At 41.4% G+C, this 461373-nt stretch carries 374 protein-coding genes, 3 tRNA genes and 3 pseudogenes (2 of these 380 only partly in view); 199 read left to right on the forward strand and 181 right to left on the reverse strand.

Annotation, left to right across the window (positions count from 1 at the left end; translation table 11 throughout):
• From ACP2AF_RS04565 to ACP2AF_RS04640, 16 genes are all read right to left on the reverse strand, one after another.
• Positions 1-1813 carry the 5' portion of an ABC transporter permease gene (locus ACP2AF_RS04565; RefSeq protein ID WP_425235061.1) on the reverse strand. It extends 545 nt beyond the left edge of the window, so only the first 1813 of its 2358 coding nucleotides appear in the window; the start codon lies at positions 1811-1813; its stop codon lies off the left edge, out of view.
• A 2-nt stretch (positions 1814-1815) separates the two neighbouring features.
• Positions 1816-2646, reverse strand: coding sequence for an alpha/beta fold hydrolase (locus ACP2AF_RS04570; RefSeq protein WP_425235062.1), 831 nt, complete (start codon positions 2644-2646; stop codon positions 1816-1818).
• Between the two features lie 9 nt (positions 2647-2655).
• Positions 2656-5085 (reverse strand): ABC transporter permease, encoded by a 2430-nt coding sequence (locus ACP2AF_RS04575; protein ID WP_425235063.1) that lies wholly within the window; start codon positions 5083-5085, stop codon positions 2656-2658.
• A 156-nt stretch (positions 5086-5241) separates the two neighbouring features.
• Complete coding sequence (locus tag ACP2AF_RS04580; protein ID WP_425235064.1) at positions 5242-7551, reverse strand: ABC transporter permease; 2310 nt, start codon at positions 7549-7551, stop codon at positions 5242-5244.
• 63 nt (positions 7552-7614) lie between these two features.
• Complete coding sequence (locus ACP2AF_RS04585; RefSeq protein ID WP_425235065.1) at positions 7615-10014, reverse strand: ABC transporter permease; 2400 nt, start codon at positions 10012-10014, stop codon at positions 7615-7617.
• 45 nt (positions 10015-10059) lie between these two features.
• The gene (locus ACP2AF_RS04590; RefSeq protein WP_425235066.1) at positions 10060-12486 is read right to left on the reverse strand and encodes an ABC transporter permease; all 2427 of its coding nucleotides are present in this window, start codon (positions 12484-12486) and stop codon (positions 10060-10062) included.
• A gap of 68 nt (positions 12487-12554) precedes the next feature.
• Positions 12555-14921: an ABC transporter permease gene (locus ACP2AF_RS04595; RefSeq protein WP_425235067.1), complete on the reverse strand. Its 2367-nt coding sequence runs from the start codon at positions 14919-14921 to the stop codon at positions 12555-12557.
• A gap of 65 nt (positions 14922-14986) precedes the next feature.
• Positions 14987-17422 (reverse strand): ABC transporter permease, encoded by a 2436-nt coding sequence (locus tag ACP2AF_RS04600; protein WP_425235068.1) that lies wholly within the window; start codon positions 17420-17422, stop codon positions 14987-14989.
• Positions 17423-17496: 74 nt separating this feature from the next.
• The gene (locus tag ACP2AF_RS04605; RefSeq protein ID WP_425235069.1) at positions 17497-19896 is read right to left on the reverse strand and encodes an ABC transporter permease; all 2400 of its coding nucleotides are present in this window, start codon (positions 19894-19896) and stop codon (positions 17497-17499) included.
• A gap of 29 nt (positions 19897-19925) precedes the next feature.
• Positions 19926-22343 (reverse strand): ABC transporter permease, encoded by a 2418-nt coding sequence (locus tag ACP2AF_RS04610; protein ID WP_425235070.1) that lies wholly within the window; start codon positions 22341-22343, stop codon positions 19926-19928.
• 37 nt (positions 22344-22380) lie between these two features.
• Complete coding sequence (locus tag ACP2AF_RS04615; protein WP_425235071.1) at positions 22381-24777, reverse strand: ABC transporter permease; 2397 nt, start codon at positions 24775-24777, stop codon at positions 22381-22383.
• A gap of 18 nt (positions 24778-24795) precedes the next feature.
• A complete protein-coding gene (locus tag ACP2AF_RS04620; RefSeq protein WP_425235072.1) occupies positions 24796-27231 on the reverse strand; it encodes an ABC transporter permease in 2436 nt (811 codons plus the stop codon).
• A gap of 103 nt (positions 27232-27334) precedes the next feature.
• On the reverse strand, positions 27335-29743 hold the full coding sequence (locus ACP2AF_RS04625; protein ID WP_425235073.1) for an ABC transporter permease: 2409 nt from the start codon (positions 29741-29743) through the stop codon (positions 27335-27337).
• A gap of 104 nt (positions 29744-29847) precedes the next feature.
• Complete coding sequence (locus ACP2AF_RS04630; RefSeq protein WP_282160405.1) at positions 29848-30543, reverse strand: ABC transporter ATP-binding protein; 696 nt, start codon at positions 30541-30543, stop codon at positions 29848-29850.
• Between the two features lie 156 nt (positions 30544-30699).
• Complete coding sequence (locus ACP2AF_RS04635; protein ID WP_425235074.1) at positions 30700-31950, reverse strand: efflux RND transporter periplasmic adaptor subunit; 1251 nt, start codon at positions 31948-31950, stop codon at positions 30700-30702.
• A 14-nt stretch (positions 31951-31964) separates the two neighbouring features.
• On the reverse strand, positions 31965-33311 hold the full coding sequence (locus ACP2AF_RS04640) for a TolC family protein (RefSeq protein WP_425235075.1): 1347 nt from the start codon (positions 33309-33311) through the stop codon (positions 31965-31967).
• Positions 33312-33626: 315 nt separating this feature from the next.
• On the opposite strand from ACP2AF_RS04640, the gene ACP2AF_RS04645 reads away from it, so the two are divergent.
• The 4 genes from ACP2AF_RS04645 to ACP2AF_RS04660 all read left to right on the forward strand — a co-directional run bounded on the left by ACP2AF_RS04645 (position 33627) and on the right by ACP2AF_RS04660 (position 41230).
• Positions 33627-34991: a sigma-54-dependent transcriptional regulator gene (locus tag ACP2AF_RS04645; RefSeq protein ID WP_425235076.1), complete on the forward strand. Its 1365-nt coding sequence runs from the start codon at positions 33627-33629 to the stop codon at positions 34989-34991.
• Complete coding sequence (locus ACP2AF_RS04650; protein WP_425235077.1) at positions 34991-36340, forward strand: sensor histidine kinase; 1350 nt, start codon at positions 34991-34993, stop codon at positions 36338-36340. Before ACP2AF_RS04645 ends, ACP2AF_RS04650 begins: the two co-directional genes overlap by 1 nt.
• A 188-nt stretch (positions 36341-36528) precedes the next feature.
• Positions 36529-40500: an ATP-binding protein gene (locus ACP2AF_RS04655; protein ID WP_425235078.1), complete on the forward strand. Its 3972-nt coding sequence runs from the start codon at positions 36529-36531 to the stop codon at positions 40498-40500.
• 373 nt (positions 40501-40873) lie between these two features.
• The gene (locus tag ACP2AF_RS04660; RefSeq protein ID WP_425235079.1) at positions 40874-41230 is read left to right on the forward strand and encodes a toxin-antitoxin system YwqK family antitoxin; all 357 of its coding nucleotides are present in this window, start codon (positions 40874-40876) and stop codon (positions 41228-41230) included.
• 437 nt (positions 41231-41667) lie between these two features.
• On the opposite strand, the gene ACP2AF_RS04665 is transcribed toward ACP2AF_RS04660, so the two are convergent.
• On the reverse strand, positions 41668-41976 hold the full coding sequence (locus ACP2AF_RS04665) for a hypothetical protein (RefSeq protein ID WP_425235080.1): 309 nt from the start codon (positions 41974-41976) through the stop codon (positions 41668-41670).
• Between the two features lie 365 nt (positions 41977-42341).
• On the opposite strand from ACP2AF_RS04665, the gene ACP2AF_RS04670 reads away from it, so the two are divergent.
• On the forward strand, positions 42342-42752 hold the full coding sequence (locus ACP2AF_RS04670; RefSeq protein ID WP_425235081.1) for a helix-turn-helix domain-containing protein: 411 nt from the start codon (positions 42342-42344) through the stop codon (positions 42750-42752).
• Between the two features lie 270 nt (positions 42753-43022).
• On the forward strand, positions 43023-45332 hold the full coding sequence (locus tag ACP2AF_RS04675) for a glycoside hydrolase family 3 N-terminal domain-containing protein (RefSeq protein ID WP_425235082.1): 2310 nt from the start codon (positions 43023-43025) through the stop codon (positions 45330-45332).
• Positions 45333-45492: 160 nt separating this feature from the next.
• Here the strand turns inward: ACP2AF_RS04675 and ACP2AF_RS04680 are convergent, their stop codons facing one another.
• The gene (locus ACP2AF_RS04680) at positions 45493-45858 is read right to left on the reverse strand and encodes a DUF7009 family protein (protein WP_425235083.1); all 366 of its coding nucleotides are present in this window, start codon (positions 45856-45858) and stop codon (positions 45493-45495) included.
• A 485-nt stretch (positions 45859-46343) separates the two neighbouring features.
• Here ACP2AF_RS04680 and ACP2AF_RS04685 point away from each other — a divergent pair.
• Positions 46344-46492 (forward strand): annotated as a pseudogene (locus ACP2AF_RS04685) (slipin family protein); the annotation flags it as partial.
• Positions 46493-46634: 142 nt separating this feature from the next.
• Entirely contained in the window at positions 46635-47384 is a 750-nt protein-coding gene (locus ACP2AF_RS04690) for a phosphatase PAP2 family protein (RefSeq protein ID WP_425235084.1), read from the forward strand.
• A gap of 464 nt (positions 47385-47848) precedes the next feature.
• Here the strand turns inward: ACP2AF_RS04690 and ACP2AF_RS04695 are convergent, their stop codons facing one another.
• The 4 genes from ACP2AF_RS04695 to mce all read right to left on the reverse strand — a co-directional run bounded on the left by ACP2AF_RS04695 (position 47849) and on the right by mce (position 51345).
• The gene (locus ACP2AF_RS04695) at positions 47849-50239 is read right to left on the reverse strand and encodes a hypothetical protein (RefSeq protein WP_425235085.1); all 2391 of its coding nucleotides are present in this window, start codon (positions 50237-50239) and stop codon (positions 47849-47851) included.
• Positions 50240-50407: 168 nt separating this feature from the next.
• Positions 50408-50481 (reverse strand) — tRNA-Ile (locus ACP2AF_RS04700).
• Between the two features lie 29 nt (positions 50482-50510).
• Positions 50511-50726: a GIY-YIG nuclease family protein gene (locus ACP2AF_RS04705; RefSeq protein WP_425235086.1), complete on the reverse strand. Its 216-nt coding sequence runs from the start codon at positions 50724-50726 to the stop codon at positions 50511-50513.
• Between the two features lie 214 nt (positions 50727-50940).
• Positions 50941-51345 carry a methylmalonyl-CoA epimerase gene (mce, locus tag ACP2AF_RS04710; RefSeq protein ID WP_425238006.1) on the reverse strand — a complete coding sequence of 135 codons (405 nt, stop codon included), beginning with the start codon at positions 51343-51345 and terminating at the stop codon, positions 50941-50943.
• 113 nt (positions 51346-51458) lie between these two features.
• On the opposite strand from mce, the gene rbfA reads away from it, so the two are divergent.
• Both rbfA and ACP2AF_RS04720 read left to right on the forward strand, forming a co-directional pair.
• Positions 51459-51851, forward strand: a complete 393-nt coding sequence (rbfA, locus tag ACP2AF_RS04715) for a 30S ribosome-binding factor RbfA (protein ID WP_425235087.1) — start codon at positions 51459-51461, stop codon at positions 51849-51851.
• Between the two features lie 2 nt (positions 51852-51853).
• Entirely contained in the window at positions 51854-53059 is a 1206-nt protein-coding gene (locus tag ACP2AF_RS04720) for an ABC transporter permease (RefSeq protein WP_425235088.1), read from the forward strand.
• On the opposite strand, the gene dusB is transcribed toward ACP2AF_RS04720, so the two are convergent.
• Together dusB and ACP2AF_RS04730 are read right to left on the reverse strand one after the other, a co-directional pair.
• The gene (gene dusB, locus ACP2AF_RS04725; RefSeq protein ID WP_425235089.1) at positions 53056-54051 is read right to left on the reverse strand and encodes a tRNA dihydrouridine synthase DusB; all 996 of its coding nucleotides are present in this window, start codon (positions 54049-54051) and stop codon (positions 53056-53058) included. The genes ACP2AF_RS04720 and dusB overlap by 4 nt on opposite strands.
• A 57-nt stretch (positions 54052-54108) precedes the next feature.
• Positions 54109-56520, reverse strand: coding sequence for an outer membrane beta-barrel protein (locus ACP2AF_RS04730; RefSeq protein ID WP_425235090.1), 2412 nt, complete (start codon positions 56518-56520; stop codon positions 54109-54111).
• A 235-nt stretch (positions 56521-56755) separates the two neighbouring features.
• Between ACP2AF_RS04730 and lepA the strand changes: the two genes are divergently transcribed.
• The 3 genes from lepA (at position 56756) to ACP2AF_RS04745 (ending at position 60612) form a co-directional block, all read left to right on the forward strand.
• Complete coding sequence (lepA, locus tag ACP2AF_RS04735) at positions 56756-58552, forward strand: translation elongation factor 4 (RefSeq protein WP_425235091.1); 1797 nt, start codon at positions 56756-56758, stop codon at positions 58550-58552.
• Between the two features lie 137 nt (positions 58553-58689).
• A complete protein-coding gene (locus tag ACP2AF_RS04740; RefSeq protein WP_282160235.1) occupies positions 58690-58923 on the forward strand; it encodes a GTP-binding protein LepA in 234 nt (77 codons plus the stop codon).
• A gap of 45 nt (positions 58924-58968) precedes the next feature.
• Positions 58969-60612, forward strand: a complete 1644-nt coding sequence (locus ACP2AF_RS04745; protein WP_425235092.1) for a DUF4038 domain-containing protein — start codon at positions 58969-58971, stop codon at positions 60610-60612.
• Here the strand turns inward: ACP2AF_RS04745 and ACP2AF_RS04750 are convergent.
• Entirely contained in the window at positions 60599-62455 is a 1857-nt protein-coding gene (locus ACP2AF_RS04750) for a cation:proton antiporter (protein WP_425235093.1), read from the reverse strand. The genes ACP2AF_RS04745 and ACP2AF_RS04750 overlap by 14 nt on opposite strands.
• A 311-nt stretch (positions 62456-62766) precedes the next feature.
• Here ACP2AF_RS04750 and ACP2AF_RS04755 point away from each other — a divergent pair, with 311 nt between their 5' ends.
• The 3 genes from ACP2AF_RS04755 to ACP2AF_RS04765 all read left to right on the forward strand — a co-directional run bounded on the left by ACP2AF_RS04755 (position 62767) and on the right by ACP2AF_RS04765 (position 67252).
• Positions 62767-63627: an MBL fold metallo-hydrolase gene (locus ACP2AF_RS04755; RefSeq protein WP_425235094.1), complete on the forward strand. Its 861-nt coding sequence runs from the start codon at positions 62767-62769 to the stop codon at positions 63625-63627.
• A 113-nt stretch (positions 63628-63740) separates the two neighbouring features.
• Complete coding sequence (locus ACP2AF_RS04760; RefSeq protein WP_425235095.1) at positions 63741-65372, forward strand: S8 family peptidase; 1632 nt, start codon at positions 63741-63743, stop codon at positions 65370-65372.
• On the forward strand, positions 65369-67252 hold the full coding sequence (locus ACP2AF_RS04765) for a M1 family metallopeptidase (protein ID WP_425235096.1): 1884 nt from the start codon (positions 65369-65371) through the stop codon (positions 67250-67252). The genes ACP2AF_RS04760 and ACP2AF_RS04765 overlap by 4 nt, the downstream gene beginning before the upstream one ends.
• Before the next feature lie 51 nt (positions 67253-67303).
• Here ACP2AF_RS04765 and ACP2AF_RS04770 read toward each other — a convergent pair whose 3' ends face one another.
• Both ACP2AF_RS04770 and ACP2AF_RS04775 read right to left on the reverse strand, forming a co-directional pair.
• Positions 67304-68512, reverse strand: coding sequence for a succinylglutamate desuccinylase/aspartoacylase family protein (locus ACP2AF_RS04770; RefSeq protein ID WP_425235097.1), 1209 nt, complete (start codon positions 68510-68512; stop codon positions 67304-67306).
• A gap of 3 nt (positions 68513-68515) precedes the next feature.
• Complete coding sequence (locus ACP2AF_RS04775; RefSeq protein WP_425235098.1) at positions 68516-70366, reverse strand: CBS domain-containing protein; 1851 nt, start codon at positions 70364-70366, stop codon at positions 68516-68518.
• A gap of 137 nt (positions 70367-70503) precedes the next feature.
• Here ACP2AF_RS04775 and rnpA point away from each other — a divergent pair, with 137 nt between their 5' ends.
• From rnpA to ACP2AF_RS04825, 10 genes are all read left to right on the forward strand, one after another.
• Entirely contained in the window at positions 70504-70881 is a 378-nt protein-coding gene (rnpA, locus tag ACP2AF_RS04780) for a ribonuclease P protein component (RefSeq protein ID WP_425235099.1), read from the forward strand.
• Positions 70874-72502 carry a S41 family peptidase gene (locus tag ACP2AF_RS04785; protein WP_425235100.1) on the forward strand — a complete coding sequence of 543 codons (1629 nt, stop codon included), beginning with the start codon at positions 70874-70876 and terminating at the stop codon, positions 72500-72502. Before rnpA ends, ACP2AF_RS04785 begins: the two co-directional genes overlap by 8 nt.
• Positions 72503-72632: 130 nt before the next feature.
• Entirely contained in the window at positions 72633-73346 is a 714-nt protein-coding gene (locus ACP2AF_RS04790) for a 3-keto-disaccharide hydrolase (protein WP_425235101.1), read from the forward strand.
• A 173-nt stretch (positions 73347-73519) separates the two neighbouring features.
• Positions 73520-74566: a sugar phosphate isomerase/epimerase family protein gene (locus ACP2AF_RS04795; RefSeq protein WP_425238007.1), complete on the forward strand. Its 1047-nt coding sequence runs from the start codon at positions 73520-73522 to the stop codon at positions 74564-74566.
• Entirely contained in the window at positions 74566-75687 is a 1122-nt protein-coding gene (locus ACP2AF_RS04800) for a Gfo/Idh/MocA family protein (RefSeq protein ID WP_425235102.1), read from the forward strand. The genes ACP2AF_RS04795 and ACP2AF_RS04800 overlap by 1 nt, the downstream gene beginning before the upstream one ends.
• 34 nt (positions 75688-75721) lie before the next feature.
• Positions 75722-76540, forward strand: coding sequence for a transketolase (locus ACP2AF_RS04805; RefSeq protein ID WP_425235103.1), 819 nt, complete (start codon positions 75722-75724; stop codon positions 76538-76540).
• 69 nt (positions 76541-76609) lie between these two features.
• Positions 76610-77539 carry a transketolase family protein gene (locus ACP2AF_RS04810; RefSeq protein WP_425235104.1) on the forward strand — a complete coding sequence of 310 codons (930 nt, stop codon included), beginning with the start codon at positions 76610-76612 and terminating at the stop codon, positions 77537-77539.
• A complete protein-coding gene (locus tag ACP2AF_RS04815; RefSeq protein ID WP_425235105.1) occupies positions 77539-78570 on the forward strand; it encodes a zinc-dependent alcohol dehydrogenase in 1032 nt (343 codons plus the stop codon). Before ACP2AF_RS04810 ends, ACP2AF_RS04815 begins: the two co-directional genes overlap by 1 nt.
• 14 nt (positions 78571-78584) lie before the next feature.
• Positions 78585-79472, forward strand: a complete 888-nt coding sequence (locus ACP2AF_RS04820) for an SMP-30/gluconolactonase/LRE family protein (RefSeq protein WP_425235106.1) — start codon at positions 78585-78587, stop codon at positions 79470-79472.
• Positions 79469-80251, forward strand: a complete 783-nt coding sequence (locus tag ACP2AF_RS04825) for an SDR family NAD(P)-dependent oxidoreductase (protein WP_425235107.1) — start codon at positions 79469-79471, stop codon at positions 80249-80251. The genes ACP2AF_RS04820 and ACP2AF_RS04825 overlap by 4 nt, the downstream gene beginning before the upstream one ends.
• Positions 80252-80258: 7 nt before the next feature.
• Here the strand turns inward: ACP2AF_RS04825 and ACP2AF_RS04830 are convergent, their stop codons facing one another.
• Complete coding sequence (locus ACP2AF_RS04830) at positions 80259-81131, reverse strand: 3-keto-disaccharide hydrolase (RefSeq protein ID WP_425235108.1); 873 nt, start codon at positions 81129-81131, stop codon at positions 80259-80261.
• A gap of 51 nt (positions 81132-81182) precedes the next feature.
• The gene (locus ACP2AF_RS04835; protein WP_425235109.1) at positions 81183-82331 is read right to left on the reverse strand and encodes an acyltransferase family protein; all 1149 of its coding nucleotides are present in this window, start codon (positions 82329-82331) and stop codon (positions 81183-81185) included.
• Positions 82332-82418: 87 nt separating this feature from the next.
• Here ACP2AF_RS04835 and ACP2AF_RS04840 point away from each other — a divergent pair, with 87 nt between their 5' ends.
• The 3 genes from ACP2AF_RS04840 to ACP2AF_RS04850 all read left to right on the forward strand — a co-directional run bounded on the left by ACP2AF_RS04840 (position 82419) and on the right by ACP2AF_RS04850 (position 86661).
• The gene (locus ACP2AF_RS04840; RefSeq protein ID WP_425235110.1) at positions 82419-83519 is read left to right on the forward strand and encodes an SGNH/GDSL hydrolase family protein; all 1101 of its coding nucleotides are present in this window, start codon (positions 82419-82421) and stop codon (positions 83517-83519) included.
• 31 nt (positions 83520-83550) lie between these two features.
• Positions 83551-84414 (forward strand): fructosamine kinase family protein, encoded by an 864-nt coding sequence (locus ACP2AF_RS04845; protein WP_425235111.1) that lies wholly within the window; start codon positions 83551-83553, stop codon positions 84412-84414.
• A 114-nt stretch (positions 84415-84528) separates the two neighbouring features.
• On the forward strand, positions 84529-86661 hold the full coding sequence (locus tag ACP2AF_RS04850; protein WP_425235112.1) for a pyrroloquinoline quinone-dependent dehydrogenase: 2133 nt from the start codon (positions 84529-84531) through the stop codon (positions 86659-86661).
• 7 nt (positions 86662-86668) lie between these two features.
• Here ACP2AF_RS04850 and ACP2AF_RS04855 read toward each other — a convergent pair whose 3' ends face one another.
• On the reverse strand, positions 86669-88225 hold the full coding sequence (locus ACP2AF_RS04855) for a sulfatase family protein (protein WP_425235113.1): 1557 nt from the start codon (positions 88223-88225) through the stop codon (positions 86669-86671).
• Positions 88226-88271: 46 nt separating this feature from the next.
• Between ACP2AF_RS04855 and ACP2AF_RS04860 the strand changes: the two genes are divergently transcribed.
• The 3 genes from ACP2AF_RS04860 to ACP2AF_RS04870 all read left to right on the forward strand — a co-directional run bounded on the left by ACP2AF_RS04860 (position 88272) and on the right by ACP2AF_RS04870 (position 92569).
• On the forward strand, positions 88272-89333 hold the full coding sequence (locus ACP2AF_RS04860) for a Gfo/Idh/MocA family protein (protein ID WP_425235114.1): 1062 nt from the start codon (positions 88272-88274) through the stop codon (positions 89331-89333).
• A gap of 82 nt (positions 89334-89415) precedes the next feature.
• Positions 89416-90894, forward strand: a complete 1479-nt coding sequence (locus tag ACP2AF_RS04865) for an acyl-CoA synthetase (protein WP_425235115.1) — start codon at positions 89416-89418, stop codon at positions 90892-90894.
• Positions 90895-91042: 148 nt separating this feature from the next.
• A complete protein-coding gene (locus tag ACP2AF_RS04870; RefSeq protein ID WP_425235116.1) occupies positions 91043-92569 on the forward strand; it encodes a sodium:solute symporter family protein in 1527 nt (508 codons plus the stop codon).
• Positions 92570-92619: 50 nt separating this feature from the next.
• On the opposite strand, the gene ACP2AF_RS04875 is transcribed toward ACP2AF_RS04870, so the two are convergent.
• Complete coding sequence (locus ACP2AF_RS04875) at positions 92620-93810, reverse strand: C40 family peptidase (RefSeq protein WP_425235117.1); 1191 nt, start codon at positions 93808-93810, stop codon at positions 92620-92622.
• 109 nt (positions 93811-93919) lie between these two features.
• On the opposite strand from ACP2AF_RS04875, the gene dcm reads away from it, so the two are divergent.
• The 3 genes from dcm (at position 93920) to ACP2AF_RS04890 (ending at position 96004) form a co-directional block, all read left to right on the forward strand.
• On the forward strand, positions 93920-95161 hold the full coding sequence (gene dcm / locus ACP2AF_RS04880; protein ID WP_425235118.1) for a DNA (cytosine-5-)-methyltransferase: 1242 nt from the start codon (positions 93920-93922) through the stop codon (positions 95159-95161).
• Positions 95162-95191: 30 nt separating this feature from the next.
• The gene (locus tag ACP2AF_RS04885; RefSeq protein ID WP_425235119.1) at positions 95192-95488 is read left to right on the forward strand and encodes a putative quinol monooxygenase; all 297 of its coding nucleotides are present in this window, start codon (positions 95192-95194) and stop codon (positions 95486-95488) included.
• A gap of 141 nt (positions 95489-95629) precedes the next feature.
• Positions 95630-96004, forward strand: a complete 375-nt coding sequence (locus ACP2AF_RS04890; protein WP_425235120.1) for a hypothetical protein — start codon at positions 95630-95632, stop codon at positions 96002-96004.
• Positions 96005-96057: 53 nt separating this feature from the next.
• Here the strand turns inward: ACP2AF_RS04890 and ACP2AF_RS04895 are convergent, their stop codons facing one another.
• The 3 genes from ACP2AF_RS04895 to ACP2AF_RS04905 are packed head-to-tail and all read right to left on the reverse strand — an operon-like array spanning position 96058 to position 97893.
• Complete coding sequence (locus ACP2AF_RS04895; RefSeq protein ID WP_425235121.1) at positions 96058-96501, reverse strand: GNAT family N-acetyltransferase; 444 nt, start codon at positions 96499-96501, stop codon at positions 96058-96060.
• A complete protein-coding gene (locus ACP2AF_RS04900) occupies positions 96501-97415 on the reverse strand; it encodes a cation diffusion facilitator family transporter (RefSeq protein WP_425235122.1) in 915 nt (304 codons plus the stop codon). Before ACP2AF_RS04900 ends, ACP2AF_RS04895 begins: the two co-directional genes overlap by 1 nt.
• 46 nt (positions 97416-97461) lie before the next feature.
• On the reverse strand, positions 97462-97893 hold the full coding sequence (locus ACP2AF_RS04905; protein WP_425235123.1) for an RpiB/LacA/LacB family sugar-phosphate isomerase: 432 nt from the start codon (positions 97891-97893) through the stop codon (positions 97462-97464).
• 577 nt (positions 97894-98470) lie between these two features.
• On the opposite strand from ACP2AF_RS04905, the gene rnr reads away from it, so the two are divergent.
• Genes rnr through ACP2AF_RS04920 form a run of 3 tightly spaced genes read left to right on the forward strand, consistent with a single transcriptional unit; the run spans position 98471 to position 102088 of the window.
• Positions 98471-100669 carry a ribonuclease R gene (gene rnr, locus ACP2AF_RS04910; protein ID WP_425235124.1) on the forward strand — a complete coding sequence of 733 codons (2199 nt, stop codon included), beginning with the start codon at positions 98471-98473 and terminating at the stop codon, positions 100667-100669.
• A 57-nt stretch (positions 100670-100726) separates the two neighbouring features.
• A complete protein-coding gene (locus tag ACP2AF_RS04915) occupies positions 100727-101407 on the forward strand; it encodes a head GIN domain-containing protein (protein WP_425235125.1) in 681 nt (226 codons plus the stop codon).
• Between the two features lie 9 nt (positions 101408-101416).
• The gene (locus ACP2AF_RS04920; RefSeq protein ID WP_425235126.1) at positions 101417-102088 is read left to right on the forward strand and encodes a LysE family translocator; all 672 of its coding nucleotides are present in this window, start codon (positions 101417-101419) and stop codon (positions 102086-102088) included.
• 98 nt (positions 102089-102186) lie between these two features.
• On the opposite strand, the gene ACP2AF_RS04925 is transcribed toward ACP2AF_RS04920, so the two are convergent.
• The 6 genes from ACP2AF_RS04925 to ACP2AF_RS04950 form a co-directional block, all read right to left on the reverse strand.
• A tRNA-Cys gene (locus tag ACP2AF_RS04925) sits at positions 102187-102257 on the reverse strand.
• Between the two features lie 43 nt (positions 102258-102300).
• A complete protein-coding gene (folB, locus tag ACP2AF_RS04930; protein WP_425235127.1) occupies positions 102301-102663 on the reverse strand; it encodes a dihydroneopterin aldolase in 363 nt (120 codons plus the stop codon).
• Between the two features lie 88 nt (positions 102664-102751).
• Positions 102752-103708 (reverse strand): PorP/SprF family type IX secretion system membrane protein, encoded by a 957-nt coding sequence (locus tag ACP2AF_RS04935; RefSeq protein ID WP_425235128.1) that lies wholly within the window; start codon positions 103706-103708, stop codon positions 102752-102754.
• A gap of 17 nt (positions 103709-103725) precedes the next feature.
• Complete coding sequence (locus ACP2AF_RS04940; RefSeq protein WP_425235129.1) at positions 103726-118221, reverse strand: T9SS type B sorting domain-containing protein; 14496 nt, start codon at positions 118219-118221, stop codon at positions 103726-103728.
• Positions 118221-120332 (reverse strand): PorP/SprF family type IX secretion system membrane protein, encoded by a 2112-nt coding sequence (locus ACP2AF_RS04945; protein WP_425235130.1) that lies wholly within the window; start codon positions 120330-120332, stop codon positions 118221-118223. Before ACP2AF_RS04945 ends, ACP2AF_RS04940 begins: the two co-directional genes overlap by 1 nt.
• A 6-nt stretch (positions 120333-120338) precedes the next feature.
• Positions 120339-122594 (reverse strand): gliding motility-associated C-terminal domain-containing protein, encoded by a 2256-nt coding sequence (locus tag ACP2AF_RS04950; RefSeq protein WP_425235131.1) that lies wholly within the window; start codon positions 122592-122594, stop codon positions 120339-120341.
• A gap of 284 nt (positions 122595-122878) precedes the next feature.
• Between ACP2AF_RS04950 and ACP2AF_RS04955 the strand changes: the two genes are divergently transcribed.
• Both ACP2AF_RS04955 and ACP2AF_RS04960 read left to right on the forward strand, forming a co-directional pair.
• Positions 122879-124564 (forward strand): glutamine--tRNA ligase/YqeY domain fusion protein, encoded by a 1686-nt coding sequence (locus tag ACP2AF_RS04955; protein WP_425235132.1) that lies wholly within the window; start codon positions 122879-122881, stop codon positions 124562-124564.
• A 253-nt stretch (positions 124565-124817) separates the two neighbouring features.
• A complete protein-coding gene (locus ACP2AF_RS04960; protein ID WP_425235133.1) occupies positions 124818-126095 on the forward strand; it encodes a POTRA domain-containing protein in 1278 nt (425 codons plus the stop codon).
• A 54-nt stretch (positions 126096-126149) separates the two neighbouring features.
• Here the strand turns inward: ACP2AF_RS04960 and ACP2AF_RS04965 are convergent, their stop codons facing one another.
• Positions 126150-127085, reverse strand: coding sequence for an SPFH domain-containing protein (locus ACP2AF_RS04965; protein ID WP_425235134.1), 936 nt, complete (start codon positions 127083-127085; stop codon positions 126150-126152).
• 156 nt (positions 127086-127241) lie between these two features.
• Positions 127242-128747, reverse strand: coding sequence for a glutamate--tRNA ligase (gene gltX / locus ACP2AF_RS04970; RefSeq protein WP_425235135.1), 1506 nt, complete (start codon positions 128745-128747; stop codon positions 127242-127244).
• A gap of 454 nt (positions 128748-129201) precedes the next feature.
• Here gltX and ACP2AF_RS04975 point away from each other — a divergent pair, with 454 nt between their 5' ends.
• From ACP2AF_RS04975 to ACP2AF_RS05000, 6 genes are all read left to right on the forward strand, one after another.
• Positions 129202-132441, forward strand: a complete 3240-nt coding sequence (locus ACP2AF_RS04975; protein ID WP_425235136.1) for a hypothetical protein — start codon at positions 129202-129204, stop codon at positions 132439-132441.
• Entirely contained in the window at positions 132434-132856 is a 423-nt protein-coding gene (ybeY, locus tag ACP2AF_RS04980) for an rRNA maturation RNase YbeY (protein ID WP_425235137.1), read from the forward strand. Before ACP2AF_RS04975 ends, ybeY begins: the two co-directional genes overlap by 8 nt.
• A gap of 3 nt (positions 132857-132859) precedes the next feature.
• Entirely contained in the window at positions 132860-134728 is a 1869-nt protein-coding gene (gene mnmG / locus ACP2AF_RS04985; RefSeq protein WP_425235138.1) for a tRNA uridine-5-carboxymethylaminomethyl(34) synthesis enzyme MnmG, read from the forward strand.
• Between the two features lie 146 nt (positions 134729-134874).
• Entirely contained in the window at positions 134875-135417 is a 543-nt protein-coding gene (locus tag ACP2AF_RS04990; protein ID WP_425235139.1) for a hypothetical protein, read from the forward strand.
• Positions 135395-136222, forward strand: a complete 828-nt coding sequence (locus ACP2AF_RS04995) for a class I SAM-dependent methyltransferase (RefSeq protein ID WP_425235140.1) — start codon at positions 135395-135397, stop codon at positions 136220-136222. Before ACP2AF_RS04990 ends, ACP2AF_RS04995 begins: the two co-directional genes overlap by 23 nt.
• Positions 136223-136532: 310 nt before the next feature.
• Positions 136533-137039, forward strand: a complete 507-nt coding sequence (locus ACP2AF_RS05000) for an OmpH family outer membrane protein (RefSeq protein ID WP_425235141.1) — start codon at positions 136533-136535, stop codon at positions 137037-137039.
• Between the two features lie 36 nt (positions 137040-137075).
• Here the strand turns inward: ACP2AF_RS05000 and ACP2AF_RS05005 are convergent, their stop codons facing one another.
• Together ACP2AF_RS05005 and ACP2AF_RS05010 are read right to left on the reverse strand one after the other, a co-directional pair.
• Entirely contained in the window at positions 137076-137477 is a 402-nt protein-coding gene (locus ACP2AF_RS05005; protein WP_425235142.1) for a DoxX family protein, read from the reverse strand.
• A gap of 11 nt (positions 137478-137488) precedes the next feature.
• Positions 137489-138640 (reverse strand): ATP-binding protein, encoded by a 1152-nt coding sequence (locus ACP2AF_RS05010; protein WP_425235143.1) that lies wholly within the window; start codon positions 138638-138640, stop codon positions 137489-137491.
• 135 nt (positions 138641-138775) lie between these two features.
• On the opposite strand from ACP2AF_RS05010, the gene ACP2AF_RS05015 reads away from it, so the two are divergent.
• The 3 genes from ACP2AF_RS05015 (at position 138776) to ACP2AF_RS05025 (ending at position 142849) form a co-directional block, all read left to right on the forward strand.
• Entirely contained in the window at positions 138776-139969 is a 1194-nt protein-coding gene (locus ACP2AF_RS05015; protein WP_425235144.1) for a phosphoglycerate kinase, read from the forward strand.
• A gap of 119 nt (positions 139970-140088) precedes the next feature.
• Positions 140089-141738: a LysM peptidoglycan-binding domain-containing protein gene (locus ACP2AF_RS05020; RefSeq protein ID WP_425235145.1), complete on the forward strand. Its 1650-nt coding sequence runs from the start codon at positions 140089-140091 to the stop codon at positions 141736-141738.
• A 118-nt stretch (positions 141739-141856) separates the two neighbouring features.
• Positions 141857-142849, forward strand: coding sequence for a DUF4837 family protein (locus tag ACP2AF_RS05025; RefSeq protein ID WP_425235146.1), 993 nt, complete (start codon positions 141857-141859; stop codon positions 142847-142849).
• An 83-nt stretch (positions 142850-142932) separates the two neighbouring features.
• Here the strand turns inward: ACP2AF_RS05025 and ACP2AF_RS05030 are convergent, their stop codons facing one another.
• The 4 genes from ACP2AF_RS05030 to ACP2AF_RS05045 form a co-directional block, all read right to left on the reverse strand.
• Positions 142933-143103, reverse strand: a complete 171-nt coding sequence (locus ACP2AF_RS05030) for a DUF6747 family protein (protein WP_170158832.1) — start codon at positions 143101-143103, stop codon at positions 142933-142935.
• A gap of 293 nt (positions 143104-143396) precedes the next feature.
• On the reverse strand, positions 143397-143567 hold the full coding sequence (locus ACP2AF_RS05035; protein WP_425235147.1) for a DUF6747 family protein: 171 nt from the start codon (positions 143565-143567) through the stop codon (positions 143397-143399).
• A gap of 239 nt (positions 143568-143806) precedes the next feature.
• A complete protein-coding gene (locus tag ACP2AF_RS05040; protein WP_425235148.1) occupies positions 143807-146278 on the reverse strand; it encodes an OmpA family protein in 2472 nt (823 codons plus the stop codon).
• 307 nt (positions 146279-146585) lie between these two features.
• Entirely contained in the window at positions 146586-146768 is a 183-nt protein-coding gene (locus ACP2AF_RS05045) for a Sec-independent protein translocase subunit TatA/TatB (RefSeq protein WP_120709977.1), read from the reverse strand.
• A gap of 183 nt (positions 146769-146951) precedes the next feature.
• On the opposite strand from ACP2AF_RS05045, the gene ACP2AF_RS05050 reads away from it, so the two are divergent.
• The 18 genes from ACP2AF_RS05050 to ACP2AF_RS05135 all read left to right on the forward strand — a co-directional run bounded on the left by ACP2AF_RS05050 (position 146952) and on the right by ACP2AF_RS05135 (position 166884).
• Entirely contained in the window at positions 146952-147821 is an 870-nt protein-coding gene (locus ACP2AF_RS05050; protein ID WP_425235149.1) for a M23 family metallopeptidase, read from the forward strand.
• 5 nt (positions 147822-147826) lie between these two features.
• Positions 147827-149326 carry a GH3 family domain-containing protein gene (locus tag ACP2AF_RS05055; protein ID WP_425235150.1) on the forward strand — a complete coding sequence of 500 codons (1500 nt, stop codon included), beginning with the start codon at positions 147827-147829 and terminating at the stop codon, positions 149324-149326.
• A 52-nt stretch (positions 149327-149378) separates the two neighbouring features.
• Positions 149379-151067 (forward strand): DUF6909 family protein, encoded by a 1689-nt coding sequence (locus ACP2AF_RS05060; RefSeq protein ID WP_425235151.1) that lies wholly within the window; start codon positions 149379-149381, stop codon positions 151065-151067.
• Positions 151068-151071: 4 nt separating this feature from the next.
• Positions 151072-152091, forward strand: coding sequence for a hypothetical protein (locus tag ACP2AF_RS05065; protein ID WP_425235153.1), 1020 nt, complete (start codon positions 151072-151074; stop codon positions 152089-152091).
• Between the two features lie 386 nt (positions 152092-152477).
• A complete protein-coding gene (gene rfbC, locus ACP2AF_RS05070) occupies positions 152478-153026 on the forward strand; it encodes a dTDP-4-dehydrorhamnose 3,5-epimerase (RefSeq protein WP_425235154.1) in 549 nt (182 codons plus the stop codon).
• Positions 153027-153242: 216 nt separating this feature from the next.
• Positions 153243-153410: a sugar nucleotide-binding protein gene (locus ACP2AF_RS05075; RefSeq protein ID WP_425235155.1), complete on the forward strand. Its 168-nt coding sequence runs from the start codon at positions 153243-153245 to the stop codon at positions 153408-153410.
• A 407-nt stretch (positions 153411-153817) separates the two neighbouring features.
• Complete coding sequence (locus ACP2AF_RS05080) at positions 153818-155005, forward strand: UDP-N-acetylglucosamine 4,6-dehydratase (protein ID WP_425235156.1); 1188 nt, start codon at positions 153818-153820, stop codon at positions 155003-155005.
• 5 nt (positions 155006-155010) lie between these two features.
• Positions 155011-156153: a LegC family aminotransferase gene (locus ACP2AF_RS05085; protein ID WP_425235157.1), complete on the forward strand. Its 1143-nt coding sequence runs from the start codon at positions 155011-155013 to the stop codon at positions 156151-156153.
• Positions 156154-156210: 57 nt separating this feature from the next.
• Entirely contained in the window at positions 156211-157143 is a 933-nt protein-coding gene (locus ACP2AF_RS05090) for a glycosyltransferase family 2 protein (protein WP_425235158.1), read from the forward strand.
• Positions 157140-158024, forward strand: coding sequence for a methionyl-tRNA formyltransferase (locus tag ACP2AF_RS05095; RefSeq protein WP_425235159.1), 885 nt, complete (start codon positions 157140-157142; stop codon positions 158022-158024). The genes ACP2AF_RS05090 and ACP2AF_RS05095 overlap by 4 nt, the downstream gene beginning before the upstream one ends.
• Entirely contained in the window at positions 158021-159139 is a 1119-nt protein-coding gene (gene rffA, locus ACP2AF_RS05100; protein WP_425235160.1) for a dTDP-4-amino-4,6-dideoxygalactose transaminase, read from the forward strand. The genes ACP2AF_RS05095 and rffA overlap by 4 nt, the downstream gene beginning before the upstream one ends.
• Entirely contained in the window at positions 159129-160688 is a 1560-nt protein-coding gene (locus ACP2AF_RS05105; RefSeq protein ID WP_425235161.1) for a hypothetical protein, read from the forward strand. The genes rffA and ACP2AF_RS05105 overlap by 11 nt, the downstream gene beginning before the upstream one ends.
• 9 nt (positions 160689-160697) lie before the next feature.
• Positions 160698-161600: a methionyl-tRNA formyltransferase gene (locus ACP2AF_RS05110; RefSeq protein WP_425235162.1), complete on the forward strand. Its 903-nt coding sequence runs from the start codon at positions 160698-160700 to the stop codon at positions 161598-161600.
• Positions 161597-162598 carry an N-acetylneuraminate synthase gene (gene neuB / locus ACP2AF_RS05115; RefSeq protein ID WP_425235163.1) on the forward strand — a complete coding sequence of 334 codons (1002 nt, stop codon included), beginning with the start codon at positions 161597-161599 and terminating at the stop codon, positions 162596-162598. The genes ACP2AF_RS05110 and neuB overlap by 4 nt, the downstream gene beginning before the upstream one ends.
• Positions 162595-163761, forward strand: coding sequence for a UDP-N-acetylglucosamine 2-epimerase (gene neuC / locus ACP2AF_RS05120; protein WP_425235164.1), 1167 nt, complete (start codon positions 162595-162597; stop codon positions 163759-163761). Before neuB ends, neuC begins: the two co-directional genes overlap by 4 nt.
• Entirely contained in the window at positions 163758-164804 is a 1047-nt protein-coding gene (locus tag ACP2AF_RS05125; RefSeq protein WP_425235165.1) for a nucleotidyltransferase family protein, read from the forward strand. The genes neuC and ACP2AF_RS05125 overlap by 4 nt, the downstream gene beginning before the upstream one ends.
• Positions 164804-165490 carry a cytidylyltransferase domain-containing protein gene (locus tag ACP2AF_RS05130; protein ID WP_425235166.1) on the forward strand — a complete coding sequence of 229 codons (687 nt, stop codon included), beginning with the start codon at positions 164804-164806 and terminating at the stop codon, positions 165488-165490. The genes ACP2AF_RS05125 and ACP2AF_RS05130 overlap by 1 nt, the downstream gene beginning before the upstream one ends.
• Before the next feature lie 23 nt (positions 165491-165513).
• Positions 165514-166884: a hypothetical protein gene (locus tag ACP2AF_RS05135; protein ID WP_425235167.1), complete on the forward strand. Its 1371-nt coding sequence runs from the start codon at positions 165514-165516 to the stop codon at positions 166882-166884.
• Here ACP2AF_RS05135 and ACP2AF_RS05140 read toward each other — a convergent pair.
• The 5 genes from ACP2AF_RS05140 to ACP2AF_RS05160 all read right to left on the reverse strand — a co-directional run bounded on the left by ACP2AF_RS05140 (position 166840) and on the right by ACP2AF_RS05160 (position 171758).
• Positions 166840-167598: a glycosyltransferase family 2 protein gene (locus ACP2AF_RS05140; protein ID WP_425235168.1), complete on the reverse strand. Its 759-nt coding sequence runs from the start codon at positions 167596-167598 to the stop codon at positions 166840-166842. The two genes, ACP2AF_RS05135 and ACP2AF_RS05140, sit on opposite strands and share 45 nt — an antisense overlap.
• Complete coding sequence (locus tag ACP2AF_RS05145) at positions 167595-168746, reverse strand: O-antigen ligase family protein (protein ID WP_425235169.1); 1152 nt, start codon at positions 168744-168746, stop codon at positions 167595-167597. The genes ACP2AF_RS05140 and ACP2AF_RS05145 overlap by 4 nt, the downstream gene beginning before the upstream one ends.
• Before the next feature lie 85 nt (positions 168747-168831).
• The gene (locus ACP2AF_RS05150) at positions 168832-169359 is read right to left on the reverse strand and encodes a hypothetical protein (RefSeq protein WP_425235170.1); all 528 of its coding nucleotides are present in this window, start codon (positions 169357-169359) and stop codon (positions 168832-168834) included.
• Between the two features lie 664 nt (positions 169360-170023).
• Positions 170024-170524, reverse strand: a complete 501-nt coding sequence (locus tag ACP2AF_RS05155; RefSeq protein ID WP_425235171.1) for an acyltransferase — start codon at positions 170522-170524, stop codon at positions 170024-170026.
• Positions 170499-171758 carry a lipopolysaccharide biosynthesis protein gene (locus ACP2AF_RS05160; RefSeq protein ID WP_425235172.1) on the reverse strand — a complete coding sequence of 420 codons (1260 nt, stop codon included), beginning with the start codon at positions 171756-171758 and terminating at the stop codon, positions 170499-170501. Before ACP2AF_RS05160 ends, ACP2AF_RS05155 begins: the two co-directional genes overlap by 26 nt.
• A gap of 111 nt (positions 171759-171869) precedes the next feature.
• Here ACP2AF_RS05160 and ACP2AF_RS05165 point away from each other — a divergent pair, with 111 nt between their 5' ends.
• The 5 genes from ACP2AF_RS05165 to purD all read left to right on the forward strand — a co-directional run bounded on the left by ACP2AF_RS05165 (position 171870) and on the right by purD (position 178536).
• The gene (locus ACP2AF_RS05165) at positions 171870-173222 is read left to right on the forward strand and encodes an exopolysaccharide biosynthesis polyprenyl glycosylphosphotransferase (protein ID WP_425238008.1); all 1353 of its coding nucleotides are present in this window, start codon (positions 171870-171872) and stop codon (positions 173220-173222) included.
• Between the two features lie 64 nt (positions 173223-173286).
• A complete protein-coding gene (locus ACP2AF_RS05170; RefSeq protein WP_425235173.1) occupies positions 173287-174585 on the forward strand; it encodes a UDP-glucose dehydrogenase family protein in 1299 nt (432 codons plus the stop codon).
• Between the two features lie 25 nt (positions 174586-174610).
• Positions 174611-175597 carry a UDP-glucuronic acid decarboxylase family protein gene (locus ACP2AF_RS05175; protein WP_425235174.1) on the forward strand — a complete coding sequence of 329 codons (987 nt, stop codon included), beginning with the start codon at positions 174611-174613 and terminating at the stop codon, positions 175595-175597.
• 533 nt (positions 175598-176130) lie between these two features.
• Complete coding sequence (locus ACP2AF_RS05180) at positions 176131-177165, forward strand: O-antigen ligase family protein (RefSeq protein WP_425235175.1); 1035 nt, start codon at positions 176131-176133, stop codon at positions 177163-177165.
• Positions 177166-177264: 99 nt separating this feature from the next.
• A complete protein-coding gene (purD, locus tag ACP2AF_RS05185) occupies positions 177265-178536 on the forward strand; it encodes a phosphoribosylamine--glycine ligase (protein WP_425235176.1) in 1272 nt (423 codons plus the stop codon).
• Here the strand turns inward: purD and ACP2AF_RS05190 are convergent.
• A complete protein-coding gene (locus tag ACP2AF_RS05190; protein WP_425235177.1) occupies positions 178531-178752 on the reverse strand; it encodes a DUF6341 family protein in 222 nt (73 codons plus the stop codon). The two genes, purD and ACP2AF_RS05190, sit on opposite strands and share 6 nt — an antisense overlap.
• A gap of 39 nt (positions 178753-178791) precedes the next feature.
• On the opposite strand from ACP2AF_RS05190, the gene ACP2AF_RS05195 reads away from it, so the two are divergent.
• The 3 genes from ACP2AF_RS05195 to ACP2AF_RS05205 are packed head-to-tail and all read left to right on the forward strand — an operon-like array spanning position 178792 to position 181399.
• Entirely contained in the window at positions 178792-179730 is a 939-nt protein-coding gene (locus ACP2AF_RS05195; RefSeq protein WP_425235178.1) for a DUF6427 family protein, read from the forward strand.
• Between the two features lie 30 nt (positions 179731-179760).
• Positions 179761-180363 (forward strand): DUF4254 domain-containing protein, encoded by a 603-nt coding sequence (locus ACP2AF_RS05200; RefSeq protein WP_425235179.1) that lies wholly within the window; start codon positions 179761-179763, stop codon positions 180361-180363.
• Positions 180350-181399, forward strand: coding sequence for a glycosyltransferase family 9 protein (locus ACP2AF_RS05205; protein WP_425235180.1), 1050 nt, complete (start codon positions 180350-180352; stop codon positions 181397-181399). The genes ACP2AF_RS05200 and ACP2AF_RS05205 overlap by 14 nt, the downstream gene beginning before the upstream one ends.
• Positions 181400-181406: 7 nt before the next feature.
• On the opposite strand, the gene ACP2AF_RS05210 is transcribed toward ACP2AF_RS05205, so the two are convergent.
• The 5 genes from ACP2AF_RS05210 to ACP2AF_RS05230 all read right to left on the reverse strand — a co-directional run bounded on the left by ACP2AF_RS05210 (position 181407) and on the right by ACP2AF_RS05230 (position 185618).
• Positions 181407-182024, reverse strand: a complete 618-nt coding sequence (locus tag ACP2AF_RS05210; RefSeq protein ID WP_425235181.1) for a TetR/AcrR family transcriptional regulator — start codon at positions 182022-182024, stop codon at positions 181407-181409.
• Between the two features lie 255 nt (positions 182025-182279).
• A complete protein-coding gene (gene arsM, locus ACP2AF_RS05215; RefSeq protein WP_425235182.1) occupies positions 182280-183248 on the reverse strand; it encodes an arsenosugar biosynthesis arsenite methyltransferase ArsM in 969 nt (322 codons plus the stop codon).
• Positions 183249-183323: 75 nt separating this feature from the next.
• The gene (gene arsS / locus ACP2AF_RS05220; RefSeq protein WP_425235183.1) at positions 183324-184379 is read right to left on the reverse strand and encodes an arsenosugar biosynthesis radical SAM (seleno)protein ArsS; all 1056 of its coding nucleotides are present in this window, start codon (positions 184377-184379) and stop codon (positions 183324-183326) included.
• Between the two features lie 77 nt (positions 184380-184456).
• Entirely contained in the window at positions 184457-184792 is a 336-nt protein-coding gene (locus tag ACP2AF_RS05225) for an arsenosugar biosynthesis-associated peroxidase-like protein (protein WP_120709940.1), read from the reverse strand.
• Between the two features lie 121 nt (positions 184793-184913).
• Positions 184914-185618: a TIGR04282 family arsenosugar biosynthesis glycosyltransferase gene (locus ACP2AF_RS05230; RefSeq protein ID WP_425235184.1), complete on the reverse strand. Its 705-nt coding sequence runs from the start codon at positions 185616-185618 to the stop codon at positions 184914-184916.
• 631 nt (positions 185619-186249) lie between these two features.
• Between ACP2AF_RS05230 and ACP2AF_RS05235 the strand changes: the two genes are divergently transcribed.
• From ACP2AF_RS05235 to ACP2AF_RS05250, 4 genes are all read left to right on the forward strand, one after another.
• On the forward strand, positions 186250-187773 hold the full coding sequence (locus tag ACP2AF_RS05235; protein ID WP_425235185.1) for a Do family serine endopeptidase: 1524 nt from the start codon (positions 186250-186252) through the stop codon (positions 187771-187773).
• A gap of 108 nt (positions 187774-187881) precedes the next feature.
• On the forward strand, positions 187882-188796 hold the full coding sequence (locus ACP2AF_RS05240) for a DnaJ C-terminal domain-containing protein (RefSeq protein WP_425235186.1): 915 nt from the start codon (positions 187882-187884) through the stop codon (positions 188794-188796).
• Positions 188797-188816: 20 nt separating this feature from the next.
• Entirely contained in the window at positions 188817-189119 is a 303-nt protein-coding gene (gene trxA, locus ACP2AF_RS05245) for a thioredoxin (RefSeq protein WP_425235187.1), read from the forward strand.
• 78 nt (positions 189120-189197) lie between these two features.
• Positions 189198-189989, forward strand: a complete 792-nt coding sequence (locus tag ACP2AF_RS05250) for a patatin-like phospholipase family protein (RefSeq protein ID WP_425235188.1) — start codon at positions 189198-189200, stop codon at positions 189987-189989.
• A 255-nt stretch (positions 189990-190244) separates the two neighbouring features.
• On the opposite strand, the gene ACP2AF_RS05255 is transcribed toward ACP2AF_RS05250, so the two are convergent.
• Complete coding sequence (locus tag ACP2AF_RS05255; RefSeq protein WP_425235189.1) at positions 190245-191294, reverse strand: 2Fe-2S iron-sulfur cluster-binding protein; 1050 nt, start codon at positions 191292-191294, stop codon at positions 190245-190247.
• 130 nt (positions 191295-191424) lie between these two features.
• Here ACP2AF_RS05255 and ACP2AF_RS05260 point away from each other — a divergent pair, with 130 nt between their 5' ends.
• On the forward strand, positions 191425-192894 hold the full coding sequence (locus ACP2AF_RS05260; protein ID WP_425235190.1) for a DUF5687 family protein: 1470 nt from the start codon (positions 191425-191427) through the stop codon (positions 192892-192894).
• 21 nt (positions 192895-192915) lie between these two features.
• Positions 192916-193611: an ABC transporter ATP-binding protein gene (locus ACP2AF_RS05265; protein WP_425235191.1), complete on the forward strand. Its 696-nt coding sequence runs from the start codon at positions 192916-192918 to the stop codon at positions 193609-193611.
• A gap of 69 nt (positions 193612-193680) precedes the next feature.
• Here ACP2AF_RS05265 and ACP2AF_RS05270 read toward each other — a convergent pair whose 3' ends face one another.
• The 3 genes from ACP2AF_RS05270 to ACP2AF_RS05280 form a co-directional block, all read right to left on the reverse strand.
• Positions 193681-194055, reverse strand: a complete 375-nt coding sequence (locus tag ACP2AF_RS05270; RefSeq protein ID WP_425235192.1) for a SnoaL-like domain-containing protein — start codon at positions 194053-194055, stop codon at positions 193681-193683.
• 32 nt (positions 194056-194087) lie between these two features.
• Positions 194088-194747: a DUF2461 domain-containing protein gene (locus ACP2AF_RS05275; protein WP_425235193.1), complete on the reverse strand. Its 660-nt coding sequence runs from the start codon at positions 194745-194747 to the stop codon at positions 194088-194090.
• Positions 194748-194829: 82 nt separating this feature from the next.
• Positions 194830-195222 carry a hypothetical protein gene (locus tag ACP2AF_RS05280; protein ID WP_425235194.1) on the reverse strand — a complete coding sequence of 131 codons (393 nt, stop codon included), beginning with the start codon at positions 195220-195222 and terminating at the stop codon, positions 194830-194832.
• Positions 195223-195346: 124 nt separating this feature from the next.
• On the opposite strand from ACP2AF_RS05280, the gene ACP2AF_RS05285 reads away from it, so the two are divergent.
• From ACP2AF_RS05285 to ACP2AF_RS05370, 18 genes are all read left to right on the forward strand, one after another.
• Positions 195347-196360, forward strand: a complete 1014-nt coding sequence (locus tag ACP2AF_RS05285; protein ID WP_425235195.1) for a GlxA family transcriptional regulator — start codon at positions 195347-195349, stop codon at positions 196358-196360.
• A 368-nt stretch (positions 196361-196728) separates the two neighbouring features.
• Positions 196729-199284 carry a hypothetical protein gene (locus ACP2AF_RS05290; RefSeq protein ID WP_425235196.1) on the forward strand — a complete coding sequence of 852 codons (2556 nt, stop codon included), beginning with the start codon at positions 196729-196731 and terminating at the stop codon, positions 199282-199284.
• A 6-nt stretch (positions 199285-199290) separates the two neighbouring features.
• A complete protein-coding gene (locus ACP2AF_RS05295) occupies positions 199291-199785 on the forward strand; it encodes a bactofilin family protein (RefSeq protein ID WP_425235197.1) in 495 nt (164 codons plus the stop codon).
• Positions 199786-199813: 28 nt separating this feature from the next.
• On the forward strand, positions 199814-199993 hold the full coding sequence (locus tag ACP2AF_RS05300; protein WP_425235198.1) for an AtpZ/AtpI family protein: 180 nt from the start codon (positions 199814-199816) through the stop codon (positions 199991-199993).
• Between the two features lie 2 nt (positions 199994-199995).
• Positions 199996-200388 (forward strand): DUF6168 family protein, encoded by a 393-nt coding sequence (locus tag ACP2AF_RS05305; RefSeq protein ID WP_425235199.1) that lies wholly within the window; start codon positions 199996-199998, stop codon positions 200386-200388.
• A 107-nt stretch (positions 200389-200495) separates the two neighbouring features.
• Positions 200496-201632 carry a F0F1 ATP synthase subunit A gene (gene atpB, locus ACP2AF_RS05310; RefSeq protein WP_425235200.1) on the forward strand — a complete coding sequence of 379 codons (1137 nt, stop codon included), beginning with the start codon at positions 200496-200498 and terminating at the stop codon, positions 201630-201632.
• Positions 201633-201704: 72 nt separating this feature from the next.
• Positions 201705-201896, forward strand: a complete 192-nt coding sequence (atpE, locus tag ACP2AF_RS05315) for an ATP synthase F0 subunit C (RefSeq protein WP_299533765.1) — start codon at positions 201705-201707, stop codon at positions 201894-201896.
• 78 nt (positions 201897-201974) lie between these two features.
• On the forward strand, positions 201975-202475 hold the full coding sequence (locus tag ACP2AF_RS05320) for a F0F1 ATP synthase subunit B (protein ID WP_425235201.1): 501 nt from the start codon (positions 201975-201977) through the stop codon (positions 202473-202475).
• A gap of 6 nt (positions 202476-202481) precedes the next feature.
• Complete coding sequence (atpH, locus tag ACP2AF_RS05325) at positions 202482-203021, forward strand: ATP synthase F1 subunit delta (RefSeq protein WP_425235202.1); 540 nt, start codon at positions 202482-202484, stop codon at positions 203019-203021.
• A gap of 61 nt (positions 203022-203082) precedes the next feature.
• Complete coding sequence (gene atpA / locus ACP2AF_RS05330) at positions 203083-204663, forward strand: F0F1 ATP synthase subunit alpha (RefSeq protein ID WP_425235203.1); 1581 nt, start codon at positions 203083-203085, stop codon at positions 204661-204663.
• Between the two features lie 86 nt (positions 204664-204749).
• Positions 204750-205610, forward strand: coding sequence for an ATP synthase F1 subunit gamma (gene atpG / locus ACP2AF_RS05335; protein WP_425235204.1), 861 nt, complete (start codon positions 204750-204752; stop codon positions 205608-205610).
• A gap of 518 nt (positions 205611-206128) precedes the next feature.
• On the forward strand, positions 206129-206623 hold the full coding sequence (locus tag ACP2AF_RS05340) for a hypothetical protein (protein WP_425235205.1): 495 nt from the start codon (positions 206129-206131) through the stop codon (positions 206621-206623).
• Between the two features lie 82 nt (positions 206624-206705).
• Complete coding sequence (locus ACP2AF_RS05345; protein WP_425235206.1) at positions 206706-208166, forward strand: lipopolysaccharide biosynthesis protein; 1461 nt, start codon at positions 206706-206708, stop codon at positions 208164-208166.
• Positions 208163-208597 (forward strand): dUTP diphosphatase, encoded by a 435-nt coding sequence (dut, locus tag ACP2AF_RS05350; protein WP_425235207.1) that lies wholly within the window; start codon positions 208163-208165, stop codon positions 208595-208597. The genes ACP2AF_RS05345 and dut overlap by 4 nt, the downstream gene beginning before the upstream one ends.
• 96 nt (positions 208598-208693) lie before the next feature.
• Positions 208694-209626 carry a tetratricopeptide repeat protein gene (locus tag ACP2AF_RS05355; protein WP_425235208.1) on the forward strand — a complete coding sequence of 311 codons (933 nt, stop codon included), beginning with the start codon at positions 208694-208696 and terminating at the stop codon, positions 209624-209626.
• A gap of 2 nt (positions 209627-209628) precedes the next feature.
• Entirely contained in the window at positions 209629-210426 is a 798-nt protein-coding gene (locus ACP2AF_RS05360; RefSeq protein ID WP_425235209.1) for a DUF4292 domain-containing protein, read from the forward strand.
• 43 nt (positions 210427-210469) lie between these two features.
• Positions 210470-211645: a murein hydrolase activator EnvC family protein gene (locus ACP2AF_RS05365; RefSeq protein ID WP_425235210.1), complete on the forward strand. Its 1176-nt coding sequence runs from the start codon at positions 210470-210472 to the stop codon at positions 211643-211645.
• An 18-nt stretch (positions 211646-211663) separates the two neighbouring features.
• Complete coding sequence (locus ACP2AF_RS05370; protein ID WP_425235211.1) at positions 211664-212500, forward strand: aldo/keto reductase; 837 nt, start codon at positions 211664-211666, stop codon at positions 212498-212500.
• Positions 212501-212523: 23 nt separating this feature from the next.
• Here ACP2AF_RS05370 and ACP2AF_RS05375 read toward each other — a convergent pair whose 3' ends face one another.
• Together ACP2AF_RS05375 and ACP2AF_RS05380 are read right to left on the reverse strand one after the other, a co-directional pair.
• On the reverse strand, positions 212524-213036 hold the full coding sequence (locus ACP2AF_RS05375) for an acyl-CoA thioesterase (RefSeq protein ID WP_425235212.1): 513 nt from the start codon (positions 213034-213036) through the stop codon (positions 212524-212526).
• Between the two features lie 77 nt (positions 213037-213113).
• On the reverse strand, positions 213114-214067 hold the full coding sequence (locus tag ACP2AF_RS05380) for an SPOR domain-containing protein (protein WP_425235213.1): 954 nt from the start codon (positions 214065-214067) through the stop codon (positions 213114-213116).
• 105 nt (positions 214068-214172) lie between these two features.
• Between ACP2AF_RS05380 and dprA the strand changes: the two genes are divergently transcribed.
• On the forward strand, positions 214173-215276 hold the full coding sequence (gene dprA, locus ACP2AF_RS05385) for a DNA-processing protein DprA (protein WP_425235214.1): 1104 nt from the start codon (positions 214173-214175) through the stop codon (positions 215274-215276).
• 168 nt (positions 215277-215444) lie between these two features.
• On the opposite strand, the gene ACP2AF_RS05390 is transcribed toward dprA, so the two are convergent.
• Together ACP2AF_RS05390 and trpS are read right to left on the reverse strand one after the other, a co-directional pair.
• Entirely contained in the window at positions 215445-217994 is a 2550-nt protein-coding gene (locus tag ACP2AF_RS05390; RefSeq protein ID WP_425235215.1) for a TonB-dependent receptor, read from the reverse strand.
• 34 nt (positions 217995-218028) lie between these two features.
• On the reverse strand, positions 218029-218997 hold the full coding sequence (trpS, locus tag ACP2AF_RS05395) for a tryptophan--tRNA ligase (RefSeq protein ID WP_425235216.1): 969 nt from the start codon (positions 218995-218997) through the stop codon (positions 218029-218031).
• 73 nt (positions 218998-219070) lie between these two features.
• On the opposite strand from trpS, the gene ACP2AF_RS05400 reads away from it, so the two are divergent.
• Positions 219071-219805, forward strand: a complete 735-nt coding sequence (locus tag ACP2AF_RS05400; protein WP_425235217.1) for a lysophospholipid acyltransferase family protein — start codon at positions 219071-219073, stop codon at positions 219803-219805.
• Between the two features lie 72 nt (positions 219806-219877).
• On the opposite strand, the gene ACP2AF_RS05405 is transcribed toward ACP2AF_RS05400, so the two are convergent.
• The 4 genes from ACP2AF_RS05405 to recA all read right to left on the reverse strand — a co-directional run bounded on the left by ACP2AF_RS05405 (position 219878) and on the right by recA (position 223703).
• Positions 219878-221464: a hypothetical protein gene (locus ACP2AF_RS05405; RefSeq protein ID WP_425235218.1), complete on the reverse strand. Its 1587-nt coding sequence runs from the start codon at positions 221462-221464 to the stop codon at positions 219878-219880.
• Between the two features lie 59 nt (positions 221465-221523).
• Entirely contained in the window at positions 221524-222093 is a 570-nt protein-coding gene (locus ACP2AF_RS05410; RefSeq protein WP_425235219.1) for an RNA polymerase sigma factor, read from the reverse strand.
• A gap of 27 nt (positions 222094-222120) precedes the next feature.
• Positions 222121-222534, reverse strand: coding sequence for a hypothetical protein (locus tag ACP2AF_RS05415; RefSeq protein ID WP_425235220.1), 414 nt, complete (start codon positions 222532-222534; stop codon positions 222121-222123).
• Positions 222535-222698: 164 nt separating this feature from the next.
• On the reverse strand, positions 222699-223703 hold the full coding sequence (gene recA, locus ACP2AF_RS05420; protein WP_120709903.1) for a recombinase RecA: 1005 nt from the start codon (positions 223701-223703) through the stop codon (positions 222699-222701).
• 393 nt (positions 223704-224096) lie between these two features.
• On the opposite strand from recA, the gene ACP2AF_RS05425 reads away from it, so the two are divergent.
• From ACP2AF_RS05425 to ACP2AF_RS05465, 9 genes are all read left to right on the forward strand, one after another.
• Positions 224097-225128, forward strand: coding sequence for a rhodanese-related sulfurtransferase (locus ACP2AF_RS05425; RefSeq protein ID WP_425235221.1), 1032 nt, complete (start codon positions 224097-224099; stop codon positions 225126-225128).
• Between the two features lie 219 nt (positions 225129-225347).
• Positions 225348-226505 carry a PSP1 domain-containing protein gene (locus tag ACP2AF_RS05430; protein ID WP_425235222.1) on the forward strand — a complete coding sequence of 386 codons (1158 nt, stop codon included), beginning with the start codon at positions 225348-225350 and terminating at the stop codon, positions 226503-226505.
• Entirely contained in the window at positions 226498-226983 is a 486-nt protein-coding gene (locus ACP2AF_RS05435) for a gliding motility lipoprotein GldH (protein WP_425235223.1), read from the forward strand. Before ACP2AF_RS05430 ends, ACP2AF_RS05435 begins: the two co-directional genes overlap by 8 nt.
• Positions 226984-226986: 3 nt before the next feature.
• A complete protein-coding gene (locus ACP2AF_RS05440) occupies positions 226987-229332 on the forward strand; it encodes a penicillin-binding protein 1A (RefSeq protein ID WP_425235224.1) in 2346 nt (781 codons plus the stop codon).
• 100 nt (positions 229333-229432) lie between these two features.
• On the forward strand, positions 229433-230134 hold the full coding sequence (locus ACP2AF_RS05445; protein WP_425235225.1) for a CoA transferase subunit A: 702 nt from the start codon (positions 229433-229435) through the stop codon (positions 230132-230134).
• A gap of 27 nt (positions 230135-230161) precedes the next feature.
• Positions 230162-230518: a four helix bundle protein gene (locus tag ACP2AF_RS05450; RefSeq protein WP_425235226.1), complete on the forward strand. Its 357-nt coding sequence runs from the start codon at positions 230162-230164 to the stop codon at positions 230516-230518.
• Between the two features lie 117 nt (positions 230519-230635).
• Complete coding sequence (locus tag ACP2AF_RS05455; RefSeq protein WP_425235227.1) at positions 230636-231289, forward strand: CoA transferase subunit B; 654 nt, start codon at positions 230636-230638, stop codon at positions 231287-231289.
• Positions 231290-231781: 492 nt separating this feature from the next.
• Entirely contained in the window at positions 231782-232309 is a 528-nt protein-coding gene (locus ACP2AF_RS05460) for a GNAT family N-acetyltransferase (RefSeq protein WP_425235228.1), read from the forward strand.
• Between the two features lie 11 nt (positions 232310-232320).
• Positions 232321-233475, forward strand: a complete 1155-nt coding sequence (locus tag ACP2AF_RS05465) for a serine hydrolase domain-containing protein (protein WP_425235229.1) — start codon at positions 232321-232323, stop codon at positions 233473-233475.
• A gap of 7 nt (positions 233476-233482) precedes the next feature.
• On the opposite strand, the gene ACP2AF_RS05470 is transcribed toward ACP2AF_RS05465, so the two are convergent.
• Both ACP2AF_RS05470 and ACP2AF_RS05475 read right to left on the reverse strand, forming a co-directional pair.
• Positions 233483-234643 carry a methionine aminotransferase gene (locus ACP2AF_RS05470; protein WP_425235230.1) on the reverse strand — a complete coding sequence of 387 codons (1161 nt, stop codon included), beginning with the start codon at positions 234641-234643 and terminating at the stop codon, positions 233483-233485.
• 64 nt (positions 234644-234707) lie between these two features.
• Entirely contained in the window at positions 234708-234989 is a 282-nt protein-coding gene (locus tag ACP2AF_RS05475) for a hypothetical protein (protein WP_425235231.1), read from the reverse strand.
• A gap of 207 nt (positions 234990-235196) precedes the next feature.
• On the opposite strand from ACP2AF_RS05475, the gene ACP2AF_RS05480 reads away from it, so the two are divergent.
• Complete coding sequence (locus tag ACP2AF_RS05480; RefSeq protein WP_425235232.1) at positions 235197-235913, forward strand: helix-turn-helix domain-containing protein; 717 nt, start codon at positions 235197-235199, stop codon at positions 235911-235913.
• A 74-nt stretch (positions 235914-235987) separates the two neighbouring features.
• Here ACP2AF_RS05480 and ACP2AF_RS05485 read toward each other — a convergent pair whose 3' ends face one another.
• Positions 235988-236470: a very short patch repair endonuclease gene (locus ACP2AF_RS05485; RefSeq protein WP_425235233.1), complete on the reverse strand. Its 483-nt coding sequence runs from the start codon at positions 236468-236470 to the stop codon at positions 235988-235990.
• A gap of 126 nt (positions 236471-236596) precedes the next feature.
• Here ACP2AF_RS05485 and ACP2AF_RS05490 point away from each other — a divergent pair, with 126 nt between their 5' ends.
• Complete coding sequence (locus tag ACP2AF_RS05490; RefSeq protein ID WP_425235234.1) at positions 236597-237523, forward strand: AraC family transcriptional regulator; 927 nt, start codon at positions 236597-236599, stop codon at positions 237521-237523.
• Positions 237524-237586: 63 nt separating this feature from the next.
• Here the strand turns inward: ACP2AF_RS05490 and ACP2AF_RS05495 are convergent, their stop codons facing one another.
• Genes ACP2AF_RS05495 through ACP2AF_RS05510 form a run of 4 tightly spaced genes read right to left on the reverse strand, consistent with a single transcriptional unit; the run spans position 237587 to position 241469 of the window.
• Positions 237587-238333: a succinate dehydrogenase/fumarate reductase iron-sulfur subunit gene (locus ACP2AF_RS05495; RefSeq protein WP_425235235.1), complete on the reverse strand. Its 747-nt coding sequence runs from the start codon at positions 238331-238333 to the stop codon at positions 237587-237589.
• Positions 238334-238383: 50 nt separating this feature from the next.
• Positions 238384-238761, reverse strand: coding sequence for a four helix bundle protein (locus ACP2AF_RS05500; protein ID WP_425235236.1), 378 nt, complete (start codon positions 238759-238761; stop codon positions 238384-238386).
• 33 nt (positions 238762-238794) lie between these two features.
• A complete protein-coding gene (locus ACP2AF_RS05505) occupies positions 238795-240798 on the reverse strand; it encodes a fumarate reductase/succinate dehydrogenase flavoprotein subunit (RefSeq protein WP_425235237.1) in 2004 nt (667 codons plus the stop codon).
• A 2-nt stretch (positions 240799-240800) separates the two neighbouring features.
• A complete protein-coding gene (locus ACP2AF_RS05510) occupies positions 240801-241469 on the reverse strand; it encodes a succinate dehydrogenase cytochrome b subunit (protein WP_425235238.1) in 669 nt (222 codons plus the stop codon).
• Between the two features lie 265 nt (positions 241470-241734).
• On the opposite strand from ACP2AF_RS05510, the gene ACP2AF_RS05515 reads away from it, so the two are divergent.
• Complete coding sequence (locus ACP2AF_RS05515; protein ID WP_425235239.1) at positions 241735-242625, forward strand: RimK family alpha-L-glutamate ligase; 891 nt, start codon at positions 241735-241737, stop codon at positions 242623-242625.
• Entirely contained in the window at positions 242603-243577 is a 975-nt protein-coding gene (locus ACP2AF_RS05520) for a succinylglutamate desuccinylase/aspartoacylase family protein (RefSeq protein ID WP_425235240.1), read from the forward strand. The genes ACP2AF_RS05515 and ACP2AF_RS05520 overlap by 23 nt, the downstream gene beginning before the upstream one ends.
• 49 nt (positions 243578-243626) lie before the next feature.
• On the opposite strand, the gene ACP2AF_RS05525 is transcribed toward ACP2AF_RS05520, so the two are convergent.
• From ACP2AF_RS05525 to ACP2AF_RS05565, 9 genes are all read right to left on the reverse strand, one after another.
• Positions 243627-245282, reverse strand: coding sequence for a hypothetical protein (locus ACP2AF_RS05525; RefSeq protein WP_425235241.1), 1656 nt, complete (start codon positions 245280-245282; stop codon positions 243627-243629).
• A 21-nt stretch (positions 245283-245303) separates the two neighbouring features.
• The gene (locus tag ACP2AF_RS05530) at positions 245304-247190 is read right to left on the reverse strand and encodes a sulfatase-like hydrolase/transferase (protein ID WP_425235242.1); all 1887 of its coding nucleotides are present in this window, start codon (positions 247188-247190) and stop codon (positions 245304-245306) included.
• A gap of 113 nt (positions 247191-247303) precedes the next feature.
• Positions 247304-247846, reverse strand: a complete 543-nt coding sequence (locus tag ACP2AF_RS05535; RefSeq protein WP_425235243.1) for a hypothetical protein — start codon at positions 247844-247846, stop codon at positions 247304-247306.
• A 35-nt stretch (positions 247847-247881) separates the two neighbouring features.
• Complete coding sequence (locus ACP2AF_RS05540) at positions 247882-249003, reverse strand: acyl-CoA dehydrogenase family protein (RefSeq protein ID WP_425235244.1); 1122 nt, start codon at positions 249001-249003, stop codon at positions 247882-247884.
• Positions 249004-249128: 125 nt separating this feature from the next.
• On the reverse strand, positions 249129-249992 hold the full coding sequence (locus tag ACP2AF_RS05545; RefSeq protein WP_425235245.1) for an AraC family transcriptional regulator: 864 nt from the start codon (positions 249990-249992) through the stop codon (positions 249129-249131).
• Positions 249993-250117: 125 nt separating this feature from the next.
• Positions 250118-250558: a hypothetical protein gene (locus tag ACP2AF_RS05550; RefSeq protein ID WP_425235246.1), complete on the reverse strand. Its 441-nt coding sequence runs from the start codon at positions 250556-250558 to the stop codon at positions 250118-250120.
• A gap of 151 nt (positions 250559-250709) precedes the next feature.
• Positions 250710-251099, reverse strand: a complete 390-nt coding sequence (locus ACP2AF_RS05555) for a DUF2721 domain-containing protein (protein WP_425235247.1) — start codon at positions 251097-251099, stop codon at positions 250710-250712.
• A 6-nt stretch (positions 251100-251105) separates the two neighbouring features.
• Positions 251106-252083: a ThuA domain-containing protein gene (locus ACP2AF_RS05560; RefSeq protein ID WP_425235248.1), complete on the reverse strand. Its 978-nt coding sequence runs from the start codon at positions 252081-252083 to the stop codon at positions 251106-251108.
• Between the two features lie 32 nt (positions 252084-252115).
• On the reverse strand, positions 252116-254983 hold the full coding sequence (locus tag ACP2AF_RS05565) for a VPS10 domain-containing protein (protein ID WP_425235249.1): 2868 nt from the start codon (positions 254981-254983) through the stop codon (positions 252116-252118).
• A 194-nt stretch (positions 254984-255177) separates the two neighbouring features.
• On the opposite strand from ACP2AF_RS05565, the gene ACP2AF_RS05570 reads away from it, so the two are divergent.
• From ACP2AF_RS05570 to ACP2AF_RS05580, 3 genes are all read left to right on the forward strand, one after another.
• Positions 255178-255462: a hypothetical protein gene (locus tag ACP2AF_RS05570; protein ID WP_425235250.1), complete on the forward strand. Its 285-nt coding sequence runs from the start codon at positions 255178-255180 to the stop codon at positions 255460-255462.
• Positions 255463-255583: 121 nt separating this feature from the next.
• The gene (locus ACP2AF_RS05575; protein ID WP_425235251.1) at positions 255584-256876 is read left to right on the forward strand and encodes an aminopeptidase P family protein; all 1293 of its coding nucleotides are present in this window, start codon (positions 255584-255586) and stop codon (positions 256874-256876) included.
• A gap of 71 nt (positions 256877-256947) precedes the next feature.
• Complete coding sequence (locus ACP2AF_RS05580; RefSeq protein ID WP_425235252.1) at positions 256948-257886, forward strand: hypothetical protein; 939 nt, start codon at positions 256948-256950, stop codon at positions 257884-257886.
• A 115-nt stretch (positions 257887-258001) separates the two neighbouring features.
• Here ACP2AF_RS05580 and brnQ read toward each other — a convergent pair whose 3' ends face one another.
• A complete protein-coding gene (gene brnQ / locus ACP2AF_RS05585; RefSeq protein ID WP_425235253.1) occupies positions 258002-259273 on the reverse strand; it encodes a branched-chain amino acid transport system II carrier protein in 1272 nt (423 codons plus the stop codon).
• A 268-nt stretch (positions 259274-259541) separates the two neighbouring features.
• Between brnQ and ACP2AF_RS05590 the strand changes: the two genes are divergently transcribed.
• Entirely contained in the window at positions 259542-259760 is a 219-nt protein-coding gene (locus ACP2AF_RS05590; protein WP_425235254.1) for a hypothetical protein, read from the forward strand.
• A 165-nt stretch (positions 259761-259925) separates the two neighbouring features.
• Here the strand turns inward: ACP2AF_RS05590 and thiL are convergent, their stop codons facing one another.
• A complete protein-coding gene (gene thiL, locus ACP2AF_RS05595; RefSeq protein ID WP_425235255.1) occupies positions 259926-260972 on the reverse strand; it encodes a thiamine-phosphate kinase in 1047 nt (348 codons plus the stop codon).
• Positions 260973-261038: 66 nt separating this feature from the next.
• On the opposite strand from thiL, the gene ACP2AF_RS05600 reads away from it, so the two are divergent.
• From ACP2AF_RS05600 to ACP2AF_RS05660, 13 genes and pseudogenes are all read left to right on the forward strand, one after another.
• Positions 261039-262289 (forward strand): choice-of-anchor B family protein, encoded by a 1251-nt coding sequence (locus ACP2AF_RS05600; RefSeq protein WP_425235256.1) that lies wholly within the window; start codon positions 261039-261041, stop codon positions 262287-262289.
• 33 nt (positions 262290-262322) lie between these two features.
• Positions 262323-263684: a hypothetical protein gene (locus tag ACP2AF_RS05605; RefSeq protein ID WP_425235257.1), complete on the forward strand. Its 1362-nt coding sequence runs from the start codon at positions 262323-262325 to the stop codon at positions 263682-263684.
• A gap of 135 nt (positions 263685-263819) precedes the next feature.
• Positions 263820-264149, forward strand: a complete 330-nt coding sequence (locus tag ACP2AF_RS05610) for a HesB/IscA family protein (protein WP_425235258.1) — start codon at positions 263820-263822, stop codon at positions 264147-264149.
• A 35-nt stretch (positions 264150-264184) separates the two neighbouring features.
• Positions 264185-264550, forward strand: a complete 366-nt coding sequence (locus ACP2AF_RS05615; protein ID WP_282160086.1) for a four helix bundle protein — start codon at positions 264185-264187, stop codon at positions 264548-264550.
• A gap of 42 nt (positions 264551-264592) precedes the next feature.
• On the forward strand, positions 264593-266038 hold the full coding sequence (gene sufB / locus ACP2AF_RS05620; protein ID WP_425235259.1) for a Fe-S cluster assembly protein SufB: 1446 nt from the start codon (positions 264593-264595) through the stop codon (positions 266036-266038).
• 22 nt (positions 266039-266060) lie between these two features.
• The gene (gene sufC / locus ACP2AF_RS05625) at positions 266061-266813 is read left to right on the forward strand and encodes a Fe-S cluster assembly ATPase SufC (protein WP_120709866.1); all 753 of its coding nucleotides are present in this window, start codon (positions 266061-266063) and stop codon (positions 266811-266813) included.
• A 73-nt stretch (positions 266814-266886) separates the two neighbouring features.
• Positions 266887-268203 (forward strand): Fe-S cluster assembly protein SufD, encoded by a 1317-nt coding sequence (gene sufD, locus ACP2AF_RS05630; RefSeq protein WP_425235260.1) that lies wholly within the window; start codon positions 266887-266889, stop codon positions 268201-268203.
• 12 nt (positions 268204-268215) lie between these two features.
• Positions 268216-269442 carry an aminotransferase class V-fold PLP-dependent enzyme gene (locus tag ACP2AF_RS05635; RefSeq protein WP_425235261.1) on the forward strand — a complete coding sequence of 409 codons (1227 nt, stop codon included), beginning with the start codon at positions 268216-268218 and terminating at the stop codon, positions 269440-269442.
• Between the two features lie 74 nt (positions 269443-269516).
• A complete protein-coding gene (locus tag ACP2AF_RS05640; RefSeq protein ID WP_425235262.1) occupies positions 269517-269939 on the forward strand; it encodes a SufE family protein in 423 nt (140 codons plus the stop codon).
• Positions 269940-269944: 5 nt separating this feature from the next.
• Entirely contained in the window at positions 269945-270277 is a 333-nt protein-coding gene (locus tag ACP2AF_RS05645) for a DUF59 domain-containing protein (RefSeq protein ID WP_422082625.1), read from the forward strand.
• A gap of 72 nt (positions 270278-270349) precedes the next feature.
• Positions 270350-270667: pseudogene (locus ACP2AF_RS05650) on the forward strand (four helix bundle protein); the annotation flags it as partial.
• 41 nt (positions 270668-270708) lie between these two features.
• Positions 270709-271212 (forward strand): DUF2480 family protein, encoded by a 504-nt coding sequence (locus tag ACP2AF_RS05655; RefSeq protein WP_425235263.1) that lies wholly within the window; start codon positions 270709-270711, stop codon positions 271210-271212.
• A 77-nt stretch (positions 271213-271289) separates the two neighbouring features.
• Positions 271290-272222 carry a DUF3078 domain-containing protein gene (locus ACP2AF_RS05660; protein ID WP_425235264.1) on the forward strand — a complete coding sequence of 311 codons (933 nt, stop codon included), beginning with the start codon at positions 271290-271292 and terminating at the stop codon, positions 272220-272222.
• Between the two features lie 637 nt (positions 272223-272859).
• Here ACP2AF_RS05660 and hflX read toward each other — a convergent pair.
• A complete protein-coding gene (hflX, locus tag ACP2AF_RS05665) occupies positions 272860-274071 on the reverse strand; it encodes a GTPase HflX (protein ID WP_425235265.1) in 1212 nt (403 codons plus the stop codon).
• Positions 274072-274148: 77 nt separating this feature from the next.
• On the opposite strand from hflX, the gene ACP2AF_RS05670 reads away from it, so the two are divergent.
• Positions 274149-275123 (forward strand): endonuclease, encoded by a 975-nt coding sequence (locus tag ACP2AF_RS05670; protein WP_425235266.1) that lies wholly within the window; start codon positions 274149-274151, stop codon positions 275121-275123.
• A gap of 10 nt (positions 275124-275133) precedes the next feature.
• Here the strand turns inward: ACP2AF_RS05670 and ACP2AF_RS05675 are convergent, their stop codons facing one another.
• The 15 genes from ACP2AF_RS05675 to hemA all read right to left on the reverse strand — a co-directional run bounded on the left by ACP2AF_RS05675 (position 275134) and on the right by hemA (position 291317).
• Positions 275134-275847, reverse strand: a complete 714-nt coding sequence (locus ACP2AF_RS05675; RefSeq protein WP_425235267.1) for a 3'-5' exonuclease — start codon at positions 275845-275847, stop codon at positions 275134-275136.
• Positions 275848-277647 (reverse strand): DUF4153 domain-containing protein, encoded by a 1800-nt coding sequence (locus tag ACP2AF_RS05680; protein WP_425235268.1) that lies wholly within the window; start codon positions 277645-277647, stop codon positions 275848-275850. It lies immediately after the preceding gene.
• A gap of 259 nt (positions 277648-277906) precedes the next feature.
• Positions 277907-278380 carry a methylated-DNA--[protein]-cysteine S-methyltransferase gene (locus ACP2AF_RS05685; RefSeq protein ID WP_425235269.1) on the reverse strand — a complete coding sequence of 158 codons (474 nt, stop codon included), beginning with the start codon at positions 278378-278380 and terminating at the stop codon, positions 277907-277909.
• Positions 278381-278408: 28 nt separating this feature from the next.
• The gene (locus ACP2AF_RS05690; RefSeq protein ID WP_425235270.1) at positions 278409-279545 is read right to left on the reverse strand and encodes a CNNM domain-containing protein; all 1137 of its coding nucleotides are present in this window, start codon (positions 279543-279545) and stop codon (positions 278409-278411) included.
• Positions 279546-279700: 155 nt separating this feature from the next.
• Positions 279701-281032 (reverse strand): serine hydrolase domain-containing protein, encoded by a 1332-nt coding sequence (locus tag ACP2AF_RS05695; protein WP_425235271.1) that lies wholly within the window; start codon positions 281030-281032, stop codon positions 279701-279703.
• Between the two features lie 74 nt (positions 281033-281106).
• Positions 281107-282096 (reverse strand): porphobilinogen synthase, encoded by a 990-nt coding sequence (hemB, locus tag ACP2AF_RS05700; RefSeq protein WP_425235272.1) that lies wholly within the window; start codon positions 282094-282096, stop codon positions 281107-281109.
• A 39-nt stretch (positions 282097-282135) separates the two neighbouring features.
• The gene (locus tag ACP2AF_RS05705) at positions 282136-283245 is read right to left on the reverse strand and encodes a hypothetical protein (protein WP_425235273.1); all 1110 of its coding nucleotides are present in this window, start codon (positions 283243-283245) and stop codon (positions 282136-282138) included.
• 41 nt (positions 283246-283286) lie between these two features.
• A complete protein-coding gene (locus ACP2AF_RS05710) occupies positions 283287-284075 on the reverse strand; it encodes a PhzF family phenazine biosynthesis protein (protein WP_425235274.1) in 789 nt (262 codons plus the stop codon).
• Positions 284076-284078: 3 nt separating this feature from the next.
• The gene (locus ACP2AF_RS05715; RefSeq protein WP_425235275.1) at positions 284079-284804 is read right to left on the reverse strand and encodes an FkbM family methyltransferase; all 726 of its coding nucleotides are present in this window, start codon (positions 284802-284804) and stop codon (positions 284079-284081) included.
• Between the two features lie 75 nt (positions 284805-284879).
• A complete protein-coding gene (locus tag ACP2AF_RS05720; RefSeq protein ID WP_425235276.1) occupies positions 284880-285827 on the reverse strand; it encodes a DUF4421 family protein in 948 nt (315 codons plus the stop codon).
• Positions 285818-286720 carry an oxygen-dependent coproporphyrinogen oxidase gene (gene hemF, locus ACP2AF_RS05725; RefSeq protein ID WP_425235277.1) on the reverse strand — a complete coding sequence of 301 codons (903 nt, stop codon included), beginning with the start codon at positions 286718-286720 and terminating at the stop codon, positions 285818-285820. The genes ACP2AF_RS05720 and hemF overlap by 10 nt, the downstream gene beginning before the upstream one ends.
• Positions 286721-286766: 46 nt before the next feature.
• Positions 286767-287300 (reverse strand): GNAT family N-acetyltransferase, encoded by a 534-nt coding sequence (locus tag ACP2AF_RS05730; RefSeq protein ID WP_425235278.1) that lies wholly within the window; start codon positions 287298-287300, stop codon positions 286767-286769.
• A gap of 26 nt (positions 287301-287326) precedes the next feature.
• Positions 287327-288355, reverse strand: coding sequence for a uroporphyrinogen decarboxylase (hemE, locus tag ACP2AF_RS05735; protein WP_425235279.1), 1029 nt, complete (start codon positions 288353-288355; stop codon positions 287327-287329).
• A 125-nt stretch (positions 288356-288480) separates the two neighbouring features.
• On the reverse strand, positions 288481-290064 hold the full coding sequence (hemC, locus tag ACP2AF_RS05740; RefSeq protein WP_425235280.1) for a hydroxymethylbilane synthase: 1584 nt from the start codon (positions 290062-290064) through the stop codon (positions 288481-288483).
• Positions 290064-291317 carry a glutamyl-tRNA reductase gene (hemA, locus tag ACP2AF_RS05745; protein WP_425235281.1) on the reverse strand — a complete coding sequence of 418 codons (1254 nt, stop codon included), beginning with the start codon at positions 291315-291317 and terminating at the stop codon, positions 290064-290066. The genes hemC and hemA overlap by 1 nt, the downstream gene beginning before the upstream one ends.
• 203 nt (positions 291318-291520) lie before the next feature.
• Here hemA and ACP2AF_RS05750 point away from each other — a divergent pair, with 203 nt between their 5' ends.
• Positions 291521-292411: a helix-turn-helix transcriptional regulator gene (locus tag ACP2AF_RS05750; RefSeq protein WP_425235282.1), complete on the forward strand. Its 891-nt coding sequence runs from the start codon at positions 291521-291523 to the stop codon at positions 292409-292411.
• Here the strand turns inward: ACP2AF_RS05750 and ACP2AF_RS05755 are convergent.
• The 5 genes from ACP2AF_RS05755 to ACP2AF_RS05775 form a co-directional block, all read right to left on the reverse strand.
• Positions 292408-293253, reverse strand: a complete 846-nt coding sequence (locus ACP2AF_RS05755) for an N-acetylmuramoyl-L-alanine amidase-like domain-containing protein (protein WP_425235283.1) — start codon at positions 293251-293253, stop codon at positions 292408-292410. The two genes, ACP2AF_RS05750 and ACP2AF_RS05755, sit on opposite strands and share 4 nt — an antisense overlap.
• Before the next feature lie 254 nt (positions 293254-293507).
• Entirely contained in the window at positions 293508-294887 is a 1380-nt protein-coding gene (locus tag ACP2AF_RS05760) for a hypothetical protein (RefSeq protein ID WP_425235284.1), read from the reverse strand.
• Between the two features lie 13 nt (positions 294888-294900).
• A complete protein-coding gene (locus ACP2AF_RS05765; RefSeq protein ID WP_425235285.1) occupies positions 294901-296214 on the reverse strand; it encodes a hypothetical protein in 1314 nt (437 codons plus the stop codon).
• A gap of 102 nt (positions 296215-296316) precedes the next feature.
• Positions 296317-299838, reverse strand: a complete 3522-nt coding sequence (locus tag ACP2AF_RS05770; protein ID WP_425235286.1) for a TraB/GumN family protein — start codon at positions 299836-299838, stop codon at positions 296317-296319.
• A 166-nt stretch (positions 299839-300004) separates the two neighbouring features.
• Positions 300005-301081, reverse strand: coding sequence for a mechanosensitive ion channel family protein (locus ACP2AF_RS05775; protein ID WP_425235287.1), 1077 nt, complete (start codon positions 301079-301081; stop codon positions 300005-300007).
• A 169-nt stretch (positions 301082-301250) separates the two neighbouring features.
• Here ACP2AF_RS05775 and hemH point away from each other — a divergent pair, with 169 nt between their 5' ends.
• The 3 genes from hemH (at position 301251) to ACP2AF_RS05790 (ending at position 305012) form a co-directional block, all read left to right on the forward strand.
• The gene (hemH, locus tag ACP2AF_RS05780) at positions 301251-302285 is read left to right on the forward strand and encodes a ferrochelatase (RefSeq protein ID WP_425235288.1); all 1035 of its coding nucleotides are present in this window, start codon (positions 301251-301253) and stop codon (positions 302283-302285) included.
• A gap of 99 nt (positions 302286-302384) precedes the next feature.
• Entirely contained in the window at positions 302385-303773 is a 1389-nt protein-coding gene (locus ACP2AF_RS05785; RefSeq protein WP_425235289.1) for an MATE family efflux transporter, read from the forward strand.
• 141 nt (positions 303774-303914) lie between these two features.
• Complete coding sequence (locus ACP2AF_RS05790) at positions 303915-305012, forward strand: lactonase family protein (protein ID WP_425235290.1); 1098 nt, start codon at positions 303915-303917, stop codon at positions 305010-305012.
• A gap of 47 nt (positions 305013-305059) precedes the next feature.
• Here ACP2AF_RS05790 and ACP2AF_RS05795 read toward each other — a convergent pair whose 3' ends face one another.
• From ACP2AF_RS05795 to ACP2AF_RS05805, 3 genes are read right to left on the reverse strand one after another with little or no spacing between them, the layout of a single operon-like run.
• Positions 305060-305371, reverse strand: a complete 312-nt coding sequence (locus ACP2AF_RS05795; RefSeq protein WP_425235291.1) for a hypothetical protein — start codon at positions 305369-305371, stop codon at positions 305060-305062.
• Positions 305368-306708, reverse strand: a complete 1341-nt coding sequence (locus ACP2AF_RS05800; protein ID WP_425235292.1) for a PepSY-associated TM helix domain-containing protein — start codon at positions 306706-306708, stop codon at positions 305368-305370. The genes ACP2AF_RS05795 and ACP2AF_RS05800 overlap by 4 nt, the downstream gene beginning before the upstream one ends.
• 6 nt (positions 306709-306714) lie before the next feature.
• On the reverse strand, positions 306715-309174 hold the full coding sequence (locus tag ACP2AF_RS05805) for a TonB-dependent receptor domain-containing protein (RefSeq protein WP_425235293.1): 2460 nt from the start codon (positions 309172-309174) through the stop codon (positions 306715-306717).
• A gap of 103 nt (positions 309175-309277) precedes the next feature.
• Between ACP2AF_RS05805 and ACP2AF_RS05810 the strand changes: the two genes are divergently transcribed.
• Both ACP2AF_RS05810 and ACP2AF_RS05815 read left to right on the forward strand, forming a co-directional pair.
• Complete coding sequence (locus ACP2AF_RS05810; protein ID WP_425235294.1) at positions 309278-310306, forward strand: LytR/AlgR family response regulator transcription factor; 1029 nt, start codon at positions 309278-309280, stop codon at positions 310304-310306.
• Between the two features lie 95 nt (positions 310307-310401).
• Positions 310402-311523 carry an acyltransferase family protein gene (locus ACP2AF_RS05815; RefSeq protein ID WP_425235295.1) on the forward strand — a complete coding sequence of 374 codons (1122 nt, stop codon included), beginning with the start codon at positions 310402-310404 and terminating at the stop codon, positions 311521-311523.
• Here ACP2AF_RS05815 and ACP2AF_RS05820 read toward each other — a convergent pair.
• The 3 genes from ACP2AF_RS05820 to ggt all read right to left on the reverse strand — a co-directional run bounded on the left by ACP2AF_RS05820 (position 311515) and on the right by ggt (position 314580).
• Positions 311515-312438 carry an aldo/keto reductase gene (locus ACP2AF_RS05820; RefSeq protein ID WP_425235296.1) on the reverse strand — a complete coding sequence of 308 codons (924 nt, stop codon included), beginning with the start codon at positions 312436-312438 and terminating at the stop codon, positions 311515-311517. The two genes, ACP2AF_RS05815 and ACP2AF_RS05820, sit on opposite strands and share 9 nt — an antisense overlap.
• A gap of 93 nt (positions 312439-312531) precedes the next feature.
• On the reverse strand, positions 312532-312795 hold the full coding sequence (locus ACP2AF_RS05825) for a hypothetical protein (RefSeq protein ID WP_425235297.1): 264 nt from the start codon (positions 312793-312795) through the stop codon (positions 312532-312534).
• Positions 312796-312882: 87 nt separating this feature from the next.
• Positions 312883-314580 carry a gamma-glutamyltransferase gene (gene ggt, locus ACP2AF_RS05830; RefSeq protein ID WP_425235298.1) on the reverse strand — a complete coding sequence of 566 codons (1698 nt, stop codon included), beginning with the start codon at positions 314578-314580 and terminating at the stop codon, positions 312883-312885.
• A gap of 864 nt (positions 314581-315444) precedes the next feature.
• Here ggt and ACP2AF_RS05835 point away from each other — a divergent pair.
• From ACP2AF_RS05835 to ACP2AF_RS05895, 13 genes are all read left to right on the forward strand, one after another.
• Positions 315445-315954, forward strand: coding sequence for a hypothetical protein (locus ACP2AF_RS05835; protein ID WP_425235299.1), 510 nt, complete (start codon positions 315445-315447; stop codon positions 315952-315954).
• A gap of 614 nt (positions 315955-316568) precedes the next feature.
• Entirely contained in the window at positions 316569-317333 is a 765-nt protein-coding gene (locus ACP2AF_RS05840) for a sensor histidine kinase (protein WP_425235300.1), read from the forward strand.
• A 218-nt stretch (positions 317334-317551) separates the two neighbouring features.
• The gene (locus ACP2AF_RS05845; protein ID WP_425235301.1) at positions 317552-318187 is read left to right on the forward strand and encodes a response regulator transcription factor; all 636 of its coding nucleotides are present in this window, start codon (positions 317552-317554) and stop codon (positions 318185-318187) included.
• A gap of 116 nt (positions 318188-318303) precedes the next feature.
• Positions 318304-319542, forward strand: coding sequence for a hypothetical protein (locus tag ACP2AF_RS05850; protein ID WP_425235302.1), 1239 nt, complete (start codon positions 318304-318306; stop codon positions 319540-319542).
• A 118-nt stretch (positions 319543-319660) separates the two neighbouring features.
• Positions 319661-322819, forward strand: a complete 3159-nt coding sequence (locus ACP2AF_RS05855; RefSeq protein WP_425235303.1) for a VPS10 domain-containing protein — start codon at positions 319661-319663, stop codon at positions 322817-322819.
• 4 nt (positions 322820-322823) lie between these two features.
• The gene (locus ACP2AF_RS05860) at positions 322824-324581 is read left to right on the forward strand and encodes an arylsulfatase (RefSeq protein ID WP_425235304.1); all 1758 of its coding nucleotides are present in this window, start codon (positions 322824-322826) and stop codon (positions 324579-324581) included.
• Between the two features lie 112 nt (positions 324582-324693).
• Positions 324694-325245, forward strand: a complete 552-nt coding sequence (locus tag ACP2AF_RS05865; protein WP_425235305.1) for a CopD family protein — start codon at positions 324694-324696, stop codon at positions 325243-325245.
• A gap of 163 nt (positions 325246-325408) precedes the next feature.
• Positions 325409-326815: a sensor histidine kinase gene (locus ACP2AF_RS05870; RefSeq protein ID WP_425238009.1), complete on the forward strand. Its 1407-nt coding sequence runs from the start codon at positions 325409-325411 to the stop codon at positions 326813-326815.
• Positions 326816-327067: 252 nt separating this feature from the next.
• A complete protein-coding gene (locus ACP2AF_RS05875) occupies positions 327068-327850 on the forward strand; it encodes an enoyl-CoA hydratase/isomerase family protein (protein WP_425235306.1) in 783 nt (260 codons plus the stop codon).
• A 19-nt stretch (positions 327851-327869) separates the two neighbouring features.
• Positions 327870-329432 (forward strand): hypothetical protein, encoded by a 1563-nt coding sequence (locus ACP2AF_RS05880; RefSeq protein WP_425235307.1) that lies wholly within the window; start codon positions 327870-327872, stop codon positions 329430-329432.
• 94 nt (positions 329433-329526) lie between these two features.
• Complete coding sequence (locus ACP2AF_RS05885) at positions 329527-330603, forward strand: PA0069 family radical SAM protein (protein ID WP_425235308.1); 1077 nt, start codon at positions 329527-329529, stop codon at positions 330601-330603.
• A gap of 76 nt (positions 330604-330679) precedes the next feature.
• Entirely contained in the window at positions 330680-331027 is a 348-nt protein-coding gene (locus ACP2AF_RS05890) for a YciI family protein (protein WP_425235309.1), read from the forward strand.
• Positions 331028-331117: 90 nt separating this feature from the next.
• A complete protein-coding gene (locus ACP2AF_RS05895; RefSeq protein ID WP_425235310.1) occupies positions 331118-332338 on the forward strand; it encodes an RNA polymerase sigma factor in 1221 nt (406 codons plus the stop codon).
• Positions 332339-332397: 59 nt separating this feature from the next.
• Here ACP2AF_RS05895 and ACP2AF_RS05900 read toward each other — a convergent pair whose 3' ends face one another.
• From ACP2AF_RS05900 to ACP2AF_RS05920, 5 genes are all read right to left on the reverse strand, one after another.
• Positions 332398-333816, reverse strand: a complete 1419-nt coding sequence (locus ACP2AF_RS05900) for a sulfatase family protein (RefSeq protein WP_425235311.1) — start codon at positions 333814-333816, stop codon at positions 332398-332400.
• A 13-nt stretch (positions 333817-333829) separates the two neighbouring features.
• Positions 333830-335239, reverse strand: coding sequence for a Gfo/Idh/MocA family protein (locus ACP2AF_RS05905; protein WP_425235312.1), 1410 nt, complete (start codon positions 335237-335239; stop codon positions 333830-333832).
• A 141-nt stretch (positions 335240-335380) separates the two neighbouring features.
• Positions 335381-336052 (reverse strand): HD domain-containing protein, encoded by a 672-nt coding sequence (locus ACP2AF_RS05910; protein ID WP_425235313.1) that lies wholly within the window; start codon positions 336050-336052, stop codon positions 335381-335383.
• 5 nt (positions 336053-336057) lie between these two features.
• Positions 336058-336786, reverse strand: coding sequence for a lysophospholipid acyltransferase family protein (locus ACP2AF_RS05915; RefSeq protein WP_425235314.1), 729 nt, complete (start codon positions 336784-336786; stop codon positions 336058-336060).
• Between the two features lie 82 nt (positions 336787-336868).
• Positions 336869-337279: a BrxA/BrxB family bacilliredoxin gene (locus ACP2AF_RS05920; RefSeq protein ID WP_425235315.1), complete on the reverse strand. Its 411-nt coding sequence runs from the start codon at positions 337277-337279 to the stop codon at positions 336869-336871.
• A 139-nt stretch (positions 337280-337418) separates the two neighbouring features.
• Here ACP2AF_RS05920 and ACP2AF_RS05925 point away from each other — a divergent pair, with 139 nt between their 5' ends.
• The 4 genes from ACP2AF_RS05925 (at position 337419) to ACP2AF_RS05940 (ending at position 341091) form a co-directional block, all read left to right on the forward strand.
• Positions 337419-338156 carry a TerB family tellurite resistance protein gene (locus ACP2AF_RS05925; protein WP_425235316.1) on the forward strand — a complete coding sequence of 246 codons (738 nt, stop codon included), beginning with the start codon at positions 337419-337421 and terminating at the stop codon, positions 338154-338156.
• A 198-nt stretch (positions 338157-338354) separates the two neighbouring features.
• Positions 338355-338939: a HupE/UreJ family protein gene (locus ACP2AF_RS05930; protein WP_425235317.1), complete on the forward strand. Its 585-nt coding sequence runs from the start codon at positions 338355-338357 to the stop codon at positions 338937-338939.
• Positions 338940-339014: 75 nt separating this feature from the next.
• Positions 339015-339452 carry a deoxycytidylate deaminase gene (locus ACP2AF_RS05935; RefSeq protein ID WP_425235318.1) on the forward strand — a complete coding sequence of 146 codons (438 nt, stop codon included), beginning with the start codon at positions 339015-339017 and terminating at the stop codon, positions 339450-339452.
• 13 nt (positions 339453-339465) lie between these two features.
• Positions 339466-341091, forward strand: a complete 1626-nt coding sequence (locus ACP2AF_RS05940) for a S41 family peptidase (RefSeq protein WP_425235319.1) — start codon at positions 339466-339468, stop codon at positions 341089-341091.
• Here ACP2AF_RS05940 and ACP2AF_RS05945 read toward each other — a convergent pair.
• The gene (locus ACP2AF_RS05945) at positions 341088-341294 is read right to left on the reverse strand and encodes a hypothetical protein (protein WP_425235320.1); all 207 of its coding nucleotides are present in this window, start codon (positions 341292-341294) and stop codon (positions 341088-341090) included. The genes ACP2AF_RS05940 and ACP2AF_RS05945 overlap by 4 nt on opposite strands.
• A gap of 12 nt (positions 341295-341306) precedes the next feature.
• Positions 341307-341891 carry a MarC family protein gene (locus ACP2AF_RS05950; protein ID WP_120710837.1) on the reverse strand — a complete coding sequence of 195 codons (585 nt, stop codon included), beginning with the start codon at positions 341889-341891 and terminating at the stop codon, positions 341307-341309.
• 121 nt (positions 341892-342012) lie between these two features.
• On the opposite strand from ACP2AF_RS05950, the gene ACP2AF_RS05955 reads away from it, so the two are divergent.
• Positions 342013-342585: a DUF3109 family protein gene (locus ACP2AF_RS05955; RefSeq protein ID WP_425235321.1), complete on the forward strand. Its 573-nt coding sequence runs from the start codon at positions 342013-342015 to the stop codon at positions 342583-342585.
• On the opposite strand, the gene ACP2AF_RS05960 is transcribed toward ACP2AF_RS05955, so the two are convergent.
• The gene (locus ACP2AF_RS05960) at positions 342575-344326 is read right to left on the reverse strand and encodes a tetratricopeptide repeat-containing sensor histidine kinase (RefSeq protein ID WP_425235322.1); all 1752 of its coding nucleotides are present in this window, start codon (positions 344324-344326) and stop codon (positions 342575-342577) included. The two genes, ACP2AF_RS05955 and ACP2AF_RS05960, sit on opposite strands and share 11 nt — an antisense overlap.
• Before the next feature lie 230 nt (positions 344327-344556).
• Positions 344557-345291: a LytR/AlgR family response regulator transcription factor gene (locus ACP2AF_RS05965; protein WP_425235323.1), complete on the reverse strand. Its 735-nt coding sequence runs from the start codon at positions 345289-345291 to the stop codon at positions 344557-344559.
• Positions 345292-345616: 325 nt separating this feature from the next.
• On the opposite strand from ACP2AF_RS05965, the gene ACP2AF_RS05970 reads away from it, so the two are divergent.
• The 6 genes from ACP2AF_RS05970 to ACP2AF_RS05995 all read left to right on the forward strand — a co-directional run bounded on the left by ACP2AF_RS05970 (position 345617) and on the right by ACP2AF_RS05995 (position 354328).
• On the forward strand, positions 345617-345817 hold the full coding sequence (locus ACP2AF_RS05970) for a hypothetical protein (protein ID WP_425235324.1): 201 nt from the start codon (positions 345617-345619) through the stop codon (positions 345815-345817).
• Between the two features lie 61 nt (positions 345818-345878).
• Positions 345879-346286, forward strand: a complete 408-nt coding sequence (locus ACP2AF_RS05975) for a hypothetical protein (protein ID WP_425235325.1) — start codon at positions 345879-345881, stop codon at positions 346284-346286.
• 967 nt (positions 346287-347253) lie between these two features.
• A complete protein-coding gene (locus ACP2AF_RS05980) occupies positions 347254-348240 on the forward strand; it encodes a ribonucleotide-diphosphate reductase subunit beta (RefSeq protein ID WP_425235326.1) in 987 nt (328 codons plus the stop codon).
• A gap of 108 nt (positions 348241-348348) precedes the next feature.
• Entirely contained in the window at positions 348349-350838 is a 2490-nt protein-coding gene (locus tag ACP2AF_RS05985; protein ID WP_425235327.1) for a ribonucleoside-diphosphate reductase subunit alpha, read from the forward strand.
• 790 nt (positions 350839-351628) lie between these two features.
• Positions 351629-352993, forward strand: a complete 1365-nt coding sequence (locus ACP2AF_RS05990) for a TrpB-like pyridoxal phosphate-dependent enzyme (RefSeq protein ID WP_425235328.1) — start codon at positions 351629-351631, stop codon at positions 352991-352993.
• A gap of 18 nt (positions 352994-353011) precedes the next feature.
• On the forward strand, positions 353012-354328 hold the full coding sequence (locus tag ACP2AF_RS05995) for an alpha-L-fucosidase (protein ID WP_425235329.1): 1317 nt from the start codon (positions 353012-353014) through the stop codon (positions 354326-354328).
• Between the two features lie 8 nt (positions 354329-354336).
• On the opposite strand, the gene ACP2AF_RS06000 is transcribed toward ACP2AF_RS05995, so the two are convergent.
• The 3 genes from ACP2AF_RS06000 to ACP2AF_RS06010 are packed head-to-tail and all read right to left on the reverse strand — an operon-like array spanning position 354337 to position 357619.
• Positions 354337-355251 (reverse strand): hydroxypyruvate isomerase family protein, encoded by a 915-nt coding sequence (locus ACP2AF_RS06000; protein ID WP_425235330.1) that lies wholly within the window; start codon positions 355249-355251, stop codon positions 354337-354339.
• An 8-nt stretch (positions 355252-355259) separates the two neighbouring features.
• Positions 355260-355907 (reverse strand): gluconate 2-dehydrogenase subunit 3 family protein, encoded by a 648-nt coding sequence (locus ACP2AF_RS06005; RefSeq protein WP_425235331.1) that lies wholly within the window; start codon positions 355905-355907, stop codon positions 355260-355262.
• On the reverse strand, positions 355907-357619 hold the full coding sequence (locus tag ACP2AF_RS06010) for a GMC oxidoreductase (RefSeq protein ID WP_425235332.1): 1713 nt from the start codon (positions 357617-357619) through the stop codon (positions 355907-355909). Before ACP2AF_RS06010 ends, ACP2AF_RS06005 begins: the two co-directional genes overlap by 1 nt.
• 141 nt (positions 357620-357760) lie before the next feature.
• Between ACP2AF_RS06010 and ACP2AF_RS06015 the strand changes: the two genes are divergently transcribed.
• From ACP2AF_RS06015 to ACP2AF_RS06030, 4 genes are read left to right on the forward strand one after another with little or no spacing between them, the layout of a single operon-like run.
• Positions 357761-358762, forward strand: a complete 1002-nt coding sequence (locus tag ACP2AF_RS06015) for a sugar phosphate isomerase/epimerase family protein (protein WP_425235333.1) — start codon at positions 357761-357763, stop codon at positions 358760-358762.
• Positions 358763-358781: 19 nt separating this feature from the next.
• On the forward strand, positions 358782-359225 hold the full coding sequence (locus ACP2AF_RS06020) for a DinB family protein (RefSeq protein WP_425235334.1): 444 nt from the start codon (positions 358782-358784) through the stop codon (positions 359223-359225).
• Positions 359226-359242: 17 nt separating this feature from the next.
• Positions 359243-360469 (forward strand): nucleoside permease, encoded by a 1227-nt coding sequence (locus ACP2AF_RS06025; protein ID WP_425235335.1) that lies wholly within the window; start codon positions 359243-359245, stop codon positions 360467-360469.
• A gap of 56 nt (positions 360470-360525) precedes the next feature.
• Positions 360526-361665 (forward strand): Gfo/Idh/MocA family protein, encoded by a 1140-nt coding sequence (locus ACP2AF_RS06030; protein ID WP_425235336.1) that lies wholly within the window; start codon positions 360526-360528, stop codon positions 361663-361665.
• Positions 361666-361782: 117 nt separating this feature from the next.
• Here the strand turns inward: ACP2AF_RS06030 and ACP2AF_RS06035 are convergent, their stop codons facing one another.
• From ACP2AF_RS06035 to ACP2AF_RS06045, 3 genes are read right to left on the reverse strand one after another with little or no spacing between them, the layout of a single operon-like run.
• Positions 361783-362241: an ASCH domain-containing protein gene (locus ACP2AF_RS06035; RefSeq protein ID WP_425235337.1), complete on the reverse strand. Its 459-nt coding sequence runs from the start codon at positions 362239-362241 to the stop codon at positions 361783-361785.
• A gap of 43 nt (positions 362242-362284) precedes the next feature.
• A complete protein-coding gene (locus tag ACP2AF_RS06040) occupies positions 362285-363994 on the reverse strand; it encodes a GMC oxidoreductase (RefSeq protein ID WP_425235338.1) in 1710 nt (569 codons plus the stop codon).
• 9 nt (positions 363995-364003) lie between these two features.
• Positions 364004-365704: a GMC oxidoreductase gene (locus ACP2AF_RS06045; RefSeq protein ID WP_425235339.1), complete on the reverse strand. Its 1701-nt coding sequence runs from the start codon at positions 365702-365704 to the stop codon at positions 364004-364006.
• 160 nt (positions 365705-365864) lie between these two features.
• Between ACP2AF_RS06045 and ACP2AF_RS06050 the strand changes: the two genes are divergently transcribed.
• The 6 genes from ACP2AF_RS06050 (at position 365865) to nadD (ending at position 370710) form a co-directional block, all read left to right on the forward strand.
• Entirely contained in the window at positions 365865-366917 is a 1053-nt protein-coding gene (locus ACP2AF_RS06050; protein ID WP_425235340.1) for a sugar phosphate isomerase/epimerase family protein, read from the forward strand.
• A 19-nt stretch (positions 366918-366936) separates the two neighbouring features.
• Positions 366937-367692 carry a 3-keto-disaccharide hydrolase gene (locus ACP2AF_RS06055; protein ID WP_425235341.1) on the forward strand — a complete coding sequence of 252 codons (756 nt, stop codon included), beginning with the start codon at positions 366937-366939 and terminating at the stop codon, positions 367690-367692.
• 105 nt (positions 367693-367797) lie between these two features.
• Positions 367798-368613, forward strand: coding sequence for a 3-keto-disaccharide hydrolase (locus ACP2AF_RS06060; RefSeq protein ID WP_425235342.1), 816 nt, complete (start codon positions 367798-367800; stop codon positions 368611-368613).
• A 45-nt stretch (positions 368614-368658) separates the two neighbouring features.
• Positions 368659-369516, forward strand: coding sequence for a YicC/YloC family endoribonuclease (locus ACP2AF_RS06065; RefSeq protein ID WP_425235343.1), 858 nt, complete (start codon positions 368659-368661; stop codon positions 369514-369516).
• Entirely contained in the window at positions 369513-370112 is a 600-nt protein-coding gene (gene gmk, locus ACP2AF_RS06070; protein WP_425235344.1) for a guanylate kinase, read from the forward strand. The genes ACP2AF_RS06065 and gmk overlap by 4 nt, the downstream gene beginning before the upstream one ends.
• Positions 370113-370125: 13 nt before the next feature.
• Positions 370126-370710, forward strand: coding sequence for a nicotinate (nicotinamide) nucleotide adenylyltransferase (gene nadD / locus ACP2AF_RS06075; RefSeq protein ID WP_425235345.1), 585 nt, complete (start codon positions 370126-370128; stop codon positions 370708-370710).
• A gap of 9 nt (positions 370711-370719) precedes the next feature.
• Here the strand turns inward: nadD and ACP2AF_RS06080 are convergent, their stop codons facing one another.
• The 3 genes from ACP2AF_RS06080 to ACP2AF_RS06090 all read right to left on the reverse strand — a co-directional run bounded on the left by ACP2AF_RS06080 (position 370720) and on the right by ACP2AF_RS06090 (position 374981).
• Positions 370720-371718 carry a CAP domain-containing protein gene (locus ACP2AF_RS06080; protein ID WP_425235346.1) on the reverse strand — a complete coding sequence of 333 codons (999 nt, stop codon included), beginning with the start codon at positions 371716-371718 and terminating at the stop codon, positions 370720-370722.
• Positions 371719-371899: 181 nt separating this feature from the next.
• Positions 371900-374152 (reverse strand): inorganic phosphate transporter, encoded by a 2253-nt coding sequence (locus ACP2AF_RS06085; protein ID WP_425235347.1) that lies wholly within the window; start codon positions 374150-374152, stop codon positions 371900-371902.
• Positions 374153-374579: 427 nt separating this feature from the next.
• The gene (locus ACP2AF_RS06090) at positions 374580-374981 is read right to left on the reverse strand and encodes a carboxypeptidase-like regulatory domain-containing protein (RefSeq protein WP_425235348.1); all 402 of its coding nucleotides are present in this window, start codon (positions 374979-374981) and stop codon (positions 374580-374582) included.
• A gap of 180 nt (positions 374982-375161) precedes the next feature.
• Here ACP2AF_RS06090 and dgt point away from each other — a divergent pair, with 180 nt between their 5' ends.
• On the forward strand, positions 375162-376505 hold the full coding sequence (gene dgt / locus ACP2AF_RS06095) for a dGTP triphosphohydrolase (RefSeq protein ID WP_425238010.1): 1344 nt from the start codon (positions 375162-375164) through the stop codon (positions 376503-376505).
• Here the strand turns inward: dgt and ACP2AF_RS06100 are convergent.
• Positions 376502-377629: a DUF3078 domain-containing protein gene (locus ACP2AF_RS06100; protein WP_425235349.1), complete on the reverse strand. Its 1128-nt coding sequence runs from the start codon at positions 377627-377629 to the stop codon at positions 376502-376504. The genes dgt and ACP2AF_RS06100 overlap by 4 nt on opposite strands.
• A complete protein-coding gene (locus ACP2AF_RS06105; RefSeq protein ID WP_425235350.1) occupies positions 377619-379391 on the reverse strand; it encodes a 1-deoxy-D-xylulose-5-phosphate synthase in 1773 nt (590 codons plus the stop codon). Before ACP2AF_RS06105 ends, ACP2AF_RS06100 begins: the two co-directional genes overlap by 11 nt.
• A gap of 74 nt (positions 379392-379465) precedes the next feature.
• On the opposite strand from ACP2AF_RS06105, the gene ACP2AF_RS06110 reads away from it, so the two are divergent.
• Positions 379466-379915: a nucleoside deaminase gene (locus ACP2AF_RS06110; protein WP_425235351.1), complete on the forward strand. Its 450-nt coding sequence runs from the start codon at positions 379466-379468 to the stop codon at positions 379913-379915.
• A 63-nt stretch (positions 379916-379978) separates the two neighbouring features.
• Here the strand turns inward: ACP2AF_RS06110 and ACP2AF_RS06115 are convergent, their stop codons facing one another.
• The 5 genes from ACP2AF_RS06115 to aspS form a co-directional block, all read right to left on the reverse strand.
• Entirely contained in the window at positions 379979-380173 is a 195-nt protein-coding gene (locus ACP2AF_RS06115; protein ID WP_120709773.1) for a cold-shock protein, read from the reverse strand.
• 94 nt (positions 380174-380267) lie between these two features.
• Positions 380268-380519 carry a hypothetical protein gene (locus ACP2AF_RS06120; protein ID WP_425235352.1) on the reverse strand — a complete coding sequence of 84 codons (252 nt, stop codon included), beginning with the start codon at positions 380517-380519 and terminating at the stop codon, positions 380268-380270.
• Positions 380520-380571: 52 nt separating this feature from the next.
• On the reverse strand, positions 380572-382356 hold the full coding sequence (locus tag ACP2AF_RS06125; protein WP_425235353.1) for a chloride channel protein: 1785 nt from the start codon (positions 382354-382356) through the stop codon (positions 380572-380574).
• A 78-nt stretch (positions 382357-382434) separates the two neighbouring features.
• Entirely contained in the window at positions 382435-383550 is a 1116-nt protein-coding gene (locus ACP2AF_RS06130) for a fibronectin type III domain-containing protein (RefSeq protein WP_425235354.1), read from the reverse strand.
• Positions 383551-383614: 64 nt separating this feature from the next.
• The gene (gene aspS, locus ACP2AF_RS06135; protein WP_425235355.1) at positions 383615-385363 is read right to left on the reverse strand and encodes an aspartate--tRNA ligase; all 1749 of its coding nucleotides are present in this window, start codon (positions 385361-385363) and stop codon (positions 383615-383617) included.
• A 253-nt stretch (positions 385364-385616) separates the two neighbouring features.
• Between aspS and ACP2AF_RS06140 the strand changes: the two genes are divergently transcribed.
• The gene (locus ACP2AF_RS06140) at positions 385617-385964 is read left to right on the forward strand and encodes a toxin-antitoxin system YwqK family antitoxin (protein ID WP_425235356.1); all 348 of its coding nucleotides are present in this window, start codon (positions 385617-385619) and stop codon (positions 385962-385964) included.
• Positions 385965-386045: 81 nt separating this feature from the next.
• On the opposite strand, the gene ACP2AF_RS06145 is transcribed toward ACP2AF_RS06140, so the two are convergent.
• The 6 genes from ACP2AF_RS06145 to ACP2AF_RS06170 all read right to left on the reverse strand — a co-directional run bounded on the left by ACP2AF_RS06145 (position 386046) and on the right by ACP2AF_RS06170 (position 393751).
• Positions 386046-389543 carry an efflux RND transporter permease subunit gene (locus ACP2AF_RS06145; RefSeq protein ID WP_425235357.1) on the reverse strand — a complete coding sequence of 1166 codons (3498 nt, stop codon included), beginning with the start codon at positions 389541-389543 and terminating at the stop codon, positions 386046-386048.
• Between the two features lie 7 nt (positions 389544-389550).
• On the reverse strand, positions 389551-390717 hold the full coding sequence (locus ACP2AF_RS06150) for an efflux RND transporter periplasmic adaptor subunit (RefSeq protein ID WP_425235358.1): 1167 nt from the start codon (positions 390715-390717) through the stop codon (positions 389551-389553).
• A gap of 33 nt (positions 390718-390750) precedes the next feature.
• A complete protein-coding gene (locus ACP2AF_RS06155; protein WP_425235359.1) occupies positions 390751-392097 on the reverse strand; it encodes a TolC family protein in 1347 nt (448 codons plus the stop codon).
• Positions 392098-392703 (reverse strand): TetR/AcrR family transcriptional regulator, encoded by a 606-nt coding sequence (locus ACP2AF_RS06160; RefSeq protein ID WP_425235360.1) that lies wholly within the window; start codon positions 392701-392703, stop codon positions 392098-392100.
• An 89-nt stretch (positions 392704-392792) separates the two neighbouring features.
• Entirely contained in the window at positions 392793-393197 is a 405-nt protein-coding gene (locus tag ACP2AF_RS06165; protein WP_425235361.1) for a hypothetical protein, read from the reverse strand.
• An 11-nt stretch (positions 393198-393208) separates the two neighbouring features.
• The gene (locus tag ACP2AF_RS06170) at positions 393209-393751 is read right to left on the reverse strand and encodes an RNA polymerase sigma factor (protein WP_425235362.1); all 543 of its coding nucleotides are present in this window, start codon (positions 393749-393751) and stop codon (positions 393209-393211) included.
• 146 nt (positions 393752-393897) lie between these two features.
• Between ACP2AF_RS06170 and ACP2AF_RS06175 the strand changes: the two genes are divergently transcribed.
• The gene (locus ACP2AF_RS06175) at positions 393898-394872 is read left to right on the forward strand and encodes a polyprenyl synthetase family protein (protein ID WP_425235363.1); all 975 of its coding nucleotides are present in this window, start codon (positions 393898-393900) and stop codon (positions 394870-394872) included.
• On the opposite strand, the gene ACP2AF_RS06180 is transcribed toward ACP2AF_RS06175, so the two are convergent.
• A complete protein-coding gene (locus ACP2AF_RS06180) occupies positions 394869-396023 on the reverse strand; it encodes a lycopene cyclase family protein (RefSeq protein WP_425235364.1) in 1155 nt (384 codons plus the stop codon). The two genes, ACP2AF_RS06175 and ACP2AF_RS06180, sit on opposite strands and share 4 nt — an antisense overlap.
• A 96-nt stretch (positions 396024-396119) precedes the next feature.
• On the reverse strand, positions 396120-398408 hold the full coding sequence (locus tag ACP2AF_RS06185) for a TonB-dependent receptor (RefSeq protein ID WP_425235365.1): 2289 nt from the start codon (positions 398406-398408) through the stop codon (positions 396120-396122).
• Positions 398409-398488: 80 nt separating this feature from the next.
• On the opposite strand from ACP2AF_RS06185, the gene ACP2AF_RS06190 reads away from it, so the two are divergent.
• A complete protein-coding gene (locus ACP2AF_RS06190; RefSeq protein ID WP_425235366.1) occupies positions 398489-399145 on the forward strand; it encodes a metal-dependent transcriptional regulator in 657 nt (218 codons plus the stop codon).
• A 2-nt stretch (positions 399146-399147) separates the two neighbouring features.
• Positions 399148-399969 carry a ZIP family metal transporter gene (locus ACP2AF_RS06195; RefSeq protein ID WP_425235367.1) on the forward strand — a complete coding sequence of 274 codons (822 nt, stop codon included), beginning with the start codon at positions 399148-399150 and terminating at the stop codon, positions 399967-399969.
• Positions 399970-399973: 4 nt separating this feature from the next.
• Here ACP2AF_RS06195 and ACP2AF_RS06200 read toward each other — a convergent pair whose 3' ends face one another.
• The 3 genes and pseudogenes from ACP2AF_RS06200 to ACP2AF_RS06210 all read right to left on the reverse strand — a co-directional run bounded on the left by ACP2AF_RS06200 (position 399974) and on the right by ACP2AF_RS06210 (position 405932).
• A complete protein-coding gene (locus tag ACP2AF_RS06200; RefSeq protein WP_425235368.1) occupies positions 399974-401113 on the reverse strand; it encodes an efflux RND transporter periplasmic adaptor subunit in 1140 nt (379 codons plus the stop codon).
• A 10-nt stretch (positions 401114-401123) separates the two neighbouring features.
• Positions 401124-405460, reverse strand: a pseudogene (locus ACP2AF_RS06205) (CusA/CzcA family heavy metal efflux RND transporter).
• A 73-nt stretch (positions 405461-405533) separates the two neighbouring features.
• A complete protein-coding gene (locus ACP2AF_RS06210; protein ID WP_425235369.1) occupies positions 405534-405932 on the reverse strand; it encodes a hypothetical protein in 399 nt (132 codons plus the stop codon).
• A gap of 208 nt (positions 405933-406140) precedes the next feature.
• Here ACP2AF_RS06210 and ACP2AF_RS06215 point away from each other — a divergent pair, with 208 nt between their 5' ends.
• The 6 genes from ACP2AF_RS06215 to ACP2AF_RS06240 all read left to right on the forward strand — a co-directional run bounded on the left by ACP2AF_RS06215 (position 406141) and on the right by ACP2AF_RS06240 (position 411242).
• Positions 406141-408165 (forward strand): S9 family peptidase, encoded by a 2025-nt coding sequence (locus tag ACP2AF_RS06215; protein ID WP_425235370.1) that lies wholly within the window; start codon positions 406141-406143, stop codon positions 408163-408165.
• 181 nt (positions 408166-408346) lie between these two features.
• Entirely contained in the window at positions 408347-408799 is a 453-nt protein-coding gene (locus tag ACP2AF_RS06220) for a hypothetical protein (protein WP_425235371.1), read from the forward strand.
• Positions 408800-408833: 34 nt separating this feature from the next.
• Entirely contained in the window at positions 408834-409241 is a 408-nt protein-coding gene (locus tag ACP2AF_RS06225) for a DUF2141 domain-containing protein (RefSeq protein ID WP_425235372.1), read from the forward strand.
• A gap of 123 nt (positions 409242-409364) precedes the next feature.
• Entirely contained in the window at positions 409365-409946 is a 582-nt protein-coding gene (locus ACP2AF_RS06230; RefSeq protein ID WP_425235373.1) for a TetR/AcrR family transcriptional regulator, read from the forward strand.
• A 50-nt stretch (positions 409947-409996) separates the two neighbouring features.
• Entirely contained in the window at positions 409997-410746 is a 750-nt protein-coding gene (locus ACP2AF_RS06235) for an SDR family NAD(P)-dependent oxidoreductase (protein ID WP_425235374.1), read from the forward strand.
• A gap of 103 nt (positions 410747-410849) precedes the next feature.
• Positions 410850-411242: a DUF423 domain-containing protein gene (locus ACP2AF_RS06240; RefSeq protein WP_425235375.1), complete on the forward strand. Its 393-nt coding sequence runs from the start codon at positions 410850-410852 to the stop codon at positions 411240-411242.
• A gap of 28 nt (positions 411243-411270) precedes the next feature.
• On the opposite strand, the gene ACP2AF_RS06245 is transcribed toward ACP2AF_RS06240, so the two are convergent.
• The 9 genes from ACP2AF_RS06245 to ACP2AF_RS06285 form a co-directional block, all read right to left on the reverse strand.
• Positions 411271-411981 (reverse strand): hypothetical protein, encoded by a 711-nt coding sequence (locus tag ACP2AF_RS06245; protein WP_425235376.1) that lies wholly within the window; start codon positions 411979-411981, stop codon positions 411271-411273.
• Positions 411982-412000: 19 nt separating this feature from the next.
• Complete coding sequence (locus tag ACP2AF_RS06250; RefSeq protein WP_425235377.1) at positions 412001-412753, reverse strand: DUF4097 family beta strand repeat-containing protein; 753 nt, start codon at positions 412751-412753, stop codon at positions 412001-412003.
• A 44-nt stretch (positions 412754-412797) separates the two neighbouring features.
• Positions 412798-413592, reverse strand: a complete 795-nt coding sequence (locus ACP2AF_RS06255; RefSeq protein WP_425235378.1) for a HEAT repeat domain-containing protein — start codon at positions 413590-413592, stop codon at positions 412798-412800.
• 2 nt (positions 413593-413594) lie between these two features.
• A complete protein-coding gene (locus ACP2AF_RS06260) occupies positions 413595-414116 on the reverse strand; it encodes an RNA polymerase sigma factor (protein WP_425235379.1) in 522 nt (173 codons plus the stop codon).
• Positions 414117-414267: 151 nt separating this feature from the next.
• Positions 414268-415800: a carboxypeptidase-like regulatory domain-containing protein gene (locus tag ACP2AF_RS06265; RefSeq protein ID WP_425235380.1), complete on the reverse strand. Its 1533-nt coding sequence runs from the start codon at positions 415798-415800 to the stop codon at positions 414268-414270.
• Positions 415801-415909: 109 nt separating this feature from the next.
• A complete protein-coding gene (locus ACP2AF_RS06270; protein WP_425235381.1) occupies positions 415910-416059 on the reverse strand; it encodes a hypothetical protein in 150 nt (49 codons plus the stop codon).
• Positions 416060-416070: 11 nt separating this feature from the next.
• Positions 416071-418308, reverse strand: a complete 2238-nt coding sequence (feoB, locus tag ACP2AF_RS06275; RefSeq protein ID WP_425235382.1) for a ferrous iron transport protein B — start codon at positions 418306-418308, stop codon at positions 416071-416073.
• Positions 418305-418550: a FeoA family protein gene (locus ACP2AF_RS06280; RefSeq protein WP_120709742.1), complete on the reverse strand. Its 246-nt coding sequence runs from the start codon at positions 418548-418550 to the stop codon at positions 418305-418307. The genes feoB and ACP2AF_RS06280 overlap by 4 nt, the downstream gene beginning before the upstream one ends.
• A gap of 199 nt (positions 418551-418749) precedes the next feature.
• Positions 418750-419424, reverse strand: a complete 675-nt coding sequence (locus tag ACP2AF_RS06285; RefSeq protein WP_425235383.1) for an SCO family protein — start codon at positions 419422-419424, stop codon at positions 418750-418752.
• Positions 419425-419586: 162 nt separating this feature from the next.
• Here ACP2AF_RS06285 and rseP point away from each other — a divergent pair, with 162 nt between their 5' ends.
• The 6 genes from rseP to ACP2AF_RS06315 all read left to right on the forward strand — a co-directional run bounded on the left by rseP (position 419587) and on the right by ACP2AF_RS06315 (position 428427).
• On the forward strand, positions 419587-420942 hold the full coding sequence (gene rseP, locus ACP2AF_RS06290; RefSeq protein WP_425235384.1) for an RIP metalloprotease RseP: 1356 nt from the start codon (positions 419587-419589) through the stop codon (positions 420940-420942).
• A 141-nt stretch (positions 420943-421083) separates the two neighbouring features.
• Positions 421084-421157: transfer RNA gene (locus tag ACP2AF_RS06295), tRNA-Asn, on the forward strand.
• Positions 421158-422209: 1052 nt separating this feature from the next.
• The gene (locus tag ACP2AF_RS06300) at positions 422210-424030 is read left to right on the forward strand and encodes a glycoside hydrolase family 3 N-terminal domain-containing protein (protein WP_425235385.1); all 1821 of its coding nucleotides are present in this window, start codon (positions 422210-422212) and stop codon (positions 424028-424030) included.
• 37 nt (positions 424031-424067) lie between these two features.
• Complete coding sequence (locus tag ACP2AF_RS06305) at positions 424068-425600, forward strand: alpha-N-arabinofuranosidase (protein ID WP_425235386.1); 1533 nt, start codon at positions 424068-424070, stop codon at positions 425598-425600.
• A gap of 25 nt (positions 425601-425625) precedes the next feature.
• Positions 425626-427074 carry a nucleoside hydrolase-like domain-containing protein gene (locus tag ACP2AF_RS06310; RefSeq protein ID WP_425235387.1) on the forward strand — a complete coding sequence of 483 codons (1449 nt, stop codon included), beginning with the start codon at positions 425626-425628 and terminating at the stop codon, positions 427072-427074.
• A gap of 57 nt (positions 427075-427131) precedes the next feature.
• The gene (locus tag ACP2AF_RS06315; RefSeq protein WP_425235388.1) at positions 427132-428427 is read left to right on the forward strand and encodes a nucleoside hydrolase-like domain-containing protein; all 1296 of its coding nucleotides are present in this window, start codon (positions 427132-427134) and stop codon (positions 428425-428427) included.
• A 185-nt stretch (positions 428428-428612) separates the two neighbouring features.
• On the opposite strand, the gene ACP2AF_RS06320 is transcribed toward ACP2AF_RS06315, so the two are convergent.
• From ACP2AF_RS06320 to ACP2AF_RS06345, 6 genes are all read right to left on the reverse strand, one after another.
• Positions 428613-429839 carry a site-specific integrase gene (locus ACP2AF_RS06320; protein WP_425235389.1) on the reverse strand — a complete coding sequence of 409 codons (1227 nt, stop codon included), beginning with the start codon at positions 429837-429839 and terminating at the stop codon, positions 428613-428615.
• A 515-nt stretch (positions 429840-430354) separates the two neighbouring features.
• Entirely contained in the window at positions 430355-432193 is a 1839-nt protein-coding gene (locus tag ACP2AF_RS06325; RefSeq protein WP_425235390.1) for a CocE/NonD family hydrolase, read from the reverse strand.
• 401 nt (positions 432194-432594) lie between these two features.
• Positions 432595-433011: a VOC family protein gene (locus ACP2AF_RS06330; protein ID WP_425235391.1), complete on the reverse strand. Its 417-nt coding sequence runs from the start codon at positions 433009-433011 to the stop codon at positions 432595-432597.
• A gap of 45 nt (positions 433012-433056) precedes the next feature.
• Positions 433057-433503, reverse strand: coding sequence for a helix-turn-helix domain-containing protein (locus ACP2AF_RS06335; RefSeq protein WP_425235392.1), 447 nt, complete (start codon positions 433501-433503; stop codon positions 433057-433059).
• Between the two features lie 143 nt (positions 433504-433646).
• Positions 433647-435029: a hypothetical protein gene (locus ACP2AF_RS06340; protein ID WP_425235393.1), complete on the reverse strand. Its 1383-nt coding sequence runs from the start codon at positions 435027-435029 to the stop codon at positions 433647-433649.
• A gap of 714 nt (positions 435030-435743) precedes the next feature.
• On the reverse strand, positions 435744-436136 hold the full coding sequence (locus ACP2AF_RS06345; RefSeq protein ID WP_425235394.1) for a hypothetical protein: 393 nt from the start codon (positions 436134-436136) through the stop codon (positions 435744-435746).
• Positions 436137-437251: 1115 nt separating this feature from the next.
• Between ACP2AF_RS06345 and ACP2AF_RS06350 the strand changes: the two genes are divergently transcribed.
• A complete protein-coding gene (locus ACP2AF_RS06350) occupies positions 437252-437506 on the forward strand; it encodes a hypothetical protein (RefSeq protein ID WP_425235395.1) in 255 nt (84 codons plus the stop codon).
• A 93-nt stretch (positions 437507-437599) separates the two neighbouring features.
• Here the strand turns inward: ACP2AF_RS06350 and ACP2AF_RS06355 are convergent, their stop codons facing one another.
• Both ACP2AF_RS06355 and ACP2AF_RS06360 read right to left on the reverse strand, forming a co-directional pair.
• Entirely contained in the window at positions 437600-437776 is a 177-nt protein-coding gene (locus tag ACP2AF_RS06355) for a hypothetical protein (protein WP_425235396.1), read from the reverse strand.
• Positions 437777-437908: 132 nt separating this feature from the next.
• The gene (locus ACP2AF_RS06360; RefSeq protein ID WP_425235397.1) at positions 437909-438280 is read right to left on the reverse strand and encodes a hypothetical protein; all 372 of its coding nucleotides are present in this window, start codon (positions 438278-438280) and stop codon (positions 437909-437911) included.
• A gap of 273 nt (positions 438281-438553) precedes the next feature.
• On the opposite strand from ACP2AF_RS06360, the gene ACP2AF_RS06365 reads away from it, so the two are divergent.
• Together ACP2AF_RS06365 and ACP2AF_RS06370 are read left to right on the forward strand one after the other, a co-directional pair.
• The gene (locus tag ACP2AF_RS06365) at positions 438554-438991 is read left to right on the forward strand and encodes a hypothetical protein (RefSeq protein WP_425235398.1); all 438 of its coding nucleotides are present in this window, start codon (positions 438554-438556) and stop codon (positions 438989-438991) included.
• The gene (locus ACP2AF_RS06370; protein WP_425235399.1) at positions 438988-439680 is read left to right on the forward strand and encodes a hypothetical protein; all 693 of its coding nucleotides are present in this window, start codon (positions 438988-438990) and stop codon (positions 439678-439680) included. Before ACP2AF_RS06365 ends, ACP2AF_RS06370 begins: the two co-directional genes overlap by 4 nt.
• Before the next feature lie 517 nt (positions 439681-440197).
• On the opposite strand, the gene ACP2AF_RS06375 is transcribed toward ACP2AF_RS06370, so the two are convergent.
• The 6 genes from ACP2AF_RS06375 to ACP2AF_RS06400 form a co-directional block, all read right to left on the reverse strand.
• The gene (locus ACP2AF_RS06375) at positions 440198-440512 is read right to left on the reverse strand and encodes a YdhR family protein (RefSeq protein ID WP_425235400.1); all 315 of its coding nucleotides are present in this window, start codon (positions 440510-440512) and stop codon (positions 440198-440200) included.
• Positions 440513-440611: 99 nt separating this feature from the next.
• Positions 440612-441481 carry a helix-turn-helix domain-containing protein gene (locus tag ACP2AF_RS06380; protein ID WP_425235401.1) on the reverse strand — a complete coding sequence of 290 codons (870 nt, stop codon included), beginning with the start codon at positions 441479-441481 and terminating at the stop codon, positions 440612-440614.
• A gap of 70 nt (positions 441482-441551) precedes the next feature.
• Entirely contained in the window at positions 441552-441929 is a 378-nt protein-coding gene (locus ACP2AF_RS06385) for a DUF2200 domain-containing protein (protein ID WP_425235402.1), read from the reverse strand.
• A 321-nt stretch (positions 441930-442250) separates the two neighbouring features.
• Complete coding sequence (locus ACP2AF_RS06390; RefSeq protein ID WP_425235403.1) at positions 442251-442739, reverse strand: CPBP family intramembrane glutamic endopeptidase; 489 nt, start codon at positions 442737-442739, stop codon at positions 442251-442253.
• 434 nt (positions 442740-443173) lie between these two features.
• Positions 443174-443671, reverse strand: coding sequence for a helix-turn-helix domain-containing protein (locus ACP2AF_RS06395; RefSeq protein ID WP_425235404.1), 498 nt, complete (start codon positions 443669-443671; stop codon positions 443174-443176).
• A 666-nt stretch (positions 443672-444337) separates the two neighbouring features.
• Entirely contained in the window at positions 444338-444823 is a 486-nt protein-coding gene (locus ACP2AF_RS06400; RefSeq protein WP_425235405.1) for a hypothetical protein, read from the reverse strand.
• Positions 444824-445153: 330 nt separating this feature from the next.
• Between ACP2AF_RS06400 and ACP2AF_RS06405 the strand changes: the two genes are divergently transcribed.
• The 3 genes from ACP2AF_RS06405 to ACP2AF_RS06415 all read left to right on the forward strand — a co-directional run bounded on the left by ACP2AF_RS06405 (position 445154) and on the right by ACP2AF_RS06415 (position 447925).
• Positions 445154-445609 (forward strand): helix-turn-helix domain-containing protein, encoded by a 456-nt coding sequence (locus ACP2AF_RS06405; protein ID WP_425235406.1) that lies wholly within the window; start codon positions 445154-445156, stop codon positions 445607-445609.
• Entirely contained in the window at positions 445599-446162 is a 564-nt protein-coding gene (locus tag ACP2AF_RS06410) for a PIN domain-containing protein (protein ID WP_425235407.1), read from the forward strand. The genes ACP2AF_RS06405 and ACP2AF_RS06410 overlap by 11 nt, the downstream gene beginning before the upstream one ends.
• Before the next feature lie 137 nt (positions 446163-446299).
• Entirely contained in the window at positions 446300-447925 is a 1626-nt protein-coding gene (locus ACP2AF_RS06415; RefSeq protein WP_425238011.1) for an IS1182 family transposase, read from the forward strand.
• Between the two features lie 43 nt (positions 447926-447968).
• Here the strand turns inward: ACP2AF_RS06415 and ACP2AF_RS06420 are convergent, their stop codons facing one another.
• The 4 genes from ACP2AF_RS06420 to xerA all read right to left on the reverse strand — a co-directional run bounded on the left by ACP2AF_RS06420 (position 447969) and on the right by xerA (position 451966).
• Positions 447969-448457, reverse strand: a complete 489-nt coding sequence (locus ACP2AF_RS06420) for a hypothetical protein (protein ID WP_425235408.1) — start codon at positions 448455-448457, stop codon at positions 447969-447971.
• Between the two features lie 168 nt (positions 448458-448625).
• Complete coding sequence (locus ACP2AF_RS06425) at positions 448626-449087, reverse strand: hypothetical protein (protein WP_425235409.1); 462 nt, start codon at positions 449085-449087, stop codon at positions 448626-448628.
• A gap of 3 nt (positions 449088-449090) precedes the next feature.
• Complete coding sequence (locus tag ACP2AF_RS06430; RefSeq protein WP_425235410.1) at positions 449091-449444, reverse strand: hypothetical protein; 354 nt, start codon at positions 449442-449444, stop codon at positions 449091-449093.
• 1394 nt (positions 449445-450838) lie between these two features.
• Positions 450839-451966 carry a site-specific tyrosine recombinase/integron integrase gene (gene xerA, locus ACP2AF_RS06435; protein ID WP_425235411.1) on the reverse strand — a complete coding sequence of 376 codons (1128 nt, stop codon included), beginning with the start codon at positions 451964-451966 and terminating at the stop codon, positions 450839-450841.
• A 96-nt stretch (positions 451967-452062) separates the two neighbouring features.
• On the opposite strand from xerA, the gene ACP2AF_RS06440 reads away from it, so the two are divergent.
• The 3 genes from ACP2AF_RS06440 to ACP2AF_RS06450 all read left to right on the forward strand — a co-directional run bounded on the left by ACP2AF_RS06440 (position 452063) and on the right by ACP2AF_RS06450 (position 457729).
• Entirely contained in the window at positions 452063-452440 is a 378-nt protein-coding gene (locus ACP2AF_RS06440; protein WP_425235412.1) for a hypothetical protein, read from the forward strand.
• Positions 452441-452548: 108 nt separating this feature from the next.
• Positions 452549-455485, forward strand: a complete 2937-nt coding sequence (locus tag ACP2AF_RS06445) for a tetratricopeptide repeat protein (protein ID WP_425235413.1) — start codon at positions 452549-452551, stop codon at positions 455483-455485.
• A 135-nt stretch (positions 455486-455620) separates the two neighbouring features.
• The gene (locus ACP2AF_RS06450; protein WP_425235414.1) at positions 455621-457729 is read left to right on the forward strand and encodes an IPT/TIG domain-containing protein; all 2109 of its coding nucleotides are present in this window, start codon (positions 455621-455623) and stop codon (positions 457727-457729) included.
• A 71-nt stretch (positions 457730-457800) separates the two neighbouring features.
• On the opposite strand, the gene ACP2AF_RS06455 is transcribed toward ACP2AF_RS06450, so the two are convergent.
• Together ACP2AF_RS06455 and ACP2AF_RS06460 are read right to left on the reverse strand one after the other, a co-directional pair.
• Positions 457801-460971, reverse strand: a complete 3171-nt coding sequence (locus ACP2AF_RS06455) for a histidine kinase (RefSeq protein ID WP_425235415.1) — start codon at positions 460969-460971, stop codon at positions 457801-457803.
• A gap of 9 nt (positions 460972-460980) precedes the next feature.
• Positions 460981-461373, reverse strand: partial view of a histidine kinase gene (locus ACP2AF_RS06460; protein WP_425235416.1) — the 3' portion only. 2775 nt of this gene lie beyond the right edge of the window; only the last 393 of its 3168 coding nucleotides appear in the window; its start codon lies off the right edge, out of view — the gene reads right to left on this strand; the stop codon is at positions 460981-460983.

Raw genomic sequence — 461373 nt, forward strand, 5'->3', positions numbered from 1 at the left:
ATTTACCATGTATTATCATTGGCTCGATTTTTTGAAAAGGAGATGTCATAACAAAATCCTTTACCACACCTATCACATGCCATTCTTCACCCATATCCTTTATAACCTGCCCAATGGGCTCTTTGAAACCCATATGTTCAACCGCGGTCTCATTGATAATCATGGCGGTAGAATCGGTAGGAAATTCACTATGGTTAAAAGCCCTCCCTTTTACCAGATCCAGGCCAAAAGTCTCTATGAAATCATCATCGGCACTAAACCTAAATATCAAAACATGGTCATCAGGGTCTTTGCCCGGCCAATTCATCCCCCAAGAATTGCTCCAATTTTCAGTAATTGGTGACATAGTTCTTGTAACTGCTGTAGCCGTACCCGATGAAATAAGATCTTGCTTTATGAGGTTGTAATTTTCATCCATTCTCCCTTCCATAGCGGTATAAATGAGGTTCTCTTTTTGATATCCTGTTTGTCGATTTTGTACATGAATCAATTGCTTCTTAACAATAATGGTCGCAGTAATAAGAACAATTGCCACCGCAAATTGAGTCACTACAAGTACTTTTCGTGGATTTAGAAGTGTGTTAACTTTTCTGAACGTTCCTTTTAACACAGAGGCCGGGCGGAAAGAAGACAAATATAAAGAAGGATAGCTTCCTGCCAACAAACCCGTGAAAACAACAATGCCAAGTATCACCAACCAAAATAATGGGTTTCCATAATCAATTTTCAAATCCCTGTTTACCAATCGATTAAAGCGAGGCAAGGTCAATACAACAAGGATTAAAGCCAGGATAGCACTAAAACAAGTAATTAAGATAGATTCTCCAATAAACTGAACAATAAGCGCCCTTCTTTGGGCTCCAACAACTTTTCTGATACCTACTTCCTTAGATCTCTTTTCACTTTGTGCCGTACATAAGTTCATAAAATTGATACAAGCAATTATGAGAACGATTAATCCAATTATACCAAATAAACGGATTACGGTAATATACCCTCCTTTTTCTATGCCGTTCTCAAAACTTCCATACAGGTATTTCCTTGAAAAAGGATATAAATAAGTGACTGTTTCAGGATCACCTTTGTCATAATTTTCCCTTAGATTTCTGATTTTGTCCGAAAACAAAGTATAATCCACTCCTTTTTGAAGAAGAAGAAATGTGGCAATTGAGTTGTTGCCCCAAATTTCATCCACACCGTATTGTTGCTCAAGATATTTCCATGGCAGTAAAAACTGGTAGTCAAAAAGGCTATTCTTTGGTAAATCCTTAAGCACCCCAGTAACCGCAAAGACATCTCGATCATTAAGTTTTATTACTCGTCCCATTGGCTCTTCATTACCAAACAGTTGCTTGGCAAATGATTCCGTAATGACAATGGAATTGACACCCTCCAAAACGGTTTCGGGCACTCCCTTGATAAGCGGAAAACTGAATATATACAAAAAATCGGGGTCAACTGTGGTACCCGTGGCCTTTATCCTCTTACTGCCAACGGAAAACAAATAGGTATTATCATGATTATATCTTGACACTCTTTCCACTTCAGGGAAATCCTTTTTAATCGTAGGAGCCATAATTTTTGGAGTATCTTCCCATGTCCAGATTTCTCCATCAACTGGATATTGATTATAGACCAAATAAATGCGATCCTTATTTTCGTGGAATTGACTTACCCCAAGCTCAAAATCTATCCATATTGCAATTAGCCCTGTTATGGCTAACCCAATGGAAAGACCTACAATGTTCAAAGTTGAAAAGCTTCTGTTCCTTAGAAGGTTCCGCCAAGCGATTTTAAGGTGGTTTTTGAACATAATCAATTATTTAAAAATGGTTTAACCACGGCCCAAACCCCGTTCCAATTGCAATAGAAAACTACATGGCCACATCCAGGGATGATTGATAAATTCGATTCCTTTATGAGTCCATGTGCCTTTAACAGGGTTTCCGGATTTGAATACTGGTCCGTATCCCCTGCCATAAGCAATACGGGACATTCAATTTTTTTGAAAATCTTTTCACTGACCACTTCATTTTCATAAAGTGCATTGAGCCATTGTAGGCTTTCGTTCCACCGTTCCGGTTCCGGCATGGCGGCCAGGCGTTTTTTGAAATATCCTCCCGCTTCCTTCATTAATTTCTCTTCGGAATATCCATAATTTACCCCAGATCCCTCGGGACTATCACCCGCCCCTATTACGACCATCCTTTCAACCGCTTTGGGATAGTCGGCAGCCATTCGGTAGGCTGCGTAGCCCCCGTCTGAAAATCCGATGACCTTGGCTTTTTCAATTTTCAAATGCTCCAGGAGCTTCTTGGCATCCCTGGCCCGCTGTTGATAGGTAAAAGGCTCATATCCAATATCGGATTTTACATGTCCTCTGGTCGCGAGACAGATAACTTGATAGTTTTTTGAAAGTGAATCGATAAAAAATTCAAACTCATCTATATAACCATAAACACCTCCATGGAGCATAAGGATAGGCTGGCCCTCCCCGTAAATCTCATAATACAGTTTTGTATCTGTAGTGGCTTCAAAATATTTGCCGGCACTTTCATTATAACCATAGGGCACTTTGGTCCCATCCTGAGCAATTGCTCCCAAAATACAGATGCCAAATAAGGTTGTAAACAGTATATTCCTCATAGGGCAGTTTTATTCCGTCCGCAAGCTTTTTACAGGGTTGGCAATGGCGGATTTTATCGATTGGAAACCGACCGTGAGCAAGGTGATGAACAAGGCGAAACCTCCGGCGAGGATAAATACCCAGAACTCAATTTCGATTTTATAGGTAAAACCTTCTAGCCAGCGTTGCATAAAATAATAGGCAATAGGAGAGCCGACCAAAAAGGCAATCCCGACCAGTTTTAGAAAATCCTTGGTCAGGAGCTGTACCACGGAGTTGACACTAGCCCCCAGAACTTTTCGGATTCCGATCTCCTTCTTCTTCTGTTCGGCAACGTAGGACACCAAACCGAAAAGTCCAAGACAACTGATCAATATGGCCAATAAGGTAAACACCAAGGAAATTTGACCCAGACGTTTTTCTTCGGCAAATAATTTCTCCACTTCTTTATCAATGAAGGTATAGACGAAAGGGGTACTTGGATTAATAGATTTCCACGTATCCTCCAGATTTGCGAGCAAGGTTCTAAAGTCCTTGGTTTCCATTTTTAGGACGACCCAATCCGGACTGGTATCATTATAAAGGAGAATAGGATCTATGGCCGATTTTAAGGTTGCAAAATGATAATTTTCGGTAACACCCACAATTTCATAGGTGGAGCTCTCCCCCTCATAGGTCTGTACTAGTGTTGATGCCAAGGCATCTTCCAGTTTAATGTTGAACTCGTCCAAAGTGGCTTGATTCACTACCACTTGGCTGCTATCGTTTGCCCTTAATGCCCTACCAGCTAATAATTTTGTACCTGTTGTGTTGAAATAGTTTTCTGTTATGCCATTATAAAAGACCCCGGTCTGATTGGTATCATCCATTCCCGGCAAATGCATACCCATATCCCTCATAATCAGACCGGAAGGATAGGTATTGGTGCCTGCCACCTGAGAGACCCCCGAAATGGATGTCATCTGGGACTGGATGGCATCATACTTGTCCCGAGCATCCTGGGTGCCCAGACGTACGGCCAACAGGTTTTCCTTATCAAAGCCCATATTCTTGGTCTGGGCGTATTTTAATTGCTGGGTGACGATAATAACCGCGGTGACCAAGGATATGGAAACTACAAATTGAAACACCACCAAGGCCTTTCTAAAATTTCCGTTCCCGGACTTAACATCGATTATTCCCTTGAGTACCTTTACCGGTTTTATGGCAGACAAGATAAGGGCCGGATAAAACCCAGCTAGAAGCCCGGTAACCATCCCAACACCAAAAAGAAGCATCAATATCCTGAAGTTCAGGACATCTGAAAAAGCCAAGCTACCTTCTGTCAAAGTGTTCATAAATGGTAATAATGCCATGGTAATGGGGATACAGATTACCACCGCAATCAAGGATAACAGTACGGATTCTCCCAAAAACTGTTTGATCAGCGATCCTTTTTCGGCTCCTACCGTTTTGCGCACCCCTATTTCCTTGGCACGCTTGCCTGCCCTTGCCGTACTGAGATTCACAAAGTTGATACAAGCGACCAGTTGAATGATCGCCGCCAACAACAGGAGGGCGTATAGGTATTCAATATTGGAAACGGCATCGATCTGCATTTCAATCCCTTTGGAATACAGATGAATATCCTTTACGGGTTGCAGTAACAGTGTTTTATCAAACCCGGCCGCGGCCAAATCGCTTGATCCCCTGGCCTGTAAAAAATCCGGGAGTTTTTTCTCCAAAGCTATAGCATTAGATCCGGGAACGAGTTTTAAATAACTATATACAAAATTCTGCGTGGCATAATTCTCTACACTTCTTACATAGGCCCCTAATCCAGGCGAGGTCATACTTAGAATATAATTCGGATTGAGATGGGTTTTATGTATGCTCTCTTGGAATACTCCGGTAACCGTAATGTTCATTTGCTGCTCTCCTGCTCCCAAGACCAAGGTTTGGTTCAATGCCTTTTCGGTACCAAAGAGTTTCTGGGCCAAGGTGGAAGAAAGTACCATACTGTTCGGTGCTTTTAAGGCCTCGTTCCCATTACCTTCCAAAAGGGGATATTTAAATAGTCTAAAAAAGGTAGAATCGGCTACATAGCCTCTAGGTTCATAATATCCTTCATTACTGTCCGAGACCCGCAATAATTGTTCATTGCCCTCTCCAAAATAAACAATGCGACATACTTCGGACACTTCTGGAAAATCCTCTTTTAAGGCAAACGCAATAGGGGGACTGGCCGTGCCAAAATCAGAATCTATACTGTTGTTCTTTATGCTCTTGTTTTTTGTTCTAACCCGATAGAGGTCGGAAGCATTCTCATGATGGGTATCGTACCCGAATTGCGCATTCACGTAAGCCAAAATGCTAAGGCAACAAACCGTTCCCACGGTTAGCCCCAGAAGATTTATTACGGTTTGAAGCTTATTTTTAATAAGGCTTCTCCAAGCGGTCTTTAGATAATTTCGAAACATGGTCTTATCGTTTTTTGATCCGCCGAGGGCGGACAGGTTGATGATCTATTCCGTACGCAAACTTTTCACCGGATTGGCAACAGCGGATTTTATGGATTGAAAGCCAACGGTCAATAAAGTGATGACCAGGGCAAAACTTCCGGCCAGGACAAATACCTATACGTTAATTTGAATCTTATAAGTGAAATCCTCAAGCCAGCGCTGCATAAAATAATAGGCTATGGGCGAGGCGATCAGAAAGGCGATTCCCACCAATTTTAGAAAGTCCTTGGTTAACAGTTGTACCACGGAATTGATACTGGCCCCTAACACTTTTCGAATACCGATTTCCTTTTTCTTTTGTTCCGCTATATAGGATACCAGTCCAAACAGCCCCAAGCAGCTAATGATTATAGCCAGGATAGTAAACAACGCGGCAATTTGGCCCACGCGCTTCTCTTCCTCGTATAGTTTTTCTACCTCTTTATCGATAAATGCCGGAACAAACGGTGAATCTTTGACATTTGCTTTCCAGATGCCCTCCAAATTGGCCATCAATTCCCCGTAGTTGGATGTCTCGAAACGGAGCAACAACCGATGCGGGTCACCATCCCTAAAAAGTACCAAAGGCTGAATGGCCTCTTTAAGGGAGGAAAAATGAAAATCGCTCATTACCCCTACAATTTCAAATTCGTTCTCTCCTCCTGTAAGCAGTCTGGAGGTCAGCGCATCTTCTGGTTCAATATTAAAGGCTTTAAGTGTAGCTTCATTGACAATAATTTGGGTGCTATCCGATTCCCTAAAATCCCTGCCTTTTGAAAGAACGATCCCCATGGTATTTATATAGTTCTTCCCAACAAGATTCACTTGTGCCTGTGTACGGTCCTCAGGATTCCGTCCTGGCAGATAAAAATTCGCACCGTTAATGATATCCTCCGAGGGAGAAACCCTGCTTCCAGAAATTTCGGTAACTCCAGGAACCTTTAAAAATTCCGATTTTAGTCCTTCAAATTTGTCCCGGGCGTTGCGCGTGTTCAATTGGATGCCTATCAAATTATTCTTTTCATACCCAAGATTCTTTTGTTGGGTATAGTTAAATTGTTGAATAACTATGATTACCATACTGATCAACGTGATGGATATCACAAATTGAAAAACGACCAAACCTTTTCGTAGTCCACTATTTCCAGACTGTAGGCTTATGGTACTTTTTATGGCCGATACCGGTTTTATGGAGGATAATACCATTGCGGGATAAATCCCGGCTATTAGTCCTGTGAGAAACCCTATGCCCAAAAGGGAATACACGATTTCCGGTCGAAATAAGTCTACATAGGTAAGATCACTCTGTGCCAATTCATTGATAAAGGGCAACAATACCAACGTAATGGGGATACTCACCAAAATGGAGAAAAAGGACAGCAAAAGCGATTCCCCCAAAAATTGTGACACCAGGGATTTCCTATCCGCTCCAACTACCTTTCGAACCCCTATTTCCTTAGCTCTCTTATTGGCCCTTGCCGTGCTCAGATTAATAAAGTTAATGCAGGCTACAAGCTGAATAAAAAAGGCCAAGGTCAATAACAGATAAAGGTATTGGATATCGGAAACCCGATCAATCTGTCCATTTATTCCCTGAGAATGCAAGTGGATGTCCGTCACATTTTGAAGTAGAAGCTCTTTCTTCATGTTTATGTCCTCAAGATCACTACCTCCCCGTTCCTGTAAGAAATTTGGAAATTTTCGCTCCAAACTCTTCGCACTGGTCCCCGGTTTTAACTTCAGATAGGAATAGGCAAAATTGTTCTGCGCATAGTTATCGCTACCCTTTACCCACTCGCCCAGACCTGGGGTGTTCATGCTAATAATGTAATTGGGCTTCAAATGTGATTTTCCAAAAGTCTCATCAAAAACCCCCTTTACCGTAAGCTTTAGAGGATCGCCATCATAACCTGAAATCTCCACTGTTTTGTCCAGGGCCTTTTGACCTCCAAACAACTTTTTCGCCAAAGTTGAAGAAAGAATCAAGGTACTTGGTTCGTTCAGGGCTGTAGGACCGCCCTCCAACAACTTATAGTTAAACACCTTAAAAAGGGTGGAATCGGCCAAGTAGGCCTTGGATTCGTAAAATCCGCTCTCTTCACCGGCCGCTCGTATGATATCCACATTGAAGAGGTCTACCAAAACTACTCTAGTTACCTCCTCGATTTCTGGGAAGTCCTCTTTGGCCGCAAAGGCAATTGGAGGTGATGATCCCGCAACACGTGCGCCATCCGTACCGGATCCTGTCCCTTCTATATTGGTTTGTATCCTATAAATGGATTCGGCGTTTTCATGATGTTCATCATAGCCCGTTTGGGCAAAGACATACAATAGAATGGTAAGGCAGCTGACCGTACCAATAGTAAGACCCAATAGATTAATTATGGTCTGTTGTTTATTCTTGGTCAGGTTTCGCCAAGCAATTTTTAGATAATTCTTTAACATGATTCTTGTATTTTGAATTTGGACCTTCCAGTTCTTTTCAAGACCTGTGAGGTCCGACTTATGTTATTCCGTACGTAAACTGTTTACCGGATTCGCATTCGCCGCCTTAATGGCTTGAAAACTTACCGTAAGAATCGTAATGGCCAATGCGCCGATAACGGCCAGAGCAAAAATCCACCACTCCAAGATTACCCGATACGGATATTCCTGTAACCAACCGTTCATAACATAGTATGAGATGGGTATAGCAATAAAGCTTGAAATGGCAACCAGTTTTAAAAAGTCCTTTGAAAGCATGTTCCAAACATTGAATACTGATGCGCCCAGTACTTTTCTTACTCCAATTTCCTTGGTGCGCTGTTCGGCAACAAAAGAGGTAAGCCCAAACAGTCCAAGGCAGCTTATGAGTATGGCCAAAGCGGTAAAAATGGCGGATAGGCTTCCAATCCGCTCTTCCGCCGCAAATTTTTCACCATATTCGTCATCCACAAAATCGTATTGAAAAGGGACGTTCGGAAAGTGGGTTTTAAAAACCCTTTCAACTGTTGCCAAACTTTGGTTTGCACTTTGTTTAGGGTTTAGCCTAAGATTGTAATAACTACTGTTCCCTCCTTTGTCAAAAACATAAACACCTTGTTTTACCGGCTCATAAGGCGACTGAGCAATCATATCCTCTACCACACCGATAATTTTTAATGGTGGATCCGGATCCTCGTCGTCGTTATCCTTCAAGAATTTTCCTATGGGATCTATTATTCCCATGTATTTTACAGCAGTCTGATTGAGCAGTACGGCATTGGAGTCCGAAGGAAACTCCCGTGAAAAATCGCGCCCTTCAACAATTTTCAAATTCAGGGATTTGGCATACTCCCAGGAAACCTCTGTCCAGGCCAGGTCTTCTTGAAATCCCTCCGGTTTGCCTTCCCAATCAAACCCATTGCGATTGGACCATATTTGAGTAGTGGGACTGCTGGAAGAAGACATTTCAACAACAGCACCCGATTCCAAAAATTCGTTGCGCATCAAGTCATACTTTCCTTCGAAATCCGGGCTAAATGTGGGTACTTGTACCAGTCCTTCCTTGTCATACCCTACAGGTCGGTTTTTAGCATGGTTTATTTGTTGCATTACGATGACCGTCCCGATAATAAAGGCCACAGAGACCGTAAATTGTAAAACCACCAAGATCTTCCGGGGCAATCCGGCATATTTGCCGGCCTTAAAGGTCCCCTTCAATACATCCACCGGTCTAAAGGAAGAGAGGTAAAGCGCCGGATAGCTACCTGCCAAAAGCGCCGTAAACAGAACAAAGGCAATGGAAATGAGCCAAAATCCGCTGTTCTTCCAGGGAAATTCGATTTCCTTTCTGGCTAATTCATTAAAGCCGTTCAATGACAATAGCACGATTAAAATAGACAGGAAAAATGCAAACAAAACCACTAGGAACGATTCGCTCAAAAACTGGTTGATCAACTGATTGCGTTGCGAGCCTATTGATTTTCGTATTCCTACCTCTTTACTTCTTTTTTCGGAACGGGCGGTACTTAGGTTCATAAAGTTGATACATGCCAAAAGCAAAACAAAGGCCCCAATGATGCCAAAGAGCCAAACGTACTTTATTCTCCCCCCTACTTGTTTGCCATTTTCAAAATTGCCCCTTAAATACCACTCTGTCATCGGAAAAAGAAAAAGCTGAGGATTAAATTCGGCGTTGTCCTCATCTGCATTCTTTTTTACATCCTTAATGTTGGCGGTCACCTTCTCCATGGAGGTATTATCCGCAATTTGAACAAACATCTGAAAAGAGTTGTTTCCCCAAAAGTTAATAGCGTTCTTGACCCATTCCTGGGTAGTGATATATTTTTCCCAAGGCATAATAAACTTGGTATCATGAAATGAATTGTTCATTGGGATATCCTCATAAACACTAGTGACCATCATGTTATACTGGTTATTCACCTCAACTATTTTTCCGATGGGATCTTCCGTGCCGAACAATGCCTCCGTAGCTGACTTCGATAACATAATGGAGTTAATCTCGCGTAGACCGTCCTTTTCTCCTTTTAAAATGGTCAAATCAAGCATGTCCGGGGCTTCGGCCTGCATAAAATTCCCGGAGCGTGAGAGGCTCTTATCCTCGTATTTCAGGTATTGGCTATAGGTCCAAGAAGACATGATCAAATGCTTAAAACTATCCGAGTAACCATCCCTAAGAGCGGTTTCCAAAGGCCTAGGTATGGCCGGACCGGTGCCAATTTGCCCATTAAAGGTCTGTGACTGGAATACCTGGGCTATTCTGTCCTTATTTTTAAAGTAGCTGTTATGGGTAAGCTCGTCCTGTATCCATAACCCAATAATAAGGGTTACGGCCATTCCCAGGGCAAGACCCCCAATATTGATGGCAGAATACCCCTTGTTCTTTTTTAAGTTTCGCCAAGCGATTTTTAAATAGTTTTTAAACATGATGTTGGTTTTTATACTGAAACAGGTTCAGTGTTGATTGATGAATTATTCCGTACGCAAGCTCTTTACCGGATTTGCCAAAGAGGCTTTGATCGATTGAAAACTTACCGTTACCAATGCAATGACCACAATGGCAACAAAAGGCCATACAAAGAATGTCCAATGAATGGAAATATGAAATGCATATCCCTGCAACCAGTTGCTGGCCATATACCAGGCCAAGGGAATGGAAATTAAAAAAGCTACGGCCAGCAAAAGCGCATATTCCCTGTATAATAACTGCAAAATACCCTGTACGGACGCACCTAAAACCTTTCGTATCCCAATTTCCTTAGTGCGCTGCAAGGTGGTGAACGAGGCAAGGCCGAAAAGGCCCAAACAGGCCACAAAAATCGCCAGTAATGTAAATAGTCCAAATACTTGTCCAAACCGGTGATCGGCCTTATACTGCTTGTCAAATTGTTCGTCCAGGAAAAAGTATTCGAAGGTATTACCTGGGAAAAAAGTATCCCATTCTGTTTGTACTTGGGCAAGGGTTTGAGATATTTGGGTCATATCCGTTTTTATGGAGAAATACCCATATACTCCAGGGTTTAGGGTAAGGATAAGCGGTTCATAGGCATCACGAAGCGATTGCTGGTGAAAGTTCTCCACGACCCCAACAATGGTACACTGATCGCCCCAAAACTCAATTTGCTTGCCAATGGCTTCCTCTGGGTCGTCAAAACCTAATTGCTCAATTCCTTTTCTATTAAAAACAACATTGACAGCATCGGCCCCAAAATCCTTGGAAAACGTTCGGCCGGCAATCAACTGGGTATCATACAGGTCCAAAAAATCATAGTCTACCCGAATAAACCGGTATTGCTTTTGTTCTGAGTCGTCTTGGGTCACCAACCGTATACCCCCGGCATTGTCTCCTGTACCTTCTCCGGGAACCACCGAGGAAACGGCTACATTTTTTATAGCCGGATATTGCAACAAGGTTTCCTTTATAGCGTTCTTTTGGGCTACGAAGGTAGAGTCGGTCGCAATGGGTGGCCGCAATACCAAGGTTTGGTCAATATTTATGCCCAAGGACTGATTGCGCATAAATTGTATTTGTTGGTATACAACCAGGGAACCTATCAGCAAAAACAGGGAGGCCGTAAATTGAAGTACAACAAGCCCTTTTCGTAATAATGTTCCTTGCTGGGTACCCCCCATATTTCCCTTGAGTACTTCCACCGGTCTAAACTTGGAAAGTACAATAGCTGGATATAACCCGGACAATATCACTCCGGTAAGGAAAAGGGCGGCAAGGCCCAACCAAAAACTGGCCCTGGCAAACAGTTCATAAGATACCGGCTGGCCTGAAATTTTATTAAAGGCCGGTAGCGCGATAATCATAATAACCAATGCCAATAGTAGTGCCAAACCATTGAACAATCCAGACTCAAAAAAGAATTGGGTAATCAATTGTTTGCGGTTGGATCCAACGGTCTTGCGGACACCCACTTCCTTGGCCCTCCCCACGGCCCGGGCAGTGGCCAGGTTGATATAATTGACCCATGCAATTACGATTATGAAAAAGGCAATTCCCAACAAGAGAAGTACGGTCTTGGCATCCCCGTTCGGGGCAGGCTCGTCTATATAATTCGCCTCCAAATGTATGTTGGTCAAAGGTTGTAGCTTGTAGGTCACTGATGCATTAAAACGCCGTAAGAGTTCGCCCACTCCTGCCTCGACCACAGGAGCAAATTTTGCCTCAACTTGGCTTGGGTCTACCCCTTTTTGAAGTAGTACATAGGTTAAGCAACCGTCCCAGGCCCATGCTTCATCAGGGTCGTTCGTTCCACCGGAGTTCGTCTTTACCTGTTCCACAAAACTGGCATAGGATGCCAAAAATTTGGGTTGGAGCTGCGTATTTGCAGGCATATCCTCAAAGACTCCGGTAATTCTATAGTTTTTGTTCCCGCTAATGGGCAAGACTTTATCTACCACATCCGTGGTCCCGAATATTTTACGTGCTGTACTTTCGGAAATAGCGGCGGTATAGGGTTCGTCCAAGAGGCCTTCCTTGTTACCATGGAGCAACGGATAGGAAAAAACAGTAAAAAAAGAACTGGTAGCAAAGTACACTTCTTCAATTTTTAGAGGTCGGTTATCTACTTCAACAATGATATCTGCAGTTTCCGAGACTTTTACATACTCCTCTATTTCCGGAATGGCTTCCTTAAAGGAATTTCCAACGGCATACGCCCCAGCTGCCCATTGGGTGGAAAGTTTTCCATTGTCATACCGGTCTTGTTGTACCCGATAAATACGGTCTTTCTTTTCATGAAAATTCTCATAGCTGTGTTCAAAGGCCACATATTGCAGAATAAGCAAACACGCCACTATTCCAATGGCCAATCCCCCAATATTAATCCAGGAATACACTTTGTTCTTAATCAAATTCCGCCAAGCGATTTTTAAATAGTTCTTAAACATGATTCTTGTTTTTTGGTTTGGACCTGTCAGGTCCCACTTCCAGTTTAATTTCTGTTTTCATTCTTTGGTTATTCCGTCCTCAGACTCTTTACGGGATCGGCATTAGCGGCCTTTAGGCTTTGAAAGCTTACAGTGGACAAGGCAATTAACAGAACCGAAAAACCGGCTAGGCCAAACATCCACCACTGGATATCGATGCGAAAGGCGAATTCCTGCAACCATTTGTTCATAGCATACCATGATATGGGTATGGCTAGAACAAAAGCTATAATGACCAATTTTATAAAATCCTGAGAAAGCATATTAACCAAGAGAAGGGCACTGGCCCCCAAAACCTTTCGAATACCAATTTCCTTGAAGCGTTGTTCGGTCATAAATGAGGACAGACCGTATAATCCTAAACAGGAAATAATAATGGCCAATAGGGCAAAAACATTGAATATGGTTCCCATCTGTCGTTCCCCTTTATATTGTGCGTCCAAACTGGTATCCACAAAATTGTAAGACAAGGGGTAGGCAGGATTCAAGGATCCATAAATCTCTTCCAATGCAGCTATAGTATTCTCGGTACTTTTTGGAGCGGTCCGGACGACGGCCAAAGATCCCTCTTTTCTATGTTGAAGAATCAAAGGTTCTATGGCATACTGAAGCGGCTTGTAGTTAAAGTCCTTTACTACGCCGATAATTGTCCCTTTGTTTTCCCTAAAGGTCAAGCTCTTACCCACTGCATTTTCCACATCCATCCCCATTATTTTAGCAGCGGTCTCATTAATCAGATAGTCATGGTTATCTATTGAGGTCCTTGAAAACCCTCTCCCTTCCAAAAGTGTCATTTGAAAGACATCCAAGAAATTTTCATCTGCATTAATATGTGGAAAAAGTACCTGGGAATTAGGGTCCTTGCCCTCCCAATGGATATCAAAATCACCTGTCGTCAAATTGGTAGGCAGGTCGGAAATTATGGAAAAATCACTGGTCCATACGTTTTGTTCCAAAGCCGTTTTCAATGCCTCCTGTTTACCCCAAAGCTCACCTTCCATGGGAATGTAGATCAAGTTGGATTTGTCATATCCCAAATTCTTGTTTTGGATAAAATTTAATTGGGTATAGATTACAGTTGTACCGATGAGCAATAAAATGGAAACCACAAATTGGGAAATTACCAATCCGTTTCTAAAGAAAAGGTTAGAACCGGAGAGCTTCATTCTCCCCTTTAAAACTTTTATGGGCCTAAAACCCGAAAGGAACAAGGCAGGATAACTCCCTGAAATAAGGCCTGTAATCAGTGCTATGGCCATTAACCCGATCCAGATGTTGGCGTCCCCTAAATGTAATTCCAATTGTTTTTGTGCCAGATCATTAAAGGCTGGTAATGCCAAATACACCATCACTATAGCGAGAATCAAGGAAAAGAAGGCTATCATCAACGATTCCCCAAAGAATTGAAATATCAATTGGTTTCGGCCCGCTCCAATTACTTTTCGCAATCCTACTTCCTTGGCCCTACGGGAAGACCTCGCCGTGGCCAAGTTCATATAATTGATGCAGGCAACAATCAAAATGATAAAGGCCACCACAAAGAAGATGTTTACATATTGGATGTTCCCATGACCGGGGATATCAATTTGTAGGTTTGAATGCAAATGGATATCCGCTAGGGGTTGCAGGTTAAAGGTAATTTCAAACTCCGTCATCCTCGCGGCATAAATCTGGTTGATTTTTTCAATGGCAGCCGAAAGATCTTCCTCTGATGTAATTACCCCTTTTTCAAATTGGAAGTACCCATAATAATTGAAAGCATCCCATACCTTGTTGATCAAGTCCGAATTGGTCTTGGCATGATAGGTCATGGGTAGAATGGCATTGAACTGTAGGTGCGAATTTGAGGGAACATCCGCCATTACTCCGCTAACCGTAAACGTATCGGTATTGTTCATCTTAATGGTTCGGCCCAGTGCTCTTTCGGAACCGAAGAACTTCCGGGCCGTAGTCTCGGTAAGCAATATCCCGTCCGGTCTGGAAAGTGCGGTCTTGGGATTCCCCTCGATCAAGGGAAAAGTGAATACCTCCAGAAAGTTGGTATCCGCGAAAAAGACGAAATCCTCCTTGAATTTTTGGCCATCCACCTCGAACAGTTCCTCAAAAGGATGGCCTAGCCTTACGCTGGATTCTATTTCGGGCATTAGTTGTGGAAGTTCCTCAACCATCCCGGCTGGACTTACCGCTGCCTTGAAATCTTCATTGGCAATAGCCGTAAGCCTATAAATTTGGTCCGCATTGGCATGGAAGGTATCATAACTTGATTCGTGCCGCACCCAAAGAAGTATAAGGATACTACAGGCCATCCCGATGGCAAGCCCGCTCATGTTCAAAAAGGAATACCATTTCTGTTGTATGAAATTCCGCCATGCAATCTTTAGATAGTTTTTAAACATGATTCCTTTATTTAGTGCCGCCCTTGATAGCTGCCAAGTTTGTTCCGGCGTTTGATGTTATTATTTCATTCGTTACGTAAACTTTTTACCGGGGGTGCCAAAGCGGCCCCAACACATTGGTAACTAATGGTGATTAGTGCAATAATCAAAGCAATTACCGTAGCCCCTAGGAAAACTTCCCAACCCATATTGATTTTATAAGTAAAATCCTCCAACCAGCGGCTCATCATATACCATCCAATAGGCAATGCTACCAATATGGAAATCCCGACTAATTTTAAATAGTTAATACTCAATAACTTATAAATGTTCTGAAAGGACGCTCCCAGTACCATCCGGATACTGATTTCTTTCTTTCGTTGCTCTACCATAAATGCGGAAAGCGCAAAAAGACCCAAACAGGCCACAAAAATGGCCAGAATGGCAAAGACCAGGAAAATGGTTCGGATACGACTTACGTTGTTGTACATTTTGGCGAAGGAGTCGTTCATAAAGGCATAGCGAAAGGCCATATTGGGCATGAACTCCTGCCATTTGGCCTCAATGGAAGATAAAAGCGAGGGCATATCCCCGGTATCCGCCTTTACCGATACTATTGACGGACTAATTCCCCTAAAGAAACACAACGGCTGTATCTCCTGCTTCATAGTGTTGAAATTGAAGTTTTCCACTACTCCGATGACCTCGTAAAGGGTCCCGTATCTTGATATTCTTTTACCTATAGGGTTATCCAGGTTCAGTTTCTCTACCATAGCCTGATTGATGATGGTCGCTTCATCGTCCGAGCTACGCTCTTCCGAAAAATTACGTCCTTCCACCAGTTTCATACCCAAGGTCTCCAAATAGTCTTCATCAATGACCCAGGCCTGTCCACCAACAGTTTCATCAATATTGTCCCTCCCCTCGTTTACAAAACTATTGCCATTCCGTTTGGTCCCCTCGATAGGCAAGTAATCACTGATACTCACACCACTTACCCCATTCAAGTTTTCAAGTTCATCTTTAAATGTCTCCACGCGATTATTCAACATATTGGTACCATACAACTGTACCACCTGTTCTTTTTCAAAACCAATCTTGGAGTTTAGGATAAAATCCATTTGCTGGTTTACAATAAGGGTCCCTACTATAAGGATAATGGAGATGGTAAACTGGAACACGACCAATCCGCTACGAAGTCCACTGGTCTTTTTACTTTGGCCCATCATCCCCTTAAGCACCTTGGCCGGATTGAACCTGGACAAATAGAAGGAGGGGTAGAGGCCTGCCAAAGTGCCTACTAAAAAGGCCGCCACCAAAACCAATGGGATAAAGACCGGACTATCCCAGGGCAGGGTTAAGGCCTTGCCGGACATTTCTCTAAATAGGGGCATTAACAACCAAGACAATGCAATCCCAATAACAAATGCAATGATGGTAATGAGAACGGATTCCGTTAAAAATTGCCCGATCAGATACCTACGGGAGGACCCCACCGCCTTGCGTACCCCTACCTCCTTGGCCCGACTAACGGATTTGGCCGTGGATAGATTCACAAAATTGATACTCGCGATAATCAGGATAAAAAGGGCGATGATGCCAAAAATCCAGATAATCTTTATGTCGTTACGATAACTGGATTCAAAATCGATTTGTGCCGAATATAAGTTGATGTCCGTCAACTTTTGTAAGGACATACTCAATTGGTCCTCCAAGGTTTCTCCCTGTACGAATCCAGCACCGAGATACGCGGGTTTCATATAGGTATGGATAAGTGTGTTGGACATTTTTTCTTCAAAGTCCGCCACATCCGTGTCCGGCCGTAAGACCAAATAGGTGAAGTAATTGTTTTGAAACCATCGTGTCTGCTCCCCTTCACCAAATTCTACCCCCTCCAGGGTAATAAAGAAATCATAATCCAGATGGGAATTGCTTGGAAAATCCTTCATGACCCCGTTGATCCTAAAGGGATCTTCATTGTTCCCATTCAAATACATGACCTTGCCTACGGGATTTTCCGTATTGAAGTGTTTATAGGCCATAGTTTCGGAAATTACAACGGTCTTGGGTTCCGAAAGTGCCGTGGATGCATCGCCATGAACCATGGGAATACCCATGATGTCCAATATGGATTGATCGGCGTAGGCAAAGCCTTCTTCATGATGTTGCATGGATTTGCCCTCAATACGGATCTCATTGCTTCCGGCCCCATAGAATAAGCCGTTGGCCATAAGCCTTCCCGAGTTCTCCACCTCCGCAAAATCCTCTAGAACAGTGGGTGCCGTGTTGGCGGAAAAATGAATTCCGGTCTGCGCCCGACCGTCATCGATATAAGTGCCGATCATCCGATACACATTTCCGGAATTGGGCACCTGTTTATCGTAACTTACTTCGTGAAGAATATAGATGGAAATGAGGATACAGGCCGCAACCCCAATACTAAGCCCTACGATATTGATAAAAGTAAATCCCTTGTTTTTTAAAAGGTTCCGCCAAGCAATTTTTAAATAATTCTTTATCATGATTTCCGTTTTCTTAATTCATTACTATTTAAAGACCTTCCCTTTGATTCCACTACGGGTTCCAAGAGGGGCTTTTATTCCATACGTAAACTCTTTACCGGATTTACTATGGCCGCTTTTATGGCCTGAAAACTTACCGTGAGCAAAGTAATGGCCAAGGCACCCAGTATGGCGGCAGCAAAAATCCACCAACTTATTTCAGCCCTATAGGAGTATTTCCCGATCCACCCGTTCATATAATAATATCCGATGGGAATAGCGATACAGCAGGATATAAAGACCAACACTACAAAATCCTTGGATAACAATTTCCATAAGCTATAGACTGATGCTCCCAGAACTTTACGTATACCTATTTCCTTGGTTCGCTGTTCCGCTACAAAGGCCGAAAGCCCAAAGATCCCCAGAGAACTTATGCAAATGGCCAATAGTGCAAAAAAGCCGGCCAGTTTGCCCATACGCTCCTCATCAATAAAATTGCGGGCATATTCATCATCTAAAAAATTGTAGGTGAACAAACTCTTGGGGTCGTGCCTGTTAAATACCTTTTCAATATGGGCCAGTGCAGTTTTGGTATTACCCCCTTTATCAATTTTTACGTTGATGAAACTTAGAAACTCCCCATAATGTAGCGTGAAAATTGTAGGTCTAACTTGTTCATAGGGTGACCGCGTTACCATATCCTTGGCCACACCAACAATTTTAAAAGAACCATTTTTGCCCCACTTTACAAATTCTCCCACAGGATTTTCCAATCCCATATAACGTGCTGCCGTTTCATTGATGATAAAGGCCAAGGAATCACTCTTAAAGTCACGCGAAAAGTTGCGTCCCTCCTTGATTTCCCAATTGATCATTTCCCCAAAGCCGTGCGTTGCCCTCAAGGTATTGAACTCCTCGCTCATTGCAGGGTCCTTGCCCTTCCAATCGAAACCGCTATTGGTAACAAAGGTGCCCGTAACCAACACATCGGAAGCCGCTACTTCCTTAATATCATTGGATTGTAAAATTTCGCTGCGTATTGCTTCAAAACTGTTACGCACTTCGGGATTATTGATGGGCACATAAAGCAATCTTTCCTTGTCATACCCGGCCGGTCTTTCCTTTGCATATTGTATTTGGTTATAAATAACGATGGTGCCAATAATAAGGACCACGGAAATAGTAAACTGGAATACAACCAAGGCCCTGCGTAGGCCAGAAGCACCTTTTCCACTGTTAAAGGTTCCTTTTAGCACGTTAACGGGATTAAAGGACGAGAGGTAAAAGGCCGGATAACTTCCCGCAATAAATGCGGTACATAACATAAAGAAAAGGCACGATACCCAAAACCAAAGGTTATTATACGGTATTGACATGGCCTTATCCGTAAGGTCGTTGAAAAACGGTAAGGCCAACAAAACCAGGACTAAAGAAATTACAAAGGCCAGGGAAACCACTAGGAAAGATTCGTTCAGAAATTGAAAAATCAATTGGTTTTTGACCGAGCCAATAGTCTTTCGAATACCTACTTCCTTGGCCCTCTTGACCGATTTGGCCGTACTGAGGTTCATGAAGTTGATACAGGCCAACAGTACTATAAAAATGCCAATAATACCAAACAACCAGACACGTTCAATGGCACCACCTGTATTTATGCCGTTTTCAAAACGGGAGTACAGATGCCATTTTTTCATGGGATGCAAATGAATCACAGGTTTGGTTTTTGCACCTCCGTCCGCATTCTTTTCATGATTGTACTTTACATCTTTGATCAAATTGGAAACCATGGCCAAATCCGCTCCTTCCGACAACTGCACATAGGTTTGGAACCAGTTGTTGCCCCATCCCACACGTTCCTCAAAATTAGCCGTGGTCTTTAATAGTTCCCAAGGAGCTATAAAGCTCAGGTCCGCAAAATCCGAATTCCGAGGGAGATCCTTATAAATCCCGGCCACCTGGGCTTCCATCATAGTACCAATCTTTACATTTTGGCCCATCGGGTTTAAATTTCCGAACAAGGCCATGGCCGTGGACTCCGATAACAGCATGGAGGTTGGGTCTTTTAAGGCATCCCTTTCTCCCCTTAACATCTTAAGGGATAGCATATGGGCAATACCTGGTTCCATAAAATTTCCTGTGCGGGTAACTTTGGTTTCATCTTTTTCGCCTACGGTCAAGAGTTCATTATTTGTAAACGAACTGGTTATCACATGTTTAAAATGATCTCTATACATTGTTCGGAGCACCGGGGCCAGTTGCATAGGTTGATTGACCCCTGTCTTTATCCCATCACTGAAGTTTTGGGTCTGCATTACCTGTGCAATGGAATTATAATTTTCAAAGCCTTTGTTATAGGAAAGCTCATCATAGACCCAAATACCGATAAGCAGTGTAGCGGCCATTCCCAGTGCCAAGCCACCAATATTTAAAAATGAATGGCCTTTTTTCTTAAGTAAACTCCGCCACGCGATTTTTAGATAGTTTTTAAGCATGATTTTTCTTTTTTAATCGACAACTATTTTTACTCAGAGCGTAATGAATTTGCGGGATTGGCCCGGGCCACCCTAAACGATTGTGAACTGATCGTTAAAAAAGCCACACCAAATGCTATGACACCTGTTAAGGCAAAAATCCACCAAGAAAGGTTTATTTTATAGGCAAAGCCCTCCAACCAGCCGTCCATCACCAGCCATCCTACAGGGGCGGCAATCAAAAAAGAAAAACCTACAAGCCTTAAAATATCCTTGGAAAACAAATTGATAATCGCAGTGGTCGAGGCACCCAATACTTTCCGTACGGCTATCTCCCTAACACGTTGTTGTGCCGAGAACATGGCAAGCCCCAATAGTCCCAAACAGGAAATAATGATGGCAAAAACGGAAAAGATATTGGACAACTTGGCAACCACCTGCTCGCTTTTGTATAGCGCTTGATATTCGCTGTCGGCAAACTGATAATCAAAAGGGCGCAAAGGATTTATTTTTGCGTACAACGTCTTTAATTGGGCCAAGGCTTCCTTGGTCTTACCCGGCTTGGTCCGAATTAGGATAAATCCGAAATTGAGATTTTCCTTTACATCCACGATAACCGGCTTTATCCTCTGATGAAGAGAAGCGGTATGATAATCCTCCAAAATGCCAATAATACGCCCTTTTTTATCCCAGGCGGAGACCCATTTCCCCAAGGGATCGGTAATTCCCATTTGTCGGACAGCCTCTCGATTCACCATAAAGGCATCCGTGGAATCCGAAGCAATCTTTTTTGAAAACCCCCGGCCATCCGCAACTTTTAAGTCCAATATGCTTAAAAAATCAAACCCTACGGATTTGGGCATAAATCCAACGGAAACCCCCTCGCCCTTACCTTCCCAATCGATGGGATCCGCTACTTCAAATTCCATGGCATGTGGGGCCTCACTACTGCGGTCTACCAAGGCCACCCCGGGCAATCTGGAAGCCTCATCCTTGAACACGGCATATTTTTCGGCATTGGCCAACGTTCCTTCAATACGGATGTATATCAAGTTGTCCCTATTGTATCCCAAATTGGAATGCTGCACAAAATCCGTTTGACGTGAAACGACCATAGCCGCTATCAATAGCAAAATGGAGAGCCCGAATTGGAAAATGGTCAGTCCCTTTCTTAGCCATTCCGAAGAACCCGTAAACCGAAATGTTCCTTTCAACACTTGTACAGGTTTCAATGAAGACAGAAAAAGTGCGGGATAACTACCGGCAAAAAAACCGGTAAAGACAATCAAGCCTAGTACCACCATCCAATAGTAAACATTATGGAACGGCAAGGCAATTTCCTTCCCCGTAAAGGAATTTACCAAAGGCAGTAACAATCCTGTTAAAAGTACTGAAACAACAACGGCAAAGAACGAAAGTAAAATCGATTCCAATATAAACTGACGGATCAAATGTCCCTTTAGGGAGCCTACAGCTTTCCGTACCCCGACTTCCTTGGCCCGCTTTACCGATCTGGCCGTAGCAAGGTTCATATAGTTGATACAGGCAATAACCAAAATGAAGATGGCTACCCCGGCAAAAAGTTTGATGTATTCCATACGCCCATCGATCGGCTTGCCATTTTCAAAACGCCCCTTGAGGTATTTGTCCTTAAAGGGCTGTAAATGGGCTTCCATCCGAATAGGGTTATTGGGATCCAACCGAGTTTGTAGGTAGGTATTGATATTTTGTGCAACCTGATAAGGGTCTGCCGTAGTTGAAATTTGAACCGTTGAAAGTACATTATGAGAGGCAATAAGTAATCTTGATTTGGCATAGGACTCCCAATCGATCAAAAAGTCGAAGGAAAGAGAGCTCTTTGTTGTTACATCCTCAAAAACAGCGGTAACTTTAAGATCTAGGTTATTCTCGTATCGAATCGTTTTGCCTACGGCATTTTGCGGGCCATCAAAAAATAGTTCCGCCATTTTCCTAGAAATGACAATGGTATTTATTTCACCTAAGGGCATAGAAGTATCGCCTGCAATAATGGGGTAATCGAACATTTCAAAAAAGTCCTCCCCGGCCCTTGCCCCCTCCATTTTATACATTCTATCCCCAACTTCAAATGTTTCCGGATATCCCCAGGGAAGCTCATAGCCCGTCACATAGAAATTGGAACGTTCTATACCGTCTATACCTTGTTGCATTCCCTCCAATAGGGGAAAATAACGTTGTTGTCCTGCATCGTAATTCGTAGGTGTTGTATAGGTTCCATCTGTTTTACCCTCGGAAACCGCTGTATAGTAGACATTATAGAGCGTATCGGAATTTCCGTGAAAACCATCTACTGCTTTTTCGTCCTGTATCCATAAAAAAATCAGGAGAAAGCTTACCATTCCCAATACAAGGCCCGAGAGGTTGATTATTGAAAACGCCTTGTTCCTAACAATATTTCTAAACCCAACTATCAAATAATTCCTTAACATACCTATTCATTTTCGATGCTATAATGTGTCACTTGTCTCATTCCATCCGTAAACTCTTTACAGGATTGGTATTGGCAGCCTTTATGGCCTGAAAACTTACTGTAATGACCGTGATGAACAGGGCCCCGAAAATCGCCGCCGCAAATAGCATCCACGAAAGATCGATCCTATACGTATAATTTTGCAACCATCCCCGCATGATATAAAAGGCTATGGGCACAGCTAGCGTACATGCAATAAGGACCAGGGCCATAAAGTCCTTGGAAAGCATTTTCCATAAACCAAATACCGAAGCGCCCAAAACCTTGCGCACCCCTATTTCCTTGGTTCGCTGTTCCGTCACAAAGGCCGTAAGGCCGAAGAGTCCCAGGCAACTTATGAAGATGGCCAAAACCGTGAAGATTCCCGCCAAACTTGCCACACGCTCCTCTGATTGGAACTTGATGGCAAATTGGTTGTCCACAAATTGATAGTCGAAAGGGGTTTTGGGAAAGTGTTCCTTAAACACCTCTTCTATCCTGGCAAGATTCTCCTCTGTACTTCTTTGTGGGTTTAGCCGAAGATTGTAGAAATTGGTTATGCCGTATTTATCGAATGCATACACCCCTTGTCTTACCGGCTCAAAAGGAGATTGTACGATCATATCCTCGATTACCCCAACAATTTGCAAGGGGGGACCGGGATTCTCGCTATCCGTGTCCCTCAGGAATTTGCCGATCGGATCGGTAAAGCCCATATAGTTCATAGCTGCCCTATTGATAAGGACGGCATTGGAATCTGTTGGAAATTCCTGGGAGAAATCCCTTCCCATGACAACCTCCAAACCAAGGGATTTGGCATATTGCGGGGACACGAAGGTCCAAGCCAAACTTACTTGAAAATCGTCCGGTTTTCCGTCCCAGGTATAATTGCCCGTGTTGGACCATATTTCGGTGGTAGGAGCACTGGCGGTGGACATTTCGGTTATGGCACCTGATGCCAGAAATTCAGTGCGAACAAGATTTCTTTTTTCCGAGAACTCCTGTCCCGCTGCGGGGATTTGTATGAGTCCCTCTTTATCATAGCCAACAGGTCGGTCTTTTACAAACCGTATCTGCTGTAGTACCACAAGAGTACCGATGATAAAGGCCACCGAAGCTGCAAATTGTGTTACCACCAAAATCTTTCTAGGTAGCACCGAAAGTCGACCAGCTTTGAATTTGCCCTTAAAGGCCTCCACAGGTTTAAAGGAAGACAGATACAAGGCCGGATAGCTCCCGGATACTAATGCTGTAAGACAGATAAAGAGCAAAGAAGCCATCCAGAATATTGGGCTTTCCCATGGAAAATGAACCTCTTTTCCTGACAATTGGTTAAAGCCATCCAAGAAGACCAAAACCAAGATAACCGCCAAAAAGAAAGCCAAAAGAGTGACCATTAAAGATTCCCCAAGAAATTGATGTATCAAATGGCGCCTGTTGGAGCCTATCGTTTTCCGAAGTCCTACTTCTTTGGCCCTTTTTTCGGACCGTGCCGTACTGAGGTTCATAAAATTGATGCAGGCCAGTACCAGTACCAAAATCCCTATAAAACCGAATAGCTTAACGTAGGTAATCCGACCACCTACCTGCCGACCTTCTTCAAAATTCCCCCGTAAATACCAATCCTTCATAGGAAAAAGGAAGAGTTGTGGATTGCTTTGGGCCTCGGGAAGTTGATCTTTTTTGGCATTTTTGATTGTAGCGGTTACCTCATCCATGTTCATGTTATCCGCAATTTGTACGAACATCTGAAACGAGTTGTTGTTCCAATTATCCCTGGCCTCGGCAACCCATTCGCGCCATACCACATACCTTTCCCAAGGCATCAAAAATTGAAGGCCATGGAACGAATTATTAAAAGGGATATCTTCATACACGCCGGTTACGGTTGCATCAATTTCATTATTTATCCGGACGACTTTTCCTATGGGGTCCTCCGATCCAAAAAGAGCTTGGGAGGTGGATTCGTCCAACATAACACCTTCAATATCCTGAAGGCCATTTCTCTGGCCGTTCACGATTTTAAAGTCCAACATATCGGTGATCCCGGCTTGCATGCAATTCCCCATACGGGAAACAACATTGTTGTTATATTCCAGGCTTTGCTTCCATTCCCATGAGGCCATCACAATATGTTTAAAATGGTCTCCATATTGTTCCCGGAGCACAAACTCCAAGGGTCTGGGAACGGCATTCCCGGTATCGATACTTCCATTTCTCATGCGATTCTGATACACCTGGGCGATTTGGTCCTTGTTCCCATAGTAATGGTCTCGGGTCAATTCGTCCGCTACCCAAAGCCCGATCATTAGGGCCACCGCCATTCCAATGGCCAGCCCACCTACGTTGATGACCGAATAAATTTTATTCTTCCTTAAATTCCGCCAGGCGATTTTTAAATAGTTCTTAAACATAATTGCTCGTTTTTTTGATTATTCCGTACGTAAACTTTTTATAGGGTTTACTACGGCCGCTTTAATACTTTGGTAGCTAACCGTTACTATGGCAATCCCCACGGCCAATGAGGCTGCAAAGGCCAATATCCACCAACTGACTTCAATGCGATAGGAAAAATCCTGAAGCCATTGATCCATGGCATACCACCCTATCGGCAACGAAATGAGTATGCCTACTCCAACCAACTTTATGAAGTCCACGGTGAGTCGATATGAAATTTGGCCCACACTGGCACCCAGTACCTTTCTGACTCCGATTTCCTTGGTTCTTTTTTCAGCATTAAAGGCAGCCAATCCAAATAATCCAAGACACGCAATTAAAATGGACAGGGTAGTAAATATGATAAAAATGCGGCCCAGGCGTTGTTCGGATTTATAGGTGTCATTAAATGAATCTTCCATAAAGTAATAATCAAAGGGTTGGCCGGGCGCAACTTTGTTCCAAATCCCCTCTATACTTGCTATTGCATTTGAAAAATTGTCGGTTTCCAACTTTACGGCCATTGAACTCGCCCAACCGCTCAAATGAAGACTCAAGGCTTCTATTTCTTCCCTAAAGGGGGAAAAGTGAAAGTTCTTTACCACTCCAATAATTGTGAAATACTTAGGTCTTTCCGCACCTAAATCCTGTGTAAAACGCATGCCTATGGCATCTTCCGGGGAACCCCCGATGGTAGCGACTGCGGATTCATTGATTATTATACTTGTTGAATCACTTTTGAACGCCCGATCAAAATCCCTTCCTGCGATAATCTCAAAATCCATGGTCGATACATAATCATGGTCAACTTCCCATGTTTGCATGCTTACGGCATTTTCTTGATTGGTGGCCCCTTCCTCAGGAGCAAAAACACTATCCGACCTGCCGGAAGGTGTTGGAAAAAAACTGCTCAGAGTTGCATTATTGACGAAACCTAGTTTTTTCACCTCTTCCTTAAAAGAAGCCACTTGATTTCCAGCAGTAAAAACATCGTTAACTATCAGCACTTGGTCTTTGGAAAAACCAAGGTCCTTATTCTGTATGTACTGCAATTGCTGATAAACGACCAAGGTGCCGATTATCAAAAAAACGGAAATCGCAAATTGAAATATTACCAGCCCGTTTCGTATGCCCCCTCCCCCCAAACTATTGCCTGCGGTGCCTTTTAGCACTTTCACCGGAACAAATTTTGAGATGAAAAAGGCCGGATAGCTTCCGGAAAACAGTGCCAGGACAAATCCCGAAACCAACAAAATCAACCAAAAGAAAGGATTGGCAAAGGGCATGGAAATATCCTTATCCGCCAAAATATTAAAATAGGGCAAAACCAGGATGGCCAGAACAAAAGCTACCAAAAGTGAACCGAAAGAAACCAGACCGGACTCAATCAAAAACTGACGGATCAGCGCTCTCCGATTAGACCCAAGCGTTTTTCGTATACCAACTTCCTTGGCCCTCCTTAAAGAATGGGCCGTACTTAAATTCATGAAATTTACGCTGGCCAAAACGATTAGAAATATCGCGATAAAAGAAAGTATGTATATGCTCTTAATATTGTTGTTGCCGCTTATTTCGGCCACCCTATCGGACTTCAAATGTATATCGGTCAACGGAATGGTACTATAGATCAAGTGGTTTCCCGCAGCCTTGAACTGTTCCTCGGTAATGCCCGGCATAAATTGTTGTACCCCGGGAATTACATATTTGCCCAAAAAGTCGCGTAACGGAGATTGCAAATTCTCGACCTCAGCCGATGGAATCAACTTGATGAACGTTTGATAGTTGTTACTGCCCCAGTTCACCACACGGGAATCATCATAGCCGGCCATGGCCATAAAAATTGAGTGATCCCTGAGGAACGAGTTTTTAGGGAAATCGTCTATCACTCCGGTAACCGTATAGGTTTCCGTATTGTTCAAAAGTAGGTTTTGCCCTAAGGCATCTTGGATACCGAAATGCTTTTCGGCGGCCGATTTGGTCAATACCAGGGTATTGGGAGACTTTAGGGCAGTTTTTACGTCACCCACCAAAAGAGCTACATCGAACATTTCAAAAAAGGTGGAGTCCACAAAAGTGGATTGCAATTCCTTAACATTGACTTCGGTACCTGATTTTCTAATCAGCATGCTCCCCCTTGTACGAAATCGCGTGGCAAGCTCCACTTCGGAAAAATCATTGTCCATGGCCTCCGCCATCGGGGCCGGGGTAACGGCAAATTTGCGGTCCTCCCCTCCAAACTTGATATCCGCATTGACCCGATGTATACGATCCGCATCGGGGAACATGGTATCGTAGCTCAATTCATCATGGATATAGAGGGCGATTAGGAGTCCGCCTGCCATGCCAATGGCCAGTCCAAATGTATTTAGAAAGGTAAAAAAAGGTTGCTTCTTAAGGCTCCTCCAAGCGATTTTTAGATAGTTTTTAAGCATGATGTATATTGATTGATGACAAATTCTTTTCTTTTAACTTAAGACTTGTTAGGTCTCATTTCTTTGACTACCCTTCGACTGCGCCCAGGGTGACAAAAGGGGTTTATTCCATACGCAGGCTTTTTACTGGATTGGAAAGCGCCGTTCTTATACTTTGATAGGTTATTGTTATCAGTGCAATTAAAATGGCTATACATCCTGCCATGAAAAATATGGTCCAGCTTAAATCTATATGGTAGGCAAAATCTTCCAACCACCTACTCATAATAGACCCTCCTATTGGAACCGCTATGGTAATGGCAACTAAAACGAGGCCAAGAAATTCTTTTGATATCAGAGCAGTTACGCTCGTCACGGAGGCGCCCAAAACCTTTCTGATCCCTATTTCTTTCTTACGTCGCTCCGCGATAAATGTGGTTAGGCTAAATAGGCCAAGACACGCTATTCCAATAGCCAGTAGGGCAAATGCATTGAACAGTTTTCCAGCACCTTCGATCTCTTTGTGCATTGCTACAAAACTCTCATCCAAAAAATCATAGCGAAATTGAGATGTAGGGTTCATAGCATCCCATACTTTTTTTATTGAAGATAGTGTTCCCTCTAGGTTGCTATCCCCCGTTTTGACCGAAATCATAGAATTGGATTGGCCTAGAATCAACGCCGATGAGGAGATTTGATGTTTTAAGGATTCAAAGTGAAAATCCTCAAACACGCCAACAACTTTCCAAGATTTTTCCTTATTCGTAATCCTAGCGCCGATGACATCGTCTACGCCCAACTTCTCTGAAAACGTTTTGCTAACAAGTATTGCCGTTGAATCCGAAACAAATTTCTCATCGAAATTTCGTCCCTGGACCATTGTAATTCCCAAGGTTGGGATGTAATCGTAATCGACCCCCCATATTTGTGAATTTATACCCTGTTCAATACTTTGTCTGCCTTGTTTCCAAAAGGAATCCGAATAACGCATTGCTCCTTCCACGGGCAAATAATCACTTATGGAAGCATTGTCCACATCATTTAATTGCAAAATCTGTTCTTTAAAAGTGGAGATTTTTGGGCCAAGACCATCTGTTCCCTTTATGACTAGTACCTGTTCCTTATCAAATCCCAAATCTTTATCGGAAACATATTTCATTTGCTGGTAAACCACTAGGGTACAAATAATCAGAACTATGGAAATCACAAATTGAAACACTACAAGGGAGTTCCTAAAGGAAGCGTTTCCTTTTACACCGGAAGAATTTGATTTTCCGTTTGAACCTATTTTTAGTTTTGACAAATACAAAGACGGATACAAGCCGGTAATAAGGCCAAGAAAAATTGCACTCGCTACCAGAATAGAGGTTCCCCCAATGGTCCAATCCGGAAATTCCAATGATTTTGTCGTAATCCCGTTGACAAAGGGTAGGAGGGCATAGGCCAAGAAAACCCCTATTATCAATGACAGTATGCTAAACAATACCGATTCTACCAAGAATTGGGAAACCACTTGTTTTTTACTTGCTCCAATTACTTTTCTCAACCCGATTTCCTTGGACCTTAGGGTATAGCGGGCGGTAGATAGGTTAATAAAATTTACGCATGCAATACCAATTATTAATAGGCCGGAAAAAGCAAACAGCCATAACAATTGCCTATTGCCATGGGGTAGATTGTCCCTAACTTCCTCAGAACCCAGATAAATTTTCTCTATAGGCTGTAGTTCATGCTTTAGGTTATTTGCGATGTCCTGAGGATTGGAGAAATCCCGCTCTATCCAACTTGGCAGAAAATACTTTGTGGTTACATTGGATAGTTTGTCGTTAAACTCGGTAACATTGGCCTTGGGATTTAATTTTAAGTAAACATCGTACATGTTGGCTCCCCAATACTCTTGTTCGCCAGGCCAAAACTCTACTCCGGCCAAAGAAACCAAAAAGTCAACATCAAGATGGGAATTGGTGGGGAAGTCCTTAAATACACCGGCTATATGATAAAGAGTTTCTTCACTGTTGTTTAGGATAAGCCTTTGTCCTATAGGATTTATATTTGAAAAGTATTTTTGGGCCTTACTTTGAGATATTAAAATGGTATTGGGTTCCCCCATTGAATTTTCATATTCACCACTTACCAAGGGGATATCCAATATTTTCAAAAGATCCAAATCCACATAGGCAAATCCTTCTTCAAAATAATTTTCTTGCTGATGGCCTGGTCTTATTTGGTTGAACCAACTTATTGGCATAAACCTTCCCGCTTTTTCCACTTCGGGAAAGTCGTTCACCAATACCTTGGAAAAAGGTGCTGGATAATCGACCCCATAAAAACCTTCCTCCAAGTATTTTGTGGTAACCCGATAGATTCTATCCTTATCAGGATAAAAATTATCATAACTGAGCTCATGTTTCAGATATATAGCAAGCAAAAAGAAAGCTGATATACCTGTGGCCAGACCAACAATTTTGATGAGGGACAACCCTTTATGCTTCCAGATATGCCTCAACGAAATTTTCAGATAGTTTTTAAACATGGCCCTCTAGCCTTTTGATACTGACCTTACATATTGGTTCTTTTCAGTATCCGTTGATTGATGAATAAACTCCTTAATCCGCGGCTATTAGGCCCCGGACAAGTCTAGACCGTGGCGCCAATAGCCCTATTCTGGCTTTCCGTAACGATCTGTCCGTCGAAAAGGTTCACAATGCGATGTGCAAAATGCGAATCGTGATCAGAGTGTGTTACCATAACTATGGTAGTACCCTCTTGGTTGAGTTCCGTTAACAGGTTCATAACCTCCAGTCCATTTTTGGAATCGAGATTACCTGTTGGCTCATCCGCCAATATTAATTTAGGATTGGTTACCACGGCGCGGGCAATGGCCACACGCTGTTGCTGCCCTCCGGATAATTGATGTGGAAAATGTTTCTCGCGGTGTGCGATCTTCATCCGCTCTAGTACCTTCATTACCTTTTCCCTGCGTTCACTTTTGCCCATTTTAAGATAAATCAACGGAAGCTCTACATTTTCAAAGACCGTGAGCTCATCGATAAGGTTGAAGCTTTGAAAAACAAAACCCAGGTTTCCTTTTCGCAATTGGGTTCGTTGGCTTTCCCGGAGTCCGGCCACCTCATGGCCGGCAAATTGGTAACTACCTTCAGTAGGATTGTCCAGCATCCCTACAATGTTCAACAGGGTGGATTTCCCACACCCGGAAGGACCCATTACGGCTACAAATTCACCTTCTTCCACCTTTAGGTTTACTTTGTTCAAAGCCAGGGTCTCCACTTCCTCGGTTCTAAAACTCTTCTTTAATTCTTTAATCTGTATCATCATTTCCTGATTGGGTTTTACGCGTTATAATTAAGGACTTCTATATTTTATTTTGGTGACAGTTTTTGGTTCTTTTTTTCTATATATGCCCGTTTACTTCCGTTCCTACCCCTGAACCTGTTCTATTTAAGGGTAGCTAAGGCTAGGCTCCGGGAGCTATTTCAACACAATCCGTTCCGCTTCCCCAAAGCTGTCGTAATTACTGGTGATTACATTTTCGCCATCCTGTAATCCTTCAAGCACCTCATAGAATCTTGAATTTTGTTTTCCAATTCGGATATTACGTCTTATAGCTTCATCGCCACCGTTACCGACGACAAAAATCCACTGACCTCCCGTGCTTTGGAAAAAACTTCCCTTGGGCAATAACAGGGCATCCGAGGATTCCCCCAATTGCAGTTTGATATTATAGCTCTGCCCGGTCCGTATGGTTTCCGGTTTTTCTTCTGTAAAGACCAAATCCACTTTAAATTTTCCATTCCGTACTTCAGGATAGACCTTACGCAAACGCAACGGGTATTCCTTGCCGGCCCGCTCCAAAATAGCGGTCAAATCGCGTTGTACCCGATCTATATAATGCTCATCTATGTCTGCCTCTATCTTAAAATCGGTAAGCACATTGATCTGCCCGATACGCTGTCCCTGGGAAATGTTCTGGCCAATCTCAGCATCCAAAAAGCCCAATTGGCCATCTGCCGGTGCCCTCACATTTAAATGATCCAAGCGCTGATAGACCATGCCCAAGGTTTTCTGCATACGGTTTAAATCGGCTTCCAAGACCGGCAAGGAATTATTTCTCAATTCATCATCGTTCTCCGTTTGCACCTTTACTATCTCATACTGTTTTTGCGACAGTTCATAGTTCTCCTTGGAAACCAAATAGTCTTCTTGCGAGATAAGTTCCTCTTCATAAAGGGACTTATTCTGTTCATAGTTCCGTTTTGTCCGAGTCAGGTCGTTTTGGGCGGTGGCTAAATTTCTTCGTCCTTCTACCTGGCGTGAATCAAAAGTCAACTTCGTAGAACGCAAATCGTTCTGTTTCAATGCCAAACCACTTTCACTCTGTAATATCTGCTCATAAAGATTTATATTATCCAATTTCAGAATGATATCGCCTTTTTTGACCATGGCTCCTTCTTCAATTAACTTTTCCTCTACACGGCCACCTTCGTAGGCATCCATATAGATGGTAGCAATAGGTGCCACAAAACCATTGATGGTGATATAATCGTCAAACTTTCCTTGGGTGACCTCCGCTATGGAAAGTTTGTCCTTTTCTGTCCGAAAGGTGGAAACGGAACTGGCGAACAGTAGTTGATATGCCGTAAAAAGTAACAATACCCCTAGGGCAATATAGCCGTAGTGTTTTGGTCGTAGTCCTTTTTTCTTTTCAAGTTGAATATCCATAAATCGTATTTCCTTTAGTTAATGTCAAATACCGGTAGGCCCCTATAAAAATCCAATGTGCTCTTATTGACTTCCAAACGGAGCCTAACCTGTAAGTTTGTATTTTGGGCGCTGGCAAACAAATTTTTTGCGGTAAACAGTTCCAGCGCATTGATCAATCCTTTTTCGTATCGTTTTTGTGCAATGGTAAAGGCCAGGTTCTGGGCCTCTACGTTTTGACCACTTTGCTCATATTCTACCTGAAGGGCCTTGTATTCCTGAACCAATTGCTGAATGGTCTGAAAGAGCACTTGTTTTTGAACATCCAAATTGTTCTCTGCCCTAAGCCGTTCGATTTTATTTTGCTTTACCCTAGATCGGTTGGACCATCTATTGCTAATGGGTATGTTAAGGCCTACCCCGACAAATTGAAAGGTATTATCACGGAATTGATCACGAAAGGGAATGGTACTTCCCAAAGAATCCGTGGTGGTCTCAAAATATCCGGTACCTACACCCCAAAACAAGTTCAACGAAGGAGATAACGCTCCTCTGGCCACCGCCACTTGTTTTTTCGCGGCCTTTGCCCGCAGTTCCTGTGCCTTGATCAAGGGTAAAAAGCTTTGGGCCTCCGCAAAGATGGAATCAGATTGGATTTGTACCGATCCATCAGGGCTCTCTTTTTTTGCCATCACGGGTTGTATGGTGATATCGTCCGCATCTTCCAGGTTCATTTCCTGAATCAGTTGTAGCTTTGCGGTTACCAGCTGATTTTCACTTTGGGTAAGGTTCAATTTATCGGTCAATAAAAGGGATTCCGCTTCATACAGGTCGGCACCCGCCATAAGGCCCAATTCAATCTGTTTTTTTACCAAGTCCAAATTGGATTGGGACACGGCCACCTGCTCCTTGGAAATGGCGACCAATCCCTCAAAAAACTGAATATCATAAAAGGCCTGCATTACCCGGAATGCCAATAGATATTTTTGCTGCAAGGCTTCTTCCTGAGTGGCCTTATACAAAAATTTAGACGCCTTGATGGAGTTTAGCTTTTGGAAACCTTGGAACAAATCTATGGAAGCATCCAAATTGTAACTGTTAGAGAAAAATTCCGTAGTTACTACATCATTCGTAAACGGATCTGTACTACGCCCAAAGTTGATGACGTAATTTGTGCGTGCGCTTATATCCGGTAGCAGATTTCGAATGGATTGCCTATAGGTCTCCTTATTGGACTGGGCCGTATATTCAAAATCGTTGAGCGGTAAATTGTGCTCCAAGGCATAGGATACGCATTCATCCAGTGACCATTTTTGTTGGGCCGACAGATGTACGGAAATAAAACCTATGAGGAACATGATGATTTTTACTTTCAAATTCATTTGGTATTCATTGTGCCAAAATGTACGCTATTGTTGTGCCAAATATTTATAGTGCTGAAATACAGTGTTTTACAATTTATTTTTATGTTGATTGGTATTTAGACTGTAAAAAAGTTATACAGATAGTGTCCAAAAAATTGACACTGATTTAAAAAACTCAATTTCAAATTGTAGTTTTATTAGGTCTTTGCGAGGCATGAAGTAATCCGTTCCTTTTTGCAAATGGTTTTGCCGGATTGGTTCCCCCATATTCGCAGGGATTCGAATCTATATTTCAATTCATACCCTACGACAAGGGGCATATTATTTTTTTCCATGCTGGACGCCAATATCTTAGTAATCGATGACAACAAAAGCGTGCTGAGCGCCCTGGAGATATTGCTTCAATTTGAATACAAGAATGTAGCGACTATCTCCAATCCCAACCAGATATCTTCCTTCCCTGGATTTCAGAATTTGGATATCGTTCTATTGGATATGAATTTCTCCGCCGGAGTAAACACCGGTAACGAAGGGTTGTTTTGGTTAAAGGAAATTAAAAAGAAAGCGCCCCACATTTCCGTGATCATGATGACCGCCTATGGGGCCGTGGACTTGGCCGTAAAGGCCATTAAGGAGGGAGCTTCCGATTTTATTCTAAAGCCTTGGAACAATGAGCGGTTACTGACCACGGTAAAATCGGCCTATGCTTTGCGAAAGTCCCAAAAACAGGTTAAGGAACTAAAGCAGAAACAGGACAACCTAAAACAGGTTATCAACCAAAAGAAACATTACATCATTGGAAATTCCAAAGCACTGCATTCCGTTCTTAACTTAACGCGCAAAGTTTCCAAAACGGATGTAAACGTATTGATTACAGGTGAAAACGGAACCGGTAAGGAATTGATCGCCCGTGAACTCCATCATACGTCTCACCGTAGCCAAGAAGTATTCATTTCCGTGGATATGGGTTCCATCTCCGAATCCCTTTTTGAAAGCGAGCTTTTTGGGCATCTAAAAGGAGCATTTACGGATGCGAAGGAAGACCGAGCCGGAAAGTTCGAGGCCGCCAACGGAGGCACCCTTTTTCTGGATGAGATTGGAAACTTATCCCTACAGACACAGGCCAAATTGTTATCCGCTATTCAGCATAAGACCATAGTGCGCGTAGGATCCAACAAATCTATTCCGGTGGATATCCGGCTCATATGTGCCACCAATAGCGATTTGGAGAAAATGGTGGCCGATGGCCTTTTTAGGGAGGATTTGCTCTATCGCATCAATACGATTCAAATTAATGTTCCGCCCCTACGTGAAAGGGAAGGGGATATTTTGGTTTTGGCCGATTTTTATCTCAATAGGTTCATGTCCAAGTATGGGAAACAGGGTTTACGTATCAACCAAGCCGCCCAAGAAAAGCTAATGGTCTATAATTGGCCGGGGAATGTTCGCGAATTACAACACACTATGGAACGAGCGGTCATCCTTTCTGAGGGCACCGTATTAAAACCCGAGGATTTTTTATTGACCGCCTCAACTGCCATTTCCATGGATACCGGGCCTAACACCCTGGAGGAGATGGAGCTATTGATGATCAACAATGCCCTAAAACAAAACAATGGGAATTACAGTGCAGCAGCGGAGCAATTGGGAATCTCCCGGCAGACCCTCTATAATAAACTGAAAAAATTGGGCAGCTAATGGCAAGTCGCAATTTTTATTTTCAACTAATCCTAAGGGTACTGCTCATTACCTTCACTGCCATTGCCTTGGCCATTTCATATGTGAACCAATGGTACCTTGCTACAGGTATTCTAGCTATACTTTTGGTATCCCAGACCTATTTTTTGATTACGTTCATTAATTCCACCAATCGAAAAATCGCCTATTTTTTTGATGCCATAAAAAATGAGGACTTTACCTTACGCTTCCCTGAACGGGTCTCCATTAAATCCTTTAAGGAACTTAACCGAAGTCTAAACCGGGTAAATGGACTTATCCAGGAAGTTCATCTTCAACTGCAGATTCGGGAACAGTACTACCAACAAATTTTAAAACAGGCCAATATTGGTATCATGACCTTCAACAAAAAGGGCCATATTCTATTTTCCAACCCAACTTTGGAGAAGCTGTTGAACTATAAACCGCTGAATCATATTAAACAATTGGCCCAAGTGGATCAAAGCCTTTATGAAATTTTTGAAAAGTTGGAGCCTTTTGACCGGGAACTTGTTCAATTGACCAACGAACGGGAAAAGACCCATCTGGCCGTAAAGGCGACTTCCATGTCCTTGGATAGGCAATCCCTTTTGCTGGTCACCGTTCAGGATATCCATAAAGAATTGGACGAAAAGGAAACCGATTCATGGATACGCCTTATTAGGGTATTGAACCATGAAATTATGAATACCATCACCCCCATTACCTCTATTTCAGAGTCCATTTTGAAGTATTATCAGCTTAAAGATGGTTTGGCACCTTCCGAATACATTACCGAAGATCTGGTAAAGAATACCGCCAAGGGTCTAGGGGTAATCCAGGAGCAAGGAAGAAACCTCATGGATTTTGTACATTCCTATCGTAGTTTTTTGAGTTTGCCTCCTCCGGACAAGGCTTTGGTTCCCGCACAAAAGTTATTGGACAACGTAAAAACCCTAATGGATCAACAGAGCCAAAACAATGCCATCTACTTTGAAGCAAAGGCAAATCCTGAAAATCTAGAGCTTTTCATTGACGAAAAACAAATTTCCCAGATATTGATCAATCTTTGCAAGAATGCCCTGCAGTCTTTGGAAGGCAAGGAAAAAGGAACCATCAAAATTTTATCCGGTACCAACGAAATAGGCAAAAAGTTTATCGAGGTATGGGATAACGGCCCTGGAATTCCTGAAGATCTTATTGACGAAATCTTTGTGCCTTTCTTTACTACCAAAAATGCGGGGACCGGTATTGGTCTCAGTCTGTCCAAACAGATCATGCACTTACATGGCGGAAATATAAAAGTACGTTCGGTACCGAATAGGGAAACGTCCTTTCTACTTACTTTTTAGGGTTTTCCCATGGACACATATCCAGGTGCCTTAGTGTAATTCTAAAATGAAATACCCTTGCGATTCAATGCGGCTTCCCTAGAAATTATAACGTTAAGTTAACAATAGCATGGCTAAGGGCTCATTATCTTTCGACCATCTCCCGATTTTTTGATTGCACCACAGAATTCAAATGCATAACCCTGGCAATGATGAGAATCTATTTTGCCGCTGTATTTTTCTTCATTTCCTTGGTGTCAATGGGCCAAGAAAGCGGAATGCCGTTTTACCGCGTATATGAACCCCAGGAATACAAAGGTCATCGTCAAAATTGGGCCGTTGCCCAAGATGAACGAGGCAATATGTACTTCGCCAACGAGGGTCTTTTGAGCTTCAACGGAGAAGATTGGAATTTGGATATGGTTCCCAATCAAAGAGCCCTTAGGTCATTGGCCACAGGGCATGATAAAATTTATGTAGGCGGAAACAATGAATTGGGGTTCTTTAAAAAGCAGGGGGGCACGTATCAGTTTACCTCTCATTTGAAACACGTCCCCGATAGCCTGAAAAATTTTGACAGGGTCTGGACGACCCTGGTATTTAAAAAAAGCGTCTATTATCAAACAGACACCTTCGTCCTACGGGTTTCGCTCAATGGAAAATCCAAACTCTGGGAATTTACCGAAAACAATGTCTGGAAGCTTTTGCTCCTAGATGGAACTTTATATGTCGATGTGCCTAGGGAAGGGCTTTTAGCCCTAAACAATGAAGACAAGTTTGAACTTGTTCCGAACGGAGAAAAACTAAAGTTCGTTGGAATGGAGTTTTTGCTCCCTGTTGACGAAGGATGGGTTATTGAGAAAAGAGATACACTTCGGTTATTTGATGGTAAAGAACTTAAAGAATTCAAAAATGAGGCTTCTGAAATTTTTCGTGAATATGGCCTGGATAACGCTATAAAAACAGCTTCAGGCGATTTAATTTTAACGACCCGGAAAAAGGGAGGAGTGGTCATTTTAGATGAGAAAGGAAGATTAAAAAAGCATTTGACCTCGGAAAATGGATTTAGCAATGAAATTGTCCGAAATCTTTTTGAGGACAGTGAGGGTTCCATATGGTTTGCCTTGAATACCGGGATATCCAGATTAGATCTATCAGCTCCTTTACGATACTATGACTCGGAAATGGGTCTGGACGGTACCACTACGGCCATTCAAAGGTTCAATGACAAATTGTTCGTTGGCACAACGGACGGTTTAAAGATTTTGGGGCCAAAGAGCTTTAATTATGTAGGTTCCATAACTTCCTTGATACAAGATTTGGACACTATTCAAAACCACCTTATTGTCGCAACGAGTAGGGACAGCTTATATGCTATTGATACTAACGAAAGAATAACCGCTATAGACCATTCAAAAACCGAATCAAAGGGGATATTCCTCGAAATCCTTAGGCCGGCAGAAGATGATAATTCTTTTATTTGCCTTTACGAAGAGGGTGTTTTTCAGATAAAGTATGAAAAAGGCAAATGGATTTTAAAACAGGAATTGACTGGTTTTTTCCAAGATGCCGAACACCTGGTTCAGGAAAGGCCCGGTAAAATTTGGGTAGACACTGGGGTAAATGGCTTCTATGCCATAACATACTCCCTTACCGATTCCGGTATGTTCGATTTTGAAAATGCAACGGTCAAGAATTATTTTTTGAAAGACGGCATTCCAAACGGTAGGACCACAATGTATCCCTTTCATGGGGAACTGATCGTCACAAAGGACGAGGAACTCTTCTTGAGTTACAATACAGGAAAAGACAGGTTCGAGGAAACAACCGAAATCTGGCGATTTATGGGCTATGAAGGAAAAAATGATTCCATTACCGATTTTTGGAAGCATGGACAAAAGTCGAATTCCTGGATCGAAATCCAGAAAGACGGAAACCCCTTTTTATTGAATTCCAAACAAGTAAAGGACAAATACGAACATTATTTATATCCGTTGAACACCTATACGACCCGGTTTGGGGATATAAGGGGGGCAAGAACCTTTCAGGTCGAAAAAGGAAAAGTGTACTATGGGGGCATTAAGGGTGTAGTTGAATATGATATCGAAAAAGCGAACAACATAGCTAACCAGGTCAATATCCATATTACCAAAATGTCGACTTCGGATACCACCTATTTCAATCCTCCAGTATCGGGGCGACTCGAAAATATTGGATACAATAATAGGGCCCTAACTTTCGAATTCTCCTCTACAAGCTACAAGGATGCCGAAAACAAAAGATATCAATATCTGCTGGAAGGTTTTGATACGGATTGGTCCGAACCTTCTCGCAGCCATACAAAGGAGTATACAAGCCTGCCCCCCGGTGACTACACTTTTAAGGTCAAGGCATTAAACGATTATTTCATCCAGAGCCCCGTGACATCCATAGGTTTTAAGGTAAACTATCCGTGGTACTGGAATACGGTTTCAATAGCCGCCTATATACTTTTGATAGGTTTGATGACCTATCTCTATAGTCAATGGCGCACCAAAAATTTGAAAAGAAAAAATCTCCGGTTACAAGAAACCATCAACAATGCAGTAGCCGAAACCCAAAGGCAGGCCGATGAAATAGCGGAGCTTTACGAGGTAAAGAATCGTTTCTTTGCAAATATTTCCCATGAACTCCGTACCCCTTTAACTCTAATTTTAGGTCCATCCTCGGATTTAATGGAGGATGATAGCCTTAAGCCCATACAGAAAAATAAGCTCACCTTTATAAACAATAATTCCAAGCGATTACTCAGATTGATCAATCAATTGCTAGATCTATCCAAATTAGAAGCCGGTAAACTGGATTTGAAGGTGAGTCAACAAAACATTATCAAAATGGTCTCCATGTTGACCGAGTCCTTTGATTCAATGGCCATTTCAAGAAAAATAAAATTGGAATTTTCATCGGAATTAAAAGAGCTCTATGTTTTTTATGATGTGAATAAAATGGAACAAGTATTAATAAACCTGCTTTCAAATGCGATGAAATTCACCAAGGAAGACGGTAAAGTTCAGGTTTCGATCAAAAAGAAAGAAAACAAATGTTTGATGGAAGTGAAGGATTCCGGTATCGGAATTAATGAGGAACAGTTGCCGTATATCTTCGACCGTTTTTATCAGGCGGACAATAGCGAATCCAGGGAACACGAAGGTACGGGTATTGGTCTTTCACTTACCAAGGAATTGGTAGAAGCACATGGCGGGAAAATACATGTTGAAAGCAAGACCGGGGAAGGAACTGTTTTTCAGATTGTTCTGCCTTTGGGGAAGGCCCATTTTGAGGAACATCAATTGGCCAAACTGAAACCCATCCCTTCGGAATCAAAAACAAATATCGCCGAAACATTGTTGGTGGAAGAAGTTTCGGATCAAGAAAGCAGGGGTTTTGAAGAAGTGGTCCTTGTAGTCGAGGATAATTCCGAAATGCGGGCATACATCAAGGGCCAGATGCAAAATCATTACAAAATACTGGAGGCCGAGAATGGACAAATGGGCCTTGAAATTGCACAAAGTGAAGTCCCGGACCTTATCATTTCCGATGTAATGATGCCAAAAATGGACGGTACCCAACTCTGCCAAAAAATTAAAAACACAGAGGTAACTTCACATATTCCGGTAATTCTCCTTACTGCAAAAGCTTCCGAAGAGGACAAAATCAAAGGATTGAGTATTGAGGCAGATGCCTATTTGGCCAAACCCTTCAACAAAGAAGAGCTTTATGTGAGGGTAAAAAATTTGATCCTAAATCGAAAAAAATTACAAAAACGCTTTGCCCAAAGTACTTTAATCAGTCCCAAAGAGATTGCGGTTACCTCAATGGAAGAGGCTTTTTTGGAAAAATTAATCAATCAAATCGAAAAAAAGATGGGTGACGAAACTTTTGGTGTTGAGCAATTGGCCTATGCCATAAACCTTAGTCGATCCCAACTACATCGCAAAATGCTTTCCATCCTAGACCAAACCCCTAGTCTTTTTATTCGTAAATATCGGTTGGAGCGTGCCAAGCAATTACTCGAAAAACATTCCGGAAGGGTTTCTGATATTGCTTTTCAAGTAGGCTTCTCCAGTCCTTCTTATTTCACCAAATGTTTCGTTGAGGAATTTGGCTATCCTCCAAAGGACATCCATAAAAATAGGCCGTAAGACCTCATTGATAGTTCTTGCGACATCGTTTACATTTTTTCTTTTTTAGACTTTCCCAAGCGACAAGAGTCATTGTTTTTGCTCAAATCCTTATAGTAAAAAAATAGTGCCTGCTATTCCTTTGTCCTCGAAAAATAAACAAGCCTTTGTGCTTCAAAACACTCATCCAGTAAATACATAATAAAAAGCGAAAACATGAAAACAACGTTCAGGAAAATGCCTACACGCGAAAAGAGAATCTCAACATTATCCAAGTTATCCGAGAGTAAAAGGGTCCATTGGGTAGCACAAAGGAGATATGACTGTTCATCTTTCTTTAACTAGAAAGCATTACAAAGAAATTAGAATCAAAACCTATTATTAAAAAACAAGAATGAGACTTTTAAAGACAATTGTAGTACTGGTATTCCTATATACCGCATTTACACATGCACAAAAAAAGGAACCTAAATTTGAAGTTTTAAGCGATACCATGTTAAAAGCCATATACTATCATAACAATGGGGAAATCTCCCAAATTGGATGTTTTAAAAATGGAAAACTCCAGGGAGAATGGATCATGTTCAATGAAAATGGCAAGAAAATCGCAATAGGCGAATACAAGGAAGGTAAAAGAATCGGGGAGTGGTTCTATTGGAAACCCAATGGGGAAGCCCTACGAGAAGTTACCTATTCCAATGGAAAGCTGGTCAATGTTATCGAATGGACAAATTCGAGAGCACTTTTTTAGGTCAACCTTTTCCTTGATATAAAAAAAGGAGGCGAAATTCGCCTCCTTTTTGGTTCCATCATACCATTCTTGGAATGTACAAACCAGCATTCCTTTTACTTTTGTCCCCAGCAAAACAAACTACAATGCCCTTCTGGCAAGAGGAGGGTGAGATTCCCTATAGCTTTGATGCTTAATTTGTTTGACCTTCCCTTTTTGTGAAGGTTGCAATAGGCTTTCACGGACTTTGCCTACAAAAACAATGGTTAGAATAAAACTACAAGCTAGGAGCTTATCTAGGAAAAGAGCCCCGTTCATAAAGGAAAACAAGTTTAAAAGTACTAGAAAAACCATGCCCAAAATGGGTAAAAAAATTTTCTTTTTCAGCTGCATTTTAAATTCTTTAAAGTTGATTACTATCTGTATAAGGTGCTAGAATTGGTGTGCTTAAAACAGTATTAAGAATTGATGGTAATTTCAAGGGAGCCATTTATTTTGAAGGTATGCCCCAAATTGGATGCCTCTTTGATAAACGCCTTTGCGATTCTTTTTTCTTCCTCAAGCTCCGCGATACGACCATCAAGTTGGTTGGTCTCCCGTCCATGATCTCCTTCCCAGATTTGAAGTCTTTGAATTTTGTGAAAGTTGATTTTTTCATCTAATAGGGCATTCACTACAAAAGAGGCTTCGGATCGGGTGAACTCTCCTTTGACCAGTTGAATTTTTTGTTCCGTTTTTTGCGCCTTGCTCAATTCTTTTGTTTCCATTTTAATTTGTTTTTTGACAGGTTTCTATAAACTTTGGTACAAAGGTTATTATTTTTTTACATTAATTTATATTTATATTTATTATGTGATATATTAACTTTTTTAATGAGTACTGGTTTGCCTTAAGTCAGAAGGCCTTAAAATCGCAATGAAACCAGCGAAGTACATAGATATTGTGATGGTCTTTTTGCAAAGAACCTAAATGCCTTAGAGGATATTTTGGTGGGTAAAATGATGGTCACGGACAGCTTTTGTCTTGTTGAGCCTATTGGTCAATGGTTCCCAATTTCCAGGGAGTTCAATAGGGGCATTATTACCTGTTGCAGGACCAAAGTGGGATTCTCCCTTTTCGTTGAAACCTCTAAATGAACGGGCGCCCGGAGGGAGAAATAGCAAAGGCCGATTCTTTAAAATATCGGAATTCCGGTTTGGATACAAAAAGATCCAAACAGATACAGCAAGCCTTGTTGGAGCTGATAAAAACCACAAAACCTTACTTGGAGAAGGAGCTCACTTTGTACAATCTGGCCGAAAGGTTAAAGGTACAACCCAATCATTTGTCCCAAGTAATCAACAGTCTTGAGGGAAAGAACTTTTTCGATTTTATAAATATGTATCGCGTAGAGGCTGCAAAGGAAAAAATACGGCTGGGAGACTATCAAAACCTAACCCTTTTAGGGATAGCGTTTGAAAGTGGGTTTAATTCCAAGGCCTCTTTCAACCGGGCCTTTAAAAAGTTTACGGGCCAAACCCCTACGGATTATAAAAAATGTTGACCCCAACTCTGCCCAGGTTTAGTAACCACAAATGTACGCTGGCCCACCAAAATGGGAAATATAGAGGTTTTTAGGTCCGAAATGGAGAAATCGAAATACAGGATTTAAACGGTTGCCCATGGGAAATCGGTCTTAGATTGTTGTTTACAGGGCTGATTTAGTCGTTGGCGGATTTTGTAATCCTCTAGTCCCTTAAAAACCTTTTATTGAGGGGTATATGACCTCGGCAACTATCTGAATCGAATACAATCGACAATAAATATCATCAAAATGGAAATTCTCAGAAAGTATTACTATTTGCTATACGTTGCGGTGGCCCTGGCTATTTATGGGTGTAAATTAGAACCCCTGTTTACCGAGCAGACAAAGGAAGGTTTTAATCTGGCAAAAAATCTAAATGGGGCCACCTTAGGGTATAGTTTGCAATCAGGAGTACAGCTATTGACGGTAGATGGATTGGCATTTAAAGATCTAAACAAAAATGGATCATTGGACTTGTATGAAGACTGGCGTTTGGATATACGGGAACGAGCGGAGGATCTTGCCTCAAAGATGTCATTGGAACAAATGGCCGGTCTTATGCTGTATAGCGCCCATCAATCCATTCCGTCCGGCGGAAGACGATCGTCAAACTATAATGGCAAACCCTATGCAGAAAGTGGTGCATCTCCAGGTGACCTTTCCGATGACCAGAAGGACTTCCTGACCAATGATAATCTCAGACACGTATTGATTACACGTGTAAAATCCCCGGCGGTTGCCGCTCAATGGAACAATAATGCACAGGCATTAGTGGAAGGTCTGGGAATGGGCATTCCCGTAAATACCAGTTCAGATCCCAGGCATGGGAGTGATTCTTATGCCGAGTACAATGAGGGAGCTGGTGGTAGCATCTCTATGTGGCCCGGATCCCTAGGTATTAGTGCTTCGTTCGACCCTGAAATAATGCTTCAGTTTGGGCAAATCGCTTCAAAGGAATATCGTGCATTGGGCATCGCTACGGCATTATCGCCTCAAATAGATTTGGCCACCGAACCGCGATGGAGCCGTTTCGACGGAACCCTTGGGGAAGATCCCGATTTGGCGACAGATATGGCAAGAGCCTATGTAGATGGTTTCCAATCTTCCGATGACCGGGGAGGTTGGGGTTTTCAAAGTGTAAATGCCATGGTAAAACACTGGCCCGGAGGCGGTCCCGAGGAAGGAGGTCGAGATGGTCATTTTGGCTATGGCGCCTATGCGGTATACCCTGGCAAGAACATTAAGGACCACATGCAACCTTTTACGGAAGGTGCCTTTAAACTAAACGGCCCAACTAAATTGGCTTCAGCGGTAATGCCCTATTATACCATCTCGTTTGGGCAAGATACCAAGGACAACGACTTGGTAGGAAATGGTTTCAACAAATACCTTATTACGGATGTTCTTCGAGGGGAATATGGTTACGACGGGGTACTTTGTACGGATTGGGGTATTACCCGCGATGTAAGTGCGGTGGACAAGTTCGAAGGAAAAAGTTGGGGCGTGGAAAATCTGACCGAGATTGAAAGGCACTATAAGGCTATCGAAGCCGGGATGGATCAATTTGGTGGCAATAACGATATGGATCCTGTTTTGGAAGCCTACAAAATGGGTGTTGCCCAACATGGCGAAGAATATATGCGAAAACGTTTTGAAACATCGGCCATACGGTTATTAACTAATATTTTCCGGGTCGGGCTGTTTGAAAACCCTTATTTGGATATCGCGGAGACCGAAAAATTGGTCGGTAATCCTGAATATATGAAGGCTGGCTTTGAGGCTCAATTACGGTCAATTGTGATGCTCAAAAATCAGTCCGCTACGCTTCCCTTCAAGGAAAGACAAAAGGTGTATGTGCCACAACGTTACATTCCCGCAAGTAGGAATTGGTGGGGCGTGGAAACTCCTGCGAAGGAGGAATCCCCTTTCAATTTGGAGGTCGTGAGAAAATATTTTGAGGTGGTAGAAAATCCTGCTGATGCAAATTTTGCATTGGTTGGAATCAAAAGTCCGGACGGAGGTGTAGGTTATGACAGGGCAGATGTGGCAAAGGGCGGCAACGGCTATATACCCATAAGCCTACAATATGGCCCATACAAGGCAGTTGATGCCAGAGCCAAGAGCTTGGCCGGCGGAAGCCCATTAGAGGACTTCACCAATAGGTCTTATAAGAACAAATCGGTCACCACATCAAATATTTCCGACATGAAATTGGTAAACGAGACCAAGTCAAAAATGGGAAGAAAGCCCGTAATTGTTATAGTAGACGTTGCTAAACCCATGGTTTTTTCCGAAATCGAGAAGAATGCTTCCGCAATCTTGGTCCACATGGGTGTGCAGGATGATGCCTTAATGCAAATTTTGACAGGTAAAGCAGAACCCTCAGCGCTTCTTCCATTTCAAATGCCTGCAGATATGAAAACCGTAGAGACCCAATTCGAGGACGTTCCCCGCGATATGGTGCCTTATGTTGATGGCGAGGGCAACACCTATGACTTTTCGTTTGGACTGAACTGGAACGGGCTTATCAACGATGAACGTGTCCAAAAATATAAGTGATTACGTATACAAAAAGGTATTTGAAACTTTTTGGAGGTTTTAAAATATACAAGATGTGTTATGCATCGAAAAGCGCACCAAAATCATTTCGGATTTTTAATGCATTTGTTTCACATCAAATATTAAAAAATTGTTTGGTGGCCGTTTGCTCTAGAGCTCTTTAAAGTAACTTCGGATTCGGATAGTTTTTGGATTGGTCTTCTATGGTATTGTCCAAACACGTAAAGTCCTTTTCCACCAAAAGGGAAAGCGCGCCGCTATCGTTCCATTCCACCGAATTGGTATAGCCCACGCGGTCGTTGTTGGCCCAAGTTAAGAGTTCCTCTTGGGGAAGGTAAAGGGTAATGGTGTCCCCCACGAAATCAGCCTCCAATTCCTTGATTCCCGTTTTGCCCTCAAGAGCATAGATTAGGGTTTTTGCGCCAAAGTTCGTTGTTTCCTCATATCGGCCTTCTTGGCAAAAAGTCGCTACCTCCGGTTTGGTCAACCGGATCCGTACTGAATTGCCTTTGATTCTTATCTTCATATTCTTCCTTATTTATGAATTGTCCAACATAGCTTCGCCAACTTTATAGTTGATAGTTACCCTGGTGCCTTCCCCGGGTATAGAATTAATGAATCCGGAAAATTTTCAGCTTTTATGCTACAGTACGTATTAAAAATACGTCCATTTAGAAAGCTCCATAACAAAATAATTGAACAAATTGGAAAGAACAAATTCTCAAATGTCCACAGGTCTCAATTTGGAGATTTCTTCACGGAGTGATCATTAAAATTAAACCATAAGAAGAAAAGGAGTTCTTCTTTAAAGCTAATGGCCCAATTTTATCCCTACCCTGCCGAAGCACAAGATAATGAATGCAATACCGAGTCCGATAACTGGAGTAAAAACATAGGAAGATGCACTTGTGATAAATCTGTCTGCCGACAGACAGACTTCTCATCCCGGTTTTGTTACATAAAAAAGCTAAAGTTTTTGCTGAGGCTTTTGGTTCCACTTCCTCCTTCGCAGCAAAGCTGATGGAAGAAAACGAGATACTCTTCAAGTTGAAGGAGATGGAATACGTTGAAAAATCGCCGATAAAATTGGTGAGATTACCGTCTCCGGAAATGGAGGTATGGTAAAACAATTGAAAGAGCTATTCTCTGTCAATAAATAGTGGAGGAATGCGTCAATGAAAGTTGGCGAATTTTCTTTTTTACCGCTCCCAATGTTCCCAACGAAATAAGGAAATAGACCCAACGTAAAATTTATTCCTGACTTATTGCGTTATATGGGTATCTTTCTAGAAAAAGATACGAATGTTCGCAAAGAAGTGTTTATTTAGCATTTATTTCATACTCCTTATCTCTCCAATCCTTTGCCTCGGGCAATATGAAGTAATTCTCGATTCCACCTCCTTTGATCAGCGCATAGAAAGGCAGCCGCTTACCTTAAAAAAATTAGCAATTCCGGCTGGGCTCACAGTTACCGCATTGCTAATGACCAACGGTGATTTTGAGCAGGAATTACAACCTAAGGTCAATCGTAACCTAAGAACGAATATCGATGATTACACCAGGTTTGCACCCCTGGCCGTGATGTATATCTCTGACGGTTTGGGCGCAAAAGCTGAGAACCATTGGTTTGACCAAACAAAGAATGCAGGACTGTCCTTACTGCTTACCCAGGCAATTACCACTGGCCTAAAGATAAATATCGATAAGGAAAGACCTAATGGCTCAAATGAGGAAGCGTTCCCCTCAGGGCATACCTCTCTGGCTTTTGCAAGTGCAACCGTGCTCTATGAGGAATTCAAAAATACCGAACCCATTTTAGCCTATTCCGGTTATGCCTTTGCTATAAGTACGGCGTACCTACGTATGGCTAAGAATAAACATTGGCTTTCAGATGTAATCCTGGGCTCCGCCCTGGGCATTGCAGTGACCAAGCTAGTCTACCACTTCGACTATCTTTTCTCTTGGAATCCTTTCAAGAAATCAGATAGGCTGCTGATCGCCCCAACTGTGAATCAGGAAGGGGCCGGAGCATACCTTTCTTTTAGGTTTTGATCCTCCCAGAAAACGGCAATGGCCTTGAAAAAGGCATAATAAACCTGTTTGGCCAAACCTTATTAAACTACAAAAATTAAACTCTGGCTTAAGTGTTTGTGGTATTCGGTGCGCAACGTATTGCAACCAAATGTAAATGAGCGCGAAATAACTTAATGGTTTTCTTACCTATATCAACCTTCTATTTCTTTTTTTTGTCCTGCACGGAAAGAAAACCCGAAAGAACTAATAAACTTCTCCATAAGACAATTGCAATAAATACGATGGCAGCAACTACAAAGTACAATAAGTAGCTAAAGGATACAGTGGGTACTGACAATTTTAAATTCGGCATATGGCTCAAACCTAAGCGTGTTAAGGCGTAAAATAAGCTCTCGGGTTTGTTTTTTCGCCATTTCCTTAATTTTTGACAATGTAATTCAACAATGCAATATGCACTAATTCTTACTTATGTAAATATTTAACTATAATGTATCCTCATTCCACCAACCTTTCTCTATATTAAACCTATGTCTGTTTTTAGCATAATCCCTTATTTGGTTTATTTCATTATAAGAGATTGTTAATGGGTCTAAAATTTTATTTCCTATACCTGTACCTTTAACCTCTTTCAAAACATCGATTCTTTTTTTGACTTTAAGGAATCTAGGATACCAAGTACTATTAGGTTTATGTTGTCTTTTGACGGCTTTTTTATCAACTAATAACCTTTTTTTATGTTCCTTGAAATCAGGAAAATCATAACTAAATAATTCGACACCAAGCTCATAGATAGATTCCTTCAAATCAACATAAAAATCATTCAACCATTTTCTTCCAATGTTTTCAATAATAAAGTCATCGCTTGAAAACCGTAGTACTCTAAAAACCAAAATCCAATAATTCTCTTCGTCAGTTTTGGCCTTCAATAGAGCCTTGGGATATTCAAAATTAAACTGTTCTATCTGAAAATTATATGTCGTTATGGCTGCATTCATATTGAACAACATATTTGCCCAATTTTGGGTAGAGTCGCTTTGGTGATAGAAAAAAAAGTCCTTCGAAAATATCTTTGCGAATATGCATTCCAGTATTTTTTTCAGAGTTGAAAACATGGGTTGATCATAAATTTTTAGCTCTAAAGAATGATACTTAGAACAAAACCATTTTATAATGTCAATTATATCTAAAATTTTAACGCTCCTATTGTCAATTAATCTGTATAGACCATTAGAAATATTTTCTACATCTTCTTTCTGTAACTTAATTAAGCTTTCCTTTTTTTCATTGAACATGCTATTACCTTCTGCTCTTACTTGACTGAAGTTGAGAATTTCTGTATTTGTATTTTTCAAAACAACTTCTCTAAAACTTCCAGCAATTTCACTTACAAGTTTCCCTATTAAGAACTCTTGCATTGAAGGATGGTAGAACTGTATTTGCTCGACTATATCTGATCTAAATATTCTCAAAATACTGTCATCAAGCTCGTCAAATTCCAGTTTTATACTTGTTATTTTTGACAAGCCTAAGTCCTTGCAAATACTGTGGAAACTTTTATGAATATTGTTCTCGTCATTTGTCAAAGAACAAAGAACTGATAGAAGCGCGGCTTGCTTTACAGGTGATAAGCTTAAAAATACTACGGATAAATATGCGTCAGGCTGAGCTAAGTGATCTCTAAACTGTTTTAAAACACTTTCTCCCTCTTCTCGCTGGTCAATATTGCTAAAAAATGCTCTAACTGTTTCAGGAGAAAAGTTTTTGTTTTTAATTAAGTCATCTTCATTACTTAGAATCGACACCTTTTCATATCCAGAAAGCGGAGACAGGTTTGTGTATCTCTGAAGAATTGCCAATTTCTCTTGGTTATCATAACCATGGGATTCTACAATAATCTTTTCTAGAAGCTGTCGAGCTTCATCATTGCCTTGATTAACGAAAGCTCTAAAAATGTACTCTCGGCTAGTAAAAATGAACAAATGGGATTCGTCAGCCAGGTTAAAAATTCTTTCCAGTTTATCAAACCAATCTTCGGCTTTATGGGCCAACGAATATTTGCCAAATGAATCATCGCAAATAAAAATTTGCTTTCTTTTTTCATCGAAAGAATTTTCAATCTCTTCTGGGCGATCAATTACCAACGGTTGGAAGTCATTAAATAGGTAATAGTTCAGGGCAAGAATTTCTGCGTTAAATGTTTTACCGCTTTTTGGAGGACCTGATAAAATAATTGCAGGATACTTTTTTAATTTACTATTCGCGCTCTGAAAAAACCTAGTGTAGACAAACTTATCCCGTTGTTTGGCAAGACCATTTAACCAACCCTTGTTTCTTACCTTCAAACCTCGGTTAGCTACATCCATCATTAGTTTTTTAAAATCCGGATGAGAAATAATATTAGGATAAGACCATTTTAATGAATCATTTTTTTCAACACATGATTCGATATGATGATAGCTAATAATGCTAAAATTTTTACATGAAATATTGTTTTCGTCAACAAAATCATTAAAAATCCCTTGCAGCTCATCATACAAGCTCCCGTTAATAGTTTTATTGGTGACTAGAACATAGTTGTGATACTTCAACTCATTGTCGACAAACACTTTTTTTAATTCCTTTTTTAAATCAAAAGTAAGTTTCTGCAACAGTTTTGACGTCTCTAAATTTTTTGATTTGTGTTTAACCTGAAATAACCAATCTCCCCTCCAACTTGGGTTATATTGAACAGATGTTCCTGTGTAAACAATATCCCTTCCTTTGTCAGCGCCTCCATCTATAAACTGAACTCCATTGGACACCATAATTTGAAGTACCTTAAAGCAAAAAACTTCAAATTCTTGCCAATGTAAGTCGTCGAGGTTATATTTCATTCTTTGAACGATTTAGCTATAAAAGTAATACAGTGCTTTCGTATTGAAGAAAGTGAAGAAACAAAAGTCAGTAATGCCTTTATTAAGACAGCCGTACAGAAACCGTACATTTTACAAATCAAAAAATCCGCAACTTACTAATTAATAGCTTGTTACGGATTTTTAATGTGGTCCCACCTGGGCTCGAACCAGGGACCCCCTGATTATGAGTCAGGTGCTCTAACCAACTGAGCTATAGGACCGTTGTAGTATTTCAATATTTTTTCTTCAGCTACTGCTTTCCATATCCACTTTTTAGATATAGCTCTCCTCGTCTAGCGGCTGCTCTATCAGGAAAAGCCTCCTTATGAATTAACTTCCAAGGCTTGTACCCTTTAGTGCTTTTTGTTCTTCCTGCGTTGTGGCCCTTCAAGCGTTTTTCAACATCAGAACTCATTCCGACATACAGCCTTTGGTCTATCTCGCTTCGAAGAACATAAACAAACATTATTTCAAATCCTCTCGTAGGTGCTCCCTGCCGGCCTTCGGCCAGTAGGCGGGCGCCAGATAGGCAGGTAACCCCGTCCGAACGGTGAACTCGTTCATCCGGGCGGGCAACTGAGCCCCGCCTGCCATGCTGCCAAGCGGGCAGGTATAGAATCCGCAAATTGCGGATGCAATATTACTACTTATTTTTAAGGGTTGCAAGGTATTTTTATGGGCTAACCCGGGATATCCTGGCATAATTCCACCAAAACCCCATTGGAAGTCTTGGGATGTAAAAAAGCGACCAGTTTATTGTCCGCTCCCTTTTTTGGGGTTTCGTTCAAAACAATAAACCCCTCTTCCTTTAATCGCTCTATTTCAGAAACGATATCGCCCACGGCAAAGGCAATATGATGTATCCCTTCCCCCTTTTTTTCAATGAATTTGGTAATGGGACTGTTTTCGTTGGTTCCCTCCAACAGTTCAATTTTATTGGGCCCCGATTCAAAAAAGGAGGTCCGAACACCCTCCGAGGCCACTTCTTCCAGCTTATAGGCCGGTTTGCCAAAAAGTTTTTCGAAAAGTTCGTTGGAGTTGTCCAAATCCTTTACTGCTATACCAATATGCTCTATTTTGTCCATCATACTACAAATACTTTTGTTAAATGATTGCTTTTCTCGTTCTAGAGGCCAAAATTATGGGTTCTAAAGGTACCAAATGATGAGGAAAGTCATAAAAGGCCTACTTTTGCACCATGGAATCACAGCGTCAGAAAAAAATTGCAGGAATCATTCAAAAGGACATTGCCGATATCCTACAACGTGCGGCCAAGGATGGTGGGTTGAGCGGCATCCTAATTTCGGTAACCAAAGTGTCCGTTACGGCGGATCTTTCCATTGCTAAAGTATACTTGAGCATTTTTCCAAACACGGATTCCGAGGAATTGCTGGAAGGGATTAAATCCAACGAACCCTTGATCAAACATGAATTGGCCCAACGTACCCGCCATCAATTGCGACGAATTCCGGAGCTGCAATTTTTTATTGACGACTCCCTGGATTATATCGAGAACATTGACAAATCCCTTAAAAGTGGCAAAAATCCCATAGAAAATAGGGACTTATTGGATAAGCGCAAAAAATTGTAAGCTTGAACTTTCCGCTCTATATCGCTAAGCGCTACATACGTTCAAAAAGCAGCCAAAATGCGGTGAACATCATCAATTTCATTACTTTTTTTGTTATTGTCATCGGCTCCGCGGCCTTGTTTATAGTGCTTTCCGGTTTTGCGGGCTTAAAAACCTTTAGCCTTTCCTTCAGTGATACTTTTGATCCTGATTTAAAAGCGGTTCCCGCCTATGGGAAATTCTTTTCAATTTCTCCCGAACAGGAAAAGGCCTTGGGAGAAATCAATGGGATTGTAGCTTTCTCAAAAGAGTTGGAAGAGCAGGTACTTTTGACCCACAAGGAAAAATTCACCACGGCCTCCGTTAAGGGAGTGGATTCCAATTACACCAAAGTAACGGACGTGGACAGTACAGTCTATTATGGGGGGTGGGCCCTTGACCAACAACGGGGCGTGGCCGGAATAGGAATCGTGAATCTTTTGGGCGTGACTCCAAATCAGTTCAGGAACCCCATGGAAATCATTGCCTTTAAACCTGGAAAAGGGGGTATATCACAATCGAGACCAGAAAATCTGTACAATGCGCTACCTTTTCTCGTTAGCGGCACTTACAGTGTTGAAGAAAATCTGGACAAAAAATATGTATTTGCCGACCTTTCCTTGGCCCAAGCACTTTTCGAAAAGGACAGTACACAAATTTCAGGCGTTAATTTTAAATTGGACCTAAATGCCGACGTTGCTGTTCTACGTAAGAAAATCACTGAGGTTTTGGGCAATGGAATCGTTGTGAAGAACCGCCAGGAAATGCATACCACCCTTCACCGAATGCTTAATACAGAGAATTTGGCTACCTATCTCATCTTTACCTTGGTACTTATCATTGCACTTTTTAATGTAGTGGGCGCAATTATCATGATGATTTTGGACAAGCAACAAAATTCAAAGACCCTATTCAGTTTGGGGACTACCCTTAAGGAGCTTCGCAGCATCTATTTTGTACAAGGTGCCATCGTAACCGCGGCAGGCGGGTTTATCGGTGTGCTATTCGGGTCCCTTTTAATCTGGTCCCAGCTCCTCTTTGGATGGCTGAAAATTACGCCATCGCTGGCATACCCTGTAGAATATAATATGATGAACGTATTGGTGGTCTTGGCCACCATAGTGGTCTTGGGAATCATTGCCTCTAAAATTGCCAGCAGCCGAATTACCAAAAAGCTTATCTCACCTTAGTGGGCAAACTCAAAGTCGGCAAATTTTTCCAGTACTTCGTCAAATGCGGCAAAGACATCAGCGGAATCATCACTGGTCACCATTTTCATGCGATATTCCTTAAAATGGGGAATCCCTCTAAAATAATTTGTATAATGACGGCGGGTTTCAAAAACCCCCAATTTCTCCCCTTTCCAGTCTATGGCCATTTGCAAATGCCGACGAGCGGCATCCACACGCTCTTCCATAGTGGGCGGTAAGCGATGTGTTCCTGTTTTAAAGTAGTGTTTTACTTCCTTAAAGAACCATGGATAGCCTATACTGGCTCGCCCGATCATGGCCCCGTCCAGGCCAAATTCATCCCGCATACGTACTGCGGCTTCGGGAGAATCCACATCTCCATTGCCAAATACAGGGATATGCATTCGGGGATTGTTCTTCACTTCGGCAATAGGTCTCCAGTCCGCCTCGCCTTTATACATTTGTGCCCTGGTACGCCCATGAATGGCAATGGCCTGGCAACCTACATCCTGCAGGCGCTCCGCGACTTCAACTATTTTTATGGAATCATGGTCCCAGCCCAGACGGGTCTTTACGGTAACGGGAAGTTTCGTGTGCTGTACCATGGCCTTGGTAAGGGAGACCATTTTGTCAATATCCTTAAGAATGCCCGCCCCAGCACCTTTGCAAACCACTTTCTTTACCGGGCATCCAAAATTTATGTCGATAATATCCGGATTTGACTTTTCCACAATCTCAACGGATCGTAGCATGGAATCCAAATTGGCCCCAAAAATCTGTATGCCTACAGGGCGCTCTTTCTCGTAGATGTCCAACTTCATGACACTCTTGGCAGCATCACGAATCAAGCCTTCGGATGAAATAAATTCGGTATACACCACATCGGCTCCCTGCTCCTTGCACAGCGCACGAAAGGGCGGGTCGCTTACATCTTCCATGGGGGCAAGCAACAACGGGAAATCCGGTAACTGTGTGTCTCCTATTTTGGGCAAATCCTTTTAGTATTAGACGTGCAAAAATACGAAATACCAGGAATACTATATCCCTACCTACTTTGGGGCCAACCGATCTCGCTCCATTTTATCGATTTCCCTTTGGTTATCCTCCAACCTAAAATTTCCGAAGTTGATCGTAAGTCCCAAACGGATGTACTGCGTCTCGGGCCGTGCAAAATAACCATTGTCCTGATTCAAGTATCTGGAGGTAACTCTGCTATTGAACTTATTCAAAATATCATTGAACTGTACACTTAGCAACATTCTTTTTTCCCAAAATGATTTTCTAAGCCCCAAGGTTAGGAGCGTACTTTCATCCTGTTGATATGATCCTTGTAGAAACCCGGACAAATACGTGAGTCCCAATTCTCCCTTAAAAGTCCCATCCTTGGAAAGGGTAAGGTAGTTGGTAAGGTCTATATAGAAACCATCTACCTCATTCACCACAATTTGGTTGTCGCTTTCCAGGGCTACAAAGGTTTCATCTTCATGAAAAATTGAAATATAACTATACAGATACCACCCGTCCAATACGGATTTGCCATAGTTAAAATCAAATCCATAAGAGGTACTTTCCAATACATTTTGCGTTACATCCCTTAAGATCAAGTTTTCGTTGTCCTGAAAGCTCAACGTAGAAATGTAACGGCCATTGTCACGGTAATAGACATCAAAGAAAAACTCGTTCTTGAGTGTGTAGTTTACATTAAAATTATGGCTAAAGCTAGGTATCAATTCCGGGTTTCCTTCAATAAAATTATTTTCATTAATAAAATATCTAAAGGGATTCAAATCCTCATATCTTGGTCGGTTTACCTTTCGCGAGTAATCAAAGGCAAAACTGTGATTTTCATTCGCCGTGTACAGGACATACAGTGAGGGGAAAAGCTCAAAGTACTCCAAATTGTTGATTTCGGAAAGGGTACGCGAAAAACCGGAACTCTGGGTATGTTCTGCACGCAATCCGGATTTTACACTCCATTTTTCCCAATCTTTGGACAAATCCAAATAAGCCGCATATACCTTCTCATCATAGAGATAATTATCCGATAATCCAGTATTTGGCGTTGGGATAGTGTTTAAGATATCAAAGTATTCCTGGCCACTTTTGGAGTCGATAAAAGATCCTTTTATACCTGTCTCCAAATTAACGGTGCCCAAAGTGGAAGTCAAATCCGCTTGTGCGGTATAGATCTTTACAGTCTGTTCCGCATCGGTAAAGAAAGAGAATCTACGGATAAACTGTCCCTGAGGGTCAAAATAATCCGACTGTGCATCTTGGGTCCTGTCCAAACTAAACCGGGTATAATGACCATTCAGTTTAAAATTCCCATAATTTTTGAAATTATGGGTGTAGGTCAAATCCCCCGAAAAATTGTCCTGGTTTTCCAATAAATCACTTTGAGTGGTAAAGGTCGAATCCAAAACCTGGGCAGTGCTCCGTATTTCAGTACGTTGAAAATTATCAAAACTCTTATCCGGGGATTTTAAAAAAGACCCGGCAAAGCTTATCTCGTTCCGGGAATCAATGTTATAGTCCACATTTAGAAGTGCGTTATGTGTGGTAACCTCGGAGATTCGGTCAAAATCCGTGTCCCATCTAGAAAAAATACCATTGGAATCAATAAAATTAATCTGGTTTTCCAAGCCCTTGAAGTCTTTTCTGGGATTTATGGAATACGAGGTAAAGATGTTGAGTTTTTCCGTTTTGTAGAAATGGGATGTCCCTAGGGTATATTTAGGGAAAACTGCCTGTGTATAACTGCCATTGACATTCCCCTTATAGCCCAGGGATATGTTTTTGCTGGTCACAATATTAATGACCGGCCCACCCTCCGCATCATACCTTGCAGGAGGGTTATTGATAATTTCAACGGATTGTATATGCTGCCCCGGATAATTCTCCAATAGGTCTTTAAGTTCATCGGTAGCCAAACGAGACCTCCGGTCATTTATGTATACTACGGCCTGCTGATTGCGGACCTGGAGTTCCTCTTGTACCGTAATAACGCCCGGAGTCCGTTGTAGTACTTCCCAAGAGCTTCCTTGGGATACCACCGTGTTCTCAACATTAAAGACCAAACGATCCGCCTTGCGTTCGATTACCGGTTGTTTGGAAGTAACGACTACTTCCTGCAAAACTTCAACATTTTGATCAATAATCAGCGCTCCAATTTTAACGTCCCTTAAAACATCTATTCCTATGGCCCTGGAGGCGTTTCCGATATAACTTGCCTTTAGAAGGTACGTCCCGGGAGATACCTCGCTTAAGACAAATTGGCCTTTCTCATCTGCAGAAGTTCCCTTTAAAAGGGTAGAATCCGATGGTCGCAAAAGAAAAACATTGGCGTAGGACACCATTTGGCCATTCCCGTCCCTTACCGTTCCGGAAACGGAATGTACCTGCGCTATTAACGCAATAGGGCACAACAGAAACAATATCAGAAGAAGGAATACACGTCTCACTTAAAGTTTGGGTTGAATATCAAATCTACTAAAATATTGTACTCTACTTCACAAAAAACAGAATCTTTTGTACCCTTTGTAACTGGTATACAGCCTCTTTAATTAATGTAGACCGCATGAATCAAGCTGTATAAATTAAGCTATATTTGCATCTGCTTTGGGCTTGTTTTACCCATATGGATGAAAAAAGAAAAAGTATCTCTAAAATTCCCCGATTGCTTAGGGGCCCTCTTAAATGAAGCACATTAGAAACTTCTGTATCATTGCGCATATAGACCATGGCAAAAGCACTTTGGCGGATCGATTATTGGATTTTACAGGATCCGTAACCGAGCGCGAAAAAAAGGAGCAATTGCTGGACAATATGGATTTGGAGCGCGAACGTGGCATTACTATTAAAAGTCATGCCATTCAGATGGAATATACGTACGAAGGCGAAAACTACATTCTAAATTTGATAGACACCCCTGGCCATGTAGATTTTTCCTATGAAGTTTCTCGATCTATTGCGGCCTGTGAAGGGGCACTGTTGGTCGTAGATGCCGCCCAGAGCATTCAGGCCCAGACCATTAGCAATTTGTATTTGGCATTGGAGAACGATCTTGAAATTATTCCGGTTTTGAACAAGGTAGACCTTCCAAGTGCCAATCCGGAGGAAGTAACCGATGATATCGTAGACCTATTGGGTTGCAGGCCCGAAGAAGTAATTCCGGCAAGTGCCAAGACCGGAATTGGAATACGTGACATACTGGATGCGGTAATTGAACGTGTTCCGGCTCCGGAAGGAAATCCAAACGAACCCTTGCAAGCCTTGGTATTTGATTCGGTCTACAATCCTTTCAGAGGAGTGGAGACCTATTTTAGGATTATAAATGGTGAAATAAAAAAAGGACAAAAAATAAAGTTTGTTGCCACGGACAAGGATTATTTTGCCGATGAGATAGGAACCTTAAAGCTGACCCAACAGCCGAAACCAACTATAAAAACAGGTGATGTAGGCTATTTGATTACTGGCATAAAGGATGCCCGTGAGGTAAAAGTAGGCGATACCATTACGGATGCCGTTAACCCTACCCAAAATGCAATTGCAGGCTTTGAAGACGTAAAACCTATGGTCTTTGCGGGAATCTATCCCGTGGACACCGAGGACTTTGAGGAATTGCGCTCTTCCATGGAGAAATTGCAATTGAACGATGCCTCCCTGGTATTTGCCCCTGAGAGCAGTGCTGCCTTGGGATTTGGTTTTCGTTGCGGATTCTTGGGCATGCTCCATATGGAAATCATCCAGGAGCGTTTGGAACGTGAGTTTGATATGACCGTCATTACCACTGTGCCGAACGTAAGCTACCACGCTTTTACGACAAAGGACAGGGAAACCCCCATTATCGTAAACAACCCTTCAGATTTGCCAGATCCCTCCACTGTAGATCGGGTGGAGGAACCTTACATTAAAGCGACCATAATCACAAAGTCCGATTTTGTGGGCAATGTTATGAGCCTTTGTATAGAAAAACGGGGGCAAATTACCAATCAGACCTATTTGACCACCGAACGTGTTGAGTTAACCTTTGATATGCCTTTGGCCGAAATTGTGTTCGATTTTTATGATCGCCTAAAAACCGTTTCCAAAGGATATGCTTCGTTTGATTATGCTCCCATAGGTATGCGGGTCTCCAAATTGGTAAGAGTGGATATTCTCTTGAACGCCCAACCCGTAGATGCCCTATCCGCATTGATCCATTTTGACAATGCACAGCACATTGGAAAAAAAATGTGCGAAAAACTAAAGGAACTTATCCCAAGACAACAATTCGATATCCCTATACAGGCGGCCATAGGATCCAAAATTATCTCACGTGAAACCGTAAAGGCACTGCGAAAAGATGTTACCGCCAAATGTTATGGCGGTGATATTTCCCGAAAGCGAAAACTGTTGGAAAAACAGAAAAAAGGGAAAAAGCGCATGCGGCAGGTGGGCAATGTGGAAATTCCCCAGCAAGCGTTTATGGCCGTGCTAAAACTGAACGATTAGCCAATTACGCTTAACTTCAGGTTTCTCAATCATACAACAACTTAAGTGTTTTTGTCAACATTTAACATTGTGCGTTGCAATTTTTGCTTTGAATCCCTGTTTTTAATAAACAAAATTTAAATTCATGTTCCCCAATCATGACTACCTATATCGCACAGTTTACAGCAAAGCATCGCCTTATTCAAATAGAGCAGAATTCCATATTTACCTGGCGTCAGGAAGGTGGTGAAATAGACGAATCCTTGTTGGAGGACAAGATAAAACGGGAATCCTCTATACATTTCTATAGGATGGTTTCCGGGGGTAGTTATGAAATATCTTTTGAGGATATTTCGATTACCACTTGGAAAGTTCAGCCTTTCTCCGGATAAAAGTGACTCTCTTTTTTTATAACTTCATACCGCAAAATCATTGGTATGAAACTCCCGATAGTACTTGTTTTCCAAATGCTCCTCGTTATTGTCTTAAATGCCCAGGAGGCGCAAAAACCCGTCCAGCAGTGGACTACACATGAAATCACCTTAACATCGGAAGCGAGCTATACAAACCCGTATACGGAAGTAGAGGTGTGGGGTGTTTTTACCAATCAAAATAATGACTCCCTTAAAAGGCCAGCTTTTTGGGATGGGGGCAATACTTGGAAAATACGGTTCTCCCCACCTGATACCGATGTCGTTTGGCAGTGGAAATCATATACCTCTGACCAAATGGACAAGGGCCTGCATGGTAAAACGGGAAGCTTCGTTTCGGTTCCCTATACAGGGGATAACGGACTTTTGGAAAATGGACTTCTCAAAATGTCCAAGGGTTATCGTAATGTTGTCCACCAATCTGGAAAATCATTTTTAGTAGTGGCCGATACGCCTTGGGGCATTCCATTTAGGGCTACCAAAGAGCAGGTAGAGATCTTTGCCAAGGATAGACAGAAAAAGGGCTTCAATACAGCCCTTATGATGACGGTTCAACCCGACATGAAGGCTGAAGGGCCAGATGCGCGCAATACAGATCAAGGTTTTAAACGTGCGTTCCAAGATTTGTCCGAAGGTCATATCAATCAAATGAACCCAGATTACTTTCAGTATTATGACAGTCTTATACAAGTGCTCCTGGACCATGAAATAGTTCCCGTCTATCAGCCTGTTTTTCATGGCTTCGGTTGGAAGGGAAAACAGGTTTTGGGCACAAAAATAAATCCAGAGGAGTATGTACGCTATGTAAAATATTTATTGGCCCGCTATGGAAGCTATCCGGCTTTTTGGCTGATTGCCGGAGATCATGATGCAAACGACCCCGGAGTAAAGGAAAGTGGGGAAATGCTTCAGCTTTGGGATTGCTACCGGCAACCTACCGGTCTGCATTACAACCCGTGTGATGATTACATTGCCACATGGGCCAAAAATGATCCGGATAGGCATTGCATGCATTACAACAAGACCCATCAAGCGGAAGAGTGGCTGGATTTTCAATGGGCCCAAACCGGACACAACGATGAACACCTGTACCACAAAGTAGAACGCATGTACCAAAACCTCCCCATCAAGGCAGTGGCCAATGGAGAACCTACCTATGAGGGTATGAATGCAGGGCAAAACGGGCTAGCCTGGTGGCAAGGCGAAGAGGCCTGGATGCAGCTTATGCATGGGGGTACCATGGGCGTGGTTTATGGGGCGGCCAGTCTTTGGCAATGGAAAGTTACCCCCGACGAGGAAGGCTGGGAAGCTTGGACGGACCAACCCTTATCCTGGGAAGGGGCACTGAAATTAAAAGGTTCGGAATATGTTGGCTTGGTTGGAAAAATACTTCATGGGCTCAATATGACGGATATCCAAAAAAGATGGGATTTGGCCAACGGTAAACCTCTATTGGCCAAGGAGGGTCGGTTGTATATTTCTTATTTGAACGAGGGAGGGGAAATTCAAATTTCGAATATTCCCAATACCTTGAATTATAGATGGGTAAATCCTAAGACAGGAACTGTAAAGCTATTTGGCAAGGCTGCTAAGGCAACGTTCAAAGCACCTAGCAAAAATCCTTGGGTGCTTATCATTACTGAGAACTGACCGCAACAATACTTGGTTCAGCATCAAACTTTTTACCCAGATAAGCCAATTTGTATCCCTTTTTTACGTCGTTGAATTCTTCTTTGCTATAGGAAGATATAATTCGAAGATTGCCATCCGGTGTCTTTAAAAAAATAGGGACAATATGTTTATCTGCCTTTGTAATCTCTATAAGACCTTCATAATGCCCCTGGTCTTTAAGATCTATTTCTTGGATGGCCGGATATTCCCTGGCCGTTTCCATGAGTTTAATGAAATCATCGGTGTGCGAAAAAAGCCCTTCCTTGGGACTGCTCTCGGGATCGTTCATCTCGTCGGTATTTACCAAACGAAATGATCCATTCTCACCAAACTGTTTTTTGAATTTTTCAATGGCATATTTATTAATGTCGGAATTTCCAGTTAAAGCCATTAAATAACCCACATCGTTCAACTCGATGTTGTCCGTAAGCGTATCCGAAAAAATATCGGCAACCATAGCTTCAAGACCCGATTTTTTAGCTTTTTCTATATTAGTCTGGTTATTATCTATAAGCACCACATGCCTATTGTTTTTTTGTAGGTAGTTGGCAATGAGTCTGGAGAATTTAGATGATCCAATGATCAGGATACCTTCTGATTTCAGAAGAAAAACACCGGCCAGTTTGGCAAAAAGTCGCGCGGTGGTGGCATTGAGCAATACCGTTCCCAAAACAATCATAAACACTAGAGGTGTAATATATTCCGCTCCGGGTTCTCCACGAAAAATTAGTTTAGATCCAAAAAGGGAAGCGATACCGGCCGCTACGATTCCACGTGGCCCTACCCAACCGATGAACATCTTCTCATTTAATCGCAAATTGGATCCCAAAGTGCTCAAATAAACGCCTAAAGGTCTTATAACAAAAACGATGATCAAGAAAAGGGCCGCGGTTTTCCAGTTGTAGATCAGCTCCATATCGGAGATATTAATGTTCGCGGCTAACAGAATAAAGAGAATGGATATCAAAAGAACGCTCAAAGATTCCTTAAAATAAAGCAGTTCCTTTAAATTGGGAAGATCCATGTTTCCCATGACCATGCCCATGACCACTACGGCCAAAAGCCCGGATTCATGTGCAAAAATGTCCGATTCAACAAAAACCAAAAGCACCACGGACAAAGAGACAACGTTGAGTAAATAATGGGGAATAAAATTCTTCTTAATGGCAAAGGCCAGGCCATGGGCAAATGTAAATCCGAAGGTAAACCCAAAAAGGAGAATCTTTCCAAACTCCACCAACGCGGTTTTCGTAAATGCCTGTCCTTCACCTACACTTATAAACTCAAACACTAAAACGGCTACCAAGGCCCCAATGGGGTCTATCAAAATACCTTCCCACTTTAGAATGGCGGATAAATCCTTTTTTAAGGGAATATTCCTTAAAATCGGTGTAATAACTGTTGGTCCCGTAACAATGATCAATGAAGAGAACAAAAATGAAATTTGCCAACTCAGGTCAAAAATGTAATGCGCTGCCAGTCCCGCACCGAAAAAGGTGACGGTGGAACCCAACGTAATCAGTTTTGTGATTACGGGGCCTACATTTCTTATTTCGGAACGTTTTAAGGTCAACCCCCCTTCAAAAAGGATAATACTTATGGCCAATGAAACAAAATAATACAAGCCCTCACCGGGGAAAAGTCCATTTTTCCCGTTCCAAATAGGTTCAATGAGCTTAGTACCGTCTTCCGTAAATAACGTAGCGATAGGACCTACTAAAAGACCTATAAGAATCAAGGGAAGAATAGCTGGCAATTTTAGACGCCAAGCTACCCATTGGGCAATGATTCCTAGTATGATAATCCCTGCAAGTTCTAGCATTCAAACGGTTTTGGGCTAAAATACTAATTTATACGGCAGGAAACCCATAAACTTTATCGTCCAAAGTGGAATCTCTTATCCCATAACTAACCTTTCCATAAAGGAAAAAAGGCCCCCTCATCCCATATCTGGTTCACCAATACGCATTTATATAGTGATGCCATAATTCTAATCGGTATTTCTAGCATCCTATTATGCCGAAGTTTTCTATTTTTGGCATCACAAAAGCACAAACAGGAACAATTAAACTCAAAAGGTTGATCCAATCCTAAAAAGAAGGTCAGACAAAATGGTCAGGAAAATTTAGTTTAATGAGAATTTACCCCATAGAAACGGGAAACTTTAAATTGGATGGTGGTGCCATGTTCGGGGTTGTACCAAAATCACTTTGGAACAGGACCAACCCTGCCGATGGTAATAACATGATCGATATTGCAGCACGAAGCCTCTTGATCGAAGATCACAATCAATTGACTTTGATAGACACTGGCATGGGCAATAAGCAATCCGACAAATTTTTTAGTTACTATTATCGTTGGGGCGACCATAGCCTTGATAAATCCCTAAAAAAACTAGGGTTTCATAGAGACGACATTACCGATGTTTTTTTGACCCATCTTCATTTCGACCATTGTGGCGGATGTATTCAATGGAACAAGGACCGTACGGGCTATGAACCGTCTTTTAAAAATGCGGTTTATTGGACCAACAAAAGGCATTGGGAATGGGCCATAGCACCTAACGATAGGGAAAAGGCATCTTTTCTAAAAGAAAACCTTTTGCCAATGGAAGAAAGTGGTCAATTGCAATTTGTTCGGCATGATAAAAGTAAATTCACTTCCCGATCAGAGTTTGGTTTCGGCATCCTTTTTGTGGATGGGCATACGGAAAAGCAGATGATTCCACATATTAAGTACAAGGATAAAATTTTGATTTTTGCAGCGGACCTTATTCCCACGGTAGGCCATATCCCCTTACCCTACATCATGGGCTATGATACTAGGCCCTTATTAACATTAAAGGAAAAGAAAAGCGTTTTGGAAACGGCCGCGGAAATGGGCTATTATTTGTTCTTTGAACATGATGCGCACAATGAAATTTGTACCTTGCGTTCCACGGAAAAAGGGATACGGTTGGATAAAATATATACGTTTGATGACGTTTTTGAATAAGGAGGGTTTTTCGATTTTATGGAGCCGTTTTTGCATATGGCGCGCATGGATTCAAAAACAAGGATTTTACAACGTAAAATAAAAGATAAAGTACACTAACTTAAATTAAATATATGACTATTAATTTTTCAAAATCCATTTTAGGGTTTTCACTGGCAACCTTAATTATGGGCTGTGGCGCCACCAATATGGTATCCACGCCGATCGAAAATATAGATACCATACCTCTTAAGATTTCGGAGCTTTCCGAACAGGAAAAAAAGACTTGGGGCCATGCAGATCTTGTCACGGATACCATTCCGGGCATGAGTGTGGACAAAGCTTATGAAGAAATCATCAGAAATAAGAAAGGGAAGACGGTAATTGTGGCCGTTGTGGACTCGGGAATGGATTTAAAGCATGAGGATCTGGATGATGTTCTTTGGGTGAACACGGGTGAAAGACCGGGAAATGGCAAAGATGACGATAACAATGGCTATATAGACGATATTCACGGATATAACTTTTTAGGTGAATCCTATGATGAACAATTGGAGTTTGCCCGTATCCTCAGGCTCAAAATTGGTGGCCCCGATCTACAGGCCAAAGCCAAAACCAAATTGGATGGGGAATACCAAGAAGCCTTGGGAAACAAACAGCGCTATGAACAGATTTTCCAGGCAGTGAAAAACTCCGATGAGGCCATAAAAAAACATTTGAACAAAAGCACCTATACAAAAAAGGATGTTGTAGCCATAAAAACAGAAGACGAGACCCTAAAACAAAGTGTGGGCATCCTTATGCAAATGTTTAATTATGGGGATAGTATCCCAGATGTAATGGAAGAGTTACAGGACGGCATAAAGCATTTTACAGATCAGGTAAATCATAACCTAAACAAGGATTTTAACGGAAGAGTAGTAGTAGGTGATAATCCATACAACATTAATGATCGTGGCTATGGAAATGGAAATCCACAAAATAGGGCGGAAGATGAAAGCCATGGTACCCATGTGGCCGGAATCATTGCAGCGGAACGCAACAATGGAAAAGGGGTAAACGGGGTAGCCAACAATGTACAGCTCATGAGTGTTAGGGCCGTGCCCAATGGTGATGAGTACGACAAGGATATTGCCTTGGCCATACGGTATGCTGTGGATAACGGGGCCAAAATCATAAATGCCAGTTTTGGAAAGTCTTTTTCACCAAAGGTCGACTGGGTATATGACGCCATAAAATATGCAGCACAAAACGACGTGCTGATCGTACATGCCGCGGGCAACGACGGTGCCGATTTGGATAACCCAAGCAATCCTAACTATCCCAATGATCAAATCGGGAATGGCCCCGAAATGGCGGATAATATGATTACGGTGGGTGCACTGAATCCCGAATACGGTTCAGAAATGGTGGCTTCTTTTTCCAATTATGGCAAAAGCAATGTAGACATTTTTGCCCCAGGAGGTAAAATATACTCTACCATGCCAAACAACGAGTATGATTTCAACGGGGGTACTTCAATGGCCGCTCCCGCCGTGGCAGGTATTGCAGCTTTGATTCGGTCCAGATATCCGAAATTGAAGGCCGGTCAAGTAAAAAATATCATTCTGGAGTCCGGCCTTCCCGTAAAAACAGCTGTAATTCTTGGTGGAGATAATGAGAAATCGGGCAAACTGGAGGAAATTTCAACCTCAGGAAAAATTGCGAACGCCTACAATGCCTTAATTATGGCCGAAGGGGTTTCCAAGGGAAAAATTAATCTATGAGACGACCAGTGAATAAAAAGGAGCGGCTGATTGGTTTACTTTTCTTTCTAATTCTTCCCGGAAGTTTTGCACTCGCTCAGAATTCGTCATGCTATTGGCAGCAGCATGTGGATTATGCCATGGATGTGGCTATGGACGTGGAAAACTACCAATATTCCGGCACCCAAAAACTGGTGTACACCAATAATTCTCCCGATACCCTAAATAGGGTTTACTACCATTTATATTTCAATGCTTTTCAGCCAGGAAGTGAAATGGATATACGTCTTCAAAACATCAAAGATCCAGATGGTAGAATGACCACAACAGATAAAAAAAGCCGTATTGCAACGCTTTCCGAAAGTGAAATGGGTTATTTACACGCGGTATCGTTAAAGCAGGATGGGGCCGAGGTAGGGCATAAAGAGGAAGGGACTATTTTGGAGGTAGATTTGGTCAAACCTGTCTTCCCGGGTAAGAAGACGACTTTTGAAATGGAATTCGAAGGTCAGATTCCCGTCATGATTCGACGTGCGGGAAGAAATAGTAAAGAGGGTGTGGCCCTCTCCATGAGCCAATGGTATCCCAAAATGGCGGAGTACGATTTTGAAGGCTGGCACGCCGATCCATACATCTCACGGGAGTTTCATGGGGTTTGGGGCGATTTTGATGTTAAACTGACCATCGATAAGGACTTCGTAGTAGGGGGAACAGGATATTTACAGAATCCCCAGGAAATAGGCCATGGTTATGAAGCGCCCGGCACAAAGGTGCACAGAACAAAAGGCAAAACACTTACTTGGCATTTTAAGGCACCCATGGTCCATGATTTTACCTGGGCGGCCGATCCAGATTATATTCATGACATCCTCCCAATGGAAAATGGGCCAACGCTGCATTTCCTTTACAAAAATGATAATGAAATCCTCGAAAATTGGAAAAAGCTACAGTCCAAAACTGCAGAGGCCATGGATTTTTACAATAAAAATATCGGGGCATATCCCTACAATCAGTATTCCGTAGTACAAGGTGGTGATGGAGGTATGGAATATGCCATGTGCACCTTAATAACGGGGAAACGTGCATTTGGAAGCCTGGTAGGGGTTATGACACATGAGTTGGCACATTCCTGGTTTCAACATGCATTGGCCACAAATGAGTCCAAATACGAGTGGATGGACGAGGGCTTTACCACTTTTATTTCAACCTTGTGCATGAATGAAATCTTGGGCCCAAAAAAAGAAAATCCGCTTCAAGACTCATATAACGGATATTACGGCTTGGCCCTGTCCGGTAAGGAGCAACCACAGACTACCCATGCCGACCGATATGACATTAACTATGCTTATGGCATTTCTGCCTACAGTAAGGGCTCCGTATTCTTGTCCCAATTGGGGTATATTATCGGACAGGATAAATTGATGGAAACGATTCGAAGATTTTATACTGATTTTAAATTTAAGCATCCGTTTCCCAATGATATCAAAAGAACAGCCGAAAAAGTATCGGGTATAGAACTAGATTGGTATTTAACAGACTGGACGCAAACAACGAATACCATCGACTATGGCATAAAAGGTGTAACCGAGGAGGATGGAAAGGCCAAAATAATTCTGGAGCGCATCGGCAATATGCCTATGCCTTTGGATATTCTAGTCGTGTATACAGACGAAACACAAGAAACATTCTATGCCCCTCTTAGAATCATGCGGGGTGAAAAAGAAAATCCCTATGCCCATCTGAATCGAAACGTTCTCCCAGATTGGCCTTGGGCCTTTCCGACCTATGAATTCACCATCGACAAGCCAATCTCTTCTATCAAGGGAGTTATGATAGACCCATCACAATTGATGGCGGATGTAAATGGCGAAAACAATGTTTGGACGGCCGATGCCCCCTAGAATAAATGCATAGCCTTGACCTGAAGCATGGGATAGTACAAAGTTTTGATGCTATCCCATAGTTTTATACCACCATTCGTTCCTGTAGATTTCATTTTTAGCCGTGCGCTCCCTGTTCTGCATAAGAATACGGTTTTTGTCCAATGTCCTATTGCGATATCCTAGAAGATGAAAAAAGGGTTTGGTCAAAAATTTAGCTACTTTAAGGTTTACCAGAAGAATTTGTTTTTGTTCATCTTTCCAAGAAATACCGGGTAAGTAGGTCAAAAATGCCTGCATCTGTATTCTTCGCAAAAAGGCGGACCAGGCCATGGCCCATTTTGGAATCTTACGGATAAGAAAAAAGCCTTCCTCCCCCTGTTCCTGATAAAGGGGCATAAAAACAATAGTATCCTTAATAGCCTTTAATTCCCGTTCCCCTTCCTTGGCCAAAAGTGTTCCTTTGGGCACTTCTTCAAAGCTTTGAAACCCCTTTTTCATGTGAAATCCATTCGCTTTACGTATGGCATGTCGATGTATTACCTCATAAAAATCCGTGTTGTTTCGAGCACTTTTTTGTAATTGCCTAAAATGCTCCTCGAAATCCGGTACAGCATCCCTATGTAAGGACCCACTGAATACCAAGGAAAGCCAAAGAAAGGAAATACTGTTTTTTATGGCATTCAACTCGTTGTGTTGCCCTGATTCAAAACCCAACGAAACATAGCCTTTTTCATTGATATAGCTCAGAAGGGGGCCTTCCAAATATTCCTCTATACCCAGGATAATCGGAACTGGAAAAAGTCTCGAAAACTTTCTGTTAATCAGGGCATCATTGATAGTAATGAAGGGAAGGGTCTTACTAGAGGTGGTATGGAGGTCCACAAAATAAAAGGGAGGGGTCTTGGCAAGGAGAATATCGGAAACTACCTCCAATACCTTTAAGAGCTCCTTCTCCTCGATTGTCCGTTCCGCTTTCTGTTTTTGCTGAATCTTAAGGATTTTAGATTTGATCCACATTCGGTTCAAATCGCTCTCAATGTATCGTTTTTCACTAAGCAACGCTGGAATATTGCCCCGGATACCAAACAAATTGCCCTTGATGCGGAACGATTCCTTATCCAATTTTTGGAAAACATGCTCCAGTGCAAGAACTCCGGAATGTTCATTACCATGTATACCACCAAAAAATAAAAGAGTAGGTCCTTTTTCCTCTCCTTCAATATGGCCAATAATCCTTTTTGTCTTAATATTATGTTCCGGTTTAAGGACTTGAATCATTGATTATAAATCATTGGATGTTATAATACCGATTAATTTTTTGCCCTTAACCACGGGTAGGCAATTAATTTGGTTGGATTTGATCGTTTTTTTTGCCTCCTTTAGCGGGGTATCCGCAGTGGTCGTAATCAAATCGCGCTCCATAATACTTTCTATCCGTTCTTCAAGTTTCTCCGGCTCATCAAGAAAGTGTCCCACATCTGTCCAGGTCAACAATCCACATATATCCATATTCGGATCTAAAATCGGGACGTGGTGAATATTCTTCCATTGCATCATTCGAAGCACCAGCTCAGCACTATCGCTCTGTTGGGCGGTGATTATCTTGGTACTCATAATATCCCCAACTGTCCTATTTTTCTTTCGGGTTCTATATTCATCTCCACGAGGAAGTTGCCACGCATCAATGTCGTATCCTTTCTCTTGCCGTTCGTACATGGTGGCCGTTAGTATCTTTAGGGCATCGGGAGTCTTATAATCTTTCTTCAATTTTCGAAATCCCTCTACCATCCATCGGGAACCATTTTTGGAGCGTATCCTCCTTTCGATTACGGAAAGGTAACGCTCCGCGTCCGCAGGTTCAACTTTCATACTGTAAAGTCCCCTAAAAGCCATGGGCAATAGGTGATCCAATAACAGGTCATGACTAGATATCCGCTCCCCGTCCCAATAAAACTGAGCGGCCATTCCATATCGGGCAGCATTGAAAAAATTGCCCTTTACATCCTTAAAGTCCATCTTGGTGTGAATATCATCAAATGTCTTAGGCCTTCCCATCATTAGTCCCGCCCAGAGCATCATATTGGCGATTTCATCTTCTGTGGTAGGTCCGGACGGTAAATATCTATTCTCAATACGGATGTGCGGTAATCCCTCATTGGTGCCATAACATAATCGGTTCCATTTATAAACCGTGCCATTATGCAACTTTAGAGCCCTAAGTCTGGGCACTTCGCCGGCCTCGATCTCGGCAAGACTATCGGACTCAAAGGAGGTGGTCAAAAGACTTCTAAATCGGATGACAGAGTCCTTAAAAAAGTCGGCAACGGAACCCTTGGCCCAGTCGTTTCCAAAACCTACTCTAGCCTCCTTTTCGTTTAAGATAAATGTACTGGCCCTCGTATCCACGCTCTGGGCAAAAAGTGCAATCCGGGTCTCCTCCCAAAGCTCTCGGCCCATTAGCAATGGGGAATTGGTGCAAATGGACAGCACCGGACCTGCAATGGCCTGCGCCCAATTGTATGTGTTCGCAAAATCGTCAGGGTCTATCTGCAAATGAGCCTGAAAACTGGTATTGCACCCTTCATAAAGTATGGAATCGTGCTTGAGGTTCAGTTCATCCACCCCTTTGATATGAAGTTCTATATCGTCATTGCGAATGTCCTTTATGGCCTCATTGAGCACCTTATATCTTTTTAGGGGGGTCATATACTCCAGCTGAAGATGTTGGGTTTCAATAGTGGGTAAAATGCCGGTCAGCATCACTTTGTTACCGTACTTTTCCGCAACCGTTTTAACCTTTTCCAAATGTGTCTTCAGATTTTGATGTAGCTCGGAAAAACAGGCGCCCTTTAGTTCCAAGGGGTCTAAATTTATTTCCAGATTGTATAGGGCGAGTTCAGAAGTAAAATAGTTGTTGTCCAGTTCTTTTAATATTTCCAGGGCTTTATCGGACGGCTCCCAATGCTTGTTGACCAAACAAAATTCCTGTTCAACGCCTATTCGGGTTACGTTTTTTTCAAAGGAGTTATTTTCCAAAAGCTTCTCCAAAGCATGAATATCCTTTATCAATTGATTTATGTACTGAATTTTATCGGGGTTTCCCAATAATTTTTCTACCTGTAATTCTCCCATTAGTATATATTTTAGGCGTGCAACATAGCCGCACAAATAAGTAAAAGTAGTACAATATAAGACCCTTTCCTACCCTTGGGTATGACAAATGTCATAAAATTATAGACTGTAAATTTTCTTTTTACATTTACAGGATTATGTCCTTCGCATTCCCAAAAAAAGAAAAGCTAAAAAGCAGGAAATTGTTCGATATCTTGTTTGCTCAAGGTAAGACTATTACCAAATACCCGGTAAAATTAATTTATCTTAAAACGGAATTACCCAATGATGCCAAAATCCAAACGGCAGTGGCCGTCCCTAAAAGGAGCTTCAAAAGCGCTGTTAAGCGCAATCGAATAAAACGATTGCTACGGGAAGCCTACAGGTTGAACAAAGCCATTGTTTTTAACAATAGTGAGGGAAACTTTGCGTTTCTATTTTTATACCTTGGTAAAGAAATGCCGAATTATAAAACGGTAGAACAAAGTATACGGACAATACTTCAAAAATTTAACAATACAATTATCGATGAATAAATTGATGAAAAAGAAAATCCTGATCCCGGTATTGGCCGTGGTTATTTTGGTTTCGGGAAGCAGTTTTAAAAGCGACTTCTTCGAAATCGCGAAACAAATAGAAATTTTTACCACCCTGTTCAAGGAGTTGAACATGAACTACGTGGACGAAACCAATCCGGCAGAATTGATGGATACGGCCATCAAAAATATGTTGGACGAACTGGATCCTTATACCAAATTCCTAAACGAGCAGGACGTGGAAGCCTTTAAAATTAACAATGCAGGGGAGTATTCCGGTATTGGGGCTTTGGTGCGTTCGTATAAGGACAAGTTATTGGTGGTTGAACCTTACAAGGGTTATCCTGCGGATAAGGCAGGTCTTAAGGCCGGTGATGAAATCGTAAAGATTGGCGACATCACTGTTGCGGACTTTGATGACAATGCCAGTGAGCTTCTAAAGGGGGCAAACAACACTTCCGTTAAGGTAACCTATAAAAGACAGGGAGAAACCTTGACCGCTACCATAGAAAGAGGGGCCGTAGAAGTAGATGCCGTACCTTTTCACAAAATGGTTGATGATAAAACCGGTTATATTGTTCTGGCCAAGTTTAACGCTAAGGCATCAGCTCAAACAAAAGAAGCCTTAATTGATTTAAAGGACAAAGGCGCAGAAAAAATTATTTTGGACCTTAGAGGTAATCCTGGTGGACTGCTTTCCGAAGCCATTAATGTAACCAACCTTTTTGTGGACAAGGGTGAACTCATTGTAACCACAAAAAGCAAAGTGAAAAAATTCAACCGGGAATACAAAACGAAGAACAAACCTGTAGATGCCGAAATTCCGTTGGCGGTCCTGGTAGATGGCAGCAGTGCCTCTGCGAGCGAAATTGTTTCCGGAGGGTTACAGGATTTGGATAGGGCCGTCATCATGGGTGCCCGAAGTTTTGGTAAAGGCTTGGTACAACGTCCATTGAAATTGACCTATGGCACGCAGTTAAAAGTGACCATAAGCCGCTATTACACCCCTTCCGGAAGGTGCATCCAATCCTTGGATTACTGGAACCGGGACGAGGCCGGTAATGCCGTGAGGAATACCACCTTCAATGAATTTACTACACGCAACGGCCGCAAGGTAAAGGACGGGGGCGGTGTAATGCCCGATGTAGAGATTGCAGCCACCAAAGCCAATGAACTTACCTCCGCCCTTTTAGGTAACAATGTCATCTTTGACTTTGCCACTGATTATTACTACAAAAACAAAGTAGACAATGTGAATGCGTTTACCTTTTCCGGTTCCGATTACCAAGCTTTTAAGAATTACGTAGAACAAAGTGACTTCTCCTTTGAGACCAAAACGGAAAAAGTGTTGAAAGGAGCTATGACCGACCGTGAAGAGACAGTTTACAATACTACCATAGAGAACGACTTCAAAACACTTTTGGTAGATATTGAAAAAAGTAAAATTGCGGCTTTGGAGACCTTTCAAAATGAAATCCAGAAGAAATTGGAGGATGAGATTATAAAGCGCTATTTCTATCGCGAAGGGCTGTACGATTATTATCTAAGTCACGATGAAGCTATTTTGGCGGCAACGGAATTATTGGGAAATAAAGACAAATATCGCAGTATTTTAGAATAAGAAGTGAACAAATGTTCACCGCGGTATTTCACGTTTAATACGCTAAAAATGATGTTTGGGTCCAAACAATTCAATATATTAATGGTAGCTACTTTTGAAGTAGTCAACATTGATTAGAATTTTGATCAAAATGAAAAAGACGATATGCTTTGCCCTTGTTACACTGCTGTTGGTTTCCTGTAACAATTCCAAAAAATCAAAAAACACTACCGAAACTGAAACCGATTGGGTCGTGCTTTTTGATGGCACCACCACGGATGCTTTTCGAGGTTATGGGATAAAAAAATTTCCAAAGGGTGTTTGGAATGTGGAAAATGGGGTGTTAATTGCCAATCCTGATGTGCCCAACAGGGATTTAATTACAAGGAAACGATACAAGGATTTTGAATTGGAGTATGAATGGGCGGTGGATACAGCAGCCAACTCCGGTGTTTTCTTTCATATGCAGGAGGACCTATCCATGGAATCGAATAACGGAAATAGTCCCAATTGGTTGGACAATTTTGAGCTACAGGTCTTGGACGATCAACATTTTTATGATACGTTGGCTGTCCGTTCCGCAGGAGCAGTCTATGATCTGATAGCACCAGAAAACAAGAAATTAAAGCCCATTGGACAGTTCAATCAGGCCAAATTATTGCATAAGGATGGTTATGTAGCGCATTGGCTCAATGGAAACAAAGTGGTTGAATTCGAAATGAACAGCCTGGAAATGAGAGCGTTGCTTTCACAAAGTAAGTTTAAGGAAAACCCGGACTTTCACTCGGATAAAGAAGGGCATATTATGCTTCAACACCATGGCCAAAGGGTTTATTATCGCAATATCCGTATAAAAGAACTTTAGCCGTTTTCTTAAATACGGTTAAGGGGAGTTTCAAGACTTTGCTTTGCTTTCAAAATTATTTTAGGCCATTTCCCTTTGGCACCAGATTCCCGCCTGTCACATTCATAACGTTCCTAATAATCCGTTGTATTTCCGACAAAATCGTATTTCCAAATTCCGTAACTTCTAGGTAAATTGCCTATATGCAAGGACCTGGAATTTTTTTGGCCCAATTTGCGGATGACACCCCTCCTTTTAACACCATTGAAGGTATGGCGCAATGGGCATCGGATTTGGGATATAAAGGCGTCCAAATTCCAACTTGGGACAAGCGTTTGTTCAATTTGGATAATGCCGCCGCGTCCAAAACCTATGCAGATGAATATGTAGGCAAGCTAAACGAAAAAGGGCTTTCAATCTGTGAATTGGCTTCTTATCTCCAAGGGCAGGTGCTGGCCATGCATCCAGCCTATCAAAAATTATTTCAAGGGTTCTATCCCAAAGGATTAAATGCCAAGGAATGTGTGACTTGGGCAACAGAGCAATTGAAAAAAACCGTTCAGGCTTCGCTTCATTTTGGTACGACCAACATTTCCGTAATGTCCGGTGGCCTGGCTTGGCCCTACATCTATCCATGGCCCCAACGCTCGGCGGGCCTTATAGATGATGCTTTTGAGGAATTGACCAAAAGGTGGTTGCCTATCCTCGATTTTGCAAACGAAAATGGCATTACTTTCGGGTATGAGCTACATCCAGGTTCAGATCTTTATGATGGTGCCACCTATCAGCGGTTTCTGGAAGAAACTAAAGGACACCCCTCTGCCTGTCTTACTTATGATGCCAGTCATTTTGTGCTACAGCAATTGGATTATATTGATTTTATTAAAATCTTTAAGGATCGAATTAAGGCTTTTCACGTCAAGGATGCCGAGTTTTTGCCCGATGGTATGACGGGCGTTTATGGAGGGTATCAGGATTGGAAACAGCGTGCCGGGCGGTTTCGTTCATTAGGGGACGGCCAAGTGGATTTTAAGCATATCTTCACTTTACTAAGTTTGAACGGGTTTGATGGTTGGGCCATTATGGAATGGGAATGTTGTGTGAAAAGTTCTGAGCAAGGGGCAAAGGAGGGAGCCCCCTTTATCAAAGAACACATGATTCAGTCTTCCAAACGTTCGTTTGATGATTTTGCAAAAAGTGAAACAGATAAAGACCTCAACAAAACTATTTTAGGTATTTAATGGCAAAGGAAATCAACATCGGTATCGTTGGAACTCAATTTATGGGCAAGGCCCATTCAAATGGATATTTACGGTTACCCCATTTTTTTGACTTACAAGGTACTCCCGTTTTACATACCGCCTCTAGCATCAATGAAAAACAACTTGCTGAATTTTCCCGGAAGTATGGGTGGAAAAACCAGGAGCCTGACTGGAAGCAGCTGGTACAGAACGATGCAGTAGATCTAGTGGATATCTGTGCCCCTAATAATCTACATGCTCCCGTCGCTTTGGGAGCCATAAAGGCCAGAAAACATGTGTTGTGCGAAAAGCCCATGGCCCTAAATGTGGAGGAGGCCAAGCGAATGTACGAGGAGGCCGAAATGGCAGGAATCGTACACATGATGATTTTCAATTACCGCTTTTTACCTGCTCTGTCCCTCGCAAAAGAGTTGATCAGCAATGGGAAATTGGGAAAAATACACCATTTCAATGCGGTTTACCTTCAAGACTGGCTGGTAGATCCAAAATTCCCCATGGTTTGGCGGCACGATATAAAAACTACCGGATCTGGTGCCCATGGGGATATGAACGCTCATATCGTCGACTTGGCCAGGTTTCTCTTAGGAGAGTTCGAGGCCGTTACGGGACTCCAAAAGGTATTCATAAAGGAGCGGCCCTTGGCCAACGGGAAGGGTATAGGTACGGTAACGGCAGATGACGCCACTTTATTTATGGCCCGATTTCAAAATGGAGCGGTAGGCTCCTTCAATGCAACACGTTTTGCCAACGGGCGGAAGAACTATATGGGGCTCGAAATTTTCGGGAGTGAGGGCAGTCTCATTTTCAATCTGGAACGATTGAACGAGCTTCAGTATTTTTCCTTGAACGATTCCAAGGAAGAGCAGGGCTTTAAAAACATTTTGGTTACAGAAAATAGTCATCCTTATATTGATGCCTGGTGGCCCCCAGGACATATCATCGGGTGGGAACATACCTTCGTACACCAATTTTCCAAGTTGATTGACGGCATTGCCCAAAATAAACCTGTGGCACCCAGTTTTTATGACGGGCTCAAATGCCAAGAAGTGCTAGATGCCGTGGTCAAATCGGCTCAAGATGAAAAGTGGATAACCCTATGATTTTCCAGAGGCCTTAAAACTAGAAATTACATCTATGCTAGATCCAAAAAAACATGAACTCCTTAAAAACAAGGCCCGTGAAATCCGTAAGGAAATTGTATCCATGGTACATCGGGCCAACAGCGGGCATGTAGGGGGTAGTCTTGGCGCTACGGATATCCTTACCGCCCTGTATTACCATGTTATGCAACACGACCCGAAAAATCCCGAATGGGAGGAACGCGATCGTTTTATCCTTTCCAAAGGGCATTGTACTCCGGTAATTTACGCTGTATTGGCGGATTGTGGCTATTTCCCCAAAGAGGATTTACTGGAGTTCCGTCGTCCGGGGAGTCATCTCCAGGGTCACCCTTATCAACCCAAAACACCCGGAATAGATGCCTGTACAGGAACACTGGGTATCGGTATTTCTACCGGAGTAGGTATGGCTTTGGGAGCCAAACTTAAAAAGCAAGACCAATATTATTACATCCTCTGCGGAGATGGTGAAATCCAGGAAGGGCAGGTTTGGGAAGCGGCCATGTTCGCCAACAAATATAAGTTGAACAATGTTATCGGGTTTGTAGATCGTAATTATTTGCAAACCGATGGATATTCCGAAAAAGTAATGCCCCTAGATCCTTTGGTGCCCAAATGGGAAAGTTTTGGATGGAAAGTTTTCGAAATCGACGGGCATGATTTTGAGGAAATCACCGATACCATTGAAAAGGCAAAAAAAGAGGATAAGCCTGTAATGATAATTGCAAACACCACTAAAGGTAAAGGGGTGTCCTTTATGGAAGGTAAGGCCGAATGGCATGGAAAACCTCCCGCGAAAGATGATTTTGAAAGAGCATTGCTGGAGTTGGGATAGATTGAAGAAATTCCAAATTCCAAATCTTAAAAAATATCACAATACACGAGTTACTGAGTAAATTAAAACATGGAATACAAACAAACAAGACAAGGTTATGCCGATGCCCTCATAGAACTTGGCAAGAAGAACGAAAAGGTATTGGTGCTGGACGCAGATGTAGCCAAAGCCACTTTGACCGAACAATTTGAGGCTGCATTTCCTGATCGTTTTTTTAATTGTGGCGTTCAAGAGCAGAATATGCTCTCCGCAGCCGCGGGCCTGGCATTGGAAGGTTTTGTTCCATTTGCCTCGACCTTTGGGGTGTTTGCCACCTGTAGGGCGGGAGACCAGATGCGCAGCAGTATAGCCTACCCCAAGTTGAATGTCAAAATCGGGGTAACACATTGTGGAATCACTACTGGAGGCGATGGTGCTTCACATCAATCCAATGAAGATATCGGAATGGCTAGGACATTACCCAATATGACCGTAATCGTTCCTGGGGATTACGAAGAATCTCGATTGGCCACCCATGCCGCTGCAACTATGCATGGTCCCGTATATCTTCGTTTCGGACGGGATAAATATCCAGTAGTTCCCGAGATTCACGAAGATTTTGAAATTGGAAAGGCAAAATTATTACGGGAGGGGTCGGATATCACTATAGTCACCACAGGAATTATGGTAAGCGAGGGATTAAAAGCTGCCGATTTACTCGAAAAGAAAGGGTATTCTACAAGAGTGCTACATATGCATACCGTTAAGCCTTTGGACGAGTCCGCCATTATCCAGGCGGCCCAAGAAACCAAGGGCATTGTAACCGCAGAGGAACATTCCATCTTGGCAGGCTTAGGTGAAGCGGTTGCCGGTGTTGTTGCGGAAAACCACCCCTGCCCCGTGCATCGTATAGGTGTAATGGATACTTTTGGAGAATCAGGTCAAAGTCAAGAATTGATGGACCTGTATGGCCTAAGGGCGAAAGATATTGTAGAAAAAGCACTTAAAATTCTTGAGTAATGGAAGCACTTGTAAAGTATGACAAAGGTCAAGGCAATGTTCGCCTCCAGTATATGCCGGACCCAAAAGTGGAAAAGGGCAAAGTGGTTCTAGAAGTGAATTCTTGTGGTGTATGTGGAACAGATCTACACGTCTACCATGACACTTTTAAAAACTACCCTCCCGTAATCTTGGGCCATGAGTTTTCCGGACGGGTCGTTGAAAAAGGGCCTAATACCGATGGTATCGATCTCGGGGGGCGCTTTAGTGTGCTTGGAGCCCTTACTGTTGTTTGCAATGATTGTGAGTATTGCCATAGCGGTGACTTTATGTTCTGTAGGACCAGACGCGGTATGGGACATGGTGTTAATGGTGCCTTCACTAAATATGTAGCTGCACGTCCGGATCAATTATATGCCACGGCAACCCATGTAAGCGATGATGTGTCGGCTTTAGTAGAACCTTTTGCCGTTGCCGTACACGCCGTGGGCGAAATCGCCAATGTGCAATTCGGGGATACCGTTCTGCTCTCCGGTCCCGGCCCTATCGGGATGCTCTTGTTGAAATTGTTATTGGCCCAAGGTTTAAAAACCATTGTTGCGGGGACTCGTGAGGACGAGCATAAACTAAAAACCGCTTTGGAGTGGGGCGCACATGCTACCGTAATGGTCGATGTTGAGGACTTGCAGGAAGTTATACAACAGGAGACCAAAAGAAAAGGGGTTGACATTGCCTTTGAAACTGCCGGGGCCCAAGGTTCTGTGGCCAATTGCCTTACTGCCTTAAGGCCATTGGGCCAATACGTGCAAGTGGGCCATTTTGGCAAAGAAATTACCATCCCTTTTGATTTGACGGCCTTTCGACAATTGAACATCAAAGGTTCTGTAGGCTATACCCGAGCCACATGGGATCGGGCGGTAGAAATCATTAATCAAGGAAACATTAATTTCGAAGATACTATTTCTCACCGTATGCCGCTCAGTGATTGGCAAAAAGGGTTTGACTTGATGGAACAAAAGAAATCGCTAAAAATATTGCTATATCCCTCCTAATATTAAAATCTGCTATGAAAATTTCTAAAGCCGACTTATTGCTGGATACCAAATCCATTTTGGGAGAGGGTCCCGTTTGGGATTGGAAAAAACAGCATTTACTCTGGGTGGATATCGAGGGGAATGTCCTACATCTATTTATCCCAAGGAAGCAGCAGCACAGACAATGGACTTTCGATGGAATGTTGGGAGCAGCGGTCCCCATCGATAATGGAACTGTGCTCTTAGCTCTGGAATACGGATTGGCTACTTTTGATTTGACCAACGAAAAGTTGATTAGACTTCCTGTACTCAAAAATTCGAATCCCGCAATGCGCTATAACGATGGCAAGGTAGACCCTAATGGTAATTTTTGGATAGGGAGTATGCATAAAAAAGCTACTCCCAAAATGGGTAACTTTTATCGGGTGGATACTAAAATGAATACTACCCAACATATCGCAGATACTTCCATTTCCAACGGTATGGCATGGACATCCAATCAAAAATCATTTTATTATATTGATACCAGCACATATGAAGTTTGGCGATACGACTATGATATTGCAACCAGTGAAATCAGGAACAAACAGGTTGCCTTTTCTATTCCCCCAGATTTTGGTGGGCCGGATGGCATGAGTATAGATGCCGAAGATATGCTTTGGATCGCCCATTGGGGCGGGAATTGCATTCGTAGATGGAATCCAAATACCGGCAAGGTATTGGAAACGGTAGAAGTTGACGCCCCCCATGTAACTTCCTGTTGTTTTGGTGGAAATGATTTAAAAACTCTGTATATTACTACGGCAAGAAGCGGGCTTTCCCAAAGTCAATTGGAAAATTTTCCTTTAAGCGGCGGGCTTTTTGTATATGAATCCCAAGTTAAGGGTACGCCCATCAGCTATTTTAAGGACAGCACATGAAATATTCGGGTTTACGAAATAAAATAGCCATTGTGACCGGAGCAGGTGAGGGCATTGGCCGTGCCATTGTAGAGCTTTTGGCCGCGGCAGATGCAAGGATTATCCTAAATGATATCGATGAAGATAAGGCCCAGGCCGCTTCGGACAAAATTAATGCCAAATACCCCTATAGCTGCCTTCCATTTCCCGGTGATGCTGGAGATATTGCCTTTATAAATGAAATGGTTGATTTTACCATAGAGCGATTCGGAAAAATAGATTTTATAGTACCAAATGCAGGCATTACGCTTTTCGGGGATTTTTTGGACTTTACACCGGAATCTTTTCAAAAGGTAACTCGTCTCAATATGCAGGGCGCCTTCTTCTTGGTTCAACGCGCGGCCAAGGAAATGATCAAACAAGGGACAGGTGGTAAAGTTGTTTTGATGTCGTCCCAAGTGGGGATAAGGGCCTATCGCCATTTGACCACCTATGCCATGACCAAAGCCGCCCTGCGCATGATGGCCATTAACTTGGCCTATGAGCTCGCGGAACATCGCATTCTGATAAACACCGTAGCTCCTGGGGCCACCTTAACGGAACGGACCAAGGAAGAAGAACCCGACTATGAAGGGACTTGGTCCCAGCTGAATCCAAATGGTCGCGTAGGAACTCCGGAGGATATTGCAAAAACCTGCCTTTTTCTCCTTTCGGATGAAGCTTCCCATATCAATGGCCTAACGATAAACGTAGATGGTGGTTGGATGACGGCCGGTAAGTATCCCGAAGACCTGTGCTAAATCAAATTTAATACACACATTTTTTATTGTCCGCCTTAATATAGTGTTTCCCAAAATTCTTGGCCTTCGGATCTATACACCCTTTTAAATTCTTTATCTTGATATTTTTAAAATCAATAGGTTGGCCCTCGCTTTGCAAAGCAATAAGACCTTCCTTTAAAAGCTGTCCATCCTTCTTTATTTTCGGATCAAATCCCTCCACCACCCCACCTCCTATCTGAGGTCGGGTATATTCCAATACCTTTTCGCCATTAATCATATGGGTAACCAAGGAATCCCCAAGTACAATAAGTTCTGCCCTTACCCATTGATCGCCATAATAAGTTTCGGAACTGGAACTGATACAATGCCCGGGGTAGCGTTCCCCTTCAAAAATCACTTCGGTACCTGGCGAGCACATATTGCCCGTAGGTCTGGATTGCCCAACTTCTATACCTGCCAAGAATTGCATCTCTACGGAAATGGGCCAGTTTTGTTCCTTAAGCATTGTCCTAGGATTCTGCGAATGGTACATTACACCACTATTCTTCAAGGTATAATCAGGTGCTCCGGGGTGAAGTTCCCCTACAAAGCGATAATCGAGCCGTAAATGAAAATACGAGTAGGGCGTATCATAATACAAGTGTCCAAAACGGTCATTGAAATCCCCTTCATATTGGTCATAACGCACTTTTATAATGCTATCCTCTACACGAAAGGTGTCGCCATGGTTGTCCCCTACCTCATAGTGATGGATCTTCGTAGTCCAGCCCTTCAAATTTTTCCCATTGAATAGGGTTTTCCAGTCTTCATCAGAAGTTGCCATCTTTTGTGAGGCACAGGAAGTAAATAGAAAAAAACTAAAAAGCAAACAGGAGATACTTGAAATATGATGGGTCATTACATATGTTTTGATATTCTTGTTGGTATAAAAAATTTTGCTGCCATATCATCATATCTTAAAATACACCTTCTTTTTATCCAGAAAATAAGTGAGATACCAGAAGATAAAAAGAACGAATATAGCATTGATTACCATAATCCAATTTTGGGATACTCCTAAAGGACTTAAGAGGCCTTCCGTCCATATTTTTCCAAAATCGCGAAACCATTGATGGCCCACAGTTTCTGCAAATAGATAAATGAAAATGGAATTGGTCCCCACCACCGAAAAAATCCTCAGCCACTTTTTATCGTTATCCTTCACATCAATAGCCCAATAAAAAAGGGTCAAGATGAGAATGGCGAACCCACCGGAGGCCAAAGTAAAGGAAGAGGTGGCGATACGTTTTATTATAGGGGTAATATTGAGCCAATCCAAGGCAAATCCCAAAATGAGAATAGCCGTTCCAAATATCAAAAAAGCTTTTATTTTTTCCTTTTCAGGAATTTTGGACAGTAGTACCTGCCCGCAGATTACACCCCAAATTGTATGTGCCGCCGTCGGGATAAAATTCACAAAAACCCAGTAGCCTCCGTTTGTTTTGCCCATCACCAGCATATCCACAAAGGAACCGAAACTATCATGACCCTGGGCATACGGAGCTGACAGATTATATACACGATACAATACTTCGGTCAGGATCAACAGCAAAATCGATATGCCAATTTGTAACCTATGTGGAAGATGCATAATGGCATAGGCTATTAAAATGGTAAAAGACAATTGCACCAAAACGTTCCAAAGCTCCCAAACTAGGGCATGTGCATAAACACAATGCAATAATGCCCCGAAACTGAACAATAAAAAGCAGCGTCTAAAGATATGCCTGTTTACGGCACCACGGCTTCCTGAAGCCAATCGTTTCCTTAGGGAAAATGGCATGGCCACCCCCACAATAAACATAAAAAAAGGTTGAATTAAATCCCAAAACCGAAGACCGTTCCATGGATGATGCTCCAATTGATGGGCAAGACCGGAAAAAGCGGTGCCCTCCGTAAGTTCCACAAAACTATGATGGAAGCCTGCAGCCTCGGCGATTAAAAGAAACATGGTAAGCCCTCTAAAAACATCCAATGAGAAGAGACGTTTTGATACATTTTCGGCAAATTGTGACATCGGTTGGTTTTTATGGACATACAATATAGTCAATAATTCCATGATCCCTTTGTTGAAAACCTGCTCCAAATGATTTCCGTTTATGGCTTTTATCTCTATCTTAGAAATTGCAAATAGAAGAACTCTTAGATGAAAAATCGCTTGCTATGCACTACAATCCTTGCCTTTGTCCTAACAGCTGTTTCCTCTCAAAAGCATGATGATTATATCTGGTATGATCCCTTGGAGTCCATAAATCGTTTGGAAGGGCAAGGTTGGGAAAATATGGTCTACCATCGTCTGCCCGATAAGGCAGAAAAAACAGTGCGTAACAAAGTTTGGGGGCTCTCCAAACATACAGCTGGATTGGGAGTGCGTTTTGAAACGGATGCCGATTCCATTTCTGTTCGCTACCAAGTGGATGGCAACCTGGCCATGAACCATATGCCTGCAACTGGGGTCAGTGGCGTGGATATGTATGTGAAAGCCAAAGGAACTTGGCTATGGGTAAGGGGCCGAAGAAAATTTGATGACATCATTCAATATGATTTTGCCTTGGATGCCTTGTCACACGCTATGCACGAACATCAGTTGCTTTTGCCCCTTTACAATGCTGTAAAGAATCTAAAAATCGGTGTACAAAAAGGGAGTTCCTTTAAAATCCTTCCGGTAAGATTGGAAAAGCCGATAGTCGTCTATGGTACCTCCATCGCCCAAGGAGCATGTGCTTCCCGGCCTGGAATGGCCTGGACCAACATTTTGGCACGCAGGCTGGATTACCCCGTGGTAAACCTAGGCTTTTCCGGAAACGGGCGTTTGGAACCTGAGGTCATAGACCTGATCAATGAAATTGATGCCTCGGTTTACGTTCTGGATTGTCTACCCAATCTGCGCCCAGGGGAGGAAAACACCAAGGAGGAAATCCAGAAACGAATTCGCAACAGTATCTTGTCCCTTCGGGAAAAACATTCCAAGACCCCAATTGTATTGGTACAGCATATGGGGTATTCCGATGGTATCATGGAAAGTAAAAGAGCATCAGTCTACAAAACTCTAAACCTTTGGGTGGAAGAAACTTACATGACCCTTCAAAACAAAGGGGTTCTGAATCTTTACATGCTGACGAAGGAAGAATTGAATCTTTCCAATGACGCCTTTGTTGATGGTACGCATCCGACCGATTTGGGGATGGAACAATACGCAAAGGCCTATGAAAAGAAAATCAAAGACATTGGGATAAGTAATAAATAGTCTAAACCACAATGACCAAAACCTGGAATAATTGCAAAAATCGTTAAAAGCCCATATTGAATATCTGCTCTGCATAAGCATTGAAAAGATCCATTCACTTTCAGGTGGCGATATCTCGCAAGCCTATCTCTTGGAAACGGAAAACGAGCATTTCTTTTGTAAAGTGAATCATGACGATAATGCCTACAAAATGTTCGTAGCAGAAAAGGTTGGTTTAGAGGCAATTTCCAATACCCAGGTTATAGCCACACCCAATGTCCTACTCTGTGAGCCTTTAGAAAAAGGTGCTTTCTTGATTATGGAATACATCAAACCCGGTAGGGCTTCCCAAACGGAGATGGAGCAATTAGGGCATCAATTGGCGATGTTACATCAGTTTTCAAAATCCGATTTCTACGGATGGGAGACCAACAACTTTATCGGAAGCCTTCCTCAAGAAAATAACCAGTGTTCCAATTGGCCCGAATTTTATATTCATGAACGTCTCCTCCCCCAGATTAAAATGGCAATGGTCAACAAGCGGCTTGGCGTATCGGATATTCCATCCGAATCGCAACTTTCCGTTACTTGCAAAAACCTTTTCCCAAAAACCGAACCAGCTCTGTTACATGGTGATCTTTGGGGTGGAAACTATCTCGTTTCACAAGGCGGGAGACCCTATTTGATAGATCCCGCCATCTACTATGGCCATAATGAAGTGGATATTGCCATGACCCGATTGTTCGGTGGATTTGATTCCTCCTTTTACCATGCCTATGGGGAACATTTTCCCAAGGAGCCTTTTGAGAGCGAACGCACAGATATATATCAACTTTATTATTTGCTTGTCCATCTAAATTTGTTCGGTAGATCGTACTATGGGTCGGTGCGGTCCATTTTAAAACGTTATTTCTAGTACATCAAGTACGGCCACGTTAGTAATTTGATAAATGGGCATAGCAATAATCCATGGAGGATTGAAATTATTTTGTTTTTCCGTATTTTTAGAAAAACTAATCCCTGTTAATCCATGCCATCCAAACTTCTTTGTTCCCTCTTTTCCATAATTACTATACCATTGGTTCTTTTTACAAGTTGTGAGCCTTCTGAAAAAAGAGGCTCATCCGATAAACAATACGTAACATGGTCTTCTTATTTGGGAGATCCCGGACGGAGCCACTACTCCACCCTATCACAGATTACACTGGAAAACATAAAAACCCTAGGGGTTGCCTGGTCCTATGAAGCGGCTGATTGGGGCCAGATGCAAATGAATCCCATCGTTGCGGATACGATTTTATATGGGGTGACGGCAGCCATGCGGGTAGTAGCCCTACATGCCGCTACGGGCGAGGAAATATGGCAATTTGGAGATTCCGTAAAAGTGTGGCATTCCACAAGCCGAGGTGTTTCCTATTGGGAGAAAGGAGGGGACAAGCGTATTTTATATACCCGTGGTTCGGATTTATATGCCTTGAATGCCTTAACAGGACAACCGATTCCGACTTTTGGAGATAACGGTAAGGTAGATATGCGTACTGGTTTACCAGAGTCCGACCGAAGCAAATTTGTAATTTCCAATACCCCAGGAACCATTTATAAGGATATTATTGTGATGCCTCTTAGATTATCCGAAGGTCCGGGTGCTCCTCCAGGGGATGTTATGGCTTTTAATGTAATTACCGGATCCGTGGAATGGGTGTTTCATACCATTCCCCAAGCGGATGAAGAAGGTTATGATTCCTGGGGAGATGAAGACCCGAGGAAGAGTCCGCTTGTTGGTGCCGCCAACAACTGGTCTGGTATGGCCGTGGACGAGGAGGAAGGAATCATTTATGTGCCTACGGGATCGGCAGCTCCCGACTTTTATGGTGGTGTTCGAAAAGGGAGCAATCTATACGCTAATAGTTTGGTGGCCCTGGATGGCGATACGGGCGAGCGTATCTGGCATTTTCAATTTACACATCATGATATCTGGGATCGTGACCCTCCTGCTCCACCCAACCTTTTGATGGTGGAACGTAACGGTAAAAAGATTCCGGCCGTGGCCCAAGTAACAAAACAAGGTTACGTCTATGTTTTTAATCGAATGACGGGCGAGCCTTTATTCGATATTGAGGAACGACCCGTGCCCACCTCAACCTTAGAAGGTGAGGAAACTTGGCCTACCCAACCTTTTCCCATAAAACCAAAGCCCTTTGCACGTCAATCTACAGAACTGTCCGAGAACAGTGTAAGCCCCTACGCGGAAAACCAGGAGGAACTGCGGGAGCTTTTAAGAACGGCTGATAAACGCATCTACGCCCCTCCAAGTTTGGAGCCCACAATTCTATTGCCAGGTTATGATGGGGCCGCTGAATGGGGAGGAGCGGGCGCCGATCCCAAAGATGGGATTCTCTATGTAAATTCGAACGAAATGCCTCGTATGCTACAAATGGGCATTGCTAAAAATGACTATGCCGGATTGCCTTTAGGTCAAGGCGTATATAACAAATATTGCATAACATGTCATCAGGCTGATAGAAAAGGTGTGGTGGCCAGTGGTTTTCCATCATTAATCGACCTGCAATTACGAAAGGAAAAAAATGAAGTTTCCACTATTGTTACTCAGGGTAAGGGCATGATGACGGGCTTCCCACAGATTCCAAAGGAAGAAATGGATGCACTTCTGCGATTTCTATTTGATGAGGAAGTACAACATAGCGTTGCCGAGGAATCTGACCAAAAAGATTCCATTGCTATTCCCTACAAACATGCAGGCTATAATAAATTCTTAGACAGTAATGGGTTGCCGGCGATAGCTCCTCCCTGGGGCACTATGCATGCCATTGACCTAAATACAGGGGATTTTATTTGGTCCATTCCCTTTGGCAATACACCAGAATTAGGGGATGAAGGAATTGGTACCGGTACTGAAAACTATGGCGGCCCAATTGTAACCGAAAACGGACTTTTATTTATCGGAGCTACCCGAGACGGGTATTTTAGGGTATTTAATAAATATACCGGGGAATTGCTTTGGGAATACAAACTGCCCGCAGCGGCTTTTGCAACGCCTGCCATGTATGAGGTAAATGGAAAGCAGTACATCGCCATTGCTTGTGGGGGCGAAAAATTGGGAACAGAAAAAGGAAATCAGATTATAGCCTTTGCTTTAAAGTGATTTAAGATTAGTTAATGCATGGGGACTCCTTAAATGTGCCCCTATTCCGTACCAACATCCGGTATGCGCCGATCTTTTCGTCTAAATCATAGTTTTCCATTTGGTAATCCGGGGTGTACAATACATTATCCCAATAGGCGGTCTGAGGTTCCTTGGCCCTTAAATCGTTGGTTTGCTCCATCCAGTTTTTGAGTTCTTTGCTCAATTCGTTTCTCACCTTTTTGTATTTCGGGTTTTCGATTTCATTTTTTAAATTATAGGGGTCATCGGCCAATACATATAATTCTTCCATGGGACGTTTGCCAAAAGCCAATTGAAAATAGTCTTGGTCTGATGGTTTTCCTTCCATAGCCATAATCTGGAATTTGGAAATGGAATTGTCCACATCCCCATACTGCCCTACGGACTGATGTACTTCCGGGTCTCCTGCAGGCCAACGATCAGGTTCAAAATTCTTGATGTATAGAAAATCCTTGGTGCGAATTGCCCGTGATGGATAGCTCAAATCCCCCTTGCGAACATTGGCGTGTCGTTCCCGTTCCAAAAAGACTTTACTTCGGTCGGATTTTGTAGTGTTTCCCTTTTCAAAAAGTTCCAACAAGCTATTTCCACTAAACGTCTTAGGGATATCCAATCCAGCGGCCTCTAAAAAAGTAGGGCCAAAATCGATAAAGTTCATAAAATCGCCAATACGTTTTCCGCCTTCTATATGATCTTTCCAATACATTGCTAATGGCATCCTCGTACCGTAATCATATAGCGTTGCCTTCGCTCGGGGGAAGGGCATTCCGTTATCACTGGTCATAACGATAATGGTGTCGTCCAATAAACCTTGTTGCTCCAATATGTTGATGATGTTTCCCGATTCCCGGTCAAAACGTTCCGCTTCAAAATAGTAATCAAGGATGTCATTTCGCACGCAAGGCGTATCGGGCAAAAATCCTGGAACATTAACCCTCTCTTGATCCATTCCTGATCTTACTCCGGTATTCGTTTCATAAACCCGGTGCGGATCACTGCTGCCGAACCAATAGGCGAAAGGTTGATTGTTCTTTTTGTCCTTCAAGAAAGTCCTAAAGTCGGGATAATCCTTCCCCGCGGGATTGTGTTCATATCCCCCTGCTTTAAAATCTCCTGGTCCCCAGCCTTTGCGACTCTTTCCCGTGAGGTATCCGGATTCTTTTAACAACGACATCCAATTGGTAAATTTGTCTGGAATTACGGACCACAGATTACCGGCACTTTCCAATTGGTGGGGGTATCTTCCCAACAAAATACTAGCCCGCGAAGGAGAACAGGAGGGTGCGGCACAATGGGCGTTTTCAAAAACTGCTCCCGCGCTTGCCAAAAAATCGAATGTGGGTGTGCGGACAACCGAATTACCATAAGCCCCAGCATGTGGATAGGACCAATCATCGGCAATCAAAAAAAGAATATTTGGTTTTGACGGGGGTGTTTCCACTTTCTCCTTTGTAGGAAAAGCTGCTCCGAAAGACAGTACTGCCATTCCGAGAACCAAAACGATTCCCAAAAACTTACTTACGGTAGGGATTGTCAATTTCATAAGGTTTGTTAACTTTCCAATAAATATAGTACTCAAAAATCGAAAAATGGACAAAATAAAAGTTTTGGTCGTGGGTTGTGGCCATATGGGAACCAGCCACGCCCGCGCCTATCATCAACTACAGGGTTTTGAAATCGTTGGTCTGGTAAGTAGAAAGCCAGAAAGTAGGGAACGCTTGTCCCAAGAATTAGGAGGGTATCCTACCTATGGAGATTATGCCAAGGCGTTGGACGAAGCAAAACCGGATGCTGTATCGATAAACACCTATCCGGATACACATGGCGAATATATTCGGATGGCCTTGAACGCCAACGCCCATGTATTTGTGGAAAAGCCCTTGGCCTTAACGGTAGAGGAAGCCCAAAGTTTGGTGGGTCTGGTCCAAAAAAAAGGAAAGAAAATGGTGGTTGGTTATATTCTTCGGGTACATCCGGCCTGGGCAAAATTTGTGGAAGTGGCCAAGTCCCTTGGAAAACCCCTGGTCATGCGCATGAACCTGAACCAACAAAGTTCCGGTAGCAACTGGTACACTCATAAACAATTGATGAACAGTATGTCCCCAATTGTGGATTGTGGAGTTCACTATGTAGATGTTATGTGCTTGATGACAGAATCCATTCCCGTTAGCGTTAGCGCAATTGGAGCTCGGCTTTCCGATGAAATCGATGCCGAAATGTACAATTACGGACAGCTACAAGTACGATTTCAAGACGGTTCTGTCGGTTGGTACGAGGCCGGTTGGGGACCTATGATGAGCGAGACCGCCTTTTTTGTAAAGGACGTAATCGGACCCAAAGGGTGTGTTTCTATTGTGGACGAGGCCAAAGGGGATAGTGATAGTGTTGATGATCACTCTAAGACCGGGGCCTTGAAACTCCATCATGCAGCTACAGATGAAAACGGAAATTTTGCCAAGGCGGACGAAATAATAGACACCTCGGATGAGCCTGATCATGATGGGCTCTGCCTTTTGGAACAGGAATACTTTCTAAAGGCCATTACCGAAGATATGGATTTGGACAATCATTTACGCGATGCCGTAAACAGTCTGCGTATTGTGCTGGCGGCAGATGAATCGTTTCGAACTGGGAAAACAGTCGAATTGTAAAAGTCGAATCCGTCTTCAGAGAGAGGTGTTGCCATCTACGAAAGAAGGCAGATAGGACAGTCACTACTATTATATTTAATGGATGATTCAACTTATTGAAAGAGCCAAAGGCTTTACGGAACGAGTGGCCTTGGTCTCTAATGGAACCTCGTATACCTATGGTCAATTATTGGACTCGGCTCAGCATGTTGCGGCACATCTTTTGAACGGAAAAGCTGACTTGGAAGAAGCTCGCATTACCTTCCTTGTACCCCCATCATTTGAATACACGGCTATACAGTGGGGCATTTGGATGGCTGGGGGCATTGCTGTTCCACTTTGTGTGCTTCATCCGTTACCCTCCATTGAATATGTATTAAGGGATACCCAAGCCAAAATGGTAATCGCCCACCCGGATTATATGGATTTCCTATCTCCTTTGGAAAAAGAAAATGGTGTTTCTATAGTTGCCTTGACGCCCGTTTTGGAAAATCGTTCTGCAGAACTTCCTGATATCCGTACGGAACAAAGGGCCATGATTCTTTATACAAGTGGTACCACAAGCAAACCCAAAGGTGTGGTCACTACGCATGCCAACATTCAAGCTCAAATTACCACTTTGGTAAATGCCTGGGAATGGCAACAGGACGATTATATCCTAAACATACTTCCTCTTCATCATGTACATGGCATTATCAATGTAATGAGCTGTGCATTATGGAGCGGGGCCTGTTGCGAATTTTTGCCCAAATTCGAGGCTGAAAGCGTCTGGAATAGTATCAAATCAGGTCGATTGACTTTGTTTATGGCAGTTCCTACCATCTATTATAAACTAATCGCCTTTTGGGACGACGCTTCCGAAACGGCACAAGAAGAAATGTCCGAAGCTGCTTCAAAACTTCGGTTGATGGTTTCCGGTTCTGCAGCTTTGCCCGTACCCGTGTTGGAAAAGTGGCGGAAAATAACGGGGCAAACCTTGTTGGAGCGCTATGGGATGACCGAAATAGGAATGGGACTTTCAAATTCCTATCGCGGGGAAAGGAGGCCCGGGCATATTGGGTTGCCTTTGCCCGGTGTTGAAATGCGATTGGTAAATAGTGATGATAAGACGGCGGGCGAAAATGAGGCGGGCGAATTTCAAATCAAGGGTCCTAGTGTTTTTAAGGAATATTGGCAAAAACCGGAAGCGACAGAAAAGGCTTTTACCAAAGATGGCTGGTTTATTACGGGGGATATTGGCATGTTGAATAATGGATCCTATAAAATTCTCGGTCGCGATAGTGTGGATATTATTAAATCCGGTGGTTATAAAATATCGGCCTTGGAAATTGAGGATGTTTTACGAAAACACCCTATGGTTCGGGATTGTGCCGTAGTTGGGCTGCCCGATGAAGAATGGGGCGAGGTGGTCTCTGCCTGTTTGATTCCCAAGGACGAGGCCATAGATACCAAAAAAGTTTCCGAATGGTTGAAGGAGCAATTACCCAGGTACAAGATTCCCAGAAATTATATCGTTAGAAATACCTTACCCCGAAATGTTTTGGGCAAGGTAACCAAGAATGAGTTGAAAAAAATGTTTTAAGTTCCTTAAACAAAAAACCGTATTGCACTATGGATTTCCTGACCCTTCTCCCCTACATTGGAATCATTGTTTTAGTGGTTATCAATGCTTTATTGGTGTTAAAGCGGGATATCACCGTAGATGAGAGCGACCATACACCCCAGCACTGATGGCTTATTTTCAAGAACATTATGTAACCTTACTCCTCACGATATTTTATGTCTTGGGCTGTTTGTACATTGGCTGGTATTTTAAGAAAAAAGCCAATCAAGGAATCGAGGGGTATTATGTGGCCAAGCGGGAAATTCCGGGATGGGTAATTTCTTTGGCATTTTTTTCTACTTCGGCCAGTACCAATACCTATATCGGCCAAGCAGGAAAATCTTTTGAGCATGGGCTTTCATGGGCATGGATGGGATTGATATGGACCTTTTTCTGTATCATTTCCTGGCAATTGTTAGGGCCTAGGATGCGATTCCAAACGGCCCGTTTAAAGTCGTTTACCATCCCGGATTATTTTCATTTGCGTTACAAGAGTACGCTAGCCAAAAGTATTCGGGTGCTTTCAGCATTCATCATCCTATTTGCCACGCTATGGTATATGGTAGGCATTGCCAAAGGGTGTGCCCATGTGCTTACTTCCGTTTTGGATATTCCCTATGAATATGGGGCTTTTGCCATTATCGCCATTACCTGTGCCTACACCATTTGGGGAGGAATGTACAGCGTGCTTTGGACAGATGCCATTCAAGGCATTATCATGTTCGGAGTTGCCATTTTAATGTTGGCCATTCCGTTTTTCTATGTTGGAGGTTTGGACAACCTGATGGCGTCCATTAGCCAAACAGACCATTTGACCAAGGAAGGGATACCTATGAAATCCGGGCTGGTCACTTTCGGGGAATTGGTGTCGTTCCTGTATATTTTAGGTATAGGTCTGGCCGTTGGGATGAAACAAATTTCCGAACCTAAAAATCTTATTCGATTTTATTCCGTGAACAATGCAAAAAGTATGCGTTTTGCCATGATATGGACCCCTGTTTTTCTCGGAATTTCCTTGGTCTGTGTAATGGGTCTGGGTGCTCTTGTACATGGAATGGCATCAACAGAAGAAGCCGCATATCTGATTAAGGATACGGATGAGGTCGTTGGTTTTATGTTGGACAAGTTTGACAACAAATGGGTCAGTGGTATTTGCGTGGCCGGTCTGTTTGCGGCGGGAATGTCCTCATTAGCATCCGTAATAATTATCATAGGAACCGCTTTTGTAAAGGATATTTGGCATGTGGTAAAACCCATGTCCGAAACAAAAATTATCCCTCGAACCAAATGGTTTATGGGTTTTTATTGTGTTCTAGTATACACCTTGACCTTATATCCAATGGCGGGTATCGTGGAGTTAACCGCTTTTGCGGGCGCCGTATTCGCGGCAAGTTTTTTTCCTGCCATTTTTGGTGGGCTATATTTAAAATGGGGCACGGATTTGGGGGCAATGGCCTCTATGGTCACAGGAATGGTAGTAAATGTAGTTTGGCGTTTTGCTTTTAGATTCAATTTTGAGGGTTGGGAAGATATCCATGAAATTATTCCCGCATTCGTAGTTTCGATGCTCACCTATATTGTAGTAAGCCTGCTTAGTAAAAAAAGACAACCCGACAGAGAACATTTGAAAGTAATCTTTGGTTCTTCAGTATGAGTGCGCCGAAATGGCAATGAGTTTCTTCTTGCCAGCTCCTATAGAAGCCCTTAATCCTTGAACAAAGGGGTCTGGGTCAAGTTTATCAAACCTTCATCCTCTTCCTTTAAAACGCGTTGGGTACGGAGGTACCTGTTAAGGTTCCACTCATCAAAATTTGGGGCATCTTTGTCCATACTACTAATACGAACCATTTCCGATGCATGGATAAATTCATTGTTGCCTATCCACATTCCTACATGTACCACTTTTTCCGAAGTGGAGTCTGTAGCCTTTTTTCCAAAAAAGAGCAAATCCCCTTTTTGTAGCGTATCAAAGTTTTGGGTGGAATCGATGGCTACCCCGGTATGAACTTGCTGCGAAGCATCCCTGGGAATTACCATTCCATTAAGGAAATAAACCGTTTTGGTAAAGCCACTGCAATCCATCCCCTTTGTGGAGGTGCCACCCCATAGGTATGGGACTCCCATAAAGGTTCGGGAAGTGTTCACTAGGTCATCTACTGTGGGGTTCAGATTTTCCAACCATTTCTCATAATCTTGTGCCTCTTCCTTTGGAATATAGGCTTGCCTTCCGTCCGGATAGGCCACCGTATAGAACTCATCCGTTTCTCCTAGAACTTCCAAAACATTACCGGCCACCAAATCGGATACCACTTGTTTCTTGTCGGTGTCCTTGTACGAATGCCCATAGATTTCCCTATAAATAATCTTGTCGTTGGCCATCCATTGATCCGCACGTTCCGGATCCATCAATTCAATACCTCCATCATCTACCCAGGACAGATATTTGTCCGGTGTTTGTATATAGTACCAACTCCCTTTCTTTTTCAATACTTTTACCGGAGTACCTAATGTGGCCTGAGTCGACAGCTCGGCCGAATGTTTAGGATGGCTTCGAAGGTTGGCCACCGAAATATTGATTATAGCTTGGGTTTCCTTTCCTAAATCCAAAGCTGGTAGAAGTTGTATACTATCCAAAAACTTAATGTTTTCCTTGGTTAGTTGTTCTTTAAACGCTTCGACGGCCTCGGGCAGATTGCTCTCCCCTTTTAAAACGTGGCTGCCGTTCTTTCTCAATACCTCAATATCAAATAAAGCAACGCGTTTATCCGGTGCAAATTCTGATTTAACGGCCAATATTTGTTCTTGAAGTGGTGCTTTCTCCTCATTTTTTACTTCACAAGCCGTTAAAAAACAAAGCGCCATCACGATTAAAAAGAAGTTGCGTTTGAGGTTCATTGGATTAATTTTTGGTAAAAATAAGGATATTGTCCTATCCGTTCATTCTTCAATAGGAAGGAGTCTTTTAGATTATTAATTTATTCCTTTTTGTCTACTTTTAACCTCGATGAAAAAACTTAAGGTCATAGAACTATTTGCCGGGGTGGGTGGATTTAGACTGGGTCTCGAAAAAACAGGGTTTTATGACGTGGTTTGGAGCAACCAATGGGAGCCTGGCACAAAAGCGCAACATGCTTCTATGGTCTATGAAGCGCGCTTTGGAAGCAAAAATCATAGTAATGAGGATATTGCCGAAGTGTCTACCTCCAACATTCCTGATGCCGATATGTTGGTCGGAGGGTTTCCCTGCCAAGATTATTCCGTAGCAACTACATTACAAAACTCCAAAGGCCTTATTGGAAAAAAAGGGGTTTTATGGTGGAGCATCCATCGAATACTTTCGGAGAAGAAAAACAAGCCCAAATATTTATTTTTTGAAAATGTGGACCGTTTATTAAAATCTCCGTCTTCACAGCGGGGTAGGGATTTTGCTATTATGCTCAAAAGCCTGGAGGAACTTGGTTATGCTGTAGAATGGCGCATCATCAATGCGGCAGATTATGGAATGCCCCAAAGAAGGCGAAGGGTTTTCTTCTTAGGTTATCACAAGTCATCTTCCATCTTTAAATCTTTGAAAACTATGGATAGGTGCCAATGGCTATACCAAACCGGAACAATGGCCCAGGCATTTCCTATCGAAAAACAAGCCCAACCGATTAATTCCTTTGTTTTGGATGGAAACCTCATTTCAATCTCCAATAACTTTAATAAAGGTGAGAAATTATCGCCTTTTCAAAATACAGGGGTCTTTATAAATGGCAAAGTATTTACGATTAAAGCCGTCCCAAGTTACCATGGAAAACGAATGTTCCTAGGAGATGTGCTTCAAAATGGAGATGTTACAGAGGATTTCTTTCTTTCCCAACAAGACTTTCCAAAGTGGCAATATCTTAAAGGTGCCAAAAAAGAAATAAGAACGGCCAAAAATGGATTTACATATAATTATAGCGAGGGAGGAATGGTTTTTCCAGATGCTCTGGACAATGCATCACGTACCATCATTACGGGTGAGGGCGGAAAAAGCCCGTCTCGATTTAAGCACGTAGTACATACCCCAAAAGGGTTACGAAGGTTGACCCCAATAGAATTGGAACGTCTCAATATGTTCCCGGATAATCATACCAAGCTGGAAGGCATTTCCGATACCAAGAGGGCTTTTTTTATGGGTAACGCACTTGTGGTAGGGGTAGTAAATAAAATAGGAGAATCCCTTAATTATCAAATAGCTAATTCACTTAGGAAGGCCTAAAAAAATGAAAAATTTAATATACTTAACGTTATGGATAACAATCAATTAACTGTTATTGCAAGAATCTTGGTCAAACCCAAAAAGAAGGAATTTGTTAAAAATGAACTCCTTAAATTAATCGAACCCACCAGAAAGGAAGAGGGTTGTATTAACTACGACCTACATCAGGATAACGAAAACGAGAATCTATTCCTATTCTATGAGAATTGGGGTTCTCGAGAATTGTGGCAAAAGCATATTAACAGCTCCCATATATCAGATTACAGAAAAGCTACAGAAGATGCCATTGAAGAATTTACTTTACATGAAATGACCCTTATTGGTTGATTGATGTATGCTCCTGATACTCCCGTATAGTGAAAAGCAAAGACGAATAGCCATTTATTTTGTACTGTAATAATTCATAAACTACTGTTAATCAGTGTTTAAAATTTGGAATTGTAGTTTTTTTCTTCTATTTTATCGTTTATGATAAGCTTAGAAAAGTTAGAGAACAGGGAGTTTTTAGAAAAATCAATCCATCACTTAGAGGCTACAGGTTTTGAGAACATCAAAGCTGATTTAGAGGGTTATGAATGCCCAAAATCCTATCTTAGAAAAGAGAGTGGGAATCGAATTACACCGGATATTGTTGCCGTTAAAAACGGTATGAAATATTTCTTTGACATTAGTCTAAAATCGGAAAAACCACGTCTGCTAAAAACAAAATGGCTGTTTCTGGACGCCTTAAGCCGCATGAAATCCGATCGGTTTAGAATCATAACCACAAGAGGACATTACAAGTTTACGGATACACTTTTGGAGGAGATCAATCTCACCAACAAGGAGCCTATAAAGATTTAAGAAAACTAAACCACCCCGGCCAATAGCTACCTCCTTAGTACTATTAGTGTCGTTCATTGCCTTAACATTGCTATATGTGGTATCCCATCTTCCAGATAACCCTTCCCTATTTGTTCAAATCCCAGTTCGTGATAAAAACGTTCCAAATATAATTGTGCGGAAACATGTATTATTTTTTCACTAAAACATTTTTCAACTGCTTGGATAGATGCCTTCATAATTTCCTTTCCATAACCGTATTTGCGTTCTGATGCCCTGACTACTACCCTACCAATACTGGCGGTTTCCACGTAATCACCAGGTTTAAAAATTCGAGTATAGGCCACGACATTCCCTCCATTATGACCAATTACGTGAAGTGCCTTTTGATCTTTATCATCCAAATCTTGATAAACACATTGCTGCTCAACAACAAAAACCTGGGAACGTAGTTGTAAAATTCCATATAGCTCTGTATTGGAAAGTTCTTGAAATTTTTTAACAGAAATATGTAGCATTAGTCCTGAACAATTACATTTTTACTATCGCACTTACCAAACTCCGGCTGAATGTTTACATGATTGATACCATACTCATGGTACATCTCTTCTTCTATTTGTTCCAAAATAATATCAAATTCGGATAATTTTATATCTTCCTTGAAATCTATATGGGCTTCAAGATGTACCTCATCTTCGTTCAATTGCCAAATATGCACATGGTGTACATTTCTGATGGGCTTTATCCGTTTAATCGTTTCTACAATTTTTTGAACCTGAATCGTATGGGGTGTAAACAACATTAACACCCTTGTTGAATTTTTTAGAAGATCATATCCCATATAAATAAGATATAACGCTATTGCCAGTGTAAGAGCAGTATCTACCCAATACACTTGATAAAATTTCATGAGCAACCCACCAATAAGAACGGCAATTGAAGCCATCATATCCGTTAACAAATGTAAATAGGCCGATTTCATATTCATATTGCTGCTCGCGGTACCTTTCAAAAGAAAAACACTAAAACCGTTTGCGGCTATTCCCAATAAGGACAACCAAATCACTAAATCAGATTCTATTTCTTGTGGATTCAAGAAGCGCTCTACAGCTTCCTTTATCAAAATAATGGCGACAACAATAAGTGTCGCCGAGTTTACAAACGCAGCGATTATTTCGGCACGTTTATAACCAAATGTCTTATTTGTTGAAGCTTCCTTTTTGGAAAGTACATTGGCAATGTAACTTATAAGAAGTGACATTACATCACTAAAGTTATGGAGCGCATCCGAAAGTAGTGCCAGACTTCCGGAAATCAATCCTCCGATAATCTGTGAAACCGTAATAAGTACGTTGAGAAGTATGGAAATAATTAGGTTTCTACCTTTTACATCAGGACGGGAGTGGGAGTGACTGTGATGTTTATGCCCCATTGTTTATGTTCCAAAAATGGAAATATGAAGGTTCTAAGTTAATCAATCACTTACAAGGAATCTTTTCTATTCTCCTTTCATGACGTCCACCGGCAAATTCTGTATTAAAAAAAGTCTTTACCATTTGTAATGCCTGTGGCAACGAAATAAACCTAGCAGGCAAACTAAGGATATTGGCATCATTATGTTCTCTGGCCAACTCCACAATTTCTTTGTTCCAACAAAGGGCACAACGTATTTTTTGGTGTTTATTGGCCGTCATGGACGCTCCGTTACCGCTACCGCAAACAACAATACCGTAATCCGCCTTACCGCTTTCAACGTCTTGTGCCACAGGATGCACAAAATCTGGGTAATCTACTCCATCTGCTCCATCCGTACCATGATTTATCACTTCTTTACCCATTGATTTTAAGAGCCCGATTACTGCCAACTTATACTCGGTTCCGGCGTGGTCGTTTCCTATGGATATCTTCATAGTGTGGTGATTTGATTTATCAACAAATGTACGAAATACGGAGCTAGCATAATAAATCTTAACCTTTTTGCCATTTGTTCATTATATGTAATTATCAATTCATTATCTGTTGATAAAATTCTCAAAAAAGATAGATTTAAAATTTCCCGATTCAATTTGGAATTTGTCTTACGAAACAATTCCCAAAACGATTAAATAATGTTTAAAAAATTAATAGCCTTCTATTGTATCTATTTCATATGCTAATTAACATTAAAGTAACATTAACTTTTCAAAAAAAACATGTTAAGATAGTTTATCAACCAACTTTAATAACTAGGATAATCCATTGATTTTAAAATGCTAGGCAATGGTAAAGATTGTCGACAAAAAATTAATTCGGTTCAAAACAAGTTCCATACATTTTAGTTTTGCCCACTATTAACATACTATTATAATCATCATTGTTATTTTAATATTTAAAGGAAAGAAATTAATAGTATGTAATACTGTTGATAAGCTTTTAAAATGTTTTTGGGTACATAGAAAAAGTTGGTAGTGGATTATAATTCGTAATTTTCGACGCAAATAAAAATGAATGTCAAAGAGAAAGAAAAAGGCAAGAAATCACAGAAGAAATGAAATCACGAAAGGTATCTTTACCGTGCTTGAAAGAGAACCCAAGAAAAGCTTTAACTATAAGCAAATAGCCTCCAAAATTGGAATTAGGGATACCCAGGATAGAAATTTACTGATCAAAAGATTGGGGCAGTTAAGAGAAAAAAAGAGAATATTAGAAGTAGAACGAGGAAGTTACAAGGCCATTGAAGCCTCGAAGTCATATCATAATGGAATTGTAGATATCACAGGAAGGGGAAATGCCTATGTGATAATAGAAGGAATGGACGAAGATGTCTTTGTTCCCTATAATAAACTAAATAGGGCTTTTCACAAGGATAAGGTGGAGGTTTACGTTTTCCCAAGCAGAAAAGGAAAGAAATTAGAAGGTGAGATTATTAGGGTAGTGAACCGTTTCAAATCGGAATTTGTTGGAATAGTAGATATTCAGCAGAATTTTGCCTTTGTCCGGCCCAAGGATATAGGTATGTATACGGACATCTTTGTACCTAAAGAACGGTTCAAGAATTTACGGGTAGACAATGGAGATAAGGTAATTGTTGAAATTACCGATTGGCCGGAGGATGCGGATTCTCCGTACGGAAAGATTATTGATGTATTGGGAAAGCCCGGGGAACACCATACGGAAATCCATTCTATTTTGGCCGAATATGGTCTCCCCTATGAATTTCCCAAGGAAGTGGAACACTTTTCAAAAAAGATGGATACCTCAATAAAAACTGAGGAAATAGCAAGGCGAAGGGATATGAGGGACACCCTTACTTTTACGATTGATCCGAAGGACGCCAAAGATTTTGATGATGCACTATCCTTTAGGGTTTTGGATAATGGAAACTATGAGATAGGTGTTCATATCGCCGATGTTTCCCATTATGTAAAGCCAGATACCATACTAGATGATGAGGCCTATGAGCGGGCTACATCGGTTTATTTGGTAGATAGGGTAGTGCCAATGTTACCGGAAATTTTGTCCAACAATGCTTGTTCCCTTCGTCCCAATGAAGAAAAATATACTTTCTCCGCTGTCTTTGAAATGAATAAAAAGGCAGAGCTTAAAAATCAATGGTTTGGTAGAACTGTAATAAACTCCAATGAACGTTTTGCCTATGAAGAAGCACAGCATATCATAGAAAACAAAGAGGCCAGTATTCCCAAGGAAATATCGATTAGAGAAAATGCATATACAGTCTCTGATGAAATTGTAGAGGCAGTTCTGGCTTTGGACGATTTGGCTAAGATTATGCGACTAAGACGGATGGAAATGGGCGCTATTTCATTTGATAAGGTAGAAGTACGATTCAACCTTACTGAAAATAATGAACCTGAAAGTGTATACTTTAAAGAAGCAAAAGATGCCAACAAGCTTATCGAGGAATTTATGTTATTGGCCAATAAGAAAGTAGCTGAATATATAGGAAAACAAAAGCCAAAAAAGACTTTCGTATATAGGGTACACGACAATCCAGACGAAGATAAATTGTTGGCGTTGAACGGTATCGTCTCTCGATTTGGACATAAGCTTAATTTTAAGGACAAAAAATCCATTAGTGCCTCATTAAACAAACTCTTGGAAGATGTAAAAGGTAAAAAAGAACAGAATTTAGTAGATACCTTGGCTATACGTAGCATGAGCAAAGCGATTTACACTACTGAAAATATCGGTCATTATGGTTTGGCCTTTGATTACTATACCCATTTTACATCACCAATCAGGAGGTATCCGGATGTTATGGTGCATCGGCTTTTACAACATTATTTGGATAAAGGTAAATCTTTGGGAACCGAGCTTTACGAGGAACGTTGTAAACATTCTTCGGATATGGAAAACCTCGCGGCAAATGCGGAAAGGGACTCCATTAAGTATATGCAGATTAAATTTATGCAAGATCATCAAGATCAAGAATTTGTTGGCGTAATCAGTGGGGTAACGGAATGGGGTATCTATGTTGAGATTATCGAGAACAAATGTGAGGGAATGGTGCGTATACGTGATATAAAAGGTGATTATTATATCTTTGATGAAAAGCAGTATGCATTGGTGGGAGAGCGTACCAAGGAAATGTATCAACTTGGTGACGAAGTAATAGTAATGGTGAAAAAAACAGATTTGATAAAGAGGCACCTGGATTTCTCACTTCTGGGTAAACATGAACACTAGTAGTTTCTGGAATAAATTTTGTTCCAAGAAATACTATCGTACCTAAAAACGGATATCATGAAAAAGTCGATGTGGCTAACGGTACTATTATGTAGTTTTCAATTGATAAGTGCTCAAAATGAGAAGCTTACGCAAGAATTAAATAAATTTGTACGGATAAAGGCCTTTGATGGATTATCTGTAAATCTTATCAAATCAGATGTAAATAGAGCGATTATTACAGGAGCCAATACTAAGAAAGTAGCTATTGTTAATAATGGAGGGACATTAAAGCTGCGCATGGAAATAGATAAGATTTTTAGCGGTTATCGAACTTTTGTAGATTTATATTATACAGAGAATTTGGTTGTTATTGATGTAAACGAAGATGCAAGAATCACTTCACAGGAAACCATAAAGCAAGATGTTTTGGAGCTTAAGGCGCAGGAAGGAGGAGAATTGTCCATAAATGCCGAAGTAGAGCAACTACTCGTAAAGGCGGTAACCGGCGGTGTTATTGAAGCTAACGGTTCATCGGATTTACAAGATGTTGCCATAAACACCGGAGGAATATACGAGGGAAAGGATTTAAAAACGGGATTTTCGACGGTTAATGTCAATGCTGGATCAAGAGCGGAGATATATGCGTCAAATTACGTAAAGGCCACTGTAAAGGCGGGAGGAGAGGTACTAGTCCATGGAGATCCGGCAAAAATGGACGAAAAAACAGTATTTGGCGGGAAGATAACCAGAATGTAATCAAATTTCATGTTCGAAGACATACAGGCGGCAATCCCTTTGGGCTTTCTATTGAGCTTTATGATTGGCCCCGTTTTCTTTGTGCTTTTGGAAACAAGCGTCATAAAAGGTTTTAGGGCGGCTCTTTTCTTTGATATAGGGGTTATCGTAGCCGACATCCTGTTTCTTATCATAGCTTATTTTAGTAGTTTTCAATTATTGGAAAACTTAAGTAACCAACCTGGTCTATATGTTTTTGGAGGCATGATTTTGCTGGTTTATGGTATTATAGTATTTGTCAAAAGAGAAAATAAAGAGGCAAAACCAAATTTTAGGGTTAGTAAAGGCGATTATTTGGGCCTTTTTGTAAAAGGCTTTTTGTTGAATTTCATCAATATCGGGGTTTTGATTTTTTGGCTTGGGGTGATTATTATTGTAGGCCCAACCCTGGATAATAATCCTAACCGGATTCTAATTTTCTTTGCCACTATGTTAACGGCTTATTTAATTACGGATATTTTCAAGATTTTATTGGCCAAACAACTAAAAAGAAAACTTACACACAAACGAATTCATTTGATAAAAAAAGGTCTAGGAATCCTACTGATTCTTTGTGCCATTATATTGATTATAAAAGGCTTTTTACCTAAGGACAAATTCGATATAGAAAAAGGGATAGAAAGGATAGAGCAAATCCGATAACCCCTAAAACCAGGAGCATTAAAAGCATAAAGTTATAAAGAAATTAGCCACTTATACTTAAAGTAAAAACCCTCCTATCAACAGGAGGGTTTTTGGAGAGGCATCGAGCGGATTCGAACCGCTGTACAAGCTTTTGCAGAGCTGTGCCTAGCCACTCGGCCACGATGCCAATAAGGATTGCAAAGGTAATACGTTTTTGACTATTGAAAAATTTAAGACCTTCTTTTTTCGGTCAAAACTACCGTAACCATTTCCACATCACCTCCAATCGGAGGATTGATTTTAGATACGGAAACGGTAACTTCCTGTACCATCTGCAATTCCTTCAAAATACGTTTTAACATGCGCATGGCCACATGTTCCAAAAGTTTGGATGGAACTTTCATTTCCTCGACTACAATTCGGTTAATATGAACATAATCCACAGTCTCTGAAAGACGGTCGGACAACGAAGGTTTGGAAAGGTCTGCCTCAATCGAAACATCCACACGATATTCACTGCCAATGGCAGTCTCTTCCTTTAAACAACCATGGTGGCTATATACCCTTATGTTTTCTACTTTTACTTTTCCCAATGAGATAGATTTGAAATGGACGCAAATTTAAAGTAATCCATTGAGAAATGGACTGGAGAGGTATACTATTAAAAGTAGCCTTTGCTCTTTAATAGGTACACCTACAATTGCTAATGCCTTGAAAAAGATCTACCCCAAGAGTTACCACATGTGTTCCTGTACTATAACCAAGGATTTCATTAAGAATAATTTGATAAGAGTACCCAAAATAGAAGTTGTTCTTTTTTAATCCTACAAAAGGCGCAACATATAAAGGCTTGCCTATTTGGTCATTTAAAAAGCGATAGTTCAAACCAGCATAATAATAGTCCTCAAAATCATACCAGCGGAATTTTACGTTTAAATCTGTTTCAGAACGCCCATCACTTTCAAAAACTTTAAAAAGCACGGAAGGCTCTATCTCTAAACGGCTATTTTTACTTTTTGTGTATCTATAGCCTGTATACACATAATAATTTCTTAGTTCGTTGGGCTCGTCTATATCAAAAGTAAGATCTTGGGGATCTTTATTTAAAAGGTTGGAGGCATTGGCACTGAAATAAAACTTGTCATAACGGTACATAACACCAAGATCAAAGTTGTGGTTAGTGGTTTGTCTGTTGTTCAATTGACCATTTTCAGGGAAATTAATTAGGTCAAATTCATTTGTATCTATTCTGAACTGGTTGTAATTATAGGAAATCCCTAAAGAAAGAAATTCGTCATCGTAACGATCTAAGGTCAAATGATGCGCAAAAGAAACTCTTGCGCCTTGTTGTTTGGTATATCCGTTGCTATCATTATAGAGGAACATTCCAATACCGGACTTTTCTCCCAAACGCATATCCGCGGCTAAGGATTGTGTCCTTGGGGCATCCTTGATACCCACCCATTGTGCTAGACCATTGACCCTAATTTTTACATGATCCCCTATTCCTGCATAGGTCGGAGACAAAACAAAAGGATTGTCCGCCAAATATTGGGAAAGTTGAGGTGAATTCAACTCCTGACCTTTTAAGGTAATAGCACCCAACAAAAATAACAAGGTCAAAAATCTATTATGCATATGTTTGTAGGTTAAGATTATCGATATAGGGTAAAATGTCCAATAAACTCCCTGTCGTCAGTCTCCCCACGGAGTTTTATTACATACCAGTAATCACCGGTCGGGAGTTCGCTTTGCTGATAAATCCCATCCCATGGGTCATCATTGAGGCCCATTCTGTAAACCTCTCTACCATAACGATCAAATATGATGGTTAGTATCTGGGGGAAGGCCTCTTGGTTCCTTGGGGTCCAGAAATCATTAAGACCGTCGCCATCCGGCGTAAAGAAGTTCGGTATTTCAATATCTATGAATTCCATAAAGATATCTGCAGCTACCTCACAACCATTTTCGTCTATAACGGTAACAGTATAGGTATCCGTCCTATTTATATAGAAGGTATTGTCCGTTCCATTGTTCACATCACCAAAATAAAAGGTGTAATTTTCAAGCCCACCATTGGCAATCGCCGTGATTTCATTAATATTATTCTGCTCCAGCGTCAACGTTAATGGCTCAAAACCTTCAATTTCAAAATCTATAGTACGTATACAACCATTCGCATGGGCTATGGCAATGTAATGGCTCCCAGGAGGAATATCCCTAAAATCCGGGTTCAATTGCATATCCAACGGATCTGTTGAATCCATAGCATATAATATGTCACCCAGGACGGAAGAGTCTTCCAAGGTAATATTCACGTAATTGTTCGGTGTGTCTCCTGTACATTCATAAACAGGTTCCACAGTGGCATTGAGGTTGGCCCCTGCATCCACAGTTATGGAGACGTTAGCCTCGCAACCATTGGCATCTTGTACAAAGATGATGTAACCTCCTGCAGCCAGACCTGTAATCGAGGTCTGATCCAAGGTAAAGTTGGTTTCACTACTTAATCGTGAACTATAAGGGGCCGTACCACCTTGAATAGTAAGATCTATGATTCCGTTCATATCACCTTCACATACTTCAGGAGTAGCCATGGCCGTAACTTCCAATAAAGTAGGTTCGGAGATGACATATTCCAATTGTTCAAAACAACCATTTTGATCTTGGGCGATTACGGTATAAGTGCCCGGTGCCAAATCGGTAAAGGTGTTTTCGGTATCAAATTGGTTTAGATTAGGTGAAATGGCATATTGATATCCTCCGGAACCACCGGAAAGTGTTACGGTTATGGTACCATCATCTTCGCCAAAACAGCTTACATCCACCACATTCTCAGTATATGTAAGAGGTGTGGGTTCGGTTATATTTACCTGTTGCGGTTCCGCTGTACAATCGCCGCTGGTCACGTTTACCCAATAGGTGCCTACACCCAATCCGGTAAATTCACCATCGGGTCTGGGCCCATCAATGCGATCCGCAAGGTTTAAGGCCGTTCCATTGTAATCACTATAGAGTTCATAACTATAATTGCCCAACCCTCCATCTGCATCCGCATAAATACTGGCCGTACTTTCTCCGTTACAGTTGATGTATGCCGCACTTTGGTCCAGCATCAATGTCAATGGAATTATAGGGTCTTCCTCTATTTCATTGGAAGCTACGGAAACACATCCATTAATGGCGTCCCTCACATAGTACTGATATGTTCCGGCACCAAATACACCGCTTTGGGGTAGATTTATGCTGTTTCCTCCCATGGGAATAAAGGTGATGTTGTCCGCACTGTATTCATATGTACCGCTACCGCCGGTTGCCGAAAGTTCAAATTCTACACCTGTAGCACAGGTTAAAGGATCGGTTCGTATTAAAAATGCCTCTACCTCAGTTGGGTTAACAATCTCAACAATGGACGTTTCATCACTACAGTCTACATCATCGGTTACCGTAATGCTATAGAATCCTGCAGAAAGTCCAACAAAAGTATCCGAAGCTTGTGCAGAGGAAGTCTGTAGAAGATTGCTTCCAGCCAAATCGTCATATCGATTTAATCTGTGCTCATAAACTGGGGTTACATTCCTCAAATTCACCGAAGCTGTCACGCTGGCCGTATTTTCATTATAACAGGTCAATGGCGTGCTGGCTATGGTGGCATTAATGTCATCTGGCTGTATCAGGGTAATGGTATCGGTATACAAACAGCTCATGGTATCCGTAATCGATATGTTAAAAGCACCTGCTGATAACCCATCAAAAATAAAGGCCTCTACCCCCGATTGTATAAATGTTTGGGATGGAGAAGTTATGGTAATGGTATAAGGGCCTACACCACCTTCTGGGTCTACCAAGATACTTCCTTGGTCATTGGAACAGGATACGCTAGCCTCTTCTGTTACGGTTGCTGTAATTGGGGCATCTGGCGCGGTTATGGTAATCCTATTGGAATCTTCCACACAGAATGGGGCATCCGTTTCCGTGATACTTACATAATAGATGCCTCCTGCAAGATTGGAAATAATTAAAGGAGTAGCGGTATTGGTACTGAATACACCGGTTATCGCGATATCGTTTTGGTCAAATACTTGATAATCGTAATTCCCTGTATAATTATTTATGGCAACCGCAAAGCTTCCATCATCCACCCCATTGTTCAAACATTCTTCATCGGTCAATTTGGTTGCAATGACCTCAATGATGTCCGGATCTTCAATAGTGTGTACGGTTTCCAACACACAACCCGTATCCAAATTGGTTATGGAAACACTATAATTACCAACACCAAGACCTGTAAAGGTTTCAGGGTTGTTGGTAGAAGTGATGGTATGGTTGTAGACCACATTAATTCCGGTTACGGTATATTCAAAATTTGGAGTGGCGGTCCCGGGATTCACGGTAACGCCAACCTCAATCTGGGCATCATCCCCCGGATTACAAGTCACGTCAAGTGCGGTGTTGACTACAGGGTCACTTATGCCTTCGAATGGCAGGATAGTAGCTGTTGTGCTTCCTACACAACCATTCTCATCATAGACATTGATGTCGTAGTTTCCACCCGCCAAGTCGGTTTCCGTATAGGTGGTATTGGTACCATCTTGAACAACACTTCCATCCCGTACAAACTCAAAACGCACAAAGTTAGTGGAGCCCCCTGAGGCACCAGCGAATGTTAAGGTGGCATGGTCGGTATTATTGCCCGTGGTACAACCATATGGTACGGGAACAATAGGATTCACTACTATAGCATCCGGTTCGGTAATCGACTGATTTATAGTCGCTGAACAATCATTGGCGGCTGTAGCCGTGATGGTATAATCATTGCCCGCACTAGTTCCCGGTAAGCCCGTAAAAATGGCAGTAAAGTTGGTATTTGTAGTTGGATTTATAGGAGTACCCAAGGGTGCTCCGTTCAATGCGGTTATTTGGAAAACATAGGGTCCCACACCATTATCTATAACACTTACCGAGATGGTTCCGTCATCTGCACCATTACAAGTTACATCGCTAAAGGTATCGATAGCTGGAATAGGTAAAACAGGGTCTTCCAATCGTTGTGTTATTGTAGTGCTGCAGGCATGACCTATGGTTTGATCGGTAATGGTAAATACATAGTCACCGGTTTGGTTCAATCCCGTAAAGACGCCTGTAGTGTTGTTGTCCGTAGTGAATCCGTCAGGATAGGTAACATCGTAATCAAAATTACCTGAACCTCCAGTTTGCGTTATCGTAATTTCACCTTCTGGAGAGACGGAACAATCCCTGGTCTTTACGATGGTCGCTTGGGGGACGATAGGTGCAAACAACACTACAGGAGTTGTTGTAAAGGTACATGTCCATTGATCGGTTACCTGAACCTGATAGCTTCCGGCATCCAAACCGGAGAATACCCGAGTGTTTTGTATGATACCGGTAGGCGTCCCGTTTTTGATCAATTGGTACGTATAATTGCTTCCCTGACCGTTTGCTACACTTATGATTTCAATTTCACCTTCGAAGTCGGTGCAATTGGGTTGATTGATTTGTAAGGATGCACTAATTGGTGTTGGATCCGCCAGCACAATGTTATTCTGCACACGTTGTTGGCAGCTATTTGCATCGAGTACCCAAGCCTCATACGTGCCTGGAGGAAGGTTTTCAAATCGGCGATTAACCCCATAGTCACCGGCGCCTGTCGGAGCCGAAGTACCCACATAATAACTATAACCGCCCCATCCGCCAAGTACATCGATAATTTCGATAACGCCGTCGTTCCCTATACAAGTAATTGGGGTTATATCCGTGTTTGCTGTAATTGTTGCACTAGGTCCGGCGATAGTAAAGAGCTCATTGCCGACACAGTTGGGGTCGGTCGTTTGAGTGATTTCTACACGATATTCGCCAGCGCCAATATTAAACGGAGTAGTAGGCCCTACATTGAGCGAGGTACCGCTTGCACCAACAATTATAGCGTCATCGACCAAGGTAGCCGTACCCTGGGAATCATAAATTTGCCAAGTAAATCCTCCTGCATAGGGACTTACGGGATCATTGACTGTAAAGCTTACGGAACCATCGGTTCCAAAACAAACGACATCTACTACAGTCGGAACGATTTCAAAATTGTTCGGATCTTCTATTTCAAAAGTAGTCTGTACAAAGCATCCTGTATCCGTGTTGGTCACAGTAGCTTCATAATTACCTACACCTAATGCCGTAAATACATTCGTGGGCTGGTTAAGCACACTGTAGGCGTTGTCTGTTCCAACAACCGAATATTGTAAATTGGGAGTAGCGGCCAATGGGTTTAAGGTAATGCCCAAAGTAACTTCTGCATCATTGCCAGGGTTACAGGTGATATCTTGGGTAATACTAATAGTCGGATCGGAAATTTCAACGAAAGGCGCAATCGCGGCAGTTGTACTTCCCACACAACCATTATCATCATAAACATTAATGATATAGGAACCTCCGGCGGTGTCGGTTTCTATATAGGTGGTGTTGGTTCCGTCCTGCACAACAACGTCGTCACCCGTACCTGCCGTACCTTGGTCATTGATAAACTCATACCTTACATAGGTGGTGGATCCACCATTTACGGCATTGATCCTTATACTGGCATTATTCGGGTTGTTGCCGGTGGCACATACGAACTCTACCACAGGGTCTAGCGTAATATTAATCGGAGCGGGCTCACCTATGATGATTCCAGAAATATCAAATGGACAGTTATTAGTACCTGTACCGGTTACTGTATACGTACCATCGGGCAGATTTTCAAAAGTTTGAGTGGCCGCATTGAAGGTTCCCGCAACAGGCGAAATGGTATATGTTAAGGGGTTGATGCCATTGGGGGTTTCGGTAAGTGTGATGGTTCCATCCGAAGCACCATTACAGGAAACATCGGTATGCGTTTCAGTAAAGACGGGTATCACCGCAGGTTCAACAGTTATAGGGAACACTCTGCTACATTCAGGACCAGAAGTATTATTATCATAAATCGTAATTACATAGTCTTCGGGTACCGTGGTATTGAACACATAGGGATTGCTCGGCAAGGCGGCTCTGGATACAACAGTTCCTCCACCGTCTGTGATTTCGTAATCATAACTTCCCGAACCGGATGTAACATCGATCGTAATCTGTGCATCTGGCGTACCTGTACAATCTAGAAGCTTGGTGAGGTCAACATCAGCCTCCAATACGGGATGCACATCTATGGTATCCGTATCCGTACAACCATCACTATCTATGATGGCCACATTATAGGTCCCAGGGGTCACATTAGTGAAAACACCGCCGTTACTTACATAAGTAGTGCCACCGTCTATGGAATAGAGATATGGAGCGGTTCCACCACTGGCATTTATAGTAACCGAAAATGGGATAGTACAATTTGAAGTGGTTATGCTGGTTATACTTGGATTTTGTGATATGGTCATTGAAACGGTTCCCAAGGCATTTGAACAGCCATATTGATCGGCCACACTTACATCTACATTAAACGGAGTGGCTGTTGCGTCCACCAAATTGGAAATAGGTACCTCCACAGGATTATCCGTAGTTATGATATCTGATACAAAATTGGTGCTGGTCAAGGTATAGGTATACGTTCCTCCTCCTCCGAAAACGGACTGGATTTCTACCAAACCGGGATTCGCGCAGGTAATATCTGTCAATACATTAGGAGTTCCGGTTATAGGATCCAATTCTTCTACAAGAACATTCTCGCTACCGATTACACAATTATTAGGAGCCGGACCGGTAATTTCCACAAAATATTCCCCAGGAGCTAGAATTGCCGTGCTTGGCGCGGTAAATGAGTCACCGGTAGTAAAGGTGGGTTCGCTACCTGTGGCAACAGAAGTGTGTGCCGGTGTTCCCACCCGGAACAACTCCCAATTAAAACTACCGCCAAGTTCTCCAGGGTTGGTTTCTGTTACCGTAAAGGTTATTTGACCATTGGTCTGTCCATTACAAGTTGGCGTAACTGATGCATCTATTTGAACTGGCGGCGGTGCCTCAACATTAACATTTACGCTACTTTGGCGAACACATGCCGGAGGTCCGGATGAATCGCGTACATAGAACACATAGGTCCTTCCAGGGATTAGCCCCGTCCACGTATACCTGCCATGTCCAGCGGGTACGGGATTGTTGGAGGTGTCCAATGTTCCCCCAGGTTGCCATACCGCTGTAGTAGGATCAAAATTTGCGGGATCTTCGGAATAGGCGTATTCATATCCCGGCAAACCGGCAGTACCTTGTACGGCTACCTCCAAGGTGTTACAATCTATTACTATGGGTATCACATTGATGTCCAAATCATCCAACGGATAGGGAATGATAAATGGAGGTAAATCTGTTTGGCATACGGTATTTGACGAGCCATCAATCGTTCGAAGCGACGGAAATACAGTGTCTCCGGGATTAAATCCTGTAATCTGATCCGATGTTCCGGGAACGGAGTTATCCGCTGGCCATGATGTTCCGCCATCGGCGCTAAACTGGATGGTTCCCAAGGTGGTCGGGTAGCCGCTAAACTCAATTCCAAAATCATTGATGTTTCCCGTACAATTTCCGGGGACAATACCCTGAACGGTTGCCGTTAGTTCATCGGGATTGTTTATAGAGATTGGTGTGTCGGCGACCAGACATCCGTTGGCATCGGTTACATTGATCGTATAGTCTCCCGGAGCCAGATTGAAATAGGTCTGGTTTGTGGTAACCACATTGGTATTGGTTTGATTGGAAGCGCCCCCATTGTCCAAATCGATGATTTCAATAGTATAAGAACCCTCTCCGGAGGTTATGGAAACGGCTATTGAACCGGTTCCGTCGTGACATTCCGGATCAGTCGGCGTTGCCGTGAAGGTCAGTGGGACTGCAGGATCAACGGTCACTGTTTCCAGAAATTCACAATGTGGATTTGCGGCGTTATTGTCCCAAACGTAGACATCGTACATACCGTCATTTCCTGTAGTAACCGTGTAGGTATTGCCTGGTCCGAAATCACCTGAGGCAACAGGAGTTCCATTTGACACAAAAGCATAGACCAAATTGCCATCACCGCCCGAGGCATTTACGGTAATAATTCCATTAGAACAGGAGCTAATATCCACAACATCAACCGTTGCATTTATTACGGGATTTATGGTCAGATTTTGAGGAGTGCCGATACATCCGTAGGCATCCCTAACATTTATGGTATACGAGCCGTTCGTTAAATTTTCAAATAAGTGAGTTGTGGCATTGACCGAAGGAGGCGCAATCCATGGCCCGCCATTTATGCTTAACTCATAATTGCCATTTCCAGCAGTAATATCTACCTGAATCGTGGCATTGTTGTCCCCTAAATAACAAGGTGTTGGTGTAAGATTGAATGTCACCGGAGTAGTACCAACCACCGTTAGCGCTGTGTTGATGGCATCCTCGCAATTGTTGGTATCCCTTGCCCGAATAATATAATTACCTGCGGCAAGACCCGAAAAGACGGTATTGGCCCCGTTTGTTGCAAAATCGAAGCTACCGATTACCACTCCACCGTTGTCTTCCAATTGGTAAACATAGGTTGGCGTCCCGCCTAAGGCACTGGCCGTAATGGTAGCCCCACCATTGGCACAGGTAAGGGGCTCCGTAATGCTTGCTGAGGCGACTATCGGTGCTGGTTCCGTTAAGGTCTGGCTCAGGTTAACCGTGCAACCTGCAATCGGGTTGTCCACATCGCGAACTACAATGGCATAAGCCTGGGCGGTGAGTCCGGTAATTTGTTCATCTGCCGTGAAAGGACCAACAAATGCTCCCCCGTTCAAGCTGTACTCGTATCCGCCGGCACCAAAATTGTTGGCCGATAACGTAATCGTACCGGAAGCGTCAAGATTACAACCCAGGTTATCAAACGCTATGATTGAAGCCTCAAAAGCATTTCCATCCGCAACGATTACTGTTGCATCAACTGAACAGCTACTTCCATAATCAACGGTAATGGTATGACTACCTACCGCTACATTGTTAAACACGTTACTTCCTGCACCTGTTTGTCCTGGCAAAACACCATCAAGAATATAAGTGTACGCAGCGTCAAAAGGGGTTATGGTTATATTTCCGCTACCATCGCAATTGTAGCTTATGGAAGTACTTAAAACAGGCTCTATGGGCAATGGATCGATGGTTACATCCGGAAGGGTAATTTCACAGGGGATTGCATTGGCATCCCGAATACGTATACTGTATGTTCCATCGGTCAAATCGGTAAAAGTATGGCCTCCGGTTGTAGATGGGGTCCATGCCCCTCCATTAATACTGTATTGATAATCTCCCGAACCGCCGGAAGTGGCCGTAACACTTCCCACGGTAATATGACCCAATTGGGCACAGGTAAAGACCTGTGTTATAGCTGCTTCCCCAGCAAGTTGGGCAGGTTCGGTTACCCCGGTGTTGATTACAGGCGTTTCACATCCATTGGAGTCGCGAACACGTACAGGATAAGTGCCAGCGGCCAAATTTGGGAAACTATTTCCAATTACATAATTGGTACCGCCATCAATGCTATAGGTAAAAGGAGCGCTTCCTCCTGAATTTACAACAATCGAAATAGCACCATCCGTTCCACCAAAGCAGCTAATGGCCGTTGGTGTGGCGGTAATGTTCATGGCCGGATCTTGTACAATGGTCAAGGGGTACGTGGCCGAACAATATCCAGGATTCCCGTTATTGTCCCTCACATAAATGTCATAAGCACCAGCTGTTGTGACCGTAACCGGATTGGTCGAACCAAAATCACCATCGTTAACGGCAGTTCCATTGGTAACCACAGCATAAACGTAATTGGTATCCCCTCCACTGGCGGAAATAGTAATATCGGTATCCGTTCCACAGGCCGTGATATTTGGAGCGGATGCGGTAACGGTTAATTGAGGGTCTATGGTAATATTTTGTTGTACCCCGGCACAACCAAAGCCGTCTTGTACATCCACGGTATAGGTTCCATTGGCCAGGTTTTGGAAAGTATAGGAAGTTGCTGTCGTTGGCGAAGGAGTTAACCAGGGCCCACTGTTGATGCTAAACTGATAATCGCCATTTCCATCGGTAACATCCACTTGAATGGTGGCATCATTGCTTCCAGAGTAGCAAGCTGTTGGGGTAAGGTTGAACACTACATTGTTAGTGGCCGCAACGGTTAGGGCAGTATCAATGGCATCCTCGCAGTTGTTGGTATCCCTTACACGAACAATATAATCTCCTGCAGAAAGACCGGAAAAAACAGTATTGGCACCATTTGTAGCAAAATCAAAGGCCCCGATTACTGAACCACCTGTATCCTCCAATTGATATACATAGTTAGGTGTTCCCCCGGATGCATTGGCCGTAATAGTAGCCCCACCGTTTGTACAGGTCAGGACAGTTGTAATGCTGGCACTGGCAACAACAGAGCTGGGCTCTGTAATGGTCTCCTCCACAAAGGTGGTACAGGTCGTTTCATCCGCCTTTCTAATATCTATGCGATGTGTGCCAACTCCGAAAATAGCTGCTGTAGTTACCGGAGAGGTAGTTGAGTTGATCCAATTTGTGCCGCCATCTACGGAATAATCGAATCCTGCAGTACCGTCAAAATTCTCGACGTCAAAAGTTATAGTCCCATCGGACAGCCCATTACAACTGGCATTGACCGATGCCGTTACATTGGCGGCAAAAATGTTGCCGGCGACAACTGTAACCGGGGTCTCCACAAATTGGGAACAAACTTCGGGTACTTGGAAAATTTCGATATCATCCAATGCAAAATCATTTCCTCCATTCCCTGAAATCTCGGACCGGATAACAAATTCCAAGGAAGTATTTGCACCAGGATTCAAGTCTACTGTACGAAACCTCCAGTCCGTATTGCCCGTATTCTTGGAAATCGTTCCTGTTCTTATAGATTGAACAATAGTACCTGTTCCCACCTCGCGTATTTCAATAGTAAGATCGGGATCTAGTCCAGAAGTTCCCTGTCTCAAAAGATTCATGATGTACAACGAAACGGTTAAATCCCGATTGGGTACAATGTCATTGATTTGTTTTGAATAGATAATCTGGGTCGGGGTTGGCGTTCCCACGTTCATAACCAAATACCGTCCTTGACTAGCCCTGGTTCCGGTAGTATGATCTATTGGACTTACCCAAGTCCCGAATGGGGCAACAACATCACTGGTTACCGAATACTCAAAATCATTAATATTGCTGTTGGCATCTCCAGGTGGATTATTGGTTTGATCCTCATAGTTATAGCCATTTGTGTTGGGACTTGGAATAGTTGCCCCTGCTCCAAAATCTTCACTTAATAGCAGACTAGGTGTTGGTGGGGTCTGAGAGGTATAAATAGTTCTTACGGTATATGTCCCGGGGCCTATATTCGGAAAAACATTGCTCGTAGGCGGGGTGTTTGGAACACCGTCCAATTCATACGTATAATCGTAGGTGGCAATATCCGGTGTGGCAGTAATGTTTCCGGTACCATTACAGTTATAGTCCACTGCAGGGGTCAAGGTGACCACTGGAGGCATTGGTTCATTCTCAACGGTTACTGCCATGGGGAAGGTACAATTATTGGCATCCCTCACAATTACCGTATAACTTCCGGGAGGTAAAACAGCAATACTAGTGGCTCCATAGTTGGCACCCCCATCAAAACTGTATTCATAAGGAGAAGTTCCGCCGGTAACATTCGTTACACGGACCTCTGCACCATTAGGGTCGCAAGTCGCATCCCGGGAGACTCCCGCTGAGGCGGATAACGGAAAAGGCTCATTGATGGTATGTGTAAAGGTTACCTCACACCCTGAATCATCCTGAACAACTACATCATAGTTTCCTACAGGAAGGTTTACAAATGAGGCTGTGGCCCCAAAATTGGTTCCTCCATCGATACTGTATTGATAAGGCGGTATCCCGTTGAGCGCAACAATATTGATTTCGCCATCACTGCCCCCTCCACAGGAAACATCCACTGGTGTTGGCACGGAAGCCGTCATTGTTCCTTGGTCATTTATGGTGACGGGATTGGATATAGCGGAACAGTTATTGGCATCGATAATTATGAATTCATAAGTCCCATCTTCATTGGGGATGTATTCATCCGTTCCGTCGCCATCATCATCACGCCATCCAAAGTAAAAAGTAGCGCCGACCTGATAGGCATCTGCAGGAATGGAGGCTATATCCGAATACCGATCCACGCCGTCCTTGCTCCAGATAGCATACAGGAAATCAGGGTTTCCTTGTCCTCCGGTACGGGTCAATTCTATGGTTCCTGCCGTACATCCAATATCTGCAGTAGTCAGAGCCGAAAGTGTTGGATCTGGGATTCTGCCAACGGTTACGTTTTGGATATCCGAACAACCGTCATCCGTGGACGTCTCTATGATGTAATCCCCTGGATTTACGGTAAAAGTATGCGTATTATCGGGCTGAGCGGTTTCGTCATCTATGAACGTTCCATCCGACCTTCTCAATACATAGCTATAATTTGGAAGAACGTTAAGTACGTCTATTTGTATAGTGCCCTGGTCGTTGCAGTTTGCTGGTGTGGTCTCTATATCCACGGTAAAATTACGATCTAGAATCCCTATGGGCGGTGTGCTAAAAATACATGCGCCCGGAATCGGATCACCGGCAATATCCAGTTGTACCACTTCTACCCTATAGGATCCATTCTGACCAGAGGTGAAGTCAAAGCTCCCTGTGGTATTTGTTCCAAAAGGAACTAAAATGGAACTATTGGCATGGTCTATCAATTGGTATCCGTAGTTGTTCCCCAGATTCGTGATAGTAATGTTCCCGTCGGTGGCACAAACAATATCGCTGCTATTGTATTGGATGTCCAGATTATTCTGAAATACATCAAAATAGAAACGGCTAAAGCATCCGTTCTGATAGTTGATGACCAACCTATATTTTCCCTCGGCGTTTGCGTTAAAGTTATTGCCCGTGGCTACTTGATTCCAAGTACAGGTGAGGTTCTTGTTTGCACAATCGTCAGGTGCGGCGGTGCAGCTTCCTTCATCCAATTGTTCCCAAACCAAACTTTGGGCATCCGTTATGTTGATTTGTATGGCTTGTGAATCATTGGAACCGCAAAGGAATATTTTGGGCAAAAAATCCCCGTCAATACTACATTGTACAATTTCTCCCTGTACATCATTGGTCGGGTCCGTGTCATTATTAAGAGCATTAAAGTAATCTACTATGGGATTGGTCTGAGTGGTTCCAAAACGTTCTACGGTAATGATTTCTTTAAATCCCTTACAAGGGTCGGCAACCTGTTTATCCACAATGTAAGTGCCGATATCATCCACCAATAGCGTACTTGGATCATTATCAGGGTCACCATCGTTCAATATAGTGTCTGTGGGGTCCAGCTGGCCATTTCCATTATCATCCCTAACCCAGATGTAGGCATCAAATCCGTCCCCGGCATCCAAAAGGACGTCAGCCCCACAAAGTTCAACGGTACGGTTAAAATTACAATCCGAAAGGTCGTCCAACAAAAAATTGGTGGCTCCTGGGGTTACAAAACCACAGTTGTCAAAATCGGAAACACTTGGGTCGTCGGAAATAACGGCACTGTTAATATCTCCGCGATAGGTGGAGTATCCAAGGTTTTCAATAAGATCCGTACAGGCATCCACAAAGTCGAAACAATTTTCTGCCACGGTTACCCGTAAGCGAATTGTATACACAGGATCCCCGATCTCCACAAGGTTATCTGGAACATTAAAAGTTACGGCGTTGGTAGCCACATCATGGGAGTGTGTAACCCCGGGAGCCCCACTTAAGTCAGTGCTCACAAAGGTTGTATTTACAGGGAGAACGTCACGTATGGTATACCCAGTGGCATTATCGTTCCCTAGATTCCTAAAGGAAAGCACATAATCCAAGGTTTGGCCTAGATTAACGCCCATGCCTGTGATGTCGTTCCCTCCTATATCTTCTACCCGCTTTTCCAGAACAATGTTCGGCTCAATAATCTCTACGGAAAAGGAGGCCAAAAATGCGCCATAGCCATCTCCTGTAGAGGTAAATCTCAAAGTTGCACCCGACTCGTCATTGGGAAGAACAGATTCATTGGGATTGTTCAGATTAAAGAGATCTAGGTCCGTTCCCAATGTATTTGTGCCGTAGGGCGTTCTAGTGGGAACCTCAAGTCCATTGGTGGTAATTGTTGAATTGAAAAAATTGTTTGCAGGATTGAGACCAGTGGACAAATTCGTAAAAGACCCAACGGAATTGGCCCGAATAAAAAATCTATCATTCCGTATACCCCTATCACCTTCAAGACTTCCTACTCCAACACGGGCCCTTACAGGGAAGGGAGCAGGTAAAGTTCTAAAGCCATTTACAGCCACATCCACGTTACCCACAGATCCGGAAAGACCTGCATAACCATCAAAAGTAGATATGAATTTGCCGGATTCATTGGGGTTTTCATAAATTATGACCATGACCCAACCGGCTGAACTGGATCCGTTTCTTCGGCCCTTAGTAGCTCTTACGTTGGCTACGGTATATTCACCATTGGGATTGGTGTTGGAACGCACCAGATCCGTTACGTTCTTGTAACAGATATAGGGTGAATCCTTAAAAGAATTGTTGATGTTAGTGTAGTTATATCCATCAAAAATAATGTCGTCTTCTTGTCCTACGGGATCGGCGGCTGTATCAGCGGTTAAATCCACATATGTACCCCCGGGTATTTGGAATTTAATATTGAACCAATCTTCTATTCTGGGGGTTCCATTGAAAGGCTGGCTACTATCACTCCGTTCATTGGGGTAGGTTGCGGCCCAATACAATCCGGCATACCTTACTTGTGAACAAGCGGGATCTGCAATATTTAATTCCGCACTACTGGAACTAAAGGTTGAGGCATCGCTATCGATATCAATATACTCCATCCAAAGGGAGTTGTTGTTCGCCGAACCATTATACGGAGTGTTGGCCTGGCCAGGATTAGTTTCCGTTGCCCGGTTAAGGATATTGTTTCCCACAAAAATGATATCCCCTCTTATTTCAATATTTCCACCATTTAATCTAGGAGTAAAAGGTACTGCCTCCTGGGCATTCGTGTAAAAGAACGCGCCTAAAAAGAAGTAATAAAATGGTAGAAGTTTTTTATAAAGAAAAAACTTTTGGCTCATTAAGTTATTAAGTTTGGGGTGACGCGCATAATCCACATTTTGTCATCATACGAATCGTTCAGTTTGGAATAATAAGAGATTAAGGCGTTGTTCCAGGACTCGTGTCGTTTTAGGTATACATACCTCCAGTTATTTTCCGGGTTGATGAAATAACTGGCACTAAGTCCATAGGAATTTAAAAGCTTAACAAACCGATTGGCATTTTTCGGATTGGAAAACACATTGGCTATAAGGTAATAGCCAGCGCCTATACCCTTGGTTCTAAGGGTTTTGGGGGAAGTTTCGTTAGTGGCCATGTTGTCCTTGACCACCACATTCTTTTGAAGGACATCCGTCCCATATTGGGATGATTTCTCCTTGATTTTATTTACATTTTCTGCGTACGCTTCGTTAGAGTAGCGGTTGTCTACATTCATTATCCACATTGCTTGATCGTATTCTCCGTTCAAATTGTTATTGTAAGCTGCAAGCGCATCATCCCATGTGTCATAACGCTTTAGGAATACGTACTTAAGTCCGTTATTGGGATTGTCTATATAGTCCGGTTCAAGACCTTGTTCAGAGAGCCTATCCATAAATTTCTCCATATAAGCAGTACCCTTGTAAACATTAGCAACTACATAGTACCCGTCCGAAACGCCGTCCAGATTGTTGAATTTTCGACTTTTCACACTTTCCTTACCTGTCACAGGGGAATTGGGTTTGACTTGTGTTTTTCCAGAACCAACTATTAGAGTCTTATCTTGTTTGGTCGTGCTTGCCAAAACATCTTTTTTGGATGAGTTGTTCGGCGTTAGGGCAACAGCACCGGTCGGTTGGGATTTTTGGATATTTGTGCTATTCGGTATATTTTGGGTGGCCTCAGTGTTGCCCGTGACACTAGTAGGTCTATCACGGCCTGTCAGAAATAGTTCTTCAGCTCGTTTTTCCAAGTCCGGACGCTCTCCTTTAGTCTCATTTCGTACCATCCGCATGACCATTTCAAAGCGACGCTCCAAGTCTTTTTGTCGGCCGGCCTCCAAGGAGTCTTGACGGAACATTAATTCCTCAATGATGGCATCATTTTCAGCAAGCTTTCGTTTTAACTCATTAATTTCATCACTGGTGGCCACGTCTTCTACTTGTGGCTCTTCGTTCTCTACTAGCTCATTTCCATTGTCTTCTAACATCACACGGTCTTCTGTTAGATTTGGGGTAATGGAATAGGCGAAGGAGATTTCATGGGTAACTCCCAAATTATCAAAATCCGTGGATAGTCCCTTTTCCATGGTATACCCCAGGGAAAGCCTACGGTTTAAATTAAACCCAATTCCTGCAGAGGCTCCATAAAAACTATCGTAGCCTCCCTGTAACCAACCGATTCTTGGTAAATCTAGGATTAGGCTACCTCCAAAAGTGAGGTCTTCCCCACCTACCAAGCGTGTCCGCGCCAAAGGCATAAGTCTCCCGTTCTCAAAAACCCCGTCGCCATTTTTAAACTCATGGGTATATTGCAGGTGCCCGGAATAGGTTTTTTCATTAAATTCCGTTACGGAGGTGTTCGTTTTAAGGTTATAGTCAAAAAGGTTTTCGGCAAAGGCACCAAAATCAAATTGTCCATAGGAAATATTGAATCCGGGTTGAAACGATAGCAGACTTTCATCTTGGAACCCATTAAGAAATGGATCATCCTCAACGGTGGATGTCCTATTTCGATTTAGACCACTACTGTAGTAGGCCACGTTTGCACCAAAAGTAAAGTTGCTTTTGTCGCTCAATTTTATTCCGTATGCATAGTTGGCCAAGACCCCAATGTTATCTATGGGCCCTACCCTTTGAGAATATAAACTTAGACCTAAACCTGTACGATCACTGATTCTACCGCTATAGCTTAAAAAGTAGTTCTGCAGGTTATCATCGAATTGTACCGATTGGTTTCTGTGCAATAGATTAATGTATGATTTATCCTCCCTAACCGTGGAGAAAGTTGGGTTTATTAAAAATCGATTGAAGCGCAATAAGTTTTGGGAAGGCACCTCGTACGTTAGTACGGGATTCTCTTCTTGCGCATTGATTTTTGCTAACGCCAGTAGGGCTATCAGAAATGATACAAATAATCTATTAATTCTCATTTGCGGTTAACGGATAACGGTTATCGTACCCTGTTTAAGGGTCTCGTTTGCGTTTTTTATGATATAGTAAAAAACCATATTTTGCCTTGGAAAACTCATTGAGGATGATGGCCAATCGTTTTGGTAACCAATCTCGTTTATGAGTTCTATTCCTTTGTCATTGTATATGATGACACTTACGTCAGATTGATTTGAATAGGAATTAGGCAGTATCCACTGATCATTAAATCCATCTGCGTTAGGGGTTATAACATTGGGTACCTTGAAAGTGTCCAAATACGCCACATTGATTTCCCGCGCCACTTCACAATTATCAATATTGGCTATAAGCATATAAGTCCCTTCAGTAGTAAACGTTGCTGAAGCGCCGTTGCTTATTTCTACATTATTGGCATCGTACCAGCGATATGCGGTACCACCACTCGCCGTAACCGTTCTCGAAGTTCCTTCGGGGAAAATAATGTCACCGGAAGGATCCAAGGCAATTAGATTTGGGTCCAAAGGCGAAATTGTGATTTCATTGGAGGTCAACGGACAACCGCTACGGCTGAGTACCAAACGGTATGTCCCTGGTTGATCAATGTCCAACGAAGTATCTGTGGTATTGATTGAGCCGCCATCCCTTTGCCATTCAAAACTTTCTCCGGTAAGGTCGGTTGTGGTACTCAGGGTAATTTGCTCCGAGCCGCTGCAAAAAACGGTGTTTGTTGTGCTTATTTCCAAGATTTCCGAAGATAACAGCTGCACCGAGAGAGCTTCGGTGAAGATGGTATTATCTTCCAAAGCTCCTTCCAGGGTATAACTTCCATTTTCCGAAGGGTTGGTAAGGCTGATGTTCCCAGAGGTCTCTCCAGAGAGTAACGCACCATCCCTACGCCAGCGATAGATAAATTGGGATGCCAATTGTGAGGTGACATCTAGGGTACTACTATCGGCAAGAACCGCATTAATGCTACTGACTTCCAACACAATACTGGTGTTTTCACAGGCCGTATAGGCATCGGCATAGTCGATTGTCGCTTCAAAGGAAATAGGAGAGACTATGGTGGTAGAGGCACTGCTTATGGTCGTGGAGGTGCATGCACCGCCCGTTTGGGTGACCTGGGCATAGTAGGTTCCGGTCTCAGTGGCATCAAAGGAACTGCCTGTAGCACCTCCTATTGGATTGCTGTTCCTATACCATTGAAATGTAGGGGTATTGGCATCCGTAGTTACGCTTAAGGTTTGGGTCTGGCCTGGCAGAATGACCATATTGGCCGGGTTATCCCTTGTAACGGTAAATGCCCCTACATTGGTCATGGTGACCGATGAGGATAATTCCGTACAAATTCCGGATCCTGAAACTTCAATTTGATAATCCCCTTCAAAACCTGGTCCAGAGGCGTCTACGGTATATGAAGTGAATGTCGCATCCGCTATTACCACACCATCCTTAAACCATTGATAGGAGTAGGCTCCATCGGTAATAGTAGAAGTCAGGGTTTCTGTTTCCCCACTACACAAGGCTGTTTTTGATGGCGGATTTATAGCGATACTAGTGCTTGTACCGGTGTTTATGTCAATAATATTGGATTCGGTGCTCGCTGCACCTGAGCATTCTGGCCCGTAATCGATTAAAGCAAAATATATTCCCGTGGTAGAAGTAGTCAAAGAAGCACCTCTTTCGCCAATGATGGGTGATCCGCTACGATACCAAATATACTGGTAGGTATCACGAACGGCCAATGGAATGTTGTCCACTGTGAATGTCACGGAATCCCCATTACATACCTGTAGAGTCCCCGGCGTTGTACCATCCCCGTTAGGACTTATATGAAGATTGGTCGTAAAGTCCATATAATACATATTATAGGGGTCAGAGGCGGGACTGGTACTTTCGGGATTGGTGCTCCTTACTCGTAAACGATACCCCTGTCCTCTGGTATCTGTTGGAATGGAAAATTCAAATCCAGGATTTTGAACCGCAACTTCATCTGCGCTCCGGGCTAATTCTACGGGATTGGCGAAATCACCACTGGCATCGGAAAGTTCCAAGATGAATTCATTGCCTGCATTGGGATTGCCGGCCCAGCTAACATTTGCGTAAAATTGGTTAAAACCGGCGTTTGCACATATGGTGTAACCTTTAGAGTCGCCTGGTAGGTTGGGGTTGTCGGCAGGTTCCGGTGCATTGATTGCAATTTGTGCAGAAACTTGCGATACACAAAGCAAAAGAAACAAAGCCAATAGGCTGTACGGATGGGACAAAAGTTTAAGTTTCATAAGTAGTTGTCGTTTAAGGGACTTTGGAGCTTATCGTCTTATGTAATGTTCGATAAGTTCACTGTATCCATGGTTATTAAAACAATGGTCTTGGCAATGCCCCGTATTTCTGACAATTCCATAGTATTCAACAACAAATATGTCATATAATTGAGTCGCTGGGAATTTAATGTTGTAGGGTGGATTAAATATGTTGTGAAACTGGATATTCGCAAGGTGATCGCTTTTAGTGCCCTGTACTAAAGGCATTTTTCCTACTTTTGTGCTTCCAAAATGAGCGTGGTATGGACGAGACGACCAAATCCCTGAATTTCATAGAGCATATCATCGAGGAAGACCTTGACAAGGGCTTTCCCAATGGGGCTTTGCGCTTTCGGTTTCCGCCGGAACCCAATGGGTATCTCCATATTGGACATGCAAGTTCCATTTGCCTCAATTTTGGACTCGGACTTCGCTACAATGCCCCTGTTAATTTAAGATTTGATGACACAAACCCCGCCAAAGAGGAACAGGAGTATGTGGATGCCATTAAGCGGGATGTTGAGTGGCTGGGCTATACTTGGGATACCGAAAGGTATGCTTCTGATTATTTCCAGCAATTATATGATTGGGCGGTTGAACTAATAAAAGCGGGAAAGGCCTATGTAGATAGTCAATCTTCAGAAGAGATTGCCATTCAAAAAGGGACTCCTACGGAACCAGGAACCGATAGTCCTTATCGCGATCGGTCGGTCGCGGAAAATTTAGAGTTGTTCCGTGGAATGAAAGATGGGGATTTTGGAGAAGGCACCCATGTGCTTCGTGCAAAAATAGATATGAGCTCTCCTAATATGCTGATGCGGGATCCGATTATGTACCGAATACTGAAAAAGGCGCATCATAGAACAAATACCGATTGGTGTATTTATCCCATGTACGATTGGACGCATGGGGAGAGCGACTATGTGGAACAGGTGTCCCATTCCTTGTGTACCTTGGAATTCTTGCCGCATCGTGAGCTTTATGATTGGTTTTTGGATCAAGTAGTAGATGCCAAAAAGGTCCGCCCCAAACAACGTGAATTTGCCCGTAGGAACTTGAGTCATACAGTGGTCAGCAAGCGAAAACTATTGCAATTGGTAGAGAAAGGCGTGGTAGATGGATGGGACGACCCCCGAATGCCCACGATTTCCGGATTGCGTCGGCGTGGCTATACTCCAGAGTCCATTCGCAGCTTCGTGGAAACCATTGGAATAGCAAAAAGGGATAACTTGGTAGATGTATCCTTGTTGGAATTTCATGTAAGGGAGCACCTGAACAAAATTGCACCAAGAGTTATGGCGGTTTTGGATCCTTTAAAAGTGGTGATTACCAATTATGAGGAAGACAAGGAAGAGTGGTTGGATGCCGAGAACAATCCTGAGGATGAATCTGCGGGAAGTAGAAAGGTGCCTTTTTCAAAAGTGATTTATATAGAGAAGGCTGATTTTCGGGAAGAGGCCAACCGAAAATTCTTCAGACTAAAAATTGGGGGTGAAGTGCGCCTTAAAAATGCATATATCATCAAGGCAGAAAGTTGCACCAAGGATGCAGACGGGAACATTACGGAAGTTCAATGCACTTATGACCCCAAAAGTAAAAGTGGGAGCGGTACCGAGGAGAGTTTGCGAAAAGTAAAAGGCACACTTCATTGGGTTTCAATAAAACATGCCATAGAGGCCGAAGTGCGCTTATATGATCGCCTTTTTACTCACGAGAGTCCGGATACTCAAAAGGATAAGGATTTTATGGAATTCATTAATCGCGATTCACTTCAAAAGGTAAGAGGCTATTTGGAACCAAGCTTAAAAAATGCAACGGCCGGGGATAGGTTTCAATTTCAACGCTTGGGCTATTTTAATGTGGATCCTGATTCCAACGCAGAAATATTAGTGTTCAACCGAACAGTTCCTTTACGCGATACCTGGGCCAAAATTGATCAGAATAAGTAGTATAAATATTTCTTATTTTATCAAATATATCAATCGGTATTTTCGATTGAAATCGACTTGTTTTAAAGGGTTTTACAGCCATTTTTCAACTTGCCCGTAGTTTTCCTTGGCCCATCCCAGAATAACCTTCCTAGGCAGTTTATATTCGGGATTGGATTAAAATCTTCCGAATTTTGTATGGAATGCCCTTTTTACTCGTCTTAGGGATACATGACCATGCATCGTTTTAGCTATCGATGTATATCCCTTGCAGATGAAGAAGTTACTAGTGTTGTTTTTTTTGGTGGGCACAACCTTGGGACATACCCAAGAGATAATGGTGACGGAACTTGAGTTTACGGGATTAAAACGGACCAAGGAGTCCTTCTTGAGACGTTTGGTAAAAGTGAGGCCCGGGACTCCCTACGATTCGCTCAAAGTAGTTGGGGATATTGAGCGTTTGAAACGTCTTCCTGGTATTGCCAATGCCGCCCATGAATTAAGAAAGGAAAAAGACAATGTGATTGTAAAATATAACATTGAAGAAAACTTTACACTTATTCCCGGTCTTAGGATAGCCACCGCGAACGATGGCAGTTTTGCCTATAGAGTCTCTGCTTTTGAGTTCAATCTTTTTGGAAACAATCAACTTTTGGGAGGGTTTTATGAAAGGAACGTTTTTAATTCCTATGGCTTTTTCTGGGAGCATCCATTTTTGTTCAGTGATAAGATAGGTATTGGGTTTAGTTATCAAGACGTAACGACCCAGGAACCTATATTTTTTGCGGAAGGCGATAAGAACTACAGATTCAATTCGGAGATGTTCGAAGGAAAGTTCATATTCTCCTTTAACTTTAACCACGAAGCAGAGATTGGCGCCAGTTTGGTTAAGGAATCATATCTATTTGAGGGGGAAGATCCCATACCCAATAGACCTCTGGAATTGGAAGCGGACAAAATAAATTATAGGTTGGCGTACAGATACGTTGATTTGGATATTGACTATCAATATTTTGATGGGGTGTTGAACGAGTTTACTGGACAGTATATTCAATTCTTAAGCGGAGATGAACCGGCCGAGAGTTTTTTAAAATCGTTTCTATCTCTTAGAAATGATTTTATATACTATAAAAAACTGGGAAAAGGTGGGAATTGGGCGAGTAGATTTCGATTGGCGGCAGCCATTGGAAATGAGGATTCTCCCTTTGCCCCTTTTACCTTGGATAATCAACTTAATATCCGTGGAGTCGGAAATACTGTGGATAGAGGAACTGCGGCCATTGTATTAAATACGGAGTACAGGCATACATTTTACGAAAAGGGCTGGTTTGTGGTACAGGGAAATGCCTTTGTGGATGCGGGTTCCTGGAGAACTCCGGGAGAGGATTTCTCACAGTTGTTCGATGGATCCTCCACAAGGTTGTATCCTGGACTGGGCATTCGTTTTATTCACAAGCGGATTTTCAATGCGGTATTCCGGTTGGATTACGGTTTTGGCATTGGAAATAATGCCACTAACGGAATTGTATTCGGCATCGGCCAATATTTTTGAAAGCTGACTGGGCAATAAAAAAGGCAGGGTTTACCCTGCCTTTTTTAAGGAACATTATTTACCTGTCGGTCCCTTCTTGGGATTTGTCTTTTTCATCTGCTCCCCGATCATGTTGCTGGCCGTAAAAGAGGCCACCATATTATTGAGCATGTCACTACCAGCTTGGGGAGAATTGGGCAATAAGATCAGATTGGTATTGGTCTCCTCGCCAATGGACTGCAATGTGTCGTAATGTTGTGTTACCACGATGAGTGCGGAAGCTTCCTGTGAATTGATACCCACCTTGTTCAGTACCTCAACTGATTCCTCAAGACCTCGTGCAATCTCCCTGCGTTGATCCGCAATACCTTGGCCTTGTAATCGTTTGCTTTCTGCTTCGGCCTTGGCTTTTTCAACGATTAATATCCGGGCGGCATCTCCCTCGAACTGTGCCGCGATTTTTTCCCGTTCGGAGGCGTTAATACGGTTCATGGCTTCTTTTACCTGCGCATCCGGATCAATGTCGGTTACCAAGGTCTTAATGATGTCATATCCATACTCGGACATATATTCCTGAAGTTCACGCTTAACTGCAATGGCAATGTCATCCTTCTTCACGAAAACATCGTCCAATTTCATTTTGGGCACCTCGGCCCTTACCACGTCAAATACAAAGGAAGTTATTTGGTCATGGGGATATTCCAGCTTATAGAACGCATCATATACCTTTTCCCGCAAGACTACATATTGTACGGACACCTTCAGCTTCACAAAAACATCGTCCAATGTCTTGGTCTCTACAACGACGTCCAGCTGTTGGATTTTTAATCCCAATCGTGCCGCAATGCGATCTACCAGAGGAATTTTTATATGCAGTCCTGAATGCCGAATGCTTTGAAATTTACCAAAACGCTCAATAATAACTGCAGTCTGCTGTTTTACGATGAAAAGGGATGAAAAAAGAATAATGAGTCCAACAAATACTAACGGAATTAAAAGGAAACTGCCCATGGTGGTAGATTTTAGTTAATGGATTGAATTTAAGAAAAGGCTTTGTATATAAGTAGGTTTTTCGTGAAGATTGTTACAAACTATAATTTGGTTCTGAAGATTCGAATTCTAAATCGGACTTCTAATCGGAAACCATAAAAATTTAAGGCAGAAAAACTACAAATTTGAAATTGCAATATGGATTCTCCTCGTACTTTCCTCGTTTCCGATCAATTCCATAATATCGAACAAATGTGGGCCTTTTAAGTCTCCCACAAGGGCAAGACGTAAGGGCGCCATCACTTGACCAAAGGAAACCCCCTCATTAGCAATCCAAGTTTTTACGGTAGCTTCTATGTTTCCAGAAACGAAATCATCAATTTCCTTAAGTAAGGAAACCAATTGGCTCATTATTTCAGGGGTGTTTTCCTTCCACTGCTTCCTTACCGCTTTTTCATTGTATTGGGAAGGGGTTTCAAAAAAGTAACTTCCAAGTTCCCAAAAATCGGAAACAAAGGTCGCCCGCACCTTGATTAATGAAATCACTTTCTGAATGTACAATTCTGATTTCCCAAAGTCCGAACCCCTTGTGCTTACAAGCAATCCACGGAATAAACCGGCCAATTCCGTATCCTCCATTTTTTGGAGGTATTGTTGATTGTACCATTTGGTTTTTTCCGGATCAAAGCGAGCCCCGGATTTATTTACGCGCTCCAAGCTAAAGCTATCTATCAATTGCTCTAGAGAAAAAAGCTCTTGCTCCGTGCCAGGATTCCAGCCCAATAGGGCCAAAAAATTAATTACCGCTCCTGGAAAATACCCCGCTTCCCTGTAGCCAACAGATTCGTTCCAGGACAGTGGAAAAACGGGAAAGCCCATCTTATCACCGTCCCTTTTGCTGAGCTTTCCTTTACCTGTGGGTTTCATGATTAGAGGTAGATGTGCAAACTGTGGAGGGTTCCACCCAAAGGCATCATACAGTTGTACATGTAAAGCCAAGGAAGGCAACCACTCCTCTCCACGGATAACATGGGAAATCTCCATCAAATGATCATCAACGATGTTCGCCAGGTGATAGGTAGGCATCCCATCACTTTTAAACAAAACCTTATCGTCCAAAATATTGGTGTCTATCTGAATTTCCCCACGAATGGTATCTTTCAATATAAGTTTTTCATTAGGAGGTGATAAAAACCGAATCACATAATCCTTTCCTGAAACTAAATGTTTTTGAACTTCTTCCGGAGTTTGGGATAGCGAATTATTGAGTTTAAGACGATTGTGCCAATTGTAGATGAATGTCTTTCCCCGGGCTTCATGGTCTTTCCGATGAAAATCCAACTCCTCTGATGTATCAAAGGCATAATATGCTTTTCCTTTTGTGATAAGTTCTTCGGCATACTTTTTATAAATGGATTTTCGTTCGCTTTGTCGATAAGGACCAAAGTTGCCATGCTTGCCCGGACCTTCGTCAAAAGGGATACCGCACCAATTTAATGCCTCTACAATATAGTCTTCTGCTCCTTCTACATACCGATTTTGATCCGTGTCCTCTATCCGAAGGATAAAATCGCCCTTATTTTTTTTTGCGAACAAATAGTTGAATAAGGCAGTACGTACACCGCCGATATGAAGAGCCCCCGTGGGGCTAGGGGCAAAGCGCACCCGTACTTTATTTTCCATGCGCCAAAGGTATAAAAAGCGGGTTAGTCGCCAAAGGTGTGCCTGATGCGGATACAAAAGTTTAGGTTTAATATTTTGAGCATAGTGGTAGACCTAAAGTGATTGCGAACGGCGCTTGGAACAATTGATATTTTGGTGGGCTTGGCATCTTGAATCGGTGATGCCCTACCTTTTAACAAATTTTTGATGACAAAATTTCGGATAACAAGTATCTTGGTAGTATATATACATTCTTTTGAACACATATAACAACATACTGCAAAAGCTGAACCAGTTCATAAAAAGGTTCTACACCAAAATGTTGGTACAAGGCAGTTTGGTTTTCTTGGCACTGGGCTTATTATTTTTTTTGGTGATTTTGGCCGTGGAATATTTCTTATGGCTTGGTTCTACTGGCCGACTTATCTTATTTTTTGTTTTTATAGGAATAGAGCTCTTTCTATTTTACAGGTTTATGTTGATACCGTTGCTGTACTTACTGCGCCTAAAGAACGGTATCAGTAATAAGGAGGCTTCTTTATTGATTGGAAAGCATTTTCCGGACGTAGATGATAAATTGCATAATTTATTGGATTTAGCCGAGGACCGGAACCAATCAGAACTTTTATTGGCAAGTATAGAGCAACGATCTCAACGGCTGAGACCGATACCTTTTGTAGCGGCATTGAATTTTAGGGAAAGCTTTAAATACGCCAAGTATTTGTTTTTGCCAGCCGCTGTTTTTGGGTTGATTTGGCTCTCCGGTAATCTTTCCAGTTTTTTTGGATCCTATGAAAGGGTGGTCAACTATGATGTGGCCTATGAACCTCCTGCGCCCTTTATTTTCAAGATGTTTTCTAACGATTTGAACGTTTTGGAAAATGAAGCTTTTACCTTACTAGTGGGTACGGAGGGAGACGTTAGGCCGGAAAATGTGCATATGGTAGTGGACGGAAGAGAAATGCTATTACAGGATATTGATGGCATGTTCCGTTTTGAATTCAGTCCTCCTTTGAGGCAAATGGATTTTTACCTTGTGGCCAATGATGTAAGGTCCATAACGTACACGCTTAATGTTCTGGAAGTCCCTTCAATACAGGATTTTAAAATGGTATTGAACTATCCAAGTTATACGGGCAAGGCCTCCGAAACGGTGAAAAGTACCGGCAATGCTACTTTTCCGGAGGGAACCAAAGTAACATGGAGTATTGTCTCGGAAAATACGGAAGAGATGCAATTGCATCTCTCGGATACCACAGTTACTTTTTCAAAGTCGGCGAACAGCTTTGATTTAACCCAAAGAGTATATCGGAATATGTCCTATGAGCTTTCAACTTCAAATGCCAATGTTCGTAATTTTGAAACACTGCAATATCGTTTTGAAGTTGTAAAGGATGCCTATCCGGGGATTAAAGTTGAGCAAGTATTAGATTCGCTTAACCCTAATGTTTCGTACTATTTTGGCGAGGCTTCGGATGACTATAAAATAAAGGACATTTCTTTGGTGTATTATCCGTCTGGCGAGGTGGACGGTCGAAAGGCGTTAGAACTTGTTAAACCAAATTCCAATTTTGAACAGTTTTATTACACCTTTCCATCTGGGTTGGATTTAGAACCGGGTAAGACCTATAGCTTTTATTTTGAAGCTACCGACAATGATGCTATTCACAAGGGTAAATCCACAAAAAGCCAGATTTTTTCTACTAAGGTTTTGGACGAGGACCAGTTAAGGAATAGGGAGTTGGAATCCAGACAGGCCATAATAAACAATTTGGACAGCTCACTAGAGGACTTTAAAAAGCAAAAGGAAACCTTAAAGGAGATTAACAGGGAACAAAAGGAAAAACAACAGCTTAACTTTAACGATCAGAACCAAGTACGGGATTTTCTCAAGAAACAAGAGCAGCAGGAAGCTCTAATGGAAAAATTTAGCAGACAGCTGAAGGAAAATTTAAATAGGGACGACAAGGATGATCAATTAAAAAAGCTGTTAAAAGAACGTTTGGAAAGGCAAGAGATGGAGGCTAAGAGAAACGAAAAGTTGCTGGAAGAGCTTTCGAAAGTTGCCGACAAATTGAAAAAAGAAGAATTAACCAAACGTTTGGAGGAATTGGGTAAAAAGCAACAGAACAGTGAGCGGAATCTGGAGCAGTTATTGGAACTTACGAAACGATATTATGTAGCTGAAAAGGTGAGGCAATTGGCAAGGGAACTGGAGAGACTGGCCAAGGAGCAGGACACACTTAGTAAGCTGGAGATTGGAAAGGATTATTCGGCTAAGGACCAGCAGAATTTGAATGAGAAGTTTAATAAGATTGCTGAAGAAATGAAGGAGCTGGGGAAGGACAATAGGGACTTAAAGAAACCTTTAAAACTGAACTTCGACAAAAATGATGAAAACTCGATAAGGAAGGACCAGGAAGGGGCCCTGGAAGAAATAGGCAAAGAGGAAGAAAAAAATGAGCGTGGTCAACAAGACTCAAATCGGGAAAATGCCGATAATGCCAAACAGAAACAAAAGTCGGCAGCGCGCAAGATGAAGGAAATGAGTGAGTCGTTAGGGCAATCGGCTTCAGGAACTGGCGGGTCTACTATTACTGAGGATGCCGAGATGCTACGCCAGATTTTAGATAATTTGGTAACTTTTTCATTTAAGCAGGAAAGTTTGCATGATAATTTGGAAGACTCCGAGACGGAAATCGCGCAGTTTGGGGGCACAGTTAGAAAACAACAGGAACTGCGGAATTTGTTTGAACATGTGGATGATAGTCTTTTTGCACTTTCGTTACGGCGAGCCGAGCTATCCGAGTTTGTTAATGAACAAATTACGGAGATATACTATAATATGGACAAGTCCTTGGAGAGTATTGCGGAGAATCAGATTTATCAGGGGGTTTCCTATCAAAAATATGTTTTGAATGCTTCGAATGGTCTTGCGGATTTTTTGGCAAAACTATTGGATAGTATGCAGGAAAGTATGATGTCAGGTTCGGGTTCCGGACAAGGGAATGACTTTCAGTTACCGGATATTATCAAGGGGCAAGGAGAGTTGAATGAAAAAATGAAGGGAATGGGAAAGTCGGGTAAAGGTCAGCCGCAACAAGGAGAAGGCCAAGGACAAAGTGGCGAGGGAAAACAACAAGGGGAAGGGAAACAAAAGGAAGGAGAAGGGGATGCTGAATCTGGGGGTGAAGGGAAGGATTCGAAGTCAAATTCAAATCAGGGTGATGGCAATAGTGGTAATGGAGAGGGAGCTAATGGTAATAGTAGGCAAGGAGATGGGGGATTGGGCGAAGAAGAGCTGAGGGAAATTTATGAAATATATAAGGAGCAACAACTTTTAAGGAAGCAATTGGAGAAGCAATTGGAGGATATGATTGATAGTAGCGATAGAAAGTTGGGGCAGAAACTGTTGAAGCAGATGGAGGAATTTGAAAATGAACTTTTAAAAAATGGGGTTACGGAAAAGACCGTGGATAGGGCGAATACTTTGGAATACGAATTACTCAAATTGGAAAACGCTGCCATGCGTCAGGGTAAGAAGGAAGAAAGGGAAAGTAATGTGAATACGGAGAATTTTCGGAATCCAATACTGACTAAACCGGGAGTATTGGACAATTATCAAAATGAAGTTGAAATTTTAAATCGCCAAACCTTACCTTTGCGGCGCAATTTTCAGAATAGGGTAAGGGAGTATTTTAATGGCAATGATTGAGTTTTACTTCGAGACAGAGTTGGATCTTCAGGAGAAGGGTCGATATGCGGAGTGGGTGGTACAAATAGGAAAATCTGAGCGAAGAGAGATAGGGGAACTTTCTTTTGTTTTTTGTGATGACACGTATTTGCTGGAGCTGAACAGAAAGTTTTTGAATCATGATACTTTTACAGATGTTATAACTTTCGATTATTCCAATGATGATGTTGTATTAGGTGAGGTGTTTATTTCTATTGACAGATTGAAGGAAAATTCTTATAAATACCACGTTACTTTTTTAGATGAACTGAGGCGCGTAATGGCTCATGGTGTGTTGCACTTATTGGGCTATAATGACAAATCGGATGAAGATTCTAAACAAATGAAAGCAAAAGAAGAGGAAAAGATGAAATTGTTCCACGTGGAACACCAATAAACTATGTTTCAAGAGAGGTATGATGTTATCGTTGTGGGCGGGGGCCACGCTGGAGCAGAGGCCGCTGCTGCTGCTGCCAATATGGGTTCAAAGACCTTATTAGTTACCATGAGCCTACAAACCATTGGACAAATGTCTTGTAATCCTGCTATGGGCGGCATTGCCAAAGGCCAAATTGTCCGTGAGATAGATGCGCTTGGGGGCTATAGTGGAATTATTACGGATAAGTCGGCCATTCAGTTTAAAATGTTGAATAAGTCTAAGGGTCCGGCAATGTGGAGTCCTAGAGCTCAAAGCGACCGAATGCGGTTTGCGGAAGATTGGCGATTGGCGTTGGAGGCCACGCCTAATCTGGATTTTTATCAGGAAATGGTAAAGGGTCTTTTGGTTGAAGAAAAGAAGGTGGTTGGGGTGCGTACCTCTCTGGGAATCGACATTAAGGGAAGGGCGGTTGTCCTAACGAACGGAACGTTCCTTAATGGCTTGATTCATATAGGGGATAAGCAATTCGGTGGTGGACGTGCAGGGGAAAGAGCCGCAACTGGAATAACGGAACAATTAACGGACTTTGGCTTTGGTAGTGGACGAATGAAGACAGGAACTCCTCCTAGGGTTGACGGTAGATCTTTGGATTATTCCAAGATGATAGTACAGCCAGGTGATTCCAATCCAGAAAAGTTTTCATACCTGGATACCCCAGTATTGAGTGAACAACGGGACTGTCATATGACCTATACTAGTCCAGAAGTGCACGATTTGTTGCGCGAGGGTTTTGATCGGTCTCCCATGTTTAATGGAAGAATCAAAAGTATTGGACCAAGGTACTGTCCTTCTATTGAGGATAAGATCAATCGCTTTGCTGATAAAGACAGACATCAAATTTTTGTGGAACCGGAGGGGTGGCATACCGTGGAGGTTTATGTTAATGGGTTTTCAACCTCTTTGCCGGAGGATATACAATTTAAGGCGTTAAGGTCTGTTCCGGGTTTTGGTGAGGTTAAGTTTTTTAGACCGGGTTACGCTATAGAATATGATTATTTCCCCCCTACGCAATTGCGCCACTCTTTGGAAACCAAACTTTGCGAAAACCTTTATTTTGCCGGACAGATTAATGGAACTACGGGTTATGAGGAAGCAGCTTCTCAAGGTCTTATGGCCGGAATAAACGCTCATTTAAAAATCAATGGCAAGGAGCCATTTGTGCTAAAGAGAGACGAAGCATATATCGGCGTTTTGATTGATGATTTGATTACGAAGGGAACCGAAGAACCGTATCGTATGTTTACCTCACGAGCGGAGTATAGAACATTGCTGCGTCAAGACAACGCAGATTTACGGTTAACACCTAAGGGCTACAAAATTGGTCTTGCCAAGGAAAATCGTTTGCGGCGTATGGAAGAGAAGCTGGAAAAATCAAATGCGTTTGTTTCATTTTTTCAGGATACTAGTGTTAGGCCTGAGGAAATAAATCCCATACTGGACAGTTTGGATTCCGCCTTGGTTAAACAGTCCGATAAAATGTTCAAAGTTTTTTCTAGGCCCCGGGTTACCATGGATCATATGCTAAAATTAGATGCTGTCTCAGATTTTGTTATGGAGAACAATTTGGACAGCGAGGTTTTGGAACAAGCAGAAATTCAGGTAAAGTATTCGGGATACATTAAAAAGGAAAAGAACAATGCCGACAAGCTAAATCGTTTGGAAAATGTCAAAATCCCAGACAACTTTGACTATTCTGAATTAAAATCGCTTTCTTTTGAAGCCCGAGAGAAGCTAGAATTTGTTCGTCCTGTTACTATATCTCAGGCCTCGCGCATAAGTGGTGTATCTCCTTCAGACATCAGTGTATTATTGGTTTTCTTAGGGCGCTAACACACCAAAATGTTCCACGTGGAACATTTTAGAGCGACTTACATAGAAACCTATAACCGAACTGCACTTTTTTGCAAACTCAAATGGTTGACGACTAAATTGGCGTGGTGTTTGATAATCTTCATATCGAACTAAACCAACTCCATATGTTCCGGATAATTACGTTTATTGGAATTCTGTTTCTTTTATATTCATGTATTCCACTTCGCATTGCGCCAAGCATTGATGATTACAAAACAACCAAGGGAAAAAAATTCAAAAGAGGGCTTCCCAAACGTGAAATGTTCATTTTTGAGGACCCAAAAAATGCAAATCAATTTTATGATTATATAAACATCAAATTTGGATTGGACGACACGAATGTATATGATGATGTCCCTTTTAAAATTGCTGGGCAACAATATTTCTTTTCTTTTTACGAAGTAGAAATACCAACTAAAACGATCAATTTGATTCCTGTGGTAATCGATGGGCTTTTGGACAGTGCGGATATAGACCCGGTTTTAGAGGATGCCTATGCTTCCAGAATAGGCAATTGGTACATTGCAATTGAGGTGTATGCGGATTTTGAGCAGGATTGTCTTCAAGAAGATTCCCTTTCAAGGGAAGCTGTTTTAAAGTATCTTCGGACCATAAAACAAGAATATCTATCCACGTATAACTATAATGAAGTTGTTTTTAAAAACTAAGGATTACTCTGTTTCACAGGAAGAGTTTCATTTAAGTCATGATGCCGACATGGATATGCTCATTACCCATCCCCAACCTGAAAAGCTGGAAGAGTACTATCAAAGTGAATCCTATATTTCGCATACGGACGCAAACAAGAACTTTTTTGACAAGCTCTATCAGATAATTAAAAAATACAGCCTTTATAAGAAGATGAAATTGATAGGCCGATATGCGAAAGGGGAAAAGAACCTTTTGGACTTTGGTGCTGGAACGGGAGACTTTATGGTGATGGCAAAAAAGAAGAATTGGTCAGTTGCCGGAGTCGAACCTAATTGTAAAGCTAGGGAACTTGCAGAAGCAAAAGGAATACTCCTCTATCCAAAAATGGAAACACTTCAAGATAATAAATACCAAGTTATTACACTTTGGCATGTATTGGAGCATCTCCCCAATTTAGAAGAGCAAATTTCGCAGCTAATTTCCAAGTTGGGAAAAGAGGGCATTCTTGTAATCGCTGTTCCAAACTTCCGGTCTTATGATGCGAAGTACTATAGGGAATTTTGGGCGGCCTATGATGTCCCTAGGCATCTTTGGCATTTTTCCAGAACAACAATGGAGAAGTTGTTTTCCAAGCACAAGATGAAAATCGTAAAAATAAAACCAATGATTTTTGATGCGTTTTATGTGGCCATGCTTTCTGAAAAATATAAAACGGGTAGAGTCAACTTTCTTAAAGCCTTTTGGATAGGGCTATGGTCCAATATTAAAGCTCAAGGTTCCGGGGAGTATTCTTCGCTTATCTATGTTATTCAAAAGAGCTAAAACGCATTTTAAGGAGATTTTACGGTCTTTTGCGATAATAGGCATAATAGTGCCATGCGCTTTTATTTTTAATGCTAAGGCCCATCCATTTCAAGCGAAAATCAATAGTTTTAATCAATTGCAAAACCAATATCAAATAGATTTTTTCTATTATTTAGTTTCAGACAATTACAACCGTAAATAGTGGCCACGGGTAATCGATTAAATATTCTCCTTTTTATCAAAAAGCTTTCCTATTTTTGCCCAACCTAAAAATCACCTCAGATGTTGATTTGGGGAAGTAAATTTGATAAAAGAGAAATATAGCAATATGAAGAAAATAGTATTTGTGTGTATCGCATTGGTTGTTGTTTCATGCAAACAAGAAAAAATTGGATTCGTGGATAATGTGAAATTGATGGACGAATATCAAGAGAAAATAGATATTGAATCGAAGTTCAAGACCAAGGTGGAGGCATTGACCAAGAAAAGAGACAGTATTTCTCAGGCTTTTCAACTGGAGGCCCAAGCTTTTCAAACCAAGGCGCAAAACATGTCACAAAAAAAGGCCCAGGAAGAATATGCTTTAATGCAGCAACGCGGCCAGTTTATAGGTCAGCAATTACAGCAGGAAGACCAACAACTACAGGCCGAGGGACAGACCGAAATGGATAGTGTTGTAAGCAAGGTAAAGAAAGAAATTAAGGCTTATGGCAAAACGCAGGGCTATACGTATATCCTTGGTGGTGGTGACGGCGGCAGCGTGCTATATGGCGTTGATGCCAACGACCTTACAGATGAGATTATCAAAATCCTAAACGATAAGTACAAGAAATAGTCCACGACTGCCATGGTCGCAGTTTTTAATCGAGGTCTATGAGTTCTGTAACAGAAAGACCAAAAAGATTGCCGGAACAAAATAAATGGCAATAGTTTTGGCACCATCATAATCCTTGGCAGTCCGTTGTCCAAAAAGTAGCATTAATAGGGAAATACAGGACATAATGGCCCCGTAAAATGCGACTGTGCCATCTCTCAAGACCACAATTTGAAAAAGCCCGATTGCACATAGTATTCCGGCCGCTATTTCAGATAATAGAACAACCCCTAACAGCGCAGGAACCAAGTTTTGCAAAGGCGTACCGGCAAAATGCTCCTTAAGCCAAGTAAGGTTGCCATTCCAATCAAATACCTTATCGATTCCACTTTGCAAAAACGTGATAATCAGGAAGAGCAATAAAAGAATTTCCGTGGCGTAGTTAAGGATACCCTGCATAATATAAGATTTTAGGCCGCTTTTTTATGCAACAAGCGCGTAAGTTTAATGGAAAGATCCGTAAGAATAATTTTGGAATTACCATTGCGCTCTATGTGAAAATGCGCGTCTTCCAACTCTTCAACGATTTCTTGGATATTGTTCTCATGGACAAAAGGGGCAAACTTATCCAATTGAAATCCGTCCACATGAATTTTCATAAAGGCCAATGTTTCCGCATTATAATTGATCATCAAGGCCTGTCGCATTACAGAAAGACAATACAATAGAAACTTCTTTTGCGTTTCCCTACCTGTCTTGGCGACTTCATCACTCCAGAGAATAAGTTCATGGATGGCTGATTTGTTGCCCTTTGCCTTAAAAGCGCTTCGAACCCATTGTACAAACCATTTCTCAAAGATTAAATCTTCAGAATCACGGTTTTTAAGGTCCAAAGCTTTATTGAAATTACCGTTGGATTCATGGGCCAGTTGTAAGGCTTCTTCCCGTACCAGTCCTCTTTCTACTAAACCATCTGCTATGATTTGCTCCGCAAGTGGAGGAAAATGAAGAATTTGGCACCGCGAACGTATGGTTTGGATAATCTGTTCCTCGTCCTCCGTAATCAATAAAAATACGGTTTTTAGTGGGGGCTCCTCTATGAGTTTAAGCAATTTATTGGCGGCCGCCGTATTCATTTTTTCCGCCATCCAGACGAGCATTACCTTATAACCGCCCTCATAGGATTTTAAGGATAGTTTTTTAACGATATCCTGAGCTTCGTCCACTCCGATTTGCCCTTGTTTTTTCTCTATGCCTATGAGACGATACCAATCAAAAAGGTTTCCATATGGTTGCTCCAATAGAAATTTACGCCATTCTTCCAAATAGTGATTACTAACAGCGTGCGTTTTTACTTTATCCGTATTTGCTACGGGAAAGGCAAAATGCATATCGGGATGTGATAATGCCTCAAACTTTAAATTACAACTGTCTTGGCCTTCTTTGTTGTCGCCATTTTTATTGGAGCAGATAATATATTGTGCATAGGCCAAGGCCATAGGTAAAGTTCCGCATCCCTCTGGGCCAACAAATAGTTGAGCATGTGGAATACGGCCTGCATCTGCACTTTTGGCCAAATGGCTTTTAATATGGGAAAGGCCTAAGATATCCTTGAACAGCATAGTTCAAATATAGCCATTCGGATACAAATCAAGGAATTGAAGTTTGGTGGTTCATAGTTAACCTAAATAAAACTGGGAGCCCTTTATCCGAAGCATAGAAATCTTTACATTTGCCACTCTCTAAACCCTTTGCACATGAAGACTATTGATGATTTTAACTTCGACAACAAAAAAGCTCTGATCAGGGTAGATTTTAACGTTCCCTTGGATGCTGATTTTAATGTTACGGACACCAACCGGATCGAAGCGGCCAAACCTACAATTATAAAAGTACTTGAAGATGGGGGCAGCGCAATCCTAATGAGCCATTTAGGAAGACCTAAAGGGCAGCGCAATCCTGACCTTTCGCTAAACCATATCTGCTCCAAGGTTTCCGAAATAATTGGAGTGCAGGTAAAGTTTGTGGATGATAGTGTAGGGGAAGATGTAGAATCAGCAGCTTCGGAATTACAACCAGGGGAAGTACTTCTATTGGAAAACCTTCGGTTTTATGCCGAAGAGGAAAAAGGGGATCAAGGTTTTGCGGAAAAACTTTCAAAGCTTGGGGACATTTATGTGAACGATGCTTTTGGGACAGCACATCGCGCACATGCCTCTACCACAATAGTTGCTCAGTTTTTTCAAGACAAAAAATGTTTTGGGTATTTATTAGCTAAGGAAATTGATGCCATAGAAAAGGTAATGCAGACCGGTGAAAAACCCGTTTTGGCCATCCTGGGCGGCGCAAAGGTGTCCAGCAAAATTACCATTATAGAAAACATCTTGGACAAGGTAGACCACTTGATTATTGGCGGCGGAATGACCTATACCTTTGTAAAGGCCCAAGGGGGGAAAGTTGGCAATTCCATTTGTGAGGACGACAAAATGGAACTCGCAATGGAAATTTTGGAGCAAGCCAATAAAAAGGGAGTGGAAGTGCATCTTCCCTCGGATGTTTTGGCGGCAAATGATTTTGCCAATGAAGCCGATACACAAGTAGTGGACGTAGATAAAATACCTGACGGATGGCAAGGTTTGGATGCAGGGCCCAAGACTCTTGAGAGTTTTGGGGGAGTCATTCAAAAGTGCAGGACTATTTTGTGGAACGGCCCTGTCGGGGTCTTTGAAATGGAGAACTTTGCAAAGGGAACCATAGCTGTTGGGAATTATATAGATGCGGCCACTCAAAATGGTGCATTTTCCTTGGTCGGTGGCGGGGATTCCGTGGCCGCGGTAAAGCAATTTGGTTTTGAGGACAAAGTAAGTTACGTGTCTACAGGAGGAGGCGCTATGCTCGAAAGCCTGGAAGGGAAAACCTTACCGGGAATAGCTGCAATAATCGGAGCATAAAGGCGTTATCGATTAACGGGCATCAAAGTCCGAAGGACCGGCTTTAACATTGCAAAATTTTATTCTTTGAGAAAAAAAAGCGATTTTAGCTAGCCCCACCTTAATATTTAGCTTAATCCATGACAACAAAAGGAAATAGTCGCCTCGCCTTTTTAACCCTCTTCCTATGTATTAATTGGCTAGCCTCCCAAGAAACAGATAGCATTCAGAAACCTATAACGGTTACAGATACTACCACTTTGGATTTAAAGGGTGTTGGGCAGATGGAACGGATGGATACCAAAGTGGAATTAGTGGATAATCCTCTTGTCATAATTAAACAAGAAGGCAAGGTCAAATATAATCTAATAGACCATGCGGCGGCGGCTAGGTACGACAGTCTTTGGATGAAGGAACTCTATGAAAATGCAGCGCTTTTTGATGAAATGTACGATGAGGTATCTACACAGCGTTTGGAGGTGGCACCAGAGGAAGAGGAACTATATACCTATAACCTGCCAACGGATAGCCTAAAGGCAAGGCTAGCTAAATTGAATCAAAAAACGCCTTTCAACGTAGTTTATAATCCATCTTTGGAAAATGTCATAAAATCTTTTTTGACCCGCAAAAGGGATTTGATGCAACGTATGCTTACCACAAGCCAGTTCTACTTCCCTCTTTTTGAACAGCAATTGGACAACTATGATATTCCTTTGGAAATGAAATATCTGTCTATTGTGGAATCTGCCTTAAACCCCAAAGCACGATCACGTGTAGGGGCAACAGGTCTTTGGCAATTCATGTATGGAACCGGAAAAATGTACAAGCTCAATGTAACCAGTTATGTAGATGAACGAAGTGATCCCATTAAATCTACCGAAGCTGCATGCAAATATCTCTCTAAACTCTATGATATCTTTGGTGATTGGGACTTGGCCCTAGCGGCCTACAACTCAGGCCCCGGAAATGTAAACAAGGCCATACGAAGATCCGGAGGCTATAAAAATTATTGGAATTTAAGGCGCAACCTTCCTAGGGAAACCGCAGGCTATGTACCTGCATTCCTGGCCACTATGTACATTTTCGAATACGCGGAGGAACACGACCTTATCCGCAGGAAAATAGAACGACCTTATTTTGAAACCGATACCATACATGTAAAAAGCCTTATAACATTTGACCAGATTTCCGAACTTGTTGGAATAAGTACAGAGGAACTAAAAATTTTAAACCCCTCCTATAAGCTTAATGTGATACCTTATATTGAGGGCAAGCCGCATATTCTTCGCCTACCTAAATCCGTGATGGGCAAGTTTGTAGCTAATGAGGAAGCCATTTATGCCCACGTAGAAAAAGAATTGAAAAGCAAGGAAAGCCCTTTACCGCAATTGGTGAAGGCAGCGTCCAACAACAGAATCCGCTACCGGGTGAGAAGCGGTGATTACCTTGGAAAGATTGCTGAAAGATATGGGGTTGGCGTAAGCCAAATTAAGCGATGGAACGGTCTTCGAAGCAATAATTTAAGAGTGGGACAACGATTGACCATTTTTCCAAGAAGAACACCTGGGGCCGCTGTGGCTTCCAACCAAACTAAAACTACTTCAAAAGCACAAAGCCAAAATTTTCCACCGGGCGCAAAGATACATACGGTGCGTAGTGGGGATTCCCTTTGGACGATATCCAGAAAATATCCTGGAGTAAGTGTTGACAAGTTAAAGCAATGGAACGGCCTTAATAGCAATAGTCTAAAGCCGGGTACCAAACTCAAACTTTGTGAATGCCCTTCCTAATCCTAGAAAGAAGGTAAATTCTTGTGGTAGTTTGACAATTATGGAACGATTTTAGTGGCTTGCTACATGGTATTTTCCTATATTGAGAACATTCACAAGAGAATAATCTGGACATAAAATGAAAAAACTTCAAGCACTATTTCTGCTTTTCTTGGCCTTGTTGGTCAATTCGTGCAAGAACACCAACAAGAACGACTATAAACCTACCTCTATTGGTGCCATAAACTCCTTGGCCGTGGTAATGGACAACGAATTATGGAAGGGAAAGGTGGGAGATGAGGTAAGAAAACATTTTGCAGCCCCAGTAGTAGGCCTTATTTGGGACGAGCCGCTTTTTACCATCCAACATTTACCTCCTAGTGTTTTTACAGGCACTACACGTTATAGACGTTCCACATTGTACGTTCAAAAGGATTCCTTGGACATCGCCCATATAAAGACCGACATGTATGCTACTCCCCAAAAAGTTGCCGTTATTAAAGGGAGGACAGAGGACGAGATTATTGAAAATTTAAGCGAAAAATCAAGTCAGATTATTGCTGAATTCAAGAATCTGGAAGTAAAGGAAACACAGAAACGATTTTTACGTTCCCTAAACCGGGAACAGGTTTTACAGGAAGAATTTGGTGTTTCCTTGACGATTCCATCCATATACAAAGTAGGAAAACATGAAGATAATTTTGTTTGGATAGATAGGCAGGTCCCTAAGGGCACGATGAATATTATTGCTTATGAAATGCCTTACAATAGTTTCTTAAATGACTCTACATTGGTAAGGGACATCGTAAGTATGCGAGATTCCATTGGCAGTAAATATATTCCTGGTCCCGATGTGCCAGGAAAAAGAACACATATGCGAACAGAACCGGCATTTTCCCCCTCCGTGTATCATGCCACAATTATTGGAAAAAATGTAATTGAGGTAAGAGGTATTTGGGATATCAAAAATTATCCGATGGCTGGTCCCTTTGTGACCTATATCATTGACGATACCAAAAACTCAAGAAAAATAGTCTTGGAAGGCTTTACTTTTGCCCCCGCAACTGAAAAAAGGGACTATATGTTTGAGTTGGAGGCTATTTTGAAAACACTAAAATTTGAAACACAGTAGGAGTGTTACGCAATTGCAAACACCTAGCATAAAAAAGGCCCCTACCAATTCGTAGGGGCCTTTTTGTTGTGAATTTATATTTATCAAACAAAGGCAAAGCCCGTGGATATTCTATAAATAAGGGCATAGGCTGCAATTGCAAGCAACGCAAAACAAAACCAGGAAAAAGCCTTAAAATATCGATTAAGAATTTTATAGGTCCAGTCCTTAAATGCCTCTACATAAATTTCCTTTACAAGTAGTAATTTATTCATATGCTTTCTCTTTTTTAAGTTAACTAGAAAGCTAAGTTCTAAATTTGTCAAGGCAACCTTAAACTTTTTGGATGAAAGCCCTTAAATTATAGTTGTGTAAAATGCGGTATTGTTACGGCCCGGTGAAAGGTATTTGTTTTTCGGTGAAAGGTGTTAAGAACCTCCGTAAGGCATGTACAAAAGGTGTATTTCTGAAATAGTGAGTTGTTGCAATGGGCCATGGCTTTGTAGCGATACAAAAAAAGCGCCCCCTAAAGGACGCTCTTATCAAAAGTTAGGTTGGTATTATACGATTAGTCAAAGGCAAAGCCAGTTGAGATTCTAAACAAGAAAGCATAAAGTACGATTAAGAAGCTTGCGAAACAAAACCAGGAAAAAGCTTTAAAATAGGATTTCACTAAATAATGGCCAAGGTTTTTAAAAGCTTCCAAATAGATTTCTCTAATAAGTAGGATGTTTTTCATGATGTTGGGATTTTAGTTAAATAGGTTATAGGTATAACTCAAAAACCATATTTTTTGTATTTCATCGAACACCTTTTGTTGTAAAGGGGCTAAGGGGTGTTGTGAAATTCATCTTTTTTGAAAACAGAACTTTGTTCCAATCTCCTTTGACTTACATTTCGCATTACATTGACCAATAAAAAAGGCCGATAGATGGGTAACAGCTATCGGCCTTTTTTAATATGTATTCTATGTCTTTGCTACATGCTTACAATGATAAACTCGGATCTACGGTTAAGGTAGTGATTGGCTTCGGTACATCTAACAGTACCGTCACACTCGTTGAGCAATCGATTTTCTCCATATCCTTTGGCACTTTCAATACGTTCCGGTGCAACTCCTTTTGAAACTAAGTAATTCCTTGAGGATTTGGCCCTTTTGTCAGAGAGGTATTCATTGTACACTTTACTACCTCTAGAGTCGGTATGGGATTCTATTTTGATGACCATATTTGGGTACTCGTTCATGACCTCTACCAGTTTATCCAATTCCTCGGCGGCATCTTTTCGTATATAGGACTTATCAAAGTCGAAATGAATCATTTCTGTCTTTAGTTTCTTGATTCCGTCTTCAATGGCAATCATTTCCTTTAGTCGTCGCATGGAAATGTCAACTTCCATACGTTCATTATCCCTGGTACTCACTTTTAGCTCATTCTCAAAGAATTCCTCTCGTGTTGTTTTCAGAGTATATTTGGTATCTCCGTCCAAATCCTCAAAAACAAAAGTTCCATCATCTCCGGTCACAACTTCTTTGAGTTTGATTCCATTTTCATCCAATAATTCTACCATAGTTTGCGGCATAACATCTCCAGTAATAAGTTCGGTGACCACACCAGCTATGACATTAAGATTTTCCGGAATCTCTTCTACGACTAACCTTTTAAAGGAATAGATATCGTCATCTCCTTTACCCCCGGGCCTATTAGAAGCAAAAAAGCCTTCTTGGGTCTCTTCGTTTATGATATAAGAGAAATCGTCTTTATTGCTGTTTATAGGTTTGCCAAGGTTTGTTGCCTCTCCAAAGCCTTCCTCTTCGTTATACGTTGCCTCATATACATCCAATCCACCAAGCCCAACATGACCATCGGAAGAGAAATACAGTTTATTGGAATTGATAAAAGGGAACATCTCCTTTCTTTCTGTATTTATGGTAGGGCCCAAATTCCTAGGTTCTGAAAAATTTCCATCCCCCAATACATCTACAACGAAAATATCGGTTTGGCCAATGCTTCCCGGCATATCGGAGACGAAGTACAACTGTTTACCGTCTGGGCTTAATGCCGGATGTCCGGTAGAGTAATCATCGCTATTAAATGGGACTTCCACGGCTTCTATCCAATCTCCATCGACTTTTTTGGACATATATATTTTTAAATGGTTGACTCCATTTTTATCGCGCTTTAGTTTTTTCCCATAATTATTTCGCGTAAAATACATGGTGGAATTATCCGGGGAAAAGGTTACGGAAGCCTCATGATATTTCGTGTTGATTTTCTTTGAATATTTTACAGCATTACGAAGATCTTGGGATTCTTCATTCATTTTGGCAACATAAAGATCCAGGAAAGGTTGATTGTTCCACTTGTATCTTCTGGTCGTAAAAAACGATGAATCTGCAGAAGAAGCAAAAACAACTTGGTTTGAATCCAAGAACATAGGGGAAAACTCGGAATATTTTGAATTAATGGATAAGTTATGGATATCCAATTTTTCCTCTGTCCCCAAAATCTTATCCAAAACCACTTCATTACGGGTTTGTACCGCGGTATCCGTAATTTTTGCGAAATCGCCTTTTTTCATTTTACGGTTATACAATCGCATCAGTCGTTTGGAACGGGCATATTTGCCCGTCCCCTTTAAGGAATGTGCATATTTGAAGATGTTATCGGCGGACATTTCATCCTTATAGTTCTTATAAAGCAAGTTGTACCAATGGAAAGCCTTTTCCATATTGGTATTGAAATAATGGGCATCTCCAGCTTTTTGGATAATATCAAAAGAATAGTTTTCCTTTCCCTTTTTCAGGGCTTCCTCGTAAAGATCCGCCGCCTCTGCATACCACATTTTCTCAAAATATTGATCTGCCTTTTGAATAAGTAAATTTTTTCCAGGGCTGTGGATTTCCTTTTGCACGACGGCTGAGGTAACGGCACTTTTAGTGTTCAGCATTTCATAGTCTACCTTTTCCAAGGCTATAGGCTCTTCTGCGAAGACTTCTTTTTCTACTTCCAATATCCAAACATCTCCCTTGTATTTACCATTTAATTTTGATGCACAGGCATCAACCGCTTCCAGTCCAAAAGGATGGTATTCTAGATATACGTAGTTAAGGCCGTTTTCGGAATTGGCTATGGATCTTGCGGCAAACCCTTTTCTGGTAAATTTTTTAATCGTTTTTTTAAGATTTTCCTTTCTACTGAAGATACCCGCAATAATGTAATAACCGTCCTCAATGTCCATTAGGTTAGTCATCTTTCTATGGGCAATATTGTTCCTTTTTGCTGCTTCCTCAAAGGTTTCGCTGAAGGCAATGGGCGGCGCGCTATCTGTGTCCAAATAAGAGTCTTGGCCGATTTCCTGATTGATGCCTGCTATACCAACTTGGGAATCGTTTTGGGCGATTAAACCAAGGGAAAGCAAAAGCACATAAGCCAAAATCAGTTTTTTCATGGGAAAGGGGGATGGGTTGATTGCTATTTCCAAATATGTCATGTAATGATATAACATGCGCACATGCTTGTAAACGTTGAAAATAGTGTTTCCTGTATGCCCTTGTGATTTTTTGTTGTGAAAGACATACTTTTTGTCGTGTAGAGGAATATTAGTATAGTTTCCTAACACTTTTTACGAGAAAGTGAAATTGGAAACAACAACGAGAAAGAGGAAGGTTAAAAAAACCAAAAGGTATATAAAATACAGTTGAGATAAAAAACCCGGTGAATTCACCGGGTTTGGAATGCATATTGAATATAATTTTCTACTCTTTTTTCTCTTCCAATTTCTCATCTTCCTTGGAAGCATCCTTGAACTCCTTAATGCCGCTACCGAGACCACGCATCAATTCCGGTATTTTTTTGCCACCGAACAAAAGAAGTACTACCATAACAATTATGGCTATCTGCCATGGGCCAATGGCCAGAAATATATGTAAAGCTGTCATAGTTTATGAATTAGATAGATAACAAATGTACGAAATAATGTAATTAGTTTATTGTTAATAACAACGAAAGCGGCATAATTAAATTGCATGGACTTTTATCCAATTTTTTCCGTATCTAAGGGTGAAGCCAATTTTTAGATTGGAACCAGACAAAATTCATTTGCATCCTTATCTTTGTATACTATGGCCAAAAAAGTCAAAAAACGTAAGGAAATTAGAAGAAAGCTACTGCATAAGTATCGTTTGGTGATACTTAATGAAAGTACTTTTGAGGAGAAGATATCCTTCAAATTAAGCCGACTTAATGTTTTTGTGACAGGATCTCTATGCATCATCGGGTTAATAGGCCTTACCACCCTGCTTATTGCTTTTACTCCGTTACGCGAGTATATACCTGGTTATTCTTCCACCAAGCTTAAACGACAGGCCACCGAACTTACCTATAAAACGGATTCTTTGGTCCGAACACTAGATTATACCAATAGGTATTTGAATAATATCCGAATGGTTCTCAGAGGAGATATTGAAAACAATGAAATTAATAGGGACTCGCTTTTTGAGCAATTTAAATTGGATCCATCAACGATAAACCTTACACCGATTCGCGAAGACTCTATGCTTAGGGCGGAGGTGGCACTAGAGGATAAATACAACTTGTTCGAGAGGAATATGGAAAAATCGGATTTGGTATTGTTCCCTCCAGTCAATGGTACAATTTCAGCGCAATATGACGCTGAGAAAAGGCATTTTGCGGTTGATGTGGTGGCACCTAAGGATACCCCTGTGAAAGCAGTTGCCAATGGGATGGTCATTTTTTCAGAATGGACAGCGGACACGGGATACGTTATGATTTTGGAACACGAGGATGGCCTTCTTAGTGTCTATAAACATAATGGGTCCTTAAGTAAGGTACAGGGCGATATTGTAAGGGCAGGAGAGGTCATTGCATCCGTCGGAAATACAGGTAAATTCACTACAGGTCCCCATCTACATTTTGAAATTTGGGATAATGGAACCCCGGTAGACCCAATGAATTTCATAGATTTTAATTAATACAAATGTCCTTAAAATCTTTTGCTGCCAAAATATTTGCTAGAGGTGTGGCCAAGAAAACAGCTCATTGGGTCAACCATCCGATAGCTACGCAAGAAAAGGTATTTAAAGAAATTATCCAGAAAGCTTCAAAAACACAATTTGGCAGGGACCATGATTTCGAAAATATTGGCTCATATAAGGATTTTGTCCGTAACGTACCCATTCGGGACTACGAGCAAATTAAAGGTTATGTAGAAAAAGTGATAGAGGGGAAGGAAGATGTCCTATGGCCTGGAAAACCCATTTATTTTGCAAAAACCTCAGGTACTACTTCTGGGGCGAAGTATATTCCGATTACTAAGGAATCCATTAAAAATCAAGTTGAGGCATCTCGAAATGCCATTTTAAATTATGTTCATGAAACCGGAAACTCCGACTTTGTGAATGGCCGGTGGATTTTTCTACAAGGAAGTCCAGTACTTCAGCAAAAGAATGGTATAAAACTGGGAAGGTTGTCCGGAATATCCGCCCATTATGTTCCCAACTATCTTCAAAAGAACCGCTTGCCCAGTTGGGAAACCAATTGCATAGATGATTGGGAAACCAAGGTAAATGCTATTGTGGAAGAGACGGTTAATGAGAACATGACCGTTATCGCTGGTATTCCTTCTTGGGTACAGATGTATTTTGAAAGGCTCCATGAAAAAACGAATCAGGATATCGGTAGCTTGTTCCCGAATTTTCAATTATTCATTTATGGTGGGTTGAATTATGAGCCCTATAGGGCAAAATTTGAAAACTTGATAGGGCGCAAGGTAGATAGCATAGAACTCTTTCCTGCCAGCGAGGGATTTTTTGCCTATCAAGATTCCCAAAAAGAAAAAGGGATGCTCCTTCTGTTGAATTCCGGAATTTTCTATGAGTTTGTAAAGGCAGACGAATATTTTGATGAAGGAGCAAAACGGATTACCATTAAAGACGTAAAAATTGGTATAAATTATGTAATGATTGTCTCGACCGATGCCGGGTTATGGGCCTACAACCTAGGAGATACCGTTCAGTTTATTTCTGTTGACCCCTATAAGGTAATTGTTTCGGGGCGTATAAAACATTTTTTATCTGCCTTTGGGGAGCATGTCATAGCCAAGGAGGTGGAAGAGGCCATGCAACAAGCTATTGTCGCCACAGATGCCAGAATAAATGAATTTACCGTAGCGCCACAAATAACTCCTGTAAAGGACGAACTCCCCTATCACGAATGGTTGATCGAGTTTGAGAACGAACCATCCGAAATGGGAAAGTTCATTGAAACTTTGGATGTATCACTACAAAAACAGAACAGTTATTATTTTGACCTGATCGATGGGAAAATCCTTCAGCCCTTGAAAATCACCCAAATCCAAAAAGGGGGATTTCAAGAATACATGAAATCCATTGGAAAATTGGGAGGCCAAAACAAGGTACAGCGTTTGGCCAATGACCGAAAGGTTGCAGATGTGTTATCCACCTATAAGAAAGCCTAGGACAATTAATCCCACATTAATTTTAAATTGTAATTTTGCTTGAAATTCTTTAATGGGCAAAACAACCGTTACAACCAGAGCTCAAGAATCAACAAACGCCATAGAACGGCTCTACATCACCATGCGTCATTTGTTCAACCGAGGTTTTTATAAACCCGGTGGTGTTTCTGGAGAGTCTCTAAAGAATGCATTGTTGCTCTTACGACCAGAAATATATGGTTCCATTGCCGAGGAAAAGGCAGAATTGGATGGACTTATTTATGTTTTGGAGCGTTTACCCGAGGGCATTGAACAATGCCGATTTATAAATCTTACCTCGGACGAAGGCTATGGAAAATCCCACTTCAAGGCCATAGTGCCCCCAAAGAGAAGGCGAAATTGCTATCGTATCGATGACGAACAGATGAATATCCAGATTACTCGTGGTCGCTCCGATATTTATGATATCCTTACCCATCTCACCTTCCTTTTCATAGAATCCGAAAAGATATGCAAGCGCGTTTTGATAGAGGACACCGATAAGACCGTTCGTGATTGGGTAAAACTTGAGGAAGCGGTTAAAAAGGAAAAGCTGACCCAAGTAGAAAGAGAAGTAGCTTTAATTCACACTGCACAAATTTTGGGCCGTTCCTTTGAAGAGATACTTGAGGTCTATGAAGAATTGGGAACCAGTAAAAATCCCAACCGATTTTTGAAAATTGTATACTGGTTGGGAAAATTGGCCATCGAAGAAGAAATAACCGGCAACAAACGCACCATTACTTTCAGTGCTTTGTTAAGGGAAAGACTGGGCCATCACATCCACGGAGAGCAATGGGCCCATACGATTAAGGAAGTTCTGGCAAAACAATCCCTTTTGGGAAGACCGATTCATATTATCAGTGCCAATATGCATAGTGTAATGAACACGCTATTTGCGGGTAATGCCCTAAAAAAAGAGTTTCCGAATACTAGCAACTCCTTGGAAATATATGAAGCTTTGAGCTTGCCCGCCAACCAGAAGTTAAGGGACAAAGTAACTACCATAGCTAAAAAAAATGGAATGCTCGTGATAGATGATGCATCGGGAACAAACGTGGACGTCCAGATTTTTGACTTGGCCAGATTGGGCCCCGATGCTTGTTGTTATGAACTGGCCAGGGACATTCCGGATGAAGAAAAACCTGTTATCTTTGTGATGGATTATGCCTTTGGGGAACAAGCTTATGAGACCATAGACGAGTTTTTAAAACCCTATAAGGCAAAGAAAAAGAAGATTGTTTTTTTGAACATTGCATCAATATCCATTATGGGGAAAGCTGGCATATTGGAAGGGGGCAAAGGTGATTTAATGATTCCGTCCGCACATATTTTTGAAGGAACTGCGGATAATTATCCGTTTAAGAATGAACTTTGCAAGAAAGATTTTGAAGGGTATGGATTACAAGTTTTTGAAGGTGCGATGGTAACGGTCTTGGGCACATCCCTTCAGAATAAGGATATTCTCAAGTTTTTTCATCAATCTACATGGAACGTTATAGGTTTGGAAATGGAAGGTGTGCACTATCAAAAGGCTATTCAATCCGCCTCTAAAATAAGAAATAGTATAAGGGAAAATGTAAAAGTACGTTATGCCTATTATGCCTCGGACAATCCCTTGGAAACTGGCAGTACCCTGGCTTCCGGAGGCTTGGGCACCACTGGCGTAAAACCTACGTACCTAATTACAGATAGGATTTTAAAACAGATTTTCAATTCATAAATATATGGCGGATAAACAACCACAAAACAATCAAAGCTCCTCGGATGAAATAGATTTGGGGCAATTATTCCAGATGATTCAAAAAGGTTTTGACAGAATCTTTAGAGGCTTCCTTAGACTGTTTTTGTACCTCAAAAAAAATGCTTTGATTTTAATTGGATTGGCGATTTTGGGAGTGGCAATAGGGTTTGGTCTCAATCAAATTGTAACCAGAGGAATGAAGACCGAAGTAATTGTTAAACCCAATTTAGAAAGCAAAAACTATCTATATAATGTGATTGACGAAATAAAGGCCAATATTAAAGCTAAGGACACTTCTTTTTTCCAACCCCTGGGAATATCTTTTGATAGACTTAAAAAGTTTGAGGTTGAGATAGAACCTATTGAAGGAGGACAGAATGGCAAGAATTTGGAGGATCAAATGAAATATTTGGAAACGCTTCAGAGCTTTCAAAATACAACTATCATCTCGGAGGTGATTCGTACAGAAATCCTGAATAATAGTTCACTGAATCATCGAATAAGTTTTTTCTATAAAGATGCTGCTTATGGTCAGGAATGCGCAAAAAAGTTGATGGACTACATCAATTCCAACTCTTACTTTGATGGTTTAATCCAAATTTATCAAGAAAATGCCAAGGAGCGGATAGAAAAGAATGAAGCCGTAATAAGCCAATTGGATGATTTAATCACTAATTATTCAGAAAAAATAGGAGAAAAAGAGAATTCCGTTGAAAAAGGCAGAATAGTACTGGATAGTGAAGAGAGCCTTGATATGAAAGGTCTTTTTGAATTGAAAAATAGTTTAATCAGGGATACCGAACGAAAAAAACTTGAACTTCGGGAGCAGACAAACGTAATAAGCATTATTAATTTTGGAAAACCGCAGCAAGTACAGAAAGCTTTCTTTGGCAAGAACATAGTGTTGCTTCCTACTATTTTAATCGCCACATTTTTTTTATGGTCCATAGTAAAGTATTTGAACAAAAAATCCACTGAAATAGACAAACCCCGATATCACTAAAATTATGGATATTTCGTTTTGGTTACCAGGGGTACAGGTTTTATTGGCGTCTACTTTTCGACAATAAAGTAGTAAAAATCACCAAAGGGAATTACAACCTTGTAAAAAAGTTAAACAGGAATACATTGAGTTTATCGGCACTGATGAGAGTTAAAGGCTGGAATTTCGGTTGGGGAACTGCTCGCTTGGAAAAGGGAGCCTTTACCTCCTTGGCGACAGAACCACAATGCGAAGAGGTAATATAGAGGTAAGACAAGGTTTGAAAATGCAAGCCATCGGAAGTAACCTATAAATTGGGTTGTATTGCCAAAAAACAATTACGTTTGTCGGCCAACCCTTTTTAAAGTATGGGAAGGTAAATATTTAGTGCAACTTTAATAAAAAAGGTGAAAATTATTCGCACAAAATTGGACGGTTGCTTTATAGTGGAACCAAAAACATTCATAGATTACAGGGGTGCTTTTTTGGAATCTTACCATAAAGACCGTTTTTTGGAGACCACCGGATTGGACATAGATTTTGTTCAGGACAATTTATCATTTTCCAAAAAAGGGGTGCTCAGAGGCCTTCATTTCCAGGCAGGAGAATTTGCCCAAGCAAAATTGATTCGGGTAGTAAAAGGAGAGATATTGGATGTAATTGTTGATTTGAGAAAGGAAAGCCCAACCTACGGCGAATTTGTAAAATTGAGAATGGTAGGTAAAGAAAACCGCTCTATTTTTATACCAAAAGGTATGGCGCATGGGTTTTTGGCGTTATCTGATGATGTGGTCTTTACGTACAAATGCGATAGTTACTACAATCCGGAAGCGGAGGCAGGGATAGCTTTTAACGATCCTGTCCTGGGAATAGATTGGGAGTATCCAAAGGAAGATATGATTCTGTCCGAAAAAGATAAAAACCTCCCAAGTTTTAAATCATTAAACAACGACTAAATCCTTAGTACCTGATACCAATGGGCAATTGGGAATGACACTTCAGGAATTGGCTCCCGATTATCAGTCGATTGCTTTTGATTTTAAGCAAAAAAAGGTTTAAATACTACCGATAACAATGAGGCCGACAAGACTTTTGAAAAGCTCCGATATGATTTCTGGGTCAATTGTATTGCCTATGCCAAAGTTGAACAGGCTTAGATCGGACCTGAAATAGTGTATAAAGTAAATTTCGAGAACGTAAATAACTTGACTTTGGTTTGCAAGAGGAATAATATGACGCTTATTTGCACTTCAACGGATTATATGTTTGATGATGAAAAAGGCATTCTATATTTACACGATTGCATTTCCAATCCAATTAATCGGTACGGATTGTCCTAGTAAAGAGGAAAGAACATATTCGATAAATCTGGGAAAATTAATTTATCGTAAGAACTTCATAACTACAAAACACAAAATATGACTATAATTTTACAAGACCGTTTTATAAAAAGCTAAAGAAGTACAAGATTTTAAGGTTATAGATGCCTAGGGGAGATGTCTCACCAGTACGGGGACCTTGTCAGAGTATTTGTCGAGGAATTGGGTTTAAGAGGCAAAGAATCTGGCATCTATCATTTTACGGATGGGGAAGCAATTACAAGACAGGGTTTCGCCAAAGAACTTAAAAGAAAAAGAGTTAGGCAATAGGAATTGTTAAGGACAGGAATTATTGTACTTTTGCTAAAAGACCTAAAGGTTCGGTATTAAGTCCAAGCATTAATTAGAAAGAATTATTCCAAGCACATATGGACCTACTTCAACTGATTGGAAGAGAAAAAGAACTTTTTATTAATGACGTCACTAAATTTGATTCACAACTAAGGGAAATTGTTTCGAGCAGCAAATTTCTAGTCTTGGGTGGTGCTGGATCTATTGGGCAAGCCGTGGCCAAGGAAATTTTCAAAAGGAATCCACAAAAACTTCATATTGTCGATATTAGCGAGAATAACCTAGTTGAATTGGTTCGTGATATTCGAAGCTCTCAAGGATATATCAAAGGTGATTTTAAATCGTTCGCACTCGATATAGGCTCGAGAGAGTATGACGCGTTCATTGCCAATGATGGGGAGTATGATTACGTTTTGAACCTTTCGGCCTTAAAGCATGTTCGTAGCGAGAAAGACCCCTACACACTCATGCGAATGATTGATGTCAACATATTAAATATAGACAAAACCATTCAGCAGGCCATCGATTATGGAGCGAAAAAGTACTTTTGTGTTTCTACAGATAAGGCGGCTAATCCGGTAAATATGATGGGTGCTTCAAAGCGCATTATGGAAATGTTTTTAATGAGCCGAAGCACACAAATGGAAATTTCAACAGCTAGATTTGCCAATGTTGCTTTTTCTGATGGGTCGCTATTGTATAGCTTTAGGAATAGAATTGAAAAAAAGCAACCTATTGTGGCTCCAAATGACATCAAACGCTATTTCGTAGTTCCCAAAGAGTCGGGAGAACTTTGTTTGATGTCCTGTGTATTTGGGAGCAACAGAGATATTTTCTTTCCCAAACTTGATGAAAGGCTGCATTTAATAACTTTTGCTGACATAGCGATAAGGTACCTTAATGCTTTGGGGTATGAACCATACCTGTGCAAAACAGAGGATGAAGCTAGGGAAATGGCCCAAAGGCTGCCTCAAAACAAAATTTGGCCCTGTTTTTTTACCACAAGTGATACCACCGGAGAGAAAGACTTTGAAGAGTTCTATACGCACAACGAGACACTTGATATGGACCGCTTTGAAAACCTTGGAATTATAAAGAATGCGCTCAATGTTGAAAAAGAAAAACTTCAAAAATTTGAGAGGACAATATCCTTATTAAAAGATAATGGAAGTTGGAAAAAGGAACAATTGGTCGCGTTGTTCCATGAAATACTTCCCAATTTTGATCATAAGGAAACAGGAAAATACCTAGATGCAAAGATGTAAGCAGTATGATTGGGGAGACCATTAAATTTATAAGAGAATTATATGGCACAAACGACTTTATTCCTCTTCATGAACCTAGATTTATTGGGAATGAGAAGAACTATCTTTTAGAATGTATCGATTCCACTTTTGTCTCCAGTGTGGGGAAGTTTGTAGACCAATTTGAAGATAACATGGCCACCTTTACCGGGGCCAAGTATGCCATAGCCACTGCTAATGGGACTTCAGCACTCCATATAGCGCTTATGCTTGCTGGCGTTGAACGGGATAATGAGGTCATTACACAACCACTTACATTCGTTGCAACATGTAATGCCATAAGTTATTTGGGCGCACACCCAGTTTTTATCGATGTTGACAAAGAGACATTGGGCCTTTCACCAGAAAAGCTAAATGATTTTTTAAAGAATAATACAGAAATAAAAAATGGATTTTGTTACAATAAAATATCAAAGAAAAAAATTAAGGCAGTTCTGCCTATGCATACTTTTGGCCGTCCAGCCAAAGTTGAGGAAATTGTTACGGTCTGCGAAGAGTACGGTCTTAAATTGGTTGAGGATGCTGCCGAATCACTGGGGAGTTATTATAGGGGCAAACACACAGGGACCTTTGGCCTGTTAGGTGTCTTGAGCTTCAATGGAAACAAGACCATTACCACCGGAGGTGGAGGAATGCTGTTAACCAATGACGAAACCTTGGCAAAAAAAGCAAAACATATCACAACCACCGCGAAAGTACCCCACCCCTGGCACTTCGAACATGATCAAGTTGCATACAATTATCGACTTCCAAACATTAATGCGGCCCTTGGTTGCGCCCAATTGGAAAGTCTGCCCGATTTTTTAGTTAAAAAAAGAGCACTTGCCAAAAAATACGAGATCTTCTTTAACCGATCACCATATAATTTTGTAGTTGAGCCGGAGCATTCGAAATCAAATTATTGGTTAAATGCGATTGTATTGAACGATGTTGATGAAAGAGATGCTTTCTTGACCAGAACAAATCAAAAAGGAGTTATGACGAGGCCTATTTGGAAATTGATGAATCATTTAAGCATTTTTGCAAGGGCACAGGCAGGGAATCTTGAGAATTCAGAGTGGTTTGAAAAAAGAGTGGTAAACATTCCGAGTAGTGTAATATTAAATTAGTTTAAGGGAACAATTTGTTCCCACAAAGAATTTAAGATGCCATAGATATAAAGCCAAATGAAAACAAAGGTTTTGTTGTCAATTGTTTCACCTGTCTATAGGGCAGAGGACATAGTGGATGAACTGGTCAAACAGATTATCTTAAATGTCAAAGATATTGACGGTGATTTTGAAATAGTTTTGGTAGATGATGGAAGCCCCGATCAATCTTGGAATCGCATTGCCGAAAACTGTAAAAAAAACAAAAGGGTTAAAGGTGTAAAATTAAGTCGAAATTTCGGTCAACACTACGCCATAACAGCTGGGCTATCAGTTGCCACGGGAGAATGGATAATCGTAATGGATTGTGACTTGCAAGACAATCCTAAAGAAATAAATAACCTATTCAATGAAGCTCAAAAAGGCCATGATTTGGTATTGGCACGGCGGAAATTACGCAACGACTCCTTTATTAAGCGCACCATGTCAAAATGGTTTTATGCCCTTTTCGGCTATCTTACGGACACCAAACAAGACGCTGCAATAGCAAATTATGGCATATACAATCGAAAGGTGGTCGATGCAATCCTTTCAATGAAGGATAAGGTTCGGTATTTTCCCACTATGACACAATGGGTGGGTTTTTCGGCACATTATATTGACGTAAACCACAATCAGCGCATTTCTGGAAAAAGCTCCTACAATTGGAAGAGCCTATTTAGACTAGGGTTTAACAACATCATTGCGTTTTCATCAAAACCCTTGTTGTTGACAATAAGACTAGGAGTAATTATTTCGACCTTGAGCTTTTTGTTGGGGGGCTACTATTTCGTAATGTACCTCAAGGGCAAAATTGATGAACCTGGGTTTCCCTCGGTAATTATTTCCATTTGGTTTTTGGGTGGGGTTATCATTTCCATACTAGGAGTAATCGGTCTTTATATCGGTAAGACATTCAACCAGACCAAAGACCGGCCAAATTATATTATCGATAAAGTTGCGAATCTATGAGCAATAAGCGGGTTACTCTTTTTTTGATCACCAAAAAAGGATTTAGGGTCCTTGAAGCACTTATTGAAGCGGGTTTTCAAAAAAATATCGGACAGATTATCATAGGCAGGGATAAGAACCAACAAGATTTTTCCAATGAGATAGAAAGGCTTTGTAGAGATAGCGCATTGCCATACTTTTTTAAAGGAGATTTTGAAGCCATTGAAAAATCCTATTATGCATTGGCAATAGGATGGCGTTGGATGATGAAAGAAGCTAAGAATCTTATAGTTTTACACGATTCCTTGCTGCCCAGATACCGCGGCTTCGCTCCTTTGGTCAATGCGCTATTAAATAGAGAAAGAACAATTGGTGCCACAGCCATTTGGGCAACTGAACAATACGACACAGGCGATATCTTGGTGCAAAAAAGTTTTGACGTAAGCTATCCCATAAAAATCAAAGCCGCCATTGACTTGATGGCCACTTGTTACAGTGAAATAGCCTTAGAGCTATTCCAAATGATTGTGAGTGAAGAAGAAATACCAAACACACCCCAAAATAATGAACTGGCCACTTATAGTTTATGGAGGGATGAAGAGGACTATCAGATTGACTGGACGCGTTCAGCTGAGGCCATTCAATTATTTATCAATTGTTTGGGCGAGCCATATAAAGGGGCATATAGCATTATTAATGGAAGAAAGGTTCGAATATTCGACGTTGCTATTTTGGAAGGGGTGATTGTTGAAGGAAAGGGCGAGGGAAAAGTACTTTTTTTTGAAGAAGGATGCCCTTGCATCGTCTGCGGATCGGGATTGGTGAAAATACTTGCCGCAATATACGAGGACTCCGGAGAAAGTATTTTCCCATTAAAATCGATTAAGACCAGGTTTACATGAAAATACCCTTTAACAGGCCTTACCTTACTGGAAATGAGGAGCATTATGTCAATCAGGCAATTTCCTCAGGGAAAATATCTGGCAATGGAATGTTTACGCAAAAATGCCAAAACTTCTTTGAGAAAAACTATGCGTTCAAAAAAACGTTACTCACCACATCTTGCACTGATGCACTTGAAATGTGTGCCATTTTACTGGACATTGCCCCCGGAGACGAGGTTATCATGCCTGCATACACCTTTGTCTCAACTGCCAATGCCTTTGTGATGCGTGGAGCCCAAATCGTTTTTTGTGACAGCATGTACAACCATCCCAATGTTGACGCCGAGGCTATAGAAGTATTGTTGACTCCTAAGACCAAAGCCATTGTTGTTGTGCATTACGCAGGGGTCGCCTGCGACATGGACAAAATAATGGGGATTGCCCAAAAGCATGGACTTTTTGTGGTCGAAGATGCGGCTCAGGCCGTAAATGCTTTTTACAAGGGTCGCCCTTTAGGGGGCATTGGGCATTTGGGGACGTTCTCATTTCACGAGACAAAAAACATCAGTTCGGGTGAGGGCGGAATGTTGGTAGTTAATGACGAGCGTTTTTTGGAAAGAGCAGAAATCATATGGGAAAAAGGGACAAATAGAACGGCATTTTTCAGGGGAGAAATTGATAAATATGGCTGGATCGATATTGGATCATCATTTCTTCCTTCCGATATAACAGCTGCATTTTTATTCGCTCAATTGGAATGCATGGAAGAGCTTCAAGGAAAAAGAAGAATCTTATGGAACACCTATCACCAAGAATTTGAGGGTAAGGAAAATGCTTTTAAACTCCTTGAAATACCTGCCTATGCCGACCATAATTTTCATATCTACTATGTGTGTTGTGACTCTCAAAAGCATAGGGACTATACGCTTGGTCGTCTAAGAAAAAATGGTACCCATGCCGTTTTCCATTATCAAGGATTGCATGACAGCCCTTTCTATAAGGACAAGTATCGAGGGCGGGAGCTTGTAAACAGTGATTTCTACTCAAATACATTGCTTAGGCTCCCTTTATTTTATGAATTGTCTGTTCCTGAAGTTCAGAATATATGTAGTTTCGTCTTAAATGAAGGATAAAAAAATATACATTTTACTACTTCTCTATTTTATGACAAACGGCGTAATGCTTATTAACAATGGAATTTTCTGGGATGATTGGGCCGTAATAGGAATGGAAAGGCTTGGGCTTGATCAACAATTTGGTGAAAACGGCATGTGGATTATGACCTATGTGCATGACGCACTAAATGATGGGAAGTATGCGCCAATGCTTTACCATTGGCTGTCCTTTATTTTTCTATTTCTGGCCTATGCTTTCTTTTATAATATACTAAAGCAATTTGGCTTTAAGGCGGATACGGCATTTCTAATTGCTGCCTTAGCTATGGTAGCCCCTTATTTTGAGACCAAGAACACGGCAATATGCATGTCCTATGGACTGTTTATGGCGTTGTTTGGTGCTGGTGCATTTTTGGTTTTTCGATTTTTGGGAAGTAGGGGGAATAGGCGAGATCTATTCTTGGGGTCAATGCTCTTGTTGTTGAGTTTTTTCCTTAACTCTCTGCTGTTGCTCTTTCTTTTTCTTTTGGGCTTATCCTTCCTACATCATCATGGGTTTTCAGTACAGCGGATAAAAAATAGCTGGCGTGATAAGTTTCCCTACTATATGGTGCTGGCTGTCTTACCATTTATTTTTTGGTATTTGAAAAAAACGTTTTTTGCAATCACAGGATTGTATGCAGCAAGGGGATATAATGTTATCAACTTTTCATTAGAAAAACTTCCGAAACAATACAAAAAGATATTTTCCGACAACATTTTTGGGCTTCATCACGAGTTCCGAGCCGTATTTACAGAGAATTTAGTTTTCGGAATAACAGTCTTTGCAGTTTTTCTGTTTACAACCTTATGTGTGCTTAAACCTATAAAATTTGATAAAAGGCCGAAAAAATTAGGCATCTATTTGCTATTGGGTATTTTCTTGTTTTTTGTTGCCACGTATCCATATACAACGGTGAATAAACTACCTTCATTTATTGGTTTCAACACGAGGCATCAGATATTGCTTCCTTTTGGGGTAGCTTTCGTGCTGTTCGCCATTATCGAGATGGTTCCATCCCACTTCAGAAAGGTGCTCTCATCAATCGCTCTCACGGTCTTTATTACAATGACAGTTAATGCAAACTTCAACTTTTTAAGGGGCTGGATAAAGCAAGAAGCGCTCGAACAGGAAATTGGGCGATTGAATATTGACACCTCAGGAGTCATTTTTATTACCAAAGGATTAAATGCTAAATTTAATCCTACGGAACGCGTATATACATTTTATGAACTGAACGGTATTTTCAAAAAAGCTTTAGATAGGCAGGATTTATTGGTAATATCTAGAAAAAGCTACCAAAAGCTAAACAAAAATCTAACTAGTATTTTGTCCCATTCTGTCAAATTCAATATGAAAGACCTCACGGATAAGGTCAATGAGGAGAGCTCATTTCAGATACTTTTCTTGAAGGAAGAAATACACCATTCTGAGACGCTGAGAAATGCAATAAGCTATTACTTTGATAGAAAATATTTTAATAGTAAAATTGATAAAATTTTGGATGCCAATTACGAAAGCAAATAATACTACTACATGGACAAACTTAGAATAGGATATTTTGCAGATGGCCCTTGGTCTCATTTGGCTTTTGAGAGAATCATTGCCAGTGAGTTTGTAGAGGTTTGTTTTATAACTCCGAGGTTTGACACTGCAGATGGTCAATTAAAAGATTACGCGGAGCAGTACGGTATTGACTATGTGCTAGCTAAGAATGTGAATGCGCCCGATTTCCTGGAATTGGCCAAAGGGTATGATTGCGATCTTTTTGTTTCAATGAGCTTTAATCAAATCTTCAGATTTGAAGTCATTAATCTTCCGAAATATGGTATAATTAATTGTCATGCCGGCAAGCTTCCTTTTTATAGGGGAAGAAACATTCTTAATTGGGCCCTAATCAATGATGAAAAAGAATTTGGAATCACTGTCCATTATGTGGATGAGGGAATTGATACTGGTGATATCATTTTACAAAGAACTTTTCCTATTACAGACCAAGACGACTATGCAAGCTTACTAGAGGTCGCCTATGTAGAATGCGCTAATATCCTATATGATGCACTACACCTTTTCAAAGAGGGTCCTGCAAAAGGAAATGACCAAAAGACTATTCATCCAGTTGGCATGTACTGTGGGGTTCGTTCCTATGGTGATGAATTTTTGAACTGGAACCAATGCTCACGAGCAGTTTTTAATTTTGTAAGGGCTATATGTAGTCCTGGTCCACTTGCAAGATGTACTTCCGATGGCGAGGAGATAAAAATCAATCGTGTACGCTTGATTGATAATGCCCCCACCTATATTGGAAAGCCAGGCCAGGTACTCTGCAAGAATAAGAATGGCAATTTTTTGGTAAAAACCGCAGATTCCTTTGTTGAGGTTTTGGAGTACGAAGGAAAACTAAGGGTAGGAAAAGTGCTTAAAACCCCAGAGAAATGAAAAAAACCTTGATAATTGCAGAGGCGGGAGTCAACCACAATGGTGAGATTGAATTGGCCTATCAGCTTGTTGATGCCGCGGTAGCAGCAGGGGCCGACTATGTAAAATTTCAAACGTTCAAGGCGTCAAAACTTGCTAGTGTAAAAGCTGAAAAAGCGGAGTACCAAAAGACCAATACCAAAGATTCAGGAGAGAGTCAATTCGAGATGCTCAAAAAACTGGAACTAACACCCGGAATGCACGATGACCTTATAGCTTATTGTAAGTTAAAGAACATTAAATTCCTATCAACTGGATTTGATACCGAAAGCATCTTATACTTGAACCAATTGAGAATGGCCCTTTTTAAAATCCCTTCGGGAGAGATTACCAATCTTCCCTACCTTGAGTTGGTCGGAAGTTTGGGCAAACCTTTGATACTATCCACTGGCATGTCTACTATGGCTGAGGTTGGGGAGGCTCTTGAGGTCCTTATGTCAGCAGGGGCAAAAAAATCGGGTATTACTGTATTGCACTGTAATACGGAATATCCAACGCCTATGAAAGATGTCAATTTACGGGCCATGTTGAGTATTGCGAATACCTTCCAAGTAAGATTCGGATACTCTGACCATACCCTGGGCATCGAAATTCCCATAGCGGCAGCTGCCATGGGAGCTACGGTTATCGAAAAGCACTTTACCTTGAATCGTAACATGGAGGGCCCCGATCATCTGGCGTCTCTTGAGCCCAAAGAGTTGATGCAAATGGTACAATCGATTCGAAACGTAGACGTAGCGCTAGGCTCTAGTGAAAAAACACCCAGTAAAAGCGAGCAAAAAAATTTGGTGATTGCCCGAAAGAGTATTGTGGCAAATAATCCCATAAAAAAGGGTGAAGTTTTTACCACAAAAAATTTAACGGTCAAAAGGCCCGGAAATGGTATTTCGCCTATGAGATGGCGCGAGCTAATTGGGACCCGAGCAAAAAAAAACTATCAACCCGATGATTTGATATGAAAAAAATAGCGGTCGTTACGGCCACAAGAGCAGAATACGGATTGTTAAAACCGCTTATCTCAGCATTGGAAAAGCACGAGAATTTCCAACTGCTGCTTTTTGTTACTGGGATGCATTTGCTACCCAAATTTGGCAACACGTACAAGGAAATTGAAAACGATGGTTTTAGTATCGCCGCCAAGGTTTATGATGATCTTTCAGGGGACTCTTCTAAAGCCATTGTACAATCTTTGGCTAAGGTTACAGAAGGCTTTTCTACTGTATTTGAAACACATAAACCTGATTTAATCGTGGTGCTTGGAGACCGGTCTGAAATTTTGGCGGTGGTGATGGCAGCAATAATTTTCAACATCCCTATTGCACATATTCGTGGCGGAGAAACCACAGAAGGAGCTTATGATGAGTTTATTAGACATGCCATTACAAAAATGAGCCACCTACATTTTGCATCCACTGAGACTTATCGGAAACGAATAATCCAAATGGGGGAACACCCATCCCGGGCGTTCAATGTAGGGGAGATTGGAATTGATAGTATTAAAAAGTTGACTTTGCTAACCAAGAGGGAGTTTGAAGATTCGATAGCGCATAAAATTGACCGAAATTTTGTCTTGATTACCTTTCACCCTGTCACCTTGGAAAAGGCCACGGCAAAAGAGCAATTTTCAGAATTGATTCAGGCTCTTGACACTTTGGAGGCGACCACTTTGCTTTTCACCAAACCGAATTCTGACAAAGATGGGCAGGCCATTGTTGACCTAATTGATTCATACGTCTCTCAAAACCCTAAAAAGGCAGTTGCTTTTACGTCTCTCGGTCAGTTGCGATATCTATCTGCGGCATCCCATGCCACTTTTGTAATTGGAAACTCTTCAAGTGGTATTTCAGAGGTGCCCTATTTTAATGTTCCAACCATAAATATAGGCGACCGGCAAAAGGGTAGGATAATGGCAAAGAGTGTCATAAATTGTAAGCCTATGAGGAATGATATTGTAAAAGCGATCAAGTTCGCAATGAGCAAACCATTCAAAACCAAGATTCAAAATCAGGAACAGCTGTACGGTAATGGTCAAGCCACATCGAAAATTATGCATGAGCTTTTAGCGTTTGACTATACTGAAATACAAAAGAAATTTTATGATGTTAAATTTCCCATAGATTGAGAAACTTTAGAGAACATTTGATTTTACAGGGTAGTCCGATTAAGGAAGCCCTGATGATGCTTGATAAATTGGCGGCCGATGCGATTTTGTTTGTAGTTGATTCCGATAATAAATTGATTGGGTCCCTTACCGATGGCGATGTGAGAAGAGGCTTGATCAAAGGGGTTACCATTGAACAGGCTGTTGACGATGTCATCCAAGAAAACCCGAAATATATTTCAAAGGGGAAACAGAATATTGAACAAATAATAACATACAGAGAAAAAAACTACAAGGTACTTCCTGTAGTCGATGCTCAGCATAAAATAGTGAACATCGTCAACTTTAGGAACATGCGTTCCTACCTGCCCATTGATGCGGTTATAATGGCGGGAGGTAAAGGAACCCGATTACGACCACTTACCGAAAAGGTTCCTAAGCCCCTGTTAAAAGTAGGAGAGCTTCCGATAATGGAACACAACTTGAACAGACTTGCCCTTTACGGAATTGATGATTTTTGGATATCTGTTAATTATTTGGGGGAACAAATTGAGGCCTATTTTGGTAACGGCCATGCAGCGAACCTCTCCATTAACTATCTATGGGAGACCAAGCCCTTAGGTACCATAGGAGCTGCTGCACAAATCGACAATTTTAACCATGAGTATGTCCTACTGACCAATTCGGATATCTTGACTAATTTAGATTACGAGCACTTTTTTTTGGACTTCATACATCAGGAAGCGGATATGTCGGTTGTCACCATTCCTTATAAGGTTGATGTTCCTTATGCGGTTTTGGAAACCAGTAATGGGCATATATTGAACCTTAAGGAAAAACCCACTTATACATACTATTCCAATGGAGGGATCTACCTTTTAAAAAAAAGTGCATTTCATCATATCCCCAAAAATGCTTTTTTCAACACCACAGACTTGATGGAAAAGCTCATTAATGAAAACCAAAAGGTGATTTCATATCCCATGTCTGGCTATTGGTTGGATATTGGCAAGCATGAAGATTTTGAAAAAGCACAGAAGGATATAACACAAATCAAGTTTTAATGCAACCTTTGGTTCTGATACCTGCCCGAGGAGGCTCAAAAGGAGTTCCCCATAAAAATATCAAAGTCTTGGCCGGGAAACCCTTGTTGGGCCATACGATTATGGAGGCTCAAAAAGTATTCAAATACGAGCAAATAGTGGTGAGTACTGATAGCCCTGAAATAAAGTCTGTGGCGGAGAACTTTGGTATAAAAGTTCCTTTTTTGAGACCTACAAATTTGGCAAAAGACACTTCAGGAAGTTATGGTGTAATTATGCACTGCATTGGGTTTTTCGAAAAAAAGGGATATCATGCAGATGTTTTGGTACTGCTGCAACCTACTTCTCCATTTCGAAAAGCCAATCACATAAGGGAATGTTTGGAACTATACACTCCAAATCTAGACATGGTGGTCTCGGTAAAAGAGACTAAGGCAAATCCTTATTTTAATCTGTTTGAAGAAAACAATAAGGGGTATTTGGAAAAATCAAAAAAGGCGGATTATGAGAGAAGACAAGATGCTCCCAAAGTGTGGGAATACAATGGAGCCATTTATTTGATTAATGTAGATTCCTTGAAAAAAGGAAACTTTTCTTCGTTTAAGAAAATCAAAAAATATGTAATGGGAGAAATACCGTCATTTGACATTGACACCCAATTGGATTGGGAAATTGCCAAACAGATTGCCGAAAATAACATAAAGTAGTTTATAAATTTGTAAAACAAGTCTTGAATATTATCTCTGATTTAGAAAAGTCTAAAAGTGTTGAACAAATAGTTCATGAAGATAATAGCATTTGGCCCATCATTAAAAACTATCTACCTCTTCTATTGGATAAAGACAATGAATTGGTCAAAAGGGAAGATGCTGGCACCATAAAAATATTATTAAAGGGCCTATTTCGCGATGCGTTTTGGTTTGTTAAAATATTTCAATCTAACATATGGGTTTTTACCAATTCGGAACGGCGCTATGGCCTGAATGACTCATATTTTGATCGAGTAGCCTCCGGGCTTTTGCAGTTTTTCCCAAGCTATGTGCTTTTTGAAAACCCCATTCCCAAAGGGCAATCGCCCAAAAAGAAATTGCAAAAAGGCGAACGTTGGGTAGGCCTGTCCTGGTTGTTTTTACTACAAAGTCTAATTATAAAGGCTACCGGCTCCGTGCATATTGAAAACCTAGAGCAGCTGGATGACCTATTAGGAGTGCATAAAAACAAAATACTGGGCATCATCAAACGCTACCATGCCGAGTATAAATTGTACCGTTTTTTGTTCAGTTTTAGAAAGCCCAAAGCGGTTTTTGTGGTCTGCTATTATACCAAGTATGGGCTAATAAAAGCCTGTAAGGAAAAAGGTGTTCCTGTTTTTGAACTGCAACACGGGCTGATAACCACCCAGCATCGTGCCTACGGTTTTAAAGCGGATTATGCCCAGGCCTTTAAACCTGATTATTTTTTGACCTATGGGCGAGTCTTCAACCAAATAGTAGCTGAAGGACACTTTGTGCCAAAAACCCATACCTTGGTCTATGGATATTCCTTTCTGAATGAGGTCTCAAAAAAGGCGCAACTCTCAGAAGGTTTGGCGGCACTTAAGGAACGCTACAAGACGGTTGTCTGCATTACGGGGCAACTCATCAATACGGACAAAAAATTGCTTCCCCTCATTGAACAGGTCGCCAAAAAACGCCCAGAGGTTTGCTTCATCTATAAGCCAAGGAACTTGAATAACGGTATTTTATGTGAAGCTCTACGGAATCTCATTAAGTGGGAACGGGCCAACACCTATATGCTTCTTAAGTTTTGCGACTTGCATTTGACCATTTACTCGACCTGCGCCTTGGAAAGTCTGGCACTGGGGACCCCAACAATCTCAGTGGATGTAGATGGGCTTTATACTGAACACTTAAAAAAGTTGATAGGGACCAATACCTACAATTATGAAGCAAGCAGTGCGGATGATATAGTAGGAATCTTAGATGAGGTTTCAGGCCAAAAAGAGGATACACAAAGGGTTAAACTGTCAATTTCGGAGACTATGGCACCCTTGATTTCAAAGGAAGCGTTCCTTGATTTTTTTAACAAAGTAATACATTAAATACTGCATGACCATGATTATGGTCATGAATTTACCAAAGCCCAACACCTTATGATAGAAGTCGTAGGTATATTTAAGAAGCCCAAGTTTTTTGCTGGAAAGGGATCGGGAATGTTTCCGATAATATGCTAAAGGCTCGGATAAATTATAAGCCTTTTTGGTTTGGTCCAAAATATTCAAAAAAAGACTCCAATCCTGTCTTTTTCGAATATCCGACATATATATTTTTCCAATCGCGGCTGCTTTGTACATGGCCGTTGAGGTCAAAATATAGTTGTTTCGCAACATAATTCTTCGGGATACATGTTTTTTGCAGGCCACACTCTTCTCATAGTGTTCGGAAAACTGAATATAATCGGTATACGTAAAATGGTAGTTGTTGCGGGACATAAAATGCAGCTGCTTTTCCAACTTTTTTGGATGCCAGTAATCGTCATTGTCCAAAAAAGCAATGTATTCCCCTTTTGCAGCTTGTATACATTCGTTTCGTGCCACAGCAGCTCCCTTGTTTTCGGTCAATATAATGGGCGGGGGTATTCTGGCATCGTCAAAGCAGGTTATTACCTCAAGACTGTCATCAGTTGAATTATCATCGCAAATGAGCAACTCCCAGTTGCGATAGCTCTGTGCTAGCACTGAATCAATGCATTGCCCCAAAAATTTGGCTCCATTGAAATTGGGAACTATTATGGATACGAGAGGGTCTTTTTTCACGAATTCTTCCTTTTATCCAAGTGGTAATTAGCCATGGTCAAACTACTAGCAAAGACAAAAAGCAATATCCCCCTTTGACGAATCAAAACGCTTTCCATTAATAACAAAAAAACAAAAAATATCCAAAAGAATAGTAAAGGGGCGGACCCTGGGATAGAGGCTTGCTTGAATAAAACAAAAAGTAATGATATTAGCAGGAATATGCCCAAGTATCCCCAATCGACGAAATTGTGAATATACTGGTTATGCGCATTATAAGTTTCGGTTTTAAAACTAAAGTAATCTTTAAAAGTAGACTCATATCGATTGGCAATAGCCTTGTCTACTATTCCCGTCCCATCAATTTCAAAACTCTTTGTGTCAAAAAAACTTGCTCCAATTACGTAAATCTTTACCCTTTTGTTTATTGAGTTGTTTCTTTCCAACAACAGGTCTCTTTTTTCCGTCCATTCAAAAACCTGCGAATATCTATTAAAAAGAACAGTGTCCCTGAAAATATAAGCGCTTGTAAAAAGTCCTAGAACAATCCCGGTAAAGATTATGAGCCTTAAAAAATGCTTTCTACTTTTAAATGCAGAAATTGCCAATTGAGCAAAGCCTGCAAGCAGCAACGCAATCACAACAGCCCTTGAACCCAGCATAAATAGATGAAGAAGCAAATAGATGGCAGCAAAGTATTTTGGTGATTTATTTACATTTTTGAGCAGAAAAAGTGCAACTATTGAAAAAACAGAATACGAGCTTAAATAAATATGACTGAAATAGCCACCTCCGGTATATCTCGTATACAAAAAACGATAATACATCCGACCATTGATTTTTACGTATAAGGATCTTTCACTGACCATATCATAAATAGCCCATAAATCAAGAAAAACCAATAGGGCAATGCATCCGACAATGAAGAATTGCAGGAATTTTTTTTTGAACTTTTCATTTGTCATGAAAATAATGGCAAAGAGGGGTACAAACAGAAAAGGAATAAGCCTTGTTTGATAATCTAAATTTGAATCGGCATTTACAAGAAGCCCAACAATACCCAGCAAAAAATAAAGTATAAAAGGTAATTGACCATGTCCGAACTTTTTTGGTAGAGTTCTTAACTTTTTAGAGATAATGTAAGGAATTCCCCATACTATCGCTAGCATATAGAATATTGTAGTAATGTTCTCTTTGGCAAACAGTGATAGTGCAACCATGATAATTGCCCAAGACCCAAATTGTTCTATTTTTTTATTTATTGGCATTTGCAATTCTGAAATAGGGTACGGCGACTAAAAACATCAAATTGAACAAAGCTAAAAGTATCCGCAAAGAACTGGTATAGGAAACTTCAGCAACTCCCAGTAGAAAAAAATAGATAAAAAGCGACCACCAGATATGCAATTTCCGCTCAGGCATGTTATCTACTCCCTTTATAAAGGGCAATGAAAAAACCAAAAAACCAATATAACCAATACAAGTTAATACCATACCATATCTCACATGCATATCTCCTAAGAACATTGTTGGGGCCGCTCCGCGGTCATTGGTGTTAGGATAAATGGCCTGGAATGTTTCCCTTTTTATTAATTGATAGTCATGTACATCACCTTGGTATAGGTCTCTTCGAGCCATTGATATTCGGGTAATGAAGGCTGAACCTTGGGTGACAAAAAATCTGCGAGGAGGAGATTCCATCAAATAGGCCAATGTTTCCTTGTTCAATGTCTTTCCCTTGGTGACAGTATAAATTGTCAACAATCCGATCAAAGCAACCAAAGTGACGACGATATATTTGAAATTAAACTTATAACCCGAAAAGAACAGCGCAAATATTATAAAAAAAGCAACTAGACCTTTGTGCCCTCCGGATGTCAGTATGAATACAACTAACAGAAGCAGTAAAAATTTCTTGAGATTTCCCCTCAAAAATCGGATAAAGAAAAAATATCCAGATGGAATAAAAACCATAAAAAAGGAAGAAAATGTATAAAAAAACTGAACGGCATCCGATTGGTCTAGTCTATCAGGCAATGTGCCCGTCAGCAAGAATTTGAAAATGGGCAATTCCCTTACATAAAAGACAATATAAAGAAGAACTACAGCAAACCAAAAGAGAAAATATATGGCAGTTATACTTAAATTTTTATTGCTATGGTTTAGAAGGTAACGATTCAAAGGAATCCGCAACTTTCTGTTAAGAAAATACCAATAAAAAAAAGTGCAGATAAATACAAAGATTCCATAAAACTCGAATGAAATCAGGTCTTGATTTTCGAATGTATGGGAATAGGTGGTAAAACCTAAATTGTAATAAATGGATGGACCAACAAATATGAGTGAAATAAAAAAAAAGTGCATGATAAAACTACTGCGATAGAGCCTTTTTTTAATGATGACCAAGAGGTTGAGCAGATAGATAAAAAGTAATAGTAAAACCATTTTAAAAAAACATCTTATTCTCTTTCAACCTGAAGTAGTGTTCTGCATCTCTCATGGAAAACTGCATGGCGGGGTGACCTCCTGCAATGGCAAGCGTATCAATATTTTTAACAACTACGCTCCCTGCCTGAATGATTGCACCTTCGCCAATTTCTACACCTCCCAAAATAATCACATTGTTTCCAAGCCAAACATTGTCATGAATGATAACATTTTTAGAAATTATTTTTTCATCATATGGCAACTTGCTACCATGATAATTATGGATATCCGTAATAATTTGACAATTTTTACCTGAATGAAAGTTGTTTCCAAAGTACACCTCACCTTTTCCCACAACCCTCATCCCGTTAAAATGAACGTTCCTGCCAACTTTGGTTCTTTTGGTCAGAATGGTCAACCTATTTGCCTTAATATCCCCGTTATCACCCAAAGTCCATTTGGCTAAGGTGGTGCAATACGTTGTTCGAATAGACTTAATTATTCTTAAGAGTACCCTCATATGGCCTTTTCTTTAACAATTGAACCTCAAGTAGTGCATATAGCAAGAAATATGATCCTAATGTTGAAATAGCTGCACCAATCAAACCGAACCTTGGGATTAAAATATAGCACAATGACAAACTTGCCAAAGCTGCAATGAACGAAAGTTTCGCGATTGCCTTGGTGTCTTCATAGTAAAATAGATAGTTGATCTTGAATCTGTACATTCCATTAAAAAAATAAGCTGTCAATAAACCAGCATACACCCAGTGGTTGACCTCATAACCTTGACCAATATAGATTTTGTATATCAAAGGCATTAGAATGAACAATATTAAAGCGAATAAAACTAAAAAACCAGTGTAATAACAAAACCAAGATTTCATCTTCAATCTGAACTTTGCATGGTCTCTTGTCATATTTTTCATAAAATAAGGCGCCCACGCCATGTTAAATGAATTAATTATGAGGCTTATGACCATGCATAATTGGTAAACTACGGAGTATTTGCCTAAAGTGGCAGTCCCTAGGATTTCAAGTATAAAATATCTATCGGCATAGTTTAAAATATTGGCAAATGTTGTGTGTAAAATCAGAGGCAATGAAAAAACAAAAATTTTCTTTAGAATCTCTTTTTTTACTTCGAAAACGATAGCTTTTTTGGAGATTAGTTTGTACATGACAATTAAAAAAGCAATAGCAGTACTAACAGTAATTCCCAATACTCTCAAGAAATAATCATCAATAAACAAAAGTAAGAATATTGTAAGGCCAATGTCCAAAGAGGCTTTTAAAAGTCTGACAGAAGCGAACTGACGGAGATTCTCCTCATTTCTTTTTAGCAATAAAAAACCTTCAACAATCAAATTTAGGCATACATAAAAAATGATGCAGAGAATGAGCCATCTCGTTTTGGAAGGTAATTCAATAAAATTTTGCGAAAACAGACAAACCGCAACCAAAATTAACCAGCCTGCTGAAAAAATTAATGCCGAAGAAAATAGGGTGGACAAATATGCTTTTCGATTTTTAATTGAAAAATAGAATTTGCTGAGTGATTGTATTAGGCACAATCCAATGAGAGGTGTTAAAAAAAGAGAAGATGTTGTGAATATGTCAATTATTCCTAAATCGGATTTACTCAGATTTCTTGTCAGAATTGGCAAAATGATAAAAGGGGTGAGTGAATTGAGAAGATTAATGATTGTATATCCACTAAAATTAACTAGCAATGATTGGCTCTTAATCTTCATCTTCTATAATCCTTTTCAAGAAATTCTACAGAATATCAGGCGTAAAAATAAAACTATTTAACAGCTATTTTTGTTTCTTTGCCGAGAATATCATTTATTCTATCAATAAACATGGCCATAAATCGAGGAAAGTTTTTTGGTTTAAGGAGAACCATTGAATACGGATTGGATTTATTGTCCATTAACCTTCTGGCATTCTCCCTACCAGTGTATTTCCATAATCCAATTTTGTTTTATCCCTACATATCCGTGGTGTGGATTTTAATATCCCATAGGAACAGATTTTATGACGTTTATAGACATACTAAGGTCACACACATCCTGGTGCTTCTTTTCAGACAGTTTGTTTTCATGTTCCTTGCCCTATATGCATACATAGGGTTCTTTAAGCAACCCAATGTAAGTAGACTGTATTTGGGATTTTTTTTTCTGTTAATGGTTGTTGCTATTTCAGCACTTAAGTTCTCCAAATACCTTTTCTTAAGTTACTACCGGAAAAAGAGCAAAAGCGATTTACGAAATGTAATAGTCATTGGCAAAAATCAAAAAACGAATCAGCTGGTTGAAGTATTTAATAACGAAAAAGGTTATGGCTATCAGTTTTGCAAGCAATTTCCTGCTTCGAAGGGAGAATTTAGTCTAAAAGAATGTCTCGATTACGTTGTGGACCACAAAATTGATGAAATCTATTGTTCAATAGACGCTTTAGAAGATAACCATATAGTGCAACTGATAGATTTTGCTGATAAGAAATTCAAGACTGTAAAATTTGTTCCAGACAACAAACAGATTTTTTCTAAGAAATTAAATTTTGAATATTACGGTTATGTACCTGTTTTATCTCTAAAAGAGATACCTTTAAAAATAAGAACCAATTATTTACTTAAGAGAGCATTCGACATTGTTTTTTCTTCTTTGGTAATTGTTCTTTTGTTGTCATGGCTAGCGCCTTTAATAGGAATTGTTATAAGCCTTGAATCAAAGGGTCCAGTTTACTTCATACAGCATAGAAAGGGGTATGATTTTAGGCTTTTTGCATGTTGGAAATTTCGTTCGATGGCGACGAACAAAAACCAAGACCACGAACAAGCTACTAAAAATGACATGCGGGTTACCAAGGTGGGTCGATTTATAAGGAAGACGAGCATGGACGAGCTTCCTCAATTTTACAACGTATTAATAGGCAATATGTCGGTTGTTGGGCCTCGACCTCTTTTGATAAAGCATACTAATGATTATGTTGACAAAATTCAAAAATTCATGTTAAGACATCATGTTAAGCCCGGCATAACTGGGCTTGCCCAAGTAAAAGGATATCGAGGTGAAATTGAAAAGGATATGGATATGAAGAACCGAGTGCGGCTTGATATTTTTTATGTTGAAAATTGGTCTTTGTTTTTAGATGTCAAAATAGTAATGCAAACTATAATCAATATTGCAAAAGGGGAGGAAAAGGCTTATTGAGTTTTGAATGATCTAAGCCTAATAAAAACAATTATTTAGATAGTCAAAATCATTTATTAAATATATGAAAATAGCGGTAATTGGCACAGGATACGTCGGCCTTGTCACTGGAACTTGTTTAGCTGAAACGGGCAACGAAGTGGTTTGTGTTGATATAGACCTTAAAAAGGTACAAAAAATGCAAAATGAGGAAGTTCCAATTTACGAACCTCATTTGGATGTGCTGTTTGAAAGAAATATCCAAGGGAAAAGATTAAGATTTACCACTTCTTTAGATGAAGGATTGAGTCATGGTGATATTGTGTTTTTGGCATTACCAACGCCTGAGGATGAAGACGGTTCCGCAGATCTTAAATATATCCTAGGTGTTGCCAATGAAATAGGTAAACTGATTAAATCCTATAAGGTAATCGTTGATAAAAGCACCGTTCCAGTAGGAACTTCTGAAAAGGTCCGTGAGGCCATTGCCAAAAATGCAAAATGTGATTTTGATGTGGTCTCCAACCCGGAGTTTCTTCGTGAAGGCTTTGCGGTTGATGATTTTCTAAAACCAGAACGAATTGTTGTGGGTTCAAATTCGAACAGGGCAACAAGATTAATGGAAAAATTGTACAAACCTTTTGTACGATCTGGAAATCCTGTGATTATTATGGATGAGAAGTCTGCGGAATTAACGAAGTATGCGGCTAACTCATTTTTGGCTGCCAAGATTACCTTTATGAACGAAATTGCAAACTTTTGCGAACTAGTAGGGGCGGATGTAGATAAGGTAAGGATTGGGATGGGGACGGATTCCAGGATAGGTAAACGTTTTCTCTTTCCCGGAATAGGATACGGTGGCTCCTGTTTCCCTAAGGATGTAAAGGCCCTCCATAAATCTGGAAAGGATTCTGGTTATGATTTTCAAATATTGGATTCCGTGATAAAGGTGAACCAAAAACAAAAAACCGTACTTATCCCCAAAATCAAGAATTATTTTAACAATAATTTAAAAGGCAAGAAAATAGGAGTTTGGGGCCTTGCCTTTAAACCTGAAACCGATGATATTAGAGAAGCACCGGCTTTGTATATCATATATGAATTATTGGCTTCAGGAGCAACCATCACGGCATTTGACCCCGAAGCTATGGAAAATGTAGAACGAAAATTAGGAAATAAGATTTCATTTGCCCATGGTATGTATGGCGCTTTGGAAGATGCTGATGCTCTTGTCATATGTACTGAATGGGGGATTTTTAGAAACCCTAACTTTAATGTTATGAAGGAGCTATTAAGGGATAATGTAATTTTTGATGGAAGAAATTTATATGACCCCCAAGAAATGAAAGAAGAAGGATTCCATTACGAATCTATTGGAAGATAAATAATCCAAACAAAATCAGAATAAGTTGAAGAAAATTCTCATCACTGGCGCAGCCGGTTTTCTCGGATCTCATTTATGTGATCGTTTTATTAAAGAAGGTTTTCATGTTGTCGGAATGGACAATCTCATTACTGGTGACATCAAAAATATCGAGCACCTTTTCCCTTTGGAAAACTTTGAATATTACCATCATGACGTGACGAAGTTTGTTCATGTCCCCAGCAAATTGGACTATATTTTGCATTTTGCTTCTCCCGCAAGTCCTATCGACTATTTGAAAATACCCATACAAACTCTTAAAGTAGGTGCTTTGGGGACTCATAACTTGCTCGGGTTGGCAAAGGAAAAGAAGGCGCGAATACTTATTGCGTCAACTTCTGAGATTTATGGTGATCCTTTGGTACATCCACAAAGTGAGGATTACTATGGGAATGTAAATACTATTGGGCCAAGAGGTGTGTATGATGAAGCTAAACGCTTTCAAGAATCAATAACTATGGCCTATCATCGTTTTCATGGATTGGATACAAGAATTGTGCGTATTTTTAATACATATGGTCCCAGAATGCGCCTAAACGACGGTCGGGTGGTTCCGGCTTTTATGGGACAGGCATTACGTGGGGACGATTTGACGATTTTTGGGGATGGTTCCCAGACCCGATCTTTTTGTTATGTCGATGATCAAATCGAAGGAATATACCGGTTGCTATTTAGTAATTTTACGGAGCCTGTCAATATCGGAAACCCACACGAAATTAGCATTAAGGAATTTGCGGAGGAGATTATTAAGCTAACGGGAATCAATCAAAGAATTATTTATAAGCCGCTACCTCAAAATGATCCATTACAAAGACAACCTGACATTACTCGGGCAAAAGAAGTTTTAGGCTGGGAACCAAAAGTAAAGAGGGAGGAGGGATTAAAAATCGTATACGATTATTTCAAATCTCTTTCCCCAGAGGATTTACAAAAAAAAGAGCATAGAGATTTTTCACAACCCACCACACCCTAGGAAGACATTTTTTTTCACATTTCAAAGGTAATCTTTACTGAATGAACTTGAAGGAGCTGCAACTTTGAATTTTGACCGTTTAAAATATACCGAAAAGTTTCGGGTTATTTAGTATTAAGATTTAAGTAGGCTTCTAGATTATGCAAATGAATCTTCGAAATATGCTTTGAGTCGTCAGAAAGTCATCTCTTTATTAGTTCCAAAGGATAATTTGGAAGAGAAATATAGAAATGATTTAGTCTCACAAGATTATTGCCCAAATGCAAAAATTAAGGATTTACAGGGGGCTTGATATGTTCTACACGGAAGGGGATTGGGTAACAAAAACCTTTTGGAATAGCCTTTTCGTTGCTTTTTTCCTAATGCCTTGTGGAATTAATTTGCCCTCTCCGTTTTTTATTGCTTCTATGGTTTTTGGGTTGGTCATAGTCCTGAGGTATAGGAAAAAGTTTGTTTTTGAACCGGCCCTACTTCTTTTTCCATTGTATTTCATACTTATGTGTCTTGGACTTATATATACACAGAATTTACATGTGGGGTTAGATTTGGTGCAGCGCTCTCTATCCTTATTTCTATTTCCCATCATTTTTATGTTCGTAAAAGAGGATGCGGCGGCGGTGCGAAGGTTGTTTGACTTTTTGCTTGCAGGGCTTCTAGTCTCATTTTGTGTTAATTTTATTGTTGCTACCCTAGACCTCGTAACATATGTTTCCGGGAATACCTCCAGCCTTGGTGTATTTTCGATTTTTGATTTGGTTATTGAAGAATGGGATAGATTTTATTTGGGATCGGCACTTTCAAAATCGGTGAACCCCAATTATGTTTCCATCTATATACTGCTGGTACTAAGTTATTATCTTAAAAACAAATTGATTTCCATAGAACGCTTGGCAATAGTAACACTACTATTTATCTATATCTTCTTACTGGCTTCCATTGCCGCCTATCTAATTTTGGCTTTGATGTCCATTTTACTAATTATTGATAAGACAGACAGGGAAAAGAAATATACCGGATTCCTAATCTTCCTTTTAGGTGCCATAGTATTTCTAAATAATCCAAGAGCATCCGGATTTCGTACACTTGTTAAGGAGTATCATCAAACCGATGATCAAAAGGTCATCCTTTTGGGAAAGGCAAAGGTTTTGTCATGGCATACCAGCATAGAACTGATCAAGGAGGCCCCTATATTGGGATATGGAACTGGGGACGCAAATGCGGCCTTGTTCAAAAAATATAATGAGCTTGGGTATAGCTTCAATTCTAAAAACGAGTATAACGCTCACAATCAATTTTTTCAGACCTATCTACAGATAGGGGTCATTGGCTTTGCAGTTTTAATGGGCATTTTTGCGCTTTTGGCTTTACGATTAAAGAGCAGCCGACATGAATTTTCGGTTTTTTTGATTCTTTTCATTTCCATATTGGTCGAATCTATGCTGGTCCGATTCAATGGTATCGTGTTCTTTTCAATTGTAGTTCCTTTACTCCTAAAGAAGCGGAGTATCCTAGGAGGCAGGGTAATTAGGAACACCGAAAAAGTCATACCACTAAAAACCAAGAGGTAATTTTAAAAGACTTCGGAGAAGATTCATTTTTCTGGGTAGGGATTAGTAGTACAAAGGGGAAAAGACTATTTTTGATTTACACATAAGCAAAGAGATTTTATGAACATTTTGATTCTTGGTTCGGGAGGTCGCGAACATACTTTCGCCTGGAAGTTGTCCCAGAGCCCTAAACTGGATAAGCTTTTTGTGGCACCGGGAAATGCAGGAACGTCTTCCATTGCCAAAAACATACCAATTGGTGTAAATGACTTCGAAGGCATAAAGGATATAGTATTGTCCAATAAAATAGATATGGTCGTGGTCGGACCGGAAGACCCTTTAGTCAATGGAGTTCACGATTTTTTCCTGGAAGACCCGGAGCTTAAAAGTGTCCCAGTAATAGGTCCTCAAAAGGCAGCGGCAAATTTGGAGGGCAGTAAGGAATTTGCAAAGCAGTTCATGCAACGGCACAATATCCCTACTGCAGCCTATCAGAGCTTTACTGCAGCGCAGTTGGAAAAGGGCTTGACTTTTTTGGAAACAGTATCCCCTCCATATGTATTAAAGGCAGATGGCCTGGCCGCCGGTAAAGGAGTGGTGATTCTAAATGATTTGGGGAAGGCAAAACAAGAACTGACCTCCATGCTAAAAAATGAAAAGTTTGGAGCTGCAAGCAAAACCGTAGTCATAGAGGAATTTTTATCCGGGCTAGAACTAAGCGTTTTTGTACTAACGGATGGAAAGAATTTCAAAGTCCTGCCTACTGCCAAGGACTATAAACGCATTGGCGAGGGCGACACTGGACTCAATACAGGGGGTATGGGCGCTATTTCCCCTGTTCCCTTTGCCCAAAAAGATTTTATGGACAAAGTGCACGCAAGAATCATTGAACCAACCGTAGAAGGGCTTAAAACAGATAATTTACCCTACAAAGGTTTCATCTTTATAGGATTGATCAAGGTAGATAATGATCCCTATGTTATTGAATACAATGTAAGGATGGGAGATCCCGAGACCGAAGTGGTGCTTCCAAGAGTCAAAAATGATTTGGCAGAAGTCTTCCAAGCGGTCGCCGATCAAACCTTGGACACCATTAATCTTGAAATAGATGAGAATTCAGCTACCACCGTTATGACCGTATCCGGGGGTTATCCTGAAGCCTATGAAAAGGGTTATGAGATTTTTGGTTTGGAGAACGTTTCGGATTCTTTGATCTTCCACGCCGGCACAAAACTAGAGAATGGCAAAGTAGTTACCAATGGAGGCCGGGTAATGGCATTTACTTCTTTTGGAACCAATTTTCAGGATGCGTTGGACAAATCCTACGAAAGCATAAAAAAAATAGGCTTCGATAGACTAAACTATAGAAAAGATATCGGTTTTGATCTATAGATAGGAGTGAGAGGTAATGCTCTTGTCCTCTTCGTCATTGTCATTGAAATTCTTTAGCTGTAACATCCAGTAAACGAAAGCTACGGCTCCAATGATAAATAATAACCAATTCACGATGTTTGCCATCCACCAGCTGTCCAATCCGCGAAGTATATCATACGGGGCAAAAAGGTAATCAACGAACAAAGTCTCTATCCCTCTAAAAAATGAAGTCATCTTGCTGTATATTTACCTACAAAAGTATAAAAAGCCGGGATGATTTCAAGCATTTTTGAAAAAACAAAACCTATAAACTACGTCATTGTATTTGGTTTCCTAGCTGTTTTTTACTGGCTTGCACATTTTTTACTATTTAGCAGGGGCCACGCTCCTGAGGAATTGGTTTGGCAGCTATTTGTTTTAGGGGCGCTTCTGTTCAGCTTGTTTGTAGTCAATTTTATTTGTCATAGAAATAAAATCACCGGCACAAATTCCTATGCTTTGCTGTTTTATGCCATGCTTATGTTGATTTTTCCGGAAACTATGACCGATAGTAGTGCCATACTTTGCAGCTTCTTTTTGCTTCTGGCAACTCGAAGAATAATAAGCCTTAAGTCCCTTAGAAATATAAAATTGAAGATTTTTGACGCTACAATTTGGATTATGACTTCTAGTCTGTTCTACAACTGGGCCATTCTTTATTTACTTCTTGTTTTAGCGGCAATATATATTTATGAACCTAAGAACATCAGGAATTGGTTAGTGCCATTTGCCGGAATTTTTACGGTTTTTGCTATTGCCTACTGTGTTTTGATCTTGATAGAAAAACCTCATCTGTTGGGCGAGCATTATAAATTTTCCGTTAATTTCAATTCGCAGTACTTTTTTGATTGGAACAATAGCACTAGGTTGATTATTTATATTTTGGCGACTTCGTTGGCCGCCTTGTTGGCCTTCATAAAATTAGGCAAGTCCGGATTGGGTAAAATAATTACTATGCGTCTCATAGCACTTTCGTTTGGTATTGGCATTGTTCTAAAAATCTTGACTACCTCCGAAAATACATACCCGGTAATTTTAACCTTCTTTCCTGCTGTAGTTTTCATGACCAATTACTTGGAATCCATAAAGCGACCGAACGTCAAGGAGATTATTTTAATGCTTTCGGTTTTCATTCCGATTATGGTCTTTTTTATCGGTTTGATCTTAAAATAAATGAGGTATATTTGAAAAAAGCATCAAATTATGTTCAGTGAATTCGCCTTCGGAATTTTTGAGGAAAGTATCCGAAATTATCATATTGAAGATGAGGTAGACCAACCTTTTGAAAATCGATACCCCAAAGATGATATCGCTCATTTATTATACCGAAAAAACTGGATAGATACCGTACAATGGCATTATGAGGATATTATTCGCGATCCGAACATTAAACCAAACCAGGCCTTGGAAATAAAGCGAAAGATTGATGCAAGTAATCAGGACCGAACAGATTTGGTAGAGTATATCGACAGTTATTTTTTGAATAAATACCGATCGGCCGAAATCTTGAAGAACGCAACTATCAATACCGAGAGTCCGGCATGGGCAATCGATCGGCTTTCCATTTTGGCGCTTAAGATCTATCATATGAAGGTCGAGGTGGAACGTACGGACGCCACACCGGAACATGTTGAAAAATGTACAGCTAAATTGATGGTATTGCAGGAGCAGAAAAAGGACCTTTCCATGGCAATAGACCAATTATTGGCCGATATAGAGGCGGGACGAAAATTTATGAAGGTCTACAAACAGATGAAGATGTACAATGACGAGGAACTAAACCCGGTCCTTCGTGCCCAAAAATAACACCCGACATATTCTGGTAATCCGTCTCTCTGCCATGGGCGATGTGGCGATGACCGTTCCTGTTCTTTCCGCTTTAGTGCAGCAATATCCTAACTTAAGGATAACCGTATTGACCCGTACTTTTTTTGCTCCTATGTTCGCTTCATTACCAAATGTGAAAATCCATGAAGCGGATTTCAAAGGAAAACATAAAGGATTTCTGGGATTGTGGAGGTTATACGGAGAGCTGAAAGGAAAAAGTATAGATGCGGTAGCCGATCTTCACAATGTTTTGAGGACCCAAGTTTTAAAACGATTCTTTTTTTTTTGTAAAATTCCCTTTTATCAGATAGACAAAGGAAGAAAGGAAAAAAAAGCTTTAACTCGGGAAAAGAACAAAGTCTTCCTACCCTTGAAGACAACTCATGAACGTTATGCAGATGTATTTGCAAGACATGGTTTTTCGTTGGATTTGTCCAATCCCATTCCATTACATAAAGAAAAACTATCGAACAAAACCATTGAACTTATAAATCCCAAAACACGGAACTGGTTGGGAATAGCTCCTTTTGCCGCCTTTTCGGGAAAACAGTACCCATTGGATTTAATGGAGGATGTTATATGTCAAATCTTAAAAACCGATAGGTATAAAATCATGCTTTTTGGTGGCGGCCAAAAAGAAATCCAGTTTTTGGATACCTGGGCAAACTCATTTGATCAGTGCATCAATGTGGCAGGAAAGCTTTCCTTTGGGGACGAATTGGCCTTGATTTCCAACTTGGATATTATGCTTTCTATGGATAGTGGAAATGGTCATCTGGCTGCCATGTACGGTATACCGGTTATTACGCTTTGGGGCATTACCCACCCCCATGCAGGGTTTGCTCCCTTTGGTCAGGATAGCGATAATGCGCTGCTATCCAATAGAGATGAGTACCCTTTTATTCCAACCTCCGTCTATGGTAATAAGTGTCCCACAGAGTATAAGGATGTCATGCGCACAATTTCAGCTAAGACGGTTGTGGAAAAAATAGAATCCTTATGCTTTAAGAAGTAGTTTTCCGTTATACCGTCTGTGGCTTGGTTTGAATGGATTTAAAATACTGACGCAATTGTGTCATAAAACGGTACTTACGGGCACTAGGGGCCATTTCTACCATTAAGGTACGGATACCGATGTATGAGCTCATCAAATAAATTGCTACACCCTCGGCGTCCACATGCCTATCGATATGACCATTAAACTTACCCTTCTGTATAGAAGAAACCAAGTTTACTTCCCATATTTTAAGGATATCGCTCAAATGTTTCATGATTTTCGGATTCCTTCCATTGAACTCATTGATAAAGTTGCTCAAGACAAAACCATAATCAAGCTCGTTATGAACAGCAGTCTCCAAGGCGTCCTCAAAACAATTGGTTATAAGATCCAAAGGGTTTTCGTGTCCTTCAATGGGCTCTATGAGCATACTATAAATTTTTCGAACCACGAGATTCTCCACGATTTGAATGAAGAAATCCTCCTTAGAACTAAAGTGATAGTAAAATGCACCTTTGGAAAGGGAAAGTTCTTTAAGAATGTCATCTACGCTGGTATTGTAATATCCTTTTTTGTAAAACAATTCCAAGCCTGTGACTTGCATACGTTGCATGGTAGCCATACGTTTTAGGTTTTTGTCCATAAGATTTGTGTTTTGGGTTAAAAAGACCGTTGAGTCTAGGACAAAGAACCTTCGAACCTCAATTTGGCTCAATATTTAAGGACAAAGCCACAGAAAAAATCGTTCAATTGACAAAATCTCGATGAACGCACCCTTTTCAAAAAAAATAAACCGACCAAGCAGTCGGTTTAAGTGCAATGAATATCAGTTTAACAACACACACATGGGAATCTGAATTGAAACCAGTAGCCTTTAAAACGCAGGAATAGTCCTTATTTAGCAGCAGCCTCCACCATCATAATGATAGGTTGACTCACTGATGAAAATATCGTCCCTGTCCAAAGCAGCTATAGTGGCCGCTGTTTTATCACAAACTGCCAAGGGTTGATTTTTTAATAGGATATGCCCTTTTTTGTCATCATAATAGTCTTGGCTACCATAATAGATGGCCGCCTTTCCGGTAAATACACAAGGGCCATCATCTGGTATAGGGTCTTTAATTGCAGCTACCTCAATGGACTCGATATAAATCAATTCATCGGTAGGATAATTTTTTGGATCCAAGATGCGGTATGGTTTCCTGGCCCTTACTTCAATGGTACCAAAACCTACATCGGTCAACGCCTTAATATATTTATGTATGGGTAGGCTTCCACTTAAGCACAAGGCTCTTAACCGGTCATCGTTTCTCAAGTCCTCGTTCATCCCTTGCTCGCAAACGGGATCGCTCATCACGAGCCTGCCTTGTGGTTTCAACACACGATACATTTCTTCAATGGCCCGTTTTAGGTCGTCTTCCTTAAAGATGTTGAACAAACAATTCTGGGCAGCTACGTCTATGCTGCTGTCTTCTATCGGAAGATTCAGGGCATCTCCTTTTCGTAACGCTACAAACTCGGATTTGAACCAATCGTTTTCTTCTTCGGCAATCGTAAAATTTTTTCGACTGGCTTCCAGCATTTCATCAACGACATCCACGCCGATGACCCCTGATGTTTGACGACTGAAATATGAGAACTGTAATAACTCCATTCCACCACCGACTCCAACGTACAATATTTTTGGATTGTTGACGAGATCTCTGGCATGCACCGTACTACCGCAGCCATAGTTCATTTCCTGCATGATTTTTGGTATGCTCAGTTCCGGTAATTCCCATATAGGATTGGTGGTACAGCACAGGCCTACATCAGGCGTCAGTGCCGCTTCTTTATAAAGGTCGTTCGTAGCTTGTAAATAACTCATAAAATTTTCTTTTTTAAATATCCTCCGCCTTTCGCGAAGCTTTATTATTGAATATGGTTACGGAGGAAAGATTTCCTAGGTCACGGTACCCTGGCAACTGCTCCCCACTCCGGCGGTACACCCGTAACAATGTTGTGAAATAATGATGTTTCGATCATTCAATATGTCCTCATTGTAATCCTTGATGTGCTTTATTCTGCTATCAACTTTAAGTCCTAACATTTGATTAAAGTCACAATCATACAGCCATCCATCCCAACTTACCGAAATGGTGTTGGTACACATTACATTTTCTACCGCTGCAGGATTGTAAGCCTCTACTAATGCATACATATAATCCTCATAGTTTTCAGAGGCGATGAGGTAGTCCAAAAAACGGGAGATGGGCAGATTTGTAATGGCAAACAGATTATGGAACTGGATACCAAAATCTTCATCCAGCGCTTTTTTAAAGTCCTTTTCCAATGCTGCTTGGTCTCCGGGTAAATAAGCTCCCGATGGATTATACACTAGATCCAATCGCAAATCCCGGCCGGGCATGCCGTATCCAACGGCATTCAATTCCTGTAATGCCTTGATACTTTTGTCAAAAACACCATTGCCGCGTTGCTTATCGGTCTTTCCACGGGTGTAATGCGGCATGGAAGAGACCACATGCACACTATGCTTCTTAAAGAACTCGGGTAGGTCATAGTATTTCTTGTTCGCACGAATGATGGTCAGATTGGATCGTACAATAAAATCTTGAATCCCCGCCTCGGCAGCTTCTTCAACAAACCATCGAAAATTCGGGTTCATTTCTGGGGCTCCTCCCGTAAGATCTAGGGTGTGGGCACCTGTATTGCGAATAACTTCCAAGCATTGCTCCATGGTCTCACGGGTCATGATTTCCTTTCGGTCAGGGCCGGCGTCCACATGGCAATGCTCACAAATCTGATTACACATATACCCCACGTTGATTTGTAAAATCTCCAGTTTTTTGGGTCGCAATGGGTAATGTCCAATGTTGGCAAGCTTGTCCTTAAAATAGGGAAGCTCTCCTTCGGCAAAGATACCGCCATTCAGAATTTCCAACTGTTTATTGGTCTTGGCAAGGTCCTTTTGCCTAGCTTTTAATGATTTTGTAGCCATACTTTTGTTCTTAATCACCGGTTACGTGTTGTTAGGTCATGGGTAAGATTACTTTCAACTAACAACAGCCAACCATTCTACATGCTTAGTTTATTGTATTTGTTCATCATTTGCACACCGTGTACCAAGGTGGCACCACTTTCAATGGCCGCCCCTGCATGTACGGCTTCCATCATTTCTTCTTTGGTGATACCACGTTGTAGACCATCCTTTGTATAGGCATCGATGCAATAGGGACATTTGACCACATGTGCAACGGCCAATGCGATCAATGATTTTTCACGTGCACTTAAGGCACCTTCCTCAAACACTTTTCCGTAATACTCAAAAAACTTGTTTCCCAGTTCTTCGCTCCATTCCGTAATTTTTCCGAATTTTCTTAAATCCGCTGCGTCATAATACGTATTTGCCATGATAATTTTTTATATAGATATGTATTGAATATTGAACCCGGAATAGGCCAATCAAGGCCATAAACCTGTACCCATAATTTTATTTAAGAATGATTTTTTGGTGATGCAAGCGCCGTAACGCTTATCGAACCCTAACTGTTAGCGGAGCGGGAGAACCCTTATTAAAAGGGATGTGAAGAAAATGAGAATCGATCGAAGTAGGTACGAAGCCATACTTTTGTACTCTTCGGTATAAGATTTGGATAAGCAACCGAAGAACGGCTTTCGGGAAAGTACGGAAACGGGATAGCAGATTCCGTACATCATGAAGTTGATCTAAATCGATCAAAGGCTGTAACCGGGTCAATTCCTCTTCCCCAATATCCGCCCAATCGATAATCGCTTTGAACAGCTTGGAGGTCTGCCAGGGTAAATTGGCAAAAGAAACGGCATGAAACTGTGACCGGGGTATGCCCATAAGATAAAACCCGCCATCCACAGAAGGCCCAAGGACCAGCTTTTTGGATTTGAGCTGTGCATGTGCTTCTTGAATGTGGGTGCAGTGAAGATGCGGAGTATCGTTCCCAAGGGTAATGATACTATCATAGCCTTTATCAAAAATTGCTTGAATGGCATGGGCAAAACGCTCCCCAAAAGAATCTCCCTTTTGATGCTTTTCCGTGAGATGGAAAAAAGGCAATCCCGTCTTCTCGACCTCGCCCAAAGTGTATTTTGTCAGTTCATCAAAAAGGCCCGCCCCATTTTCAACAGGTTTGTGCTTCAACTCTTCCCTACCAGAATTGGCAAAGAGAAGTATCGCTGTTTTTTGATGGGTATCACGTACCATTATTTAATTTATGGTAATAAAATTACAACAAATAGTATTCGTGTTATCGGTCGAAAAGGGAAAAGGTTAATTACAACACTTTAAATGTTTTATTGGACCGGATAGTCTGTCCGAGTTATTCTAAGTGGAATACAAAAGAGCAATGAAAGGACAAATGAGCTTTATGAACGACCAAATGCAGGAATATTTCAAATATGTGATTACACATAAGACAAAAGGACTTGATAGTCGGTTTTGGGAAGCCTATGGGCAAATAAAATTTTAGAAAAATTTTAATAATATGACTTTGGCTTCTGGCATAGGATTTGTCCCTTCCACTCCGACTATTATGTTCTTTTAAACTATTGGATTATGGAAAAGTTCACGTTTGATGTATCATTGCTGATGTTTATAGGGCTCACTTTTTTAGGCTTCATGGCTAAAAAGATATTTTAGGATATTATGAATGATCGAAGATTGGTTTTCATCGGAGCCGACAAACAGGTAGGGAATAAATCCAAAACAACCCTTTGACATTTTGTCATGTAAAAACGACCGATTTTCAGCTGATGTCTGTCCATGTCCTAGAAGAAATAAGGGTAGTCGGGTCATAACAATGAATACGAACAAGTAATTAAAACAAACTCGGATTATGAAAAATAGAAATCATCATCGAACAGAAATAAGAGTTTATTTTTTCGCTGCCTTGATAGCCTTGATGGTAAGCTTTGGCGCCATTGGAGGTTATCTTTTGGTCAAGGAGAAACCGGTGACCATTCAGCAGGTACAGGGAACGGAAGGGAAAAATGTATTGTATACGGCAGACAAAGAGGGTAATCTAAAACCCTTGGACTTTACAGTGACGGTCGATAAGGTCTTGGATGCTGTGGTAAACATTAAATCCACTCAAAGCGGAGCAAGATATGGGGGAGAAGAGGAATATCGCCAATTGCCCGATCCCTTCAAGGATTTCTTTGGGGATATGTTCAAGGATTTACCCAGAGGTGAGGGGTCGCGTCCCCAGCCCATGTATGGGACCGGATCTGGTGTTATTATCAATGATCAAGGGTATATCGTAACCAACAACCATGTAATTGCCAACGCGGATGAAATAGAGGTTACCTTACATGATAATGGTACTTATAAGGCAACGGTAATCGGGACAGACCCAACGACGGATTTGGCCCTTATCCAAATAAAGGCGGATAACTTAAATCCTTTGGCCTTGGTAAACTCCGATGATGTTCAAATTGGGGAATGGGTCTTGGCCGTGGGCAATCCCTTTAGTCTTACTTCTACGGTAACTGCAGGAATCGTAAGTGCCAAGGGCCGAAATATTAACATCAACCGGGAAAAATTTGCGGTGGAAAGCTTCATCCAAACAGATGCGGCCATCAATCCTGGGAATAGTGGAGGTGCCTTGGTAAATTTGGATGGCAATCTTATCGGTATCAATACAGCCATTGCCAGTAGAACCGGTACCTATAACGGTTATGGATTTGCAGTACCCAGCAATATCGTATCCAAAGTAGTGGAGGATCTTTTGAAATATGGAAGCGTACAAAGAGGTATGTTAGGGGTTTCCATACGGACTATGGACGGTAATTTGGCCAAGGAAAAAGATGTAGACTTCACCAAAGGGGTTTGGGTGGAAAACGTTGGTGAGGATAGTGCCGCAGAGAAAGCAGGTATCGAAAAGGGCGATATTATTATAAAAGTAGATGAAAATGAAACCTTGACTTCCCCTAGACTTCAGGAAATCATTGCCCGTCATAGGCCCGGGGATAAGGTTATGGTTACGGTCAATAGAGGTGGTACGATGAAGGAATTCGATGTGGTTTTGGAAAATGCCAAAGGGAGTACCGAAATTGTAAAAAAGGAAAAGAAAGAAGTTTTAAACCTTTTGGGTGCCGATTTTGAGAACCTCGGAAAGGAAGAAGCCAAAAAACTGAATTTGGATGGAGGTGTAAAAGTAACCCATCTTTACACTGGAAAGTTGCGCAAGGAGACCCAAATGCAGGAAGGCTTTATTATTACACATATTGATGGTAAAAAAGTAGTTGATATAAAAGACGTGGCCAAAGCCTTGGAAAACAAGGAGGGCGGCGTAATGCTGGAGGGAGTTTACGAAGACCGTCCCGGAAAACACTATTATGCCTTTGGAATGGGGTCATAATGAAAAGGGGGCGAACAACGCCCCCTTTTTAATTTTCCGATATGATGGGGGTCATAGGTTGGGATATAAAGTATAAGGTACTTTGGCCGATAAATCCATAGGAGATATATGAAGTTTAAGGATTATTACAGCATATTAAATGTAGACAGGAACGCCAGCGATAAGGATATCAAAAAGGCCTATCGCAAATTGGCTACACAATATCATCCGGATAAAACGAAGGGAGATAAGGCATCCGAAGAAAAATTCAAGGAAATTTCCGAGGCCTATCAGGTGTTGGGAAATGCCGAAAAGCGGAAACAATATGATGCCCTAGGTTCAGATTGGGAACAATTTCAAAAGTCCGGCGCCAGCTATGATGAATTTATGCAGCAACGTAGCCAATACCAACACTATAGAAATCGACAACGATATGCCTATGCGAATGCAGATTCCGGTTTCGGTGGTGGAAGTGGTTTTTCGGATTTTTTCGAAGCTTTTTTCGGTAATGGTGCCCGGAACGGAGGTTCATATGGTTTCCCAGGCGGTGATGTATCGGGCGAGGTAACCCTTGATCTTACCGAAGCCTATCACGGAACGGAACGGGTACTTGAATGGGACGGGCAAAGGATAAAACTAAAAATTAAGCCTGGGGCCTATACGGGATTGCAATTGAGGGCCAAGGGCAAAGGTCAAAAAGGAAGCCGGGGACAGGCCGGAGATCTTTATGTTACCATTGGGGTACGGGAACATGCCATCTACAGGAGAGAAGGAGATCATCTACATATGAATTTGTCCGTGGATGTTTTCAAAGCCCTTTTGGGAGGGAAACAAGATGTGATAACCCTATCCGGTAAGGTTAAGATTCCGATCAAGGAAGGTACCCAAAATGGCAAGACCATCCGTTTAAGGGGCAAAGGGATGCCTAAATATGGGAAACCGGGACAATATGGAGATCTGTTCGTAACTATCAATATACAACTGCCTAGGCAGCTTACCCCCAGACAAAAGGAACTGTTAAGGGAAATTCAAAATAGCCGTTAGAGGCTCAAAAGCGATAAACAATGAAAGGAAACTTTGCGAATTTGATACAATCGGAAAAGCCAGTTTTGGTCGACTTCCATGCAGATTGGTGCGGACCCTGCAAAATGCAGGCCCCTATTCTTAAGGAGGTAGCCGCGCAAGTGGGGGAAAAGGCCAAGATTATAAAAATTGATGTGGACAAAAACCAAAATATAGCCAACAGATTTCAGGTAAAGGGAGTACCCACGCTGATACTTTTCAAAAAGGGGGAGGTAATCTGGAGGCATTCCGGAGTAACGGAGAAGGCACAACTGGTAGGACTTATAGATAGGAATTCTGGATAATGGAATAAGCAATATTTTGTTTTAGGTTAAATGTAACGCATATGACTTTTAAGTAGCTTTGCATATAAAATGGGGGTTTTGGGAACGAAGTTGCTTACGAACGATCTAACTATTGGATTGGTACTCTCAGGAGGTGGCGTACGGGGCATGGCGCATATAGGACTTATACGGGCTATGGAAGAATTGGGAATTTCCACCCAAGTAGTCAGTGGAAGTAGTGTAGGGGCCTTGGTCGGGGCTTTGTATGCCAATGGAAATTCGGTTTCGGATATGCTTTCCTTTTTTAAGGAAACCCCTTTGTTCAAGTACAATTTTTTGACCATTCTTAAACCAGGATTTATCGATACGGATCGCTATTTTGAAATTTTTAAGGGATACTTCCCTCAAGACACCTTCGACTCATTGGAAAAGGGCTTACATGTAGTGGCCACCGATCTTCAGAAAGGAGAGCAACAATTTTTTTCTGAAGGCGAATTGATACGGCCCTTATTGGCATCCGCGGCCTTGCCTCCGGTTTTTAGTCCTGTGGAGCTTAAGGGAAGACTATACGCGGATGGGGGCATAATGAATAACTTTCCTTCAGAACCCCTACAGTACAGTGCGGATTATGTAATCGGAAGTAATGTATCGGTCGTGGGAGAACTTCATAAAAATGCCCTTAAAAACTCCATACAGCTTACAGGCAGGGTAACGAGCCTTATGATTTATGCCATTAACAAGAAAAAATTACGCTCCTGTGATTTGCTATTGGAGTACAAGGAATTAGAAAAAATAGGCGTGCTGGACCGTACAGGGATTGAAAAGGCCTATATAATGGGATATGATGTGGCCATGGAAACCCTGGAAAGGGAACTTAAGCAAACCGACTAAATCGTCCCTTAAAACAATCATTAGACCTTTACGATTTTTTGAAAAACAGGGGATTTAACCAAAGGGTTCGATAAAATGCACATAACTGACCAAAGAATACCAGATACATCTTGCTTACCAACCAAATGGTCTTTTTTAAAGCAAGGGGTTTGGACTTGATTTTTCTGCCAAAGTCAGATTTAGAACGTAAATCTTAGGAGCCTACTCCTTTTTTTTGCCTTTTACTTCTTAAAAGAAATAGACATCCAGTTATTTTTAGACATCGTCGTAATCTACGGTTAGGGTTGGGGTTGTGGGATGTGCCTGGCAGGTAAGGATAAACCCCTCCTCAATTTCACCGTCCGTTAAAATCTGGTTCTTTACCATTTCCGCTTTCCCTTCGGTAATCCTTGCAATACAACTGCTGCATACACCGCCTTGGCACGAGTAGGGAGCATCTATATTTTCTTTTAGAACAGCGTCCAACACAAGGGTTTTTTTATCCATGGATAATACAAATTCCTCGTCCTCAAGAACTACGGTAAGTTGGGTCTGCCCTTCGGCGGTTTCCGGTATTTCATCCAAAATCTCCGTAGTGGTAAATAGCTCAAAATGGATTTTTCCCTCAGGTACCTCCTTCTCCTTAAGTGTATCGCTTACAAGATTGATCATAGCTTCCGGCCCACACAGATAATAGGCATCAAAATCAACATTTTTGTGCTTGTTCTTTAATACATAGTTAACGGTGGAGACATCGATACGTCCAAATAGGGAATCGCTCTCATGGGCACGACTGTTGATAAAGTAGACAAAAAAACGATTGGTATAATCCAATTGCAATTTTACTAGATCCGTATAGAACATGGTTTCTTCATAGGATCGATTCCCATAGACCAATACGAATTGATTTTTGGGATGGCTTTCCAAGACCGTACGAACAATGCTCATAATAGGTGTAATCCCACTGCCAGCGGCAAAGGCAACAATATTTTTTGGAGTATCCGAAGCTTTAAACACAAAACGGCCTTCAGGAGGCATAACTTCCAGCACTTCTCCTTCGGTCAATTTAGTATTTGCATAATCCGAAAACCCACCCTTGTCCACTTTTTTTACGCCAATGGTAATAGTATTCTTTTTTGGCAATGAACTAATGGAGTAGGCCCTTCGTAATTCCTTTCCTTTTATTTCCTTTTTGATGGTTATGTATTGTCCCGAATCAAAATCGAAGGTCTGCAATAAGTCCTTGGGAATTTCCAGGGTAATTGCCACCGAATTGGGAGTTAATGATTTTATATGCTTTACAGTTAGAGGATGGAAATTGGGCATATTCAAAAAAATTTGTGCAAAACTACATAAAGGAATTCCCATTTTGGACCGGAATGTTAAAAAAATAACAACTAATAGTAACAAATATGGTATTCGCTGCACTAACTTGCTGTAAAGAACCCTACTCGAGATGTTCAAATACTTCATCAATCTGCAATGGAAGTCATTTTTTAGGTCGGCCTCCCTGGGAAAGGGGCTTGCCCTAAAAATTTTGATGCTTTTCTTTGGTATTTACATGATGGTCTCACTAATCTTGGCGGGGTCTGGCCTTTTTTTCCTTTTACAGAAGATTTTTCCGGAGACGGATCCTTTGCGCAAATTGAGCGAATTTATGCCCTACTGGTTGCTCACTGAACTTTTTATCCGGTACTTCATGCAAAAACTTCCAGTAATGGAAGTAAAGCCCTTGCTTGTGTTGCCCATAAAGAAAAGTGCCATCACCCATTACATCTTGGGTAGGTCTGGAATGTCGTTCTATAATTTTATGGGCCTGTTCATATTTGTTCCTTTTTCCATAGTGCTTTTAACCCAAGGATATCCCACTATAAATGTGGGCTTTTGGTTGCTTTCAGTTGTATTTCTAATCCTAATGGTGAACTACATTAATTTTATCATCAATAAGAGCGATAGGGCATTTATTATTTTGGCGGTACTACTGATTTCACTCTTTGGTTTGGAATATTTTGGAATTCTTCACATTGCCGATTATATAGGAACTATCTTTTATGCATTTTATGAATATCAATTGCTTTTTATCATTCCTCTATTCCTTTCTATATTGGCTTATAGTATTAATTATAGGTTTTTGAAGGGAAGAATTTTTTTGGATGCCTCCCTTGGCGAAAAAGCCAAAGAGGTCATTACCTCAGATTTGACATGGACCAAACATTTTGGAAGTATCGCCCCATTTTTGCAACTGGATCTAAGGATGATATGGCGCAATAAAAGAACAAAAACGCAAGTGTTTATATCTTTGGCCATGATTTTATATGGATTGGTATTTTACACAATGGGTGATTTTGCACTTACCTCTAGTATGATGGTATTTGCAGGTATTTTTATTACGGGTATTTTTTTGGCCAATTTTGGCCAATTTGTCCCGGCTTGGGATAGTGCATACTACGGCATGCTAATGTCCCAGAACATACCGTTGCGGAAATATCTGGAGTCCAAGGCAAGATTGATTTCGTTTAGCATTGTTATCATGTTTCTACTATCTATTCCATACGTGTATTTTGGTTGGCAAGCTTTGGCCATTAACCTCAGTGCTGCAATCTATAACCTAGGAGTAAATATTCCGGTAATACTACTTTTTGGTTCTTTGAACAAAAAGCGTATCGATTTGGACAAAAGCGCCTTTTCCAACATGCAGGGCACCGGAGCCGCACAATTTTTGGTTATTGTACCTTTATTGGGGCTTCCTGTGCTAATTTTCGCCCTCTTTAAGCTTTTAGTTTCCTTTGAGGTTGGGCTTACCGTTATGACCGTATTGGGCCTATTGGGTTTTGTCCTCCGAAAAAAGCTTTTGAATGGCATTACTGAGCTTTATAGAAAAAAGAAATACGGTATGATAGCTGGATTTAAGGAAAAAAATAGTTAGTTAAAACAAGATACTTGCCCCATGATTATTGCACAAAATCTGACCAAAAAATACGGAAACCAAATCGTTTTAAATTTGGAACGATTGGAAATTCCCAAAGGGCAAAGTTTCGGATTGGTCGGCAACAACGGGGCTGGGAAAACGACATTTTTTAGTATTGTACTGGATTTAATAAGACCCACTACAGGTCATATTCTAAATCATGATGTTCGTGTAGATACGAGTGAGGCATGGAAACCCTTTACCACTTCATTTATTGATGAAACCTTTTTAATCGGGTATTTGACGCCAGAGGAATACTTCTATTTTATCGGGGAGCTTCGTCATTGGAACAAAGCAGATGTAGATGCGCTTTTGTCCAAATTTGATAATTTCTTTAAGGGCGAAATTCTGGAACAAAAGAAGTACCTAAGGGATTTGTCCAAAGGCAATCAAAAAAAGGCCGGTATTGTGGCCTCTTTTATTGGAAGCCCTGAGGTGGTCATATTGGACGAGCCCTTCGCCAATCTTGATCCGACCACCCAGATTCGTTTAAAAGGGATTATTAAGGACTTAACGGACAATAGGGAAACTACGGTCTTAATTTCGAGCCATGACCTCATTCATATAACGGAGGTCTGTGAGCGCATCGTAGTACTGGACAAAGGCGAAAAAGTAAAGGATATCCAAACCTCAACCGAGACCTTACAGGAATTGGAACGTTTCTTCGCAGGATAATCATAAAAAGGGCTTCTCATACCTGTCGGAAGAAAGCCCCTTTTTGATAGTTTTCGTCGATATTTTGGACTACCCACCCGGGTTCATGGGCGTAAAGAAGAATTCCTCATAGGCAATTTTTCCATCTTCAACCTTATAGAGACAAATCTCTTCCATAGTGGTCCTAGGTGCTCCTTTGAAGGTAACATCCATTTTCATGGTACATGAAAAGAATTTGTCCGCTACTTGTGGGTCGGATATTTCCATTCCATGTACTTCCTCCACCATATTGTTAAAATTTTCCGTTTTCTGTTTTACGGCCTCTAGCCCACGAACTTCTTTCTCGGGAGCCCCATCCGGTTCAACGCTTACAATGTCCTGTCCATAGAGCTCATTAATGGCTTCTGAAAATTGTCCTTGCCTGCAGAAGCTTATCAACTTGTCCGCAACTTCTTGTGTACTCATTTGTCTTCTTTTTTTGATTAATAAATTGGGTTTTAGTCAAACGACTGGTTTAAATAGGAATTCAAAGGTTTTATGGCCTCAAAATGGCTTAGAATCTCATTGGTTAATGCATCAGAACCAAAGAATGGCTCAATTGGAAATTCGGCAAAGGCATAGAACTGTTTGTTGTAAATATGTTTTGTTTGTTCCGCAGTCGCCATCAGGCTTTTATCCAAGCGTTTTGCTTTTTCGCCCTTAAGTTGACCAAAGGCATTTTTAAAATCTTGATGTTCAATAATGTTAAGAAGATCGTCCGTTCGCGAAGCGATCTGATTTCTTACTTTTTTGAGCTGGGGGGTGCTGATCATAAAAAGGCCACCACCCACATGTACGTTTTCCGCATCAATACCCAAATAGTAACCTGGTAGTTCCGATTTTTTCCCATTAGGGGAAAACCCGGCCTTCATGATGAGATTGTAAGGCGATTTATCCTTTGAAAATCGTACATCACGATTAATACGGAACATCGCTTTCTTGGGATCCGGTAGAATGCGGTCGTCCCATTGTGCCAATAGGGGAAGTATTTCCTCGAGCAAACCTATGAACGGGGCCTTAACGTCATCTTCATACCTTTTTTTGTTGGCATGGAACCATTCCTTATGATTGTTTTTTTGCAGTTCCTTAAAAAAAGAGGTGTAAGCGGGAGTAATCATTCTTAGAATTTTTATAGTTTCTTATGTTAATGACGATCGTGTTTTTGCTTTATGGACAAAACGGCCGGAGTAATTCATAATATCAACTTTTTTCTTCCATTAGCCGTAGGGCTATCTCAGTAAAACCCTCCCACTTCTGATTTTCACTAAAACCTACCTCATACCAACCTGTTAAAGGTTTCTTGGTTTTAAAAGGGCTGAATTCCTGAATTTGGACATCTAGATGATGAATGGGATAATCCTTTCCGAACTTGAACACCATTTTATTTTTTCTCGATAAGAAGGCGAACACCTTTTTCTTATAGTGAATTGCTGGGGAGCTCATCATTTTACCTTCGGTCACATCTGTGTATGTGGCACAGAAACGATTTCTAATTTCCTCGAATTTTTCCAACTCCATAGGAATCAAAGCTACAAAAGCAATGATTATACGGATGAGGTAAAATCCGCCACTTTTAAGGGTTGTTTGTGCCAAGCAGGATCATTACATTTATAGAATTGGAATCGGTAAAAACAAAATGAACTTGGATAAGGATTTGATACGACCTAAATTTTAACACGGAATTACCGAACTAGGGGAAATCGCTAAAAAATAACATATGAAACACGTAAGTATTTTGGTCCCAAAGGGCAATGCTATTTTGAGTAATGTAATAGGAACGTTTAAGGTGTTGTTGGCCACCAACCAGTTTTTGAAACAGACCGGCGCCCGGGAAGATGATTTTTTTGAAGTGCATTTGGTAGGTCTCGAAAAAGACTTGTCGCTCTACCATGGATTGTTCAGTATCCATTGCGATAGTACAATAGATGATATTAAAAAGACAGATTTGATTTTAATCCCCGCGTTAAGACCGGACAAGTTGAATGAAGACTTGGATCAAAATCAAGACTTTGTGCCGTGGATATTGGAACAGCGCAACAAACACCGGGCTGAGGTGGCCAGCATGTGTATGGGTGCTTTTGTATTGGCCCGGACCGGATTGGTGGATGGCAAACAATGTGCAACCCATTGGGCGGGAATGGATCTGTTTAAAAAGATGTATCCCCAAGTAAATTTGGTCTCAAATAAAGTAGTAACCGATGAAGATGGGATTTATACGAGCGGAGGGGCATTTTCTTTTTTGAACCTGATGTTGCACTTGATTGAAAAGTACTGTGGCCGGGGGCCGGCAATCTACATCTCCAAATTTTTCGAAATCGATTTTGACAGGGAAAATCAAAATCAGTTTGCGATATTCCAAGCCCAGAAAGACCATGAGGATGAAGCCATACGGCAAGCCCAAAAATATATTGAAGGTAATGTGGCGGAGAAAATCTCGGTTGAAAATTTGGCAAAAAAACATGCTATTAGTAGACGTAATTTTGTACGTCGATTTAAAAAAGCCACACAGAACACCCCTTTGGAGTATATTCAACGCGTTAAGATAGAGTGGGCAAAACGGAGTTTTGAATCTACCCAAAATAACGTAAACGAGGTTATGTACCAAGTGGGATATACCGATCAAAAGGCCTTTCGGACTATTTTCAAAAAGTATGTGGGACTTTCCCCAGTGGCGTATAAGAATAAATACAATAGAAACTTCTCTGATTTCCGTAGTCCTACGGCGTGGTAAGGGACATATTGAGCAATCGAATCTTGAAATCTTTTGTAGAAGACATTTTTTTTAAAAACAGACCACCTGGTTCATTCTAAATTTGGTCTTGATATTGACAATGTGGTTTCCCCCGATGTTCTACTGTAAATTACCTATAAACAATTCATATAGGCATCCTGCACCGGGCAACTCCGTAATGGTATGGACCGTATAGTCTGTTATGACTCACCTGTTTTCCTTCATGTAAGGGAATATCCTTTATTTTTTTGATTAATACTGAGGATTTACCAATCTGGGCCAGCCCCTTTCTTTTTTACTTTTTATCGACCAACTACATAATAATCCCGTTGTTTTTAAGTTAACCTTATGTAAGTACAATCGGAATTTTGAAACTTCATTATAAGCTTATTCTTTTTACACTGCTGGGGGGCATGGTTTTTAGCGCTTGCTCTACCAAAAAAGATGCATTTATCAATCGTAATTGGCATGCACTCAATACAAAATACAATGTGCTGTACAATGGCAATATTGCATTCGAACAAGGTAGGGAAGAGCTAAATGCAAGTTATAAGGACGACTATTGGGAAATTCTTCCCATTGAACGTTTGGAAGTTACCGATGAAATAAAACTGGATTCCGAGGACAACAATCCCAACTTCATCATAGCCGAGGACAAGGCAACCAAGGCAATCCAGAAACACAGTATGGACATTAAGGATGAGGAGCGCAATCCACAAACGGACGAAGCTTTTCTCTTATTGGGCAAAGCCCGTTATTTTGATCAGCGATATATTCCGGCCTTGGAGGCATTCAACTATGTGATACGAAAGTATACTTACAGCGATAAGCTGAACGAAGCCCATATTTGGCGGGAAAAAGTCAATATTCGCCTAGAAAACGAGGAGCTGGCCATAAAGAACCTAAAACGTTTAATGAAACTGGAGGAGCTTAAGGACCAGGACTATGCCGATGCAAGAGCAATGATGGCCCAGGCCTATATTAATCTTAATGCACCGGATACGGCCATACAACAACTAAAGATAGCATCCTACTATACCAAAAAGAACCCTGAAAAGGGACGCTATTACTACATTATTGGACAGTTATACAATCAATTAGGCCATAAGGATAGTGCCAACTACGCTTTTGACAAGGTCATAGAATTGAATAGAAAGTCGCCAAGGGTCTATATGATCAATGCTGAAATCCAGAAAATCCGAAATATAGAAATCAATCCGGAAAACGAGGAAGAGCTCTTAGAGTACCTAACAGATTTGGAAGAGAATAGGGAAAACAGACCATTTCTAGACAAGATTTATAGACAGGTTGCCGAGTTTCATTTGGATCGGGGTTCTGATAGCCTTGCCCTGTTGTACTTCAACAAATCGCTTCGTGCCACACAAAACGAACCAAAGTTGAATGCGCTCAACTACGAAAACCTGGCGGAATATAATTTTGATGGCAACAATTATAAGGTAGCCGGGGCATATTACGATAGTGTTCTGACCAATCTGCCGGAAAACACCAAGAAGTATCGATCCGTCAAAAAGAAATTGGACAATTTGGAAGATGTCATTACCTATGAAGACATAGTACAGTATGCGGACAGTGTCATCACGCTGTATAAGATGCCCAAGGATGAACAGATAGCCTATTTTGAAAACTACATCGCCGAGATAAGAAAAGCGGAAGAGGAGGCGGCAAAAAAGGAAGAGGAACGGATAACAGCTGGTTTTGCTTCCTTTGTTAAAAGTAAGGGCGGCAAGGAAAACAAAGGAAAATTCTATTTTTATAATATAACGAGTTTAGGCTACGGCAAGAACGATTTTAACACCAAATGGGGTAACCGCCAATTAGAGGATGACTGGCGTTGGAGCAATAAAAGTAGAGCCCTGCCGTCGGAGGCTACAGGTGAACTGTTAGCTGACGGAACAGCTATTTCCGATGAACCCATTGGAGATGAAAAATACGACCTTGATTTTTATATGGAGCGGGTTCCCAAGGATGTTTTGGTTATTGATAGTCTTAGTAGTGAAAGGAACTTTGCCAATTATCAGTTGGGCCTTATTTACAAGGAAAAGTTCAAAGAGAATCTATTAGCTGCCGGAAAGTTGGAGGATGTATTAAAGTCGAATCCTGAGGAACGTTTGGTTCTTCCTTCAAAGTACAACTTGTACAAGATTTATGAAGAAGAAGGGAGCACGTTGGCGGCCGAAATGAAACAGAATATTATTCAAAACCATGGGGATTCCAGATATGCCGAGATTTTGTTGAATCCGCAAGCCATTCTGACTGGCAGTTCGGATAGCCCGGATGCCCGCTATGCCGACTTATACAAACAGTATAAGAATCAGGAATTCCTAAAAGTAATCACCGGGGCGGAAGAGAATATCAATAGATATACCGGAGACCCTATTGTGCCAAAATTTGAAATGCTCAAGGCCAATGCCATAGGCAGGCTGCAAGGATATGAACCCTTTAAGGAGGCATTGAATTATGTTGCCTTAACATACCCTAATAATCCAGAGGGTAAAAAGGCGGAACAAATGGTAGCCGAACAATTGCCCAAGTTGGAGCCTAAGGAATTTTCCCCTGAAATTGGATCTTCGGGTGCTGGAAATTGGAAGGTTGTTTTTCCGTTCAAAAGGAAAAATGACGAAGCGGCCCAAAAACTATTGGAGAAGTTAAAGAAATCGATCAAGGATTTGAAGTACAGGAACATTGTTTCCAAAGATGTATACAATCTAGAAGATCAATTTGTAGTAGTACATGGCTTTAAATCCAAGGATTTTGCCTTAGGCTATGTGGAATTGCTAAATATTAACAAGGATTACAAGGTTGATAATGAGAATTTTGTAATTTTATCTTCCAACTATAAAATCCTTCAAGTACATAAAAATGTAGAGGAATATAGAAATAAATTGTTAACCCCAAAACCATGAACAACAATGTTTTCAGACAACAAAAAACCTAGAACTATGAACGAAATCAGTGGACAGCCCAACAGAATTGAAAAAAACACCAGGATCAAAGGAGACATCGTTTCCGAAGCAGACTTTAGGATCGATGGCAAATTGGATGGAAATGTAAAAACTTCCGGAAAAGTGGTTATTGGAAAAGACGGTCTCATTAAAGGGAAAGTGGAATGTGTAAATGCGGATATTGAAGGAAGCTTCAATGGAGAACTTCTTGTTTCCGATCTACTTTCACTAAAATCCTCGGCGGTTATTGAAGGAACGGTTTCCGTTTCCAAATTGGCCGTAGAGCCCGGAGCTGCTTTTAATGCCTCTTGTAGCATGAAAGGAAAGGGCGGTTCCCTAAGTAGCATCAGTAGCCCTAGCTCCAGTAGTAGCAGTTCCAGTACAAGTAGTACAGCCTCCAGTGGCTATAAGTCCTCAGTAGGTAGTTCCAGCACCAGTAATGAGCGGGCAAAAGTTTCCTAAAAAGAAAAACACCCTAAAGAATGTAGCAATGCTTTCAGGTATTGCCTTTCAAATGGGGGCCATTATTTTTCTGGCTGCCAAAGGCGGTATCTGGTTGGATCAACATTACGAGACCGAGAAAAGAATTTTTACAGCCATATCCACAATTTTTGGCGTAGCTGTTTCAATTTGGATAGTTTTGCGACAATTAAAACGGATCGAATATTGATTATGTCCAAAACCAATCCCATAATTCAATTTCTTATAGTCCTAATAGCAGTATTGGGACTTCTTTTTTTTGTACATGTTGCCCTTCTACGCAGCTCGGGATTTCCTCCTTATGGCAATATGTTGGTATGGTCCTATCTTGTTAACGGCCTTTTGGCGGCAGCAATATTCATTTTACTTTACGTCTTTCGAAAAAAGTTAAAGAACAGCATCGGTTTTCTTTTTATGGCGGGCAGTTTCTTAAAGTTCATCGTTTTTTTTATTGTCTTCTATCCCTCGTATAAGATTGATGGTGACATGGACAAATTGGAGTTCGCCGCTTTCTTTGTGCCCTATGCGATTTGTCTAATTATGGAAACTGTTTTTACGGCCAAAATGCTTCAAAAAATGTCTTGATTTTCTTTTCTTAATACACTCCGAAATAAACGCTTAAAAGCTTTTTTCTTTTTAATGGAATACCTTACATTTGCACCGATTTTTAGAGACCGATACTTTAGAGCTTTATGCAAAAGACATACTTTGCAAATTTTCTTTTGGCCACGGCACTTTTATTGAGTGCGAACATGTTCGGAAAAGACAAGGAGCAACACTCGGACGAACCACAGAAAGACCTTAAGACCGAGATTAAGGAATATATTCAACATCACCTACTGGATTCCCATGATTTTTCTCTGTTCTCCTACACTAAGGAAAATGGGGAACATGTTTATGTAGGCCTCCCATTGCCGGTCATTTTATGGGATGATGGGCTTAAAGTATTCTCGTCCTCCAAATTTCATCATGGGGAAGAGCTTGCCGAAGCGGACGGAAACTATTATAAGCTTTACCACGGCAAAATATATAGGACCGATGCCCAGGGAACCATTAATTATGATGCGGAAGAACATCCCACCAATATAAAACCCCTGGACTTTTCCATTACCAAGAATGTGGCCATGATTTTTATCACGGGACTTTTGATGTTTTGGCTGTTTACCAGCTTGGCGAGGTCTTACGCCAAAAATGGGGGGATTCCCAAGGGAGTAGGTCGCTTCTTTGAACCTATAGTATTGTATATAAGGGATGATATTGCGAGACCCAATATTGGGGAGAAGCACTATAGAAAGTATATGCCCTTTCTATTGACCATATTCTTTTTTATATGGTTCCTGAACATTTTTGGTTTAACCCCATTAGGAATCAATGTAACCGGAAACATAGCCATAACTTTTGGATTGGCCTTGTTGACCTTCTTGATTACAAACTTTACGGGAACAAAGGACTATTGGAAACACCTATTCGACCCTTTAGGGGATACCATGCCCTGGTATGCAAAAGTACCCTTGTATATCATATTGGTGCCCATAGAATTATTGGGATTGATTATTAAACCCTTTTCGCTTTTGATTCGTTTGTATGCCAATATGCAGGCAGGCCATATTGTTTTAATGAGCTTAATCGGGCTTATGTTCCTTTTCAAAAGTTGGTTGGGGAGTCCATTATCGTTTGCCTTGGCGTTTGCCATTTCATTGATCGAGGTTCTTGTGGCATTGCTACAGGCTTATATTTTCACTATGTTGTCGGCCTTGTATTTCGGTTTTGCCTCTGAGGAACATGATCATCATGAGCATGAAGATGAGCCGGAGTTGGCCCATTTGTAAATAGTAATATGTAGCTCCCTTATAAGCGGGGGAACTTTAAATTGAATTTTTAATTTTTAAACTAGATAGATTATGGAAATTCCAATTATGGTAGGTGCAGGTTTGGTAGTTATCGGTGTTGGTCTTGGTATTGGTAGGATCGGTGGATCTGCCATGGAGGCTATTGCACGTCAGCCTGAAGCTTACGGAAAAATTCAAACGGCAATGTTGATTGCAGCAGCGCTTATTGAAGGTATTGGTTTTGCTGCATTATTTGCGGTGTAAATCTACAAATCTTGCAAAGGCCGTAACGGTTGGTTGCGGCCTAAGCTTTAAGTTTAAAAATTGCTTTAAAACAAGATTATGGAGAAATTGATAAATGAGTTTTCGCTGGGATTGTTCGTTTGGTTGACCCTACTGTTCATCCTATTGTTGTTATTGCTCCGCAAATATGCATGGAAGCCGATTTTGGACGCGGTCAACGATCGTGAAGAAGGCATAAAAAATGCATTGGCCGCTGCCGAAGAGGCCAAAAAGGAAATGCAAAATGTAACTGCGGACAGTGAAAAGCTTTTACAAGATGCCCGAAATGAACGGGAGGCCATGTTGAAAGAGGCAAGGGAAATTAAGGATAAGATGATTGCTGATTCCAAAGAGCAGGCCAAGATTGAGGGGGATAAGATGATTAAGCAGGCCCAGGCAACAATTGAAAGTGAAAAGAAAGCAGCGGTAGCCGATATCAAAAATCAAGTAGCTGAGCTATCCGTTGAAATTGCCGAGAAAGTGATTAAGGAACAACTCTCCAACAAGGACAAGCAATTGAAGATGGTTGACGATATGTTGGGCGATATTAAATTGAACTAATCCGGAATGAACGATTCTAGAGCGGCTATACGATACGCCAAGGCAATTTTGGATTTGGCAGTGGAGGATAAGGCCACGGATGCCGTGGAAAAGGATATGCGTACAATAACGCAGACCGTTTTCGAGAACAAAGAACTTAAAGACTTATTGGGTAGCCCTATTGTTAGGGGCAATGCCAAAAAGAAAGTGATATTGGCCGTTTTTAAGGGAAGTCACGCTATCACGGAAGGTTTGATCAACTTGTTGGTGGACAATAGGAGAATCGATATGCTTAATGAAGTCGCGCTTAAATACATCATCTTAAATGAGAGGCTAAAAGGTGAAGATGTAGCTTTTGTGACCACTGCGGTTCCATTGACCAAAACACTGGAAAAGAAAGTATTAAAACAGCTTGGTCAGATTACAGGAAACAAGGTAACCCTTAAGAATACAGTTGATGATAGCATAATTGGAGGGTTTGTCCTTCGCGTAGGCGATTTGCAATACGATGCCAGTATCGCCAATAAATTGAACAATATTAAACGAGAATTTACGAATAGTCTATAAAACGAAGTTAAGGCAACGGATATGCTAACGTCTTTTGTCTTACCTCTTACATCTAAAAAAAATGGCAGGAGTAAAAGCCGCTGAAGTATCGGCGATATTAAAGAAGCAATTATCAGGATTTGAAGCTACCGCTACCTTGGACGAAGTGGGTACTGTACTACAGGTAGGGGACGGTATAGCCCGTGTATATGGGCTTTCCAATGCTCAGTATGGAGAATTGGTTGAATTTGAAGGTGGATTGGAAGGCATCGTTTTGAACCTGGAAGAAGACAACGTTGGGGTGGTATTATTAGGTCCCTCAAAGGAAATCAAGGAAGGTGCGACAGTAAAACGTACCCAGCGTATCGCCTCCATTAATGTGGGAGAAGGCATTGTTGGTCGGGTTGTGGATACCTTGGGATTACCTATTGATGGTAAAGGCGCTATTTCCGGCGAGCTCTATGAAATGCCTTTGGAAAGAAAAGCACCTGGGGTTATTTTCCGACAACCGGTTAACGAACCTCTTCAAACTGGGGTCAAGGCGGTTGACGCCATGATACCTATCGGAAGAGGACAGAGGGAGCTTGTAATTGGCGACCGTCAAACTGGTAAAACCACAGTTTGTATAGATACGATTATTAACCAGAAAGAGTTCTATGACGCCGGTGAACCTGTGTATTGTATCTACGTGGCCATAGGGCAGAAGGCATCAACGGTTGCGGCTATAGCGAAAACTTTGGAGGATAAAGGCGCTTTGGCCTATACGACCATTGTAGCCGCCAATGCCTCCGACCCGGCACCCATGCAGGTGTATGCACCTTTTGCGGGAGCAGCTATCGGTGAGTATTTTAGGGATACCGGCCGTCCCGCATTGATTATATATGATGACCTTTCCAAGCAGGCCGTAGCATATCGGGAAGTTTCCCTATTGTTGAGAAGGCCACCAGGACGTGAGGCCTACCCTGGGGATGTATTCTATTTGCATTCCAGATTGTTGGAACGTGCCGCCAAGGTCATCAATGATGATGCGATCGCACAAAACATGAATGATTTACCGGAACCTCTGAAGCCAATGGTAAAGGGGGGAGGCTCCTTAACGGCATTGCCGATAATAGAAACACAGGCAGGAGATGTATCCGCATACATCCCTACCAATGTAATTTCCATTACGGATGGACAGATATTTTTGGAACAAGACCTTTTTAACCAAGGAGTTCGGCCAGCAATTAACGTGGGTATTTCTGTTTCCCGTGTTGGAGGTTCGGCGCAGATAAAATCCATGAAAAAAGTAGCTGGAACCTTGAAATTAGATCAGGCGCAATTCCGCGAATTGGAAGCTTTTGCCAAATTTGGATCTGATTTGGATGCCGCTACCTTAAACGTAATCGAAAAAGGGCGTAGAAACGTTGAAATATTGAAACAGGCCCAGAACGATCCATTTACTGTCGAGGATCAGGTAGCGATTATCTATATAGGTTCCAAGAATTTGTTGCGTGACGTACCCGTTGAAAAGGTAAAAGAGTTTGAAAGGGATTACCTGGAACTTCTAAACGCAAAGCACCGCGATGTTCTGGATACCCTTAAGGCAGGTAAATTAACCGATGAGGTAACGGATACGTTAACGACCTTGGCCAAAGATTTGTCCGGAAAATATAGAAGTTAGTGAAGTAGAAGTGTGGAGTGCCCGTACGGACTGTAGTGGTAATACTAAATCCGATAATCTAGTACTCCGAACCCATAACTTAAATAATGGCGAACTTAAAGGAAATACGCAGTAGAATAGCGACGGTATCTTCAACCATGCAAATTACCAGTGCCATGAAAATGGTATCGGCGGCCAAGTTGAAGAAAGCACAGGATGCTATTACCCAAATGCGACCTTATGCGGATAAGCTTACGGAGCTTTTGCAAAGTTTGAGTGCAAGCTTGGATGCTGATGCCGGGGGAAAGTTCTCGGATAATAGGGAGGTCCAAAAAATATTGGTGGTAGCCATTACCTCCAATCGTGGACTCTGTGGCGCTTTTAATTCCAATATTATCAAGCAGTGCGTTTCCTTATTGCATGGCATGTATGAGGACAAGCAGGTAGATTTCATGGCCATTGGAAAGAAGGGCAATGATATCTTGGGAAAAAAGTTCAATGTAATAGCCAACCATAGTGAGGTTTATGATACATTGACTTTTGACAGCGTAACCCTTATCGCGGAAGAACTCATGGAGCACTTTACCAGCGGTTCTTATGATAGGGTTGAATTGGTCTATAATAAATTCAAGAATGCTGCCACTCAGATCGTAATGACGGAGCAGTTTTTACCTATTGTCCCTGCCGAGGAGGACGAGACATCCGTTACAGATTACATTTTTGAGCCTTCCAAGGAGGAAATCGTGGAAGAGCTGATTCCTAAATCCTTGAAAACGCAATTATACAAAGCGGTTCGGGATTCCTTTGCTAGTGAACACGGTGCGCGTATGACGGCTATGCATAAGGCCACGGATAATGCTACCGAATTACGTGACCAATTAAAACTTACTTACAATAAGGCCAGACAGGCGGCAATTACCAACGAAATTTTAGAAATTGTTGGTGGTGCGGAAGCACTCAACAATTAGGCGAAGCGTTAGCGGAGCCAAATTCCCTCTGTGCGGAAGCACCCGACAATTAGGCGAAGCGTTAGCGGAGCCAAATTCCCTCTGTGCGGAAGCACCCGACAATTAGGCGAAGCGTTAGCGGAGCCAAATTCCCTCTGTGCGGAAGCACCCGACAATTAGGCGAAGCGTTAGCGGAGCCAAATTCCCTCTGTGCGGAAGCACCCGACAATTAGGCGAAGCGTTAGCGGAGCCAAATTCCCTCTGTGCGGAATCACCCGACAATTAGGCGCAGCGATAGCGGAGCCAAATGCATCAGTGCGGAAGCACTCAATAATTAGGCGCAGCGATAGCGGAGCCAAATGCATCAGTGCGGAAGCACCCGACAATTAGGCGCAGCGAGTTATATTTTCTACGTATAAAGAACTCAAAAAAATAGGAAACCCTATATTTGTGAGGTTTCCCTTTTTTGTAACCTTTTTTATGGTATGTCCGTATGTTGATTGTTAAAATTAATATATAGGTCGATTGCCAATGTACCTATGAAACGTCCAATCTATGGTTTGATTACGGTTGTATTTATTCTATTTGGATGTGCCTCCAAAAAGGAGTTAAAGACTGAATTGCCCTTTCGATTGGGGCAGGTTTACGCCCAGAGATGGATTATAGAAGAGAATCCAGAGGAAATAGGGTATGATGTAATAATACCCATTCGAAGTTTAAATACAAGAAGAGCTACCCTGCAAAAGCTGTATCACCGAGGTAAAGCAATCAATGTGAAAATTGAGCTTCGGAAAATTGGTGCGGTAGCCATAGCTGAGTACCCCATACATAAAACAGCTACAAGTATAGGAGATAGCCCACCTAACGGCAATGAAGGTATTTTTGACGAATCCTTGTTACCTTTTAAAATATCGAGGACACAAGCCGCTTTGACATATCTTGAGGACGGTGAAATCAAGTATTTTAAAATCGAGAGTATTAGGCAGAATCCAATTATGTCCTACTCATCGCTATCCTTGCGAAATTTCGAGTGATTGGGTAAATATGGTCATAAAAAAGCTGGGCCTTTTATACAAGAAGGGAAATAGGTACTTTTGAATTTCAATCATCGATTCCTTGAATCCACTTAAAAGACTATTTAAGCAAACTGCAATCTATGGCTTGGCCACTGTATTGCCAAGAATGCTTTCCTTTCTGCTATTGCCTCTTTATACTGCACTTTTGAATACTGCAGGTTACGGCGAGGTTTCTGTTATTTTCGCATGGTTCGCCATATTCAATGTATTGTTGGCCTACGGCATGGAAACGGCCTTTTTCCGGTTCTATAGTCAAGAGGAAGATAAGAACAAGGTTATCTCCACATCTTTGCTTTCCATCTTGGGAACCACAGGCTTTTTTGTTCTTGCCGCATTGCTTTTTCAGGAGAGCATGGCTCAAATTACTGGGATAAAGGTCAAATATATTCGCTATGCCATTTTTATTCTTGCTTTGGACGCCTTGGTCATTATTCCATTTGCATGGCTTAGGGCTAACGAGAGGCCAACGAGATATGCTGTTATAAAAATTTTGAACGTATCCCTAAACTTTGGATTGAATATCTTCTTTCTTCTGTTACTACCCAAAATTGTCCAGGGCAATCCTGAAAGTCTACTTAGCGGATTGTACCGGGAAAATTTCGAGATTTCATATATATTCATATCCAATCTTGTGGCGAGCGGCATAACGCTTATATTAATGTCCCATCTCTATTTGCAACAGCCTTTCTTTTTTGATAAGGCGCTATGGCACAAGATGATACGGTACTCCCTGCCCATCATGATCGCTGGAGTGGCATTTACCATCAATGAAGTCTTTGATCGTATTCTTTTAGAATGGCTGTTACCGGAGGATATAGCTAAAAGCGAAGTGGGAAAGTATTCTGCATGCTACAAATTAGCTCTTTTTATGACCTTGTTCGCCACCGCTTTTCGTATGGGAATAGAACCTTTCTTTTTTAATCATTTTAAAACCGAAAACCCTCAAAAGGCGTATGCGCAGGTAACCAATTATTTTGTGGTTTTAGGAAGTATTATTTTATTGTCCGTAGTGGTTTTTGCGGATGTGTTAAAAGTTATTTTCGTTCGTAATGAGGCCTATTGGGAAGCCATGTCCATTGTACCCCTTATTGTCCTGGCCAGTTTTTTTCTGGGAATTTATCACAATTTGTCCGTGTGGTATAAGGTAACTGATAAAACAAAGATTGGGGCCTACATATCATTAATAGGTGCCTTGCTCACCATTGTAATTAATATGGCGTTTATTCCTCGTTTTGGATATGTGGCATCTGCGGTGGCGACCTTGGTAGCCTATGGTTCTATGATGATGATGTCTTTCTTTTTTGGACGTATGTACTATCCGATCCCCTATAACTTCAGAAAAATTATATTCTATCTAGGACTGTCTATCCTGTTTTCCGCATTGTCTTTTTATGTTTTCAATAGAAACCTGTTGTTGGGATCAATTTTACTCATATTGTTCTTAGGCTTGATTTACAAGATGGAAAATGATAAATTAAAACAGATATTTTTTAAAAAATGAAGATTAAGATTATTAACAAATCGGTTCACCCAATGCCCCACTATGAAACAAAAGCATCGGCGGGAATGGATTTAAGGGCCAATATTTCAGAACCAAAAACGTTACAACCTTTAGAGAGGGCCATTATACCCACAGGGCTTTTTATAGAACTTCCCCTAGGGGTTGAGGCACAGGTTCGTCCCAGAAGCGGATTGGCCGCAAAAAAGGGGATAACCGTATTAAATGCCCCGGGAACAATTGATGCCGATTACAGGGGAGAAATTGGCGTGATTCTTGTAAATATTTCCGATGTTCCTTTTACTGTCGAAAATGGGGAACGAATCGCACAAATGGTTGTTGCCAAACATGAACGAGCGGATTGGATCAAGGTTGCGGAATTATCTGAAACCGTTCGTGGGGCCGGGGGCTTTGGAAGTACAGGAACTAAGTGAGAGCCCAATTGAACAAGTTGAGAATGTAACCATACCGAAATGCAGAACATAGCATCGTTTTTACTTCCTGTATACGCCAAACGAGAAGTTTGATATATGAAATATGTATTGTCCATAACTATGATTTTTACGGGGCTTCTTTTGATGCCAGTTCTAATCTATGCACAAGAAAAACCCATAGAAGTTGAAGAAAGTGCTGAAGTATTCTTAGAGGAATACTCTGATGCTTTCCAGGAGAGGTTTTTTGAAGCCTTAAAGCAGAAAAGTATCGAGAATTATGACAAGGCCATAAACCTTTTCTTGGAGTGTAGACAAATGAATACCGATGGTCACGTGATAGATCATGAACTTGCCAAGGTATACTTAGCTGACAAACAATATACTTTGGCCGAGGAATATGGGATAGATGCGCTGAACGCAAAACCTGAAAATCTTTGGTATTTGGATACTTTGGTAAATATTATCCTGAAGCAGGGAAGCTCAATAAAAAGCATAAAACCGAATATTCCCTATGCCAACAACCAATTAAGGGAAAACCTGGCTCTAATCTATTTCAAGCAAAAAAACTTCGAAAGCGCGTTGGAGGTATTGGATGAAATCCAAGTGTCGGCATTTTCAGAAGAACTGCGCTCTAAACTTAAAGACTCGATCGAAAAGCAAAAGTCGTATAAAGCCAAAACACCTCTAGCAACTGCAAACATGGTTATTTCGGATCCGTTACTGGACTATAAAACTAAGATAGAGGCCCTTATTCAGGCCAATGACTTGTTGCCTCTAGAGGAGATGGCAAATGAGGCTTTGGAAAGCTATCCGTTACAACCTTATTTTTATTATGCCTTGGCCCATGCCTTAAACAAAAAGGGAGAACATATGCGGGCAGCAGAGGAATTGGAATCCGCATTGGACTATATTTTGGATGATGTTGCGTTGGCCAATAAGTTCTATGAAGAGTTGGTTACCGCATACACCGCTTTGAACGATACTTCTAAGGCAAATATGTATCTTCGTAAGATAAAACCCGGATTTTAGCTATGAATTTGCAATTGATGAGGTCACGGACAGGAGTAGGCTTTATGGTGATTTTGTGTTTAGTACTTTCCTGCAAATCTGCCAAAGTGGTTGGAGATGGCTCCATAGACGAGAAGTTATCGGCGAAGAATGTAATCCGTAAGCATTATCAAAACCAAACAAACTTCAATACGCTAAGTGGAAAGGCCAAAATAGACTATTCGGACGGAGAATCTACTCAAAGTGTCAATGTAAGCCTTCGAATACAAAAGGACAAGGCCATATGGATGAGTGCTCCCCTAGGCTTGGTAAAGGCTTATATTACGCCCACTAGGGTTTCTTTTTATAACAAATTACAGAATGAGTATTTTGACGGGGATTTTTCATATCTAAGTGAGCTTCTGGGAACCGAGTTGAATTTTGACAACGTTCAGAACCTATTATTGGGCCATGCACTTTTTGATTTACGTAGGGAAAAATATGACGTTTCCATTGCTCGAGCAAACTATCAGCTTAAGCCGAAGCAGGCTTTACCGGTCTTCAAAACATTATTTCAAGTAGAACCCACAAATTTTAAGATAGCCACGCAACAATTGTCCCAACCTTCAAAAAGACGGCTATTGGAAATAGACTACAAGGACTATCAAAAGGTAAGCGCTTGGATTTTACCTAAAAGGTTGACGGTCGCCGCCGTTGATAGTGCCCAGACAAGTAGTATTGACATTGAATACCGAAATATGGAATTCAATAAACAGCTAAACTTCCCTTACAAAATACCAAAAGGTTTTACAGAAATAGTTTTGAACAAGAATGATATATAGCGGGCTATATAGGATTTGTTTAGTATTGTTTTCGCTTCTCTGCATGGTGCCGACAAATGCCCAGACCAATGAACAAAAGGTATTGGAGGCAAAGCGGGAAAGACTTCAAAATGAGATACGGGAAATAAATCGCCTATTGTTCGCCGAGAAGAAGCAGAGAGGAACGGTTTTGGACCAAATGGAAGCTCTGGACAAAAAAATCAATGTGCGCCAACAGTTGATCCAGGTGACCAATCAGCAATCTAATTTGTTGAATCGAAAAATCAACGCCAATATCCGGAATATTGCCAAACTTAAAGACAATCTGCAAACCTTAAAACAGGAATACGGTACCATGATCCGGAAGTCTTATCAAAATAGGGCCCAACGGAACCGATTGATGTTCCTGTTTTCCGCGGAGAATTTCTTTCAGGCGTTTAAGCGGTTGCAATATATGAAACAATATACCGATTATCGTAGGGAACAGGGAGAAATGATACTCGAAAAAACGGATGAACTAACCCGTTTGAATAAAGATCTTACCGAGGAACGAAAAGTGAAGGAGGTGCTCTTGGCACAAAATAGAAAGGCCAAGAATCAATTAATGCGTGAGATAAAGGCCCAAAAGGAACTATTGGGATCAATTCGAAAGAATGAAAGTAAATATGCTGCCGCTATTGAAAGTAAGCAGCGAGAGGCCCGTAAAATAGATAAACAGATTGAAAAACTGATACGGAGCGCGATTGCCGCATCCAACAAAAGGGCTGGCAAAACCGGTACGGGCATCAACAAATTTGTCTTAACCCCGGAAGCCACAATTGTGGCCAATAATTTTTCCGCCAACAAGGGGAAACTTATTTGGCCTGTAGAAAAGGGAATAAAGAGCCAAGGGTTTGGGATTTATAAGGATGCCGTATATCCGGGGATAAAACATCAGAGCAATGGAGTAATCATAACTACGGAACAAGGTGCTAAGGCCAGGGCGATTTTTGAGGGTGAGGTCATTGCCATTCTTTCCGTTCCCGGAGGGAATAAAGGGGTTCAAATAAAACATGGGAATTTTATTAGTACCTATTACAACCTCTCCGATCTTTTTGTTAGGAAAGGGGACAGAGTTGCTGCAAAAACGGAACTGGGCACGGTTTATACCAATCGGTCAAATGGACAGACCCGTCTCAAATTTTATTTGTATAAGGATACTTCAAAACTAAATCCCGAAGACTGGGTATATAGATTATAAAAACTAAAATTATATAGGATGAGCACTATTACCGATATACAAGGAACTTTTGAACTACATAATGGGGTACATATGCCCTATTTCGGATTGGGGACATATCAGTCGGATAACGACCAAGAGGCTGTCGATGCAGTGCGATGGGCATTGGATGCCGGTTATCGTCATGTGGATACTGCGGCGGTCTATAAGAACGAAGAAGGTGTAGGCCAAGGTATCCAGGAGAGTTCGGTGGCCAGGGAAGAGGTTTTCGTGGTCAGTAAGGTCTGGAATTCCGACCAGGGTTATGAAAGTACGTTAAGGGCTTTTGAGGATAGTCTAAAGCGATTGAAACTTGAATATCTGGATCTTTATTTGGTACATTGGCCGGTTGCCGGAAACTATAAAGATACTTGGCGTGCTATGGAAAAATTGTATGCCGAAGGGCGGATAAAGGCCATAGGGGTAAGTAATTTTCTGCAACATCATTTGGAAGATTTATTGCAGACCGCCGAAGTTGTACCTATGGTCAATCAAATGGAATTCCATCCCTATTTAGTGCAACAGGGCTTAGTTGATTTCTGTACGTCAAAAGGGATACAATACGAAGCATGGTCTCCATTTATGCAAGGAAAGCTGTTTCGGTTGGACATTTGCAAAGAATTGGAACAGAAATACAATAAATCTGCGGCCCAGATTATACTAAGGTGGGATTTGCAGAAAGGAGTAGTTACCATTCCCAAATCGGCCAAAAAGGAGCGCATCCTTGCCAATGCCGCAATTTTCGATTTTGAACTTACGGCAGATGAAATTGCGTATTTGGATAGTTTTGACCGTGGGGAACGTATAGGTCCAGATCCGGATAATTTCGACTTTTAAGATTTTTTAATAAGGCCCAGCGTCTATTCCATGAACAATGCCCTCAACTCGGTGGCGTCCTTGGGCTTCATTTTGCCGGCCAATACCAAACTAAGTTGCTTGCGCCTCAATGCGGCATCAAAACGTTCCTTTTCCAATGCACTTTCCGGTTCAAGTGGGGGTACTTCGGTAGATTTTCCGGTTTCGTCTACGGCAACAAAGGTATAAATGGCCTCATTGGCCTTGCTGCGCTTTCCGTTATAGCGGTCTTCCATCCAAACATCAATGTAGACCTCCATGGAAGTCGTAAAGGCCCTGGACACCGCCGCCTCAACGGTAAGGACACTACCTACGGGAACGGATTGGTTAAAAGCTACGTGATTTACAGAAGCCGTAACGGTGATTCGTCTGCTGTGACGACGGGCGGCGATACTGGCGGCCCTGTCCATTCGAGCCAACAATTCGCCTCCAAAAAGATTATTCAACGGATTGGTCTCACTGGGGAGTACCATATCGGTCATTATGGTTCGGGAATCAGAGGGTTTTTTGGACTGCATCTGCAAAAATTTAAGGCTATGCGCCTAATTATGTAGCAAAGATACATTCAATTTAAAGGGGAATAAAGGACTGGAGCTTATTTTACGGACTTTAACCAAGCATCACTGGAATGGGTTCGCCTCACCTGCTTTAAAGCTTCCAAAGCCTCCTTGGGGTCATTATGGCTGCTATAGGCCACCATATGTAATCCAAATGTATTGGCCCCTAAATAAGAAGCCCTAAACCCAAGTTGGTTTAATTGCTGGATTTTTTTATCTGCATTGGCCCTAAATCGAAAGGCACCAGCAATGACATGATGTGTACCTTTTTCAAGGCCTTTTTTAGTAATAACATCCAAGGTAAACGTGGGCAGTTCCATAGGCCTATTGCTAAAAAAAGTAGCTTCTTGAATACGTTTGGAGATTTGTTCCTGTGCTTCCTGTCTTGCCAACTGTTCTCGGTTCTGCACTTCCTGATACGAACGAAAACCTGTCAATCCGGTGGCAAGTGCCAACAAGAATACCGCTGCATATTTAAGATAAGGCCTAAAGGAATTTTCCTTTCGTTTTTCAGGTGTGAAAGCAAAGGGTACTTTTTGCTCCAAAACAACAACACGCTCTTTTAGGTTTTCCCGAAGTACGGGCGAAGAAGGCAATGATGAAAAGCCAAAGGAAGATGTGAGGTAATTGACCTGTTCGTAAGGTTGAAATTGAACCTTGCCACTTTCGTTCAACCATAATTCCCCAATATGGGGCAATTCCAGTTTTTCATTACTTCGTAAGCGGGTTTTCCATTCTTCCGAAACACGGTCGACTTTTTGCGACATCGCTTCATAGGAAGTCTTTTCAACCTTGGAAATATAGGAAACCAAAAGCCCATCATTGGAAGTGAGTTGCTCATTAAAGGAAAGCATTTTTGTAGGTGGGCTAAATGTATGGGTAGTGGTATCGAGAACAGAGGATTTGGTTTGGGCCAAAAAAGCCCCAAAGCCTGGTATCACCACGCAATTATATCTATAAAGCAACTCGGTTATATAGTGTTCCAATGCCATATGGGACAAATATTAAAAAAAAACATAGCCATATAAAGCACCTGCATAACTTTTTATTAACATTGTATTTCAGGCGTTTTGTGGATAACTAAAAGGGTTTTGTAAATGATTAATAGCGAATTGATTGCGGTACTCCGTCTCCAGAACGCCCCATATATTGGAGATGTCACGGCCAAAAAACTTATAGCGCATTGCGGGAGCCCCGAAGCTGTTTTTGATGATAAGCTACATCACCTGAAAAAAATTGACGGCATTGGTACGGCCAAGCTCAAGGGACTGTTCGATTCGGAACATTTGGAAGCCGCCCAGGCAGAATACCAATTTATTCTGGAAAACGATATTACATGTTCCTATTTCATGGATTCCGATTATCCCTCTTATCTAAAGCACTGTATAGATAGCCCTATTTTACTTTTTATGCGTGGGAATCTGGATTTGGAGGCAAGAAAAATTATCAGTGTTGTAGGCACACGGAACGTAACAAGTTACGGCATGGCCTTTTGTGAAGCTTTTATCGAAGACATTGCTCCACTAAATCCTATTATTGTAAGCGGGTTTGCCTACGGTGTGGACATTTGTATTCAAAAAGCGGCCATGAAGCATGGATTACAGACCATAGGTTGCCTGGCACATGGCTTAAATCAAATTTACCCCAAAGTACATTCCAGATACATGACCGATGTTGAAAAGAACGGGGGATTTCTCAGCGAATTTTGGAGCACCCAAAATCCAGACCGTGAAAACTTTTTAAAACGTAATCGGATTATTGCCGGAATGAGCGAGGCAACTGTAGTTGTAGAATCTGCAGAGAGAGGAGGTAGTTTGGTCACTGCGAATATGGCACATGGTTATAACCGTGATGTTTTTGCGGTACCGGGTCGTGCTGGGGACAAGTTTAGCTCGGGATGTAACAATTTGATCAAACAACAAAAAGCGCATATGCTTACCTCAGCTGCGGATTTGATCTATCTACTGGATTGGGAACTGGAAAAAGAAGAGACCAAAACGGTACAAAAGCAACTTTTTATAGAATTGGACGAAACGGAAAAATCCATTTACACCTATTTGCAGAAAGAAGGCAAACAACTATTGGATAGCATTGCCCTGGAATGCAGCTTGCCTGTTTTTAAGGCATCCTCCACCTTATTGAATATGGAAATGAAAGGTATAATACGCCCACTTCCCGGAAAACTGTTCGAAGCCATTTAAGATTTTACCGACCAATAGGTCTGTATAGCTAGAAGAGAAACGGAGGAGCCAAAAGTTTTGGCACTTTATCGATGAAATACAGTTTAACGACCTAGTAGGTAAATCGGAAAAACAAAAGATTAATCCATTGAACTGACCCTAGGGTCGGTTTGCGAAAATTTGATTTATTTACATTTTGGAGTCTTCACTATTTACCGTAAAGCGGGATAGTCCCTCAACCGGTCTTCCGTCTTGGGTCATTCCCTCTACCTTTATAACATATTCCCCAGTATTGTCACCTGTATAGAACGAAAAGGAAGGAGAGCCTTTTTCCGTTACTTGAAGAGCGGGTTCCCAATGCAAGGTAGTGCGGTAATCTGGTTTTTCATGTTCCTCTTTGGGTACTGCATAATTGGGGGAATAGAATTCCCTGGCCTTATAAACCCCGGAAACGTTAAAGCTGGCCACCCCTGGAAGGCGTTTGGGTTTGGGCGGTGGAATGAGCAAAGAACCTTTTGTGTAGATGGCCACGACCCCGGTACCACCACGTGCACCATAAATGGCCGCTGCACCTCCCTTAAGGACATCCAGGAAGACCACTTGGCTAGCCATCATAAATCTGACAAATTCCCAAGTAGCCGGAGCGCCATCCACAACATAAAGGGGCTGAGGTGCTCCAAAGGTGCCTGTAACCCTTAGAATGGCTACCTGGTCGGGATATGTTCCAAAGACCTGAGCGCCAGGTACCCGGCGCAGCATATCCATCATACTGGCTCCTTGGACCCCTGGAAGGGAATCCGTAAACAACCGCATGGTAGGCTCTTTGTATATCGCATACTCAGTTGCCTTTTCCTGTATTAGCTGTGCCCTGGTCTTTTCTTCTCCAATTACGGTAACCTCCTCTAGCCGGGTTATCTTGGGATTATTTATAAAATCGGCTTCCTTCTTTTTCCGAGCTGTTTCTAGATAGTCTTGTATGTTTTGGGTAACATTTAAGGCACCCTTTTGTACAGTAGGATGTTTAAAAGGTACCGAAAAAATAGTGGAGTCTGTATAAATGGCCACTTTTGGCTTTCCCTTTTTCCCTAGGGCAAAAGCATTAAGAACCCCTTGAATACTATCTTGAAAGATAAACGGACCAAAACTGAATTCTCCATGGGAGTTGGTCGGACTTTGTTCTTGATAGGCACCCGCATCCAGGATGGTAAACTTCACCTGGGACTTCAACGATTTTTTGCTATTGTAGAATGCCGTAGTCCTGCCTCGTATTACGATTCCTTTTTCCGGGGCGTGTGCCAATACTTTGGTCGTTAAGGTATCTTGAAAATCCTTCCATACGAACCTACGCCAGCCGTGGGTAAGCATTAAAAGGTCTAAAAGTTGTTTTCTGGAAGATGATTCGTCCATAAAAAAATAGTCGGGATCCGCAACGGTAACGCCAAGATCCGAATCCAATAACAACCAGCTTTTAAAATTTGTTCCCCAGTTACGGTGGGGAATGTTATCACCACTGACCACGCTTACCGAAAGCTCACCTTGGAGGGGTCCCCCCGTCTTGTCCTTTAACGCTATCATAGTGGATACTGGTTCACGAGTGCCATAATCTATGAATTCCGTGCTTATGGTGAGTTCCAGGTTTTCGGGAGAATCCAGGAATACCAGACGTTCGCAGAGCGGCTCCCCGTCCTCGGCGAATAAGGTGAACTGTGCCACACCATCTCTGAGCCCTTCAGTGGACAGTTTAAAAACGGCGTTGCCCTTAGCGTTAGACCGGTCAATATGGTGCTTGTAGATAATCTCGCCCCTTAGATGGCCCAATAGGAACAGACCCTGAAGCCCACTTTCGTGATTGGAAGTGACGTTTATAAGAATATGGCCTCCCTTGTTTTTAAGGTTGAGCACATAACCCTTCGGCAGGGGCTTTGGTAGGGGAAAAGACACACTGATTTCCCCATTATCTATCCGGGCGAAATAAGTTTTGCCGGCCTCCGGAGTAAAGTTCACACTTCCCAGCCCAAAATTAAAAGTTCTGAAGAAAGCCACAGGATTGTGGTTTTCATCCAAAATTTTGCCCTGCGATGCAAGACCGTTACCGTCCCCATCGGTGACCTTTAGGCCCATAACGTTTTCCAGTCCTTCGACCAAATATCCTCCCTCGGGGAAAAATTCGATTTGCGGTCGGATTATTTTTGATCGTGATAAATCGCCTGTGTCTTCTTCAACAGTTGGCTGTTCCGGTGTATTCATGGCCTTTGGCAAGTCCCAAATAGGAATCTGTTTTTGGAAAAAGAGCGGTTCTTTTTCGTTCAACATATACTTGGTATAGGCTCTTAAGGTATAGGTGCCCGGGCTTAGACTATCACCGATTTTGATGTCACCAGCAGCTCCCAAATCCTCTATGTAGAGTTTCCTTTGGGCAATTAGACTATCTTTTTCGCTCCAAAGTTCCACATAAGCAATTTTGCTCTTGGCGCTTTGAATATGGGTTATGCCATCCACCAAATAAGCTTTGAACCAAATAGTCTCACCCCGGCCATAAAACTCCTTGTCGGTTTGAACATAGATTTTTTCCGGTCCTTCCGTGGCCGCATAATTGTGTAATTCTTCCAATATGGTTTGGTGGTAAGGGTTTTCGTTCTGTTGCGAATAGAGATCGGAATCCTGAAGTACGGGGAACAGAAGGGTAACGAAGAAACCAAGCTGTATTTTCTTTGTAAGGGGGAGAATGTTATGAAACATGGTTAAAGCGTTGACGGACGCTTTAAGATACGAATTAATACCCTAATTTCTCACGAACCCTGTACAAAACTTCATCCGCTACTTTTTTGGCCTTTTGCGCACCGAGGTCAAGAGCCTCGTCTACCTCCTCCAGGTGGGCCATATAATAATCGAATTTTTCGCGGGCATCACCGAACTTCCGTAGAACAAGTTCGAATAAGGCCTGTTTGGCATGCCCGTAACCATAATCGCCTGCTAGATAATTGGCGCTCATTTCCTCGATTTGTTCCACGCTGGCCAATATTTTATACAATGCAAATACATTGTCCGTTGATGGGTCCTTGGGTTCTTCGAGCGCCTTGCTATCGGTAACAATACCCATCAATTGTTTGCGTAGTTTTTTATCCGGCTGAAAGATATCAATAAGGTTCCCCTTGCTCTTGCTCATCTTTTCCCCGTCCGTGCCGGGAATATACATGGTCTCTTCCTGGACCTTGGCTTCCGGTAATACAAAGGTTTCGCCCAGTTGGGCATGAAAGCGTGAAGCAACGTCTCGGGTCATTTCCAGATGTTGCAATTGGTCCTTCCCCACAGGAACAATGTTGGCATCATATAACAAGATATCAGCTGCCATCAGCATGGGATAGGAAAAGAGTCCGGCATTTACATCCTCCAATCGACCTGCCTTGTCCTTAAAGGAATGGGCCAAGGTCAATCTTTGATAAGGAAAAAAGCAACTGAGGTACCATGCCAGCTCGGTCACTTGGGGCACATCACTTTGCCGATAAAAAACCGTTTTTTCCAAATCAAGCCCAAAGGCCATCCAAGCTGAGGCAGTGGCATAGGTATTATTGCGCAATTGGGTCCCATCCTTTATCTGGGTAAGCGAGTGCATGTCCGCAATAAAGAGAAAGGATTCGTTCTTGGGATAGGAGGCCATCTCTATAGCTGGAATTATCGCTCCAAGAATATTTCCCAAGTGTGGGGTTCCAGTACTTTGTATACCCGTTAAAATTCGCGCCATAAGCTTAGTTCAAAGAAAAGCAAAGGTAAAAGAAATCAGAAAAAACAAGGCCAAAATAACTACTTTTGGCCGTATGCTTACGTTACTTAAAAAAATAGGCCAGACGCTGTACCGTATTTGGTTCTACATTTTGGTGGCTATACCCATTTTTATCTTTTTTCCATTCCTTTTAGTTTTTACTTTTTCAGAGAGAAGCTATCCCCAATTTTTTTGGATGGCCCGAAATCTATGGGCTACCCCTATTCTTTATGGTATGGGCTGCCCTCCCCAAATTATCCGCGAACAACAAATGGAAAAAGGTAGAAGTCATATGCTTGTGGCCAATCATACCAGTATGTTGGACATTATGCTTATGCTTCAGGTAAGCAAAAGTCCCTTTGTTTTTGTAGGTAAAAAGGAATTGGTTAAAATTCCGCTATTCGGTTTTTTTTATAGGCGGGTCTGCATCATGGTAGATCGCGAGGATACACGAAGTAGAACAGGTGTTTATAGAAGGGCACAACGGCGTTTGAATCAGGGGCTTAGTATTTGCATCTTTCCCGAAGGAGGTGTCCCCGAGGAGCACATTATTTTGGATGAATTTAAGGATGGGGCGTTCAAAATGGCCATTGCCCATAATATTCCTGTTGTGCCCATGACCTTTTTTGATGGTAAAAAACGGTTCCCCTTTACCTTTTTTAGCGGAGGCCCAGGTGCGCTACGGGTAAAAGTACATCCCTTTTTTGAGACGCAATCCTTGACCGAGGAAGATAAAGGGAAATTAAGGGAACAAGTTCGAGGCCTAATCTTAAAGGATTTGCAAAAATGAAAACGCCTCGACAAAGTTGTCGAGGCGAATTAGTAGTCGTTGAGGGAACAACGACTTACCTAACCAACATTATTAGAATTTAAAACTCAATCCACTATATACACCTACCGAAAACGGTTGGAAATCCCCAGCAGTTTCTGAGAAGGTATTCAGTTGATATTTAAAAATAGGTTCCAGGTTAAATTGTAACTTAGGCGTAAATCTATAATTAAGGCCAAAACCTACATTGGTGCTAAAGTTTACATTATTGACATTGTTGGCCTCGCCCACTTCTGTTGTAAGCCCCTCTGAGGTAAGGGTAACCGCATTATCTACTAGGAACAAGGAGCTTACCCCGCCGATTAAATTTATACCAAATTTCCTGTCCAGAAGGGCGTAGTTAAGTTCTACGGGCACTTCAAGATATCCGAACTGTTGGGCCATTATTCCGTTTCTTGCCGGATTCTGGGCCGCTATATCCAAAAGTGCGGCTTCTGGATCGGCCACGGCATTGGAAATACCGTTAGCCTTACTTTGTACCACTAAGGTTTTTGAAGTCAAGGTATAATCTATATTATCAATTTGCCCTTCAGCGGAAGCCTGAAGGGAGGAGGAAAATTCTACATCGTTGGTGTCGTAACCATAATCTACCCTATGAAGCCCCGAACGAATGCTTAACCTATCACTGATTTCATAGGCCACCGTAAGACCATAGCTTAAATTAATATCCCCGGACTTTGAATTGGGAACAAAAATGGAGTGTACGGGAGACCCCTCACCGATAGCATTATAATAAACGGGAGCAATGCTGGGTCCTGCGGACCATTTACTACTTTTTACCTCTGCTATGGCCTCATTTTCTTGTTGCTCTTCAATTTCATCGAAAATTGATTTTCCATCATTGTCCTGCTCAGCTTCCTTCGTTACCTCTTCTCCTGTTTTTGCAATACCTTCCTCAGATGTATACTTTAGATTGTCTTTGGGCGACACTTTGGCAGGATTGGTTTCAGAATCAGGGATGGATTCCATTTCTTCTCTTTTTTTGCTATCCAAATCAGTATTGGAAATAACAACGGCTTCATTCTCATTTTTGGAAACAAGATTAGGATTATTCTTAAGTTGGAAATTATCTGAATCCGCTTGATTTTGTCGCTTATCTTTTTGGAAATCTGTAATTTGAACGGCTTCGCCTTGTTGATTTTTTTCCGAGATGATACCATTTGTTCCTTTATTGAATTTGTCTAAACGGGAATCCACCGCATTTTCCTGGGTATCTGCAACGGCCGTATTTATGTCCTCTGTTCGATCGATTGTATCTATGCTTTCTTCGTCGTTATCCATATCAACGTCCGCAACCTCGGTTTCAATGGAACCCTGTGGAGTGGTGGAATCAGTTTCCTTTTCTCCTTTGGTTTGCTCCACATCTTGAACATCGGTATTTTCAATATCCGTGATTATAATATCCTGTTCAGGGGAATCCTCCAAAGGATTAATAACATAAATAAGTAGGGCCAATACGGCGGCCACTCCACCCAATTTCCACCAAAGGGGAATCACTTTATGGGATTTTTTCTTTTTGTCCAATGAGGCTTCAATGGATTCCCAGACTTTCTCATCCGGTTTTTCCTTGAAATCCTTGAATTTTCTTTGGAACAATGTGTCTAAGTTCTTTTTGTCCATTTTACAATGACTTAAGCAATGTTCATGTTTTCTTTTTCCGAACCTGGTTTATAGTTTCTTTATAGGGTGCCCACTACTGCAATAATCAAAATGCCGATTATTGACCGGGTTGTTTCGGTTTCAATTTTTTCTTTTAAAATGGTCCTTGCTCGGGCAAGGTTTGATTTTGATGTTCCGGGGGACGTTCCCAATAGTTTACTGATTTCTTTATGGGAATAGCCGTCCAGCACATATAAATTAAAGGTTAGTCTGTATTTATTAGGTAACTCTTGGATGTATTTTAATAGCGTCTGTAAGCCGATGTCCGCATAACCATCGGATTCAAATTCTACTTCTTGGCCAATATTTTCGGTAACCACTTTGAGGTGTTCCTCCTTACGATACTTTTGCAATACGGTATTCACGGTTATACGTTTTATCCACCCTTCAAAGGAACCCTTGGAGCGGTATTGACCAATTTTGTCAAAAATGGTAATAAAACTGTCATGAAGACTATCTTCTGCTTCAGTTCTATTACGGGAATATTTAAGGCATATACCGAACAGTATATCGGAATACTTCCTATATAGTTGTTCTTGTGCCCTTCTGTTACCCTTTTTACAATTGGCTATGAGTTCTTCCAGACTCAAAATGTTGGTTAGATTTTGTTGCTTTAATTAGTTGACAGGTACTTCCACTTCAAAATACTCATCCGTGCCATTTTCATTTCCTTGCCAGAACCTAAAGGTGTACGGTTCATCGAACAGTACAACAAATAAAAATGTGGCCTCTTCCTCTTCTACGGCCGTGGTACAGGTCTGGTCCGTCCTTACCGAACCAACCGCTACCACATTGCGTACTGTGACATCTTCTTTGCCAAGGTCAAAACCTTCAAAAAAAGTACAACCATCCGGTCTTACATAGGTCACCTTTACTTCATAAGTCTCGTTGAGATTAAATGATTCAGGAAGTTCCGCACTCGTAATCTGTAAGGCCGTAAAATGAAAGTTTGGCCCATCATCCCCCAAATTGCAAGAACTAAGGCCAAGCACCACCAAAAGGGAATAAAAAATTATACGATAACTTTTCATTGGCAATTGGGTTTTCTTCTTAAGATGTAAAGAAAAGACAAAGGTTGCGTAAATATACGTTATGATGTACTAAAATTGCGTTTAATCCAACGCCTTAGCATCAATGCGCTTAAGACATTAAGGAAAAATCCCTATGCGTTTTTGCAAAAAAGAGAAGTTGTATACTATTTTAAGGCGTTTATCGCTTCCCGTATTTTACCTTCCAATTCCTCAAAAAGTTCGGGATTATCCATGAGCAGTGATTTTACGGCATCTCGTCCCTGACCCAGTTTGGTATCACCATAACTGAACCACGAACCGCTCTTTTTTACGATTTCGTATTCGACACCTAAATCTATGATTTCCCCAACCTTGGAAATTCCCTCGCCATACATAATATCAAACTCTGCGGTCTTAAAGGGAGGGGCCACCTTGTTCTTGACTACTTTTACCCGTGTTTTGTTACCTTGTACAGAACCGTCGGTATCCTTGATCTGGGTAGATCTACGAATATCAAGTCGAACGGAAGCATAAAACTTCAATGCGTTGCCTCCCGTGGTAGTCTCCGGATTGCCAAACATAACTCCGATTTTTTCCCGTAATTGGTTGATGAAAATAACCGTACAATGGGTCTTACTTATGGATCCTGTTAATTTCCGCAAGGCCTGAGACATCAGTCTGGCGTGTAGTCCCATTTTGGAATCCCCCATCTCACCTTCAATTTCACTTTTTGGGGTAAGTGCAGCAACAGAATCGACAATTACAATGTCTATGGCGCCGGAACGAATAAGATTATCGGCAATCTCCAAGGCCTGTTCTCCATTATCAGGCTGGGATATGATGAGGTTGTCAATATCTACCCCCAACTTCTGGGCATAGAAGCGGTCAAAGGCATGTTCTGCATCTATAAAAGCCGCAATCCCCCCATTTTTTTGAGCTTCGGCAATGGCATGTAGCGTTAGGGTGGTCTTTCCAGATGATTCGGGGCCATAGATTTCGATAACCCTTCCTCTTGGATAGCCCCCAACGCCCAATGCAATATCAAGACCCAAGGAACCGGAAGGGATTACCTCAACTTCTTCAACCACACTATCGCCCATTTTCATTACGGCACCTTTGCCATATGTTTTGTCCAGTTTATCCAGGGTAAGTTTTAAAGCCTTTAATTTGGCATCTTTTTCGGAGCTCATGCTATCTTTGATTAAGGACGCTAAAATACCATTTCTTTTTGCATATCGCAATGGGGACGCAACCTTTTTGGAAAACCTGCATCTAGTTAAAAATCGCCGGTACTAACTCAATATATAAACCATTGTTTTTAGTGGCAATGGGCAGTGGTGGTCATTTCCTTTTCGCATTTTTTTAAAGAATGCTATGAAAAAGAAAAATGGGATGGCCGATGAAGAGTCTTGAACAGTTCAAGGCTCTTTTTTATTGATGACTATGTATTTTTTTGTTCATAGTCATGGATAATGTCACTACTCTTTCCCTAACGGAGTCTCTTCGAAGCGTCTTTGAGTTTTCCATATTATCTTACCTTTGTACATCAAAATCATTCTTTTAACTTAAACTATTGGTATAGCATGCAACTGTACAATACCTTAAGTGCAAAGGAAAGAGCTGCTCTTATAGAAAAAGCCGGACAGGAACGGCTGACCATCTCTTTTTATTCCTATGCACATATTGGCAATCCGCTTATTTTTCGAAACCACCTGTTCATCCATTGGAACGAGCTGGACGTTCTAGGCAGGATTTATGTGGCCCATGAGGGCATCAATGCCCAGCTATCTGTTCCGGCCGAGAACTTCAATGCATTCAAGGCACATCTGGACAGTATTTCGTTCCTTGAAAATGTACGTCTTAACATTGCCATAGAACAGGACAACAAATCGTTTCTCAAGCTAAAAATTAAAGTCCGTAAAAAAATTGTCGCAGACGGCCTCAACGACCATACTTTTGACGTTACCGATAAGGGCATACACGTGGACGCGGAGCTGTTCAACCAGCTCATTGATGACCCGGATACGCTGTTAGTAGATATGCGCAACCACTATGAGAGCGAAATAGGACATTTTAAAAATGCCATTACCCCGGATGTGGATACTTTCCGAGATTCCCTGGATATTATAGAGAGGGATTTGGCAGACCATAAGGAAGACAAAAAATTGGTTATGTATTGTACGGGGGGCATTCGTTGTGAGAAGGCCAGTGCTTATTATAAACACAAAGGATTTAAGCAAGTGTATCAGTTGGAGGGAGGCATTATAGATTATGCCAGGCAGGTAGAGAAAAAGGGGCTTGAGAATAAATTCCTTGGTAAGAATTTTGTTTTTGACCATCGTAGGGGCGAACGTATTTCGGATGATATTATCGCTCAGTGCCATCAATGTGGTAAACCCTGTGACAGTCATGTAAATTGTGCCAATGAGGCTTGCCATCTTTTGTTCATCCAGTGCGATGAATGCGCCGAGAAAATGGATAATTGTTGTTCGAACACCTGTAAGGAAGTGCATAACCTTCCATACGAAGAACAAAAGAAACTACGCAAGGGAAAGGTAGTAAGTAACAAAATTTTTAAGAAAGGGCGTTCAGAGGTCCTAAAATTCAAAAGATGACGAGTAATTTTGAGATATAGGGGACAATATACCCGAAATTGTAGCTGGCTCAAACTTATTTTTTTGCCTACAGAAGGGATGGGCCTAAATTGAATAACTTTTCATCAAATTAAAAAATCACTACCTTTACATTTAAGTTAAATATGAACCTTTTTTGATCGATAATCCTCCTAATCCCAATGCTATGGGAGCAAGTTCGGTCAAATCAAGATATTAAATATGGGGTGTAGCAGTTGTTCGACCGCTAAGGACGGACAGCCACGTGGGTGTAAGAACAACGGGACTTGCGGCACGGATGGTTGTAATAAATTAACGGTTTTCGATTGGCTTTCCAATATGTCGCTTCCCAATGGTGCAAAGCCGTTCGATTGTGTAGAAGTCCGATTCAAAAATAGTAGAAAGGAATTCTTCAGAAATACGGAGAACCTAACACTTTCCATTGGAGATATTGTTGCCACCCAGGCGCAATCCGGTCATGATATTGGCATGATTACCCTTACAGGTGAGTTGGTAAAGGTTCAGATGAAAAAGAAAAAGGAAGACCATCATTCCCCTGACCTTCCCAAAATATATCGCAAGGCTTCCCAGAAGGACATCGATAAATGGCAGAAATGTAGGTCCAGGGAAGAGGAAATTAAGAAAAGATCTAGGGAAATTGCAATAATATTGGGTCTTCAGATGAAAATCTCCGATGTTGAATTCCAGGGAGATGGCTCAAAAGCTACTTTTTATTATACTGCTGAGGAACGTGTTGATTTTCGTCAACTGATAAAGGATATGGCCAAGGCGTTTGGAATACGTATAGAAATGCGCCAAATAGGATACCGGCAAGAAGCCCAACGACTTGGAGGAATCGGGTCTTGTGGCCGGGAACTATGCTGCTCTACATGGTTGACCGATTTTAGATCAGTAAGCACTTCGTCCGCACGTTACCAACAATTATCCTTAAATCCCCAAAAATTGGCCGGCCAATGTGGCAAGCTCAAATGTTGCCTCAACTATGAATTGGACATGTACTTGGAGGCATTAAAAGATTTCCCATCATCAGATACCAAGCTCCAAACCGAAAAAGGATTGGCTTTCTGCCAAAAAGCGGACATCTTTAAATCTACCTTATGGTTCTCTTACCGGAATGAACCCTCCAATTGGCATGCACTTTCCAAAGATCAGGTCTTGGAAATTATTCAGAAGAATAAAAAAAGGGAAAAAGTAGCCAGCTTGGAAGAATATGTGGCCGATAATTCCGTTCAGGAAGAAATGGCCTTTGAAAATGTTGTAGGGCAGGACAGTCTTACCCGTTTTGATAGGCCAAAGCGAAGAAAGAAAAGGAATCGGAAATCAAGAAAGAACCAGAAAAGACGTTCAAAAAATGTTTAGGAGTTTACTTGCCCTAACAATTATACTACTCTTTATTTCCTGCAATGACGCTTTGATAAAAGCAGAATACAAGGCTACGGACAAAGGTTCCTGGAACAAGGAAAACATCATTGAATTTACGTTTTCCGAAATGGACACCTTGCGTTCCCATAATATGTTTATCAATGTAAGAAATGATGAGACCTTCCCTTACGGCAACCTTTTTTTGATAGCCGAACTCGATTTTCCTTCTGGGCGCACAATTGGGGACACTTTGGAATATGAAATGGCTAGGCCGGATGGGAGTTGGCTGGGAAAAGGTTACGGCAGCGTAAAGGAAAATAAATTATGGTACAAGGAGAACATCGTTTTCCCTTCTTCTGGCGTATATACTTTACGCTTGTCCCATGCTATGCGGAAAAATGGAAAGGTAGAGGGAATCGTAAACTTGCAGGGAATAACGGATGTTGGTTTCCAAATAGAAAAAAGTGACCCATAAGTAATGGCAAAAAAAACGGTAAAGAAAAAGAACGACAAAGGATTTTTTAAGTTTATAAAATGGTTCTGGATACTCTTTGCGACTGGAATTCTTTCGGTGGCATTACTTTTTTTATTGGCTTCTTGGGGAGCTTTTGGTAAATTACCCACTTTTGAGACTCTTGAAAATCCACAAACGAATTTAGCGTCCGAAATTATTTCTTCGGATGGTAGAACTCTGGGTAAATTTTATCTAAACGATAACCGAACGGATGTTTCCTACAATGATTTGCCCAAAAACCTGGTTGATGCTCTAATTGCTAGTGAAGATATTCGTTTTCATGAGCACTCTGGCATAGACTGGTATGGAACATTACGAGCTCTATTCTTTTTAGGAAAAAGGGGTGGTGCCAGTACTATTACACAACAATTGGCCCGGCAACTTTTTGTAGGTGTAAGATCCAGAAGCAAATTCGAGACCATTAAGCAAAAAGCAATGGAGTGGGTCATCGCTACCCAATTGGAAAGAAGTTATACAAAAGAAGAAATAATTAAGATGTACCTCAACATCTATGATTTTGGTAACAATGCCGATGGTATTCGCTCCGCGTCCAGAATATACTTTGGAAAGGAGCCCAAAGATTTAAAGACCGAAGAATCAGCTATGTTGGTGGGGATGTTACAGAATTCATCGCTATACAATCCATTGCGCCGTGAGGAACTCACTTGGAAAAAAAGAAATATTGTATTGTCACAACTGGCCAAGTATGATTACATCAGTGAATCTGAAAAAGATTCGCTTCAAACTTCTGATATAAATCTTAACTATAACCCGGAATCACATCGGGAAGGAATTGCCACATATTTCAGAATGTATCTACAAGGCTTCATGAACCGATGGATAAAGAAAAATCCAAAACCGACCTTGGATGATGAAAGAGATCAATGGAACATTTATTTGGATGGCCTAAAGATTTATACGACCATAGATTCCCGTATGCAACAAAATGCCGAGGATGCCTTGGCGGAACATATGAAAAATCTACAAGCCGAGTTTTTTCATCAGAATACACCCGAAAGGAACCCGACGGCACCCTTTTTAGAGCTTTCCCAAGAGGAAATTGATGGAATCGTGGAAAAAGCCATGAAAAATTCGGCACGATGGAAGAAAATGAAGACAGCGGGATCTTCGGAAAAGGAGATCAGGGAGTCGTTTACCAAACCAGCTGAAATGACGGTCTTTGATTGGAACAGCGATTCCCAAGAAAAAGATACCGTGATGACGCCCTTGGATTCCATACGATACTACAAGACCTTTCTAAGAGCAGCTATGATGTCCATGGAACCCCAAACGGGCCATGTAAAAGCTTGGGTAGGAGGAATCGATTACAAACATTTTCAATATGACAATGTCATCCAAGGGGCTCGGCAGGCCGGATCCACCTTTAAGCCCTTTGTTTACGCAGCTGCCATTGACCAACTTCGATTATCGCCCTGTGATTCGTTACCGGACACCCAATATTGCATTGAGACCTTAAAACATGGGAATATGGAGCCTTGGTGTCCAAAGAATTCCGATGGAAAATACTCGGGACGAATGTATACCTTGAAGCATGCCTTGGCCAATTCCGTCAACACGGTTACGGCGCAATTGATTGATCGGGTCGGTCCCAAATCGGTAGTATCTATTGTCAAGAATTTGGGACTTACCAAGGAAATTCCAGAAGTTCCATCCATTGCCTTGGGAACACCGGATTTTAACGTGTACGAAATGGTAGGGGCGTATGGGACTTTTGTAAATGAAGGGGTGTATGTAAAACCGGTTATGGTTACCCGTATCGAGGATAAAAATGGGACAGTGCTATACGAGTATGTGCCGGAGACCAAGGATGTGCTCAGTAAGGATGTGGCCTATGCCATGGTGGATTTAATGAAAGGGGTTACCGAAGGAGGCTCAGGAACTCGGTTGCGCCATACTTTTGCAACAAACCAAACGGTATATAAAGAGATTGTCACAGGATACCCCTATGAATTTGCCAATCCTATAGCCGGTAAAACCGGGACCACACAAAATCAAAGTGATGGTTGGTTTATGGGGATGGTGCCCAACTTAGTCACTGGCGTGTGGGTGGGTGGTGAAGAACGCTCCATCCATTTTAGAGGCCTCAAGTACGGACAAGGGGCTTCCATGGCCCTCCCTATTTGGGGCCTCTATATGAGAAAAAACTACACCAATAAGGAACTGGGAATATCCGAGGAGGATTTTCTGGAACCCGAAGAATTGTCCATTAATGTGGATTGCACTAAGGTTAAGGAAGAATTGCAAAAGGAAGTCGATTCCGAGGACGACCTGGATGATCTGGACTTCTAAATTAAGGTAGCCGCTCGGTTCAAAAATGGATATTACTTTGGGGTTTTGTGCTTTCCTATTTCCCAAATATCGAGTAACTTCATAACTTAATATTTACAGCATGATACGTAAGACCGTAACTGATGCAAAAGAGGCCTTGGAGGGGGTAGAAAATAGAATGACCTTTATGCTTGGAGGTTTTGGGCTCTGTGGAATTCCAGAGAACGCTATTGCTGAGCTCGTACGTTTGGGGGTCACCGATATTACCTGTATTTCCAACAATGCGGGAGTGGATGATTTCGGTTTGGGACTATTGTTACAAAAGCATCAGATTAAAAAAATGATTTCCTCCTATGTGGGGGAGAACGACGAGTTTGAACGACAAATGTTGAGCGGTGAGTTGGAGGTAGAGCTTACACCACAGGGAACCCTGGCTGAAAAGTGTAGGGCGGCCCAAGCTGGATTTCCGGCGTTCTACACCCCGGCCGGTTATGGAACGGAAGTGGCCCAAGGAAAGGAAACTCGGGAATTCAACGGAAAAATGTACGTGCTGGAAGAAGCTTTTTCTGCAGATTTTGCCTTTGTGAAAGCTTGGAAAGGTGATGAGGCCGGAAACCTTATATTCAAGGGAACGGCACGCAACTTTAATCCCTGTATGTGCGGAGCCGCAAAAATTACGGTAGCTGAGGTAGAGGAATTGCTTCCCGCTGGTAGTTTAGACCCGGATCAGATTCACGTTCCCGGAATATTCGTGCAACGGATATTTCAAGGAGAACATTATGAAAAGCGAATTGAGCAACGAACGGTTCGTGTCAAAAATTGATTAATGGCTCAATTAAATAATGAAGCAATGTCGAAGAGGGAAAATCCCGTTCTGGAGAAATCCATTGATTTTGCACTTATGATTATTGAATTTTGTGAACTTCTAGAAGAAAAGAGAAAATTCACAGTAGCCAATCAACTATTAAAGTCGGGAACAAGTATCGGAGCTAATGTACATGAGGCACAAAATGCCGAGAGCATGGCTGACTTTATCCATAAGATGAAAATTGCCCTTAAGGAATTGGAAGAAACCAAATACTGGCTTGAACTATGTGAGAAGGCAAAATCATATCCGCACAATATGGATTTAAGGACAAGGATTGACGAATTGGGACTCATTTTGTACAAAATAGTGAGTACTAGTAAGAAGAAATCCAAAAAGTAGTTGGAGGCCCCAACTTTAGAATACAGCTCTATTGATACATTGTTTTATTATTACATTTAAAAGTTTGAGGATAGCATAATCGTACAAATTTCAGATTAAATTTTACACTAACTTAAGATGTTAAATAAAGAAGGAATAGCAAAACGAATAGCTAAGGAGGTCAAGGATGGTTACTACGTAAATCTAGGGATAGGCATTCCTACTTTGGTAGCCAATTTTGTACGCAATGATATCAATGTAGAGTTCCAAAGTGAAAATGGAGTACTGGGTATGGGCCCTTTTCCGTATGAGGGTGAAGAGGATGCGGATATTATCAACGCCGGAAAACAGACCATTACCACTTTGCCCGGAGCATCCTTTTTTGATTCGGCCACTAGCTTTGGGATGATTCGTGGCCAACATGTGGACCTTACCATTTTGGGTGCCATGGAAGTGGCGGAGAACGGTGACATTGCCAATTGGAAGATTCCTGGAAAAATGGTAAAGGGCATGGGGGGTGCCATGGACTTGGTAGCAAGTGCGGAAAATATCATTGTCGCCATGATGCACACCAACAAGGCCGGCGAATCCAAGCTTCTAAAACGATGTACACTTCCGCTTACAGGGGTAGGTTGTGTTACCAAAATAGTGACGAATCTAGCGGTATTGGAAGTCACTTCAAAAGGGTTCAAATTGCTGGAACGGGCACCGGGAGTGGATGTAGAGGATATAAAAAAAGCCACGGAGGGTGCTTTGATCCTTGAAGGCGATGTCCCGGAAATGACACTTTAAAGTTCACGATTACTTATAAATACCAAGCAGTGGAACGAAGTAAGTTTGTTCAAAGAAATTCCGAATATCGACCTTGAATTTTCACCAGTATTTCCAAGACTTTTTTGGAAGTCATGCCATTCGTCGAGGCATTTTATCGAAGAAAATGACCGTTCATCCCTTTCACAACATTTTGTGAAGACTTCACAACAATAGTTTCCATTTGGCTAGTCTCTAAAGTACCTTTACCAAACAAATCAATTCAAAAGTTTCAGACCCCAAATCTGATTTTTTTCAAAACCCACAGATCTATGGAAGCCCAAATTAACCATGCTCCGACCAAAGAAGAAATTCAAGTGTACAAAAGCGATTTTTTTAGCGGTATTGTCATGTTGACCAAGAAACTATTTATGCTATAGCATTTTGGTAAAAATTCTAGAAAAAGGAGCAGTATAACCTACACTGCTCCTTTTCTTTTTTCTAATTTTGGGTATGGGCCCAAACCAAAGGCATTTGCTTCTTCAAAAATGCAATCAAAACCATTTGGACGAACTTGTTGAACTGTCTCTAAGAACATTCAAGGACGCCTTTGAAGCGGATAACGACCCAGAAGACTTTAAAGACTACCTGCGTACGGCATTTCATAGGGATGCCATATTGGCCGAGCTGCAAGATAAGGATGTAGGCTTCTACTTTGTTAAGGTCGGTACCGAGACGGCGGGTTATTTTAAGCTGAATGAAAATTTGGCCCAGACCGAAGTTAAGTCAGTTACTAGTATCGAATTGGAACGCATCTATGTTCTAAATACCTTTCAAGGCTCAGGAATAGGGGCATGGATGCTTGCCGAAACAAAGCGAATTGCCTCTGAAAAAGGGAAACACTTTCTTTGGTTGGGGGTCTGGGAGAAGAACCGCAAGGCTATTCGATTTTATCAAAAGCATGGATTTATAAAATTCGGGACCCACCCCTATTTCATTGGAAAGGACAAACAAACCGATTGGTTAATGCGGTTTGATTTGATTAATTTGGATTCTCAATAAATTCTTTTGAAATGAAGTATTCCACTCTGATTCTTTTCTGTCTTTTTTCCCTGAGTACCCTTTTCGCCCAGAAGGACTATTATTTTCCGGAAAGAAATGACTTATGGGAAATCAAGACTCCAAATACTTTTAAAATTGATGAAAATAAACTTCAAGGAGTTGTGGAGTTTGCCAAGGAGAATGAATATTCCGGTTCCAGGGATCTCCGTATCGCTATTCTAAAAGGTTTTGAACGTGAACCTTTTCATGAAATTCTGGGTCCCACCAAAAAAAGAGGTGGCCCGGCCGGAATGATTTTGAAAAACGGTTATATCATAGCCCAATGGGGGGACACAAAAAGGGTAGACATGACCTTTAGCGTTACCAAGAGCTTTTTAAGCACGGTGGCCGGACTTGCCGTGGACCGTGGTTTAATTGCCCAAACCAGTGATAGGGCAGCAAACTATATCTGGGATGGCACTTTCGATGGGGAACACAATGGAAAAATTACTTGGGAGCATTTGTTGCAACAGAATTCCGATTGGTCCGGTGAACTTTGGGGAGGAAAAGATTGGGCCGACCGTCCACCTCGGGAGGGCGATTTAGACGATTGGAAATTCCGCAAGCTTAATGAACCGGGAACCGTTATGGAATACAATGATGTACGCGTTAATGTTTTGGCCTATACATTGACCCATGTATGGCGAAAACCTTTGCCCATGGTGCTCAAAGAGAACTTAATGGATAAGATTGGTGCTTCGACCACTTGGAGATGGCACGGGTATGACCATGCATGGACGGAGATTGATGGTGTTCGGATGAAATCGGTTACGGGAGGCGGACACTCGGGGGCCGGAATGTTTATTAGCACCGAAGACATGGCCCGGTTTGGTTTGTTGTTCCTCAATCAAGGAAAATGGGAGAATCAACAACTTATTAGCGAAGATTGGATAAAAAAAGCCATTGTACCTTCTAAACCCAATGTAAATTATGGTTATATGTGGTGGCTGAACAAAAAAGGCGATCGGCACTGGGAAGGACTTTCGGAAAATATCTATTATGCCGCAGGCTTTGGAGGCAACTACATCGTCATTGACCATGAGAACGATTTGGTAGTGGTAACGCGTTGGTTGGAACCTAGTAAATTAGGTGAGTTTATGACCATGCTGAACACAACCCTGAAGTAAAACAACATTATTGAACGCGCCTTAGAATTTCGGTGGCTTTTTCCAAAGTTTCTTCGGTTTTGGCAAAACAAAATCGTAATACTTTATCGTCCCGGTTATTCAAATTGAAAGAGGATATTGCAATACTCGCTAATTTGTAATCCACTATTAATCGCTGTGCCAAAACCTCGTCCGGCTCATCGGTTATTGCGGTATAGTCCAGCAATTGAAAATAAGTACCTTGCGAAGGTGTAAACCTAAATTTAGAACCGGCGAGCCTACCTAAAAAATAGTCTCTTTTTTGTTGATAGAAGTCCTTCAGATCCAAATAATGTGTTTCATTTTTTAGGTACTCCGCCATAGCCCGCTGCACGGGATGATCTACACAGAAAACGGCGAATTGGTGTGTTTTTCGGAATTCGTGCATCAGTTCGGCAGGTGCGACACAGTAACCCATTTTCCATCCGGTAACGTGAAAGGTCTTTCCAAAAGAAGCACAGACAAAACTTCGCGAAGCCAAATCATCCAAGCGGGAAACACTTTCATGTTCCTTTCCATCAAAAACAATATGCTCGTATACCTCATCGCTAACCAAAATGATATTAGTATCCCGTAGACTTTCCTGAAGCTGTAGCATATCGGTTTTGGAGAAAATCCGTCCACTGGGATTATGCGGGGTATTGATGACGACCATCCTGGTCTTTGGGGTAATCTTGGTTCTAAATTCTTCCCAATCCACATGATAATCCTTCCCTTTCAGTTGAACAGTGACAGGAACGCCACCGTTCACTTCAATGGCCGGCTCGTAGCAATCGTAAGCGGGCTTTAGCACAATAACCTCATCGCCTGGGTGGACAAATGCAGTAATCGCTGTAAAAATGGCCTGGGTGGCCCCAACGGTTACCGTAATTTCTTTTTCGGGGTCATAACTTCGGCGGTGCAGCTTTTCTATTTTCTCGGCGATGATTTCCCGAAGTCCATAGTAGCCCTGCATAGCGGCATATTGGTTATGGCCGTGTAGCATAGCATCGGATACCAAACCCATTAGCTTTCTATCGGCTTCAAAATTGGGAAATCCTTGGGAAAGATCAATAGCCTTGTGTTTTCTCGCCAGATTGCCCACGGTGGTGAAAATGGTTGTTTTTGCATTAGGGAGTTTAGAAGGGATATTGGTCTTAAAAATAGCCATGAACAGGAGTGTTGCCCTAAAAATAGACAATTTTAGCACTTACTGATTGGGCAAAAGGGAATGTTTACCCATGAGTTTGTAAAAATTTGTGCAGATAGTGCTTATCTCCCTCGGCCAAAAGCTGTCTTGCCAATGAATTGTCAAAGGCGATCCGCAGAAGCTCTTCAATGGCTTTGGAGTTTGATTTTGTTAGACTATTGGTTCTATAGATTACGTCTCTAATAGTTGAAAAGCTAACGCCTGTAGTGGTGGCCACATTGGCAAAATCATCTTTGGTAGTGTTTCTTCTTAGCGTAAGCGATAATTTCTCGTTAATGGGTTTTCCGTATTCCTGATCTGTAAACATGGGTTGTAGTGTATTAGGGGGTTAATAAACTTATAGTATTATGATACATTGATTCTTTTCCCAATTATGTTCCAGGGGTGTGGTTTGAGTATTGTATAGTGCTGTTGCGTATTTTGTTATATTTGTTTGTAAACGACATACAAATAGTGCAGTTTAATTTCGTTTTTCTACAAAATATGTAGGATTATTACACAATAATACAAACTTATGTTTATATTAAAGCAATTAAGGCGTAAAAAAAATATAAATCAGACCGATTTGGCCAAGGCCATAGGGGTAAGTTTGCGTACAATTCAGCTGTATGAAAAAAAAGATGCCAATATTCCCATAAAAAATCTTACAAAAATTGCGCAATATTTTGATGTCACTATTGCAGAGCTATATTCCAATGAAAACCTCAATGAAAAGGGTGCGGCATATGATACTCCTGAAACGATTGAAAAGGGACACACCATAACCAAGTTGGCCCCGGGCAAATATTTAATTTCGGCTCCCTTGGTGCTTACCGAACAATACGGCAAATTCTCAAAGCAATATCCCAAAAAAGTATTTGTACATACTTTGCCCAAAACGGGATTTATTGTTGATCGTGTGTCCGTAGCACAGTACATGGCCTTTGAAATTTCCAATGATTCCATGGATGATGGTTCTTTGAAAGGTATCCCGTTCAAGTCCATAGTTTTAGGCAAGTTGATACCCCATGAAAAGCTACAAGGCCATATACAGAACAATCCCGAAAGTCTTTCGATATTGGTATACAAGGGAAACGTAATGTGCAAGGTAATCGGTGATTACAACAGAAGGAACAAGACCGTGGTATGCAAAAGTCTTAAGGATTCCCCGGAGTATACCGATTTTGAGATAAAGATTAAGGAGATAGAGCAGTTGTATACCATTTTGGGGAAACAGACCGCCCATATATAAAAAGAAAGGATCAACCAATAATTTTTATCTTATACGGGTAGAGGTCTTGTGTTTTTAATGAAGAAATACCGAGACTAGTCCCAGGAGCTTTTTACAGATTCTAAATGGGAAATAACCTGATCCACACAGACGTCCAGTTCCTTTTTTATTTTGCTCTCCCAAAAACGAAAAACCATATAACCGGATTTTTTTAGTTCAAGATTTACCTCCTTGTCCCGTTGCATGTTTCGTTCTATCTTGGCGATCCAAAATTCCCGATTGGTCTTTATTTTTGGCTTCCGTTCCTTCCAATTATGACCATGCCAATATTCGCCATCGATAAAAATCACCGTTTTGTATTTTTTTAGGGCGATATCAGGTTTGCCTATCAATTTCTTGTAGTCAATTCTATAGCGATATCCTGCAGCCCAGAGCGCCTTTCGGAAGGCCAGCTCGGGTTTGGTATTCTTGCCTCGGATCTTGCCCATGATTTTGGAACGTTCCGGGGTAGTATAGAACCCTGATTCCTCATTGAATCGAGGTACCTTAATACGTTCTTCCGGATAGTTTTTTGGCATGGCTTAAAAATACCAAAAGTGTTTTGTAAAGGAAAACATCCAGGAAATTTAACGAATCTTGCGACATTGATAATTGCTTGATTTTCTCCGGGGAAACCCCTTATTTTTAGAAAAAAATCATGGGTAATGGAAAATAGGAATCAACAACAGCTACTGTATATCCATAGGATCAACAAGGTTGTGGAGTATATTGAAAACAACCTGGATGCAGATTTATCCCTGGAAGAACTCTCTAAAATTGCCTGTTTCTCACTTTTTCATTTCCATCGTATTTTCTCCGCCCTATTGGGTGAGACCCCGAACGGTTATATAACCCGAAGGCGCATAGAAAAGATTGCTGGCCGGTTATTCTATCCAGGGAAGAACGAATCATTGACCCAATTGGCCCATCAGTATGGTTTCAAAAGCATACATTCCTTCTCAAGGGCCTTTCGGAAATTTTATGGAATGAGCGCTACCGAGTTTCAGAAAAAGGGGCAAAGCGAGTTTAGCAAGATAGGCAAAATCGAAAGCAAGAAAGGAAAAACCAAAGTGTCCTTCCAGAAATACTTTTACAGCATGGATAATCTAAAAAACTGGTTACAAATGAAGACAAAAGTAGAAGTAAAGGAAATGCCTGAATTGAATTTAGTCCACCTCCGGCATCAGGGAGCGTATTCCGGGATTGGAAAAGTTTACGAAAGATTGATGGAATGGGCCGGCCCTAGGGGTCTTTTAAACTTTCCCAAAACCAAAATGGTGGGAATTTATTATGATAGTCCAAGAGTAACGGACGAATCAAAAATGCAATCCAGTGCCTGTTTGACGGTTGACACGGATGTGGAAACAAACGGTGAAATAGGCAAACTTGCCATTCCTAAGGGAAGGTTTGCTGTTGGCAGTTTTCAAATCAAAGTGGAGGAGTTCGAAAAGGCGTGGAATAGTATGACGCTATGGATTCCGGAAAACAACTTTGAATTAAGAGAAGGCCATTACCATGAAATTTATCATAACAATGGTAAACAACACCCCGAGGGGGTATTCTTTGTGGATATCTGTATCCCGGTCAAGTAAAAGAAAAAAACCCGGATTCCATTCAATGGAATCCGGGTTTTTTTCTTAAAACTTGAAATGTTTTTATCCTTCCACGGAGGCACTCAAATACTCCCTATTCATACGGGCAATATTTTCCAAGGAAATTCCCTTGGGGCACTCCACTTCGCAGGCACCGGTATTGGTACAGTTTCCAAAGCCCTCAAGATCCATTTGGCGTACCATATTCTGTACCCGTTCAGGAGCTTCCACCCTACCTTGTGGCAATAGGGCAAATTGGGAAACCTTGGCAGAGGTAAACAACATGGCACTGGCATTTTTACAGGCCGCAACGCAGGCACCGCAGCCAATACAGGTAGCTGCATCCATAGCCTTGTCGGCAATGTGCTTTTCAATCGGAATGGCATTGGCATCTACGGGATTGCCAGATGTATTCACCGAAATATACCCTCCGGCCTGCTGAATACGATCAAAAGCAGTTCGATCAACGATCAAGTCCTTGATTACCGGAAAAGCTTTGGCTCTAAACGGTTCTATTACGATGGTGTCCCCATCATTAAAGCTTCGCATATGTAGCTGACAAACGGTAATCAGGCGATCCGGACCGTGAGGTTGCCCATTGATCATAAGCGAACATGTTCCGCAGATACCTTCCCTACAATCATGATCAAACTCTACCGGCTCTTCCCCTTTTGCCACCAAATCCTCGTTAAGGACATCCAGCATTTCCAGAAAGGACATATCCGATTCTACATTATTCAAGGTATAATCAACGATTTTCCCTTTGGAATTCGCATCCTTCTGACGCCATATTTTTAAATATATTTTCATGCTTTAAAAGTTACTTTGTTGTTCAGTTATTATGTTACTGAGTTTGTTTATTAACTGACTCTGGAATCTTTCAAATATTTGATATAACCATTTAAAATTTTTTGAGTCCTATCATGAACATCCCGTAGTTCCTGTAGAACTTTTTTGGAGATGTAATTTTCATCAAATGCTATTATGGCATGATCTAATGTTTCATTTAAAGAGCCCCTGGCTATTCTGCAAAATTGGATATTCTCCTGATAATGAAACCTACCAAATCCTTCGGCAATATTATTTCCTACAGATCGAGAAGAACGTCTTATTTGACTTGCTAACTCAAACTTTTCAGAGTTGGGAAGCTTGGGAATAATATAATCTTTGACAAAATTCCGAAGGATCCGAGCTTCTTTCCAACAAGCTAATTCCTCAAAAGATTTAAGACTACCCAATTTTATAGCTTAATAACCCACTAACACAATAACCTATTTATAACTTCTTGTTTTCACTTTAATATTTTCATAGACCAAATCTTCCTTATGCAGTTTGGCATCCTTGGGCTCACCTACATATTCCCAAGCCGCAACATACTTAAAGTTCTTGTCATCCCGCAGGGCTTCGCCTTCGGGTGTTTGGTATTCTTCCCGGAAATGCCCACCGCAGGATTCATTTCTGTGTAGGGCATCTTTGGCAAAGAGTTCACCAAGTTCCAAAAAGTCGGCCACACGTCCTGCTTTTTCAAGTTCTTGATTTTTATCGTCCGGCTTTCCGGTTACTTTTACGTTTTCCCAAAAATCTTTACGTAATTCGGCAATTTCGGTGATGGCCTCCTTCAATTCTTTTTCATTTCTGGACATACCACATTTGTTCCACATGATTTTGCCCAATTTTTTATGGTAGTAGTCCACGGAGTTTTCACCTCTGGCCGACATTAATTTCGTAATTCGATTCTTGACCTCCTCCTCAGCCGTATCAAATTCTGGGGTATCCGTGGAAATGGGTCCCGTACGAATATCGTCGGAGAGATAATCACCTATCGTGTAGGGTAAAACAAAATATCCGTCCGCCAAGCCCTGCATCAATGCGGACGCTCCTAAACGATTGGCGCCATGGTCACTAAAATTGGCCTCACCAGCAGCATAGCAACCCGGTATGGTGGTCTGTAGATTGTAATCCACCCAAAGTCCGCCCATGGTATAATGCACAGCTGGATAGATCATCATTGGGGTCTCATAAGGATTCTCGTCAACGATTTTTTCATACATCTGAAACAGGTTGCCGTATTTGGCGGCGACAATTTCCTTACCTAGTTTTCGTACGGTTTCCTTATCCGGATTTTTAATACCGGAGGTATAGGCTTTTTCTTTGCCATAACGCATGATGGCGGCCTCAAAATCGAGGTAAACGGCTTCCCCTGTTTTATTTACACCATAACCTGCATCACAGCGTTCCTTTGCTGCCCTAGAGGCAACATCACGGGGTACCAAGTTTCCGAATGCCGGATATCTCCTTTCCAAATAATAATCCCTATCCTCTTCTTTTAATTGGGTCGGTTTCAATTTACCCTCCCGAATGGCCTGAGCATCTTCCAGGCGTTTGGGCACCCAAATTCTACCATCGTTTCGCAGGGATTCCGACATCAAGGTCAATTTGGATTGATGGTCTCCGGAAACGGGAATACAGGTGGGATGTATTTGTGTAAAACACGGATTGGCAAAGAATGCTCCTTTTTTGTGTGCTCTCCAAGCAGCCATAACATTGGCTCCCATACAATAAGTAGACAGAAAAAATAGATTACCATAACCCCCACTGGCCAAGACTACGGCATGTGCCGAATGTCTTTCAATATCTCCGGTTACCAAGTCCCTTGCAATGATACCACGCGCCTTGCCATCAACCAGTACCAAATCCAACATTTCATGTCGGGTATAGGATTTTATTTTTCCTCTTTGAATTTGCCGGTTCATGGCGGCATAGGCACCTAACAATAATTGCTGCCCGGTTTGACCCTTGGCATAAAACGTACGGGATACCAGTACGCCACCAAAGGAACGGTTGTCCAAAAGACCTCCGTACTCCCTGGCAAAAGGGACGCCTTGGGCCACACATTGGTCAATAATATTGGAAGATACCTCGGCCAACCGATGTACGTTGGCTTCACGAGAGCGATAATCCCCTCCCTTTACGGTATCATAGAAAAGGCGATATACACTGTCCCCATCGCCCTGATAGTTTTTTGCAGCATTTACCCCACCTTGAGCCGCAATGGAATGGGCCCTTCTGGGGGAATCTTGATAACAGAAAGTCTTTACATTATAACCGAGTTCTGCCAAGGTCGCCGCCGCAGAACCTCCAGCCAGACCTGTTCCTACTACAATAACATCTATATTCCGCTTATTTGCAGGGTTTACAAGGTCGATCTCATTTTTATGCTTGACCCATTTATCGGCCAATGGCCCTGATGGAATTTTAGAATCCAATACGCCCATAATTAATGTGTTATTGGGTTAAGGTGATGGTAGATAGCAATGAATGCAAATGCTAAGGGAACGACCACCGCAAATAGTTTTGTAAATGATTTTATGGCAGGAGTGTATTTATTGTTTACACCCATGCTTTGCAAGGATGAGGCAAAGCCATGCCACAAATGAAGGCTCAGCAACACGAAGGAAACCACATAGAGAATAGTTCGCCAAAACGGAGCGAATTTTTCAACCGTCTCTGCATAGTACCGGGAAGGATCTTCAGGGTTTGCCTCAACATATTTGTATGCCATTTCATGAATCCAAAAATCGTAAAAATGAAGACCCAGAAAAGCTAAGATCACCAAACCGGAATAAATCATGTTCCGAGAGACCCAAGGTGCGTTGGCACTACCTTTGTATTTCACATAGCCTATGCCCCGGGCCGCCTTGTTTTGCAACTCCAGGACAAACCCCATAATAAAATGGACAACGACCCCGGCGATCAATATGGGTTGCATAATAAATTGTACCAGAGGATTATATCCCATGAAATGGGAGGCTTCATTAAAAAACTCTGGAGAAATAACTGAGGCAAGGTTGATGGTTACGTGTAGTACTAAAAAAATCACTAAAAATAAACCCGAGAGCGCCATCACAACTTTTCGGGCAATTGAAGACTTTATCAATCCACTCATTAGTAGCTGGTTTTAACTACAAATTTAGGTTACAGGGGAGTTATTAACAAGTTTTAAGAGGGTTTAATAGAGTATTTAGACGCGTTTTGATCTACTTAAAAAAAGTGTAGAATATTGTCCCTTGAAATGAGATGTTTTCTGCAAAAATATCGAACAGCTAATGCGATTCTCTGGGATAGCAACAAGAATGTTTATCTTGAATTAGCGGAAATCTTTTTTTTGCCCGATATTACAATCTAGAACACTATACCATACGATTTTTAAAATGGACATTGGACTTCTTTCCGTCAGTATGAACGTCTATTCAACAAAGCGGATAGCCGAAGAGGCGGAAAAGCTTGGGCACTATATTGAGCTTATAGACCACACCAAATGTTCGGTAAAATTAGGTTCTGGCAAGCCCCAGATTTATCTACGGGATGAAAACATTACACAGGAATTCCATGCCGTAATTCCACGGATCGGGGCTAAGGTAACCCGGCATGGGGCAGCCATAGTAAAGCAATTTGAAATGAACGGGGTGTTCAGCACCGCTCGTTCCTTGGGCATTACAAGAGCTAGAAACAAAGTAAGAACATTGCAGATAATGGCCAGAAAAGGCATTCCCATACCAGAGACCTTGTTTTCCATAAACCCGGACAACATAGAGGAACAGATTAAAATTTTGGGAGGTACACCGGTGATTATAAAGCTTCAGGAAGGAACGCAGGGTCTGGGGGTGATTTTGGCGGAGACCAAAAAATCGGCCAAATCCATTATTGATACCTTTTATAAAATGGATACCAGTATTCTTATCCAAAAATATATAGAGGAATCCAATGGTGAGGATATACGGATTATCGTAATCGGTAACAAGATTGTAGCCGCTATGAAACGAATTAGTGAAGTTGGTGAATTCCGATCTAACGTACATCGGGGAGGTACAACGGAATCTATTAAACCTACGGCAAAGGAACAATTCATCGCCTTAAATGCTGCAAAACATTTGGGACTTGGGGTCGCCGGAGTGGATTTGATTCGCTCCAAAAAGGGACCTTTGCTAATTGAAGTCAATGCCTCCCCTGGGTTGCGGGGCATAGAGGCTGCCACTGGAATTAATGTTGCCAAGGAAATCATTTTATTTGTTGAGAGAAATGGACGTAGAAGAAGGAAATAGGGAAATCATCATAGGTGGTGAAACCGTTGTCCCCGGGGAAAGCAAACTTTTAAAAATTAGCATTGACCGCTTGCCCACCGGAACCCTAATTGATATTCCCATTTATGTTTTCAACGCCAAAAAACCGGGCCCTGTGTTATTAGTACAAGCTGGGCTTCATGGCGATGAAATCAATGGGATTGAAATTGTTAGGCGAATGCTTAAGCAAAGGGAATTTAAGGTCAAGAAGGGTGCGGTCATCGCTGTACCCATCCTCAACATTTTTGGTTTCATCCACTTTTCCAGGGATGTTCCGGATGGAAAGGATGTAAACCGAAGCTTTCCGGGGACGAAGACAGGATCCATGGCCAGTAGGATAGCCTATCATTACGTTACCGAGATTATGCACCAAATGGATTTCGCCATAGATTTGCATACGGGGGGTGCCCAGCGGCATAACTACCCACAGATTCGGTTTACCGAAGAGGATGAAAAGAGTAAAGATTTAGCGCAGATTTTTAGCCCACCCATTTCTTTTGCATCACGATTGATCAAGGGTTCGTTTCGAAATGCGGCGTATCGTATGGGAAAACCAGCTATTGTTTTTGAGGCTGGGGAAAGTATGCGTTTTGATGATCATGCTATTTTGGAAGGTATACAGGGCATTTTAAATGTGTTACAACATTTCGGGATGGTAACTAAAAAAGACCCACTCTTTGTGGAACGTGAGAGAACCATTCTTCTTAAAGATCGAAAATGGCTTCGTGCACCCACGGCCGGAATGTTCATTCCAGAGATTATCAATGGTAGCGAATTGAAAAAAGGACAATTAATGGGCATCGTAACGGACACATATGCCAAACATACGAAGCGAATAAAGTGCCCTTTTGATGGTTATGTCATTAGCGTGAATCATCAGGCAGTGGTCAATCAAGGGGATGCCTTGTTTCATTTGGGAAAGGGTATCTCCTAACTGCTAGCTGATGTATTTTCATAACCCAGGGCCAGTCAATGGTTGACATTCAAATAGGTCTTACCTTAATCGCATATTCGGCACCTTTCTTTAGGGTAAATTCGATTCCTTCCAGAAGCTGTTTTCCTGTATAGTTTGTTGACAAACCATTGGTCAGATCTTTTACTTCATAGGTTTCATTAGTATCTACGGTAAACCATTCTGGAAACTGGTTGATTCTTGGCCAATCAGCTGGCATTTGCATAATAGTCCGGTGTCTAGGGACATCAAATTTTAATGTTCCATACCAATCTTCTTCTGCGTTAATGCGTAGGATTATCCCATCGCCATGCTCAATAGCCCCAAATGTAATATCCGATCGCCAGGGTTGAATAGTGGTGCCCTGGGTTTTCCATAGACAATACATTATTGTGGTTCGGGCAAAATTACCATCCCCATGCCAACCTTCAATAATCCCGGATCTTTTCCATTTTTGAGCACTTTTTCGATGACTGGAATCCTGTAGGGACCACATAACCTGAATTTCACTCTCGATCCAATCCCTTGTAGATGAAAGAGGTTCCCGTGCATAAAGATTTAAGGCCCCCTCAATAGCATCGGCATATCCATCGGAAGACCCATTTTCCCAATCATATTTCCGGTATTTTTGATCGAGTGTTTCAAGTGCCTTTATCGTTGCCTCCCTGTAGGCCTTTACGGAATCGATTTGAAAAACTGTATAGAAGCCGTTTAGGGTATACCCAAAGTTATCAGCTATTCCTTCCCATTTTACAGTTCCGTTTCTGGGGTCAACGGCATTGTAGAAAAGGCCGTCATCATTTCGGCCAACCGCTAAAATCCGGTTGAGCATCTCGTGTATATGAGGTTGATATACCTCTTTTTTTTCAGGGGCTGCTTTACTTAAGGTGGCGTAGAGTTCGCATAATCCGGATACGATTTCACAACCATGATCTCGGAGCCTGAGCACCTCAAAGTTTCGAGTAGGATGATGGCCTCCCAAGAGATAATAATCCCCAAGTCTTGTGGCCCATTCCAGGTACTTCCCCTCTCCAGTCATCCAATAAATTCGTGAAAGCACCTGTAACATTTCACCATTTAACTCTACATTGGTGGAGGGAATATTTCCATAGGGCGTTTTTATCGGTGCATATTTCCAGATATCATCCAAAATGGCGATCATCCTTTCGGACCAAGGGCTTGGGCCCAACCATTCAGTAAGTGGTAAAAGGCCATCTTTTATATACTCGGAAGATCCGAACAACAAATTATTCAGATTATATTCTTGGGTCTCAAAATCTCTTTTATGAAACGAATAGGTGTCGGGAAGATTTCCCAAACGGGAGGTCATTTGGGTCTCCGTTCGCAGCATGTCCAACATCCGTCCTTGGAAAAGGTTCGAATCCGTTAAGGCGGCTGTTAAGACCATAAAAGGATAGTTATCCGCAGCCGCATCTTGGGCGTTCCAGATATCCAAACTTTCGTCCAAATTTCTAGGAATGAGACCGGTGTTTGAGTCCGCCTTGGCCAGCCAATCTGTAACAAACCGATGGCAACGACGAAGACCTTCATTGGCCAATAGGCCATTAATTTCTGCTTGCTCAAGGGCTAAGCTATCCGCTTTGGACAAGTTTTCACGGTTCCGGGAAGGGTGCGAACAGGAAACCGTTAGAATCAAAGTAAGACAGATAACAAAATAGGTTCTCATGGTCGTTCCATTCGGCACATATTATTCAATAGTCTCTCCGCAATTGATCAAGGTTTGGTCCAAGGCCATTCCAATAAACATGGGATAAGACCAATTTTTGTAGCGACCCCATACGTCTCCAGCTATTTTTGGAAATACTTTTTCCTTGATTAACGGAATCAATGGGGCAGCTTTTTCCCCTAGGTTTCTCACATTTACCGCAATATGAAGCAGCACAACTTCATTTTCGAAGTGTTGCAGTAAATCCTCTAGGATTTCTAATCCTTCCTTGGGTCGATTTAGCTTGTTGATCAAGATTTCCGCAGCCAACCCCTGATTGGGTTGCGAAGAATCATCCAATGCGGCTAATACATTTTCCTTTTGTGAGCTTATATTCCCCTCAAAGGCGTCAATCGCATTGAGCGCCCAAAAACGAACCGACGGATCCTCGTTTTGAATGTATTTTTCTAATATATCCAAATTCTGTATTCTCCCTACCAATTCAGCAGCTTCCAATACAAGTTCCGGCTTGTATTGGCTGGTATCCCTAGCCGTCTCATACACCGAACTATTTTCACCGGAGATCATCATTTGACCCTCTGCCATAAATCCTGTATCCCTTGTTTCAAGGATATGCTCTTTGATTTTTTCATGAAGCTTATTTTTAACTTCATCATATTGAGGATTACCGATTAAGTTGTGCAATTCATTGGGATCCTGTTGTAAGTCATACAGTTCTTCCGGAGCCTTAGGTTTAAACATTTTTAAGGATTCTTCGGAAAGCTCCCCTAAGTTCTTTACTCGAAACAGCTCCTTATAAGACCTTTTCCCTGTATTGAATATCTGCGCATTTTGAATGTATGCCCTATGGGGCAAATAATTTCGGATATATAAATATCTGCCATCAAAAACGGACCTACTAACGTCAAAAACATCATCTGCTCTATCTCTATAGCCATAGATATATTTTTTGTTTTGGGAATTGGCCCCCAAAAAGTTCTTTCCCTCCATGATTTCCGGAGTATCTACTCCCGCAAGGCCCAGCACAGTTGGAGCAAAATCTACGAAACCTACCATTTTATCCACATTTCCTGCATTAAGATTGGAAACCAAATGCTTGTATTTCTTTGGGGCATGCAATACAAAAGGTACGCGCAGCCCGGTATCATATAGCCATCTTTTGTAACGGGGCAACCCAAAACCGTGGTCCGAGAAAACAAAAACAATCGTGTTTTCATCAAGGTCGTCTTCCTTTAGTTGTGCCATCAATTTTCCTACTTCTTGATCAAAAACAGTGATGAGATCATATTGATGCGCCATTATGTTGCGGAATTCCTGCGTATCCGGAAAGTAGGGCGGAACCACCATATCCTTTGGATTATGTTTCTCTTCTAACGACTTGGTATCCTCGGGAACAAATTTATTCGCATGGCCCTCATGGGTTATCATAAAATTAAACACACTAAAAAATGGTTGTTCCTTTTCCCTATTCCTCCAATGTGCTTCTCTGCCTAAATCGTCCCACTTGTCATCAGGGCTAAAATTATAGTCCGTTTTGGAGTTGTTGGAAGTAAAATAACCTTTTTCCGACATGAGTTGGGGGAGGATTTTTAGATTTTCCGGCATTGGGATGGCAGACCTTAAGTTTTGGGTACCGGTGCTAGTGGCATACATACCCGTAATCAATGTTGCTCTGGCGGGGGCACATATGGGCGCATTGGAAAAGGCTTGGGTGAAAACATACCCTTGGCTTGCCAATGCATCTATGTTGGGTGTCGTCGCCATGCTATCCCCATAACAACCCCAAGCGGGGCTAATGTCTTCCGTTGATATCCATAAGATATTAGGTGGATTTATCGGCTCCTTTTCACCTTGTTTACAAGAGGGAAAAAGACCAATAACTATAAGGCTTAATAAAAGAACTCTCATAGATCGGTAGGTTTTGGAACAAGATACGAATAACCTTAATATCGAATGGTTGAATGTTCTTTATTAGGGGATAAAAAATCGCTCATGGGAGTTAAACCATTAACTAGATGTTTTTATAAAACATTGAATTGGACAGATTTATATTTTCCCCCTTTCCTAAGGCGAATATTGTATTTGCCTTTAAGTGGTTTTCCATTTCTATATTTCACAGAATAGGTTGATTTTTCAAAACCCCATCCCGGATATTTTCTAGCAATTATTTGACTTAGTTTTAATGGGACTTTTAAATTTTTATACTGTTCAGCGCTACTTATAATGTTTCCTAGAGGATCATATTTAATATATAATGTGGAATATGGGGATCTTATGACCACATTGTATTTTGATTTTTCGCTTTGATTATAAATGGCCAAAGAACTGAGATTAAAATTAGCTGCTTCCTGCTGTAGTCTGTCTATTTCCAATGACCGTTCATTTTGGGCATTTCTTTTTAGATAATCATAGTTTCTAATTTTTTTCACTGTTATTGATCTTGAGGGAGTGTTTGTTTTTGTCTTACTATTATGGGATGCAATTAGCTGTGCATCCTGTCCTTTACTTATTTGCATATTTAGGATAATGCAAAGAAAAACCGATGAAGAAATTATGCTTTTCATAATTTTTGATTTTTAGATTACTTGCTTTTAACGATCTATTCTCTTCCAAGAATTTGCTTTCCTGTGAATTCATATTGATTCCATTTAGGTAGTGGGTGAAACTGAGATGCCTGAACATCCCTAAATAATCTTTCAAGACGATGTAGTTTATAAAAACTCTGGCCTCCAACAATTTCCATGGCAAGGCTTACTACCTCTCTAGCCAAGTCCGAAACATTGGTTTTATAGGCTAACATGTTCGCTGTATCTAATTCCGAAGGTTTAAAAACCAGATCGTTGGTCAGCTCCAGCATAGCCTTCCATTGTGCTTGTCCGGAGAGCAAAGTGTTATGCAACCGACCAATACTATAGATTGAATGTTGCTGTCTGTTTTGTCGTGCACTTTTTACAGCTATTTCATGAGCATCTTGAGCTATGCCCAAGTAAGCTGACATAATCAGGGGCATGGCCACAGTTAAGACAATGTTCCATACAAGGTGAAATTCATTTTGCTTTCGTGTCAAGGCGATGGCATCTTCCGGAATGAAGACTTCATCAAAAAGAATGGTTTGAGATCCTGTGGCTCGCATCCCCATAACATCCCAGTCATCCATAAGGGATACCCCTTTTTGTTTTAGAGGAACTGAAAAGTGCAATACAGAGTTGTTTCCTTTCGGATTTTTAAGGATAGAGCTCGTAACCGCAATGTCACCGATAACAGATTGACTGGCAAAGTGTTTTTTGGCTGAAAACAAGTAGCCTCCATCAAGTTTTGTAAGCTCTCCATTGGATCCCAGCCAATCTTTGGCTCCGGTACTAACCAAAACCAAATGACTTTCCGCTATTTTGGCAAGTGTACCTGCCCCTTCATTTTTATGTTTGTATTTCCAGACCGCTGCAGCCACCAAATGTTGGTGCATAGAAAATGCCAACGCCGTAGAACCACAATAACGCCCAATAATCCTTATAATGTCGCACATTTCAGAATATGAAATTCCACTACCGCCTAATTCAATAGGAATTAGTGCGGAGAAATAACCTTCCGATTTTAGAAGCGCATAATTTTCATGAACAAATGTGCCATTAATGTCATGCTCCATTGCTTTTTCAGCAAATGATTTTCCCAGTTCATGCGTTTGTAGAATCCAATTTTTTGTTTGTGGTGTTTTTGTTTCCATGGTATTGTAATTTGTTTACCATGCAAAATTGGACCAACTTTTTCAGCTGTAATTTTCTCAAAAGTTCAAATGCTTTGTTCTGAAGGTCAGCCTAACCTGTTGGAAAAGAAAGGGATATTTATTTCCTATTTGTTTTTTGCAGCGCGAAACTGCTGGGGAGGAAGATTATATTTTTCCTTGAACGTCTTGTTGAAGTGTGAAGGGTTTTTGAACCCACTTTCATAACAGATTTCATTTATCGTAAGCGAGGAACGGGTAAGTAGTGCTTTTGCACATTCCAAACGCCTATTCTTGATCCAATTTCCCGGAGTCTCTTTAAAGTGTTCTTTAAAGTCCCTTTTAAAAGTGGATAAGCTTCTACCACATAGTCTGGCGAATTCGTCTAGGCCAATATTATGTTGAAAATTCTTGAGCATGGTATATTCCAAATCTGTTTTTTCGGTTTCCAAAAGAGAGTTCAGATACTTGGCCAACGATCTATTCCTTGGGTTTAAAATAATGTTGAACAGCAATTCCCTAAATTTTATTTCCACCAAACTTTTGGGGACGCCTCCTCTTTGCTTAAAGTAGTTAAAGACGCTATAGATCAAGGAGCTAAAAGTGTCATTGACATTAATTTCGAAAATTTGGCTATGCTCATTTTTCTCCGATAGGAATTGTAATGAAGGATGCTCCTTAAGAAAATTAATGATGAAGTCATCATTGATAAAAAAAAGTATGACACAAAAATCTACCTCAAAATGTTGTCTCGTTGTGTAAATACCCTTCCTTACGAATAGGGCCTCACCACCTTGTATATGGTATGTTTTGTTGGGGGCAATCCAATCCTTCTTTCCACTTATTACATAGTTAATGATATGCGAATCCGCGAACAACTGGAATTTTTCAACATCTATGGGACACTTATATTCAACAAAAAGATAATTGTCACCTACAAGTTTGTTGAAGTTTGGATTGTTCCTGAAGTATTGTTGAATATCGACGATCACATTTAAAAATACGAAATATTAGGAAGTCCTGTTTCATACAAACTATAAAACCTAATTGTAACAAGGACTTTGAACCTCTAGATGCAGGACGATTCAAAGGTTTCTGGCATACTCAGATGTATCGGCTATTGTGGTACTATACCAATTTCTTTGTTTCTGCTTTTGATTTTATTCACACTCCATTCCACGGCACTTTCCAAGTCGGAAAACTGGTTGATGGAATTTTGAAAAAACATCCGCTCCAGAACTAGGCTGGCAAAGCTACCCTGGGTACTTCCCACAACGGAATAAAAATCGAGCTGGTGTCTATTCTTATAAAACTTCACCCAATCTGCAGGTACTACCGTATAGCTGTTTATTCGGTTGGATATGTACGCGATGGGTTGATCTTCCCCAAAGATTTCATGGGCCGCCTTAATGGCTTTTTTGGCCATTTTCCAATTGAAGAAGGCACCTTCCTTCATTTCAGAAATGACCAAACCTTCGAAGTAATAGAAAACTCCGAATTCGAATTCTCGTATTTCCCGAATATTTTTAAAGAAATCAAGGTCTCTTACACGTTTCATAGCAAAATTTACGTATGAGGTATAAAGCATAAATATAGTATTATTTTTGGTTTTTCATCGCAAGGAAAAGAAGACCGCTACTTATGAAGTTTCTGACCCCATTCGAAGTGATGGCCATGGACTAATGTTCTTTTTTAGTGAATAGTGGGGACTATTTTTCCATATTGTTCAATTGAATGCTCAAAGCCTTGGTGGATAATTGTACCTCTATTAGCGAAAGTAAAAGGGAAACCATTAAAAACACCAAACTGATGCCGAAAATAACATTAGCCAAAATCTCTTGCTCTACGTAAATTAGGAACATGGTTACCGCTGATAACAAAAAACTGACAATGGCACTGGCCTGCATGTTTTTTATAATACCCAAGCGTTTACGCAATTGATGGATTTGTCTTTTTAGCGGGGACGAGGAGGATTCCTCAAATTGTTTGTGCAATTGACGAATTAGGGCGGCAATAGCCAAATAACGAGCATTATAAGCCAACATGGTCAATGAAATGGCAGGAAAAAGTAAGGCTGGAATACTTAGGGTCAATTGCATGGTAGCTTATTTTTTGAACACCCGGGAGCTGGATTTGTTTTCAGTTGGAAAACCTTCGGGAATTTCTTGTGTTACTTTCCCGGTGGCGGCCCATTCCGTACCCCGAAGCATTGTAGCAATGAAACCAAGGCATTCTACGGAATAATCCGCATGTCCCATAATGTTATGGAAGATACGTCCCTTACCATAGTCTAGTACCATTAAGGCAGGTTCATGTCGCCCGGAGCCCTTCATTTCTTGAGAGGCATAGGCTGTTGCCAAGATTTCCATTTTTTCGGCGGGGCCACGCAAGCGTTCATAAAGTTCGTCCTTGGTATGTAGCCATTTGGTCGGCATGCCCTTTGTTATAGGGTGTTCCGTATTTCTAACCTGGATTACATATTCATGCTGGGGACCATGTGCCCCGGCTTTTCCGGGAGAAGTATCTCGAACAAGCTCATCCGCATCATTGAAATAAACATAGGGACCGTCTTTTTCCGTTCGATCGCCCCAACCGCCAAGACCTATCATTTTATTGTAGGCCTCCCATTTTGGGAAAGAGTTGTCCGCTGCATGAAAGACCACCAGTCCGCCCCCATTTTCAATATATTTTTCAAATGTCCTTTGGGTAGATTCCGGCCAGGGAGCGGCATTCCAACCAAAATTGGAAATAACTACATCATAATCGGAGAAATTCGGGCTGAAATTGGAATCGGGTTTGGGTTTCTCCATGGCCGTAGTTTTTCCGATTCCATTAATGTGGAAATCTTCCAAATAGTCGTCGCCCTCCCATGTATAGGCTGCCCTAACCACGTCTACTTCAAACAAACCTGCATTCTCCAAGTAGTGCTTGAGCATAAAGCTAATTTTGGGCCATTGGTTATGATTGTTTTGACCATCAACAATCAGAACATTAATTTTGCTTTTCTTCGATTCTGTTTGGGAATAGAGGTTTCCGGTCAGGATGATAAAGAGACCGGCACAAACCATACTTCTGAACCTCATTGTTTTCATATTTTTAAATTAAAATAATTCATTCATTTCATTTTGGAAGCATCCTTTATCTCAAATTCCACCTTCGCTTTTTGACCATTCCCCTCAAGTTCCACAAGATACTTCCCTTTGGGCAGATAGGTCTTTCTGTTCTGGGCCTTCTTCAGTTCTTTTTTGTTTTTTTTCAAGTAAGCCATTTTCCCGGATTTCGAGAAAGCCAGATCATAGGACAAGATATTGAAGCCTTCATCCGCTTGGATATCAGTGCTACTAACGGCAATGTCATCCAATGTCTTGATGGTGGCTGAAAAAGTAGCCGGATCGGAACTATAAAAAACAACATCCAACCCGGGGGTGGATGGTTTTGACCAAGCTCCTGGAGAATTACCCCAATTTGGAGAGTGTACTATAGGTTCAATTTCAAAAACATGAAGGTCTTTTTCCAATACCTTTGGTCTCAGTTGCTGCATATGGGCAATATCTGCCTTGTAAATACTTCGGCCGTGGGTTCCCACCAAAAGATGCCTGGCATTTGGTTGAATAACCAAATCGTGTACCGCAACATTGGGCATTCCGTTTTGGAAAACCTCCCATGATTCGCCCCGGTCAAAAGAAACATAAAGTCCATTATCCGTACCCGTGAACAAAAGGTTCTCATTTTCTGGATCTTCAAGAATCACATTCACGGGCGAAACCGGAATACCCTTTGAAATATCTTTCCAGGTTTTGCCATAATCATCGCTTACAAAAACATAGGGAGTGAAATCGTCCCAGCGATACCCGTTTAAACTTACATACACCCGCTCCTTTTTATGCTTGGAAGCGGCAACACGGCTTATCCATAGATCTTTGGGGAAAGAGCCGGATATAATTTCCCAACTGCCCCCTCCGTTTTTGGAAACATGGACTAGGCCGTCATCACTTCCGGTGTACAATAGTCCAAAGGCAAATGGAGATTCTGAAATCGTAGTCAAGGTACCATAGGCAACGTTGCCTTTCCGACCGCCTTGGGTAAGGTCTGTCGAAATAGGTTCCCAATCATCCCCTTGGTTCATGGAGCGGTGTAGTACGTTGCTTCCTATATATACAATGTCCTGATTGTGGGAGGACAGTAGAATTGGGGTTTGCCAATTGAAACGATATGGTGGAGCCCCCAATTCATGTTTAGGCATTATCCCGATTCTTTGGTCTTTCTCCAAATCCAAACGATAATAATTTCCGAATTGATACCCGGCATATACGGTATTGGAATTTCGATTATCTATCTGCACCTGCATACCATCAGCGCCCAAGATTGATTTCCAAGGATAGTGACCAGTTTGATGCCAAAGACTGTTTTCTTCGGCATTGTGCGGCCCCTTCCAAACACCATTGTCCTGCAATCCACCATAGATATTATAAGGTTCTTCATTATCCACGTTTATGGCATAGAACTGCCCTACGGACGGGGAGTTGTTTTTTATCCAATGTTCCCCATCATCGTAGGAGATGTTTACACCTCCGTCGTTCCCGTTAATCAGATGGCCGGAACGTTTAGGATTGATCCAAAGAGCATGATGATCGGCATGTACATTTTTACCGCTGATGGAAGTAAAGGTCTTGCCCCCATCTTCCGATTTTAGTATCGGGACACCACCCAAATAGATTTTATCCTTATCATTGGGATCTATCCGTATTTGGGCAAAGTAGTACCCATAGCTATAGAAAAGATCATCAATGTAGTTTTCATTTTGCTTGGCCCAAGTTTTGCCACCGTCATCACTTCTGTAGACCTCGGCCCCAATTACCGGCGTATCGAAGAGGAGCGCATTGGCATCTTCCAAATATTTGGCCAGGTCTGTAGGTTTTACCGATCCACTTCGGACAAGTTGCTTTACATTTTCCGCCCTATATTTTTCCTGGAAGTTCTTGGTCTTGAGAAAATCATTAAGTTTTTGGTCATTCAGTTTCAAAAAGCGTTCAGAAGACATGGTCTTAAAATCTTCTTTGTCCAACTTGTCCGATTTCTTTGCGGACTTCTTTGTTTTTTTACGCCGAAATTGGTTATCAAGTACGGCATATATGACGTTCTCATCAAAAACGGCCAGGCCGATACGGCCCACGCCATCACCGGTAGGAAACCCACTTTCCGATGTCGAAATTTTATTCCAGGTGGTTCCCCCATCCGTGCTCTTGTAAATACCCGAAGCACTGCCGCTACCGGTAAAATTCCATGCTTTTCGATCTTTCTGCCATACCGCCGCATAAAGAGTATTGAAATTACCTGGTGTGTAGGCCAAATCTATAATTCCTGTCTCATCGTCTATAAAAAGGGTTTTTTGCCAAGTTTTCCCCCCATCCGAAGTCTTGAACACACCCCGTTCGGAATTGGGAGAATACAAATGCCCCGTAACCCCTACCAAAACTTCATCGGGATTGTTGGGATGTAAAAGGATTCTCCCGATATGATGTGAGTCTGCCAGGCCCATATGTTGCCAAGTTTGACCTTTATCTGTGGATTTAAGTATCCCAATGCCCGCATATGAAGACCTGGATGCATTGTTTTCGCCTGTGCCTACCCAAATAGTACCTGAATTCCAATCTACCGCAACATCCCCTACATTCTGGGTCTCCGAGGAATCCAATACCGGAACAAACGAGGTGCCGTTATTTTTGGTATACCAAAGCCCTCCTGAAGCGTAGCCCACGTAAAACTCCGAAGGATTTTCTGGATTTACGTCCAAGTCTACCACCCGACCGCTCATCACGGAAGGCCCCACATTTTTCAGCTGAATATTCTTTACCAATGTGTTATGGGCCATCTGATTTTTTTGGCGAAGCGCTTCTACTACCTTTTGCGATGTAGTGGAAGAAGGTTGCCCAAAAATCCAAAAGTGACAGAGTAATAGACTTGTAATGACAAATCCACGCATAAGATTCAGTATTTAAAAATCATATTGGGAAAGTTAAGGAAACTTCGCCAGAAATCGTATTAACTCAAGTTTAGTTGATCGCCAATCTTAAAACAGGCACTAGAATGATAAAATGATAAATAGTATGATGTCTAGTTGCGTATTAACCTAATTTTTTGTTAATTTATTGACAATAACCAACCAAAACTTTTAAAATGGAAGAATACTTACCGTTAATTATTCAATTAATTTCAGGGGCCATCGGAGGCAACTTGGCTGGGAAGTTAATGAACAACCTGTCCTTAGGAACCGTGGTAAACTCTGTCTTAGGAATTTTGGGAGGGGGTCTTGGAGGCCAACTTTTGGGAATGCTGGGATTGGAAACCGGTGGTGGTGAAATGGATATGGCCAGCATTTTAGGTAGTGTAGCCGGAGGTGGAGTAGGCGGCGGTGTTCTCATGGCCATTATAGGCGCTATCAAAAATGCGATAGGAAAATAATAACGATAACATAACCAACGTAAACTCTGACCCCAAAGGCTTTAAAGCCTTTGGGGTCTCTTTATTTTGATGACTTAGATCTTCGTGGAAATCGCTATTTTTGATCAAAGCACATGTCAAAATGAAATACGACCAAATTCCTGATACACTTTTTGTAAAGAACCGTAAAAAATTCATGACCCGAATGCTGCCCAAAAGTTTAGCGGTATTCAATTCCAATGATGTATATCCCATTAGTGCAGATAGCACAATGCCCTTTCAGCAACATCGAGACATTTTCTATCTGAGCGGCGCGGATCAAGAGGAAACGATTTTGGTGCTTTTCCCCGATGCTCTGGACAAAAAACATCGTGAGGTTCTCTTCGTAAGGGAAACGAATGCTCATATTGCCGTTTGGGAAGGAGCCAAATTGACCAAGGAAAAGGCCACGGAAGTTTCCGGAATCGGGACCATTTATTGGCTGTCCGATTTCGACAAGGTGTTTTTTGACCTCATGACCGAGGCCAACACCATTTACCTGAATACCAATGAACATTACAGGCAAGCCGTAGAGACCCAAACCCGAGAAGATCGATTTATTCAAGAATGCAAACGAAAATTCCCGGCACATAACGTTGCCAAAAGCAACTCCATATTACAACATATTCGTGGTGTTAAGGAACCCGAGGAAATAGACCTTATGCAAAAGGCATGCAATATTACCGAAAAGGGCTTTCGACGGGTTTTGGATTTTGTACAGCCGGGTGTTTGGGAATATGAAATCGAGGCCGAATTGCTCCACGAGTTTGTACGAAATCGTTCCAAAGGATTTGCCTACACGCCCATAGTCGCTTCGGGCAATAATGCCAATGTGCTTCATTATATAGAAAACAACCAGCAGTGTAAGGATGGGGAATTAATTTTAATGGATGTTGCTGCAGAATATGCCAACTACTCCAGTGATCTTACACGGACAGTTCCCGTAAATGGCAGGTTTGACGAACGCCAAAAAGCAGTGTACGAAGCCGTTTTGCGTGTTAAAAAAGAGGCGACACAGATGTTGGTTCCCGGTACAATTTGGGCGGAATACCACAAGGAAGTAGGGAAGGTGATGACTTCCGAACTCTTGGGCCTAAATCTTCTGGACAAGGCCGATGTACAGAACGAGGATAAAAATTGGCCAGCTTATAAAAAGTATTTTATGCACGGCACCAGTCACCATATTGGCTTGGACACCCATGACTATGGGGAGCTTAAGACTCCTATGAAGGCCAATATGGTTTTTACCGTTGAGCCTGGCATTTATATTCCTGAGGAAAAAATGGGGGTACGATTGGAAGACGATGTGGTCATTCAGGAGAATGGGAAACCGTTTAATCTAATGCGTAATATCCCGATTGAGTTGGAGGAAATCGAATCTCTTATGGCAAAATAGTTGGGTTGGCTCTCGTACACAAAGAAGCAATATTTAATTTGGAATCAACACACATTTAATGAATGAAAACGATGGGAAAAAGAATTGGAATAGCCATATGTATATTTGGTTTTTTGGCGGCAAGTTGCTCGAATTATAAAAGTGCCAACGGTTTGACTCAATATGAAAACATTGATTCCTTGGCCATCTTTGCCCCTGAATTGGCTATGGAGCGAAATACATACAAAGGCTCTTTTTCGGACGATTATAACACCTTCTTCTTTTTTCGAAAGAAAACAAAGGACCAGGAAAAATATATACCTTATCAATCCACCTTTGAAAAAGGCCAATGGAACGTACCAAAGGTGGCCGAGTATTATGATGAGGACTATTCGTTTACATACCAACTTAATGTTCCGAAAGAAAACAAGCTTATTTTTCTGTCCAACATGCGGACCAAAAATGATACAACGAATCGACCGAATTATAATTTCTGGTCGATAAAGCGATCTGACAGCGGTTATGGATGGCCCCAAGAATTGGGACCAAAAACCCTTATGTACAATTATAATTCCCAGCCTTCTATGGCGAAAACGGGCACGATTTTCTTTACCTCGGATACACCCGATTGGGCACATACCTATTCCTATAAGATGGAATTGCTCGATAACGACAAATATGACGAGCCGAAACCATTTGAACCGATAAATCGATGGAGGTCCCAGCTGGGCTTAACAATCTACGAATTCGCCATGGGCCCCAACGAGGATTATCTCATAGTTTGTATTAAGGAAGAATCCAAAAAAGGGACCTTGAATACGGATTTATATATTTCTTATTTTAAAAATGATGATTGGACCCGGCCGAAAAAGTTGAATTATGGAATAAACACCGCAGAAACGGAAAACTTTCCGGTTATTACGGCGGATGGGAAATATTTGATTTTCACTAGGGCATTTTCCCGGTTTTATATATTCCCGATTAATGTATTGACCGGGACAGACATATCAATTGAGGAAAGTGCTTCCTAAAAGGCATAGCTTCGACCCCAAAGGTCGTTATGGGGATGCTCCCTAAGTCTTAGGTCGGGCAAGGAGACCCTTCAACCATAAAAAATAGATTTCACATAGACAAAGGAAATGGAAGTCACAGACTCTTTTTTATAAAATTGGTTAGAGTGAAAATTGCAGCGGAAGGTAACACCCAACCCATACTAAATTGGCTTAGGGGAATCCATTCGGAAATACCGGCAATCGATTCCCCAAGACCAATACTTCTCAAAAAATCAGGAATACTAAAAAGTATCGTGGTAAGTACCACCCATGTAAAGACTTTTGTTGATGCAAACTTCCGGGGAACTACATTAAGTAGAATTAAAACTATAGTAATCGGGTAAATAAACATGAGAGCAGGCAAGGCCACGGCAATGATATAGCCCACATTAAATTGTCCCATGACCACTCCAAGAACGCACCCTATTATTGCTGTTAGGGTATAAGCCTTTTGCGAATTGTTAAAACGGTACTTAACAAAATCTGCCGTTCCCGTAATGATGCCCACGGCCGTAGTAAAACAGGCCAATCCCACTAAAAGACTAAGAAAAAGATTGGCCGTACTACCCAAGGTATATTTGCCGATACCACTCAATAAGGCAGTTCGGGTAATAGTATCATCGAATTCGAAGTGCATCAGGGCCCCGGTAAGAATAAGCCCTGCATATATAAGGAACAATCCTGATCCCGCCAACCATCCGGCATTCGCAATTAGGGCTTTCTTTTCATCGTAAGTGGCATCGGCCATCTTAAGGTTTATGGAGACGATGATCACTCCACCAACAACAACGGCCCCCATGGCATCGAACGTTTGATAACCCTCTAAGACGCCATCGGCAAAAGGATTATTAAAGTCGATATTTCCAAAATCGAATTCGAACGAAAAGAAGGTCGTAGCGATAATTACCAAAAGGATAAGAATAATGGCCGGAGTTAACCACTTTCCAATCACATTTAGGATTTTGGACCGGTTCATAACAAAAATGAAGACCAGCATAAAATAGATAGAGCTGGTCAAAATGGCCGGAGTTTGGAACACAGGTGCAATGGCTATTTCATGAGTAACAGCAGCCGTTCTGGGAGAGGGTAAACTAATAGCGATGGCATAAATCAAAAAAGAATAAACCCAACTAAAAGTGGGGGATACCTTTTTTCCTAAATCAAAAAGTGTTCCTTGCAAACGGGCATGGGCCAAGATACCCAAAATAGGAATTAAAACTGCAGAGAGACAAAATCCCAGGGCGACCAACCACCAAAGTTCTCCAGATCGAAAGCCCAACAAAGGTGGTAGGATAAGATTGCCGGCCCCAAAGAAAAGCGAGAATAAGGCAAATGCGGTTACATAGGTTACTTTGGTCATTTTCACTTTGTCGATTTTTTGAGACTGGAAAGTTAACCCAAAATTGCGCTTTGTACTAAGTACAGCTTCTTCAGGCCATGTTTAAGATTTTACCAAAAGTTGCACTTTGTCGATTTTTTGAAAAGAAATGCCTGCTATACCCAATAAAAAACAATGCTAAGGCGTTGTATGCTATATAATGTTCAACGGACATTGTGAGCAATTGACCCAAATCCAGAATTTCGTATTCTTAATGAACCCCAATCATCGAGTACGACTTGATAAACCTACAAGTATGAAAAAGTTTTTTTGCAGTGTTTTTGGCCATCATTATGTTGTGTCCAAAAAAATTACCCATCACATTAAAGAATATAAATGTATCCATTGTGGTAAAGAAGTCACCACGGATGTCAGCGGAAACCTTTCTACCCTGACTCCGGAATTACAGGATATTAACAAGACCTTGGAAGGTCTTTATCAAAAAAGACATAGAGCTGCACAGCAGGTAGCTTAACTATGCTTTGGCAAGAAGGTTCCGTGCCCAAGGGGCAAGCGGAATTATGAGTTATTCCTGGAAATTGAGTAAGCACCCTTATTCTCCACTGTCGTTTGCCCCACAACAGTTTAGTAGGGATTGCCCTTGATTTTCGGGAATTTTTTTTTGCGATTTAAATTTCTCCTAAGACTTAAAAGAATTCCATCCTTGTGCTGTTAATGGAATTTGGCTTTCGCCTCGTGTAATTAAGTTGGCACCTAACGAATCATCCGTCATATGCCCAATGACGGTCAAATTTGGATTGCCTTTGATTTTGTCAAAGTCCTTTTGGTCTATTGTAAACAACAGCTCATAGTCCTCGCCACCACTAAGCGCTACCAAGGTACTGTCCATCTTAAACTCCTCGCAGGCTGAAATAACGGTGGGATCCAAAGGAATTTTATCCTCGAACAACTTACACCCTACTTGGCTCTGTTTGCAGAGATGTAATATCTCAGAAGACAGGCCATCGCTAATGTCGATCATAGAAGTTGGTTTTACCTGTAGGTCTTTCAAAAGCGCTACCATATCCTTTCGTGCTTCAGGTTTCAATTGCCGTTCTACAATATAGGAATACGGTTCTAGATCAGGTTGGCTATTGGGATTTACCTTAAAAACTTCTTTCTCCCGTTCAAGCACCTGTAGCCCCATATACGCTCCGCCCAAATCTCCGGTAACCACAAGCAGGTCGTTTGGTCTCGCCCCGTTGCGGTAAGCAATATTTTCCTCCCTAATCTCTCCCATCGCGGTTACGCTAATGAGCATGCCTTTTGTAGAGGAAGTGGTATCCCCTCCGGCCAAGTCCACCTTGTAAAAATTACAGGCCAAGGCAATACCTTCGTAAAGTTCTTCGAGCGCTTCCAAAGGAAATCTATTGGAGACCGCAATGGAAACCAAAATTTGGGTGGCCTTGGCATTCATGGCATAGACATCGGACAGGTTTACCACTACTGATTTGTATCCCAGATGTTTTAAGGGCATATAGCTGAGGTCAAAATGAACGCCCTCGACCAACAAATCGTTGGTAACGATTGTTCTTGTATTCTCAAAATTGAGCACGGCGGCATCATCGCCAATACCTTTTATGGTCGATTTTAGATTTATAGGAAAGTCCTTGGTCAAATGATCTATCAATCCAAACTCCCCCAATTGCTCCAAGGAGGTGCGCTCCTGATTCTTATTTTCCAGCATGCTGCAAAAATAAGGAGGATATAATATAAATAGTATCTTTACTAGAAAAGAACTTATAATTAGGCTATGAAAAGGTTCTTCGCTTTCCTACTTGGCACTTTCCTATTTTTTGGTTGCTCCAACGATGACAATGGCAATGGAGATGACGGCAGTATGGATAATCAAGCACCACAGGGCAACATTGATGATACAGTCGGATTTACCCCTTGTGAGAATGGAACGGCGGGACCGTTCGCGTGTGATGGATATGATCTGCTTGGGAGAATTTCGCTATCGGATTTTGGAGCGAATTCAGGAAATGATATTTGGGGATGGACAGATAGCTCCACAGGCAAGGAATATGCCTTAATGGGGTTGGACAACGGAACAGCCTTTATAGATATATCGGATACCGAAAATTTGATATATTTAGGAAAATTGCCCACTACAACGGTAGCCAGCATTTGGCGCGATGTAAAGGTTTTTAATGACCATGCATTTATTGTTTCCGAAGCCAATGGACATGGTATGCAGGTCTTTGATCTTACCAGATTACGCAATGTGGCAAGTCCACCACAGACTTTTGAAGAGGACGCGATATATACCGGGTTTGGAAATGCACACAATGTTGTGATCAATGAGGATACCGGATTTGCCTATCCAGTAGGCACGGCCCGGGACGATGCTTTTAACGGAGGGGCTCATTTTGTAGATGTCCAAGACCCTAAAAATCCAGTTCCGGCAGGAGGTTATGGCGCCAATGGATATTCACATGATGCGCAGGTGGTTACATATAACGGACCGGACCCGGATTATAGCGGTAGGGAAATCTACATTGGCGCTAACGAAAACAGAATAATAGTAGCCGATGTTACGGATAAGGCAAATCCTTCGGAAATAGCCACCGTTCAGTACGGCAATATTGGCTATACCCATCAAGGTTGGTTCACGGAAGATCATACTTATTTTATTCTTGGGGACGAAACAGATGAAATCAACTTCGGGTTCCAATCACGGACCCTGATTTTTGACTTTACGGATTTAGATGAACCCGTATTACATCATACGTATTTAGGACCGACCAGTGCAACAGATCATAATGGGTATGTAAAGGGGGATCAATTTTTTCTGGCCAATTATACGGCCGGAATCCGCGTTCTCGACATTTCGGATATAGCAAATAGTAATATCGTTGAAGAAGGTTTTTTCGATACTTATCCTGAAAGCGATACTCCGGGTTTTGATGGTGTTTGGAGCGTTTACCCCTTTTTTGAAAGTGGAAAAATAGTTGTTAGTGATACAAATTCCGGACTTTTCGTAATTAGAAAATCGGATTAGGGAAAATCACCTATATCTTAAAAATAGGTCACAATGAAGAGGATATTCCTTCTGTTTTTTTTAATAGTCCTAATGGGCTGTTCTACAGATTCTGAAAATGACAATTTAGAAAACCAGCCCTTGGAAAGAGAAGAGGAAAATATTTTTCAGGGCAAAATTGATTGGGTCAGGAGTTTTGGCGGATCGGGAGCGGACACCCCTAGAGCCATGATTACAACTTCTGATGGAGGTTATGCCATATTGGGATACACCAATAGTACAGATGGAGACCTTACGGATAGGACTTTGGAGGTAAACGATTATTGGTTATTGAAATTGGATGTGGACGGCAATTTGCAATGGAGTAAAACCTATGGCGGTAGCATGGATGATAGGGGGCAATCCGTGGTGCAGACCATGGATGGAGGCTATGCCATAACGGGCTACGCGATGAGCAGCGATGGAGATGGCAGTAACAATGAAGGTTTTCATGACAATTGGATCGTTAAGTTGGATGCTACTGGAAATATGGAGTGGGAACGGAGTTATGGATTTTCTGGGCATGACCATTCTTATGATGTGCTACAGACAAGTGATGGAGGCTATTTTTTCATTGGGTTTTTAGACATAACGGCTGCCAGGGCAGATGGATATGAAGAAAAGGGGTATTCCCTTACACGCCATGGCGTTGGTGAGTTTTGGGGAACCAAGATCGATGCACAGGGCAACATAGAGTGGCGAAGATATTTTGGCGGGACCAACAATGATAGAGCCCATGCCGTGGTACAGGCAGATGATGGTGGTTTTGTTATGGCCGGGTTTTCGGAAAGCGATGATTTTGATATCTCAAATACCAAGGGGAGCTATGATTTTTGGGTTCTAAAAATCAATGTTCAAGGCGATTTGGTTTGGGAGCGCTCATTTGGAGGAACAGGGATTGAAATTTCACAGGACATCGTAAAAACGGAGGATGGGAATTACGTTGTTACGGGACATACCTTTAGTACCGATACCGATGTTTCCAAAAACAATGGGGAATCAGATGTTTGGATGATAAAAATTGATGATTCCGGAAATTTGTTATGGGAAACCACTTTGGGAGGGACCCAATTTGATGCCGCGGAAAATGTGAGTCTGGCAAAGGACGGCGGATTCATAATCTCGGGGAATTCCAAAAGTTCAGATGCCGACGTCACTAAAAACGAAGGCGAGAATGATATTTGGATAATTAAGACCGACGCCGATGGTACCTTAATCTGGCAAGATAGCTATGGAGGGGCCGGGTTGGACTTTGGATTTGATGCCCTTCAAAGTAACGATGGAGGTATTGTCTTGGTTGGCGAGATGGATGACCCTGGCTTCTTGGAACTTCAAGGGAAGGGAATGACAGATCTAGTCTTAATTAAAATCAAGTAATTTTCTTTTCCTAAGATTGTACTTCACCATAAGTTACCCTTATACTTTAATACGTTATAATAATGTTAGGAAATGTGGTAAAAACCCCACGATACCTTATATTTGTAAACTATTTAGAATAAATCCAATTAAGATATGATTCAAGTATCGGAAACAGCCAAGCAAAAAGTTGTCACCTTAATGACAGAGGAAGGTTTTGATGCTTCCAAGGACTATGTTCGCGTAGGTGTAAAAAGCGGAGGATGCAGTGGGTTGTCCTATGAATTGAATTTTGATAATAAGGTGGATGAAGCCGATAAGGTTTTTGAGGATAACGATGTTCGCATCATTGTGGACAAAAGGAGTTTTCTGTACCTCGTAGGCACAACCTTGGAATACTCGGGTGGATTAAACGGCAAGGGCTTTGTATTCAACAATCCTAATGCGCAAAGAACATGTGGATGCGGTGAGAGTTTTTCATTATAATAAGTTAAAGAGTTAAAGGGGAAAAAGCAAAGTGCATGTATAGCTCCTTTGAAAATTTGGAAGTTTATAAAGCAACCATAAGCTTTACCGGTAGCATATATAAATTATTGGAGAAGAAACCACTGAAAAATGATTTTGCTATGGTAGACCAATTAAAAAGGGCAACCATCTCAATTTCCAATAACATATCTGAAGGTTTTGAAAGAGAAACGGATAGGGAACTAATTAGATTCTTGTATTTTTCAAAAGGTTCGGCAGGAGAAGTTCGAAATCTTTTTAATGTAATGGAGGAAATAGGATATTTTGACGCAAAAGAGTTGTCACATTATAAGGATGGTATTGTTGGTATATCTAAACAACTCGCAAATTATATTAAGTATGTTAAAAAACGAAATAGCTGAACTTCGCTGTTTTACTTTTTAGCCTTTAACTTAAAAAAGAACATGGCATATACTGAAGAGGAATTAAAGAAAGAACTGGAAACCAAAGAATACGAGTATGGTTTCTATACAGATATTGAATCGGATACTTTTCCCAAAGGGCTCAGTGAGGAAATTGTTATAGCCATTTCCAAGAAAAAGGAGGAACCCGCCTGGATGACGCAATGGCGCTTGGAATCCTACCGGTACTGGAAGGAAATGGTTGAACCGGAATGGGCCAATATTCACTACAAGAAACCTGAATTTCAGGATATTTCCTATTATTCGGCCCCGAATAAAAAGCCCAAATACAATAGCTTGGACGAGGTAGATCCCGAATTGTTGGAGACCTTCAAAAAATTGGGAATTTCCCTTGATGAACAGAAAAAACTGGCTGGGGTTGCGGTAGATATTGTTATGGACTCCGTTTCCGTAGCCACTACCTTTAAAAAGACCTTGGCTGAAAAAGGAATTATTTTTTGTTCCATTTCAGAAGCCATACAGGAACATCCGGAACTAGTCAAAAAATATATAGGTTCCGTCGTCCCCCAAAAGGACAATTTTTATGCCGCTTTGAATTCGGCTGTATTCTCGGACGGGAGTTTCTGCTACATACCCAAAGGGGTAAGATGCCCAATGGAACTCTCCACGTACTTTCGGATAAATCAAGCCGGTACGGGCCAATTTGAACGGACATTGGTCATAGCAGATGAAGGTAGTTATGTTAGTTATCTGGAAGGTTGTACCGCCCCGTCCCGTGATGAAAACCAATTACATGCAGCTGTAGTCGAACTTATTGCTTTGGACAACGCCGAAATAAAATATTCAACGGTACAAAACTGGTTTCCTGGGGATAAGGAAGGCAAGGGGGGTGTTTACAATTTTGTGACCAAAAGAGGATTGTGCGAGAAAAACGCAAAGATTTCCTGGACCCAAGTGGAAACAGGTTCGGCGATAACCTGGAAATATCCATCCTGTATTTTAAAGGGGAACAATTCCATCGGGGAATTTTATTCCATTGCCGTAACCAACAATTTCCAACAAGCGGATACCGGGACCAAAATGGTGCATTTGGGCAAAAATACCCGAAGTACCATTATATCAAAAGGTATCTCCGCAGGACAGTCACAGAACAGTTACAGGGGATTGGTACAGGTAAATAGCAGGGCGGAAAATGCACGGAATTTTTCACAATGCGATTCCCTTTTGATGGGCAATGAATGTGGTGCCCACACATTTCCCTATATCGAAGCGAAGAATAAATCGGCCCAAATAGAGCATGAGGCGACTACAAGTAAAATTGGGGAAGATCAGATTTTTTATTGTAACCAACGGGGAATAGATACCGAGAAGGCCATCGCCCTTATTGTAAATGGTTTCAGTAAAGAGGTATTGAACAAATTACCCATGGAATTTGCCGTTGAAGCCCAAAAATTGTTGGAAATAAGTTTAGAAGGTTCCGTAGGATAAACCATATCAAAAAAGAAATACAATGCTAAAGATAAATAACCTGCATGCAGGTGTAGAAGGAAACGAGATATTAAACGGTATCAACCTGGAGGTAAACGCAGGAGAAGTGCATGCCATTATGGGCCCAAACGGGTCTGGGAAGAGTACTCTAGCTGCAGTGATTGCCGGCAAAGAGGAATTTGAAGTTACGGAAGGTACGGTCGTTTTGGATGGGGAGGATTTGGAAGACTCCGCCCCGGAAGAACGTGCACACAAGGGGATTTTCCTGTCTTTTCAGTATCCCGTTGAAATTCCTGGCGTAACTGTCACCAACTTTATGAAAACCGCCATTAACGAATCTAGAAAAGCAAAAGGCTTGGAAGATATGCCTGCCAATCAAATGCTAAAGCTGATTCGCGAGAAATCCGAACTGCTAGGCATAAATCGAAAGTTTTTGTCCAGATCGCTGAACGAAGGTTTTTCCGGGGGTGAAAAAAAGCGAAACGAAATTTTTCAAATGGCCATGTTGGAGCCTAAATTGGCCATTTTGGACGAAACGGATTCAGGTTTGGACATTGATGCACTTCGTATCGTGGCCAATGGTGTGAATAAATTGAGAAGTAAGGATAACGCGGTTATAGTGATTACCCATTATCAGCGTTTGTTGGAATACATTGTACCGGATTATGTACATGTGCTACATGAAGGAAAGATTGTAAAGTCCGGTTCCAAGGAATTGGCCTTTGAGTTGGAGGAAAAAGGGTATGATTGGATCAAAAATGAAGCTGTGGTTTAATTGATAGTCTTCCTTGGGGAATAAGCTGACATCAGATTCTGCTTATCGAATACTATCTACTTAATACTAAAAAATGGATTTAAAAGACAAACTCATATCATCCTTCATGGCTTTCGAAAGTAATGTGGATATTGATCATCCTGTTCATGACGTTCGTGTTGAGGCGATGAAGAATTTTGAGATGAAGGGATTTCCGAACAAAAAATTGGAAGCTTGGAAGTATACCTCGTTGAATAGCCTACAGAAGGTGGACTTCAGTATTTTTCCAAAGGAAGTCAATGCCTTGGAATATAAGGACGTTAAAAAATACTTCCTACATGAAATCGACACCTATAAAATAGTATTTGTAGATGGTATCTATAGCTCTTTTTTATCCGAGACCACTCATGATGGCGTAGATATTTGCTTAATGAGCTCCGCCCTTACCAAGCCCATGTACAAACCTGTAATCGATGTTTATTTCAATAAAGTGGCGTCCAACGACGAATCCTTGACTACTTTGAATACTGCTTTCAGCAGGGAGGGGGCCTATATTTATATTCCAAAGAACAAAATGCCCAAAAAACCGGTAGAAATCGTGCATTTCGCTACTGGAAATGAAGCATCCTTGATGTTGCAGCCACGAAATTTGATCGTTGTAGAAGAGAATGCCGAACTGCAGGTGATAGAAAGACATCAGAGCTTAACGAGCAATGAAGTGTTGACGAATTGTGTTACGGAGATTTATGCTGCGGAAAATGCTATTGTAGATTACTACAAAGTTCAGAACGATACGGCTTCATCTTCATTGATTGATAATACCTATATCCATCAGAAAAACAAAAGCGTGGTCAAGGTACATACCTTTTCCTTTGGGGGAAAGCTTACAAGGAACAACCTTAACTTCTATCAAAATGGGGAGTATATAGACTCTACCATGAAAGGAGTTACCATATTGGGGGAAAAGCAACATGTGGACCACCATACCTTGGTACATCATATAGAACCGAATTGCGAAAGTCATCAAGACTATAAAGGTATCTATGGTGAAAATTCTACCGGAGTCTTTAACGGAAAGATTATCGTGGACAAAATAGCTCAAAAGACCAATGCCTTCCAACAGAACAATAATATCCTGGTCAGCGACAAAGCCACTATAAACACAAAACCCCAATTAGAAATTTTCGCGGACGACGTAAAATGTTCCCATGGTTGTACCATAGGCCAATTGGACGAAGAGGCACTTTTTTATCTACAATCCCGGGGTATTCCCAAAAAGGAAGCCAGGGCCTTGTTGATGTATGCTTTTGCCAATAATGTTTTGGAAAGTGTTCGGATCCCTGAGTTAAAAACAAGAATCAATAAATTGATTGCCAATAAGTTGGGAGTTCGTTTAGGATTCGATTTGTAAAATATACTGTAGATGCTGCGGACCTCCTTGGATATAGCAACAATTAGGCAGGATTTTCCTATCCTAGACCGAAAAGTCAATGGCAAACCATTGGTTTATTTGGATAATGCCGCGACATCACAGACTCCCCAGCAGGTAATCGATGCTATTGTAGATTATTATGGTAACTACAATGCCAACATTCATAGAGGGGTACATGCATTGTCCCAAGAAGCTACGGACAAGTATGAAGAGGCGCGAAAAAAGATTCAGGAGCACTTTAATATCACAAAGTCCCATGAGGTTATTTTTACCTCGGGTACCACCCATGCCATAAACTTGGTGGCCCATGGATTTTCTTCCTTTTTAAAACAAGGGGATGAGATATTGGTTTCGGCCATGGAACACCATTCCAATATCGTGCCGTGGCAAATGCTAGCAGAAAGAACTGGGGCGATTCTAAAGGTAATCCCCATGAGCCTGGATGGGGAACTGGAAATGGACGCATACGAAAAATTGCTTTCGGACAGGACCAAGCTTGTTTTTTGCAATCATGTTTCCAACGCCTTGGGAACCATAAACCCCATTCAGGAAATTATTGATAAGGCCCATGAGGTTGGTGCTGCAGTTTTGATCGATGGTGCACAGGCAGCTCCTCATATTAAAGCAGATCTTAAGGCATTGGATGTGGATTTCTATACGGTATCCGCCCATAAGATGTGTGGGCCAACAGGGGTTGGGATGTTATATGGAAAAGAAGAATGGCTCAATGCACTGCCTCCATATCAAGGCGGTGGGGAGATGATAGCCGAGGTTACTTTTGAAAAGACGACTTACGCAGATTTACCTCATAAATTTGAGGCCGGCACACCCAACATTTGTGGTGGAATTGCCTTTGGAGCAGCTCTGGACTATATGAACACCATTGGTTTTGAGTCCATAGCGGAGTATGAAAAGGAACTATTGGACTATGCTACCGAGAAATTATTGGAAATCGATGGGCTTAAAATCTATGGCACTGCCAAGAACAAGACTTCCGTAATTTCCTTTAATATTGAGGGTATTCATCCGTATGACATAGGAACTATTTTGGATAAATTAGGCATTGCGGTACGTACGGGTCATCATTGCGCCCAACCCATAATGGATTTTTATAAAATACCCGGAACAGTACGCGCCAGCTTTAGCTTTTATAATACCAAGGAAGAAGTTGATGTTTTGGTGGAAGGTGTTCAACGGGCGAAATCCATGTTGCTCTAAACAAGCCAAGTTATCATTCTCTTAAATTGTTGATAACCATCCATTCTTGTTGTATTTTTACCGAAAATCAATATATGACCATTGAAGAAATTCAGGAGGAAATTGTGGATGAGTTTTCCCTATTTGATGATTGGATGCAACGTTACGAATATATGATAGAACTGGGGAAGTCACTTCCTTTAATAGAGGAGAAATACAAAACCGAGGATAATATAATTAAGGGTTGCCAGAGCAAGGTCTGGGTGCATGCCGAGTTGGAGAATGACAAATTGGTATTTACCGCGGACAGCGATGCCATTATTACCAAGGGTATCATAGCCATTTTAATACGATCATTCAGTAATCAAAGACCTCAGGATATTATAAATGCAGATACACATTTCATCGATGAAATAGGTCTTAAAGAGCATTTATCACCCACACGGGCCAATGGATTGGTCAGTATGATTAAGCAGCTAAAACTGTATGCAGTGGCCTATCAAACACAATTAAACTAGGAGAAATGAGCGAGGAAATAACCAAAATAGATACCCAGGAATTGGGAGAGAAAATAGTAAAGGTTCTCAAGACCATTTACGATCCTGAAATCCCGGTTGATATTTATGAACTGGGCCTGATATATGATGTTTTCGTAAATGAGGATAATGAGGTAAAGATTTTAATGACGTTAACATCACCCAACTGTCCGGTGGCCGAAACCCTACCCGTTGAAGTAGAGGAAAAGGTAAAGTCCTTGGATATGGTAAGTGATGCGGAGGTAGAAATTACCTTTGACCCTCCTTGGACCCAGGATTTGATGAGCGAAGAAGCCAAGCTGGAATTGGGGTTGTTATAGATTTCAGATGTGGGATATCAGATGTCAGCTAATAAGGGATTTGAACAAGTAGTTTCATAGAAGAAAGCAAGAGAGCTTAATAAGGAAATTTATCGCTTGACCAAGGATTCTGAATTTTCAAAAGACTTTGCCCTAAGAGACCAGATAAGAAGAGCATCAATATCTATTTCTTCAAATATGGCCGAAGGATTTGGAAGAAAATCGAATAAGGAATTTATATACTTTTTGAATATCGCCCAAGCTTCATGTTATGAAGTAAAATCTCAGTTATATTTAGCTTTGGATATTGAGTATATTACGGAATCTGAATTTAGTGACTCATTTGCGATTTGTGATGAAATATCCAAAACAATTTTTGGGCTAATAAAACATCTTGAGAAAAAGCAATAATGCTCTACGTGCTAAACTTGACCACTTAAATCTGAAATCTTATGTCTGAAATAGTAAATCGCGTGGCCCAAAGCAAATTGGTCACTTTTGACCTGGAAGATCACTATCCGGAAGGCAAAAGGATTCTTTTGGATATCAAGGATTGGTTGCATGAGGGATTCATCCTCAAAGAAAAGGAATTTAGGGCCCAGATTGCAAGCCATTCTTGGGAGCAGTATCAAAATTCTTATGTTGCATTAACTTGCTCAACGGATGCTATCGTCCCAGGATGGGCTTATATGCTGGTAATGACCCATTTGCAGCCTTATGCCATAAAAGTGGTCCAAGGAACATTGACGGATTTGGAAACAATCTTGTTCCATTCCGTAATTGAAAACTTGGATATTAATGATTTTAAGGACAAACCGATAATTATCAAAGGATGTACCAATAAACCCGTTCCGCCGAATGCCTATTTGTGGATAACTGCTAAACTACAAACGGTCGCCAAAAGTGTAATGTATGGCGAAGCTTGTTCTTCTGTCCCCCTTTTTAAGCGCAAATAATTGTTGACAACATTGTTCATTATTTGTTTACATGTTTAAATTTGTAGTTCATAAACTATTACTAAACACTAGACATTATGAAAAAGTTAGTATTTGGGCTGGCAACAGCCTTCATGGTTTCTGTTGCTTCGGCGCAGACACTTGAGGAGCTTAAGACGGAACAGGCCATTAAAAAAGATTCCATCGCGGCCATACAAGGTAGGGTAGATGCCCTACAAGGACAAATAGATGCCTTTCCAGGTTGGAAAAAGGGCGCTTTTGGAACCATAGGGGCCAACATTTCAGGATTCAACAACTGGTATGCCCAAGGAACTCCAAATAACTCTTCCGGGAATATTGGTGCTACCCTTAATGCGTTTGCCAATTTGAACAAAGAAAAGTTTTTTTGGAGGAATTCGGGAAACATTAATCTGCAATGGGTAAAGTTGGACGATAAGGATAGTGATACGGATGATGAAAGCTTCAACGGTACTACGGATGTTTTTAACCTTACTTCTCTTTATGGTTATAAGTTGAGCGAAAAATTTGCAATTTCTGCTTTGGGAGAATATCGGACCACCATTATAAACAATTTCAACGATCCTGGTTATTTGGATTTGGGAATCGGGGCTACGTGGACACCCATTACGGATATGGTAGTGGTTATACATCCGCTCAACTACAACTTTGTGTTCAGTAGTGAGGACGATATTTATGAATCATCGGCCGGGGCCAAAATCTTGGTAGACTATACCCGACAAATAGGGGATATAAATTTCAAGACCAATTTTTCCACCTTCCAAAGCTATAAAAGTGGAGACCTTTCTAACTGGACATGGGTCAACTCCTTTGGGTATACGCTATGGAACGGTATAGGCCTTGGATTTGAATTCGGCCTTAGGAATAACAAACAAGAAGCTTTGGATTATGCCATAAACAAGGCACCTACCCCAGATCCGGACGCCACTTTTGATAGCATTGACAATGACTTGCAGACCTACTGGATCTTTGGACTCAACTACTCCTTTTAAAATGTAGGATTTTGTAGTATAAAGTAAAAGGCCCGACATAATTGTCGGGCCTTTTCTGTTAAGTAGGATACATTTAATTTGTTTGCACAGTCAAATAAAATCGAACTCAATATTCGGTAAAGATTTAGGCGGTGCCATCCCGATAGCTATCGGGACCAATTTCCGTTAAGTTACGTTCTCTTCTGGGACAATCATTAAACCTTTAAATACATTGCGAATGTAGCTTCATGGACTGCAATGCTTAAATTTTTGTTGTGAAAGGAATATTATTTGTTGTGAACAACGTTAAAATGCGTTGTATCATCGATGAAATGCATAGAAAGCACTTTGATGTTTTCGAGAAAAAAAAAGCCCGGACTGTGGGGTTCGGGCTATTTTTTAGTTAAGTAGGTTGTTGTAAAATTTGGTCTAAGCCTTGTAGGTTCGAATTTTGGTTTTGGGGAAACCTCTATTCTTTTTCGGTTAAGCTCAAGGTGTCGGTTTTGGGTCAACACTATCACTTAATTACAATGTAAATGTAGTACAGATAAGGGACTGTGCTAAATTATTGTTGTGAACCGATCCCAATTTGTGGTGAAAAAATTAACGGTCACATTTCATCGATGAATGACACCCTTTTTATATAAAAAGTGGCTTTTTAGTATTGATCTAGATGCTCTGGATAGAGGAAGTTGTTATAAGGGAATCTGCTTACATGGATTTCCCTGACGGCATTATATACCTTGCTCCGAAACTCTTCCAAATTGTCCTTGTTCAAGGCGGAAATAAAGAGAACATTATTACCTAGCCGCTGCATCCATGTCCGTTTCCACTCTTGCATGGTAAAGTGCCTTGAAGTTCTTTCGGTGACCAAATCGTCTTCATCCAAGGTTTCAAAGGTATACTGGTCTATTTTGTTGAAAACCATTATCATGGGCTTTTCAGCACTATTGATCTCATCCAGAATTTGGTTTACGGAATCGATATGCTCCTCAAATTGGGGGTGGGAGATATCCACTACGTGCAACAACAAATCCGCCTCCCGTACCTCATCCAAGGTGCTTTTAAAACTCTCCACCAACTGGGTGGGAAGTTTCCGAATGAATCCAACCGTATCACTCAATAAAAAGGGAAGGTTGCCAATGACCACTTTCCGTACCGTGGTATCCAAAGTGGCAAAAAGCTTGTTCTCGGCAAATACTTCACTTTTGCTTATCACGTTCATTAAGGTGGATTTCCCTACGTTGGTATAACCTACGAGTGCCACACGGACCAAGGAACCTCGATTGCCACGCTGGGTTTCCATTTGCTTGTCTATTTTAACAAGTTTCTTTTTTAATAAGGAAATCCTGTCCCGGACGATACGGCGGTCGGTTTCAATTTCCGTTTCCCCTGGGCCACGCATTCCAATGCCTCCACGTTGGCGCTCCAAGTGAGTCCATAGGCCGGTAAGTCGAGGTAAAAGATATTCATATTGTGCGAGTTCCACTTGGGTACGGGCATAGCTAGTCTGTGCACGCTGGGCAAAAATATCCAGAATAAGTCCGGTACGGTCTAGAATTTTACAACGCAAGAGTTTTTCAATATTGTTTTGCTGGGCGGGGGTAAGCTCATCGTCAAAAATAACGGACCCGATTTTATGCTCTTTAACATAGGCTTCAACCTCCTTCATTTTTCCACTGCCTATATAGGTCTTGGGATTGGGAACCTCCACACGTTGTACAAAACGTTTGGTTACTTCCCCACCCGCCGTATAGGTCAAAAATTCCAGTTCATCAAGGTATTCGGTTACCTTTTCCTCATTTTGCTCCCTATTGATTACACCTATCAAAACGGCCTGCTCATATTCTATGTGCTGTCTTTCTAACATATGAAATTGTAAAGTGCAAATTTAAGCAATAAGGACCAAGCTATTTTCGTAAATTGAACTCCCCAAAAAAAGAATGCATGCTTTTTTCATTATTTAAGAGAAAGAAAGGCAAACAGCTACATACCATTGCGTTTTACAATCTGGAAAATCTATTTGATACTATAGATGATCCGGACACCTTGGATGACGACTTTACACCAAATGGAACTAAAAAGTGGTCCCCTAGGCGATATCAAAAGAAAGTAAACAAATTGGCCATGACCATTTCTGAGATTGGGAACGGATCTGCCAAAAACCCACCTGTTCTTGTAGGAGTAGCAGAAGTGGAGAACAAAACAGTTATGGACGATCTAATAGCCTCCGAACCTTTGCAAGATATCGATTATGGATATGTACATTATGACTCACCGGATGAACGTGGTATAGATACGGCATTAATTTACCACAAAGGGAGTTTTGAGGTACTCCATTCCGAACCAATCGCTTTGCTGATTTATGAATTGGACGGATCACGTGATACTACTAGGGATATTTTATATGTACATGGAAAGTTGAACGGAGAGGAAGTACATATTTTTGTAAACCACTGGCCTTCCCGTAGGAGCGGTAAGGTAGAAACAGGATACAAACGGGTACAGGCAGCCCATACCATACGGGAATTTATGAATGCCCTGGAAGTGGAAACCCCTAACCCCAATTATATAGTTATGGGGGATTTTAACGATGACCCTACTTCTGAAAGTATACAGACTTTAATGAAATCCAGCACCTTGTACAATCCCATGGAAAAGCTGCATTCACCAGAAAGGGGTAGTGCTAATTATAGACGAAGTTGGAGTCTTTTTGACCAGATTATGGTCTCGCACAACTTCTTCAATTATGAAAAAGGGACCCACAGCTTTGCCCATGCCAATATCTTTGACGACCGCTTTTTGACCGAGTGGACAGGAAAATATAAAGGCAGTCCCTATAGAACCTATGTTGGGCGGAAATACCTAGGCGGGTATAGCGATCATTTTCCTGTATATATACAATTGAAGTACAATGGATGATAATCTTACCTTAGACCTTTTTAATCTCCGCTTGTTCCAACAAATCCTCATTCCGTAGGCGCAAAAAAACTTGAGCCGTAGTAACCACGTCGCCCTCGCAATACAAAATAATTCTGTCCAAGTCATTATCCTCATAGTAAACTTCGCGTACTTTGCTACCGTCTATATCTTCCTTGGGTGATGGAATCCCCAAAATATGGGCCAACAGTTTTAAGGAGGTATAATGTTTGTAATCCCCAAATTTCCATAGTTCCATAGTATCCAGATGAGGTACTTCCCAAGGTTTTTTGCCAAAAAGGTCCAGCTTATAGGGCAATGAAATGCCGTGGACAATCATGCGCCGGGCGATATAGGGGAAATCGAATTCCTTTCCATTATGCCCGCACAACAGATGTTTTGGCGAGCTGTAGTGATCGTTCAAAAGGTTTTTGAAGTCCTTTAGGATTTTTACTTCATCTCCATGAAAGGAGGTCACCCTAAAACTACGGATGCCCCCCCTTAGATTAAAATAGCCAACGGAAATACATATAATCTTTCCAAATTCTGCCCAAATACCAGCACGTTCATAGAACTCCTCGGCCGTAATCTCGTCCTTTCTTTGGTATTGGGATTTTTGCTCCCAAAGTTCTTGCTCCGTATCGTTCAACTCTTCAAAAGCAATTTGTTGGGGAACGGTCTCTATATCCAGGAACAAAACATGTTCCAAATTTATTTTCTGTAACATCTAAGGCTGTTTTAGGAAAAGGTAAATACTGGAATGGCTAATTTCTATGGAATCCTTTTTAACATAAAACCCCAAATTGCTAAATACAAGTTTGGCAGAAGTACTGTCATTCTCGAATTCCATAATCAATTCATCGGGATCAATGGAATGAAGGTTTTTTCCATATTGCGTAAGTTCCTCTAGCTTTGGTCCCAAGGGAATTTCTAGGAAGGCCTTGCCATCTTCTATACCGTGTAAGGTTAATTTTGAAGATTTTGAACGATACTTGATATAATAGGATTCCAGCCGGATGCTGTCAGGCGAATTCCCATGGATTTCTAGGGGAGCAAAAGAGGAATAATCCGTGATATCCAAACTCTGACCTGTATTTCCTTGCCCGTAATAATTGTAGTAGTTCCCATAGGCCCCTTCTTGTTTTAAATCCTCTGGGTTAAGTGTAATACCCAGGGAATCCAATATTTTTTCGGTATCGAGCCAACTGTAAGTTTCTAATTTTCCATTTGTGGTATCCTTAAGAATCCCTTGAATGGATATACCGGTAATATCATCCAAATGGGATAGCGCTTTTCTGTCATTCAAATAAGAAAGAACAGATTTTAACTGCTCATACTCTTTGAAACTTGCTACATTATCTTTGGCCCCAACATCCTTGTATACCCTTTGAAATTCCCCAACTTGACTGTTTTTTGAAATGCTGAACGCCCCCCAAAAACCAAACGAAGCGAGAATTGCCAAGATAAAAAGTGATATGGGCAAAACTTTTAAACGTTTCTTTTGATCTAGAAGAAGATAAATTGCCATGCCCAAAATCCAGAATGCACTTACCAAAACAAAATATCGGTTTTCAGTAAACCCATAATCCCCAATGCGCCTAAAAATGGCTACGAAGAGTAATAGGATTAGAGGAAGCAACAAAATGTAAAACCACGGATAGAAATGGTTTATCACCCATGATTTGATGGATTTTTGAACAGGGTTGATGATCACTTGGACCAAAAAACCCAATAACGCCAGGGCCGTGACCAAATAGGATACCCAACCCTCGGGTAGTTCCCATTGCATTATAATCTTAAGGCCGTACGCATACAGAATTAAGATGTATAGGAGCACTAGGGGGATCAATATATATTTTACAAATACCTCCAAGGCCTTGTTAAATGCTATTATCCTGTTCCCCAATATTTCTTTTGGAAAATCTGATAAGTATATCCATGTATTTACGATTCCCAAGCAAAAGACGAATAACTGGCCATAACGTTCACCTTTAATATCAATGTTGAACAACGAATCTATGGCCAACAGAGCCAGGACAAGACCTAAATACAGTACCCCTGAAAAAAAGGCACTGCGGATAATGGCGTATCCCACGGATTTTAAATAGTTCCAGTACGCCTCTTTGTTCCATTTTATAGCAAAGGGAGCAAAAAGCACGAAAAAATGCCCTGCTATGAAGTATAGAAAGAATCGGATGTAGTAGGTTGGATCTACATCGGATTTACCCAAATCTGGTAGGTGCCAATAAAAAAGGAATAGCAAAGCCAAAACAACCAGCTTTAGACCCATCCATTTTTTGGGACTTTTCAATTGTTCCAGAAAGAACTGGGTCCCGATAAACCAGCTTACACCCAATAATAGAGTTAATAGAACATCGGAGTACTTTTTTAGCAATACACTTGAGTTCTCCTCTAGAAGGAAAATATAGAAAAACGAACCAAGAATTACCCAAACCAAGGTAACCGGAAAGCGCTTAAAAGCATTTTGGGCCTTACCCGTAATATCTATGAGGGAGGGGAACTTCATTATAAATTGTCTTGAACTCAAGATACAAACAAATTTGCAAAGGCTAGAACTATGATATCTTTTGGCCTTTCAAAAAGCTCTTAACAGAAATTTGCTTGGAGAAAAACCGAAAACCGACCTTGTGGTCGGTCTTTTTGTTCAAAGAACAATTTATTAAGCCTAAAACCTCCCTTAAAATAATGACTAGATCGATGAAATGCAATCTATTCCAAACAACATTGAACATTAATCAATCAACCGACCAAACGGTTTGAAGTAATTAAAACAACGATTGCTGTTTAGCAGGGCTCTCATGGTTCAAAAGCCATTTTTTTCGATGTAGACCACCGGCATAACCGACAAGGGAGCCATCGCTTCCGATTACCCTATGACAAGGTACGATTATCCATAGCGGGTTTTTACCATTGGCCGCGGCTACGGCACGAATGGCCTTTACGTCACCCAAGGTCTTGGAAAGGTCCAAATAGGAGACAGTCTTTCCATAGGGGATTTTCTGAAGTGCTGCCCAAACTTTTTTTTGAAAATTGGTTCCTTCCGGATTTAGGGTTAGGCTAAAGGATTTTCGTTTTCCCTCAAAATATTCCTCAAGTTGATATACGGCATCCTCAAGAAGCTCTGGGATTATTTCTGTTGTTTTTTCATCTGTATCGAGAACGGTAATGCTAGATAGTCCCATAGCATCTCCTTCCAACTTGGCAACACCCAAAGGTGTTTTTACACATGCTTTTTCCATAGCTTTAATAGCACTTTATAGAGACGGATTATTCCTCCGGTTGGGAATCAGGTGGCTGGATTTGCTCAATTACACCGCTCTGTTTGGCGCGGTGCTCCCAATTCTTTCGGGCCAAAAGCTGCAAATCGGCTACATTGTCGCTTTCGTCCATAATCTCGAGGCCCAAAAGCGTTTCAATAACATCTTCCATAGTTACAATACCACTTACTGATCCATACTCGTCCACAACAAGCGCAATATGTTCCCGTTTTGCGATTAAAGTATCAAATAGCTTGGGAATGGGCGTATCCCTTTTGGTAATCAATAAGTCCCTACGAATTTCGGAAAGAGTAATATCTCCATTATTATTGACAATTTCCTCCAATACATTGTCCTTGAGAACAAAACCGGTGATATTGTCTACTTTGGTGTCATAGACAGGAATACGGGAAAATCGAAGTTTGGGATTTTCATGAAAGAATTCCTGAACCGTACTCTGCTCAGAAGCTATTTTAACAACTGCCCTAGGAGTCATGATGTCTTTCACAAATACCTCATCAAAACGGAGTAGATTTTTAATAACGGTAGACTCCGATTCTTCGAAGACACCTTCTTCCTGGGCAATATCGGCCATGGCCGTAAAGTCTTCCCGACTCAGCACACTCCCATGATGACCCTTACCGCCTACCAATTTGGTAAAAAGTTGCAACAACCAAAGGAGCCCTGTCCATTTTAAGGCCAATACCATTATTTTTAGCGACCTAGCCGTAAAGTTGGCCAATTGCCGCCAGTATGTTGCGCCTATGGTTTTTGGAATGATTTCCGAGGCCACCAAAATCAAGATGGTCATAATTGTTGAAACTACACCTACCATAAGGTCTTCCGTAAACGTTATCCCCAAAACCGAATGTTGTGTACTGCCATACAGGTCTGCATAGGCTACCTTCGCCTGTACCCCTACCAAAATGGCCCCAACGGTATGGGCTATGGTGTTCAAGGTTAGTATAGCTATTAATGGTTTGTCCACATCCTTTTTGAGCCCCTCCAAGGTCAAGGCATAGGACTTGCCTTCCTTTTTCTTAAGATTGATAAAGGTAGGCGTAATGCTCAAAAGCACGGCCTCCAATATGGAGCACAGAAAGGAAAAAAATATGGAAACAAGGGCATAAAAGAGTAACAATCCCATGGATGAAGTTTTACCAAATCAAAGATACCAATTAAATTAGTGAAACCTATTTTTAGAAGTGCTGGCAATTTGGTTGTTAAACTTATGGCCGAATTGACCCATCATTTGGTGCCCCAGATTTATGTCACCTATCTCAATCCCTATACTTAAGATTTTTAATTCAATGGCAAATGAGCCTGATAGAACACCTGTTGGAGAGCGGATCGGATATTTAGTGTGTACAAATTACGATTCTCCCTGGTGGGATTGACCCTGTTGGAAAGAAAAATAAATACCAATTGGTTTTTTGGGTCTGCCCAGACAAAAGTCCCTGTAAATCCACTGTGTCCGAAGCTTTCGGAGCTTGCCTCAGGTGCCGGGTAGGCTTCATCCAATGATAGTTCGGCATTGTCCAGTAGCGGTTTATCGAAACCTAGGCCACGTCGGTTTTCATTATCCGGATACTGTATTTTTATGAATTCCTTCACCGTGGCTTCGGACAGGTATTGTTTACCATCATAACTGCCATAGTTTTGATAGAGTTGCATGATTTTAGCCAGATCGGGGGCCGAACTAAAAAGACCAGCGTTGCCGGATACTCCACCTAAAAGTGATGCGTTTTCGTCATGTACCCAACCTTGGGTCAGTGTATGGCGGAACAAGGTATCTAGTTCTGTTGGGACAATTTGGTTGGGGAAATTTTTTGTTTTGGGCTTAAACCCTAAGGTAGCAGCTCCCAAAGGCAGGTAAAAATTCTTTTCCAGATAATATTCATAGGACTCCCCAGTCAATTGTTCAATAAGTTCAGGAAATATTAAAAAAGTGAGTCCCGAGTAACGATATTTCTTTTCATCGGAAACCTTTGAGTGGTTGATCATACGATACATTTTCCGATTAAATCGATTATTTACATAAAGTCCCTCGTAGGCCTTGTTCTGAAATCGATTTTGCTTCGTTCTCTTTACGAATCTACTTTTAAGTTTTCCATTTTTTTTGATGACCTCGTTGAGAAAAATAATGTAAGGTTCCAACCCTGCTTGGTGTGCCAAGATTTCCCGTAGCGTCAAATCTTTTTTGTCCTTTATATTGCGCCAGGGTTTCCAATAGGTGCTAAAGGGTTTGTCCAAATCCAATTTCCCCTCGTCTACCAATTTCATAAGAGCAGGTAGGGGTCCGGTTATCTTAGTGACAGAGGCAAGGTCGTAAATGTCGCTAAGAGCTGTAGGTTGTAAGCTGTCATAGGTATGAAACCCATAGGCTTTATGAAAAATAATCCTAGAATTTTTGGCTACCAGTACCTGTGCACCTGGAAAGGCCTTCATTTTTATACCATTCGTTATAATGGAATCGACTTTGGTATGTATATATGATGAATCAAGGCCTACTTCGGATGGGATATCATAGGTGAGTTTCCCTGGCTGGGGAATATTTAAAGCTTTGGAAGCTCCTTCTTGAGCGAAGGCGATTTCAAGAAGTAAACCAAAAAAGATAAATAACAATTTTTTCATATGTAATATAGGTTCATTCTAAAAAGAAAAAAATCTGCAGTTAAACAATATTGGCCCCATGTCTGTCCGAATAATTATGACATTAACCTCACGGCGTCTTTGGCAAAGTAACTGGCAATAATATCCGCTCCGGCTCTTTTAATGGCAATCAGTTGTTCCATAAGTATGGCATCATGCTCCAACCAACCTTTTTCAGCGGCGGCCTTAAGCATGGCATACTCCCCAGAAACTTGATACACCGCTACCGGAACCTCCACATCATTGCGTATTTCCCGAACAATATCCAGATAACACAATCCGGGTTTTACCATAACAATATCCGCACCTTCATCAATATCCATTTGGGTCTCCTTTAGGGCCTCAAAGCGATTGGCATAGTCCATTTGGTAGGTCTTTTTGTCCTTGGGTACATCTTTCATGTCTACGGGAGCGGAATCCAGTGCATCGCGGAACGGTCCGTAGAAGGCACTGGCGTATTTGGCACTATAGCTCATGATGCCGGTTTCTGTAAATCCTTCTTCTTCCAAGGCTTCTCGTATGGTAAGGATACGGCCGTCCATCATATCGCTCGGTGCTACAAAATCAGCTCCCGCTTGGGCATGACTAACGCTCATTTCCGCCAAAATCTCTGAAGTTTCATCGTTTAAAATCCGACCGTTTTCAACAATTCCATCATGACCATAAGAAGAATAGGGATCCAAGGCCACATCTGTCATCACCAGCATATCCGGACAAGCATTTTTTACATGTTGTATGGCGAGCTGCATGAGTCCATTCGGATTCAACGCTTCGGAACCTTTATTATCCTTTAGATTATCCGGTACTTTTACAAAGAGAAGCACGGCACATAGGCCCATATTCCAAAGTTCTTTGACCTCTTTTTCCAAATTATCCAAACTAAGTCGGTAATACTCTGGCATAGAAGGAATCTCCTGTCTTATACCTTTCCCTTCTACCACAAAGAGTGGGACCAGAAAATCATGAGGTGTGAGAACGGTCTCCTTTACCATTCTTCTTATGGTCTCAGAGCTTCGGAGGCGTCTATTTCGTATCAATGGATGCATGGTACTGCTTTTATTTCAAGTTCGGAATTCCAAAGATAATTAATCGTTAGGCGCCGCCATTTCTTTCAATGGAATTATATCTACATTTCCAAAAGTGACATCCGTATTATGGGCAATAAGTAGACAAGAACCTCCCAGGTGTTTTGTTTTGGAGGTTTCTATGGCTTGGAAATCCCATGTTTCAGGTTCTTCCCTACTTGCTTCCCAAAGCTTTACCGAATATTGTATGCTATTATCAGGAAGGTCTTGTACCCGGTGCTTCATCCCGTATGGTACTCCTTCCACAATATTGCGATATTGATCTTCTTTTTGCTCCTCATAAAAATTATCACCATCAAAAATACGCCATCTACAATCTTTATAACCGTCGGTAATCCTAAATTCAGCTGTAGCACCTAGAGGATGCCATTTCCGATTAGGCTGCAAACTGTCCTTGTCATGACCGGGCCATAAGGTGGCCAAGGCTGCATGGGACACATTGTAAGTGGGCGGACCTTCTTCCGGAGGGGTATAACCGTGAAAGGTCACAGTAGTGGTTGCCTCATAGTTTCGCCAAGAAGTATCACCAATGGCCAATACCCTATCATAATACACATCTTGGGTGCGAATACCTTTGGGGGTTATTTTCCAATGACCGTCCACTACCTGAACAACATCTTGAATATCTTTTACTTCTGCCCAGTTTATGGAATATGGTAAGGGCCATTCTGTTTCCGGGTTGTAATGTAAACTAATTTCCTTTGATGTGAGTTCCTTCCCGTTCTTAGTGACGTGAAGATATATGGTATTCTTGCCTTTTTTAAGCCTATCCCTATAGATTTCCATATTAAAATCACCTTGGGCAGCCAATCGGTGAAGGTCGGAACCTAAGGTAAGCACATGCTTTTCTTGAGTATTATTAAGCATATAGTATGCTGTTATCCCAACACTATCCGTTTGGATGTTGCCCAATACATTGATTTGTGCCTGTGGGTGACCTATATTTCCAAAATATTGTTCGGTTCCATACCATAGGGAAATAGTTGCCCCTTGGTCCTTTGTATCGGTTTCTTTACAGCACAATAGCAAAAACACACTTGGCATTATCACCATGATAGAACCTTTGCTCCTAAAAAGAAACTGGAAAAATAGAGAAGTTTTCTTCTTCATAGGTTTTACAAGCACGTAAGAGGTTTCCATGTAGATTGCCCTTAGATTTCAATTTCACCAATCAAATAGGGTACTGCCTTTCCAGATATCTTGATGCGTTCTCCAAGGTCTTCACAAAAAAGGTCACCGCCCCTTTTGGATAATTGCTTGGCGCTCAGTTTCGTTTTTCCCAACCGTTTGGACCAATACGGTGTTAGCGTGGTGTGTGCTGATCCGGTAACGGGATCTTCATCAATTCCTGAGCCTGGCGCAAAAAATCGAGAAACAAAATCAACTGTCATACCTTTGGCGGAGACGATGACTCCTCGTACATTGGCCTTCCCAAGTAAGTAAAAGTTAGGTTCAATGTCCTCAATACCCTGCTGGTCTTCATAAATTAACAAATAGTCCGTTTTCCCCTTAAAGGTCTGTACAGGGGCTTTTCCTATAGCCTCGTTCAATATAGCCAAGGGTTGGACTTCTACGACGGAATCTACAGGGAAATCCAAGGTTAAAAGGCCATTCTCTCCCTTTTCTACGGATAGGACTCCCCGGTTTTTTGAATAAAAAATAATCTTGTTTGTGGTAACATCGTAGTAATTGAACAATACATAAGCGGAGGCCAAAGTGGCGTGACCGCATAAAGCAACTTCAATGGATGGGGTAAACCATCGTATTTCATACCCATCACCTTTTTTTACTAGAAATGCGGTTTCGGCTAGATTGTTCTCCGCAGCTATCCGTTGCATGGTTTCATTAGCCAACCAAGTTTCTAGGAGGCAAACCGCAGCTGGATTTCCTGAGAAAACCTGATCAGTAAAAGCGTCTATTTGATATATGTTGAGTTTCATAATTTAAGCGGACATTTTCCTTTTCTTCCAAATTTGAAAATTTCCGTCCCTTACCAAAATATCAAACCCTATAGAGCGGAGGATATCTTCACATTCTTGGGCTTCCTCTTGGGTCAATATATTGGCAAAAGGATGTACTTCCATAAAAATTTGATTAAATTCTGCAATACCTTTCTGATAGTTTCGAAATAAATCCAGTTCTCCCCCCTCAATATCCATGATCAATGTATCAAAGTTCAGCCCGTATTTTTTCCGCAGTCCCTGAAACGTCTCTCCCTTTATATTAATCCTGTTCGGGGTCTTACGTTTAGCACTTCCTCCAACGATAAGGTGGTGTATATAAAAATCATTTATTTCCTCATTGGATATAATACAATTTTCAATAGCGAATTCGCAACCGTTTTCCTGCCTATTCTTGTCTATCCAAGGAATTAAATTTGGATTGGCCTCCAATACCACGTGTGCCGAATTGTCCGAAAGCAATTTGTTGGTGAGGCAAGAAACATAACCTAAACAGGAACCAAGTTCCAACACTTTAGCATCCGGAGAAAGATATTCCTTTAAATATCGGGATTCCTCTTCTTCATAGGTGCCCAAGACAAACCTTCCACGAAACTTAAAATCCGTCAAATGAAAGGGGACATGAATGGTTAGGCCATCATTTTTAAATACCTTTTTGAAATAGGTAAAATAAACTCCAGCAAGGAACAATCTTGGTTTTTTTAACATTCAAGCTTTTTTAATGTTGAAGGGCCTTATGGGTTAAATTTAGGAAAATATCCAACATGATAAGGACTATAACCTTCAGTCCAGACCGAATTTACGATTAAACCTATCCGCCTTTTGAATCCATTTTTTTGGGGCATTAAGGCGGTATCCGATATACAACTCAACAAAAGTAATGATGTCATCCAATTGCGTGTTTTGGTCCGTTCCATGTTCCAATACTTGGGCGCTTAAATTAATTCCGGTAAAAAACCGCTCAGAATTATAACCTATGGCACTTCTAAAAATTACTTGGGCGAGACTGGAGGTAAATGTTTCTCCTTCGGAACGTGTAAAATTGGCCCCTAACCCTATCGTGGCACCTGCAGAGAGTAAATAGTGTTTTCCGATAACTAAATTGTAATAATACCCTGGCCCAATGGCTAGATTAAAGGAGTGGTCATCACCGACTTGAACATTTGTATCCTCCAACTTAAAACGGGTATAGTAAAAGGTGAATCTGGGAATAAAACTGCCGGCACTTTTTTTCTGCCATTCATTTTGGAACCCTATGGCTCTAAACGAAAAATTCCGATTAAAAATAAAGCTAGTGGTTCCACCAATTTTTAAGGTGCGTAGTTCTGGAAAGGGCAGAAACTCGTCATTAAATGGAGTGAAAAATCCCTTTTGTCTATAGAAATCCAAAGTTTGCATCCATCGACCCAAGAACATTCTAAAGTTTAACGTAAAGAGTTTGGATCCGCTATTGTCCCGATTTTCGGAGAAAAAATTAGGGGCGTAACCTAAATCCACCTCAACGGAACGGAATAACGCGGAAAGCCCAAGATAGGTCTTATCATTGGGGATGAATTCGGTTTGTTGGTTGGTCTCTGTATCGGTTACTATAAAACTATTGGAAGTGTTCTGTACGCCAAGCCTCAAAGTGACCTTTTCCGGAAATCTACGGATATACAAGCTATCGTTCTGTGACTGTGACACAAAGGAACATAGCCCCAGAAAAAAGGTGAAGATGTGCTTTAGACCCATTCTTTGGGCTTTTGAAGAATTTTAAGCAAACGCTCTTCCTCACTGCCTTCTTCTGGATGATGATCATAACGCCATTGCACGTGCGGGGGAAGGCTCATCAAAATGCTTTCAATACGGCCGTTGGTCTTTAGCCCAAATAAGGTACCCTTGTCGTGAACGAGATTGAATTCTACATAACGCCCCCGTCTAATTTCTTGCCAATCCCTTTGTTTATTGGTGTACTTAAGCCCTTTTCTTTTTATAACGATTGGTATATAGGCTTCCAAAAAGCTATCGCCAACTTCCGTTATAAAATTATACCAGTTTTGCATGGACATTTCCTCCGAAGTTTTGCAATAGTCAAAAAAGAGTCCGCCCACACCACGGGCCTCATTCCTATGGGTGTTCCAAAAGTAGGCATCGCACTTCTTTTTATAGTCTGGATAAAACGACGGATGATGTGCATCACACGCTTTCTTGCAAACGGAATGGAAATGAACGGCATCTTCGTCAAATAGATAATAGGGCGTAAGATCTTGACCTCCTCCAAACCACTGATCTACAATTTCCCCTTTTTTGTCATACATTTCAAAGTAACGCCAATTGGCATGTACCGTTGGTATCATGGGACTTTTTGGATGGATGACCAAACTAAGTCCACAAGCAAAGAAATCCGCATCCTGAACCCCAAAATAGTTTTGCATACTCTGGGGCAATTCCCCATGAACTGCCGAAATATTTACACCCCCTTTTTCAAAAACCGCTCCGTTTTCGATGACCCGTGAACGACCTCCACCTCCTTCCGGACGAATCCATTGATCTTCCCTAAATTTGGATTTGCCGTCTATCTCTTCAAGTTTGGAAGTTATGGTGTCTTGAAGATTTTGAATGTAGGCGTAGAATGTATCTTTCATATTACAATTCTTGTCCCCTTGGGGCAAGGCCAAAGGATTTTAGGTGTTAACAATTTAGTTCGTACAACTCCATATCCAATGCGGGTTCATTCGGGGGACTGTGTTCCTTCTTCAATGTCGTTTGCCATGTGTAGCCACATTTTTCCGCTACTTTGATGCTTCCTTTATTTGTGTTATGTACAATAATCTGAAGGGTTTCCACATCCAGAACCTCAAAAGCATAATTTGATAATGCTTGTATGCTTTGTGACATCCAACCTTTTCCTTCAAATTGATAGCCGATGCAATAGGCCAGTTCGGCCTGTCTTTTGTCTTGGTTCAGTTTTTTTATATACACCAGGCCGATAATCGTTCTGCGCTCTTTATGTTTTAACTTAAAAAGCAGTTCTTCCTTTGTTAGGAATTGCTTTACTTTCTTTTCTACAAAATACTTGGACAGATCAGGTGTAAGATTTTGTTCAAGCGTCCTTGGGAAGTATCGTTTTAGTCTATCGGCATTGGAGACGACAAAATCGCATAACTTCCAAGAATCTTTTTCTTGGATAGGTTCAATAAAATAATGGTCAAAATCAAATACCACTTTTTGCTTTATTCTAAACCCTCTTTTTAGTTTGAGTATTCCTTTACGGCATCGATAAATGCCTTTGCATTTTCCAATGGAATATTGGGAAGTATCCCATGCCCCAAATTGACAATATATTTATCCTTCCCAAACTCGTTTATCATCTGTGTAACCCTACTTTTAATTTGCGATGGAGGCGACAATAATCGGGCAGGGTCAAAATTACCTTGTAAGGTAATGTTTCCTCCGCTAAGATATCTCGCATTTCTTGCTGAACAGGTCCAATCTACACCCAATGCCGAAGCTCCGGACTTTGCCATTTCCCCCAAGGCGAACCAGCATCCTTTTCCAAAGACGATTACGGGGGCATCGTCTTTTAAGGCATCGACAATTTGCTGAATGTATTGCCAGGAAAGTTCCTGATAATCGGTAGGAGAAAGCATACCGCCCCAAGAATCGAATATTTGAACGGCGTTAACCCCGGCCTTTACCTTGGCCTTGAGGTAGGCAATGGTAGTATCCGTAATTTTTTGTAACATTTCATGGGCAGCCTTCGGTTGAGTAAAACAGAATGCCTTGGCCTTATCAAAGGTTTTACTTCCCTGTCCTTGTACGCAATAACATAATATGGTCCAAGGTGAGCCCGCAAAACCGATCAATGGAACTGCGTTATTTAATTTTTCCTTGGTCATTTGAATGGCCTGCATTACGTAATCCAATTCCTGATTTACATCGGGAACTATTGCAGCATCCACATCTTTTTGCGATTGAATCGGATTGGGCAGGTAAGGCCCGAAATTGGGTTTCATCTGTACCTCAATATTCATGGCTTGGGGGACTACCAAAATATCACTGAAAAGAATAGCGGCATCCATGCCAAATCTTCGGATGGGTTGTACCGTAATTTCAGAGGCCAATTCGGGAGTCTGGCAGCGGGTAAAGAAATCGTACTTTTTCCTAATTTCCATGAACTCCGGTAAATATCGCCCAGCCTGGCGCATCATCCATACGGGTGGTCTATTTACGGCTTCACCGCGTAAGGCTCTTAAAAATAAATCATTGGTAACACTCATATTTTCAACTCGTTGGTCATTGTAAGGCTTAAAACCAAATGCTCATTTTTTTAGCCTGGATCCAGAGGTGCTTTTGTTGTTCGCTTTCCTAATCCAATGTTTTTCGAGCGCCATTTAAAAAAGCCCTATTTTTGGTCATAGTTTTCGTTCACCTTATCTATTACACTTTCAATGGTAGGTATTCGAGCTAGATGGACGTCGGCAAAGTGCTTTCTGGCAAACTTGGCGGTAGTTTCGCCAATGCAATATGCAATTTTATCGGCCGGATTCTTTAACAAATAGCTTTCTATGCCAGAGGGACTAAAAAACAATACTCCCTCTACTCCATTGGCTATCTCTGTAGGAGAATATTTGGTTCTATACGCTTCCACTTCGTTTACGGTGATGTTATTTTCTGATAGAATGGTCGGTAGGTCATCCAATCTTTGATGGCTACAAAAATAAGTTACTTCCAAGCCGTCCATATACTCCACTAGGTGTTGGGCCAATTTAATGGCGTTTTTCTCCTGATGTTTTACAGGGCCTATCCGTTTTTCAATAAGGCGCTTTGTCTTACGGCCCACACAATAAATATTTTCAAACTGTAACGTATCCGCCGTATTATGGGTCAAAATTGCCTCTACGGCATTTTGACTGGTAATGATGACATTTTTAATCTTTGATTTTAGGACTACCGAGGGAATCCTGGAAGGATTCACTTGAATAAAATCCTCAGAATCTACGGTTACCGATTCCCTGAACCGAGAAAGTTGATCTGAAGTCAGTTTTTTTGTAGAGAAAACGGTAGGGCTCTTTGTTAAACCTCCCTGTATTTCTGACATTAAACGTTTCCCTCCACGGGCCAGAATACTATTGGCACAGTCGCGACCGAGATTGTGATGCTCGCCCACTCTTGCGGAAAGTTCCGACTCCAACTTTTTACTGCCATCCGTACTTAGCAGAACACCTTGTAGAACAACACGATCTTCTTCTATTTTTGCCAAAGCTCCGATCGGGGCGGTACAACCGCCTTCCAACTTGTTCAGAAATTGACGTTCAACCGTGGTACAAATTTCGGTTGGCTCATCATTGAGTTCCGTACAAGCGTTCAATATCTCAACGTCTCCTTTTCTGGCAACAACTACAATGGCCCCTTGAGCTGGTGCTGGCAACATCCAGGTCAACCCTATAGTATTTTTATGTTTTATACCAATGCGTTCCAGACCAGCCGCGGCGAATATGGCACCATTCCAATCGCTGTTTCTTAGCTTTTCGATTCTTGTGTTCACATTGCCTCGTAAATCCGTAGTGGTATGGGTAGGATAACGATTGAGCCATTGCGCCTTTCTTCGGAGACTCCCCGTTGCAATCACGGCATTTTTTTGGGCCAAAAATTCCTGATTGGTCTTATACGCCAGGATATCCAGAAAATTACCTCGTTCCAAAACAGCCGCCTGTACAATATCGTTGGGCAAGATGGTGGGCACATCCTTCATGGAATGCACCGCAATATCTATTTCACCTTTCAATAAGGCCACATCCAAGGTTTTGGTAAAAATTCCTGTTATCCCAAGTTCGTGAAGCGGTTTGTCCAGTACCAAATCCCCTGTGGATTTAACGGGAACCAGTGCAGTTTGGTGACCAAGATTTTCCAGCTTTTCCTTTACCGTGTTTGCCTGCCAAAGCGCAAGTTCGCTATCGCGGGTTCCAATTCGGATGATTTTGCCCATTACGATTTCACTTCCAATTGAAACACTTTCTGGATGAGTTCCAGACTATCATCAGCATCGGTATGGGTTTCCTTGAGATGATTGGCAAATTGTTTGGTTATTTTTTGGATGATTCGATTTGTAATTACATCTGCCTGCTCTTCATTAAAATCCGACATTTTTTTAGCTTGGTAATCCAATTCCTCATCCTTCATGGTCTTTAATTTCTTCTTAAGTGCACTGATTACCGGAGCAAACTTGCGCGTTTCCAACCACTGGATAAAATCACATTTAATATCTTCAATAATGGCCTCCGCCTGAGGGATAAACTGTTTCCTGCGCTCAAGGGTCTCATCGGTCATTTGGGAAAGCTGGTCTAGATGTATAAGTGTAACATTGTCCAATTCCACAACATCATCCGCCACATTCTTGGGAACGGAGAGGTCCAATATTAACAATGGTTTTTTGGTGTAAATAAGTTCCTTGGAAACGGTAGGATGATGTGCTCCAGTTGCCACTACCAGTATATCCGCATTCCGAATTTCACTTTGCAGCTCCCCATAGTCCTTGACGGTTAGATTAAATTTGCCCGCTATTTTTTCCGCTTTGTCCTTTGTACGGTTTATTAAGGTGATGTGAGGGTTTTTTGTGTGTTTGATCAGATTTTCACAGGTGTTTCTACCAATTTTCCCAGTACCAAAAAGGAGAATATTCTTCTGTGAGATATTGGGAACGTTTTTTAGAATGTAGTGTACGGAGGCAAAGGCCACCGATGTAGCACCAGATGAAAGCTCTGTCTCATTTTTAATCCGTTTACTGGCTTGAATAACCGAATTGCAGAGCCGTTCAACAAACGGATTTGCCATATTGTGCCTTTTTGAACGATTGAAGGCCTTTCTAAGTTGGCTGATAATCTCAAAGTCACCAAGGATTTGACTATCAAGCCCCGTGCCTACCCGAAAAAGGTGACCTATGGCGTCGTTGTTCTTATAAACATAGGCCACTTCTTGAAACTCCTCAACGGTCCCCTGGGTGTTGTCACATAACAATTTTATCAATTGAAAGGGATGTTGTGCGAAACCGTGCAGTTCAGTGCGATTGCAAGTTGAGGTTACAAGAAGACCATCAATGCCTATTGCCTTGGCATCCACTAAAAGTTTATCCATGGCCGTCTCTTCCAAACTGAATTTACCGCGTACCTCGGCATCGGCCTTTTTATAATTTAGGCCGATCGTATAAAATGAATTGTGTCTGGAAATATGGTAGTCTTTCATATAAACCAAAGAATCGAAAGCAAAAATAGAAGCATAGCCTCAATAAAAATAACGCCAGAGGTTCTTTTAATAACGTTTGAAGTGTTTTTGGGCCAAATTCAGGAGTAATCCGACCAAAACCCTTATTTTTGTAGGAAATAAAGGAGGTTTGACCTATGCTATTTAGAATAATTCTAAATAGAATAACAAAATGATACTAGCTTATGCTACAAAAAAATGTCGTTCAAGGTTCTTATGATGAAGTCCTTATAGAAAATGGATTTTACGTATTGAAAATTCAAAATGATACCGCTGATTTTCAAAAACTTACCCGTGAAATCGATAGTTCTTTTATACAGTTTCATTTTTGCCTTAAAGGGCATGCCAAGTTCATTTTCAATGAGGGCCGTTATGCGCTGGAAGTCTCCGAAGAGAATTCCCTTTTACTTTATAATACCCAATTGGATTTGCCTATGAACGTAATGTTGGACCCCAATTCCTGGATGGTTTCCATTGTGATGACCATACGCAAGTTTCATTCCCTTTTCTCAAAAGAGGCCCATTACATTCCCTTCCTGAGCCCCGAAAACCAGGAAAAGAAGTATTATTCCCAAGAAGCGGTATCTCCCGCCATAGCAGTGGTCTTGAGCCAAATAATGAATTATAATCTCCATCCCTCCGTAAAGGAACTGTATATCCACGGCAAGGTATATGAATTGGTCTCGCTTTATTTCAATAGAAATACGGATGCCGATGTGGAGCAATGTCCCTTTTTGGTGGACGAGGATAATGTTAGACGTATTCGCCAGGCTAAGGAAATTATCATTTCCCAAATGGCCGAACCTCCTAGTTTGCAAGCTTTGGCAGAGGAGATAGGGTTGCCTCTAAAAAAACTGAAGGAAGGGTTTAAGCAGATTTACGGTGACTCCGTCTACAGTTTCCTTTTCGATTATAAGATGGAACATGCACGGCGATTATTGGAAACTGGGCAAAACAATGTTAATGAAGTGGGCCTTAAAATCGGTTATAGCACGGCAAGCCATTTTATAGCCGCCTTTAAAAAGAAATATGGAACAACTCCAAAGAAGTATGTAATGTCCTTGGCGAATGCCTAAGGGTTTGGTCTTGCCACCATAATGCCCGTATTTTTCTTTACTTTTTTTAAATAATCGGATAACGGGAGTTCGGTAACCTCAACCTCCATGGAGCCTGTGGAGGCGTGTAACAAATGAATTCTTCCATCTTTTTCACGCGTTGCAATGCCTGTATGGGTAACATCCAAACCATTAATGGATGTGGCCAGGGCAATGATATCTCCGGATTGAATCAAATGCTCGTTGGATTCAATTTTGTCTTGGGGTAAAACACAGATGGATTGGTCGTTCAGGTAGTTTTCTGAAGCTTGTATTTTCTTGAAATTCGCATCATCCTTTAGGAATGGATATAAATCCCTATGGGTGCTCATGAAATTGATATCCTTAGTAATTTCCATTCCTCCTATTTCCGACGTGATATCCTTCAACAACCCCTTCTTTTCATTATTGGCGATCCATTCCGAAAAATAGTGCAGACGGGATGCATAACCCTCCAGCTTGCCATCTTTATACCGAATGGTTTCCAAGGCTTGTGTGAAATCGTCAAAGTCGCCCTGGCCCTCTTTTAGCAGTTTACCAAAGGCCAACACGTTTTCTACAAAAGTAGTACAGTCCAACCCATGAAGGTTAATGACCAGGGTTTCAATATCGCCCACTTCCAAGGTCTTGGCCACATAGGGCGTGCCCATAAAGGTTTTACCAATGGCCACCATGGTCTTTCCAAAATCATTTTCCAGCAATCCATCAATGGCTATGGTCTTGTTTTCAAAAGCTTGTTTGTCTGCCGGGGAACAGGTGATTTGTTGTGCAGCTATAGGCCAACTAAAAAAAGCTATTAATATGAAAAGATTTTTTTTGAACATTTACTATTTAGCAGTCTGATAATCTTTCAAAAGCAAGTTAAAACTACTTGAGCAATATTCAATAGGATTTAAAACTTTTTAAGGAGTCAAGCAACTATTTTGTTACATAAAAATTAACCTTTGAAGTACTTCCTCATAATCAATATCTGGTATGATTTTTCTAACGGATGGTGTTAAAATGCAGAAATATCAATAACCCTTTGTTTGGGTTCATAAAATAACTCAGACTATGAACAAAAATGCTTTTGAGGTCTTTATTCCTTGAATAGGGTTATGTATTCCAGTTCTAAATCCTGATTCCATCTATCTTGATTGGCTTCATAAGAGTTAAAAATAAATTCTGAATAGGTTTCTGAACGCAGATAAAAATCCGTAAAGGCGTATACCATATTTTCCAAATCAATTTTTGGATACATAGAAACGAATTCTTCGGGAATTTCTCCCAAAATTGGATATGCAGTTGAGGTGGAATGGATTTTTCTCAAAGTTAACCCAGTGGTGCCATCGCCTTCATCATTTCTAACAGACCATGAACTTATTTTATGACCATATTCCAAATCGGTAATTATCTCAAAATCACTAATGGCATCATTTAAAAAAGTCACCATAGGTTTGTCAGGCACAGAAACATCCATAGGGTTTTCCCCTTGCTTAACATAATACCACTTGTAATCTGGAAGCTGTACTTGTGCTGTAATCTGATATTTTGTAAAGCGTTCCAAAATGGGAATTTGTATGTAAGATTGATCTGTAGAAATGTTCAGTGGATGAGACTTAATCGTGCCGGGCTCGATAAGGCTATAACCTGAGTTGCGGTATGTCTGGCCCTCATCCAAGGCCCTGGCCGAAAAGAATTTCAGATTGCTTGGTGGAGATATGATTTTGGCGGTAAAATTGACAGGTTCAAGATTTTCAAAATTGATAGGGGAAGTGTCGCCCATATCAGAAGGGGCGAAAAACGTATACCTTAGATTCTTATTCTCCCCATCCTCTACAAAAAGCAGATAATCCTTGTCTTGAATTAGACGGATATTCTGTATTTCCATCGAAGTCTTTCCGGAAATGGGAGATGATACCGACACGTTTTCGGGCAATGCCGGTGCAACGTTGGTAGATAACGAAAAATAGGGGATGCCTACATTTGGATTTGGTATGTTGTTGATGGTCTGATTAAATGTCCCGTTCAAAATGGCCCCACTTGGTTCCAGTTTGTAGGTATTAAGAAACCATTCACTTCCTTTGGCAATTCCTGGAAACGTCTCAAACTCATGTCTGAATTCATTGAGCCTAAAATAATGATGGAAGATTGTAACCGTAAGATTAGCTGGCATCTGTAAATCTGAAGTTTCGAAAACGATGTTGCTCCCATTTTCGAACTTTTTATAATCCAGTAAACCTCCGTTTTCATCGTGAATAAAAATCCAATTGTTAATTTCCTCCGAGCCTGGAGGGGCGGATTCATAAGCATTATCTACATTAAGGGTAAAGTAAACCTCACTTTCAGATTCGCTGGGCTCTTCCTGTTTAGGTTCTTCCCTGGAATCAGGGGTCGGAGCAGGGGTGTCATCCTTTGAGCAATTCAAATTAATTAATAAGGTCAATAGAAAAAATAAAACTCTTACGTATCTGGACATAGCTATTTTAGCTTTAAAAGTTGGTGAAAACAAACCCTTCTTCAATAAAATCTCCCTTTTTTTCCTTATTGGTCATCTGATTAAATAGCTCTTGTTGGGAAAACCCTTGAGTTATCAGATTGATCGATTGAAGTTCTAAGCTTTCCGGATTCATAGCAGGATATTTCAATAGGATTTCTTCGGGCAATTCTCCCACTTTATGTGATGTATTTCCAGATGAACGGACGTACCATATTGTTTCGGAATAAATTCCGTCACCATCTGTAAAGTTACGGGAGTGCGTAGTGTTTTTGGTAATGAAGTTTTTATCACTTGCAAAGCTAAGATCATATAAAGATGCATTTTCCAATGTAAAAGAGGGCCTCATAGGGATAGCAATATCCTCCACCATTGCACCGCTTTGGGAAAAGCTGTATGACCATCCATCCGACCTTATGCTGAATTCCGTTCTATACTTTTCATAAATGTCCAAATAGCCAGCTCTTGTCATAGTCGGAGCACTAAAATCAAGATTAAAACTTAAAGTTTGCCCAGTCCAGAAATAATTGGGGTCATCACTTGAATAACCCTGTATATATAACAGTGCAAAATCATTAGTAGGCAAATCAATTTCCAAATAAGTATCATATTCCAAAAATTGCGAATAGTCTATGATGCTATCTAGGCCATCTTGTGGTTTGGGCAAGAAAACATACTTATGGCCATCGGAATTGTCATAAATGCTTAAGAGGTAATCCTCGTTCTCATATAATGGAATATCAATTAAATTCAAGGTTGAGTTATTGAAATCACCTTCAACTTGAGTGTCCGAAGCATTCAATGATCCTCTCGGCGTTGATAGGGTATTTGACTTAAGCCCGGGAATATTTTCAATCCTAAGACTAAACTTGCCCATAAGATTCCCTTGGGGAGGATTGTGAAAATTGTTCCAGACACTTCCCGGCTCAATATCCGTGTAGGTCAGCAATGAATGAAATGGATTGTTTCCCCCATCAACGGAATAAAAGAACTCAGTAATACTAATCTTCTCAGGAATAGAGTCCTTAATTCCCAAAAATTCTACTGGCCCACCATCTTCAATCATTTTATAATCAATAAGTTGGCCTTCGGAATCGTGGATAATAATCCAATTATCGGCATCCGAGGGATAGCTGCTATAGGTAAAATAAACTTCGGTTTCTGGTTCATTTGGGTCCTCGGGCTCAGGTTTAGGCTCCTCCAGTTTGGGTTCTTCTTTCGAATCGGAATCGGGAATAAGAGTTTCGTCCTTTGAGCAATTGGTAAATACAAATACCAAGGAGAGCACAAGTAGTTGGGATAGTCGCATTATCGGGGGTTTAATATTTATTAAGCCGTAAAAGTAAAGGATTTTGTAGGAATTGAAAACAGTATTTGGATGATATGGCACATTTTTGCGGTAAACAGAAAATCAATATCCGTGATACCCATATCCGCCATAACCCGTAGGCCGGTAAACCTGGGCACGTTTCCGATCCTTTAGGAAAAACTCTTCCGTGGCATAGTTGATCGCGTCCTCTTCCGTGTCCGTGTCCTCAATACGCAATCCTTCGTTTTTATAAAACGGCTTTGCCGTAAGTCCCTTTCCCTTTTCAAAGACAACTAGGCGCATGGTAAAGTTGGTGTCATAATCCTGATTGTTCCGAGTCTTAAAATAATACCCATTGTAGGTCTTACCGCGATATTGCAATGTAAGCTCCGCTACAAAAAGAACGGAATCCTGGTTTTGCAAGTAGGGCCGCTGTTCAAAAAGTAGGGATTCCGCCAGATACTTTTCGCTTTTATATGTTTTGGGAAATACATTCAACTTGTTAATTTCCTTAAACTTATTAAAAAGCAACAATCTACTATTAACGTTCTTGGCCAAACCTATTAGCATCGTTTGGGGAATTGGAGATTCTTCCTGAGCCATTAGCATGGCAAAGGTTGTGCGAATTCTTCGGTCCTTTACCCATTGCAGACGTTCAAAAAACTCGGCCACTTCTTTTTCCTTGCGAAAAGGAAATAACAGAATGGCATAGTTTTCTAGAATCCCACTACTTTGATTACGAATTTTTTTGTGGTAAGTGTTCTGTAGGTTTGTACCGGACAAACCCATTTGTCGTTTCAATTGTATTTTGGCATCGTTCAAGATTTGTTTTCGGTATTTTTTGTAACGCTTAGGTTTGATCAGACCTTTGGCCTTTAATTTTGCGAGCATAGAAAAAATACTGGGCTTGTATTCGGCTATGGCACTATAATCCAATAGTTCCGGAAACAACTTTTTAGCCAAAGGCAGGCTATCCGTGTAAGGTCTAAATATCTTATGGATTTCCAAGGTGTTGGACACCAGAGGCAAATCTTTTGATAAAAGTTCCAGCAGAACCTCTGCTGATTCCTCATCCACCTTTTTCGTCAAGGCCTGCAAGATTTTGGTCTGGGCACTGGAATTGTTATAGGAACCTACATAAAAATCGGTCAAGAAGGGTATCACTTTGGGGTCGCCCAACTTTCCCAACTGCTGTATCAAATAGGATTGAATATATTTTTTGTCCTCAGGATACTTAAATTCCGAGATATAATACTTCAGGGAATCAATGTGCTTTTTTTGGAATTTGACAAACTTATGGCCTTCCAGTATAATACTGTCATTGGCACGTAATGCAGCAAAAAATGTGGATGTCTTGTCCTTTAATATATCCTTTCCGATAAGGGTATCAAAAGGTTCAAAATGTTCGAAGAACTTGGCAACAAAGGGGGTGGGGCCTAGTACGGTATCTGTCTGTGCTTTCAGTTCATAGAACAAACCTCCTTTTACTATGTTTTTAACTAGGATACCACGCGTACTGGCCGTATCCGTTAATACCATTTTTAGTTCATAATGACCACTATTGTAGAGGGTGTCTTTTGCGCTTAGAATATTCAGTCCATTTTTGGTCTGGAGTTTTTTTCGGTAAGCCCATACGGAATCAATATTGGAATACATCATCAAATCGTGGGATTTGTTCAGTTCCAAAGTGATGGCTTCGTTGTTCTTGTTTTGGTAAATGGTCTTTTTCGTGTAGCCTTCATAAGCCTTGGGCTTATGCCGTCCGTTTCGGTACATTTTGCTGTTTTCCACAAACTTTGGTGGTTTTACCGTGGTGACCGTTGTGAAGAACAATGCCGTATCCCTAATCTTTTTAAAGGGTTTATTATGATTAACTTCCTTTGACCGGAAAGAGTCAAAAAATATATTTGCCTTTTCAGGGCTTTTGGTAAGGCAGCCCATTAAATAATAATCACCTCGGTTAAAAACGGTTTTTAAATAAAGTTCCTTTTTGGCAATGGAATCCAAAACCGATTTGGATACCAAACTATTGTTTTTGATTTTCTGGTAAGTGGGGATCAGTTTCAATTCCTTATAGAACCGTTGTTGTATTTTTTTTAATTCGAAAGAGTCTTCCTCTATAAAATTAAAATCGTTTAAAGTGGCTTTCCGTAAGAAATAATAGGTATCGGTTATGGAATCAAATCCTTGGATGAGGCGGTCTCCTTTTCGATATCGATTGGGAAAACTGTACAAGGGTGGCATTTTGACCTGAAAATCGACATAGCCCGAAGTAACCTTAATGTTTTTAGCATTTTCCTTTTTAAACTGGATACTATTAAAAATAGTGTCGGAATATTGGGTGACATAGTCGTCCTGACCACCCATTTTAAAAATTAGAATTTCCAAGGGAGTCACGTAAATATGATAACGCTGATGATCTCCGTTTTTCAATTTGTTTTTGATATCCAAGCCTTGGAATCCATTTCTACTGATTCGGGTCTTCTCCAATATTTTTCCGGGAATATTCTCGAACAATAGTTTGTCCAGGTCTTCGAGCGTATAGGTGGCATCTTGCTTTAGATGCGAAAAAGTGGGAATACGGTTTACCATAACATAGCTCCCATTGGCCAAATCCGGAGAAATGTAGGTGGTGTTTACATAACCTGCAATGGGGTAAAGTTTGTTCGGCAGGACCAGACTAAAGAAATTGTCATCTGGTGAAAAGGGGGCATATTCGTTTTCCTTTATCGATTTTTCAAACTTCTCCTTTAATCTTCTGCCTTTGGCTGTAGACCGGGAGGTAAGGGGACGAACGGTGTACCCCATTTCCCGAAGCATGGCAATGACTCCTTGTCGTCCGGGCAAGTGGGCCGCTCCGATACCTGTAAACACTTTTGCCTTACGCATTACGGAATCCAGTTCCCTGGCCATATTGCGATTGCGGATAAAGAGCATGTTTTTTAAGTAATGGTCCGTATACATGGCCTTGTCCAAGGAATCCAAAAGATTTATGTTCCGGTTGCGGTAAGCATCCTGCAATAAGGTCATGGGGTCCTGTTGTTGCATTTTCTTTTGCAGCCACTCATCCGGTTTTTGCTTCATGGCATTTAAACTTGCACGGCCCACCAATGCAGTGGATTCTTCAAGATTTTCCAAGGCAATGACTTTCTTATCAAATTTTTTCCCGGTCTGGTAAATGAACATGTCCAGATAGGTTTCTTCCTCAAAATTCTGGGAATATGCATTGGTTCTATAGAGGATGTTATTGACCCGTTGATCCTCAAAGGCCAAATAACCCGCTATCTCTTCTTTTCTTGGGTTTCTAATGGTAAAGGGATACCTATAAAAACCTTTAGGGTTAAAGCTACTGCCTTGTCCCGTTGCCGTAAAACCGATATTCTCATCTGCTTCCAACCAAGTATCCGGATCGGATTCCAAGGCCACAACCTCACTTTTGTCCAACGCTTGGTAGAAAACATCGTCCAACCGGAATGCGATACGCTTGCTTACATGCATAGTTCCGTAGAGGTAGGAACTTTGCTCCAACCCGTTACCGGATATCTCCCAAAGAAGGCTGTTTTCCTCTTGTGAAAAAGTGGAAAAAGAAGAAATACCTAGAAGAAAAGCGAAAAAGTAATGCATTGCTATTTTTAGTTTTGCCCATTTCCTGTATCCTACCTTTTATCTATATGTTGGCAGATTTATGTATCATGCAAGTTAGAATACCAATACAAAATTAGGAAAGAGTATTCGGTGTCCTATCCCTATAAACCGTTAAAACGGGCAACGAGTTTGAGTATAACGTCTTTTAGCCTTTGGTATTTTTACCTTGTCCTTCTTTTTTTAGGTAAATGCGGTTATGGGCCAAACTCTCTGGATAGTTTTGTTGCAGAAAGGAAATCAATTTTTCTCGGACCCATACGCGAAGCTCCCATGCCGTACCGGAATCCTTTGCACTCATTAAGGCCCTTACTTCGACATATTCAGCTTTGGAATCGGTAACCTGGATATTATTTACCTCCCCATCCCACAAATCACTATTCTCCAAAATGCGGGTCAGTTCCTTGCGAATGGCCTCAAATGACACACGATAATCCAAGTATAGATAAACGGTGCCCAAGATATCGGCAGAGGTCTTGGTCCAGTTCTGAAAAGGCCTTTCTATAAAATAAGTAGTCGGGACCACCAAACGGCGTTTATCCCAAATTTTTATGACCACATAGGTAAGGGTTATCTCTTCTATCCGGCCCCATTCGCCTTCCACAATTACTACATCATCAATTTTTATAGGTTGTGTTATGGCAATTTGGATACCTGCTAAAATAGTCCCTATCATTTTTTGGGCAGAAAACCCTATAATAATACCCGCCACCCCGGCAGAAGCAAAGATACTCACCCCAATTTCTCGGATACCTTCAAAGCTCATAAGGGCAATGCCTATGGCCAATATGACCACGATAAATATTATGATACGTTCCAGAATGTTAAATTGCGTGTATACTTTCCTGGCCTTATAATTATCAGAGGCCGCAACATCATATTTGTTGAGAATCAAATATTTAATTACACGTAAAACTTTGATTAATAACCAGGTAAAAGCAAAAATAAAGAGTAGGGCACTGGCTTTTTTAAACCAATAGGTATATTCTTCGAAGCCTAATAATTGCCGCAGAGACTGCATACGTAGCAACAAGGAGAACAGAATTAGGAAGAGTGGTAGGCTTACTTTTTTTACCGTATCGGTAGGAATCAGATATTTAGGGTTTTTGCCATATCGTTTCAGTATTCGTACAATTAGCACATAAACCACCAAAAGAAGTATACAACCCCCAGCCAAGAAGAGGATGGATTCATAGGTTGTGTTTTTTAATAACTCGTCAAGCATACAAAGTGGATTTTCATTTGTACATATCCCAACATAAAGGTTTTATGATAGACTTTGTTAAGATGATGTAAAATATTGATTTTTTCTATAACAAAATCAGAAAACATTCGATGGAAAGGATGGGAAGTTTTGTTACAAGCCTTATTTTTACGGGCATTAAAAAAATTCTATGGCTAAAGGCGTTTTATTGGTCAATTTGGGTTCTCCGGATAGCCCGACTCCTAAGGATGTAAAACCATATCTGGATGAATTTTTAATGGACGAGCGGGTTATTGATGCACCTAAGTGGCTGCGTACCCTTTTGGTCCGTGGGATAATTCTTCAGACCCGGCCTAAAAAGTCGGCCAGTGCTTATGCCAAAATTTGGTGGGACGAAGGCTCGCCATTGATTGTCATCTCCGAGCGTTTTGCGGATAAGGTTCAAAAGCAATTGAAGATTCCAATGGCCTTAGGGATGCGATATGGAAGTATGAGCATTAAAAAGGCATTGGAGGAACTTTCGGAAAAAGGGGTGGATGAGGTATTATTGGTTCCCCTATATCCACATTATGCCATGTCCTCATATGAGACGGTGGTGGTAAAGACGATGGAGGAAAAACAGGCACATTTCCCCAAAATGAAATTAACAACCTTGCCCGCCTTCTATAAAAGTCCTGAATACATCAAAGTACTTTCAGAAAGCATTGCGCAGGGCCTAAAGGATTTTGAGTACGACCACATTTTGTTTTCCTATCACGGTATTCCGGAGAGACATATTCGAAAGAGCGATCCTACCAAGTTCCATTGTAAGATTGATGGTTCCTGTTGCTACATTAATTCGGTAGCTCACCATACCTGTTACCGCCATCAGTGCTATGATACCACAGAGTTGGTCAAATCCTACCTGAAGTTAGATGAAAACAAAACAAGTTCTTCCTTTCAGTCCCGTTTGGCCGGAGACCCTTGGCTCAAGCCCTACACCGACTTCGAGTTTGAACGTCTGGCCAAGGAGGGCAAAAAACGCTTGGCCGTGATTACCCCGGCCTTTGTTTCTGATTGTTTGGAAACTCTGGAGGAAATCGCCATGGAGGGCAAGGAACAGTTTACAGAAGCCGGCGGGACGGATTACAAACATATCCCTTGTCTAAATGATAGTGAATCATGGGTTGGGTTAATGGCAAAGTGGATAAATGAATGGCAGGCATCCGATGTGTTGCCGGTTTAATAAAGTTTCCATAGCGGTCAGACAAACCGCTACAAAAGAATAACAATATATCAAATTGCTTTCCCTTTCCACTTTTGGAAAGCTGGCAATAAAGCAAAAATGGCAAAAGTCTCATCGGAACAGCTGGGTACCGAACCTATAGGTCAACTCTTGATAAAGCAAGCAGTACCTGCTAGTATCGGTATCCTGGTAATGTCGCTCAACATCTTGGTCGATTCTATTTTTGTGGGAAATTGGATCGGTTCCATTGCCATTGCGGCCATCAATGTGGTACTTCCGGTTTCATTTTTTATTGGGGCCTTGGGGATGGCCATTGGCATAGGAGGCTCCAGTATTATCTCACGGGCCCTAGGAGCCGAAAACAAGGAAAAGGCACTGAAGGTTTTTGGGAACCAGGTTACCTTGACCTTGTTGGTTACTATCTCCATGGTGGTGGTGGGTCTTTATTTCGTGGATGACCTTATCCCTACATTTGGAGGCAAGGGCACTATCTTTGAGCCTGCCAAGATTTACTATGTTATTGTGGTCTATGGTGTACCTATGCTGGCACTCTGTATGATGGGCAATACGGTGATTCGCGCAGAGGGAAAGCCCAAGTTTGCCATGAATGCCATGATTATTCCTTCGGTAGGCAACCTGTTAATGGACTATATTTTTATCTATGAATTGGATTGGGGCATGCACGGAGCCGCTTGGGCGACTACTTTGGGCTATTTTTTCTGTCTATGTTACATCGTCTGGTTCTTTCTTTCCAAAAACTCGGAACTGAAACTGCGCATGACCGATTTCGGGCTGAACGTGTCCATACTTCGTGAAATTGGATCTTTGGGCTTTGTGACCTTATCGCGCCAAGCTACCATCAGCATCATCTATTTGTTGATGAACAATATTCTTTTTGGTTTGGGAGGAGAGGCCATGGTAGCGGTCTATGCCATCATAGGACGGATGTTGATGTTCGCCTTTTTCCCGGTATTTGGGGTAACCCAGGGCTTTTTACCCATAGCAGGATATAACTATGGAGCCAAAAAATATCCAAGGGTACGGGAAAGTATCAACACGGCAATTAAATATGCTGCGTTTATGGCCACCTTGGTCTTTATCTTTTTGATGGTCTTTCCCTCGGAAATAGCGGCCCTCTTTTTAAGTGATAAGCCGGATATGTCCTCGGTTGAACTGGCGGCCAATGCTTTCGTTCTGGAACACACGCCCTTTGCCATGCGTTGGGTCTTTGCGGCAACACCCATAATCGCCTTACAATTAATAGGGGCCGCCTATTTTCAGGCTATTGGTAAGGCGGTACCAGCACTTTTGTTGACACTCCTACGACAAGGCTTTTTCTTTATTCCCCTGATTTTAATCTTACCGAATTTTTTGGGTGAACTCGGGGTATGGATTTCATTTCCAATTGCGGATGTATTGGCTACCATAGTTACGGGCTTTTATTTGAGGAAAGAGGTCAGGAACACTTTGTTGTCCAGAAGTACATAAAAGACATCCGACTAAAAAAATGGCCACTGCTCACCGATTATTTTTTGAATATAATGTGTTGAAGCCTTAACTTTTTATTTCCCGGTTTCGGCCCATGTCATATTTAGTCCCTATTTTTAAGGTTCTTTTAAAATTGTTTCCATGACCAAGAAGACTTTCATTTCCGCTTACTGCTTAGTTTTTGTTTTTTTAAGCTGTACCTCCGAGGCACCCAAGACCTATTCCCTCTTCATAGGAACATATACCAATGGAGAAAGTGAGGGAATATATAGATATACGTTTCATACGGATACCGGAACATTGGAAGATACCCAATTGGCCGCCACTTTGGTCAACCCTTCTTTTTTGAAGATTTCCCCGAACAAAGAATATCTATATTCTGTAAAGGATGCACCGGAAGGAAAAGGGGCAGTTACGGGATATCGCATAAAAGACGGGACATTGGAGGAAATCAATTCAGAAGTTACTAGTGGCCCACCATTTTGCCATGTAGGGATTTCACAGAATGGCCGTACATTGGCAGCTTCGAGCTATCCAGGCGGAAGTATCTCCATTTTTCAAATCGATGATAAGGGGAAATTACTTCCGGACCCACAGTATATCGACCACAAAATAATCGATACAACGAAGACGTCACATGCACATGCCGCTAAGTTTACCTCGGACGGACTTTTTGTAGCGGATTTGGGACTGGATGCCGTAAAAAGATATGCGGAAGAGAAAGAACAATTTGCCCCAGCAGATCAGTCTTCCTTGGATTTGCCTGAAAAAGCGGGGCCTCGGCACTTTACATTCAGTTCTGATGAGAAGTTTCTATACGTTATTAACGAGTTGAATTCCACGATTACCGTTTTTGAACAAAAGGCCAACGGGGATTACGAAGAAGTGGAAACCCAAAATACGTTGGCCTCGGATTTTGATGAAAAAAGCTATTGTGCGGATATCCATTTGTCCAAGGATGGCCGTTTTCTGTATGGTTCAAATAGAGGGGAAAACACCATTGTCATCTTTAAGGTAGATGCAAATTCCGGAAAATTGAATTTGGTGGGCCGGGAAAGCGTCCGTGGTGATTGGCCTCGTAATTTTGCGTTGGATCCTACAGACGGCTTTCTTTTGGTGGCCAATCAAAAGAGCGATAACATTACCGTTTTTCAAAGGGATAAGCAGACCGGTGAATTAACATACCTCCATGAAACCAAATTGTCAAGCCCGGTATGTTTGGAGTTTTTGGATTTATAGATTTTCTATCACCAGCTACATTTAGGAAAAGATTAGATTCTTCTTATTTAAAAGAAAATATAAAAGTACCCTAGGATATTAATGAAGATCAACAAGCTGATAGCCACAATGCCCTTCCTAAAAAAAAGAGCCAAGAGCTCAAAGCTCGTAATGACCAATAACAGACCCATTACTTTTCGCATTGAAGCGATATAGGCTTTTTTCATTTCAACATCAAGATTGTAAAAGGAAGCTTCAGTGGCATTTTGGGAAACTAACCGCCATTCATTATAAAAGTACAGGATAAGTACTGCATTCAACAATACTAAAGCCAAAACCATTGGGATAGCAACATATTGATTTAGGGAAGCCCGTTTCATGTTTGCAAAGGTTTTTTGAAAAGTCGGGAACGAAGCCATAGAAATAATGCTTTCAGTAGAAGAAATGTCAAAAGACCATAAAACAGGATAATAACCATTAAGGAGGGAACACCAATACCCCAGATGACACTCATAATTCCAACGACCGTGCAGAAGGTGATTATCCCAAATACCCATCGGTATAACAAAGGTCTAAGTTCAATAAACGAAGGCTTTTCCGTCCTTTTTTTCTCGGTTCTCTTTAGATAGATGATAAATCCGCTTAGGGCCAAAAACCCGGAGGTAACAGCAAGGAAAGCATAGAGTATTTTCAACCAAATACCGCCAAAATCACCAAAATGAAAGGACTCCTGAACATAGAACAATTTTCCACCAAAGTTGTCCTCACTAATATTGTACTTCAACAAAGTGTTTAAATTTCTTTTATCCAGGACCAGTTTATTGCTTAACCGTTCATAGACCTGTCCGGGGACATCGCCTACAATTTCTATGGTCCGTGCGCCATCCCTTGAGGGACGTATGGTTTTTGGTATCAATTTGGGGAAGATAGAAGATGATTTCTTCAGGGCTTGATCAAAATCGGCGGTCATCGCCAAATCTTCCTTTGGCGTCAATGGTTTCTCTGCTCGCTTGTAAATATTGGGTCGCTCTATAGAGAAGGTTTTTTGCAGTTGATTTTGAAGGCCCAACCAGGTTCCGGTGACGGCAATCATCAGATTAAACGCCAATGCCAGGACACCTATAAACTTGTGTAAATCGGCCTGACGCATCCTTAGGTTTTTGCTCCGGATTTCGCCCAAAGATTGCTTTTTCATAAATCGCCCATAAATCAAAAAACCGGTAATCGTGGAGATTAAAAGGGCCAGACCGGCCAACCCAACGATTTGCCGCCCCCAAAAGGCTTCATAAAAGCGCACATGGATGTTGCGCAAATAATAATTGAAGGTCTTGTAGTAATTGCGTTCCCCAAGTATCTCCCCTGTATACGGATTTACGAAAACTTCCCAGAATACTGGAAAAATCCGGGGCGCACTTTTGGCCATTAACCGTAGATTGTAGGTTCCTGTCGCTTCTGTTGGAATATATACCTCAAAAAGTTCCTTATCCGGATGGGCCTTGGTCACTGCGGCGGCAATATCGTTTAGGGCCATCTTGGTCGATTCTTTTTCTACCACGTACAATGAAGGATTCAAGGCTTCATCGATTTCCATGCGAAAGAGGGCCGCTGCTCCCGTTAGGCTTAAAAAGGCAATGACCACCCCAGCATACAGTCCCACCCAACTATGGATACGCCATAACAGGTTTTTTTTAGTGGAACGGGACTTTTTTTGGCTCATGCCTCTTTAGAAAGTATAGGATACCGTGGTCATCACGTTTCGGGGCGCACCCGGAAAGGCCCTGATAAAGTCATAACCGCCGACCCAATGGGTTTTATCAAAGATGTTGTTGATATTCAATTGAATCTGGAATTTGTCCAATTGGTAATAAATTGCCGCATCGAACAATTCGTAACCCGGAAATAGTGGGGGTTCCGGGGTACGTACGATAGATCCGAACCGCTCGGTAACAAAATTGGCGCCCAATCCAAAACCGACCCCTTTAAAAGCGCCTCGGTCTATGACGTATTTGCTCCAAATATTTCCGGTATGTCTTGGGGCGTTGGGTTTTTGCCGTCCAATTTCGCTGGGGTCATCACTTTCGGCTATGGTCGCTTCATTAAAGGAATAACTGGCTACCAAACTCCAATTGGGCGCTATTTTTCCGGCCAGGTCAAATTCCACTCCTTTGGATTCCTCTTCTCCGATCTGTATTAGCAAATCGGGCCTAGTAGCGTCATTGGCATTGTATAATTCTCCCTGTTGGGTTAAATAATATAGAGCGATGGAAGCACTCAATCGACCATTAAACCAATCGGTTTTGGCACCGAACTCTATCAATTCACTGGTTAGGGCATCAAAAGGTCCCCCGGCATTGGGATCTGCTATAACACTAGCTGTTTGGGGTTGATAACCCTCAACATAAGTGCCATAAAGATTGATGTTATCGTTCAAGGAATAGACCAGTCCCACGCGGGGTAAAAGCACATCCTGCTCTATTTTTTCCTCTTCACTGGTCTTAAAATTGAGGTCGTCTATGTAATATTCTTGGCGCAGACCCAACAATAATCTGAAATCGCCCCAATTGGCCTGATTTTGAATATAGATACCATGGGAGCTCAACCGACTTGTAGGGAACTGGTTGGTAGCGTACGTGTAGTCGGCAAAATTTCGAATTTGATTGGCCGTGGGATCTGTCAAGTCAAAATGAGGCACATTGGGCACCGGATTACCATCCTCATCCAGCACAAAGGCATCGGCATTGTCCGGATCAAAGCTATTGGAGGTTCCTGAACCATCGGCCAGAAGGTAGCCCCTGGCTTGTAATTGGGATCCCCCGGGCTCCAAAAGTTGCTGAAAATAGTCGTATCCCACCAACAATTGGTTGCTTATCTCACCTATGTCAAAATTGTAATTGAAATAGTTGTTGAAGTTGTCATTGTTCCATTTACGATTACGGATAAATACCCGCATTTCCACTTTTTGGGGATCCCGGGTGCCATCTCCCAAACTGGCAAAAGTATTGGCCGTCCTATGTTCTTGAAGATCTTCGCGGTAGCTACTTCGCATATAAATACTATTAAAGCTAAGTCTATCCGAAAACTCATGACGTAAGGAAAGTGTGGCATTGATGCTTTCTTCCTTTAGGAAATCATTGGCCGCGTTCAATGCTTTGGTGATAGGTACGGAGAAAAGATCGCCATCTCCAAAAACGGCCTGACCCCGATCCAAACGTCCTTCGGAACCTTGATAAACGATATCCACGTTCAATCGGGTTTTATCCGAGGGGAGGAATGAAAAGGAAGGGGCCACTACCAAGTTCTTGTCGAACTGCAAATCCCTAAAATTGCCCGAATTCTCATATCCCAGATTAATGCGATATAACAACTTGCCGTCTTCGGTCATGGGGCCGGTGAAATCGCCCAGGGTGCGGAAAGTATTGAAACTGCCCACGGTAGCCGTGATGGATTGCCGCTCCTCGTCCAAGGGTTTTTTGGTCACACGGTTAATGGTACCTCCCGGGGAAGCGTTCCCGAAAAGGGCGGATGCCGGACCCTTAATGACCTCTACCCTTTCTATGTGTGGAATTAGCTGCTGTTTCCAGAAACTGGTAAAGGCCCGCATACCATTGACCAAGTTTCCGGATGTACGTTGGCCGGATACCCGAAACCCGCGTATGGTGATATCGTTGTAAAATGAAAACTGGTTTACTCCACTGATGTTTTTTACCACATCGTTTACCCGGAAGGCTGCCTGATCTAGGGCTAATTCCTTGGTCACATAACTGATGGCCTGGGGAACGTCCCGTAACAAGGTGGCCGATTTGGTCCCTATAAAAGAGGAGGTATTCTTGTAACCCGTTTCCTTTCTACCGATAATCTCCACGGATTGTAATTGGTTTACGTTTTCAGTAAGCATAAAGTCCAAAGTAATCGTTTGTCCAGCAGCTACCGTTACTGTTTTTTGTACCGTATTAAAACCGATACTACTAGCAATTATAACCTGTTCGCCGGCTGGAACATTATCCAGAACATAGCGACCCTTGGCATCCGACGCGATTCCTAAGCTGGTGCTTTCTACACGGACATTTACAAAGGCTATGGGTTGGTTGTTGTCATCCATAATAGTTCCTGTAACCGTTCCAGTTTGGGCTTGACTACTTAATAAGGCGAAAAAAGAGAGAAGGATAATTGGTATGGTTTTCATATTATTTTTAATTAGATTAATTCTAAATAGATAACAAATATAGAAGCCCATTTTGTTTTGGGCAAGTCTTTTATATGATTTTTTTGTAAAGTCATTGGACCATATGATGCACTACATAAGGAAAGATTTTAGGGTAAATCATCTAGGCTTAGATATCCAATTTGAAACGGCTATCTTTAAGGACTTGGGACGAAACCTTTTAAAAGATTTTCCTGGGTTAGAGGAAATTTGGATTATGTTTTCCGGGATTAAGTTGAAATCGATATCTCATTTTTTTGCACAGCCTTACCCCTTTTATTATAAAGGAAAGGACTTGTCCATAGTGGTTTTTGCAATTTTCGTATTCGTGATTTTCTTCAACTTTTTTGTAGAGCCATTCAATGTAAATCGGGATGAGCACATTATGCACTATTTTTGGATTTCGGTTATCCATTCCCTGGTTCCTATATTAGTTTTGCTTTTACTTGTTGGGCCCTTACTTTATAGGAATGTATGGATTGATTCATGGAACATAAAAAAGGAAACTTTTTTGCTCCTAAGCTTTTTTCTTTTTACCGGGATTGGGCAATTTTTGATTCGGGACCTTATTTATGATAACCCCAATAACTGGTCATGGGGTTATTTTTTTGAGGAAATTCGAAACACCTTTATCGTAGGTACCTTATTGATGCTCATCTTAATCCCCCTAAACTTCAATCGTCTGTATCTCCGGAACCAAAGAAGAGCTGCTCTGTTTCAGGAGAAATCCAGGTCGGTTTTGGACACTAAAAGAAGAGAAGGCCTCACTTCGATTTTTATCAAGACACAGCTTAAAAGTGATGATTTTGAACTTTATCCGGACGAGTTCATCTATGCACGCTCGGACAAGAATTATCTAGAGATTTTCTTGAAGAAAGAAGAAAAATTGCTAAAACAGGTGAAACGGATGACCATAAAGGAGTTGGATGTAAAGCTGTCCTGTTTTTCCTTTATTACCAGAACACACCGTTCCTATCTCGTAAATCTTCATCAAGTAGCTAAAGTTTCCGGGAATGCCCAGGGATACCGTTTGGAGCTAAAGGATGTTCCCGATATCGTTCCTGTATCACGTACAACGATTCATCGTTTTGAACAGCAACTGCAAAAAATTTAAAGGGGTTTTGTTGTCCGTAACAAAAACTTGTCGTTCATCCCAGGACAATTTTCTGCCTTTGGGGAAACCCTACTTTTGGCACAAAACGAACAATTATGATACGACGGTACGACTTGGATTGGCTGAGGGTTGGGGTCTTTGCCCTCCTCATTTTTTATCATGTAGGGATGTTTTTTGTCCCCTGGGGATGGCATATAAAGAATAATGTCATCTATGAATGGCCTACCTATCCTATGCTGTTTATAAATCAATGGCGTTTGCCCATCCTCTTTGTCATTTCGGGAATGGGAACCTATTATGCGTTGGGTAAACGTTCGGGAAAACAGTTTGCCTCGGAACGAATCCGAAGGTTATATATTCCCTTGGCCTTTGGGATGTTATTGATCGTGCCTCCACAGGTGTATTTGGAACGTGTTATAAATGGACAGTTTAGCGGAAGCTTTTTTGCCTTTTGGCCAAAACATGCCTTTACCTGGATCTATCCGGAAGGCAACCTAAGTTGGCATCACCTCTGGTTCCTTCCCTATTTGTTGGTATACTCCCTAATTTTATTACCTATATTCCTCAGATTACGGAACAATCCACAAAACGGACTGCTCCTGTGGGTACAAAAAAGGATAAAAAAACCATTTGGTCTTTTTTTGTTTTTGCCACCTCTATATTTGGCCGAGGCCTTTATGGAGCCTTTCTTTCCGGTTACCCATGCCTTGGTGGATGACTGGTTTACCTTTGTGAATTATCTGTTGTTTTTCTTTTTTGGTTTTGTATTGATTTCTGTTCAAGAGGTTTTTTGGAACATGGTAGGCCGGTACCGAAGATATTATCTGTATTGCGGTATTTTTGGATTCTCGGTATGGTTGTGTATCCGATTGCTGTTGGAGGATACAACGTTGGTTCACTTTACGGAGGCCTTTGTGAAGGTCTTTAATCTGTGGTCTTGGATTTTGGTCCTTTTTGGATATGCAGCTACCTACCTCAACAAAAAAAGCGAGTTGCTTTCCTATTGTAATCGGGCCGTATACCCATTTTATATACTACATCAGACCCTAACCATTATCATCGGGTATTATGTAATGGATTTATCCTGGTCCCTGTTTGCAAAAATCATAGTAATGAGTGTAGGGACTTTCGGTGGATGTTGGGTGCTCTATGAATTCCTTATTCGAAGATGGAAAGTTACCCGGTTACTGTTCGGTCTTAAACCTAAATCACAATGATTTTAAATAGGATACCATTTTCTCCCTACCTGAGGTATCGGGAAGGGCTCCATAACCTGCCATCATATTATCGATGACATGATGGGGTTTGGAAGTACCGGGAATGGCGCAGGTAACCGCTTCATGGGAAAGAATGAATTTTAAAAAGTATTGCCCCCAGCTTTTAATATCATAATCCGAACTCCACCCGGGCAACGATCGTCCCTTGACTTTTCGAAATAAAGAACCACTATCATAGGGTTGATTGATGATAACTGCGGTCCGGTTTTGTTGACAGGTATCCAAGAGCGACTTTTCTGCATGACGTGACAGGATGGAGTAATTGAACTGTACAAAATCCGGTTTTTCTTGACGGATAATTTTTTCTAGGGTTTCATGGGCGGAATTCACATAATGCGTCAATCCCCAATACCGAATCTTACCGGTTTCCTTCCAGGCCCGTAGTGTCTTTACATGGGTTTGCCAATCCACTAGGTTATGGATCTGCATCAGATCCATCGTGGAACGCCGCATTTTTTTAAGGGAGCTGTTCATCTGATCAATGCCGGCCTGCTTACCCGAGGTCCAGACCTTAGTGGCATAGAAAAAGGAGTTTTGACTGTCCAACGCTGCCGACACCTTGCCCACGGTGGCTTCCGAACTCCCATACATGGGCGAGGAGTCTATGACCTTACCACCCAATTTGTGCATTTCCAATAATACCTGCTGTCTTACCTTCAACGCTTCTGAGGAATTCCCAATGTCAAAAGTGAGCCAGGTACCCAACCCAACAATGGGCAATTGCTCCCCAGAACTGGGAATAGCCCTTTGGTGGATGCTTTCCTTTATCGAGAATGAAAATAGGGAAGGCAAAGTGGTCAGGCCCAATCCGGCAAGGCTAGAGAGTTTTAAAATTTCTCGTCTGGAATAGTGCATTACGAATGGCTTTTTGAAAGATGAACCTCAAAGTAGAACATTCTTGGCAAAGCCTATGTTAAGGGATTGTGAATTAATGGGACCATCCCATAATCAAGAGATTGCCCACCAAAGGCAATACAGGATAAAAGCAGTGACACTGATGGCCAAAAACCAAACGGTACGTGCTTCGCGCTTGTAATCCTTGATTTTTTGACGAATGCGCTTCATATCCTGATCTGTAGACTCCTTTAGATCGAGTTTGGTCACACCTTCTTGCCCGAAAACATCTCCCTTATCGCGAAGCTTGCGTTTTTTTAAAAGGTTTCGGTTGTTTTTTAAACTTGTAATAGCCCCTGCGATGCCTCCTCCTGCCATGATCTTGTAGTGTTAATTTAACTATTGGTAGTAGAAATGAAGGCTTTGTTACAAAAATGCAAAGAGCTGGTCTAGGCACGAATAACTTCAATATCCGGCCGCCTGCCCATCCTTACGGCTTTCAGAGGCTCCGTGATACACTTGGTTTTCTGCATCCCATAAAATGGCCTGATAGCCACCATAGGCACCACGCGTAAACCCTACTTTATGCCTTTTGTCCATTAATCCACGAACAGTGGAATATGGAATGCCAGACTCCACACGAACCTGTCCCGTACCTTCAGGAGTTTCCCCTGTAGGACTGTTGCCTCCGGTATGGTCCCAACGCGGGGCATCACCGGCTTCCTGTAAATTCATGCCGAAATCGATGAGGTTCATGACAATCTGGGAATGACCTTGTGGTTGGAAATCACCTCCCATAACCCCAAAACTTACAAAGGGTTGGCCATCCTTGGTGATAAAGGCGGGAATAATGGTATGAAAAGGTCGCTTTCCAGGTTCATAGGTGTTGGCCTGTCCACGCTTAAGGCTAAAAAGCTCTCCCCTATCTTGCAGCATAAAACCAAGTTTAGGGGGTACCATCCCGGAACCCATACCCCGATAGTTGCTTTGGATTAAGGAAATCATCGTTCCATTCTTGTCGGCAACGGTCATATAGATGGTCTCACCAGCACTAATTTCACCTGCTTCATAGCTATTGGCCCGTTCGCCAATCAATTTTCTTCGCTCCTCGGCATAGGTGTCGGACAGTAATTCCGCGATAGGGACGTTTACGAAATCCATGTCCGCATAGTATTTGGCCCGATCCTCGAAGGCCAATTTTTTGGCCTCGGTAAATAAGTGTAAATGCTCCGTACTGCCAAATTCAATATCGGAGAAATCGTAACCTTCCAAGATTTGTAACATTTGTAAGGCGGCAATACCTTGGCCATTGGGGGGGAGTTCCCAGACATCATATCCACGATAATTGACGGAAACAGGTTCTACCCATTCGGATCGGTGCGCTGCAAGATCTTTGGAGGAAAGGAATCCACCTTGTTCCTTGATGAACTTTCCGATAGTTTTTGCAATTTCCCCCTTGTAAAAGGCATCGCGCCCGCCTTCGGCAATTTTCTTGTAGGTATTGGCGAGATAAGGATTTTTGTAGATTTCCCCTTCATTAGGAAGTCGCCCGTTATTTTGTGCCATATAGGTGTCCTCGATGTTGAGGAACCCTTGCGATTCATAATACGGGATGGAACGTTGCATATAAAAAGCAATCAGTTCCGTTAACGGAAATCCCTTTTCCGCATAGTCGATAGCCGGACCCAAAAGCTCGGCCATAGGCTTGGAACCAAATTTGCCATGTAACTCGAACCACCCATCCACGGCCCCCGGCACACTTACCGGCAAGGGCCCAAGAGCAGGGATTTTCTCCATTTTTTCCTTTTCAAAATAATCCAAGGTTAGATCTTTGGGGGAACGCCCACTGGCATTGAGCCCATAGAGTTTCTGGGTCTTACCGTCCCAAACGATGGCGAACAGGTCACCCCCGATACCACATCCTGTTGGTTCCATAAGTCCAAGGGCGGCATTGGCCGCAATAGCAGCATCTATGGCATTGCCTCCTTTTTTCAGGATATCCACCCCAATTTGGGTGGCTAGGGGATGACTGGTGGCCACCATCCCGTTTTGCGCCAATACTTCAGAACGGGTCGCAAAGGGTTGGCCAGTTACCCGATCTTGGGCATGGCTTAGGTTGAAAGTGGTTAAAAGTGTAAAAACGCAAAGTAAAGAAGTTCTCATCCCGGCAATTTTTTTGAATCGCTCTAAAGTACAAAAAGTTGTATTGGGTAATTTGTTTTCTTTCCGATTTATCTAATGAAGGTCGCAGGCTTATTGGTCACTTCTTATATATCACCTAACACTTTTAATAGTTCTTATTGGGGAGATATGTTTTCGTTCATTTCTTTGTCTGCCCAAAGAAACGAACCAAAGAAAGGGACACTTTCCCGCAGGAATTTTTGCTCCGCAAAACCGGTGTCAAAACTTCGCCAAAAATGACTTGGTCATTTTTGGTGCCATTCGAAGCTTTTTTCACCTATTCTTCGGGAAAGATAGCCTTGAAAAGAGAGCTTTCGAATCATTCAATTTTAATTATGAAAATGTCAACATATAATACTGGAAAATTCCTAATGGCCTATGGTACAATGCCCTTTCCCGGTTCAAAATCCACCTGATTTTTAGAGGGGTATTTACCCCTTTTTCCACCGTCTCTCGACCCGTTTTCCTGTAGTCCTGAATTCTTAACTATTTGATATTCATACAAATAAAATAGTCATCATGACACGGCCATATCTTCCTTGCTTTTTTCGAATGCTTTTCTCTCCTACATTAGCCTTGAATTTAAAAGAACAAATCATGGAAGCAACATTGGATGAAAAATTACTTCAGAAAATCCATTATGGATTAATCATTGCGGTAGCTATTATTGGTATTATATTAATATGTGCCAGTATTTTTACCCATCTCTAAAGACAGGGATGAAAGGATGTCTCTAGAAGAATTCTATGTATCTTTAAGAGGCAAAGTTTATCGGCAAGTCTCATGAAATGAGCTTAGGATAAATTAACAAAACCGAACAACACACTAAACTTTAAAACATCGAATATGGAAACCAACAGAAACGCGCGAATTTTTATAGCGATTTTAATCTTGATTATTATTGCCTTACTCATCAATAATTGTACAGATCGCCCTTCTTCAAAGGAGATACCGCCCCCTTCCCAAACCATTAGCTTGGACCAAGCACAGAGACTACAGGAGGAATACGTGCGTACCAGAAGTGAAATCGTCAACAAAACTCTGGGTTTTGAGGATACCCGTGACTTTTGGTTCTCCCTGGATAGTTTGGAGCAGTATATCCGTTATGTCCGCAGTGAGAGCGCAAAGCAAGGGCTTGAAGATTTGGGACTACGTATTTTTTATGCCGCTTACCCTGAGGGAGGAAAAGAGCAATGGCCTGATCCAGGGTTCTCTACGGTTATTATTGTACCTACCAATGGGAAACCAAGTTTGGGCAATGGATTTTTTCCAATGCCACCAGTGCAATCTACTTCAGGTGGTATCCGGGCATATAATTATGGGGGCGCAGGAAAACCTCCCAAGAAGGTCCGATAAATAATGCGAATATCGGATCTTACTTATATTACTCATTTATTGGAATTCATCGCCGCACTGCTTGCCTTCATACATTTTAAAAAATTTAAAAATTCTAAAGAAAGATATTTTTTACATTTCCTGTGGTTTACTTTCGGGGTTGACCTAATTGGAGATATACTGGCAGACTTTTATGAAGTGCAGACTTATCCCATATATAATCTATATATGCTGGTAAGCTTTCTCTTTTATTTTTATTGGTATTACTTGATTTTGAAAAGAATAGATTTAAGGAAGATTATATTGGTTTTTGTCGCTCTTTTTGTTTGTGCCTTTTTGCTAAATTTCATTCTTCAAGGTTGGCAGATATACCATAAATATTCATTCATGACAGGGTCACTACTAACTTTGGTGTGTACCGTTTTTCATTTTTGGCAATTGTTGAATAGCGATGAGATTTTGGAAATAAAGTATAAACTTAGTTTTTGGATATCTACCGGACTACTATTATTCAATATAGGAATAATACCTATTGTATTGCTTTCTGATCATTTTAGTTTTAGTGAAATACAATATTATATTCTTATTATTACTTTAAATTTTATTCTTTACGGATGTTATAGTATCGGATTTTTATGGACCAAGGAGAAGTACAATCGTTCCTGATCGTTTTTTCCGCTATCGCTTTAAGCTTGGCGGTAACGGTGGTGATTCTCTTTGTCCTGTTTCAAAAACGGAAGAATCGGCTTTTAAAACAACAGGCCAGGGACAAGGAGGCTTTTGAAAAGGAACTTTCCGAAACCCAGATAGAGATTCGCGAAGAGACTTTGCGCAACATCAGCTGGGAGCTTCACGATAATATCGGCCAATTGATGACCTTGGCCAAGATTCAAGTCCAAATGGAAGGGAGTAAAACCCCTCAATTGGAAGAAGCCACGGAAACCATGGGCAAGGCCATTCAGGAGCTACGTGCCCTTTCCAAGCTTATTAATCCAGAGGCCTTAAAAAGCCTTTCCCTGGCCGAGGCAGTACAATTGGAAATGGACCGCTTTAACCGAATGCAGTTCCTAAAAGCTTCGCTTAAGGTAGAGGGGAGCCCAAATCCTCTCGATCCCAAAGAGGAAATCATATTGTTTCGCATCTTACAGGAGTTTTTTTCAAATACGGTAAAACACTCAAAGGCCACCGAACTTCAGGTCTTGCTTAACTATACGGATAGCACCTTGGCGATTGTTGCTAAGGATAACGGCGTCGGTTTTGAACAGAAAGTGGATGCTTATTCCGGTATCGGCTTAAAAAATATGCGAAATCGGGCCAAGTTGGTCAAAGCCCATTTGGAACTTTTCTCAGAAAAAAATAAGGGCACCCAATTAAAGATGACATATAATTTTGTAGATTGAACGTTCTTGCGAAAGACGATGGTCCTAGCAAGTTGCGCCAGTCCTCCTTTTTGTATGCTTTGATTTAAAATTGGACCAATTCGGAGGGTTGGAGCATGTTAGATTGAACCCCGAACAATAATGAGTTTACCAGGACATAAAAAAGTTCCCCTTGAACGTCTTAGGTCTTTTTTCCCTGAGCGAAGCGATTCTATCCCCATTTCCAAAAAGTGGATTAAATGACCTACTCCGTAGTCATTGTGGACGACCATACCCTACTTTCACAGGCCATAGCCGGGCTCGTGGACAGTTTTGGCAAATTCAAGGTATTGTACAACTGCAAAAACGGACAGGAATTACTGGATCGTTTTACAAGCCCCAAAAACATACCGGACCTAGTGTTAATGGACATTAACATGCCCATACTCAATGGTATTGAAACCACACAAATCCTAAAGACCGATTTCCCACAAACAAAAGTATTGGCACTTTCCATTGAGGAAGACGAAGGGACCATCCTAAAAATGCTTCGTGCCGGTGCCCGGGGTTACCTCATGAAGGATACCAAACGAGAGATATTGGAAGAAGCCCTTTTGAATATTGCCCAGAAAGGCTACTACCATACCAATACGGTAACCCAAATCCTGGTAGGTACCCTGGAGAAAAAGGAACCCATTGTGGACCTAAAGGACCGGGAATTGGAATTTTTACAATTGGCCTGTTCTGAGATGACCTATAGGGAAATTGCGGATGCCATGCACTTAAGCCCTAAAACCATTGAGGGTTATCGGGATGCGCTTCATGAAAAACTACATATTAAAAACCGGATTGGTTTGGTCCTCTACGCGATTCGCAACAAGATTTTTGAACCTTGAACCATCATAGGATAATCAAAAAAAGAATAGTAAATTAATCCAGTCATTGGGTTGACGTACTGAGTAGAGGCCGGGTAAGGAAATCTCTGTTTTATCTGCCTATTCAACTAGTTGGGATGTTCAAAAGGAATAAAAAATCCTTCTTAGGGCTATACCTTAAAACTTTTAGAAGAAAAGAAGTGAATAAGATCGGGTTTTTATGGAGTTTTTACCGTTTAGGCAAAGCATTGGTTTTATGCTTTGTTGTATGCCAATTTTACGCCTCCTGCTCGCTGTTACGGATTGAAAGTGAGCAAAAACCCCTGTCCATTAATGATTTAAACACTCGGCTGTTAACACAGTCTTTTGTTACCCAGGCCATGGATCGAACTGAAAATGCTGCGGATAGTATTGCCAAAATGGCCTTGGGCGACATCGAAATTCAGAAGAATACATTATTATGGAAAATAAGGACCGGGGAGGAGTTGAAACATATAGGATTCCAAACCTCTCCCAAGGTAGCCCTTACGGATGTTTGGTCCTATATGTTGGAGCTGCAAAACCTTATGGGTCAAAAGGATAGCTTGTTCCTATTTGGTCCCTATCAAAACATTGCCATCCAAACAACATCCCAAAATGCAACGGAAATTGAAAGGATTGCCCAAAGTGTACTTAGCACAAGGGATTTTATGGCATACAAAGCTTTTGTATCGGAATACTCAAAAACTCACCCCATAAACCGTAAAAAACTGAAGCATCAAACCATAAAGCAGGACTTTCTTAAGTTTAGGGATGTGCCGGATAGCCTTGGGATACAAACAGTGGGCACCTTGTCCGAAGTGGTAGCCGATGTTTCCAGTAAAGTGGATTTTAGTTCGGACCTCCTGGGGAAACAGCTCAAATGGCGTACCGAACTTTGGATGAAGGATAAGGGAATGGATTCCATGGAGATCCAGAAGCGAATAGCCAATTTTAATACGCAGGTGAATCGTTTATTGGAGATAGCGGAAAATTCTCCAGAGACCTTGGAAATGGCCGTTGTTAATTTTGTGGAACGCGTAGACCCTCTGTTCAAATCACTAAATGATGAACTGGGAATGGCGATGTTAAGCCTCTCCGAAGATCGGGTCGCCATAGACCGAATGGTAAAACGAGAGCGCATAGCCTTGGATTCACTACTAAAACGCGAACGTTTGGCCCTGACCGAGGAAGCAAGGACCCTTGCGGAAATCGGAGTCAAAAACGCAATGACGGAAGTACGAAAAACCATTTCCAGCACGCTCTTTTACCTATTGCTTATTATTGTTGCGGTTTTGGGAATTCCTTTTTATTTGGGTTTTCTTTTTGGCAAAAACCGAAAGGGAAAAAACAAATAAAGCTGTGTGCCAACGCTGTTTCAAGACCCGCGCAAAACCCTCCAAATTTTTAATAAATCGCTTTGAACTTGTTTCTTTTTCCCTACTTTTAAACTCATCGATTTTCAAAAAACTTACAATGAGAACATTGCTTTTAAAAGCGGGCTTTTGGCTGGTATTATCTTCCTTTTTTGTTCCTAAAGTGGAAGCTCAAAAAAGAAGAAAAACCGATCAACCAACACTTCAATTTCCCGAGAAACTCTATTCCAGTTTAACGTACCGTTTAATCGGGCCTTTTCGCGGTGGCCGATCTGCTGCGGTAACCGGAGTGCCGGGTAAACCCAATCTCTTTTATTTTGGGGCAACGGGCGGGGGTGTTTGGAAGACTGTGAACGGCGGCCGTACTTGGGAAAACATCTCGGATGGTTATTTCGGAGGAAGCATTGGAGCGGTGGAAGTAGCTCAAAGCGACCCCAACGTTATATATGTGGGAGGAGGTGAAAAGACCCTTCGGGGCAATGTTTCTTCGGGCTATGGAATTTGGAAAACCGAGGATGCCGGAAAAACCTGGAAATCGGCAGGGCTGGAAAAAAGTCGACATATACCACGGATTCGTATCCATCCCAAAAACCACAACATAGTCTATGCAGCAGTTTTGGGCAATATCTATAAGCCTACCCAAGATCGAGGAGTCTACAAAAGTATGGATGGTGGCAAGACTTGGGAGAAAATACTTTTTGTAAATGACCAATCCGGGGCTGTGGACCTAACCTTGGATCCAAACAATCCCAGAATAGTATATGCCTCAACATGGCGTGCCAAACGAACACCCTATAGCTTAAGCAGTGGAGGAGATGGTTCGGCATTATGGAAAAGCACGGATAGCGGGGAAACTTGGTCCGAAATTTCTAAGAACGAAGGTTTTCCCAAAGATACTTTGGGCATTATAGGGGTGACGGTTTCACCTAAAAATTCCGAACGGGTCTGGGCCATTGTAGAGCAAAAGGAAAAAGGCGGTCTGTATCGAAGCGATGATGGGGGTAAAACATGGGAACAGGTAAACGATGAACGTAAACTGCGCCAACGTGCTTGGTACTATACTCGCGTCTACGCCGATACCGAAGATGAGGATGTGGTTTATGTATTGAATGTACGCTATCACAAGTCTACCGATGGAGGTAAAACTTTTAGCACTTTCAATGCCCCTCATGGGGATCATCATGATTTATGGATAGCTCCAGAGAATTCGAAAAGAATGATTATTGGAGATGATGGCGGCGCCCAGGTTTCCTATGATGGGGGAGATACTTGGAGTACCTATTACAATCAACCTACGGCACAGTTTTATCGGGTAACTACGGACAATGCATTTCCCTACCGGATTTATGTGGCTCAGCAAGATAATTCTACCATTCGCATTAACCATAGAAGTGATGGAAGCAGCATTGGCGAGGATGATTGGGAAGAAACGGCGGGTGGCGAAAGCGCACATATTGCGGTGGATCCGACCAATAATGATATTGTGTATGGCGGAAGCTACGGAGGGTTTTTGACAAGGGTAAACCATAAGAAGAACACAACACGGGGGATTAATGTATGGCCAGATAATCCTATGGGGTATGGGGCAGAGGGGATGAAATATCGCTTTCAATGGAACTTTCCCATTATTTTTAGCAAGCACGATCCCAAAAAACTATATACGTTTTCCAATCATGTACATAGGAGTACCAATGAAGGTCAAAGTTGGGAGTTATTGAGTGATGACCTTACACGAAACGATTCTTCAAAATTGGTCAGTAGTGGGGGGCCGATTACCCAGGACAATACCGGGGTGGAATATTATTGCACCCTATTCGCGGCCAATGAGAGCCCGGTAAAGGAGGGCCTAATTTGGGTTGGTAGCGATGACGGATTGATTCATGTTACCCAAGATGGAGGAGAAACCTGGGAAAATGTAACCCCGGCAGAGATGCCGGATTGGACCATGGTAAATAGTATTGAACCATCTGCTTTTGAAGTAGGCACCTGTTATGTGGCAGGCACGCGTTATAAGTTGGGAGATTTTCAGCCTTATCTCTATAAAACCACGGATTTTGGAAAGACTTGGAAAAAAATAACAAATGGTATAAAAAATGAACATTTTACTCGTGTACTCCGGGAAGACCCAAAAAGAAAGGACTTGCTGTATGCCGGTACGGAAACCGGCATGTACATTTCCTTTGATGATGGTGCTAACTGGCAACCGTTTCAACTCAACCTCCCTATTGTTCCCATTACGGATTTAACCATAAAGGACAACAATCTTATCGTTGCCACCCAGGGCCGTAGCCTGTGGATTATGGATGACTTAACGGTGCTCCATCAATTGCAGGATGATATTAAGAACAAGGCGGCATACCTATTTGGACCCAAGGACAGTTACCGGACCAAGGGCGGTACTATTGAGAAGCCTTCCCTTACCGAGGGAGAAAATCATCCCAATGGGGTAGTCACCCACTTTTATATACAAGACTTGATGGAAAAGGATAGTGTGCAGCTAACCTATTTGAATAGTGCCGGAGACACCTTGGCAGTATTTAAAAATTCGGCAAAAGGGAAAGATGAAAAACTGGAAATCAAGAAAGGGGGAAATACCCATGTTTGGGATACCAAGGGCAAAGGAGCCGAGAAACTTGAGGGTATGGTCTTGTGGTGGGCCAATCTTGATGGACCGAAAGCCGTTCCCGGAACTTATAAAGTATCTTTGAGTATCAATGGTTTGGAACAGTCACAGCCGTTTACGATACTGCCCGATCCTCGCGCAGAGGTTTCGGTAGCCGATATGCAAAAGCAATACGATTTTGTAAGTGATATAAACGCTAATGTGAACAAGGCCCATGAATCTATCAAGAAAATCCGAAAGATCAATGAACAGTTGGAAGCCTTTTCAAAACAATACGCTTCCACTCCGCTCAGCGCAAGTAATGGGGAACAAATAAAAAAATTGGTTGAGCAAGCTAAAACCATGAAAGAGAAATTCGGGGAAGTGGAAAAGGCCTTATATCAAACGAAAAATCGTAGTGCTCAGGATCCATTGAACCTCCCTATTAAATTGACCAACAAATTGGGACATTTGAACAGTCTGGTGACTCTGGACGACTTTCCGCCTACAGATCAGGATATTGCCGTGAAAAATGAGTTGACCACCAAGATCAATGCTCAACTTGAAGCCTTTGATGCCTTGATTATCCAAGAAATCAAGGCCTTTAATTCAGCTTTCAATAGTTTGCAATTGAATTATTTATTTGTAGAAGATTAAGATTATGCAGAAACCAATAAGCCTTTTACTACTTTTTGTTGTAATTCATTTTTTGCCTATGCTATCCACGGCACAGCGCGGTGAAAAACCTAATGTGATTCTGATTATTACCGATGACCAGGGCTATGGGGATTTAGGAATTACGGGCAATCCACATGTTAAGACACCTACCTTGGATGCTTTTGCCAAAGAAAGCGTTCGTTTTACCAATTTTTACGTGTCCCCGGTTTGTGCTCCGACCCGGGCCAGTTTAATGACGGGGAGATATTCCTTACGGACCGGGATTAGGGATACTTATAACGGCGGGGCGATAATGGCCTCCAATGAAGTTACTATTGCAGAAATGCTGAAACAGGCCAACTACCGAACCGGGATTTTTGGAAAATGGCATTTGGGGGATAACTATCCCAGCAGGCCTCAGGATCAGGGTTTTGATGAATCTGTTATCCACCTAGCAGGCGGTATGGGTCAAGTAGGGGATTTTACCACTTACTTTAGGGGTGATAGGAGTTACTTTGACCCTGTTCTTTGGCAAAATGGAAAACAAGAGGCATATACCGGCTATTGCAGTGATATTTTTACGGATCAGGCGATTCGTTTTATAGAAAAGAGCAAATCTGATCCTTTCTTCTGCTATCTTTCCTTTAATGCCCCCCACACCCCTTTGCAGGTCCCACAAGAATACTATGATCGGTATAAGGACATTGACCCTTCTTCAGGATTTGAAAATGATGACCGACCTTTTACGAAGATGACCGAAAAGGACAAGGAAGACGCGCGTAAAGTGTACGCTATGGTCAGTAATATTGATGATAACCTGGCCAAGTTGTTCCAAAAATTGAAAGAATTAAAGCTCGAAAAGAATACCCTCGTTATTTTCATGACCGATAACGGTCCGCAACAAGTGCGCTATGTCGCCGGAATGAAAGGTAGAAAGGGTAGTGTTTACCGAGGCGGGGTAAGAGTCCCTTTTTACCTCAGGTATCCTCAAGAAATAAAGGGAAATTGGGACATTGAAACCACAACTGCTCATATTGATGTGCTTCCTACACTTGCGGAGATTTGTGGTTTGGAAATACCCAAGAACAGAAAGCTGGATGGGAGAAGCCTTTTGCCCTTGATTCAGAAAAAGGCAAATTGGCCGCAACGCCCCCTCTTTTTCTACTGGACACGAAAATATCCCGTACGGTATATTAACATGGCTTTGCAGCAAGGCCCCTATAAATTAGTAGCTCAGACGAATTTCAATGCTTCGCTTCAGGATTTTGAGCTATACCATGTTTTGGACGACCCCTATGAGCTAAAAAACCTAGCCAAGGAAAAAACGGACACGGCACAGCTGCTTAAAGATAAGATGGACGAAACCTATGAGGAATTGATCAATTCAGAAAATTTATTGAACCCACCGCCCATTGTTGTGGGAACCCAGAATGAGAACCCAATTTTTTTGAATAGAAATGATGCCGGTGGAGAACGGGGTATCTGGAATCAGGAGGAAGTTTTTGGGAAATGGAACGTAGTATTGAAAGAGGGCAGATATAACATCAAATTTAAGTTTGTAGAACCCATTAAAAAGGGAGGCAAGATGTTTTTGGAGACGGGTTCCTTGATCAATACCTTTGAAAACGATATAAATGGAACGGATAGCATTGAAATGACTGGGGTGTCTCTACCGAATATGGAATGTGATCTTATTCCTTTTTACGCTATTGGTGGCAAGCGTATTTTTCCATTTTGGGTAGAAATGGAACGAATTCGATAAAAAACAATATGTCTTATTACTTCAATGTCACGCAGAGCGGATATGCATAAATCCCTAACTTTGAACCTTGAACCTTGAACCTTGAACCTTAAACCTTAAACCGTATTCTCCCGTGTCTGAATATTACAACTACATCAAGGCGCTTCACCTTATTTTTGTGGTTACTTGGTTTGCGGGACTGTTTTATATTCCGCGCTTGTTCATCTATCACATTGAAGCTTCTCTAAAACCATCTCCTGAAAAGGAAATCCTCAGTGATCAATTAAAACTAATGACCAAACGTCTTTGGTATATCATAACCTGGCCCTCTGCCGTGCTCTGTACCTTGTTCGCAATTTGGTTGCTAGTGATTATACCGGGCTGGTTGGAACAAGGCTGGATGCATATAAAACTTGTCTTTGTCCTATTGTTGTTTGTGTATCAACTTAAATGCCATCAGATCTTTAAGCAACTGCAAAGGGACGAAATAAAGTACACCTCTAAATTTATGCGCATTTGGAACGAGGGAGCTACCTTGATTCTTTTTGCTGTAGTTTTTTTGGCCATTTTAAAGAGCACGTTTAGTTGGGTTTTTGGTTTGGTCGGTATTTTAGGGCTGGGTATTTTTTTGATACTGGGCATTAAGCTCTATAAAAGGATACGGGACAAGAACCCAAATGCATAGTAAAGCCTCAAAGTATAAATTTCAGATTAATCCTTTTGGAATTTGCCCTTTTTGGAAATTTGAAATTTTGGCAAAGCCAGCTTGGTGCGATATTTGCTAACTTTGTCTAAACGCGGTATCTGTGTTCAAAAAACTCTCCCTAAGATCAAGAATCTTTGTGGCCATGATTCTCTTGGTTGTTATTCCATCCGGATTAATTACCGCTGTTGCAATCTTTCAATATCGGGAACAACGGAAAGATTATCACAAGGTGAGGCTTGCCCGTAAGGAAGGGCAGATCAAGCAAAGTGTAAACTACACCCTTCAGAATACCACCTATCCCATCACAACTGGGAATTTAGGATTGATTTTTAAGGAAGACATCTATCAGATAGCGGACGTCCAGAACCAAAATTTTAATATTTACGATCTGTCCGGTGAATTAATCAAAAGCTCAAGGCCCAAATTTGTCGTAGATTCCGTAGCCATGTGTCTTGATGTTGAGGTGTTGGACCAGCTCATAGAAAGTATCGATAAGCGTTACATAGAGGAGAACTCGGCTGCCGGGGACGATTATCAATCCTCATATACCTATATCACCGACCTTAAGTTCAAACCTATCGGAATTTTGAACTTACCGTATTTTGAGGACAACTCTTTTTACGACAACGAACTACAGGAGTTCTTAATGCGTTTGGGTGGGGTGTACCTTCTCATGCTGGTCACGGCGATTGGTTTCGCCTATTTTGTCTCCAAGTATACAACCCGTTCCTTAGAGACTATTTCGGACATGCTGGGCAGGACCGATCTGAACAAAAGAAACGAGAAAATTTTAATCGATGATCCCAGTGAGGAAATTGAAAAATTGGTGACCTCCTACAATGCAATGATTGATGAACTGGAGCATAGCGCTGCCAAGTTGGCCAGGAGCGAACGGGAACAAGCCTGGCGAGAGATGGCCAAACAGGTAGCCCATGAAATTAAGAATCCTCTAACGCCCATGCGACTAAGCGTACAGAGTTTTCAGCGTAAGTTTGATCCCAAAGATCCGGACATGGAAAACAAGATCAACGAATTTTCGAAGACCTTGATTCAACAAATAGATACCATGAGCAGCATTGCATCGGCTTTTTCAAACTTTGCCAAGATGCCTGCCCAGCAGAACGAAACGCTAAATGTCGTAGCCATTGTGAAGCTCGCCCTGGATATTTTTAATGAGGATTATATTCATTTCATTTCGAACGAGGAGAAAATCATTGCCAAATTAGATCGTACCCAATTGATTCGAGTGGTCACCAATCTGGTTAAAAACGCCATACAGGCCCTGCCGGATGTTGAGACGCCACGTATTCTGGTCTCTGTATCTTCGGAGAGAGATTCAGTAAAGATTTCGGTAGCGGACAATGGGATAGGCATATCGGACAGTTTCCGGGAGAAGATTTTTGAACCAAAATTTACAACAAAGACCAGTGGTATGGGGCTCGGTTTAGGTATGGTAAAGAATATTGTGGAAACCTATAACGGCAGTATCGATTTCACTTCTCAGCCTGGTAAGGGCACAGTGTTTACGGTTAAATTCCCCAAGGCCTAATGTTTTCCTTTCGGAGATTAATAGGGCGGTTAATTGGTTTCGTAGGAGGATTTTCAAGATGGGTTGTCGGAACAATTTGGCGGACATTGTTCCGGAAACAAAAGTATAAATTAAGGGACTATGTGCACGGAATACATAATCCAAAAGATTTTTTACGGGGAATGGATCATGCTATTGCGAATTATCTTGTTGGATTAACCGTAATTATAGCTTTATTTTGGCTTGTAAGTTTTACTAATGAGTTGATTTAAAATGAGCAATAAAAATATCAAAGTTGTAGAAGAAAGCCCTATCGCAATTGTTACCATCAATCGCCCTAAAAAATTGAATGCCCTAAATCAGGAAACCATACGGGAACTGCACGACGCCTTCAAAAATCTGGATACAAAAAAGGAAGTAAAGGTTATTATCCTAACGGGTAGTGGGGAAAAAGCTTTTGTAGCCGGAGCGGATATTTTGGAATTTGCGGATTTCACGGTAAAAGAGGGAAACAACCTGGCCGCGAAGGGCCAGGAACTGTTGTTCAATTTTGTCGAAAATCTTTCTACCCCTGTCATTGCCGCAATTAATGGTTTTGCCCTTGGTGGTGGTTTGGAATTGGCCTTGGCCTGTCATTTTCGTGTGGCTAGTCATAATGCCAGGATGGGGCTTCCGGAGGTTTCATTAGGACTGATTCCAGGTTATGGGGGAACCCAACGCCTGCCGCAATTGGTAGGCAAGGGACGGGCCATGGAGATGATCATGACCGCTGGAATGATAGATGTGGAACGGGCTGTGGAATTTGGTCTGGTCAACCATGTGGTCTCCCAAGAAGAGCTTTTGTCCCATTGTAAAAAACTGGCCAACAAAATAGCGAATAACTCATCCGTTGCCATATCCCACGCAATAAAAGCCGTAAATGCCAGTTTTAAGAATACTATTAATGGATATGCCGTTGAAATTGAAGCCTTTGGAACATGCTTTGGAACTGCCGATTTTGAAGAAGGAACTTCGGCCTTTTTGGAAAAGCGCAAGGCCGATTTCCCCGGTGAATAGTATATCTTAAATCCTACTTATGATCAAGAGAAGAAGTCTTTCCTTTTGCTTTTTCCTGTTATTCGCTTTGACCATCATAGCCCAGGAAATTCCCATACAACACGTATTGGGCGAAAAATATAACGATAGATATAAATACTCCAATCTTTTAACAATCGCCAAGGATGGCGAGGGAGGCTCCGTCTTAGTACGCTCCTATTATCAAGGTATAGTACTTAGGCCCAAAGGATATTTTGTGGAACGTTATGATGAGAACCTCCAATTGGTTTCAGAGTACAATTACAAGCTTAAAAATGCCAATTTTGTAGATGGTTATGTACGTAACGGCCAGGTATACCTTCTTTTTCTAGATTACAACTACGCAACACAGGCGTACGATTACACGATTCACAGAAGTCCTATATCCGAATATAACTTTACCAAAGAGACTTTAATTTCCATTCCTTCCAAGGAGGTTAGAAATCCATTGGACAAAAACTATTACAATCGAAACTTTTCCTCCGGATTTACCACTTCGGTACTGTTTGATCCGGCAAAATCAGGTTTTGCAATTACAACACATTTTAAAAAAGGAAAAAACAATAAACATTTCATCCATGTTTTCAATGCCAATTTGGAAAAATTAATGGAACATGATTTTTCGGCTGAGGTGGAGGAAAAGAATTATGCTTTTGAGAATATCGCATTTTCAAAGAATATGGACAAGGCATTTTTAATTGGAAAATCCTACTTCAAAAAACGAAGGTTCAATGCCTTGGAACGGAAATTCCAATACGAGCTTGTTCAAGTGTCCCGGGAAGGAGGAAAAACACAGACTTTTGACTCCCCTGGAAAGTTTTCGGAAGGGTTGATACCGCTTGTAGCTGGGGACAAGATTTTATGTGTAGGCTTTTATGCGGACCGTAAAAACAATCGCTATAACGGATTGGCTTACTTTGAACTTGCATCCGGAAGCCTACAGCTTGTATCCAAAAAATACAATCCTTTCTCGGAACAGTTTATGATGGACAAATTTGGTCGTGATGATGACAAGGAAATAAAGAACCTTGTTTTTAAGAATGCCACGATAAATCCGGACGGTTCCATACTATTCAATGCAGAAGAGTATTTTATGACCTCTAGTATTCAGGCCAATTCAAGCGGGGGCCGTGTTAAAATTGAGCGCTACCATCATAATGACATCGTCAGTGCAAAATTGGATGCCAATGGAGATGTCGTTTGGACCCGAAACATCAATAAATCCGAAGTGACCCAAGGGGATGGCGCATATGCGTCCTATAGTTCATATGTTCACAGTGGAGACACCTACTTTTTCTTGAGTACCTCTTCGGAGAATCCACAGCTTTTGAGCGGTGAACGTCTTTTGTTCAAACAAGGCCTTAGTCGTAACCGAAATGTATTTGTCATTAAACTGGATACAAATGGGCATATCAGCTATGAAAAATTAATTGATGACAAGGAAGCCCGTTTGCCTTTAATGGTGTCCAAACCGCTGATCAACAAATCGGATGATGCCTTACTTTTCTACGCCAAGCGAGGTTCCAAAAAACAACTCGCCAAGGTTTCCATTGAAGGACGTTAATCTGCAACTACCTTATCACACTTTCTGTTAATTAACAAATTTGTTGTTTTCTATTTTGGATTAAATCCATAAATTTGGAATAAATCCAAAAAATTTGAAAGAAGAAGATTACATCAAAGGCCGAGGGGCTCAGCAAAACGTGCCCAACAGATTTCTTAAATATATTTACGAAACCCGGGATGATTTTCTGGAGTTTTGTCGTATGGAAGGGGAGGAGGCGGACAAAAACAAGACCCAATACATTCCCATATTTCCCAAAACTATAGTGAACAAGGTAACCAGTCCGGACGTGGGAATGATGTATTCCATGAATCCCTATCAAGGTTGTGAACATGGTTGTATTTATTGCTATGCCCGTAATACCCATGAATTTTGGGGCTATGGTGCCGGACTCGATTTTGAACGCAAGATTCTAATCAAGAAAGATGCCCCAAAACTGCTCGAGGCCAAACTGCAGCATAAGAACTGGAAGGCGGAGACCATAGTGATGTCTGGCAATACAGATTGCTATCAACCCGCTGAGAAAAAGTTCAAGATAACCAGAGGCTGTTTAGAAGTGTTCTTAAAGTACAGGCATCCCGTTGGTATGATTACCAAAAATGCTTTAATTTTAAGGGACTTGGATATCCTTTCTGAACTGGCAAAAAATAAATTGGTAGGGATAAACGTTTCCATAACTTCCCTTTCTGAAGAAACACGAAGAATTTTGGAACCTAGAACTGCCACAATTAAAAGAAGACTGGACACTATTAAGACCTTGTCCGAAAACAATATTCCGGTAAACGCTATGCTGGCCCCGATTATCCCAGGTATCAATAGCCACGAAATCATGAATTTGGCCAAAGCTGTCGCTGACCATGGTGCATTGTCATTTGCCTTTACAGTAGTGCGCCTTAATGGAGCAATAGGGCAAATATTTACGGATTGGATAAAAAAAACGTTACCGGATAGGGCCGAAAAAGTATTGCACCAGATTCAAGAGTGCCATAACGGAACGTTAAACGATAGCCGTTTTGGAATACGAGGTAGGGGTGAAGGTAAAATAGCCACCCAGATCCATGATTTGGTGCACTTGGCAAGACACACTTATTTTAAGGATAAACCGCCTTTTCCTAAATTGAACAAAAAACTACATGAGCGATATAAGAAAGGACAGATGAAATTGTTTTAGAAATTTTTTAAGTTTTTGTCCAATTCCTTAAGGAGGAATACGTCTTTAGCATATAATAATCTTTAAAAGAACAATCATGAGTAATTTTTTATTTTTATTTAGAGGAGGAAATCGGGCAAGAATGGAGGAATCGCCTGAGGCCATGCAAGAGCATATGCAAAAATGGGGCGCTTGGATGGGAGGATTAAAGGAAAAAGGACAGTTGGTAGACGGCTTACCATTGTCCAAGGAAGGAAATGTAGTCCACAAGGCAGGAGAAGTAATAACCGATGGTCCTTTTGCAGAGGGGGCAGAAGTTGTGGGCGGCTATCTTATTGTTTCTGCGGAGGGCCAAAATGAGGCTGTTGAAATTTCCAAGGGATGTCCCATTTTTGAACACGATGGAAATGTAGAGGTTCGAGAGATAATGTCCATGGACATGTGATTCTAAGAGAAGACTATCGCCACAAAGTCCGATTGTTTTATTCGGACTTTTTACTTTTATAGCATGGGGGAACCAAATAAAGGACAGCTAGTGGAACACGTATTCAGACATGAATATGGTAAAATAATCTCCTTTCTGGTACACAAGTTCGGCCCATCCCATCTAGAAAAGATAGAAGATGCCGTTCAGGAATCCCTTATCAAGGCAATGAACCTTTGGGGCTATAACAATCCCCCGAATAATCCAACATCCTGGTTGTTACGTGTAGCGAATAACATGTTGATCGATACGTTGAGAAGAGACACCAAGATGGACCAAAAGGAGGATATTTCCGGTTTTGAAAAACAACATGCGGTTCAGGAAGAAGTCTTTTTGAACAACCGTATCAACGATAGTCAACTAAAAATGATTTTTGCCTGCTGTCATCCATCGATATCCAAGGAATACCAAATAATACTTAGCCTAAAACTGATCGGGGGTTTTGGCAATAAGGAAATAGCAAGGGCACTTTTAAAGAAAGAAGATGCCATAGCCAAATCTTTTACGAGGGCCAAGAAAAAGCTCAAAGAGCACGTAAAAACACTGAACAGTCCTGTAGAGATAGGGTTGCGCTCAAGATTGGCTATCGTTTTGAAGGTAATCTATTTGTTGTTCACCGAGGGTTATACGGCAAGTCATGGTGAAATCCTAATAAAAAAGGACATATGTCTTGAGGCGATACGTTTGGCGCTTCTGTTATGCGAAAACAAGTATTGTAACCAGCCGGAAGTCCATGCCTTAATTGCGCTAATGTGCTTTCATACCTCAAGATTTGAGGCTAGGATAGATCAAAATGGTGATATGGTGGACTTGGAACATCAAGATAGAAGGACCTACGATTTCGACTTAATAAGGGTAGGAATAGAGCACCTGGAAAAGGCTGCAGTAGATTCAAATCCATCGGATTATCATTTACAGGCCGCTGTTGCCTACTATCATTGCACGGCAGCAAAATTTGAGGATACGGATTGGAAGGGTATTTTGCAACTATATGACCTGCAATTGGAAAGACAATACTCCCCTATTGTGTGGTTAAACAGAATAGTCCCTTACTACATGGTGTATGGTGCGAGAAAGGCACTGTTAGAACTTCAAAATTTTGAAAATGGCCCTTACTTTAGTAACAATGCCCTTTTTTATGCCATTAAAGCGCAGTTATTATCTGATTTGAAAATTTCCGGAAGCGCAAAAGAAGCATTACAAAAAGCCATCCACCTCACGACCAACTTGTTGGAGAAAAAACATCTTTCCAAAAAATTGAATACGTATTAGACCAAACATATTTTTTATTTAGGTCTGCTGTTTTTCGATTTTAATAAAACGGTGCCCACTCAGTTCCTTTCAGCAAGCTGATCTTTTCCCATCACCATATGCTCCTTATGTGCTTTTACCAAGGCATTTATTTCCTGAATAACCTCCGGATGATTTTCAGCGATATTGTAGGCTTCCGAAGGATCTTCACTTAAATTATACAAAAGTGGCACGGTATGATCTACCCTTTCTCCAAACTGGCCATAGACTCCTTGTGTAGTATAATGAACTTTGTAATCCCCAGACCTGGCCGCATATAACTCCGTACCACGGTAATAGAACAACGAATTACGGGGACTAGCTTCCCCATTGAAAAGGGTTCGGCTTAAATCCACACCATCCATAGGTCTATCCTTGGGAACTTCTGCTCCGGCCAGCTTACTGAAGGTCGTAAAAAAATCCATAGTTGAACCCAAATCCGAAATAACAGCAGGTTTAATTCGACCCGGACCCCAAAAAATACAAGGTTCCCGCATACCGCCTTCCCAAGTGCTACCTTTGCCCGCGTAGAGCAGGCCTGCACTTCCGCCGTGGGTATCAAAGGGGAGCCAAGGCCCATTATCTGAGGTAAAGACCACAATAGTATTTTCTGCGAGACCCTCTTCCTTAAGCGTGTTTAAAATTTGCCCGACACCATGATCAATTTCCTCTATAACATCACCATACAATCCTCTTTTGCTTTTCCCCAAGAAATCCTTGGACGCGAACAAAGGGATATGGGGTAGGTTATGGGCCAGGTAAACAAAGAAGGGTTCATCCTTATTTTTTTTGATAAAGTCAACAGTCTCCTGAGCGTACCTTTTGGTAATGGTATTCTGGTCAGCAGGTCTTTCTATAATTTTAGTATTCCGAAGGAGGGGTACATTAAAGTCTTCCGTATTGATAAAATCATTATCGGCCACGGTCTTTCTATACCCTTTTTTACCCTCAAAATCCATATCATTGGAGTAGGGAATCCCAAAATAATAATCGAAGCCATTATTGGTCGGAAGGTATTGTTCTTTATGTCCCAAATGCCATTTTCCGATACATGCCGTAGCATACCCAACCTTTTTTAATTGCTCTGCCAAGGTGATTTCGCTCGCTGGCAAGCCATTGACCGAATTCGGGAAAAGTACCCGACTTTTGTTACTGGCCATCCCGCTGCGTACAGGCAAGCGACCTGTAAGCAATGCGGCCCTACTGGGGGTACATACACTGGCAGCCACATAAAAGTTGGTCCACTTTTGACCTTCAATGGCCATCTGATCCAGATGGGGCGTCCTTATCGTGGGATGACCATAGCAACCTAAATCACCATAACCCAGGTCATCCGCAAAAATGACAATGAAATTAGGAGGCCTTTGGCCGGAATCCTGCGATGACATCCCAAGGGAGAAGAACAAAAAAAGGACTAGGGCAAGGCCTGATTGAATAGGGGTAGATAAAGAACTTTTCATTGTCTTGCGTTTTTTAGGATATTTCCCAACCTTTTCTGTAGCTTCCTTTGACCCACTCATTGGCTTTGTCCCAATTGGTCACTTTCATATTGTTTCCGTCCCAAAGGATTTTACGTCTTCCAGGGTAGTCAAATCCACGGCCATTGGCCCTCTTTTCTTTGAGCTGGAAAGCCCTAATGGCCAGGTTTCCCATGAGAACGGCTTCCGTCAACGGACCGGACCGTTTAAAATCTGATGAGGTTTCCACGCCATTCAAACAGCCTTCCACGAAATTACGCTGATGTCCACCTGTGTCGCCTTCTATTCGCTTTAGATATGGGGCAGGTGCATTGAACAATTTCATGTTTTTACTGGGCAGCAATCGTGCATTTCGAGAATAGGTGTCCGCTACTAGAATACCTCTGGTGCCATAAAAAACACTGCCTCCACCGCCATCTCCTATAGTCTCGCCCTCGCCCAGTTCGTCGGGCAGATCTGGTTTCAATCCGCCATCATACCAGTTCAGTGCAATATGGCCGTGTTCCTCGGTATGGAACTTCAGTCGAACTATGGAAGAAGCGGGACAAGATTGGCTATAGTCAGCCTCTACAAAATCACCCACCCAATTGGTCGTGCAACTGGCCTCTGCTTCCGAAGGATACCCCAAATCCAATACCCCAAAGGGAGTTTCCATAATATGACAACCCATATCGCCCAAGGCACCGGTTCCAAAATCCCACCATCCACGCCATTTAAAAGGCAGATAAGAATCATTGTAATCCCGCATGGCGGCCGGTCCCAACCATAGGTCCCAATCCAATCCTTTGGGTATACTATCCTTGCCTTTAGGTATGGGAACGCCTTGTGGCCAAACGGGACGGTTGGTCCAGCAATCTACCTTATATACCTTGCCGATAATACCGGATTGAATCCATTCTTTGGCTTCACGACTCCCGTCACTGGAAGCCCCTTGATTGCCCATTTGGGTTACAATGCCATTTTCTTTGGCCACATTTGTCATCATTCGGGCTTCATTGATGTTGTGGGTCAGTGGTTTCTCCACATAGGCATGTTTCTTTGCCTTCATAAAGGGAAGGGCGATGGGCGCATGCGTATGATCGGGCGTGGCTACCATAATAGCGTCGATTTCATTTAAGTGCTGATCGTACACCTTTCTAAAATCTTTGTAACGTTTGGCTTTTGGGTATTTTTTATAGGTGTCAGCAGCCCTTCTATCGTCCACATCGCAGAGTGCTACGAACTTCACTTTTTTGGTCTCGTCCAATCCACGGATTACTCCGGATCCCCTTCCTCCTACACCAAAGGCACCGATATATAAGGTGTCACTTGGCGGAACATGTGTTTTTCCGAGAACGTGGTTGGGAACAATAGAAAAAGCGGCGGAGGTCGCCGCTACATTTTTGATGAACTTTCTTCTTTGCATCGTGTTGTTGGGTTTATAAAATGGTGACGGAAGATACAAAAATTAAGGAAAGAATTGACCCTCCGAATAGACCTATACCATCAGATTTTTTTGATGGAAAGCATGAACGACTAAATACAGAGGCATCCATATTCTCAAGTACTAGGATCTAGGCTCCAAGGGATCCCATTCCTTATAAAACTGTTCCAGGTAGTTAAGCATAAATTGATGCCGTTCCCGCGCCAAACGTTTTCCGGTATCCGTATTCATTTTGTCCTTGAGCAGTAGTAGCTTTTCATAAAAATGATTGATGGTCGGGGCATTAGAGTTTTTATATTGCTTTTTGGTAAGTTGCAAGTTTGGCGTAATTTCTGGGTCATAGAGTTTTCTGTTTTTAAACCCACCATAATTAAAGGCGCGAGCTATGCCAATGGCCCCCATGGCATCCAACCGGTCGGCGTCCTGTACCACTTGCAATTCTACTGAATTGAAGGGTTGTCCCTTAGTTTTTGCCAAGCTGTTCTTAAAGGAAATATTTTGAATGATCCGTACCACATGGGCAATAGTACTTTTGGAGACTTTTAGCGATTGCAAAAATGATTTTGCCAATGTTGGCCCAACAGATTCATTGCCGTAATGGAATTTGGCATCGGCAATATCATGTAGAAGTGCTCCCAGTGAAACTACCTGTACATCCACCTTTTCAGTCTTAGCAATATGTAGTGCATTGTTGAATACCCGTTGAATATGAAACCAATCATGACCACCTTCCGCCTCCATTAAAGTTTCCTTTACAAAGGATATGGTCTCTTCTATTATTTCAGCGTCCGTCATGGATTTTATTGTATTCCGGCGGTTACCTGTTGCTCTGTTTGGGCGATTAACTCGTCGGCATTTCCTTTGTTTTCAATAGGTGCGTGCACTGTAAAAGTAAGATGGTTACCAATGCCGTAGGGAAACTTACCGTACCGTAACATCTTCCAGGAATTATTGATGCTTATTGGCACTATATGGGCCGAAGGCGCATTTCGCAATAGTATTTTAAGCCCCATAGGTTGGAACTTTTTTGGTTTTCCGGTCCTACTTCGGGTACCTTCCGGGAAAATGACCGCGCTACGGTTATGCTCCTGTATGTATTTGCCCAATTTGGCTATCTGTGCCAAGGCCTGTTTGCTATCTTTTCTATCGATCAAGACGGAGCCTCCATGCCTTAGGTTGAAGGAAACGCTGGGAATCCCCCTACCCAATTCGATTTTGCTCACAAATTTGGGATGATGTTTCCTCATAAACCAAATAATGGGAGGGATATCGTTCATGCTTTGGTGATTGGCCACGATAACAAGGGGTTTATTTTCAGGAAGGTCAAAGGGATTTTTAAAAGAATAGGTAGTGCCCAAAATATGGGTACATCGTATTAGGCACCAGTTCAAGATACTTACGCTCCCTTTATGGGCTGAATAACCGAATAGGTTTAGACATATCCATTGAATGGGATGGAAAATTAAAAGAACCAATCCGAAAAAGACAAAATAGATAATGGTAAGCGGATATGCCAGGATTTTACGCATGCTACAAAATTAAAAAACCGCTTCTTAGGGAAACGGTTTTTCGTATCATTTTAAAGTGCTATACTATTGAGCTTAGAACTTCTTAGCAAAATTCATTATATGCTTCTGTCAAATTTTCGGCAATGGCTTCTGCCGGCCTACCCTCAATATGGTGACGCTCAATCATATGCACCAATTCACCATTCTTAAACAACGCCATACTTGGGGAAGACGGAGGAAAGGGAACCATAAGATTTCGTGCTGCATTTACCGCCTCAGTGTCTACCCCGGCAAATACGGTAACCGTACGATCCGGCTTTTTATCGTTTTGCAAACTTAGTTTTGCGGCCGGTCTTGCGTTGGCAGCTGCGCATCCGCAAACGGAATTTACCACAACAAGCACGGTGCCATCTTGGTTAATATTCTCTTCGACCGCACCTGCGGTATATAATTCTTCAAACCCGGCCAATGCCAAGTCATCTCTCATAGGCTTTACCAATTCTTCTGGATACATAGACTCATTTTTTTGTTGATAAGCAAAGATAACCAATTCATACCTTTTTGTACAAGTGTTAACGTTTTATTGGGCGAATTGGTTTTCCCCTTGTAGGGGAGTGGATGGGGGCTTATCTTTGCCAAAATTGGAAAAGGACATGATCAAGTGGTTTACGGCCATTTTAGGGTATTATCTTTTTCGCTTTCCGGGAGCCATCTTAGGGTTCTTGCTGGGTAGCTTCATCGATAATTTGAATAGCAGTGGTGGGGGTGCCCGTACCATTTTTAGGGATATCTCGCGGCAGCAGGTTTCCCCAGCAGATTTTGAACTCAATCTAATATCCCTTTGCTCCATAGTCATTAAAGCTGATGGAAATGTTACCCAAAGAGAACTGGATTATGTTAGGCAATACTTTGTGAGTACCTATGGCAAGGAAAAGGCCAATGCCATATTTAGAACGTTCAACGAAATTAATAAGAACAGGGAGATATCCGCCCAGCGTATTTGTACCTATTTAAATCAGCGTACGCGCTATGAAGTTAGGTTACAGTTGCTCCACTTTTTATTTGGTATTGCTAAGGCCGATGGTTCCGTAAGCCAACCCGAAATTGATAAAATACGTGAAATTGCAGGATACCTTCGAGTGGCCTTACGGGATTTTGAAAGTATCAAGGCGATGTTTATCAAGTCTGCCGACAATGCCTATAAAATTTTGGAAATCGATAAGTCCGCGACAAATGAAGAGCTCAAAAAGGCCTATAGAACCATGGCGAAAAAATACCATCCGGATAGGGTAAATACTCAGGATGAGGCCATAAAGAAGGGGGCAGAGGAAAAATTCAAACAAGTACAAAAAGCCTATGAAGAGATACAGGCAGAGCGAGGAATCGGATAAGAATCAGGTATGGAAAAGGACTGTAAATATGGAAAACCAAGGCACGACTTTGCTACTTAAACGAGGGTAGATTTGAATTCAAAAAAATATCCATCTGTAGCCACAATTCGGTAATTTTGCCCTAAACCCTAAACCCTAAACCCTAAACCCTAAACCCTAAACCCTAAACCCTAAACCCTAAACCCTAAACCCTAAAAAATGCAAGATTTCTGGTTCTATATAAAACTTGGGCTAACCCATGTACTAGACTTTTCCGCCTACGATCATATTCTTTTTTTATGTGCCCTGGCAGTTCCCTTTACCTTTAAAAGTTGGAAAAAAGTGGTGCTCTTGGCCACCATTTTTACCATTACGCATTGTTTGTCCCTGTCGCTATCAGCCTATGAATTGGTGGTCATGGATGTCACTTGGATAGAGTTCCTGATTCCGGTGACTATTCTGTTGACGGCTTTGTTTAATATCATATATATGGGGGCATCCCAAAAAAACAAAAGCATGTTGCTTCACATTTTGGCCACGGCATTTTTTGGACTCATCCATGGGTTTGGTTTTAGTAACTACTTTAAAATGTTGATTGCCGAAGAAGAGGAAAAATTATCCCCTCTATTGGGATTTGCTACTGGAATAGAAGTAGCCCAGGTATTGATCGTACTTTCCGTTTTGGTATTGGCCTATTTGTTCCAGTCAGGTTTAAAAGTAAGTCAATCCCTTTTCGTTGGGATAGTTTCCATTTTGATTATCTGCATTACAATACCCATGTTGGTCAATACGTTTCCTCTATAGGTTTTCACTTAAAATTAACCCAATTAAGGTTGTAGGGCTTTCGTAAAGCAGGTATCTTAGTGCCTTTCAGCAAATATGAAGGAGAGCAAGCAAGAGAAATATGACAAGGCCTATTTGCGAATGGCCCAAGAATGGGGCAAGCTTTCCTATTGTAAGCGCAAACAGGTTGGGGCCATCATTGTAAAAGATCGGATGATCATTTCAGATGGCTATAACGGAACGCCAACAGGTTTTGAAAATATCTGTGAAGACGACGGAGGGTATACCAAGTGGTATGTTCTTCATGCGGAGGCCAATGCCATAAGCAAAGTGGCTTCTTCCACACAGTCCTGTGAAGGAGCTACCTTGTACATTACCCTTTCGCCCTGTAAGGAATGCAGCAAACTGATCCATCAGTCTGGCATAAAACGTGTAGTCTACCAAACGGAATACAAAGACAACTCCGGATTGGAATTTTTAAAAAGGGCTGGAGTAGAACTGGTCCATCTGGACCAAATTGAAACGGTTATCTAAGCAAAGACACCAAATGAGCAAAAAATATAGTTACATCTGGCCAACCATTATCGCCGCAGCACTCGCGCTTGGGATTTTTGTTGGGGGCAAGCTTCATTTTAATGACACACCGGAGAAGCTTTTCACTACAAATTCGAAGAAAGATAAGCTAAACCGACTAATTGATTATATCGATTATGAATATGTGGATGAAATCAATACGGATAGCATTGTGGATGTAACCGTCAACAATATTCTGGAAAAACTGGATCCACATTCGGTTTATATTCCCAAACAGGAAATGAGCAAGGTATCCGAAAATATGAAAGGGGACTTTGTCGGTATCGGGGTAAATTTTTACTCCTATAGGGATACCATTTCTGTAATCCGCACCATAGAGAAGGGCCCTAGTTTTTTAAAAGGCATCAAAGCCGGAGATCGGATTTTAATGGCCGATGACGATACGCTTTATGGTAGAAACTTACCTAGTGATAGGATTGTGGAAAAATTAAGGGGCAAAAAGGGTACAAACGTACAGCTAAAGGTTTATCGGAAAGCTGAGGAAAGAATGTTTACCGTAGATGTAAAACGTGACGTTGTACCCATTAAAAGTGTACAGGCCTATTATATGCTTACTCCCGATATGGGGTATATAAAGGTAAACCGTTTTGCAGAATCCACCTTTAAAGAGTTTAAAGCAGCACTAAAGGATTTGAGTAGGCGCGGGGCAAAGAAATTAACATTGGATTTAAGGGACAACCCAGGGGGTTATTTGGGTATAGCCGAGCAAATGGCGGACGAGTTTTTGGAGGACGGCAAATTAATTCTCTTTACCAAGAACAAAAAGGGGAAAATAGACAAGATTTACGCCACGGATAATGGAAGTTTTGAGGATAAACCCATTTTTGTACTGATCAACGAAAGATCCGCATCGGCAAGTGAAATCATTGCGGGAGCACTGCAGGATAATGATATTGGTACCATTGTGGGCCGTCGTTCCTTTGGGAAAGGATTGGTCCAGCGCGAAATGGAATTGGGTGATGGTTCAGCGGTGCGATTAACGGTTTCCCGGTACTACACCCCCACAGGTCGTAGCATACAAAAGACCTACAAGAACGGGACCAAGGATTACTACAAGAAGTTTACCGACCGTTACCATAATGGGGAATTGGTTTCCGTAGATAGCATAAAGGTTGCAGATTCCCTTAGGTTCACCACCCCAAATGGCAAGGTAGTATATGGCGGAGGTGGTATTATCCCGGATGTTTTTGTACCTATAGGCACAAATGAAGAGGAAGCTGTTGAAAGTATGGACAGCCTGGGGTTCCTATCTTTTTTTATTTTTGAACATTTGGATGAGGATAGGCAGCGCTATACGGATTGGACCGAAGAAAGGTTTGTAAGCGATTTTAGGGTCGATGATATTTTGTTCGAGCAGTTCGTGGATTATTCCATCTCCCGAAACCTGAAAATGAACTTTTACGATTTTGAAGACCGCATTAAACTTTACCTTAAAGCAGCTTTGGGTGAGCAATTATTCGGCCCAAATGTTCATGCCAAAATTAAGGCCGCCGCTGATGCCATGCTACAAGAAGTATTGGAACTGGACAGACCCACTATACGCCAAGGTGAGGCTGAAAAGATAGAGGCACAGAATTAATCTTCTTCGTTGATTTTCTTTTGGATTTTTTTTGAGGTACTATAGATCAACAAAAGAACTATGGCGCACAGAGAAGCCAAAATACCTATCAAAGCTATAATACTATCTCCCTGAAACGGGTTCGCAAAGTCTACTAGGGTAACATTATAAGCTATTAAACCTAGGGCCAGGATAATTAGGATAATGATCAAAGTCCTGTTCATGGGGATTACAAATTAAGAAGCCAACAGTTGATTAATATTTGAGGCGAACAATTTTACGGCTATCGCCAAAATGATTACCCCGAAAACCTTTCTAATAATACTTAAACCACCCTTTCCCAAAACCCTCTCGATTTTCTTGGAAGACTTCAATACAAGGTAAACAAAGATCGTATTTAAAATAATGGCAACAATGATATTCTCCACATAAAATTCCGCACGAATGGAAAGGATGGATGTCATGGTTCCAGCCCCGGCGATCAGGGGAAAGGCTATAGGTACAATAGAGGCGCTCTTAGGTTCATCATCCTTGTATAGGGTAATGCCCAAAATCATCTCAATGGCTAAAAAGAACAGGATGAAGGCCCCAGCTACTGCAAAGGAATTTATATCGATGCCTATGAGATTAAGGATTTCCTCGCCAACAAAAAGGAATGCGACCATAAGGCATGCGGCTACTATGGAAGCTTTTCCGGATTGTATATGCCCCACTTTATTCCTAAGGCTTATGATTATCGGAATGCTGCCCACAATATCGATTACCGCAAAAAGTATCATCGTAGCAGAGGCAATTTCCCTTACATTAAAATGTAATGACATGGTTGACAAATTTGTGCCAAATGTACGTTGAAACGGTAGCTTTTGGATGACCATTTCAAAAAATAATTGCGCTGGAAGTATTTAGGAAAACCTATCTTTGAGTGCCCTAATAAAATAGGCTATGTTTCAACTGGGAAAGACCATTATTTCCGAAGAAATATTGGAAAAGGATTTTGTTTGTAACCTTACGGCATGTAAGGGTGCATGTTGCGTTGATGGTGAGGCCGGGGCACCTTTAGAAGAGCGAGAAACCGAAATCTTAGTGGATATTTATAAGAAGGTAGAGCCTTTTTTACGTGAAGATGGAATTGCTGCAATTGAAGAGCAAGGTGCATTTGTAAAGGGAGAGGATGGTGAATGGGAAACACCTCTGATAAACAATAGTGAGTGTGCCTATGTGATATATTCAGAAAAAGGTATTGCAAAGTGTGGCCTTGAAGAAGCCTATAATAAAGGAGCTACCCAGTGGAGAAAGCCGGTCTCCTGTCATTTATACCCCGTTCGTGTTAAGGAATATACGGAGCTGACCGCTGTTAACTATCACAAATGGCAGATTTGTGACCCCGCCTGCACCCTAGGAGAAGAACTGAAAATCCCTATTTACAAATTTGTAAAGGAGGCATTGGTACGAAAATTTGGTGAAAAATGGTATGCAGAGTTGGAAGTAATCGCCAAGGAACATCTTAAACAGTAGGTATGTGCAGTATCACCTTGGTCCCCGATGATTTTCCATTCTCATCAAAAAGGTCTATTATCTCCACCTCAAATGAATTTTGATAGTCCCGAGAAAAATTGGCAAGACGTTCCTTGGTAATATCAATGCCCACGGACTTACGTTTTAACACTTTGCCTTCCTTTATTTTTTCAGCGGCATCCCTTCCTACGCCATTATCCATAATGGCAATGTGCACAAAACCATCCTTTCCCTTACTTATATGGAGACCGATCTTTTTTTCCCCTTCTTTGGAAGAAAGCCCATGCCAAAGGGCATTTTCCAAGAACGGCTGTAAAATTAACGAAGGAATTTTTACCTGATGTATATCAATATCTCCGTCCACCATTATTTTAAAATCAATTTCATTGGAAAACCTTATGTTCTCTATGTTCATATAAAGTTCTACCGTTTCCAGTTCCTCGGCCAACGGTATTTCCTTTAGGGAAGATGCCTCCAGGATTTTGCGTATCAACTTGGAGAATTTGTTTAAATAGTGAACCGCGTTTTTTTGTTCATTATTGATGATATACAGTTTAATGGAGTTAAGGGAATTGAACAAAAAATGCGGGTTCATTTGACTTCGAAGCATGCTCTGCTCCAAGGTAAGTAGCTTCTTCTCGTTCTTAAGCTGATATTGGCGATAAAGAATGTAGAAAATACCGGCCAGTAGGGCCAAGGCTATTCCACTTGCTAAAAGTGTTTGGTTATTCTTTCGAAGCTTTAACCGAACAATTTCGTTTTCCTTCGCAAGGACTTCGATTTGGTTGCCCTTCTTTTCGGAGTCATACCTGAAAATAACATCATTTACATAGCGAACGGTACTTTCGTTCAGAATTTCCTTGTCCAGATTTTCAGCTTTTAGTTTGTAGTTCAAGGCCTGTCTGTAATCACGGGTTTGCTGGAATAATTCGGATAAAAGATGACTGGCTTGAGCAGATTCCTTACGCAGATTATACTTCTCCGCAATTTGCAACCCCAGCAACATATTTTCTTTGGCTTCCTTAAATTGTTCTGCCAATAATTGTGCCCATCCAAGATTTATCCGGGCCGGGGACAATAGAAAACCATCGCCCAAGCGCTCTGCAATGACCAGGGTAGGCTCAAGGATTTCTACGGCTTCTTCGGACCTATCCTGTTTAATGTATATTTGGGCTATGCTATTCTTACAGATAACGCGCCCCATATCATTGTCCAATGTCTCATTATAAGAGAGGGAAGTCCTATAGTTCTCCAATGCTTTGCCCAACTGGCCTTGCTCTTCTAGACATTCCCCGATATTTTGGTAGTTGACTGCAAGCCCTAAAGTATTGCCCAATTCCTCTTCCAATGTCAAGGATCTCTCAAAGTGTTCTATGGCCAGATCATATTGTTTTAAAAGTTGGTACAGATTGCCAATACAGTTCAGGGACACATTAATGTTTCGTTTCAAGCCCGTGGAGGGATTCTCAACGGTTTCTGCCAATTCCAACGCCTTTTGATTATAGTCCATTGCCGTTCGTATGGAAGAAGTTCTCCTGTAGGCAACCCCTAACATGTTTAAACTGGACACCCTGAACTCCAAATCATTGGATTCAGTGGCCAAATCCAAAGCCTTCTGATGTAGTATAATAGACTTGGTGTATTGCGATAGATTGCGATATCTTCTACCCAGCTGATTTAGAGCATAGGCTTGTCCTTTAATATATTCACTTTGGGCCGCGGAATTTGCGAGATACCACATTAATACAGTATCGTTTCGATGAGACCTTAACAGCACATGTATTTGGGTATAATTTGGATCGGATTGTATTATACTATCCGTTGTTTTCTTGAAGCTTGCGGGAACGAACTGTGAAACACTACTATAGGAAACAAAAAATAGGAATAACAGCCAGCATATTTTTTGCCTGGCAGAGACCAAAAAAAAACCAAGAGGCGATAATTGTTTGATTCTGGACCGCATATAGTGACCTATAATTTGTCCAAAAAATCGGATTTCTTTTGTCTGGAAACAGGAATTTTATGGTTGGATTTTAGCACAACATAACCATCTGTTTTTAAGAACTCCTTTATTTTGTTTAGATTAATGATGTAAGAATTGTGTATCCGAAAAAAAGAATCGTCAGGGAGTAGTTCATTTACTTCCTTAAGTTTTTTGGTCAAGACTATCTTCTGCCCATCCACCAAGTAAATGGTACTGTAATTCCCATCGGATTCGGCATACAGTATTTCCTCACTTTCCAAGAACAACAACTTCCCATCTGTATTGAAGGTAATCTTCTTGTGAACCGGATTGGCGTTGAAATTAAGCAAAATATTTTCCAATTTTTCCGCTGTAAAACTCCTTGTATTATATTTTTTGATTTTTACGATGGTATCCTTAAGATCGTCCGTGTCTATCGGTTTTAAAAGATAGTCTATAGCCTCGTTCTTCAGGGCTTTTATGGCATATTGATTGTAAGCGGTGGTAATGACCACCGGAAAACTTTTGTTACCGAGCTTTTGAATAAATTGAAACCCATCCATAGTGGGCATCTCTATATCCAAGAATAGACAGTCCGGGGTGTTTTTTCCCAGATAGGTCAAGGCTTCGGACGGATCGGTAAAGGAGGCCAAAACTTTTATCTCATCGCTAAAATTGGTAAGCTCCCAGGAAAGACTTTGGAGAGCTTTGGCTTCATCATCCACTATTACGGCTTCCAACATAACTTTTAAAGGTAATTAAATCAAATATAAAAATACAGGTCAATTTAAAGTAAAAAGATGTACTAATGGGGGCAAATTAAGTGTAGCTGGCCCAAAAAGAAACAAGGATGGTAGATTTTTAGCCATTTTGGAATACCCTTTAAATGCACCGTATTTAATATGTAAAACAACCAAGGTTACCATTCATACAGAATATTTTACCGTTCATACAGAATAGTTTTTTGAATGTGGCACCATGTTATACTTTAGATTCATTAAAATTCAGATTTGTTTAAGTTCTCCCCACTAGATGTAAAAATCGAACAATAGAACCAAAAACAGAGTTATGAAAAAATGCATGTTGATGTTCATCCTTTTGGTGCTTACAATTGTCATAGCCACAATGTCGGAGAAAAAGGATGAGAAGATATTGAGTTATAGTCTTGCCAATCCAGAAGTTACCTTGAGTAATTCAGCTTTAAGCCAGGAAGGCCAAGTTATAAGAACTTCTTATAAGGAGGAGCCGTCCAGCAAAACTCAGAAATAATTTAGTGGTAACCGCGCCTCAATTCATTATTAAAATAGCCAAAGTAGGCTTACTTGCGTTATTGCCATTATTTCTAATCTCCAATTATCGGTTAGAAGTGCCCCTAGGGAATCCAGATGAATTGGGGAATAAGTATATCCTGGAGGCTACAGGTGCTGTAAATACTGTTTTTGAAGGCAAGGTTAGGTTTGAGACTTTAATTGAGGAGGAAAACAACGGAATTCCCACTCCTACTTTGGTTCTTAAATTAGAAAATGTTGAGGAAGGCCATCAACAAGCTGTGGAATTTTTAATTTCTCAGCAGGACTGCCCCAATGAACTACCCGTTGGAACCTATAAGGTGGCCAAAAATATCGACGGATTCATGGATAGTTTTGATGGAATCTTTGGATATGCAAACTTGAAAGCCCTCGGGGTAACTTCCCTTTTTTACCAAACAAGGCACAATAACAGTTTCTGGGCTACATGATGATTTTTTCCAAGGCTCTCTGGAGATTATCATGTATAACACCGATGGCCAGGAGATTACCATTTCAGGAAACTTTGTGGGAAGTCGACCGTGAAAAAGTAAAGCATACGATCAGCATCAAATTTGTCAATGATCCGCATAGGGCACAAGTGTAAAATGTTTTACTCTTGCAATATATTTTTTAACAAAGGTGTAGTTGAATTGAAATTTCTTATTTTTACGGTAATCTAATGTTATTTTGGCCTACATTTAATTTCAAATTATATTTATTTTTTGGCCCCCTCTTACCGTAATTGAATTCATTTATGTACAATGTTCTATTTTAATAAATAGCATTAGGTCAAATGTATTTTCTTAAGGATATGGGATGTATTCTATGAAAACGAAAAAATTATGAAGAACTAAATAGCACTGCCAATCCAGTATGTACGGCTCTAATGAATCGTTGCGTAACGGATACCGAACCAACTCGTTGGTTTTGCTCGATTATAGGTTTCGGGGGAACTACCTGAATCAGCATCCTTTGCGACGAACATCAGTTAATGATGTAATTAGATGACCGTACGGTTTGGCGGTATTAGTAAATGCTTTTTTATAGTAGGAAAATCTAAGTTCTTATAGCGTTCCGGTTTGAAACATAAAAAAGTGAAAAGGAAAGCCGATGGAACAAGAAGGCTTTCTTAAAAACTTCCAAGGACACATTGTCCAATAGACCGAAAAGTATGTTTTTTTGATACTTTTCGGTCTATTTATTTTGTTTAACACCGATAAAATAAAATACCAAATTTTTAATTTCTGATAAGGGCAATGTTCATCACTTGCGAGGATGGATTTCAACAACCTGTGTTAAAAACTTTGAACCGGTTTTGATAAAACAGCCTTTACAATTTGATAACATTTTTGAATCTTTGTTACTCCCCCCGAAAGGTAATTTTATCTTCAAATAACTTAAAAAGCTTAACAAATTATGTCGACAGCCGAAGAGCCCATTTTACAGGAAAACAAGGATAGATTTGTGATATTCCCTATTGAGCATCATGATTTGTGGGAATGGTACAAAAAATGCGAAGCCTGTTTTTGGACTGCCGAAGAGATTGATTTACATCAGGATTTATCTGATTGGAACAATAAGTTAAGTGAAGATGAACGTTACTTCATAAAGCATATTTTAGCCTTTTTTGCCGCATCCGATGGAATTGTAAATGAGAATTTGGCCGAGAATTTTGTGAATGAAGTCCAATATTCCGAAGCCAAGTTCTTTTACGGGTTCCAGATTATGATGGAGAATATTCACTCCGAGACCTATTCACTTTTAATAGACACCTACGTAAAGGACGAAAAAGAAAAAAACATCCTTTTTCAAGCCATTGAAAACTTTCCAGCCATTAAGAAAAAGGCAGATTGGGCTCTTAAATGGATTGATTCCCCCAGCTTTGCCGAGCGATTGATCGCTTTTGCCGCCGTAGAGGGAATTTTCTTTTCCGGGGCTTTTTGTTCCATATTTTGGTTGAAGAAAAGGGGGTTGATGCCCGGATTGACTTTTTCCAATGAGCTGATTTCCAGGGACGAAGGGATGCATTGTGACTATGCCGTTCATTTGCATAACCATCACTTGGTTAACAAGGTGCCCAAAGAAAGGATTACACAGATTCTAACAAATGCCCTGGATATAGAGCGTGAGTTTATTACTGAATCCTTGCCAGTAAGCCTAATAGGCATGAACGCAAAACTAATGACCCAATACTTGGAATTTGTAACCGATAGGTTGTTGGTGGAACTTCAATGTGAAAAAGTATATAATTCTACCAATCCATTTGATTTTATGGATATGATCTCACTCCAAGGGAAGACCAATTTCTTCGAAAAAAGGGTATCAGAATACCAAAAGGCTGGTGTCCTCAACAAAGAAAAGGATGAGGATTCTCAGAAAATCAGTTTTGACGCCGATTTTTAAATATTCAATTATTAGGATTTCTAGGTTTGCTCGGATAAGCTTATAGCTACGGGACCCTAGAAAGCCCAACACAATTTACCAACACATCACTAAAACAACGTAAAGAAAATGTATGTAGTAAAAAGGGACGGAAGAAAAGAGCCGATGATGTTCGATAAGATCACGGCAAGGGTCAGAAAACTATGTTATGGCCTCAACGAATTGGTAGACCCCATAAAAGTGGCCATGCGCGTAATAGAAGGACTTTATGATGGCGTTACCACCTCGGAGCTGGACAATTTAGCTGCAGAGCAAGCCGCTACAATGACCACAACACACCCGGATTATGCGAAATTGGCCGCTCGTATTTCCGTTTCCAATTTACATAAGAATACCAAAAAATCCTTCTCCGAAACCATGAAGGATTTGTACGAATACATAAATCCTAGAACGGGTAAAAAAGCCCCACTTCTTTCCGATGAGGTCTACAAGGTGATTTCCGAAAATTCCGAAAAACTGGATTCTACCATTATATACAATCGAGATTTTGGGTATGACTACTTTGGGTTTAAGACCTTGGAGCGGTCCTATCTCCTAAAACTTAACGGCAAGATAGCCGAAAGACCCCAGCATATGTTAATGCGCGTTGCTGTTGGAATTCATCTGAACGATTTGGAATCCGCCTTGGAGACATATGAGTTGATGTCAAAAAAATACTTTACTCACGCAACACCTACACTCTTCAATTCCGGAACGCCCAAGCCACAGATGTCTTCTTGCTTTCTTTTGGCGATGAAGGATGATAGCATTGACGGTATTTATGACACCTTAAAGCAAACTGCTAAAATCTCGCAATCCGCTGGAGGTATTGGACTCTCTATCCATAATGTTCGAGCCACGGGATCTTATATAGCCGGCACCAATGGTACTTCCAATGGCATTGTTCCTATGTTGCGCGTATTTAATGATACGGCCCGCTACGTTGATCAAGGAGGGGGGAAACGAAAAGGAAGTTTTGCTATTTATGTAGAGCCCTGGCATGCAGATATTTTTGACTTCTTGGAATTAAAGAAGAACCACGGAAAAGAAGAAATGCGTGCCCGTGACCTGTTCTATGCCATGTGGATTCCGGATTTGTTCATGAAACGTGTGGAAGCCAATGAGGATTGGACCTTAATGTGTCCTAATGAATGTCCGGGACTATTTTCAAATCATAGTGAGGAATTTGAGAAATTATATTTAAAATATGAGGCCGAGGATAAAGGGCGGAAAACGGTAAAGGCTAGGGATTTATGGGAAAAAATATTGGAATCCCAAATTGAAACGGGAACGCCTTACATGCTATATAAGGATGCGGCCAATCGCAAAAGCAATCAGAAGAACTTGGGTACCATCCGATCTTCCAATCTTTGTACCGAGATATTGGAGTATACTTCCCCGGACGAAGTGGCAGTTTGTAACTTGGCCTCTATTGCTCTTCCCATGTTTATTAAAGGAGGAAAATTTGATCATAAAGAATTATTCAGGGTTACAAAGCGGGTTACAAAGAATCTTAATAGGGTTATAGATAGAAATTATTACCCGGTTAAGGAAGCGGAAAATTCCAATATGCGCCATAGACCCATTGGTCTGGGCGTTCAAGGACTGGCAGATACCTTTATTACCTTGCGCCTGCCTTTTACTAGTGATGAGGCCAAGGAATTGAACCATGATATTTTTGAAACTTTGTATTATGCTGCCGTTACCGCTTCCATGGAAGAGGCTAAGGAAGATGGGGCCTACTCTTCCTTTAAAGGTTCTCCAATTTCAGAAGGCAAATTTCAGCACAATCTTTGGGGCATCAAAGATGAAGAACTTTCCGGTCGGTGGGATTGGGGCAAATTGCGCAAACAGGTCATGAAACATGGTGTTCGTAACTCCCTACTGGTTGCCCCTATGCCTACAGCCTCTACCTCACAGATACTTGGCAACAACGAATGTTTTGAACCTTATACCTCGAATATATATACCCGAAGGGTATTGTCGGGGGAGTTTATCGTAGTGAACAAACATCTCTTGGAAGACTTGGTAAAACTGGGGATTTGGAACGAAAACCTAAAACAGGAGTTGATGCGTGCCAATGGTTCTATCCAACACATTGATATAATTCCGGAGGAAATCAAGGAATTGTATAAAACCGTTTGGGAGCTCAGTATGAAGGATATTATAGATATGAGCCGTCAACGCGGGTATTTCATTGACCAAAGTCAATCACTGAATTTATTCATGGAAAATGCCAATTATTCCAAATTGACCTCTATGCATTTTTATGCGTGGAAAAGTGGATTAAAAACAGGGATGTACTATTTGAGAACCAAGGCAGCTGTAGATGCCATTAAGTTCACTTTGGACAATACAAAGAAAAAGGAAATACCCGTGAGCGTAGCTGCTGAAGCCGAAGTAGCCGCGGCCATGCCTCCGGCCCCTGAAGAGGCAAAAGAGATTGAGGTTAAACCAACCCCAATAGTTCAACAACAAGAATCGGATATACAGCCTATGACGGCAGAAGAAATGAAGGAAATGATTGCACGGGCCAAGGAAGGTCAGGCAGATGATGATTGCCTTATGTGTGGATCATAATTTGTGTTGAAATGCCTTATCATTTCGATAAGGATTCGGCATTGTGATAGTGTTTATTGATTAAAAAGCCTTGGTATTATATATTCCAAGGCTTTTTCAATTCTTTTAAAAGGGGTTCAATGGAATATAGGGGCATACAGGATGCTCAAGAAAAAAATCAAAAAATGTGAAGAGTGGTCATCGGACCAGTCTATTTTTTAAAATACGGCTTCAAGGCTATAGAAAACATATAGGCCGCAAGATAAATCATTAAGATAACAAGATAGTTGTCCATGCCCCAAGAAAAGATTTACTTTAATATGTACGCAAGAAAAACGAAAAAAGATTACATTAATTTTACAAACGGAGTGAAAAATTTGTTAAATCTCTTTTAAAGCCACAAGGGAATTAACTACATTCAGAATTGAGCAAGAGAATCCGTATTAGAGCTGCACGGGAAGTTTCGATAAGTAGAATTGAAGTGTTGGACTTTGTTTACAGGATAACAATAAGATCTAAGATTCTAGCTTTTTCTTAAGATAAAAAAGATAGAAAGCCTTTGAGATCAAGAGCAAAAGCACATAAACGCCAAGAAGGTAGATATAGGGGGACATACTATTTTAACGTAAATGTAAACCAAAACTTACGTCACCTGTGTGTAGTTTATCGAAAACTCAAATTTTTTCGATAAAATGCATTTATTTCGGGGGTGCTATCAGTATCAAAGTAGACTCATTATAGTTCAACAAAAAGATTTTTATTAAAACCTTTCGCTATATTTAAAACATTAGTCCAACTAAATAAAAAAGCTATGGGACAACGAAAATTTATGCTTGAAGAAAATGAGATTCCGGAAAACTGGTACAATATAGTTGCCGATATGCCCAATAAACCATTGCCTCCCCTACATCCAGGAACGTTGGAACCCATTGGCCCCGAGGCTTTGGCCCCACTGTTTCCCATGGCCCTTATTGAGCAGGAGGTGAGTATGGAAAAATGGATTTCCATACCCGATGAGGTACGGAATATCTATGGCTTATGGAGGCCTACTCCTTTATACAGGGCCTACGGCTTGGAAAAGGCATTGGATACCCCCGCAAAAATCTATTATAAATATGAAGGGGTAAGTCCGTCCGGGTCACATAAACCCAATACAGCTGTTGCACAAGCCTATTATAATAAGAAAGAAGGGGTTAAAAGAATTACTACCGAGACGGGTGCCGGGCAATGGGGTAGCGCGTTGAGTTTCGCGTGCCAACATTTTAACATCGATTGTGAAGTCTATATGGTAAAGCTCTCCTATAATCACAAGCCTTATCGAAAATCTATGATGAACACCTGGGGGGCAAAAGTTTATGCTTCTCCCACTGATTTGACCGAGGCGGGCAAGAAGATTTTGACCCAAGACCCTAATAGCCCAGGTTCTTTGGGAATAGCAATCTCCGAAGCTGTGGAAGCGGCTATGCGCGATGATCAAACTAAATACGCTCTGGGAAGTGTACTCAACCATGTTAAGCTCCACCAAACCGTAATTGGGCAGGAGGCCGTAAAACAAATGGAAAAAGCCGGGGATATGCCAGATATCGTAATTGCACCATTCGGTGGTGGCTCCAATTTTGCCGGTATCGCTTTTCCATTTCTGCGACTAAATTTTGAAGAAGGGAAAAACATCCGCTGCATATCCAGCGAGCCTACATCATGTCCAAAATTAACGCGCGGGGTGTTCAAATATGATTTTGGCGATACCGGAGGTATGACACCTCTTTTGCCTATGTATACTCTGGGACATGATTTTGTGCCAGCACCCATACACGCAGGAGGACTCCGTTATCATGGAGCAGGGGTTATTGTAAGCCAATTGTTAAAGGATAAATTGATCGAGGCCGTGGCCCATGATAATTTGGAGGTTTTTGATGCCGGAGTACTTTTCGCAAAAGCCGAAGGTATAATCCCGGCCCCGGAAGCTACACATGGCATCGCTACGGTAATCGCCGAAGCCAATAGGTGCAAGGAGGAGGGCATCTCAAGAACCATTCTCTTCAACCTTTGTGGACATGGCAATTTTGACATGAAGGCCTATGATGATTATTTTGAAGGAAAAATAGTGAAACATGAATTGACCCAGGAGCAAATCAATGCTTCCTTGGCCAAATTGAACACTCCCGAAATACCTTAAAAGACTATGTCTAAGACAATGAAAAACTCAGTTTTCGCAACAGTTTTTTTAATTATGACCTGTATGGGTTTTGCCCAGGAGGTTTATGAACCAACAAAAGAAAATTTAGAAAATCGACAATGGTTTCAAGATGCTAAATTCGGTCTTTTTGTGCACTGGGGCGTTTATAGCGTTATGGGAGGTGGTGGAAATCCGGGTGTAGCAGAATGGTTCATGGAGCAAAAAAAGATTCCCATTACCAAGTATGAAAAATTGCCCAGCTTTTTTAATCCTATAAATTTTGACGCTGCGGAATGGGTACGGATGGTTAAGGATTCTGGCATGAAATACATTACCATAACCAGTAAGCATCATGATGGTTTTGCCATGTATGATTCCGATATTTCGGATTATAACATTGTGGATGCCACACCCTATGGTAAAGATGTACTTAAAATGCTGGCCGAAGAATGTAGAAAACAAGGGATAAAGCTTTTCTTTTACTATTCACAGTTAGATTGGCACCATCTAGATTATTACCCTCATGGAAGAACCGGCCAAGGTTATACGGGCCGTCCGGAAAGCGGCAACTGGAACAAATACATAGAATATATGAATGCCCAATTGAGGGAGTTGTTGACCAACTATGGCGAAATTGGGGGAATATGGTTTGATGGTATGTGGGACAAAAAAGATGCGGATTGGCAACATGTAGAAACCTATAAAATGATTCATGAACTTCAACCAGGAGCTCTAATTGGTAGTAATCATCATGTGAACCCATATCCAGGGGAGGACTTTCAAATGTTTGAACAAGATCTTCCGGGAGAGAATACAGCAGGATTTAATAAAGGGCCTATAAGTCAGCTTCCACTGGAAATGTGTTTGACCATCAACGGATCCTGGGGATTTAACCTTCTGGACGATAATCACAAGTCACCTAAGGAATTGGTTCATATGCTGGTTAAGTCGGCCGGGAGAGACGCTAACTTGTTGTTGAACGTTGGACCTATGCCCAATGGGGAAATACAATCTGAACATAAAGCATCGCTTAAGGCCATGGGTGAATGGATGGCCAAAAACGGAGAAACCATTTACGGAACGCGAAAGGGAATTGTAGCTCCTGAGGATTGGGGCGTTAGCACCCAAAAGGGAAAAACCCTTTATATCCATGTGCTGGATTGGGATAAGGAGGTCTTACTTATTAACCCATTTAAGGAAAAAGTTAAATCAGTAAGGTTCTATAAGGACAAAACCAAGGTTAACCATCGTTTGGATAAGTATGGTCTTCTGCTAGAAATCCCAGAGAACAGAAAGGACGATGTCGATACAATTATAGAGGTAACCCTAAAATAGCCATAAGGCTATAAAAAACTATCCACCTGTTTATAGGCATCAATAACGGCCTGCTCACCACCTTTTCCCTGTTTGGAGTTTCCATGTTCCATGCCCAAAACGCCGTCGAAACCTTTCTCATGAATCCACTTAAAGACATTCTTGTAGTTGATTTCACCTGTGGTGGGCTCTTTTCGTCCTGGATTGTCACCAATCTGAATATAGGCGATTTCATCCCAAGTGAGTTCCATATTATGGATGAGGTGGCCTTCATTTTTCTGCATATGATAGATATCGTACAATATTTTGCATGACGGACTATCTACCCCTTTACAAACCAAATAGGTCTGCTCTGAAGTTCTCAAGTACAGATCTGGGGAATCGGATAGCGGTTCAAGTACCATAACCAATCCATGGGGCTCAAAAATCTCCGCTCCTCGGCGCAGGGCCTCAATAACGTTTGCATTCTGCACACCGATAGGAAGGTTTCTTTCAAATCCACCGGGAACAACGGTCATCCATTTGGCATTTACACGTTTGGCCACTTCTACAGCTCTTTTACAGCCATCCAAGAATATGTCCAGATATTCTTGCTTACCCGCAGCAAGCGTATTGGCCATATTACCACCTTTATCCACCACGAAGACGCCCATGGTCATATTGCGTTTGGCAAGAGTTTCTCCCATTTTGGTCTGTAAGGCAACGTCTCGCTTCATCATGCCATTGTCCTCAAAGGCAGTGAATCCTTGATCCGCCATAAAATTGATTTGATCTATGGGGTCTTCGCCTGCAAGCTCCTTGAACATGCCTAAATGTGGGGCGTACTTTAGGTTAAATTTATGGGGAGCCTTCAGTTTGTAATCTTTGGCGTATACCATTGCCCCACTCATAGAAATTGCACCACTGCCCAATGCGGTTTTCTGTATAAAACTTCGTCTTTTCATGAACTTATTTATATGGACCAAGCCTTGCCCCCAGTCAATTCCTGAACATCACCACAGCCAATATATTCCCCGGGAACTGGTAGGTACTCCAAAACCTGTTCCCCTACATATTCCGAGGTTTTATAACCCCAAATAGTCATATCCCTTAGATTTTTGGCAAATGCAAAACGAGAAATACTGTCATCCAGACTTGCGTCCTTTCCTTCTGCCATGGCTTCATTGTATTGTTGAATAGCCTCAAAGTTTTTGATTTCATCATCTTTGGTCACCTTTAGGGCTTCTGCAAGAACAGGTTCCAAGTCTTCGGAAGTTAGCTCTCCTGCTTTTTCCTTTCCAGAATCTTGGAAAGCCTTATCAAGAAAACGGCCCATGGACATTTTTGCAAAATCCTGTTCTTCCTTTTCCGCGACCTGGTCCACAAAACGATCAATAAAAATATGTACTTGGACTTCGGATGCCGATGGCGTATCCGTTTTTGGAAGAATAATGTCGACTAATTTGGTCAATGCAACTCCTTCATCCTTGGAAAAGAAATCTGGGGTCCATTCCAAGGCCGTTTCATTTTTACAGCTCTGCATTAAGCTGATCAGTGTAGGGGTAGCAACGGAATAACCCATGGCGAGCCCCATATTTTTAAGTGCTTTTCTTCTATCCATTATATATTTCCATTTTTAAGTTCTTTTGCTGCATGATCGGCCGCTCGGGCCGTGAAGGCCATATAGGTCAAGGATGGGTTTACACAACTTGCCGAGGTCATAAAAGCGCCATCCGTTACATAAACATTGGGTACCTCATGGACCTGATTATTTCCATTGAGTACCGAGGTTTTTGGGTTCCTTCCCATACGGGCGGTTCCCATTTCATGAATACCAAGACCTAAAGCACCTGGGCTATCAAAAGGTTCCACATCACGTAGACCGGCTTTTTCCAACATTTCCACTGCGGAAGCTTTCATATCCTTGCGCATTTCATATTCATTCTCCTGCAATTCTGCATCAAAGGTTAATGTCGGTAGACCCCATTGATCCTTTTTATCATAATCCAGGGTAAATCTATTATCTTCATAAGGCAATACCTCCCCGAAACCACCCATGCCGAAGGTCCATCCCCCGGGTTTTAGAATGGCATCCTTCATTGCCTTTCCATAACCGAGCTCGGCAATGCTATCGTCCCAATTGCCCCTACTGGCTCCGCCCTGATATCCGAAACCTCTTTTGTATTCCTTGCGATTGGAGTCTCCTCCAAGATTTCTAAAGCGTGGAATATATATACCATTCGGTTTTCTTCCTTTATAGTACTTGTCATCAAAACCATCAAACTTACCTTGGGCACCTACCCTTAGATGATGATCCATGATGTTACGGCCCAATTGATCGGAGTCATTGCCCAAACCGTTGGGAAATCTATCCGACTTGGATTGCATCAATATGGAAGTCGATGCCATCGCGGAAGCACAAAGGAAGATAACTTTGGCCTTGAATTCATAACTCTCTTTTGTGGTACGGTCAATGACCTTTACTCCTGTGGCCCTTTTGGTATCCGGGTCATACAGTATTTCATGAACAATAGAATCCGGTCGTAACGTCATATTTCCTGTGCGTTCCGCAGCGGGTAGGGTAGAGGAAAGGCTACTAAAATACCCGCCGAAAGGACATCCTCTGATACAACGATTCCTAAATTGGCATTTCGTACGCCCATCAAACGTCTTATCCCCAGTAATATGTGCAACACGGCCTGCGGTAACAACCCGACCATCAAAATTTTCGGCAACTTTTTCCCGAACATGTTGTTCTACACAATTCAGTTCCATCATGGGTAGAAACTGCCCATCTGGTAATTGTGGAAGCTCAAGAAGTTCCCCGCTCACCCCGATGTAGGATTCAACCTTGTCATACCAAGGTGCAATATCTTTATATCGTACCGGCCAATCTACCCCAACTCCCTCGCGTTTGTTCGCCTCAAAATCAATATCGCTCCAACGATAACTATGACGGCCCCATTGCAGGGATCGTCCCCCTAAATGATACCCTCGCATCCAATCAAAACGTTTGGTTTCATTATAAGGGTGCTCCAAGTCGTTTACGAACCACATACGGCTGGCCGCCCTTGTAGTATATCCCGTCCTAGCTTGTTTAAGTTGTTGTGCTTTTTGTTCTGAGGTGGGCTGGCCACCATTGGGAAAATCCCAGGCATCTAAATTAGCGGTCTCATAGTCTTGAATATGCTTCACCATTCTACCCCGTTCCAGAACTAATGTTTTTAATCCTTTTTCACACAATTCTTTTGCGGCCCAGCCACCGCTGATACCAGTTCCGACAACGATAGCGTCATACGACGCTTGTTCGTCGTTGTAATAAAATTTGCTCATGTACCTGATTGTTTATGCCCTAAATGTATTAAATATAAAATTAATTTTCTACATTTAAACGCCATACTCCTTGTAGTATGGTCTACTATATCGTTTTAGAAAATCAGCAGCGATTCATTAGCAAACAACTAACCCTATATCATGAGAAGAAGACATTTTATACAAAATGGCTCCCGAGCGGGCCTAGCACTATCCCTTTTAGGACTACACGCCTGTAAGGAAGAAAAGAAAAAGGATTCCAAGGAAACAGAAGAAAATGCAATGATCGAAGAAACAGAACCTTTCTTTAAACTATCCTTGGCCCAATGGTCCATCCATAAAATGATTCGGGAAGACGGAGTAGATCCCTACACTTTTGCTGAAAAAGCCAAAAAATGGGGCTTTACCGGGATTGAATATGTAAATCAGCTTTATAATAAGGAATTGGAAGCGGCCAATTACTCCGATGAGGCTATGGCCAATTTTGTTGAAAAGTGTAATGCGGAAGCGAAAAAACACGGGGTAGAAAATGTACTGATAATGGTAGATGGAGAAGGTTACATGGCTGTTCCGGATGCCGATGAGCGCAAGCAGACCGTAAAAAACCATTACAAATGGGTGGATGCCGCGGCGGCCATGGGATGCCATGCCATACGGGTAAACCTTTATGGAGAGGAAGATCCAAAGGCCTGGAAAGAGGCCTCTGTGGATTCCCTAACGCAGTTATCAACCTATGCAAAGGCTAAAAATATAAATGTAATCGTAGAGAACCATGGCGGACTTTCTTCCAACGGTGCCATGGTAGCGGATGTTATGGAAACCGTAAACATGGATAATTGTGGTACGCTACCGGATTTTGGTAATTTTTGTATCCGAAGAAACGATCCGGACGATTATAGGAAGGGCTGTGCCGAAATGTATGATATTTATCAAGGGGTAACCGAATTGATGGAGCATGCCAAGGCGGTGAGCGCCAAATCCCACGAATTTGATGCCAATGGAAATGAAACCCAAATAGATTATACAAAAATGCTTCAAATTGTAAAGGATGCCGGTTATACAGGTTATATTGGTGTGGAGTATGAAGGAAGCGAACTCAGTGAGGAGGAAGGTATTTTGGCTACTAGGGAATTGATGCTGAATGCTGCCAAGAAGTTGAGCTGATACCAAAGCGATACAGTTTATGAAAGTGTTTTTTAACCAGCTTTTTGATTACAATTTCTATTGCAACAAAAAACTTATTGAGCGATGTAGTGCCATGGATACCGTCCCCGAAAAAAGCATTACACTCTTTAGTCATATCCTCAATGCCCATCATATTTGGAATGCCAGAATTCTAGGAAAACCTCCAGAATATAAGGTATGGCAACCACAAGATATTAAAGATTGGGGCGATATACATTACGAGAATCAAAGGAGCTCTTTCGAGATTACCACCAATTCGGATGATTTTGAAAAACGGATCGATTATGAGAATACGGAGGGGCGTCTGTTTGCCAATACCCTACAGGATATTCTGTTTCATATAATTAATCATTCCTCTCACCATCGGGGTCAGATAAGCATGGATTTTAAGGACAACAATTTGGAGCCATTACCCATGGATTATATTCATTACAAACGTTAACGGAAAATATAGGCCTTATGAAAGTAGGAGTTCGTTTGCAACTGTCCTTAATGATGTTTTTGGAGTTTTTTGTCTGGGGCAGTTGGTATGTTACCATGGGGATTTATCTACCCAATACCTTAGGCTCGGATGGTGCCGAAATAGCCATGGCATATTCCACCCAATCTTGGGGCGCTATTCTAGCCCCATTTATTATTGGCCTTATTGCCGATCGTTTTTTTAATGCGGAGCGTATTTTGGGCGTGTTACATCTTTTAGGGGCCGTATTAATGTACCTCTTGTACCAGACCACGGACTTTACCTTGTTCTTTCCATACCTTTTGGCCTATATGATTTTATATATGTCCAGCTTGGCCCTGGTGAACTCTGTATCCTTTAACCAAATGAAGAATCCTGCGAAGGAATTTGCCCAAGTTCGTGTTTTTGGAACCATTGGATGGATTGCAGCCGGACTTCTTATCAGCTATTTAAATTGGGACTCCCAGGATGGCATATCGGAGGGTATCTTAAGAAACACTTTTCTAATGGCCGCAATTTCATCGGCACTACTTGGGGTCTTTTGCTTCACCCTTCCGAAAACACCTCCGAGAATGGACAAAGAGAAGAAAGTAAGTATTTCGGATATTCTGGGATTGGAGGCATTGGGACTTTTAAAAGATCGGAATTTTTTGATTTTCTTTATGGCATCTGTCCTTATTTGTATTCCACTGGCTTTCTATTATCAGCATGCCGGACAGTTTTTGGGGGAGATCGGGGTGGCCAATCCCGCGGGAAAGATGACCATCGGCCAGATTTCAGAAATTCTTTTTATGCTTTTACTTCCTTTCTTTTTCAAAAAGTACGGATTTAAAAAGACCATGTTGGTGGCTATGTTGGCCTGGGCCTTGCGCTATGTACTATTCGCCTACGGTAACCCGGGAGAGCTAGCATTTTTGTTATTGTTGGGGATTGCCCTGCACGGGATCTGTTACGATTTTTTCTTTGTTTCCGGACAGATCTATACCGATAGCAAGGCCGGAACCCATATTAAAAGTGCCGCCCAGGGATTGATTACCTTGGCCACCTACGGCATTGGGATGCTCATTGGTTTTTGGATCGCAGGTAAAATCACCGATACCTACGTCTCCATGGAGGGCGCGCATGCTTGGGAAATTATTTGGTTGTATCCGGCGGCATTTGCCCTTTTGGTATTTTTTCTGTTTTTCATTTTCTTCAAGAATGAAAAAATCACCTATAAAACTTAGATATTTTCTATATATTAATCACATAAAATCAACACCTATTTTTAAAGTATACCATTATGCCAAAGAAGATTAGATTAGGAATTTTAGGAGGGGGCGGGGATTCTCTCATAGGAGTTTTGCACCGGGTCGCTTCCCATATCAATGATAACTATGAAATAGTGGGAGCGGTTTTCAATCCGATTTACGAGGAGAACATAGGTTTCGCCAAGGAAATAGATGTTCCTACCGACCGCATTTATAAGGATTTTGACGCCTTTATCGAAGGGGAAATGAAGTTGCCCGAAGAAGAGCGTATTCAGGTCTGCTCAGTTCAAACCCCTAATTTCCTGCATTTTCCCATGGCCAAAAAATTGCTGGACAATGGGTTTCATGTCATCTGTGAAAAGCCGATGACCACTACCTTGGAGGAAGCAAAAATACTTCAGGAAGCTCATGCAAAAGCGGGAACGGTATTCGCCCTAACGCATACCTATACCGGCTATCCTATGGTGCGTCAAATGCGCGAAATGATAAAATCAGGAGCTTTGGGAAAAATCCATAAAGTAGATGCCCGGTATTATCAAGGTTGGATAAATACCATTATACATGATAAGGAGAAGCGATCATCCGTGTGGCGACTGGATCCTGAAAAAGCGGGGATCAGTTCCTGTATGGGAGATATTGGGGTTCATGCCTTTAATTTGGTTGAATATACCACGGGACTCCAAGTAAAGTCCCTATTGTGCGATTTCAACTATTTATACGAAGACAATAAGATGGATGTGGATGGCACTGTTCTTGTCCGAATGGGCGATCACGTTAAAGGAGTTATCCGGGGAAGCCAAGTGGCCACCGGAGAGGAAAACGGACTGGCCATAGCCATTTATGGCGAAAAGGCTGCATTCCGTTGGGAGCAGGAAAAACCTAATTTCCTCTATAAAATGAGTGACACCGAACCTACGCAAGTCTACAAACCTGGGCATGCCTACAACTCCGAATTATCCCTAAACGGCACAAAACTACCGCCAGGTCACCCCGAAGGCATATTCGATTCCATGGCCAACATCTATTTGGGGGCCGCTAGGGCCATACGAGGAGAGCAATATAATGATGGAGAATTCCCAACTATGTTGGATGGTGTTCGCGGCATGAATTTCATCGAAGCTACTGTGGAATCCCATAAAGGAGGTAATGTCTGGGTGGATATGGAGAACTGATCTCTGCAAAAACATTATCGGCAAGACTACGGAAAGGATAAGGCCCTAAAAGTTTTTAACTTTTAGGGCCTTATTTTAAAATATTGACTGGCACCTAAAATTTAAGGCAATCATTCATTAAAAGACCTTCTCAAATTCTTGGCATACAATGATCATACTGTCCCTTGGGACACGCCCAAAGGGTTCCAACTCCCGGGTGTAATAATCCCAATGTACACGTTTCCAGTACTCAAGCGATTTATCACCTTCCCCTTCCAATTGGGCATATTCCTGGTCAATACTAAAATAGGGCTTAAATGAGACTTTGGTAAGCCTTACTATGCATTGCGCTTTGCCCTCCCAATCGGTTACTACTATAAAATCCCCAATCTTTGGCAAGGTTTCTTTTCGATATTGAAGTCCCAACAAAGAATCGGAAGTAGCCCTTTTAGCACCCTTTTTTACCAATTCTGCACATTCATTGGCATCCGTTTCGTTATCGCAAAAATGAATAACATTAGGGGCATCTACAAAAGCAAATTCCAGATGGGCGTCCAAAAAATCGCCCCACATATTTCTAGCGGAAGCGTTATCCATTAATAACTGTTTTGTTCAAGCAAAATACGTGCATAATTTTTATCTATAAAATAGTTTTCTTTTTCAGTTGCTCGGCAGCATGATTGGCCGCCCTTGCCGTAAACGCCATATAGGTTAAGGAAGGGTTTACACAACTGGAAGAAGTCATAAACGCTCCATCTGTAACATATACATTTTTAACGGCATGTATCTGATTATTCTTGTTCACTACTGATGTTTTTGGGTCATGTCCCATTCTTGCGCCTCCCATTTCATGAATGGCCGATCCCGGCCCCGAAGTTGTATCATACCCCTTTACATCCACAAATCCGGCTTTTTCAAAAATGGCAATGGCCTCGTTCATCATATCCTTCCGCATCTCCAACTCATTAGTTTTCAATTCTACATCAAAATCCAATAAAGGTAATCCCCACTGGTCTTTTTTAACGGAACTTAACGTTACCTTATTGTCGTCATAGGGCAAAAACTCTCCAAAAGCGGTCATCCCAATTTGCCATTGTCCCGGTTTAAGGATGGCTTCCTTCAACCCATCCCCATAAACCGTCTCGGCAATTAAGTTGGACCAATTATTTCTACTTGCCCCTCCTTGGTAACCAAATCCACGCAGATAGTTTTTCCGCTCTGTATTCCCGCCAAGATTGGTGAATCTAGGAATATAAAAGCCATTAGGCCTGCGTCCTTTGTAATACTTGTCTAGATGGCCATTGACAGTGGCACTGGCGCCCACCTTAAAATGGTGGTCCATAATATTGGTTCCCAGTTTTCCGGAATCATTGCCCATTCCATTGGGAAAACGATCGGATTTGGATTTTAATAGAATACCCACCGAGGACATGGCCGAAGCACATAGAAAAATAACCCTTGCCTTAAACTCCAATTTTTCATGGGTTTCTGTATCAATGACACGAACTCCAACGGCTTTATTTGCCGTTTCATCGTAAATGATTTCATGGACTATGGAATTAGGGCGAAGTATCATATTCCCGGTCCGCTCCGCGGCCGGAAGCGTAGAAGAGTTGCTGCTAAAATATCCACCAAAGGGACAACCTCGTTTACATCTGTTTCGATATTGGCAGGGCCCTCTATTGGCAAAGTCGGTTGTATTTTTTGTGATATGCGCAACACGGCCGATAGTTAATAAACGGCCATCGTCAAAATTCTTGGACATATTGGCCTGTAGCTCCTTTTCTACACAGTTGAGTTGCATGGGAGGATGAAATTTACCGTCCGGTAATTGGGCAAGCCCCAAATTTTCACCACTTACACCAATATACTCTTCTACAGTATCATACCATGGGGCAATGTCCTTATAACGCACCGGCCAATCCACACCATAACCATCCTTTTTATTGGCTTCAAAATCAATATCGCACCAGCGGTAGCTTTGCCGTCCCCAAGTAAGTGAGCGGCCCCCTACTTGATAGCCCCGGATCCAATCAAAACGTTTGGTCTCTTCATAAGGGTGGTCCAAGGCATTGACAAAAAAGTGCATAGCCTCCCGCCGTCTATTTACACCGCCCCTTGGCAACAATGAAAAGGTTTTCTTTTCCTCTCGCGTTAGTTCGCCCCTGAATTTATAATCCCAAGGATCATCGTTCATGGTGGGATAGTCGGTTACATGTTTTACCATTCTCCCCCGCTCCAGTACCAAGGTCTTTAAACCATTCTCGCAGAGTTCTTTGGCTGCCCATCCACCACTTATTCCCGTTCCTACTACAATGGCGTCATATGTTATGTTTGGGTTTGCCAACATGTACTAAATTTATGAAAACTTTCCGGCCTTGAATTGTTTTGCCGCATGATTGGCGGCTCTTACAGTAAAGGCCATATAGGTCAAGGAAGGATTTACACAACTTGAGGAGCTCATGAACGCCCCATCGGTCACATAAACATTGGGCACTGTATGGACTTGATTGTTTTTATTGGTAACAGAGGTATTGGGATTATGCCCCATTCGGGCACCGCCCATTTCATGGATACCTAAACCTGGGCCGGTTGATTCGTCATAGGGCTGAACATCCTTAAAACCTGCCTTGGCAAACATATCCATTACTTCACGTATAATGTCCTCCCGCATTTTGTATTCATTTTCCTTGAATTCCACATCAAAATCAAGCTGAGGCAATCCCCATTGATCCTTTTCCGTTGTACTTAGGGTCACCTTGTTATCGTCATAGGGAAGAAATTCCCCAAAACCGGTTACTCCAATTTGCCAATTTCCGGGTTTTAGTACAGAATCCTTCAAACTTTTTCCATAGCCCATCTCCCTAATGGAAGCCGACCAATCCTCCCTACTGGCACTACCTTGATATCCGAAACCTCTTAAGTAACCACGCTTCGTCTTTTCGTCCAGGTTCACCCAGCGCGGAATATAAAACCCATTGGGCCGTCTACCTTTGTAATATTTATCCAAATAACCATCTATTTTGGCGGTGGCACCTAGTTTATAATGATGGTCCATAATATTCTTGCCCAACATCCCAGAATCGTTGCCCATTCCATCGGGAAAGCGATCGGACTTGGATTTTAGTAAGATTCCCACCGAGGCCATTGCAGAGGCACAGAGAAAAATAACCTTCGCCTTGAACTCTAATTTTTCATGGGTTTCCGTATCGATAACTCGAACACCTGTAGCTTTTTTGGAGGTCTCATCGTATATCACTTCATGAACAATGGAATTAGGTCTTAGCGTCATATTTCCTGTCCGCTCAGCTGCCGGAAGTGTCGAGGAGTTACTGCTAAAATATCCGCCGAAAGGACAACCGCGCCAGCATCTGTTCCTATATTGGCAGGGATTCCGCCCTTCAACCTGGGCCTGTTTATCCGTAATATGGGCCACTCGACCGATAGTCAATAAACGGCCATCATCATATTTTTCGGCCATTGTTTTTTTTAGATCGTCCTCACCGCATATTAAATCCATGGGTGGTTGAAACTTACCATCTGGTAATTGTTTCAATCCCAAGTTTTCCCCACTTACGCCTATGTATTCCTCGACCTTATCGTACCATGGGGCAATGTCCCTATAGCGTACTGGCCAATCCACACCATGTCCATCTTTTTTATTGGCCTCAAAATCAATGTCACTCCAGCGATAGCTTTGGCGCCCCCATGTTAGGGATCGGCCGCCCACGTGATAACCTCTGATCCAGTCAAAGCGTTTGGTCTCTACATATGGATGTTCCAAATCGTTAACAAAGAAGTGTTTTACATCGTCCTTGGGGGCCCAATTGACCCGGAGTTGTTTGGGATATTTTTTCCTATCCTCTGCAGAAAGTTCATTTTTATAAGGAAAGTCCCATAGGTCCATGTTCATTGTGGGATAGTCCTTAATATGTTCTACCATTCTTCCGCGTTCCAGTACTAAGGTCTTCAATCCTTTCTCGCAGAGTTCCTTGGCTGCCCAGCCTCCACTAATGCCGGTACCTACCACTATGGCATCATACACTTCTTCTTGATTCATCTTGGATTTCTTATTTTAATTCTGATGGTTTTCCTATATTTATGATTTCCCGAAGTAAAGCAGAACCTAGAGGAAATTTAGAGAACTAAATATAGGATTTATTCTAACACTTCCGTAAAATATTAAAATCATAATCAAATTAATATAGAATACTGTACTGATGAAGACAATTAAAGGACCTGCCGTTTTTTTGGCACAATTTGTAGATAGCAAGGCACCTTTTAACTCGCTGGATGGCATGTGCCAATGGGCGGCCGATCTGGGTTACAAAGGAATTCAAATTCCTACTTGGGAAAGCTTTTTGATCGATTTGGACAAAGCTGCGGAAAGTCAAACGTATTGCGACGAACTCAAGGGGAAAGTAAACTCCTATGGATTGGAAATTACCGAACTCTCCACGCATCTGCAAGGTCAACTGGTAGCGGTACATCCCGCATTTGATATCATGTTTGATGGTTTTGCGCCGGACAGTGTAAGGAATAATCCCAAGGCCCGCACGGAGTGGGCGGTTGATGTGGTTAAAAAAGCAGGTACGGCGAGCAGAAGGTTGGGCATTACGGCACATGCCACTTTTTCCGGATCCCTTTTATGGCATACCTCATATCCCTGGCCGCAGCGGCCTCCTGGTCTTGTGGAGATGGGCTTTGAGGAATTGGCCAAACGGTGGAAGCCCATTCTAGATCATTTTGATGAGGAAGGGGTTGATGTCTGTTATGAAATACACCCTGGCGAGGATTTGCATGATGGGGATACCTTTGAGCGTTTTTTGAAAGCGACTGGAAATCACAAAAGAGTCAATCTACTTTATGACCCCAGCCATTTTGTGCTTCAGCAACTGGATTATATAGCCTATATCGACTTCTATCATGAGTTTATAAAGTCCTTTCATGTAAAGGATTCCGAATTTAATCCTACCGGGAAAAAGGGCGTCTATGGCGGATATAATGATTGGGAAAATCGTGCTGGTCGTTTTCGTTCCTTGGGCGATGGTCAGATCGATTTCAAAACAATTTTCTCCAAACTAACGCAATACGGTTGTGACGTTTGGGCCGTAATGGAGTGGGAATGTTGTATTAAGAGTCCTGAACAGGGCGCCAGGGAGGGAGCCGTCTTTATCCAAGACCATATTATTGAAGCAACCCAAAGAACTTTTGATGATTTCGCAGGAGGCGAAACGGACAAGGAAGTGCTTAAAAACATACTCGGAATCTAAAAACCGTAAAACTTAAATTATGAAACAGCTCTTATGTATTGTACTTATAACCCTATCCGCTTTGGGCTGCAAGGAAAAAGCGAAAACACCTGCGGAAGATGCCGCAGAGGCCATTTCGGAAGCTGATGTTACAACCTCTGAGAACGAGGAATGGATCGTTCTTTTTGATGGCACTTCTTTTGATGGTTGGAAAGAATATCTAAAGGAAGACATTTCCGAACACTGGAAATTAGAGGATGGGGCTATGGTCTTTTACCCTCCCAAAGATCGAAAAAAGGGTGAGAGCTATAACCTGGTGACCGAAAAGGAATTCGCCGATTTTGAGCTTTCCTTGGAATGGAGGATTGCCGAGGGAGGTAATAGCGGTATCTTTTGGGGCGTTGCCGAAATGCCTTCACTCAAACAACCCTATCAAACCGGACCTGAAATACAGGTACTCGATAATGAGAAACATCCAGATGGCAAAAATGGCACGAGCCATCAAGCAGGGGCATTGTACGATATGGTATCCCCAACTAAGGATGTTACCAAGCCGGTTGGAGAGTGGAATACCTGTGTGTTAACCATAAACCATGAAACGAATCAAGGAAGTGTTATGTTAAACGGGGAGAAGGTTGTTGAATTTCCTGTTAACGATCCGGAATGGAGTACTATGGTTGCCGATTCAAAATTTGCGGATTGGGAGCACTTCGGAAAACATACCACTGGTAAAATTGGACTTCAAGATCATGGGGACGGAGTGGCGTTCCGTAATATAAAAATCAAGGAGCTATAGTGCAGAACTACTAGTGCCATAATGAGTTGCAAATATGGCCATTTGCTGGACGTATCTGTAGAAATAAGAAATACCAAAGATTGAAACGATATGAACACTTTACTAATGAAAAAACTACTCACATTAATTACCCTTTTTTCACTTTCCATTGTATTGGGTCAGGAAGCCATATTGGGAGAGACTCCAGGAATAGTAAGAGATGGAGTAATCGTACACCCCGAGTATGAGGGCCCGGAACCTACCAAACCCAAGGCCACGGAATTCTATGAGCCCAAGGTTCCCAAAGTCACTCCTGGAAAAAATGGTAGCCCGCCTAGCGATGCTATCGTTCTTTTTGACGGTACAAGTTTTGATGGTTGGGTTAGTTCAAAAGATGGTACTTCCGCTGCCCCGTGGCATTTGAACGATGATGGAAGTATGACGGTTGCCGATAGAACTGGCGATATACAGACCAAACAAAAGTTTGGAGATATGCAACTACATATTGAATGGCGGTCACCGTTACCGGTTCAGCGCGATAATCAAAACCGAGGTAATAGTGGAATTTTTATAAGTGGTCTTTATGAGATACAGGTACTGGATCAAAATGACAATCCCACTTATGTAAATGGCCAAGTGGGTTCCATTTACAAGCAAGGGCCACCATTGGCTATGGCTTCGGTACCTACCGGAGACTGGAATACCTATGACATTGTTTACCATGCACCGGAGTTCAACACCAAAGGCGAAAAAATCAAATCCGGTACCGTTACGGTTATTCATAATGGGGTATTGATCCAAGATCACACAGAAATCAAGGGGACTACACCTTATATAGGATGGCCAAAAAATCCCGCCCATGGCAAAGGCCCTCTAAAGCTCCAAGACCATGGTGATGACAGTCGGGTAAGCTATAGGAATATTTGGGTCAGGGAACTGTAATTCCGGTCTTTGGCTCGCCGTATTTCTTAATTTAGACATATATCTATGATTCAATCCATGACCGGTTTCGGGAAGCATGTAATACAACTGCCCACGAAAAAAATCACCATAGAGCTAAAATCGCTTAATAGCAAGAGTTTGGATTTGAATGCTCGAATGCCTTCTGCCTATCGTGAAAAGGAACTGGAACTCAGAAAGCTCATTGCCCATGAACTGACCCGAGGAAAAGTTGATTTTGGACTTTATATAGAATATACCGGTGATGAGACCTCCGCACAGATAAATGAAGGCGTGGTTAGGCAATATATGAAACAATTGGAGTCCATTGCCCAAGGAGAGGATGTACGACTTATGGAAATGGCCTTGCGATTGCCGGACGCTTTAAAAACGGACAAGGACGATATAGACGAGGCCGAATATTCGGCAATTCTTGAAGCACTAAAAAATGCCATTTCAGAAATACAGAAGTTCCGTACCCAAGAAGGCCAAATATTGGAAAAGGATTTTGTGGAACGGATAAATACTTTGGAATCCCTGTTGGGAGAAGTGAAGGTTATGGATCCCGAAAGGCAATCAACGATTCGGGAACGTCTTGAAAAAGCTATGACCGATTTGAGGGCGGATGTAGACGCCAACCGTTTTGAGCAGGAGCTTATTTATTATTTGGAGAAATATGATATTACCGAAGAGAAAGTTCGGCTTGCCAATCATTTGGGCTACTTCTCCAAAACATTGGGGTCTAAGGATTCCAATGGGAAGAAACTAGGCTTTATTTGTCAAGAAATCGGTCGTGAAATCAATACCATTGGCTCTAAGGCCAATTACGCCCCTATGCAACAATTGGTCGTCCAAATGAAGGATGAACTGGAAAAGATAAAGGAACAAATGTTGAACGTTTTATGACGAAAGGGGGCAAATTAATCATATTTTCGGCCCCTTCTGGGAGTGGTAAAACAACCATTGTACGCCATCTTCTGGCGCAACCGGATTTAAATTTGGCCTTTTCCGTCTCGGCCACTTCAAGGCCAAGGAGAGGTAAGGAAAAGCAGGGAAAGCACTACTATTTTATGTCTGTTTCAGAATTCAAAAAGCACATCAAAAATGATGACTTTTTAGAATGGGAAGAGGTATACCGCGATAATTTTTATGGAACTTTAAAAAGCGAGGTAGAGCGGTTATGGTCCGAAGGCAAGAATGTGATTTTTGATATTGACGTAGTAGGCGGGCTAAGGATAAAGAAGAAATATCCCGAAAAAACACTGGCTGTTTTTGTAAAACCGCCCAGTGTGGACGAACTAAAGATTAGACTGAAAAAGCGGAGCACGGAAAGTGACGACAAGATTAATATGCGTATTGCAAAAGCATCCGTAGAAATGGCCACTGCCCCACAATTTGATACGGTTATCAAGAATTATGATTTGGACAAGGCTTTGACAGAAGCGCATAATCTTGTGGCAGAATTTATCGGGATAACACGCTCATCAGAAAGTGGAGCCTAAATATCAAGAGAAATTGAAACGAATAGGCCTTTATTTCGGTACATTTAACCCTATCCATATCGGCCACCTCATTATAGCCAACCATATGGTAGAGTTTTCCGACCTTGACGAGGTTTGGTTTGTAATTACCCCAAGGAGCCCCTTTAAGACCAAACAAACGCTTTTGGATGACCATCATCGGTATCAAATGGTATTTGAGGCAGTTAAGGAATACTCCAAATTAAAACCTAGCAAAATTGAATTTGATTTACCCCAACCCAATTATACGATTGACACTTTAGTACGTTTGGATGAGAAGTATGGAGACGGCAATATATTTTCCTTGTTAATGGGCGAGGACAATCTCAAGGGGTTTCATAAATGGAAAAATTATGAAGCCATCTTGGAAAACTATGCCCTTTATGTTTATCCAAGAATCTCAAAAGGAGCAGTGGAGAATCGATTTAAGGGACACCCAAAAATCCATCATGTAGACGCTCCTGTAATGGAAATCTCCTCGACCTTTATACGTAAGAACCATAATGCAGGTAGAAATATTCGACCCCTGCTCCCGGAAGCTGTTTGGGTGTATATGGATGAAATGAATTTTTATAGATAACCTTAAACCCTAATTGTTTATATCAAAAAGTGTAACCTCGTACGTGAAGTCACTCATTTCTCCATTAAGATTAACATCTTCTAGAGTTACGGTATAGGAAATATCTTCCGTGCTATTTGTATTTACACCTTCGGGGACCCAGACAATTGTACGATCTCCAAAGGCATTGTCCAATTCTTCCAAAGATAGTGCGACGGAATTTCCATCTTCATCCTCCATGGAGACCTTGGTTGCGGTAAAATCAGCATTTCTTATAGAGAAAGACCATCGTGAATACACTAGATTATTGGGGATGTATCCTTCTGGGGGCCATGCAATAAATTCGGGTGCGTCTTCAGGAGGCGTGCCCGCATTTCCGAGTACCCAAATAGCGTTGGCCCTTTCCGTGTTCCCTATTCCAATTTCTTGTAAACGTGGCCATAATAGCCATCTTCTATGACCTACCGGACCGTTGTTGGATCCTTGATCTCTAATATATGCGTCAATGGCCGGGGCATTTCTGGCCATGGCCAATAGCGAATTTCCAGCTCCTTCCTTACCGTCATCACTGAAACACTTCCAACTATTTGGAGGCGAGTGGTCCAAGGTTCCATTGGCGTGCATCATAAGAGCCGACTTTTGGGCCTTTTCACTCTTCGTAGCATTTTCCGATATTTCATTGTTCAGCCCTACTGCTTTTCTAAAATAGGCCAAGCGCATAAAGATTTTTTCCTTTGTGCCTTCAGGCACGGATCCTGCGTTGCAGGAAGGTTCGTCCCCGGTCCAAGGCTCATCTTCAGCGGTACTAACGGAGGCCAAATAATAATCTTCATATAGTTCCTTGGCTGCTAATCTGGCCGAGTTATCCGTATCGGATGGAGATGGCCCATTGTCGGTACCATCATCTGGAAATTGTTCATTATCTGTACCGTCATCAATGTTGGGTGAGGGTGTGTCCTTGGTACAAGATACAATTGTTAAAGCGCATAAAAGAAAAAATAAAAATGACCTGCGAAGTAATACGTTCATGCCGGAAATCGTTTAACTATATCCTTAAACGAAGGAATTCCCAAAAAGCACATAATTTTTCGATGAACGGAGCAAGTAAATAAATGAGGGAGAAAAAATGCTCCATCAAATAACCGTAAGGGCAATAGATGGAGATACTTTAAAAGGTTTTGTTGAATTGGCGCGTTAAGGAAACTTTCCCCTATATCTTAACGCCATTTACATGGCCGTCATAAATTTCCAACAGGTTTAACGTAGCGGTAAGCAAATCTTTGGTTTCCGATAAGAGGCTAAAATACAGTGCTGTATTTTTTGGACTGGTTTCATCGATCCTTGTTCGGGTAACCTGTTTTTCTATTTTCTTATTGATATGATCAAACAGATTCTGCTTATGGACTATCAATTCAGTAAGACCAACATATTCTTTGGTTTCAAAAATTTGGGTGACCTTGGAAAAAAGACCACTTACGTATTGATCGGTTTCCTTCAAATCCTTTATTTGATTGAAACGTAATTTTTTATGATTATTGTTTACGTGTTTGTACCCTGCCTTTGAAATATATTCCAACGACTGGGTCATATCCTCTAAATAATTTAGCATGGTTATGTAAAAATTACTTGTTCCCACGCTGGACTCGTCCAAATTCTTTATAAAATAGAAGATGTTGTCCTTTAGCTCTTCCACTTCCTTCTCCAATTTGGAGATACTCCTTCTACTTTTTTTTAATCGGTCAATATCATGTTTGGCCAGTCCATCAATGCAAAAGGTATATATTTTATTGGCCCTTTTCATGGTAAGGGCAATGTTGTCTGCGCTTTCTTCGATTAGCTCTTTTATGGAACTACTTTCTGCTCTTTGTAGTTTTTCTTCAATTTTGTTTTCCTTTACTTTTTTAGTGTGGGAGAGGTAATTCTTTCCGATGAGCAAAAATGCGGTAATAAGTAGAATTACTATGGCCACAATTCCTCCTAAATGAATGAGGTAAGCTATTAGTGCCGCGGCGGTAAAGGCACTAATGGCGGTAAAGAACCATCCGCCAATTACATTAAGCACACCGGCCACGCGATAAACGGCGCTTTCCGGTCCCCAAGCCCTATCGGCAAGAGAGGTACCCATTGCAACCATAAAAGTGACATAGGTAGTGGATAAGGGCAGTTTCATGGAAGTCGCAATTGATATCAATACGCTAGCTACCATGAGGTTTACGGAGGCCCTTACCAAGTCGAAGGCAGGAAGATCCTGGGTCCTGATTTTGGGTACGTATACGTAAGGTTTCTCGAACCTTTTGTCTATTTTGGCCCTAAGGGGAATCGGTAAAATACCTGAAAAATTTTCCGTGGCTTTAATGGAGTATTTTACAATTTGTCTGGAAAGAAAATTAGGCTGAAAGCGTTCTTCTCCCTCGTCCTGTCTAGAAAGGTCAACACTAGTTTTTACCACATTTTTTGCCTTGGAAGAAAACCAAAGGGTAATGACCATAATTACACCTGAAAGCAGCAGAAGCAAAGTAGGTGTCCTTACGGCCTGCGATAGACTTTCCATGGTATATTGTTCCGCAACCGTGCCAGAATTGCTCCAACTGGTGTAAGATTCAAGTGCGGCCAAGGGGACTCCAATAAAATTCACCAAATCGTTTCCTGCAAAAGCCATGGCCAAGGCGAAGGTGCCAAGAACGATGATCAAAGTATAAATATTGAGTTTAAAAAAAGAGGTAACCAACCATGATACAAATGCCCAAAGAACAAAGTTCTCTAGAAGAAAGAGTACGGGATTGGAGGCGATATGCTCAAGAATAACGGGACTAAAAATATCCGCACTTTTTAAGCCTTTTACTAGTATAAAGTAGACTATTGATGTTATGGCCAATCCACCAAAAATGGCTCCGATCCATTTAGGCCTTTCCTGAAATTTAAATGAAATGAACAAGCGAGAAACAAATTGGACAAGGGCCCCAACGGAGAAGGCCACCACCACCGAAAGTAGGATGCCCAAAATAATCTCGGTCGCTTTTTCAGTATTGATATAGGTGCTCAAATCCACAAAACCACCACCTGCTGCCGTAATTTTTATCAATGAAATAGCTACTGCTGCACCTAGTAATTCAAACACAATGGATACTGTTGTAGAAGTTGGCATACCTAAGGTGTTGAAAAAATCCAACAACAGAATATCCGTGATCATTACGGCCATGAACACGATCATAATCTCAGCGAAGACAAATTCTTCGGGATTAAATATTCCTTTTCTGGCCACTTCCATCATACCGCTTGAAGACATTGCTCCAAAAGCAATACCAATACTGGCAACAATCATTATGGTCCTAAAGGAAATAGCTTTGGAACCTATTGCGGAGTTTAGAAAGTTTACGGCATCATTGCTGACACCTACCACCAAATCCGTGATGGCAAGCACCGCAAGAGCGATAATCATGAAAAGGTAAATGTTTTCGCCCATTAACATCAAATAAGCACAAAAATGACATTATAATTTGTTAAGTAAGTTAAAATAAAGTTATGAAAGTTGTTTGCGAGATTTCTAAGTGAAGGGCAGGAAAATGGTTCAATCGTATTCTCCTAGTACCGGTGGGGGGGTTATTGCCGGTTTTAGTGAATAGAATCGAATACGATAGCCTTGGTTTGAGGAAATAAGAAGGATAAAACCGTAGTAGGGAGTTTATCATAAAACCAGAAATATAAATTTAATGTTAATAAATTGTTCTGTAAATGTAAGGCTAAATGCTTTGCAGAAAGAGTATCGCGGAGCAATTGAAGTTGCACAATACAGTTGCCGTAAGTTTTTAATAATAAAATATGCGGGGCGAGACCGTGAACCTGATGGCTGATATACTTAGGTGCCATCATAGGATATTAATTAATCCTGACTATTTTTGGGCTGCTTTTTCCATTGATGCGATTGATCCGTATGGCTGGGATTCGCTATTAGAAACTAGTACTGCCTCTGGATCAATGGTTTTTGAACTTAACCCTCTCTGTATTTGAAGTGCTCCATTGGGTTTTGCCTCTATAGGAATTTCTAAGGTATTGTAGCCTAAAAAACTGATGACCAATACATAGTTCCCTGGATCCACTCCGTCAATTTCAAAATTACCATGAAAATTGGTCTGTGTTTTCCAGTTGGTATTTTTTAGCATAACATCTGCAAATAGCATGGGCTCACCATTAAGGTCATTGTCCAAAATCTTCCCGGATATGGCACTAGTTTCCTGAGCCAGTAGTATCGCTGAAAAAAGGAAGGGAATGATTAGAATTACTTTTTTTATCATGTTTTGATAATGTTGTTTTCTTTGCGCAAAGAAAACAAAACCAGTTTAACATAAGGTTACGGAGATATTATCAATAAGCCTTTTTAAGGTTAACTAAATGTTAGCCATCCGTGGACAATCCACGATATAGAATATAGGTAAACACTGAAAAGATGTATCTTGCGCCACAAATTGATTGGCATGGATTGGGAACGGTTACTTTCCTTAAAACGATTTGGTGATACCGGTAAAAGATTACGTAAGGAACAGGATGAGACCCGATTGGGATTTGAAGTGGATTACGATCGGATAATTTTTTCTTCCGCTTTTCGCAGTTTACAGGATAAGACCCAGGTTATTCCCTTGTCCAAAACCGATTTTGTCCATACCCGTTTAACACATAGTTTGGAAGTTTCCGTAGTGGGTCGCAGTTTGGGCAGGATAGCCGGGAAACGAATATTGGAGAAACATCCACACCTTAACGAGGTTCATGGATACACCTTTAACGATTTTGGGGCCATAGTGGCCGCCGCTGCCTTGGCTCATGATATAGGCAATCCTCCTTTTGGACATAGCGGGGAAAAGGCCATTGGGGAATATTTTAAAAATGGCAATGGAAAAAAATACCATTCAGTATTGTCCAAAAAGGAATACCAAGATTTGATTGATTTTGAAGGGAATGCCAATGGATTAAAATTATTGTCCGAATCCAAAGAGGGTGTTGAAGGTGGGTTGCGGTTGAGCTATTCGGTGTTAGGGGCTTTTACGAAATATCCAAAGGAATCACTTCCAAAGAAACCTACCAAACACATTGCGGACAAGAAATTTGGGTTTTTTCAGTCCGAAAAAGAATTTTTTAAAGAAGTTGCCCAGGAATTGGGTCTGCCATCCACTACTACTGGGGAAGGAATTTCCTTTTCGAGACATCCCTTGGTCTATCTCATGGAAGCCGCGGATGACATTTGTTACACCATAATAGACTTTGAAGATGGAATTAATCTTGGCCTAATTTCCGAGGAATTTGCTTTGGAATATTTGATAAAGTTGGTTAAAGATACCATAAGTACCAAGAAGTATAATGGTTTACGATATAAGGAGGACAGGCTAAGCTATCTACGGGCATTGGCCATCAATACCCTAATACGTGATGCCATTGAGGTTTTCATTGAGAACGAAGAGAAAATACTTAATGGTACATTTGAGACTTCCTTATTGGACAAAAGCAAATACAAAGCTCAAATAGCCGATATTATCTCGTTGAGCATCCATAAAGTATATCGTTCCCAAGAGGTGGTGGAAAAGGAAATAGCCGGTTATAGAATCATTTCCGATATTCTGGATGTTTATACCAGTGCTCTTGTTAGGGAAAAGGAGGGCAAGTTTTCCAATTACGATAGATTGATGATACAGACCTTACCGGAGTTTTATCAACGGACGGAAACATCCTTATACAAAATATTATTGAATACCTCTTGTTATGTGGCCAGTCTTTCAGATGGATCTGCCGTTCATATACACAACAAGATTATGGGAAAACAACTTTAAAAATCATAAGAGACCCCTACACCCAACAACTGTTTAAACTGTAACTTTGGTTCTCCAGGATCAATTACAACACCATCGGCATTTACCTGCTCATCGAATAAAATATCATCGTCATAAATCAAATGGGTGCCAATAGTAGTAACGATATATTCGTTTACCTTAAGATTAAAGTTGAGCTCCCAGTCCACATCTACATTACCAAATCTGCGTAAATAGTCCGTATATAGGTTTAGCCTATGTTTGAGCCCCATATTTTTAAAGACTTGGGTTTCCCAAGTATGGTTGACCAGAAAACCAAACTCCAAAAAAACATTTTCACCTTGTTGTATCATGTTTCCATCAGCATCAAAAATAGCTTTTTGTACCCCAAAAGCCCCTCTATCCGCTAAATCTTGATCTAACACGAAGGTGGCCTTTTGCGTCACGGGCGAGATGTATAGATTGAACCTTTGATCCTTGGTTATATACGAGGTTCCCGCTCCCAAAAACGAGTACCCAGGAGCCATAAACCGAGATATGGGCGTACTCCGGTCCGGATACTTAAATCCATTGGAAAATTGGGTGTTAAAATTGGCCTTTACGGAATAGTACCAATTACTGATGGTATCCCTTTGATAGCCAAATGTGGAGCTAAACCGGATGAGGTCGTCCGTTTTTCGTATTTGTTGACCTTCTTGTACATTGATCCCATATCTAAATCGGAGTTCGTTGTCCCACTGGATGTATCTAAATTTATAATTTCGGGCAAAACTGGCATTGCCCAGGGCAGATACGGAATTATTTCCCCCAGCATTCCAATTAACAAAAGCTACCTCGCTTAGGTTCAGCCCAAGTTTATTCAATCTGGTCCAAAAAGAGGGGACACGAAATTTTTTTGGTTTTTCCGTAAGGGCCTTTGTTTTTTTGAACGACGCCTCTGGAATGGTAAGATTTACGCCTCTGGGTATATTCTTTATCTTCTCCTGGAAACGGCGGACTACAATGGTATCCACTACGGTGGTATCCACCGCCACACTATCTATGGGTGTACTTGGGGCAATGGGGTTTTGGGCCAGTAACAATCCAATTGGAAAAACAAAAGACAGCAGAAAAAAGGAGAAGTTACGTCGGTTCTTATTGCTCATCAAAAATTCTATTTAAAAGATTTCTTAAGGAATTTGCGTCTAGTTCTGCCAGCTGTTGGAGTTCATCCACGGTGCCGTGTTCCAAAAAAACATCATCTATGCCAAGCATATGAATTTGGGTGGTATACTTCATTTCATTGGCTTTTTCCAGGATTGCACTACCAAACCCTCCTGCTTTGCTACCATCTTCAATGGTTATAATGTGCTCGTAATTTTGAAAAATGTAATCTAAACGATTTGTATCCAAAGGTTTTAGGAAACGCATATCATAGTGCCCTATTTGTTGGTTATTTTCGTTTCTATCAATAACCCTGCCAACCCTGTTTCCTAGGGGTCCTATTGAAAGTATAGCTATTTTACTCCCTTTTTTTAATTCTTGTGAGGATCCGATAGCTATTTCTTGAAAGGGTAGCTTCCAATCTACAGTAGTTCCTGAACCCCTTGGATAACGGATGGCAATGGGGTTAGGTAACCCCAACTGAGCTGTGTACATAATATTGCGTAGTTCCATTTCGTTCCTGGGCGCAAAAATAATCAGGTTGGGAATGCATCGCAAGTATGCTAGGTCAAAAACGCCATGGTGTGTTGCACCATCCTCACCAACAATACCTGCACGATCCAAGCAGAATATTACAGGGAGATTCTGCAAAGCTACATCATGTATGACCTGATCGTAGGCGCGTTGAAGAAAAGTAGAGTAAATATTGCAAAATGGAATTATGCCCTCTTTGGCCATTCCCGCAGCCATAGTTACGGCATGTTGTTCGGCGATACCTACATCAAAGGCTCTGTCTGGAATTTGCTCCATCATGTATTTTAAAGAACTGCCCGTTGGCATGGCCGGGGTAATTCCTACAATCTTTGGATTTTGCTTAGCAAGTTCAACCAAAGTATGTCCAAAAACATCTTGATATTTAGGAACTCCGGTTTCGACTGGCTTTATATGTATTTCTCCTGTGGATTTATCAAATTTCCCCGGAGCATGGTAAGCTACTTGATTCTCCTCCGCCTTTTGCAATCCTTTCCCCTTTGTAGTGATAATATGCAATAACTTAGGCCCTTTACGGGCTTTTAAGCGCTTTAATTCGGATATCAAATTTGGTAAATCATTACCGTCAACTGGACCAGAGTAATCAAAATTGAGGCATTCAAAAATGTTTTCGTCCTTGGCCTTGCCCTTTTTTACATTGGTCAAATACTTTTTTAGGGCACCAACACTGGGATCTATTCCAATAGCGTTGTCATTCAGGATAATGAGTATATCCACATCGGTAACGCCTGCATGATTCAACCCTTCAAAAGCCATTCCGCTGGCAATGGAAGCATCCCCAATTACTGCGATATGCCTTTTATCTGCTTCACCTTTTAACTTGGAAGCCAAGGCCATACCCAAAATGGCCGAAATGGAGGTAGAACTATGTCCCGTTCCAAAAGCATCATATTCGCTCTCGCCAATTTTAGGAAATCCGCTAATACCGCCCAACTGTCTATTGGTATCAAAAATTTCCTTTCGCCCAGTTAAAATTTTATGCCCGTAAGCCTGATGTCCTACATCCCAAACGAGCTTATCCTTTGGAGTATCAAAAATATAATGGAGGGCGATAGTAAGTTCTACAACACCTAAGCTTGCGCCTAAATGTCCTTCCTTGGTCGATACGATGTCTATTATAAATTCCCTGAGTTCCTGTGCAAGTTGAGGCAATGTACCCAAGGGAATCTTGCGCAGATCTTCTGGAGAATCTATTTGGGAAAGGATTTTCATTTTCGGGGACAAATGTACGGCAAAATGGCTGTGTGTTTCTTCACAATTTGACTCAAAATTGTACATTTGGTTTTATGATTTTACCTTTTGACGATGCCTATTTCATGAAAAAGGCCCTTGAAGAGGCCTACTTGGCTTTTGAAAAGGGCGAGGTCCCCATAGGAGCTGTTATCGTAACCCAGGACAGGATTATTGCACGCGCCCACAATCTAACCGAACAATTGAACGATGTTACGGCCCATGCCGAGATGCAAGCAATAACCTCCGCGGCCAATTTTTTGGGAGGCAAGTATTTAAACAATTGTGTGCTCTATGTAACCTTGGAGCCCTGTCAAATGTGCGCGGGCGCCTTGTATTGGAGCCAGATTTCTAAAATTGTATTCGCTGCCAAGGATCCCAAAAGGGGATTCAAGGCCATGGGGGCAAAATTACACCCAAAAACTGAAGTCCTTGGAGGTCTTTTGGAAAATGAAGCTTCCGTTCTTCTGAAACGATTTTTTATTCAAAAAAGGAATTTAAACTGAAGTGGAGGTACGAAAAACCCCGGTATTTTACCAGGGTTGAAATTCTGTTCAATAATACAATACTTATCCTAGCACTTGTACTTGTGCGGCTACCATACCTTTTCTGCCCTCTTCCTCAACGTATTCTACTTTGTCGCCTTCGTTTAGCTCAACTCCATTCAATGCCGTGGCATGAACAAAGATGTCTTTTCCCGTCTCATCGTTCGTAATGAACCCATATCCTTTGGAGTCATTAAAAAATTTTACTGTACCGGTCATTCAATTAAAATTATTTGTGAAAAAATGTTTGTCTCACTAAGGTATTATTTTTTGGTCAAAATAGACTTAATTTGCCGGTCAAATGTTCTTAAAGTCATTGGTTTTCAGACTTTTCCCTTTCTTTTTTCCGCATTTTTTGAATATTTTCCTCATTCAGCATATAATCTTTCATCTTTTTCCCTTTACTCTCCTTTATTAAAAAAAGGGGCATTGCAACAAGAAAAAGGCCAACGGTTCCGAAACCAATGAATTTGTGTGCCAATTGAAGTTCTTCCTCTTGGATGGAAAACCCATAAAAGATTGAAATAAACGAGGCAATGGTAATAAGGGCGATAACATATTTCATATACCTAAAATTATCAAAAAGAGCATAAACCAGAGCTACAATGTTTTATCCATTATTTTGTGAAGTTGATCAACTCCCGACGGTATGCGGTCAAGAGCTTCGATTTGGACACGAAACCAAAGTATTTCCCATCTTTGATTACAGGAAGATTCCACGCCCCACTGTCCTGAAATTTTCGCATTACCTTTTGCATAGTATCCTCTCCATAAAAAATATGTTCGGGAGGATTTCGCATGAAGTTCTTGACCGTTGTTGTTTTATACATGGAGGTATCGAACATAAATTCCCGGATATCGTCCAATAGTACAATGCCAGCCAAGGCCTTTTTTTCATCTACTACGGGAAAAATGTTGCGGGTGGATTTTGACACGGATTGGTGCAGCATGTCACCGAGATTCATTTCAGGGGATACCGATTTAAAATTTTTCTCAATAACATCATCCAACTGCATCAAGGTCAAAACCGCCTGATCCTTATTATGGGTCAGTAAGGCACCTTGTTGTGCCAGTTCCCTAGTGTAAATAGAATAATCGGTTGCATTTTTGGTAATTAGATATGAAATGGAGGCGGTAATCATAAGAGGTACAAAAAGAGCGTAACCCCCGGTGATTTCAGCGATTAGAAATATCGCAGTCAGTGGCGCGTGCAATACCCCCGCTATAAGACCGGCCATACCGATCAACGTAAAATTACTTTCGGAGACGGCGAAACCCAGCCCCGAATGGTTTATCACTTTTGCCACAACATTGCCCAGGGCACTACCCATTACCATGGTAGGAATAAATATCCCCCCGGAACCGCCCGCTGCCAAAGTAGTGGTCATGGCTACCGCCTTAAAAATGGTAATACCAAAGAGCAGGGCAATAACCACCCAAATATTATCAATGTAAGCATCAAAAGGAGTTCTGCCCAGCGCGACGGCATGTTCTCCATCCAATAGACTATTGATAAACCCAAAACCTTCCCCATATAGGGGAGGAATAAAATAGAGCATTATTCCTATGGCCAAACCTCCAATAAGCAGTTTGTACTTTGGACTCTTAAACGGCCTGAAAAGTTTCTGAATGCCAAAGTACATTTTGGTGAAATAAATAGAGGCAAATGCGGTGCCAACTCCCAATATTATATAAAACAAGGTGTCTTTCACTTCAAAATCTTGGGTAATCGTAAAATTAAAAAGGGCCTCATTGCCCAAAAAGAAGTATGAAGTGAGCACACCTGATATGGAGGCTAGTAAAAGTGGCAATACCGATAACATGGTCAAATCCAAGCTAAATACTTCCACGGCAAAAATAATAGCGGCAATGGGAGATTGGAAAATGGAGGCAATAGCTCCTGCAGAGGCACAGGCGATCAACAAGGAACGCGTTTTGGTATTAATATGGAACAACCGGCTCATATTGGAACTGATGGCGGCTCCGGATGCAACGGCCGGACCTAAAAGCCCTACCGAACCCCCAAAACCAACAGTCAAAGGGGCGGCTATCAATTGGGTATAAATATGTTTGGGCGCAATAATACCTTTCCTTTTGGACAATGAGAAAAGAATGGAAGAGACGGCATGTTGCAGTTTTTCCTTATGCACAAATTTAACGTAGAGATACACCAGCGCCAGACCGATTATGGGCAGTATAAAATACATTCCGTAATTGGAAAAAAGGATACCTCTTTCTAAGGAAGACTCTATAAAATAGGTAATGTTCTTTAGGGTAACCGAAGCCAAACCTGCTAAAAGGCCAACAACAACACTTAATATATGGATAAACGTTTTATTGGAAATGTGCTTGTATCTCCAGACCAATAAACGTTTCAAAAGATTTTTCCTAGGATAAGGCATTGAATCCAGCCATTGACTAAGGGCAAAGGTATCCAATTTCTATTGAAGAAAACCGTAAGGAATATTTCTAGAGCAAGCCTAGTACTGTAGAGAAAACTCAAACGGCTCCGCCGATAGGAGATCTCCATTTTTGATTACGCTGAATTGTAGCCTATAAGTTCCTTCTGGCAAGATTTCCGTTGGAAATGAAACCCACATAAAGCTTCCCCTATGGAATAAATTTCTGATCGGGGGGTCTTCAACGATGGTAAAGCCCACCTCGCAGTTATTGGACAAAAACAAATTAATATCGTCCGTATTATGGAATCTTTGGTTCAATTGTGTATAAACAGGTGTTGTTATTAAAGGGTCTTCCATATTTGTAATACTAATCTGGTAATCGTCCGGTTTATTAAAATCCGTTTCCGTCCGCAGGGATGAATCCCAAAAGAATCCCTGAAAAAGAAGTTTTGTTTTATCCAAATCACTACAGGATACCGTCTTTTGAAAACTAAGTGCGTTGATTCTTGGATTTGGATTAAATAACTCAATAGTGCTAAAACTACCGTTGTAATAGTCATTAAATTGGAGTGTCAAAGATGCTTCCAGCCTTTCTTCATAAACGTCCGAGGAATCAAATAAGGTTTGTAACCCGGTAAAAGCCTTAATCAATAAGGAATCCTTTGAGATAACCGTAATTTCTGTGGGAATACTGTCATTTTCCCTTTTTAGGAATAAAACTATATCATCCCCCAATTCGGTATAGTCATCATCGGCAAATATGTTGGTAACCCATATACTATTGGGATTTCCCTCTCGTACAAAAGTGTAATTAAAGGGAAGTGTCCTAAATTGTATTTCGGCGCCCTCTTTTACAAAATCATTTACCTTAAATACGGGCTTGGCCGTATAGGTAGTCCCTCGTTCAAGATCAGTGATTTCCAACACCTTTTGATTTTCAATAGGAACCTCTAAAATATCCCAATTACTGTCATCTATCTTCCTGTACCAAATTTCCGTAACCAGTTCCCCGCCGTTTGTTGTGAGATTTGAATACGAAAATTGGAGTGCTATCGAGGTTGATGTGATTTCGCCAATACTGGAAGCCAATCCCTCCAGGTCTATTCTAGCCTCAGCAGCGGGTATGGTCTCTGTACCATTATTGCTACAACCCAAAGCTAGTATGGCAAATGCTACGTATAAAACAATTTTCATTATATGACTGTAAGAGTCCTATTTTAAAATACGTACAACTTTGTCCTAAGTATGGGTCTATTGCCTATTTCTGTAACTTCAACCCCAACTCATCCAATTGTTCACGGTCAATGGGGGAGGGAGCATCGATCATCACATCCCTACCATTGTTGTTTTTGGGAAAGGCAATAAAATCCCGAATGGTTTCCTGTCCGCCCAAAATGGCGACCAAACGATCCAAACCAAAAGCGATACCACCATGTGGCGGGGCACCATATTGGAATGCATCCATTAAAAACCCAAATTGGGCCTGTGCCTCTTCCGGGGTAAAGCCCAAATGGCGGAACATGGTGGCTTGAACCTCTTTGTCATGGATACGGATGGATCCGCCACCAATTTCATTCCCATTCAAGACCAAATCATATGCATTGGCCTTTACTTTTCCGGGATCGGTATCCAAAAGTTCCAATTGTCCGGGCTTGGGAGAAGTAAATGGATGGTGCATGGCATGGTAGCGACCTGTTTCCTCATCCAGTTCCAACAATGGGAAATCGGTTATCCATAAAGGAGCAAATTCATTGGGTTTCCTAAGCCCCAAACGTTCTGCCATTTCCATGCGTAACGCGCTTAATTGAGTCCGTGTTTCCATGGTATTGCCGGACAGTACACAGATGAGGTCACCGGCCTTGGCTCCAACTACTTTCGCCCAGTTACCAAGGTCCTGTTGATCATAAAACTTATCAACGGATGATTTAAAGGTCCCATCCTCATTGCATTTTACATAGACCATACCTTTTGCACCAACCTGCGGACGTTTTACCCAATCGATTAATCTATCGATTTCCTTTCTGGTATAGACGGCGGCGTCTGGTATTGCCATACCACCAACAAATTCCGCAGAGTTGAATACATTGAAATCCTTATGTTGGGCCACTTCATTTAATTCTCCCAATTCCATTCCAAAACGAATGTCGGGCTTGTCGTTTCCAAAGCGCCTCATGGCTTCGTCAAAGGTCATCCTGGGAAAAGCATCTATTTCAATTCCGTTAATTTCCGCCAACAAGTGTTTGGTAAGCCCTTCAAAGGTGTTAAGAATGTCTTCCTGTTCCACGAAGGCCATTTCACAATCAATTTGTGTAAATTCAGGTTGACGGTCCGCACGTAGATCCTCGTCCCGAAAACATTTAACAATCTGAAAATACTTGTCCATTCCACCCACCATCAATAATTGTTTAAAAGTTTGTGGTGATTGGGGAAGGGCATAAAACTGTCCCTCGTTCATTCGACTGGGCACCACAAAATCGCGTGCACCCTCGGGTGTTGATTTTATGAGATATGGTGTTTCCACTTCAATGAAATCCTGCTGTGACAGATATTTGCGAACCTCCATGGTTACCTTGCTTCGGAAGATAAGATTGTTTTTTACTGGATTTCTACGAATGTCCAGATAACGATATTTCATACGAAGATCCTCGCCGCCATCGGTCTCATTTTCAATGGTAAAAGGAGGTGTTTTGGAAGCATTGAGAATGGTAAGCTCATGCACTAGGACCTCTATATTACCGGTGGGTAGGTTTGGGTTTTTGGAAGCCCTTTCGATGACTGTGCCCTTGACCTGTATCACAAATTCCCTTCCTAAATTCCTTGCCCTTTCCAATATATCTGAAGAGGTACGTTCTTCATCGAATACGAGTTGAGTAATGCCATAACGATCTCGTAGATCTACCCAGACTACAAAACCTTTGTCCCTGGTTTTTTGCACCCAACCCGTGAGTGTAGCCAAAGTATTGCTATGGGATTCCCTTAATTCGCCGCAGGTGTGAGTCCTGTACATATATTTTGGTTTAGGACGGCAAAGTTAAGAAGTATAGCGGTTTAAAGAACATGCATTTCAGCGGATTTTTCTGAAAAAGGGCGTAAAAGGATATAAACTGATAAAAGTCATAAATGTCTTTAAATTAGTTGGTTACATTTGCAATGTAAATTTAATGTTAATTAAAAGTTACGTAAACATGTATTTTTTGTAAAATAAATGTATCTTTGTATCGTTAATTAGAAGTAAATACGAATCTAAATTCCACAATACGATGAAATTATTCACAATACTATTGGCACTTACATTCACGTTAGGAATGAATGCCCAAGAAAACAAACCCACCTTTGAGAAGGAGGGTGATTTAACTAAGGCCACGTATTTTCACGATAATGGTGAAATTGCACAAACCGGCTATTTTGCAGAAGGAAAACTACACGGACAATGGATAATGTTCGATGAGGACGGTAAGAAAATAGCAAAGGGCAAATATGACATGGGCAAGCGCACCGGGAAATGGCTTTTCTGGGAAGGAGAAGTGCTTAAGGAGGTAGACTTTGCCGACAATAGGATTGCCAGTGTAGTCGAATCCACAAATGCAAAACCCGTTGTTATAAATTAAAGTAAATTACTGCGATAAATAAAAATGGCCCCGGTGTACACCGGGGCCATTTTTATTTAAGATAAAGAAATGTATACTTGACTAGGCAGCTGCTTCCAACTCTTTTTGGTTTGCCTCGGTCTTTTTCCCGCTTCCCCTTAAACGTACCTTGATGCGGTACGTAATATTAAATAGTACAGGAACTATAATCAGGGTAAGGAAAGTAGCTACTATCAATCCAAAGATGACCGTCCAGGCCAGCGGACCCCAAAAAATCACATTATCCCCACCCATGTAAATCCTAGGATTAAATTCGGAGAAAAGGGAAAAGAAGTCGATATTCAAGCCAATCGCCAAGGGAATAAGACCTAGGACCGTGGTAATAGCCGTCAAAATTACAGGGCGTAATCTGGCTTTTCCACCTTGTACAATTATTTTGGTTACATCCTCCATGCTTAACAAATCTTTATCCTCCATACCCAACTCTACCTTTTTACGGTCTATCAATATCTGGGTATAGTCAAGAAGTACCACACCATTGTTAACCACAATTCCAGCAAGGGAAATAATCCCCATCATCGTCATCATGATCACAAAAGGCCAGCCGGTCAACATCAATCCACCAAAGACGCCGATAAAACTTAGGAAAATGGCAATCATAATAATAAGCGGCTTGGAAATGCCACCGAACTGGAAAATTAAGATGAGCATTATCAATCCCAAACCACCGAAAAAGGCTCCTACCAAGAATTGCATTTGCTTGTTCTGTTCTTCTATTTCACCTGTGAAGTCTATTTTTACCCCTTCCGGGATACCGTTGAAATTTTTCATTTCTTCTTGGACCTGTGCCACGACCTCTGCTGGGTTACCCCCGGCCTTGAGCCCGGAATATACAGTAACCACTCTGTTTCCATCCCGATGTTTAATCGCACTGAATCCCGAAGAGTTTCGTTGTTGGGCTACTGCGGATACCGGTACTTCCTTAATTTGTCCGGAAGCTTGATCTCTAAAAATGATATTTTGATTGAACAGGGCATTCTTATCAAATCGAATGCTTTCATCAAATCGGACATTGATATCATAGTCTTCCCCATCCAACTTATACACGCCGGCTTTCTCGCCAAAAAGTGAACGTCGTAACTGGGTGCCTACTTGCCCTACGGCAACACCGAGTTCACCTGCTTTTTCACGGTCAACAACCACCTGCACCGAGGGTTTGCTTTTGTTTACATCTATTTTTAGCTCTTCAATAAAGGGAATGCTCTTGGTATTGATATAGTTCCGGATTTCCTCGGCAGTACTGATCAATTGATCGTAGTCTTTGCCTTCTAGTTCTATATTTACCGGATAACCGGCCGGAGGGCCATTATAATCCTTTTCCACGGAAATTGTAACTCCGGGGTATATCCCTTTTAAATTATCTTGAATAGCACCACGTAGTTCCTCGGTGTCCAATCCGTTACGGTATTTGTACTCACGCATGGAAACCGTTACTTTGCCCCTATGCGGCATTTCGGCGGAGGAACCTCCATCCGTCTGGGGATTCCCTGCACCTTCCCCAACTTGGGAAACTGCAGATTCTACCAAATAACTTTCTTCCCCATTCCGATACTTTGGCCTATTGACCACCTCATAGACCCTTTTTTCAACACTTTTGGTAAGTTCGTCCGTTTTTTCAATAGAGGTCCCCTGAGGATATTCGATATAAACATAAATTTCATTTGGGGTATTGTCCGGGAAAAATTCAATTTTGGTCCGCCCGGCACCAATGGACATCCCAAAGAGCATAAAGGTCACGATCAATAAAGAAACGGTGATGCCAAAATACCAGTATACATTTCCTCCCCTTAAGGCACGTTTTATTTGCTTTTCATAAAAGTTCTCGAAACGTGGCATTATGCTATTCTGAAAGCGGTTGGCCGAGGGCTTAAGGAAGTATTTGTATACCCAGAACATAATGGCCGTAAAAACGATTACCGTACCAAGTCCGCGTACAGTGCCACCAACGATAAAAATAAAAATACCGACGGCGGCCAAAATGCCTGTAGTCCGTATCAATTGCTTTATGTCGAGCTCTTTTTGACCGGTCTCCATAAATTGGGATACCAACATGGAGTTCATGAAGATGGCCACAAACAATGAGGACCCTAAAACTACGGACAGCGTCAGCGGGAAGAAAATCATAAACTGACCAAAGATTCCAGGCCATAGCCCTAGTGGCACGAAAGCGGCGACCGTGGTCAAGGTGGAAATAATAATCGGGAAAGCGATTTCTCCAATACCTTTCTTGGTAGCCTGGATTCTGGACATACCCTCTCCCATTAATCGATATACGTTTTCGACCACCACAATGCCATTATCCACCAGCATTCCCAGACCCATAATCATTCCGAACAGAATCATCGTATTCAGCGTATTTCCAAATAGATTTAATATGGTGAATGAAATGAACATGGACATTGGGATGGCAAAACCTACAAAAAGTGCATTACGAAATCCTAGGAAAAACATCAATACGGTAACCACTAGGATAATCCCGAAAATAATATTGTTGACCAAATCATCCACTTGGTTCAAGGTTCGGCTTGAAGAATCATTGGCGATGGAAATATTGAGATCGGCCGGATAATAGTTTTCCTGCGCCTCTTTTACCAGTTCCCGGACTTTGGTCGTGGCCTCGATCATGTTTTTCCCTGATCGTTTTTTGATATCGAGCATAACCACGCTTTCACCAAATTCCCGGGCATAAGTGGTTTTTTCCTCTTCATCGAATGAGACGGTGGCAATGTCCTTTAGATACACGGCGCCATCCTCTGACTTCACGACAAAATCATTCAGTTCCTGGGGATCATCGACTTCCCCGAGTATACGAATGGTCCTGCGCTGCTCACTGGTCTTGATATTTCCCGCGGACATGGTCATGTTCCCATTGGCAATGGCGTTTATGACATCTTGAAAGCTTACTCTTGCGGCCATCATTTTGTAAACGTCAACCGCAACTTCTACTTCCTTTTCCTGTGCCCCCCTGATATCTACCTCCTTGATTTCCTGTAGATTCTCGATTTCATCTTCCAGATACTCGGCATATTCCTTTAATTTTTCAACGGGATAATCGCCTGTAAAATTAACGTTCATTATAGGAAAGGACTCCGCCAAGTTAAGATCAAAGATATTGGGCTCTACCTTGGCGCCATTGAAAGTAGGCCAATCCTCACCTGCCTTTTCAACATCTACTTCGTCCTTTACATTCTGTTTCGCCTGCTCCACCGTAATCTCTTCATCGAATTCCACGGTAATGATGGAGTAGTCTTCCTGTGAAGTAGAAATGGTCTCCACAACATTGCTCAGATTTTTTAGCCGGTCTTCCAGGGGATCGGTAACAAGCCGTTCCATATCCTCGGCAGTATTTCCAGGGAATAAAGTGCTCACATAGATTTTGGTTTCCACAATTTCCGGGAAATCTTCTCGTGGCATTGCCTGATAGGCCTTAAAACCTACCCATAGGAAAATGGCGATCATAACGTATATGACCGAGGGATTGTCTATGGCCCAGGAAGATAGCCTAAACTCTTTGTTGGCGTTTTTCTTTTGTCTGCTCATCGCTTTATTACTTCAGTATTTTTACATTTTGCCCTTCCTTGATGTTCCGAGCACCTTCCTCGATCAATAATTCGCCTTCGGTAACCCCGGATAGCACTTCTACCATTCTACCTTGAGCCAATCCGGTTTCAATAATCCGTCTATTGGCCGTAGCTTTGTCTTCAGCCATTTTTTCCGCCACGTATACATATTGCTGCCCTTCGGCATTTTCAGAAATAATGCCCTGAGGAATTAGAATTGCCGATTCATTGGTATAATCGTTAAGACTCACTTTGGCAGTAAGATTCGGCTTTATATGACCTTCTTTATTGGGCACTGATATTTCTACCCGAAAGGCCCTATTGCCAGGATTAATGAAATTTCCGGTTTGTCTAATCGTAGACACTACGGTATCCCGTAAGACCGGAAAGAAAACCTTAGCTTCTTTTCCTTCTTGAACACCACTAAGGTAATTTTCAGGAACGTCTACTTCAACATACATATCCGATAAGTTCACAATACGGAATACCTCGGAACCGACTCCAGGGGCCACTACTGTACCCTGATCCTTTATGACATCATCGATGATTCCTGAAAATGGGGCTTTTATGGTTGATTTATCCAGCTGACTTTTTGCTTGATTAACTGCGCTTTCTGTTGCTTCATAGTTGGACTTGGCCTGTAAATATTGAATTTCCGAACCTATTTTTTGCTCCCACAGCCGCTTCTGACGCTCAAAGGTGGTTTGGGCCAATGCTGCCTGTGTTTTTAATTGTGCCAATTGGCTTCCTACACCCCCATCATCTATAGTGGCCAACAGCTGCCCTTTTCTCACCTTGTCGCCTTCCTTCACATAAACACGTTGTAGTGTTCCCGCCATCTCGGGATAGATCAGCACATTCTGTTTTGTTTGTACGTTGCCTTGAAGTTCCAAAAAGTGATTAAACTTTTCCGGGGAAGCCACCAAAGTGGTAACCAACGGTAGATTTTCCTCACCGGATTTAATGGCAATTACGGAATCCAAAAGTTTGATGTTGGTTTCCAGCTCTTTCTGTTTTCCTGAAATTTTGGTTTTTTCCGCACGTAGGGATTCAAGATCTCCTTCTGCAATCAAAGCCTCTATGGATTGCTGGCCAGAACCCCCGCAGGCCACAATTATCATTAAGGTTGCTAGTGCATATATTGTTTTTTTCATTTTTTTAGGTTTATTAGTTGCTATTTTATATGCTTATTCGTTAATAATGGTTTCCAAATCTGTTTTCCTATTGATTACATCTACCATGGATTGAAGGTACCCTTGTTGTGCATCGTATAATTGTGTCTGTGCCTGTCGTAATTCAAAACTACTTGCAATACCTTCAGAGTATTTTATTTGGTTCTTATTTTCGATTCGTTCGGCCAATCTTAAATTTTCCTTGGCTGTTTCATACTCTTCGGTGGCGAAGATGAAATCGCTTTTTGCCCTTTCCCACTGCAATCTTATTTGCTCCTCGGCCTCCGACAGTTGTGTTTTGGCTTTCTCCAAAGCAATTTTAGCACGTTGGGTACTGGCACTTCTACCTAAAGAACTGAAGATGGGAATAGTGAGGTCTACACCAAATGTTGAAAACTCAAACCAATCCTGATCACTATTGAAAAACTCAAAATTATTTCCAAAAGCAGATGTACCGTAGTTGACGAAAGCGTTCAATGTTGGCAATGCCTTGCTTTTTGCCAATTTTAATTCATAGAAACGTTGTTCGTTGAGGTTTTGGACCAATTTATAATCTACGTTGTTTTCAATATTAAAATCAGATTCCAAAAGCCTAAACTGCATCTGGCTTTGCGTTAAATTATCCAGATTTTCTTCTAGCTGGGTAGGCGCATCTATGTCTATACCCATGATCAGATTCAGCATCTGCAACGTAATTTTCTCAAAGCGAACGGCATTTTTAAGTTGGTTCTCCACGGAGGAAAGGGTTATTTCCAACTGCTCTACACTTTCCTCGTCACCTAGACCATTTTCGAAGAGCTTTTGAGTCTCGAACAAATTTTTCTCCAGGGTAGCCTTGTTTTTTTCGGAAATATCCACGCTTTCCTGGGCGAGCAAAACATTACCATAGGCTTCTACAACAGCTTTTCTGACATCCAAATCGGTCTTCTCCTTGTTATGCTCACTGTATCTTAAAAAAGCTTTAGTCGCCTGCACACCTACAATATAGGAGCCATCGAATATCTGCTGCTTTAGGGTCCCGGTTGCAATAATCTGCTGCGGTACGCCAAAAACTACCGGTGTAAATGTCCCCGGTTCTCCATCCGGGAAAAATTCAGAAGGAATCAAGGAGACCGGTTGCTTCAATTGATTTTGATAGCTAACCGTACCATCAACTTGTGGAAGCCCCGATGCGATAACTTCCCATTTTTGTTTTTGGGCATCCGTTAGGTCCCTATTGGCATTAATGGAACTATAGTTGTTTTCCAAGGCAAAGGCAATGGCCTCTTCCAAGGAGAAGCTATAGGTTTGTTCCACTTGTTCCTGCGAATATGTAAATGTAATGGCACAAAGTGCAAAGAACACTATAAAATGATTCCTCATCTATTCTTGGTTTGAGTTGATAATTGCATTCAATATTTTTCTTCCCTTGGGCGTTACAATACCCCTTAGGTGATATTCTAAATAATTGTCCATTAATGATTCCGCCGTAAATTTTTCTTTTGGAAAAAGGTTATGGTCCTTTATACTAGTGACTCCAAAGAAATAGATTCGCGAAACAAAATCAATGTTTAGGTTTTCACGGTATATGCCTTGTTCCATACCTCTTTTAATGTTGTCCAAAACACGATCTTGCATCATTTCAAATTGTTTTTGCTTGATGTTCTCATGAATTTTTGGATAATACTTTTGCAGTTGGTACTGTGGGGAAGACTTTTCGCCCTTCAAATGCAGCATAAGGAATTTTTTGATCTCATAGATTTCCTCAATCGGATTCTTTTCTAGGGAACATATGTAATCTATACCCTTGGAAACATCACAAAAAAGGTGAAAGGTGCTATCTTCTATTAGTTTAGTCTTATTGTCATAGTGGGTGTAAATGGTCTTTTTGGAGATTCCCATTTCGTTGGCCAAATCATCCATGGTAACACTCTTGAAACCCAAGTTCAAGAACATATCCGTAGCCTTTTCTAAGATTGCTTCTTTCATAATAAGGCCGCAAATATACATCGGGAAACTTAAAACACATTAAAAGTTTCCAAGGTTTTGCAATTATTTAACATTGCCACTGACAGATATCATTGTTCTTCTCGTTTTTTTCGCTCCACATATTCCTTATAGGCATTTTCACCTTCCTCCTTCCAGTAGCTGTCATAATACTTCCATTCTGAAAAATCGTTTTTTGAACTTCGGCAATTTCCGGATTTCCAGCTTTTTCTGGATTTTGATTTACTTCCTGAATGATGGCCTCCAAAGCTTCCAAATAGAATTTTGGCCAACGCAAGAATTCCAACGGCTTGCCAATAGGTAATCTGTGTTAGACCGAAAATATCCGGCATAAGCCAATTCCAGAGCCACATGATTACATACCCGAAGAGAAATACAAAGACTATTGCGGCTATGATTGCGAAAAATATTTTGAATGCTTTGGTGATTTTTTTTTCAACCCTGGTCTTTACGACGCGTTCTAAATGATCTTCCATTTTTTCAAATTTTAATTATTGTTATTTTTTTCTGATTTTAATTGTGTTAATAATAATGCTAGGGCGCGATGGCGTCTAGACATTAATGTTCCTTGGGGGACACCGGTTTCATCGGATAGTTCCCTATAACTGTAGCCCTCAAAATCAACGGCGAGTAAAATGTCGCGGTAATCCGGTTTTAAATTGAAAATTGCCCGCTTCAATTCATTTTTCATATGGTCGGAATACGCATTATCCGTTTTGCCATAGAACACTTCGGCAAACTCAATAAATCGATCTTCTATTTCGCTTTCCAGATGCTTTTCGGACTTCTTGGTCCGCATCAGGTCAATAATCTTGTTTCGTATCGAATTATAGACAAAGCCCGCTATGTTCTCAATCGGCGAAAGACTATCGGCCCTGGAAAATAGCTTAAGGGCAACGTCCTGCACGATATCCTCCGCATCCCTATCCGCAGCATTATCTATTCGCGATCTTACGTAGAATCTCAGCGAATGATATTCGTCGTTGAAAAAGGTTTTTAATTTAGTATAGTTTTCGGTATTCGAAACCATTCGAAAGTGAGTTATTGGAAAACTTCAATTATATAGACGTAGGTTTTCAAATCTATTGCACTTTATTTTACTCAATTCACTACTATTTGCATTGTCCACCGCTCAAAATGTTGGCAATAGGTGTATTTTTGGAGAAATTTGTTACAATGCAGTCCATAGAATTCTATCGTTCCGAGTTCATTTCGTATTTAGAAAAGAGAGTAAAGGCTCAGGAACCCAGAAACCTATATGAACCTATTACCTATATTCTGAATTTGGAGGGGAAACGTTTGCGACCTGTATTGGTGCTCATGACCGCCGAAATCTTTGGAGTTGATTATAAAAAGGCGTTGGATGCCGCTCTTTCCGTTGAAGTTTTTCATAATTTTTCATTGGTGCATGATGATATCATGGACCGGGCCCCGTTGCGAAGGGGTAAACCCTCGGTACATGAAAAATGGAATGTAAACACCGGAATCTTGTCGGGTGATGCCATGCTCATTGTGGCTTACCAGTTGTTTGAAAATTACGAGGATCCTATGTTCCGGAATTTAGCGAAACTTTTTAGTAAAACGGCATTGGAAGTATGTGAAGGCCAGCAATACGATATGGATTTTGAGGAGAGAGAGGACGTAACCATTTCCGAATACTTAAAGATGATAGAGTATAAGACAGCGGTACTGGTCGCGGCAACTTTGAAAATGGGTGCTATCGTGGCCGAAGCTCCTTCGGATGCCCAGGATGCGGTTTATGATTTTGGACTTAATCTGGGTATCGCTTTTCAAATAAAGGACGATTTTTTGGATGCTTTTGGTGATTCGGAGACCTTTGGCAAGCAAGTTGGCGGCGATATCATCGAAAACAAAAAAACCTTCTTATACCTCAAAGCATTGGATTTAGGCACACCTGAACAAAAAAAAGAGTTACTGGACCTATACTCCATTAAACCTGAAGACCCATCGGCCAAAATCAATTCCATTAAGGATATTTTTACCGATACCGGAGCGGCGAAAAGCACAGAAGCGGAAATAGGTCATTATACCCAAAAAGCTTTTGATAGTCTGAAAATGTTAGATATTTCTGCCGACAAAAAAGCCCCATTACAAGAATTTGGCGAAAACCTGATGCGCCGGAAGGTCTAGAACAATCGCTTAAGCAGTGCCTTGGTAAAGGGGATTTTTGGACTTCCCCAAATATTGCCCAAGTCTTCCCAAAAATTGGTTTCCTCATCCAGGAACTTAAAGACTTGTTGGGGCGTTCTGTTTTTGAAGAGAGCTTCAAATACCTCAAACCCAATGGCATTATTTTTCTTTAGTACATCCAGAAACAGTAGATCATAATACCAAAATCGGTTCTTAAAACTCAAGTTGATCAACGGCTTACCGGTTTTTAGGAATTCCACCAAAACAGGAATCTTCTTGGACGTGCTCATAAATGTATAACCCGTACTGGGTTTGGCCCATCCGCCCGCCGTGCCGATATGGTATGTCTTAAGGGTGTTATGTTCACTAAAATCATAACAGGTCATGGGAATGCTGCCTTTTTCCGTTTCCATAATCTCAAAATCTGTACTCTTAAGCTTGTGTTCCAGATAGTGTTCTATGGCAACTTCATATTCATCCTCGGAAAGTAAATCCTCCGAGAATAGGGTGTACTCCACTAAAGCTTCCGTTTTGGAGAAAGGGAGAACGTACATAAATCGGGTATTCCCTTTTTGCGGAACCGAAAAATCCATATAGGTGGCCTGATCTATATCAAAAATAGGACGAGCAGTTTTTACGAACCATCCAAGGAAATGTTGTTGGAGCACAGGATACTTTTTTTGGCCAGCAATCATTTGGTAGTCAAATATACTGTTGAAAACCTGCTTCCCTTTGTATTCCGATTTTTCCGTAACAACGGTAGCGGTACTGGAATCCTCCTTGATGATGGACACGTTTTCTTGTCTAAATGTAATATTGGAACAGCTTGAAATCCGATTCAGATAGGTAGTGTAAAAATCAATACCCCTAAGCATTTTATAGGAATAGGGTGCGATAGGGAACTTTTGGGAAAATTGTTGCCCGGCGAAATAAATATGGTTCCAGGTTTTGTGTACAATATCATCGAAACATCCAGCTCCCTTTTCCCAAAAACACCAGGTGCGGTCGTTTGTTTTTTTGGCACCCTTGTCCAACAATAAAATCGATTTGTCCTGGAAAAAGGTGTCTTTTCCCATAGTCTCGGCCAGCATTAGACCTGCAGCTCCCGCTCCAATAATTATATAATCATATGGTGTGCTATCTTTTTGCAAATGCCGAATCTTGCCTTTAAAAGTAGGGAATATAGATTGTATTGCAATGCAAGGATTTCCTAAGCTTTTTTTAACGAGTGTTGTGGCGGGTGGTCATCAATCCAATCGATAGCGCATTCCAAAAAATCCCCGAATACCTTGATTGGGCCCATAGACATAGGTAGGATCAAAAGTCAATGCATTGGGGTTGTCCGCAGTGGCCACCACGTCACCGTTTCCATCAAAGGTTACGTTTCTGTCAAAAGGGTCGTTGGCCCTGGCAATAAGAAAAGGATTGCCACGGTTTGGAGTCCAGTCCAATAAGTTTTTGATACCCCCATAAATCTCAAAATCTTTCAAACCCTTGTAGGTGAATTGAATATTCTGGATACTCCATGTAGGAGAAAATTCCTGTCTAGGATCCAAATCGCCCAAAAAGGGCAAGCGCATGGGGCCATATAAATTTCCGGTATAATCCACACTTAGGTGAAGTGATCGAAAATCATAGGAAACGTTCCAGGTACCTGTATAACTTTCTGTCAGGATTTGCCGTTGGGTAATCCCGTCTTCGGTATTACTCACATCTTGCAAGGTGGCGCCGATGAGCACTTTAAGGCCTATAGGGAAAACTACATCTACATTTGCACTTATACCTTGGGAAACGGACTTGCCATCTAGGTTATCATAAATAATCTGATTTGGATCCGTATCATAATCTGGAAGGATAACATTGCTGAAGTACGTATAGAATATCGAAGCATCCAAACCTATAAATGTCCCATTGTCCGCATAAATCTTTTTCATGTAGTTCAAATTGAAATTGACGGAACGTTCCGGTCTCAATTCTTCCGCAATGATTACCTCTCGGGCTCCCGTTAAGGCTGCATGATCTTCGGTAAACAAATTTACGACCCGAAACCCTGTTCCCGTATTAAAGCGTAGGATATCATTATCGCCCAATTTCCATTTATAGGCGGCTCTTGGGGTAAAGATATTCCCATGCCTGCTATCATAATCGTAGCGAAGTCCGAGAAGAAGATTGTGTTTTTGTGCCAATTGAATTTCGTCTTGGGCAAAAAGACTGGGAATAAAGACTTCATCCGGTTCATTATTTCTCAAGTTAGCCGTAGCAGGAGTATTGTCATCATAGTAATTGTAGCGAATGGCACTTCCGAATAATAAGTCATGTTTTCCAACAGCCTTGTCCCATGTTAGCTGGGAGAAACCGATACGCTGATCAGCTAAATAAGGCATATCACCATATACAGAGTTTTGGTTGTGATCATTGTAGGAGAACGATAGCAATAACTTTTCTTTAAAAGGCAGCTGATACTTACCTAAAACCTCCCACCTGCGTGTATAGATGCTTTCACCGTAGATTTCATCCCCACCGCGAAATTCCGGTGTCCATTGCATTTCACCACCCCAGCGGTCTTCATAAAAAAAGCGACCGGCAAGGGAAAGAATGCGGTTTTCCGAGCGTCTGAAATTCCATTTTTGAAAAATGGAGATGCGATCTTGAAGGGTCACATCCGTAAAATTGTCACCATTGTTATCTATTGGGGTATCATAGTTGAAATAGTTGATGCCCAGAAGCATATCAGTTTTTGTGCCGAACTCAATTTTGGCGCCTACATCCAGATTGTACTCACCCCAACCTGTCGCAAAACCATCCGCAAAAAAGTCGGGCGCTTCCAAGGTATTTTTCGTAATAACATTTATCAGTCCGCCAACCGCCTCGCTACCATATAAACTTGAGGCAGGGCCCTTAACGATTTCTATTTGATCAATGAGCGAATTGGGAATTCCAGAAAGTCCGTATACCGTGCCCAATCCACTTACAATGGGCATGCCATCGATCAAGACAAGGGTATAGGGCCCTTCTAATCCATTTATATGAATGTCTCCGGTATTACAAACATTACAATTTATTTGCGGTCTAACGCCATTTACATTTTGTAGTGCCTCAAAAATACTGGCCGTCGGATTTTTTTTCAGAAAAGTAGGACTGTAAACTTCCACAGGCACCGGACTTTCCAGTCGGCTTACTGGTTTTAGCGTACCAGTAACCACCATTTCATCCAACTGTTCTGAAGATTCCATCAAATGTATAGGAAGATTTTTGATTTGATTTGGTGATAAAGATACTCGTGTAATAAAGGGTAGGTATCCAATGGCAGTGGCCCGTACTTCATAGTTCCCTGGAGGAATACCTTGTAATGTATAGGCACCCATATCATCCGCCGATGTGCCCAGGGTAGTATTCCTCAAATGAATATTGACAAAAGGAACAGCTTCTCCATTGGAACTCGTCGTACCGGTTAGAATAGCATTCTGCCCATACACACAAAATGTACAAAGTGCAAAGAAAGACCAGGAAGCTAAGTAAGCATATCTGTTTTTCATCACAGTAAATTAAAATTTAGACAAAACTAAAAATTTGTTTTTACATATAAAAATGTATTTTTGTATAAAATGAAATTTAAGTGACACTTTCCGAAGAAGATTATATTAAGGCCATTTATCATCTAGGTAAGGGAGAACGTAAAAGCGTTTCTACCAACGCCATAGCGGAACAAATGGAAACCAAACCTTCTTCCGTAACGGATATGATCAAAAAACTTTCTGAAAAAGGATTGGTCAACTACAAAAAATATAAAGGAGTGTCCTTAACGGAATTTGGTACCAAAACGGCGTTGACCTTGGTTCGAAAACATCGTCTTTGGGAGGTGTTTTTAGTGGAAAAGCTAGACTTTTCATGGGATGAGGTACACGAAGTAGCCGAGCAGTTGGAGCATGTAAAAAGCGAAAAGCTGGTGGATCAACTGGACAAACATTTAGGGTATCCCCAAGTGGATCCCCATGGTGATCCCATACCTTCAAAAGAAGGTGAATTCAAAAAGGCGGTCAAAAAACTGTTAAGCGAAGTACCCATAGGTGCGGAAGGGATATGTGTGGGAGTAAAAGATTCTACACCGCCCTTTTTAAAGTTTTTGGATAAAAACAGTATTGCCTTGGGTGATGCTATACAAGTTTTGGACAAGGAAGAATTTGACGGTTCGCTGCACCTAAAAATAAAGGGTAAGGATATTCATATTTCCGAGCAAATTGCAGCCAACCTCTATATTAAAATTACGGAATAACTATGCAACAGGTAATCGATTATTTTGAATCTATAAATCCGATTTTGGCAGCGCTTTATGCCACTTTGTTTACCTGGGGCCTTACCGCATGTGGTGCTGCCCTGGTATTTTTATTTAAAGGAATGAACAGGGCTCTTTTGGACGGCATGCTCGGCTTTACGGGAGGGGTCATGGTCGCTGCGAGTTTTTGGAGTCTTTTGGCACCTGGGATAGAGATGAGCCCAGGCGAGGGTTTTGTTAAAGTTGTTCCCGCGGCCATTGGTTTTTTATTAGGGGCCATTTTTATTTATGGATTGGATAAAATATTGCCCCATTTACACATAAATTTTAAGGAAAGTGAAGCTGAAGGCGTTAAGACCCCTTGGCACCGGACTACTTTGCTTACCTTGGCGATTACTTTGCACAACATTCCCGAGGGTTTGGCCGTAGGGGTCCTTTTTGGAGGTGTTGCCGCTGGTTTTGAAGGAGCAAGTATCGGAGGGGCCGTGGCACTGGCCTTGGGTATAGGACTACAGAATTTCCCTGAGGGTTTTGCCGTGGCCATGCCATTGCGTAGGCAAGGCCTAAGTCGCTATAAAAGTTTTCTCTATGGTCAGGCTTCTGCTATCGTTGAGCCTATAGCCGGGGTTTTAGGAGCATGGGCGGTATTGACCTTCCAGCCCATCTTACCCTATGCCCTTTCCTTCGCGGCAGGGGCTATGATATTTGTTGTCGTTGAGGAGGTAATTCCCGAAACACAACAGGATAAGTATACCGATATTGCCACCATGGGTTTCATCGGTGGTTTTATCATTATGATGACCTTGGACGTAGGGTTGGGATAAAACCTCATTCCCCAATTAACCCAAAAGTACCTTTAGTCAAAAACCGGTGGTTGGCATCCAATTTTTCCGCATTCTTAATAGCGATGTAATTTGCATAGGTTTGCCCGGTTTGTACTTCCAGTTTCCTGAATTGATAATTGCCGTCGTTTTCGGAAACAAGAAGAAGCACATAGGCTTTGTCATCAATAGTTACAACGGCCTCAGAGGGTAGTGCAGTTGCCCGGACCCGATCCGTAACAATATCTGCCTCCACGAACATTCCCATTAGAAACCTGTTCTCCTTCTCGTTCTTTAGATGCGCATGGACTTGAATTGTACGATTCTCATTAATGGTCGTCCCCACCAAATATACTTCCGCTTCAAAAGTCTTGTCAGAAGCTTCAGGAATTCTAAAGCGTATGGGCTGCCCTTTTTCCACTTGCATAATGTCCTTTTCAAAAGCGGCCAATTCCAGATGAATATGTTCATTGTTTACAATTTCCAAAATAGGGGAAGAAGGAGATACGTAGGCCCCTTTGGATACCCATACCTTGGTGACACTTCCCGAAATAGGAGCGTATAATGATGCGGTTGTGGTGATATTGCCATTTTCCACTTCCTTTGGGGAAATATTCAATAATTGTAATTGTTTTTGTAACCCATTATATTGGGCCTGGGCGGTTTTAAATTCACTTTCTGTCCTTAGATAGTTTTTTTGTGACGAAATTTTTTCTTCAAAAAGGATTTTGTGTCGATCGTATTCGGATTTTAGATAGGTTAATCGCTCTTTTACTTCCAGATACTCTTGCTGTAGGGCAATAAATTCGGGATTTTCCAAGGTAACCAAAAGCTGACCTTTGTTTACCCTGTCTCCAATCAAAAGTGGAGTTTTTTTGATATACCCCCCCATCATCGCATTTATCACCGCCATGTTCTCCGGAGGGACATCTATTCTACCGTTGGTACTTACGGTTATTGGAAAGGGTTTTTCCTCCAAATGGCCCAACATCATCCCGTTTTCCTCAAATTGTTCCAAGGTAATGACAAGTTCGTCAACGGGAGTTTCCGTATGAACCTCGGAAGACGTATTAATTTTACTTTCACCGCAGGCCAAGACGTTTAAGAGTAATAGGATTATGGCATATGTATAAGATGAACGTTTCATAGGTGGAATTTTAAAGGTTTAGGTAATTAAGTTCAATGATTGTTTGGTTGAGTTGGTTAAGGCTATTCAGATAATCCAATTGTATTTCGTAGCCATTTTCAAGGCTTAGGATATATTGGAAAAAATCGATTTCCCCATTTTTAAAACTCAATTCGGCCGTCTTTAAAAGTTCTTCGGAGAGCTGGGTTCCTTCCTTTTCGTAGTATTCAAAAGCCTTTGCATGTGCACGATATTGGGCCATGAGCTCATCATAACGCGCGTTGAACCGAATTTTATAGTCTTTTGACTTCTCTTCGGCTATCTCCTCGGCTATCTTACTGGATTTTATTCGGGCCGATTGTCCACTAAAGAAAAGGGGAATCTTTAGACCCAATTGATACCCGTGCAGCGTACCGGTAAGATTAGGCGTGGTACCTTGAAAGTAGTTAAGACCGATATCCGGCAACAATTGTTGTTTGGCCAGGCTACGTTCCGCCTGCATTAAGGTGATATTGCTTTCATAAAACTTTAGTTCCGGGCTTTGTACAAGTTCGGGGAAAGCAAAACAACTTGGTTCATTGGTATTTCGGCGATAGGGGGCAAAGTGTCTACCTGAGCAATTTTCATCAAATTGGTACGGGCCGCGGCAATTTCCTGGATGGCCTGTTCCAAACGAATACTCATCTGCCGTTTTTTGGACTGTGCGGTAATCTTCTCCAAATAATTGGTTTCTCCCAGTTCAAAACGCCGCTGTGCCATTCGGGAAGAATTTCGGTAGAGGCTGTCCAATCTTTTAAAAATGGCCTCCTTTTCCTCGGCGTATAAATATGTGTAATATGCGGCGACCACTTCTCGTTTTACCGCTTTTTGTGCTATCTCGTAATTGTTGTCCGTCATTAGGGCCCGAGCCTCGTTCCGTCGCTTTTTCGCAAAATATACTGTTGGGAACAGAAAATCTTGTCGTATCCCAAAAACACGAAGAGGCTCGTTCGTTAAGGTAAGGTTGTTTTCGTCATATTGATAATAGACCTCGGTCTTATCAAAATCGAAAGCACTGGATACCAAAGCATCGGATTGGCCAACATTTAATTTAGCCGCTTTTAGACCTGAATTATTTTCCAGGGCGATAGATATCAATTCCTCTAATACTAACGGTCGCTCCTGCGCTTTTGTCATTAGAGGGAGTAGGAATCCAAAGAGCAATACGGGTATTGTTTTGTTTTTCTTCATCCATTTTTTTGGCAACCTTTTTTTTGGATTGTCAAAAATGATGTAAAGTACAGGTAGGACCACCAAGGTCAATAATGTGGCCGTGACCAGGCCCCCAATGACCACTGTGGCCAAAGGCCGTTGTACCTCTGCACCGGCACTGGTGGATACCGCCATAGGCAAAAAACCCAAGGCCGCTGCCGAGGCAGTAAGCAAGACTGCACGTAATCTGTCCTTTGTTCCTTGTTTTACGAGTGCTTCCATGGTTTCAAAAGATTGTTGTCCGAGTTCCTTAAAATGTTCCAATAGTACAATACCGTTGAGTACGGCAATTCCAAAAAGTGCAATAAATCCCACCCCGGCCGAAATGCTAAAAGGCATATCCCTTAGCCATAGCAGTAGTACACCGCCCACTGCTGCCAAGGGGATGGCAGAAAAGATGAGCAAAGCTTCCCTGGCAGATTTAAAAGCGAAATATAACAGAATGAAAATCAACAATAAAGCTATGGGGACGGCTACCCAAAGTCGCGCTTTCGCACTTTGTAGGTTCTGGAACTGCCCTCCATAGGTTACGAAGTATCCAACAGGTAATCGCAAATTTTCATCGATTAATTGGCGTACATCTTTTACTACGGATTGTAAATCCCTGTTGCGAACATTAATGCCTACCACAATACGCCTTCTTGTATCGTCCCTGGAGATTTTGGCGGCTCCTTTTTGATGGCTGATATCGGCCAATTCCCTTAAAGGAATTTTTCCACCAGAAGGTAGATCTACATATAGATTTTTAAGATTATCTATGTCCTGCCTTTGGTTTTTGTTCAACCGTACCACAAGCTGAAACCGCTTTTCCCCTTCATAAACATTACCTACATTTCTGCCCGCAAAACCCATGGCCACCATAGCGTTAAGGTCTACAATATTAAGTCCGTAGCGTGCTATTTTGGCTCTATCGTAGGTGACGTTCATCTGTGGAAGGCCCACTATTTTTTCCACGGAAATATCGGCCGCTCCTTCTACATCTTCTATGAGTTCCTTTATCTCGTTACCCTTTTTGCTAAGGACATCCAAGTCTTCCCCAAAGATTTTAATGGCAATATCCGCCCTCACCCCGGTGATAAGTTCATTGAATCGCATTTCTATGGGTTGGGTAAACTCTACTTCCATTTCTGGAATTACAGCAAGAGCTTCCTTGAACCTTTCGGCCAATCCGTCCTTGGTCTTGGCAGAAACCCATTCACTTTTTGGTTTTAGGACAATGATAACGTCACTCTCCTCCATGGACATAGGATCCGTAGGAACTTCCGCTGCACCTATACGGGTCACTACCTGTGCTACTTCGGAGAAATTCTCCAGTAGTATTTTTTCGATCTGGGTCGTGGTTTCCACGGTCTTTTCCAACGAAGTGCCTGTTTTTAAAACGGGCTGTATCACAAAATCACCCTCGTCCAAGGTGGGAACAAATTCCCCTCCCATAGAACTAAATAATATTCCTGACATTACCAATAGCATTCCAGAAATACCAAGAACCCATTTTTTGCTCCTTAAGGCCCAATCGATGATTGGCCCGTATCCTCTTTGCAACCTATTCATAAGCCGAACAGAAATATTTTTTTCGGAGACCTTGGATGACCTTAAGAAAAGTGTTGCCGCCACGGGGACATAGGTAAAGCATAAGACAATGGCGCCGATAAGCGCAAAGCTGAAGGTAAGCGCCATAGGTTTGAACATTTTGCCTTCCACTCCACTCAGGGAAAGGATTGGGATAAAGACAATAAGGATGATAAGCTGTCCAAAAATGGCGGAATTCATCATTTTGGAAGCACTGTTGATTGTAATGTTATCCCTTTTTTCTTGCTGTTCCACTTTGGAAAGTGGACTCAATTGTGAACGCTGCCGGTTAACTTGGAAAGCAATGAATTCAACAATAATTACTGCCCCATCGATAATAATCCCAAAATCGATGGCACCAAGGCTCATCAGATTGGCATCTACTCCAAAAAGGTACATGAGGGAAAGGGCGAAAAACAAACTTAATGGGATTACAGAGGCTACTACAAATCCCGATCGTAGATTGCCCAGGAGCAATACCACCACAAAAATAACGATAAGGCAACCTAGGGTCAGATTTTCGACTACCGTAAAGGTGGTTTTGGAAATAAGCTCGCTACGGTCTAGAAAGGCATTGATATAGACACCTTCGGGGAGTGTTTTGGAAATAGTGGCTACCCGTTCCTTCACCGCATCAATAACTTTTTTGGAGTTGGCGTCCTTCAGCATCATCACCTGCCCCAATACCTTTTCGCCTTCACCGTTTCCGGTGATAGCACCAAAACGAGTAGCGTTACCATACCCTACCTCTGCAATATCCTTGATATAAACCGGGATACCGTTTCTATTTTTTACAACGATATTTCCAATATCCGTTAAGGAAGCTGCAAGTCCTTCGCCTCGAATGAAATAGGCTTGATCGGTCTTTTCAATATATCCACCACCTGCCACGCTGTTGTTTTTTTCCAAAGCCGTAAAAACCTCTCGTGCATCAATATTCATGGCATTGAGTTTTTCGGTATTGAGGGCCACCTCGTACTGTTTTAAGAAACCGCCCCATGTATTTATCTCTACTACGCCAGGTATGCCCGAGAGTTGACGCTTTACCACCCAATCCTGAATGGTTCTGAGGTCAGTTACCGAATATTGGTCTTCATAGCCTTCCCTTATGTCCAGGATATATTGATAGATTTCGCCAAGGCCCGTGCTAATGGGGCCCATTTCTGGTGTGCCGAAACCTGTGGGAATTTTTTCAGAGGCCGACTTTATTTTTTCGGCAATGAGTTGACGGGGTAAATACGTGCCCATAGCATCCTCAAAAACAATGGTCACCACGGAAAGTCCAAATTTGGATATGGAACGGATTTCCTTAACTCCGGGAAGGTTGGCCATTTCCAACTCTACCGGATAGGTAATGAACTGCTCCATATCCTGGGTAGAGAGGTTACGCGATGTTGTAATGACCTGTACCTGGTTGTTGGTAATATCGGGAACGGCACCAATAGGTATTTGGGTCAAGGAATACAGCCCAAAACAGATAACGAAGAGTGTGGAAAGAAGAACAATAAACTTATTATGTATACTTAATTTGATGATGCGCGATAACATAATCCATAGAATAAAGGTTGATGGCAAACTAATATGAAATGGCCCGCCTAAAAATGATGAATATCAGTATGGATTATATGTCTCTGGGCGGTTGGAAGAGTCCATCTCCAAGTAGGGGAGAATAAGAATCGGTATAATGGAAATTTCCAGTATCACGGGATGCTATTTCCACATGTGAAGTATAGAGTGCCGGGTCGTTCAGGACAAAGGCCGAAAATGACAAAGAATGGCAATGGTGTTGGAAAGGAAGCTCCTCATGTTCCTTTTTTTCCTCCTGATGCTTTTGGTTGTGCTCAGCTTTAAGTTCCCCATAGTGTTTGGAGAGAAAGACCCAAAAGCTATCTCCATATTCCTCAGCATGAAATTGCGCATGTTCAATGAGCTCATCCAATTCTACCAAATCGTTAATGTGGATATTAAAGCTCTGAAAAAGAATGAGCAAGGAGGTCGTTATGGAAATAAGTTTTGTCATCTTTTGGCTTCTTAAAGATACAATTTTATAAAGAGGTGCGAAAGGAATTGGAATTCTCTTTTCAATTTAGGAGGAGTCTATATTAGATTTGAAAACTAAGTGTGTTCTGTTTCTAAATGTCTTTTTTACCTTGAATAACAAAGCCCATAAAGGCTTGCTAATCTAACCTCTTTACGCTATTTTCATAAAGAATTCAAATCGTTTTCCCATGCTAAGATTCCTTTTTTCACTTTTTCTCCTATTCCTATGGCAACCTATAAAGGCTCAAAAGAAGAATTTCTCCTATATCGATATTTTTGATCTCCAATATGTTTCCGATGCACAGATTTCTCCCGATGGGAATTGGGTGGTCTACCGAAGAATGGCCTTTGATATCATGAAGGATAAAGTTTCGGGAAATCTTTGGATGATAAAGACCGATGGTTCAAAACATCAAAAATTAACATCACGGGAGGTTAGCGAATCCAATCCACGCTGGTCCCCCCAAGGAGATCGCCTGGCCTTTGTAAGCAGTACAAACGAAGGATCGGAGATTTATATCCACTGGATAGCTTCGGGCAAAATCGCCAAGGTAACACAACTTCCCTTTAACCCTAGTGCCTTAACATGGTCACCTAATGGCCAACAGCTCGCTTTTTCCATGAACGTTGAAAAAGAGCCGCCCGTTTTAGCCAAAATGCCTAAAAAACCTAAGGATGCCAAGTGGGCCGAGAAACCTAGAATCACAGATAGGCTGTATCATGAGGCGGACGGTCGGGGTTACATTGATCCGGGTTTCAATCATATTTTTATGATTCCTGCAGATGGTGGTGCTCCAAGACAATTGACTTCTGGGGATTTTCACCATAGAGGAACCCTTTCCTGGTCCAAGGATGGACAACGTATATATTTTTCAGGGAATAGGAACAAAGATTGGGAATACGACTTTAGAAATAGTGAGATTTATTCGGTTGGGGTTTATGATGGGCAAATCAAAGCATTAACGGATAGGGATGGGCCGGATGGCCATCCGAAGGTTTCCCCGGATGGGACAAAAATAGCTTATATAAGTGTTGAGGATAAGAGGCAGGCCTATCAAGTACGTAAGGTTCATATTATGAACAAGGATGGCAGCGATCAAAAGGAAATCTCCCAAGATTTGGATAGGACGGTTTCGGATTTGGTTTGGGACTCCAAGGGGAACGGCCTTTATTTTTCCTATGACGATAAAGGAAATACCAAAATTGGCCATATTAACCTAAACGGGAAGGTTGCCAAATTAGCAGATAATATGGGGGGTACCTCCATTGGTAGGCCCTATGCAGGAGGGTCTTTCAGTGTATCTGAAAATGGGACCATCGCCTTTACCCAAACCCGGCCGGAATATCCTTCCGAATTGGCAGTTTTGAAATCCAAGGCAAAAACTCCTGCAAGGATAACTTCCCTTAATAAGGCGTTGCTCGATTTTAGGAATTTGGGAAAGGTGGAGGAAATCTGGTATGCCTCCAGTTTTGACCAACGGGATATACAGGGATGGGTGGTATATCCTCCCAATTACGATGCTTCTAAAAAATATCCATTCCTGGTCGAAAATCATGGAGGCCCTATTTTAAATTATGGAGATCGTTTTTCGGCCGAAATGCAATTGTACGCTGCCGCGGGGTATATTGTTTTTTATCCAAACCCTCGGGGGAGTACCGGTTATGGCGAGGAATTTGCCAATTTGTTGTATCGTAATTATCCTGGAGAGGATTATAATGACGTCATGGACGGAGTGGATTATTGTATCCAAAAAGGAATTGCCCATGAGGACCAGCTTTTTGTTACAGGAGGTAGTGCCGGAGGAATTATGTCAGCTTGGATGATAGGCAAGAACAATCGTTTTGAGGCGGCCGTGGTGGCCAAACCTGTCATGAATTGGATCAGTAAAACGCTGGTCGCCGATAATTATTTCCGTTATGCCAACAGCCGTTACCCGGGACAACCTTGGGAAAGTTTTGAGACTTACTGGAAGTTTTCCCCGATTTCATTGGTCGGCAATGTAGAGACGCCGACCATGGTTCTGGTAGGAATGGACGATTTGCGAACGCCACCTAGTGAGGCCAAGCAGTTGTACCATGCCCTAAAATTGCGAAAAATTCCAACCGTTTTGGTAGAAATACCAAATGCCAGTCATGGCATTGCCAATAAGCCAAGCAATTTGATTACCAAGATAGCGCATACCCTGGCGTGGTTTCAGAAATATCGAAAATAGTATTGAAAACCAATGTTGAGTATGGAGCTAGTTGCACGGTTGATTCTTGGATTTGCCATTATTTAGATGACCCAATACTGCGTAACACAATGACTCCTTTCTACCTAAGAATATAATTTAGGGGGATCGAAAATTTTTATTCACCTTGATCGTTTGTAATTTAGGGACCGCAAGCGACGACATGGGAACAAAAAAAAGACATGGGTTTTGGAACGTATTGGTAGTAATTACCGTTATCATCTGTCTGCTGGCTCTTACGTCCCATTATAAAAATTGGATCAGGACCAATGCCAACGATATCCAAATACTCTCTGGATTTTACTACAACAAAGTGGATTTTTCAGAGCTTGACAGTGTAGTGATGGTAGAAAAAATCCCACCTATGGAACGTCTTAATGGATTTTCTGCCTTGGAAAAGGAAAAAGGTGTGTTCCGAGAGTTCAAGGACTCCCTAACAGACAAAAAAGTGTACGTATATGTAGATCATTTTCCCAACCCTAAGATAAAATTGGTATATAGGGATTCGCTTAGGCTTTTCATGAATTTAAGGGATTCTTTGGAAAATGAAAAAATGTACCTTTTTCTAAAGAACAAAAAGGACAGCTTACCCCTACAATTTTCATCTAAAAAGTGAGTTTATAAGCATTGGACTTCCTATTTTTGAACCTATGAAAAAAAGGTTTTTACTTTTTCTACTAGTACCAATGTTTGGCTTGGCTCAAAATAGGCTTTCTATATCCATAGAAGGCGTAAAAACATCGAATGGCAAAATTAGTGTGGCCATTTATGCCAATGAAAACGGCTTTCTGGAGTTTGAAGGGGTATTTAAGTTTGATAGTACCAAAGCCCAAAAAGGCACAACCGAACTTTCCATTGAGAGCCTTCCACCAGGTAAATATGCCGTGGCCATTTTCCATGATGAGAATGGCAATGATGTTCTTGATCGTAACTGGCTGGGCATACCCAAGGAAAAGATAGGTTTTTCCAATGCCAAAATGAAAACCTTCGGTCCTCCAAGTTTTACGGAATGCGCATTTGAGCTGCGGTCCGACAAGGAAATCACTGTTATACTCTAGTGAATTGTAGTGGGACTGCCCTTCCACTTCTAAGTTGGTTTTTTGTAGTGCAGATTAAAAATTTGTTAAATAGTTTTCTGAAACGATTGTTCCAATATATATTTGACCATCCAAAAATTTAAAATGCCAAGGATAACAGAATTTGACAAGGAAAAGGTACTAAAGAGCGCCATGTATGTTTTTTGGGAAAAAGGTTATAACGGGACCTCCATGCAGGATTTGGTGGACGCTACCGGCCTAAATCGTTCCAGTATATACAATTCCTTTGGTTCAAAGTTGGCGCTTTATCAAACTACCTTGTCCTACTATCAAAAGGAATCGGGGGGAATGTTTCGAAAGGCCTTGGTGGAGGCTGGAAATCCCTTAGAGGCCATACAACTCATTTTTGAGGGGTTTTTGCCTGAGATATTAGGGGATGAAAAGGACAAGGGTTGCTTTGTTATGAATTGTAAGTCCGAGATGGGCAATCAAGACAGAGACCTAAAGAAATGGCTTTTGGATACACAGGAACATACACTTTCCACTTTTCAGGGCTTGATAAGGGATGGTCAGGAGCAGGGGATAATAAATAAGAAACAAGACTGTAGAAGTTATGCTTATTTTGTGTTCAATGCCTTCCAAGGCTTTAGAATGACAGGAATATTGATTAAGGATAAAAATGTGCTTCAACAGATTATAGATAACACGTTAAGAGTACTAGCGTAAATTTTTTTAACCTTTTTTGAAACGATTGTTTCAAAATAAATTTTAATACGATGAGTAAATTCAAGGACAAAGTAGTAGTGATTTCCGGAGGAAATTCCGGGATAGGTTTGGAGGCCGTTAAAGGTTTTTTAAGCGAGGGCGCCAAGGTGGTGTTTTCGGGAAGAAGAAAAGAAGCCCTGGATGAGGTAGCCAAGGACTTGGAAGGTGATTTCAAAGCAGTTCTAGCCGATCAATCCAAACCACGGGACAATGAAAAACTGATTCGAGAAGCCGTTGATTCCTATGGCAAAATTGATGTGCTCTTCGCAAATGCGGGGGTAGCCTTTTTTGCACCTGCGGATCAAATTGACGAAGATCATTTTGATTCCCAATTCGATATTAATATCAAGGGTCCTGCCTTCTTGACCAAGTATGCCATTCCCCATTTGAATGATGGAGGCAATATAATTTTCAATACGTCTATCGTGCATCAAAAAGGGTTTGAGGGTGCAGCGGTCTATAGCGCTACCAAAGGAGCTTTACGGGCTTACGCCCGGGTGCTGACCACAGAGCTCGCTCCACGTCAAATTCGTATTAATTCCATAGCTCCGGGACCGATTGCTACCCCAATTTATGACAAAATGGGAATGCCACAGGAAGTGGTTAGCGAAATGGGACAAGGTTTTGTCGAGGCAAATCCCTTAAAACGTTTCGGAAACCCCAAGGAAATAGCCGATGCCGTTTTGTTTCTAGCTTCTGAAGAGGCCAGTTATGTAAATGGAATAGAGTTGTCCGTTGATGGAGGGTTGAGCCAAATCTAATAGTATATTGACATAATAACTATTGCACTAAGCCAGTTGGAGAATTCTCCCAACTGGCTTTTTATAGTGTATCAATCCAATTCTCGAGCTATCTTTGCATCTTATGGAGACTATTCTGCTCGTTCAATTTATGGGAGCCCTATATGGTTTGTTAGCTGTTGTATTTGGTGCTTTTGGGGCACATGCCCTAAAGAAAACCTTTACGGAAGAACAATTGAAAAGCTTTGAAACTGGTGTTAAATATCAGATGTATCATGCAATTGTCTTAATCATATTGGGCTTTAATTCTGCATTCAATACCTCCTTGGAAAAAAATATGGCCTACTGCTTTATTTTGGGCACCTTTCTTTTTTCATTCAGTATTTACGGGCTTACATTGAGTACCTCCAAAGGGAAAAAGTGGCGCTTTTTGGGGCCCATCACGCCACTAGGAGGATTGTTGTTGGTATTGGGATGGGGTCTATTTTTGTACTCATTTGTGCAAAACCTGTTTTAGGAGCCAAATCTTTGTTTCACCATACGGGTTACAACCTTAAATACATATTTCCATTAATGGTATTCAGGCGCAAGCTGTTCCTGCCATTGGCGGTGCGACCGGAGATTTTCTGACCTACATGACGGTCGGTAGATTTGAACTTTAACTTTTCATCAGCATAAATATCCCCATGGATGGTCTCGGCAACCAAATTGGCATCGATCATTTTAAGGTCAATTTCCCCATTAATGGTACTTAGATCTAGTTCTCCGGCATATTTGGCAATTTCGATATCCCCATTGATAAGGTCAACCGTAAAATCGCCTTCAATAACCTCGGATTTTAGATGCCCATTGATGCTACTTATTTTGACCCTGGCATTTTTAGGGACATAGAGCACGTAATTGAATTCATATAAATCCCCCGTGTTATAGCAGTATCTTTTCCTGTTAGGACTATTTTTGATACAATCCTCACGGTAGGCCTTAAATACAGGTTCGGCTTCTGAAGTAATTGCAATTCGGGTATCGCTGGCGCTTATATCCAAATTGTAGAGATCCAGGAATTTTTCGTCTTCGGTATGAATCTCAGCTTTAAAATAGACCGAAGATTTATCCCATGACTTTACTTCTATCATAGAAGCGAATTTTACATCCACGTCTATATATTGATTTTTATAATCAATATTTTCTTCAATGATTTTCTGTGCACCGACCTGTAGGCTGATGATGCCTAATAATAAGACTACTGTTTTTTTCATGACTGTTCTATTTTTTTGATTATTCTTTCCTTAGATAAATATTTCCATTTGTGGTTTTCAATTTAACGTCCACTCCCCCGTTATTGACCGATCCCTTTACCTTTTTGGAGGCAATGGCCCTTAGACCGTCCTTATCCGGTAAGCTGATTTCAAAATTGGTATAAATGGACCCATTAACGGTACCTAGACTTAGGTCTGCAGGGGTATTTTCTGGCATTGTAATATCCAAAGCGCCATTGGTTGAATAAATACTTATGGGCGAATCCTGGCTTACTGTTGTAAATTGGACTTCTACTTCGCCGTTTAACGTATTGGCTGTCAAAGGCCCGCTTACATCCTCGACTCTAATGCCTCCGTTCAATTCTGCAGTAGCCTCTATCTCCCCCCGGAAACCGGAAATTCGAATATTGCCCTGCCAGTTGGTCCTAACGGAAATGTTTTGTTTTGCGGGCAAATAAATTTCTGCGCGTTCCGATTTTCTTAGGTTTCTTACCAAGAGGTTATTTCCTTCCTGGATAACATAAAACCCGACATCCGTATTGTCCGAACCGCTCTCCCCGACCAGGCGCAATCCTTTGGCCCTTTCGGGAATTTTATAGGAAGGCCCGCCCTTGATCAAAAGTTGGTCACTGGTGTGTGTTTTGACAACAATGTCATTTTTAGATTCAACTTTTACCCATTCGATTCCATTCAGGGATTTTGTGTAATCCTCTTGCGCCCACATTCCGGTGCAAATACAACTCAGTAAAAATGTGATTTTAAATAATTTCATGATGTTTCGTTTTTTGATGCTTCGACAAGGCTAAGCACTTGTGTTTATATAATACTTGGTAATAATGATTCAATTTGTTCCTTAACAAAGGGTTGGGTTTCGTCCTGTTGCATTAATTCTTTAAGCGGCATCACTGCCTTCTTTTCCTGAATGCGGACCAAAGTCTGGATGATTGTAATTTGTATTCCTGGATCCTTCTCCACTTTTAAAGCCTTTATGAAAGCATTTTTTACGATTTCCGAAGCTGTAAATTTTTCCAGGGCCTCGGCCGAGGCCATGCGTACATTAGTATTTTCATCATGTAGCATTCTATCGGTCAACGCTTTAACAATGCTTTCATCAGGATTTCCGAACTCGTCAATATAGTTGACCCCTTGAATACGCCTGCTGGCTGACTTACTCTCCATAAGGGAGAGCATGGCTGTTTGCCTTAATTCCAGGCCCTCGTTCTGCAAGGCAGCGATTTCGATGTGGGATTCCCGTTCCTGTTGATATTGCCCCAGTAGAAACGAGCCTACCAACATTGCAATACTGGCTGCTATTTTTAAGAAATTTCCCCAGCCTGATTTTATTGAAGATTCCTTGGAATTCAGGGGAACCACCTTGGCCACTTCGCGTTTTTCCTGCTCCAAAAGCTCTAGGAAATTGGCTTCTACCCAATTCGAGGGGATAGCCATTTCTTCATTTGCAAAGGCATCAAAAAGGGTTTTCAGTCGCTCCAATTCTTCCCTGCATTCGGGACATTCCTTTAAATAGGCCTCCACCTTTTGTTCTAGAACGGGATCCAAAACTCCATCAAGGTAGTCCGGAAGTAAGTCAATAACCTGCTTTTTGTCCATTGTTATAAATTTTCAAAATAGATTGTTTTCAATTTTTTTAGGGCCCGGCTCACCTTGGTCTTTACGGCTCCTTCCGTACTTTCGACTATGTTGGCCAATTCGGCATATTTTATCTCCTGAAACCGGTTTAGGATCAACAGTTCCCTATCCGAGGGATTGAGCTTATCCAAAGCTCTTTGTAAATGGGTATAGTCCTCTTTGGGTTCTTCATTTTCAATCAATCTATAGGAAACATCGTCTAAATCTTCATGGTTTGTTCGCGTTTTTTTTAGATGCTTCCTTAGACTATTTCTCGCAATGGTAAACATCCAGGAGACGAACCGGCCATTCTTATAGGATGCCCTATACCGCATTATGTTATAAAAGACCTCTTGTGTAACATCTTCACTCAACATCCTATCCCTACACATCTTGTATAGAAAATTATATACATGAAGGTGATGTCTTTTAAAAAGTATCTTCAACAGGTCCAGGTCCCCTTGGGCTACCTTGGCCATAATAATCTCGTCTGTTTGCTCTTTCAAAAGAGAAAGTCTTTAGGTGACATTCAATACTATATAGCAGGAAAAATACAAAAGGTTACATATCCTGAAGTAATTTTTTTTACAAGTAATATTTCCCGAGAATGGAGAAATGAGAGTGAAAGGGGAGATAGGTTTGTTTGTATAGACCTTGTTAATCCTCCAGTTCGGCTTCTGAAACAAATTCCTTGATTGCTGTATTGGGCTCTATGATATCATACCCGGACCAAAATTCCGGATCGTAGTTGGGCATGTAGGTAGGAAGTATGGAATTATTTTCCTTAATATTCTCATATTGGGTTTCGCTTAGCGGGTCAACATCAAAAACAACCAGCTCATAACGATTTTTGCCACTAACAGCGACGTCTATTTTTAAGGAAAGCTCATTTTGCTTTCGGCGGCCACGTACGTTTTTATTTTTCTCTATTATTTTTAGGGGTCTTTTGAAACCAATTCTGTTTCCCTTGGTTATTTCGTAATAGCGCAACTGATATTTACCGTCCTTCCCCTTTGAAAAGATCATTCTTCCCTGGGCAAGGTACTCACTAAAGGAAACTCCCAGAAGCTTAAAATTCCGTAAGGTCTCAACGTTTTCGAAATCCATTCGGATAATGGCAAAATCATCGGAGTTGATATACAGCCTGCCCTTGAAATTCTCGGAACCTTCCGGTTCAAAACGTAGCACATAAACGGCATCGTCCCCCAAATAGGTGTAGTCTTCCAGAGTAAGCATGTATCTCCTTGGTTTAAAGATTACATTGTAATCCGAATCTTTGAATATAGGTAAGTTTTTATAAAGGTTCCCTAAGGTGCGCCGCTTATACTTGGCAAAGAACTTTTTCCGCTCCTGTTCATTTTCCTGGGTTTTTTTCAAGTGCTCGTTCAAAGCTTGTACGTCACTGGAGTCTACCTCTGTCTCAAAAAGTTCATCGGCATCCACTTTTGTTCCAAATAGTCCGGATTTGATTTTAAAATAGGAATCCGTTTTTATGTTTTCCTTTACTATGGAATTGAACTTCTTTTCCAAGGTCTCCGCATCCAAAGTTTTGCTTTTATCATATAGTTCGGATGCCTTTATGATATCCAACTTTTGTTCTTTCGCTTTGCTACCACCATAAAGATCACCCAACATTTCCGTATAATAACTGTTGTTCTTGGGAATCGTATGGTTTACACTGTCCAAAAAATTGGTATTAAATGCAGGAATAGTTGATTTCTTCAGGACATAATCACTTTTTAAAATGTTCTGCTGGTAAGATTCCCGCAGAAACAATCGCTTCTTGGTAAGCTCTAGATGATAGTTCTTTTCCAGATTTTTCTTTACCTCCTCCAAAATTTCCCTAGGAGTATAGTTTTTATTGGAAACGATGACCTCCTTTAGTTCTATAGCCTTGGGACTTAGATAAATGATGTTCTCCCTAAACTCAGAAATGGGTTTTCCTATGGATTCATAGCCGATACAGGAAATAAACAATGAATCCGAAGGTTGTACGCTTTCTTCCAATCGGAATGAAAAGCGTCCTTCCTCGTTGGTTATCATTCCCCGCTTTTTCAATTGCACGGTAACGTAGGGAACAGGTTTTGAAGTAGTGGAATCTACAATCCTTGCACTTAGGACTTGGGCATTGGCATAGGTTATACCAAGTAATAAAAAAATTAGGGTAAATGCGAATGCAACTTTTCCCATCCAGAATCAATTTTCAGACAAACTAAAGCATAGTACCTAGGAAAACCATACTTTTTAGGATTTTTTTGGCTGGATTTATTGTTTTTTTAACAAGTGCGAATGGACACCCTTAATGGCATCCACAATCGTTTTGCCCGCAAGCGCTCTTCTTTCTCCTTTTTGAAGCGAAAATGGACTTGGGCAAAAGGAATTTATAGATTAGGTAGCCCACCGCCAAGGCCAGGGTAATATAGACCAATACGAGTTGAAGATGCTCCATTTTCCGAAACCTTATTTAATAAATTGATAGGCGATTAAAGCAACAATATACGCAAAAACACTCATAAACAATAATTGCGCCATGGGCCATTTCCAGCTATTGGTCTCGCGTTTTACAATGGCCAAGGTGCTCATACACTGCATGGCAAAGGCATAGAACAGTAAGATTGAAATACCTGACGCCAAGTTGAACAAGGGTTTTTTGGTCCTCGGATTCACTTCTACGGCCATACGGGTTTTTATAGTCTCCTCCTCATCACTGCCCACACTGTAGATTGTGGCCAAGGTGCCCACAAATACTTCGCGCGCGGCAAACGAAGTAAGGAGGGCGATTCCTATTTTCCAATCGTATCCCAACGGTCTTACAACAGGTTCAATGGCCTTTCCCATTTGTCCAATATAGGAATGCTCCAGCTTATGGCTTGCTATTTCCTGTTCAACGGCCCTTTGTTCCAGATCCAAGGTTATGGCCGCCAGGGAATCCTGCATGGCCTTTAGGCTTATGGCGCGTTCGGTATCGATAACACTGACCGGGGTCGAATTTTTGTATTCATTCAACTTGCGTTCCATATACCCCAGACTGTATGCGGACAATCCTTCTTTTTCAATGCGCTGCTTTACTATGGTTTCCGCATTTTCAAATTCCTCCGAATATCCGTTGGAGCCCAAAAACCAAAGTACTATGGATATGGCCAGAATTATCTTTCCAGCACCCAAGACAAAACTTTTGGTTTTTTCCCATACCGTAAATACTACATTTTTGAGCAAGGGCATTTTGTAGCTGGGCATCTCTACCACAAAAAAGGTTCTACTTTTTATCTTTAGGATTTTGTTCAGTATCATGGCGGCAAATACGGCCGTCCCGAAACCAATGAGATATAATAACATCAAGGTCAAGGGTTGATAACCCAGTCCCAAAAAGCGCCCTTCTGGAATTACGAGCGCAATGATGATAAGGTAAATGGGCAATCTTGCGGAGCAGGTGGTAAACGGAACCACCAGAATAGTAATCAGTCTTTCTTTCCAATTCTCTATGGTACGGGTGGCCATAACGGCAGGAATGGCACAGGCGGTTCCTGAAATTAAAGGCACGACGCTTTTTCCACTTAAACCAAAGGGGCGCATTAGTCGATCCATTAAAAATACCACACGGCTCATATACCCTGATTCCTCCAAAAGTGAAATAAACAGGAACAAAAAGGCGATTTGTGGGATGAATATTACAATGCCCCCTATGCCTGCCAAAATACCCTCGGCTATTAAATTGGTAAAGGCACCTTCCGGCAACGTGCTTTTCACCCATTCGCTGGCGGATGCAAATAGTTCATCGATAAGATCTTGGGGATACGTGCTCCAATCGAAAATAGCCTGAAAAATGGTCAAGAGGATGGCAAAGAAAATAAGATACCCAAATACCTTATGGGTCAATATTCGATCCAAGGTTGCCCGAAAGCCTTTGGCGGCATTGCTATCCACTTTATAGGTTTCCTTGAGGATACCATTTATGAATTGATACCTTAGGATGGTCTCCTTTTGCTGAAGCCGCTTTAACTCCGATTTTGATTTCACCGCAAAAGTGGCTGCATTTTTTAGGGACCGTTTTTCAATGGGCATAAAGTTAACATCCTGGGTGATAACCAACCAGAGTTTATATAGGTCTTCCTTCGGGAATGCATTCTTCAATCGTTCAAAATAGTCCTTTGAAATAGTCTTGATGTCCACATTGGGAGAAGACGGCAAGCTTCTGAAATCGGCAATCAGCCCTTTTAACCGATCAATACCAGTACCCTTTCGTGTACTTACCAAGGCAATTTTGGTTTGCAGTTTTTCCTCAAGTACTGGAATGTCTATGCTGATTCCTTTTCTGGACATCCGATCGGACATGTTGATTACCAGTATCGTTGGAATTTTCAGATCCTTGATTTGGGTAAACAGGAACAAATTCCGTTTTAAGTTCTCTACATCGGAAATCACGATGGCCACATCCGGATGATCCTTGTCATTTTTGTTTAGGAGTAGTTCTACGGCTACACTCTCATCCAAGGAAGTGGTATTGAGGCTGTAGGTGCCAGGGAGATCTAGAATATGGGCCTTGACCCCTCTGGGCAGTTTACAGATGCCTTCCTTTTTTTCTACGGTGATCCCTGGGTAGTTGCCTACTTTTTGATTAAGTCCCGTAAGCTGATTGAAGACTGATGTTTTCCCCGTATTTGGGTTACCGATAAGCGCTACCTTGATCTGCTTGCTCATAATGTAGAAACATCATCCAAGATTTCCAATTCAATTTGAAGTGCCACTGAACGGCGTATCGCAATATGTGAACCATTTACATTGATGTAGATGGGGTCTTTTAGGGGAGCTACCTGTAGCAATTCAATTTGATTTCCGGGCAAGCACCCCAATTCCAGCAACTTAATGGGTAGGATATCCTTCTCAAATTCCTTGATGATTCCTTTTTGCCCTTTCTTGAGATGTGCTACGGTAATGGCCAACCTTATTTAGATTCATTTTAATTAAGGGCAAAAGTAACGTAAAATTCTCGGTTTGCTACACCTCCAACCTAAAAAAGCAACAATTTTGGCATAGTTCGTATATATGTTCCCTGTAACGGCTAGCTGAAAATGCTTGTTTTTTATTTGGAATTTAAAAAATTCCGGGCGCTCTTTTCCAGAAAAGTGGCAAGCTCTCTTTTTACTCCTGATAAAATTCTTTTAAGACCTTAAGGTCACTCAGTAACTTATCCATTTCTTCGGGATCAGTGCCATCATAAAAACCCCGGATTCGCCTTTCTTTATCCACCAGAATAAAATTTTCGGTATGAATCATATCAAAAGGTCCTCCATCGCCATCTGTTTTAACGGCTAGATATGATTTCCGCGCCAGCTCATAGATTTGTTTTTTATCCCCAGTGACCAAGTTCCATTTTTCGTCTAGGACCCCTTTTTCCAAAGCGTATTTTTTAAGCTGGGCAACCGAATCGATTTGGGGGGTTACTGAATGGGACAGGAGCAAAATCTCGTCATCGTCCTTGATTTCCTCCTGGATTCCGGCCATGTTTTTGGTCATTATGGGGCAAATGGTAGGGCAGGTGGTAAAGAAGAAATCCGCTACGTATATTTTATCCCTATAATCTGCTTGCGTAATGGTCGTTCCATTTTGGTTCGTCAACGAAAAATCCGCTATGGTATGGTATTTCCTAACATGGTGTACCGTACTATCCACCAATTCCGGATTCACCATGGAGGGTTGATAAACAGGTAAGGCCTTATTGGGTTGGAGCGCATTGTAAAATAGATATACGATGATGGCTGAAAGGAAAAGAAGTACTATTCCAAAAAATTTGAACTTGCCAAAAAAATTACCCATCCCAATTTTTTTACAAAGATAGGGTGTGTCCCGAAAGCTTTCAAGGAATATGCCCCGTCTTCTTGCCAAAACTTTCTTAAATAGGGAGGGCCTTTTCAGCTTTCTTTTTTTTACAGAGGGTAAAGGCTTACTTTTGTGCGATTAAATTTTTAGAAAACACCCATGAGTCCCATATTGATAAAGACCATTCAATTTTTTTTAAGTCTTTCCATTTTGATCGTATTGCACGAGCTAGGACATTTTATACCGGCCAAGCTTTTTAAGACGCGAGTGGAGAAATTCTATTTGTTTTTTGACGTCAAGTTTTCGCTTTTCAAGAAGAAGATCGGGGAAACCGTTTATGGAATCGGGTGGTTGCCCTTGGGGGGCTATGTAAAGATATCCGGTATGATCGATGAGAGTATGGATACCGAGGCCATGAAAGAGGAACCCAAACCATGGGAGTTTCGAAGTAAGCCGGCCTGGCAGCGTTTGATTATTATGTTAGGCGGGGTTACGGTAAACTTTGTATTGGCCGTCTTAATTTATATTGGTATGGCCTATGCCTATGGGGATCAATATGTACCCATGAATAGCCTGAAAGATGGCATAGCCGTGATAGAACCTGAAATTGGGGATGAGATAGGTATCCAAACCGGAGATAAAATCATTGCTGTTGATGGAAACGAGGTAGAGGAGTTTGGCAAGGTTTTTATGGAAATTGTAAATGGCAATTCCATAACTATTGAAAGGGACGGGCAGCGGATGGAAAAGGAAATTCCGGTGGATTTTATAGCTACGCTTTTGGAGGATGAGGACAGGATTCGTTTTTTAAGCTATAGGTTACCCTTTGTAATCGGGCAAGTCCCCAAGGAATCACATAACTTGGATTCTGGATTTAAGGAACTGGATGAAGTTGTAGCCGTTAATGGAAATTCTGTTGCCTATAGGGACCAAATCATTCCCTATCTGGAGGCGAATACGGGAGGGAACCTTGATTTGACCGTTAGACGCGAGGATGGCACTACCGAAATCATTTCGGCCAAAGTAAATGACGAGGGCAAGTTGGGTGTAGCACTAGGAGGTCTTACTATGGAAGATTTAGCTGATAGGGGCCTCTTTAAAATCGAGACCAAGAAGTATTCCTTTCTTGAGGCCATCCCCGCCGGTATAGATAAGGGCGTTACCACCCTTTCGGGTTACGTTAAACAATTAAAGAAGATTTTCAATCCGGAGACCGGTGCCTATAAAGGAGTTGGGGGCTTTGCGGCAATTGGAGGGTTGTTCCCCAGCACTTGGGACTGGCCCGCTTTTTGGAACACTACAGCGTTTATTTCCATAATACTAGCCTTTATGAATATATTACCCATACCTGCATTGGATGGGGGCCATGTTACATTTTTGCTGTATGAAATGGTAACGGGAAGAAAACCTAGCGATAAATTTTTGGAGTACGCCCAAATGGTCGGATTCTTTTTATTGATTGCTTTATTGTTGTTTGCCAACGGCAACGATGTGTACAAATGGCTTTTTAAATAGAGACGCCGTTTTTTGTTGGGGGCAATAAAAAAAACGATTATATTTGCACCCGCCTACGCTAAAATAAAGGTAGCTGCGGCGGGCAGGCCCTAAGAGATAAGAGTTCTGAGGGCGTTTTGTAAAAAAATTGATAAAACACCTTCCTCCTTAGCTCAGTTGGTTAGAGCATCTGACTGTTAATCAGAGGGTCCTTGGTTCGAGCCCAAGAGGGGGAGCAGACATAGTAAGGCTTCAGAGTATTTTCAACTCTGGAGCCTTTTTTATTTGCACGCAATTTGCACGCAGATTGAGAAAAATTTTATTTCTAGTCAAACTTTAACATTTCAATCCAAAATTTTCCAGGATTATTTGTGATTCATCCCAAATCCTTACCCCTAAACTTTGCGCATGGATCCTGTTTCGATTTTATAGTGTTCCGATAGAAAAGCGTGAAGTAAAATCGAAATAGGGCGCGCTTGCTATGCCATTACATTTATTTTTCCTTTCCAAAATCAACTTAAACTACCTTCTTTAAATAATAATAATAAGCTTCAAGTAAAATCCATGAAAAATGCTAGCTCAAATCGCAACATTTGGTAGCGAATAATATTTTTTGCGCCAAAAACTTTCAGTGTTTACTGGGGTTCCCAAGGTTTTTGGCGCAAAAACCATTTTTCACGAAATTTTGAATTCCATCAACTATCTGAAAATCAATAAACTAAAAATCGTAACATCGCTTTAGCGTGTTACCCTCTTGCTTTACAATCTTCGTCCTGCTGGCAGGACAAAAACTGTAAACACAAAGTGCCTTTCACATCAATCATATTAAACCAAAACAATTCAAATTTCATTGATACATACTATTTAGAGAAAATCAGACCATTGGAATAATATATAAACCTGTTTAACATTAATTGAAATCAAAATACAAAAGGAAACAGTATACGGGTATCGAACTATCCCATAAAAGGCGAATTAACGAAACTATTAAAAGAGACTAAGAAAAGGACACATCAATTATCCGGAAATTTATTTTGCCATACTGTGCCTTTAAATGGCCATTTTAGAAGACCTAGTACTTTGTTTATATTTATTTAAGAACGATGTTTTACCAAAATTCCAAAGTTGTCCACTAGCGGTAATAACATTTGCAAGCATAGATTTTATACCTGTTATTCAGATTGATTTGCACAAGGACCTTTAAATAAAGGAATATTCATAAATTACCATAACAAAATATGGAAACCGGGAATTCTATAACCGTAACAGTCAATTAAAAATCAACATAATGAACAAAATATTTTTAGTACTAGTTGGACTTTCCATTTTGATGTCTTGCGATAATTCAAAAAAGGAAAAAGTTGTCTTTAGGGATTTAAACAAGAATGACAAATTGGATGTCTATGAAGATTCTACGCGATCCATTGAAGCACGAATAGATGATTTGCTTTCCCAGATGAGCGTGGAAGAAAAAGCAGGTCTGATGTTCAATGCCATTTCCGGGGTTGGAATGGGCGAAGGAATCGAAAGGGTCGATTCCCTAATTTCAAAAGTCAACATCAAGCACTTGGACATGCCCGCTATGGCAACGGCAAAACAGATTTTAGAGCATAGCAATAAACTACAAAAATTAGCGGAAAATACGCGCTTGGGGATACCTATCACTTTCTATTCCGACCCAAGACACGGAACCCGTCATAATGAGGCGGCAGGCGAAAATCGATTTCATTCTTGGTGGCCGTCCGAGCTTGGTTTTGGTGCCATTGGGGATGAAGCATTGGTAAAGGAATTTGGGGACATAGAACGGCAAGAGTATTTGGCATTGGGTATTCGATTGGCCTTGCACCCCATGGCCGATTTGGCTACCGAACCGCGATGGTTTCGAACCTACACCACCTTCGGAGAGGATGCCGACCTGTCTGCCAAGCTAACCAAGGCCTATATCCAGGGTTTTCAAGGTGAAGAACTGGGCACTCATAGTATACTTTGCCAAACGAAACATTTTCCCGGCGGGGGTCCACAAAAAGATGGCTTGGACTCACATTTCCCATCAGGCAAGGAGCAGGTGTATCCCGGTGGAATGTTCGACTACCACTTAAAGCCATTTACCGAAGGAGCCTTGCCCGCAGGTACGGCGCAATTGATGCTCTATTATGGGGTACCGGTTGGCATTACCGAAGAGCAAGTGGCTTTCGGCTACAACAAAGAAATCGTAACTGAGCTGCTGAGGGATTCATTGGGTTTCAAGGGCGTTGTGTGCACCGATTGGGCATTGGTCACCGATAATCCAGCGAAACCGGCGTCCGCTTGGGGCGTGGAACATCTTTCCCCTAAAGAGCGCGTCAAAAAAATTATCGATGCCGGCGTGGATATGTTAGGCGGGGAATCTTGTGCTGAATTGGTAGTGGAACTGGTCAATGAGGGTAGCATTACGGAAGCCAGGTTGAATGAATCCATTCGTAGGATATTGCATGATAAATTTGTTTTGGGACTTTTCGACAATCCGTATTTAAAAAAGGAAAATCTCAAGGTTTTTGAAAACGAAACTTTCAAGGAAAAAGGAAAGGAAGCTCAGCGAAAATCATTGGTGCTTTTAAAGAATGAGGCTAACATGCTGCCTCTATCCCAAAATATCAAAGTATTTCCCAAAGGGATAGATTCACTAGCGTTTAGTGAATACGCTACTATTGTAGAAACCCCTGAAGAAGCTGATGTAATCGTTCTAAAATTCGGAACGCCATACACTCCAGTAGAAGACCCGAAATTTTTCTTAGAGCGAATCTTTCATCAAGGAAGATTAGACTTTCCAGAAGCTGAAAAAAAGGGGTTGTTGAAATTGATTAATACTAAACCCACTATTTCCATCTTTACCATGAAACGCCCTGCGGTGATTCCTGATATAGATAAAGCGAGTAAAGCCTTGATTGTTGACTTTGAGTGTCAAGATGAAATCTTGGCGGAACTGGTTTTCGGAAAATTTAAACCTAAGGGCAAATTACCGATTGAAATTCCTTCGAGCGTTAAGGCGGTTGAAGAGCAATTGGAAGATGTTCCCCATGATTCAGAGAATCCATTGTATGAATTTGGCTTTGGATTGGAATATCAATAGAACAAAAGCTGACTGTAGCAATGACTAAAGCGCAAAAATGAAAAAAGGAATTTTACCCATCTGCATCTTCTTGGTAACAAGTCTTTTCGCTCAAAACAGGCTCGCATTGAAACCGGATACAGCAAACGTAAAGATCAATAAGGAGATTTACGGTCACTTTTCCGAACATTTGGGTACATGCATTTACGAAGGTATCTATGTTGGCGAAGACTCGGACATACCCAATATTGATGGGTTTCGAAAAGACGTAGTAGAAGCTTTTAAGGAATTGAAAGTCCCTGTATTACGGTGGCCTGGAGGTTGTTTTGCAGACACCTACCACTGGAAAGATGGCATAGGACCTAAAGAAGACCGGCCCTCAATCGTAAATGTGTTCTGGGGAGGTGTAACCGAGGATAACAGTTTTGGCACCCATGAATTTTTAAACTTTTGCGAACTGATAGGTACCGAGCCCTATCTGAGTATCAATGTCGGCACGGGTACCGTTCAGGAAGCTGTTGAATGGGTTGAATATGTAACATCGAACAATAAAAGCCCGATGACAGATCTCCGTAAGAAAAATGGACGTGAAGAACCTTGGGATGTCAAGTTCTGGGGTATCGGCAACGAAAATTGGGGGTGTGGTGGCGATATGGCCCCCGATTACTACGCCAATATTTTCAGAAATTACTCCTCTTATATACGGGGCGAGGATTTTCAAAAAGTAATCTGTGGCCCTTCCGGGGACGATACCCATTGGACCGAAACGATTCTTTCAGGATTAAAGGGCAAAAACCATCTGGCCCAAGGCGTTTCACTACATTATTACACCCTGCCGACCGGAGATTGGGACAACAAAGGTTCATCCACCGACTTTGGGGAAGACATGTGGTTTGCAACATTGCATAATACCATGAAGATCAAAAGTTACATCGAACAACATTTGGAGGTAATGGACAAATATGACCCTGAAGGAAAAATAAAGCTGATCGTCGACGAGTGGGGAACTTGGTATGATAAATTACCGGGCACCAAAGACGGGTTTCTGCAACAGCAGAATACGCTTCGTGATGCATTTGTGGCGGGTATCAACCTGAATATTTTCAACAATGATGCCAACCGAATCAGTATGGCCAATATTGCGCAAATCGTAAACGTTCTACAATCGGTCGTTCTGACCAAAGCTTCCGAAATGGTCAAAACCCCGACCTACCATGTCTTTAAAATGTACAATGTACATCAAGATGCCAAGCTCATTCCCATAGACTTTAAAACTGAGAACTATGAGCACGGAGGTAAATCAATTCCGGCTTTGACGGCATCCGCTTCAGAGAAAGATGGCGTAACAAGCATAACCATTACCAATGCGAATCCGAAAAAGGTAATCAATTTGGACCTCCAATTAGGCGAGCGTTATAAATCGGCTAAAGGGGAAATAGTCTCGGGCAAAGAAATTACCGATTATAACGACTTCGGCAAAGCCGAGAAAGTCTTTATTTCGGATTTCAAGGTTGGAAAAATAAAAAATGAAGCTTTGAAAATCGAAGTTCCGGCGCATTCGGTAATTTTACTGCAGTTGCAAAAAATATAGTTTAATTTTAAGAATTTGACATATTATGAAACCCTTTTTATCCCAAGGAAAAATAATATTTTGTTCACTTTTTCTAACGGCTATTTCATTCCAATCCGTTCAAGGGCAATCCGTTGAAAGACACAGAGTAATTATTCTCACGGATATTGAAGCAGACCCGGATGATACCCAGTCGCTGGTCAGATTGTTATTGTATTCCAACCAGATTGACATTAAAGGGTTGGTCGCCACTACCTCTTGTTGGCTTCAATCGAAGGTAAACCCAGAATCTATAAAGAGGGTTATAAAGGCCTATGGTAAAGTTCAACCAAATTTGTTGAAACACGAAAATGGATTCCTGGAAGAAGGGGAGTTGTTAGATTTTGTAAAAAGTGGATTGCCTAAGTATGGAATGACTGGAGTTGGTGACAGTATGGATTCCGAGGGTTCGGACTGGATTATAAAAGTGTTGGAAGAGGATGATGAAAGACCATTGTGGATATCTGTTTGGGGAGGTGTAAACACATTGGCTCAATCCCTGCACAAAATAAAAAACACGAAAAGCAAGAAAGAAGCGGCAAGATTGATATCAAAATTGAGGGTCTATACCATTTCCGACCAAGATGATAGCGGCACTTGGATACGAAATAGTTTTCCTGATCTTTTTTACATCGTGAGTCCGGGAGATTATTATGGCACGGCAACTTGGACAGGAATCAACAGTTATATCAAAGGAATTGATAACACTACCATTAGTAATAGCTGGATTGCCCAAAACATTCAACAAGATCATGGTTCTTTGGGTGCAGAGTACCCTGATGTTGCATGGGGAGTGGAGGGCGACACACCTGCTTTTTTGTCATTGATACCCAATGGCCTCAATGAACCGGAACATCCTGAATGGGGTGCATGGGGTGGTCGTTATGCCCTCTATAAACCCGACTTTTCAAAAGCCAAAAAAGGGGGCTCCATAGTAACACTAGAGCCGGAAACAAGAGCAATTTGGACCAATACCGATGACAACTATACACCCTACGTGACCAAAGAATATGGTCGTACAATGAAAAGGGATACCATTTCATTCAAAAGCAACAAAACCACTTTATGGCGTTGGAGAGATGATTTTCAAAACGATTTTGCAGCCCGTATGGATTGGTGTACAATGTCGTTTGAAGAAGCTAACCATCCACCAGTTCCAGGGTTGACCCATCACGAAAAGTTAACAGTAAAGTCGGGCGAAGCCATTAGCTTGGATGCTTTTAAGTCTACCGATCCTGACGGTGATAATCTAAGTTATTTGTGGTTTCATTATCCAGAGGAAAGCTCATATAAAAAGGTGGTGAATTTAGGAGCGGAGAATGTTCACATAGTACACTTTAAGGCCCCGGAAGTTGAAAAAAAAGAAACGATTCATATCATTTTAAAACTGTCCGACAAAGGCACACCTTCCCTTTCAAGATATAAACGAGTAATCATTACTGTAGTACCAAAATAACTGGTACGGGCGAATTGACAATTACCGTCCGACGTTTGAACATCAAACAAAGCGATTATGAACAAATTGACTTTTGTCCTTTCCTGCTTAACTATTATTAGCTGCGCCCCAAAAAAAGAAAAGCAAAAGACCGTCAAGCCTCGAATTCTCATCAGTACCGATATAGGTGGAACCGACCCTGATGATAATCAATCTATGATTCATTTTTTGATGTATAGCGACCAATTTGATACGGAAGGTTTGGTTTCTTCGCCCTCTTATGGCTTTGGCACTAAACAGGATATTCTAGAAACGATCGCATTATATGAAAAAGATTTATCAAAATTAAAAAAGTATAGTGATGAATTTCCATCCGCCGATTCGTTACGATTTGTAACCAAACAAGGAAGAAAAGGTGCCGCCCCCTATGTAGGTTATGCAACTTCCACCGAAGGTTCTGATTGGATCATTAAATGTGCAAAAGAGGAAAGTGAACGAGTGCTTTGGGTATTGGTATGGGGAGGACTTGAAGATTTGGCCCAGGCATTGCACGACGCGCCTGAAATCGCAAGCGCAATAAAAGTATATTGGATCGGTGGGCCAAATAAAAAATGGAGTACCAATAGCTACATGTACATCGTGGAGCATTTTCCAAATCTTTGGTTCATTGAAGCAAACGCAACATATAGAGGTTTTTTCTCGAAGAGCAATGTACCTGACAGTTTGTTAAATGAAAACTATTACGACAACTACATTCAAGAGTCCGGGCATTTGGGAGAAAGTTTTAAGGAGTATTACGATGGAAATATAAAAATGGGAGATACCCCATCATTGCTCTATGTGATGAACGGCGAGCCTGATAATCCACTTGACGATAGTTGGGGCGGTAGTTTTGAAAAATTCAGCCATAGCCCTAGGTTTATCTTTGACCGTTATACCACAGTTGCCGATACGGTTTCAGTGTATTCCATTGTCGAATACCACTTCGATGGACCTGAACTTAATATCCCAAAAGATTCAACTTGTTTTACAATGACGGTACATGCAGGAGTTGGCGAACAAGAATGGCCAGGATTTTATCTGGGCGATGGTAAATATGGAATACGATATGCTCCAAAAGCGTCCGAAACCTTAACCTACGAGATTACTTCAAAAATTCCAGGTTTTCCTGAGCAGAAAGGTCAATTGGTTGTAAACAACGATTGGCCCGGAGCACCTTCAAAGAGTTATTACGAACTAGGTACGAATTGGTATTCAGATTCTTCCGATCCAGAATTGTTCGATAATGAATGGCAAGGTGCCAAAACAGTATTAAAGTGGCGTAGTGATGTTTTGTTTGATTGGGCGAAGCGCTGGGCTTGGCTCCAAGAGTAATGATAGACTTATGATTATGGTTTGCTAAGGATTGCCCAACAGTTCTAAAAAACGCAGATTATCTACCGTTAAAATTATAATTTTTGCAAAGTACCTTAAATCGAACGTTTTATGGAGCCTTAAAAATTAGATATTAATTCTTTTTACGAGCTGTTCGATATTTAGAAGAAAGGTTTATAATCAAATCATAAGGAGTTCAATTCTAACTGATAGGAATCAAGTATGTTGCTTGGTAAGGACTTAAGGTAAATTTGTGTAGTACTTAATTTATTGTGACCCATCATAGCGGAAATTGCCTCTAAAGGAACTTTTTTGAACATAGCATGTGTTGCAAAACTATGTCTGGATACGTAGGAGGTCAAACGTTCTTCAATACCACACTTTTTAGCTATTTCTTTCAGCCCAATATTATATCTTCTTAGTTCCCATTGAGCATCTTTGTACTGTAGCTCTATAGTGTCTCTATAGATTATAGGTAATAAAAAACCAGATGGATTGGGATGATTCATATAGTATTGAATTATGGGTTTAATCTGATTTGTAATAATTATATCATAGCGCTTTCCTGTTTTCCGTCTTTGAAATTTGACGCGACCATCGATAAAATTATCTCTTCTCAAAAAAGCCATATCAATAAAGGACATGCCTAACATGAGGTAGGAGAGGATAAAATAATTTCGATAGTGAAAATGATTTGAACCTACCTCGGTTTTCATTTCCAATATTTTCTTTATACTCTCAATTTTAATTGCTCTTTTTTCTGTAGGCTTTGTTTTAATGGTATAGTATTCAAAAGGATATAGAGATTCATCAACCATGCCTTCCTTGATGCTCTTGTTGTAAATTGCCTTTATTGTCCTCATGTAAGATGCTATTCCATTAACGGAATTACCCGGTTTTGATAAATGGTGTCTTTCAAACCGTTTTAAGAATTCAATGTTGAGCTCATTGAATTTTAGATCCCTGTTGTTTGTAAATCCTTTTAGTCTGCCAATGATTCCCGAGTAATTTCTGGAAGTTCCAATTCGTTTTTCTTTTTTAAGCTCTTCAGCCTTTTTAAGACCAAATTCATAGAAGGAATTGAATCGCTTTCGGTTAACTATTTTATCTGCAATATCTTTGGCAGTAAGTCTATCTAGTTGGTCATTATCGGCCAGTTTATTGATAACCTCCTGCGCCTTAACTTGTTTTTTTAATAGAAGAGTATTCAATAGGTGAACTGAGTCAACATCTGGAAAATTTCTTTTTATTTTACATCTGTGATGATCCCAGTATTCCTCTGGCACATAATGGCCTGTTTTTATCGAAGTAGTTTTTCTAAAATGGGTCAACCTCAAAATGATGGGGAAACATCCATTTTGGGTCATTCTACGGGTGTCCAAACTTAGTTTTATACTCGTGTTCATGAACATAAGTTATAAAAAAATTTGCACGCAATTTGCACGCAAAAAGTTGGTTTCAATTGACTTTGTTTGACAACAAAAATTATTAAAACACTGACATTCAATAAAATATGTGATTTTTAAAATTTGCTTGTACCCCATTCGCCAACGCTGTTAATCAGAGGGTCCTTGGTTCGAGCCCAAGAGGGGGAGCAAAAAAGAAAGAGCTGCACAAGAGTGTGGCTCTTTCTTTTTTACCATTTTCGGCGAGAAGTTTATCCTGAGCGTAGCCGAAGGGAGCCCAAGAGGGGGAGCAGAAACAGAGAAAACCTTGTTTAAGAAAGACAAGGTTTTTTTTATACCATAAAGTTTATGGGCGAGAAGCCCGCCTAACTTTTCGGGCAGGTTTATCCTTAGCGTAGTCGAGGCTAGTCCAAGAGGGGGGGTAAAACGGAACCAAAGCCATACCGCTTCCAAGCGGCCTTCCCATTAAGGAAGGGCCATTTTCATTTCAGTATTTTTCTCACGTGACTCTAAGCCATGATTTAAAATCCAGGAACAAGCGGTAATACAATATGACTGGGTCGCTTTCCTCCATGATGGATGGTTTGTTCAGCGATGCGCACCTCCGCATCCTCTCCAAGGGGTTTGCCGGTATTGGGATTACGGTCAAACTGTGGAAAGTTACTAGAAGTAATATCTACCCGGATACGGTGGCCGGGTAGAAATACGTTTGCGGTTCCTGTCATTTCAATTTCGAATTCGTAAACCTGGTTTGGGGTAAGCAGGTTTATTTTATCCAGGCCATCCTTAAAGCGGGCCCGTAGGATGCCTTCCGATACGGGATAGGCACCGCCATCTGGATACACATCTACAAGTTTGATCATCCAGTCGGTATCCGGACCGTCAGTAGCGGCGTGCAACTTCATGGTAATCGGGCCGCCCACGGTTACCGGTGCCGTCAGAAAATCCGAGGTATAGACCAAAACGTCGTTTCTACGTTCAATGATCCGTTGATCCCTGGGCCCGGTAACGGTGGGGGTGCCACAACAATTATTGCCCCCATAGGTCTTTACGGGTAGGTTGGGATCGTAGGTATACTCATCGGTACCGGCTCTTTTGGGTTTATCGAAGGTAAGCTTACCGGAGCCGCGCAGGCTGTTGGCAGGTCCATCCGCTGTAAGGTACAGCTCCTTGTATTGTGTTCCAGGGATAGGCCAGTCCTTTTCCTCTCGCCAGGAATTTTCGCCCATATAAAATATTTTTACCGGGAGTTCCTTATCCAGCCCGTTGTCGATTCCTTTTAGGTGAAAATCATAATAGCGAAGCTCTTCCTCAAAAATATCGATATAGGCATGATCCCCGAATTCCAGGTCCCCAAATCGGGTTCCGGGACCGTGGCCCCAGGGCCCAACGAGCAACTTGGTACCGGCACGTGCAGCTTCTGTTCCACCGTATTTTTTCATTCCCGTATACCCGTTCAAGGTGCCCATAAGAAATATATCAAACCAGCCTCCGGTGTTATAGGCGGGCACCATCACTTTATCAAAACGCTCTTCATCACTGATGGCCTTCCAATAGCCGTCATAACTCTCATGGGCCAACCAATCCCGGTAATGTTGTACCGCATAACCGGCACTCTGCAAGTCACCATTTTTCAGGGGGAGATGCATCAAGATATTTTCATATTTTAATTCCTCGGGCGTAAAATCGGAGGTGTGCCAAATCTGGGGCAACATGATACGGTTCGGCATACGTACCGCACCCCATCCAAAATTAAAACTCAGCCGAAAGGCGCCCCCCATGGTAATCCAGTTGGCGTACAGGTTGGTCGACGCCACGGAGGGGAAGATGGCATCCAAGCTGGGAGGGCTCTGACTGGCAGCGGCCCATTGATTATGCCCCAGGTAGGATCCCCCTTGCATGGCAATCTTCCCATTAGAAAAATCCTGTTCGGCAATCCACTCGATAGTATCGTGGCCATCTTTGGCCTCATCACGAAAAGGCTCCCACTTTCCCTCGCTTTCGTAACGGCCCCTTACATCCTGTACGATGCCTATGTAGCCCCGCTGAGCAAATTTCATCATCCGCTCATGGTGAACACCAATGCGTTGCAAACCATAGGGACTGCGGGTTACTATGACCGGATACTTTCCTGGTTTGGTGGGACGATAAATATCGGCATAGAGGAGGGTTCCATCCCGCATGGGCACAGGAACTTGCCGAACAAGCCGGATTTCGTTCAGCACCGGACCGGGACCTTTCGAAGCGATTGAGGCCGTCTGGGAGAATCCCAAATAGAAAAAGAACAAAATAACAAGAAACAACAGGTTTTTTATAGGGTACCCATTGCTAAAAAAGGGGAGAGTTTTTAGTGGTTGCATTTGATTTTATTTAACGGGTGTATTTCATATGAAACGGATTGAATTGCTATAGATAACGGTTGCTAAAGAAAAAAGACGCTTATCGTGCGTAATTTAGTGCTAACGACACTTTAAATCATTCACAGATGAGCTTATTGAGTAAAGATACTATAGAAAAAAAGATTTTGGATTATTTAAGCTAACCCACCAAAAGATCAAAGATGATATGCGACAAAATGATTGGCCTTGTTCAATTGATTTTCATCGATTGAAGATAGTCACATAGTGGTGAGAAATTCGCTTGACTCTTGGGCCTGGTTTATCCAAAGCAAAGTGGAAGGAAACCAAGAGGGGGAGCAAAAAAGAAAGAACCACGCTCTTGTGTGGCTCTTTCTTTTTTACCCTTTTTTGTCAAGAAGCTCTCATTCTTTCTCTTTTTCACATAAGGAAAACCAGTTCCCGGAGTCATCAACGAATAAAGCTTCGTAGGCATAAAACTCCTTGGTCGGTTCCTTCTTGAAAACTACACCTTTAGTTTTTAGCTCTTCATACGTGGCAAGCAAATCGTTACATTCGAAAACGCCGAAACCAAATGTGCCCTTTTTGACCAATTCTTTCATTTGTTCCGCTGCTCCATCTTTAAACATCGTGCCATCTTCTATAGGCATCAAAGAGATTTCAAGTTCAGGTTGTTCCGGCGGGCAAACGGTGAGCCAACGCATACCGGGACCCATTGGGGCATCAGTATGAATTTTAAAACCCAATTTGTTTACATAAAAGTCCAATGCACTATCCTGATTTAGTACAAATACGCTTACGTGGTTTAATCTTGTAATCATTTTTCCAAGTTTTAATTGTGAGCCTCAAAGCTCATCAACTAACCTCTAAACCACTTCTTGAAAATTGCTATTCTCTGTCCAACCTTTGGTTTCTGCGAAGCAATTTGGAATAAATTTCAAAGGTTCTTCGGCTATCTTCACTTTTCTTTGTAATTGTCGAGATTGATATTCCTTAGGGGTAAAACCAACTTCTTTTTTGAAAAGCCCTGTAAACGAACTCGGACTATCGAACCCAACGGCAAAACAACATTCCATAACTGAAATTCCTTTTTTTAAATGCCGCTTGGCTTCTTCTATCCTTATGGAAGTCAAATATTTATATGGGGTTTTCCCATAAATGTCCTTAAAAAGTCGAATGAAATGAAATTTAGAAAAATGGGATTCGTCAGAGATATTGTCAAGGTCAATCTTATCACAAAAATTATTGTCAATAAATAGTTTCGCCTGTACTATTCTCTTGTACAAATACATTTTCGGATAGCTATTTTCCATTTTAAGGTTTCTTTCGTTTTGGTTGATTGAAGTTAGGAAAAAATGGCCAAATGAAAGCCATGGGCTATAACCATCGTAACCGTTGTTGTAAGCAGTTTTATTGGTAAGTAATGTTTCATACCCAATCCAGTCAGATTCAATTTTTAATAAAAATAACTTGACTCATTTACCCAATGAAAGCGTCTTTTTTTCAACCTAAATTCATTTATTTTTACAGGTTTGCGTTTAGCGATAATAAACACAGAATCATTTTTTATCTTTCCCCAAATTTGTAGGGTTGTCGAATCAATTTTTTCAAGATAAAGCCTGCTAATTTTTTTCCTAGCAATCAATATGGAATCCATCCCGTAGTAAATGTTATCAGCAATACCTAGTTCGTTGTAAACTTCCTGTATTTTTTCAGATAAATCTGTTGGATTTCCATAAAGTAAAAGTTCTTTTTTATCTACTTTAAAATTTATGAAGGTAATGCTATCACTCTGAAATCTAATAGCTTCAACCATTATATCACCAATAATAAGTTGCTTCCAACGTAAGGGATTGTCAATTAATAAGGTGTCTTCATTTAAGGTGAATGAATTGATGTCATAAAGCCCGGAATAACCGGATTTCGCATTTAAGTGCTCTTCATTGCTTTTTTGATAACCAGCGGTGTCTTTAATCGAGGCAATCAGAAAATAGCCAACTACAACAACTTTAATTGCCATTTTTAGTATGCGTTTCCATTGTTTTTTATACAAAGGTGCTTTAATAATCGAAAGTGAATTTGCTTGACCATTTAAGAAAAATCGAACAATACTTCCCCCATCTCTTAGAAAAAGAAAAAGAGCCATGATAAACAAAGCGATAGGGTACATTTTCGCATGTACATCAAAACTAATGTTTACCACTATTACGTTGGCAAGGGCCGCCATAGTTAGTATAGCACCAAGGGCAGTTGTTCTGCGAAAAAGCAGTAGCAATGCCCCTGCTTCTACTAAACCCATAAAAACATTATATTCATAAGAATGGCCAAAAAAAGCCCAAGCTAGATGCATGGGGGACATATCTCCCACACGCTCAGTTAATGTATAATATCCAAGGTCGGGGAACTGAACTTTAAAGAATTTATAAAGTGCAAATAGAAACATTGTAAATGCCAGGTAGTATCTTATAGTAGTGGTAATCCAGTAATAAAGAACTTGATAGCTTTTACGTTTTCCATCGAGCAAAGACCAAATTATAGTGCCTATTGCCGCAATAACTACTATGGTGAAATAGAGTAAGTAAACGTAAGTTCTGTCGTTGTGTTCCCCATCATATGGGGATATGATAAGGTATTGAATATTGAATATGGTTTTTCCGACCCAAGAAACTGTACTATCTAAAAGCGAAGATAGGGGGCCATAATAATATAGTTTGGATAAAATTGGGTTGACTGACCAATCTATAAAAATGATGAACAGGATAAAAAATATCACAGCATATCGAAATCCAATTTTATGGTAGCTCTTCCAAGGCTTCGATATAGTGGGATTTTCTTCCAAATCAGCTATATTTTTACCAAATTATTTCTACCAGTTCGATCTTTCACCTTTTTTACTATTTGCTTTAAGTATTACCACTCCACGCAAATTGCTTACAACGTTAGGTGTATGATCTGTGGCCCCTATTCACGACCTTGCTTCGGGCCATTGATTATACAGCGTGTTGTTGGCCGTTTTATTTTAATTTTCGGCTTTTCCAAAATTAAGGATAAAACAAGGGAACCGTTCTCATTGCCGAACATCACAACACCTTTTTTTCCAAGATTCCCCATAACCATGTTCTATGTAAATGGCATGGAACGTTGTTATGGGAAACACAATACACGTCCTTCTGTTATGGATTCCGATAAAATTGACTTTGTCAAAAATTTTACCGTCCTTGGCCCAAGTAGTTTTTAACGTTCCGACGTTTTGATAGCAGGCTCTCAACGCTGAAAGCCAAACTACTTGGAACGGTACCTCCCAAAAGTCGGCCATCCCTTCACAGAAGAACGACCGCTTTATTTCCCCGCAAAGACCTTGGAAAAAATGCCCCCACGGCATTTATAATGGCCTCCAACGTTGAGTATAACCGTCAGTTACGGGTTTTAAATTACTGTTTTTCGGTTAAGTACTGACGCTCGCAATTCCGAGTGGATTCTAGCCTGTGCTGAGCGCAGTCGAAGCATAGTCGAATCCGCCGTAATTGCGGTTATACATTGTTGTACACTGGCTTTATTTATATTTTTCCGAGTACAAAAATTCAGCACGCTCATTTAATTCGTCCGTCATTTTTATTTGATTCGGTTTATCCCCATTCAAAACCCACGCTTTATTTCCGATATCGCTACTTTGAAGTACAATTGTATCCCCAATTTCAGTCCAACCAATTGTCCATTTATTCGCATCTCCAGCTCCAGTATTCAATTCAGTCAGTTTATTATTTTCCTTATCAAATAAGTGAATAATAACATCAGCGTAATTATCCGCATTTTTGTCGGTCCGATTTACAGTAGCCTTAATGTCAAAATTTCCAGTTGGCGACTTAATCGATTCACTTTCATAATTGCTAAAAAAACAACTTGTAAAAGTCAAAGTCAATATTATTAAAGTCAGTTTGCGTTTCATTTGGTAGCTTGTGTACAACGTTAGGTGTATGATCTGTGGCCCCTATTCACGACCTTGCTTCGGGCCATTGATTATACAGCGTGTTGTTGGCCGTTTTATTTTAATTTTCGGCTTTTCCAAAATTAAGGATAAAACAAGGGAACCGTTCTCATTGCCGAACATCACAACACCTTTTTTTCCAAGATTCCCCATAACCATGTTCTATGTAAATGGCATGGAACGTTGTTATGGGAAACACAATACACGTCCTTCTGTTATGGATTCCGATAAAATTGACTTTGTCAAAAATTTTACCGTCCTTGGCCCAAGTAGTTTTTAACGTTCCGACGTTTTGATAGCAGGCTCTCAACGCTGAAAGCCAAACTACTTGGAACGGTACCTCCCAAAAGTCGGCCATCCCTTCACAGAAGAACGACCGCTTTATTTCCCCGCAAAGACCTTGGAAAAAATGCCCCCACGGCATTTATAATGGCCTCCAACGTAGGAGTATAGATCGTTAATGATCTATACATCTTTTATATGTGGAACTAAGATAAGAGATTTCCAGTCTTCGTTCGACTCTGATCTATAGGTATATTTTCCGGGAAAAGAAGAAACAAATTGCGCTTCTACTACTATAGACCTTACTTCCCTGGACCTTGTGGACAAAAAGGACAAAAAAATTCGATTAAAGATAAAAGTAAGAAACGGAATCCAATAAGGGCAACTTTTGGTCCCGGTGGGCTTCTTTGTGTTCATTGGAATTGTGGGCTATCTGGTCTTCAAGCGGTTGGTCCGATAAATATCCCCATTCACCAATAGTTTTAGTATACTGCCCTGGCTATTGGGTATATTGACAGGTGGATTTGCACAAAAATATTTGGGTTTTCTACCAAATTGCGGGAGAAGATAGTTTCCATACGGAGGGATATTGGTGGAGTATTATACTCACCGTCTTCGCAATGTTGATAGCTTGGATCATATTCGTTGACCTTAAAAATAGGGAATAGAGGTCGTCCTTTCCAGGTTACTTGTTAAAAATCCATATCTCATAGGAAACCAACCAAATATGTCCATAATTCTAGGAAACGCTACCAACGAGTCCGAGACCGAGGCCTATCAAAATCTGCGAGAGATTGCTCGATGATGGGGGCTACCAGGAGATGTTTTATAAAAAGGACAAATTCGATACGCGCACAATTTCCAACAATTCGGGAATCGTTGCCGACGTCGACACAGATCCGCACGACCTATCACAAGAGGAGGGGCACAATACCAATGAAGAAACGAATCCCTATGGACCTGATGGAACACCTACAAACTATGACCCTTCAGACGACAGCTATGAAGACCCAGGCTCACCTTGGACTGATTTGGACGGTCCTATATAATTATGAAAAGTACCTAAAATAGCCGCTTTACCACTTCTTGGCATTGTCTTTTTTATGAGATTGGATCTTCCCGCTAGGACAAACTCACACACTTCATTTGTTGGTAAGGCCGTCCATTTTTGCTATCTTATAAGACTGCCCTTGTTTAAACCTAAAAAATGGGAAAACCGCTGGAACCGATTCGGATGAATGGAAAGCAGTCAAAAAAATTGTAGCCTTTCTTGCGGTGAACGCCTTGGAGGCACTGGCCGAGAATAACCCTTTTGTCACCTTTTGAGAGTTTGGTGGGTTTAATCAGCTACTACGGTTTGTAGTGATTCCCGCCTGTACGAAGCACTATCGGGTCATCATTGGTGCCTCCTTCTATTCCGCATATGGACGAAAGGGAAGGGATACACCTATTTATTCCCTTGTATAAGTTATCACTTTGTCCTCAAATCCAAAACTAGATCGACTTTCGAAATCTATGGTCAGTTCGTCTTGGGTCACGGAATATTTGTGATTTGTTGGTGCTACCGCAATAAAAAGCTTTCCACTATAAATAATTTGGATCGAGTCCTTGGATTGTAATTCATAATCATAATGATCGTTTTGCATAAATCCGTTCGATTTGTAAAAATCGTTGGCGGTCCTAAAGTCCAGGGTGTCGCTCTTGTCCAATGATATCCAAACTCCCAATTCAATTGGGGTTGGGTCATCTCCATCTTTTGAACACCCGTTCAAAACCAAGATTGCTATTATACTAAGGGCCAAATACATAACTTTCCTTTTCATTTGATTTTTTTTAGCAATGTTACACTTTGTACAATTTTATCTCCTATTACTCTAGATGGGGGGATTGCCATTTGGTTGTGTCCGGTTTGTACTTTGATGAAAATTATGTACGAAATTAACGTATCAAGACTTGTTTTTTAATCCGGTTCTTTGGTGGCTGCCAGGATTTTGATAGTTACGACATAGCATTCCGATATCCAATTTGTAATTTTATTTAGAATTTATCTAAATAATTTTTATTGCCAAGTTTTCCTGTGTATTTTTGATTCCCTAATGCAAAACGATCAAGGCAAATCCCAATACTTAGGTTTAAAACGGATTCTTTTAGCTGCTTTCGTATTTATGACGGTCGGTACTGTTCTGGAATTGTATCTGCTAGATCATTATGAAGGAGCGCAACAATTGATTCCGATCCTTTGTATAGGCAGCTCAATTTTAATTCTATGTATTCTTTTTTTTCGAAGAACGAATATGACCTTAAAACTGTTTAAATTAGTTTTGGTGTTAACGGCCCTGAGTGGGGTTTACGGCGCTTTTTTGCATCTTCGAGCCAATTATGAATTTGAACAAGAGATGAAACCCACGGCAGGTGGTTGGGATCTTTTTGTAGAAAGTTTATCTGGAGCCCTACCTGCACTCGCACCCTTTAGCATGATCGTGTTGGCATTGATCGGTTATTCATATGTAATACTTATAAAACAAGAACGATGAGAAAATTTGGAAAATTAATTGTAGTGCTCGCGTTGGTCGGAACGGTAATGGTATCCTGTAAAGAATCAAAAGGGAAGGATGCGTCTAAAGAAACCACGGTTGAAGGATCTGATACCGGCACCAGTGAAAAAGCGGAAAATTTGGAAACCAAAGTAGTTTTGAACGCCAACCTTGCCACTGAGGCCGATTTAAACGGAATAGGGCTTTCAAAAGAAATGGTTGCCCAAATTTTGGATAAAAGACCTTTTTTGAGAATGAACGATTTTGATGCCCTGGTCGGTGATGAAACTAAGGAGGAACTCTACAAAAAAGTGTTTGTCCCCTTTAATTTGAATACCACTGCCGAGGCGGATTTTAAGATGATACCAGGTGTTGGTGACCGTATGGCTCATGAATTTGAAGAGTACCGGCCATACACCAGCATACAGCAATTTAGAAGGGAAATTGGAAAATATGTGGATGAGGAAGAGGTATCCCGCTATGAAAATTATGTATTTGTGCCGGTAGAATTGAATTCCGCCACGGAAGATGATATCAAGGCCTTACCAGGAGTAGGGAACCGTATGGCCCATGAATTTGAGGAATACCGGCCGTATACAAGTATGGCGCAGTTTAGAAAGGAAATTGGCAAGTATGTGGATGATAAGGAACTTATAAGGCTGGAAAGACTTGTTTATTTAAAGGAATAAGTTTTCTAAAACAGTTGTATGGCATAGGCAACATAAGAACCGCTTTCACCTGTACAATATTAGTGGTCTTAATTTCCTTGATCTACTGGTTGTTGATGTGTTCCAAAATGTATCATTCCGCCATTTTCGTATCAATTCCTGACGCCAATTCCGCAACGATTCTAGAAGGATACAAGGTTTGAATCAAAGCATGGGCAGTAGCATCATTTGGGTCATTATAGTTGGGAACCAATACTTTGTATTGGATTAATAACCTTTGGTCTATTTGAATGGAATTGAATCGGGTTGTATGTGGGTCCCTTTGCTGTCAATGTTTTCAAAACATCCTTTTTTATTCTGGGTTTTGTAGGTGTACCACCCAAACCATTTAGGTTGATTCTGTATTTCATGTATTTTCAAAACCTAATACTTATAGGGTTAATCTATTGGAGGGCTTAATTCATTTTTTCTAGTGCTAGATTGAATTTCCAAAAAGAAAACCGGTCATTACTGCGATCCATGACCGGTTTTTCGGGTTTTAAGACAAGACTGTTTCGTTCAATACAATGGCCATGTCGTATTCTTCAACCCTAAGGGTCTCCGGGATAACACCATAGCGTTCAGGTATTTTAGCTGCCAATTCTGAAGTCCAGAATGCACCTCTTGAACTTTTTGTTTCAAATAAATAGATACCACTGATTGCACCTGTAGTTTCCTCGGCTATGTAATACTTCTCTATAAGCCCAGGAACATCTCTAAATACATTCAAATCTTCATTGCAAACTTGCATTAACTTTTCTTGGCTATGCGAAGAGTTGAATTTTACTGATAGTACCGCTGTAGCTCTTTTCATTGTTTTTAATTTTAAATGATTAATAATTACAGCGACAAAAGTATTTATGATAAAGGCCCTTTAGATAGGCTAAAAAGTCTTAAAAATGGACTTTAAGGTTTATGTATCTTTTTGCAGATTACGATACTTTAAGGGGGTTGTATTATATTTTTGCTTAAAAACACGTATAAAGTGGGATGGGTCTTCAAAGCCACTTTCAAAGGACAGTTGATTAATAGGAAGATCGGTGTTTAAAAGATGGTGAAGTGCCAAATCTAACTTGCGTTGTTTAAGCCAGAGTCCGGGCGTTATTTTATAATGATCTTTGAATGCCTTTTTGAATTTTGATAAACTCATATGACAAAGTTTTGCATAATCTTCAATCTTTAGATTATAGCCAAAATTTTCTTCCATTATACGTGTCATGTGATAAGTTTGATCCTGACATAAGGAAACTAAATAATCAGCTAAATCCTGATGGTCCTTACTTACGCATAGGCTTAACAACAATTCTTCAAACTTTAATTTTATCAATTGACTGCTAGGCTTTTGATCTAAGGTGAGATACGAAGATATAGATTCACGATAATTTTCTAACAATTGATTCGACTTCACCCTTAAGACAGCATCTTGATTAGACAGTTGTTTCTGTGATGCATTTAAAAAAGAAGTGTTTTTTGAGAAGAATGTCTTAATGAAATCATCAGGGATAAAAAAGAAAATTGCACAAAACTCATCCTCAAAAAACTGATGCGTAAGGTTAGCTCCTTTTTTTATAAAAAGAATATCGCCTTTTTCAACTTCATAGTCATGGTATATGGTTCTCCACATTTTTTTGCCGGACAAAACAAAGGCAAAATAGTTACTATCTGACCAGATTCCGAATTTGGTTTCCTCTTGGACACAGGTGTACTCTACAAACAACAATTCGTTAGCCTCTAACTTAATAAAGTCGTCACTCTGTTTTATAAAAGAATATAAATTTACCATGTTATACGTATTGCTATCGTATTCGCTAAACTGCGTTTTAATGCAATTTAGGTTTTGTTGGCACCAGTTTCTACTTTTTTGCCTCGCGCAAAATTTTCTCCATTTTACGACCTCTTGCCAATTCGTCAATCAGCTTTTCCAAACGTCTGCATTGCCTATACAATTCAAATTCATCCTCTATTTCTTCAATTCGATAACCACAAACGACGCCTTTAATCAGGTTTGCGTTTGGGTGTATTTTAGCTTTTTGAAAAAATGTTCTAAAGGTGGCTTTTGCATCAATAAGTTCCTGCAGGGCATTTTGATCAAAACCGGTAAACCATTTAATTACTTGGTTGAGTTCTTCCTTTGTCCTACCATTTTTTTCCAATCTATTTAGATAAAGTGGATAAATGGATGCAAATATCATGTTGGCAACCTTTTCATTTTTTTCGGCGGTAACTTTCATTTTATTTCGAATTGATTAGTGCTAACGGTTTTGTGTAGAATCAATGGAATGGTTTGGCACTTAAATTAGCAAATAAATCATATATAGAAAGTTTGCAAGGATTTTAGTAAGTAGGCTTTCAGGGGTAATTGGTCTTATTCCAGGTAGCTAGTTTTATTCTATAATGCTATTCTCGAATATTTTTTTGGATATCCATGGATTTCCTAGAGCGAAGTTAATTTCCTGATTTCATTACATCATAAACAGATAATCTGTTGTTCCCAGTATTTTTCAATGCGTCTTTGATCAGTTTTTAGTTTGAAGAAATTCATTTTTATAGCACTAAGGGATATCAATATTTACTTGGTTGAATTTTCCTTTGAGAACAACCATAATAGCCACTAAAAAGTATACAAAGCATACCATTAAATACTGACCACCTAATTCTATTGGGAAAGACCAATTGGTAAGCAACTCTGGTGTAATTGGAACCTCGGAATCCCTTGGAAAAAAACTTACAATGCTGAGTGAGGCGTTTGAAATGGCATGAAATCCAACAGCAAAAAGCATACTCCCCCCAGATTTGTTATAGAGCCAGTTAAAAATGAATGTCCAAGGAAAAATAAAGGCAATTACATAAATAAATGGAACATTATGTATTCCTTGTCCCATCCAGTAGGTAGGTAAATGCCAAAGTAAATGAACTATAGCTAAAATAAGTGAAGCCAAGATAGGAGAGAAATGACGTTGCAATCTTGGTAGTGCAAAACCTCTCCAACCTAGTTCTTCCCCAAAACCAGCAATAAGAAAAGAGGGAATTATTGAACCCAACCAATACGAAATAGGAAGTATTGCGGGGGATAGATCACCAAAATAAAATATTTGCCATAATGAGCGTCCAGTGAAATGGACCGATGCCGGAAGTAATAACAACAATAGCCACCAATACCACTTTATTTTGATACGTTTAAACCGACCTAATAATTGAAAAATCCCTTTTTTCTTGTAAAAGCAACCTGTAAGGATTATTGATGTTATGGAGGGTGCCCAAATACCTAGTAAGGTAATCAATAGAATGTCCGTTTGATGGCCAAGGAAAAACAATGCCCATGATAATCCATAGGTCAAAGCAAAAAATAGGACAAGCTGCCGTTTGGAGTTCTCTTCTGTAGCGTTCATAGATTGATGAATTTTCTACAAACCTAAATTTCAAGGGTAAATACAACAAAGCAACTATTTGCTATATCATGATATAGCACAAAATGCTATTTCAGATGAAGTTTTTGAAATTCTTTTGGGGTTAGCCCGGCGTGTGTCTTAAAAAGATAATTGAATCTACTGCTGGACTTAAATCCGGATTCTTGAGCTATTCCGAAGATGGTAAGGTTTTTATTGTTTGAATCCGCCAATCGTTTCTTCACCTCGTCAAAACGAAATTTAAAGACATACTCTGAAAAGCTCATATGTAGATTTTGGTTAATTATTTGTGAGATATATTTTGGGTTAATATCGACATATTGGGAGAATGTTTTGAGGGTTAAACTTTTCTGAAGATATAGTTTGTCATCTTTCATAGCCGCTTCGATGTTAGCGAGATATTCTTTTGATTTTTCTTCTGAGATGTGTGAAGTTCTGTATTTTCTGGGCGTAATACCAAAATCATGGGTACTATTCATTTCTTTATAAGCCAAGTAAAAAATGGGTACGACCAATAATGATGTGAAACTTTGAAGCACGTTGTTCGGGACAATTTTAATTCCCATCGCCTCAAGTATGTATAAACTAAAATTGATTGTTATCAATATGGCGAACACAATGATAGATGGTAAAATCCAATTGTAATATTGCCTGGCTTTTATGTAATGATCAATACAGTATTTTATGGACAGTAACAGATAGACACTCATTTGGGTGAAAGCTACAAATGGGATAATTTCCGTGAACCGCTTCCACTCAAAAAAAAGATCAATCCCAGCTAGAATTATAAAAGGGAATGTGTTTGAATAAATTAGGCGATTTTCTGACTTCCTATCATTATAAATTACATATACGTATAAAACAGGACCTATAAACCACATTAAATTGTTCGAAATATCTTGTAATGGGAAGTTTTGAAGATAGATTCCTATAAGATTTAGATAGGTGTTCAATGCAATTGTAGCAAATGAAAAACACAAGAATGCAATCAATCTATTTAACGTCCTAATTCCCTTTGATTTCAAAATGAAATGGAAACAAAGAAACAATGCTTGCACGGCAATTATTAGATTTAGTATGGCAAGAATTTCTATGGTCATTGGTTCCTTCTTCTAATAAACGTTTTGTTATGGTTTAGATATTCCTTTGCTCCAACTTTGTTCAAATGCTCCTACCATGGGTTCAACGTTCATTTGGGGATGCCGGTAAACTACAATAAATTATAGCAAATGTTATTTATTTTTAATTTCCGATAAGCTTGGTTTAAATTCAAGTTGTGTGTCTTTGAACCAATTTGTTTCAATCTTAACCCAAATCATTTCTCTCCGTTTCTTTTTTGTTTCCAGTTCAACTATTCTATAATAAGTATGTTCGTATTGAACAGCTCCATTAGTGATCATTGGTTTCCCGATGGTTACTTCAAATTTTTTAAAGCGGCCTACTTTGAAAAGTCCGTTTTCATTTAGATTCCCCGTTTCAATTCCATCTTCGTCAAACCCTTTTTCAAGTCGGAAAAGTTTAATCAATCTGTCCGTTTGAAAAAGCAGTACATAAGCAATTAGCAAAGTGATTACTAGGTAAATTAAACTTACTCTCAAGCTAAAGGAATAAAATCCATCTAAGAATGACATGTTCGGTATTAGCTGGAACAACGAATTAACGAAACAATAAATTCCTAAAGTTTTTATGACAACTCTAAATAAATCTGTTTTAGTCATTTATATGCTTTTTAAAAATGTTGGGTAACGGTTTAGCTACGAACAGTACGGGGGCAAACTAGCGTTTGCTTTCTGCCACGCACTTAGCGAAATCTTTTTGCCTGCCTGTCGGCGAGGCAGGTTTTGTTTTTTCTTTTTTTAGTGTCAAAGCGAAATCCCAAAGATTTCGCTGGCTTCATAAAATTACGCAAACCTCCGCGCTTAAAACCTAAGCCCGTATTGTTTATAGGTTTTGTTGGCAATAGTTTTTTTGTCAATTTTAACATAACCAATGCAAGCTTGTTTCGTTTATTTCGTTTATTATTGTAAAGTCTAATAACCGTCAAGATAATGGAAACTTATAAAAACATAAAACGACCTTCGAAAGAAGAACAAGAACTTGCAATGCAATCATATGATGCTTTGGCATCTGTCCTGGAGCAGCTTAAATCTGAAAATCCCGAAATTGAGATTGAAGAAACAAAGGAAAAGATTAAAATTCCATTGAGGGTTTTAAAACTGTTAGCTAAAATTTTAAAAGTGACAAGTCAGGGTAATCCAATTTCTATTGTTCCAATAGCGACGGAAATGACTACACAAGCTGCTGCGGAGTTTTTGGGTTGTTCTAGACCACATTTGGTAAAGCTACTAGAAGAAGGTAAAATTCCGTTTGCTAAAGTTGGAAAACATCGAAGAGTTAAGTTTGAAGATATTGTTGCGTACAAGGAAGAAATGAAATCTAATCAAGAACAGCTTTTGATGGATATTATGAAGTCAGATGAAGAGTTAGGGTTGTATGATTCATAGTGTCCGGTTTAAATGTGTCTTAGATACAAACATTATCTATCCAATTGAAATAAGAGATTTACTATTTTGGTTTGCTTACTTTGAATTGTTTACCCCAAAATGGAGTAATCATATTTTTGATGAATGGGAAAAAGTAATGAAGAATAAAGGAGTCGGGGAGGATGAAATAAAGAAGAGAACAAATCGGGCAAATCTTGCATTTCCTGACGCTTTGGTTACCAACTATGAACCATTAATCGAAACTTTGGAACTCCCTGATTCCAAGGATAGGCATGTAATGGCCGCAGCTATTAAGACCAATGCGAATGTTATAGTAACCAATAACCTTAAGGATTTTCCAAAGGAATATTTGTCTAGATTTGGGTTGTCTGCTAAATCCGCTGATGACTTTATTACTGATATAATTGATTTGAATCACGAAAAAGCAGTACAAGCATTTAAGAAACTAGTCTTAAATAGACGAAATCCAGATTTAGACGAATATGAAGTTCTAGATGTATTGAGAAAAAATGGACTTAAAGAATCTGCCGACTATCTCCATTCCTTGATTTGATAAATTATTGCCAACGTTCCGTGTATGGTGCGTATCCCGAAGGGTATGCACTATACACCTTGTGCCTGTTGCACAAGTTAACCAAAAAAGAGTGCAATAGATCTTGACATGGGACTATAATGGTTGTAGTTTTAGGTATGCAAGGCAAAAAACAGTGTCAAGAAAAGCTCTTCAACAGTTTTCAAATGAGCGAACGCGTACCGAAAGATAATTTCTACCGTCGCTTGAAAGGGTCATTGGACCTCGATTTTCTCTATTCCCGGACCAAAGGGTATTATGGCACAAGCGGCCAAAAGAGCATCGACCCGGTGGTGTTCTTCAAGTTCTGTTTGGTGGGCTATTTGGAGGACATCATCAGTGACCGCAAACTTATTTCCCATTGTTCGATGCGATTGGACATCCTTTTCTTTTTGGGTTACGATATCGATGAGGAGCTTCCCTGGCACAGTACCATAAGCCGCACGCGTCAATTGTTCCCGGAATCGGTGTTCGAAGCAGTGTTCACCAAGGTGTTTTCCCTTTGTGTGGAAAAGGGCATGGTCAGTGGCCATACCCAGGTGACCGATAGTGCCCCGGTGAAGGCCAACGCAAGTATGGAAAGTCTGGAGCTAAAAGTCCCTGCCGATGAGTTGGATGCCCATTTGAAAAAGATACGCCATATCAGCGCCATGGACAGAGAAGCCCCTAGGCGCAAGAGCAAGGACGACAAGGCCGAATGCGGCCAAAAGCGCATAACGGCCAACGAGCGGGAACTACAAGCGATAAAGGGCCGCAACAGGAAATGGGCAAAGGACCAAGATCAACGCCCGGGTGCGGGCAACAAAGGTTCAAAGTACACCAGTAACAAAACACATTACAGCCCCACCGACCCGGATGCCCGTATAAGCGTAAAACCCGGCAAGGCGAGAAAGCTCAACTATTGCGCCCAGTTAACGGTGGACACCGCCCATCACGTGATCAGTGATATCGGTGCCCATCACGCCGATGGCAAGGACAACCAACACCTGCCCGACATCGTCAAGCGCGTCGGCAGAAGACTTTGGCGGGCTGGGCTGTTATGGGAACACTGTGTTGCCGATACGGGCTACAGCAGTGGCGAGAACTATGCTTTTCTGGAAGCACTTGGCCTTAGGAGTTACATACCGCCCCACGGTACCTACAAGGGTGGCCCCGATGGGTTCACCTATGCTGGCGAAAACGACCATTACCTATGCCCGAAAGGCAGGGTCATCCCCTTCACCAAAGTGTTCAACGACCACCGTACGGGCACCAAGAAAAAGGAATACCGCGCCAGTAAAAAGGTGTGCTTGGATTGCCCCATCCGTCGCCAATGTTTGGGCAAGAGCGCCCAAGAGAAGAAATTCAGCGTCACCTACTACCGGGCGGAATATGAACGCAACAACCAACGCATAAAGACTCCCTTGGGCAGGTATCTGAAAGGCAAACGCCAGAGTACGGTAGAACCCGTTTTAGGTACCCTGACCCAGTTCATGGGACTAAGGAAGATAAACACCACAGGTCTGGCACAGGCCAACAAGTGCATGCACCTCTCGGCCATGGCCTATAACCTCAAAAAATACCTGGGGTTCATTGAAAAACGGACGAAAAGTGGGGCAAATGCCCTTTGCTTTCTTGAAACGGCAATGACAACCTTGATAAGGCCATTTTTAGCCCCTGGGGCACTTTTGATTTTCAATGATCGTAACCGGACATCAACAAAAAAGCCCTGTAAAAGGGCTTATTCCAAGTTGATTCTTCTATGATCAAAGGCTTGTGCAACGGTTACCGTTGTTACCTGTAGTGCTTTTATTTTTCATTCATTAGTTTATTCAGTCGTGGTTGTAAAATCCAAATTCCAATTGTGAATAAGTAGATTAAAAATATTTCTAAAATTAAGTCAGTTGTTTTGTGTTCAGTTTTTGATTCAGCTCGTTTTAGAGTTTTTGCTGAAAAAATCACAATTTTAGTGATAGCTACAAGTCCGATAATTCCAGCCAAAGCAATAATCCAGGAGTCAATTCTGTCGTAAGATTGAGTTAGCATATCTCGAACATTAAGTCCGAATGGAATTAATGAAGTCAGATATAAAATCCACCAAATTTTCATTTCGTTATTCAATTCCACGTTTTTATTCAGAACCTTACCAATTGAATAAATCCAACCAAGAAAAAGTCCGATGTACAGACCGAATGATAAAAACCATAAGTCCGATTTTATGAAAATAACCATTTGAATTGTTCCGACAATCCAAATTAAAAAAATTTGCCAATGTTTTAATTTAAGAAAAATGTTCATTTAGAGTTCGTGGGTTTGCGGCATTACAGGTAACGGTCTCGTATAACCGTCAGTTACGGTTTTTTAAGTTAGTATTTTTCGGTTTGGCACATAACTCTCAATTGCGAGTGGATTCAGACGTAGTCTAATCCGCCGTAATTGCGGTTATACTTTGTTAGGCACTAGTTTTTAATCCCAACCATTATTTTCATTAGTCCAATCAAAAAGAAAACATACGTGTTCAAGTTCATTTATTGCTTTCCAAAGTATTCTCTTGTTTTTCGAAAGCCCTCCTTGTACATTTAATTTATTCATCATTCCATTCATAAGTGCCTCATTCGCTAGAATTTCATGTGCTATATGATTTCTTGAATCCTTAACTCCTTTGAGTAGAGCGATGAAGTCTTCTCTCAATCCTTTTCTTTCAAGTTCAACTCTAGTTTTCCCAAGAGTCCATCTTTCCATATCGTCAAGGTTTCCTCCAAATTTCTCTTCATATAACTTTTTCAGTCCAAACTCAAGTAATTGTGCCATTCCCATATACATAGCGTATTGCTCAATAAAACTCAAGTTTTCATATTTCTTTAGTCCTTTTTGAGTTCCTTCTCTAATTTGTTCAGTGTTTAGGCGTGGTGGTTTTTCTTCACTCATTTTTTATCTGTAATCTGGTAAATCATTCCACTTATCAAGCATTTTAGCAAAAAAGTTAGCGGAATAAGTCGATTCGTAATTCAGTCCTAGATTTCCAACTTCTAAGTCTCCAAACATAGAAACTATGATTTCAATTTGGTCAGAGTTTAAATCAATTAGAAAAAAGTCAGTTTCTGTACTATTCGGTTGGTTGTGCAATTCGGGCTTTTGAATTTTGTTTTCCTTTATTATTCGGTCAATTTCAGATTCAAGTTCGGTCAATTTGTTAATTCCGAGTTGCTTTTTAGTTTCTTTTAGCGTTCCAAAATCAAGTACGTTTCCTTCTTTCGTTATTCTATTATATTCTTGTGTTCGCATTTTTGGTCAACTTGTGCCTAACGGTCCGGGTATGCGACGTGCTGCCCTTTTCCCGTTTTCCAATATCGGTATCTATTCGCCGTAAATCAACTTCATTCTCAATCAAGATCCCTTTTGTCATCGGGCAGCATGATCGCATACGCTTTGTTGGCAGACGTACCACTTGCCCTAAATCTTATTCTCGTCTATTCTTTTCGGAATCAATTTTTGTTTATAAATCGGTTATTGTTCGCCAAGATGAAATATCATTCACCTAAATATCTGTTTTCACAAATCGGAATGCATTTCCATTCAGTATGTTATTCGCCGATATAAAAAGTAGTTCGTACAAAACGCTGTTTTCAAGCATTAGGATTTGTTCACACTCAGGTTATTATTCGCCGACAAGAATGTCATTCACTCAAATATCTGTTTTCGCAAATCGGGAACTATTCTTAATCAGGATATCATTCGCCGAAATCTCATTATTCAACCCACCATAAAGTGTTTTCTAAGAAATGTATCTGTTCACACAAATGATGTCCATCAAGCCCAAAATTTGTTCTTCAAATAATTCATCTCTTTACCTAAATCGCGATCTTATTCTTGAATAGCTAACCCTATCCGATTATGGCTGCCAACGGGCCGGGTATGCGACGTGCTGCCCTTTTCCATTTTTCAATATCGGTATCTATTCGCCGAATATCAACTCTATTCACAATCAAGATCTAATTCGTAATACAGGCAGCATGATCGCATACGCTTTGTTGCCTGATGTGCCCTAGGGCCTTCCGAAGGATCTATCCGTTTTCAATCTCAAATAGAATTACATCTGTTTTTCACATTCATGATTTCCCGACGAAGAATAATCAATCACATTTCAATCCCAAATAGAATTACATCTGTTTTTTACATTCATGATTTCCCGACGAAGAATGATCAATCACATTTCAATCCCAAATAGAATTTCAACTGTCTTTCACATTCATGATTTCCCGACGAAGAATGATCAATCACATTTCAATCCCAAATAGAATTTCAACTGTCTTTCACATTCATGATTTCCCGACGAAGAATGATCAATCACATTTCAATCCCAAATAGAATTTCAACTGTCTTTCACATTCATGATTTCCCGACGAAGAATGATCAATCACATTTCAATCCCAAATAGAATTTCAACTGTCTTTCACATTCATGATTTCCCGACGAAGAAAGTCAATCACATTTCAATCCCAAATAGAATTTCATCTGTTTTTCACATTCATGATTTCCCGACGAAGAATGATCAATCCATTTTCAATCTTATCTATTTCTTCAACCTGATTTACCTTATTTTATACCCAATGTCCCTGCATGTCAGGCAACGTAGGAGTATAGATCGTTAATGATCTATACATCTTTTATATGTGGAACTAAGATAAGAGATCTTTTATGCTATTGAAGGAGGTTTCCGCTACATGGGTGTATATTTCCGTTGTCTTCGTAGAATTATGCCCCAATAATAGCTGAATGTGCCGTATATCCAAACCATCCTCCAGTAAATGAGTGGCGAAACTATGCCTGAGCATATGCGGCGTTACCCTCTTGTAGATACCAGATCTGCGAGCGGCCTCAGAGATAATCTTTACTACGCTAGATGCCGTATACGGTCTGTTTCGAGGTCCTTCGAACAGATAATCCTTGGGTTTGTACGCTACATAGTAGGATCTTAGACTTCGTAACAGGGTTGGACTTAGCACCGTCATCCTGTCCTTATTGCCCTTAGCGGATTGGACACGAATAAGCATGCGATTGCTGTCTATATCCCCTAATTTAAGGCTTAACAACTCACTTCTCCTAAGACCGGCAGAGTATAACAGCGAAATAATGCAACGATGTTTTAGGTTGTTGGTATTATCTATCATGGCGAGAATTTCCGCTCTCGAAAGTACCTTGGGCAATGGTGTCGATTTTCTAGGTCGCTCAAGGTCATAAAATCTATTGGGCATTCCCATGACTGTTTCGAAGTAGAATTTAATGCTGTTTACGGTTTGGTTCAAATAGGAGGGGGAACGTCCATCACGAGATAGCTTCTGAAGATATTGCCTTACTTCCTTCTCATTAATATCTTCCGGATTTATAGGATGGTAATGGTTGAGGAAGCACTCAAAATGATGCACATAGGTTTTAACGGTATTCTCGGCGTATTTTTTTATTTCTAGCTTATCCAAGTATTCATCCGGGCACCGTTTAATATCCTTCCCCAAAGTGCGGGTCCGATACCAATCAACGTTTTTCGGCCTATCGGCGTTTAATTCATTTTTAGATTCGAAAAAATAGTTGCCGTTTATCCAGACCTCTCCCCTAAAGGTGTTGAAGATGATTCCTAAGTTAGTCTTGTTGTTCTCAACATGGTACATGCCGAACTCATCGGACCAAGACACATGAGGAAGTTTCTCCACAAGAGCCTGTACGACCCTGTCGGATTTGAACTGAAGCCCAATATGCTTTCTATTGGAAATCAACAAATGCTTTAAAGTAATACTCCGTCCCTTGAACATGATGGTTTTTTTTGTCAATTTCAATAATAAAAATGATTTAATCGTATCTTAATCGAATAATGTTCGCATACACATTTGACTAATTTTTAAAACATAATGAGAATACAAAAGGAATGTCTCTATTGTGGAAAGGAGCTAATGGGTCGTACCGATAAGAAATACTGTGACCTACATTGCAAAAGTGCCTATCAATACCAAAAAACAAAGGAAAGGCCCGAAAGGTTTTATAACAAAGTGGATAATCAGTTGCGCCTAAACCGTAAATTGTTGAAAGCCTACAACAAAGCGGGCACGTCCATAGTAAGGGCGCAAGTGCTTCTGGATTTGGGCTTTGATCCCAGATTCTTCACCCATTATTGGAAGAATAAAAAAAGTGATATATACTTGTTTGTCTATGAATTCGGCTATCTTAAGAAGACGGAAAACGGAAAGGAAAAATACATTATGGTCACTTGGCAGGATTATATGGGATAAGTGCCTTGTCCTAAACATAGTAGTGGTTACTGCAAGTTAGGTTCTCATCATCATGCCCTCCCAGAAACGAGTCGTTCAAAATTTGAATTAATTCGTTTAAATTTATACATGGCCAGATTCTTGTTTCTTATAGGGGTGCTCATTTCGGTTTCGGGTTACTCGCAATCCAAAATCGATAGTTTGGAGAAAAGGCTGGACCGGGAAAAGGTAGACTCCCTAAAAGTTAACCTCCTTTTAAACCTCTTTGACGAATATCAGTATGAAGATCCGGCAAAGGCCGAAATTAGTATCCAACAGGCCTTGGACATTGCCCAGGGAATCCGCGACAAACGCTATGAGGTAAAGGCCCTTAACGCTTTTGCCGATCTTTTGAACGGCAGGGCCCAGAACGATTCCGCTATCTCTGTATTTCAAAGGTCTTTGGCCTTAGCTGAGGATATAACCTATGATTCAGGAAAAGGTATCGCGTTGATCGGACTGGGCAACACCTATTTGAGCAAAGGCGACCTCATACAAGCCGAAGTCTACCACAAACGCAATATTGCCTTTGCCCAAGAAGTGGACGACTTTGAGGGATTGGCGAGTTCCCACAATAATTTGGGCAATATCTACAATGAAACCGGGGAATACAAAAAGGCCATGGAGGCCTATACCTTTGCGGCAAAAACGAACACCGAGATCGGCAATGAGAAAAATGCCGGCATCAACTTTGCCAACATCGGTCTCATCAACCAAAAACTGACCAACTACAATAGGGCGCTGGATTACTATGCCAAAAGCGATAGCCTCTTTAAAAAGTTCGATTTTTTGCCCGGCCGGGCCTTTGTGCTAAAAAATATGGGTGTTGTATACCGAAATCAGAAAAAGCCCGATGCGGCACTGGAAAAATACCGTCAAGCCCTGGAAAGCTATCAACAAATGGACCTAAAACGGGAAATGAGCCAGGTCTATGAGAATATCGGAAATATTTATTCGGACAGATCGCAATCCAACGAGGCAATCTACAATTACCATCGGTCCTTGTCCATAGCCACCGAGACCTCGGATTCCATTAACATGGCCGTTTTTAACCAATCCTTGGGGCAGGAATTTTTTTATGCCAAAAAATGGGACAGTGCGGTCTACTACTCCAGGCGCGCGCTTGCCATGGCCAAGAAGGTAGGCGTAGATCTCACCACAATGGATGGATACAAGATCTTGGCACAGGTGTACCAGGCCCAATCCGAGCATGAAAAGGCCTATGCCGCACTTATGGAATACCAAATTATGCGGGATAGTCTGTACACCTTGGAAAAGCGTGATCTTGCCGAGGAGATAGAAGCCCAATATCAAAATGAGGAAAAGACCAAGGAAATCGCTTTGTTGGCCTCGGAAAAGGAACTGCAGGCCTTACAGTTGAGCAAGCGAAAGAACGAACGCAACGGTACCATAGCCTTTGCGGTTTTTATCCTGGTGTTGGCCATTTTGCTCTACAATCAATACCGCGTTAAACAAAAGGCCAATAAGGAGCTCCAGGAATTGGGCCGATTAAAATCCAACTTTTTTGCGAACATTTCCCATGAGTTTCGGACGCCCCTGACCTTGATCAAGGGCCCCATTGAACATTTGGAGCAGAACCCAGAAGAGCAATTGGGCCGTAACGAAGTGAAGATGATCCGAAGAAATACGAACAAGGTCCTGGGATTGGTGAACCAGCTGTTGGATCTTTCCAGGATCGATGAGGGCAAATTACAGCTAAAATCGACCGAAGGGGATGTTTTTAAATGCCTTAGGACTGCGGCGGCATCCTTCAATTCCTATGCGGCACAGCGCAATATGGACTATCGGGTAGAAATCCCCAGCGAAACCTTATGGGCGGCTTTTGACCGGGACAAGCTGGAAAAAGTGGTCTACAACTTGTTGAGCAATGCCTTTAAATTTAGTGAGGATGGGGAATTGGTGGCTTTGGAAGCATCCCATACCCATTCAGATTTGGTCATTCAGGTTTCGGATTCGGGTAGGGGGATTTCCGAGGACAAACTGCCCTTTATCTTTGATCGTTTCTATCAGGTAGATGGGAGTATCACCAAGGATAGGGAAGGTTCCGGCATTGGTCTGTCCTTGTCCAAGGACTTGGTGGAATTGATGGATGGCACCATTACCGTTTCCAGTGAAGAAGGGAAGGGCACCTATTTTACGGTACAGATCCCGATTGAAAAAATTAAAACCCCCAAGGCCTCTCTGCAAGCTGCAATACCGAAGGAAACAAAGGAAACCCTTGAAACGGAATCCTTTGACCTGCCTAGGGCCGATGTACGCGACCTCCCTGAAATTCTGCTTGTGGAGGACAACGAGGACATGCTCCAGTTCATCAAGACCCGGCTCGTGGAAAAGTACAGGATAACCGAGGCCAGAAATGGTGAAGAGGGTTTTAAAATGGCCATGACACATCTCCCTGACCTACTCATTACGGATTTAATGATGCCAAAAATGGATGGGATGGAGCTTTGCAAAAAACTGAAGACCAATTTGGAAACCAGTCATATTCCCGTTATTATGCTCACGGCCAGAGCGGGTGTCCAGAACAAGATCGAAGGGTTGGAGACCGGGGCGGACGATTACCTGACGAAACCCTTTGATGCCCAGGAACTTGCAGTACGGATCAAAAATCTCATCGATCAAAGGCAACGACTAAGGGCGCACTATAGGGATAATGCCTATACCGTACATCCTGAAAAAATTACGACCACCTCATTGGATAGAAAATTTCTCGAGCAGGTTCTGGATCTCTTGGAAAAGGAATACACCGATGCAAATTTCGGGGTACCCCAAATGCAAAGGACGTTGACCATGAGCAAAACCCAACTACACCGGAAAATAAAGGCATTGACCAATGAATCCCCTGGGGAACTGCTACGAAATTTTCGATTAAAACGAGCGGCCCAATTGTTGTCCCAAAAAGCGGATACCGTAACCCAGGTCGCCTATCAGGTAGGCTTTAATAATCTTTCCTATTTCGCTAAATGCTTTAAGGCACTCTACGGGGTTCCTCCCTCTTCGTACTGATTTTTAGGGGAAGTACATTATTTGGTATTCCCGTGTCACTATTTGGGACTATTGTGTCAGTCCCCGATAGGCGTAAAACCTAGCTTTGGTTCAATTCCAAAGGTTTCCCACTCTTCAAAATAAACACATGCGATTATGAAAAAGGTATTCACAAAGGTGCACAAAAATGTAGGTAAAGGCGTATTGACCGTTATTGCCTTAGGTTTAGTAATAAGTTGTAGTAGTGATGGAGACGATGGCCCTACCGTGAACGAGGAACCTGAAATCCAGTCCCCGACAATTTCCGGGATATCCCCCAGCAGTGGGGTGGTGGGCACCGAAGTCACCATTTCGGGAACCAATTTTAGCAGTACCGGTAGCCAAAATGAGGTGGAGTTCAATGGAATAACGGCAACGGTAAAATCTGCATCGGCCACACAGCTGGTCGTAGATGTCCCGGCAGATGCCACCACCGGACAAGTGTCCGTAACCGTTAACGGAAGAACAGCGGTTGGCGCCTCCTTCACCGTGCTCACGGCGGATGTTTCGTTATGTAATCAAAATGAGATTTTGGAAAATACGACCTGGGAAGATGTGGAACCGGGAGATGCTGTGGACTATGTGATACAATGTGAAATTAATGTAAGAGGAAATGCATTACTGACCATTGAACCTGGGGTCATCATCGCCTTTGAAGGCGAGAACAGCGGTATCTTTACCGGGGAAGGTGGTGGATTAAAGGCCGTGGGCACGGCGGAAAACACCATACAGTTTTTGGGAACCTCGGAGAATAAGGGGGTTTGGAAAGGAGTCTATTTTGGCTCCAATCATCCGGAAAATCGTCTGGAACATGTAATTGTACGCCATGCGGGCCGCTCCGCTTCCACTCAATCCGACGAAAAGGGTGCCGTTCAACTATCCAGGGACGAAGATTCCTCGGGTGCCATTGTCAATTGTACCATTACCGATAATGATGGATTCGGCGTGTTCATTACGGACGAAAGCGATTTGGAGGAGTTTTCCAATAATGTCATATCCAATAACGAGGAAGCCCCTGTGGGCCTATATTTCAACCAGTTGAGCGCGTTGGATGCCGCGTCGGACTATCAGGGCAATGGAAATAATTATGTTGAGGTTTGGGAAAATGAAATTGAGGATGATGGGGTAAGCATGGCCTTGCTGAACGTTCCGTACCGATTTGTTGAGAGTAGTAGATACAACATCAAGAACGAATTGAATATTGATGCGGGAAATACCTTGGAATTTGCTAGTGGAGCCGGATTTCGATTGGGTGAACAATCCTCGGATTGTGCGGACACTACCGGTTCATTAAATGCTACCGGCACTATGGCGAACCCCATAACCTTCCAAGGGGTGATTTCCGGCAAAGGAACTTGGTTGGGTATCGGGTTCAATTCGTCCAGTCCCAATAACAACTTGATCTATTGTACTATTTCCGGAGGCGGGAGTAGCAAGATCTACAATGGTGCCGACTTTGCGGCCAACGTTACCTTGCAGTGTGATAGTAGGTTGACTATCCAAAATACAACAGTTGACGATAGTGGCGGATTTGGCATCTACATGTTGGACGATGATGCCGAATTGACCGATTTTGAGGAAAATACAATCGTAAACAATGAATTGGCCCCGGTTTGGATGCACCTGCCACAGGTAGACCAACTGGATGCGGCTACGTCCTATGCGGAAGGCAATGGAAGGTCTTATATTCAGGTTGAAGGAGATGCTGTTACCGATGCCGACCTTACCATTAAAAAATTGGAAGTACCTTACAGGATTGAAACGGAGGAATCTGGTCGAGAGACCTACGTGGAGACGGCCATAACCATTGAGGCCGGAACTATTCTGGAATTTGAAACAGGAGCGGGACTGGTTTTGGGAAGCCCTGGGGTGGACTGTATCCCTACCACAGGTTCCCTAAATGCCCAAGGGACTTCCGAGGAACCGATTATATTCCGGGGCGCTTCCGAAGGGCAGGGTACCTGGTTGGGTATCGGGATTAATTCCAGTACCAGTACCAACCTTTTCAACTACTGTGAAATATCGGGAGGCGGTGCGGAGCAGATGTACAATGCAGGAGGACAGGGTAATATTGTAATCCATTGCAGTGGAAACCTAACCCTGGAGAACAGTGCTATTAACGATAGTGGTGGATGGGGCGTTGATTTTGTACAAGGTGGTAATAGTTTGTCGCAGACTGGCAATACTTTTGCAAACAATGTGTCGGGCAATGTAGCTAACAATTGACCTGAAATGTATGACTCTGAAGTATCCTTTTAAGTACATTAATAGGAAAAGCATGAGAATGATAATACGCTCTAAAACGGAATCTTGATGGTTACCACGGCGCCCGTCTTTGTACCATCGGCTATGTCCCTTATTGCGATTTCATAGCCATGGTCCTTTTTGCGGATCTGGTTGAGGAGCTTTAGCCTTTCCCGCAATATCTGCGTAGCATACGACTGTTGCCCCTTTTCGGGCGGGGCCTCGTTCTTCTCCCCCGAGATGCCTATCCCGTTATCCTCTATGGTAAGGACCAGTTGTTTGGTGTCCGTGGACTTTTCGATTTTAATGGTTATGGACTTTTCCCTTTGGTCTTCCGTAAAGCCATGCACAATGGAGTTCTCCGCAATGGGCTGCAACATCATTGAGGGGATGAAGGTATCCTCCACGTCGATGTCGGGCCCATACTGGACTTTTAGGTCAATTTTGTATTTGTTCTTGGTGTTATTCAGGGCAACGTAGTTTTCTATATAGCCTATTTCCTTGGCAAGTGATATGTTTTCGTTACGGGTCAGGTCCAGGGTCTGTCGCATCAAAGTGGCGAATTTGCTGATATAGGTATCCAAATTGGCAAGCTTGCCCTGTTGTGCAGTATGGCGTACATTGTTAAGGGCATTGAAGATGAAGTGGGGGTTCATCTGTGCCCTGAGGGTCTTTCGCTCCAGTTCGATTAAGGTAAGGCGGAGGGTATTTTTTTTGCGTTCGTTTCTGGTCCGTTGGGCGAAAACCAGGGTCATAATACCCAAAAGGAGGAGCACGGCGAGGAACTGCACCCATGGCCTCTTGTAAAAGACCTGTGCCACATGGATATCATAGTTCAGTTCATTGGAGGATTCCATGCCGGCAGGATTCGATCCCTTAATCCTAAGTACGTAATCCCCTGGGGGGATGGATAGCAGTTTTAAGGTAGTCTGGTCACCAAGATTCACCCAATCATTAGTAAACCCGTCCAGCCTATAAGCGTATTTGTTGGTCTCGGTGTTATAGCAATCGTTTATGCTATAGGTTATCGAAAAGGAATTTTTGGAGTAGGGCAGACTGAAATCATAATTATCCAGATTTAGAACATCTAGCTCCACGTCCATTTCCCTATCGGAATCGTAATATTCGAATTTGGTGGGGAATATCCTGATGTCCCGGGATTGGACCGTACTATGTATACTGTCAAAGGCAATCAACCCCCTGACCCCTCCGAACAATAAGGAATTGGTGGAGGTCCTATAATAGGAATACTCATTGAAGTCATTGAAGGGTAGGCCATCCTCCACGTAGAACGCGGTCACTTTTTTCGAGTTTTTTTCAAACCGGTATAGTCCGTCATGGGTGCTGAACCACATATTTTCCTCGGCGTCTTCCAAGATTCCCACCACGTTTAAATCGGTGAGGCCGTCCGCTGCGTTTAGCACTTTAGTCTTGTTGAGAGACTTGTCAATTTGGATTGCCCCTTTGTCAGTACCCAGCCATATGTTCTCTTGCCGGTCTAAGAAAATTGAATAGATCTTATTGGTAGGCAGGGTTAGATCGTTGTTTGCGGGATCATCTGTAAAGTGTAAAAAGGTATTGGAGTGGAGATCCTGTATGATCAATCCATTTACGTCCGTTCCTATATAGAGTTTGTTTTTGGTTTTTAGAAGAACTCTTATAATAGGGTCTATTGCCTTCTCGAGAGGAGGGATAGGTACCTCCCGGAACTTTTTCTGTTTGACATTGAATTCCTGAATATCATAATTGCTGGCCAGCAAAAGGGTGGAGTCCGAATACTTTGCTATATCAAAGTAATGTAAATTGGCCAACCTTCGGTGAGAGCGAAAGATATTGGTATCAACTATCGTATTCCTTAAAAAATTAACTTCCCAGAGCGTTTTGTGCTCCCCAATACACCAGACCGTGGAATCGCTTGCCTTTAGAAAAGACCTAAGGAGATTCAATGTTGGAAAAATATTTTTTGTTTTATAAGGGCCTTCATCATAATTCGCATCGTTTGTTGGCGAAAGCTTAAAGATTCCCTGATCGGTGGTGGCAAGGATTTCCCTATTGGGAAGTTCCAAAAACCCCCTTGCATCGATGTTTTGTTCGCCATTGGCATATAAAATTCGATCAAAGCGATTTTGGCTGAACTTTATTTTACTGATCTGATCATAACTGCTGACGTAGATGATGTCGTTTTTATCAACAATCAAATCTTCAATCGGGAAAGCGAACGGAATGTCATAGGTCTTTTTAAGATGAAGGCTCCCTTTTGTTTCCACTAGTTTAAATAACATCAAGGTCTTTCCGGGATCATCGATAGCGATAAGGTCGGCATGGTTTTTTAGTACCGGATTGCTGTCCTCCGTAATGGGAATCATTTCTTGAAAGGGTACGTTGATAAGCTGTAGATCCAATTCCTCAATAAAGAAGGTCTCAAAAACCTCACCTTCATAGGTATACCGTGTTTCCATGGATTCCGGAAGGATGTCACCGTTGTCAGTAAGCACCAGGCCATCGCCGCCGTTTAGGGGCCATTCCGGATAGATATAATCAGCCCAACTGTATTTGATAGAGCTCGTATAGTCCGCAACAGGTGTTGTGGTTCCAGTATCAAAAATATAGAACTTACGCCCCTGCCGAACTAGAAATGTATCGCAGCCGATTCTTCGTTCAAAATAGAGGAAATTCCTTAAAAAATACCTATCGTTTGTATATCTGGGTTCAATTCCCTCAAGGTTATATTGCGTGACCTGGAGGGAGGAATCTACCTTTAAAATGATATTGTCCTCGGCGGTGGAAGCCACCATCCACAGATTTCCGTTGCAGTCCTCCATAAAGGAATTCGGTTGCAGTTCCCTTCCCATCAAGAACGGTTTTAACACAACTCGATTGAAACTATCATCTAGGCTTTTACTGGATAAAAAAAGTCCGGTGTCTGCGGATACCCACATCCTTCGCTTCCTATCAAAATAAATCCCGTAAATATCTTGGACCAAGTTGTTTGGATTTTCGACCAGAAAGGAAGAAAGGACGTTATGGGTCTCAAAGTCCTTTACAATTGCATCATTTGTGGAATACCATAGAAACCCATCATCATCTACCTGCATGAAATTCCTAAATTTGTGGGATTTCCCGTTGGGATTTATTTCAATGTCTCGTATCGTATAATCCTGGGCGTACAGCCCATTACAGATTAACACTTGTAAAATGATAGAATACGTAACTATTTTATTCATTCAATACCTTTAATACGGGATTTTGATGGTTACCGCGGCCCCAGTTCTAGTTCTGTCCGCTATGTCGTTTATTTCGATCTCGTAACCAAAGTCCTTTTTGCGGATCTGGTTTAATAGCTTTAACCGCTCGTGCAAAATCTGTGTGGCATAGGACTGGTGCCCCTTTTCTGGGCCGCCTTTGCTTTTCGCTCCTGAGATTCCTATCCCGTTGTCCTCGATGGTCAATATCAACTGTTTTGTGGTTTCGGATCTTTCAATTTTTAAAATTATGGTTTTCTCCTTTTGATCTTCCGTAAAACCATGGACGATGGAGTTCTCCACAATGGGTTGTAGGAGCATGGAGGGGATAAAGGTATCCTCGGGATTAATATTCGGTCCACATTGGACTACGAGGTCTATTTT

Origin of the sequence: Ulvibacterium sp. (assembly GCF_965248315.1) — a bacterium.
Lineage (GTDB): Bacteria > Bacteroidota > Bacteroidia > Flavobacteriales > Flavobacteriaceae > Ulvibacterium.

Coding starts and splice junctions, on each gene's coding strand:
- ACP2AF_RS05770 (WP_425235286.1), bottom strand. CDS start 299,838: ATGCATTACTTTTTCGCTTTTCTTCTAGGTATTTCTTCTTTTTCCACT.
- ACP2AF_RS04965 (WP_425235134.1), bottom strand. CDS start 127,085: ATGGGCAGTTTCCTTTTAATTCCGTTAGTATTTGTTGGACTCATTATT.
- ACP2AF_RS05035 (WP_425235147.1), bottom strand. CDS start 143,567: ATGAAAAACATCCTACTTATTAGAGAAATCTATTTGGAAGCTTTTAAA.
- ACP2AF_RS06400 (WP_425235405.1), bottom strand. CDS start 444,823: ATGACTAAAACAGATTTATTTAGAGTTGTCATAAAAACTTTAGGAATT.
- ACP2AF_RS05430 (WP_425235222.1), top strand. CDS start 225,348: ATGGGGTGTAGCAGTTGTTCGACCGCTAAGGACGGACAGCCACGTGGG.
- mnmG (WP_425235138.1), top strand. CDS start 132,860: ATGTTTCAAGAGAGGTATGATGTTATCGTTGTGGGCGGGGGCCACGCT.
- ACP2AF_RS06220 (WP_425235371.1), top strand. CDS start 408,347: ATGGGAACAAAAAAAAGACATGGGTTTTGGAACGTATTGGTAGTAATT.
- ACP2AF_RS04660 (WP_425235079.1), top strand. CDS start 40,874: ATGAGACTTTTAAAGACAATTGTAGTACTGGTATTCCTATATACCGCA.
- ACP2AF_RS06420 (WP_425235408.1), bottom strand. CDS start 448,457: ATGAACATTTTTCTTAAATTAAAACATTGGCAAATTTTTTTAATTTGG.
- ACP2AF_RS04580 (WP_425235064.1), bottom strand. CDS start 7,551: ATGTTAAAGAATTATCTAAAAATTGCTTGGCGAAACCTGACCAAGAAT.
- ACP2AF_RS04800 (WP_425235102.1), top strand. CDS start 74,566: ATGGCAAAGGAAATCAACATCGGTATCGTTGGAACTCAATTTATGGGC.
- ACP2AF_RS04765 (WP_425235096.1), top strand. CDS start 65,369: ATGAGACGACCAGTGAATAAAAAGGAGCGGCTGATTGGTTTACTTTTC.
- hemA (WP_425235281.1), bottom strand. CDS start 291,317: ATGAAAGACTACCATATTTCCAGACACAATTCATTTTATACGATCGGC.
- hemC (WP_425235280.1), bottom strand. CDS start 290,064: ATGGGCAAAATCATCCGAATTGGAACCCGCGATAGCGAACTTGCGCTT.
- ACP2AF_RS05300 (WP_425235198.1), top strand. CDS start 199,814: ATGCTTTCAGGTATTGCCTTTCAAATGGGGGCCATTATTTTTCTGGCT.
- arsS (WP_425235183.1), bottom strand. CDS start 184,379: ATGGCTACAAAATCATTAAAAGCTAGGCAAAAGGACCTTGCCAAGACC.
- ACP2AF_RS05530 (WP_425235242.1), bottom strand. CDS start 247,190: ATGAGAGTTCTTTTATTAAGCCTTATAGTTATTGGTCTTTTTCCCTCT.
- ACP2AF_RS06140 (WP_425235356.1), top strand. CDS start 385,617: ATGAAATTATTCACAATACTATTGGCACTTACATTCACGTTAGGAATG.
- ACP2AF_RS05695 (WP_425235271.1), bottom strand. CDS start 281,032: ATGAAAAAATTGTTATTTATCTTTTTTGGTTTACTTCTTGAAATCGCC.
- ACP2AF_RS05110 (WP_425235162.1), top strand. CDS start 160,698: ATGGACAAACTTAGAATAGGATATTTTGCAGATGGCCCTTGGTCTCAT.
- ACP2AF_RS05165 (WP_425238008.1), top strand. CDS start 171,870: ATGGCCATAAATCGAGGAAAGTTTTTTGGTTTAAGGAGAACCATTGAA.
- ACP2AF_RS06185 (WP_425235365.1), bottom strand. CDS start 398,408: ATGAAAAACAGATATGCTTACTTAGCTTCCTGGTCTTTCTTTGCACTT.
- ACP2AF_RS06300 (WP_425235385.1), top strand. CDS start 422,210: ATGAACAAAATATTTTTAGTACTAGTTGGACTTTCCATTTTGATGTCT.
- ACP2AF_RS05635 (WP_425235261.1), top strand. CDS start 268,216: ATGCTGCGGACCTCCTTGGATATAGCAACAATTAGGCAGGATTTTCCT.
- ACP2AF_RS04600 (WP_425235068.1), bottom strand. CDS start 17,422: ATGATAAAGAATTATTTAAAAATTGCTTGGCGGAACCTTTTAAAAAAC.
- ACP2AF_RS05795 (WP_425235291.1), bottom strand. CDS start 305,371: ATGAAACGGGCTTCCCTAAATCAATATGTTGCTATCCCAATGGTTTTG.
- ACP2AF_RS05025 (WP_425235146.1), top strand. CDS start 141,857: ATGAAAAAACTTCAAGCACTATTTCTGCTTTTCTTGGCCTTGTTGGTC.
- ACP2AF_RS05555 (WP_425235247.1), bottom strand. CDS start 251,099: ATGCAATTGACCCTAAGTATTCCAGCCTTACTTTTTCCTGCCATTTCA.
- ACP2AF_RS05845 (WP_425235301.1), top strand. CDS start 317,552: ATGACCTACTCCGTAGTCATTGTGGACGACCATACCCTACTTTCACAG.
- ACP2AF_RS04815 (WP_425235105.1), top strand. CDS start 77,539: ATGGAAGCACTTGTAAAGTATGACAAAGGTCAAGGCAATGTTCGCCTC.
- ACP2AF_RS05265 (WP_425235191.1), top strand. CDS start 192,916: ATGATTATTGCACAAAATCTGACCAAAAAATACGGAAACCAAATCGTT.
- ACP2AF_RS05450 (WP_425235226.1), top strand. CDS start 230,162: ATGTCGAAGAGGGAAAATCCCGTTCTGGAGAAATCCATTGATTTTGCA.
- ACP2AF_RS05680 (WP_425235268.1), bottom strand. CDS start 277,647: ATGAAGTTCCCCTCCCTCATAGATATTACGGGTAAGGCCCAAAATGCT.
- ACP2AF_RS04950 (WP_425235131.1), bottom strand. CDS start 122,594: ATGAAACTTAAACTTTTGTCCCATCCGTACAGCCTATTGGCTTTGTTT.
- ACP2AF_RS06415 (WP_425238011.1), top strand. CDS start 446,300: ATGCAAGGCAAAAAACAGTGTCAAGAAAAGCTCTTCAACAGTTTTCAA.
- ACP2AF_RS04890 (WP_425235120.1), top strand. CDS start 95,630: ATGATAAGCTTAGAAAAGTTAGAGAACAGGGAGTTTTTAGAAAAATCA.
- ACP2AF_RS05760 (WP_425235284.1), bottom strand. CDS start 294,887: ATGTCCAGATACGTAAGAGTTTTATTTTTTCTATTGACCTTATTAATT.
- ACP2AF_RS05690 (WP_425235270.1), bottom strand. CDS start 279,545: ATGGGATTGTTACTCTTTTATGCCCTTGTTTCCATATTTTTTTCCTTT.
- ACP2AF_RS05940 (WP_425235319.1), top strand. CDS start 339,466: ATGAGCAAAAAATATAGTTACATCTGGCCAACCATTATCGCCGCAGCA.
- ACP2AF_RS05590 (WP_425235254.1), top strand. CDS start 259,542: ATGAAAAAGTTTTTTTGCAGTGTTTTTGGCCATCATTATGTTGTGTCC.
- ACP2AF_RS04620 (WP_425235072.1), bottom strand. CDS start 27,231: ATGCTTAAAAACTATCTAAAAATCGCTTGGAGGAGCCTTAAGAAGCAA.
- ACP2AF_RS04920 (WP_425235126.1), top strand. CDS start 101,417: ATGTTCGAAGACATACAGGCGGCAATCCCTTTGGGCTTTCTATTGAGC.
- gmk (WP_425235344.1), top strand. CDS start 369,513: ATGACGAAAGGGGGCAAATTAATCATATTTTCGGCCCCTTCTGGGAGT.
- ACP2AF_RS06305 (WP_425235386.1), top strand. CDS start 424,068: ATGAAAAAAGGAATTTTACCCATCTGCATCTTCTTGGTAACAAGTCTT.
- trpS (WP_425235216.1), bottom strand. CDS start 218,997: ATGGCGCGAATTTTAACGGGTATACAAAGTACTGGAACCCCACACTTG.
- ACP2AF_RS05080 (WP_425235156.1), top strand. CDS start 153,818: ATGGACCTACTTCAACTGATTGGAAGAGAAAAAGAACTTTTTATTAAT.
- ACP2AF_RS05000 (WP_425235141.1), top strand. CDS start 136,533: ATGAAGAAAATAGTATTTGTGTGTATCGCATTGGTTGTTGTTTCATGC.
- ACP2AF_RS04805 (WP_425235103.1), top strand. CDS start 75,722: ATGCTAGATCCAAAAAAACATGAACTCCTTAAAAACAAGGCCCGTGAA.
- ACP2AF_RS06245 (WP_425235376.1), bottom strand. CDS start 411,981: ATGAAAAAAACAGTAGTCTTATTATTAGGCATCATCAGCCTACAGGTC.
- ACP2AF_RS05095 (WP_425235159.1), top strand. CDS start 157,140: ATGAGCAATAAGCGGGTTACTCTTTTTTTGATCACCAAAAAAGGATTT.
- ACP2AF_RS06100 (WP_425235349.1), bottom strand. CDS start 377,629: ATGAGCAATAAGAACCGACGTAACTTCTCCTTTTTTCTGCTGTCTTTT.
- ACP2AF_RS05990 (WP_425235328.1), top strand. CDS start 351,629: ATGGGACAACGAAAATTTATGCTTGAAGAAAATGAGATTCCGGAAAAC.
- ACP2AF_RS06035 (WP_425235337.1), bottom strand. CDS start 362,241: ATGGATAACGCTTCCGCTAGAAATATGTGGGGCGATTTTTTGGACGCC.
- feoB (WP_425235382.1), bottom strand. CDS start 418,308: ATGAGCAAGCAGATCAAGGTAGCGCTTATCGGTAACCCAAATACGGGG.
- ACP2AF_RS05910 (WP_425235313.1), bottom strand. CDS start 336,052: ATGACGGACGCTGAAATAATAGAAGAGACCATATCCTTTGTAAAGGAA.
- ACP2AF_RS05750 (WP_425235282.1), top strand. CDS start 291,521: ATGCTACAAAAAAATGTCGTTCAAGGTTCTTATGATGAAGTCCTTATA.
- ACP2AF_RS04995 (WP_425235140.1), top strand. CDS start 135,395: ATGAAGTTGTTTTTAAAAACTAAGGATTACTCTGTTTCACAGGAAGAG.
- hemE (WP_425235279.1), bottom strand. CDS start 288,355: ATGAGTGTTACCAATGATTTATTTTTAAGAGCCTTACGCGGTGAAGCC.
- ACP2AF_RS06285 (WP_425235383.1), bottom strand. CDS start 419,424: ATGGGTAATTTTTTTGGCAAGTTCAAATTTTTTGGAATAGTACTTCTT.
- ACP2AF_RS06320 (WP_425235389.1), bottom strand. CDS start 429,839: ATGTTCATGAACACGAGTATAAAACTAAGTTTGGACACCCGTAGAATG.
- rnr (WP_425235124.1), top strand. CDS start 98,471: ATGTCAAAGAGAAAGAAAAAGGCAAGAAATCACAGAAGAAATGAAATC.
- ACP2AF_RS04935 (WP_425235128.1), bottom strand. CDS start 103,708: ATGCATAATAGATTTTTGACCTTGTTATTTTTGTTGGGTGCTATTACC.
- ACP2AF_RS05790 (WP_425235290.1), top strand. CDS start 303,915: ATGACCAAGAAGACTTTCATTTCCGCTTACTGCTTAGTTTTTGTTTTT.
- ACP2AF_RS04790 (WP_425235101.1), top strand. CDS start 72,633: ATGAAAAAGACGATATGCTTTGCCCTTGTTACACTGCTGTTGGTTTCC.
- ACP2AF_RS06175 (WP_425235363.1), top strand. CDS start 393,898: ATGCAGTCCATAGAATTCTATCGTTCCGAGTTCATTTCGTATTTAGAA.
- ACP2AF_RS06040 (WP_425235338.1), bottom strand. CDS start 363,994: ATGTTGGCAAACCCAAACATAACATATGACGCCATTGTAGTAGGAACG.
- ggt (WP_425235298.1), bottom strand. CDS start 314,580: ATGAGAACTTCTTTACTTTGCGTTTTTACACTTTTAACCACTTTCAAC.
- ACP2AF_RS04740 (WP_282160235.1), top strand. CDS start 58,690: ATGACTACCTATATCGCACAGTTTACAGCAAAGCATCGCCTTATTCAA.
- ACP2AF_RS05030 (WP_170158832.1), bottom strand. CDS start 143,103: ATGAATAAATTACTACTTGTAAAGGAAATTTATGTAGAGGCATTTAAG.
- ACP2AF_RS05870 (WP_425238009.1), top strand. CDS start 325,409: ATGATTCTCTTGGTTGTTATTCCATCCGGATTAATTACCGCTGTTGCA.
- ACP2AF_RS05390 (WP_425235215.1), bottom strand. CDS start 217,994: ATGTTTCATAACATTCTCCCCCTTACAAAGAAAATACAGCTTGGTTTC.
- ACP2AF_RS05475 (WP_425235231.1), bottom strand. CDS start 234,989: ATGTTTACAGATCAGGAATACGGAAAACCCATTAACGAGAAATTATCG.
- ACP2AF_RS06065 (WP_425235343.1), top strand. CDS start 368,659: ATGATTCAATCCATGACCGGTTTCGGGAAGCATGTAATACAACTGCCC.
- ACP2AF_RS05320 (WP_425235201.1), top strand. CDS start 201,975: ATGGAGAAATTGATAAATGAGTTTTCGCTGGGATTGTTCGTTTGGTTG.
- ACP2AF_RS05045 (WP_120709977.1), bottom strand. CDS start 146,768: ATGACAGCTTTACATATATTTCTGGCCATTGGCCCATGGCAGATAGCC.
- ACP2AF_RS05285 (WP_425235195.1), top strand. CDS start 195,347: ATGAAACACGTAAGTATTTTGGTCCCAAAGGGCAATGCTATTTTGAGT.
- ACP2AF_RS06385 (WP_425235402.1), bottom strand. CDS start 441,929: ATGAAAGTTACCGCCGAAAAAAATGAAAAGGTTGCCAACATGATATTT.
- neuB (WP_425235163.1), top strand. CDS start 161,597: ATGAAAAAAACCTTGATAATTGCAGAGGCGGGAGTCAACCACAATGGT.
- ACP2AF_RS05960 (WP_425235322.1), bottom strand. CDS start 344,326: ATGTGGTATCTCGCAAATTCCGCGGCCCAAAGTGAATATATTAAAGGA.
- atpB (WP_425235200.1), top strand. CDS start 200,496: ATGCAAAAGACATACTTTGCAAATTTTCTTTTGGCCACGGCACTTTTA.
- ACP2AF_RS05930 (WP_425235317.1), top strand. CDS start 338,355: ATGCAAGATTTCTGGTTCTATATAAAACTTGGGCTAACCCATGTACTA.
- ACP2AF_RS05945 (WP_425235320.1), bottom strand. CDS start 341,294: ATGAACAGGACTTTGATCATTATCCTAATTATCCTGGCCCTAGGTTTA.
- ACP2AF_RS06240 (WP_425235375.1), top strand. CDS start 410,850: ATGGAGACTATTCTGCTCGTTCAATTTATGGGAGCCCTATATGGTTTG.
- ACP2AF_RS05775 (WP_425235287.1), bottom strand. CDS start 301,081: ATGCTTGACGAGTTATTAAAAAACACAACCTATGAATCCATCCTCTTC.
- ACP2AF_RS05850 (WP_425235302.1), top strand. CDS start 318,304: ATGTTCAAAAGGAATAAAAAATCCTTCTTAGGGCTATACCTTAAAACT.
- ACP2AF_RS05805 (WP_425235293.1), bottom strand. CDS start 309,174: ATGAAAACCATACCAATTATCCTTCTCTCTTTTTTCGCCTTATTAAGT.
- ACP2AF_RS06055 (WP_425235341.1), top strand. CDS start 366,937: ATGAAACAGCTCTTATGTATTGTACTTATAACCCTATCCGCTTTGGGC.
- sufB (WP_425235259.1), top strand. CDS start 264,593: ATGGCATATACTGAAGAGGAATTAAAGAAAGAACTGGAAACCAAAGAA.
- ACP2AF_RS05270 (WP_425235192.1), bottom strand. CDS start 194,055: ATGAGTACACAAGAAGTTGCGGACAAGTTGATAAGCTTCTGCAGGCAA.
- ACP2AF_RS05365 (WP_425235210.1), top strand. CDS start 210,470: ATGGTGCCGACAAATGCCCAGACCAATGAACAAAAGGTATTGGAGGCA.
- ACP2AF_RS04760 (WP_425235095.1), top strand. CDS start 63,741: ATGACTATTAATTTTTCAAAATCCATTTTAGGGTTTTCACTGGCAACC.
- ACP2AF_RS05825 (WP_425235297.1), bottom strand. CDS start 312,795: ATGGCAGGAGGAGGCATCGCAGGGGCTATTACAAGTTTAAAAAACAAC.
- ACP2AF_RS05820 (WP_425235296.1), bottom strand. CDS start 312,438: ATGCACTATTCCAGACGAGAAATTTTAAAACTCTCTAGCCTTGCCGGA.
- ACP2AF_RS04665 (WP_425235080.1), bottom strand. CDS start 41,976: ATGGAAACAAAAGAATTGAGCAAGGCGCAAAAAACGGAACAAAAAATT.
- ACP2AF_RS06030 (WP_425235336.1), top strand. CDS start 360,526: ATGCCAAAGAAGATTAGATTAGGAATTTTAGGAGGGGGCGGGGATTCT.
- rseP (WP_425235384.1), top strand. CDS start 419,587: ATGAGTCCCATATTGATAAAGACCATTCAATTTTTTTTAAGTCTTTCC.
- ACP2AF_RS06315 (WP_425235388.1), top strand. CDS start 427,132: ATGAACAAATTGACTTTTGTCCTTTCCTGCTTAACTATTATTAGCTGC.
- dcm (WP_425235118.1), top strand. CDS start 93,920: ATGAAAAAACTTAAGGTCATAGAACTATTTGCCGGGGTGGGTGGATTT.
- ACP2AF_RS05210 (WP_425235181.1), bottom strand. CDS start 182,024: ATGGACAAAAACCTAAAACGTATGGCTACCATGCAACGTATGCAAGTC.
- ACP2AF_RS04840 (WP_425235110.1), top strand. CDS start 82,419: ATGAAAAATCGCTTGCTATGCACTACAATCCTTGCCTTTGTCCTAACA.
- ACP2AF_RS05230 (WP_425235184.1), bottom strand. CDS start 185,618: ATGGTACGTGATACCCATCAAAAAACAGCGATACTTCTCTTTGCCAAT.
- ACP2AF_RS05570 (WP_425235250.1), top strand. CDS start 255,178: ATGGAAGAATACTTACCGTTAATTATTCAATTAATTTCAGGGGCCATC.
- ACP2AF_RS05085 (WP_425235157.1), top strand. CDS start 155,011: ATGATTGGGGAGACCATTAAATTTATAAGAGAATTATATGGCACAAAC.
- hemH (WP_425235288.1), top strand. CDS start 301,251: ATGGCTAAAGGCGTTTTATTGGTCAATTTGGGTTCTCCGGATAGCCCG.
- ACP2AF_RS06105 (WP_425235350.1), bottom strand. CDS start 379,391: ATGAAAATCCTTTCCCAAATAGATTCTCCAGAAGATCTGCGCAAGATT.
- ACP2AF_RS05380 (WP_425235213.1), bottom strand. CDS start 214,067: ATGGCATTGGAACACTATATAACCGAGTTGCTTTATAGATATAATTGC.
- rnpA (WP_425235099.1), top strand. CDS start 70,504: ATGTCCTTCGCATTCCCAAAAAAAGAAAAGCTAAAAAGCAGGAAATTG.
- ACP2AF_RS05610 (WP_425235258.1), top strand. CDS start 263,820: ATGATTCAAGTATCGGAAACAGCCAAGCAAAAAGTTGTCACCTTAATG.
- ACP2AF_RS05510 (WP_425235238.1), bottom strand. CDS start 241,469: ATGAGTGGATTGATAAAGTCTTCAATTGCCCGAAAAGTTGTGATGGCG.
- dgt (WP_425238010.1), top strand. CDS start 375,162: ATGGATTGGGAACGGTTACTTTCCTTAAAACGATTTGGTGATACCGGT.
- ACP2AF_RS04655 (WP_425235078.1), top strand. CDS start 36,529: ATGATGAGAATCTATTTTGCCGCTGTATTTTTCTTCATTTCCTTGGTG.
- ACP2AF_RS06045 (WP_425235339.1), bottom strand. CDS start 365,704: ATGAATCAAGAAGAAGTGTATGATGCCATAGTGGTAGGTACCGGCATT.
- ACP2AF_RS05785 (WP_425235289.1), top strand. CDS start 302,385: ATGGCAAAAGTCTCATCGGAACAGCTGGGTACCGAACCTATAGGTCAA.
- ACP2AF_RS04990 (WP_425235139.1), top strand. CDS start 134,875: ATGTTCCGGATAATTACGTTTATTGGAATTCTGTTTCTTTTATATTCA.
- ACP2AF_RS04640 (WP_425235075.1), bottom strand. CDS start 33,311: ATGAATTTGAAAGTAAAAATCATCATGTTCCTCATAGGTTTTATTTCC.
- ACP2AF_RS05840 (WP_425235300.1), top strand. CDS start 316,569: ATGGACCAAGGAGAAGTACAATCGTTCCTGATCGTTTTTTCCGCTATC.
- ACP2AF_RS05950 (WP_120710837.1), bottom strand. CDS start 341,891: ATGTCATTACATTTTAATGTAAGGGAAATTGCCTCTGCTACGATGATA.
- ACP2AF_RS05470 (WP_425235230.1), bottom strand. CDS start 234,643: ATGGCTATTTTTAAGACCAATATCCCTTCTAAACTCCCTAATGCAAAA.
- ACP2AF_RS05355 (WP_425235208.1), top strand. CDS start 208,694: ATGAAATATGTATTGTCCATAACTATGATTTTTACGGGGCTTCTTTTG.
- ACP2AF_RS04690 (WP_425235084.1), top strand. CDS start 46,635: ATGTTCGCAAAGAAGTGTTTATTTAGCATTTATTTCATACTCCTTATC.
- ACP2AF_RS06375 (WP_425235400.1), bottom strand. CDS start 440,512: ATGAAAAGAGCTACAGCGGTACTATCAGTAAAATTCAACTCTTCGCAT.
- ACP2AF_RS05050 (WP_425235149.1), top strand. CDS start 146,952: ATGGCCAAAAAAGTCAAAAAACGTAAGGAAATTAGAAGAAAGCTACTG.
- ybeY (WP_425235137.1), top strand. CDS start 132,434: ATGATTGAGTTTTACTTCGAGACAGAGTTGGATCTTCAGGAGAAGGGT.
- ACP2AF_RS05405 (WP_425235218.1), bottom strand. CDS start 221,464: ATGGACAAAAAGAACTTAGACACATTGTTCCAAAGAAAATTCAAGGAT.
- ACP2AF_RS06010 (WP_425235332.1), bottom strand. CDS start 357,619: ATGAGCAAATTTTATTACAACGACGAACAAGCGTCGTATGACGCTATC.
- ACP2AF_RS04865 (WP_425235115.1), top strand. CDS start 89,416: ATGATTCAACTTATTGAAAGAGCCAAAGGCTTTACGGAACGAGTGGCC.
- ACP2AF_RS05260 (WP_425235190.1), top strand. CDS start 191,425: ATGTTCAAATACTTCATCAATCTGCAATGGAAGTCATTTTTTAGGTCG.
- ACP2AF_RS06120 (WP_425235352.1), bottom strand. CDS start 380,519: ATGAAATATGTTATCGCCCTTATTACCATTGCCTCGTTTATTTCAATC.
- ACP2AF_RS05465 (WP_425235229.1), top strand. CDS start 232,321: ATGAAGTATTCCACTCTGATTCTTTTCTGTCTTTTTTCCCTGAGTACC.
- ACP2AF_RS05370 (WP_425235211.1), top strand. CDS start 211,664: ATGAGCACTATTACCGATATACAAGGAACTTTTGAACTACATAATGGG.
- ACP2AF_RS05305 (WP_425235199.1), top strand. CDS start 199,996: ATGTCCAAAACCAATCCCATAATTCAATTTCTTATAGTCCTAATAGCA.
- ACP2AF_RS05660 (WP_425235264.1), top strand. CDS start 271,290: ATGAAAAAGTTAGTATTTGGGCTGGCAACAGCCTTCATGGTTTCTGTT.
- ACP2AF_RS05040 (WP_425235148.1), bottom strand. CDS start 146,278: ATGAAAAAACTGATTTTGGCTTATGTGCTTTTGCTTTCCCTTGGTTTA.
- ACP2AF_RS06000 (WP_425235330.1), bottom strand. CDS start 355,251: ATGAAAAGACGAAGTTTTATACAGAAAACCGCATTGGGCAGTGGTGCA.
- ACP2AF_RS05640 (WP_425235262.1), top strand. CDS start 269,517: ATGACCATTGAAGAAATTCAGGAGGAAATTGTGGATGAGTTTTCCCTA.
- ACP2AF_RS04960 (WP_425235133.1), top strand. CDS start 124,818: ATGAAGAAGTTACTAGTGTTGTTTTTTTTGGTGGGCACAACCTTGGGA.
- ACP2AF_RS06370 (WP_425235399.1), top strand. CDS start 438,988: ATGAGAAAATTTGGAAAATTAATTGTAGTGCTCGCGTTGGTCGGAACG.
- ACP2AF_RS06360 (WP_425235397.1), bottom strand. CDS start 438,280: ATGAAAAGGAAAGTTATGTATTTGGCCCTTAGTATAATAGCAATCTTG.
- ACP2AF_RS05600 (WP_425235256.1), top strand. CDS start 261,039: ATGAAAAGGTTCTTCGCTTTCCTACTTGGCACTTTCCTATTTTTTGGT.
- ACP2AF_RS06015 (WP_425235333.1), top strand. CDS start 357,761: ATGAGAAGAAGACATTTTATACAAAATGGCTCCCGAGCGGGCCTAGCA.
- ACP2AF_RS05670 (WP_425235266.1), top strand. CDS start 274,149: ATGCTTTTTTCATTATTTAAGAGAAAGAAAGGCAAACAGCTACATACC.
- ACP2AF_RS06450 (WP_425235414.1), top strand. CDS start 455,621: ATGAAAAAGGTATTCACAAAGGTGCACAAAAATGTAGGTAAAGGCGTA.
- ACP2AF_RS06225 (WP_425235372.1), top strand. CDS start 408,834: ATGAAAAAAAGGTTTTTACTTTTTCTACTAGTACCAATGTTTGGCTTG.
- ACP2AF_RS05800 (WP_425235292.1), bottom strand. CDS start 306,708: ATGAGCCAAAAAAAGTCCCGTTCCACTAAAAAAAACCTGTTATGGCGT.
- lepA (WP_425235091.1), top strand. CDS start 56,756: ATGAAGCACATTAGAAACTTCTGTATCATTGCGCATATAGACCATGGC.
- ACP2AF_RS06145 (WP_425235357.1), bottom strand. CDS start 389,543: ATGAGCAGACAAAAGAAAAACGCCAACAAAGAGTTTAGGCTATCTTCC.
- ACP2AF_RS06025 (WP_425235335.1), top strand. CDS start 359,243: ATGAAAGTAGGAGTTCGTTTGCAACTGTCCTTAATGATGTTTTTGGAG.
- ACP2AF_RS05580 (WP_425235252.1), top strand. CDS start 256,948: ATGGGAAAAAGAATTGGAATAGCCATATGTATATTTGGTTTTTTGGCG.
- ACP2AF_RS04670 (WP_425235081.1), top strand. CDS start 42,342: ATGAACGGGCGCCCGGAGGGAGAAATAGCAAAGGCCGATTCTTTAAAA.
- ACP2AF_RS04900 (WP_425235122.1), bottom strand. CDS start 97,415: ATGGGGCATAAACATCACAGTCACTCCCACTCCCGTCCTGATGTAAAA.
- atpG (WP_425235204.1), top strand. CDS start 204,750: ATGGCGAACTTAAAGGAAATACGCAGTAGAATAGCGACGGTATCTTCA.
- ACP2AF_RS05455 (WP_425235227.1), top strand. CDS start 230,636: ATGTTAAATAAAGAAGGAATAGCAAAACGAATAGCTAAGGAGGTCAAG.
- ACP2AF_RS06365 (WP_425235398.1), top strand. CDS start 438,554: ATGCAAAACGATCAAGGCAAATCCCAATACTTAGGTTTAAAACGGATT.
- ACP2AF_RS04955 (WP_425235132.1), top strand. CDS start 122,879: ATGGACGAGACGACCAAATCCCTGAATTTCATAGAGCATATCATCGAG.
- ACP2AF_RS04750 (WP_425235093.1), bottom strand. CDS start 62,455: ATGCTAGAACTTGCAGGGATTATCATACTAGGAATCATTGCCCAATGG.
- ACP2AF_RS06345 (WP_425235394.1), bottom strand. CDS start 436,136: ATGAAACGCAAACTGACTTTAATAATATTGACTTTGACTTTTACAAGT.
- ACP2AF_RS06160 (WP_425235360.1), bottom strand. CDS start 392,703: ATGAAAGAAGCAATCTTAGAAAAGGCTACGGATATGTTCTTGAACTTG.
- ACP2AF_RS05425 (WP_425235221.1), top strand. CDS start 224,097: ATGCAACTGTACAATACCTTAAGTGCAAAGGAAAGAGCTGCTCTTATA.
- ACP2AF_RS04705 (WP_425235086.1), bottom strand. CDS start 50,726: ATGTTTGTTTATGTTCTTCGAAGCGAGATAGACCAAAGGCTGTATGTC.
- ACP2AF_RS04895 (WP_425235121.1), bottom strand. CDS start 96,501: ATGCTACATATTTCTGTTAAAAAATTTCAAGAACTTTCCAATACAGAG.
- sufC (WP_120709866.1), top strand. CDS start 266,061: ATGCTAAAGATAAATAACCTGCATGCAGGTGTAGAAGGAAACGAGATA.
- ACP2AF_RS05880 (WP_425235307.1), top strand. CDS start 327,870: ATGATCAAGAGAAGAAGTCTTTCCTTTTGCTTTTTCCTGTTATTCGCT.
- ACP2AF_RS04635 (WP_425235074.1), bottom strand. CDS start 31,950: ATGGATATTCAACTTGAAAAGAAAAAAGGACTACGACCAAAACACTAC.
- ACP2AF_RS06115 (WP_120709773.1), bottom strand. CDS start 380,173: ATGACCGGTACAGTAAAATTTTTTAATGACTCCAAAGGATATGGGTTC.
- ACP2AF_RS05275 (WP_425235193.1), bottom strand. CDS start 194,747: ATGATTACTCCCGCTTACACCTCTTTTTTTAAGGAACTGCAAAAAAAC.
- ACP2AF_RS04625 (WP_425235073.1), bottom strand. CDS start 29,743: ATGTTTAAAAACTATCTGAAAATTTCGTTGAGGCATATCTGGAAGCAT.
- hflX (WP_425235265.1), bottom strand. CDS start 274,071: ATGTTAGAAAGACAGCACATAGAATATGAGCAGGCCGTTTTGATAGGT.
- ACP2AF_RS04680 (WP_425235083.1), bottom strand. CDS start 45,858: ATGAAGATAAGAATCAAAGGCAATTCAGTACGGATCCGGTTGACCAAA.
- ACP2AF_RS05485 (WP_425235233.1), bottom strand. CDS start 236,470: ATGCCAAAAAACTATCCGGAAGAACGTATTAAGGTACCTCGATTCAAT.
- aspS (WP_425235355.1), bottom strand. CDS start 385,363: ATGTACAGGACTCACACCTGCGGCGAATTAAGGGAATCCCATAGCAAT.
- ACP2AF_RS05875 (WP_425235306.1), top strand. CDS start 327,068: ATGAGCAATAAAAATATCAAAGTTGTAGAAGAAAGCCCTATCGCAATT.
- ACP2AF_RS06235 (WP_425235374.1), top strand. CDS start 409,997: ATGAGTAAATTCAAGGACAAAGTAGTAGTGATTTCCGGAGGAAATTCC.
- ACP2AF_RS05755 (WP_425235283.1), bottom strand. CDS start 293,253: ATGTTCAAAAAAAATCTTTTCATATTAATAGCTTTTTTTAGTTGGCCT.
- hemB (WP_425235272.1), bottom strand. CDS start 282,096: ATGCATCCATTGATACGAAATAGACGCCTCCGAAGCTCTGAGACCATA.
- ACP2AF_RS05190 (WP_425235177.1), bottom strand. CDS start 178,752: ATGACTTCATTTTTTAGAGGGATAGAGACTTTGTTCGTTGATTACCTT.
- ACP2AF_RS05645 (WP_422082625.1), top strand. CDS start 269,945: ATGAGCGAGGAAATAACCAAAATAGATACCCAGGAATTGGGAGAGAAA.
- ACP2AF_RS04630 (WP_282160405.1), bottom strand. CDS start 30,543: ATGATACAGATTAAAGAATTAAAGAAGAGTTTTAGAACCGAGGAAGTG.
- ACP2AF_RS05925 (WP_425235316.1), top strand. CDS start 337,419: ATGATCAAGTGGTTTACGGCCATTTTAGGGTATTATCTTTTTCGCTTT.
- ACP2AF_RS06445 (WP_425235413.1), top strand. CDS start 452,549: ATGGCCAGATTCTTGTTTCTTATAGGGGTGCTCATTTCGGTTTCGGGT.
- ACP2AF_RS04820 (WP_425235106.1), top strand. CDS start 78,585: ATGAAAATTTCTAAAGCCGACTTATTGCTGGATACCAAATCCATTTTG.
- ACP2AF_RS05255 (WP_425235189.1), bottom strand. CDS start 191,294: ATGCCCAATTTCCATCCTCTAACTGTAAAGCATATAAAATCATTAACT.
- ACP2AF_RS04915 (WP_425235125.1), top strand. CDS start 100,727: ATGAAAAAGTCGATGTGGCTAACGGTACTATTATGTAGTTTTCAATTG.
- rffA (WP_425235160.1), top strand. CDS start 158,021: ATGAAAATACCCTTTAACAGGCCTTACCTTACTGGAAATGAGGAGCAT.
- mce (WP_425238006.1), bottom strand. CDS start 51,345: ATGGACAAAATAGAGCATATTGGTATAGCAGTAAAGGATTTGGACAAC.
- ACP2AF_RS05810 (WP_425235294.1), top strand. CDS start 309,278: ATGATGCACTACATAAGGAAAGATTTTAGGGTAAATCATCTAGGCTTA.
- ACP2AF_RS05985 (WP_425235327.1), top strand. CDS start 348,349: ATGTATGTAGTAAAAAGGGACGGAAGAAAAGAGCCGATGATGTTCGAT.
- ACP2AF_RS06325 (WP_425235390.1), bottom strand. CDS start 432,193: ATGCAACCACTAAAAACTCTCCCCTTTTTTAGCAATGGGTACCCTATA.
- dut (WP_425235207.1), top strand. CDS start 208,163: ATGAAGATTAAGATTATTAACAAATCGGTTCACCCAATGCCCCACTAT.
- ACP2AF_RS06200 (WP_425235368.1), bottom strand. CDS start 401,113: ATGAAACGTTCATCTTATACATATGCCATAATCCTATTACTCTTAAAC.
- ACP2AF_RS05575 (WP_425235251.1), top strand. CDS start 255,584: ATGAAATACGACCAAATTCCTGATACACTTTTTGTAAAGAACCGTAAA.
- ACP2AF_RS05705 (WP_425235273.1), bottom strand. CDS start 283,245: ATGAAGAAGAAAACTTCTCTATTTTTCCAGTTTCTTTTTAGGAGCAAA.
- ACP2AF_RS05520 (WP_425235240.1), top strand. CDS start 242,603: ATGGACGTAGAAGAAGGAAATAGGGAAATCATCATAGGTGGTGAAACC.
- ACP2AF_RS04610 (WP_425235070.1), bottom strand. CDS start 22,343: ATGTTAAGGAATTATTTGATAGTTGGGTTTAGAAATATTGTTAGGAAC.
- ACP2AF_RS06380 (WP_425235401.1), bottom strand. CDS start 441,481: ATGGTAAATTTATATTCTTTTATAAAACAGAGTGACGACTTTATTAAG.
- ACP2AF_RS05815 (WP_425235295.1), top strand. CDS start 310,402: ATGATACGACGGTACGACTTGGATTGGCTGAGGGTTGGGGTCTTTGCC.
- ACP2AF_RS06410 (WP_425235407.1), top strand. CDS start 445,599: ATGATTCATAGTGTCCGGTTTAAATGTGTCTTAGATACAAACATTATC.
- ACP2AF_RS04870 (WP_425235116.1), top strand. CDS start 91,043: ATGGCTTATTTTCAAGAACATTATGTAACCTTACTCCTCACGATATTT.
- ACP2AF_RS05915 (WP_425235314.1), bottom strand. CDS start 336,786: ATGCGTAAAATCCTGGCATATCCGCTTACCATTATCTATTTTGTCTTT.
- ACP2AF_RS05235 (WP_425235185.1), top strand. CDS start 186,250: ATGAAAAATAGAAATCATCATCGAACAGAAATAAGAGTTTATTTTTTC.
- ACP2AF_RS05995 (WP_425235329.1), top strand. CDS start 353,012: ATGAAAAACTCAGTTTTCGCAACAGTTTTTTTAATTATGACCTGTATG.
- ACP2AF_RS05170 (WP_425235173.1), top strand. CDS start 173,287: ATGAAAATAGCGGTAATTGGCACAGGATACGTCGGCCTTGTCACTGGA.
- ACP2AF_RS06230 (WP_425235373.1), top strand. CDS start 409,365: ATGCCAAGGATAACAGAATTTGACAAGGAAAAGGTACTAAAGAGCGCC.
- ACP2AF_RS06130 (WP_425235354.1), bottom strand. CDS start 383,550: ATGAAAATTGTTTTATACGTAGCATTTGCCATACTAGCTTTGGGTTGT.
- ACP2AF_RS05525 (WP_425235241.1), bottom strand. CDS start 245,282: ATGAGAACCTATTTTGTTATCTGTCTTACTTTGATTCTAACGGTTTCC.
- ACP2AF_RS06210 (WP_425235369.1), bottom strand. CDS start 405,932: ATGACAAAACTTATTTCCATAACGACCTCCTTGCTCATTCTTTTTCAG.
- ACP2AF_RS05605 (WP_425235257.1), top strand. CDS start 262,323: ATGAAGAGGATATTCCTTCTGTTTTTTTTAATAGTCCTAATGGGCTGT.
- neuC (WP_425235164.1), top strand. CDS start 162,595: ATGAAAAAAATAGCGGTCGTTACGGCCACAAGAGCAGAATACGGATTG.
- ACP2AF_RS04855 (WP_425235113.1), bottom strand. CDS start 88,225: ATGAAATTGACAATCCCTACCGTAAGTAAGTTTTTGGGAATCGTTTTG.
- ACP2AF_RS05445 (WP_425235225.1), top strand. CDS start 229,433: ATGATACGTAAGACCGTAACTGATGCAAAAGAGGCCTTGGAGGGGGTA.
- thiL (WP_425235255.1), bottom strand. CDS start 260,972: ATGCTGGAAAATAAGAATCAGGAGCGCACCTCCTTGGAGCAATTGGGG.
- ACP2AF_RS04940 (WP_425235129.1), bottom strand. CDS start 118,221: ATGAGCCAAAAGTTTTTTCTTTATAAAAAACTTCTACCATTTTATTAC.
- arsM (WP_425235182.1), bottom strand. CDS start 183,248: ATGAGTTATTTACAAGCTACGAACGACCTTTATAAAGAAGCGGCACTG.
- ACP2AF_RS06195 (WP_425235367.1), top strand. CDS start 399,148: ATGCAACAGGTAATCGATTATTTTGAATCTATAAATCCGATTTTGGCA.
- ACP2AF_RS05980 (WP_425235326.1), top strand. CDS start 347,254: ATGTCGACAGCCGAAGAGCCCATTTTACAGGAAAACAAGGATAGATTT.
- ACP2AF_RS06395 (WP_425235404.1), bottom strand. CDS start 443,671: ATGGGAATTAAAATTGTCCCGAACAACGTGCTTCAAAGTTTCACATCA.
- purD (WP_425235176.1), top strand. CDS start 177,265: ATGAACATTTTGATTCTTGGTTCGGGAGGTCGCGAACATACTTTCGCC.
- ACP2AF_RS05145 (WP_425235169.1), bottom strand. CDS start 168,746: ATGCTAGCGATAGTATGGGGAATTCCTTACATTATCTCTAAAAAGTTA.
- ACP2AF_RS05540 (WP_425235244.1), bottom strand. CDS start 249,003: ATGGAAACAAAAACACCACAAACAAAAAATTGGATTCTACAAACGCAT.
- ACP2AF_RS06270 (WP_425235381.1), bottom strand. CDS start 416,059: ATGGAGCATCTTCAACTCGTATTGGTCTATATTACCCTGGCCTTGGCG.
- ACP2AF_RS04875 (WP_425235117.1), bottom strand. CDS start 93,810: ATGAACCTCAAACGCAACTTCTTTTTAATCGTGATGGCGCTTTGTTTT.
- ACP2AF_RS06455 (WP_425235415.1), bottom strand. CDS start 460,971: ATGAATAAAATAGTTACGTATTCTATCATTTTACAAGTGTTAATCTGT.
- ACP2AF_RS05765 (WP_425235285.1), bottom strand. CDS start 296,214: ATGCGACTATCCCAACTACTTGTGCTCTCCTTGGTATTTGTATTTACC.
- atpA (WP_425235203.1), top strand. CDS start 203,083: ATGGCAGGAGTAAAAGCCGCTGAAGTATCGGCGATATTAAAGAAGCAA.
- ACP2AF_RS05715 (WP_425235275.1), bottom strand. CDS start 284,804: ATGTTAAAAAAACCAAGATTGTTCCTTGCTGGAGTTTATTTTACCTAT.
- ACP2AF_RS04575 (WP_425235063.1), bottom strand. CDS start 5,085: ATGTTTCGAAATTATCTAAAGACCGCTTGGAGAAGCCTTATTAAAAAT.
- ACP2AF_RS05435 (WP_425235223.1), top strand. CDS start 226,498: ATGTTTAGGAGTTTACTTGCCCTAACAATTATACTACTCTTTATTTCC.
- ACP2AF_RS06330 (WP_425235391.1), bottom strand. CDS start 433,011: ATGATTACAAGATTAAACCACGTAAGCGTATTTGTACTAAATCAGGAT.
- ACP2AF_RS06440 (WP_425235412.1), top strand. CDS start 452,063: ATGAGAATACAAAAGGAATGTCTCTATTGTGGAAAGGAGCTAATGGGT.
- ACP2AF_RS04830 (WP_425235108.1), bottom strand. CDS start 81,131: ATGACCCATCATATTTCAAGTATCTCCTGTTTGCTTTTTAGTTTTTTT.
- ACP2AF_RS05005 (WP_425235142.1), bottom strand. CDS start 137,477: ATGCAGGGTATCCTTAACTACGCCACGGAAATTCTTTTATTGCTCTTC.
- ACP2AF_RS06170 (WP_425235362.1), bottom strand. CDS start 393,751: ATGGTTTCGAATACCGAAAACTATACTAAATTAAAAACCTTTTTCAAC.
- ACP2AF_RS05240 (WP_425235186.1), top strand. CDS start 187,882: ATGAAGTTTAAGGATTATTACAGCATATTAAATGTAGACAGGAACGCC.
- ACP2AF_RS05225 (WP_120709940.1), bottom strand. CDS start 184,792: ATGGCAAATACGTATTATGACGCAGCGGATTTAAGAAAATTCGGAAAA.
- ACP2AF_RS04905 (WP_425235123.1), bottom strand. CDS start 97,893: ATGAAGATATCCATAGGAAACGACCACGCCGGAACCGAGTATAAGTTG.
- ACP2AF_RS05565 (WP_425235249.1), bottom strand. CDS start 254,983: ATGCGTGGATTTGTCATTACAAGTCTATTACTCTGTCACTTTTGGATT.
- ACP2AF_RS05010 (WP_425235143.1), bottom strand. CDS start 138,640: ATGCTGTTCAAGGATATCTTAGGCCTTTCCCATATTAAAAGCCATTTG.
- ACP2AF_RS05890 (WP_425235309.1), top strand. CDS start 330,680: ATGAGTAATTTTTTATTTTTATTTAGAGGAGGAAATCGGGCAAGAATG.
- ACP2AF_RS06215 (WP_425235370.1), top strand. CDS start 406,141: ATGCTAAGATTCCTTTTTTCACTTTTTCTCCTATTCCTATGGCAACCT.
- ACP2AF_RS06430 (WP_425235410.1), bottom strand. CDS start 449,444: ATGCGAACACAAGAATATAATAGAATAACGAAAGAAGGAAACGTACTT.
- xerA (WP_425235411.1), bottom strand. CDS start 451,966: ATGTTCAAGGGACGGAGTATTACTTTAAAGCATTTGTTGATTTCCAAT.
- ACP2AF_RS06405 (WP_425235406.1), top strand. CDS start 445,154: ATGGAAACTTATAAAAACATAAAACGACCTTCGAAAGAAGAACAAGAA.
- ACP2AF_RS06060 (WP_425235342.1), top strand. CDS start 367,798: ATGAAAAAACTACTCACATTAATTACCCTTTTTTCACTTTCCATTGTA.
- ACP2AF_RS04595 (WP_425235067.1), bottom strand. CDS start 14,921: ATGTTTAAAAACTATCTAAAGATTGCATGGCGGAATTTCATACAACAG.
- ACP2AF_RS06085 (WP_425235347.1), bottom strand. CDS start 374,152: ATGGGCGAAAACATTTACCTTTTCATGATTATCGCTCTTGCGGTGCTT.
- ACP2AF_RS06090 (WP_425235348.1), bottom strand. CDS start 374,981: ATGATAAAAAAAGTAATTCTAATCATTCCCTTCCTTTTTTCAGCGATA.
- ACP2AF_RS05560 (WP_425235248.1), bottom strand. CDS start 252,083: ATGAGGTTCAGAAGTATGGTTTGTGCCGGTCTCTTTATCATCCTGACC.
- gltX (WP_425235135.1), bottom strand. CDS start 128,747: ATGGAAAATAAAGTACGGGTGCGCTTTGCCCCTAGCCCCACGGGGGCT.
- ACP2AF_RS04860 (WP_425235114.1), top strand. CDS start 88,272: ATGGACAAAATAAAAGTTTTGGTCGTGGGTTGTGGCCATATGGGAACC.
- ACP2AF_RS05835 (WP_425235299.1), top strand. CDS start 315,445: ATGGAAACCAACAGAAACGCGCGAATTTTTATAGCGATTTTAATCTTG.
- ACP2AF_RS04975 (WP_425235136.1), top strand. CDS start 129,202: ATGTTGATACCGTTGCTGTACTTACTGCGCCTAAAGAACGGTATCAGT.
- ACP2AF_RS04770 (WP_425235097.1), bottom strand. CDS start 68,512: ATGATTCAAGTCCTTAAACCGGAACATAATATTAAGACAAAAAGGATT.
- ACP2AF_RS05970 (WP_425235324.1), top strand. CDS start 345,617: ATGAAAAAATGCATGTTGATGTTCATCCTTTTGGTGCTTACAATTGTC.
- ACP2AF_RS05920 (WP_425235315.1), bottom strand. CDS start 337,279: ATGTATCCAGAAGAATTGGTAAAGCCTATGAGAGATGACTTGGCATTG.
- ACP2AF_RS05965 (WP_425235323.1), bottom strand. CDS start 345,291: ATGTTGGAAGCCGTAATAGTGGATGATGAAGCCAAAGCTCTCCAAAGT.
- recA (WP_120709903.1), bottom strand. CDS start 223,703: ATGAGCTCCGAAAAAGATGCCAAATTAAAGGCTTTAAAACTTACCCTG.
- ACP2AF_RS06335 (WP_425235392.1), bottom strand. CDS start 433,503: ATGGAAAATAGCTATCCGAAAATGTATTTGTACAAGAGAATAGTACAG.
- ACP2AF_RS04615 (WP_425235071.1), bottom strand. CDS start 24,777: ATGTTTAAGAACTATTTAAAAATCGCCTGGCGGAATTTAAGGAAGAAT.
- ACP2AF_RS05340 (WP_425235205.1), top strand. CDS start 206,129: ATGAAACGTCCAATCTATGGTTTGATTACGGTTGTATTTATTCTATTT.
- ACP2AF_RS04605 (WP_425235069.1), bottom strand. CDS start 19,896: ATGCTTAAAAACTATCTAAAAATCGCGTGGCGGAGTTTACTTAAGAAA.
- ACP2AF_RS06165 (WP_425235361.1), bottom strand. CDS start 393,197: ATGGAAGATCATTTAGAACGCGTCGTAAAGACCAGGGTTGAAAAAAAA.
- ACP2AF_RS05855 (WP_425235303.1), top strand. CDS start 319,661: ATGAGAACATTGCTTTTAAAAGCGGGCTTTTGGCTGGTATTATCTTCC.
- ACP2AF_RS05060 (WP_425235151.1), top strand. CDS start 149,379: ATGGGCAAAACAACCGTTACAACCAGAGCTCAAGAATCAACAAACGCC.
- ACP2AF_RS05360 (WP_425235209.1), top strand. CDS start 209,629: ATGAATTTGCAATTGATGAGGTCACGGACAGGAGTAGGCTTTATGGTG.
- ACP2AF_RS04585 (WP_425235065.1), bottom strand. CDS start 10,014: ATGTTTAAAAACTATTTAAAAATCGCTTGGCGAAACTTAAAAAAGAAC.
- ACP2AF_RS06150 (WP_425235358.1), bottom strand. CDS start 390,717: ATGAAAAAAACAATATATGCACTAGCAACCTTAATGATAATTGTGGCC.
- ACP2AF_RS05195 (WP_425235178.1), top strand. CDS start 178,792: ATGATTTCAAGCATTTTTGAAAAAACAAAACCTATAAACTACGTCATT.
- ACP2AF_RS04945 (WP_425235130.1), bottom strand. CDS start 120,332: ATGAGAATTAATAGATTATTTGTATCATTTCTGATAGCCCTACTGGCG.
- ACP2AF_RS05375 (WP_425235212.1), bottom strand. CDS start 213,036: ATGCAGTCCAAAAAACCCTCTGATTCCCGAACCATAATGACCGATATG.
- ACP2AF_RS06005 (WP_425235331.1), bottom strand. CDS start 355,907: ATGGATAGAAGAAAAGCACTTAAAAATATGGGGCTCGCCATGGGTTAT.
- ACP2AF_RS05200 (WP_425235179.1), top strand. CDS start 179,761: ATGTTCAGTGAATTCGCCTTCGGAATTTTTGAGGAAAGTATCCGAAAT.
- ACP2AF_RS06020 (WP_425235334.1), top strand. CDS start 358,782: ATGAAAGTGTTTTTTAACCAGCTTTTTGATTACAATTTCTATTGCAAC.
- ACP2AF_RS05515 (WP_425235239.1), top strand. CDS start 241,735: ATGGACATTGGACTTCTTTCCGTCAGTATGAACGTCTATTCAACAAAG.
- ACP2AF_RS05055 (WP_425235150.1), top strand. CDS start 147,827: ATGTCCTTAAAATCTTTTGCTGCCAAAATATTTGCTAGAGGTGTGGCC.
- ACP2AF_RS06250 (WP_425235377.1), bottom strand. CDS start 412,753: ATGAAATTATTTAAAATCACATTTTTACTGAGTTGTATTTGCACCGGA.
- ACP2AF_RS04835 (WP_425235109.1), bottom strand. CDS start 82,331: ATGGAATTATTGACTATATTGTATGTCCATAAAAACCAACCGATGTCA.
- ACP2AF_RS05720 (WP_425235276.1), bottom strand. CDS start 285,827: ATGGGTCTAAAGCACATCTTCACCTTTTTTCTGGGGCTATGTTCCTTT.
- ACP2AF_RS04645 (WP_425235076.1), top strand. CDS start 33,627: ATGCTGGACGCCAATATCTTAGTAATCGATGACAACAAAAGCGTGCTG.
- ACP2AF_RS05015 (WP_425235144.1), top strand. CDS start 138,776: ATGAAGACTATTGATGATTTTAACTTCGACAACAAAAAAGCTCTGATC.
- ACP2AF_RS05710 (WP_425235274.1), bottom strand. CDS start 284,075: ATGAAACTCAACATATATCAAATAGACGCTTTTACTGATCAGGTTTTC.
- ACP2AF_RS05130 (WP_425235166.1), top strand. CDS start 164,804: ATGCAACCTTTGGTTCTGATACCTGCCCGAGGAGGCTCAAAAGGAGTT.
- ACP2AF_RS05685 (WP_425235269.1), bottom strand. CDS start 278,380: ATGGAAAAAGCATGTGTAAAAACACCTTTGGGTGTTGCCAAGTTGGAA.
- ACP2AF_RS05400 (WP_425235217.1), top strand. CDS start 219,071: ATGCTTACGTTACTTAAAAAAATAGGCCAGACGCTGTACCGTATTTGG.
- ACP2AF_RS05905 (WP_425235312.1), bottom strand. CDS start 335,239: ATGCAAAGAAGAAAGTTCATCAAAAATGTAGCGGCGACCTCCGCCGCT.
- sufD (WP_425235260.1), top strand. CDS start 266,887: ATGGATTTAAAAGACAAACTCATATCATCCTTCATGGCTTTCGAAAGT.
- ACP2AF_RS04825 (WP_425235107.1), top strand. CDS start 79,469: ATGAAATATTCGGGTTTACGAAATAAAATAGCCATTGTGACCGGAGCA.
- ACP2AF_RS04755 (WP_425235094.1), top strand. CDS start 62,767: ATGAGAATTTACCCCATAGAAACGGGAAACTTTAAATTGGATGGTGGT.
- ACP2AF_RS06255 (WP_425235378.1), bottom strand. CDS start 413,592: ATGGACAAAAAGCAGGTTATTGACTTACTTCCGGACTACCTTGATGGA.
- hemF (WP_425235277.1), bottom strand. CDS start 286,720: ATGAAAGATACATTCTACGCCTACATTCAAAATCTTCAAGACACCATA.
- ACP2AF_RS05535 (WP_425235243.1), bottom strand. CDS start 247,846: ATGAAAAGCATAATTTCTTCATCGGTTTTTCTTTGCATTATCCTAAAT.
- dprA (WP_425235214.1), top strand. CDS start 214,173: ATGATTAATAGCGAATTGATTGCGGTACTCCGTCTCCAGAACGCCCCA.
- ACP2AF_RS05440 (WP_425235224.1), top strand. CDS start 226,987: ATGGCAAAAAAAACGGTAAAGAAAAAGAACGACAAAGGATTTTTTAAG.
- ACP2AF_RS04675 (WP_425235082.1), top strand. CDS start 43,023: ATGGAAATTCTCAGAAAGTATTACTATTTGCTATACGTTGCGGTGGCC.
- ACP2AF_RS05480 (WP_425235232.1), top strand. CDS start 235,197: ATGTTTATATTAAAGCAATTAAGGCGTAAAAAAAATATAAATCAGACC.
- atpH (WP_425235202.1), top strand. CDS start 202,482: ATGAACGATTCTAGAGCGGCTATACGATACGCCAAGGCAATTTTGGAT.
- ACP2AF_RS04810 (WP_425235104.1), top strand. CDS start 76,610: ATGGAATACAAACAAACAAGACAAGGTTATGCCGATGCCCTCATAGAA.
- ACP2AF_RS05105 (WP_425235161.1), top strand. CDS start 159,129: ATGAAGGATAAAAAAATATACATTTTACTACTTCTCTATTTTATGACA.
- atpE (WP_299533765.1), top strand. CDS start 201,705: ATGGAAATTCCAATTATGGTAGGTGCAGGTTTGGTAGTTATCGGTGTT.
- ACP2AF_RS05675 (WP_425235267.1), bottom strand. CDS start 275,847: ATGTTACAGAAAATAAATTTGGAACATGTTTTGTTCCTGGATATAGAG.
- ACP2AF_RS06125 (WP_425235353.1), bottom strand. CDS start 382,356: ATGCCTTATCCTAGGAAAAATCTTTTGAAACGTTTATTGGTCTGGAGA.
- ACP2AF_RS05295 (WP_425235197.1), top strand. CDS start 199,291: ATGTTTTCAGACAACAAAAAACCTAGAACTATGAACGAAATCAGTGGA.
- ACP2AF_RS04590 (WP_425235066.1), bottom strand. CDS start 12,486: ATGTTTAAGAACTATTTAAAAATCGCTTGGCGGAATTTGATTAAGAAC.
- ACP2AF_RS05955 (WP_425235321.1), top strand. CDS start 342,013: ATGTTTCAACTGGGAAAGACCATTATTTCCGAAGAAATATTGGAAAAG.
- rbfA (WP_425235087.1), top strand. CDS start 51,459: ATGGAATCACAGCGTCAGAAAAAAATTGCAGGAATCATTCAAAAGGAC.
- ACP2AF_RS05065 (WP_425235153.1), top strand. CDS start 151,072: ATGGCGGATAAACAACCACAAAACAATCAAAGCTCCTCGGATGAAATA.
- ACP2AF_RS04785 (WP_425235100.1), top strand. CDS start 70,874: ATGAATAAATTGATGAAAAAGAAAATCCTGATCCCGGTATTGGCCGTG.
- ACP2AF_RS04775 (WP_425235098.1), bottom strand. CDS start 70,366: ATGGGAGAATTACAGGTAGAAAAATTATTGGGAAACCCCGATAAAATT.
- ACP2AF_RS06425 (WP_425235409.1), bottom strand. CDS start 449,087: ATGAGTGAAGAAAAACCACCACGCCTAAACACTGAACAAATTAGAGAA.
- ACP2AF_RS05090 (WP_425235158.1), top strand. CDS start 156,211: ATGAAAACAAAGGTTTTGTTGTCAATTGTTTCACCTGTCTATAGGGCA.
- ACP2AF_RS04850 (WP_425235112.1), top strand. CDS start 84,529: ATGCCATCCAAACTTCTTTGTTCCCTCTTTTCCATAATTACTATACCA.
- ACP2AF_RS05900 (WP_425235311.1), bottom strand. CDS start 333,816: ATGAAAAGTTCTTTATCTACCCCTATTCAATCAGGCCTTGCCCTAGTC.
- ACP2AF_RS06110 (WP_425235351.1), top strand. CDS start 379,466: ATGATTTTACCTTTTGACGATGCCTATTTCATGAAAAAGGCCCTTGAA.
- ACP2AF_RS05860 (WP_425235304.1), top strand. CDS start 322,824: ATGCAGAAACCAATAAGCCTTTTACTACTTTTTGTTGTAATTCATTTT.
- ACP2AF_RS05655 (WP_425235263.1), top strand. CDS start 270,709: ATGTCTGAAATAGTAAATCGCGTGGCCCAAAGCAAATTGGTCACTTTT.
- ACP2AF_RS04570 (WP_425235062.1), bottom strand. CDS start 2,646: ATGAGGAATATACTGTTTACAACCTTATTTGGCATCTGTATTTTGGGA.
- ACP2AF_RS04650 (WP_425235077.1), top strand. CDS start 34,991: ATGGCAAGTCGCAATTTTTATTTTCAACTAATCCTAAGGGTACTGCTC.
- trxA (WP_425235187.1), top strand. CDS start 188,817: ATGAAAGGAAACTTTGCGAATTTGATACAATCGGAAAAGCCAGTTTTG.
- ACP2AF_RS06310 (WP_425235387.1), top strand. CDS start 425,626: ATGAAACCCTTTTTATCCCAAGGAAAAATAATATTTTGTTCACTTTTT.
- ACP2AF_RS06155 (WP_425235359.1), bottom strand. CDS start 392,097: ATGAGGAATCATTTTATAGTGTTCTTTGCACTTTGTGCCATTACATTT.
- ACP2AF_RS05155 (WP_425235171.1), bottom strand. CDS start 170,524: ATGAGGGTACTCTTAAGAATAATTAAGTCTATTCGAACAACGTATTGC.
- ACP2AF_RS05160 (WP_425235172.1), bottom strand. CDS start 171,758: ATGAAGATTAAGAGCCAATCATTGCTAGTTAATTTTAGTGGATATACA.
- ACP2AF_RS05505 (WP_425235237.1), bottom strand. CDS start 240,798: ATGGGCGTATTGGATTCTAAAATTCCATCAGGGCCATTGGCCGATAAA.
- ACP2AF_RS06050 (WP_425235340.1), top strand. CDS start 365,865: ATGAAGACAATTAAAGGACCTGCCGTTTTTTTGGCACAATTTGTAGAT.
- ACP2AF_RS06080 (WP_425235346.1), bottom strand. CDS start 371,718: ATGAACGTATTACTTCGCAGGTCATTTTTATTTTTTCTTTTATGCGCT.
- ACP2AF_RS05615 (WP_282160086.1), top strand. CDS start 264,185: ATGTATAGCTCCTTTGAAAATTTGGAAGTTTATAAAGCAACCATAAGC.
- ACP2AF_RS04745 (WP_425235092.1), top strand. CDS start 58,969: ATGAAACTCCCGATAGTACTTGTTTTCCAAATGCTCCTCGTTATTGTC.
- ACP2AF_RS04885 (WP_425235119.1), top strand. CDS start 95,192: ATGGATAACAATCAATTAACTGTTATTGCAAGAATCTTGGTCAAACCC.
- ACP2AF_RS05490 (WP_425235234.1), top strand. CDS start 236,597: ATGGAAAATAGGAATCAACAACAGCTACTGTATATCCATAGGATCAAC.
- ACP2AF_RS05415 (WP_425235220.1), bottom strand. CDS start 222,534: ATGAAAAGTTATCGTATAATTTTTTATTCCCTTTTGGTGGTGCTTGGC.
- ACP2AF_RS05935 (WP_425235318.1), top strand. CDS start 339,015: ATGAAGGAGAGCAAGCAAGAGAAATATGACAAGGCCTATTTGCGAATG.
- ACP2AF_RS05495 (WP_425235235.1), bottom strand. CDS start 238,333: ATGAAAATATATTTAAAAATATGGCGTCAGAAGGATGCGAATTCCAAA.
- ACP2AF_RS06265 (WP_425235380.1), bottom strand. CDS start 415,800: ATGGGAAAAGTTGCATTCGCATTTACCCTAATTTTTTTATTACTTGGT.
- ACP2AF_RS04695 (WP_425235085.1), bottom strand. CDS start 50,239: ATGAAATATAACCTCGACGACTTACATTGGCAAGAATTTGAAGTTTTT.
- ACP2AF_RS05020 (WP_425235145.1), top strand. CDS start 140,089: ATGACAACAAAAGGAAATAGTCGCCTCGCCTTTTTAACCCTCTTCCTA.
- ACP2AF_RS05550 (WP_425235246.1), bottom strand. CDS start 250,558: ATGAAACGTGTAAGAGACCTTGATTTCTTTAAAAATATTCGGGAAATA.